Source organism: Streptomyces sp. NBC_00670, assembly GCF_036226765.1.
Classification (GTDB): Bacteria; Actinomycetota; Actinomycetes; order Streptomycetales; family Streptomycetaceae; genus Streptomyces.
In genome coordinates this window covers 6,607,474-7,068,846 of record NZ_CP109017.1, presented here as the reverse complement: position 1 = coordinate 7,068,846, position 461,373 = coordinate 6,607,474, and the positions used below count along the sequence as shown (strand labels likewise).

At 72.8% G+C, this 461,373-nt stretch carries 395 protein-coding genes and 3 pseudogenes (1 of these 398 only partly in view); 230 read left to right on the top strand and 168 right to left on the bottom strand.

Going from position 1 to position 461,373, the window contains the following annotated elements:
- A protein-coding gene (locus OIE12_RS31080) for an MSMEG_6728 family protein (RefSeq protein WP_329141133.1) crosses the window boundary here: on the bottom strand, positions 1-250 show its 5' portion. The gene continues 221 nt to the left of window position 1, outside the view; the window shows 250 of its 471 coding nt (coding positions 1-250); its start codon is at positions 248-250; the stop codon falls past the left edge of the window.
- Between the two features lie 154 nt (positions 251-404).
- Here OIE12_RS31080 and OIE12_RS31075 point away from each other — a divergent pair, with 154 nt between their 5' ends.
- Together OIE12_RS31075 and OIE12_RS31070 are read left to right on the top strand one after the other, a co-directional pair.
- Entirely contained in the window at positions 405-1,148 is a 744-nt protein-coding gene (locus tag OIE12_RS31075; RefSeq protein WP_329141131.1) for a DUF4142 domain-containing protein, read from the top strand.
- Between the two features lie 88 nt (positions 1,149-1,236).
- A complete protein-coding gene (locus OIE12_RS31070) occupies positions 1,237-2,220 on the top strand; it encodes an NAD-dependent epimerase/dehydratase family protein (RefSeq protein ID WP_329141129.1) in 984 nt (327 codons plus the stop codon).
- A gap of 166 nt (positions 2,221-2,386) precedes the next feature.
- On the opposite strand, the gene OIE12_RS31065 is transcribed toward OIE12_RS31070, so the two are convergent.
- On the bottom strand, positions 2,387-3,499 hold the full coding sequence (locus OIE12_RS31065; RefSeq protein ID WP_329141127.1) for a sensor histidine kinase: 1,113 nt from the start codon (positions 3,497-3,499) through the stop codon (positions 2,387-2,389).
- Positions 3,492-4,358: a response regulator transcription factor gene (locus OIE12_RS31060; protein ID WP_329141125.1), complete on the bottom strand. Its 867-nt coding sequence runs from the start codon at positions 4,356-4,358 to the stop codon at positions 3,492-3,494. The genes OIE12_RS31065 and OIE12_RS31060 overlap by 8 nt, the downstream gene beginning before the upstream one ends.
- Positions 4,359-4,462: 104 nt before the next feature.
- Between OIE12_RS31060 and OIE12_RS31055 the strand changes: the two genes are divergently transcribed.
- The 3 genes and pseudogenes from OIE12_RS31055 (at position 4,463) to OIE12_RS31045 (ending at position 6,848) form a co-directional block, all read left to right on the top strand.
- Positions 4,463-5,206 (top strand): glycosyltransferase family 2 protein, encoded by a 744-nt coding sequence (locus OIE12_RS31055; protein ID WP_329141123.1) that lies wholly within the window; start codon positions 4,463-4,465, stop codon positions 5,204-5,206.
- A pseudogene (locus tag OIE12_RS31050) lies at positions 5,203-5,823 on the top strand (TIGR04282 family arsenosugar biosynthesis glycosyltransferase); the annotation flags it as partial. The gene OIE12_RS31055 and the pseudogene OIE12_RS31050, both read left to right, overlap by 4 nt.
- A 170-nt stretch (positions 5,824-5,993) precedes the next feature.
- Positions 5,994-6,848 (top strand): class I SAM-dependent methyltransferase, encoded by an 855-nt coding sequence (locus OIE12_RS31045; RefSeq protein WP_329141121.1) that lies wholly within the window; start codon positions 5,994-5,996, stop codon positions 6,846-6,848.
- A gap of 358 nt (positions 6,849-7,206) precedes the next feature.
- Here OIE12_RS31045 and OIE12_RS31040 read toward each other — a convergent pair whose 3' ends face one another.
- Positions 7,207-8,448 (bottom strand): molybdopterin-dependent oxidoreductase, encoded by a 1,242-nt coding sequence (locus OIE12_RS31040; RefSeq protein WP_329141119.1) that lies wholly within the window; start codon positions 8,446-8,448, stop codon positions 7,207-7,209.
- A 114-nt stretch (positions 8,449-8,562) separates the two neighbouring features.
- Here OIE12_RS31040 and OIE12_RS31035 point away from each other — a divergent pair, with 114 nt between their 5' ends.
- Positions 8,563-10,026: a hypothetical protein gene (locus OIE12_RS31035; RefSeq protein WP_443053978.1), complete on the top strand. Its 1,464-nt coding sequence runs from the start codon at positions 8,563-8,565 to the stop codon at positions 10,024-10,026.
- A gap of 31 nt (positions 10,027-10,057) precedes the next feature.
- On the opposite strand, the gene OIE12_RS31030 is transcribed toward OIE12_RS31035, so the two are convergent.
- Complete coding sequence (locus tag OIE12_RS31030) at positions 10,058-10,513, bottom strand: MarR family winged helix-turn-helix transcriptional regulator (RefSeq protein ID WP_030379085.1); 456 nt, start codon at positions 10,511-10,513, stop codon at positions 10,058-10,060.
- A 170-nt stretch (positions 10,514-10,683) separates the two neighbouring features.
- On the opposite strand from OIE12_RS31030, the gene OIE12_RS31025 reads away from it, so the two are divergent.
- Both OIE12_RS31025 and OIE12_RS31020 read left to right on the top strand, forming a co-directional pair.
- The gene (locus OIE12_RS31025; protein WP_329141116.1) at positions 10,684-12,141 is read left to right on the top strand and encodes an MFS transporter; all 1,458 of its coding nucleotides are present in this window, start codon (positions 10,684-10,686) and stop codon (positions 12,139-12,141) included.
- Positions 12,142-12,277: 136 nt separating this feature from the next.
- Complete coding sequence (locus OIE12_RS31020) at positions 12,278-12,856, top strand: cysteine hydrolase family protein (protein WP_329141114.1); 579 nt, start codon at positions 12,278-12,280, stop codon at positions 12,854-12,856.
- 28 nt (positions 12,857-12,884) lie between these two features.
- On the opposite strand, the gene OIE12_RS31015 is transcribed toward OIE12_RS31020, so the two are convergent.
- Entirely contained in the window at positions 12,885-14,651 is a 1,767-nt protein-coding gene (locus OIE12_RS31015) for an MFS transporter (RefSeq protein WP_329141113.1), read from the bottom strand.
- A gap of 198 nt (positions 14,652-14,849) precedes the next feature.
- On the opposite strand from OIE12_RS31015, the gene OIE12_RS31010 reads away from it, so the two are divergent.
- Positions 14,850-16,694, top strand: a complete 1,845-nt coding sequence (locus OIE12_RS31010; RefSeq protein ID WP_443053976.1) for a SpoIIE family protein phosphatase — start codon at positions 14,850-14,852, stop codon at positions 16,692-16,694.
- A gap of 79 nt (positions 16,695-16,773) precedes the next feature.
- Positions 16,774-17,241 carry a DUF4396 domain-containing protein gene (locus tag OIE12_RS31005; RefSeq protein ID WP_329141111.1) on the top strand — a complete coding sequence of 156 codons (468 nt, stop codon included), beginning with the start codon at positions 16,774-16,776 and terminating at the stop codon, positions 17,239-17,241.
- Positions 17,242-17,293: 52 nt separating this feature from the next.
- On the opposite strand, the gene OIE12_RS31000 is transcribed toward OIE12_RS31005, so the two are convergent.
- Positions 17,294-18,358 (bottom strand): glucose 1-dehydrogenase, encoded by a 1,065-nt coding sequence (locus tag OIE12_RS31000; protein ID WP_329141109.1) that lies wholly within the window; start codon positions 18,356-18,358, stop codon positions 17,294-17,296.
- A 166-nt stretch (positions 18,359-18,524) separates the two neighbouring features.
- Positions 18,525-19,292, bottom strand: a pseudogene (locus tag OIE12_RS33545) (sigma-70 family RNA polymerase sigma factor); the annotation flags it as partial.
- Between the two features lie 170 nt (positions 19,293-19,462).
- Here OIE12_RS33545 and hpnR point away from each other — a divergent pair.
- From hpnR to OIE12_RS30970, 5 genes are all read left to right on the top strand, one after another.
- Positions 19,463-21,001, top strand: a complete 1,539-nt coding sequence (hpnR, locus tag OIE12_RS30990; RefSeq protein ID WP_329141104.1) for a hopanoid C-3 methylase HpnR — start codon at positions 19,463-19,465, stop codon at positions 20,999-21,001.
- 166 nt (positions 21,002-21,167) lie between these two features.
- Positions 21,168-22,886: an aa3-type cytochrome oxidase subunit I gene (gene ctaD, locus OIE12_RS30985; protein ID WP_329141102.1), complete on the top strand. Its 1,719-nt coding sequence runs from the start codon at positions 21,168-21,170 to the stop codon at positions 22,884-22,886.
- Positions 22,883-23,275, top strand: a complete 393-nt coding sequence (gene ctaF / locus OIE12_RS30980) for an aa3-type cytochrome oxidase subunit IV (RefSeq protein WP_329141100.1) — start codon at positions 22,883-22,885, stop codon at positions 23,273-23,275. The genes ctaD and ctaF overlap by 4 nt, the downstream gene beginning before the upstream one ends.
- 78 nt (positions 23,276-23,353) lie before the next feature.
- The gene (locus tag OIE12_RS30975) at positions 23,354-24,055 is read left to right on the top strand and encodes a PepSY domain-containing protein (RefSeq protein ID WP_329141098.1); all 702 of its coding nucleotides are present in this window, start codon (positions 23,354-23,356) and stop codon (positions 24,053-24,055) included.
- A gap of 186 nt (positions 24,056-24,241) precedes the next feature.
- Positions 24,242-24,691, top strand: a complete 450-nt coding sequence (locus tag OIE12_RS30970) for an SPW repeat protein (protein WP_329142327.1) — start codon at positions 24,242-24,244, stop codon at positions 24,689-24,691.
- Between the two features lie 92 nt (positions 24,692-24,783).
- Here the strand turns inward: OIE12_RS30970 and qcrB are convergent, their stop codons facing one another.
- A complete protein-coding gene (gene qcrB, locus OIE12_RS30965; protein WP_329141097.1) occupies positions 24,784-26,424 on the bottom strand; it encodes a cytochrome bc1 complex cytochrome b subunit in 1,641 nt (546 codons plus the stop codon).
- A 266-nt stretch (positions 26,425-26,690) separates the two neighbouring features.
- Between qcrB and OIE12_RS30960 the strand changes: the two genes are divergently transcribed.
- From OIE12_RS30960 to OIE12_RS30940, 5 genes are all read left to right on the top strand, one after another.
- Positions 26,691-27,251: a hemerythrin domain-containing protein gene (locus tag OIE12_RS30960; protein ID WP_329141095.1), complete on the top strand. Its 561-nt coding sequence runs from the start codon at positions 26,691-26,693 to the stop codon at positions 27,249-27,251.
- 235 nt (positions 27,252-27,486) lie between these two features.
- Entirely contained in the window at positions 27,487-28,515 is a 1,029-nt protein-coding gene (locus tag OIE12_RS30955; protein ID WP_329141093.1) for an amidohydrolase family protein, read from the top strand.
- Between the two features lie 26 nt (positions 28,516-28,541).
- On the top strand, positions 28,542-29,225 hold the full coding sequence (ligK, locus tag OIE12_RS30950) for a 4-carboxy-4-hydroxy-2-oxoadipate aldolase/oxaloacetate decarboxylase (RefSeq protein ID WP_329141091.1): 684 nt from the start codon (positions 28,542-28,544) through the stop codon (positions 29,223-29,225).
- A 152-nt stretch (positions 29,226-29,377) separates the two neighbouring features.
- Positions 29,378-30,325 (top strand): amidohydrolase family protein, encoded by a 948-nt coding sequence (locus tag OIE12_RS30945; protein ID WP_329141089.1) that lies wholly within the window; start codon positions 29,378-29,380, stop codon positions 30,323-30,325.
- A gap of 51 nt (positions 30,326-30,376) precedes the next feature.
- The gene (locus OIE12_RS30940; protein ID WP_329141087.1) at positions 30,377-31,816 is read left to right on the top strand and encodes an MFS transporter; all 1,440 of its coding nucleotides are present in this window, start codon (positions 30,377-30,379) and stop codon (positions 31,814-31,816) included.
- Between the two features lie 90 nt (positions 31,817-31,906).
- Here the strand turns inward: OIE12_RS30940 and OIE12_RS30935 are convergent, their stop codons facing one another.
- On the bottom strand, positions 31,907-34,297 hold the full coding sequence (locus OIE12_RS30935; RefSeq protein WP_329141085.1) for a M4 family metallopeptidase: 2,391 nt from the start codon (positions 34,295-34,297) through the stop codon (positions 31,907-31,909).
- Positions 34,298-34,915: 618 nt separating this feature from the next.
- Between OIE12_RS30935 and OIE12_RS30930 the strand changes: the two genes are divergently transcribed.
- Positions 34,916-37,936, top strand: coding sequence for a glycosyl hydrolase (locus OIE12_RS30930; protein WP_329141083.1), 3,021 nt, complete (start codon positions 34,916-34,918; stop codon positions 37,934-37,936).
- A 25-nt stretch (positions 37,937-37,961) separates the two neighbouring features.
- Here the strand turns inward: OIE12_RS30930 and OIE12_RS30925 are convergent, their stop codons facing one another.
- From OIE12_RS30925 to OIE12_RS30905, 5 genes are read right to left on the bottom strand one after another with little or no spacing between them, the layout of a single operon-like run.
- Entirely contained in the window at positions 37,962-39,164 is a 1,203-nt protein-coding gene (locus tag OIE12_RS30925; RefSeq protein WP_329141081.1) for an RICIN domain-containing protein, read from the bottom strand.
- Positions 39,165-39,199: 35 nt separating this feature from the next.
- Positions 39,200-39,928: a type VII secretion system-associated protein gene (locus OIE12_RS30920; protein ID WP_329141079.1), complete on the bottom strand. Its 729-nt coding sequence runs from the start codon at positions 39,926-39,928 to the stop codon at positions 39,200-39,202.
- Positions 39,925-55,854, bottom strand: a complete 15,930-nt coding sequence (locus OIE12_RS30915) for a lonely Cys domain-containing protein (RefSeq protein ID WP_329141077.1) — start codon at positions 55,852-55,854, stop codon at positions 39,925-39,927. The genes OIE12_RS30920 and OIE12_RS30915 overlap by 4 nt, the downstream gene beginning before the upstream one ends.
- A 1-nt stretch (position 55,855) precedes the next feature.
- Positions 55,856-56,185 carry a hypothetical protein gene (locus tag OIE12_RS30910; RefSeq protein WP_329141075.1) on the bottom strand — a complete coding sequence of 110 codons (330 nt, stop codon included), beginning with the start codon at positions 56,183-56,185 and terminating at the stop codon, positions 55,856-55,858.
- Positions 56,182-56,694 (bottom strand): YbaB/EbfC family nucleoid-associated protein, encoded by a 513-nt coding sequence (locus OIE12_RS30905; RefSeq protein ID WP_329141073.1) that lies wholly within the window; start codon positions 56,692-56,694, stop codon positions 56,182-56,184. The genes OIE12_RS30910 and OIE12_RS30905 overlap by 4 nt, the downstream gene beginning before the upstream one ends.
- Before the next feature lie 427 nt (positions 56,695-57,121).
- Between OIE12_RS30905 and OIE12_RS30900 the strand changes: the two genes are divergently transcribed.
- A complete protein-coding gene (locus OIE12_RS30900; protein ID WP_329141071.1) occupies positions 57,122-58,402 on the top strand; it encodes a tyrosine-type recombinase/integrase in 1,281 nt (426 codons plus the stop codon).
- Positions 58,403-58,504: 102 nt separating this feature from the next.
- Here the strand turns inward: OIE12_RS30900 and OIE12_RS30895 are convergent, their stop codons facing one another.
- Positions 58,505-59,083, bottom strand: coding sequence for a hypothetical protein (locus OIE12_RS30895; protein ID WP_329141069.1), 579 nt, complete (start codon positions 59,081-59,083; stop codon positions 58,505-58,507).
- Positions 59,084-59,086: 3 nt separating this feature from the next.
- Entirely contained in the window at positions 59,087-59,569 is a 483-nt protein-coding gene (locus tag OIE12_RS30890) for a transcriptional regulator (protein WP_329141067.1), read from the bottom strand.
- A gap of 242 nt (positions 59,570-59,811) precedes the next feature.
- Between OIE12_RS30890 and OIE12_RS30885 the strand changes: the two genes are divergently transcribed.
- The 40 genes from OIE12_RS30885 to OIE12_RS30690 all read left to right on the top strand — a co-directional run bounded on the left by OIE12_RS30885 (position 59,812) and on the right by OIE12_RS30690 (position 82,088).
- Positions 59,812-60,042: a helix-turn-helix domain-containing protein gene (locus OIE12_RS30885; RefSeq protein WP_329141066.1), complete on the top strand. Its 231-nt coding sequence runs from the start codon at positions 59,812-59,814 to the stop codon at positions 60,040-60,042.
- On the top strand, positions 60,039-60,371 hold the full coding sequence (locus tag OIE12_RS30880) for a helix-turn-helix domain-containing protein (RefSeq protein ID WP_329141064.1): 333 nt from the start codon (positions 60,039-60,041) through the stop codon (positions 60,369-60,371). The genes OIE12_RS30885 and OIE12_RS30880 overlap by 4 nt, the downstream gene beginning before the upstream one ends.
- Positions 60,372-60,469: 98 nt before the next feature.
- Entirely contained in the window at positions 60,470-61,072 is a 603-nt protein-coding gene (locus OIE12_RS30875; RefSeq protein WP_329141062.1) for an RNA polymerase sigma factor, read from the top strand.
- The gene (locus tag OIE12_RS30870) at positions 61,069-62,175 is read left to right on the top strand and encodes a BN159_2729 family protein (RefSeq protein ID WP_329141060.1); all 1,107 of its coding nucleotides are present in this window, start codon (positions 61,069-61,071) and stop codon (positions 62,173-62,175) included. Before OIE12_RS30875 ends, OIE12_RS30870 begins: the two co-directional genes overlap by 4 nt.
- Entirely contained in the window at positions 62,172-62,783 is a 612-nt protein-coding gene (locus tag OIE12_RS30865) for a hypothetical protein (RefSeq protein WP_329141059.1), read from the top strand. The genes OIE12_RS30870 and OIE12_RS30865 overlap by 4 nt, the downstream gene beginning before the upstream one ends.
- The gene (locus OIE12_RS30860; protein ID WP_329141057.1) at positions 62,780-63,199 is read left to right on the top strand and encodes a hypothetical protein; all 420 of its coding nucleotides are present in this window, start codon (positions 62,780-62,782) and stop codon (positions 63,197-63,199) included. Before OIE12_RS30865 ends, OIE12_RS30860 begins: the two co-directional genes overlap by 4 nt.
- A complete protein-coding gene (locus OIE12_RS30855) occupies positions 63,196-63,807 on the top strand; it encodes a hypothetical protein (protein WP_329141055.1) in 612 nt (203 codons plus the stop codon). The genes OIE12_RS30860 and OIE12_RS30855 overlap by 4 nt, the downstream gene beginning before the upstream one ends.
- The gene (locus tag OIE12_RS30850) at positions 63,804-64,418 is read left to right on the top strand and encodes a hypothetical protein (RefSeq protein ID WP_329141053.1); all 615 of its coding nucleotides are present in this window, start codon (positions 63,804-63,806) and stop codon (positions 64,416-64,418) included. The genes OIE12_RS30855 and OIE12_RS30850 overlap by 4 nt, the downstream gene beginning before the upstream one ends.
- Positions 64,418-64,702, top strand: a complete 285-nt coding sequence (locus tag OIE12_RS30845; protein WP_329141051.1) for a hypothetical protein — start codon at positions 64,418-64,420, stop codon at positions 64,700-64,702. The genes OIE12_RS30850 and OIE12_RS30845 overlap by 1 nt, the downstream gene beginning before the upstream one ends.
- Complete coding sequence (locus OIE12_RS30840; protein ID WP_329141049.1) at positions 64,699-64,950, top strand: hypothetical protein; 252 nt, start codon at positions 64,699-64,701, stop codon at positions 64,948-64,950. Before OIE12_RS30845 ends, OIE12_RS30840 begins: the two co-directional genes overlap by 4 nt.
- A 2-nt stretch (positions 64,951-64,952) precedes the next feature.
- Positions 64,953-65,405: a hypothetical protein gene (locus OIE12_RS30835; RefSeq protein ID WP_329141047.1), complete on the top strand. Its 453-nt coding sequence runs from the start codon at positions 64,953-64,955 to the stop codon at positions 65,403-65,405.
- Positions 65,406-65,723, top strand: coding sequence for a WhiB family transcriptional regulator (locus OIE12_RS30830; RefSeq protein WP_329141044.1), 318 nt, complete (start codon positions 65,406-65,408; stop codon positions 65,721-65,723).
- Positions 65,720-66,037: a hypothetical protein gene (locus tag OIE12_RS30825; RefSeq protein ID WP_329141042.1), complete on the top strand. Its 318-nt coding sequence runs from the start codon at positions 65,720-65,722 to the stop codon at positions 66,035-66,037. The genes OIE12_RS30830 and OIE12_RS30825 overlap by 4 nt, the downstream gene beginning before the upstream one ends.
- 95 nt (positions 66,038-66,132) lie before the next feature.
- Positions 66,133-67,434, top strand: coding sequence for a zinc finger domain-containing protein (locus OIE12_RS30820; protein ID WP_329141040.1), 1,302 nt, complete (start codon positions 66,133-66,135; stop codon positions 67,432-67,434).
- Positions 67,435-67,449: 15 nt separating this feature from the next.
- Positions 67,450-67,764 carry a zinc finger domain-containing protein gene (locus tag OIE12_RS30815; RefSeq protein ID WP_329141039.1) on the top strand — a complete coding sequence of 105 codons (315 nt, stop codon included), beginning with the start codon at positions 67,450-67,452 and terminating at the stop codon, positions 67,762-67,764.
- Entirely contained in the window at positions 67,761-68,090 is a 330-nt protein-coding gene (locus OIE12_RS30810) for a hypothetical protein (protein ID WP_329141037.1), read from the top strand. Before OIE12_RS30815 ends, OIE12_RS30810 begins: the two co-directional genes overlap by 4 nt.
- Before the next feature lie 14 nt (positions 68,091-68,104).
- A complete protein-coding gene (locus tag OIE12_RS30805; protein ID WP_329141035.1) occupies positions 68,105-68,362 on the top strand; it encodes a hypothetical protein in 258 nt (85 codons plus the stop codon).
- A complete protein-coding gene (locus OIE12_RS30800; RefSeq protein WP_329141033.1) occupies positions 68,359-68,895 on the top strand; it encodes a hypothetical protein in 537 nt (178 codons plus the stop codon). The genes OIE12_RS30805 and OIE12_RS30800 overlap by 4 nt, the downstream gene beginning before the upstream one ends.
- A 202-nt stretch (positions 68,896-69,097) precedes the next feature.
- Positions 69,098-70,024 (top strand): hypothetical protein, encoded by a 927-nt coding sequence (locus tag OIE12_RS30795; RefSeq protein ID WP_329141031.1) that lies wholly within the window; start codon positions 69,098-69,100, stop codon positions 70,022-70,024.
- A complete protein-coding gene (locus OIE12_RS30790) occupies positions 70,021-71,271 on the top strand; it encodes an N-6 DNA methylase (RefSeq protein ID WP_329141029.1) in 1,251 nt (416 codons plus the stop codon). The genes OIE12_RS30795 and OIE12_RS30790 overlap by 4 nt, the downstream gene beginning before the upstream one ends.
- On the top strand, positions 71,271-71,951 hold the full coding sequence (locus tag OIE12_RS30785) for a hypothetical protein (protein WP_329141028.1): 681 nt from the start codon (positions 71,271-71,273) through the stop codon (positions 71,949-71,951). The genes OIE12_RS30790 and OIE12_RS30785 overlap by 1 nt, the downstream gene beginning before the upstream one ends.
- Positions 71,952-71,972: 21 nt before the next feature.
- Positions 71,973-73,277 (top strand): zinc finger domain-containing protein, encoded by a 1,305-nt coding sequence (locus OIE12_RS30780; protein WP_329141026.1) that lies wholly within the window; start codon positions 71,973-71,975, stop codon positions 73,275-73,277.
- The gene (locus tag OIE12_RS30775; protein WP_329141024.1) at positions 73,274-73,477 is read left to right on the top strand and encodes a hypothetical protein; all 204 of its coding nucleotides are present in this window, start codon (positions 73,274-73,276) and stop codon (positions 73,475-73,477) included. Before OIE12_RS30780 ends, OIE12_RS30775 begins: the two co-directional genes overlap by 4 nt.
- Entirely contained in the window at positions 73,467-73,691 is a 225-nt protein-coding gene (locus tag OIE12_RS30770) for a hypothetical protein (RefSeq protein WP_329141022.1), read from the top strand. Before OIE12_RS30775 ends, OIE12_RS30770 begins: the two co-directional genes overlap by 11 nt.
- 61 nt (positions 73,692-73,752) lie before the next feature.
- A complete protein-coding gene (locus tag OIE12_RS30765) occupies positions 73,753-74,172 on the top strand; it encodes a hypothetical protein (protein WP_329141019.1) in 420 nt (139 codons plus the stop codon).
- 94 nt (positions 74,173-74,266) lie between these two features.
- The gene (locus tag OIE12_RS30760; protein WP_329141017.1) at positions 74,267-74,575 is read left to right on the top strand and encodes a hypothetical protein; all 309 of its coding nucleotides are present in this window, start codon (positions 74,267-74,269) and stop codon (positions 74,573-74,575) included.
- A gap of 3 nt (positions 74,576-74,578) precedes the next feature.
- The gene (locus OIE12_RS30755) at positions 74,579-74,929 is read left to right on the top strand and encodes a hypothetical protein (protein WP_329141015.1); all 351 of its coding nucleotides are present in this window, start codon (positions 74,579-74,581) and stop codon (positions 74,927-74,929) included.
- Positions 74,926-75,381, top strand: a complete 456-nt coding sequence (locus tag OIE12_RS30750; protein WP_329141013.1) for a hypothetical protein — start codon at positions 74,926-74,928, stop codon at positions 75,379-75,381. Before OIE12_RS30755 ends, OIE12_RS30750 begins: the two co-directional genes overlap by 4 nt.
- Positions 75,382-75,386: 5 nt before the next feature.
- Positions 75,387-75,656, top strand: a complete 270-nt coding sequence (locus OIE12_RS30745) for a hypothetical protein (protein WP_329141011.1) — start codon at positions 75,387-75,389, stop codon at positions 75,654-75,656.
- Complete coding sequence (locus tag OIE12_RS30740) at positions 75,653-75,934, top strand: hypothetical protein (protein WP_329141009.1); 282 nt, start codon at positions 75,653-75,655, stop codon at positions 75,932-75,934. The genes OIE12_RS30745 and OIE12_RS30740 overlap by 4 nt, the downstream gene beginning before the upstream one ends.
- A complete protein-coding gene (locus OIE12_RS30735) occupies positions 75,931-76,377 on the top strand; it encodes a hypothetical protein (protein WP_329141007.1) in 447 nt (148 codons plus the stop codon). The genes OIE12_RS30740 and OIE12_RS30735 overlap by 4 nt, the downstream gene beginning before the upstream one ends.
- Positions 76,374-77,879: a hypothetical protein gene (locus OIE12_RS30730; protein ID WP_329141006.1), complete on the top strand. Its 1,506-nt coding sequence runs from the start codon at positions 76,374-76,376 to the stop codon at positions 77,877-77,879. Before OIE12_RS30735 ends, OIE12_RS30730 begins: the two co-directional genes overlap by 4 nt.
- Positions 77,876-78,469 (top strand): 3'-5' exoribonuclease domain-containing protein, encoded by a 594-nt coding sequence (locus tag OIE12_RS30725; protein ID WP_329141004.1) that lies wholly within the window; start codon positions 77,876-77,878, stop codon positions 78,467-78,469. The genes OIE12_RS30730 and OIE12_RS30725 overlap by 4 nt, the downstream gene beginning before the upstream one ends.
- Positions 78,466-78,648: a hypothetical protein gene (locus OIE12_RS30720; RefSeq protein ID WP_329141002.1), complete on the top strand. Its 183-nt coding sequence runs from the start codon at positions 78,466-78,468 to the stop codon at positions 78,646-78,648. Before OIE12_RS30725 ends, OIE12_RS30720 begins: the two co-directional genes overlap by 4 nt.
- A complete protein-coding gene (locus OIE12_RS30715) occupies positions 78,645-79,124 on the top strand; it encodes a hypothetical protein (protein ID WP_329140999.1) in 480 nt (159 codons plus the stop codon). The genes OIE12_RS30720 and OIE12_RS30715 overlap by 4 nt, the downstream gene beginning before the upstream one ends.
- A gap of 2 nt (positions 79,125-79,126) precedes the next feature.
- On the top strand, positions 79,127-79,492 hold the full coding sequence (locus OIE12_RS30710; protein ID WP_329140997.1) for a hypothetical protein: 366 nt from the start codon (positions 79,127-79,129) through the stop codon (positions 79,490-79,492).
- A 30-nt stretch (positions 79,493-79,522) separates the two neighbouring features.
- A complete protein-coding gene (locus OIE12_RS30705; protein ID WP_329140996.1) occupies positions 79,523-79,732 on the top strand; it encodes a hypothetical protein in 210 nt (69 codons plus the stop codon).
- The gene (locus OIE12_RS30700) at positions 79,725-80,033 is read left to right on the top strand and encodes a hypothetical protein (protein WP_329140994.1); all 309 of its coding nucleotides are present in this window, start codon (positions 79,725-79,727) and stop codon (positions 80,031-80,033) included. Before OIE12_RS30705 ends, OIE12_RS30700 begins: the two co-directional genes overlap by 8 nt.
- A 335-nt stretch (positions 80,034-80,368) precedes the next feature.
- Entirely contained in the window at positions 80,369-80,839 is a 471-nt protein-coding gene (locus OIE12_RS30695) for a hypothetical protein (RefSeq protein WP_329140992.1), read from the top strand.
- A gap of 436 nt (positions 80,840-81,275) precedes the next feature.
- Positions 81,276-82,088: a DUF3800 domain-containing protein gene (locus OIE12_RS30690; RefSeq protein WP_329140990.1), complete on the top strand. Its 813-nt coding sequence runs from the start codon at positions 81,276-81,278 to the stop codon at positions 82,086-82,088.
- Positions 82,089-82,343: 255 nt separating this feature from the next.
- Here the strand turns inward: OIE12_RS30690 and OIE12_RS30685 are convergent, their stop codons facing one another.
- From OIE12_RS30685 to OIE12_RS30660, 6 genes are all read right to left on the bottom strand, one after another.
- Positions 82,344-82,565 (bottom strand): hypothetical protein, encoded by a 222-nt coding sequence (locus OIE12_RS30685; RefSeq protein ID WP_329140988.1) that lies wholly within the window; start codon positions 82,563-82,565, stop codon positions 82,344-82,346.
- A gap of 136 nt (positions 82,566-82,701) precedes the next feature.
- Positions 82,702-83,133, bottom strand: coding sequence for a DUF3761 domain-containing protein (locus tag OIE12_RS30680; RefSeq protein WP_443053972.1), 432 nt, complete (start codon positions 83,131-83,133; stop codon positions 82,702-82,704).
- A gap of 227 nt (positions 83,134-83,360) precedes the next feature.
- The gene (locus OIE12_RS30675; protein ID WP_329140984.1) at positions 83,361-84,371 is read right to left on the bottom strand and encodes an NAD(P)H-dependent glycerol-3-phosphate dehydrogenase; all 1,011 of its coding nucleotides are present in this window, start codon (positions 84,369-84,371) and stop codon (positions 83,361-83,363) included.
- 43 nt (positions 84,372-84,414) lie between these two features.
- Positions 84,415-85,176 carry an SAM-dependent methyltransferase gene (locus OIE12_RS30670; protein ID WP_329140982.1) on the bottom strand — a complete coding sequence of 254 codons (762 nt, stop codon included), beginning with the start codon at positions 85,174-85,176 and terminating at the stop codon, positions 84,415-84,417.
- Complete coding sequence (locus OIE12_RS30665) at positions 85,173-86,288, bottom strand: YcaO-like family protein (RefSeq protein WP_329140980.1); 1,116 nt, start codon at positions 86,286-86,288, stop codon at positions 85,173-85,175. Before OIE12_RS30665 ends, OIE12_RS30670 begins: the two co-directional genes overlap by 4 nt.
- Positions 86,288-87,562 (bottom strand): TfuA-like protein, encoded by a 1,275-nt coding sequence (locus OIE12_RS30660; protein WP_329140978.1) that lies wholly within the window; start codon positions 87,560-87,562, stop codon positions 86,288-86,290. Before OIE12_RS30660 ends, OIE12_RS30665 begins: the two co-directional genes overlap by 1 nt.
- Positions 87,563-88,226: 664 nt before the next feature.
- On the opposite strand from OIE12_RS30660, the gene OIE12_RS30655 reads away from it, so the two are divergent.
- On the top strand, positions 88,227-89,270 hold the full coding sequence (locus tag OIE12_RS30655) for a hypothetical protein (protein WP_329140976.1): 1,044 nt from the start codon (positions 88,227-88,229) through the stop codon (positions 89,268-89,270).
- A gap of 232 nt (positions 89,271-89,502) precedes the next feature.
- Here the strand turns inward: OIE12_RS30655 and OIE12_RS30650 are convergent, their stop codons facing one another.
- Both OIE12_RS30650 and OIE12_RS30645 read right to left on the bottom strand, forming a co-directional pair.
- On the bottom strand, positions 89,503-90,180 hold the full coding sequence (locus OIE12_RS30650; RefSeq protein WP_329140973.1) for a hypothetical protein: 678 nt from the start codon (positions 90,178-90,180) through the stop codon (positions 89,503-89,505).
- 139 nt (positions 90,181-90,319) lie between these two features.
- Positions 90,320-90,646: a helix-turn-helix domain-containing protein gene (locus OIE12_RS30645; protein WP_329140971.1), complete on the bottom strand. Its 327-nt coding sequence runs from the start codon at positions 90,644-90,646 to the stop codon at positions 90,320-90,322.
- Between the two features lie 159 nt (positions 90,647-90,805).
- Here OIE12_RS30645 and OIE12_RS30640 point away from each other — a divergent pair, with 159 nt between their 5' ends.
- From OIE12_RS30640 to OIE12_RS30365, 56 genes are all read left to right on the top strand, one after another.
- Positions 90,806-91,240: a hypothetical protein gene (locus OIE12_RS30640; RefSeq protein WP_329140968.1), complete on the top strand. Its 435-nt coding sequence runs from the start codon at positions 90,806-90,808 to the stop codon at positions 91,238-91,240.
- Positions 91,237-91,977: a hypothetical protein gene (locus OIE12_RS30635; RefSeq protein ID WP_329140966.1), complete on the top strand. Its 741-nt coding sequence runs from the start codon at positions 91,237-91,239 to the stop codon at positions 91,975-91,977. Before OIE12_RS30640 ends, OIE12_RS30635 begins: the two co-directional genes overlap by 4 nt.
- Complete coding sequence (locus tag OIE12_RS30630; protein ID WP_329140964.1) at positions 91,974-92,249, top strand: hypothetical protein; 276 nt, start codon at positions 91,974-91,976, stop codon at positions 92,247-92,249. The genes OIE12_RS30635 and OIE12_RS30630 overlap by 4 nt, the downstream gene beginning before the upstream one ends.
- Positions 92,250-92,339: 90 nt before the next feature.
- On the top strand, positions 92,340-93,614 hold the full coding sequence (locus tag OIE12_RS30625; protein WP_329140962.1) for a nucleotide sugar dehydrogenase: 1,275 nt from the start codon (positions 92,340-92,342) through the stop codon (positions 93,612-93,614).
- Between the two features lie 137 nt (positions 93,615-93,751).
- Positions 93,752-95,014, top strand: a complete 1,263-nt coding sequence (locus OIE12_RS30620; protein ID WP_329142325.1) for a glycosyltransferase — start codon at positions 93,752-93,754, stop codon at positions 95,012-95,014.
- A gap of 111 nt (positions 95,015-95,125) precedes the next feature.
- Positions 95,126-95,497, top strand: coding sequence for a hypothetical protein (locus tag OIE12_RS30615; protein ID WP_329140960.1), 372 nt, complete (start codon positions 95,126-95,128; stop codon positions 95,495-95,497).
- Between the two features lie 188 nt (positions 95,498-95,685).
- Positions 95,686-97,578, top strand: a complete 1,893-nt coding sequence (locus tag OIE12_RS30610; RefSeq protein ID WP_329140958.1) for a DUF2637 domain-containing protein — start codon at positions 95,686-95,688, stop codon at positions 97,576-97,578.
- The gene (locus tag OIE12_RS30605) at positions 97,578-97,718 is read left to right on the top strand and encodes a hypothetical protein (protein WP_329140956.1); all 141 of its coding nucleotides are present in this window, start codon (positions 97,578-97,580) and stop codon (positions 97,716-97,718) included. Before OIE12_RS30610 ends, OIE12_RS30605 begins: the two co-directional genes overlap by 1 nt.
- Before the next feature lie 76 nt (positions 97,719-97,794).
- The gene (locus tag OIE12_RS30600; RefSeq protein ID WP_329140954.1) at positions 97,795-97,971 is read left to right on the top strand and encodes a hypothetical protein; all 177 of its coding nucleotides are present in this window, start codon (positions 97,795-97,797) and stop codon (positions 97,969-97,971) included.
- A complete protein-coding gene (locus OIE12_RS30595) occupies positions 97,968-98,930 on the top strand; it encodes a hypothetical protein (RefSeq protein ID WP_329140952.1) in 963 nt (320 codons plus the stop codon). The genes OIE12_RS30600 and OIE12_RS30595 overlap by 4 nt, the downstream gene beginning before the upstream one ends.
- A gap of 11 nt (positions 98,931-98,941) precedes the next feature.
- A complete protein-coding gene (locus OIE12_RS30590; RefSeq protein ID WP_329140950.1) occupies positions 98,942-99,397 on the top strand; it encodes a hypothetical protein in 456 nt (151 codons plus the stop codon).
- Complete coding sequence (locus OIE12_RS30585) at positions 99,397-100,485, top strand: hypothetical protein (protein ID WP_329140948.1); 1,089 nt, start codon at positions 99,397-99,399, stop codon at positions 100,483-100,485. The genes OIE12_RS30590 and OIE12_RS30585 overlap by 1 nt, the downstream gene beginning before the upstream one ends.
- 119 nt (positions 100,486-100,604) lie before the next feature.
- Positions 100,605-100,838, top strand: a complete 234-nt coding sequence (locus tag OIE12_RS30580) for a hypothetical protein (protein ID WP_329140946.1) — start codon at positions 100,605-100,607, stop codon at positions 100,836-100,838.
- A 21-nt stretch (positions 100,839-100,859) separates the two neighbouring features.
- A complete protein-coding gene (locus OIE12_RS30575) occupies positions 100,860-101,414 on the top strand; it encodes a hypothetical protein (protein WP_329140944.1) in 555 nt (184 codons plus the stop codon).
- Between the two features lie 50 nt (positions 101,415-101,464).
- On the top strand, positions 101,465-102,163 hold the full coding sequence (locus OIE12_RS30570; protein WP_329140942.1) for a zinc finger domain-containing protein: 699 nt from the start codon (positions 101,465-101,467) through the stop codon (positions 102,161-102,163).
- Between the two features lie 57 nt (positions 102,164-102,220).
- The gene (locus OIE12_RS30565) at positions 102,221-102,472 is read left to right on the top strand and encodes a hypothetical protein (RefSeq protein WP_329140940.1); all 252 of its coding nucleotides are present in this window, start codon (positions 102,221-102,223) and stop codon (positions 102,470-102,472) included.
- Complete coding sequence (locus tag OIE12_RS30560) at positions 102,469-102,693, top strand: hypothetical protein (protein WP_329140937.1); 225 nt, start codon at positions 102,469-102,471, stop codon at positions 102,691-102,693. The genes OIE12_RS30565 and OIE12_RS30560 overlap by 4 nt, the downstream gene beginning before the upstream one ends.
- 16 nt (positions 102,694-102,709) lie before the next feature.
- Positions 102,710-103,030 (top strand): hypothetical protein, encoded by a 321-nt coding sequence (locus OIE12_RS30555; protein WP_329140936.1) that lies wholly within the window; start codon positions 102,710-102,712, stop codon positions 103,028-103,030.
- 136 nt (positions 103,031-103,166) lie between these two features.
- Positions 103,167-103,907 (top strand): DNA-methyltransferase, encoded by a 741-nt coding sequence (locus OIE12_RS30550; protein WP_329140933.1) that lies wholly within the window; start codon positions 103,167-103,169, stop codon positions 103,905-103,907.
- Between the two features lie 649 nt (positions 103,908-104,556).
- The gene (locus OIE12_RS30545) at positions 104,557-104,739 is read left to right on the top strand and encodes a hypothetical protein (RefSeq protein WP_329140931.1); all 183 of its coding nucleotides are present in this window, start codon (positions 104,557-104,559) and stop codon (positions 104,737-104,739) included.
- Positions 104,740-104,918: 179 nt separating this feature from the next.
- Complete coding sequence (locus OIE12_RS30540; protein ID WP_329140929.1) at positions 104,919-105,728, top strand: hypothetical protein; 810 nt, start codon at positions 104,919-104,921, stop codon at positions 105,726-105,728.
- A gap of 122 nt (positions 105,729-105,850) precedes the next feature.
- Positions 105,851-106,108 (top strand): hypothetical protein, encoded by a 258-nt coding sequence (locus tag OIE12_RS30535; protein ID WP_329140927.1) that lies wholly within the window; start codon positions 105,851-105,853, stop codon positions 106,106-106,108.
- 328 nt (positions 106,109-106,436) lie between these two features.
- Complete coding sequence (locus tag OIE12_RS30530; protein WP_329140925.1) at positions 106,437-106,865, top strand: hypothetical protein; 429 nt, start codon at positions 106,437-106,439, stop codon at positions 106,863-106,865.
- Between the two features lie 50 nt (positions 106,866-106,915).
- A complete protein-coding gene (locus OIE12_RS30525; RefSeq protein WP_329140923.1) occupies positions 106,916-107,062 on the top strand; it encodes a hypothetical protein in 147 nt (48 codons plus the stop codon).
- Positions 107,063-107,070: 8 nt separating this feature from the next.
- On the top strand, positions 107,071-107,412 hold the full coding sequence (locus tag OIE12_RS30520) for a hypothetical protein (protein WP_329140922.1): 342 nt from the start codon (positions 107,071-107,073) through the stop codon (positions 107,410-107,412).
- A 36-nt stretch (positions 107,413-107,448) separates the two neighbouring features.
- A complete protein-coding gene (locus OIE12_RS30515; protein WP_329140920.1) occupies positions 107,449-107,766 on the top strand; it encodes a hypothetical protein in 318 nt (105 codons plus the stop codon).
- Between the two features lies 1 nt (position 107,767).
- Entirely contained in the window at positions 107,768-108,076 is a 309-nt protein-coding gene (locus OIE12_RS30510; RefSeq protein WP_329140918.1) for a hypothetical protein, read from the top strand.
- Complete coding sequence (locus OIE12_RS30505) at positions 108,076-108,360, top strand: hypothetical protein (protein ID WP_329140916.1); 285 nt, start codon at positions 108,076-108,078, stop codon at positions 108,358-108,360. Before OIE12_RS30510 ends, OIE12_RS30505 begins: the two co-directional genes overlap by 1 nt.
- Positions 108,357-108,560: a hypothetical protein gene (locus OIE12_RS30500; RefSeq protein ID WP_329140914.1), complete on the top strand. Its 204-nt coding sequence runs from the start codon at positions 108,357-108,359 to the stop codon at positions 108,558-108,560. Before OIE12_RS30505 ends, OIE12_RS30500 begins: the two co-directional genes overlap by 4 nt.
- Positions 108,557-109,201 carry a hypothetical protein gene (locus OIE12_RS30495; protein ID WP_329140912.1) on the top strand — a complete coding sequence of 215 codons (645 nt, stop codon included), beginning with the start codon at positions 108,557-108,559 and terminating at the stop codon, positions 109,199-109,201. The genes OIE12_RS30500 and OIE12_RS30495 overlap by 4 nt, the downstream gene beginning before the upstream one ends.
- A gap of 131 nt (positions 109,202-109,332) precedes the next feature.
- Complete coding sequence (locus tag OIE12_RS30490) at positions 109,333-112,530, top strand: hypothetical protein (protein WP_329140910.1); 3,198 nt, start codon at positions 109,333-109,335, stop codon at positions 112,528-112,530.
- Positions 112,531-112,542: 12 nt separating this feature from the next.
- Positions 112,543-112,872 (top strand): hypothetical protein, encoded by a 330-nt coding sequence (locus tag OIE12_RS30485; RefSeq protein WP_329140908.1) that lies wholly within the window; start codon positions 112,543-112,545, stop codon positions 112,870-112,872.
- Positions 112,873-112,889: 17 nt separating this feature from the next.
- Positions 112,890-113,342: a hypothetical protein gene (locus tag OIE12_RS30480; RefSeq protein WP_329140907.1), complete on the top strand. Its 453-nt coding sequence runs from the start codon at positions 112,890-112,892 to the stop codon at positions 113,340-113,342.
- Complete coding sequence (locus OIE12_RS30475) at positions 113,342-113,935, top strand: hypothetical protein (RefSeq protein ID WP_329140904.1); 594 nt, start codon at positions 113,342-113,344, stop codon at positions 113,933-113,935. The genes OIE12_RS30480 and OIE12_RS30475 overlap by 1 nt, the downstream gene beginning before the upstream one ends.
- Positions 113,936-113,948: 13 nt before the next feature.
- The gene (locus tag OIE12_RS30470) at positions 113,949-115,424 is read left to right on the top strand and encodes a hypothetical protein (protein ID WP_329140902.1); all 1,476 of its coding nucleotides are present in this window, start codon (positions 113,949-113,951) and stop codon (positions 115,422-115,424) included.
- A gap of 22 nt (positions 115,425-115,446) precedes the next feature.
- Positions 115,447-115,680, top strand: coding sequence for a hypothetical protein (locus tag OIE12_RS30465; protein WP_329140900.1), 234 nt, complete (start codon positions 115,447-115,449; stop codon positions 115,678-115,680).
- Positions 115,681-115,712: 32 nt separating this feature from the next.
- A complete protein-coding gene (locus OIE12_RS30460) occupies positions 115,713-118,424 on the top strand; it encodes a phage minor head protein (protein ID WP_329140898.1) in 2,712 nt (903 codons plus the stop codon).
- A 46-nt stretch (positions 118,425-118,470) separates the two neighbouring features.
- Complete coding sequence (locus OIE12_RS30455) at positions 118,471-120,297, top strand: hypothetical protein (RefSeq protein WP_329140896.1); 1,827 nt, start codon at positions 118,471-118,473, stop codon at positions 120,295-120,297.
- A 71-nt stretch (positions 120,298-120,368) separates the two neighbouring features.
- The gene (locus OIE12_RS30450) at positions 120,369-122,087 is read left to right on the top strand and encodes a hypothetical protein (protein WP_329140894.1); all 1,719 of its coding nucleotides are present in this window, start codon (positions 120,369-120,371) and stop codon (positions 122,085-122,087) included.
- 78 nt (positions 122,088-122,165) lie between these two features.
- On the top strand, positions 122,166-122,438 hold the full coding sequence (locus OIE12_RS30445) for a hypothetical protein (protein WP_329140892.1): 273 nt from the start codon (positions 122,166-122,168) through the stop codon (positions 122,436-122,438).
- Between the two features lies 1 nt (position 122,439).
- On the top strand, positions 122,440-122,823 hold the full coding sequence (locus OIE12_RS30440) for a hypothetical protein (RefSeq protein ID WP_329140890.1): 384 nt from the start codon (positions 122,440-122,442) through the stop codon (positions 122,821-122,823).
- A 48-nt stretch (positions 122,824-122,871) separates the two neighbouring features.
- Entirely contained in the window at positions 122,872-123,762 is an 891-nt protein-coding gene (locus OIE12_RS30435) for a hypothetical protein (protein WP_329140888.1), read from the top strand.
- A gap of 4 nt (positions 123,763-123,766) precedes the next feature.
- Positions 123,767-124,300 carry a hypothetical protein gene (locus tag OIE12_RS30430; protein WP_329140886.1) on the top strand — a complete coding sequence of 178 codons (534 nt, stop codon included), beginning with the start codon at positions 123,767-123,769 and terminating at the stop codon, positions 124,298-124,300.
- 56 nt (positions 124,301-124,356) lie between these two features.
- Positions 124,357-124,719, top strand: a complete 363-nt coding sequence (locus OIE12_RS30425) for a hypothetical protein (RefSeq protein ID WP_329140884.1) — start codon at positions 124,357-124,359, stop codon at positions 124,717-124,719.
- A 3-nt stretch (positions 124,720-124,722) separates the two neighbouring features.
- Positions 124,723-125,970 carry a phage tail tube protein gene (locus tag OIE12_RS30420; RefSeq protein ID WP_329140882.1) on the top strand — a complete coding sequence of 416 codons (1,248 nt, stop codon included), beginning with the start codon at positions 124,723-124,725 and terminating at the stop codon, positions 125,968-125,970.
- A 58-nt stretch (positions 125,971-126,028) separates the two neighbouring features.
- A complete protein-coding gene (locus OIE12_RS30415; protein ID WP_329140880.1) occupies positions 126,029-126,397 on the top strand; it encodes a hypothetical protein in 369 nt (122 codons plus the stop codon).
- Between the two features lie 71 nt (positions 126,398-126,468).
- The gene (locus OIE12_RS30410; protein ID WP_329140877.1) at positions 126,469-126,633 is read left to right on the top strand and encodes a hypothetical protein; all 165 of its coding nucleotides are present in this window, start codon (positions 126,469-126,471) and stop codon (positions 126,631-126,633) included.
- A gap of 28 nt (positions 126,634-126,661) precedes the next feature.
- On the top strand, positions 126,662-127,108 hold the full coding sequence (locus OIE12_RS30405) for an HK97 gp10 family phage protein (RefSeq protein ID WP_329140875.1): 447 nt from the start codon (positions 126,662-126,664) through the stop codon (positions 127,106-127,108).
- Positions 127,109-127,208: 100 nt separating this feature from the next.
- Positions 127,209-130,964, top strand: coding sequence for a phage tail tape measure protein (locus OIE12_RS30400; RefSeq protein WP_329140872.1), 3,756 nt, complete (start codon positions 127,209-127,211; stop codon positions 130,962-130,964).
- A 19-nt stretch (positions 130,965-130,983) separates the two neighbouring features.
- On the top strand, positions 130,984-134,427 hold the full coding sequence (locus tag OIE12_RS30395) for a hypothetical protein (RefSeq protein ID WP_329140870.1): 3,444 nt from the start codon (positions 130,984-130,986) through the stop codon (positions 134,425-134,427).
- A 13-nt stretch (positions 134,428-134,440) separates the two neighbouring features.
- On the top strand, positions 134,441-134,989 hold the full coding sequence (locus OIE12_RS30390) for a hypothetical protein (RefSeq protein WP_329140868.1): 549 nt from the start codon (positions 134,441-134,443) through the stop codon (positions 134,987-134,989).
- 29 nt (positions 134,990-135,018) lie between these two features.
- Positions 135,019-135,258, top strand: coding sequence for a hypothetical protein (locus tag OIE12_RS30385; RefSeq protein WP_329140867.1), 240 nt, complete (start codon positions 135,019-135,021; stop codon positions 135,256-135,258).
- Positions 135,258-136,124: a peptidoglycan-binding protein gene (locus tag OIE12_RS30380; RefSeq protein ID WP_329140865.1), complete on the top strand. Its 867-nt coding sequence runs from the start codon at positions 135,258-135,260 to the stop codon at positions 136,122-136,124. Before OIE12_RS30385 ends, OIE12_RS30380 begins: the two co-directional genes overlap by 1 nt.
- Before the next feature lie 47 nt (positions 136,125-136,171).
- Positions 136,172-136,492, top strand: coding sequence for a hypothetical protein (locus OIE12_RS30375; protein ID WP_329140861.1), 321 nt, complete (start codon positions 136,172-136,174; stop codon positions 136,490-136,492).
- Positions 136,492-136,968: a hypothetical protein gene (locus tag OIE12_RS30370; protein ID WP_329140859.1), complete on the top strand. Its 477-nt coding sequence runs from the start codon at positions 136,492-136,494 to the stop codon at positions 136,966-136,968. The genes OIE12_RS30375 and OIE12_RS30370 overlap by 1 nt, the downstream gene beginning before the upstream one ends.
- Positions 136,955-137,344, top strand: a complete 390-nt coding sequence (locus OIE12_RS30365; protein ID WP_329140857.1) for a hypothetical protein — start codon at positions 136,955-136,957, stop codon at positions 137,342-137,344. The genes OIE12_RS30370 and OIE12_RS30365 overlap by 14 nt, the downstream gene beginning before the upstream one ends.
- Positions 137,345-137,559: 215 nt before the next feature.
- On the opposite strand, the gene OIE12_RS30360 is transcribed toward OIE12_RS30365, so the two are convergent.
- Positions 137,560-138,141 (bottom strand): HD domain-containing protein, encoded by a 582-nt coding sequence (locus tag OIE12_RS30360; RefSeq protein WP_329140855.1) that lies wholly within the window; start codon positions 138,139-138,141, stop codon positions 137,560-137,562.
- Positions 138,142-138,153: 12 nt separating this feature from the next.
- Complete coding sequence (locus OIE12_RS30355) at positions 138,154-139,266, bottom strand: helix-turn-helix domain-containing protein (protein WP_329140853.1); 1,113 nt, start codon at positions 139,264-139,266, stop codon at positions 138,154-138,156.
- 250 nt (positions 139,267-139,516) lie between these two features.
- Here OIE12_RS30355 and OIE12_RS30350 point away from each other — a divergent pair, with 250 nt between their 5' ends.
- Together OIE12_RS30350 and OIE12_RS30345 are read left to right on the top strand one after the other, a co-directional pair.
- Positions 139,517-140,026: a hypothetical protein gene (locus OIE12_RS30350; protein ID WP_329140851.1), complete on the top strand. Its 510-nt coding sequence runs from the start codon at positions 139,517-139,519 to the stop codon at positions 140,024-140,026.
- Complete coding sequence (locus tag OIE12_RS30345; protein ID WP_329140849.1) at positions 140,023-140,916, top strand: hypothetical protein; 894 nt, start codon at positions 140,023-140,025, stop codon at positions 140,914-140,916. The genes OIE12_RS30350 and OIE12_RS30345 overlap by 4 nt, the downstream gene beginning before the upstream one ends.
- Before the next feature lie 209 nt (positions 140,917-141,125).
- On the opposite strand, the gene OIE12_RS30340 is transcribed toward OIE12_RS30345, so the two are convergent.
- Both OIE12_RS30340 and OIE12_RS30335 read right to left on the bottom strand, forming a co-directional pair.
- On the bottom strand, positions 141,126-141,410 hold the full coding sequence (locus OIE12_RS30340) for a helix-turn-helix domain-containing protein (protein WP_329140847.1): 285 nt from the start codon (positions 141,408-141,410) through the stop codon (positions 141,126-141,128).
- Positions 141,411-141,751: 341 nt separating this feature from the next.
- Entirely contained in the window at positions 141,752-143,122 is a 1,371-nt protein-coding gene (locus OIE12_RS30335) for an MFS transporter (protein ID WP_329142323.1), read from the bottom strand.
- 361 nt (positions 143,123-143,483) lie between these two features.
- Between OIE12_RS30335 and OIE12_RS30330 the strand changes: the two genes are divergently transcribed.
- From OIE12_RS30330 to OIE12_RS30310, 5 genes are all read left to right on the top strand, one after another.
- Positions 143,484-144,149, top strand: a complete 666-nt coding sequence (locus tag OIE12_RS30330; RefSeq protein ID WP_329140845.1) for a response regulator transcription factor — start codon at positions 143,484-143,486, stop codon at positions 144,147-144,149.
- A 9-nt stretch (positions 144,150-144,158) separates the two neighbouring features.
- Positions 144,159-145,583, top strand: coding sequence for a sensor histidine kinase (locus OIE12_RS30325; protein WP_329140844.1), 1,425 nt, complete (start codon positions 144,159-144,161; stop codon positions 145,581-145,583).
- Positions 145,580-146,581 carry a TAXI family TRAP transporter solute-binding subunit gene (locus tag OIE12_RS30320; RefSeq protein WP_329140842.1) on the top strand — a complete coding sequence of 334 codons (1,002 nt, stop codon included), beginning with the start codon at positions 145,580-145,582 and terminating at the stop codon, positions 146,579-146,581. The genes OIE12_RS30325 and OIE12_RS30320 overlap by 4 nt, the downstream gene beginning before the upstream one ends.
- A gap of 157 nt (positions 146,582-146,738) precedes the next feature.
- Positions 146,739-147,233, top strand: a complete 495-nt coding sequence (locus OIE12_RS30315) for a lamin tail domain-containing protein (RefSeq protein ID WP_329140839.1) — start codon at positions 146,739-146,741, stop codon at positions 147,231-147,233.
- A gap of 182 nt (positions 147,234-147,415) precedes the next feature.
- A complete protein-coding gene (locus tag OIE12_RS30310; RefSeq protein ID WP_329140837.1) occupies positions 147,416-148,879 on the top strand; it encodes an FG-GAP-like repeat-containing protein in 1,464 nt (487 codons plus the stop codon).
- 40 nt (positions 148,880-148,919) lie between these two features.
- Here OIE12_RS30310 and OIE12_RS30305 read toward each other — a convergent pair whose 3' ends face one another.
- From OIE12_RS30305 to OIE12_RS30285, 5 genes are read right to left on the bottom strand one after another with little or no spacing between them, the layout of a single operon-like run.
- Entirely contained in the window at positions 148,920-149,756 is an 837-nt protein-coding gene (locus tag OIE12_RS30305; protein ID WP_329140835.1) for a DUF1295 domain-containing protein, read from the bottom strand.
- Positions 149,753-151,087: a cyclopropane-fatty-acyl-phospholipid synthase family protein gene (locus OIE12_RS30300; RefSeq protein ID WP_329140833.1), complete on the bottom strand. Its 1,335-nt coding sequence runs from the start codon at positions 151,085-151,087 to the stop codon at positions 149,753-149,755. The genes OIE12_RS30305 and OIE12_RS30300 overlap by 4 nt, the downstream gene beginning before the upstream one ends.
- Positions 151,084-152,397 (bottom strand): class I SAM-dependent methyltransferase, encoded by a 1,314-nt coding sequence (locus OIE12_RS30295; protein ID WP_329140831.1) that lies wholly within the window; start codon positions 152,395-152,397, stop codon positions 151,084-151,086. The genes OIE12_RS30300 and OIE12_RS30295 overlap by 4 nt, the downstream gene beginning before the upstream one ends.
- On the bottom strand, positions 152,394-153,173 hold the full coding sequence (locus OIE12_RS30290) for a DUF1365 domain-containing protein (RefSeq protein ID WP_329140829.1): 780 nt from the start codon (positions 153,171-153,173) through the stop codon (positions 152,394-152,396). Before OIE12_RS30290 ends, OIE12_RS30295 begins: the two co-directional genes overlap by 4 nt.
- Positions 153,170-154,411: an NAD(P)/FAD-dependent oxidoreductase gene (locus OIE12_RS30285; RefSeq protein WP_329140826.1), complete on the bottom strand. Its 1,242-nt coding sequence runs from the start codon at positions 154,409-154,411 to the stop codon at positions 153,170-153,172. The genes OIE12_RS30290 and OIE12_RS30285 overlap by 4 nt, the downstream gene beginning before the upstream one ends.
- A gap of 468 nt (positions 154,412-154,879) precedes the next feature.
- Here OIE12_RS30285 and OIE12_RS30280 point away from each other — a divergent pair, with 468 nt between their 5' ends.
- Positions 154,880-155,974, top strand: a complete 1,095-nt coding sequence (locus tag OIE12_RS30280; protein WP_329140824.1) for an MGDG synthase family glycosyltransferase — start codon at positions 154,880-154,882, stop codon at positions 155,972-155,974.
- A 22-nt stretch (positions 155,975-155,996) separates the two neighbouring features.
- On the opposite strand, the gene OIE12_RS30275 is transcribed toward OIE12_RS30280, so the two are convergent.
- Both OIE12_RS30275 and OIE12_RS30270 read right to left on the bottom strand, forming a co-directional pair.
- On the bottom strand, positions 155,997-157,211 hold the full coding sequence (locus OIE12_RS30275) for an amidohydrolase (RefSeq protein WP_329140822.1): 1,215 nt from the start codon (positions 157,209-157,211) through the stop codon (positions 155,997-155,999).
- 379 nt (positions 157,212-157,590) lie between these two features.
- A complete protein-coding gene (locus OIE12_RS30270) occupies positions 157,591-158,841 on the bottom strand; it encodes a PP2C family protein-serine/threonine phosphatase (protein WP_329142321.1) in 1,251 nt (416 codons plus the stop codon).
- Positions 158,842-159,139: 298 nt separating this feature from the next.
- On the opposite strand from OIE12_RS30270, the gene OIE12_RS30265 reads away from it, so the two are divergent.
- Entirely contained in the window at positions 159,140-159,976 is an 837-nt protein-coding gene (locus tag OIE12_RS30265) for an SAM-dependent methyltransferase (protein ID WP_329140820.1), read from the top strand.
- Positions 159,977-160,150: 174 nt separating this feature from the next.
- On the opposite strand, the gene OIE12_RS30260 is transcribed toward OIE12_RS30265, so the two are convergent.
- Complete coding sequence (locus OIE12_RS30260) at positions 160,151-160,564, bottom strand: ATP-binding protein (protein WP_329140818.1); 414 nt, start codon at positions 160,562-160,564, stop codon at positions 160,151-160,153.
- A gap of 168 nt (positions 160,565-160,732) precedes the next feature.
- Here OIE12_RS30260 and OIE12_RS30255 point away from each other — a divergent pair, with 168 nt between their 5' ends.
- A complete protein-coding gene (locus OIE12_RS30255) occupies positions 160,733-161,461 on the top strand; it encodes a helix-turn-helix domain-containing protein (RefSeq protein WP_329140816.1) in 729 nt (242 codons plus the stop codon).
- 148 nt (positions 161,462-161,609) lie between these two features.
- On the opposite strand, the gene OIE12_RS30250 is transcribed toward OIE12_RS30255, so the two are convergent.
- Genes OIE12_RS30250 through OIE12_RS30235 form a run of 4 tightly spaced genes read right to left on the bottom strand, consistent with a single transcriptional unit; the run spans position 161,610 to position 164,032 of the window.
- A complete protein-coding gene (locus OIE12_RS30250; RefSeq protein ID WP_329140814.1) occupies positions 161,610-162,200 on the bottom strand; it encodes a DUF5947 family protein in 591 nt (196 codons plus the stop codon).
- Positions 162,197-162,772, bottom strand: a complete 576-nt coding sequence (locus tag OIE12_RS30245; protein WP_329140812.1) for a NifU family protein — start codon at positions 162,770-162,772, stop codon at positions 162,197-162,199. Before OIE12_RS30245 ends, OIE12_RS30250 begins: the two co-directional genes overlap by 4 nt.
- Positions 162,765-162,929 carry a hypothetical protein gene (locus OIE12_RS30240; protein WP_329140810.1) on the bottom strand — a complete coding sequence of 55 codons (165 nt, stop codon included), beginning with the start codon at positions 162,927-162,929 and terminating at the stop codon, positions 162,765-162,767. Before OIE12_RS30240 ends, OIE12_RS30245 begins: the two co-directional genes overlap by 8 nt.
- Before the next feature lie 50 nt (positions 162,930-162,979).
- Positions 162,980-164,032, bottom strand: coding sequence for a hydrogenase expression protein HypE (locus tag OIE12_RS30235; RefSeq protein ID WP_329140808.1), 1,053 nt, complete (start codon positions 164,030-164,032; stop codon positions 162,980-162,982).
- A gap of 522 nt (positions 164,033-164,554) precedes the next feature.
- On the opposite strand from OIE12_RS30235, the gene OIE12_RS30230 reads away from it, so the two are divergent.
- Together OIE12_RS30230 and OIE12_RS30225 are read left to right on the top strand one after the other, a co-directional pair.
- Positions 164,555-165,700 (top strand): PP2C family protein-serine/threonine phosphatase, encoded by a 1,146-nt coding sequence (locus OIE12_RS30230; protein ID WP_329140806.1) that lies wholly within the window; start codon positions 164,555-164,557, stop codon positions 165,698-165,700.
- Positions 165,687-166,271, top strand: a complete 585-nt coding sequence (locus tag OIE12_RS30225) for a MarR family winged helix-turn-helix transcriptional regulator (RefSeq protein ID WP_329140804.1) — start codon at positions 165,687-165,689, stop codon at positions 166,269-166,271. The genes OIE12_RS30230 and OIE12_RS30225 overlap by 14 nt, the downstream gene beginning before the upstream one ends.
- A gap of 15 nt (positions 166,272-166,286) precedes the next feature.
- Here OIE12_RS30225 and OIE12_RS30220 read toward each other — a convergent pair whose 3' ends face one another.
- The 3 genes from OIE12_RS30220 to OIE12_RS30210 form a co-directional block, all read right to left on the bottom strand.
- The gene (locus tag OIE12_RS30220) at positions 166,287-166,850 is read right to left on the bottom strand and encodes a hemerythrin domain-containing protein (RefSeq protein ID WP_329140802.1); all 564 of its coding nucleotides are present in this window, start codon (positions 166,848-166,850) and stop codon (positions 166,287-166,289) included.
- 165 nt (positions 166,851-167,015) lie between these two features.
- Positions 167,016-167,555 carry a MarR family winged helix-turn-helix transcriptional regulator gene (locus OIE12_RS30215; protein WP_329140800.1) on the bottom strand — a complete coding sequence of 180 codons (540 nt, stop codon included), beginning with the start codon at positions 167,553-167,555 and terminating at the stop codon, positions 167,016-167,018.
- Positions 167,556-167,645: 90 nt separating this feature from the next.
- Positions 167,646-168,056: a phage holin family protein gene (locus OIE12_RS30210; RefSeq protein WP_329140799.1), complete on the bottom strand. Its 411-nt coding sequence runs from the start codon at positions 168,054-168,056 to the stop codon at positions 167,646-167,648.
- Positions 168,057-168,201: 145 nt separating this feature from the next.
- Here OIE12_RS30210 and OIE12_RS30205 point away from each other — a divergent pair, with 145 nt between their 5' ends.
- From OIE12_RS30205 to OIE12_RS30170, 8 genes are all read left to right on the top strand, one after another.
- Positions 168,202-169,677, top strand: a complete 1,476-nt coding sequence (locus tag OIE12_RS30205) for an MFS transporter (RefSeq protein ID WP_329140797.1) — start codon at positions 168,202-168,204, stop codon at positions 169,675-169,677.
- 9 nt (positions 169,678-169,686) lie between these two features.
- The gene (locus OIE12_RS30200; RefSeq protein ID WP_329140795.1) at positions 169,687-170,166 is read left to right on the top strand and encodes an SPW repeat domain-containing protein; all 480 of its coding nucleotides are present in this window, start codon (positions 169,687-169,689) and stop codon (positions 170,164-170,166) included.
- A gap of 264 nt (positions 170,167-170,430) precedes the next feature.
- Positions 170,431-171,306 (top strand): SDR family NAD(P)-dependent oxidoreductase, encoded by an 876-nt coding sequence (locus tag OIE12_RS30195; RefSeq protein WP_443053969.1) that lies wholly within the window; start codon positions 170,431-170,433, stop codon positions 171,304-171,306.
- A 46-nt stretch (positions 171,307-171,352) separates the two neighbouring features.
- Positions 171,353-172,252: a DMT family transporter gene (locus tag OIE12_RS30190; protein ID WP_329140793.1), complete on the top strand. Its 900-nt coding sequence runs from the start codon at positions 171,353-171,355 to the stop codon at positions 172,250-172,252.
- Positions 172,253-172,257: 5 nt separating this feature from the next.
- Positions 172,258-173,100, top strand: coding sequence for a polysaccharide deacetylase family protein (locus tag OIE12_RS30185; RefSeq protein WP_329140791.1), 843 nt, complete (start codon positions 172,258-172,260; stop codon positions 173,098-173,100).
- Between the two features lie 56 nt (positions 173,101-173,156).
- A complete protein-coding gene (locus OIE12_RS30180; RefSeq protein ID WP_329140789.1) occupies positions 173,157-173,975 on the top strand; it encodes a sigma-70 family RNA polymerase sigma factor in 819 nt (272 codons plus the stop codon).
- 213 nt (positions 173,976-174,188) lie between these two features.
- A complete protein-coding gene (locus tag OIE12_RS30175) occupies positions 174,189-174,746 on the top strand; it encodes a DUF485 domain-containing protein (protein ID WP_329140787.1) in 558 nt (185 codons plus the stop codon).
- Positions 174,743-176,389 carry a sodium/solute symporter gene (locus OIE12_RS30170; protein ID WP_329140785.1) on the top strand — a complete coding sequence of 549 codons (1,647 nt, stop codon included), beginning with the start codon at positions 174,743-174,745 and terminating at the stop codon, positions 176,387-176,389. Before OIE12_RS30175 ends, OIE12_RS30170 begins: the two co-directional genes overlap by 4 nt.
- A 164-nt stretch (positions 176,390-176,553) precedes the next feature.
- Here OIE12_RS30170 and OIE12_RS30165 read toward each other — a convergent pair whose 3' ends face one another.
- On the bottom strand, positions 176,554-178,923 hold the full coding sequence (locus OIE12_RS30165; protein WP_329140783.1) for a glycoside hydrolase family 65 protein: 2,370 nt from the start codon (positions 178,921-178,923) through the stop codon (positions 176,554-176,556).
- Complete coding sequence (locus OIE12_RS30160; RefSeq protein WP_329140781.1) at positions 178,920-179,672, bottom strand: beta-phosphoglucomutase family hydrolase; 753 nt, start codon at positions 179,670-179,672, stop codon at positions 178,920-178,922. Before OIE12_RS30160 ends, OIE12_RS30165 begins: the two co-directional genes overlap by 4 nt.
- A 96-nt stretch (positions 179,673-179,768) precedes the next feature.
- Here OIE12_RS30160 and OIE12_RS30155 point away from each other — a divergent pair, with 96 nt between their 5' ends.
- Together OIE12_RS30155 and OIE12_RS30150 are read left to right on the top strand one after the other, a co-directional pair.
- The gene (locus OIE12_RS30155; RefSeq protein ID WP_329140779.1) at positions 179,769-179,948 is read left to right on the top strand and encodes a hypothetical protein; all 180 of its coding nucleotides are present in this window, start codon (positions 179,769-179,771) and stop codon (positions 179,946-179,948) included.
- Between the two features lie 178 nt (positions 179,949-180,126).
- Positions 180,127-180,810 carry a nucleoside/nucleotide kinase family protein gene (locus tag OIE12_RS30150; RefSeq protein ID WP_329140777.1) on the top strand — a complete coding sequence of 228 codons (684 nt, stop codon included), beginning with the start codon at positions 180,127-180,129 and terminating at the stop codon, positions 180,808-180,810.
- A 124-nt stretch (positions 180,811-180,934) separates the two neighbouring features.
- Here the strand turns inward: OIE12_RS30150 and OIE12_RS30145 are convergent, their stop codons facing one another.
- Positions 180,935-181,723: a peptidoglycan-binding domain-containing protein gene (locus OIE12_RS30145; RefSeq protein ID WP_329140775.1), complete on the bottom strand. Its 789-nt coding sequence runs from the start codon at positions 181,721-181,723 to the stop codon at positions 180,935-180,937.
- 253 nt (positions 181,724-181,976) lie between these two features.
- Here OIE12_RS30145 and OIE12_RS30140 point away from each other — a divergent pair, with 253 nt between their 5' ends.
- Positions 181,977-182,822, top strand: coding sequence for an MBL fold metallo-hydrolase (locus OIE12_RS30140; protein ID WP_329140773.1), 846 nt, complete (start codon positions 181,977-181,979; stop codon positions 182,820-182,822).
- A 17-nt stretch (positions 182,823-182,839) separates the two neighbouring features.
- Here OIE12_RS30140 and OIE12_RS30135 read toward each other — a convergent pair whose 3' ends face one another.
- Positions 182,840-184,156 carry a cytochrome P450 gene (locus tag OIE12_RS30135; protein ID WP_329140771.1) on the bottom strand — a complete coding sequence of 439 codons (1,317 nt, stop codon included), beginning with the start codon at positions 184,154-184,156 and terminating at the stop codon, positions 182,840-182,842.
- Between the two features lie 174 nt (positions 184,157-184,330).
- Between OIE12_RS30135 and OIE12_RS30130 the strand changes: the two genes are divergently transcribed.
- Positions 184,331-185,701, top strand: a complete 1,371-nt coding sequence (locus OIE12_RS30130) for a S1 family peptidase (RefSeq protein WP_329140770.1) — start codon at positions 184,331-184,333, stop codon at positions 185,699-185,701.
- A gap of 104 nt (positions 185,702-185,805) precedes the next feature.
- Here the strand turns inward: OIE12_RS30130 and OIE12_RS30125 are convergent, their stop codons facing one another.
- The 5 genes from OIE12_RS30125 to OIE12_RS30105 all read right to left on the bottom strand — a co-directional run bounded on the left by OIE12_RS30125 (position 185,806) and on the right by OIE12_RS30105 (position 189,508).
- Complete coding sequence (locus OIE12_RS30125) at positions 185,806-185,991, bottom strand: hypothetical protein (protein WP_329140768.1); 186 nt, start codon at positions 185,989-185,991, stop codon at positions 185,806-185,808.
- A 121-nt stretch (positions 185,992-186,112) separates the two neighbouring features.
- The gene (locus OIE12_RS30120; protein WP_329142318.1) at positions 186,113-186,808 is read right to left on the bottom strand and encodes a L,D-transpeptidase family protein; all 696 of its coding nucleotides are present in this window, start codon (positions 186,806-186,808) and stop codon (positions 186,113-186,115) included.
- 134 nt (positions 186,809-186,942) lie between these two features.
- Positions 186,943-187,740 (bottom strand): SDR family NAD(P)-dependent oxidoreductase, encoded by a 798-nt coding sequence (locus OIE12_RS30115; protein WP_329140766.1) that lies wholly within the window; start codon positions 187,738-187,740, stop codon positions 186,943-186,945.
- 50 nt (positions 187,741-187,790) lie between these two features.
- Complete coding sequence (locus OIE12_RS30110) at positions 187,791-188,420, bottom strand: MBL fold metallo-hydrolase (protein ID WP_329140764.1); 630 nt, start codon at positions 188,418-188,420, stop codon at positions 187,791-187,793.
- Positions 188,420-189,508, bottom strand: coding sequence for an S-(hydroxymethyl)mycothiol dehydrogenase (locus tag OIE12_RS30105; protein WP_329140762.1), 1,089 nt, complete (start codon positions 189,506-189,508; stop codon positions 188,420-188,422). Before OIE12_RS30105 ends, OIE12_RS30110 begins: the two co-directional genes overlap by 1 nt.
- 116 nt (positions 189,509-189,624) lie before the next feature.
- Between OIE12_RS30105 and OIE12_RS30100 the strand changes: the two genes are divergently transcribed.
- Together OIE12_RS30100 and OIE12_RS30095 are read left to right on the top strand one after the other, a co-directional pair.
- On the top strand, positions 189,625-189,840 hold the full coding sequence (locus tag OIE12_RS30100; protein ID WP_030383493.1) for a hypothetical protein: 216 nt from the start codon (positions 189,625-189,627) through the stop codon (positions 189,838-189,840).
- A 298-nt stretch (positions 189,841-190,138) separates the two neighbouring features.
- A complete protein-coding gene (locus OIE12_RS30095; protein WP_329140759.1) occupies positions 190,139-190,456 on the top strand; it encodes a hypothetical protein in 318 nt (105 codons plus the stop codon).
- Positions 190,457-190,488: 32 nt separating this feature from the next.
- On the opposite strand, the gene OIE12_RS30090 is transcribed toward OIE12_RS30095, so the two are convergent.
- The 4 genes from OIE12_RS30090 to OIE12_RS30075 are packed head-to-tail and all read right to left on the bottom strand — an operon-like array spanning position 190,489 to position 194,416.
- Positions 190,489-191,409 carry a sugar phosphate isomerase/epimerase family protein gene (locus tag OIE12_RS30090; RefSeq protein WP_329140757.1) on the bottom strand — a complete coding sequence of 307 codons (921 nt, stop codon included), beginning with the start codon at positions 191,407-191,409 and terminating at the stop codon, positions 190,489-190,491.
- 14 nt (positions 191,410-191,423) lie between these two features.
- Complete coding sequence (locus tag OIE12_RS30085) at positions 191,424-192,317, bottom strand: ATP-binding cassette domain-containing protein (RefSeq protein WP_329140754.1); 894 nt, start codon at positions 192,315-192,317, stop codon at positions 191,424-191,426.
- A gap of 6 nt (positions 192,318-192,323) precedes the next feature.
- Positions 192,324-193,400, bottom strand: a complete 1,077-nt coding sequence (locus OIE12_RS30080) for an ABC transporter permease (protein ID WP_329140753.1) — start codon at positions 193,398-193,400, stop codon at positions 192,324-192,326.
- A complete protein-coding gene (locus OIE12_RS30075; protein WP_329140751.1) occupies positions 193,400-194,416 on the bottom strand; it encodes a sugar ABC transporter substrate-binding protein in 1,017 nt (338 codons plus the stop codon). Before OIE12_RS30075 ends, OIE12_RS30080 begins: the two co-directional genes overlap by 1 nt.
- A 275-nt stretch (positions 194,417-194,691) precedes the next feature.
- Here OIE12_RS30075 and iolC point away from each other — a divergent pair, with 275 nt between their 5' ends.
- From iolC to OIE12_RS30050, 5 genes are all read left to right on the top strand, one after another.
- Positions 194,692-195,708: a 5-dehydro-2-deoxygluconokinase gene (iolC, locus tag OIE12_RS30070; RefSeq protein ID WP_329140749.1), complete on the top strand. Its 1,017-nt coding sequence runs from the start codon at positions 194,692-194,694 to the stop codon at positions 195,706-195,708.
- A 60-nt stretch (positions 195,709-195,768) separates the two neighbouring features.
- Entirely contained in the window at positions 195,769-196,650 is an 882-nt protein-coding gene (locus tag OIE12_RS30065; protein WP_329140747.1) for a Cgl0159 family (beta/alpha)8-fold protein, read from the top strand.
- A gap of 57 nt (positions 196,651-196,707) precedes the next feature.
- Positions 196,708-198,579, top strand: a complete 1,872-nt coding sequence (gene iolD, locus OIE12_RS30060) for a 3D-(3,5/4)-trihydroxycyclohexane-1,2-dione acylhydrolase (decyclizing) (protein ID WP_329140745.1) — start codon at positions 196,708-196,710, stop codon at positions 198,577-198,579.
- A gap of 70 nt (positions 198,580-198,649) precedes the next feature.
- On the top strand, positions 198,650-200,167 hold the full coding sequence (locus OIE12_RS30055; RefSeq protein ID WP_329140743.1) for a CoA-acylating methylmalonate-semialdehyde dehydrogenase: 1,518 nt from the start codon (positions 198,650-198,652) through the stop codon (positions 200,165-200,167).
- Complete coding sequence (locus tag OIE12_RS30050) at positions 200,164-200,937, top strand: GntR family transcriptional regulator (RefSeq protein ID WP_329140741.1); 774 nt, start codon at positions 200,164-200,166, stop codon at positions 200,935-200,937. The genes OIE12_RS30055 and OIE12_RS30050 overlap by 4 nt, the downstream gene beginning before the upstream one ends.
- 52 nt (positions 200,938-200,989) lie before the next feature.
- Here OIE12_RS30050 and OIE12_RS30045 read toward each other — a convergent pair whose 3' ends face one another.
- A complete protein-coding gene (locus tag OIE12_RS30045; protein ID WP_329140739.1) occupies positions 200,990-201,958 on the bottom strand; it encodes an alpha/beta hydrolase in 969 nt (322 codons plus the stop codon).
- Positions 201,959-202,204: 246 nt separating this feature from the next.
- On the opposite strand from OIE12_RS30045, the gene OIE12_RS30040 reads away from it, so the two are divergent.
- Positions 202,205-202,687 carry a MarR family winged helix-turn-helix transcriptional regulator gene (locus tag OIE12_RS30040; protein WP_329140737.1) on the top strand — a complete coding sequence of 161 codons (483 nt, stop codon included), beginning with the start codon at positions 202,205-202,207 and terminating at the stop codon, positions 202,685-202,687.
- A 187-nt stretch (positions 202,688-202,874) separates the two neighbouring features.
- Here the strand turns inward: OIE12_RS30040 and OIE12_RS30035 are convergent, their stop codons facing one another.
- Positions 202,875-204,026 carry a Gfo/Idh/MocA family protein gene (locus OIE12_RS30035; RefSeq protein WP_329140735.1) on the bottom strand — a complete coding sequence of 384 codons (1,152 nt, stop codon included), beginning with the start codon at positions 204,024-204,026 and terminating at the stop codon, positions 202,875-202,877.
- A gap of 274 nt (positions 204,027-204,300) precedes the next feature.
- Here OIE12_RS30035 and OIE12_RS30030 point away from each other — a divergent pair, with 274 nt between their 5' ends.
- Entirely contained in the window at positions 204,301-205,542 is a 1,242-nt protein-coding gene (locus tag OIE12_RS30030) for a YncE family protein (protein ID WP_329140733.1), read from the top strand.
- 27 nt (positions 205,543-205,569) lie between these two features.
- Here the strand turns inward: OIE12_RS30030 and OIE12_RS30025 are convergent, their stop codons facing one another.
- Both OIE12_RS30025 and OIE12_RS30020 read right to left on the bottom strand, forming a co-directional pair.
- On the bottom strand, positions 205,570-206,097 hold the full coding sequence (locus OIE12_RS30025) for a metallophosphoesterase family protein (RefSeq protein ID WP_329140731.1): 528 nt from the start codon (positions 206,095-206,097) through the stop codon (positions 205,570-205,572).
- Between the two features lie 31 nt (positions 206,098-206,128).
- The gene (locus OIE12_RS30020) at positions 206,129-208,654 is read right to left on the bottom strand and encodes a SpoIIE family protein phosphatase (RefSeq protein WP_329140730.1); all 2,526 of its coding nucleotides are present in this window, start codon (positions 208,652-208,654) and stop codon (positions 206,129-206,131) included.
- A gap of 156 nt (positions 208,655-208,810) precedes the next feature.
- Here OIE12_RS30020 and OIE12_RS30015 point away from each other — a divergent pair, with 156 nt between their 5' ends.
- Entirely contained in the window at positions 208,811-210,946 is a 2,136-nt protein-coding gene (locus OIE12_RS30015; RefSeq protein ID WP_329140727.1) for a SpoIIE family protein phosphatase, read from the top strand.
- 74 nt (positions 210,947-211,020) lie between these two features.
- Here the strand turns inward: OIE12_RS30015 and OIE12_RS30010 are convergent, their stop codons facing one another.
- On the bottom strand, positions 211,021-212,355 hold the full coding sequence (locus tag OIE12_RS30010) for a S1 family peptidase (protein WP_329140725.1): 1,335 nt from the start codon (positions 212,353-212,355) through the stop codon (positions 211,021-211,023).
- Positions 212,356-212,984: 629 nt separating this feature from the next.
- On the opposite strand from OIE12_RS30010, the gene OIE12_RS30005 reads away from it, so the two are divergent.
- The 4 genes from OIE12_RS30005 (at position 212,985) to OIE12_RS29990 (ending at position 219,281) form a co-directional block, all read left to right on the top strand.
- Positions 212,985-213,200 carry a hypothetical protein gene (locus OIE12_RS30005; RefSeq protein ID WP_030381487.1) on the top strand — a complete coding sequence of 72 codons (216 nt, stop codon included), beginning with the start codon at positions 212,985-212,987 and terminating at the stop codon, positions 213,198-213,200.
- A gap of 141 nt (positions 213,201-213,341) precedes the next feature.
- Positions 213,342-214,148 carry an HlyD family efflux transporter periplasmic adaptor subunit gene (locus tag OIE12_RS30000; RefSeq protein ID WP_329140724.1) on the top strand — a complete coding sequence of 269 codons (807 nt, stop codon included), beginning with the start codon at positions 213,342-213,344 and terminating at the stop codon, positions 214,146-214,148.
- Positions 214,145-216,388 (top strand): NHLP family bacteriocin export ABC transporter peptidase/permease/ATPase subunit, encoded by a 2,244-nt coding sequence (locus OIE12_RS29995; RefSeq protein ID WP_329140722.1) that lies wholly within the window; start codon positions 214,145-214,147, stop codon positions 216,386-216,388. Before OIE12_RS30000 ends, OIE12_RS29995 begins: the two co-directional genes overlap by 4 nt.
- Before the next feature lie 16 nt (positions 216,389-216,404).
- Positions 216,405-219,281 (top strand): NHLP bacteriocin export ABC transporter permease/ATPase subunit, encoded by a 2,877-nt coding sequence (locus OIE12_RS29990; protein ID WP_329142316.1) that lies wholly within the window; start codon positions 216,405-216,407, stop codon positions 219,279-219,281.
- A 10-nt stretch (positions 219,282-219,291) separates the two neighbouring features.
- Here OIE12_RS29990 and OIE12_RS29985 read toward each other — a convergent pair whose 3' ends face one another.
- The 3 genes from OIE12_RS29985 to OIE12_RS29975 form a co-directional block, all read right to left on the bottom strand.
- Complete coding sequence (locus tag OIE12_RS29985) at positions 219,292-221,100, bottom strand: ABC transporter permease subunit (protein WP_329140720.1); 1,809 nt, start codon at positions 221,098-221,100, stop codon at positions 219,292-219,294.
- A gap of 5 nt (positions 221,101-221,105) precedes the next feature.
- Positions 221,106-222,611 (bottom strand): ABC transporter substrate-binding protein, encoded by a 1,506-nt coding sequence (locus OIE12_RS29980; RefSeq protein ID WP_329140717.1) that lies wholly within the window; start codon positions 222,609-222,611, stop codon positions 221,106-221,108.
- A gap of 74 nt (positions 222,612-222,685) precedes the next feature.
- Positions 222,686-223,174: a GNAT family N-acetyltransferase gene (locus OIE12_RS29975; protein WP_329142314.1), complete on the bottom strand. Its 489-nt coding sequence runs from the start codon at positions 223,172-223,174 to the stop codon at positions 222,686-222,688.
- 276 nt (positions 223,175-223,450) lie between these two features.
- Here OIE12_RS29975 and OIE12_RS29970 point away from each other — a divergent pair, with 276 nt between their 5' ends.
- From OIE12_RS29970 to OIE12_RS29950, 5 genes are all read left to right on the top strand, one after another.
- Positions 223,451-224,449, top strand: a complete 999-nt coding sequence (locus OIE12_RS29970) for a Ppx/GppA phosphatase family protein (RefSeq protein WP_329140715.1) — start codon at positions 223,451-223,453, stop codon at positions 224,447-224,449.
- A gap of 230 nt (positions 224,450-224,679) precedes the next feature.
- Positions 224,680-225,708 (top strand): iron-containing redox enzyme family protein, encoded by a 1,029-nt coding sequence (locus OIE12_RS29965; protein WP_329140713.1) that lies wholly within the window; start codon positions 224,680-224,682, stop codon positions 225,706-225,708.
- Positions 225,709-225,806: 98 nt separating this feature from the next.
- Positions 225,807-226,469, top strand: a complete 663-nt coding sequence (locus tag OIE12_RS29960; protein WP_329140711.1) for a HemK2/MTQ2 family protein methyltransferase — start codon at positions 225,807-225,809, stop codon at positions 226,467-226,469.
- 58 nt (positions 226,470-226,527) lie between these two features.
- The gene (locus OIE12_RS29955; RefSeq protein WP_329142312.1) at positions 226,528-226,698 is read left to right on the top strand and encodes a CDGSH iron-sulfur domain-containing protein; all 171 of its coding nucleotides are present in this window, start codon (positions 226,528-226,530) and stop codon (positions 226,696-226,698) included.
- 430 nt (positions 226,699-227,128) lie between these two features.
- On the top strand, positions 227,129-228,286 hold the full coding sequence (locus tag OIE12_RS29950; protein ID WP_329140709.1) for a lactate 2-monooxygenase: 1,158 nt from the start codon (positions 227,129-227,131) through the stop codon (positions 228,284-228,286).
- 81 nt (positions 228,287-228,367) lie between these two features.
- Here the strand turns inward: OIE12_RS29950 and OIE12_RS29945 are convergent, their stop codons facing one another.
- The 3 genes from OIE12_RS29945 to OIE12_RS29935 all read right to left on the bottom strand — a co-directional run bounded on the left by OIE12_RS29945 (position 228,368) and on the right by OIE12_RS29935 (position 232,219).
- Entirely contained in the window at positions 228,368-228,745 is a 378-nt protein-coding gene (locus tag OIE12_RS29945; RefSeq protein WP_030381475.1) for a hypothetical protein, read from the bottom strand.
- A gap of 3 nt (positions 228,746-228,748) precedes the next feature.
- Complete coding sequence (locus tag OIE12_RS29940) at positions 228,749-228,994, bottom strand: hypothetical protein (protein WP_329140706.1); 246 nt, start codon at positions 228,992-228,994, stop codon at positions 228,749-228,751.
- 99 nt (positions 228,995-229,093) lie between these two features.
- Positions 229,094-232,219: a glycoside hydrolase family 2 TIM barrel-domain containing protein gene (locus OIE12_RS29935; protein WP_329140704.1), complete on the bottom strand. Its 3,126-nt coding sequence runs from the start codon at positions 232,217-232,219 to the stop codon at positions 229,094-229,096.
- A gap of 188 nt (positions 232,220-232,407) precedes the next feature.
- Between OIE12_RS29935 and OIE12_RS29930 the strand changes: the two genes are divergently transcribed.
- Together OIE12_RS29930 and OIE12_RS29925 are read left to right on the top strand one after the other, a co-directional pair.
- Positions 232,408-234,843, top strand: coding sequence for a SpoIIE family protein phosphatase (locus OIE12_RS29930; RefSeq protein ID WP_329140702.1), 2,436 nt, complete (start codon positions 232,408-232,410; stop codon positions 234,841-234,843).
- A 183-nt stretch (positions 234,844-235,026) separates the two neighbouring features.
- Positions 235,027-236,286 (top strand): arsenic transporter, encoded by a 1,260-nt coding sequence (locus tag OIE12_RS29925; protein WP_329142310.1) that lies wholly within the window; start codon positions 235,027-235,029, stop codon positions 236,284-236,286.
- Positions 236,287-236,295: 9 nt separating this feature from the next.
- Here OIE12_RS29925 and OIE12_RS29920 read toward each other — a convergent pair whose 3' ends face one another.
- The 4 genes from OIE12_RS29920 to OIE12_RS29905 form a co-directional block, all read right to left on the bottom strand.
- Entirely contained in the window at positions 236,296-238,683 is a 2,388-nt protein-coding gene (locus tag OIE12_RS29920) for an RICIN domain-containing protein (protein ID WP_329140700.1), read from the bottom strand.
- A 461-nt stretch (positions 238,684-239,144) separates the two neighbouring features.
- Positions 239,145-239,699, bottom strand: coding sequence for a flavoprotein (locus OIE12_RS29915; protein WP_329140698.1), 555 nt, complete (start codon positions 239,697-239,699; stop codon positions 239,145-239,147).
- 89 nt (positions 239,700-239,788) lie between these two features.
- The gene (locus OIE12_RS29910; protein WP_329140696.1) at positions 239,789-240,031 is read right to left on the bottom strand and encodes a ferredoxin; all 243 of its coding nucleotides are present in this window, start codon (positions 240,029-240,031) and stop codon (positions 239,789-239,791) included.
- Between the two features lie 10 nt (positions 240,032-240,041).
- On the bottom strand, positions 240,042-241,277 hold the full coding sequence (locus OIE12_RS29905; protein ID WP_329140694.1) for a cytochrome P450: 1,236 nt from the start codon (positions 241,275-241,277) through the stop codon (positions 240,042-240,044).
- A gap of 201 nt (positions 241,278-241,478) precedes the next feature.
- On the opposite strand from OIE12_RS29905, the gene OIE12_RS29900 reads away from it, so the two are divergent.
- Together OIE12_RS29900 and OIE12_RS29895 are read left to right on the top strand one after the other, a co-directional pair.
- On the top strand, positions 241,479-242,555 hold the full coding sequence (locus OIE12_RS29900; RefSeq protein WP_329140693.1) for a GDSL-type esterase/lipase family protein: 1,077 nt from the start codon (positions 241,479-241,481) through the stop codon (positions 242,553-242,555).
- Positions 242,556-242,895: 340 nt separating this feature from the next.
- Positions 242,896-243,348, top strand: a complete 453-nt coding sequence (locus OIE12_RS29895) for a nitroreductase family deazaflavin-dependent oxidoreductase (RefSeq protein WP_329140691.1) — start codon at positions 242,896-242,898, stop codon at positions 243,346-243,348.
- A 51-nt stretch (positions 243,349-243,399) separates the two neighbouring features.
- On the opposite strand, the gene OIE12_RS29890 is transcribed toward OIE12_RS29895, so the two are convergent.
- On the bottom strand, positions 243,400-243,924 hold the full coding sequence (locus OIE12_RS29890) for a DUF6624 domain-containing protein (RefSeq protein ID WP_329140690.1): 525 nt from the start codon (positions 243,922-243,924) through the stop codon (positions 243,400-243,402).
- Positions 243,921-244,274 carry an ATP-binding protein gene (locus OIE12_RS29885; RefSeq protein WP_329140688.1) on the bottom strand — a complete coding sequence of 118 codons (354 nt, stop codon included), beginning with the start codon at positions 244,272-244,274 and terminating at the stop codon, positions 243,921-243,923. Before OIE12_RS29885 ends, OIE12_RS29890 begins: the two co-directional genes overlap by 4 nt.
- A 473-nt stretch (positions 244,275-244,747) precedes the next feature.
- Here OIE12_RS29885 and OIE12_RS29880 point away from each other — a divergent pair, with 473 nt between their 5' ends.
- The 4 genes from OIE12_RS29880 (at position 244,748) to OIE12_RS29865 (ending at position 247,437) form a co-directional block, all read left to right on the top strand.
- A complete protein-coding gene (locus OIE12_RS29880; protein ID WP_329140686.1) occupies positions 244,748-245,617 on the top strand; it encodes a helix-turn-helix domain-containing protein in 870 nt (289 codons plus the stop codon).
- A 2-nt stretch (positions 245,618-245,619) separates the two neighbouring features.
- Entirely contained in the window at positions 245,620-245,865 is a 246-nt protein-coding gene (locus OIE12_RS29875) for a DUF397 domain-containing protein (RefSeq protein ID WP_329140684.1), read from the top strand.
- A gap of 141 nt (positions 245,866-246,006) precedes the next feature.
- Positions 246,007-246,816: an SAM-dependent methyltransferase gene (locus OIE12_RS29870; RefSeq protein ID WP_329140682.1), complete on the top strand. Its 810-nt coding sequence runs from the start codon at positions 246,007-246,009 to the stop codon at positions 246,814-246,816.
- A 165-nt stretch (positions 246,817-246,981) separates the two neighbouring features.
- On the top strand, positions 246,982-247,437 hold the full coding sequence (locus tag OIE12_RS29865) for a Crp/Fnr family transcriptional regulator (protein ID WP_329140680.1): 456 nt from the start codon (positions 246,982-246,984) through the stop codon (positions 247,435-247,437).
- Positions 247,438-247,511: 74 nt separating this feature from the next.
- On the opposite strand, the gene OIE12_RS29860 is transcribed toward OIE12_RS29865, so the two are convergent.
- On the bottom strand, positions 247,512-248,519 hold the full coding sequence (locus OIE12_RS29860; protein WP_329140678.1) for a cation diffusion facilitator family transporter: 1,008 nt from the start codon (positions 248,517-248,519) through the stop codon (positions 247,512-247,514).
- A 102-nt stretch (positions 248,520-248,621) separates the two neighbouring features.
- On the opposite strand from OIE12_RS29860, the gene OIE12_RS29855 reads away from it, so the two are divergent.
- Both OIE12_RS29855 and OIE12_RS29850 read left to right on the top strand, forming a co-directional pair.
- Positions 248,622-249,635 carry a glutathione S-transferase family protein gene (locus tag OIE12_RS29855; RefSeq protein ID WP_329140675.1) on the top strand — a complete coding sequence of 338 codons (1,014 nt, stop codon included), beginning with the start codon at positions 248,622-248,624 and terminating at the stop codon, positions 249,633-249,635.
- A gap of 33 nt (positions 249,636-249,668) precedes the next feature.
- Entirely contained in the window at positions 249,669-249,971 is a 303-nt protein-coding gene (locus OIE12_RS29850) for a DUF4235 domain-containing protein (RefSeq protein WP_329140673.1), read from the top strand.
- Positions 249,972-250,042: 71 nt separating this feature from the next.
- Here the strand turns inward: OIE12_RS29850 and OIE12_RS29845 are convergent, their stop codons facing one another.
- Positions 250,043-250,435 carry a VOC family protein gene (locus OIE12_RS29845; protein ID WP_329140672.1) on the bottom strand — a complete coding sequence of 131 codons (393 nt, stop codon included), beginning with the start codon at positions 250,433-250,435 and terminating at the stop codon, positions 250,043-250,045.
- 218 nt (positions 250,436-250,653) lie between these two features.
- Between OIE12_RS29845 and OIE12_RS29840 the strand changes: the two genes are divergently transcribed.
- A complete protein-coding gene (locus tag OIE12_RS29840; protein WP_329140670.1) occupies positions 250,654-251,037 on the top strand; it encodes an anti-sigma factor antagonist in 384 nt (127 codons plus the stop codon).
- A 133-nt stretch (positions 251,038-251,170) separates the two neighbouring features.
- Positions 251,171-251,860 (top strand): DUF4230 domain-containing protein, encoded by a 690-nt coding sequence (locus tag OIE12_RS29835; protein WP_329140668.1) that lies wholly within the window; start codon positions 251,171-251,173, stop codon positions 251,858-251,860.
- A 21-nt stretch (positions 251,861-251,881) separates the two neighbouring features.
- Here OIE12_RS29835 and OIE12_RS29830 read toward each other — a convergent pair whose 3' ends face one another.
- The 6 genes from OIE12_RS29830 to OIE12_RS29805 are packed head-to-tail and all read right to left on the bottom strand — an operon-like array spanning position 251,882 to position 255,676.
- Entirely contained in the window at positions 251,882-253,654 is a 1,773-nt protein-coding gene (locus OIE12_RS29830; RefSeq protein ID WP_329140666.1) for a complex I subunit 5 family protein, read from the bottom strand.
- Entirely contained in the window at positions 253,654-254,001 is a 348-nt protein-coding gene (locus OIE12_RS29825) for a sodium:proton antiporter (RefSeq protein WP_329140664.1), read from the bottom strand. Before OIE12_RS29825 ends, OIE12_RS29830 begins: the two co-directional genes overlap by 1 nt.
- Positions 253,998-254,744: a hydrogen gas-evolving membrane-bound hydrogenase subunit E gene (mbhE, locus tag OIE12_RS29820; RefSeq protein WP_329140662.1), complete on the bottom strand. Its 747-nt coding sequence runs from the start codon at positions 254,742-254,744 to the stop codon at positions 253,998-254,000. Before mbhE ends, OIE12_RS29825 begins: the two co-directional genes overlap by 4 nt.
- Positions 254,741-255,016 (bottom strand): Na(+)/H(+) antiporter subunit B, encoded by a 276-nt coding sequence (locus tag OIE12_RS29815; protein WP_329140659.1) that lies wholly within the window; start codon positions 255,014-255,016, stop codon positions 254,741-254,743. Before OIE12_RS29815 ends, mbhE begins: the two co-directional genes overlap by 4 nt.
- Positions 255,009-255,494 carry a monovalent cation/H+ antiporter complex subunit F gene (locus OIE12_RS29810; RefSeq protein ID WP_329140657.1) on the bottom strand — a complete coding sequence of 162 codons (486 nt, stop codon included), beginning with the start codon at positions 255,492-255,494 and terminating at the stop codon, positions 255,009-255,011. Before OIE12_RS29810 ends, OIE12_RS29815 begins: the two co-directional genes overlap by 8 nt.
- Positions 255,491-255,676: a hypothetical protein gene (locus tag OIE12_RS29805; protein ID WP_329140654.1), complete on the bottom strand. Its 186-nt coding sequence runs from the start codon at positions 255,674-255,676 to the stop codon at positions 255,491-255,493. Before OIE12_RS29805 ends, OIE12_RS29810 begins: the two co-directional genes overlap by 4 nt.
- A 508-nt stretch (positions 255,677-256,184) precedes the next feature.
- On the opposite strand from OIE12_RS29805, the gene OIE12_RS29800 reads away from it, so the two are divergent.
- Complete coding sequence (locus OIE12_RS29800) at positions 256,185-256,763, top strand: VanZ family protein (protein WP_329140653.1); 579 nt, start codon at positions 256,185-256,187, stop codon at positions 256,761-256,763.
- Here the strand turns inward: OIE12_RS29800 and OIE12_RS29795 are convergent.
- From OIE12_RS29795 to OIE12_RS29785, 3 genes are read right to left on the bottom strand one after another with little or no spacing between them, the layout of a single operon-like run.
- Positions 256,760-257,002, bottom strand: coding sequence for a hypothetical protein (locus tag OIE12_RS29795; protein ID WP_329140651.1), 243 nt, complete (start codon positions 257,000-257,002; stop codon positions 256,760-256,762). The genes OIE12_RS29800 and OIE12_RS29795 overlap by 4 nt on opposite strands.
- Before the next feature lie 21 nt (positions 257,003-257,023).
- Complete coding sequence (locus tag OIE12_RS29790; RefSeq protein WP_329140649.1) at positions 257,024-258,040, bottom strand: DNA topoisomerase IB; 1,017 nt, start codon at positions 258,038-258,040, stop codon at positions 257,024-257,026.
- A 17-nt stretch (positions 258,041-258,057) separates the two neighbouring features.
- Entirely contained in the window at positions 258,058-258,879 is an 822-nt protein-coding gene (locus OIE12_RS29785) for an SDR family oxidoreductase (RefSeq protein ID WP_329140647.1), read from the bottom strand.
- A 153-nt stretch (positions 258,880-259,032) separates the two neighbouring features.
- Here OIE12_RS29785 and OIE12_RS29780 point away from each other — a divergent pair, with 153 nt between their 5' ends.
- The 4 genes from OIE12_RS29780 (at position 259,033) to OIE12_RS29765 (ending at position 263,165) form a co-directional block, all read left to right on the top strand.
- On the top strand, positions 259,033-260,046 hold the full coding sequence (locus tag OIE12_RS29780) for a PHP domain-containing protein (protein WP_329140645.1): 1,014 nt from the start codon (positions 259,033-259,035) through the stop codon (positions 260,044-260,046).
- Between the two features lie 295 nt (positions 260,047-260,341).
- The gene (locus OIE12_RS29775) at positions 260,342-261,028 is read left to right on the top strand and encodes an HAD family hydrolase (RefSeq protein ID WP_329140643.1); all 687 of its coding nucleotides are present in this window, start codon (positions 260,342-260,344) and stop codon (positions 261,026-261,028) included.
- 55 nt (positions 261,029-261,083) lie between these two features.
- Complete coding sequence (locus OIE12_RS29770) at positions 261,084-262,058, top strand: SDR family NAD(P)-dependent oxidoreductase (RefSeq protein WP_329140641.1); 975 nt, start codon at positions 261,084-261,086, stop codon at positions 262,056-262,058.
- Between the two features lie 75 nt (positions 262,059-262,133).
- Positions 262,134-263,165, top strand: a complete 1,032-nt coding sequence (locus OIE12_RS29765; RefSeq protein ID WP_329140639.1) for an SDR family oxidoreductase — start codon at positions 262,134-262,136, stop codon at positions 263,163-263,165.
- Positions 263,166-263,199: 34 nt separating this feature from the next.
- On the opposite strand, the gene sigJ is transcribed toward OIE12_RS29765, so the two are convergent.
- The 6 genes from sigJ to OIE12_RS29735 all read right to left on the bottom strand — a co-directional run bounded on the left by sigJ (position 263,200) and on the right by OIE12_RS29735 (position 270,669).
- Positions 263,200-264,168, bottom strand: coding sequence for an RNA polymerase sigma factor SigJ (gene sigJ / locus OIE12_RS29760; protein WP_329140637.1), 969 nt, complete (start codon positions 264,166-264,168; stop codon positions 263,200-263,202).
- A gap of 27 nt (positions 264,169-264,195) precedes the next feature.
- Positions 264,196-264,930: an SDR family oxidoreductase gene (locus OIE12_RS29755; protein ID WP_329140635.1), complete on the bottom strand. Its 735-nt coding sequence runs from the start codon at positions 264,928-264,930 to the stop codon at positions 264,196-264,198.
- Positions 264,931-265,159: 229 nt separating this feature from the next.
- Positions 265,160-266,164 (bottom strand): NrfD/PsrC family molybdoenzyme membrane anchor subunit, encoded by a 1,005-nt coding sequence (gene nrfD / locus OIE12_RS29750; RefSeq protein ID WP_329140633.1) that lies wholly within the window; start codon positions 266,162-266,164, stop codon positions 265,160-265,162.
- Positions 266,161-267,075, bottom strand: coding sequence for a 4Fe-4S dicluster domain-containing protein (locus OIE12_RS29745; RefSeq protein WP_329142308.1), 915 nt, complete (start codon positions 267,073-267,075; stop codon positions 266,161-266,163). The genes nrfD and OIE12_RS29745 overlap by 4 nt, the downstream gene beginning before the upstream one ends.
- Before the next feature lie 68 nt (positions 267,076-267,143).
- Entirely contained in the window at positions 267,144-270,395 is a 3,252-nt protein-coding gene (fdh, locus tag OIE12_RS29740; RefSeq protein WP_329140631.1) for a formate dehydrogenase, read from the bottom strand.
- A gap of 28 nt (positions 270,396-270,423) precedes the next feature.
- Positions 270,424-270,669: a hypothetical protein gene (locus OIE12_RS29735; protein WP_329140629.1), complete on the bottom strand. Its 246-nt coding sequence runs from the start codon at positions 270,667-270,669 to the stop codon at positions 270,424-270,426.
- 337 nt (positions 270,670-271,006) lie between these two features.
- On the opposite strand from OIE12_RS29735, the gene OIE12_RS29730 reads away from it, so the two are divergent.
- Together OIE12_RS29730 and OIE12_RS29725 are read left to right on the top strand one after the other, a co-directional pair.
- Positions 271,007-271,927, top strand: coding sequence for a M20/M25/M40 family metallo-hydrolase (locus tag OIE12_RS29730; protein WP_443053965.1), 921 nt, complete (start codon positions 271,007-271,009; stop codon positions 271,925-271,927).
- 102 nt (positions 271,928-272,029) lie between these two features.
- A complete protein-coding gene (locus tag OIE12_RS29725) occupies positions 272,030-273,457 on the top strand; it encodes a M1 family metallopeptidase (protein WP_329140625.1) in 1,428 nt (475 codons plus the stop codon).
- Positions 273,458-273,520: 63 nt separating this feature from the next.
- On the opposite strand, the gene OIE12_RS29720 is transcribed toward OIE12_RS29725, so the two are convergent.
- Entirely contained in the window at positions 273,521-274,819 is a 1,299-nt protein-coding gene (locus OIE12_RS29720; protein WP_329140623.1) for an ROK family transcriptional regulator, read from the bottom strand.
- A gap of 204 nt (positions 274,820-275,023) precedes the next feature.
- On the opposite strand from OIE12_RS29720, the gene OIE12_RS29715 reads away from it, so the two are divergent.
- The 9 genes from OIE12_RS29715 to OIE12_RS29675 all read left to right on the top strand — a co-directional run bounded on the left by OIE12_RS29715 (position 275,024) and on the right by OIE12_RS29675 (position 285,303).
- Positions 275,024-276,340 carry an ABC transporter substrate-binding protein gene (locus tag OIE12_RS29715; RefSeq protein ID WP_329140621.1) on the top strand — a complete coding sequence of 439 codons (1,317 nt, stop codon included), beginning with the start codon at positions 275,024-275,026 and terminating at the stop codon, positions 276,338-276,340.
- Positions 276,341-276,345: 5 nt separating this feature from the next.
- The gene (locus OIE12_RS29710; protein ID WP_329140619.1) at positions 276,346-277,365 is read left to right on the top strand and encodes a carbohydrate ABC transporter permease; all 1,020 of its coding nucleotides are present in this window, start codon (positions 276,346-276,348) and stop codon (positions 277,363-277,365) included.
- The gene (locus OIE12_RS29705) at positions 277,358-278,239 is read left to right on the top strand and encodes a carbohydrate ABC transporter permease (protein WP_329140617.1); all 882 of its coding nucleotides are present in this window, start codon (positions 277,358-277,360) and stop codon (positions 278,237-278,239) included. The genes OIE12_RS29710 and OIE12_RS29705 overlap by 8 nt, the downstream gene beginning before the upstream one ends.
- 44 nt (positions 278,240-278,283) lie before the next feature.
- Complete coding sequence (locus OIE12_RS29700; RefSeq protein ID WP_329140615.1) at positions 278,284-279,642, top strand: GH1 family beta-glucosidase; 1,359 nt, start codon at positions 278,284-278,286, stop codon at positions 279,640-279,642.
- Between the two features lie 317 nt (positions 279,643-279,959).
- On the top strand, positions 279,960-280,454 hold the full coding sequence (locus OIE12_RS29695; RefSeq protein WP_329140613.1) for an FBP domain-containing protein: 495 nt from the start codon (positions 279,960-279,962) through the stop codon (positions 280,452-280,454).
- Between the two features lie 77 nt (positions 280,455-280,531).
- Positions 280,532-281,806 (top strand): FUSC family protein, encoded by a 1,275-nt coding sequence (locus OIE12_RS29690; RefSeq protein WP_329140611.1) that lies wholly within the window; start codon positions 280,532-280,534, stop codon positions 281,804-281,806.
- 40 nt (positions 281,807-281,846) lie between these two features.
- Entirely contained in the window at positions 281,847-282,917 is a 1,071-nt protein-coding gene (locus OIE12_RS29685; protein WP_329140609.1) for a hypothetical protein, read from the top strand.
- Between the two features lie 153 nt (positions 282,918-283,070).
- Positions 283,071-284,378: an alpha/beta fold hydrolase gene (locus OIE12_RS29680; protein ID WP_329140607.1), complete on the top strand. Its 1,308-nt coding sequence runs from the start codon at positions 283,071-283,073 to the stop codon at positions 284,376-284,378.
- Between the two features lie 91 nt (positions 284,379-284,469).
- Entirely contained in the window at positions 284,470-285,303 is an 834-nt protein-coding gene (locus tag OIE12_RS29675; RefSeq protein WP_329140605.1) for a pentapeptide repeat-containing protein, read from the top strand.
- Here the strand turns inward: OIE12_RS29675 and OIE12_RS29670 are convergent.
- Both OIE12_RS29670 and OIE12_RS29665 read right to left on the bottom strand, forming a co-directional pair.
- Entirely contained in the window at positions 285,265-286,803 is a 1,539-nt protein-coding gene (locus OIE12_RS29670; RefSeq protein ID WP_329140603.1) for a cytochrome P450, read from the bottom strand. The two genes, OIE12_RS29675 and OIE12_RS29670, sit on opposite strands and share 39 nt — an antisense overlap.
- A gap of 146 nt (positions 286,804-286,949) precedes the next feature.
- Complete coding sequence (locus OIE12_RS29665) at positions 286,950-287,642, bottom strand: TetR/AcrR family transcriptional regulator (RefSeq protein WP_329140601.1); 693 nt, start codon at positions 287,640-287,642, stop codon at positions 286,950-286,952.
- A gap of 56 nt (positions 287,643-287,698) precedes the next feature.
- On the opposite strand from OIE12_RS29665, the gene OIE12_RS29660 reads away from it, so the two are divergent.
- The 3 genes from OIE12_RS29660 to OIE12_RS29650 all read left to right on the top strand — a co-directional run bounded on the left by OIE12_RS29660 (position 287,699) and on the right by OIE12_RS29650 (position 290,277).
- The gene (locus tag OIE12_RS29660) at positions 287,699-288,817 is read left to right on the top strand and encodes an FAD-dependent oxidoreductase (protein WP_329140599.1); all 1,119 of its coding nucleotides are present in this window, start codon (positions 287,699-287,701) and stop codon (positions 288,815-288,817) included.
- 43 nt (positions 288,818-288,860) lie between these two features.
- Positions 288,861-289,469: a TetR/AcrR family transcriptional regulator gene (locus OIE12_RS29655; RefSeq protein WP_329140597.1), complete on the top strand. Its 609-nt coding sequence runs from the start codon at positions 288,861-288,863 to the stop codon at positions 289,467-289,469.
- An 85-nt stretch (positions 289,470-289,554) separates the two neighbouring features.
- Positions 289,555-290,277, top strand: coding sequence for a DUF2470 domain-containing protein (locus OIE12_RS29650; RefSeq protein WP_329140595.1), 723 nt, complete (start codon positions 289,555-289,557; stop codon positions 290,275-290,277).
- A 201-nt stretch (positions 290,278-290,478) separates the two neighbouring features.
- Here OIE12_RS29650 and OIE12_RS29645 read toward each other — a convergent pair whose 3' ends face one another.
- The 6 genes from OIE12_RS29645 to OIE12_RS29620 all read right to left on the bottom strand — a co-directional run bounded on the left by OIE12_RS29645 (position 290,479) and on the right by OIE12_RS29620 (position 296,782).
- Positions 290,479-291,504: a LacI family DNA-binding transcriptional regulator gene (locus OIE12_RS29645; protein ID WP_329140593.1), complete on the bottom strand. Its 1,026-nt coding sequence runs from the start codon at positions 291,502-291,504 to the stop codon at positions 290,479-290,481.
- A 61-nt stretch (positions 291,505-291,565) separates the two neighbouring features.
- Positions 291,566-291,889 (bottom strand): L-rhamnose mutarotase, encoded by a 324-nt coding sequence (locus tag OIE12_RS29640; RefSeq protein ID WP_329140591.1) that lies wholly within the window; start codon positions 291,887-291,889, stop codon positions 291,566-291,568.
- Between the two features lie 184 nt (positions 291,890-292,073).
- Positions 292,074-293,156, bottom strand: coding sequence for a rhamnose ABC transporter substrate-binding protein (gene rhaS, locus OIE12_RS29635; RefSeq protein ID WP_329140588.1), 1,083 nt, complete (start codon positions 293,154-293,156; stop codon positions 292,074-292,076).
- A gap of 56 nt (positions 293,157-293,212) precedes the next feature.
- Complete coding sequence (locus tag OIE12_RS29630; RefSeq protein ID WP_329140586.1) at positions 293,213-294,235, bottom strand: ABC transporter permease; 1,023 nt, start codon at positions 294,233-294,235, stop codon at positions 293,213-293,215.
- Complete coding sequence (locus OIE12_RS29625; protein ID WP_329140584.1) at positions 294,228-295,268, bottom strand: ABC transporter permease; 1,041 nt, start codon at positions 295,266-295,268, stop codon at positions 294,228-294,230. Before OIE12_RS29625 ends, OIE12_RS29630 begins: the two co-directional genes overlap by 8 nt.
- The gene (locus tag OIE12_RS29620) at positions 295,265-296,782 is read right to left on the bottom strand and encodes a sugar ABC transporter ATP-binding protein (protein ID WP_329140583.1); all 1,518 of its coding nucleotides are present in this window, start codon (positions 296,780-296,782) and stop codon (positions 295,265-295,267) included. The genes OIE12_RS29625 and OIE12_RS29620 overlap by 4 nt, the downstream gene beginning before the upstream one ends.
- Before the next feature lie 293 nt (positions 296,783-297,075).
- Between OIE12_RS29620 and rhaI the strand changes: the two genes are divergently transcribed.
- The 6 genes from rhaI to OIE12_RS29590 all read left to right on the top strand — a co-directional run bounded on the left by rhaI (position 297,076) and on the right by OIE12_RS29590 (position 304,919).
- A complete protein-coding gene (gene rhaI / locus OIE12_RS29615) occupies positions 297,076-298,236 on the top strand; it encodes an L-rhamnose isomerase (RefSeq protein ID WP_329140581.1) in 1,161 nt (386 codons plus the stop codon).
- 158 nt (positions 298,237-298,394) lie between these two features.
- A complete protein-coding gene (locus tag OIE12_RS29610) occupies positions 298,395-300,434 on the top strand; it encodes a bifunctional aldolase/short-chain dehydrogenase (RefSeq protein ID WP_329140579.1) in 2,040 nt (679 codons plus the stop codon).
- On the top strand, positions 300,431-301,912 hold the full coding sequence (locus tag OIE12_RS29605; protein ID WP_329140577.1) for a rhamnulokinase: 1,482 nt from the start codon (positions 300,431-300,433) through the stop codon (positions 301,910-301,912). Before OIE12_RS29610 ends, OIE12_RS29605 begins: the two co-directional genes overlap by 4 nt.
- A 114-nt stretch (positions 301,913-302,026) precedes the next feature.
- Positions 302,027-302,782 carry a (Fe-S)-binding protein gene (locus tag OIE12_RS29600; protein ID WP_329140575.1) on the top strand — a complete coding sequence of 252 codons (756 nt, stop codon included), beginning with the start codon at positions 302,027-302,029 and terminating at the stop codon, positions 302,780-302,782.
- Entirely contained in the window at positions 302,779-304,257 is a 1,479-nt protein-coding gene (locus OIE12_RS29595; protein WP_329140573.1) for a LutB/LldF family L-lactate oxidation iron-sulfur protein, read from the top strand. The genes OIE12_RS29600 and OIE12_RS29595 overlap by 4 nt, the downstream gene beginning before the upstream one ends.
- The gene (locus tag OIE12_RS29590; RefSeq protein WP_329140571.1) at positions 304,254-304,919 is read left to right on the top strand and encodes a LutC/YkgG family protein; all 666 of its coding nucleotides are present in this window, start codon (positions 304,254-304,256) and stop codon (positions 304,917-304,919) included. Before OIE12_RS29595 ends, OIE12_RS29590 begins: the two co-directional genes overlap by 4 nt.
- A 73-nt stretch (positions 304,920-304,992) precedes the next feature.
- Here the strand turns inward: OIE12_RS29590 and OIE12_RS29585 are convergent, their stop codons facing one another.
- Entirely contained in the window at positions 304,993-305,913 is a 921-nt protein-coding gene (locus OIE12_RS29585; protein WP_329140569.1) for a LysR family transcriptional regulator, read from the bottom strand.
- A 170-nt stretch (positions 305,914-306,083) separates the two neighbouring features.
- Here OIE12_RS29585 and OIE12_RS29580 point away from each other — a divergent pair, with 170 nt between their 5' ends.
- On the top strand, positions 306,084-306,995 hold the full coding sequence (locus OIE12_RS29580) for an SDR family oxidoreductase (RefSeq protein WP_329140567.1): 912 nt from the start codon (positions 306,084-306,086) through the stop codon (positions 306,993-306,995).
- A gap of 107 nt (positions 306,996-307,102) precedes the next feature.
- Here the strand turns inward: OIE12_RS29580 and OIE12_RS29575 are convergent, their stop codons facing one another.
- The 3 genes from OIE12_RS29575 to OIE12_RS29565 form a co-directional block, all read right to left on the bottom strand.
- Positions 307,103-308,566, bottom strand: a complete 1,464-nt coding sequence (locus tag OIE12_RS29575; protein WP_329140566.1) for an aminotransferase class I/II-fold pyridoxal phosphate-dependent enzyme — start codon at positions 308,564-308,566, stop codon at positions 307,103-307,105.
- 88 nt (positions 308,567-308,654) lie between these two features.
- Positions 308,655-308,885, bottom strand: coding sequence for a hypothetical protein (locus OIE12_RS29570; protein WP_329140564.1), 231 nt, complete (start codon positions 308,883-308,885; stop codon positions 308,655-308,657).
- Between the two features lie 57 nt (positions 308,886-308,942).
- Entirely contained in the window at positions 308,943-309,614 is a 672-nt protein-coding gene (locus tag OIE12_RS29565; protein ID WP_329140562.1) for a UdgX family uracil-DNA binding protein, read from the bottom strand.
- Positions 309,615-309,752: 138 nt separating this feature from the next.
- On the opposite strand from OIE12_RS29565, the gene OIE12_RS29560 reads away from it, so the two are divergent.
- Entirely contained in the window at positions 309,753-310,121 is a 369-nt protein-coding gene (locus tag OIE12_RS29560) for an ANTAR domain-containing protein (RefSeq protein ID WP_329140560.1), read from the top strand.
- A 141-nt stretch (positions 310,122-310,262) separates the two neighbouring features.
- Here OIE12_RS29560 and glgB read toward each other — a convergent pair whose 3' ends face one another.
- From glgB to OIE12_RS29535, 5 genes are all read right to left on the bottom strand, one after another.
- Positions 310,263-312,470 (bottom strand): 1,4-alpha-glucan branching enzyme, encoded by a 2,208-nt coding sequence (gene glgB, locus OIE12_RS29555; protein ID WP_329140559.1) that lies wholly within the window; start codon positions 312,468-312,470, stop codon positions 310,263-310,265.
- Positions 312,467-313,852, bottom strand: coding sequence for a maltokinase N-terminal cap-like domain-containing protein (locus tag OIE12_RS29550; protein ID WP_329140557.1), 1,386 nt, complete (start codon positions 313,850-313,852; stop codon positions 312,467-312,469). The genes glgB and OIE12_RS29550 overlap by 4 nt, the downstream gene beginning before the upstream one ends.
- 57 nt (positions 313,853-313,909) lie before the next feature.
- Positions 313,910-315,643 (bottom strand): maltose alpha-D-glucosyltransferase, encoded by a 1,734-nt coding sequence (gene treS / locus OIE12_RS29545; protein WP_329140555.1) that lies wholly within the window; start codon positions 315,641-315,643, stop codon positions 313,910-313,912.
- Positions 315,640-317,640: an alpha-1,4-glucan--maltose-1-phosphate maltosyltransferase gene (locus OIE12_RS29540; RefSeq protein ID WP_329140553.1), complete on the bottom strand. Its 2,001-nt coding sequence runs from the start codon at positions 317,638-317,640 to the stop codon at positions 315,640-315,642. Before OIE12_RS29540 ends, treS begins: the two co-directional genes overlap by 4 nt.
- Before the next feature lie 66 nt (positions 317,641-317,706).
- On the bottom strand, positions 317,707-318,060 hold the full coding sequence (locus tag OIE12_RS29535; RefSeq protein WP_329142306.1) for a DUF5133 domain-containing protein: 354 nt from the start codon (positions 318,058-318,060) through the stop codon (positions 317,707-317,709).
- Between the two features lie 370 nt (positions 318,061-318,430).
- Between OIE12_RS29535 and OIE12_RS29530 the strand changes: the two genes are divergently transcribed.
- The 4 genes from OIE12_RS29530 to OIE12_RS29515 all read left to right on the top strand — a co-directional run bounded on the left by OIE12_RS29530 (position 318,431) and on the right by OIE12_RS29515 (position 322,067).
- Positions 318,431-318,934, top strand: coding sequence for a pep a2 (locus tag OIE12_RS29530; protein ID WP_329140551.1), 504 nt, complete (start codon positions 318,431-318,433; stop codon positions 318,932-318,934).
- A gap of 176 nt (positions 318,935-319,110) precedes the next feature.
- Positions 319,111-319,884 (top strand): ribonuclease BN, encoded by a 774-nt coding sequence (locus OIE12_RS29525; RefSeq protein WP_329142304.1) that lies wholly within the window; start codon positions 319,111-319,113, stop codon positions 319,882-319,884.
- A gap of 382 nt (positions 319,885-320,266) precedes the next feature.
- Complete coding sequence (locus OIE12_RS29520; RefSeq protein ID WP_329140549.1) at positions 320,267-321,091, top strand: esterase/lipase family protein; 825 nt, start codon at positions 320,267-320,269, stop codon at positions 321,089-321,091.
- A 97-nt stretch (positions 321,092-321,188) separates the two neighbouring features.
- Positions 321,189-322,067 carry an SDR family oxidoreductase gene (locus OIE12_RS29515; protein ID WP_329140547.1) on the top strand — a complete coding sequence of 293 codons (879 nt, stop codon included), beginning with the start codon at positions 321,189-321,191 and terminating at the stop codon, positions 322,065-322,067.
- A gap of 12 nt (positions 322,068-322,079) precedes the next feature.
- On the opposite strand, the gene OIE12_RS29510 is transcribed toward OIE12_RS29515, so the two are convergent.
- The 3 genes from OIE12_RS29510 to OIE12_RS29500 form a co-directional block, all read right to left on the bottom strand.
- Entirely contained in the window at positions 322,080-323,861 is a 1,782-nt protein-coding gene (locus OIE12_RS29510; RefSeq protein WP_329140545.1) for a glycoside hydrolase family 15 protein, read from the bottom strand.
- A gap of 55 nt (positions 323,862-323,916) precedes the next feature.
- Positions 323,917-325,743 carry a thiamine pyrophosphate-requiring protein gene (locus tag OIE12_RS29505; RefSeq protein WP_329140543.1) on the bottom strand — a complete coding sequence of 609 codons (1,827 nt, stop codon included), beginning with the start codon at positions 325,741-325,743 and terminating at the stop codon, positions 323,917-323,919.
- 135 nt (positions 325,744-325,878) lie between these two features.
- Positions 325,879-328,962 (bottom strand): FAD-binding and (Fe-S)-binding domain-containing protein, encoded by a 3,084-nt coding sequence (locus tag OIE12_RS29500; protein ID WP_329140541.1) that lies wholly within the window; start codon positions 328,960-328,962, stop codon positions 325,879-325,881.
- Positions 328,963-329,362: 400 nt separating this feature from the next.
- Here OIE12_RS29500 and OIE12_RS29495 point away from each other — a divergent pair, with 400 nt between their 5' ends.
- On the top strand, positions 329,363-330,325 hold the full coding sequence (locus tag OIE12_RS29495) for an alpha/beta fold hydrolase (RefSeq protein ID WP_329140539.1): 963 nt from the start codon (positions 329,363-329,365) through the stop codon (positions 330,323-330,325).
- Positions 330,326-330,381: 56 nt separating this feature from the next.
- On the opposite strand, the gene fxsT is transcribed toward OIE12_RS29495, so the two are convergent.
- The 6 genes from fxsT to OIE12_RS29465 form a co-directional block, all read right to left on the bottom strand.
- On the bottom strand, positions 330,382-334,422 hold the full coding sequence (gene fxsT, locus OIE12_RS29490) for an FxSxx-COOH system tetratricopeptide repeat protein (RefSeq protein WP_329140537.1): 4,041 nt from the start codon (positions 334,420-334,422) through the stop codon (positions 330,382-330,384).
- Entirely contained in the window at positions 334,419-335,642 is a 1,224-nt protein-coding gene (gene fsxC / locus OIE12_RS29485; protein ID WP_329140535.1) for an FxsC protein, read from the bottom strand. Before fsxC ends, fxsT begins: the two co-directional genes overlap by 4 nt.
- Position 335,643: 1 nt before the next feature.
- The gene (locus OIE12_RS29480; protein WP_329140533.1) at positions 335,644-336,303 is read right to left on the bottom strand and encodes a TIR-like protein FxsC; all 660 of its coding nucleotides are present in this window, start codon (positions 336,301-336,303) and stop codon (positions 335,644-335,646) included.
- A gap of 185 nt (positions 336,304-336,488) precedes the next feature.
- Complete coding sequence (locus OIE12_RS29475) at positions 336,489-338,909, bottom strand: FxsB family cyclophane-forming radical SAM/SPASM peptide maturase (protein WP_329140530.1); 2,421 nt, start codon at positions 338,907-338,909, stop codon at positions 336,489-336,491.
- A 7-nt stretch (positions 338,910-338,916) separates the two neighbouring features.
- Positions 338,917-339,078, bottom strand: coding sequence for an FxSxx-COOH cyclophane-containing RiPP peptide (fxsA, locus tag OIE12_RS29470; RefSeq protein WP_063738112.1), 162 nt, complete (start codon positions 339,076-339,078; stop codon positions 338,917-338,919).
- 117 nt (positions 339,079-339,195) lie between these two features.
- Positions 339,196-339,618 carry a PPOX class F420-dependent oxidoreductase gene (locus OIE12_RS29465; RefSeq protein WP_329140526.1) on the bottom strand — a complete coding sequence of 141 codons (423 nt, stop codon included), beginning with the start codon at positions 339,616-339,618 and terminating at the stop codon, positions 339,196-339,198.
- A gap of 220 nt (positions 339,619-339,838) precedes the next feature.
- Here OIE12_RS29465 and OIE12_RS29460 point away from each other — a divergent pair, with 220 nt between their 5' ends.
- Complete coding sequence (locus OIE12_RS29460) at positions 339,839-340,798, top strand: ATP-binding protein (protein ID WP_329140524.1); 960 nt, start codon at positions 339,839-339,841, stop codon at positions 340,796-340,798.
- Positions 340,799-340,878: 80 nt separating this feature from the next.
- Positions 340,879-341,148: pseudogene (locus tag OIE12_RS29455) on the top strand (SCO5389 family protein); the annotation flags it as partial.
- 101 nt (positions 341,149-341,249) lie between these two features.
- Here OIE12_RS29455 and OIE12_RS29450 read toward each other — a convergent pair.
- The 11 genes from OIE12_RS29450 to OIE12_RS29400 form a co-directional block, all read right to left on the bottom strand.
- Positions 341,250-341,702 carry an SPW repeat protein gene (locus OIE12_RS29450; RefSeq protein ID WP_329140523.1) on the bottom strand — a complete coding sequence of 151 codons (453 nt, stop codon included), beginning with the start codon at positions 341,700-341,702 and terminating at the stop codon, positions 341,250-341,252.
- 110 nt (positions 341,703-341,812) lie between these two features.
- Positions 341,813-342,328 (bottom strand): copper chaperone PCu(A)C, encoded by a 516-nt coding sequence (locus tag OIE12_RS29445; protein WP_329140521.1) that lies wholly within the window; start codon positions 342,326-342,328, stop codon positions 341,813-341,815.
- A 95-nt stretch (positions 342,329-342,423) separates the two neighbouring features.
- The gene (locus tag OIE12_RS29440) at positions 342,424-344,727 is read right to left on the bottom strand and encodes a heavy metal translocating P-type ATPase (RefSeq protein ID WP_329140519.1); all 2,304 of its coding nucleotides are present in this window, start codon (positions 344,725-344,727) and stop codon (positions 342,424-342,426) included.
- Positions 344,727-344,984 carry a hypothetical protein gene (locus tag OIE12_RS29435; RefSeq protein ID WP_329140517.1) on the bottom strand — a complete coding sequence of 86 codons (258 nt, stop codon included), beginning with the start codon at positions 344,982-344,984 and terminating at the stop codon, positions 344,727-344,729. Before OIE12_RS29435 ends, OIE12_RS29440 begins: the two co-directional genes overlap by 1 nt.
- Positions 344,985-345,086: 102 nt before the next feature.
- Positions 345,087-345,698, bottom strand: a complete 612-nt coding sequence (locus OIE12_RS29430; protein ID WP_329140515.1) for a sigma-70 family RNA polymerase sigma factor — start codon at positions 345,696-345,698, stop codon at positions 345,087-345,089.
- A gap of 150 nt (positions 345,699-345,848) precedes the next feature.
- Positions 345,849-346,628 (bottom strand): hypothetical protein, encoded by a 780-nt coding sequence (locus OIE12_RS29425; protein ID WP_329140513.1) that lies wholly within the window; start codon positions 346,626-346,628, stop codon positions 345,849-345,851.
- Positions 346,629-346,664: 36 nt separating this feature from the next.
- Positions 346,665-347,528, bottom strand: coding sequence for an ABC transporter ATP-binding protein (locus OIE12_RS29420; RefSeq protein ID WP_329140511.1), 864 nt, complete (start codon positions 347,526-347,528; stop codon positions 346,665-346,667).
- Entirely contained in the window at positions 347,525-348,616 is a 1,092-nt protein-coding gene (locus OIE12_RS29415; RefSeq protein WP_443053955.1) for a FecCD family ABC transporter permease, read from the bottom strand. Before OIE12_RS29415 ends, OIE12_RS29420 begins: the two co-directional genes overlap by 4 nt.
- 2 nt (positions 348,617-348,618) lie before the next feature.
- Positions 348,619-349,680, bottom strand: coding sequence for an ABC transporter substrate-binding protein (locus tag OIE12_RS29410; RefSeq protein ID WP_329140509.1), 1,062 nt, complete (start codon positions 349,678-349,680; stop codon positions 348,619-348,621).
- A 155-nt stretch (positions 349,681-349,835) separates the two neighbouring features.
- Positions 349,836-350,546, bottom strand: coding sequence for a hypothetical protein (locus tag OIE12_RS29405; RefSeq protein WP_329140507.1), 711 nt, complete (start codon positions 350,544-350,546; stop codon positions 349,836-349,838).
- 103 nt (positions 350,547-350,649) lie between these two features.
- Positions 350,650-351,645 (bottom strand): hypothetical protein, encoded by a 996-nt coding sequence (locus tag OIE12_RS29400; protein WP_329140505.1) that lies wholly within the window; start codon positions 351,643-351,645, stop codon positions 350,650-350,652.
- A gap of 292 nt (positions 351,646-351,937) precedes the next feature.
- On the opposite strand from OIE12_RS29400, the gene OIE12_RS29395 reads away from it, so the two are divergent.
- On the top strand, positions 351,938-355,282 hold the full coding sequence (locus tag OIE12_RS29395; RefSeq protein ID WP_329140503.1) for a right-handed parallel beta-helix repeat-containing protein: 3,345 nt from the start codon (positions 351,938-351,940) through the stop codon (positions 355,280-355,282).
- Positions 355,283-355,314: 32 nt separating this feature from the next.
- On the top strand, positions 355,315-356,550 hold the full coding sequence (locus OIE12_RS29390) for a S8 family serine peptidase (protein ID WP_329142300.1): 1,236 nt from the start codon (positions 355,315-355,317) through the stop codon (positions 356,548-356,550).
- A gap of 157 nt (positions 356,551-356,707) precedes the next feature.
- Here OIE12_RS29390 and eccCa read toward each other — a convergent pair whose 3' ends face one another.
- On the bottom strand, positions 356,708-360,631 hold the full coding sequence (gene eccCa, locus OIE12_RS29385; RefSeq protein WP_329142298.1) for a type VII secretion protein EccCa: 3,924 nt from the start codon (positions 360,629-360,631) through the stop codon (positions 356,708-356,710).
- A 384-nt stretch (positions 360,632-361,015) separates the two neighbouring features.
- Here eccCa and eccD point away from each other — a divergent pair, with 384 nt between their 5' ends.
- The 10 genes from eccD (at position 361,016) to OIE12_RS29335 (ending at position 408,126) form a co-directional block, all read left to right on the top strand.
- Positions 361,016-362,419, top strand: a complete 1,404-nt coding sequence (gene eccD / locus OIE12_RS29380; RefSeq protein WP_329140501.1) for a type VII secretion integral membrane protein EccD — start codon at positions 361,016-361,018, stop codon at positions 362,417-362,419.
- 61 nt (positions 362,420-362,480) lie between these two features.
- Positions 362,481-364,139, top strand: a complete 1,659-nt coding sequence (gene eccB, locus OIE12_RS29375) for a type VII secretion protein EccB (protein WP_329140499.1) — start codon at positions 362,481-362,483, stop codon at positions 364,137-364,139.
- Positions 364,140-364,373: 234 nt separating this feature from the next.
- Complete coding sequence (locus OIE12_RS29370; protein WP_030381580.1) at positions 364,374-364,712, top strand: hypothetical protein; 339 nt, start codon at positions 364,374-364,376, stop codon at positions 364,710-364,712.
- Between the two features lie 100 nt (positions 364,713-364,812).
- On the top strand, positions 364,813-365,136 hold the full coding sequence (locus OIE12_RS29365) for a WXG100 family type VII secretion target (RefSeq protein ID WP_030381579.1): 324 nt from the start codon (positions 364,813-364,815) through the stop codon (positions 365,134-365,136).
- Positions 365,137-365,258: 122 nt separating this feature from the next.
- On the top strand, positions 365,259-365,714 hold the full coding sequence (locus OIE12_RS29360) for a type VII secretion system-associated protein (protein WP_329140496.1): 456 nt from the start codon (positions 365,259-365,261) through the stop codon (positions 365,712-365,714).
- 88 nt (positions 365,715-365,802) lie between these two features.
- Positions 365,803-369,639 (top strand): AAWKG family protein, encoded by a 3,837-nt coding sequence (locus OIE12_RS29355; RefSeq protein ID WP_329140494.1) that lies wholly within the window; start codon positions 365,803-365,805, stop codon positions 369,637-369,639.
- Between the two features lie 98 nt (positions 369,640-369,737).
- Positions 369,738-370,187, top strand: coding sequence for a YbaB/EbfC family nucleoid-associated protein (locus OIE12_RS29350; RefSeq protein WP_329140492.1), 450 nt, complete (start codon positions 369,738-369,740; stop codon positions 370,185-370,187).
- Positions 370,188-370,192: 5 nt separating this feature from the next.
- Complete coding sequence (locus OIE12_RS29345) at positions 370,193-370,552, top strand: hypothetical protein (RefSeq protein ID WP_329140490.1); 360 nt, start codon at positions 370,193-370,195, stop codon at positions 370,550-370,552.
- Between the two features lie 20 nt (positions 370,553-370,572).
- Positions 370,573-406,977 (top strand): hypothetical protein, encoded by a 36,405-nt coding sequence (locus OIE12_RS29340; protein ID WP_329140488.1) that lies wholly within the window; start codon positions 370,573-370,575, stop codon positions 406,975-406,977.
- A gap of 57 nt (positions 406,978-407,034) precedes the next feature.
- A complete protein-coding gene (locus OIE12_RS29335; RefSeq protein WP_329140486.1) occupies positions 407,035-408,126 on the top strand; it encodes a ricin-type beta-trefoil lectin domain protein in 1,092 nt (363 codons plus the stop codon).
- Between the two features lie 78 nt (positions 408,127-408,204).
- Here OIE12_RS29335 and OIE12_RS29330 read toward each other — a convergent pair whose 3' ends face one another.
- Complete coding sequence (locus OIE12_RS29330; protein WP_329140484.1) at positions 408,205-409,122, bottom strand: glycoside hydrolase family 16 protein; 918 nt, start codon at positions 409,120-409,122, stop codon at positions 408,205-408,207.
- Positions 409,123-409,226: 104 nt separating this feature from the next.
- Here OIE12_RS29330 and OIE12_RS29325 point away from each other — a divergent pair, with 104 nt between their 5' ends.
- Entirely contained in the window at positions 409,227-409,589 is a 363-nt protein-coding gene (locus OIE12_RS29325; protein ID WP_329140482.1) for a DUF1304 domain-containing protein, read from the top strand.
- 51 nt (positions 409,590-409,640) lie between these two features.
- Here the strand turns inward: OIE12_RS29325 and OIE12_RS29320 are convergent, their stop codons facing one another.
- The 3 genes from OIE12_RS29320 to OIE12_RS29310 form a co-directional block, all read right to left on the bottom strand.
- A complete protein-coding gene (locus OIE12_RS29320) occupies positions 409,641-410,609 on the bottom strand; it encodes a threo-3-hydroxy-L-aspartate ammonia-lyase (protein ID WP_329140480.1) in 969 nt (322 codons plus the stop codon).
- Between the two features lie 66 nt (positions 410,610-410,675).
- On the bottom strand, positions 410,676-411,962 hold the full coding sequence (locus tag OIE12_RS29315) for an alanine racemase (RefSeq protein WP_329140478.1): 1,287 nt from the start codon (positions 411,960-411,962) through the stop codon (positions 410,676-410,678).
- Positions 411,959-412,648 (bottom strand): helix-turn-helix transcriptional regulator, encoded by a 690-nt coding sequence (locus OIE12_RS29310; RefSeq protein ID WP_329140477.1) that lies wholly within the window; start codon positions 412,646-412,648, stop codon positions 411,959-411,961. Before OIE12_RS29310 ends, OIE12_RS29315 begins: the two co-directional genes overlap by 4 nt.
- A gap of 223 nt (positions 412,649-412,871) precedes the next feature.
- Here OIE12_RS29310 and OIE12_RS29305 point away from each other — a divergent pair, with 223 nt between their 5' ends.
- The 3 genes from OIE12_RS29305 to OIE12_RS29295 all read left to right on the top strand — a co-directional run bounded on the left by OIE12_RS29305 (position 412,872) and on the right by OIE12_RS29295 (position 417,365).
- Positions 412,872-416,150, top strand: coding sequence for a LamG-like jellyroll fold domain-containing protein (locus tag OIE12_RS29305; RefSeq protein WP_329140475.1), 3,279 nt, complete (start codon positions 412,872-412,874; stop codon positions 416,148-416,150).
- Positions 416,151-416,310: 160 nt separating this feature from the next.
- Complete coding sequence (locus OIE12_RS29300) at positions 416,311-416,943, top strand: carboxymuconolactone decarboxylase family protein (protein WP_329140473.1); 633 nt, start codon at positions 416,311-416,313, stop codon at positions 416,941-416,943.
- Positions 416,934-417,365 carry a tautomerase family protein gene (locus OIE12_RS29295; RefSeq protein ID WP_329140471.1) on the top strand — a complete coding sequence of 144 codons (432 nt, stop codon included), beginning with the start codon at positions 416,934-416,936 and terminating at the stop codon, positions 417,363-417,365. Before OIE12_RS29300 ends, OIE12_RS29295 begins: the two co-directional genes overlap by 10 nt.
- Positions 417,366-417,448: 83 nt before the next feature.
- On the opposite strand, the gene OIE12_RS29290 is transcribed toward OIE12_RS29295, so the two are convergent.
- The 7 genes from OIE12_RS29290 to OIE12_RS29260 all read right to left on the bottom strand — a co-directional run bounded on the left by OIE12_RS29290 (position 417,449) and on the right by OIE12_RS29260 (position 426,044).
- Positions 417,449-418,486, bottom strand: coding sequence for an ABC transporter permease (locus OIE12_RS29290; protein ID WP_329140469.1), 1,038 nt, complete (start codon positions 418,484-418,486; stop codon positions 417,449-417,451).
- The gene (locus OIE12_RS29285; RefSeq protein ID WP_329140467.1) at positions 418,483-419,448 is read right to left on the bottom strand and encodes an ABC transporter permease; all 966 of its coding nucleotides are present in this window, start codon (positions 419,446-419,448) and stop codon (positions 418,483-418,485) included. Before OIE12_RS29285 ends, OIE12_RS29290 begins: the two co-directional genes overlap by 4 nt.
- Positions 419,441-421,000: a sugar ABC transporter ATP-binding protein gene (locus OIE12_RS29280; protein WP_329140465.1), complete on the bottom strand. Its 1,560-nt coding sequence runs from the start codon at positions 420,998-421,000 to the stop codon at positions 419,441-419,443. Before OIE12_RS29280 ends, OIE12_RS29285 begins: the two co-directional genes overlap by 8 nt.
- 94 nt (positions 421,001-421,094) lie before the next feature.
- Complete coding sequence (locus OIE12_RS29275; RefSeq protein ID WP_329140463.1) at positions 421,095-422,189, bottom strand: ABC transporter substrate-binding protein; 1,095 nt, start codon at positions 422,187-422,189, stop codon at positions 421,095-421,097.
- Between the two features lie 522 nt (positions 422,190-422,711).
- Positions 422,712-423,725: a LacI family DNA-binding transcriptional regulator gene (locus OIE12_RS29270; RefSeq protein ID WP_329140462.1), complete on the bottom strand. Its 1,014-nt coding sequence runs from the start codon at positions 423,723-423,725 to the stop codon at positions 422,712-422,714.
- Positions 423,726-423,916: 191 nt separating this feature from the next.
- Complete coding sequence (locus OIE12_RS29265) at positions 423,917-424,891, bottom strand: serine/threonine dehydratase (RefSeq protein ID WP_329140461.1); 975 nt, start codon at positions 424,889-424,891, stop codon at positions 423,917-423,919.
- 181 nt (positions 424,892-425,072) lie between these two features.
- A complete protein-coding gene (locus OIE12_RS29260; protein WP_329140460.1) occupies positions 425,073-426,044 on the bottom strand; it encodes an alpha/beta fold hydrolase in 972 nt (323 codons plus the stop codon).
- A gap of 141 nt (positions 426,045-426,185) precedes the next feature.
- Between OIE12_RS29260 and OIE12_RS29255 the strand changes: the two genes are divergently transcribed.
- The 4 genes from OIE12_RS29255 to OIE12_RS29240 all read left to right on the top strand — a co-directional run bounded on the left by OIE12_RS29255 (position 426,186) and on the right by OIE12_RS29240 (position 429,952).
- Positions 426,186-426,776, top strand: coding sequence for a TetR/AcrR family transcriptional regulator (locus OIE12_RS29255; protein WP_329140459.1), 591 nt, complete (start codon positions 426,186-426,188; stop codon positions 426,774-426,776).
- A gap of 169 nt (positions 426,777-426,945) precedes the next feature.
- Positions 426,946-427,707, top strand: a complete 762-nt coding sequence (locus OIE12_RS29250) for an ABC transporter ATP-binding protein (protein WP_329140457.1) — start codon at positions 426,946-426,948, stop codon at positions 427,705-427,707.
- Positions 427,707-429,527 (top strand): FtsX-like permease family protein, encoded by a 1,821-nt coding sequence (locus tag OIE12_RS29245; RefSeq protein WP_329140455.1) that lies wholly within the window; start codon positions 427,707-427,709, stop codon positions 429,525-429,527. The genes OIE12_RS29250 and OIE12_RS29245 overlap by 1 nt, the downstream gene beginning before the upstream one ends.
- Before the next feature lie 251 nt (positions 429,528-429,778).
- Positions 429,779-429,952: an enolase C-terminal domain-like protein gene (locus OIE12_RS29240; protein WP_329140453.1), complete on the top strand. Its 174-nt coding sequence runs from the start codon at positions 429,779-429,781 to the stop codon at positions 429,950-429,952.
- Between the two features lie 218 nt (positions 429,953-430,170).
- Here the strand turns inward: OIE12_RS29240 and OIE12_RS29235 are convergent, their stop codons facing one another.
- The 26 genes from OIE12_RS29235 to OIE12_RS29110 form a co-directional block, all read right to left on the bottom strand.
- Positions 430,171-430,971: an intradiol ring-cleavage dioxygenase gene (locus OIE12_RS29235; RefSeq protein WP_329140451.1), complete on the bottom strand. Its 801-nt coding sequence runs from the start codon at positions 430,969-430,971 to the stop codon at positions 430,171-430,173.
- A gap of 312 nt (positions 430,972-431,283) precedes the next feature.
- The gene (locus OIE12_RS29230) at positions 431,284-431,562 is read right to left on the bottom strand and encodes a muconolactone Delta-isomerase family protein (RefSeq protein ID WP_329140449.1); all 279 of its coding nucleotides are present in this window, start codon (positions 431,560-431,562) and stop codon (positions 431,284-431,286) included.
- A 6-nt stretch (positions 431,563-431,568) separates the two neighbouring features.
- Positions 431,569-432,420 carry a catechol 1,2-dioxygenase gene (catA, locus tag OIE12_RS29225; RefSeq protein WP_329140447.1) on the bottom strand — a complete coding sequence of 284 codons (852 nt, stop codon included), beginning with the start codon at positions 432,418-432,420 and terminating at the stop codon, positions 431,569-431,571.
- Between the two features lie 81 nt (positions 432,421-432,501).
- The gene (locus OIE12_RS29220) at positions 432,502-433,605 is read right to left on the bottom strand and encodes a mandelate racemase/muconate lactonizing enzyme family protein (protein WP_329140445.1); all 1,104 of its coding nucleotides are present in this window, start codon (positions 433,603-433,605) and stop codon (positions 432,502-432,504) included.
- Positions 433,602-434,804 (bottom strand): amidase, encoded by a 1,203-nt coding sequence (locus OIE12_RS29215; RefSeq protein ID WP_329140443.1) that lies wholly within the window; start codon positions 434,802-434,804, stop codon positions 433,602-433,604. Before OIE12_RS29215 ends, OIE12_RS29220 begins: the two co-directional genes overlap by 4 nt.
- A complete protein-coding gene (locus OIE12_RS29210) occupies positions 434,801-435,316 on the bottom strand; it encodes a flavin reductase (protein WP_329140441.1) in 516 nt (171 codons plus the stop codon). Before OIE12_RS29210 ends, OIE12_RS29215 begins: the two co-directional genes overlap by 4 nt.
- A gap of 38 nt (positions 435,317-435,354) precedes the next feature.
- Positions 435,355-436,311: a PDR/VanB family oxidoreductase gene (locus tag OIE12_RS29205; protein WP_329140440.1), complete on the bottom strand. Its 957-nt coding sequence runs from the start codon at positions 436,309-436,311 to the stop codon at positions 435,355-435,357.
- Positions 436,312-436,352: 41 nt separating this feature from the next.
- Positions 436,353-437,114, bottom strand: a complete 762-nt coding sequence (locus OIE12_RS29200; protein ID WP_329140438.1) for an SDR family NAD(P)-dependent oxidoreductase — start codon at positions 437,112-437,114, stop codon at positions 436,353-436,355.
- Entirely contained in the window at positions 437,111-437,635 is a 525-nt protein-coding gene (locus OIE12_RS29195; RefSeq protein WP_329140436.1) for an aromatic-ring-hydroxylating dioxygenase subunit beta, read from the bottom strand. The genes OIE12_RS29200 and OIE12_RS29195 overlap by 4 nt, the downstream gene beginning before the upstream one ends.
- On the bottom strand, positions 437,625-438,911 hold the full coding sequence (locus tag OIE12_RS29190; RefSeq protein WP_329140434.1) for an aromatic ring-hydroxylating oxygenase subunit alpha: 1,287 nt from the start codon (positions 438,909-438,911) through the stop codon (positions 437,625-437,627). The genes OIE12_RS29195 and OIE12_RS29190 overlap by 11 nt, the downstream gene beginning before the upstream one ends.
- Positions 438,908-439,276 carry a hypothetical protein gene (locus OIE12_RS29185; protein WP_329140432.1) on the bottom strand — a complete coding sequence of 123 codons (369 nt, stop codon included), beginning with the start codon at positions 439,274-439,276 and terminating at the stop codon, positions 438,908-438,910. Before OIE12_RS29185 ends, OIE12_RS29190 begins: the two co-directional genes overlap by 4 nt.
- Before the next feature lie 54 nt (positions 439,277-439,330).
- The gene (locus tag OIE12_RS29180) at positions 439,331-440,443 is read right to left on the bottom strand and encodes an acyl-CoA dehydrogenase family protein (protein WP_329140430.1); all 1,113 of its coding nucleotides are present in this window, start codon (positions 440,441-440,443) and stop codon (positions 439,331-439,333) included.
- 74 nt (positions 440,444-440,517) lie between these two features.
- On the bottom strand, positions 440,518-441,774 hold the full coding sequence (locus OIE12_RS29175; protein ID WP_329140428.1) for a metal-dependent hydrolase family protein: 1,257 nt from the start codon (positions 441,772-441,774) through the stop codon (positions 440,518-440,520).
- A complete protein-coding gene (locus OIE12_RS29170; protein ID WP_329140425.1) occupies positions 441,771-444,338 on the bottom strand; it encodes a glycoside hydrolase family 78 protein in 2,568 nt (855 codons plus the stop codon). Before OIE12_RS29170 ends, OIE12_RS29175 begins: the two co-directional genes overlap by 4 nt.
- The gene (locus tag OIE12_RS29165) at positions 444,335-445,822 is read right to left on the bottom strand and encodes an ATP-binding protein (protein WP_329140423.1); all 1,488 of its coding nucleotides are present in this window, start codon (positions 445,820-445,822) and stop codon (positions 444,335-444,337) included. Before OIE12_RS29165 ends, OIE12_RS29170 begins: the two co-directional genes overlap by 4 nt.
- Positions 445,819-446,421, bottom strand: coding sequence for a response regulator transcription factor (locus OIE12_RS29160; protein WP_329140421.1), 603 nt, complete (start codon positions 446,419-446,421; stop codon positions 445,819-445,821). The genes OIE12_RS29165 and OIE12_RS29160 overlap by 4 nt, the downstream gene beginning before the upstream one ends.
- 1 nt (position 446,422) lies before the next feature.
- Positions 446,423-446,683, bottom strand: coding sequence for a hypothetical protein (locus tag OIE12_RS29155; RefSeq protein WP_329140419.1), 261 nt, complete (start codon positions 446,681-446,683; stop codon positions 446,423-446,425).
- Positions 446,680-447,111 (bottom strand): nuclear transport factor 2 family protein, encoded by a 432-nt coding sequence (locus tag OIE12_RS29150; RefSeq protein WP_329140417.1) that lies wholly within the window; start codon positions 447,109-447,111, stop codon positions 446,680-446,682. The genes OIE12_RS29155 and OIE12_RS29150 overlap by 4 nt, the downstream gene beginning before the upstream one ends.
- The gene (locus OIE12_RS29145) at positions 447,108-447,953 is read right to left on the bottom strand and encodes an ATP-binding cassette domain-containing protein (protein ID WP_329140415.1); all 846 of its coding nucleotides are present in this window, start codon (positions 447,951-447,953) and stop codon (positions 447,108-447,110) included. The genes OIE12_RS29150 and OIE12_RS29145 overlap by 4 nt, the downstream gene beginning before the upstream one ends.
- Positions 447,950-449,731: a dipeptide/oligopeptide/nickel ABC transporter permease/ATP-binding protein gene (locus tag OIE12_RS29140; RefSeq protein WP_329140413.1), complete on the bottom strand. Its 1,782-nt coding sequence runs from the start codon at positions 449,729-449,731 to the stop codon at positions 447,950-447,952. Before OIE12_RS29140 ends, OIE12_RS29145 begins: the two co-directional genes overlap by 4 nt.
- The gene (locus OIE12_RS29135; RefSeq protein ID WP_329140411.1) at positions 449,728-450,669 is read right to left on the bottom strand and encodes an ABC transporter permease; all 942 of its coding nucleotides are present in this window, start codon (positions 450,667-450,669) and stop codon (positions 449,728-449,730) included. Before OIE12_RS29135 ends, OIE12_RS29140 begins: the two co-directional genes overlap by 4 nt.
- Before the next feature lie 39 nt (positions 450,670-450,708).
- On the bottom strand, positions 450,709-452,220 hold the full coding sequence (locus OIE12_RS29130) for an ABC transporter substrate-binding protein (protein ID WP_329140409.1): 1,512 nt from the start codon (positions 452,218-452,220) through the stop codon (positions 450,709-450,711).
- 129 nt (positions 452,221-452,349) lie between these two features.
- A complete protein-coding gene (locus OIE12_RS29125) occupies positions 452,350-453,240 on the bottom strand; it encodes a sugar phosphate isomerase/epimerase family protein (protein WP_329140408.1) in 891 nt (296 codons plus the stop codon).
- Between the two features lie 32 nt (positions 453,241-453,272).
- The gene (locus OIE12_RS29120) at positions 453,273-454,382 is read right to left on the bottom strand and encodes a Gfo/Idh/MocA family protein (RefSeq protein ID WP_329140406.1); all 1,110 of its coding nucleotides are present in this window, start codon (positions 454,380-454,382) and stop codon (positions 453,273-453,275) included.
- Positions 454,383-454,416: 34 nt separating this feature from the next.
- Positions 454,417-455,337 (bottom strand): sugar phosphate isomerase/epimerase family protein, encoded by a 921-nt coding sequence (locus OIE12_RS29115; protein WP_329140404.1) that lies wholly within the window; start codon positions 455,335-455,337, stop codon positions 454,417-454,419.
- A complete protein-coding gene (locus OIE12_RS29110) occupies positions 455,334-456,485 on the bottom strand; it encodes a Gfo/Idh/MocA family protein (protein ID WP_329140402.1) in 1,152 nt (383 codons plus the stop codon). The genes OIE12_RS29115 and OIE12_RS29110 overlap by 4 nt, the downstream gene beginning before the upstream one ends.
- A 220-nt stretch (positions 456,486-456,705) precedes the next feature.
- Between OIE12_RS29110 and OIE12_RS29105 the strand changes: the two genes are divergently transcribed.
- Together OIE12_RS29105 and OIE12_RS29100 are read left to right on the top strand one after the other, a co-directional pair.
- Positions 456,706-457,935 carry an ROK family transcriptional regulator gene (locus OIE12_RS29105; protein ID WP_329140400.1) on the top strand — a complete coding sequence of 410 codons (1,230 nt, stop codon included), beginning with the start codon at positions 456,706-456,708 and terminating at the stop codon, positions 457,933-457,935.
- 345 nt (positions 457,936-458,280) lie between these two features.
- Positions 458,281-459,600: an ABC transporter substrate-binding protein gene (locus OIE12_RS29100; RefSeq protein ID WP_329140398.1), complete on the top strand. Its 1,320-nt coding sequence runs from the start codon at positions 458,281-458,283 to the stop codon at positions 459,598-459,600.
- A gap of 321 nt (positions 459,601-459,921) precedes the next feature.
- On the opposite strand, the gene OIE12_RS29095 is transcribed toward OIE12_RS29100, so the two are convergent.
- Entirely contained in the window at positions 459,922-461,211 is a 1,290-nt protein-coding gene (locus OIE12_RS29095) for a cellulase family glycosylhydrolase (RefSeq protein ID WP_329140396.1), read from the bottom strand.
- Between the last annotated feature and the right edge of the window lie 162 nt (positions 461,212-461,373).

Here is a 461,373-nt window from a genome sequence, read left to right as displayed (position 1 = left end):
CCATGGTGGCCGCGCAGCTGTCCTGGTGGCCGAGGTCGCGCCAGACGTGGCACATCTGCAGCCCGTAGCGGACGAGGGCCTCCTCGTACCCCGTCCACATCCGCACCGCCGGGTGCCGGCGCCAGCCGTAGCCCGGCACGGTCAGCCCGCGCAGCACCTGGAGCGCCTCGACGCGCTGTTTGCCGAGCCGGCGGCGGTCCAGGACGCGGGCCGACTCGGTGAAGTCCGGATACGGGAGGAATGTCTGCACGGCACATGTCGTACCGCGCGACGGCGGGAACGAATCACCCGCGCCTGCGGTGACTGTTCCGGCGACGGCGTCCGTACTCCCCGGTGTACGAGACGTACGACGTGTACGAGACGTACGAGAGGTATGTACGAGCAGTCCGTGTCTGGAGGCACCCATGCGCATGTCCCGCAACATGGCCGGAACCGTCTTCGTGTTCGGCGCGCTGAGTCTGACCCTCACCGCCCTCGCGTACCCGACCATGCTCGGGATGCGGAACTCGACCACCAACCCCGACCGTGTCATCGCCAACACCCCGCACGGCCCGCTCACCGAGGGCGACCGGGACTTCGTGGTGAAGGTGCGCTCGGCGGGACTGTGGGAGTACCCGCTCGGCGAGATGGCGCTGGAGCGGGGCACGACCGACGCGATGAAGGAGGCGGGCAAGCACCTGATCGTCGGGCACGCCGGACTGGACGAGACCTGCCGGAAGATCGCACCCGAGCTGAACATCACCCTGCCCAACCAGGCGACCCCGCAACAGCAGCAGTTCGTGGCCACGGTGGACGCCTCGCGGGGCAAGGAGTTCGACTCCACGGCCGTCAACATCATGCGGGTGACGCACGGGCAGATCTTCCCGGCCATCGCCAAGATCCGCGCCAGTACGCGGAACACGCTGGTCCGGCAGCTCGCCGACCAGGCCAACGACACGGTCCTCGACCACATCACGGTGCTGGAGAAGACCGGTCTGGTCAATCACGACCAGGTCAACTTCCAGCAGACGACGCCGCCCAAGCTCGACCAGAACCAGCTCACCCCGCCGCCGCCCCAGCCGGGCTCGCCCCTGGTGGCGCTCACCCCGCGCCCGGACCTGAACATCCGCACCTCGTCCCCGACGGCCTCCTCCACGCCGTCGGGGTGACCCCCTTGCCGGTACCAGGTCTTACGGAGCGGTGACGTGCGGGCCGGCGGGGCGGGCACGGGGCCCCGCCCGGCCTAGCGTGGGCGGCATGCGCGTACTGGTCACCGGCTCGGCCGGGTTCATCGGGTCCCATGTCGTCGACGCCCTCGCCGCCCGCGGCCACGAGACGGTCGCTCTGGACGTGCGGGAGGACGGCGCCGACGTACGCGACCCCGAGGTGGTCGCCGCCCGGCTGCGCGGGGTGGACGCCGTCTGCCACCAGGCGGCCATGGTCGGCCTCGGCACCGGGTTCGCGGACGCGCCGGAGTACGTCTCCCGCAACGACCTCGGCACCGCCGTACTGCTCACCGCCATGGCGGCGGCGGGGGTACGGCGTCTGGTGCTCGCCGGGTCGATGGTGGTCTACGGCGAGGGCGCCTACGCCTGCCCGCGGCACGGGGCGGTACGGCCGGGCCCCCGGGCGGTGGCCGACCTCGACGACGGCCGGTTCGAGCCGCCGTGTCCGCGCTGCGGTGCGGCGCTCACCCCCGGGCTGGTCGGCGAGGACGCCCCCGCCGACCCGCGCAATGTGTACGCCACCACCAAGCTGGCCCAGGAGCACCTGGCCGCCGCGTGGGCCCGCTCGACCGACGGCTGGGCGGTGTCGCTGCGCTACCACAACGTGTACGGCCCCCGGATGCCCCGCGACACGCCGTACGCGGGCGTCGCCTCCTTCTTCCGCTCGGCCCTGGCCCGCGGCGAGGCTCCCCGCGTCTTCGAGGACGGCGGCCAGCGCCGCGACTTCGTCCACGTCCGCGACGTGGCGGCCGCCAACGCGACGGCCCTGGAGGCGGACGCACCCCGGGGCGCCCTGACCCCTTACAACACCGGCAGCGGCACTCCGCACACGATCGCCGACCTGGCCTCCGCTCTCGCCAAGGCGTGCGGAGGCCCGCCTCCGGTGGTGACGGGCGAGTACCGCCTGGGCGACGTCCGCCACATCACGGCGGACTCCACCCGGCTGCGAGCAGACCTCGGCTGGAAACCGGAGGTGCGGTTCGAGGAGGGGATGAGGGAGTTCGCGCGGTCGTGAGGGGGCCGCGCCCCGAAAGGGGCGCGGGGCTGTGTCTGATCCGCGGCTCCGCCGCGGGGCGCGACCAGCTCACCGCGCCCCGAAAGGGGCGCGGGGAAGTGCGCGAGCAACCACGAACCCACCCGCACCCGCCAACCAACAAGCCCCCCCCGAGCTCGAACGCGCCCTAAACCCCCACCACCGGCAACGTCACCTCGAACCGACACCCTCCCACCACGTTCCGAACCTCCGCCCTCCCCCGATGCGCCTCCACGATCCCCCGCACAATGGCCAGCCCCAACCCCGCCCCCGCCGGAGGCGTCCTCGCATCGGTCCCCCGCCACCCCGTGTCGAACACCCGCGGCAACTCCTCCTCCGGAATCCCCCCGCACGCGTCGGTGACCGACAGCACCACCCCGTCCGCCGACCGCTCCGCGGCCACCGCGACCGTCCCGTCCGCCGGCGTCCGCCGGATCGCGTTGACCAGGAGATTGCCCAGCACCCGGCTCATCTCCTTGCCGTCCACCTCCACCGGCACCGCCTCGATGCGGTCCCCCACCAGCCGCACCCCGTGCTCGCGGGCGAGCGGATCCGCCCCGGCGAGTGCGTCGCCGACGAGGTCGTACACCGACATCCGGGACGGCGACAGCGCCAGCGCTCCCGCGTGGATGCGGGAGAGCTCGAAGAGGTCGCCCACCATCCCGTTGAGCCGCTCCACCTCCGTGCGAATGCGGCGCAGATAGCGGTCGGGGTCGGCGGCGACCCCGTCCTCCAGCGCCTCTGCCATCGCGCGCAGTCCGGCGAGCGGAGTGCGCAGGTCGTGCGAGATCCAGGCGACGAGTTCGCGCCGGGAGGACTCCAGGGCCCGCTCCCGCTCCCGGGAGCGGGCGAGCTTCGCACTCGTGGCGGCCAGTTCGCGGCTGACCTCGGCGAGTTCGGCGGTGCCGGGGCTCGCGGGCGCGGCGAAGTCCCCGCCGTCGCCGAACGAGCGTGCGGCGAGGGCGAGTTCGCGGCTGCGGGCGACGACCCAGCGGCCCAGCAGCAGCGCGGTGGCCAGGGAGACGACGGCCGCCATCGCGACGACCGTGGTGACGACGGAGAGGTCGTGCGCGGACAGGAACATGGCCTGGGCGACGGCGAGCGTGCCGGCGAGCATCGCCCCGACGGCGACGGCGGCGACGACGGCCACGGAGGCGGTGAGCGAGCGGCGGCGGAGCAGCCACAGCGCGCCCAGGCCGAGCAGTCCGGCGGCGGCGGCGCCGAGGAAGGCGAACAGGACGATGAGCAGCGTGTCACGCACGGCCGGCGCTCCCCTCGGCGGGCCGCCCCGCGCCCTCGGCCGTCTCGACCGCCTCGGCCCCCGTGGGCTCGAACCGGTATCCGACCCCCCACACCGTCTGGATGAGCAGCGGCCGGGCCGGATCGTCCTCCACCTTGCCGCGCAGCCGCCGGACATGGACCGTGACGGTGGACAGGTCGCCGAAGTCCCAGCCCCACACCTCGCGCATCAGCTCCTCCCGGCCGAACACCCGCCGGGGGTGGGCGAGCAGGAACGCCAGGAGGTCGAACTCCCGCAGCGTGAGCGCGAGTTCGGTGCCGTGCTTGGTGGCGCGCCGGGCCGCCGGGTCCAGGACGAGACCGGCGGCGCGCAGCGGCCGGGTGTCCGGTCCCGGCCGGGTGCGGCGCAGTACGGACTGGACGCGCAGCACGAGTTCGCGCGGGCTGAACGGCTTGGTGACGTAGTCGTCCGCGCCCACCTCCAGGCCGAGGATGCGGTCGTCCTCGTCGCCGCGTGCCGTCAGCATGACGACCGGCACGGGGCCGCGCTCCCGCAGCCGGCGGCAGACCTCGAGGCCGTCCATGCCGGGAAGCATCAGGTCGAGGACGACCAGGTCGGGCCGGTGCGCGGCGGCGCGGGCGAGCGCGGCCGGGCCGTCCCCGGCGCGGTCCACCACGTATCCCGCGCGGTCCAGATATCCGGAGACGACCTCGGCGACGGTGGGGTCGTCGTCCACGACGAGGATCCGCGCTCCGGAGGCGTCCAGGGTTCCGGCGGCTTCCGGGGCTCCGGCGGCGTTCGGCACTCCGGCGGCGGCCGGGGCTCCGCCGCCGCCCCGCGCCGTCGCTTCGGTGGCCGGGGACTCGTTGGGCTGTCGCATGCGACCAGCCTCCCACCGCGCCCCCGGGAGTGCCGCCGACGGCCCTCGACGTCCGTGTTTCGTAAGAAGCGGACGCCCCGAAATGTCCGTTTCCGATTCGTAGGGTGAGGGCCGTGACGAGCCCTTCTCCCCACTCCCCCGACCCGGACGACGCCGCCGCCGGCGTCGACGTGGTCCTGCCCTGTCTCGACGAGGCCGACGCCCTGCCGTGGGTGCTGCGCCGCATCCCGCCCGGCTGGCGTGCCCTGGTGGTGGACAACGGTTCCACCGACGGGTCGGCCGACGTCGCCGCCGCGCTCGGCGCCACGGTGGTGCGCGAGCCGCGCCGCGGTTTCGGCGCCGCCTGCCACGCGGGCCTCGCGGCGGCCACCGCCGACGTCGTCTGCTTCTGCGACTGCGACGCCTCGCTCGACCCCTCGCTCCTCGTCCCGTTCGTGCGGGAGGTGTGCGCGGGCCGGGCCGACCTGGTGCTCGGCCGACGGCGGCCGCAGGGCCCGGGCGCCTGGCCCGCGCACGCCCGGGCCGGCAACCTCGCGCTCTCCCGGATGCTGCGCAGCCGCACCGGGCTGCGGCTGCGCGACCTCGGTCCGCTGCGCGCCGCCCGCCGGGAGGCGCTGCTCGGCCTCGCCCTCACCGACCGGCGCAGCGGCTATCCGCTCCAGATGGTGGTGCGCGCGGCCGACGCCGGCTGGCGGGTCGCCGAGCACGACGTCCCGTATCTGCCGCGCACGGGCGCGTCGAAGGTGACCGGCACGTGGCGCGGGACCTGGCAGGCGGTCCACGACATGCGCCGCGTCCTCGCCGAACCGCCGGTGCATCACGCCGTGGAAGGAGGCAGGTCCCGATGACGCCCGTGCGACCGCCCACCCTGCTCGTCATCGCCAAGGAGCCCCGGCCGGGCCGGGTCAAGACCCGGCTGACGCCGCCGTTCACCCCGGAGCAGGCGGCCGCCCTGGCCGAGGCCGCGCTCGCCGACACCCTGGCGGCGGTGGCGGCGGCCCCGGCCGCCCGGCGCGTCCTGGTGCTCGACGGCCGGCCGGGGCCATGGCTCCCGCCCGGCTTCGAGGTCGTACCGCAGTGCGCGGGCGGCCTGGACGAGCGGCTGGCGGCGGCCTTCGCCCAGTGCGAGGGTCCGGCCCTGCTCGTCGGCATGGACACGCCCCAAGTCACCCCCGCGCTCCTCACGGTCGACTTCGACGGCTGCGACGCGTACCTCGGGCTCGCCGAGGACGGCGGTTTCTGGGCGCTGGGCCTCGCCGCGCCCGACCCCGCGCTGGTGCGCGGGGTGCCGATGTCGACGGACCGCACGGGCGCGGTCCAGCGCGACCGGCTGCTCCGCGCGGGGCTGCGGGTGCGCGCGCTCCCCCCGCTGCGCGACGTCGACACGGCCACCGACGCCCACGCGGTCTCCGCAGCGGCACCGGGAAGCCGCTTCGCGGCCGAACTCGACCGCCTCGCGTCGGTCCCGGACCCACAGAACCCGGACCGACGCCGCCCGGACCGGCAGAGCGCCCACCGGCAGGACCCGAACCGAAGCGGCCCGGACCCGTGGAGCCCGGCCCCGCGGAACGCGGACGCGGAGGGGCGGCGGCCGTCGGCCGCCGCCGGCGCCCGGCCCCTCCGGGGTGGCGGCCGATGACCACCGCACGTGAGGCGCGCCCGCCCGTCACCGCGGCCGCGGGCGAGGTGGCTCCCCCGGGGCCCCGCCCCGGCCGTACGTCACGTTCCCCGGTTCCCGCCTCCTGGTCGGCGGACCCGTACGCCGACGCCCTGCGTACCGGCCGCGGCCCCCTCTTCCTGCGGCGCTCCGACGGATGGCTGCTGCCACTGGAGGTGGAGCGCTGGTGCGCGGCGGCCGACGCGGCCGACGAAGAGGTGCTGCGTCGCTGCGAGGGCACGGTGCTCGACGTCGGCTGCGGCCCGGGCCGCCTGGTGGCCGCGCTGTCGGCGCGGGGCCGGCCCGCGCTCGGGGTGGACGTCAGCGAGGCGGCCGTGGCCCGCACGCTCCGGCTCGGCGGCCGGGCGCTGCGCCGCTCGGTCTTCGAGCCGCTGCCCGGCGAGGGCCGCTGGGGCACCGCGCTGCTCGTCGACGGCAACGTCGGCATCGGCGGCGACCCCGTGGCCCTTCTCGCCCGGATGCGCGAACTGCTGCGCCCCGGCGGCCTGTTGCTCGCCGAGACGGTGCCGGCGGCGGACGTCGACGAACGGGCCGACGTCCGCCTCGTACGGGAGGCGTACGGCGCGGGCGGCGCCGCCGAGGCACCGGGCGCCGCGTTCCCGTGGGCCCGGCTCGGCGCACCGGCGCTGCTCCGGTACGCCGCCCGTGCGGGCTGGCGCCCGGCCGGTCAGTGGTCGGCCGGCGGGCGCCGCTTCGTCGCCCTGCGCAGCCGCCGCAGGAGCAGCAGCGCGCTGCCGCCGAACAGTACGGCGGTGATCAGCAGCCAGCGGCCGAGGAACCCGTCGGCGGGCAGCGCGGTGGCGGACCGGTAGCGGCCGGCCACCTGCCCGCCGATCAGCGGGAACCACACCAGCAGCAGAAGCCCGGACAGTGCGGCCGGTACGCGTACGTATCCGGCCCACTCCCGGCGGCGGACCGCACCGAAGGCGCGTACGGCGGCGCGGTCGAGGCCCGCGTACAGCGGAAGCAGCACCAGGTCGTGCAGCAGGGCCGCGCCCACGAACCACAGCACGAGGCCCAACCGGTCCTCCGCCTCCGTGAGCAGCCGCGTCCCCGCGTATCCGGCGAGCGCGAACGAACAGGCGAGCAGCAGGAGTTGGAGCGGGCTGCCGAGGACCGCCGCCCACCGCACACCCACGAGCCGCCGCCCCGCCCTCGTCACGACACCCTTCACCTGACACCCCCGAAGGTCATCCGGGCCACCCACTTGGTGTTGAGCACGCCGGGCGCCGCGGGCACGATCACGCGCGCCGGGTATCCGTGGTCCGGGGTCAGCTCCTCGCCGTTGGCGTACAGGGCGAGCAGCGAGCGCGGGTCGGCCACCTGGTTGGCGCGCAGCACGGCGTGGCGGAAGGCGCCGTGCCGCTGGAGCGACTCGACGAACACGTCCGGCGGGTCCTCGTAGCCGACGAGCGCGGCGAGGTCGCGCAGCCGTACGCCGTGCCACCACTGGTTCGAGGTCGACCAGCCCTCCACGCAGGCGATGGGCAGGGCGGAGCTGTGCAGGTCCATGGCCAGCAGGGCGGATCTGGTCAGCCGGACGGTGCCGGTGCGTCCGGTGACGACCAGCCGCCAGGCCTCGTCGCCGGTCTCCGCCGGCGAAATGCCCGCGTACGCCGCCGTCTTGTTGATCTGGAAGGCACCGGGTCCGCTGCCCGGTTCGGCGCCGCCGTGCGGTGCGAGGAGCGCCGTGCGCCGCAGTGGTCCGTCGAAGCCGCGGCCGGCCGTGGTGGCGAACAGCAGCAGCGATGCGCCGCCGACGAGGCCGAGGGCGCCGCGCCGGGAGACGGTGGGGTCGGCGGGTGCGGGCGCGGCCGACTCATCGGGACGCGCGCGGAGTTCGCGCAGGTTGCGCAGGGCGGTCGGCATCCGCAGGACCGCGTGGGCGAGGAAAGCGGCGAAGAACACCCATGCCCCGTAGAAGTGCAGCGGGTAGAAGGAGCCGGGGAAGACGTAGTCGAGCTGGACGTTGAGCACGCCGGTGGTGAACTCGAAGAGCGCGCCGCCGACCAGGAGCAGCAGCGAGAGCCGTTCGGCCGCGTGGGCGAGGGAGCGCGCGGGCGGCAGCGTGAACAGCTTCGGCACCACCGACCAGAGCTTGCCGAGCAGCACCGGGATCAGGGTGACGCCGAGCGTGACGTGGATGCCCTGGGTGAGCCGGTAGAGCCAGGGCGGATCGGTGGGCCAGTCGAAGAGGTAGAAGCCGAGTATGCCCTTGTCCGGCGTCTTGTCGTTGACCGGTGACAGATCCGGGTTGTAGGCGGCGTACGACAGCAGTCCGGTGACGAAGAGCAGGGTGATCCCGCCGAGCAGGACGACACCGAGCAGCGCGGTGAACCGGGTGCCGCGCACGGGGCTGCGCCAGAAGGCGGGCGCGAAGGGTGAGCGGGTGAGGAGGGTGGTCCGTGCCATGTGCCCGACCGTAGGCGCGGATCACTCACGCGAAGCCGCTGCGAACCATGACGAAACACTGACGTCCGCCCCGGCCGCCGCCCGTCCCGCCCGCCCGCGGCCTAGCGTTCCGGTGTGAACCGCGCTCCCCTCCGCGACCGCTTTGGCGGCCGCCCGCACGACCGCCGCCCCGACCGCCCGCAGGACCCCCGCCGTGACCGCCGTCGTGATCTGTACGCCGTCCTGGCCGCCGCGCTGCTCGTGACGGCGGCCGCGCTGATCGGCACCGCGATCGAGCGCCGGGACGGCACGCTCCACGTGGGGTGGCCGCCGTTGTACGCCAACTGGGCGCCGCACGTGGGTCCGGGGACCCCGGCCGCGGTGGCCGTGGCGGTCCTGGTGGTGGCGTACGGTCCCGCGCTCGCCGCCCGGCTGCCGTGGCGGGCGCTCCTGGCCTCCGTGTGGGGTGCGGCGCTGGCGTGGACGTTCTCCCTCGCCCTCGTCGACGGGTGGCAGCGCGGGCTCGCGCGCCGGCTGACCACCCGCTACGAGTATCTGCGTGCCGTGGACCGCTTCTCCGACATCCCCGCCACACTGCGGGACTTCACCCACCACATCCTGCTGGACTCCCCGGAGCACTGGCCGCCGCACGTGGCCGGGCATCCCCCGGCGTCGACCCTCACCTTCGTCCTGCTCGACCGGATCGGGCTGGGCGGCGGCGCGTGGGCGGGGGTGTGGTGCGTCACCGTGGGGACGTCGGCGGCGGTCGCGGTCCTCGTCGCCGTGCGGGCGCTGGCGGGCGAGCAACTGGCGCGCAGGGCCGCGCCGTTCGTGGTCCTGGCCCCGACCGCGGTGTGGGTGGGGGCCTCGGCGGACGGGTATTTCGCGGGGGTCGCGGCGTGGGCGGTGGCGTGTCTGGCGCTCGCGGTGACGGGCCGCGGGGTGTGGGCCTTCGGCCTCGGCGCGGGGCTGCTGTTCGGGCTGACGGTCTATCTCTCCTACGGCCTCACGCTGTTCGTCGTCCTCGCGGGCGCGGTACTGCTGCTGGGCTCGCGGCGCCGGGCGGTGCTGCCGTGGCTGGTGACGGGGTGCGCGGTGGTTCCGGTGGTGTTCACCTGGCTGGGCTTCGACTGGTGGGAGGCGTACCGGCTGCTGGTGCGGCGCTATTACCAGGGGGCGGGCGGGATCAGGCCGTACGGCTACTGGGTGTGGGCCAACCTGGCGTGCACGGTACTGGTGGTGGGTCCTGCGACGGTGGCGGGACTGCGCCGGGCGGGGGGTGTGCCGGCCGGCGCGGTGGGCCGGGCGGACGTACGGCCGGCACGGCTGCGACCGGCGCGGTGGCTCGCGGACATGCGCCTGCGGCCCGCGTGGTGGTCCGCCCAGGTGCGGCTCGCGGTGCTGGTGGGGGCGGCGCTGGCCGCCCTGCTGGCGGCGGACCTGTCCGGGATGAGCAAGGCGGAGACGGAACGGATCTGGCTGCCGTTCGCGATGTGGCTGCTGCCGGCGGGGGCGCTGGTGAGCGGCGTACGGGCGTGGCTCGGCGCGCAGGCGGTGGTGGCGCTGCTGCTGAACCATCTGCTGCTGACCGGATGGTGACGGGCGCCGCCGCGCGGTGGCCGGCCCGGGCTCAGGGCCGGGGCCAGGGACGGCCGCCGATCCGTTCAATGCCGGTGTTGAACCGCTTGAGGTAGGACGCGAAGGCGGCGATGTCGTCGTCTGACCAGTCGGCCATCACCTGGTCGAGCGAGCGGACGATCCCCTCGCGCTCCTCGTCGAGGAGCCGGCCGCCCTTGTCGGTGAGGCGGAACTTGCGGGCCATCCCGCCCTCGGGGTCCGGGATGCGTTCGACCAGTCCGGCGCGCATCGCGGCGGCGGTCTGCCGGTTGAGGGTGGAGGCGTCGAGCCCGAAGGCGTCGCTGAGCTCGCCGATGGACATGGGCCCCTGCACCCGGATGCGGCTGAGCAGGATGTAGGCGCTGCGTTCCAGCACGCCGTCCTTGCGACGGCCGCCGCCCTTGTTCAGGAAGGTGTGGCGGCTGAGCAGCATCTGCTCGTACTCGACCTCGTGCGCCGGACTGTCCATGGCTCCATCGTCTCATATGCATGTGCATGGCACACATGACGTGCGCGATACACACGACATGTATGATGCACATCGTTTGCCGCACTCGTTCGGCACTCGTTCGACAGGCGAGGGGCACGCAGCCTCCACGCGGTCTTCCGGTAGCACACACAGTCGAGGAGTCGAGTCCCATGGACGCCCCCCAGACCACGGCCCGTTCGGGCGGCGTGGTCGCCACGCTGGCCCTGGCCGGCATCACGGCAGCGATCATGCAGACGCTGGTCACCCCGCTCCTCCCGGAGCTGCCGCAGATCCTGCACACCTCGTCGGCGAACGCCGCCTGGGTCATCACCATCACCCTGCTCGTCGGCGGTGTGTGCGTGCCGATATCCGGCCGCCTCGGCGATCTGCTGGGCAAGCGCCGGATGCTGCTCGCGTGCGCCGTGCCGCTGATCGCGGGCTCGGTGGTGTGTGCGCTGTCGTCCTCGGTGACGCCCATGATCATCGGGCGGGGTCTGCAGGGGATGGGCATGGGCATGGTGCCGCTCGGCATCGCCCTGCTGCGGGACGTGGTCCCGATGGAGAAGCTCAGCTCCTCCATCGCGCTGGTCAGCGCCTCCATGGGGATCGGCGGCGGGCTCGGCCTGCCGATCGCCGCGGCCGTCGCGCAGTACGCGAACTGGCGCGTGCTGTTCTGGGGTTCGGCCGGTCTGGCCGTCGTCGTGGCGGTCCTGATCTGGTTCATGATCCCGGACGTCCCGGCGGGCGCGAAGGGCCAGCGCTTCGACGTGCCCGGCGCGCTCGGTCTCGCCGTCGGTCTGGTCTCCCTGCTGCTGGCGATCTCCGAGGGCGCCGACTGGGGCTGGGGCTCGGCCACCACGCTGGGTCTGTTCGCGCTGGCCGTCGTCGCGCTGGCGGGCTGGGGCTGGTGGGAGAGGCGCACCACCGATCCGCTGATCGACCTGCGCACCGCTGCCGTCCCGCGGGTGCTGCTCACCAACGCCGCCTCGATTTTCGTCGGCTTCGCGATGTACGCGAGCATGCTGGTCATGCCGCAGCTGCTGCAGTTCCCCGAGGCCACCGGGTACGGGCTGGGGCAGTCGATGCTCGCGGCCGGCCTGTGGATGGCGCCCGGCGGCGTCATGATGATGTTCGTCTCGCCGCTCGGCGGGAAGCTCACCAACGCCCAGGGCCCGAAGTTCACGCTGGTCTGCGGCGCGCTGGTGATCGCCGTGGGGTACGGCGTCTCCATGCCGCTGATGGGTTCGGCGTGGGGGCTGATGGTCGTCGGCATCGTCATCAACAGCGGGGTGGGGCTGGCCTACGGGGCGATGCCCGCGCTGATCATGAGTTCGGTGCCGCTCAACGAGACGGCCGCCGCGAACGGTTTCAACACGCTGATGCGCTCGCTGGGCACCTCGATCGGTTCCGCCGTCATCGGCGTGATCCTCGCCCAGATGACCACGACGCTGGGCGGTCACTCCTTCGCCTCCGAGTCCGGGTTCCGCACGGCGCTGCTGGTCGGCGGCGGACTCGCGCTGGTCTCCGCGCTGATCGCGGCGGTCATCCCGGCGGTGCGCGGCGGCGGGTCGGGCGGAGCGGAAGCCGCCCCCGCCGTGCCGGCCAAGGAGGCGGCGGTCGAGGGCTGACGGCTTCTCGGGGGGGGGCGTTGTCAGTGGTCGGTCCTAGTGTGGATGTCGAGGGAAGAACGCGGGGGCCGGCAGCCCCCGCGACCACCGGCGCGTCCACCGGGCGCGACCACTGACTCGACTACTGGGGGCTTCCATGACGACCTTGTCCGGCCGGCCGCACACCGCGCTGCTCGTGATCGACGTGCAGAACGACGTGATGGCGGGCGCCCACGACCGCGACGGTGTCGTCGCCAACATCGCCGCCCTGGTGGACCGGGCCCGCGCCGAGGACGTGCCCGTGGTGTGGGTGCAGCACTCGGACGAGGGCCTCGTGCGGGACAGCGAGGGCTGGCGGTACGTGCCCGAGCTGGTCCGCCGGGAGAGCGAGCCGGTGGTGCACAAGAAGTACGGGGACTCCTTCGAGGACACGGAGCTGGAGGAGGTGCTCGCGGGGCGCGGTGTGGGGCGGGTCGTGGTGACCGGCGCGCAGACCGACATGTGCGTGCGCTCCACGCTCCACGGCGCCTTCGTCCGGGGGTACGACGTGACGCTGGTCGGCGACGCGCACACGACGGAGGATCTCACGGCCCATGGGGCACCGGCCCCCGAGCAGGTCATCGCCCACACCAACCTCTACTGGGGTTTCCACAACGGCCCGGGCCGCCGGGCGGAGACGGTCGGGACGAAAGAGGTGACGTTCACGGCGGCGGCCCCGGCCGGCACCGAGGGCTGAGGGGACCGGACCCCGGTCCGGCGACAGGTCACCGGCGCTCGCGCGCGGGGCGCCGGCCGTCGTCGGTGACCGGGTCGTCGGTGACCGGGTCGTCGGTGACGGGGGACTCGCTTCGCGGACCCGGGTGGTGGCGGCCGCGCAGGGCGGACGCGCCGGCGGCCACCAGGGCCATGCCCGCGGCCACGCCGAACACGATGGTGAGCCCGTGGTGGAACGGTCCCGAGACCAGCTGCGGGAAGAAGCTGTGCCCGGTGAGGACGTCACGCTGGGCGGTGGTGAGCCGGTCGAGCGTGTCACCGGAGGCGAGCAGATGGGCGATGGGGTTGTTGCCGAGGAACGTCGCGAACAGGGTGCTCACCGGCGGGAGTGACGCGGCCTGTTCGGCGGTGCCGGCCGGTACGCCGTGCGCCTGGAGGCCGCTGTTCAGCGCGGCGGGCAGGGAGGAGGCGAGCCCGGAGATCATCAGGGAGAAGAACACGCCGATGGACAGGGCGGTGCCCGAGTTCTGGAAGGTGGAGCGCATCCCGGAGGCCACGCCCCGGTACTCCGGCGGGACGCTGCCCATGATCGAGGAGGTGTTGGGCGAGGAGAACATGCCCTGGCCGATGCCGCTGAGCAGCAGCAGCGCGGCGAAGAGCGGGTAGTCGAAGTCGACGGGGAGCGCGAGCAGTCCGAGGAAGGAGGCGGCGACCAGCACCAGTCCGGTGGTGGAGAACAGCCGGGCGCCGAACCGGTCGGAGAGGAAGCCCGAGACCGGGCCCGCGATCAGGAAGCCGACGGTCAGCGGCAGCATGAAGATGCCCGCCCACAGCGGGGTGTCCTCGAACTCGTAGCCGTGCAGCGGCAGCCAGATGCCCTGCAGCCAGATGATGAGCATGAACTGCAGCCCTCCGCGGGCGATCGCGGTGAGCAGTGCGGCGAGGTTGCCCGCGGCGAACGCCCGCACCTTGAACAGGGACAGCTTGAACATGGGTTCGGCGACGCGGCTCTCGACGACGCAGAAGACGAGCAGCAGGAACACCCCGCCGAACAGTCCGGCGAGGACCCAGGGGTTGCCCCAGCCGGTGGCGTCGGAGCCGTAGGGCTGGATGCCGTAGGTGATGCCGGCGAGCAGGATGCCGGCGCCGGCCGCGAAGGTGACGTTGCCGAACCAGTCGACGCGGCCGGGGCGGCCGGTGGTGATCTCTCGCAGGCTCAGATACGACCAGACGGTGCCGGTGATGCTCACCGGAACGCTCACCCAGAACACCGCGCGCCAGTCCACGGCCGCGAGGAGGCCGCCGGCGAGCAGACCGAGGAACTGTCCGGCGAGGGCGGTGATCTGGTTGATGCCGAGGGCCATGCCCCGCTGCCGGGAGGGAAAGGCGTCGGTGAGGATGGCCGCGGAGTTGGCGGTGAGCATGGAACCGCCGAAGGCCTGCACCATCCGCCACAGGATCAGCCACAGCGCGCCGGCGCCGGCGCGGAACGGGTCGAGGGAGAGCGCGACGGAGGCGCAGGCGAAGATGAGGAAGCCCAGGTTGTAGATGCGCACCCGGCCGAACATGTCGCCGAGCCGGCCGAGGACGACCACGAGGACGGCCGAGACCAGCAGATAGCCGAGGATCATCCACAGCAGATAGCCGATGTTGCCGGGGGCGAGCGGGTCGAGACCGATCCCCCGGAAGATGGCGGGCAGCGAGATGATCACGATGGAGGCGTCCATCGTGGCGATCAGCACGCCGAGTGTGGTGTTGGACAGCGCGATCCACTTGTAGCCGGGGCCCGCCGTTCCTGCCTTCGCTCCTGCTCCCATGATGCTCCACGCTAATTTCATCAGTCTGGACTGCTCAACCAAGACTGAGTAATCACTGCCCGCCGGACGGGTGCTCCCGCACGCTTCCCGACCCGGCCCGATGCCGCGAAACGGTTCAGACTGGGCCCATGGGGAACCGATGGTGGTCCGGACGGGCCGAGGGTGGTCCGGACAGGGACGGAAAGGCGGTGAGGTGCCGTGAGCGGCGCTGACCGTGCCCCGGACGCGGACTTCACGGGGGCCGTCCTGCACGACCTGGGCGCCGGAGTGATCACGATGGACCCGGACGGCCGGATCACCTCCGCCAATCCCTGGGCCGAGGAACTGCTCGGGCGCACCGCGGCGGAGATGGTCGGCCGTGATGCGCACGACCTGCTGCACCGCCAGGCCGACGGCAGCCCGGTCCCGCGCGAACAGTGCACGATGACCGAACCGCTGCGCGGATCGGAGTCGGCCGAGGAGGGCAGCGAGGAGTACTTCCTGCGCGCCGACGGCACGCCCGTGCCGATCACCTGGGCCACCACCCCGCTCTGGCTGGACGGCCGCCGGGCCGGTGTGGTGCTCGTCTTCCACGACTTCAGCCTGCACCGCAGCGCCACCGAGCAGGCGGCCGCGCACACCGCCGCGCTGGAGGCGCTGACCGCCCGGCTGCATCTGATCGCCGACATCTCCTCGGTGCTGATGGCGGGCGTGAGCACCTCGGGCAGCATGCGGCGGCTGCTGCGGCTGCTCGTCCCCGGGATGGGCGCATGGGCCGCGGTCGACGTCTGCTCCGAGCACTCCACCAACCTGGAGCGCGTCGCCGTGCGCAGCGCGCACCACCGCCGTACCGGCCGGCTGAAGGGCCCCCTGCCTCCGCTGCCGGAGAAGTCCCGCCTGGCGGTGGCGCGGGCGCTGAACGGCGACCGCCCCACCCGGCTGACCGCCGCCGAGCTGCGCGACTCCCCGGACGCGCCCCTCGCCGCCACGCACGGCGCGCTGTTCGAACGGCTCGGCGGCGACTACGCGGTCGCGGTGCCGCTGCGCACCCGGCAGCGGCCGTACGGCCTGCTCACCGTGGCCCGCACCGGCACTCCGCACACCGACGCCGAGGCCGCCGTACTGGCCGACATCGGCCGGCGGGTGGCCCTGGTGATGGACAACGCCCGGCTCTACTACGAACAGCGCAACGTCGCGGAGACCATGCAGCGCCAGCTCCTCGCCCCGCTCCCCCAGGTGAACCATCTGCGGATGGCCGCGCGCTACCGGCCGGCCCAGCGGGCCATGGAGATCGGCGGGGACTGGTACGACGCCTTCCTGCTCGGGGACGGCGTGATGGCCCTGGTCATCGGGGACGTCGTCGGGCACGACCTGAAGGCGGCCGCGCACATGGCCGAGGTCCGCAACATGCTGCGCGCGCTGGCCTGGGACCACTGCGAGCCGCCGAGCCTGATCATGCGGCGGCTGGACGAGGCGGTCACCAACACGAGTGACGCGCCGATGGCCACGGCGGTCTTCGCCCGGGTCGAGGGACCCGAGGGCGGGCCCTGGCGGCTGCACTGGGTCAACGCGGGCCATCCGCCCCCGCTGCTGATCACCCGCGAGGGCACCACGCGCTTCCTCCAGGGCGGGCACGGCCCGCTGATCGGCATGAGCGCCACCCTGCACCTGGGTCTGAGCTGGCCGGACGCCAGCGAGGAGCTGCCGCCGGAGAGCACGCTGCTGCTCTACACCGACGGCCTGGTGGAGAGCCGCAACCGCCCGATCGACCTGGGCATGGCGACCCTGCGCCACCACGCCGGCGTCCTGGCGCGGCGGCCCGCGGGGAACACGGTGGACGACTTCTGCGACGAGCTCCTCGAACGCATCGCGCCGAGCGGTGACGACGCGGCCCTGCTCGCGCTGCGGCTGCCCGAGGCCGGGGCCGGAACCGCGGGCGACCTGCGGCCACCGCCGCCGCCCCAGGCCCCGTACAGTCCCGCCGCCCCCGACCGGGCGGCCCCCGGCTCGGTCCAGGAGCACCCCCACGTACAGGACCCGACGCGGGGCTTCCGCGAGGAGTGACGGGACCACGGGAATACCCCTGGGGGGTATATCGTTGTCGTCTCACGTACGCGGCAACCACTACCGAAGGGGGACGGCCATGGACCACGACCACGCGCAGCACGGCGGCACCCACGCGAGCTGGGGCATGGCGGCGCAGGCGACGCTGCACTGTCTGACCGGCTGTGCGCTCGGCGAAATCGTCGGCATGGTGATCGGCACCGCGGCGGGCCTGCACAACGCGGCGACGGTCGTGCTGTCCGTCGTCCTCGCCTTCGTGTTCGGCTACGCGCTGACGATGCGGAGCGTGCTGCGCGCGGAGGTGCCGCTGCGGCAGGCGGCGAAGGTGGCGCTCGCCTCGGACACCGTCTCCATCGCCGTGATGGAGCTGATCGACAACACCGTCATGGTCGGCGTGCCCGGCGCCATGACCGCCGGGCTGTCCGACCTCCTGTTCTGGGGCTCGCTCGCGTTCTCGCTCGCCCTGGCGTTCGTCGTCACCACGCCCGTCAACCGGTGGATGATCGGCCGCGGCAAGGGCCACGCGGTGATGCACGCGTATCACTGACGCGGGCCCCGCGAGGACGCCGCCCGATGCCGGGCGGCGTCCTCGCGGCGTCTCAGGCGGCGTCGGGGTCCAGCATGATCACCGTCTTGATGTCGTCGTCCGGCCGCTGCTCGAACGCCTCGCCCGCCCGCTCCAGCGGCACCTTGCGGGTGAGCAGGCGGTGCAGCCAGTCGACGTCGGCCTTGGCCAGGGCGTCGGCGGCCTGCCGGTAGTGGCGGAGGTTGGCGTTGACGGAGCCGACCACGGCGTCGTTCTCCAGGACGATCTCCCGGTTGACCTGGCCCGCGTCCACCGTGAGCCGGCGTCCGACGGGCGAGACGCCGGTGAGGCAGACGATCCCGTACGCCGCCGTGCCGCTCACGCAGTCGAACACCACGGGACCGGCGCCGGTGGCCTCGACGACCACGTCCGGGCGCAGCGCGGAGACCACGTCGGCCGCGTCACCGGAGTGGTAGGTCGCCCCCAGGGCCCGTACCGCCTCCGGCTTCGCCCCGTCGGCGACGCGGTCGAGGACGTGCACGTCGAGGCCGCGCTGCCGCCCCAGCAGGGCGGCCAGCAGGCCGATCGGGCCCGCGCCGGTCACCAGTGCCCGGCGCGGCTCGAACCAGGCGCGGGCGCCCACCCGTTCGATCTGCTCCCAGGCCTTGGCCACCACGCTGGTCGGCTCCATCAGGACGCCGGCGAGCCCGAGGCCGGGATCGATGCGGACGGCGTAGTCCGCCTCGACGGACCACATCTCGGAGCCGTAGCCGTCGCGGCCCTTGATGCCGCGCTCCTCGTAGCGGCCGTTGCGGCACATGTCGAACTCGCCGTGCGCGCAGGCGCCGCAGGGCTCCGGATCGGGGCGGCGCACCACGCCCGCGACCAGGTCGCCGGCGCCGAACCCGCTGCCGTCCGGGGCGCGTTCCACCCGGCCCAGCGACTCGTGGCCCAGGACCAGCCGGTCCCGGCCCCCGGGCGCCTGGCCGTACTCCCCGCGGGCGATCTCCCGGTCGGTACCGCACACGCCCAGCGCGAGCCCGCGGACGAGGAGTTCGCCGGCGGCCGGTGTCGGCTCGTCGATCTCCTGCGGGCTCGGGGTGGCGGCGTGGCCGGGTCGTACGGTCAGGGCACGCATGCTGCTCCTTCTCTAGAGGGGGGACGGGCCGGCGGTCGGGTGCCGGGGCCTGCCGACGGGCCGGTGGGTGGGCCGGGGCGGTCTCCGTCGCCGGTTCCGGGGCCGTGAGCCGCTCGCGCAGCCGGGCCAGGCAGCGGGTGAGGAGCCGGGAGACCTGCATCTGGGACACCCCGACGGCCGTGGCGATCTGCTGCTGGGTCTGGTCGTGGAAGAACCGGAGGTAGAGGATGCGGCGCTCGCGCTCCGGCAGGCAGTGCACGGCGCTCGCCAGGGTGAGCCGGTCCACGACCAGGTCGAGCGCCGGGTCGTGGTCGCCGACGGCGTCCGAGACGGCCCGCCCGCCGGCCTCCTCGCCGCGTTCCGGGGCGTCGAGCGAGCGCAGCCGGCACGCCGTCTCCGAGCGCAGCGCCTCGGTGACCGCCTCGGTGGTCAGCCCGCTGACGTGCGCGATCTCCTCGGCCGTCGGGGTCCGCCCGCCCAGCCGCTGCTCCAGCTCGCGCCGGGCGTGGCCCACCCGGTTGCGGGCCTCCTGCACGGGGCGCGGCAGCCGCAGCAGTCCGCTCCGGTCGCGCAGGTGGCGTTTGATCTCGCCGGTGACGGTCGGCAGCGCGTAGGCGAGGAAGGCGTGGCCGCGGCCGGGGTCGTAGCCGTCCACGGCCTTGACCAGTCCCAGGCAGGCGATCTGGACCAGGTCGTCCGGATCCTCGGTGGTGACGTTGCGGTACTTGGCGGCGACCCGGCGCGCGAAGGGCACGAGCAGGCTGATGGCCTCCTCCCGCGCCGCCCGGCGCGCGGGCCCGGGCCCGGCCGCGTGAACCCGTCCGACGAGGGCGTCGATCCGCTCGGAGCACAGACTCGGGTCCTCGGCACCGGCGGAGGACACCGCGGGGGCGTCGTCCTGCTCCGGTCGCGCGGAGCTGGTCAGCGTTGTCATCTGGGCCTCGTACTGTCGGCGGGAGACGGGACTGGAACAGCGGGTTCCCCACATCGTTTGCCGTATGCAAAGGTCGCGCCCCTCCACTGCGCCGTACGGCCGAGTCGCTGTTTCCCGGGGGTCGGGACCGGTTACCCCCTGTTTCACACCATGCGGCCCGAGGTGAATTCATGCGTCTGCTGCTCGTCCATCCCAGTGCCCTCATGTACTCCGAGATCTTCCTCAGGCTGGAACCGCTGGGGCTGGAACGTGTCGCCGCGGCGGCACGCGAGGCCGGCCACGAGGTCCGCGTGGTGGACCTTCAGGTGCTGCGCGAGGCGGACCTGCGCCGGGAGGTGTTCCGGTTCCGTCCGGACGTCGTCGGCTTCTCGCTCAACTACCTCGCCAACATCCCCGAGGCCATCGACCTGGCCCGCGCGATCAAACGGGTGCTGCCCCGCAGCTTCGTGTTCTTCGGCGGGCACAGCGTCTCGTTCGTCGCCGAGGAGGTCCTCGAACAGGCCGGGGGCGCGCTCGACGCCGTCGTCCGGGGCGAGGGCGAACCGGCGATGGCCCCGCTCCTCGAAGCGGTGCGCGACGGCGGTGTCGAGGGCGTCCCCGGCATCGTCACCGCCGACGGGCGCGGTCCGGCGCCCTCGATGCTGCACAGCATCGACAGTCCGCGCCCGGCCCGGGACCTGATGCGCCGCCGGGGGCGGTACTTCATCGGCGAACTCGATCCGTGCGCGTCCATCGAGTTCACCCGCGGCTGCCCCTGGGACTGTTCGTTCTGCTCCGCCTGGACGTTCTACGGTCGCAGCTACCGCAAGGCCTCCCCCGAGGCCGCCGCCGCGGAGCTGGCGAGCATCCGGGAGCCCAACGTCTTCATCGTGGACGACGTGGCCTTCATCCGGCCGGAGCACGGCAACGCGATCGCCGCGGAGGTGGAGCGGCGCGGCGTCCGCAAGCAGTACTACCTGGAGACCCGCAGCGACGTGCTGCTGCGCAACACCGAGGTGTTCGAACGCTGGACCCGGCTGGGCCTGCGCTACATGTTCCTCGGCATGGAGGCGATCGACGCCGAGGGGCTCGACCTGTACCGCAAACGGGTGAGTCCGGACGAGAACTTCCAGGCCCTGGAGGTCGCCCGGAAGCTGGGCATCAGCGTGGCGATCAACCTGATCGTGGACCCCGCCTGGGACGAGGAGCAGTTCCGTCTCGTCCGGGAGTTCGCCCTGTCGGTCCCGGAGATCGTGCACCTGACGGTGATGACGCCGTATCCGGGCACGGAGATCTGGCACACCGAGGCGCGCCGGCTGACCACCCGGGACTACCGGCTCTTCGACATCCAGCACGCCGTCGTCCCGACGAAGCTGCCGCTGGACGTCTTCTACCGGGAGCTGGTCCGCACCCAGGGCGTCATCAACCGCAAGCACCTCGGGCTGCGCACGGCGTTCGGTGCCGCGCGGATCCTGGGCCGCAACCTCGCCCACGGGCAGACGAACTTCGCCCGGATGCTGTGGAAGTTCAACAGCGTCTACAACCCGCGCCGCCAGTTCGCCGACCACCAGCGGACCGTCCACTACGAGTTGCCGCTGCCGCAGCGCGTGGACGTCGGCGACCGCCGGCAGCTCTACGTCCACGCCAGGCCGGCCGGGCGCGGCAAGGGCGCCGCGGCCAAGCCGGCCGGGGGCGCCTGCGCCGGGGACGCGGTGCCCACGGGCGACTGACGGCAGGCCCGGCGCGCGCTCGCCGGCGGCGTCCGGGTACCGGCCCGGGGGCGCGGCGGCACCGGGTCCGTGCGCGCGGGGTTTAGCAACGCGCCGCGGGGGCTACTCCGCCCCCGTTCCTGCCGGAGACCGGCTCCGTCGGTACAGCGCGCGTCGGAGGGCGTACATGTCGCAGACTCACCCCGGGCCGGCCAAGCCGGTGGAGGCGGACCAGAATCCCCGGATCTCGGTGGGTGAGCGGGTCCGGGACTATCTCACCACCACCGATCACAAGAAGATCGGCAACCTGTACCTGGTCACGTCGTTCTCCTTCTTCCTGCTCGCCGGTCTGCTGGCGATGCTGATGCGCGCCGAACTGGCCCGGCCCGGGCTGCAGATCGTGACCGAGCACCAGTACAACCAGCTCTTCACGATCCACGGCACCATCATGATGCTGCTGTTCGCGACGCCCACGTTCGCCGGGCTCGCCAACGCGATCATGCCGCTGCAGATCGGCGCCCCCGACGTCGCCTTCCCCCGGCTCAACGCGCTGACGTACTGGCTGTTCCTGTTCGGCGGTCTGACCGTGCTCTCCGGCTTCCTCACCTCCGAGGGCGCGGCGCCCTTCGGCTGGTTCGCCTACGCGCCGCTGAACAGCGCCGTGGAGAGCCCCGGGGCGGGCGGGTCGCTGTGGGCGATGGGTCTGGTGGTGGCGGGGCTGAGCACCACGCTGGGCTCGGTCAACTTCATCGCCACGATCCTGTGTCTGCGGGCCCCCGGCATGACGATGTTCCGGATGCCGATCTTCACCTGGAACATCCTGTTCACCTCGATCCTGGCGCTGCTGGCCTTCCCGGTGCTCACCGCCGCCCTGCTCGCCCTGGTGATCGACCGTGAGTTCGGCGCCCACATCTACGACTCGGCCACCGGCGGCGCCCTGCTCTGGCAGCACCTGTTCTGGTTCTTCGGCCATCCGGAGGTCTACATCGTGGCGCTGCCGTTCTTCGGCGTCGTCACGGAGATCATCCCCGTCTTCAGCCGAAAACCGGTGTTCGGATACGTCGGCATGGTGGGCGCGACCATCGCGATCACCATGCTGTCGGCCACCGTGTGGGCGCACCACATGTTCGCCACCGGCGGGGTGCTGCTGCCGTTCTTCTCGCTGATGTCGTTCCTCATCGCCATCCCCACCGGAGTGAAGTTCTTCAACTGGATCGGCACGATGTGGCACGGCAGCCTGTCGTTCGAGACGCCGATGCTGTGGTCGCTGGGCTTCCTGGTGACGTTCCTGCTCGGCGGGCTCAGCGGTGTCCTGGTGGCCTCCCCGGCGCTGGACTTCCATCTGACCGACAGTTACTTCGTCGTCGCCCATCTGCACTACGTGCTGTTCGGCACGATCGTGTTCTCGCTCTTCGGCGGGCTGTACTTCTGGTGGCCGAAGCTGACCGGGAAGATGCTCGACGAACGGCTGGGGAAGATCCATTTCTGGACGCTGTTCGTCGGCTTCCAGATGACGTTCCTGGTCCAGCACTGGCTCGGCGAGATGGGCATGCCGCGCCGCTACGCCGACTATCTGGCCGCCGACGGCTTCACCGACCTCAACACCATCTCCTCCATCGGCGCCTTCCTGCTGGGCCTGTCGACGCTGCCGTTCCTCTACAACGTCTGGAAGACCGCGCAGTACGCCCCGAAGGTCGAGGTCGACGACCCCTGGGGGTACGGCCGCTCGCTGGAGTGGGCGACCTCCTGCCCGCCGCCGCGGCACAACTTCGACGCCATTCCCCGCGTACGGTCCGACTCCCCCGCCTTCGACCTGCACCATCCGGAGTTCAAGCGGTATCTGAACCCGGAGGCGCGCGGCGAGGTCGAACCGACGCCCGACACGCTGAAGGGGCAGAGCAAATGAAGCACGAGTCCTATCTCTTCGCCGGTGTGTCGCTGTTCTTCCTGGTCACCGCCACCGCCTACGGATGGTTCTCGCGGGAGCCGGCCGGGACGGTCGCCCTGCTGGTCTCCTGCCTCATGGCCGCGATCATCGCGTTCTTCTCGATGGTCAACTACCGGCGCAAGGGGCTGCGCCCGGAGGACCGCCCGGACTCCGAGATCCGCGAGCGCGGCGGTCCGGTCGACTTCTTCCCGCCGCACAGCCCCTACCCGGTCGTCACCGCCCTGGGCGTCACGGTCCTCGCCATCGGCGTCGTCTACCACGCCTGGCTCGCCCTGCTGGGCGTCGGCATCGCCGGCAGCGGCGTCTTCGGACTCGCGTTCCAGTACCTCGGCCGGGACAGCGCCTGACGGACGCCCGGCCGGCAGCGCGCCACGCACCGGCTGGGTACCACGATCCGGCAGAGCACCCGAGAAAGGACGACTCCCATGCAGCGCAGCCCGCGTTCCCGGGCCGCACGCCGCCGCGGTCCGGGCGGGCTCCTCGCCCTGCTGATCGCGGGCGTGACCCTGACGGGGTGCACCGACTACCGGCTCGCCCCGCCCACCGAGGTGCTGGCCCAGGTCGAGTTCCCCTACGACGAGGCCTTCACCAAGGCGCGGGCCGAGGTGCCGGACAGCGAGCCGTACTCCATGAGCCTGCGCGGCACCGACGAGCCGGTGCCCGTCTGGTACGGCAGGGTCGCCACGTCCGACGGGACCGTGCACGAGGTCCGCATGGACGCCACGCAGGGCCGGGTGCTGGGCGAGGAGGTCCCGGCCGGGCAGAGCGCCGCGGCGAAGTCGCGGGTGGCCGGCCTCCTCGCCCATGCCGAGCTGCTGCCCTCGGAGGCCGTGGCGAAGATCAAGGAGCCCTACTTCGGAAAGGTCACCCAGATCGAGCTGACCGACGGCAAGAACGACGCGACGGTGTGGCAGATCACCGTGGCCGAGATCCACCAGGACGACCTGAGCACCTACCAGGTGGACGCGGTCACCGGCGAGGTGCTGACCAGCGAGAAGGGCGGGCCGGCGGCCACCCCGACCGTGGCCCCGCCCTCCACTCCGCTGCCCACCCTGCCTCCGGTCTCGCCGCCGGAACTGCCGACCGCTCCGCCCTCCACGCCTGCCCCGGACCGGCCCTCGCCCTGACCGGGGGCCGGTCTCCGGCAGGCAGGACCAAAGATGGGATAAAACGGGCATAAATCACCCGAACAGGGGCACTCCACGGTCACAGAGCAAAGACCTCCATACGGAGAGGAGACGACAGTCATGTCGTATCCGCAGCACTCCAACGGGCCGGGAGCGCGCCAGGGCAACATGCAGACGCACCCCGAGATGGGCTCGCACTCGGACATGTCGACGCACCCCGAGATCGCCGAGATGCGCGCACGTCTCGAGCGGACCGGGTCCAGCGGTCGGGCGATCGCCCTCGAAGGGCTGATCCTCATGGCGGGCCTCTACGCGGCCATCTCGCCCTGGGTGATCCACTTCTCGTCAACCGCGCCCAATCTCCGCACGAACAACCTGATCGTCGGGCTGGCCGTCGCCCTGATCGCCCTCGGTCTCACCCTGGCTCCGGAACGCATGCTCCGCATGGCGTGGGTGCTCGTACCGCTCGGCGTCTGGCTGGTGATCTCCCCCTGGGTGGTCACCGTCACTCACACCGCATCGAACGGCGTCATCTGGAGCAATGTGGTGACGGGCGCCGTCACCGCGCTGCTGGGGCTGGCCGCGATGGGGTTGACGGTCGGCATGAACAAGCGCAAGCAACATCACAACCGGTAACGGTTCCCCCGAACCGGCTCAGGGCCGGCGCGACCCGCGGACACCCGTCCGCCCCGGTCACGCCGGCCCCGCGTCGTACGCCCGGGAGCGCGTCAGTCCTCTCCCCCGGGTCCGCCCGCGACCGGGTCGGCCGTGCGGCCGGCGATCTGCAGACGCTCCTCGTCGGTGGTGGGCAGCTCGACCCGGTCCTTGTAGTACCAGGTGCTGAGCGCGGCCCGCAGCCGCTCGCGCAGCGGCGCGCCCGGCCCGGGCTTCTCCAGCGGCAGCGGGATCTCCCGCACCAGCAGCCGGTAGCGCTCCTCCGACTCCAGCGGTTCGTGGGTCTCGCTCATCCCGCCGGCCACGTCCTGCTGGACCTGCCCGGTCTCCTCCCCCTCCTCCAGGAGCTGCCGCTCATGGCGCTGGAGCGCGAGACAGACCCGCCTGGTGACCATGAAGGCGACGACCGGGCCGATGAACAGCAGTGCCCGGAAGATCCAGGTCAGCAGGTTGACGGAGATCCGGAACTCGGTGGCGATCACGTCGTTGCCGCCGGCCATGAGCAGCACCGCGTACCCGACGACGGCGGCGACGCCGAGGCCGGTGCGGACGGGCCGGTCGCGCGGCCGGTCGCACAGATGGTGCTCCACCATGTCGCCGGTCACCCAGCGTTCGAAGAACGGATAGAGGTACAGCACGAGGAACAGCAGGGCGGGCAGCACCACGGCCGGCAGGAAGACGTTCCACATGAAGGTGTGCCCGGCCACGTTCCACTCGACGCCGGGCATCAGCCGCAGCGCGCCCTCCAGGAAGCCGACGTACCAGTCGGGCTGGGCGTCGGTGGAGACCTGGTCGGCGCGGAAGGGGCCGTAGGTCCAGATCGGATTGATCTGCGCGACCGCGCTCATCCCGGTGATCAGGCCGAAGACCATGAAGTTCAGACCGATGGACTTGGCGGTGTAGACGGGGAAGAGCGGCTTGCCCACCACGTTGCGGTTGGTCTTGCCCTTGCCCGGCCACTGGGTGTGCTTGAGGTAGACCACCATGATCAGGTGCAGCACGACCAGCGCCGCGATCAGTCCGGGCACGAAGAGCACGTGCACGATGTAGAGCCGCCGGTCGATCGCCTCCCCCGGGTACTGGCCGCCCCACAGGAAGAAGGCGAGATAGGTCCCGACGACCGGGATCGACTGCACGATGGAGTACGCGGTGCGCAGGCCGGTGCCGGAGAGCAGGTCGTCGGGAAGCGAGTAGCCGCAGAAGCCCTCCAGGAGGGCGAGCAGGAACAGCGTCACGCCGACGAGCCAGTTGGTCTCGCGGGGCCTGCGGAACGCGCCGGTGAAGAAGATCCGCAGCATGTGCACGCCGATGGCGGCGACGAAGACGAGCGCCGCCCAGTGGTGCATCTGCCGGATCAGCAGTCCGCCGCGCACGTCGAAGCTGATGTGCAGCGTCGACTCGTACGCCTTGGAGACCAGCAGGCCCTGCAACGGCTCGTACGAGCCCCGGTAGGGCACCTCGGCGAGGCTGGGGTCGAAGAACAGGGTCAGGAACGTGCCGGTGATGACCAGCAGCACGAAGCTGTAGAGGGCGATCTCGCCCAGCAGGAAGGACCAGTGGTCGGGGAAGGCCTTGCGCAGCAGCTGTCCGGCCAGCTCGGACACGGGTGTACGGCGGTCCACGACCACATAGGTCCGGAAGGCGCCCTGTCGGGCCCTCGCCTCGGCTCTCGCCCTCCGTCGCCCGAGCAGCATGCCCGCACCACGCTCCCTCCGCCTCGATGCCGTCCTTCGCGCACGCCCGGCCGACCGGTCCGCGCGGCAGGCCCGGGGGTACCCGGGGGCCGCGGGTTTCAATCCCGTTCGGGCCAGGGGGGTGCGGGGCCTGCATGGCGGGGGCGGGGCGAGGGCACACGGGGACGAGCGGTGCGGGTGGCTTTCGGGTGCGGGTCCTTTCTGGTGCGGGTGGCTTTCGGGTGCGGGTGGCTTTCTAGTGCGGGTCTTCTTCGGAGGGAGTGGCAGTGGGCGGACACGGCGGAATCATCGAGGAACTCACGGCGGACCACCGGGAGGTGCAGCGGCTGTTCGACCGCATCCGGTCCGCCCCGCCCGGCAGTGCCGAGCGGAAGACCCTGGTCGAGCGGGCCGGCATCGTCCTCGTACGCCATGCGGTGGCCGAGAAGGAGTATCTGTATCCGGCGGTGCGGCGGCATGTGCTGGACGGGGACGAGTGGGCGGAGCGGGAGCTGGCCGGGCACCGGGAGGTGGCGGGGATCCTGGCGGGGCTGGAGGAGCGGGAGGCGGCGGACGAGGAGTTCGGGCGGTTGCTGTTGCCGCTGGTCACCGAGGTGACGCGGCATGTGGTGGAGGTGGAGCAGCGGCTGTTTCCGCGGCTGGAGGCGATGTGTCCGCCGGAGGAGTTGCGGGAGCTGGGGGGACGGGTGCGGGAGGTGGAGGCACGGGCGCCGACGCGGCCGCGGGTGGGGGCGCCGTCCTCGGCGCCCCTGGTCAAGGTGGCTGCGCGGGTGTGGGGGCCGTGGGATCGGGTGCGGGACGTTTTGACACGGAGGGGGCGGGGGTGATCGGCGGGGGGTTTCCTCGCCCCCGCCGCCCCTACCCGTCCCGACCCGGGGGCTGCGCCCCCGGACCCCCCTGAAAGATTGCGCCCACGCGGCGCAGCCGCACATCGACACAGCCCCGCGCCCCTGGGTAGGGGCGCGGGGAACCTTTTGTCCGTGAGGGGATTGTCAACAATTTCGTCAGCGGTTAGGTTGGCGTACACATCACCCCGCCTCCCCCTCCCGAGGTAACCCGCAGATGATCATCGACTGTCACGGTCACTACACCACCGCCCCGCCCGCCCTGGAGGCCTGGCGCGGCCGGCAGGTGGCGTCGCTCGCCGACCCCGCCGTCCCCGCCCCCGTCGCCGCGGACCTCCGCATCAGCGACGACGAGCTGCGCGAGACCATCGAGTCCAACCAGCTCCGCCTGATGGACGAGCGCGGCATCGACCTGACGGTCTTCTCCCCCCGTGCGTCCTTCATGGCCCACCACATAGGCGACTTCGCCACCTCCTCCCAGTGGGCCGCGATCTGCAACGAGCTCTGCCACCGCGTCAGCACCCTCTACCCCGAGCGCTTCGCCCCCGCCGCGATGCTCCCGCAGTCCCCCGGCGTCGACCCCGCCACCTGCGTCCCGGAGCTGACCCGCTGCGTGGAGGAGTACGGCGCGGTCGCGCTGAACCTCAACCCGGACCCCTCCGGTGGCCACTGGACCGCCCCGCCGCTGACGGACCGCTCGTGGTACCCCCTCTACGAGAAGATGGCCGAGTACGACATCCCGGCGATGATCCACGTCAGCACCAGCGTCAACCCGGCGTTCCACACCACCGGCGCGCACTACCTCAACGCGGACACCACCGCGTTCATGCAGCTCGTCCAGGGCGACCTGTTCAAGGACTTCCCGACCCTCAAGCTGATCATCCCGCACGGCGGCGGAGCCGTCCCGTACCACTGGGGCCGCTTCCGGGGGCTCGCGATGGCGCTGGGCAAGCCGGAGCTGGAGGAGCACGTGCTGAACAACGTCTTCTTCGACACCTGCGTTTACCACCAGCCCGGTATCGACCTGCTCCTCGACGTCGTGCCGACCAAGAACATCCTGTTCGCCTCGGAGATGATCGGTGCGGTCCGCTCCGTCGACCCCTGCACCGGGTTCAACTTCGACGACACCCGGCGCTACACCGAGGCCGCGAAGCTGCCCGCCGAGGACCTCGCGGCCGTGCAGGAGCACAACGCCCGCACCGTCTACCCCCGGCTCGACGCCCTGCTGCGGCGCCAGGGCCGCTGAACCGGGGAAAGGAGAGTCACACAGTCATGTACGAACTCGGAGTCGTCCACCGCAAGGTCGACCGCCCGGACCCTGCCGACGTCGAGGCGCTCGCCCCGTTCGGCGCCAGCACCGTCCACGAGGCGATGGGCCGCACCGGTCTGATGCGCCCGTACATCAGCCCCGTCTACACCGGCGCCCGGCTGTGCGGACCGGCGGTCACCGTGCTGCTCCAGCCGGGCGACAACTGGATGATGCACGTGGCGATCGAGCAGCTGCGGCCGGGTGACGTCCTGGTCGCCGCCTGCACCACCGAGTGCGAGGACGGGTTCTTCGGCGACCTGCTCGCCACCTCCGCCCGCGCCCGCGGCGCCCTCGGTCTCGTCATCGACGGCGGTGTCCGTGACGTCGCCGACCTGCGCGAGATGGACTTCCCGGTGTTCAGCCGGGCGATCAGCTCCAAGGGCACGGTCAAGGCCACCCTCGGCTCGGTCAACGTCCCGGTGATCTGCGCCAACGCGCGGGTCCGCCCCGGTGACGTGGTCGTCGCCGACGCGGACGGCGTGGTCGTCGTCCCCGTCGAACGCGTGGCCGAGGTCGCCGCGGCCGCCCGGCGCCGGGAGGAGAACGAGGCCGCCAAGCGCGAGCGGCTCGCCGCCGGTGAGCTCGGCCTGGACATGTACGGCATGCGCGGCCCCCTGGAGGAGGCCGGTCTGCGGTACGTCGACTGACCACCGGCGCGCGCACCACCCGAAGTACCCCGGCACCACTGCGCAGCACCACCCCCGCATCACCCGAAGCACCACCCCCGCACCACCTCCCCGACGGGCAACGTCGCCCCCACCGCTCCCCGCCGAGGACGCTCCCCTTACTCGGAGATCCCATGAGCACCCTCTCCCCCAAGACCCCCGGCTGGCTCGACTGGTACCACGGCCCCTCCCGGCCCCGGTTCGCCCTGCCGCCCGGTACGGTCGACACGCACTGCCACGTCTTCGGACCCCAGGCCGAGTTTCCCTTCGCGCCCGAGCGGAAGTACACCCCCTGCGACGGCGGCAAGGAGGACCTGTTCGCCCTCCGCGACCACCTGGGCGTCGCGCGCAACGTGCTGGTGCAGGCCACCTGCCACGGCGCGGACAACTCCGCCATGCTCGACGCCGTACGCGCGGCCGGCGGCCGGGCCCGCGGCGTCGCCACCGTCCGCCCCGGCATCACCGACCAGGAGCTGCGCGAGCTGCACGAGGCGGGCGTGCGCGGCGTACGGTTCAACTTCCTGCGGCGGCTGGTGGACACCGCGCCCAAGGAGGACCTGGCCACCATCGCCAAGAAGGTCGCGCCGCTGGGCTGGCACGTGGTGCTGTACTTCGAGAGCGCCGACCTGCCCGAGCTCGCGGACTTCTTCGGCGCGCTGCCCACCCCGCTGGTGATCGACCACTTGGGGCGCCCGGACGTGACCCGGCCGGTGGACGGCCCGGAGTTCTCCGGCTTCCTGCGGTTCGTGGCCGGCAACGACGTCTGGGTGAAGGTGACCTGTCCCGAGCGGCTCACCGTCACCGGCCCCGCCGCGCTCGACGGCGAGCGGCACGCGTACACCGACGTGGTGCCCTTCGGCCGCCGTGTGGTCGAGGAGTTCCCCGACCGGGTCCTGTGGGGCACCGACTGGCCGCACCCGAACCTGAAGAGCCACATGCCGGACGACGGACTCCTCGTCGACCACATCCCGCACGTCGCGCCCACCGCCGACCAGCAGCGCCGGCTCCTGGTCGACAACCCGATGCGCCTGTACTGGCCCGAGGAAACCGGCGGGCCCGAAGGAACCGAGAAAGCGGTCTGATCCGCCCCGACACGAAGCGCCACCCGGAATGACCCGGAAAGAGAGCCGCACATGCACCACTCCAACGCGCTGAACCGGCTGGACAGACTGCCGATCTCCCGCTTCCACAAGGCCACCCTGCTGGCCATCTCCTTCGCGTACTTCTTCGAGTTCGCGGACATCAACACCTTCGCCACCACCGCCCCCAAGCTGATCCATCTGTGGGGCATCACGGTGGACCAGATCGCCTACGTGACCTCGCTGTCGTTCGTCGGCATGTTCATCGGGTCGATCGCCGCCGCGTCCCTCGCCGACCGGTGGGGGCGCAAACGGGCCCTGGTCTGGACGACCGTCTTCTTCGGGTTCTTCTCGTTCGCCTCGGTCTTCTCCTGGGACCTGGTCTCGCTCGGCGTCTTCCGGGTGCTGACCTCGGCGGGGCTGTCCGCGATGACCGTCGTGGCGGTCATCTACGTCAACGAGATGTACCCCTCCAAGGTCCGCGGCAAGTACCAGGCGTACGCCATCGTCGTCGGCATCTGCGGCACCCCGGCCACCAACCTCATCGCCAGCGCCGTCGTCCCGCTCAGTGACTGGTCCTGGCGGCTGGTCTTCCTGTGGGGCTCGCTCGGCCTGCTGCTGGTGCTGTTCACGCGCCGGCTGAAGGAGTCGCCGCGCTGGTACGAGAGCCGGGGCGAGTACGAGCGGGCCGACGCGGTGCTGCGCGAGATCGAGACGCGGGTCGCCGCCGAGAAGGGCCCGCTGCCCGAGCCGGCGCCGCCGGTGGTGGAGACCCCGTCGACGAAGGCGCCGCTCAAGCTGCTGTTGCAGCGCAAGTACCTGATGCCCACCCTGTTGCTGACCGTGCTCTGGGTGACCCAGACCATCGGCTTCTTCGGCTACTCCAGCTGGGCGCCGACCCTGCTGGCCAAGGAGGGCTTCAGCGTCGAGAAGTCCGTGTTCTACGTCGCCCTGACCACCGTCGGCGCCCCGCTCGGCTCGTATCTGGCCTCCCTGGTCACCGACCGGTTCGAGCGCAAGTGGTGTCTGGTGGGCTTCGGCACGGTGATCGCGCTGTGCGGTCTGCTGTACGGGCTGACGTTCAACCCGGTGCTCATCGTGGTCTTCGGCTTCCTCGTCAACATGTTCGAGCGCGGCTACACGGCCCTCGGGTACGCCTACTCCCCCGAGCTGTTCGACACCCGCAGCCGTTCGCTGGGCACGGGCGTCTCCTACGGCCTGGGCCGGCTCTCCAACGCGGCGGGACCGCTGATCGTGGCGGCCCTGTACAACAGCAGCGGCTACCACAGCGTGTTCTTCTTCATCGCCGGTACCTGGCTGGTGGGGGCGCTGGTCCTGGCGGTCTTCGGCCCGCTGACGCGGGGCGGTGCCCGCCCGTCGGCCGGCGGCGCGGACGGCGCCGGACAGGCGCCCGGCACGGACGGAAAGGGCTCGGCGGGCACGGCCGACCGGCAGTCGGACCGCTCCGGCAAGGAGGCGCCCAGCCCCTCCTGAGCACGGCACCACCACGGGAACATGCGTGTCCCGCACGCGGACGGCTTCCGCGTGCGGGACACGTGCGCATCCTGTTCGGGCGTGTACGGGTCAGCTCGTCGTCAGGGCCGTGTCGTCGACGACGAAGCTGGTCTGCAGGTAGGTGTCCTCGACACCGGTGAACTTCAGGGTGACCGTCGAGCCGGCGAACGAGGAGAGGTCGAAGGTCTTCTTGCTGTAGCCGGAGGCGGCGTCCAGGTTGGAGTACGTCGCCAGCGTCTTCGACCCGGCGGTGACCGTCAGCTTGTCGTACTGCGTACTGCCGGTGGTCTCCGAGGTGTCGACGTGCAGGTAGTAGGTGAGGGTGGCCTTGCAGCCGCTCGGGACGGCCACCGACTGGGACAGGGTGTCGGTGTGGGTCGAGCCGTAGCCGTCCAGCCACGCCTTGTACGAGCCGCCGTGCGCCGCCTCACCGCTCGCGTTGGTGATGACACCGCTGGACGCGGACCATGACGTGTTGCCCGACTCGAAGCCCGCGTTGCCCAGCAGCTGCGCCGAGGAGCAATTGCCGCCCCCGGTCGAACTGACCGTCCAGGTGAAGCTCGCGGTGCCGGTCGCGCCGGTGGAGTCGGTCACCGTGACGGTGACGTTCGAGGTGCCGGCCGCGGTCGGCGTACCGGAGATCACGCCGGTGGAGCTGTTGATCGACAGCCCGGCCGGCAGCCCGCTCGCGGAGTACGACAGCGAGCCGCTGTTGCTGCTGCTCGCCGCGATCTGGAGACTGACGGCGGTGCCGACGGCCGAGGACTGGTTGCCCGGGTTGGTGACGGTGACCCCGTTGGCGGGCGGGGTGATGTGGCTGCCGACGTTGATGCCCGCGAAGGCGTTGCCGACCCCGGCGTACTGCGCGGAGCCCGTGCCGTACAGCGCGGCGGCCGCGTTCAGGGCGGCGGTGCGGGCGGCGGCGTAGTTCGTCGAGGAGGTCATGTACGACGTGAGCGCCTTGTACCAGATCTGCAGCGCGGCGGCCCGGCCGATGCCCTGCACGGCGACGCCGTCGGAGGTCGGGCTGTCGTAGGTGACACCGTTGATGGTCTTGGTGCCGCTGCCCTCGGAGAGCAGGTAGAACATGTGGTTGGCCGGGCCCGAGGAGTAGTGCACGTCGAGGTTGCCCAGCCCTGAGTACCAGCTGTCGGCGGAGCCGCCGTCCTTGCTCGGCTCGTCCATGTACCGCAGCGGCGAGCCGTCGCCGTTGATGTCGATCTCCTCGCCGATGAGGTAGTCACCCTTGTCGGAGGAGTTGTCCGCGTAGAACTCCACGCCGGTGCCGAAGATGTCGGAGGTCGCCTCGTTCAACCCGCCGGACTCACCGGAGTAGTTGAGGCCCGCGGTGTTGGAGGTGACACCGTGGCTCATCTCGTGGCCGGCCACGTCCAGCGCGGTCAGGGCGTGGGTGTTGCCCGAGCCGTCGCCGTAGGTCATGCAGAAGCAGTCGTCGTCCCAGAAGGCGTTGACATACCCGCTGCTGTAGTGGACGCGGGAGTAGGCGGCGACGCCGTCGTCGCGGATGCCGCTGCGGCCGAAGGTGTCCTTGTAGAAGTCCCAGGTCTCCTGCGCGCCGTAGGCCGCGTCGGCGCCCGCGGTCTGGGTGTTGGAGCCGGTGCCGTCGCCCCACACGTCGTCGGAGTCGGTCATCAGGGTGCCGGTGCCCGACGTGGCGCGGTTGAGGCTGTACGTCTTGTGACCGCCGCGCGTGGTGTCGTACAGCTGGTACGTCGACCCGGACTTGGTGGTGGAGAGCGTCACCGTGCCGCTGTACTGGGTGTTGCCGGTGCCGGTCTGCACGGCCTGGTAGCGGTAGAGCTCCTTGCCGGTGGTGGCGTCCGTGACGACGTGCAGTTTGCTGGGCGTGCCGTCGTCCTGGAGGCCGCCGACGACCGTCTCCCAGGCGAGCTTCGGGGTGCCCTGGCCGGCCCAGATCACCTTGCGGGCGCTGTCGGTGGCGGGCCTGGTGGCGTCCAGCGACTTGGCGGCCTTCAGCGCCTTGACCCCGGCGTCCGCCTTGGTGACCGACGCGGTGGTCGTGGGGACCTTGAGGGTGCGCTTGTTGTTGAAGGTGGCGCTCACCGTGCCCTTGGCCTTGGCGGCGGGCGGGGTGTGCACGACGAGGTCACCGCCGAGCACGGGCAGACCGGCGTAGGTGCGCTCGTAACGGGTGTGCAGGGTGCCGTCGTTGTCCTTGACGACATCCTTGACGACCAGTTTCTCCTTGGCACCGAGGCCGAGGGTGCGCGCGGTCGTGTCGGTCTTCGCCGTCGCGTTCTTCACCAGCGAGGTGTGCTGGGCGGGGCTGAGGTCCGCCGGAAGCCCGCCGGTGCGCAGGGGGCTGGGGTGGGGAGTGGCCTTGGCGGTCGCCGGAACGGTCTGGACGCCGACGACGAGCAGGGCCGCGGTGGCCACGAGGGCTCCCGCGGCGGCCGGTCTGCGGGGGTTGCGTCTCACGCGCACTCCTGTATCTGCGGCGGCCGCGGGTGTGCGGCCGGTGACAGACCGGGCAGCCGGGTGTGCTGTCCGGGGCTGGCTCGAGCTGTGCGGGACGAGCTGTGCCGTGCACGGCCGCGGACACGGGCGCCGGGGACGGGCGTGGTCGCCCTGCCGGCGGACGTGGCCGCCCCTGCCCGAAGGGCTGGCCGTCCGGCCGCCGGGTGGGCGGCGGGGGCCGGTGCGGGGGCGGAACCGGGGCTGTGACCGACCGACCATGACACCGTTGACCAGTCCATGCCATCTCTACGGTCCGCATCCGAGGGTTATCCCTCTGTGCACCCTCGACCGTCCATACACCCTCCGGAATGACCGCGGTCGCCCCCCCCCGGCCGGACCCGCATCCCGGCTGCCGCGCCCACCGGTTGACGTTCCGTCACTTCACGATCGCGAACGAATCGCCGGAGCCGGGCCGGGCGTTCGCCGCCCGTCCGCCACCCTCCACTCTCCCTTTGAATCGTTGTCCAACCCCTTGACCCCACACGACCGCACGGTTAGCGTCCAGGCGCCCCCCTCGATTGAAACGTTTCACCGCTGGCTCCCCTTTTCGCAAGCAGTACGTCACCTGAGGCTGGAATCATGCACGAACCCCTCTCGCAGCGTCGCGGGATCACCCGTCGTACGGTCCTCGCCGCCGGGGCGGTGGCCGGTACCGTCGCCGCCCTCGGCCCGGTGCTCCCGGCGGCCGGCGCGGTCGCGGCCCCGGCCGCCGGGGCCGGCCGGGCCACCGGCGCGGACTGGTTCGCCGACCCCGCGCGCGCCGTCCGGCCCAAGTTCCGCTGGTGGTGGCCGGACGGGCTGGTCGACGCGGACGAGATCGCCCGCGAGGTGGACCAGATCGCCGACGCCGGCTTCGGGGGCGCCGAGATCGCCGCCGTCCACCACAGCGTCAGCGACAGCTCCGTGCTGGACACCGCCCACCACGGCTGGGGCAGCAAGCCCTGGCGCACGGGCGTCGAGGCCGCTCTCCAGCGGGCCGCGAGACGCGGACTGACCATCGACATCACCCTCGGCCCGGCCTGGCCCACCGCGGTCCCCGGCGTCACCCCCGACGACGACGCCGCAGTCAAGGAACTCGCCTACGGCAAGGCCACCGTGGCCGCCGGCACCACCTACGAGGGCGACGTCCCGGCCTCCGTGCGCGAGGCCTCCTCCGGCGTCACCGAGCAGACGCTGGTCGCCGTGCAGGCCGCCCGTGTCAACACCGCGAACTCCACGCGCAAGGAGACCGGTCTCGACGCGGACAGCGTCACCGACCTCACCGGCCACGTCAGCGGCGGAAAGCTGAGCTGGACCGCGCCCGACGACGGCGACTGGGTCCTGATCTCCTACTGGCAGCGCGGCTCGGGCCAGCAGCCCGAGGCGGGCCCGCACTCCTCCCCCGCCGCCTACGTCGTCGACCACTTCAGCCCGGCCGGCACCGCCGCCGTCACCGGCTACTGGGAGAAGGAGATCCTCACCTCCTCCCTGCGCAAGCTGCTGAAGGCCGCGGGCGGTGCCTTCTTCGAGGACTCCATCGAGCTGGAGACCGACGGACTGCAGTGGACGCCGAAGCTCCCGGAGGCGTTCGAGAAGCACACCGGACGCCCGCTGCTGCCGTACCTCCCCGCGCTCGTCCTGGACAACAGCAACCAGGTGTTCGCGTTCGAGGCGCAGCTCACCCGGGAGATCCGGCACGACTTCTGGGAGACCGTCTCCGAGCTGTTCAACCGCCACCACGTCACCGCCCTGCGCGACTGGGCGCACGAGCTCGGCATGGAGCTGCGCGCGCAGCCGTACGGGCTCCAGACCGACGCGATCGCGACGGCGGCGATCCTCGACATCCCCGAGGGCGAGTCGCTCGGCTTCAAGAACCTCGACGACTACCGCTGTCTGGCCGGCGGCCGGGACATGGCCGGGCACACCATCCTGTCCTGCGAGGCGGGCGCCTACTCCGGCTCGGCGTACAGCACCACCTGGGACCGGTTCCTGCGCACCATGGGCGGCGCGTACGCGGCCGGCGTCAACCAGACGGTGATCCACGGCTTCTCCTACGCGACCGCGCCCGGGGTGAGCTGGCCCGGCTTCGCCGCGTTCAGCCCGTACAACGGCACGCCGGGCTACGGCGAGTCGTGGGGGCCGCGGCAGCCCACCTGGACGCACATCGAGGACATCTCCGGCTACCTCGGCCGCGTGCACCAGGTGCTGCAGTCCGGCACCGCCCGCGCGGACGTGGCGGTCTTCCGGCAGACCGGCTACACGGCCACCGGCATCGGCGCCTCCTGGTTCACCTCCACCGGCATCCCGCTCGGCTGGACCCACCAGTTCCTCAGCGGCCCGCTGCTCGACCTGCCCAGCGCGCGGGTCTCGGGCAAGCGGCTCGCGCCGGACGGACCGGCCTACAAGGCGCTGTTCGTGGAGGGCGACTTCTTCTACTCCTCCTCCCCCACCCTCGCCCTCGCCGACGCCCGCAGGATTCTCAAGTTCGCGAAGGCGGGCCTGCCGGTGGTGCTGCTCGGCGCGTTCGACGAGGCGTACACCCCGGGCGTCCCGGACGACGGCGAGACGGAGGCGCTGCGCGCGGTCCTGGACCAGTTGCTCGCCCTGCCCCACGTCGTCCGCGTGACCGACAAGACGGCCGTCGGCGACGCGCTGACCCAGCTGGGCGTGGTCCCCGACGCCCGGTACGCGGCCTCCTCCACGCTGCTCAACGCGCACCGGGTGACCAAGGACGCCGACTTCTACTACCTGTGCAACGGCAAGCACGCCGAGACCGTCAAGCCGGCCGTCGCCGCGATCGACCACGAGGTCACCCTGCGCCGCACCGGGCGCGGCAAGACCGTGCCGTACGTCCTGGACGCGTGGACCGGCGAGGCGGCGCGGCTGGGCCAGTACACCGAGGACGGCGACGACATCACCCTGCGTGTGACGCTTCAGCCGGGCGAGACGCTCATCGTGGCGCTGGGCCGCCCGGGCCTGTTCGGCGACCGCAACGGCGCCCGGCCGCACGCGGTGTCCACCGACGCCGACCGGGTGCTGTTCACCGACGACGGGCTCACCGTGCGCGCGGCGAGCGCGGGCACGTACACCACCAGGCTGTCCCAGGGCCGTTCGGTCACCACCCGCGTCCCGGCGGTGCCGGACCCGGTCACGCCGGCCGACTGGACGCTGGAGGTGGACGACTGGCAGCCCGGCTCCTCCGCGACCCGCACCGAGATCACGCGGCACAAGCTGACCCTCGACAGCCTGCTGCCGTGGTCGGGGATCACCGAGCTGGCCGACGTGGCCGGCGTCGGCACCTACCGGACGACGGTCACCCTGCCGTCCAACTGGACCGGCGCGCACGGCGCCTACCTCGAGCTCGGCCAGGTCAGTGACACCTGCCGGGTCTCGGTCAACGGCAAGCGGCTGCCGGCCGTCGACCGGATCAACCCGGTCGTCGACCTCGGCGGGCATCTGCGCAAGGGCGCCAACGTCATCGAGGTCGAGGTGGCGACGCCGCTGATCAACCGGCTGCGGGTGTCCAACCCCGCCGTCTTCGGCTCCTCGGCCCGGCAGGCCTACGGGCTTCTCGGACCGGTCCGACTGGTCCCGTACGCCGAGGCCGAGGTCAAGGCGTAGCGGATCAACGACGCCCACTGGTACGTCACTTGCGGGTGAAGTACCAGTGGGCGTCGTCGTTGGCGCTGTCGTTGCAGGTGCCCACCTGCAGGGCCGCGTCGTTGCGGCCGGTGCCGGCGCCGGCCACGTTGAGGCACAGGTTGCGGCTGGCCAGGTTGCGGATCCAGTACGTGCCGTCGGAGCGGCGGTCCAGCCAGTAGTACTGGTTGTCGCTCCGGGTGGCCTGGCAGGGGTACTCGGTGATCCGCGTGCCGCCCGCCACACCGCCGTAGTTGGGCAGGTCCATGCAGAGCCCGTCCTTGCTGTTGCGGATCAGGAAGAGCACGGAGCCGCCGGGGCCCTTGCCCGCCTCCTTGTGCGGGACGAGGTCCCAGAGCTGGTTGTCGGCGGACGTGCCGTTGCAGGGGTACTGGTTGACGGGGCCGTCCACCTTTCCGTTGCCGTAGTTGGGCACGTCGGCGCACTGCCCGGTGGTCACGTTCTTCAGCAGGACGCGGGACTGGGAGGAGGCGGCGTTGGCCCGGGAACGGGCGGTGGCCGCGGCGGACTTCTTCTTCGTCGTCTTCTTCTTGGTGGTCTTCTTCTCCTTCGCCGTCGCGGGCTTCTCCTCCGACTCCGGGGTGTCCTGGGCGGCGGGGGCGTCGGCCGCCGGTGCCTTGTCGTCCTTGTCGGCGGACTTGTCCTTCGTGGAGGGCGAGGCGGAGGCGCTGTCGGTCGGCGACGGTGACGCGGTCTCGGCGCGGTAGGCGGCGCCCGGGCCGCCGGACAGGCCCGGGTCGAGGGTCGCCCCGCCGACCGCTTCGGTACGGACGCGGTCGGCGGGCGCGTCGTCGTCGTTCAGTCCGAGGACGAGGAAGGGGACGGCGATCAGCAGCGTGCCCGTGATGCCGGCGGCGGCGAGCAGCGAGGCGCGCGGGCGGCCGGGCGGCGGCCCGGCGAAGGCGGCGGCCGCCGCGGCGTCGCCCGCCGCTCCGGGGTCCTCGGCCGCGGCGACGGCCACAGCGGCGGGCGCGGCCTCCGGTTCCTGGGCCGCGGGCTCCTCGGAGGAGCGTTTCTCCTCGGCGGGGGCGGTCACCGTCTCCGGCGCGCCGGCGGCCGGTTCCGCGGCGGACGCGGCCGGTTCGGCCGCCTCGGGGGCCACAGCGGGCTCGGGGGCGGCGGCTGCGGCGCCTTCAACGGCGGGCGTGGCCCGGGACGGCTCGGCGGACGGGTCGTGCGGGCGGGACATGGGGAGGCCTCCCGGGGCGGTAGGGGGCGGGCGGGTCAGGAAGCGGTACGGGGTGGGGCGGTCCCGTCCGCCGTCGGGTGGGGCTGAGGGGGTGGTACCGCAGGGTGGGGCTGAGGGGTCTGCGCCGTTGTCGGATCCGTCGTGGGTGCGGGGTCCGTCGGGGGCACCGGGTCCAGGACCGCGTCCGCGGGGCCGGCCGGGTTGACGTACAGGCGGTGGCCGGGCGGGAGCTGGGGCAGCAGTTCCGCCGTGGTGCGGCGGGCGGAGGCGAAGCCGCCGACGAGGTCGAGGTGGGCGGCGGCGCTGAAGACGGGGACGACGGGGGTGCCGTCCGCCGCCGTGGCGGTCACCGGGGAGCTGTCGGGCAGGGTGAGCACCAGCAACTCCGCCCCGGCCAGGGCCCTGGCGACCTCCTCGGGCGGTCCGTAGCCCGTGCGGGCGCCCTGGAGCGCGGCGTCGAGCGCGTCCGTGGGCTCGGGCCAGCCGAGGGTGCGGGGCGAGGGCCGGTAGCCGTCGTTCTCCTCCCACTCCTCGATCTCCCCGCCGGGTCCGGAACGCCACCGGCCGGCCACGGCGAAGGCGGGCGGCAGCCCGTCGCCGGTCCAGCCGGGGTCGATCGCGCTGATCCAGTGGTCCGGGGCGAGCCGCGCGGCCTCGACGAGTTCCTGGGGCGGCCGCGGTGGGCCGGGCGGAGCCGCCGGGCCGGGGAGGGCCGTCAGTGCGGGCGGGGTGTCCGGCCGGGGGGAGGCGGGCCAGGAGGTCACTGTCGGGGCTCCAACGGGTCACCGGGCGGGGCGGGTTCGGCCGGTACGGCTGGTTCCGGTTCCGGGTGGACGGGACGCGGTACCGGCGGGTCGAAGTGCCGTACGCCGCCGTCCGGCGCGGTGAGCGTGAGGCGCAGGCCGAGGTCGGCCGCGGCCATGGCGGCGGCGATCTCCGTGAGGGTCTCGCCGCGCTCGCCCCACAGCCGCAGCAGCCGGTACCGCTGGGCGGGGGTGAGCGTGACCTCCGCCAGGGGCAGGCCGCCCGACATGACGGCGAAGGCGTGCTGGTCGTCGAGCAACGTCACACCTGCGGACTTTAGTTCATCCATGGTCGCGGCGGTGTGCCCGCCCGCCCACTCCTCCGCGCCGAGCTGGGGGGCACGCCGTGCCGCGTCCGGGGCGGAGAGCCGGAACTCCACCCAGCGGTGCAGCGCGTCCGCCGGGTCGGGCCCGGCGAGGAGGGCTCCCAGGCCCGGCCGGTTCAGCAGCGCGGGCGCCCGGTCCCGCAGCGCGCCCGCGAGGGCACCGGGCAACCAGTCGCCACGCTCCGGTACTTGGCTGATCGTCAGTTCGGTTACCGCTGCCGTCTCCGTCCGTGCGGCGTCCGGCGGGGGCGCCGCGGCGGACTTGACCTGGACGGGACGGACGGTGACGCCCAGCCGCTCGGTGAACATGCCGGCCACGTTCTCCAGCCAGCGGGCGGCCTCCTCGGGCGGCAGGTCCGGGCGGACGGCCTTGCTCATGTAGCGGCCGGACTTGTCGTTGACCGTCCACGAGCGCAGCTCCTCGCTCCACAGGAACTCGCCGGACACCCGGCTCGCGCCGGGGGCCGGCCTGCCGCCGGTCCCGAACCGGGCGGCGATGCCGGTGTGGCCGAGGCCGTCCACGGCCCCGCGCAGGTCGTCGGCCGTCGTCCCGGGTCGCCGGGTCCGGACGCCGGCGAGCAGCGCGTCGAACTGGTCCTCGGGCAGGACGTCCGACGGCTTCTCGCTGCCCAGCAGGACCCGGCCCTCGGGGGTGACCGTGTAGATCCAGACGGCGTCCCGGTTGCCGGCGAGCAGCAGGTCCGGGTCGATCTCGTCGAGCGGGGTCCACAGCGGGTTGATGCGGACCTCCTCGTCCTCGTCCAGCTCCTCCTTCTTGACCCGCTTCGGCCGTACGGGCGGGGCGAGGTCGCCGTCGCGGAGCCGGCCCCGGGTCCGCAGCTCAGCGAGGGTCCCGGACGAGAGGCCGGCCGTCAGCTCCGTCAGGTATCCCTCGCTCGCGCCGTGCTCGCGGGCGAGGTCCGCGAGCCAGTCGCGGTCCGCCCGGTCGGGTCGCGGGGCGGGCGGGGGCTGCGGGGGTTCGGGGGCGGGGGGCGCGGGTTCGGGCGCTGTCCCGTCCGGCTCCAGGGACTCGTAGTGGTCGACCCCGTTGTAGTGGACGTGGACGGTGGGCCCCGTGGCGCCGGCGTCCAGCGCCCGGGCGGAGTGGTCGCCGTGGGCCCCGGGCTGTACGACGACCAGGTCGATGGCGAGCGCGCGGGCGACGAGCAGGGGGACGTCGTCGTAGAAGGGGGACTGCCAGAGGTCGGCGGAGGCGAGGGCGCGGGTGACGACGTCGGGCAGGCTCAGGGCCAGGAACGCGGTGCGGTCGTGCGGGAGTCCGCCCTCGCGCACGCGGTACGGCAGTGCGGCGCGTACCCGCTGCCACAGGGCGTCGGCGTCCGGGTCGCCGGGACCGGCCCGCAGCGCGCTCAGCACCTCGGCCCGCAGGCTGTCGACCTGCGCCAGGGCGATCTGGCGCTGCTCGAACCGCTCGTCGACCGGGGGGAGGGCGGACGGGTCGTCCGGGAGCAGGGTGCGGGCGACGCCGGTGGGGAGGCCGCGCAGCAGCTCCCGGTCGTCGGGGCCGGTGGCGAGGCCGACGAGGGCAGCGCGTATCCGGGCGTCGGACACGCGTTCGTCCACCCGCTCGCGCTGGGCGGGGGTGAGCGAGGGCGGTCGGGTGCGGCCGAGCAGGGCGAGGAGAGAGGCGCGGTCGGGGAACTGGTCCCGGACGAGGATCTCCAGCGGGTCCTGCTCGGCGTGCCCGGCGCGCAGTTCGGCGGCGTCGGCGGAGTGGGCGTACCAGTGCGCGAGGTACTGGCGCAGCTGCGGGACGCTCGCGAGCCCGGCGCGCGGCGCGGGCGCCTGCGTCCGCAGTCCGTGCCGTACGGCGTGCAGGAGGCAGTCCCCGTCGGCGGCCACCGCACGCCGCCGGAACCCACGCCCGCCCACGGTGACCCGCGTTCCGGCGTCCACCCCGAGGGAGGCCGCCCGAACCGGAGACGACGGTGCGGCCTCCGGCCCGGCCGGCGGCAGAAGGGGCACCGCGGGGGATGCGGCACCGTTGCCCCCGCCCACCGCGAACCCGGCCCCGCGGGACGCGGGGCCACCCGGCTGCGCCGGCGGCAACACGAGCGACGGCTCGGGCTCCACCCCGCCCGGCGCAGCCGGGGGTGCCGGCTTCCCGCCGTCCTCGGCACCCAACGGTGCGGGCGGGGGCCCGGACTTCGCACCGCTCGGCGCGGCCGGGGGTGCCGGCTTCGCGCCGTCCTCCGCACCCAACGGTGCGGGCGGGGGCCCGGACTTCGCACCGCTCGGCGCGGCCGGGGGTGCCGGCCGCGTGCTGCCCGGCACGAGCGTGGAGCCGTCCTCGGCTCCCAACGATGCGGCCAGAGCCCCGGACTCCGCCCCGCCCGGCGCAGCCGGCGTCGTCGGCTTCGTGCCGTCCGGCACGAGCGACGACCCGTTCTTCGCACCCAACGGTGCGAGCGGATCACCGGACTTGGGGTTCGCCGACAGGGCCGGGGGCGGCACGACCGGCGACTTGGACTCCGTGCCGCCCGGCGCAGCCGGGGGCGCCGGCTGCGTGCCGTCCGGCACGAGCGCGGAGCCGTCTTCCGCGCCCAACGGTGCGGCCGGAGGCGCAGCCGGGGGTTTCGGGGGTGTGGCGGCCGGCGCGCGTGTGGAGCCGTTTTCCGCGTCCGGTGGTGGGGGCAGGGACGCGGGCTTCGTCCTGTTGTCGGGTGGGGTGGGGAGGGTCTCCTCCGGGGTGAATGACGCGAGGGGGAGGGCGGACGTCGTGTCCGACTCGGTCGTGGTGGTTGTGGGGCGGGGGATCGCGGAAAGGTAGGTGTCGCCCTGGCGGTAGAGGGTCACCTCGCGGCGGGGGCCGCTGGTGTGCGGGTCCGTGCCCGGGTGGTGTTGCTCGGTGCCGTCCTCGTCGACCACGACGAGGTCGACGCCGAGCGTGCGCGCCGTCACGCTCGCCGCCAGCGCGGCCGTGGCCGCGTCCCAACGGCGGGCGCGCTGCACGTGCAGCCGTACCAGCGCGGCCCGCTGCCGCGGGGTCAGGGCCGTGCGGACGGCCTCGGGCAGGCGCCCGCCGTCCGCCTCGACCGCGGCCAGGTCGAGCAGTTCCCTGGCCCGGTTCCGGCCGTAGTCCGTGCCGCCGATGCGCGTGGCCAGTTCCCCCGTGCGGAAGACCGCGTCCGGGTCCAGGGGCGCGTCCTTCGGCATCTCCTCGCTCTGGGCCACCGCCGCCGCGAGCAGCGCGGGATTCCGGTACCGGCCGCCGACGGCACGCCCGACGGCGGCGAAGAAGCCGTTGCCGTCGGCGTCGGAGCGGTGGAGGTCGTAGATCCGGGTGCGGCCGCCGGGTTCGGTGGCCGTCAGGGTGCGGTGGTCCGTCGCCGCGTCGAAGCGGACGCGCTTGTTCGTGGGGTCCGCCTGCCAGGGCGGACGGGTGTACGCCGGGCGGGCCCCGGGAGCGGCCACCTCGGCACTCCCGTCACCGTCGCCCTTCTTGCCGTCACCCTTCTTCGGCCCCTCCTTCTTCGGCTCCTCCTTCTTCGGCTCCTCCTTCTTCGGCTCCTCCTTCTTCCCCTCGCTCTTCTTCTCCTCCGCCGGTGGCGTGAACGTCACCGCGTCCGGCTCGGGCGTGGTGCCGAGGCGGGCGCGGCCCGCCTCCGTCGCGGACAGCTGGTGCCAGCGGGTGAGCCGGTCGGCGCCCTCGCGAACCCGGGCGTACTCCGTGGCCAGCGCCTCCGCGTTCTCGCGCGCCGTCCGCAGCATCGCGTCGAACTCGTCCACCCGGGCGCGCGCCGCGTCCCGGGCCTCCGTGACCGCCGTCAGTGCCTCCCGCTTCACCCGCGCCAGCCGGTCCACCGCGTCCTGGCGCTGCTCCTCCCGCAGGCCGGCCCAGCCCTCGTGCGCGGGCTCGGCGGTGCGCGCCTCGTCGTCGAGGGCGTGCAGCGCGCCGCGCGCCGCGACGATCTCCGGCAGCGTGTCCAGCGCGGCGATCCGCGCGTCCAGGTCCCGCTGCGCCCGGTCGAGCGCCGCGTCCCGCGCGGGCCCCTCGTCGCGGCGCAGGTCCCAGTACTTCTTGTCGGCGGCCGTCCACGCCTTGTCCGCCTTGGTGACGGCGTCCCACGCCTTGCCCACCTTCGGCGGGAACCCGGTGTCGTCGATCAGCCCGAGCTGCCGGGCGACGTCCTCGCGCACCCAGGCCAGCACGGTGGTGTCGGTCTCCACCGCCTGCGGCGCCCGCTTGGTCTGCCCGAACGGGCTGCGCAGCACCCGTACCGCCCTGCTGTCCTTGGCGTGGTGGTGGACGGCGGCGACGCTGAGCCAGGTGGTGGGGATGGCGAAGAGGAACGAACGGGTGGTGTTGGGCTTGACGTTGACCGAGGCGAGCCGGTCGCCGGACTGGGCGAGGGCGTCGGACTCCGTGGAGGAGTCGCCGGGCCCCGAGGCGCCCATCTGGTTGGAGCCGGTGTTCTGGGAGGAGGTGAGGGGGCCGCCGCCCAGCGAGGACTCGGTCGTACCGACGCGGGCCGCGGACATGCCGCCGCCGTGGGTGTCGCGCTTGGGCGCCTCGTGCTTCATCCCGTCGGTGACGGTGAGGAGTTGGGCGCCGCGGAAGTCCGGCTTGGAGTACATCCGCAGGTCGCCGTTCGCGCCGCCGAAGAAGCCGCTGTCGGTCAGTCCGGGGATCTGGTACCCGTCCGGGTTCAGCGTGTGGTCGTAGAACGAGGTGAGTGCCCCGTTGCCGGTGCCGTCCTCCAGGTTCTGCGCGGAGCCGCTGCCGGCCCGGGTCAGCGGGGTGTCCAGCGCCTTGGCGACGAGCGCCTCGGTGGGGGTGCCGGTGCGCGGCACGTCGAGCGAGGCGTCGTACGCGGCCGCCAGCGCGAGGGTGTTGGCGGTGTGCAGGTGGTCGAGGCCGACGACCCGGCGGATCTTGAAGCCGTCCTCGGGCAGGGTGAACGGTTTCACGGTGCCGTCGCCGGGGTGCGTGACGTCGTGCCAGCCGCCCGCGCCCATGCCGGTCGGGACGTCCACCTTGTGGGGGCTGCCGGCCGGGCCGAGCCGCGGCGGAGCGAGCGGATCGGAGTCACCGCCGGGGTTGTCCCCGGTGCCGTCCGTACCGGTCGGATCGGGGCGCATGAGGCTGAGCGGGAGGTGTTCGATGAGCTCACCGACGTCGCCCTCCTCGACGAGGGTGAGCCGGCGGTGGCCCGTCCACTTGTGCCACCAGCGCCCGAGCCCCCGGCGCAGCGCGGCGGCGCGGCCGGCGGGGGCCGGCGTGGTGCCGTCGGCGGTGGCCGGTTCGCCGGTGTCGGTGACCTCCAGGGTGAGGCGGAGCCGGTAGCGGGTGACGTATTCGCCGTGCGCCTGTGTGGTCGTCGCGGTGGCGATGCGCACACCGCCCTCGGAGTGGGTCTGGTTCGCGTTCTGCTGGGTGGCGCCGACCTCGGAGTAGGTCGGGCCCGCCGCCCGTACGACGTCGTTGCCGGTGTGCACGCCCTCGCTGACCGTCGTGCCGACGCTGGCACCGGCGGCCCGGCTGCTGCCCTCCTGCTCCGTCTCGACGGCCTGCCGGTGCTCCTCGAACTCCACGCTGTGCCCGAGTCCGGCGAAGCCCGGCCCCTCGCCGGGAGCCGTGTTCGCCGAGGTGCGGGGCACCTTGACCGGGATCAGCTCCGCCCGCGCCCTGACCTGGCGTTCGCCGATCCACATCTGCGTCGTCCGCGAGCCCCAGCGGCCGATGCTCGCGGGCACCGAGGAACCGGAGCCGACCATTTCCTTGCCCAGGGTGCGCACCACGCGCGCCGACACCAGCCGGTGGATGGCGTCCCGGTCCGCCTTGGACAGGCCGAGCGGGCGCAGCCTCCGGTCGAAGTCGCGCAGGACGGGCGCCGCGTTGAGGGAGTTGACGGGGAAACCGCCGAACGGGTTGTCGAGCAGCCAGGGCTGCGGCGACCAGGACCGTGCGGTGTAGAGCGGCACGTCGCCCCACCGGTCGGTGAGCAGGCCGAGCCGGTGGGCGCTCTTCTCCGGGAGGTGCCCGGTCCAGCCGTCGTCGACCAGGACGCGCCGCCCGGCGGCCCCGGCCAGCCGGCGCGGCATGTACCGCCACCCGGTCGCTGCCCGGCCGACGGTGGTGGAGGCGGCCGCGATCTCGTGCTGGACGTCGCCGGTGACGAGGACCTGGCGGTTGAAGTCCTTGCGGTTGATCTCCGCGAGCGCGGCCCGCGAGACGGTGCGTGTCTGGCCGCGGTCGAGCCGGTAGGGGCTGACGACGAGGCCGTAGTTGCCGGTGACGCCCGGCCCGGTCTCGTGGGAGTGCAGATAGACGAGCTGGCCGCCGAAGAACGTGGTGCTGGTGCGGCTGTTGCGCCCGGCGGCCTGGGTGACCCCGCCGAGCGTGGTCTCGGTGTCGACGGGGACGGCACCGGTGAGCGCGGTCAGGCTGCCCGGCACCAGCCGGGTGCGGTGGGCGACGACCGCGGAGCGGTTCAGGTACGGCGCCTTCGCCCACAGCCCGGAGACCCGCCACCCCGAAGGGGCGGACGTCTGGTCGAAGTTGGAGGTGAGGTACTGGCTCTGGAACGCCCGCATGGCGGCGTCGTGCGCGGGGGCGCCCTCCTCGGAGAGCAGCCAGGAGTTGCCGGACGCCTCCTCCAGCACCTCCTGGGCCGCGTCGGTGAGCCCGGGGTGGGCGGTGACGGCGAGGGTGAGGAAGGGGTGACGCTGGTAGGCCTCGGGGCGTTGCCGTCCGGCCCGGTCGAAGAACCGGCGCGTGGACAGGGCGAGATCGCGGGCGCCGCGGGTGGTGAGCTTCAGGGGGCGTCCGTGCAGCGGGGAGAGGCGGCGGTCGCGGTGGCGGGTGGGCACGTGCTCCGTGGGGATGCTCAGCAGCACCCGCCCGGCGACGGGGCCGGTTCCCGTGCGGGCCGGGTCGGCCGTCGGGGTCGTCCCGGTCGTACTCGCGTCCGTGTCCGTACTCGTGTCCGTGCTCGCATCCGAGCCCGCGTCCGTGCCGGGCGTCGCGGTCGGGGCGATCAGGTCCGTCCGCGCGTCGCGGAAGACGAACGGCTGGGTGCCGAGCAGGTTCAGGAACAGGATGCCGCGCAGCATGCTGCGGAACCGCCAGAACCCGCCGCGCCGGGCGGTGAGGGTGAGGTCGTAGCTGTAGAGGTGGGCGCCCTTGGTGCTGATGGACATCGCCTCGTGCGTCGCGCTCGGCCCGTAGCCGCTCTCCACGTCGCTGCGGCGGCCGTACCGTCCGCCGAGGGAGGCCGTGCCCGCCCGGTTGGGCAGGCCGATGTTGTCGGTGGCCGGGTCGCGGACGGAGAGCAGGCCCTCCACTCCCCCGTGCAGACCGCGCCCCGCGCTCTGCTGGCCGCCGAGGTTCTCGCTGCCGGGGGCGCTGAACCGCAGCCGCAGGTCCTTCTGCTTCCCCTCGTACCGCCGCCCGGTCAGCCGGGCGTCGATCCAGACGTGCCGCAGGCCCCGGGTGGCGCGGCCGGAGTCGACCAGCGAGAGGCGCAGTCCGCCGGTCATCATCGTCTCGAGGTTGCCCGCCATGCCGTGGTGGGTCAGCGTGTTGAGGACCTCCAGGGTGTTGTTGAGGACGATCTCGTAGTGCGCGGCGTCGCGCCAGCGCGGGTTGCGCGGGTTCAGTTCGGCGAGCGGGGCGACGAGGCCGGGGTGGACCCGGGCCACCTCCGCCAGCACCCGCTCGGCGACGTACTCGGGGAACGTGCGCTCCTGACCGTCGACGGTACGGGTGGTGGAGCCGTCCGCGAAGGTGAACTCCTCCGCGCGGGCCATGCCCAGGGTGGTGGGGTCGTCCTCGGCGAGGTAGGGCGGGACGGCCGGCCCGGGGTCGGTGGGCGGGGTGCGGCCCGCGGGGGCGGCCAGCCGCAGGGCCTCGGTGCGCGTCATCCGCTCCACCGCCCAGGTCTGGAAGGTCTGGCTGGCCGGGGGCGAACTCCACGTCCGCGGCGGGTTCTTGCGCAGTTTCCCGGGCCGGCCGGCGCCGTCGCCGCGCCGGCCGGGCAGCGGGGCCCTGGTGCCGGGCGGCGCGGTGACGGTGATCGTCTTCTGTACGAGGTAGAGCCCGGTGGGGTCGCCCTTGGCCTGCGCGGCCGACTTGACGGCGCCGGTGCCGCCGGTGGTGGCGTAGCGGCTGCGGGAACTGCCGTAGCGCACATTGCCGCCGAGCAGCAGCCGCAGGTTGAACTTCCCCTCGCGCAGCCCGAACCACTGGAACGAGGGGCCGACCGCGCCGCCGATCTCGGTGTTCTTCGAGTGGCCCACGCTGCGTTCGTTGCGGACGGTGGACTGCATGATGTCGCGCAGCTCCGCCGCCTTGGTCTCGCTGATGAGGACGGCGTCGCCCGACTCGACCCGGACCGAGAAGACGCCGAGCGGCGAGCGGCCCGAGTCGTCGCGGAACAGCGGGGGCGTGGTGGTACGGCCCGCGTTGAGGACGCCGCCGGCCCGCTGGAAGGAGTCGGAGGAGAAGAAGTCGACCAACTGCGACCCGGCCATGGTGTCCGACTTGACCCCGGCCTGGTGCAGCACCCAGTCGCGTACGTGCGCGATCGGGCCGTACGTCTCGGTGGCGACCGAGCGGTAGGCGGGCCGGCCGCCGAGGTCGATCCGTGCGGGCAGCCGTTCCGCGGGCGGGTCGTCGTGGGTGAGGCTGTCGGCCAGCCGCACCAGCAGTCCGTCCCGGACGGCGAAGCCGAAGCCGACGCCCTGGGCGCCGCGCCGGGTCACGGGCCTGCCCCTGCCGTCGACGGGGCGGCCCCGCCGGTCGGTGACCGTGACCTCGTACCAGACGTCGTCCAGGTGGGCGTGCGAGCCGTCGGTGGTGCGGGTCTCGACCTGGTTCATCGTCTGGTTCTGCTGGCCGTAGACGACCCGCTTGCCCCAGGACTTGCGGAAGAAGCCCCGGCCCCAGACGGAGTACGGGTCCCTGGTGGGGCCGAGCGGCACGGACGGCAGGAGGGAGGTGGAGGTGCTGTTGACGGCGGTCCGGCCGGTGGTGGCGGTGGTCCGCTGCATGGTGTCGACCTTGACCGGGTTGGCGTAGCCGAACGCGAACCGTTCCCACTGGCCGTACGGGCGCGCGGTCACGGTGGCCACCCGGGTACGGCCGCTCCTGGTGCGGTAGGTGAACTGCTGGCCGTCGCCGAAGAAGCCGTGGGGGTTGCGCCGCAACCGCTGCCGCACGTCGTCGACGAGGGTGCGCGGGGGTGTGCCGCGACGCTTGGCGGCGGGGGCGGGCGCCAGGTCGTGGTAGTTGCCGAGCCGGTCGCCGATCTCCCGGGCCACGTCCTCGGCGCCGCGCAGCGTGCGGTCGCCCTGGCCGAGCCGGTAGGAGCGGCTCAGGACGTCGCGGGGCAGCCCGGGGAGCAGGGCGCCGACGCCGCCCATGTACGCGGGCAGCCGGGAGCGGTCGGTGAACGTCACGGGGCCGCCGCCGCTGACGGGGGCGGGCGGCAGGTCGCGGTCGAGACGCGGGGGGCGCCGGTCGTCGATGTCGTCACCGACCCAGGCGAGCCGGGGCACGGCCGGGAGCCGCGTCGGGCCGGGCGCGGGGGCGTCCTCGGGGATGGTGGTCAGCCCGGTCGCGCGCGGGTTCGCGCGGGGCGGCCGGGTGCGGGGCACGCGCGAGGGGGGTGTCGTCCCGACGGTCTTGAGGGGGGCGGGAGGTGTCGGCGTCGTGTCGGACGACGTGGACGCGGACGAGTTGGGCCGGGGCGGGGTCACCGGCGCGCCCGCCGGGGGCTGCTGCGCCGCCGCGAGCAGGGTGACCGGGTGGGTGCGGGTCCAGTCGTCGGCGGCCGGGATGCCGTGGGTGGCGGGGATGCCGGCCAGGGTGACCGGTCCGGTCCCGGTGGTGTTGGAGCGGCCGAGCCCGGTCGTGCCCCTGGGCGCCCAGACGGTCCGGCCGGTGGCACGGATGACGGCGTCCCGCAGGGACGAGGGCGCGACGGGCCGGAGGGCGGCGGACTGCGGCGGGTTCGGCTGCGGAACGTTCGACTGCGGAACGTTCGACTGCGGAACGTTCGACTGCTGGGGCACGTTCTGCTGTGGGGTGTGCGGCTGTGCCGTGCTGTCGCCGGACCGGGAGACGGCCAGGACGACGTCCGTCTTCCACACGTCCCGGGCGATGAGTTCGGGGTCGCGCGCGACGAGTGCGGCGACCTCCGCGTGCGGCACGGCGACCCGGCGTCCCCCGGACAGCGCGACCCAGGCCCGGCCGGTCCCCGTGTCCTCCGCCGCCACGACGTACGCCGGTTGCTTCCCCTGGACCACCCAGGGCGCGGCCTCCTGGCCGGTGCGGCGGTAGGAGCCGCCCGGCAGTGGGGTCAGGGTGCCGAGGACGGAGGCGTCCACCTGCGTGCCCGGTGCCACCGGGGCGTTCCAGTTGCGTCCGTTGGGCCGGCCCGCGGCGTCGTGGGTCAGCGACTGCGGGTCGAAGGCGCCCTGCTCCTCCAGATGGAAGGCGGCCAGTTCCACCGAGTCGTACGGGTTGCGGCCGGCGGCGACCGCCCTGGTGGCCAGCCACCCCAGTTCGACGCGTCTCGAGGGATCGGGCGCCGGCAGATGCAGCGCCACCATGGCCGCGATTCCCACGTCGGGCAGCGAGGAGAGCCATTCGTACGACTTCACCTGGGCCCAGTACAGCCGGGAGACCTCCGCCGGGCCGATCGTCGCCGAGGGGTCCAGGCGCAGCACTTGTACGGCGGCGGCCGGCAGATCCCTGAAGCTCCGCGTCTGCTGCGCGACCCCGGCGAGGAGCGGGACCCGCACGAAGTCGGTGAGCCGGGTGCCCGGGGACACATTGGCCGCCCGCGCGAGCAGGGCGCGGTAGGCGCCGGCGTCCACAGCGCGCACGCCGTCGCCGTGGTCCCGCCGGTTGGCGAGGGCCGCCCGCTGGAACAGCTCCAGGGTGAACGGACCCAGGCCGTTCAGGTGGGGGTCGGTCTCGCGCATCAGCTCCAGGGCGCCGATGCCGCGCAGGAGGTCGTCGTAGGAGGGGTCCTGGTCGATGCCGGGGCCGAGGGTCTGCCGCAGGGCGCGCACCAGCCGCAGGGTCCGGTCCAGGGTGTCCCCGGGCACGGGGCCGGGGCCGGGGTGCAGGCCGGCGGTGCGGGCCCGGTCGGCCAGTTCCGGGTCGCGGGGTTCGGGCCAGAACTCCAGGAGCCGGCCGCCGCGTCCCTGCGCGTCGGTGTACGCCTCCACCCAGAGCGGCGGGTTGGGGCCGTGCCCGGCGGCGTAGCCGATGGGACGGTCACTGGCCCGTACCCGCTTGCGGGTGCCGTTGGCCACGACCTGGGCGATGGGGATGTCGGCGAGCGGGTCGGCGGCCGGGGGGAGGGAGGCGGCCACGTTGGAGTACGCGTGCGCGTCCCCGCCGTAGACGCCGCCCGTCCAGCAGGAGTCGAGGTAGATCCAGTCCTGGTCGCGCAGCCGGCGCACGCTCGGCCGCCGGTTGAGCCAGTGGGTGACTTCCTCTCCGGAGGCCCGGTAGGTGCTGCCGTCCTCCTGCGGCATGTCGACGTGGGTCGAGCTGCCGTGCATGTTGACGTGGTGCACCCGCTCGCCGGGCTTGGCGCCCACGGTCAGCGGCGTCGTCGCCGTGGCCACCGCGGCACCGGAGTGCCGGAGTGCGGAGGTGGTCACCCGGTGCAGCTTCCGGTAGTGCGCCTCCCGGTTGCCGGCGAACTCGGCCGGGTGGAACGCGGCCCGCCCGATCTGCTGGGTGCCGTCCCCGTCCGCGACGAGGGTGAAGCTGACCAGGTTCTGCTCCCACTCGGGGATGTCCGCGGTGCTCGTGGTGGGCGTGGCCCGGGCAGAGCGAGTGGACTGGCCGGCCTGTATGGCCTGTACGTCGGCGTCGGTCAGTACCTCGCCTGGGCCGCTGCGGATCCAGTCGCCGCGGGGGACGTCGGGCTTCTGGTCCAGGACGAGCCTGGACGTCCCGTCGTCCCTGGCCTCCAGGACGGGGTTGCCGCTGGTCGACCACACCTGCCGGCCGAGCCGGTCGGCCAGGGCACGCGGCAGCTCCAGCTGCCGGCCTCCGGCGAAGGGGACCACCAGCACGACCGGCACGTCCTGCGGCAGTGCGGAGAACACCGGGTCCATGGTGAGCAGTTCGGCGAACACGTCCACCGGCATCGCCACGTCGGTGCCGTCGCTCAGGGTGATGCTGACGGCGTAGGGGCTGCCACCGGCCACGACGAGGAACGGCCGCGGCCCGCCCGGGGCCGGGCGCCATGGCGCAGGGCTGGGGTTGGTCGTCTGCGGCTGCCCCTCCGGCTGCCCGGTGTACTCCCAGACGTTGTCCAGGTCCAGGTCGAGGCCGTGGCTGTCCCCCGGAACACCGCCCCAGTCACGCCCGTACGGGGTGCCGTCGGGGGCGGTGACCGCGAACGGCCCGGACAGCGCCCCGCGCAGGGTGAGCCCGAACGCGGCGAGGGTGGGCAGGCCGGGCGCCTGCTCCATGGCCGGGTCGAGGGCGATACGGAACAGATCCCCGTACTCGTTGTTGCCGACCGGTGCCCCGGGGTCCAGGAGCAGTACCCGGCGGGCGACGGCGTCCAGGTCGAACGGCCCCTGGCGGAGCGCGGAGTCGGTGTCGGTCCCCCGCAGGGTGTCCAACCGCCCGATGGCGTCGTGCAGTTGCGGATACAGCCGGTTCGCGGTGATGCCGTCGCCGAAGGCGTGGACGAGGGGCTCGCGGTAGGGGTCCTGGGGCGGGTACTGCGGTTCGGGTTGGGGCTGCGGTTGAGGTTGGGGCTGGGGTTGGGGGGCGGCCTCGGGCTCGGGGCTGGGCGTGTCGATGTCCATGTCCGCCGAGCCGAGGGAACCGGCCGGGGAGGGCGGGTCGGTCCGCGGGGTGTTCGCCGGCGGGCTGAAGTCGGCGGCGGAGTCGGAGACGAAACGGTGAGGCTGGGGCTGGAGATGGGGCCGCGGTGCGGTGAAGGAGTCCGTGTCCGGTGCGGGGGCGGACACGGTGGGCGGGGTGGGCAGCTCCGTACTGCTCGAGGTCACGACGGACGGGGTGCCGACGTCCGAAACCGGCGCGGGGGCGGACGGGGCGGGGAGGCCACTCTCGCTCTCGCCCTCGGGCGTGGGAACGAAGGCGGTGGGGGTGTCCGTGTCGGGGGCGTGCGTGTCGGGGGTGTGCGTGTCGGGGGTGTCCGTGTCGGGGGCGTGCGTGTCGGGGGCGTGCGTGTCGGGGGTGGCGGGGGCCGTCGCGGTCGGTGACGGCTCCGTCGTTCCGGTGCCGCCGCCGCGGACGCGGACGGGGAGCCCGAGGTCGTTGCGGAGGCGGTCGGCGAGAGCGACGGCCGCGGGGCGGCCGCCCCCGTTGGCCAGTGTGTCGGCGACCTGGCGCACGGCGTCCCGGTAGGTGTCGACGGCGTGCCGGGAGTCGGCGAGCACGGGGTGCAGTTCCAGCGGCAGGACGAGCCCGGCCGCCGAGTCCCACGCCTGCCGTACGGTGCCGGGGTCCAGGTCCGGCAGCGACTGGGCGAAGTCGTCGTAGGAGCCCTGCCACAGCCGCTGGGAGGCATGGGAGGCGACGGTGTCCAGGCCCTCCGGCCACGGACCCGGCCGGTTCATCAGCACCTTGACCTGCTCGACGGGGTCCAGCCCGCTGTCGGCCAGGGACACCCGGCCGTCGCCGCCCAGCTCGATCTGCGCCCGCAGATCGGGGCTCAGGGTCACCCCCGCGCCTGCCAGGTCCTTCACGGTCACCGTCGTGCCGGTGCCCAGCCCGTCCGGCAGCCCCTCCGAGAAGTCGTCCGGAAGATCGTCGGCGGTCACCTGGGAGGCGATCCACTGCCGCTGCGTCGCGTCCCGCTGCACGACGGGGGCGGGCGCGGGGGTGGAGGTGGGCGTGGCGGTCGGGAGCGAGGACGGGGTGGTGTGCGGGGACGACGTGGTCGGGACGGTGTCCGGGTCCACGCCGAGGTCCCGCAACCGGTCCTCTGTCCCGGCCACCTGCTGCCCGGCCCGCTCCACCCGCTGGTTCGCCCGGTCGAGGTCGACGACGTCCCGGCTGCTCCCCGCACCGCTCTCCACCCGCGTCCGGATCCGCTCGACGTCGTTCGTCGCGTCGGTGAACTCCCGTACGGCGTCGGCGTGCCGGCCCCGCGCGTCGGCGACGTCGAGGTCGGTCGGGGTCACCCGCTCCTTGCCCTTCCCGCTCACCGGCGCGGGAAGGGCGGTGTCGTCGTGGTCCACCTCCTCGTCACTGCCGTAGCCGCTGTCCGCGTCGTCGTCGGTGTACGCGGGGCGGTCGCCGCCGTACCCATGGACACTGCCGGCGTCACCGTCACTGCCGTAGGCGCTGTCGGCGTCACCGTCACTCCCGTAGGCGCTGTCGGCGTCACCGTCACGGTCCTTCCCGCCAGCAGCACCTCCCCCAACTCCTCCGCCGACGCCTTCCCCTCCCGACACGGTCCGCAGGTTCTTCAGCCAGTTGGCGCTGTTGGTGATCCCGGCCTCCGCGCCCGCCTCGAACCGTTCGCTCAGACCGGCCCCGACGAACGTCTGCCAGCTCGGCATCCAGTTGCCGAAGAACGCGCCCATGATGATCGACTCGGCCAGCGTCTCGGAGGCTCCGTCGGCGACGAACTGGCCGCCCTGGTGGACGGAGTTGGCGCCGAGGCCGTCGGGCTTGGGCGTGGGGGTGTAGTCCGGCGGGTTGAGGTGGGGCGGGGTGACGGACGGGGGCGGGTTCGGGGTGGTGGTCTCCGGACCGGGATCGCGGTGGTCGTTCCTCGTGTTCGGGTCGGGGTGCGGGTCGGGGGTCGGGAGGTTGTCGGTCTTGTTCCTCGTGCTGTTCCGGAAGAGGTCGTCGTCGAACTTGCCGACGATGTCGTCGATGTTCCGCTTGAAGGGGTTCACCAGGTTGTCGGTGAAGTCCCGCATGAACTTGGAGAAGACCGGCGCGAGACCGCCCGCGAGCGCGCCGAAGGCGCCGCTCACCCCGACGTCGAACCAGTCGATCGAGCGCGGCCGCTGTCCGGCGGGGGCCATCGTCATCATGGCGAGCCGGACGGCCAGCGTCATGAACGCCTCTTCTATCGCCTCCGTCAGGCTGGGCAACAGGTGCGTGCGGTGGGACAGTTCGTACAGGGCCTCCAGGATGAACAGCCGGCTGCGCGCCCGCGCGACCGCCGCCTGGGTGGCACTCGCGCCGCCCGTGAAGAAGGACAGCACGGCGAGGACGGCGAGTTCGATCGCCAGCCGGACCAGTTCGGCGATGATGTTCCACTTCGCCTCCCTGATCTGCATGGAGACGTTGACCTGGCCGGACTCGACCTGGTCCAGGTCCTTCTCGAACTGGTCGAGGTAGGGCAGTACCTCGTCGATGGCGGCGACGAACTGCTGGGCGACGCCGGGCGGGAAGCCCTGGCTCACCGCCGCCATCGCCGCCTGTGCCTGCTCCCTGAGCCGGCCGACGTCCCGCTTGATCGCCCGGTAGGACTTGCTCGTCGCGTAGGCGGTGTCTTCGTTCGCCTCGAGGAAGGTCTCCCCGATGAGGATGAAGAAGAGCCAGTTGAGCTTGGGCGAGACGGTGATGGCCACGTTACGAACGGCCGCCGCGGGCCTGGTCGGCGATGCTCTCCATGACACCGTGCTGGGTGCCGAGGATGCTGCCCAGGTTGTCGATCGTGCCGGTGCCGATGGCGGTCACGCCCTCCGCGACGGCGTCCAGCGTGCCGAGGACGGTGTCACGGGTCTGCACGAACTTGGCGCGCAGCTGGTGTCCGTAGTCGTCGTCGCCGGTCCAGCTGGTGTCGGAGAGCGCGAAGTGCGCGGAGGAGGCGAGGGCGTGGGTGGCCCTGCCGAGTTCGTGGATGGCGCGGCTCCCGGCCATCAGGCGCGAGGAGTCGGCGGTGTAGGCCGGTCCGGTCATCGCTGGGGTCCCTCCGTGTCGTGTTCGCCGTCCTCGTGGATCTCGTCCCGCAGACGGGAGCCGGCCGAGGGACGGGGGCGTGCGGGGCGTCCGGGGGCGTCGTCGTGACGGCTGAGGAAGCGCTCCCAGTCGACGTCGAGGCCGGACAGTTCGGGGACGCGCTCGGTGGGGCCGGTGAGCGGCCGGAACACCCGTACGGCTTCCTGGGCCGCGCGGTCGCGGCCCTGGCGTACGGCCTCGACGACGGCGGCGCCGAGTTCGGTGCCGGTCATGTCGCGGTACTTGCCGTGGAGGAAGCGCAGGCCGGTGAGTTCGCCCTGCGCGCCGACGGTGGCCTCGACGGCGCCGTCCTCGGAGAGCGCGACGGCGGAGAAGTCGCGCAGGCGTTCCTCGGCGCGGGCGACGGCGGCCTCGGCCGCGGCGACCTCCGCGCGGGCGCGCGCGAGGCGCTGCGCCAGCGGGTCGTCGGGGTTTAAGCCCCGATCCCCTTCCGGCTGCTGACGACTCATCACCGCGGGTCTCCCTCCGTCGTCCCCGGTCGACGGAGTGATCGTCAACGGCTTCGGTGACGACAGAACGAACGCGGCCTTCCCGGCCGGCAAACCGGCCAAAGTATTCACCCCCCGTTCACCTGGCGGTGTGGTGGTGCCGCCGGGGCGGGGGGTGCTTGCGGTGCGTGTTCGGCTGCGGGCGGGCGGGGGTTGTTCGCGAGGGTCAGGCCCCCACCGCCTCCACCCCCCGTCCCCCCGGCTCCCCCTTCTGTCCCTGCTCCCCCATCTCCCCCATCTCCCCCTTCTCCTCCACGAAGGACACGTCCTTTGTCTTCCGGGCTACTCCTCGCAAGTGTGTTCTGAGCAGCGGAAATGACTCATTCCTTCCGTGATCGTTTCCCTGAACGGGAACACGGCGGGAACACGATTACCTAGCGTCGAGGGCATGGCTTCAGTACACCCTCGCAAGAACAAGCGCGAAGAGATCACGAGCTGGCAGGTCAAGTGGCGTCTCGGCGGCGGCCGGGGCGGCGACGTGCAGACGGAACGCTTCGACGACGAGACGTCCGCGACCGTCTTCAAGAAGGCAGTCGACGAGGCCGGCCAGCAGTGGCCGCCGGGCTGGGTCAAGGGCAAGGGCTACGTCGCTCCGGACGCCGCTGACGAGGAGCGCTTCCGCTTCCGCGTCTTCGCCGCCAAGGTGATCGACACCAAAACGGGCATCGAAGGCAACAGCCGCAAGCGCCAGCACCGCAACCTGGAACGCTGGATCAACCCCGTCTTCGGCGAGTGCGACATCCGCAGCGCGGAGCACATCAGCAAGGACACCGTTCGCCAATGGGTGATCGGGCTCGAGAAGACCCTCGTTCACTGGGGAAGCACTCCGAGGTCCGGCGTCGCGAAGAACCTGCGCCCGATGAGTCCCTACACGATCCGCACCCTTCACGGTCTGCTCTCCAACATCCTGAACGAGGCGGTGACCGCGGAACCTCCGCTCAGGGAGCGCAATCCGTGCAAGTCCACTCGTCTGCCACGGCTGGACACCGACGGCAGCGGCGCGGACAGCGACGACAGTGAGGCCATGGAGTTCCTGCTCCCCCAGGAGGTCGCCGGAGTCATCTCGTCCATGAAGCGGCGGTCGGACCAGCTTCTGACCACCGTCGCCTACGGCACTGGGATGCGCTGGGGCGAGATCACCGCGCTGGCCCCCATGGCACTGCTCGGACGGAACACCTCCAATCCACGGATCCGGGTACGCAGGGCGTGGAAGAAGGCGGAGGACGCGGGGTTCTACCTCGGGACACCCAAGAGCAGGCGTAGCCGGCGCACGCTGAGGGTCAGCGCTGCCGTCGTGGCGGCGCTGGTGGAGCAGGGAGTCGACCGACTGCCCCGCGACGGACTTCTGTGGACGGGCGACCGCGGACAGCACCTGGCGTACTCAACGTTCAGCGGGCGCTGGCACAAGGCGGTCCGCGCGGCCAAGGAGAAGGGGCTCCTGCCGGTCGAGAAGCACCCGACGCCGCATGACCTGCGGCACAGCCACGCAGCTCTGCTGATCTCGCACGGGCACTCGCTGACATACGTGCAGCGGCGGCTGGGGCATGAGTCGATCCAGACGACATCCGACACGTACGGGCACCTGCTGCCCGAGGCCGACGACAACGCGATGGCAACCATCGAGGCGGCGTTGCCGGGCGAGCGGCCGAGGCTGCGCAGCGTCGGGTAGGACGTCGGGGTGGCCGGTGTGGCTGTGCCGGTCGGGTACAGCCACATCCCGGACATGCGTGCCAGGGTTCGGCACAAGGTGCGAGGGATCGATTCGCCTGGGTCAGGCGTCGAGGTTGCGGACAGGCTGGAGTTCGGCCCGCCGTGTCCGCTGCGGGATCACCTGCCAACTGCTGCTGCTGGCGGCGACGTGGCTGCGGCCGTATCCGCGGGAGGTGAACCGGCCGGCGGCGGCCAGCATCTCCTCGACGACGAGCTGGTTGCGCTCGTCGGTGACCTCGCTGAGCTCCTGCATGAGACGGTCGTTCTCCGCGACGATCTCGCTCATGCGGGTCCTGGCGTCATCGACGCAGCGTTTGTAGCCCTCGATCCGCAGTGCGCTGGTGTGGGCGCGGCGGTCGAGCGCGGCCTCCCGTCTGGCGAGGTCGTCCTCGCGTACCCGCATCTCGGCGTCGAGACTGCGGCGTTGCTGTTCGACGCGGCCCATGTCCTGCCGGGTGCGGTGCTCGAATGCCCGGAGCAGGTGCCAGAGGACGGCGGCCAGCAGGCCGGCGGTGCTTGCGGTGAGGAGTCCGACGCCTACGGCGGCGATCTCCCAGTGGTGTCGCCAGATGCCGTCCCCCGCGAGTATCCCGCCCGCTGCGCATCCCACTGCGGACGGAACTGCCAGTCTGTACGCCACGTATTACCCCCTTGCGACTGCACCCCGGCCCCCCGCCGCGTCCTTCTCCTCCTGGAGCTGGATGGCGTTCCGGATGTTCCCGATGAGCATCGAGCGGATTGTGGGATCGGTGATCCCCCAGGCGTCCGCTGCCTCGTCCGGGGTGATTGAACGAGAGATTACCTCTTGAATGGCCGGTTCGTTACCTTCTTCCGAATCGGGCAGCAGCCCGCCCTGCACCAGCATCTCCCGCTGGTCGACGCCCAGTGTTTTGGCCCATCTCTGCATTTGAGAGGGCAGGGGAATCGATCCGCCGTCGAGGGTCCGGCTCACGGTTGTGAGGTTGAGACCGAGGTCGTCGGCCAGTCGTTTTCGGCCGCCCATGCGGGGCCGGACGTCGTAGCCGGCCCGCGTGGCCTCGCGGGTGAGGTAAGCGCCGAAGCGCCGGGCCCGGGCCCGGCGCTCCTCCTGAGTCTCGCTGTGTGGGTGGTCCTCCATGCTCCGCATGAGCGGAGGGTAGCGCGCACGCACGCAACCCGCGCGCTACTTGCATGCGTGCATCTTTGCAGGTCAATGGCTGATTCGGGCATCTTCCATGGTCACGGGTGCGATCGCAGTTGCGGTCGCACGAAAAAATCCACCCCTCGGAGATTCGGCGTGTGACTTGCGCGCACGCACGCAACTTGCGTAGGTTGCAGTTGTGCGAGCAAGTTGCACGCACGCAAGTAATCATTTTTTTGGGGGGTGTAATGGCCAAGCTCCGTCTGCACTCGGCCCACCTCTTCAAGCGGGCCAAGGCGGCCGGCGACGAGGGGGTCCCCGCCATCGCGAAGCGCGCGGGTGTCAGCGAGTCCACGGTCTACCGGCTCATCGCCGGGACCATCGAGCCCAGCCTGCCGACGCTCTGGGCCTTCCGCGGGGCGTACGGAGGCCGGCTCGACAGCCTCGTACACGAGGACACCACGGCGGGACCGTCGTGAGCGGCCCGCAGATCGAGTCGGTCGACGCGCTCGTCGCCTACCTCGTCGACAGCAGCCTGAAGTGCTACTCCGTCGCCGAGCTCGCCGAGCTCCTCGGCATCAAGAAGAGGTTCATCGAGGACAACGTCTCCCGCCTGCCGCACCACAAGTTCGGCCGCGCGGTGTCCTTCGACGCGGCGCAGGTGCGCCGGATCAAGGAGATGCACCAGGTGTCGCCGCTCGACACCCAGGCGCCCGCCGAGCAGGGGCCGCCGTCGGCCGGGACGTCCGTCCTGACGCTGACGAGCATCCGGCCCTCCGCCGGCCGCCGACGTCGGCCCACGGGCTGACCGTACGCGGGGCCACCCCGAGCCAGGACCAGTGGCCGAGGCGACCCCACGCAATCACCAGACCACCACAGTTCATCCACTCATGAACGGAGACGGCCTTGATCACAGAGGCTAACGCCGTACCCCCGGGGGACGACACGAGCGAGCGGGCCCTCATCGTCCGCGCGCAGCAGGGCGACACCCAGGCATTCGCCGCCCTCTACAGGCACTACCACCCGTTCGTCCTCAGCTACGTCCTGCAGCGTGTGGGCCGGGACCGCCAGCTCGCCGAGGACCTCACCGCGGACGTCTTCCTCCGCGCACTGAGCAAGATCAGCTTGTTCAGCTGGACCGGGAAGCCGCTGCGGACGTGGCTGTGCACCATCGCCCGCCACCGCATCGCCGACCACTACAAGGTGTGCTCCACGTCCCGCACCACAGCGGTCGCGGAGATCACCGACGTCGCCGACACCGCCGACATCTCCGCGCTGGCCGCCGAGGACAGCGTGATGGCCACCCTGACCGAGCAGGCACTGCGCGTGGCCGTCGCGCAGCTGTGCGAGAACCAGCGCCTGGTCCTCGTCTGCCGTTTCTTCCTCGGCATGTCGCTGAAGGAGACCGCGGAGTTCGCCGGGACCACCGTGGGCGGCGTCAAGGCGCGCACCTTGCGCGCCATGACGATCCTGCGCCACCAGTTCGCGGAAGCGGGGGAGGCGGCATGACGATCACGCCTGACTCCATCCCCACGGCCGAGAGCGACATCGAGCACCAGCTCACCGAGCGCCTGCGTCTGCTGGCGGCCGGGTTCGTCGCCGACCTGGAGCAGCAGGGGCGCCTCGTCGGCCCCGGCGACGCCGGCGTCCTCGAGCGGCTCCGCGCCCAGGTCGAGACCCGCCGTGATCTGCCCGCCGCATACCGGGCCACGGTCGAGACGATCACCGGCGAGTGCGGGTACCCGAGCGAGGTCGCGGTACGGGTCGCGACGGCCCTGCACCGCAACGGCCTGATCCGCGCCGACGCCGCGCCCGTGCCCATCGAGGCGGAGCGCGTCGAGACCGCCGCCGAGCGGGAACCCGTGAAGGAGGAGGCGCCTGCTGAGGTTCCGGCGCCGCCGGTGCGGGTCCTGCGGGGCGCCGTCGTGGTCCCCGTCCGCCATGCTGCCCGCGCCGAGGCCGTGGAGCCCGCCCCGACGCCGCCGATGGGCATCGAGCAGGTGACCGGACGGGTGCCCAGTCCGCGCCCGGCCGCCGCCCGGCTGTCGGCGGACGCCGAACCGTCGCCGGGTGCGCAGCCGGTGCCCCCACGAACGTCCATGGTGTGCAGGCAGCTGCGTGACACGAGCCGCGACCGGCTCGAGCTGCGCTCCCTCACCTGGGACAGCGAGCACGTCGCCATCGTCATCCGCGCCGCGTGCCTGGACGACTGGGAGCACTGGCTGTCCGTGATCGGCGGGGCCGGTGCCGTCGCGACGCGCACCGTGCGGGACACCCAGGTGGCCACCGGCCACGTCGACGGTGTGCAGGCCCGCCTCACCGCCTACGAGGTGCCCCGGCTGCTGCAGGAGGCGCAGGCGGCCGCGACCGCCCCGCACTACCTGTGGGGCCGGATCTACGACCTCGGCCGGGGCCAGATCGACCGCACCGGCCGCGTGTGGGTCCACCTCGGCCAGTACCAGGACAACAGCGGCATGCCGATGCTCGTCGCCCGTGGCAGCGAGGGCCCGCTGTATCCCCTCAACGCCGTCGTCATGACCTACGGCCCGCTGCGCCCGATCGCCCTGCCCTCGAACACCCCGGCCCAGGCCGCGACCGGGGGGCAGGCGTGAACATCGTCCGCGACCTCTACCTCGGCTGGGCCGGTTTCGCCCACGAGCCGGGCTGCACCCAGCCCGGCTGGGAACCCCAGCTGAAGATCGACCGGGGGCGGCGTGGCCGCCTCCTGGTCGGCGACGAGCCCCACGCCTGCCCCGCCCCCGACTGCGGACACGACGCGGCCTTCCGCCGGTTCACGGTGCGGCTGGTGTGCACCGGGTGCGGCGTGGTCCACACGGTCAGCGGCGAGGACGTCGGCGTCGGCCGCACCACCACCACGCTCCTCGGCTACGGCCAGCAGCCCCTGGAGACCGAGGGCGTGTGGCTGTGGCCCGGCGAGCAGACCCTCCCCGGGCACGACGACGAGCCCCGCGACTGGCTGGTCACCCGCACCCCGCTGCGCCCCACCGAGGCGGAGGACGTCGCCGGGACGATCAGCCGCCACCGCACCGCCGGCGGACACCCGCGCTGGCAGGCCAGCGCCGTCGCCGACCCCACCGGCCCCCACGGCGACGACCAGCTCCGCTGGGCCCGCCGCACCAGCGACCTGCGCACCATCCCCGCCGCTGCCGCATGGATCGCCGCCCAGTACCAGCCCCAGACCGTCGAGGTGACCGTATGACCCTCATCGACCAGGCCCTGCACCACTACCGCGAGCACGGGCTGACCCACGAGGCCATGCAGGCCGAGGAGTTCGCCCAGTCCCGCACCGAGTTCCTCGAGTACGTCGGCAAACTCGCGGACGTCACCCTCGCACCCGCCGACGCCGCCGGACTGGAGTGGGAGTACAGCGGCCCCGAGGGCCTGCCGGAGTCCATCGAGCAGGCCACCGCGCACCTCGCGCCCGACCGCCCCGAGTACCTGCGCTACCGGTACGACGTCAGCGAGCTGGACGGCGCGCTCGAGCTGGTACAGCCCTGCACCGCCTGCGGGCAGGCCCGGATCAGCCCGGTGGCCAGCCTCGTCGACCTCGGACGCCTCCTGGCCGCCCCGCCCGTGCAGGACGACGCGGTGCTCGAGAGCGGTGACGCCCGATGACACGACGACGCCACTGGTCCGTCCGCACCATCGCGGAAACCCTGACCGCCCTCGTGCCGGGCGCCGTGCAGGCCGCCACCACCGTCACCGTGACCCACACGACCCGCAGGGTCGGCGCTCCGCCCTTGGAGGACACGTGGACCGGCAGCCCGGTCGGTGTCGCCGAGCGGATCGCGAAGGCACTGTACGGGCGCGGTGACGAGCTGCCCCCGCAGAGCCCGCTGCAGACGGCCGAGGACGCCAAACGGGCCCGGGACCTTGGCGGTGAGCTGAGCGCGCTCAGGTCGGGGCACCACACGCTGACCTCGGCCTCCTGGTACCCGGCCCGCCCCGGCGACCTGGTCCACATCCACTACGAGGGCCGCACCGGCCGCGCCGCGTACGGCGAGACGTACATCGTCGGCCCGGCGGAGCACGGGATGCTGAGCATGCAGCTCCTCGCCCACACCCTGCCGGAGGCCTCCGGCGACGGGGCCGAGGTGACCGGCGCCTGGTACGCCACCGAGGAAAGCGCCGACCCGCTCGCCGAGGTGTGGATGGAGGCCGGCCCACACCGGCTGACGATCGTCCGCGACGGCCGCCCCGTCCACATCGGCGGTGGCCAGTGACGACCGCCCTGGAGACGTACCTGGGCTGGGAGGACCTCAAGCACCTCGCCGGGTGCGAGCGGCCCGCCTGGTCGGTCGACGTTCGGACCGACCGCGATGAGCTCCGCAAGAGGTACAGCGGCGAGCCGCACACCTGCCCGAACGAGGAGTGCGGTCACGGCAACCGGTACGAGCGCACCACGGTGCGGATCGTCTGCCGCTCCTGCCAGGCCGCCATCCTCGTCCGCGGTGAGGACGTATCGGTGGGCGAGGGCATGACGGCCAACACCACCTGGGGCTACGGACAGAAGCCCCGCGCCATGGCCGGGCTGCTGCTGTGGCCGGGCGAGCCCTGGCTGAGCTTCGGCCGCCTCAGCAGCGACGAGCCGTACGACTACGTCGTCACCCGTACCGGTGTGAAGCAGGTGACCGAGGCCGACGTCGTCGGCATCATCACGCAGCGCCGAGGCAAGCGCGGCGGCACCATGTGGGAGGCCGGGGCCCTGCCCGCCCCCGGCAAGTACGCCCGCCTGAACTGGACGCGTGCCAGCGGGGACAAGCCCCTGCGTACGGTCGCGGCGGCCGCCAAGTGGATCGCCGCCCAGCTCGAGGCTGAGGGCGGTGGCAGCTGATGGCCGTCTCGAAGGCGTCGAAGGACTGGAACGGCGGCGGATTCACCGGCCGCCGCCGCACCACGGCGATCCCGGCCGCGCAGGGCGCGGTCGTCGAGGAGTGCGCGGTGGATGCCTGCGGTAAGCCCGCCGGGCGGGCGCCGGTGCCCGGGATGGTCCGGGTGCGCGGCGGCCGTGACGGTGCGCCGGCGCACTGGTACTGCCCGGGCCGCTGCGCGGCGATTGCCCGGGCCCGCGCCGACCTCCGGCAGGCGGGTGCCCGGACGGAAGAGGAGGGCTCGTGATCTGGGCATGGGTGGTCCTTGGCCTGCTCTGGACCGGCGCAGTAGCCGTGCTCATCGCCTGCTCCGTCTCGCGTCTGAACCCCTACACCGAGGTGGTCGACGACGAGCGCGACCTGGGTGCGGCGCTCGCCCGTCACCCCGCCGGCCGGGCCCGTCGCCCGCTGCCTGCCCCCGGCTTCGGCCGGGGGCAGGCCCCCCACCCTCGTCCGTTCGTGCCACGGCAGTCCCGTGGCGAGCACCGGAGGTGAGCATGGCCGAAGTGTTCGGTCCGGCGGACGTCCGCCCGCTGGTGAAAGCGGACCTGACGGACAGTCAGATTGCTGTCCGGCTGGGCATGAGGCGTCGGACTGTCACCACGATCCGCGAGGCGCTGGAGCTGGCGCAGCCGCGGGAGCGGGGTGAGACGCTCGGCCGGCGGTTCGCCCGGCAGACCGTGTCCGTGCCCGGTGGGCATCTGCTGTGGCGGGGCCCTCGGACGCAGGACCTGACGCCGGTGCTCTCTCACCGGGGGAAGAACCTGACCGCCCGCCGTGTGGCGTACAGCCTCGAGCGGGGTCACCTGGCTGTCGGGCTGGTGCTGTCGACGTGTGTGTACCGGTGGTGCGTGGCCGGGGGGCATCTGGCTGACGGCCTGGACCGCTGCAGCACCGTCGATATTGCTGCTCAACTGGACGCTGCGGCGGCCTCCTTGGGGGCGAACTGAATGCCGGGCAGCGACAGCCCGCTCGGGCGCGGGTGGGTGATGGACGCGGCCTGCACCTCCAGTGACCCGGACCTCTTCTTCACGAAGGGCGCCGAGGAGACGGAGGCGAAGCGGGTCTGCAACGTGCTGTGCACGGTGCGGGAGCAGTGCCTCGAGGACATCCTGCGCTACGAGGACCGGGTCGGGGACCGGTGGGGTGTCGCCGGTGGCCTGGACCGGCGGGAGCGGACCGCGCTCGTCCACCAGCGCCGCCTGCTCGTCCACCAGCGCCGCCTGGAGGCCGCGACCGACGAGCCCGCGCACGAGGTGCCCGAATGAGCGGCCTCGGGCGTGGCGGCGGGCGGCCGGAGTGCGGGCACTGGATCGGCGCGGAGGACCGGTACTGCCGCGCCGCTGAGGGCGTGCGGCCGTATCAGCAGGGGCTGCGGTGTCCGCTGCATACCCCGGCGGCGCTGGCCGGGCGGCCGGAGTCGCCGCCCGGGCCCGGGCTCCCGGCCGGCGCCTGGTCGACGCCCTCCCCGCAGGCCGCGTCCTCGCTCGCCGACGAGCGGGCGGTCGCCTCCGGCAAGCGCCGCTCCAGCCCGGCCGTCTACCGGGCGGCGCAGGCCGCCGAGCGGGACCGCCACCGCTAGCGCCCGCTGCCCGTCGTCTTCACCTGTTCTGTCCCTTCGGAGATCGGAGCCACCCCCGTGACCGCATCCGCATCCGCACCCCGGGAATCCCTGACGTGAGCGAGGAGAAGCCGACCCAGGCGATTCGTACCGCGTGGCTGAACCTGACGCGTGACGAGGCCAAGCGCATCGGCCGGATCGACGTGTCGAGAATCGTGCACATCGGCTGGGTCATCGCGGTCTACGCGGACTCCGACGGCACGAACTCGACTCCGGCGGCGCCGACGATCGCCCGGGTCGCCGGGTGCAGCGAGGAGACCGTCACCCGCGCGGTGCGGGTCCTCATGGCCGTCGGGCTCCTGCGCCGCAGGCGCCGGCCGAACACGTCCTCCGCGTACCAGCTGATCGTGCCGCTGGGCGGGCGTCTGGACTGGGACGCGCACATGCACCTGTACACGGACACGCGGCAGGCGCGGCGGAAGGCGGCGATCAAGGAGAAGGAGATCAAGGAGATGCTCGCCGCTGTCGAGGAGGAGCGGGTGCCCGTGGAGGGGAACCCGGTGCGGAACGGGTTCCGGACCCCGACGCGGAACGGGGACCAGGAGGGCCGGAACCCGTTCCCTGCCGGGGTTCCGGAACCCGTTCCCGCCGGGGGTTCCGGAAAGGCCGGAACCCGTTCCGGAACGGGTGCGGAACCCGACGCGGAACGGGTTCCGGAACCCGTTCCCGCCGGGGGGGAACAAAGTAGTTCCCCCCTGCGGGGGGACAAACGCCTCGACAAAGATCCAACGGGCGCCGGTGAGCAACCACAGGACGCGCGCGCGAACGCCCCCGGCGACGGCAGCGGCACGCTGCCGCAGCCCGCGCTCCACGTCGTCCCGGCCCCGCGCGGCACCCGCTCCCGCAGCACGCCTCCGGTGCAGGGGGCGAGTCAGCCGCCGCTGCTCCTGGCGGTGCCCGGCCTGGACCTCGAGACGATCCGCGCCACCGCCACCCCGGAGGACATCCGCTGGGTCCTGCAGCACCAGGGCCGCGTGAGGGCGCTCGAGCTGTTCGGCATCGCGCTCGTCGGGCCGGAGCTCGCCGCTCTCGACGCCGCCCCGGGCGGCCACCCCGGGCAGCCCGCACCCGCCGAACGGGATCGGCCGGAGGTCGCCGCCGCCTGCCCGCAGTGCAAAGCCCGCCCCGGCGCGGCCTGCGACGTCCGTCCCGGCGCCCGTGACGACGTCCACCCCGTCCGCGCCATGGCCTGGTCCGTCACCCGTACCGCATGCCCGGACTGCGGCGCACCGGCCGGCTCCCCGTGCCTGCGCGGCGACGGCCGCCCCTGGCGCGACGCCCACCCCCGGCGCATCGACGCCGCCCGCGCCGCCCACGACCACGCCCACCAGCCCCCGACCACCAGCACCGGAACCTGACGACGGTGATGACCCATGACCTCACGTGCCTACCGCAGACAGCCCGAGCTCGAGCACGCATGCGCCTGGTGCCACGCCCAGGCCGACGAGCCCTGCACCACCCTCCGCAGACCGCGACCCACCTCCCATCCGGGCCGTGTCGAGGTGTGGGTGGTCGCCTCCACCGACTGCCCCGCCTGCCACGCCCCCGCCGGGACTCCGTGCGCGATCCCGGACTCCGTGGGCCGGATGGTGCCGGGTGCCGACCCCGACCGGGTCCAGGCCGCCCACACCGCCCACGCCGAGGCTCTCGAGGCCGCCTCCCGCGACATCCCGGGAGGCCGGCCGTGAACGGATACGGCCGCTGCCCCCGCTGCCGCCAGCGGGTGCTGTGGACACGGACCCAGCCCGGCTCGACCACCCCGGGCGGCCGCACCCTGGCCGTCAGCCCGGACCCGGACCCCGCGGGGAACACCGCGGTGCACCGCGACGGCACCGGCGCCTACCTCTCCCGCACGGTCACCGCCGAACGCCCGCGGTGGGGCCTGGAACGCCTCCACATGCCCCATCCGGCCGCCTGCGCCGCCGGCCGCCAGGAGCAGCTGCCCCTCGCCCTCCCGGCGGGAGTCATCCGGCTCGACGACCGGCGCCGCAACCGCCGCACCCCACCACGCTGAAAGGGAGCCCGCACATGTTCGGGTTGACCACCACCAGACACCTCCGCGCCGTCGAGGCCCGCTGGCAGCAGCGCTACAACGACGCCTGCACCACGGCCGAACTCGACCGCCGCCGCCTCGAGCGGGCCGCCGCCCGCACGACCGACAACCTCCGGCACCGGCTCACCCGCGTCATCACCGCCCTCGCGACAGCCCGCCGCGACCTGGCCAGCAGCGACGGCGCTCTCCGGCGCCTCGCCGAGCAGCTCGTCGACGAACGGGGACGCGCGTGAACCACCAGTTCCACGAGGTGGATCGGCTCGCCGTCCGCACCCGGGCAGACATCGCCGCGCACATCCGCGTCGGCCGGTGGGACGACGAGATCACCCACATGCTGGGCGTCGCGCCGCAGGACGTCGCCGCGGTCCGCCGGCAGACCGGGATTCGCCCCCGCACCGCCAGGAAGGACCGCGTCCTGTGCAGCCTGGAGGAGGCGCTGTGGGGGCAGGTGCGGCACCTGGCCGACGGGCACGCCCAGTGGCTCGGCGATCTCGACTCCTACCGCCAGCCGATCTTCCTGCACGACGGCCGGTATCACCTCGCCCGGCGCCTCTCCTACACCCTCGGCCACGGCCGCGAGCCCGCCGGCCGCGTCGTCGACGGCTGCGAGCACCCCGCCTGCATCGCCCACGACCACCTCCTGGACGAGTCGGAACGCGTCTGCCTCGGCGCCGTCCTCCACACCCTCTTCGGCCCCACGACCGCAGCGCCGACGGCCGTCGGTCTCGCGGTCCCGCCGCCGATGGCAGGGGGACCTGCGGCATGACCGCCCGCTGCCGCGACTGCGACACGCCACTGCGCCGGCCGAGCCCGGACGGCCTGGGCGCGGGCTGCCGACGCAAACGGCGCCGGCGCCTGCGCGGCAGCACACAGCGATCCCGCAGGCGCCGCCCCATCCCCATCAGCCCCCACCAACTCGCCATCCCCGAGGAGTACCTCCCGATGCCCGCATACCGACCGGAGGCGCCATGACCGCCGACACCCCGGTCGCGCACGGCTACACCATGCGGGACCTGCAGCGCATGGCCCGGTACGTGCTGCGAACCGACCGCTGGCACACAGCGGCCGACATCGAGGAGCGGTACGACGCGGTGTGGTTCGGGATCACCGAGTACCTGCTCAGCGCCGACCAGCCACCCACCCGGCAGGAACTGTTCACCGCAGGCCGCCGCGCGAACGACGCCCGCGTCAGCGCCGAGATGCGCACCCACGGGCGTTCCACCCACGTCTACGGCGCACCAATGCCGCGGTTCCACGCCTACTGGACGGTCACCAACCCCCAGTCGCCCGAACCAGGTGTCGTGGAGCGCCTGGCCGTCGCCCAGATCTGGCCGCGACTGACGCCGCGCCAGCAGGACGCGCTCACCATGCTCGCCACCGTCGGCGACTACCGCGAGGCGGCCGTACGCCTCGGTGTGACACCGAGCACGTTCCGCGTGCTGATCTTCCAAGCGCGCCGCCGGTTCCTGCGGTGGTGGCACGAGGGAGAAACGGCATCGCGTCCGTGGGGCGTCGACCGCCGATTCGGCAACCGGTCCGCCACCGTCCCCTCGGCAAGCAGGCGGCGGCCGGCCACGCAAGCCGTACGACGCCGCACCGGCGGCCGCCCCGTGCCCGAGCTCGTGCACGGCCGCGCCTCCACCTACACCAACCACGCCTGCCGGTGCCCGCCGTGCACGCAGGCGGCCACCGACGACACACGGGAACGCGACCGGGCCAACGGGGCGGTACCGCGCCGCCGGATCACCGTCTCCCAACTCGCCGACATCCGCACCCGCCGAGCCGACGGCACGACGATCACCGCGATCGCCGCCGACTTCGCGGTCTCCGACTCCTACATCTCCCGACTGCTGTCCGGCAAGCGGCTCCCCGTCCCGGACCAGGAGCCCGTATGAAGACAACCCACCTGCAGGCCCTTGCCGACGAGGCGCCCGGCGCGGACGGACACCGGCAGATCCTCCGCCTGGCCGTCAACGCGGCCGCCCGCGCCCGCAACATGGCCGCCCCCTGGCCGATCACGCTGCCCCGCGACGCCGCCGACCGTGCGACGAAAATCCTCAACGACGCCGGCGACCTGGCCACATGGGGAGCGGTGGAGCTCGGCACGCTCCGCGAGGAACTCCTCGCAGGTGCGGACCGCAGCGCGGCCGGCGCCTGGTACACCCCGGCCGAGATCGCCCACCCGCTCACGCAGGCCGCCCTGAGCGAGATCACGGATCTCGCGCTCGACGACGACCCCCGCGACGTCCTGGCCGTCACCGTCCTGGACCCGGCATGCGGTGGCGGCGTGTTCCTCGTCGCCGCAGCCCGGGTGCTCGCCACGGCGTACGCCGGACTGCTCTACGGAACACAGGAACCGGCGCCGCTCACGGTCCGGACGGTCATGGCAGACGTCATGGCCTGCTGCGTGCACGGCATCGACACCGACCCCGTCGCCGTCGACGTCGCCCGCAGCGCCTGCTGGCTGGAGACCAGCGGCATGGTGCCGATCACCTGGCTCGACCGGAACATCATTGTCGGCGACGCCCTCACCGGCACCCGGCCTCCCGCTCTCACCGACCGCACCGGCCCACTGGCCGTCGTGGGCAACCCGCCCTACCGCGCCCAGGCTGCGGGCGCCGCGCCGTGGCTCGAGGCGCGCCGGCCTCGGCCCGGGCAGGAACGGGCTGCCGACGAACTGTGGCGGCCGTCGATGGACGAGTTCCGGACTCCGGGCCAGGGACGACGCGAGTACGTCCTGGCCAACCTCTACCTGTACTTCTGGCGGTGGGCGGTCTGGGCCGCCTTCGAGGCCAGGATGGGCCCGGCCGCGATCGCCTACGTCACCCCTAACGCGTGGCTGAAGGGGAGCGCGTTCGAGGGCATGCGGGCTGCTCTGCGCGCGGCAGCGGACCGCGGCTTCATCGTCGACCTGACGCCGGAAGGCAAGGCACCTCCGGGCCGCACCCGCATCTTCCCCTGCGTCACCCTCCCCGTCTGCGCGGCTGTCTTCTCCCGACGCGCAGGCCCGGCCCCGCAGACCGCCGCGACCGTCCGCTACGCCGACGTCCACGGCACACGAGACGAGAAATTTCACCAGTTCAGACAGCTACTGACACCGCGCCAAGCGCCCACCCACCCTTCTCCGAGGAGTACTCCCTGATGACCACCATCGCCGAGTGGAACGCCCGCTACCCGGTCGGGACCCCCGTCGTCGCCTACCCCGGCGCCCGCCCCGAGGACGACCCCGACTGCGAGCGCCTCGTGACCCGCACCCGCAGCAAGGCGCAGGGTCTGGGAGGGCACTCCGACGTCGTCTGGGTCGACGGACACCCCGCCTGCATCGCGCTCGCCCACGTCGACGTGATCCCCGAGAGCGAGTACCGGGCGGCCCACCCGATCACCGACGTGCCGACCGCAGTCCGCGAGCTGGGCGCCCTGCCGATGCCGGTCGGCCCGGACCCGCAGGCCCCGGGCGAGGAACCCCGGCTCTCGCCGAACCCTCACAGTCCCTACGCCAGCGCCAGCCCGGACTACCGGCACATCCTCCCCGTGCCGGCCGTCTTCCCCCGCCCGGAGCCCGGTGTCCTCGCCCCGACCGCCTGCGACCTGATGGCCGTCGTCCCCAACGACCTCATCGAGACCCGCCCCGGTGCCCCGCTGCCCGTCGGCGTCTGCCCGGACTGTGCGGCGGTGATGCAGGGCGGCGCCCCGCCGGAACGCCCGAGCTCGCTGTGCGGGGAGTGCGGCTCGGCAACGTGGCACGGCGACCTGTGCGCGCTGTGCCGCCAGGACAAGCACGAGCAGTGGTGGCCCACCCGCAACGACCAGCCCACCGCCTGAGTCAACCGAAAGGCCACGACCATGACCGAGCAACCCACACCCGCCCAGACCCTGCCCGCGCTCGCCGTCGCATGCGACACCTGCGGCGCCCAACCCGGCAGCCTGTGCACCTCACACAGCGGCACCCGCGTGCGTCGCCACGACGTGCACCGCACCCGGAGCCTGGCCCTACAGCACGCTGAAGCCAAGGCCGCCGCCGCGCCCGAGGACGCCAGCCTTCCGTCCGCGCGGCTGTGCACCGACCCCCGCCACACGGGCCCGATCCGCGAGCAGTTCGGCTGCAACGGGCCCGACCCCGCCGCCACGTTCGCCGAGCAGCGCGCCGAGGCTGAGGAGGCTGGTGAGACCGGCGACCGGGCCGTCGTGCGCGCCGCCGCACTCCGGGAAGCCGCCGACCAGTACGCCCAACTCACGGACCAGAACGAGGCCTACGACCGGGCGAACGGCGAGCTGAATGAAGACGCCCGCATTCGGCACGAAACGGTCCGCGACGTGGTGGCCGGGCTGCGACGGCTGGCTGACGAACAGCCCACCCCGGACGCCCTCGCTCGCGTGCGCACCGTGCTGGAGACCGAAGCCGTCGCCGGGCGCACCGCCCTGGAGTACCGAGGGCTGATCCTCTCCGCGCTGATGGCCGACGAACAGCCCACCACCCCGACCGAAGACCCGGCGCGCATCGACCGCCTGCGCCCCGAGTTCTTCGAGCACGCCAGCATCGAAGCGATCGACAGCCAGATCAGGCGGGCGCAGACGCAGCAGCGCGCGTGGGGGGACCGGGAATGGACGCTGGGCATCCTGCGGCAGGCCCGGGTAGTGCAGCAGGCGAACCCCGACGGGCCCGCTGGTCCGGCCGCGCGCGCGAAGGAGGCGCAGCTCCAGACCTGCGAATGCGGCGGGACCCTTCCGCACCCCGAGTGCCCGGTACACACGCCCGCGAAGGAGACGCAGCCGGCCGGCGCCTGGACCGTGAAGGTCTCCACCCGCCGCTACGCCGAGAAGTTGCGCCTCACGCCGGGACAGGCGGCGGCGGACGGACACACCGGTTGGCAGTGCGACGCGGGCGCCTCTCTCCTCGTAGCAGCCAGCACTCCGGGCCCGGGAGCGCTGGGCACCCATCACGGCACGATCTACGCCTGCGCCGCCCACCGGGACGCGGCCGTGGAACGCATCACGAGCGCCGGGTACGAGGCGGACCCGCAGCCCGCCCCGCCGGGTCACCGCTGGGACCCGTGGCCGTGCGGGCACGTCACGGCTCACGGCACGGAATCGCTGGCGGCTCTCACCGCCGGGACGCCGTCGGCTGCGGACGGGGAGCTCGAGGCATGACGGACCCCATCACCGCGTTCATGCTTGTCGTCCTGCTCGCCTGCGTGTACGTCGGCGTGCTCGCCGGCGTCGTCCTGGCGGTCGTGGCCGGGACGTGCCTGCTGCTGTACATCGCGCTCCGCGCTCTCCTGCGCCGCCGCCGGGGCGCCTCGAGCCGGGACGCCGGGGACGAGCCAGCGGGGAGCGCCGGTGAGCACTGACCGCACGCGGAACGTTGGCGTGGTCCGCGCGTTCAGCAACGTGAGCATCGTCCTCGGCGCTGCCGGCCTGGTCGCCGGTGCCGCCGACCAGGCCGGCCTGTTCCTCGGGTTCGCCGGCACCGCGTGCGCCAGCGGACTGATAGCCCAGTGGTGGGCCTACCGCACCGTGCTCCGCACCGCGCCCACGCCCGACACCGCACCCCACGGCGACTAGGACCAGCCGACACCCGGTCACCCGACCGCCTTCAACCCTCGTCAACCACGGAGATTCACTGATGCCCCAGCCCTTCACCGAACGTGTCATTACCGTCACGCGCCGCGAGTACGCGGTCCCGGTCGACCCCGCGTACGGCGCGCTCCACGCGGCCGTCGGCAAGGCCTGGCGGGCGGCCGAGCGTGCCTACCGGGAGACGGCCGGCATGCCCGAGAACGGTGCCCTGGCCGACAACGCGATCGCGTTCTGGCCGGGTGAGACCGAGATCGTCATCAGCTACGAGACCGACCGGCCCGCCACCGTGGCCGTGGAGGACGCCGCCCGGGTCCTGGCCGCCCACGACCGTCTCCTCGGCCGCCAGAGCGCTCCGTACGCCCAGCTGCCCGCCGCCGAGCAGCAGCAGTACCTCGCCTCGGCCCGCAGCGTCCTCGCCTCCCTCACCACCGACCCCGCGCCCGCCCCCGTGGACGCGCAGCCCTGACCCGTCCCTCGCGGGTGCCCGGCCCGCCCTCAACACGGGGGCGAGCCGGGGCCGGCCCGGAAACCACCAACTGCCAAGAAGGGGGCCCGCTTTCGTGAGGACACCACCGAGGAATCCCACCCCTCGCAGCGGCGAGCTGCGCTGCCAGGCCAGCACCCCGCCGAGCCTCTCCTGCGAGGAACAGGCCGCCTGGCACATCGCGTGGCTGCTCGCGCCGCGCGGCCACTTCTCGCTGGTATGCGACAGCCACATGGACCAGGTCACCGACGTCTACGACTTCGTCGACCGGCACCCCGCAACGATCATGTGCGACATGCCGGGCACCGCCTGGTTCACCGGCAGCGGACCGAGCCACTGCGCCATCGCACCGACCGCCCCTTCCCCCACCCCCGCACCGGAGTAGCCCATGTCCGTCAGCCCACTCGAGGAGCTCCGCGCCGCTGTCGCTGTCCTGCGCGACACCACTGGCGCCGCCAGAGGCCGCCTCGACAGCAACAACCAGGAACTCCTGGCCCTGGTCGCCGTCCTGCTCCGCATCCGTGAACCCGTCGCCACGTGGCTCGAGGCCGAGATCGCCCGCCTGGAAACCCCCACGGCCCCGGGCTGGCACGAGGTCGTCGGCCGACGCGCTCTCGCCGTGGCGCGCGCAGTCCTCACCACCAAGCCCCAGGAGCGCCCGGGGCCCGCCGAGCCCGGCCCGGTCATCGACAACGCCCGCGCGGCCCTCGCCCAGGCGATGGGAGTGACGTACCCGTGAACCCCGTGTTCTCCCCGGCACAGGTCCGGGTCATCGCCGGGCTCGCCCGCGGTCTCAACAGCCGCCGGATCGGGCTCATCCTCGAGGTCAGCTCCCGGTGCGTTCGCCAGTACGCCGCCCGCGCCGCCCGACGTCTCCCGGCCACAGCGCACCCGTACCCCGCGCTCGTCCACCAGGCATACCTCCTCGGCCACTTCGACGAGCAGGAGTTCCCCGACCTCGCGGTCACGGCCAGCCGATCTCTGCAGATGCCCAGGGAACTCGTCCGCGCGCTGGAGTGCCTCGCCGCCGGCATGTCTCACGACCAGGCCGCGCACCACCTCGGCATCGGCCAGGCCGAGTCCGTCGACTACCGGCTCCGTGCGATGCGTCTCCTCGGCGCCGCCAGCCCAGCCCATGCCGTCGCCCTGGCCTGGCAGCACCGACTCCTCACCCCCCACAGCCCCAGGTGACCCCGTTGACCCCCTTCGAAGAGATCAGCCGCGCGGCCGAGGCACTGCGCGCGGTACGCCCCGTCGGCGCCACCCTGACTGCGGCACCGGCCGTCGCAGCGCTTCTCCGCGCCCGCGAGCCCCTCGCCACGCTGCTGGACGCCGTCATCGCCAGCAACCAGGAGGCCGCGCCGGCGCACGAGGAGTGCAACAGCTGGTGCAGCCCCGAGATCTGCGACCTGTCCGCCGCCCTCGAGGTCGCCCGCGCACTCAACCACCCCCGGGAGCGACCGTGAGATGGCACGACCGGGCCTTGTGCTGCCTCTACATCCTGACCAGCCTCTGGCTCACCTGGACCACCGTCCTCGAAGCCCTCAACGGCCCCCTGTGGGCTGCCCTCGCCTACGGGGCGAGTTCCCTGGTCCCGCTCGCCGCGATCGTCGAGCAGGGCGAACTCGTCGACCTGCGCCAGGCAGCACGCTGGTACGCCGCCCGCGCACGCCACCACCGGGACACGGCGCTCCTCCACGACGCCCTCTGCCACCCCCGCCCGGGAAGGCGTGGTGCGCGGTGAGCGGGCAGGACCAGGTCGTCGTCTACCGCTGGCGGTGCCCGTACTGCACGGACGGTGACATGGGTGAGACACAGGGCCGGTGTCTGCACTGCAACGGCGTCGGCCTCACCAACGACGTCGGTGGCTGGGACGAGGCGGAGCTCACCCCTGCCCCGGTCCCGCCCGGCGTCATGCGCCGCGCCTGCGGCGACTGCGCGTTCCGGGCCGGCTCACCGGAGCTCGAGGCCAACGGCGCCCAACTCCCCGTCGACGCGCCGTTCTGGTGCCACCACGGCATGACCAAGGGCTACGGCGGCAGCTACGAGCCGCTGGGCACCTTCCAGCCCGCCGGCGCGAGCAAGTCCTACCCGCTCGGCGAGCTCATCTGCGCCGGCTGGTGGGCTCTGAAAACCGGCCGCCTCGCCCTGACCGAGGACTACCGCGAACCGAAAGGCCACTCATGAGCGTGTGGGCCACCATCCTCGTCCTGGACGGCGAGCACACCCAGACCTGCACCATCTGGCGCGACCTCACCCCCACCCTCCGCGTCCACGACCCCAACCAGCCCTGCAACTGCGGCCAGCCCACCCTCCCCTACCTCTACCGCGGCTCCCACATCGTCCCCGCTCCCACTGACCCGCGCGGCGGCGACGTCCAACTCGCCCTCGTCCCCTCCCACATCACCCGCGACGCCCGCGACGACGGCCCCTGCGACGACCGCCCCTGGCCCTGGCTCCGCCTCTCCACCAGCAACCCGGACACGATCCTCAACGTCCCCCAGGCCGCCTCTCTCCGGGCGGCCCTGACCGACTGGCTCACCACCCAGCAACTCCGCGACCGCGCGTTCGCGGAGCGGCGTGACGCGTTCGCCGCACGCATCTACGAATACTGGAACCCGGGCTGCCGCTGGACCGACGCGCACCCGGACGACCGGACCGCCTACCGCGCGGACGCCTACATCGCCATGTGCGCCGCCGACGACCTCGCCGGCCACCCCACCGCCCCACCCACCCGCCCGGACGTCTACGAGGAAGTCGCCGACAGACTCGCCCTCTACGCCGAAACCCAGAAGGACAACGCCCCGGTCGCCGAACGCCTGGCGGACACAGTCCGCAGCTGGGCCACGCTCCTCCCCGCAGCGACCCAAGCGACCGACCCGGCCGAACTCACCGGTGACGAGGCCCGTGCCCTCGTCGACGAGCTCGGCCTCGACCTCTACCGCGCCCAGGACGCACTGGAGTATGTCGGAGAGTGCTGTGACATCGCCGACCGGGAGCAGCGTCCGGTCACGACCGGCGACGTGCGGGAGTGGCTGAAGGGCGCCCGCTGCGCCCGGCAACTCGCCGCAGACACCGCCAAGCAGAACCGCGCCCTCCTCCCCTCAGCAGCGCGGCTTCTCGAGCAGTTCGCGGAGGCAACGCGCGCCCATCACCTCAGCGCCGACCGCGCCGAGGCGGACGCCGACGGCAACGCGCCCTGCGTCTGCGGGACCTGGCGCGAGCCCGGACCACTGGGCAGCGACGGTGAGGACTGGGACAGCCACATGGCGGCCACCGTCCTGAACGTGCTGCAGGAACGCCTCGAGCTCGGCGACGAGCACGCGTGGTGCAAGAGCTGCAGGCGCATGTGGGAGGGGCCCGAACACTGCTGCGAGAGCGACGCCGAGGCCATCGTCCACCTGCTCCGCAACGTCATCACCGAGATGGAAACCGACCCCGCAGCCCGCCGGTGGGCAGCCCGCCTCCGCGAGGCCCTCGCCCACCAGGAACGCCCGGCCGGACACGTCTACCTCTCCACCGGCTGCCTCCACGGCGACACGATCCTGCCCGACGGCCGCACCGGCCACGAATACTGCGCCAGCCCGACCGGCAACGCCGGCACCAAGGCCCCCGCGTGCTGCAAGGTCTGCGCCGCGCTGTGCCTCTGCCCGTGCCACAAGCAGAAAAAGCTCCAGGAGCAGACATGACCCGCATTTTCTACGACACCGAGTTCCTTGAGGACGGCCGCACCATCGACCTGATCAGCATCGGCATGGTCACCGAGGACGGCCGCGAGCTGTACGCCGTCAACGAGGAGATCAGCGCGGACCCACTCAACGGCCGGATCTGCAACCACCAGTGGCTGATGGAGAACGTCGTCCCCCACCTCCCCCTGCACACCACGGGCGGGAGGAAGGGACACGGCCGGCTGTCGGACACCGGGGCCTACCGGGGCTTCTTCAACCTCGACATGACGAGCAACGTCGTCATGCCCCGACGGATGATCCGCAACGCCGTCCGCGACTTCATCGCGGCCGCCGGGCCGGACGTGGAGCTGTGGGCCTGGTACGGCGCCTACGACCACGTCGCCCTCGCGCAGCTCTTCGGCCGGATGATCAGCCTGCCCGACGGCATCCCGATGTGGACCAACGACCTGCGCCAGGAATGCCAGCGACTGGGCAACCCGCGCATGCCGGAACAGCCGGACGGCGAACACAACGCCCTCGCCGACGCCCGCCACAACCTCACCCGGGCCCGCTTCCTCGACGACCTCGCCCACCAAGGGCTAGCACTGTGAGCCACCGCACCGACGCACTCCTCGACGCCTACGCCGACCGCGGCAAGGCCATCGACCACGCCCTGCGCCTGGTCGACGACGTCCTCAACGCACCCGTCGTCGACCACCGCCGCCAACAGCCCCTGCGCGACTTCGCCCACGAGATCCGCACCGCCCTCCAGCCCAAGGACCCCTCATGACCGAACAACCACACATCAGCGCCGATCCCGACCGCGCCTGCCCGCACGAGAACTTCGACGCCTACGTCGCGGTCAACCGGCTCACCGTCTCCGACGACGACCCCACCGTCCGCGGCTACTCCGCAGACATCCGCGTCAACTGCCGCGACTGCGACGAGCCGTTCCGCTGGACCGGCCTCCCCGCCGGCCTCTCACCCGCCCACCCCACGTGCAACATCGACGAGACAGTCATGTCCGCCCCACTCCGCCCGGCATCCGCCGACCCCGACTTCGGACTCGGCCTCCCCGGATACGCCGTCCGCGCCATCCCCACAGACGGGTCAGCCGCCGCGACGCTCGAGCGGGCACGCCAGGCCCTCGCCGACCTCAAGGCCGCTGGCGGGCCACCACTCGGGACCAGCGTCGCCCGTTGGTTGGACAAGCAGCTCATCCCCCTCGACGCCGCGCTCAACGACCCCACCGAGAAGAACGGCTGACCATGCTCGAGTCACCCCGAGTACACGACCTCCTCGTCACCCGCGTCGCGATCCGGGTCGGCATCCCCCCGATCAAGGCCCACCTCGCGGTGCGACGCGTAGCACTCGGACTGACCCCTGACCAGTACACGCCCCTCGTCCTCGAGGAGGCGCGACTCGCCGCCCAGGAAGCCGCCCAGCGCACGGGACAGCTCATCACCGACATCCGGCGAGTCCTCATGCCCCAGATGCGAGCGCTGAGCCGGACCGCGCGGCACGCCGCGGAAGCACTCGATCAACTCGGGCTCGTGAACCAGGAAGGAATGCCGGTCCGCCGCCAGGACCGACCCGCGTGGCAGTCCCCGTACGGACCGCCCAAGCGCCGCTAACCGACCCCACCCCGGAGGAAACGAATGTCCATGCCCACTCAGCCCGCCGAGGACCAGGTGCGCGACGAACTGCTCGCCGCGATCCGCTACCACATCACCGGAGCCAAGACGCAGACTCCCCGGGAGGGCGCAGCCGCGCTCAGGGACCTCGCCGCGGCGTACGCCTTCCTCACCGCGCGCCCGGAGACGAGCACCGACCACAGCCCCGTTCCCACGCCTGTCGGAGGCTCCAGTGCCTGAGCTGCGCCGCCCTCTCGCGGTAGACGACGTCGTCCACGGCTTCGCCTACGGCGCCTTCGGTCGCGACCACTACCACTGCGTCATCATCGAAGCCGTCGGCCCCGATTGGGTCGTCGCCCGCTCTCCGGACGAGGACTGGGCCGACCCCAGCTTCACCTCTGGCCGACGCAGCCTCGAACTATGCATGCAGGCCCGCGACGAGCCGTGTCCCCGGGACACCCCATGCCCGATCGAAGCTGCAGACATGGCGCAGCGCCTCACCGTGGCGCCCGGCGGCCCCGGCAGAAGAGCGCACCGGTGAGTCGCTGCGAGTTCACCGATCTCGAGGAGGCCATGTGCGCGCACTGCCGCCCACCGGCCGCCGCGCCGCTCGAGACGCCCCATGACCGGCCGTGGTTCACCGCTCTCTACGCAGGTGGCTGCGCCGTCTGCGGCGAACCCTTTCCTGCCGGCATCCGGATCCGCCTCCACATACCGGCGGGATGGCGCGCCGAATGCTGCACAACGACATGACCAACACCGCAGGGCTCCCTGTGGCTCATGACACGGCTGGTCTGGTCCTGAGGCCCAGACCAGCCTCCGCTGTCCCAGCATTCTGGGGCACACCGCCCACCCGAAAAGAGGAGCAACCCACCCATGCCTGCAACCACCCCGGCCGTCCGCTTCGCTGTCCTGTACGCAGTCCTGACCGCAGCTCACGAGGTCGGCGACTACTGGGCGCAGCGGGACATCGACGCCGTCGACAAGGGCAAGCCCGGTCGCGAGGGCGTCGCCGCCTGCCTCCGCCACGTCGCCGGATACACCACCACCCAAGCCCTCGCGATCGCCGCGGCGAACGGCGCCTTCGGTCTTCGAATGTCCTGGCGCCGCGCAGCAGCAGGGCTCGCGCTGTCCGCCGCCACCCACTACGTCGCCGACCGCTGCGCCAGTCACTGGCGTGAGGAGGGCGACGATGCCCCGCTCCTTGTCCGCTTCGCCCACAGCACCGGACACTCCGGATGGCTCACCCGCGATCTGCAGGCCGGCCCTCTTCTGGACCAGGCATGGCACAAAGGCTGGATCGCCCTCGCCGCCGCAGTGGCCGCCGCAGCACCGGCCCCCCGCTGACCGAGCACGTCCGGCTGACGAGCACGCACCGGCCACTGACGAGGCGCAGCGCTGCGGCCGCCACACCAGTGACGCGGAGATGCACGCCAACCCGCCCGAACACATCGAGCGTGTCACCGTACATTTTGTCGAGCCCCGAGGGTCGAAAGCTGGCGCTCCATCAGTCGCCTAGCTGTATCGGTGACACCCGGCGACGCAAAGGCGCAGGTCAAGGCTTGGTGCCACAAAGGAGCTACCCGACAAGTCCGCTCTTCGGTGTAGCGTGCGGACAGCAGATCGTGTTCGTTCTGGGGGCGAACCATCGGTCCGCGAAGGGAAGAGAAATGCTCCCGGCGGTTGCGTAGTCCGCCGAGAGCAGGACCAGAGGAGACGACCCTCCCGTGGTGGAACACAACCGTAGCGTGCCCAGGCGCGCTCCCAGCAGCGGACGCCCCCGGTGACCCGCAAGCGGCTGAGCCTCTCCGAGGCCGGCTCGCTCCCCAAGCTCAACGTGTACGTTGACGAGACCGGCGACCGCGGCTTCAGCACCTCCAGCTCGCCGTTCTTCGCCATGTGCGCCCTCATGGTCCCCGCCGAGGACCACTGGAGCGTCAAGGTCGCTGCCGGCGGCCTGCGGGCCCTCATCCACTCCAGCCGACCCGAGAGCACGACTCCGCTCCACTGGGTCGACCACTTCAAGCGCAAGCGCCCGGAGCGCCGCGTCGCCGCAGCCAGGACCCTCGCCAGCATGCCCTCCGCGAAGGTCATCCACGTCATCGTCCCGAAAGACGAAGTACGCGCGTGGGACGGAATGCAGGACGGCGTCCGCTTCTACAACTACACCACCCGTTACCTCCTCGAGCGCGTGGCTCATGCCGCTGCGCGATGGGAGGGCGGCCCGCGCCTGGCCGTCGTCAGGCTCGGCGCTGTAAGAGGGATGGACCACGCGGAGACGGCCAACTATCTCGACTGGGTCCGTCAGGGACACGTCCAGACCTGGGGCGTGCCATGGGAGCACATCAAGTGGCCTCCCACGTGGACCGGAACGGACTGGGACGGCGTGCAGCTGGCCGACATCCATGCCGGCCTCCTCAACTGCGCGCTCACAGGCCCGGCGAACGATGAGGACTGCGCGGAGAACCTGCTGCTGTGCAAGCACCAGCTGTACAGGTCGCCGTCTGGCATGCTGCTCGGTTACGGCGTGAAGGTGATGGGTGGTACGTCGTTCGTGACCACGCGCTGCTGGTGGAAGAAGTGGGCCATTCCGTAACGCAACGGAGCCTCTTGGAGGGCTCCGGGGGCCACTGCCACCATGCGGTGGAGGATCCAGTTGCCTGGTTCCGACCTGATCCCGGCAGCCCACCAAGAGGCTCCGTCTCTGCTTTGTACCCTACCCTGCGGAATTCTTGATCGCCCATTGCAAGTCAATCACGAATGGTGATTTCACTCTCTCCCCGAATGGTTTCGGCCGCCCGCAGCGCCCCCGCCACTGACAGGCTAGCCAGGGCTGGCTGCGCCGTTCGGACTACACAGATGGTTCCCAGATGTCCGGGCCGCCGCCCCGCCAGTCGATCAGGGCGGACCGGACGACGTCCATCTCGTCCCAGTTCTGCAGCCCGGCTTCCTGGAGGAACGCGGCGACGTCGCGGACGCTGTACGCCAGTCCGAGAATCGTCCCGTCGACCCGGACGCGCCGGCCGCCGCCTTCGCCGGGCGGGTACACGATCACGGGCGTCGCGGACGTCATACCTTCCAGCGTGGAGCGGCCCGCGCGCGACCGCATGCCGGGCTAGCCCGCACAGGCGGCATGACGAGACCACCGCCCACCCGACGCGCCGAGTGCCCGCCCCCTGAGACATAGGGGGCGGGCACTCCGTGACCGGCTACTTGTAGAAGACCGCTACGCCGCCGTGGTGGGAGCAGGCGCCCTGGTGGTGGGCGGCGTACGAGTAGGTGCCGTCGTTGCACTTGGCGGTCGCCCCGCCTCCGGCGACGCTCCCGCCCCCGGACGAGCTGGAGCCGCCCGAGGAGCTGGTGCTCCCGCCGGACGATCCGCCGCTGGAACTTCCCCCGCTCGACGAACCGCCCGAGCCTGACGCGGCGCGCGCGGTGACGGTCACGGTCGCCTTCACCGTGACCTTCTTCGTCTTGGTGACGGTCGGGGCCGGCTCCGGCTTCGCGGTCTCCGTCGCGGTCGCCGTCACCGTGGTCGCGGGCCGGGCCTTGGCGTCGGCCGCGGCCTGGACGTTGGTGTCCTGGCCGCTGGCCCCGATTCCGACACCGACGAACAACGCCAGCCCCATGGCGGGCAGCACGAACCGTTTCCGTGCCCACTTCGGCGCCGGGCGGGTGGGCGGCTGCGGCTGGTATGGCTGTTGGGGCGGGTAATAGCTCAAAGGTCCCCCCTGAGGTCGTTGTGGGGGTTGAAGCTACAGGCGTTCACGACACCCACACATACGCAGTGATTGTTCTGTTACCTGCTGTTGCGATTAACCCCGCTCCTTGCGCAGCCGTCCTCCGTCCCTTGACCGGCCGGGGCCGGTCAGGCGGCGCTGTAGCGTTCCGGCTTCGGGGTGCGGGCGAGGAGAACGTCGGCGGCGTCCCTCACGGTCGCGGTGCCGTCGACGACCGCGGCGACAACCTCGGTGATCGGCATCTCCACCCCGTGCGCCCGGGCCAGCCCGAGCACCGCGCGGCAGGACTTCACGCCTTCCGCGGTCTGCCTGGTCGCCGCGGTAGCTTCCTCGACGCTGAGGCCTCGGCCGAGGTGCTCGCCGAACGTCCGGTTCCGCGACAGCGGTGAGGAGCAGGTCGCGATGAGGTCGCCGGCCCCGGCGAGCCCGGAGAACGTCAACGGGTCCGCGCCCATCGCCGCCCCGAGCCGGGCTGTCTCCGCAAGGCCGCGGGTGATGAGGAGGGCGCGCGCGTTGTCGCCCAGGCCGAGCCCGCCGGCGAGCCCGACCGCGAGCGCGATCACGTTCTTCACCGCCCCGCCGAGCTCACACCCCACCACGTCGGTCGCTGTGTAGGGGCGGAAGTACGGGGTGTGCGACGCCTCTTGCAGGTAGCGGGCCGAGTTCTCGTCGGGGCAGGCGATGACGGAGGCGGCGGGGTGCCCGGCGGCGATCTCCCTGGCCAGGTTCGGCCCCGACAGCACCGCCACCCGCTCCTCCGGCACCCCGGTGACGTGCTGGATGACCTGACTCATCCGCAGCCCGCTGTCCGTCTCGATGCCCTTCATCAGGCTGACGAGGACCGCGTCCGGCTCAATCAGCGGCGCCCAGCCGGCCAGATTGGACCGCAGAGACTGCGCCGGGATCGACAGCACCACATACTCGGCCCCCGCCAGCGCCTCACCGACGTCGCTCGTCGCGCGCAGCAGCCCGGGCAGGACGATCCCCGGCAGATAGTCCGGGTTGACGTGCTCGCGGTTGATCGCGGCGGCGAGTTCGGGCCGGCGCGCGTGCACCGTCACGCGGTTGCCCGCGTCCGCGAACACCTTGGCCATGGTCGTACCCCACGATCCCGCGGAGAGCACCGCAACCCGCACCATCCACCTGTCCCCTTGCCTGATGCCTGACGCTGACCCGGCGACCCTATCCGGGCACCCGCATGGTCACGAGGAGCGCCGTACGGGCAGCCAGCCGCGGGACCATCCGCTCGGCCTCACGCAGCATCCGCCCGGCCTGCTCGTCGCCGACCGCCCGCCGCAACTCCGCCTCCCGCTCCTGCCACAGCCCGTACAGCCGCTCCCACATCGCCGGCTCACCCGCCCGCACCACGATCTCCTCCACGACCAGACCCGCCTCGGCGGCCTGCGTCACCGCCCTGCCCTGGACGTCGCCGGTTCCGGCCCGCGTCACGACCAGCCGGCCGCCCGCCCGGATCACCCGCCGCATCTCGCCCAGCGCCCGCCCGGCATCGGCGTTGGCGAACGCGTCCACGCACACCAGCCCGTCCAGACTCTCCTCCGGGAGCCGGCTCGCCTCGAGCGTCCCCACCCGGAACTCGGCACGCCCCGCCATCGCGAACCGCGCGGCGCGCCCGGTCGCGAGCCGTACGGCCGCCAGAGAGACGTCCCAGCCGACCAGCCGCACGCCCAGCGCCCGGGCCAGCCACAGCCCCACCCCGCCCGTCCCGCACCCCGCGTCCCCCAACACCTGGCCGGGCCGCAGCCGGAGCCGTCCCACCAGCTGGCCCAGGAGGACCAGGTCGCAGGAGCTGTAGGGGGCGACGTCGTGCGGGTAGGCGTCGCCCATCGCCTCCGCATACAGGCGGTCCACCAGGCCGTGCGCGGCCCGCGCGGTGTGGAACGCGTCGAAGTGCTCCGCCAGCACCTCCTCACGGGTGTCCGTCATCGGGGGATCGACCTCCTGGTCCTCGAGGTCGCCCCCGGCGCGATCACCTTCACCACGGCGAACGCGGTGTCCGGCCGGGCCAGGTCGACCGCGACCGGCTCCCAGCCCGTCACCCCGCGCACCACCTCAGCGACATGCCCGGCCTGCTCCTCGAACGTCCCGCCCGGCCCGGGCGTGTACTCGACGAGAACGTCGTCCCACCGCGCGGCCGCCCGCTTGGGGCGCGGTCGTACCGCCACCGCGTCGAAGACGTCCTCCCGCGAGGGCAGATCGTCCCGCGTGCCCGCGATACACGTCAGCCGGGACTGGGCGGCCTCCGTCACCGCCCGGGCGAGCGCCACGTGCGGATCGTGGTGGCAGCCCGACCCGGCGAACCACAGCGGATAGTCCTCCGACCACAGATAGGCCAGGCACACCGGCAGCCCGTACGGGCTCACCACCCACGCCGTCTCCAGCACTGCCCCCGCCCCCGTGATCCGCCCGATCAGCGACCCGGCGTAGGAGTCCACGACGGTGCCCGGATCGAACCACCGCCGCGCCGTCCCTCCGAGCTGCTCATCCGCGTGCAGGGTGTGCCGCTCCACCACCTCGTACAGGCCGTGCAGCACCGCCTCCGCCCACGTGTTCCCGCACGCCACCCCCGTGCTCGTCGCCCTGAACAACGCCGGCTCCCACAGCCGCGGGCGGCGCCGCTCCACCAGCCCCACCGGCACCGGCACCGCCCCACCATCGATCAACCCCGTGCCGGCCGCCCACGGCAGCGTCACCGCCTCGAGCCCGCCGTGCCTCACCCGGCACGACAGCTCCGTCAACGGCCACGGCGCCCCCACCTCGCCCGCCGTACCCAGCCAGCTCGCCCGCAGCGGCTGCTCAACATGCCACAGCTCCAGCGCCTCCATCACCGCCGAGACCGCCGCCAGCCGGCCCGTCGCCCCCTTGCCCTGCGACGCCGACAGCGTGACCGCCCCCGGCCGGATCGCCGTCCATACCGGAATCCCCAGACAGTCCAGCCCCGTCAGGTCCGCCACCCGCGTGATCCCGTACCGGCCCAACTGAGGCTCCAGCACCGCCCACGTCTCCTCCGCCGTACGCGCCCGCACCGTCCCCCGCATCACAGCGCCCTCCCCGCACCCGCCGCCACAGCCCCGCGCCGCCGGTCGCCGTACAGCCCCATCACGAACGGCTTCACCACCTCCACCGCCCGGCCCCCGCTGCGCAGCCCACGCACTGCCGCAGCCTCGTCCAGCCCGTCCTCACCGCAGCCCCACACCGACGTCAGCACCCCCACCGCCACCTCATCCCGCACAGCCTCCGCCACGTACCCCACAACCGTCCGCCGCGCCCGGGCGTCCGCCTCCGCGTACCGGGCCACGGCCGCCCGGTCCGCCCTCGTCTCGCGTCCCAGCAGCAGCTCCACGACGCGCGGGTCCGACAGGTCCGGCTCCACGCGGAACACGGCGTGCACCGGCAGCCCCGGATAGGGGGCCATCCGCTCCGTCAGCGGCATCCCCGCACTGCCGTCCCCCGGCCGCAGCGACAACTCCTCGAGGAACCGCCACCACACCACCGGGAACAACGGATCGAAAACCTGCTGGTACGCGAGACGCAGGCGGGTCGGCAGACGCCGCCCGCCGGCCTCCTCCACAGCAAGATCGTTGCGCCAGCGCCGGAAGTACCCCGAGTCCCAGCAGACCGCCCCCGCCCGGACCCCGCCGCCGGCCCCCACGCACTGGTACTCCTGGCCGTCGCCGACGAGCGCCAGGAGCACAGCGGCCCGGGCATCCGCGTACTTCACGTCCCCGAACCGCGGATACCGCTCCCGCTGCCCGGCGAGCCACTCCACGAACTCCGCACCCGCGCGCTGCCGGCACACCGCCCTCACGGCCGCCCACGTCCGCTGCGGGTAGAACACCGCCCGCAACGCCTCGAGCACCTCGTCGGCCGCCCGGCGCTCCAGGACCCCGGCGGCCACACCGGACGCCAGGACCTCCCGCACGTTCACCAACGGCCACGTCACCGCCGTGGCGTCCTGCGGGTCCTGTCCGACCGCGACCTCGTCGTCCCCGACCAGCCGCCCGGACCTGAACCCTTCCGCCACCCGGCCGACCGGCTCCATACCGAACACCTCGAGCTCCACCGCCCGCAACGCACCGATACTCGCCGCCCCGATCACCCGCACACCCCGCGCCAGCAGGGCGAGGATCTCCTTGTGCCGCACCGCCGCATGCTGGTGGTACACCCCGTCGACCAGCACCACCGCGTCCCCGCCGGCGATCGCCAGACCGAACAGATCCCCATGCCGCACCGGAGGACGCACCCGCACCCGCCCGCCTTTCAGCACGTCGTCGTCCGCGGGCAGCGTCGGCCCCGTGAAAACGTGAATCACCCCGAACCCCCTTCTCCTGGACAAGGCGGTGCCCCGACACCCGCAGGCATCGGGGCACCACACGAACAGCACGAACTGGTCAGACGTACACCCGGGGAGGCAACGCGCCCCGGCTGGAGTCAGGGTTCAGGGGCCCTCGTCCTCGACGTCCTCGATCCGCACCGGCGCGGACGACCAGACCCGACCGTCCACCGGCAGTTCGACGTCCACCGTCTCCGACTTCGACTGATCCACGAGTCACTCCTCGCTCAGCTGAAGCAGACCCCCACGGCCTGCCGTCCAACACCGTTGTCCACCGGCCCCCCACCGGACAAGGCGCACCACCCCGGCGCGAAACCCGCACGGCCGCGCCCCCACGCGCCCCGACCGCGCTACCCCGCCGGCCCACGTACGCAAGACAAAGGGGGCCGGACAACGTGCTTGAGCCCCTGTACGCCCTCTGCCGTAGACACGGAGGCGCACGGTCCCTTCCCGCACCCACCCTCGTAGCCGCGGACAGGGCCGCCGCCTCTGCCGTGCTGCGAAGAAGCGGCAGCCCCCCGGTCTCCCGTCGACAAGGTGGACCAGCCGCAGTCACTGAAGACAATGCGGGTAAACGCCAGACGGGAAGTCTCGGCCATTGAGAATCTACGGGCAGTACTGTGACAATGATCCGGGGGGCGTCATGGAACATCGCGCAAGTGAACTGCCGCTTGAGTTTCAATGCCAAAGTGTGTGGCCGATGATCACCAAGCGAGACGCGGCGCGGCGAGCGCGCCATCAGGTCGTCACCATCGTTCCTGCCCTGAAGCAAGGTCTCGCCATCGCATCCTTGGGGCGAGTTCCGAAACGGTTCCGCCGCGCGTTGTGGGCGCGACGTCTGGCTCGGACACGTGTAGATCTGTACCTCAACTCGTGGCTCGGGCTCGCCTTTATCGGCTTCATGCTATGCATGATTGTGGTCATGGTTTGGCCGAGTTACGACCCACTCATCCTTAAAGTGCACTTTCCTCATTCGCTCGCAGTTCGGATCCCGGAAGTCTGGCGCCTGCCCGGCGCTCTCGGAGTAGTCCTGTACTGCTTCCTGATCGGATTCGCGATCTGGCGTGGTTTTGTGGACGCCGGCCACCGATATCGCCTAATCGAGCACGCGGCTCTAGTAGTCATCTATGCGGGCAAAGCTGCGGATCGCGACACAGACGCCGCCGCGCTCCATGCGCTGTCGACACGACTTCATGCATTCGGCAAATCAGTGATCACGAGTCATGTCCAAGCGGGAACCATCCCCTCGCACGCACGAACGCGCCATCGGACGGCCGTGAATCACGCGCGGCGAGTCGTGGCTAGGCTGCGGAGCACGGAGGCTGGACTCGACACGAACCGTGAGGACGCTCTGCGTGAGCTAGTCACGCTCGTCATGCAGATCTCCGACAGTTATCTCCTCGGGCACCTCGCAGCACTACTGCCAGAGGAAGAGATCAAGGACATGCAACCAGTGAGGGACCATCCCGAGATCGGGCGAATGGTCGGCACGACAGGACAACTCCTCGCAGCTGCCGCCGTCTTCGTCGGTCTCCCTTGGTTGCTTACCCACCTTGGGTGGGCCGCGCCCTACTCCTACGGAGCAGCGGCTCTGGGCGCCCTGATCGTCCTTGTCCCTGCCCAGGGACGCCACCTGTTCATCGCCACTGCGCAGAGGCTCGCCCGAAGCCCGGGACAGGAGAAGTAGCGAGGCGAACCAAGCTGCTCCTCCTCGGAGAAGTCAGGTTCGCCACGCCACGATTCCGGCCATCGACGCCACGCGGCTCAGCAGTTCCGCCGACGTGCGCCCCTGCCGCCCACGCAGGGCCGGCTGACAGTCTTCAATCCCGGCTGGCGCGCTCGGACCACACCGGCCGCGCTGGACACCAGTCGACCTATCGGCCGTACGACCACGAGAACCCCGCGGCGCGCCCCCGGGTCTACGCGCCGTGATGCCGCGTCAGGCAGCTGTACAGCACAGACCCCGCCCACGCCGACGCCTCGTCGAACGTGAGCAGCACCGGCCGCGACGGCGCCGCGCACTCCAGCTCCGAGTCCGAGAACGCGCCGGCGACGGGGTCGTACTGCAACAGGTCCGTGCACTCGGCCGCCGGACGGTTCATCAGCAGGATCGCGTCGCGCACATCCCCGGACGACGAACCCGTGTAGACCAGGCAGTACGTCACCCCCGGATCCCCGCCCGTCTCCGGCGCCTGCACCACCCGCACACGCTCCAGGCCGCCCACGGCAGGCGTCGCCGACGCAGCAGGCGCCTCCCACACCGACTCCGACGGCGCCGGCGCGGCCGACACCGAACGATCCGGCGTCGAGGCCGGCGCCGCGCCCGAAGACCGCTCGGGCGCAGCGGCCGCCTGCGGCGCGCCGCCGTCCCCGCGGGCGAGCTGCAGCGCGCCGATCACCGCCAGCGCGGACACCCCCGCGACAGCGACCGCCCCCGCGGCCAGCCTCCACACGGGCACCCTCTGTGTCGTGGCGCCTTGCGGCGGATCGGGTGGCAGGCGGACGACGGGGATGTTGTCGAGGGTGTCCCCGTTGTGGAACCGCAGCAGGTCCTCGTCCTCGTCGGGACGGGGTGGTCTCTGTGGCCGATCGGTCATATTGCCCCCCAAGTGGCGTACGGACTTGAGTCTTACCTTGCTCTCGCGCCCCGGCGGTGCACAGTTCGATAACGCCTGTCGCACGGGTGCGATGCGGCCCCCACCCGGAGCGCTTCCGGACGGGGGCCGCTGGTCTGGTTCATCTGTCGGCCGGCCCGGCTTCTTCAGCGGCTTCGGGCTTGGTGCGGGGCTTGGTCCCCCAGGCTCCGGAGTGACCGCGCTCGATGTTCTGGACCGTCCCCAGGGAGACCTTCAACCGTGCCGCGATCGCCCGGTACGGCACCCTCTGAGCGCGTAGTTGCAGGACGACCTCGCGCCGCAGCGCCTTCAGACGCGCCTCTCTCTTCGCCTGGTCGGCGAGCACCTCACTGATCGCCACCGCGCGTTCCTCTGGATCCTCAATGGCCTCCACCTGCGACAACGCGTCGAACACTCTTTGCGCCTCCTTGGAGACCTCTCTGGCCACGCCTGTCCCTTTCTCGGCAGACCGCCAGCCAGCACGCGTATGTCATGGTATACATGCTGATCAGGCGGCTACCCGCTGCTCGATAAGAAAAAGCCCCCGACCCGGCGCTGGTACGCCATTGGGCCGGGGGCACCCACCCTGACTGCGAAAGGGCAGGCAGTGCCCGAGACTACCGACCCGCTGTGCCCGACCGAACTCCATCCCTCCGCCGCCACCACCGCGACCGCCCGGCTGGAGCGCGCCCTTACCGCGCCAGCCCCGGACCGCAAGGCCGTGGCCGCTATCCGTCGTCTGCTCGGGACGCCCCTGTGGGAGCCGCGGCCCGAGCTGGGTGAGACGCTGACGCGCCGGTTCCTCTGGTCGCAGCGGGAGCTGAACGACGTCTACGAGCGGCACGGGGGCACCGTCACCGCCCGCCCCGTCCCGCAGCCCGGCACCCCCAGCGCCCAGCCGGTCATGGAGATCACGGTGACGGTCCCCGTCGACGGCACCCGCCCGGTGGAGTTCGTGACCGAGTGGGACGGCGACTGGGCGCGGGACGCCGGCCGGAGCGAGCTGCCGCTGGTGCGTGCGCTCGCCGGGTGCGCGGCATGAACGGCCCGAACCCGGCTCCGAGTCCGGCCGGGCGGTACTACCGCGACGTCGTGATGCCGCTGCAGGAGGCGTGGAAGCTCGCCCGCGAGGTCCACGCCCGGTACGGGCCGGTGCGCGGTGGCGGTACGGCGCCGGTGGATGAGGCGCTGGGCGCGGTCCGTGACGTGCTGGAGCAGGTCTGCGACTCCCTGCGGCTGGAGGGTGCGCGGCTGACGCCGGCGGAGACGACGGCCCGGGAGGTCCTCGCCCGCTTCGAGGACGTGCAGGGCAGTGACCACGCGCTGGCCGGTGAGGCGCTGGTCGCGGTGCGTACCGGGTTGCGGCGGGTGCTGCGGGAGTACCTCGGGGACGGCCGGCAGGCCGGTCTGCTCGAGCAGGCAGCCGCACCGCCCTCGAAGAGCGAGCTGGTGTTCCGGGTGCAGACCGGCCGGGACGAGGAGGAGTGGCCCGTCTTCGCCGAGCACGGACGGGCGGTGGACTACGCGCGCTCGTACGGGCTGCCGGAGAACGCGGTCCACCCGTACTCGCCGCTGCTGCCGTGGGAGCGGGAGACCGGGGCGCCCTCGCCCGGGCTGCCGGAGGCGTGGGAGGCGGGGCGGCGTGCCCTGGCCCGGCACCGGGCGGCGAACGTCCACTCCCACAGTGCGATGGCCAACGCCGCGGCGGCACTCGGCGAGGCGCTCCTGGAGCTCGTGGCCGCCCACGACGCGCAGCAGGCGGGAGGTGAGGGCGCGTGAACGGGCCGGCGACCGCGCGGGTCCTGGCCTTCGCCGCTGACGCGATGGTCATCGAGCCCGCCCTGGATCTGGACAGCGCGGTGCGGCTGGCGGTGTGGGACGACCCGGACGCCCCGTTCCCGCAGGCGGGGGCGGACGGCGCCGAGGTGTTCGCCGACGCGATGGCCGTGCTCCACGACGCCTTCCGGTCGCGTGCGGCCGGTGTCTCCCGCGAGGGGGACATCGAGGTCGTCCGGGCGGAGGCGATGCGACTGGTCTCCGTGCCGCGCTGACCAGCCCCCTGAGCGGCCGGGGTGCCGCGCCCCTTCTTGAGCGGCGCCCCGGCCACCCTCCCAACTGATCCCAGAAGGGGATATCCCGTAGTGAAGATCGTCGTGATGGGGCAGGGCTACGTCGGCCTGCCCCTCGCCATGGCCGCCATCGAGGACGGCCACCACGTCGTCGGGTTCGAACCCGACACACAGCGGTGCGAACAGCTCCAGGTAGGCCGCTCGTACGTCGAGGACGTCCCCGACGAAAGTCTCCGCCGGGCCCTGGCCACCGGCCGCTACCAGCCGACCCGGCACGAGGAACTCCTCGCCGGGTTCGACGTCGCCGTCATCACCGTGCCCACGCCGCTGACGGACCGCCAGCCCGATCTCAGCGCCGTACGGGAGGCCGCGCAGACCGTCGGATCCCACCTGAGGCATGGGGGCCTGGTGGTGCTGGAGTCGACCACCCACCCGGGCACCACGCGCGGCGTACTGATGCCCATCCTGGAGAAGGCCACCGGTCTGCAAGCGGGCCGGGACTTCCATCTCGGGTTCAGCCCGGAGCGCATCGACCCGGGCAACGAGCAGTGGCGGTTCACCAACACCCCGAAAATCATCTCCGGGCTGACGCCGGAGTGCCTGGACCGGGTCGAGCACTTCTACGCCGGGCTCACGCAGTACCTCGTCCCCGCCGGCACCCCGGAAGAGGCAGAGCTGGCAAAGGTCTTCGAAAACACGTTTCGCCACGTGAACATCGCCCTCGTCAACGAGCTCAGCCGCCTGGCCCACACCCTCGGGGTGGACGTGTGGCGCGCCCTGCGGCTCGCCGGCACCAAGCCCTTCGGGTTCACCAGGTTCCTGCCGGGTCCGGGTGTGGGCGGGCACTGCCTGCCGGTCGACCCGGTCTACCTCACCCACCACGTCCGTACCCGGCACGGGCAGGCGTTCCGGCTCGTGGAGCTCGCGCAGGACATCAACGACGGCCAGCCCGCCTATGTCGTCCAGCGCCTTCAGGACGCGCTCAACGTCCGCTTCCACCGCGGCGTGCACGGCGCCCGGATCCTGGCGCTCGGCCTGGCGTACAAGCCGGGCACCAGCGACGCCCGGCAGTCACCGGCCGCCGAGGTCGTCGCCCAGCTCCAGGCCAAGGGCGCCTTCGTCGACACCCTCGACCCGCACGTCGCGGCCGAGCGCACCTGCCGCCCCGCCACTGCGCCGACGGCTCTCGCCGGGCCCACGCCTCCGATGCCGTACGGGCACTACGACGCCGTCGTGCTCCTCACCGCGCACGACGAATTCGACCTCACCGCGGTCGCCGACCAGGCGGCCTACGTGCTGGACACGCGGGGCGTCATGCCCGTCGCCCCGCACATCGAACGGCTGTGACAGCCATGACCCAAGGGAGAACACATGTACAACGGCCTGGCGCACACCGGCTTCGGAGCGATGCTCCTGACGTTCGTCGCGATCGTGATGGGCGCGGTCGGGGGCGCACTGAAGTTCGTGACGGGGCAGAGCCGGGGCTGACCCAGCCGCTGACGGTCGCCGTCCTCATCCCCGCGCACAACGAGGAGACGACGATCGGGGAGCTGGTCCAGGCGTGCCTGGACCAGCCGTACCCCATCGCCCAGCTCATCGTCGTGGCGGACTCCTGCAACGATCGCACCGCCCAGGTGGCCCGCGAGGCCGGCGCGAGCCTCGTCCTGGAGACCTCGCACGCCGACAAGGCGGCGAACCAGAACGACGCCCTGCCCTACATCACGGCCGACGTGATCGTCGGCTTCGACGGCGACTCCCGCCCCACCCGGGACTGCATCACCCTGATGCTGGCCGACCTGGCCAAGGGCTACGACGCCACCTGCTCCAGCATCCTGCCCCTGCAGGAAACCGGGTTCTTCATCGAAGCCCGGCGCTTCGCCTACAGCCTGGGCAGCCAGTGGTGGCGCCTGTGCCAGCGCCGCGTCGGCCGCCTCCAGGTCCTCACCGGCGCCTCCTACGCCTTCCGCACGGACGTGGTGCGGGCTGTCGGCGGCTTCCCCAACGGCCTCATCAGCGCCGACATGGACATCACCTGGAAACTCCACGAGAACGGCTACAAGGCCTGGTACACCCCGGCCGCGCTGACCCTCACCGTCGACCCGGAGAACTGGGCCGAGTACCGGGCGCAGATGCCCCGGTGGGCCGCCGGCTACTTCCAGAACGTCGCCCGGTACCGCGGGCAGATGTGGCACTGGCGATCCCTCCTCACGGTGGGGACGGCGATGTTCGATCTCGTCACGCTGTGGTGGTGGGCGCTCGTCGTGGTCTACAACCTGGCCACCTGGCAGCACCTGTCGATGTTCCGGTACATGGGCTACTGGTTCGCCGGCCACACCGCGCTGACCATGTACCTGGTCTCCCGCGTCGTCGGCTGGAAGAAGGCCGCCCTCGGCTTCGCCCCGTACACGCTCCTGAACTTCTACAACAAGTGGCTGTACACCAAGTCGATGTGCCGTGAGTGGTTCCTGGGCCGCCACTACGCCTCCTGGACCGGACGCTCCGGACGCAAGACCGTCATCACCCCGATGACGCGACGCCGCCGCCGCGCCCTCGCGCAGGTCGGCGTCTACGCGGGCACCGCCGCCTCGCTCGCCGGCGGGTACCTCGGCAGCACCGCCTTGTGGGGCCTCGGCGCCGCCGCGGCCCTGTGCATCCCCCTGTCCCTGGTCCGGGTTCGCGGTACCGGCAGACGGCGCGCGCCCGCCCCCTCCCACACCAGCCCTGCGGCCCCTCCCACAACCCGCTAACCCCCCACTGCCTGGAGATTCGCCATGTCACCTCGCTTCGCTTTCAGGCCCGGTACTCCACCGTTCATCGCGGAAGGCACCAGCCTGGCCCTTCAACCGAGGATCCCCTGCATGCACGGCCATCCGGCCGTCGACCTCGAGTTCACCGGCTGGCAGTACCAGCCCGGCGACCGCAGTCCGCAAGCGCATGCCTCGGACGACCATCAGGAAGAGCGCCGTGTCCTCGTCCCGCTTTGCGTGGCGGCGGACCTTGTTGGATCGCTCCTGGCGCACGTCGCGCACTACAAGTCGCCCGAGGCCGCCACAGCGTTCCTGGACAGCGTCACCGAGCACCGGGCCCAGACCGAGGTCCGGCTCGCCGAGCTCGCGGCCGAGGGGCGGGACTGCTGCACCGAAGGCTTCCTGACGGGAGGCCAGGAGCACACCTGCGGGCGTACCAACAGTCGTTCCGAGCCCGCGCCTCCCGATTCCGACGGCGCCTGACGGCGCACCGGCCCGCCCGCGTCCACCCTCACCCGGAAGGCAGCCTGATGACGTTCCTCGCACGCCTCACGCCGTGGCGACACCGCTCCGTTCCGACAGCGCGCGGGCGCGTTCCGAGCACGCGCCCGCGCGTTCCGGGAGCACCGGGCCGCGTTCCGGGGACGCCGGGCCGTGTTCCGGACACGGGCATGGCGGGTTCCGGGGGCGCCCTCGCCGCGGCGTGGGTCCCCGTCACCGCCGGACGCCCCCGGACGCCGGCCCGGGCTGCCGTTCCGAAGACGCGGACCTCCGTTCCGGGAGTAGGCGACGCCGTTCCAGGGACGGGCCGGGCCGTTCCGGGAGCAAGGGCGACGGGTACGCGGCGCGCCCTGGAAGCCCTGGCGATCGTCGGCGGCCTGGTCCTCGCCGCGATCGGCTTCACGGGCAGCTACCGCTCCCTCGTCCGCCTCGGGCAGCAGCACGGCCTCGGCGAGTTCGCGCGCGTCTTTCCCGTTGGTGTCGATGTCGGGATCGTCGTCCTGTACGCGATCGACCTGTACCTGACCCACCGCAAGATCCGCTGGCCCCTGGTCCGGCTCACCGCCCACGCCTTCACCGCGGCCACGATCGTCTTCAACGCCGCCGCCTCCGACGGCCCGTTCACGGACGACCTCATCGGGGCCGGCATGCACGCCGTCGTCCCGGTCATGTTCGTCATCTCCGTCGAGGCAGCCCGCAAGGTCATCGTGCGGATGACCCCCACCGGCGCCGAGAGCGACGGCGTGCCCGCGCATCGCTGGCTCCTCGACCCGGCCGGCTCCTGGCTGATGTTCCGCCGGATGAAACTCCACGGCCTCCGCTCCTACACGGAGGCGGTAGACAGGCACCGTGAGCAGGTCGTCTACCGCGCCATGCTCGCCCGCCGCTACCCCCGGGGGAGGGGCAACTGGCGCGGCTGGCGGGGCGCGCCCGTAGATGAACGCCTACCGATGATCATGGCGCCGTTCGGGCTGAGCGTGGAAGAGGCGCTCGCCATCCCGGAGCAGGCCGCGGAGGAGGCCGAGCGCCGCGCTGCAGCCGACGCCCGCAAGGCCCGGGAGCGCCGCATCGCCGAGCAGATGGAGGCCGACCAGGACGAGATCCGGCTACTCGACTCCCAGACCGCAGTCGAGGAGGCACGCCAGCACGCCGCATCCCGCAAGGAACTCGCGGCCGTGGACGCCCGTGCCGCGTACTCGAAAGCGGCCGCTGTCGCCGACGCCCACGAGCGGGTCGCCGTCCAGGAGGCCGAGGCCCTTGAGTCGGCGGAGGCCGCGGAGGCCCTCGAGCGGGCCGCCCGCGCCCGCGCCGCAGCCGCCACCGCGGACGAGGAAGCCGCCGCAGCGGAGTCACAGGCGGCCGAGCTCCGCCGCCAGGCCGCCGTCGCCGACGAGGAGAGTGCCGCCGCCGCCGCAGCCATCGCGCGCCATGATGCCGACGCCGCGGAGGCCGAGCAGCGCGCGGCCGAAGCCCGACGGGCCGCCGCCGAAACGCAGGCCCGCGCGGTCGAAACGGAGGCGCAGCTCACCGAAGAGCAGCGGGCCGCGGCCGCCCGGGCGCTCGAGAACAGCCGGCGCCTGGAGGAGGCTGCCGAGCGTGAACGGAGCGCGGCCGAAACGAGGGCCGCTGCCGCCGGAACCGACGCCCGCGCGGCCGAAGCGGAGGCGCGTGCCGCCGAAACGCGACGGCGTGCGGCCGAAACGAACGCCGCCGCCAGCGCCGCCGAGGAGCGCGCCGCCGCCGCGGCCCGGGCTGCCGAGGAGGCGCGGCGGGCTGCCGCCGAAACGCGACGGCGTGTGGCCGAAACGGAGGCCCGTGCGGTCGTAGCGGAGGACTACGCCCGCCTCACCCCCCGGGAGCGGGACGCGCGCAGGGTCGCCCGGATGATCCTCGCCCAGGGCGACGGCCGGCCCGAGGCCGTCGAGCTGTCCGCGATCGCGGAGGCCCTGAGCGTGTCCGTGTCCACCGCCTCGGAGCGACGCCGCGAAGCCGCCGAGCTCCTGGCCGCCGGCTACCAGCCGCTGTCCGAACCCGCCCTTGCCACCATCTCTGGGAGCGCCTGATGTTCTACGTGATTCTCGGAGGCGGTATCGCCGCTGCGGTCATCGCCACCCGTACCCGCCACACAGATCTGAGGGCAGTCGCCACGATCGCGGCGATCATCATCGCTCTGTGCTGCCTGCTCTTCCCGCAGTCGTGGTGACCACCGCCGCCGTACTCCTCTCCCCGCTCGCGGCTGCGAGCCCCCCGTATCCCGCTTCTGCGCTGAGGACTTCTGCATGCGCCATTTCGTCCGTGTTGCCCTCGTCGGCGGGGTCGCCGCCGTCGTCTCCGTCGCGTGCCCCCAGCTGCTGCCGCTGCTCGCTGCGGTCGTCGCCGTGTGGTGCCTCGCCCAGACGATGCCCCCACGCCGTCCCCGTCGCGGTGGCCGGCCGCCCGCGAAGGAGTCCCGGTGAGTACCGAGGCTGCCGGGCCTCCGGCCGCCGGGGACGACGGGGCGCCCGAAGACTGGTGGAACCGCCTGTACGAGCCCGCGTCTGCCCCCGAGCCGTCGCCCGTAGTGGCCGAGTCAGCCCAGCCGCCCGAGCCGGCTGTCCCGCCCACGCGGGAGATACCCGGCCTGTCCACGCTGGGCGGACAGCGGCAGCCTGAGCGGGGGCGCAGGCGCCGCCGCACCGCTCCCGTGCGGCCGGACTGCGCGCACGGCCGGGTGGAGCCCGTCCACTCCCTCGTGACCGGGGAGCTCCTCGCTCTGCTGTGTCTGCTCTGCGACGAGCAGCTCGACGTCCCCGCCCCGCAGCCGGATGCCCCCGCCCCGGGCGCAGCCCCGGCGCCGTACGCACCGGGGAGGCAGGACGGCCAGGAGCCGGACGCCCCGGCGGGGAAGCGCGCGCAGGGCCGGAAGTCGGGCCCGGTGGTCAGCCACCTCAAGCCCATCGCCTTCTCGGCGAGCGCCGGGCTGTTCGGGTACGGCGTCGGCCTCGTCTCCCTGCTGGGCAGCGCGCTCCCTGCTGCGGACCAGCACGCCTCACCCACGCTCGGCTCCCTCCTCTCCGTGAGTGGCTGCGTGGCGGCCTGGCAGCTCACCGCCGGCATGACGATCCGTCAGTCGCTCGAACTGGTGCTGCCCGTGCCCGCCTTCGTGAGCAGGGCCGTCATCTGCGTCGTGGCCGCCGGTGTCGCTCCCGGCGTGGCCCCGGGCGTGGTCGACGTCCTCAACCAGTACGGCGGCTACGTCGGGCTGGACCCCTCTGCGGTCGCGCTGCTGGCGACGGCCGGGGTCCTGTGCGGGGGCCTGTACTGGCTCGTCGACCGCCGCTTCCGCCACGCCTGGGCGCCAGTGCGGTGGCTGGCCCGCGTCCCCCTCGCCTCCGCTCTCCTCGCCGCCGCGCTCTACGCTCCCGGCACGCACTGAAAGGGCCCCTCGTGTACACGACCATGGCCGCCGCTCCCTCGCTGGGGCACGGCACCCTCCTGGGGTCGATCACCCTGAGCGGGCTCGCGGCGTGCGCGCTGCTCCTGCTGATCCTGGGCGTACGCGGCTCCGACACCATCAAGATCAACACGAAGCAGAAGGTCACCCTGTGGTCCCTGCTGACGGGGTCGCTGATGGAGGCCGCCGGCGGGAACTGGAACGACGTCATCACCGGCATCGGTTCCATCCCCGAGTCCATCAACGCCGAGTCCGGGTTCGGTGACTGGGGAGCGGCAGGGAAGGCCATCTTCCTCACGCTCGCCGCGTGGGGGCCGAAGTGGAAGCGGATGATCTGGCCGATGCTGTTCGGCCTGGCCGCGTCGGTGTACTGGATCAAGGCCGGCGGGATCGGCGCGGTCCTCCTCAACGCGGCCCGCACCACGCTCGGCAACCTGGGCAGCATGTGATGTCCGGCGACCGGTACACCCTCACCGCGCTGGCCCGCGATCTGGACGTCGGCAGCCGCCTCCTCGCACGCCGCGCCGCGCTACTCGCCGCGGCCGGCTACCGGCGATGCAGGACACTCGCCACGACCGGCCGCCCCGGCGCTCCCTCCGTACCGCGCACGCCGCCCGCGGCGGCGCCCTCCGACCGCACGCCAGGCGCTGAGGGCGGCACGGGTGGTGAGGGTGCGCCAGCGTCCGCCCCACCGGTGATGGCCCCCGCGAAGCAGGCAGGGAAGGGCCGCCGGGCAGCCGCGACCGCCAGGGCGCGCAGCGGGGCCGTGGACACCTGGCTGCTGGCCGGCCTCAGTGCCTGGGTCGCCTGGTGCTTTCTGCGGCGGCCGCTCGCCGCCGGTCTCCACGCCCTGGCCCCGGACATGGCCGTCCTCGCTCCGTTCGCCGCAGCGTGGTGGAGCGTCGCCGCGTGGCTCACCGCGCAGCACGACAAGCACCGCCAGGCGCAGCAGCCCGCTCCCGCCGACCCGGCGCCGGCCGACGGACAGCCCGACGGGGCGCCGACGCGGGAGGCCGTGCAAGCAGCGGAGCAGTGGCTGCACCACCTCGTCATCACCCGAGTCCTCAAGGCGGCACGGCAAGGATTCAAGGGCGTGCACCTCAACACGCTGCTGACGGAGCCCGGCATCCCCGCCACGTGGCGAGTGGGCACCCTCAAGGCGCACCTCGAGCGGCTGGCGATCCCCGTCAACCGGAACCTGAAGCTGAAGGGCGCGCCCGGGCCGACGTACGGGGTCCGGGCGGACGAGCTCGCTGCGGCGCTCGGCATGCCCCTCGAGCAGGCCGTCCTCGCCTACGCCCCGGTCCATCCCGACAGCCCCCTCCCCGCCCCCGAGCGGGCCTCGGAGGAGGGCCCCGCAGTACCCGCTGCGGAGGGTCCCGGCGGGCCGGCCGGGGAGGGGGTCCAGCCGGCCCCGTCCGGGGGCCTTCTCGCCCGCCTGCTCGGGGCGCTCACCGGCCCGGCCGCGCGCCCCTCCCGCACCCCCGATGCAACCCCTTCCCCGGCCGCGTCTCAGCCCAGGCCAGGAGGGGGGTAGACGCCCAGCTCACACGCCATCTACCGGCCTCATCTACCGACCGTCTACCGCTCCATCTACCGGCCGTCTACCGTCACACCCGGACCCCCTGCTGCCCAGCATTCAGAGAGCAGGCTGCGATGCCGTACCGCTACAACTGCCCCCGCTGCGCCATCACCTCCCCGTCCTACTGGGCCGAGGGCCGCGCACAGGAGTGGGGCGACGAGCACCGCGACGGGCGTCACGACGGCGGCCACCCCTACGGCGAACACGTCGAGCAGACACGCCTCGAACTCCCGGACACCGGCCAACTCGGTGCCCTGGCGTTCGTGGTGGCGCTGCTCCTGGTCGCCTTACTCGTTCAGGCCGTCTAACACCCGGGAAGAACAGGCTCCATGGCTTCGCAGCCCACCAGCACATCGATCGACCGCATCAGCACCTACCTCTACCCCCTCGCCGCCCTTCACGCGCCCAGCGTCATCGCGGAGGCCGCCGGTCTCCTCGACGCCTGGCTCGGCGTCCTCGACGAACGCGGCATCGACCGGCGGGCGGAGGGCCCGGGCTGGCTGGCGCAGGCCGCCGCCGAGACCGCCACTGCCCAGTACGGCAGGCCCGCCACCGACCGCTCCTCCGGAGAGCTCGTCGAGCTGCAACACGCACTCACCGGCGCGTTCCGGGACGAGGGCCTCACCATCGCCCACAGCGTCGTCCGCATGGGAATCGCCATCGAACCCGTCGACGGCGGCCCCCGCTGGGGCATCGCATGCTACACCGGGCTCGCGGTCGCCCTGTACGCCGACAGCGGCTGGGAACTGATGGTCAACCAGATGCGCACCAGGTCCTTCACGATCTACGCCCCGGCCACGGCCGACGGTGCGCGCGAGGTCGCGGCCCTCGTCGCCGGGATCGCCCGCGGCGACGTCAAGGACCCGTTCCGCGCCCGCCGCTGACCCGGCCCCACCCTCCCCGCACCCCGTTCAGCACTCACCTGGAGCACCGCGTGACCAGTACGACCACCCAACACGAGACGCCGGCCGAGGCCGAGCACGACCACCTGTACGAGGGGAAGACCATCACCCTCGACGAACTCGCCGCCCACCTCTCCTCGGTCGACCTCCTCCTGCGCCAGCTCGCCCGCGCCGCCGAAACACCCGCGACCCCGGTCGAGCTCGAGCCGACCATCGACAGCCTGCGGTCCCTGGCCGGCCAGGCCAAGGAGCACGCGCAGCGCCTCGCCTTCCTGGCGCGCATCGTCGAGGGGGACGTCCCCCTCGCGACCACCTTCCCCGGCGGCGACCCCTGGGGCGCGGCGGCCGTCGACACCGACCGTGACGACTACGGCGGTCCGGCCGTCATCCCGACCCAGTGGCAGCTGATCCGCGTCGCCCGCGACGCCCCGAAGACCGGCGCCACCACCTACCCGGAAGGGATGGCCGCCGTACCGCGGTCGGTCCTGATCGCCTGGGAGTCCAAGACGGCGATGGCCCGCCGCAACCGGGAACGCAACGCCGCGGTGGAGCGCGAGGTCCTCGTCATCGAGTGCGGCCGGTGCGAGGCGCAGCCCGGCGAACAGTGCAAAACCTCGAAGGGCTGGGCAGCCGAGCAGGCACACACCGGGCGGCGGCGGGAGGCCGAGGCACGCGTGGATGCCCGGCTCGGCTACCTCGGCCCGAACCCCGTCGCCCTCCCCGACGCCTGACCCCGGCCCGGCGAACCTCCCGGGCCGGTGGCGCACCGGCCCGGGACGTCGGCAGGGATGAAAGGACGAGACGTGACCACCCCCGACCCGTACGAGGTCAAGGCACGGATGCTGCGCGCCGTGGCCGCCGCCGGCCGTGTCCTGGCCGCGCAGATCGACGTCGCCGCCAACGCTGTCCTCGCGACGCAGTCCATGCGCGCCTGGGCCGCCGCCATGACCACGAGCGAGGCACACGAGGTAGCGGCGCATCCGGATCTGGCCGAGCTGAATGTCCAGATGGACGGCTTCTACGGGCCGTACGAGCCATGAGCGCCTGGACGCGTCTGATGCGGCGCCTGGCACGCCGATGTCCGATCCACGATCGTGCGTCCCCGCACACCGTCGCCCGGCTGGAAGCAGAACTCGGCATCGACACCCCCGCGCCGGGTGAGCAGCCGGGCGGCGGACACGATTTCGTCGCCACGTACACCAACCCGCGGATCATCGACTGCGGACTCGCCTGGTGCCAGCGGCGCCGGACACGCACGTGACCTGCCACCATGCCATATGACCCTTACCACCAGCAGCACACCGGGGACAACGCCGCTCGCCGTGCACCTCGTAGCAGGACTCAACCCGCACGCCCAGGCGGCGGCCGAGGCCGCGAAGCGGGAGGAGCGGGCGCTCCGGTACGAGGCGCTCGTCCGGTGGCTCCAGGTCGATGCCGAGACTGCGGACAGCATCCTGGCCCGAGTACGTGAATCGCCCCTCAGCGGGAACCTGTCGGAGGACGACCTGTACGCGGAGGCGCGCCGTTGCCTGTACGAGCACGTCGCGGGCCACCCGTACGCTCCGTTCGTCCCGTCGGGCATGTTCGACATGCAGTGAGCGGAAGTGTCCGTACGGGCACCTTGACCGCTTTCAAGATCGGGAACGCCTCGAGCGAGCGCCTCGGACTGAGGAGCTGTGCACCGACTCGCTCACCCTGCAGGGGGTGTATGCGACTGCACGAGAGGCCACACCGATGTCTACCTGGACTGTGCATGAGGGCGATGCCCTCACCGTCCTCCCCACCCTGGACACCCCAGTTGACGCGGTCATCTGCGATCCGCCGTACAACTCTGGCGGCCGCACGATGACGGAGCGGACCAGCCGCACCGCCCGCGAGAAGTACCTCACCAACGGTGGCAGACGGCATGGCTTCGACCTGGGCGACTTCACCGGCGAGAACCGAGACCAGCGGTCCTACGCCGCCTGGCTGGCCATGGTCCTCGCTCACGGGTACCGCCTGACCCGCCCCGGCGGGGCGGCGCTAGTCTTCACCGACTGGCGTCAACTCCCCGCTACGACCGACGCGCTGCAGGCCGCCGGCTACACCTGGCGGGGCATCGCCGTCTGGCACAAGCCGATCGCCCGCCCCCAGCCCGGCCGGCTCAAGCAGGACTGCGAGTTCATCGTCTGGGGAAGCCACGGCGCGATGATCCCCGGCAACCAACCCGTCTACCTGCCTGGCCACTTCACTGGCAGCCAGCCACGAGGCCGCGACCGGATCCACATCACCCAGAAGCCGATTGAGGTCATGCAGCAGCTGGTGCGGATCGTGCCGCCCGGTGGGACCGTCCTCGACATGTTCGCCGGGGCTGGCACCACGGGCGTGGCCGCGCTCTTGGAGGACCGCTCCTTCATCGGCGTCGAGCAGTCAGCCACCAACGCCGCCGCAGCGCGTGAGCGGTTGACCGCGGTCGCCCCGCATGCCGGCGCGTAGCCCGTACGGGTGAGTGCGCGCGATCCGCTCATGATGCGGGAACGGTTCTGCCATGCTGAGGTCAGCCTTCTCGCTGGCGGCCTGGTATCCGGCACGGAGCCTCTCCGCGAGCGGCAGGGTGAGCAGCTCCCACATGAAGCGGGTGACGCGAAGAGAAGGGTGTCCGGTCCCGACCTACAAGTCTCGTGACCGGCGGGCTCCGCAAGCCTCAAGAGCGGTCTCTGTCACCCCACCACAGAAGGTTCCCCGGGACCGAGCCACGGCAGGCGGCGCGCCCCGGGGAACCGCCCCAACCGGATGCCGGCCAGCCCTGCGATCCCCCCCCGCAGTAGGCAGGCCGGCATCCGGCATTACCGCATCTGGGATCCATTGCGCCGCAGATCCCGGGAACTGGCGGCCAGGAGAGTCCGCGACCGGCAGGCTGCGGTCCGCTCACGATCACGTCCCCGGGGGATCAATGCGCCGCAACACCGCTGTCGCTCTGACCTGTTCTGCTGTGCTCCTAACCGCCACGGCGTGCACGTCAGAATCGCCGACCTCTGCCAGCGGGGAGGCAGCCACGTACGCTCCCGGCAGCATCGAAGCACGCTGCCGGGCACAGCACTGGCCCCAGCGCATGCCGAACATCTCGAATCAGGCATTCGACCCGGTGAGTAAGCAGTTGCGCTGCTTCGACAACCTCAAGGCCCTGGCTCCGGACGGCCACGACGTCATGAACGCTCCGGCCGACGAAGCCCACTTGTGGACCATGACGACCAGCCACCCGGGCGCCGGTGCCCAGGTACGCCGGACGACGCCCATCACGCTCATGCTCCGTCCCCACGGCATCTGAGCAGCTCCTGACGGAGCGTGTCATTCCACGCCGTCTGTTGCACAATGCGTGACAGGTGCGGCAAGATCGAAGCGCCTTGACGCGGCGCTTCACCGTGACCGGCCTCGCCTCCACGCGGCGGGGCCGTTCGCGTACCCGCCGACTTCCTTCCCGCCCGCCACTCCATGGGGAGGCCCCGCATGCCGACTCCGACCCCGTGTCTCGGCCCCTGCAACACGGCATGGCGACGCGCCGAGCGCGAGCAGCTGGTTCGGACCGAGGACGTCCCGCACGGCATCCCGGTCGTCTGGGGAGAGCCCGTGCACTGCACCGGGTGCGTCGCCCGCGCCCGCCGTCACCTCGCCGAGCTGACCGAGCTCCTGGTCGCCGTCCAGCTCGAGCCGCTCTACGGGCAGCGAGGCGTACCGACCGCGACGCTGAACAGTGCCCCGACCGCGACAACGCCGTGGCCCGGGCAGGCCGCCCGCCTCCTCGTCGACCACATCGCCGGCGGCCTCGCCGAGATCGCCGCCGACACCCGCCGCCTACGCGGCCTGGGCGAGCATCCCGTCCACGAGCCCGGCGTACGCGAGGGCCAGTGGATCAGCAGCACGGTCCGCCTCCTGGACGCCCACGCCGACTGGCTGCTGCAGGAACACCCGCTCGCCACCGAATCCCATGACCCGGTGCGTACCGGCCGCGACGTCACCCCGTCGGGGAACCCAGCCGCGCAGATCGCCGGGTGGCACCGCCAGGCCACCCGCTTCACCGGCCGCGACCAGGCCCCCGAGACGCGACGGTTCGCTCCCTGCCGACGGTGCGGCGGCCCCTGGCTCACCGAGTCCCGCGACCTGCGCCTCGTCGACGACCAGCCCTACATCGAGTGCCAGGATCCCGACTGCGGACTCCTGATGACCCACCAGGAGTACAGCCGCTACGTCCGCGGCCTCGCCGCCGACGCCGCCGCGGAGCAGCGCGAGTGCGACGCGCCGGAAGAAATCGCAGCTTGACGCGCTGCGCGTCACGCATGATGCTGAGCGCGGATCAGTGCGTCCACATCCAGAAGGCCTCGCAGCGTGCGGGGCCTTTGCCATGCCCCCCCTCTTCGTGCGCGCACCGGAGGTGCCCCCTCATGGATCTCAGCGGCGACCTCCAGACCACGCTGTGGACCACGGCCCAGGCCGCTGAAGCCGCCGGCGTCGAGGCCAACGTCATCAGGAACTGGAAGTACCGAGGCCACCTCAAGCAGGCGCGGAACGCCCGCGGCAACCTGCTGCGCAACGCGGCGGGCCAGCCACTGTTCCGCGCGATCGACGTCATCCGCGCCGAGAAGGCCACGCGCGAGCGGGCGCGCCGTACCTACCGGATGCCCGTAGCCGCCGCGCGCTGACCACTACCGCCGTCCCCTCCACGATCTCCCGCCCGGTGGCGCGCCAGCCACCAGGTGGGACGGACCGCCGCCAGCGGCGCTGAGGGTCGCCGCCCGGCGGCGGTCCACCCCCCTGTTCTTGCCGCCAGGCCGAGGCCCCCCGCCCCCGGGGGCCGCTTCCGGCTCCTGGACCGGCGAGCGCGGCCCACCGGGGACAGGGGCCGCGGACCGGCTCGGCGTGAGCGGACGCGCCGAGCCGGCCACACCTACTCCTCTCGCGGACCAGGCGTGCACGGGCCCTGCCCGCGAGAGGCCAGCCAGCCCACAGCACAAGACGGGGTGAGCGGGGATGCAGGAGCACACGGTGCAGCAGCTCGCCGCCGGACCCCGCGCCGGAGCCTGGGTCTACAGCGGCGGCGGCGACCGCGACGGCCGGTACATCGAGTGCTGCGCCGACGCCGCACGCAAAGTGATGGCGCTCCCGGTGGGACGCCGGACTGCCAGTCCGGACTGGCAGGACATCGGCCACCCCACCCCCGAGGCGGCGTACGCGCACATGCGGGCCGTCCTCCTCGACCGGCTTGTCCTGTCCAAGGAGATGGCCGGCTGGTCTGGCTGCCAGGCACCCGAGGGCGACGGCATCTGCAACACCCCGACGACGAAGCATGCCGTGCTGCCCGGGCTGGTCTTCCACGCGCCGCTGTGCGATGCCCACCGCACCCGCCAGACCGTTGAGGCGATGTGGGACGGCCCCGGCGACCGCATCAGCTCCTGGTAGCCCGTGGCGCGCCCTCATCGTCCGCCCGAACCACCCGATGGAGACCGCCCATGCCCGAACAACTCACCCCACCGCGGGCGCCGGCGTCCGCACTCGAGGCCGCCCAGCTCCTCGTCGACCAGGGCGAGCACGTGCACTACGTCGCCGAAAGCCAGTCCCTCTGCCTGTCCGCCCACTGCCCACCGGACCCGGTATGAGACCGGTCGTGCAGACGATCTTCCACGACGATCCCGACGGCCGCCCCGGGAACTGCCTCCAAGCCTGCATCGCCAGCCTCCTGGACTTGCCGCTCGACGACGTCCCCCACTTCCTGCTCCACGCCGACTGGACCGCCGCTCTCCAGGAGTTCGTCACCGCGCACGGCCACCGGCTGCGCATGCAGCCACCCGACACGCACTGCGCGTACGGCATGGCCTGGGGGCCCTCCGAGCGCGGCGTACGGCACGCCGTCGTCTGGGCCGACGGACACATGGCCCACGACCCCCACCCCTCCCGCGCCGGTCTGCTCCACGTGACCGAGCTGCTCACCCTCACCCCGCTCCCGTAACCCGGAGCACCGCCCGCATGTCCTGGAGGACCCTCCATGCTCCAGCCGCCGCCCGGCCCCGCCGTGTTCTGGCCACCCTCGGCACCGCAGATCGGCCATCGCGTCTTCTACCGCCTCAGCGCCGCCGACGTCCGCCTCATCACCCGGCAGCGCATGCCCCTCGGAATCCGCGCCGCCGCTGTCCGTACGGACGATGTCCTGCCCGCGGTCATCGTCCGCGTCAGCGGCGACGGACCCCAAGCCCCGTGCAACCTTTCGGTGTTCCTCGACGGGCCGGACCAGTACTGGGCGCAGCAGGCCGTCTGCGGTGAGACGGCGGGCTGCTGGGCGTGGCCGACCAGTCCGGGAGTCTGAGATGGCCTCCATCTGCTCCACCGTCCTCTTGCCGTGCCCGGTGTGCGAGGAACCCATCCGGCTCGAGGTCGCCCCCGGGCGGATCGTCGATGGCGCGCTGCAGTTCACCATCAAGGGCGATGCCCTCCGGGAGCACCTGCAGCAGGCACACCCGCAGCCCAAGCCGCGGTCGGTCACGCTCGAGGCGGCCGGCTCCGCACCTTCTCCGGGCGCAATCACGGTGCACGTCCACCAGCCGCCGCCGGACGACGGTGGGGCGCTGTCCGCCGCATACCGCCGCACCGTGGCGGAGCGGTGGAGGCGAGTCTGATGGGGCGTGCCCGGCGGCGCCAGCAGCGCCGGCAGACAGTCAAGTACCTCTTGGACGGGGCGCCGCGGGAGGCGGTGTGCGGGCAGGCCAAGGCCGCCGCCCGGGCGCGCGCCGCCCGTACCGCCCCCGCGCCGGAGGGCCCGCCGAAGGGCGATCGGAGCGTGAAGGAAGCAGCCCGGCAGATGCAGGCCGCTACCGGGCGCCCCTACGGGGAGTGCCTCGCCCAGATCAGAGCAGAACGCGCCGCCCCGCCCCAGCGCAACGGTGAGGGCGGTGAACCGTGAGCCGATCCCGTGCGGACGTGCCGCACTCCAGTGAGCTGCGCATGGTCATCCGGCGCGCCGACGGCACCGTCGTCGACCACGGGGTCGTCGCCGCGCAGTACGCGAGCCGCTGGCGGCAGGCATGGTGGCAACTGGTCGGCCGGCACCGCGCCCGGCGACGCATCGCCCGTTCCAACCGCAACCGAAGGAGCATGAGATGAGCGCCGTCGTCACCGCCAAGGGGCGGGAGATCATCGCCAGCCGTATGAAGGGCTCCACGCCCTCGCAGGCCGAGCCGCTCAACCTGGCCTGGGGGAACAACCCCGCCGGCCTCACCGCGAGCGACAAGGATGTGGCGCTGTTCAAGGAGGCGTCGGAGTCGCGGGTGGCGGGGACGTCGTCCATCGTCACGACGACCACCCCGAACGACACCTACCAGGTCACCGGCACGTTCACGTCGGGCAGTTCGCAGTCGATCGCGGAGGTCGCGCTGTCGGACTCCGCGTCCAAGCCGACCGCGGTCGACAGCGTGCAGGCCGGGTCCGCCATGATCGGCTCCACCTCGGCGACCACGCTCGTCGTGGCCAACGGGGCGAACTTCTCGACGAACCAGTACATCCAGATCCGCACCGAGGTCATGAAGATCACGGGCATCAGCACCAACACGCTGACCGTGACGCGCGCGCAGAACGGGTCGACGGCGATCTCCACCATCGCCTCGGGCGACGTCGTCACCGGCGGCAACATCCCCGGCGTCTCCAACGTCACCAACGGCAGCCTGGCCTTCCACGCCGAACACGGCGCCCAGAACCTCGCCTCCGGCGACCAGGTCGCCTACACCCTCAGCATCCGCTTCTCCTGACCAGCTGCTAGCCACACAGACAGGGGGCAGCTGTGGCCAGGTTGTGGACGTGCGGGTTCGAGCTGCAATCGGCCACCGGCGGGGTCGAAGTCTCAGAGGTATCGGCGAGCGCGCCGACGCTCTCGACCACGGTGCACCGGGCCGGTACGGCGTCGATGCGGTTCAACCCGTCAGCCACCGTCCAGTACGCCAGCCACCAGTTCGCCGCCACCTCGTTCGTCGGGCACGTCTACTTCCGGATCTACCTGTACGTGGCGACGATGCCGACCGTCGACACGATCATCCTGGCCTCCTGCGACGACCTCGGCACCAGCGCGGGCCGCTCACCGCGACTCTTCCTCAAGACGAACGGACAGCTCCAGACCTCAACGGGATCAGGGTCCTCCCACACCTACGTGGGCGGGTCCTCGGCGACGCTGAGCACAGGCCAGTGGTACCGGGTGGAGCTGGAGTACGACTCCGCCAACGACATCCAGCACGCCTACCTCGACGGCACCGACTTCTCCGGCGCCGTCTCCGGCGTGGGGTTCACCAGCTTCGAGAACTGCGTGATCCGCTTCGGCGCCTTCACCGACGCCCCCGCCGGCTCCACCAGCTGTGACCTGTACATCGACGACGTCGCCGTCAACGACAACACCGGCTCGGCACAGAACGGCCTGCCGGGCGCGGGCAACATCGTGCACATGGTCCCGGCCGCGGCCGGCGACAACAACGCGTGGGCCACAGCCGTCGGCGGCACCGCAGGCACTGCGAACAACTACACGAGGGTCAACGAGGTCCCGCCGAACGACTCGACCAGCTACAACCAGACCACCGCGACCGGCACCGCGACGATCGACGACTTCGCGGTCTCCTCACCGGCCACCGCCGGAATCGGCGCCGCCGACGCGATCTCCCTGGTCCAGGTCGGCGCCCGTGTCGGCTCGAGCGCGACGACCACTGCCTCCGTCGTCTACCGCATCAAGTCCCAGACCGTCGGCACCGTACTCGAAGGCACCTCGGTCACCGTCAACCTCAACGGCTGGGCCACGCACACCAACAACGCCATCCGGCCGTACCAGCTCACCTCGTACACCGACCCGCAGGCCGGCGGCGCGTGGACGACGTCCTTGCTGAGTACTGCCCAGATCGGTTACCGCACGGACGTCTCCCAGTCCAGTACCCGCCGGGTCACCGCGCTCTGGGCGCTCGTCGAGTTCATCCCGAGCCAGACCACCCAGATCAGCCTCGGTGCGACCACCGCGCTCACTGCTGCCCCGGGTCGCTCGGCGGCACTGGCGAGAACCTCCACCACGTCCACTGTCGGAGCCGGCCGGCGGCAAGCCCGAATGCCGCGCGCCGTGACGTGCACCCCCAGCCCGGCAGCGAGACGGACGGGGGCCATTCCCCGGGCCGGTGTCGTCGCCACCGCGGCGTCGACCAGGCGCAGCGTGACGCTCGCCGTGCTTGCCGCGCTCGCCCAGACCGTCGGTGCCCTGCGCCGGTCGACGGCACGCACCCTTGTGGCCGTGGCGTCCATGGCGCCCGCGATCCGGCGTAGCAGTGCCCTCACCGGGCTGCCGGCCCTCGTGGGGGCGGTGCCGGGCGCCGGTCGGCGGCTGGCGCTGCCGTACGCGGCGGGCGTCGCGGGGCAGGGCACTGTCGCACGGACCGGCCGGGTACAGCGGGCAGCGGCGGCTGTCACGGCGGCCGGCATGGACTTCGGCCGCCGGATCACCGTCGCGGTTCAGGCCGCCCTGGCCACCGCGTCCCGTCTGGCGCGCGGGGTCGGCGTCGCGCGCCAATCGCCCGTGGCCAGTGACGCCTTGGCTGCCAGGCGGACGGGTCTGGTGCGGACCGTGGCGGTCGCGGCCGCCGGCAGCGCGGCCAGAGCCGGGCAACTGGTCCGCGCTGCCGTTCTCCAGCCGGCCGCCGGGCAGAGCCGCAGGACGTCCCTGGCCCGCCCCGCGCAGGTGACCGTCGGCGCCGGTTGGCCTCTGCGCCGGACCAGGCTGACCGAGGCCGCCACCCTCACCGTGAGCGGCCACACGTCCCGTATCCTCGCCGTCGCCCGGGCCGCTCTCGTCACCGCCGGCCAGGCCATGCAGCGCACGACCGGCCTGGCCCGGATCACGGCCGCCGGCGCGAGCGGGGCAGTCGGCCGGACGCTCGCCCTGAGCGCGCACCGCGCCACCGCGCTCCTGAGTGCGGCCGCGTCACGCGGCACCTCCTACAGCCGTGAGCTGGCGGCCGAGGTACAGACCGTCGCCGCCTCAACGATCAGCCAGGTCGCCCGCGGCGTCATGCTGGCCGCCGACGTCGCCACGGCCGCCCTCACGGCCCGCGCCGGCCGCCTCTACACCGCGGCCCTCCTCGCTCCGGCAGGGGTGGTCCGGCGGGCAGCGGGCATGCGTGCCACGGCCACCGCCGTGACCAGCACGGCGGCCGGCCGGCTGACAGACCTCGCTGCCCGGGCCGTCACGGCTCTCGCCGCCGGGACCGCCCGGCGTACCGGGCTCGCCCGGGCCGGTGAGACGGGCGCTGCCGGCGGTGCGGGCCGGGCTGTGCTCCTCGTCCAGCAGGCCACCACCGCAGCGACGGGAGCGACCCGACGCGCCTCCGCTCTGACACGGCGCGCAGTCCTACTCCTGACGGCCGGGGCTGGCCGGGGCGCACGGCTGGGGGCGGCGGCCGCCGTCGCGGCAGCAGGCGCGCTGCGGCGGTCGACCGGCTTGCTGCGGTCCGTGTCCGTCCACGCCGACGCCACCGCGCAGCGCGGGGGCACCGTCGGCCTGATGGCCACGCTCACCACCCCCGTGAGGCTGGCCCGTGCCGTCGCGCTCCAGCGGGTCGCGACGAGCGTCACCACCGTCGTCGCGCGGCGCGCGGGTGCTCTCGCCCGGGCCACGACGTCCGGCGCCGTGGCGCGGGCCACCCGTGCGTTCGGCCACGCCTTCGCTGCTGCCGTATCCCTGTCCGGCAGTGCCGTAGTGGAGGGGGCGGCCCGCCTGGCCATCCAGGCGGCGGTCACGGTCGGCGGCGCAGTGGGCCGTGGCATCGCGCTGTGGTGCCCTGCTGGAGTGACGACGGCGGCCGGCCGGGCCCGCCGCACCTCCCTGGCCGCGTACCAGGCGGTGGTCCTCGCCGTGGCCGACAGCCGCTCGGGCCGCTACTTCACGCTCGTTTTGCAGACCGTCGCCGAACTCGCGGGCGCCCTGGCCGCGGTGCGCGGCAACCTCCGCCGCCTGGCCATCGCCGTACGCGGCCCGTTCACCCGCTGGCGCGCTGATGACCGCCCGGGCCGCTGGCGGTCCCGGCTCACCGGGGGTCGCTGGGACGCCGACAACTGACCCTAGGACGGGGTGGCTGTGCAGAGCATCGACCGTGACTCCCGGGAGTACGTCCAGGCCGAGGTCACCGCCACCGTGCAGGGCCAGCCGTACGACCCGACCACGGACGTCGTCGAGTTCGCCGTCACCGAGATCGGCGCCCGCCCCGACGTCTGGTACCCGGGCGGCTGGGACGGCACCCAGCCCATCGTCGGCACCACCGGCACCTACCGCGCCCAGTTCCTCGTCGGCCCCGGCAGCACGGGCCCCACCCTCACCCGGGGCCGCTACACGGTGTGGATCCGCATCACCGACAACCCGGAACAGCCCGTCATCCCCGTCGGGCAACTCACCGTCACCTAGCAACCGAGGAGGCAGGCGTGGTCACCCTCACCCCGCCCGAACCCCACCAGCCCACCCCCACCCCGGCCCCGGGGCTGCCGGTTCCCTCCGGGCCCGCCTGCGTCCTGTGCGGGACCGCAGCCGTCGTCCACTGGCAGCGCCGCCCCACCGACGACGAACTCGCCGCCCACCACGACCTCCTGCAGCAGCGGCACGCCCGGGCACGCGCCCTCGCCGACCCCCAGCACGCGCTCCCCGAGCCCCCACCGCTGCCCGGGTCGCAGGAGCTGACGCAGACGGTCTACGCCTGCGGACCGCACGCCATCACCCTCGACGCCGCCGCCCGCATCCACCTCTCCTCCTGCACCGCCCCCAACGAGGCCGACCTCCCCGGCTGCGACTGCACCCCCGAACCACTCCCGCCGATCGAGGAACTCCCCGGCGAGCAGCCGCAGCAACTGCCGGAGCACTGGGTGCCGGGTGGCCAGTGATGGCCAACCACACGAACAACCTCGCGACGCCGACGGAGAAGCGGCGCTGCACCGCGCACAAGAAGACCAAGGACGGCTCGAAGGGGCCCCGCTGCAAGGCGTGGGCCCTCAAGGGCCAGACCGTCTGCCGCGTCCACGGCGGCGCGGCCCCGCAGAACCTCGCCGCCGGCGAACGCCGTGTCACCGAGCAGCGCCTGGAGGAGGAGACCCGCCGGGCCCTGGCCCGCCTGGACGTCCCCGCGGTCGAGAACCCGCTCACCGCCCTGTCGGAGCTTGCCGGACAGGTCATCGCGTGGAAGGACGCCCTGGCCGAGCGGGTCAACGAGCTGCGCTACATCCGCTACAGCGACGAGAAGGGCGCCGAGCAGCTGCGTTCGGAGGTCGCGCTGTATGAGCGGGCGATGGACCGCAGTGTCACGGTGCTGGGCACGATCGGCCGGCTCCGGATCGACGAGCGGCTCGCCGCGATCAGCGAGCAGCAGGCGAACATCGTGATCGGGGCGATCGAGGCCGCGCTCGCTCATGCCGGTGTGACGGGGCCAGCCGCCTCGGCGGCCAAGGCCGTGGCGGCCCGGCACCTGCGGGCGGTGTAGGCGAGGTCTGGCCGTGGACTTCCTCGCTCTCGCCGCGGACCGGATCGACGAAGACCTGGAGCGGGAGCGGAAGGCCGAGACGTACGCGGCGCAGCCGGGCGAGTGGGCGCGCGACAAGCTCGGTGAGCACCTGTGGTCCAAGCAGCTCGAGATCGCCGAGTCCGTGCGGACGAACCGGTTCACGGCCGTCCACTCCTGCCACGGCTCCGGCAAGAGCTTCAGCGCGAGCCGGCTGGTGTGCTGGTGGCTGGACACCCACCCGCCCGGCCAGGCGCGCGTGGTCACCACGGCGCCGACCGGGGACCAGGTCAAGGCGATCTTGTGGTCCGAGATCAACGGCGCCTGGGTGAAGGCCGAGCAGCGCGGCGAGCTCTTCATCGGCCGGGTCAACGAGACCGACTGGAAGTACGGCAAGCAGCTGATCGCCTTCGGCCGCAAGCCGTCCGACTACAACCCTCACGCCTTCCAGGGCATCCACGCCAAATTCGTCCTCGTGATCCTGGACGAGGCGTGCGGGGTGAACAAGCAGTTCTGGACCGCCGCCATGTCCATCGCGACGGGCGAGCACTGCCGGATCCTCGCGATCGGCAACCCCGACGACCCGGGCTCCCATTTCGCCCGCGTGTGCCAGCCGGGCTCGCGCTGGAACACCATCCACATCAGCACGTTCGACACCCCCAACTTCACCGGCGAGCCCGTGCCGGACGAGCTGCGGCCGAGTCTGGTCAGCCAGGCCTACGTCGACGACATGCGCGACGAGTTCGGCGAGACCTCCCCGACCTACATCAGCAAGGTGCTGGGTGAGTTCCCGGACGAGGCCGAGGACGGCGTCGTCCGCCTCTCCGCCCTGCGCGCCTGCCACGCCGAGCGTGAGGAGACGCGGCCGGCCGCGGAGCAGGTGCCGCACGAGCTCGGCATCGACATGGGCGGGGGCGGCGACGAGACCGTCGTCTGGGAGCGCCGCGGGATGGTCGTCGGCCGCCGGTGGGGGTTCCGGGAGAAGGACCCGGTCAAGGCGACCGCGCGCCTCCTGGAGATCATTCAGCAGGTCAAGCCGACCGCCGTGAAGATCGACTCCATCGGGATCGGCTGGGGCATCGCCGGCAACCTCCGGGAGAAGGGCCTCAGGGGCGAGCACCAGGCCGTCATCGTCCCGGTGAACGTCTCCGAGAAGTCGTCGGAGCCGGAGAAGTTCCCGCGCCTGCGGTCGGAGATCTGGTGGCGTGTGGCCCGGCAGTTGTCGGAGGACCGGTCCTGGGACCTGTCCGAGCTGGAGGAGAAGCACCGCGAGCAGCTCGTCACACAGCTCACCGCCCCGAAGTACAGCATCGACGCGGCCGGCCGGACCGTCGTCGAGCCCAAGGACGAGACGAAGAAACGCCTCGGCCGCTCCCCGGACGACGCCGACGCCCTCATCCTCGCGTTCTACACCCCGCCCGGCGGCGCCGAGCAGTCCATGGACTGGCTCCGCGAGTACGCCGCCGCCTGACCCTCCAAGGGAGCACCCTCTCGTGACCATCCGGTCCGCCCTGCGGCGCCCACCGCCCGGCCTCGCCCCACGCTGCCCCTGCCACCAAGCCGGCACGCTCTTCCGTGTCCTGCTGTGCCGGGCGCACCCGGGGCCGCTGGTGTGCGGGCGGCGCTGGTTCACCCGCGGCCCCGCCGCCCACGCCGCCGCCGACCTCGAGCGCGCCGCGCACGAGGCGCTGTGCACGACCGGCCTCTACACCGCCGCCGGCATGTAGCCCGGGGCCCGACACCGATCGAGGGGGTGCTCGTGGGCAAGAAGCGTCGCCGGCCGGGCCAGCTCAACAAGGCCGCCGCCCCTGCGGGGGCTGTGACGTTCAGCCCGGACCAGGTCGCGGCGCTCCTGGCCAACCAGCAGCGGCTCGGCGGGCAGACCACCGGCGTCTTCCCGCCGCTGCCGCGTACTGACCCGCCTGTGGCGTTCGGGCCGGGGGTGCCGCTGTTCCCGGCGGCGATCGACCCTCCCCGCGCGGACAGCGGGCGCCCGGAGCCGCGCTTCAACGAATACCCGGTCAGCTCCAACCTGCCGGGGATGTCGGACCGGCTCGTGCCGTGGAAGGTGTTGCGGGACGCGGCCGACTCCGGCGGCCTGCCCCGCCGCTGCATCGAGATCCGCAAAGCCGAAGTCGCGTCGCTGGGGTGGACGATCCGCCTCACCGAGAAAGCGGTCGAGCGCGCGCAGGACGCCTCCGGGCAGCCCGACCACGAGGTCGCCACCGCGCTGCGCGAGCAGCACTCTCCGGACATCACCCGCTGCATGGAGTTCCTCGAGCGCCCCGACCGCGGGCAGGGCGAGACCACCACCGACTGGCTCGGCAAGCTACTTGAGGAGCACTTCGTCCTCGACGCCCTCGCGATCTACCCCCGCCGCACCCTCGGCGGAGACCTGTACGCGCTGGAGGTCCTCGACGGCTCCACCATCAAGCCGTTGCGGGACTACCGCGGCGGCCGGCCCCTCCCCCCGCAGCCCGCCTACCAGCAGCTCCTGTGGGGTTTCCCGCGCGGCGAGTTCGTCGCCGACACCGCTTCCGACGGCCAGGTCCTCAACGGCTATCCGGCAGACCAGCTCGTCTACCGGCGCCGCAATGTCCGCGCCCACACCCCGTACGGGTACAGCGCGGTCGAGCAGTGCCTGGAAGACCTGGACGTCTGGCTCAAGCGGCGCTCCTGGATCAAGGCGGAGTACACCGACGGCACCGTCCCCGCCGGCCTCGTCACCAACTCCGGTGCCTCCGGGTGGACTCCGGCGCAGATCAAGGAGTACGAGACCTACCTCAACGACGCCTACGGCGCCGCCGGGGCCCGGCACCGGCTGCGGATCCTGCCCCCGGGCATGGACCTGGGACAGCAGTCCGACGCCTCCGAGCGGTACAAGCCCGAGTACGACCTGTTCCTGATCAAGCTCCTGGCCGCGCACTTCGACACCACGATTGCGGAGCTGGGGTTCACGGAGCAGGGCGGGCTGGGGTCGACGGGCTGGCACGAGGGCCAGGCTTCCGTACAGCGCCGCAAGGGGACTCTGCCGACGACCCGCTGGCTCGAGGAAGTCGTCACGGACGTCCTGCGCCTGCACGCGGGGATGAGCCCGGACCTGGAGTTCGTGTTCCTCGGGCTGGAGGAGGAGGACGAGGCCGCCGCCGACGCAGTCGACGAACAGCGCTTCAAATCGGGCCGGCTCACCCTCAACGAGACCCGCGACAGGGCGGGGAAGCCCCGGTACGACTTCCCGGAGGCGGACAAACCCATGCTCGTCACCACGCGGGGCGTCGTCTTCCTCGAGGGAGCCGCCGAACAGGCCGCCGCGGGCACCGTGGTCGGCCCAGCCAACACGCCCGGGGAAACACCCGACGACGCCGACGCCGCAGACGACACCGGCGACGAGGACGGCCAGGAGCAGGACGACAGGGAGGCGGAAGACGAGGGTGGTGAGCCGGATGCGGTGAAGGCGGAGCTCGCCGCCTACCGGCGCTGGGCCCGCCGCAACCCGCGCCCGCGGCGTCGGTTCCGGTTCACGGTCGTCACCAAGGCCGACGCTCCCGACGTCAATCAGGAGTTCGTCCTCTTCGCCGACCCCGCCGACGGTGGTGGTGCCGGCCCAAAAGCGTCATCTTCCCCGGATATTGACCGTGTCCGGGATTGGCCCGGCTGGGAGGCCGACATCAAGGCGGCCGCCTACTGGAAGCGGCACCTGATCCGGGCCATGGCGGGCGCCGTCGACGCGCGGCTGATCGCCGAGCGGTGGATCGCCCAGCGCGGCATCACCGTCAAGGCGGACGAGCCCGACCTCAGCGGTGTGCAGCGCGGCCCCGAGCCGACTCCGAACGGGCACACCAGGCCGTGGGACGATGCGATCGGCTGGCTCAACGCCCAGGACGTCAACCTCGTCGACGCGCTGTGGGTCATCCGGGAGATCCAGACCGACGGCTACATCATCGGCCAGAACGCGGCCACGTCGGTCCTGGCCGGGCAGTCCACCGTCGACTGGTCCGGGTGGCGGCCCGGCGACAAGGACGCCGCCCGCCTCGTCGCCAACAACGGCGCCACCAACGGGCTGCAGACCCTCCTCGACGACGCAGGCCTCGTCATCCGCAACGTCGCCGCAACCCGCATGAACCGGTTCGCGAAGATCCTCTCCGACTCCCTGGCGCGCGGCGACAGCGCGGACACCCTCGCCGTGTCCATCACCCACCTCATGCGGGACCCGGCCTGGGCCGAGCGCGTCGCCGTCACCGAGATCGCCCGCGCTGTGTCCGCCGCCACCCTGTTCACCTACCGGGCCAACGGCATCCGGCAGAAGTCGTGGCTGACCGCCGTCGACCAGCGGGTCTGCCCGGCTTGCACCACCAACGAGGCCGCCGGCGCCATCGGCATCAACGCGCCGTTCCCCAGCGGCCACCAGATGCCCCCAGGGCACCCCTCATGCCGGTGCGCGCTCCTGCCCGAGGGCCTCTTCGGCACCTGACCCCCGGCCGGCCCGCGCGGCGGGCGCGTGCACGAAAGGACGACCGATGGACCCGAACCAGGGGCTCACCTTCGCGTGGGCGCCGATCACCAAGTCGGAGGAGCAGGACGACGGCACGTTCATGGTCTACGGGCCCGCCGCGTCCTCCCACCTCGACCGCGACAGGCAGCGCCTGAACGCGGACTGGCTGGACAAGGCGATGCCGGCCTGGTTCAGCGAGGGGGCGAACGTCCGTGAGCAGCACGATGCGAAACGGGCGGTCGGTGTCGGCGTCGGCCTCACGAAGGGCGACGGCGACACCGGTCACCTCCTGGCCGCGCACATCGTCGATCCGGTGGCGTGTCTGAAGGTGAAGCACAAGGTCCTCAAGGGGTTCAGCGTCGGGATCAAGAACCCCAGGATCAAGGTCGGGAAGGCGGACGCTCCGGGCGGTGAGGTCGTCGGAGGGGACATCGTCGAGGTATCCGTCGTCGACCGGCCCTGCAACCCGACGACCACGTTCGAGATCGCGAAGGCCGACGGCGCCGACGGCACGCTCGAGGCGGTCGAGGGCGCCCTCCTGGTGGAGAAGACGGACGCAGCTGCCTTCGGGATCCCCGAGGACGTCTACGAGCAGCTGCCCGACGCGGTACGCACGGCGCTGACGAGCCTGGCCGACGCCGGCGCAGCAGTCGTCGCCGAGGCCGCCAAGACCGACGCCGGCACCCGGTCGCCGGTGGTGGTCTCGTCTCCGTCGTTCCTGATCAAGGTCGACGGGGGCCCTGTCTCGGAGGAGCTCATCCGGGGCCTGGTCGACGAGCGTCTCGCCGAGCTCGGCAAGGCCGACCTCACCGCCGCAGGCCGGCGCCGCGCGGCGAGTGCGGGTGCGGCGATGCCGGACGGCTCGTATCCGATCACGAGCAAGGCGGACCTGCGCAAGGCCATCAAGGCGGTGGGGCGCGGCAACGCCGACCACGACGCGATCCGCAAGCACATCATCAAGCGGGCCAAGGCCCTCGGATTGGAGGGCATGGTGCCCCAGAACTGGAACGCCGACGGCTCGGAGAAGGGCGGTGCGGCGAAGGCCGACGGCGCCGGGCAGGAGACTGCGGAGCAGGCAGTGCGGGTCGCCAAGGCGGAGGAGATCCTGCGGGAGGTCCGCGGCCTGGTCCCGGATCTCGCGAAGGCCGACGACACCGCCACCGACGGTGAGGGCAGCGGGGAAGGCGACGGTGGGGAGGGCGGGGACGAGGACGCGGCGATCGCCACCGCCACCGAGGCCATCGCGTGCATCGCCAAGCTGATCATCAGCGAGGCGGAGTCCCTCGCCGAGGGCAACCTGCACGAGGCGATGGACATCAGCCTCCTCCTGGACGCCGTCCGCTCCCTGAAGTGGTTCAACGAGCGGGAGCAGTGCGAGAAGGACGCTCACGCCATGGACCGTGCCGACCAGGCCACCACCGCCAAGGCCGACGCCCCCGCCTCTGCCGCCGGCGAGGGCGGGGAGGCGGCGCCGGTGGCGCCCACGCCGGCGGACACCGCTCCCACGGAGCAGGGTGCCGCCGAGGCTCTCACGAAGGCCGACGTGGCCGAGCTCGTGAAGACCGCCGTCGCAGAGGCCAACACCGCCCACGAGGAGCGCATCGAGTCGCTCACGGGCGAGCTGGCGAAGGCGATGAAGACGATCGGCGAGCTGCAGGCGATGCCGTTGCCGGGCGGCCCCGCGCTGACCCGTACCGCGGCGCAGGCGCAGTCGGCGCGCGACAGCGACGCCATCCTGCTGCGGTCCGAGGCGGACGAGCTCCTCGCGAAGGCCGACGCCTGCTCCGACCGCGAGCTGCGGGAGGGCTACCTCGAGCGGCGCCGCGAGCTCCTCGCGAAGGCCGACGCCTGACCCCTGCGCAGCACCCCCCTTACGTTCCTACCCGCCCCCTGTTGGGGGCGTTCGCATGAGAGGAGCAGAGCATGCCTCTGCCCAAGGCCCAGGTGCTCTTCGGGGACTCCCCGGAGGCGCCCGCGCTCTCCAGCACCGAAGTGTCCCGCCGGTTCGACGAGCTGATGAAGGCCGTCGATACCGCGCCGACCCGCACGCTCCACCAGGGCGACGTCGCCCGCGCGTTCGGTGAGGGCCGCGGCCTCGACTTCCACGCCACCGCGCCGACCACGGCGTACGAGGCGCTCACGAAGTCCCTGGAGGGGGACATCGGGAAGGCGATCAGTCCGGACGCGCTGGCGTCGGTGACCTCCGCGCTGGAGGCGCTGAAGGCCCAGCAGCCGGACCTGGTGAAGGACATCACCACGACCTCGCCGCTTGGTACCGGTCTGGTGGCGTACGACCTCGAGGCTCCGGCCAAGATGCTCACGCCGCGCCCGACGCCGATCCGCAACCGGCTCCCGCGCCGGAAGGGCATCGGCCTGGCGCACCAGTTCAAGGTGATCAGCGGGTTCACGGGTACGGCGACCGGCGGCGTCGCGAACCTGCACCCGGGCATCGTCGACACCACGCAGACAAACTTCGCCCCCTCCGGCGCGAGCAACAACCTGTACTACGCGCGCGGCCCGAAGATCACGTACGCGGGCTACGACAAGACCGTCCCCTACAGCCAGTTCAGCGTGTCGGACCAGGTCACCTGGTCCGCGCAGTACGCCGGCCAGGGCTACCAGGACATCCGGCAGCTGTCCCGCACCAGCCTGCTCTACTCGAGCATGCTGCTGGAGGAGCGCATGCTGCTCCTCGGCCGTGGCACGTCGGCCCGCGGGTTCCTCGGCGCTCTCACGGCGCCGACGGGCGTCACGCTCACCGCCCGGTCCCCCGTTACCGGTGAGACAGCGCTGTCCGGTGTCTCGACGAACATCTACGTCAAGGTCACCAGCGATGCGGGTGACTTCGGGCAGTCGGTGCTCTCCAGCGCCGCGAACGTGGCACCCTCCAGCCAGGTCGTCGACGTCACCGTCACACTGCCGGCCGGCGCGACCGGTATGCGGGTGTACGTCTCCACCGGCTCGTCCGACCCCGGCGACTCCGCCCGCTGGTACGCCGGCCGCTCCGGCACCAACACCTTCACGCTCCAGGGCACGCTCCCGACGTCCGGCACCGCGGCGTCGGCGGTGACCGCGGACACCACGGCGTACACGGCCGGGTACGACGGCATCCTGCCGATCTGCACCGGCGCCGACTCCGGGTACGTCAAGCGCCTCAACGCCGCCCTGTCCACCAGCAATCCGGGCTCGGAGTGGCAGGCCGCGTTCGCCGCGCTGTACGACAACGTGAAGGCGGACCCCGACCGAACGCTGCTGAACGGCTCCGACCGCAAGCAGCTCTCGGACTCCCTGAAGACGTCGTCCAGCAGCAACTACCGGATGACGATCACGCAGGACCAACTCACCGGTGTGACCCTCGGCGACGTCGTCAACACGATCATCAACGAGGTCACGGGCAAGGGCGTCTCCGTCGAGGTCCACCCCTGGCTGCCCCAGGGCAACGCCCCGATCATCTCCGACACGCTGCCGCTGCCCGACTCCGAGGTCTCGGACGTCTGGGCCGTCTACAACGTGCAGGACATGATGGGCGTCGACTGGCCCGTCAACCAGTTCGCCTTCGAGTCCTCGAGCTACTGGTTCGGCACGCTCGTCTGCTACGCCCCGGCCTGGAACGCCGCGCTCACCGGCATCCAGAAGGTCTGACCCACTGGGGCGGGGCGCGGGAAGCACGTCCGCGCCCCACCCCGGCCCCGCTCACCCTCACCTGTTCAGGAGCCCGTCATGGCCCGACTCTGCCTGCCCGACGGCGCCGTACGCGGCATCGACATCCAGGGCGCACAAACCGGCACCGTCACCTCGTACACCGCCGGCCGCGACGGCACCGTCACCGTCGACAACCCCCAGCACGAGCGCGCCCTGCGCCAGTACGGCGCGTTCCCCGCCAACCTCGGCGGCCGCAGCACACGGGGCGGGTACCGCTGCGGCGTCTGCGGGTTCGCCGCCTACATCAAGACGTGCTCCCGCTGCGGGGGCACCTGCGAGAAGGAGAGCTGACGTGGCTGCGAGGAAGACCACGGCGTCCAAGGCCGCGAAGGACGCCGACGACAGCACCCCGCCGGTGGCCGAGGAGGCCGCGGACCAAGGGGTCGCCGACGGCAACGGCGCTGCGGACGACGGCAGCGCCCCGGCCACCCAGGAGGAGTCCCCCGGGGGTGCCGCGGGGGGCCAGGAGGGCGACGGCAGCGCGGACGAGGAGGGGACGCCTCCGGACGACGCCGGGAGTGCCGATCCGATGCCCGACCTCCCTGACGCTCCCAGCGGGCCGGAGGCGGAGATCTGCCGCGTCTGTTTCCCGGGCTGGGAGCGTCTGGGGTCCGACGTGACCGCCGTGGGCTGTGAGCACGGCAGCTACAAGCGCGCCCCCACCGCAGCTTCCTGATCCCGGCCCGGTCACGGCCGCCGACCCCTGACTGATGGGAGGTGAGGCGTGGCCGGCGTTCCGTATGTGTCAGCGGCCGCGTTCCGCGCGCACCCGACCTACCTCGACACCGACGGCCTCAGCCTGCCGGGCACCGGTGACCCCGCCGCGCAGACTGCGGAGCTGACGAACCGGCTGCTGGCCGCGTCCGAGTGGGCCGACAACGAATGCGACCAGCCGCTGTCCGCGCACCTGTTCACGCAGCGGGAGCGCGTGTTCTGCGGCCGGGACGGAATGCTGACGGTCCACGCGGACCACGGACCCATCGTCCGGGTCCTCTCGGTGGGCTACGGCTACACCCCGGGCGCGCTGACCACCCTGGACAGTCCGACGGTGTGGGTGGAGCAGGACACCAACATCGTCGTCTCGCTCGCCAACGCCGGGACGATGGCCTGGTCCGGGAGTCTCCAGTTCGGCTCGCCCGCGGTCGGCGGGGACGTGTATGCGCAGGTTGCCTACGTCGCCGGCCGCGTCGCCACGGTCCTGGACGCCGCCGCCGACCAGGCCGGCACCAGCATCACGGTGCGGGACCCGACGGGGATCGAGCCCGGCGGCACCTATCGCATCTGGGAGCCCGGGGCCGAGGAATCCATCGTCGTCGACCCCGCCTGGACCGCCCCCGCCCCGAGCAGCACCCCGGCTCCGGCGGTCGTCGACCTGGCGCAGCCGCTGCGCTCCGGTCACGCGGCGGGGCACGACGTCTCGGGGATGCCGGCGGACCTGCGGCTGGCCGTCGTGCAGCACACGATCAGCCAGCTGCTGCGGCCGGACTCCACAGCCGAGGACGAATACCCCGACAACGCCACGTCGTCGACCCGCTCCGACGACTCCCGCACCCGGGGCATGGGACTGCTGCAAGAGGCCCGCCGCACCCTCGCCAGCTACCGAAGGGTCCGGTGAGACGGTGGCAATCCAGCAGGTTCTCGACGGGATCTGCCGGTACTACGGCGGCGCCTATGACGAGGCGACCCGCACGTACCGCAGCTCGCCGGTCACCGGCGTCGGCGTGGTCCGCCGCGCCTGGCCCACGGACGACCGCCACGAGGACTACTACACCGGTATGGAGCCCGGGGCGCGTACCGGCAGCCAGGTCGTGGTGTGGATCCCGCGCCAGCACGAGACGCGGCGCGCGGTGGGCGGCGAGCACTCCGGCGTGAAGCAGATCGTGTACGAGGTCGTCCTCAACGTCTACTTGCGCTCGAGGACCCCGTACGCCGAGGACGCGCAGGACGACGCCTATGCCCTGCGCGACGCCCTGGTCGAGCAGATGCGCCGCGACCGGACGCTGGGCGGGACCGTGTTCCAGGCCGGTGAGCACGTGGCCGAGTCCGGCGGTGACGGCATTGACTTCGACTACTCCCAGCCCGCGACCAAGGCCGGTCTGACCAAGGGCTACTTCACGATGCGGTTCGCCGCCGTGGAGTTCGTCGAAGCCTGACCCCCTGCACCCCCTGTTCCGTCCCCCTTCTTTCGCCTCTTGGACCGGAGTGCCCTATGGCCAAGACCACCACCAGCAAGCCGAACGACCAGGAGCCGGAGGCCGTGCAGGAGGACGCCCCGACGCCCGGCGACCAGGACGCGGCCGACGCCTCGCAGAGCGCGCCGGAGCAGTTGCCGCCGGGCGTGTACGAGTACGTCCACGGCACCGACTGTGTCTATCCGCACGTCCCGCTCACCTGCCACGCCCACCAGCCCGTGGTCCCCGAGACGCAGGACAGTCCCGGGGTTCCGGAGCGGGCGGCGACCGTCTTCGAGTGGCGGGGCGGGCCGCCGGCGGACGGGCGTTGGGCGAAGACCCGCAAGAAGCCGAACCAGGCCGCGGACAACGCCGGCGGCCTCCTGAGCAGCAAGGAGTAGCCGGTGACCACCCCCACCACCTACGCCCCGGCGAAGCAGTTCGTCGGGATCGCGAACGAGTCGGCCCAGGGCACGGCGGTCGCGATGACGGCCACCCTCCTCGTCGACAGCTTCAAGCCCAAGGACAGTCCGAAGTTCCTGGAGGACAAGGCGTGGCGGGGCGCGATGGCAACCGACAGCTTCGCGCAGATCCCGGGGACACAGACGGCCGAGCTCGACCTGTCCGGGCCGGTTTTCCTGGACGGGCTCGGGTACATCCTGCGGAACATCATGGGTGACCTGGCCGTCACTGGTACGTCGACCGGGTCCGGTGGCACGACGCTCTCCGCGAGCGCGGCGGCGGGCGACACGAGCATCTCCACCGCGGTGAGTATCCCCTCCGGCACGCTGGTGCAGATCGGCTCTGGCGCGACTGCCGAGGTCGTCACGACGGGCACGCCATCGGGGTCGGGCCCCTACACCATCCCGCTGACAGCACCGGTCGACGGCCTGGCCTACGGACACGCCTCGAGCGAGACTGTGCAGCCCGTCACCGGCCCGTACACCTACGCCTGGTCCCTCCTCAATTCTGGGAACGGTCAGCCGCTGTCGCACACGCTGACGCACTTCCTCGGCCCCACCGCCTCCACGGGCGCCCGCCAGTACCCGGGCGCCTGCTTCTCCGAGGTGGGCTTCAAGTGGAACGCGGAATCGGACCTGTTCACGTGGGACGCGAAGGCGACGTCGTATCCGTCGGTGATCGCTGGAGCGGCGCCGGTGTCGAACCCGGGCACGACTGCGCCGATGGCGTCGTGGCGGATGTCCGTCGGTATCGGCGGCCCGGCGTCCGGCGGCACGCTGATCCGGACCGTCACGGACGGGGAGATCAACCTCAAGCGCGAGCTCAACCCCTATTTCACGGGGAACGGTGCGCAGTCGCCGTACATCATCCAGCGGGCCGGCCTGACCTGCGAGGGCAAGCTGAACTTCGTCGCGGACTCGGAGTCGCCCTACCTGTACATGATCAACAACACGCAGCCCCAGCTCCAGCTGAAGATCGACAACGGGCTGGCCGGCCTCGCCTACGGGGCGGTGCAGTTCGACTTCGCCCAGGCCGCGTTCACCGAGTCCGAGCCCGACGGCTCCAAGACGGCTGTGGAGTACAGCGACAACTTCAAGGCCGTCCTCAACACGGCGAACGCCGGCGGCTCCGGCTCCTACAGCCCCTGCAAGATCTCCGTGACCTGCAACGTCGCGCCCGGCACCTACTGACCCCGCGGGCCGCCCCACGCGGCCGGCTCCACCCTCACACCCTCACCTGGAGAACCGCATGTCCGAACGCGTCAGCCTGCCGTCCGGCGCCTGGGTCGAACTCCGCGACCCCGCCACCCTCCGCCGCGGCGACAAGAAGCGCGCGCTGAAGCTGGTGCCGATCGACGAGGACGTCGAGCTCAGCCTCGGCACTGCCCTCGAACTGTCCGACGGCGTCCTCGTCGTCATGATCACGGCCTGGTCCTACGACCTGCCGCTCCCGGTCACCCTGGAATCCCTCGCGCTGCTGCCCATGGCGGACGGCGACGCCCTCGAGGAACTGCCGCTGATCCGGGAGGCGCACAAGCTGCTCTACCCGGAGCAGGCGCAGAAGACGCCGGAGCAGGTCGCTGACCCGGCGTCCCCTACCGAGCCCTCCGCCGGGTAAAGGCCCGGCTGGAGGGACGGACACCGCCCGGCCGGTGGCCCGAGACCCGGTTCGACCGGGCCGTCGATTACGTGTGGTTCGCCGAGCGCTACCACTGGACTCCGGCACAGGTAGACGCCCTGCCCCTGGAGTTGTTCAACAGCATCCCCGACGTCGCCGGCCTCTTCGACGAGATCCGCGACGAGGCGCGCGAGAAGGCCGAGCGGGACGCCGAGCGCCAGACGCGCTCCCGCTGACCCCCAGCAACACGAAGGGGGTGGCCGGGTGTCGGGGTCCGTGCACATCACCGGCCTGTCACAGCTCAACGGCGCCCTCGCGGCGCTCGAGCACGACCTGCAGCGCGCGACCCGGCTTGCGACCGCGCACGCCGCGCATCTGGCCGAGGCGGCCATCAAGCAGATGCTGACGACCTCGAGCCACCCCAAGGGCACGCCGACGCCGTCCGCGCCGGGCGAGCCGCCCTCGCTCGTCACCGGCACCCTCAGACGCTCCATCAAGATCACCGGTCCGGTCCCGGCGGGGTTCGGGCGGTGGCTCGCCGAAGTCGGCCCGACCGCCGCCTACGGGCGCGTCCAGGAGCTCGGCGGCACGGCGAACTACGCGGTGCTCCCGCCCCGGCCCTACGTGCAGCCGGCGTACGAGCAGATCGTCGCCAGCGGCGCCGTCGCGCGCGCCTACCACGTGGCCTGGCGCGCCGCGCTCTCGCACTGATCCACCCCCAGGCCGACCCCTGACCGCACGCCCGCGCGCTCGCGCAGCGGCTGGTCGGCGTGGTGCGGGCCGCTGATGCCGGAGAGGCGGTGACGCCGGCATGAGCAGTGGCGGCGGTGGGGGGCTCCTGCCCCCCGTGGTGGTGCGGATGCTGGGTGACATCACCCAGCTCCGCGCGACCATGCGGGAGGCGCGGGCTCAGGTCGACGGCACCGCCGCAGGGATGAAGGCGGCCGGCGCGACCGCGTTCGCGGGTATGGCCCGCATGGGCAAGAGCGTCTCCCTGATCGGCGCCGGCGTGGCGGTCGCCTCCATGAAAATGGCGGGCGATTTCGAGGCGCAGACCATGGTGCTGCACACCGCCGCCGGGGAAACGCTGTCCGGTCTGAAAACAGTCCGTACGGGCATTCTCGACATTGCCAAGGGGACGGGTACCGACTGGCACAATTTGACCGAGGGCATGTACCAGGTCGAAAAGGCCGGTATTCGTGGCGCCGACGGCCTGAAGGTTTTGAAGGCGGCGGCGCAGGGTGCTCGTGAAGAAAATGCGTCGCTGGAGTCCGTCACCAATGCGATGACATCGGTGATGGCGTCGTATCACCTGAAGGCGAAAGACAGCGTTCAGGTGATGAACGCCATGAAAACCGCCGCCGGTGAAGGCAAGATGACGATGGAGGAATTCGCTTCCTCCCTCTCGACAGTGCTGCCGATCGCCTCCGCGAACAAAGTGTCGTTCTCCGAGGTGTCGGGTGCTCTGGCGACGCTGACGCAGCACGGCACCAGCGCCCGCGAGGGCACGCAGGAGCTCGCCTCCACGATCCGCTCCCTGGCGTCGCCGAACAACGTCGCGGTGCAGGAGATGCAGCGGCTCGGCCTGTCGTCGACCGACGTCGCCAAGGGGCTGAAGGACGTCGACAAGGGCGGCCGGGGCCTGTCCGGCACCTTCGACCTCCTGTCCCGCACCGTGCTGGGCAAGATGGGCAAGTCCGGCACCCTGCTGCTGTCGTCGTTCAACAAGACGAAGCAGGCGGCGAAAGACGCCGACCAGATGATCAAGGCGATGCCCAAGAGCATTCAGGGCCTCGCGAAATCGTACGGCGCCGGAAAAATCAGCCTGGGCGACTGGCGTAAGGAGCTGAAGACTCTACCGCCCGAGCAGGCAAATCTCCTCGGCCAGTACGCCACCCTCCGTAACAAAACGAACGGCTTTTCCGCCGAGTTGAAGCGGGGCGGTCCGGCAGCGCAGACGTACACCGAGGCAATGAAGAAAATGCTCGGTGGCGCGATCGGCCTCAACACGGCCTTGCAGCTCACCGGGGAGAACACCGACGCATACAACGAGCGCGTCAAGAAAATCCGCGAGTCCTACAACCACGCGACGAAAGACGTCGAGGGCTGGGACGCCACTCAAAAACTATTCAACGTCCGCCTGGCGAAGGCCAAGCAGGCCATCGAAGTCCTGGCGATCCAGATCGGCATGAAACTCATCCCGGTCGTCACGCGCGTCGTCGACTGGTTCTCCCGGCACCAGAAGGTCGCCCTGGCCCTCGCCTCGGTCATCGGCGGCGTCCTCGCCCTGTCCGTCGTCGCGTTCGCCGCGAAGATGACCATGAGCGCACTCAAGCCGATCGGCACGTTCGCGAAGCTCGGCAAGTCGGGCTTCCAGGCGACCCGCCGTATCGTCCAGGGCTTCCGCTCCGCCCAGGTCGCCCAGTCCGCCTTCTCAGGCCGCGCCGGCTCCTTCGGCGGCGCACTGCGGAAGATGTGGAACGGGAGCGTCCAGGGCTCCCGGGCGGCCATCCGCGGTGTCGGCCAGTTCGGAAAGACCGTCGGCAATCTGACCGTCAAGGGCGGCAAGGCCGCCTGGAGCGGCCTGGCCACCGGCATCCGGGGCGCCGCCGGGGCGATGCGGACCGCCGGCAGCGCGGCGCTGACCCTGACCCGGCGCATGGCCATGGCCACCGCGACCGCGCTGCGCTCGGCAGCGGCCTGGGCCCTGCAAAAGATCAGGCTCCTCGCCGCGGCGATCGCGGAGAAGGCGGTCGCGGTGGCGCAGTGGGCGCTGAACGTCGCGATGGACGCCAACCCGATCATGCTGATCGTCATCGCGGTCGCCGCCCTCGTCGCCGGCCTCATCTGGGCGTACAAGAACGTCACCTGGTTCCGCAACATGTGCAACGCCGCTTTCCGGGCGGTCGGCGCCGCAGTCGGCTGGGTCGTGAGCTACGTCAAGACCCACTGGAAGACGCTGCTGGTCCTGCTGACGGGACCGATCGGTATCGCGGTCGCGTACATCGTCAAGCACTGGAAGCAAATCACCAAGGGCTTCTCCAGCGCCTACCACGGCGTCCTCTCCTACGGGCGCCGGCTGCTGTCGTGGATCGGCTCTCTACCGGGCAAGATCCTCGGCCCCCTGGGGGGCCTGCCAGGGAGGCTGGGCAAGCTCGCCAGCAACGCATGGAGCTCCTTCCTCAACTACAGCAAGGCCAAGGGGCTGGCGCTCATCAGCTGGGTGGCCGGCATCCCCAGCCGCGCCCGCAAAGCGCTGGGCAACCTGGGGTCGTTGCTGTCCTCGGCCGGCGCGGACATGATCCGCGGCCTGCTGCGCGGGGTCCGGTCCATCAGCGTCTCCGGCGTGATGCGCTCGATCGCCCACTCCGCCATCAGCTCCTTCAAGTCGGCGATGGGCATCAGCTCGCCGTCGAAGGTGTTCCGCTCGCTCGGTCTGTATGTCGGGCACGGCCTGGTCGACGGCCTCACCGCCTCCACCGCGAAGGTCAAGACGGCCACCAACCGGATCGAAACCCTCCTCATCCAGACGAGGAACCGGCTCAAGGACCAGCGCACCTCGAGCCGGAGCGCGGCCGGGCGGCGTACGAACGCGTGGGTGGCGTCGAAGCTGCGGGCGCTGGCCGGCGTCGAGCGGTACGTGAAAAAGGAAGACAAGGTGATGCGGTCCCTCGCGGCGAAGAGGGACGCGGTCGCCGCGAAGCTGAAGGCCGCCCAGAAGAAGCTGGCGGACCTGCAGAAGAGCTGGGCGGACAAGCAGAAGGAAGTCGCCTCCTCGATCATGCAGGGCGTGAGCGTGGTCACCGAGTCGCCCGCCGAGGGCCGCGCGGTCAACTCCTTCGACATCGTGACCCAGATGCGCGCCCAGGCCGCCAAGGTCACGGAGTTCGCCCGCAACTTGAAGGCGCTCAAGTCGAAGGGCGTGCGCTCGGACCTGATCGACCAGGTCGCGGCGGCCGGCGTGGAGGGCGGCGGCGACACCGCCCGCGCGCTGGCGGCTGCCTCGAAGGGGCAGATCAAGGAGATCAACTCCTTGCAGTCCAGCATGAAATCGCAGGCCAAGAGCGTCGGCACCACCGTGGCGGACGCCATGTACAACTCGGGGATCCAGGCGGCGAAGGGGCTCGTCAAGGGGCTGCAGAAGCAGGAGAAGTCCATCGAGAAGCAGATGGTCTCGATCGCGAAGAAGATGGCGGCCGCCATCCGTAAGGCCCTCAAGATCAAGTCACCGTCGCAGGTGTTCGCCGACATCGGTCAGTACATCCCGCAGGGCCTGGCCGTCGGTATCGACGACGCCGCACGCCACGCCGTCACCGCCGCCTCGCGCCTGTCCGCCCGCGTCACCGACGCCGGCACTATCAGCCAGAACGCCCTCGCCGGCAGTGCGAGCCGGCTGCGGGTCCCCGTCCAGCGGACCGCGGGCACCAGCGCCGTCATCCACCAGCACCTCCACGTCAACGTCGAGGGCCACGTCCTCACCGAGCGGAAGCTGATCTCCGTTGTCCAGGAGGGCCTGGCGCAGGTCGGCGCCCGCAACCCCTCCACCTACCCGCCCTACCGGCGCTGACCGAAAGGACATCCCCGTCATGGCGCGCCTGGCCGAGCTGCAGGACCTGTTCACCACCGGAGCCATCAACACCGGGCTGTGGAACAACGTCACCGCGGGCACGGCCAGTCTCGACACCACGAACTGCCTCGTCACTCTCGCGCAGCCGACGACGAGCGGGGCCACCAACGTGTTCGGGACAACGTCGGTGTGGGACGGCACCGGCTCGCAGCTCTACGCCCGGATCGGGACCGTCCCCAACGGCAACGGCGGCACCAGCACCGCGCTCCGCCTCCTCGTCGACGCCAACAACCACATCACCCTCCGGCTCCGCGCCGGCGTCTTCGAACTCGTGCGAACCGTGTCCGGCACCGCGACCGTCACCACGCTGCCCGCCTACGACCCGCACGCCCACCGCTGGTGGAGGCTGCGCGAGCAGGCCGGGTCCTGGTTCGCGGATGGCTCCGCGGACGGCCTGAACTGGGCACAGCTGGGCTCCATCACCTACAGCTGGTCGCCGACCGTGCTGCAAGTGCAGTTCCTCACGTCCGCCTCGACCGGCGAAGTGGCCGGGCTGGTGGCGACGATCGCCGCCGTCAACGTCCGGGGCGGCCGGTACAACCCGAACTGGCCTCAGATGGAGCACGGGTTCGCCGCCCGCTGGAACGCCAACGCCGGGACCTACCCGCTGGACCGGTTCGCGGACGTCAGCGAGCGGACCCGCGGGCAGTTCGGCACGGGCCGGGGCCGCCAGTACGAGACGGACCAGATGCAGGCCGGCGAGATGTCCGGCGCGCTCGCCAACACCGACGGCCTCTTCGACCCCCTCAACACGAGTTCGCCGTTCTACGGGCACGTCGAGCCCTTCCAGCCCTACCGGATGCGCGCGCAGTGGCCCCGCACCCGCAACCTCCTCACCCAGATCCAGGCCTCTGGCGGCGACGTCGGCGGCTTCGCCCTCGGCCAGATCCCGCAGGGCGCCGGCGGCGTCTCCACGTTCTCCAGCACCGACACCTCGGGCGGCAGCATCGTCGCCACCGCAACGGCGTGGCAGGGCGGCCGCGCCTTGCAGTACGCGGTGCCCTCGGGCACGCCGGCCGCGACAGGGACGACGACGCCCGGTCTGATCTGCTGGACGCCGCAGCCCGCCGCGAAAGCGGGTGGCACGTACACGATGCAGATGCGGGTCCGGAACCTCACCCCCTCTACCACGCTGTCCGTCGCCCCGTTCCTCTACAGCTCCAAGGCGGACACCAGCGGCACGCCCAACGTCGGCTCCACCGCGGTCCTGACGGGATCGGCCACCGCGGCCTGGACGACGCTGACGGTGACGGCCACCCTCAACGCCGACGCCGCCTACCTGGTCACCGGAGTCCGCGTGGCAGCGACCACCGCCGCGGCCTGCACCATCCAGGTCGACGGCTGGCAGCTCGAGACCGGCTCCACCGCCACGCCCTGGACCTGCCCCGGCACCTGGTACCCGTTCTTCGGCGGGTGGGTCGAGCGGTACCCGCCGGACTGGAGCAACGACGGCACCTACGGCCGCACCGGCATCACCGCCGTCGACACCTTCGCTCTGCTGTCCCAGGCCGACCTCGACGACCCCCTGACCGCGGAGATCAGCAACAACGGCACCGGCCCCCGCTTCCTCTTCAAGTTGGACGACGCCCAGGGCAGCACCAGCGCCGCCGACGCCACCGGCACATATCCGCCCGCGCAGACCGGCATCAGCAAGTACGGGGCTGGCAGCCTCGTCTTCGGGACCGAGGTCACCGCCACCGACCCGGTCAACGGCATCTTCACCGGCGCAGCCGGCCCGGTCATGACCCTCGACAACTCCAACCCCGGTGAGAACGTGACGACCGGCGGAGCCACATTCCTCCGCTTGAGCAGCAGCGGCATCGCCGGCCCCGCCAACCCGGCGCTGTGGACCCGGGCGATCGCCTTCCGGTACACGGGGCCGCAGCCGACGTACGCGACCTGCCTGTGGTCCTCGATGGACCAGCAGCGCGCAGCCGGCACCCCGTCCGGCTCGCACATCTACGTCTACCTCTGGAGCGACGGCAAACCGGTCCTGCACATGCTGGGACCCTCGGGCGGCACCCCCGTCAACGTCTACTTCGGCAGCCCGACGAACTGCGCTGACGGCAACTGGCACCTGCTCGTCTTCGGCTACAACGCAGCCACGGGGACCGTGCTGGTCTCGCAGGACGGCGCGTCCGGCCTGGTGAGCGGGGTGTCGAGCACCGTCACACCCACCGGAATCATCGGTGACCACGTGGGCGCGTTCGTCGACATCACCGTCGGCAACGGCACCACCTGGAACTTCAAGGGCGACATCTCCTTCATCGCCGAATGGCCCACCCTGCTCAGCAGCGCCCAGATGGGCCAGCTGTACTCGGCGTGGAAGGCCGCCTGCTCCGGCGAGTCAACCGACGCACGATACGCGCGCATCCTGCGCTACGCCGGGTACAGCGGCCCGACGAACATCCAGACCGGCCTGACGACCAGCATGGGGCCCGCCTCCAACATTGCCGGGCAGGACGCCGTGTCCGCCCTCAACGCCGTCGTGGAGACCGAAGCGGGGAACCACTTCGTCGGCAAGGACGGCCGCGTCACGTTCGTGAGCCGCTCGGCCCGCTACAACGCGATCACCCCCCAGATCGTTTTCGGGGAGCGGACCGATCTGGGCGAGTGGCCGTACGAGGACATCCGGCCCGACTACGACTCCACCCGCCTCGGCAACAAGGTCCAGGTCACCCAGGAGTCGACGGGCCAGGTCTTCTACGCCCAGGACAACGCGAGCATCCTCGACTTCTTCGGCCGGCCCCTGACCCGCACGATCAACTCGACCAGCGCACTGGAATGCCAGGACGGCGCCGGCTACTTCCTGTCCCGCTACCGGCGCCCCGCGCTGCGCATGTCCGCGATCAAGCTGCACGTGTCGGCGATCCCGGCGATGTGGCCCGCCCTGCTGACCCTCGAGCTGGGCGCCCGGGCGCGGGTGATGCGGCGCCCCAACGGAGCTCCGCCGATCCAGGCCGAGGTGTTCGTCGAGAAGATCGACTGGGAGCTCGACGACGAGAACGAGGCCTGGTGCACCCTTCAGTGCTCCCCGGCGGACACCACCCCGTACGGCATGTTCGCCGCCTGGCACACGACGCTCGGCTCCGCCGCGGCGTCGGGGACGAGCACGCTCACGGTCAACGCGTCGGCCGACAACGTCAACCCGCTCGCCGCGCAACTCCCGGTGGGGCAGCAGCTCACCCTCGATCCCGGGAGCAGCAGTGCGGAGACGGTCACGGTGTTGGCGGTGGGGGTGACCAGCAGCGGCTGGACCAGCGCCGCCCTCACCCTCGCCGCTCCCACCACGAAGAGCCATGCGTCGGGGGCGGTGGTCTGCGAGGTGCTGCCCGCCGGTGTGACGGATCCGACTACGTGGGACGCAGTCGCCCAGTTCGACAGCATCGCGTTCGCGTACTGAGAGGAGCAGTCTGGTGGCACGCACTGTCCCTGTGATCGCTACCGAGGCACCCGGGAACTACCTGACCGCAGCGCTGTGGATGGCGCAGACCGCCGCGATCGGGAACTGGGTCCTCGGCTCCGGCAGCAACGGCCCACCCCGCTTCCGCGGATACGCGTCCACCGCCCAGTCGATCAGCGACGCGACCTGGACCGCGCTGACGATCGACACCGAGGTCTACGACAGCGACGGCGGCCACTCCACCACTACCAACACCAGCCGCTACACCGTGCAGGTCGCAGGCACCTACCTGATCACCGGCACCGCCGCTTTCGCCGCCAACGCCACCGGCAACCGGGCCGTACGCCTGGCCGTCAACGGCACCGCGATCATCGGGTCCTTCGACAAGACCCTGCCAGCGACCGCGACCCACTCCAGCTCCCGGCTGTCGGTCGCCCAGGCCGTATGCGCCGTCGGCGACTACATCGAGGTCTACGGCTACCAGAACAGCGGGGCCGCGCTGAACACGTCCACCGGCACCGATGTCGCACCGTCGCTCTCCACCCAGTGGTTCGCGGGCTGACGTCCCCCCTTCCCCCCGTTGGAGCACGCATGGCTTCCGCCGCGAACAGTCCTGACCAGCACGACCTCGCCCAAGTCGCCTACGCCGCCTACGGGGCCAGCACCAGTCACAAGAACTTCCGAGGGGACCCCATGCCCGGCTGGGACGACCTCGGCGAAGCCATCCAGACGGCGTGGACCGCCGCGGCGCTCGCCGTCCAGGCCGACGTCGTCGCCGCCCTCGAACAGGCAGTGAAGGCGCGCCAGTCTGCGGAGAACGGAGACACCTGATGACAGAGCTATGGATGCCGGGCGCGGCCCGGCACGACATCGGCGACCACGCGCCCACGGACGGAGGACCGGCCAAGGCGATCGCGCACATCACGTGGGACCGTACGGCGAGCGCGGCGAAGCCCGCCGCGCTCGTGCCGTACGAGAACCTGCTCGGCTATTTCACGGGCAGTGGGCGCGGGGTGGCCCCGCATCTGCTGTGGGATCCGTTCACGGGCAGGGTCGCTCAGTTCGTGCCGGCGACGTCCAGGAGCAAGAGCCTCGCCGACGGGGCGGGCGGGACCCGTACGAACCGCGCGGGGTCGGTGGTGCTGCAGATCGAGGCGCTGTTCTTCCCGCACTGCACCGTCGGCAGTGTGGTGTATGCGCAGTTGGTCGACACCCCGTGCAAAGGCTGGTCGGAGATCCTGGCCTGGGTGCGCAGTTGGGGCGTGCCGGACCGGTGGCCCGCCGGCGACCCCGTGCACGCCGTGCGGGATGAGCGGACGTGGGAGAGCGAGGCGGGCTGGTACCCGCACAAGGGCGTGCCCGAGAACGACCACACCGATCCGCTGACCTGGCCCGCGTTCACCGGCGGCGCGCGGTACGAGCCGTATCCGGGTGCCGCCTTCTTCATGAGCCACGGCAAGCCCGCGATCGGCAAGGTCTCCGACCTGTTTACGCGGATGGGTGAGCGCCTGGTCGACGTCGGCTGCGGCCGGTACAGGGTCGGCCCGGGACCGAAGCTCAGCGTGGTCGACGTGGAGAGCTACGAGGCCTGGCAGCGCGAGTACAACGCGACGCACAAGAAGGGCTGGACGGGTGCCGCGCTGAAGTGGCCGCCCGGCCCGGAGACCTGGGATGCCCTGGAAGTGCCCGCGAGCTGACCCGCCGTCGTCGTACCGCGCACTGAGAGAAGAAGGGGAAATTCGGCATGCCTCTCACCGATGCTGAACTGTGGGCCGCGGCCCTCGGGTACGTCCTTCCGCCCGTCATGGCCGTCGCCATTCAGCCACGCTGGAGCGGCCCCTTGAAAGGGCTGTTCATGCTCCTGGTCGCCGTGGGCGACGGACTGGGCACCGCCTACTTCAACGACGACTTCCACGCGCGGCCGGTGGTCACGTGCATCCTGGTCGCGGCCATCGCGATCGGCGCGGCGTACCGCACGCTGTGGCGGCCGTCGGGGATCGCACCGCAGATCGAGGCGGCGACGTCCGCCGGCGGCCCGGCGCCCGCTCCTCCGCAGGCGCGCTGATGGCCGGCCGGATCTCGGCCCCAGGCGTGCGGGCGCGGGTGCGGGGCGGGGTGCGGGGGCTGTGGCGGCGGTTGTCGTGGCGAGGGCTGGCGCTGGCCACCTCGGGCGTCTCGTGGATCTGCTACGGCCTGTCCATCACCGTGCAGCCCCGGTATGGGACCGTCCGCGGGATCAGCATCCTGCTGGACCTGATGTGCATGACGGCGTGGGGCTGGCTCTGGATCATCGCCGGAGCCGTCGCCCTGGCCTATGCGCTCGTGCGCCCGGGCCGGGACCTGGTCGGCGTCGCCGCGGCGATGGCGCCGCCGCTGCTGTGGTCGGCAGCGTACGCGATCAGCGCCGCGTCGGGGCGGTCCGCGGTGGCGTGGGGGTCGATCGCGCCGTGGGCGTCCCACGCGGTGCTGATCGCGGCCGTGGCGCATCTGACGCGGCCGAGGCTGATCATCCCGGCGGTGGTGGCGCATGGAGCCGACTAGCTGGCTGGGGCTGCTGGCTGTCCTGGTGTCCACGTGCGGGTCGGCGTGGGGGGCGTGGATGGGTCGCACCCGCAGGACGGTGCAGGAGGTTCCGGAGGGCGCGGAGTTGCCGCCGGCGCCGGTCCAGCCGGAGGGCACCTGGGTGGTGTCGCCGGAGATGTACCGGTGGTTCCAGGAGCAGATGACGGAGCTGTACCAGCGGATGCGGACGATGGAGGACGACCTGCACGATGCCCGTACGCAGGGCGCCCGCACGACGCGGCTGCTGACGCTGGCGCTGGTGCACATCGGGCACCAGGACGAGCGGCTGCGTGCGGCGGGGATACCGCTGGTGCCGATGGATCCCGAGCTGATCGCCGCCCGCGACGCCCAGTAATCCCAAGGCGTCAATCGTCCTCTGCCACGAGTTTCGAAGGCGCCGGTGCGGGCTGGCGTCTTCGATTACCAGGCGTGAAATGGCTGTCGGTGCCGTACGCCATACTGCGGGTGCTCAAATCATCAGGAGCCGATGCTGCGAGCGCTCAACAGGGCCGGGCCCCTCCCACACACGTGGGAGGGGCCCGGTTTTGCCATTGCGGGACAGAGCCCGGGTCAGGGCTGCTGCTCGCCGAGCGCGGTGCGCAGCCAGTCCAGGGAGCCGGTGGCGAGGACCTCGTCCGCGAGTTGCTGCCCGGACTTCGTGGTGATGCGGCCTCGGCTGTTGTCGATCCACCGCTGGGCGTCCGTGTAGCCCTGCGATTTGTACTCGATGCCCTGGATCATGCACTCCAGCTTGTCGGCGTCGCGGGCACAGAGCGCCTCCGGCGACTGCTTGGCCTCGTACTCGGCGATCAGGTCCCGCACGGCGGACGCCACGCTGTCCGGCATCCCGGCGACCTGGTCGGCCGTGACCGCTTCCGGGTCGGCCTGGGGCGCGTACTTCCGGCCGAGGTAGTTCACGTCGCCGGTGCGGGTCTCGTGGGCGTCGTGCCACACGGCGAGGAACGCGGCCTGCGCGGGGTCCGCGCCCTCGAGCTTGGCGATGATCGTCGCGATCAGGGCGGTGCGCCAGGAGTGCTCCGCGACGGACTCGGGGTCCCGGACGCCGGCCATCCACCATCCGCTGCGCTTGGTCTGCTTCAGGGTCCCTGCCTCGTACAGGAACCGGGCCACGGGGGACAAGTCCTCTGCCACTGTGGACTCCCTTCACGCCTCTGCGAGGCGGATCGCGTAGCGGATGCCGTCTAGTTCCCGACGCGCGCGCGTCGACAACTGCCCGCTATCCAACATCATCGGGATCCGCTCGTTGAGGGCGCGGCCTGCTGCGCCGGAGCGCAGGAGGTGGGGGCGGATCGTGAGGAGGGCCCAGATGCTGTGGATGTTCAGCGTCAGGAAGCCGTGGTCGGGCCGGAGGCCGCGGGTGAGGTGGTTGAGGAGTTTCTCGCCGTGCCAGGCGCCCGGTGCGCGGGAGGCGATGAAGTCGTCGGACAACTCGACGTGTGGGGTCTCGCCGATCCAGTAGGCCCAGTAGGCCAGGTTGGCGGCTTCCCCGGGGTCGTCGTCGAGGAGGACGGAGTCGATGAAGTGCTCCATGCGGTCGGTGTCTCCCTGCCGGGCGGAGACGGCGGCGACGGAGCGGGAGTTCAGCCAGTCCGTGAGCCAGCCGTCGGGGCGCTCGAGGGATTGCTGGTGGGCGAGCCACTGCGGGGTGTCGTGGCTGTCGTCGTAGCCCGCCAGGTACAGGGCCTGGCGTCGCAGGAGGAACTGCCCCTCGCCGCGCGCCTGCTCGGCAGTGGCCCGCATCCGGTCGAAGAAGACCGTGCGGTCGCGGTCGCTGAGTTCGGGAGCGGTCGGCACGGGCCCGCGCCGGGGCCGTGCCGGGGCGGGCAGGGACCGCAGGGGCGTTGGGGCGACGCCGTTCAGCGGCCAGGTGAGGACCTCTACGAGGTCGCGCTGCATCACCCAGGAGCCCAGCGGGCTGCCCTCCGGCGGCGTCGCCTCATCGAGAGCGCCGGCGAGGAGCACGTCCGCCTCGAGGGCCCGCTCGAACGCGGTCAGGAGGGCGGGCGTCGTCCCGAGGGCGAGGAGTCGGTGGCGCAGCATCAGCATCTGCCCGACCGGTACGGCGGTCAGCGGGCGGCGTCCGGACTCCCAGCCAGCGATCGTGTCGGGCGAGACCTGCACCTGGCCTGCCGTCTCCTCCTGGGTGTAGCCCAGCTGCTCCCGTATGACGCGCAGGGCGTATCCGGAGATCACTCCGAGGCGGGGCCGGGGGGATCCCTGACCGGCGGTCAGGGTTGCGGGCTGGCGTGGCGGCATGGTGCGTCTCTCCTTGCGGGTGACGCCGGATAACCCGTACTGGCGGTCACTTCAGGGCGCGACCTGCGCTTTCTACGGTCGTACCCACCAGCGATCGAGCCTAGTAGGGAGGCCGTCACGGTGGGTGCTGAAAGCGAAACCTCACCCGTGGGTGGCAGGCAGGCAGCTCCGGGCGGACGCGGGGACGGCGAGCGCCGATTACCGGCCGCGCCGCCCGTCCCGTCCATCCCTGCTCGTACTGGAGGTTCCGATGCCGACTCCGTCCCATCTGCTCATCTCCTGGCTGTCCCGCTCCCATCCCAGGCCGTCCGAGGCGGCCCGTGAGATGCAGTGCACCGGTTTCGCGCTCCTGGCCATGGGAGTACGGATCTCCGCGATCCGAGTGCCCGGCGCCCTGGTCCACGCGGCCGCGCAGACCGAGGACCACGCCGAGGTCGCCGAGTACCTGCTCGACCACCTGGACGGCGCCGTCGCCCTCGACCCGCGTCACGCCGTCGGCCCCCTGTACTACGCGCTGATCCACGGGCACGCCGGCCTGACGTGGCAGCACGAGCGCCTCGCGGCGTGCCTCGGCGACGGCGTCTACCTCGGGCTGCCCGCCCCGCACCGCGTGGAGCCGCCGGGGCCGCACTGGATCGTGCCGCCCCGCTACGATGGCGACCTGTGCAAGCCGCGCGCCGTGGCGGAGCTCGTGCAGCTCGGCCACAGCCGCCTCGAGCCCGCGGAGGCCACCACCTCGACGGGCGGGGCGGGCTCATGAGGTACGACCCGACCACACCCGTCGCGGTCAGCATCACGGAGACGAACACCCTGCTCGAGCGGCTCGGGATCGGCGGGCTGCATCTGGACTTCAGCGCGCGGCCCCGGGCGATCCCCGAGGGATGGGGCTGGTTCCGCGCCGAGCCGCTGCCCGAGGAGCTCTGGCCGACCCGCTCCGAGCGGGCCTGCGTCGTGACGTTCTACCCGGACCCCGCATACCGGGGCGCCGACGTGGTGTCGCAGAGGCGGCACTGGGAGGATCGGCTGGGACAGTGCGCGCGCCAGCTGCGACGGCACGAGTACGTCGTCGAGCAATGGGGCACCCCCAGGACGCCGGAACACCACGTCGACGCCTCCCTGGTCGTCTACCGGCTTCCGCACGGCGTGCCCAGCGGGTTGCGCCCCGCGGCGGAGCTCCGCCGCGCCAGCCCCCCGCGCCTCCGCCGGCAGCCCGGGGAGCGGCGCCCGGACCCGTTGCGGCGCATGCAGGATGCGCTCCGTTCCTCGCAGCCGCAGCTGTGGGACCACGGGATGCAGCGGGCGACTGGCGCCGGGATGTGCGTGATCCAGACGCTGCCGGAGGAGCTGTGGCCGCCCGGGTCCGTGGAGGCCGGCCTGGTGAAGTGGTTCCCGGATGCGCGTTTCCGGCGGCTCGAGGACCGGCCGGTGGCGCCGGTGGGAGCCGAGGCGCACTGGACAGCGGGCGTACGGCTGGCCGTGGGGGCGCTGCAGGAGGCCGGGTTCCGGCTGCGCAGGCGTCGGCGCCCCTGGGACCCGGGCCGCGACTGGAGTGCCGACCACGTCGTCTACCGGATCGCCGAGGACACCCACCCAGGAGAGCCCGGCCAGACCCAAACGGTCGTCAGCACAAGGCAGCGGCCCGCCCGGTGAGGCGGCCGCAGGAGCTGCCGGTAGTCCGGCGGGCGCCAGCGGCGCAGGTGTGGCTCAGCCATCGCCAGTGGTGTCCGCGATGCCGGGTGGACGACGTCTGCGGGACCGGCTACCGGATCCAGCGCGGAGCCCTGGCCGAACAGCGCGCCTCGATGGAATCCGCGCGGCCTGCCTGAGCGGTAGGGGGCGGGCGCCATGTGCGGGCCCGCTCAGCGCGAGGGGCGGTCGTCGCGGCGGGCCTGGCGCATATCCAGCTCGGAGGACACCTCGACGAGAGCTGCCAGCGAGACTTCGAGGCCGTCTGCGATCAGCAGCAGCATGGACAGGGTGGGGTCGCGCAGGGCCGTCTCGTAGCGGTGGACGGTCCGGCGGTCCAGGCCGATGGCGTGGGCCAGCTGCTCCTGTGTCAGTTTCCGGTGCCGGCGCGCGGTGCGGATGCGTTCTCCGATGGCGCGGCGCCGGAGAACGCTCCAGTCGGGCTCTTGCTCGGGCACCCCACCAACGTCGTGGGGAAAAGATCTTGTGTCAGTGCCCAGCTGGGCACTTTTCAGCCGCCTTGCGAGCTGCTTGAATGCTGGGACTTCCCGCCAGGAACGTCCCGAATGGGCTGAATGCTTGCCGCCCTGGGGCCCTTGGGTGGCGGGAGCGGTCTCTGCCTCCATGCTCCGCAAGCGGGAGTCATGAGGCCGCTGCTGGGCCCGGCAGCGCGCGCCGGGCCCAGCAAGATCCCCTCCTGCACGACGTCCCGGCGAGGTGTTCCGGCCATGATCCGTATGGACGCTCACGGAAGGCCGCCGGGTGAGTTGGGTGAGCAGGTTTTGGCTGCTCACTCGGGTTACGAATCCCGGTCGTGCCCGGCGTGCTCCCACGGGAACACGGCTGGGCGGCGAGAAGAGCTGAAACGGGCCGAGGCGGGCCGAGACGGGGAACTCCGCCCCAGGTCACCGGAAAACGCCTGGTCACCGGGTTGCTCGAGTGAGACGTCCTTCGTCTCCCGCATCCGCAGGTACACCACCAACGACACCGCCGCACACCCCGTCACATACCAGTAGAACCCCGACTCCGCCCCCGCGTTCTTGAACCACAGCGCCACATACTGCGCCGTCCCCCCGAACAACGCGTTGCCGATGGCGTACGGCAACGCCACCCCCAGCGCCCGTACATGCGTCGGAAACAGCTCCGTCTTCACCACCGCGCTGATCGACGTGTACCCGGTGATCACCACCAGCCCCGCCACCATCAGCACCAACGCCCCACCGAACGAACTCACATGCCCCAGCGCGGTCATCAACGGCACCGTCCCCAGCACCGCCCCCACTCCGAACGTGATCAGCAACGGCCGCCGTCCGACCCGGTCGGACAAGGCGCCCGCCAATGGCTGCAGCACCATGAAGACGATCAGCGCGCAGAAGCTCACCAGCGCCGCCGTGTCCTTGCTCAGTCCGGCCGTGTTCGACAGGTACTTCGTGAGATACGTCGAGTACGTGTAGTCGCACAACGTGCCACCCATGCTGAACCCGATGACGAGCGCGAACTCCCGCTTGTAGGCGAGCAGCGCCCGCAACGTCCCCCGCCGGGCACGCTCACCGGCGCCCTCGCCGTCCCCCTCCGCCGCGGACAGCTCGTCGTACGCCTCGGTCTCCATCAGGTTGCGCCGCAGATAGAAGATGCCCGCCGCGCCGGCCGCGCCGACGACGAAGGGGACGCGCCATCCCCACGACGTGAGCGTCGCGTCCGACATGCTGTGCTGCAGGCTGATCTGCATACCGAGCCCGACGAGCTGGCCGACCTTCATCGACACCATCTGCCAGCTCGCGAAGAACCCGCGCCGCCCCGGCGTGGACGCCTCGCTGAGGTACGCCGCGCTGGCCGCGTACTCACCGCCGACGGACAGCCCCTGCAACAGCCGCGCCACCAGCAGCACGGCGACGCTGACGTAGCCGACCTGGTCGTAGGTGGGCGCGAAGGCGATGAGGATGGCGCTGAGCGACATCAGCGTGACGGTGGTGGTGAGTGCCGCCTTGCGGCCCTTGCGGTCGCCGACGCGGCCGAGCAGCCACCCGCCGACCGGCCGCATGAAGAAGCCGACGGCGAAGATCCCGGCGGTGTTCAGCAGTTGCGCGGTGGCGTTGCCGTCGGGGAAGAACGCGGAGGCGAAGTAGACGGAGAAGGTGGAGTAGACGAACCAGTCGTACCACTCGATCATGTTGCCGACCGAACCGCCGATCAGCGCCTTGAGGGGGCTGCGCGCGGTGGTCGGTGCGCCTGTCGTGGCCACGGACCTCTCCTTGGGGTCTGGGGAACGGATGCTGTGGATGCGGCCGTGGCGTCCGGCCGCGGATCCGGCCCGCCGAGCGGCGACGGGCGGATGCAGCGTGGCCGGTTCCGTGCGGTGCCGTGGAGGGCGCGCGGCCCAGAACTAACCGTCCCTTAACACAACCGGCGCCCCGCCCCCCGACGACGCGTCGTCGCTGGTGACCGCCGTGTGAGATCCCTTGGACCGCGCACAGCGGGCGGGTCTACAGTCGGCCCCGCCCCCTGCCCCCGCCCCACGGAAGGCCCCGACCGTGCAGATACTTCTGGCCGAGGACGACGACGGCGTCGCCGCCGCGCTCGTCGAGGTGCTGTACGACCACGGCCACGTCACCCGCCGGGTGCGGCACGGCCGGGACGTGCTGACCTACCACCGCAGCGCCGACGTCCTCCTGCTGGACCTGGGCCTGCCCGACGTGGACGGTCTGGAGGTGCTGCGTGCGCTGCGCGCGGTGAGCGATCTGTGCGTGGTGGTGCTGACCGCGCGGGGCGACGAGCGGTCGGTGGTGCGCGGGCTGCGTCTGGGCGCCGACGACTACCTGGTCAAGCCGGTGCGGCTGGCGGAGCTGCTGGCCCGTATCGACGCGGTCACCCGGCGGGCGGCGGCACGCGGTGAGCGGGACCGGGCCGCGCGCACGGTCGCGGTCGGGGACGTCGAGGTCGACCTCGCGGCCCGCCGGGTGACGGTGGCCGGGGCGGAGGTGGAGCTGACCACGAAGGAGTTCGACGTCCTGGCGGTGCTGGCGGCGCGGGCGGGCACCGCGGTCAGCCGTCAGCTGCTGCTCGACGAGGTGTGGGGCGACGCCTTCCACGCCGTGTCCCGTTCGCTGGACGTCCACCTCACCCAGCTCCGGGCCAAGCTGCGCCGCCCGGGCCTGCTCACCACCATCCGCGGCTTCGGCTACCGCTTCGGGGAGTGAGGGACCGCCGTGCGCACCCGGGTCCAGGCCGCGCTGCTGGCGTTCGCCGTGCTCGCGGTGGCCGCGTTCGCGATCCCGCTGCTGACGTTCACCGCCTCCGAGCGCACCCAGCAGCTGGTGCTGGCCCGCACGGCCGATCTGGACCGCTTCGCCTCCCTCATGGACCAGGCGGCGACGACCGGGGAGACCTCGCAGGTGGTCACCGAGGCCCGGCGGTACACACAGCTGTACGGCGAACCGCTGGTCGTCGTCGACACCCGGCGCCGTCCCGTGGTGCAGACCGGCGGCATGCGGGCGGCCGACCCCCGGGTGGCCCGCCTCGTCGACGCGGCGCTGCGGAACCGTACCGCGCACCCCGGCGGCGTGCTGCGCCCCTGGTCGCACGGGCCGGTGATGTTCGCCGAGCCCGCCGGTACGGGCACGCAGGTGTCGGGCGCGGTGGTGCTGCGGGCCTCGGTGGGGGCGGCGGCGCGGGACATCGCGCGGCGCTGGGCGGTCGTGGGGGCCGGTACGGCGCTGGTCGCCGTGGCCTGCACGGTGCTGGCGCGGGCGGCGACCCGCTGGGTGGTCAGCCCGCTGCGCCGGCTGGACCGGGCGGTGGGCCGGCTGGCGGCGGGGCTGCCACCGCAGTACGCGCGGGCCGGCGGGCCGCCGGAACTGCGGCAGCTGGCCACCGGGTTCAACCGGATGGCGAGCGCGGTCACGGCGGCCCTGGAGCAGCAGCGCCGGCTGCTCGCCGACACCTCCCACCAGATGCGCAACCCGATGGCGGCGCTGCGACTGCGGGTGGACGCGCTGCACCTCCATCTGCCGGGCTCCGCCGAGCGCACGTACGCCGGTGTCACCACCGAACTGGACCGGCTGGAGACCCTGTTGGACGATCTGCTGGCGCTGGCCGCCGCCGAGCAGCGGGCCGGGGAGCTGGCGGTGGCCGACGAGGAGGAGGCCGCGCACTGCGACGCGGCGGACGTGGCGCTGACGCAGGCGCGGCTGTGGGAGCCGGTGGCCCGCCGCGCGGGGGTGCGGCTGCTCGCGCACGCCGACCCGCCGGTGCCGGCCGCGTGCGGCGACCGCGAGTTCGCCCAGATCGCCGACATCCTGCTGGACAACGCGCTGAAGTACGCGGGCCCGGACGCCACCGTCACCGTGGAGTGCGGGCGGGGGGAGGACGGGAGCGCCGTCCTGAGGGTGACGGACGACGGCCCCGGCCTCGACCCGGCCGAACTCGGCCGCGCCACCGAGCGGTTCTGGCGCTCCGGCCGCCATCCCGGCACGACCGGCACGGGCCTGGGCCTGGCCATCGCCGAGCAGCTCCTGTCCGGCCGCGGCGGCCGGCTGCACCTGACGTCGGCCGTCCCGCACGGCCTGCGGGCCACGGCGGTCGTCCCGGCCGGGCAGCCGGACGGCGGTCCGGGCGCGGGAGGCACCGCATGACCGAGAGCCTGCCCTTCCGCCGTCGTGCCGCCCTGCGCGGCGGGCTCGGTGTGCTCGGGACCCTCGCGCTGGGCGCGGCGCTCGGCGGGGACGCTTCCGCGCGGGACCCGGGCCCCACGGGCGTGCTCCGGCTGGCGACCGGGGAGTCCGAGGGGGTGCACGCCGCGTTCGGGCGGCTGCTCGCCGAGTTGATCGACTCGACCCTGCCGCGGCTGCGCTGCGAGGTGCTCACCACCGCCGCGAGCGTCGACAACATCGAGCGGCTGCGGGCGGGGAGCGCCGACCTCGCGCTGGTGCTCACCGACACCGCGCGCACCGCCGCCGAGGGCGGGGCACCGTTCGGCCGCCGGGTGCCGCTGCGGGCGATCGGCCGGGTCTACGAGACGTATCTGCAGTTCGCCGTGGTGGCGGACGCGGCCGTGCGGGACGTGTCCGGTCTCGCCGGGCACACCGTGTGGCTGGGCGCCACCGGCTCGGGCGGGGCGCTGCTCGGCGAACGGGTGCTGCGGGCGGCGGGGCTCAAGCCCGGCCGGGACGTGGCGGTGCGGCATCTGCCGATGACGGCCGTCGCCGGGGCCGTGCGCGGCGGGACCGTCGACGCCCTGCTGGTCGCGGGCGGCGCCCCCATCCCCGTACTGGCCGGCCTGGCCGCCCGGCCCGGGCTGCGGTTCCTGCCGCTGGCGGGGTTGCTGCCCCGGCTGGGCGGATCGCGGGGGCTGGCGGCTTCGGGGCTCGACCAGGTGGCGCTGCCGCAGGGGGCGTACCGGGGCGCGGGCGGCACCGCGACCATCGGCGTGTCCAATCTGCTGGTGTGCCGCCCGGGTCTGCCGCGCGCCGTCGCGGACGCGCTCACCCGGCTGCTGGTCCGGCACGCCGGGGCGCTGGTGCCGACGCACGTGGTCGGCACCCAGTTCCTCGACGTCCGCAGTCTGATCGGCACCGGGAGCATCCCGCTGCACCCGGGCAGCGTGGACGCCTACCGGTCGCTGCACGGCTGAGCACGGTCCCCGACCGCGACACGGAGCACCGTCCAACCACCGTCCAACCACCACCCCCACCTGCCACTTCACACTTTCTGCACCCTCTCGCCACTTTCCCGTCATGCGGCGTGTAGGCTCCATCCGCTTCATCCGCACCGTTGAGGGGGGATTCCTCATGCGCAAGCGTCATGCCATCGTCGTGGCCGCCACCGCCGGCAGCCTCGCCGCCGTCATAGCCGCCCCGGCCCAGGCCGCCGAGTACTCGTCGGCGCTGAAGATCCGCGGCGTCCAGTACGACGCGCCGGGCCGGGACTCCAACAGCTGCACGTCGGGCAATACCAAGCAGGAGTACCTGACGATCAAGAACTACTCGAAGACCGCGACGGTCAACCTGAAGAACTACGTCGTGAAGGACGCGGCCGGCAACCGGTTCAAGTTCACCGCGAACCACTACCTCCAGCCCGGCGACTACGTGAAGCTGCGCGGCGGCAACGGCAACGACTCCGACGCGGGCAACGTCGTCTACCGCGACAACTGCAACTTCGTCTGGAACAACGACAAGGACACGATCTACCTGTACAAGCCGTCGGGCCCCCGCTCGGACGTGCACGCGTACAGCAAGTCCGCCAACGACCGCGACGGCAACGGGTACATCACCTTCCACGGCTGAGCCGCCGCACCACCGGCGCCCCCGCCCGCACGCGGCCCGGTCCGGACCGTCACGCGGAGTTTCCCGTTCCGGCCCAACCATTTCACCTCCTCGTCGGTCTCCTCCTGCGCACACCCGTGCCGGCTCCGGCCGGCGCACCGGGTGCGCGGGGCGGGAAGCACCTTCGGGGAGAGGGAACGGACATGGGCAGAGCCAAGCTGTCGGTGGGGGCCGCCGCGGCCGTGGTCGTGGGAGCGCTGGCGGTGGTCGTACAGCCCGCCGGGTCCGGTACGGCCGTACCGGCCGCCGACAGCGGCGCCGTGGCGCTCGCCGCGGCCGGGGCGGGCGCGGGCAAGGCCGCCGACCTGGACGGCGACGGGTATGACGACCTCGCGGTCGGCGCGCCCGACGCCGCCGTCAAGGACCACGCCAAGGCCGGTTACGTGGCGCTGACCTTCGGCACCTCCGGCGGCGTCCGGGTCGACCGGCACCAGGGGCTCACCCAGTCCCACGCCGGGGTGCCGGGCACCCCGGAGGCCGGTGACCGGTTCGGGTCCGCGCTCGCGCTGGGCGACATGGACGGCGACGGGTACGCCGACCTGGTCGTCGGCGCGAGCGGCGAGGCCATCGGCGACGTCAAGGGCGCCGGTTCGGTGACGGTGGTCTTCGGGTCGCCCACCGGGCTGTCCGACAAGGCCATCGCCTTCCACTCCCCGACCGTCACCGCCCGGCAGGGCTTCGGCGGCCGGCTCGCCCTGGGCGACTTCGACCACGACGGGCTGAAGGACCTCGCCGTCGTGGACGGCACGAAGGTCGACGTGCTGCCCGGCTCCAAGAACCTGCGCACGACGACCGCGCCGAAGCTCACCCGCATCACCCCGCCCGGCGGCGGCGCCGGCACGCACGGCATCGAGAGCGGCGACATCGACGGCGACGGCTACGACGACCTGGTCACCGTCGCCTACTTCGACGACCCGGCCGACGAGGGCACCCTCGGTGTCCTGCCCGGCTCCAGGAGCGGGCTCAAGAGCACGCCGCTGGGCCGGAACATCGGCCTGCCGTTCGCGGACTACGACGCCGTGGTCGGGGACGTCGACGGCGACGGCAAGGACGACGTCGTCATCGACACCGGCTTCTCCGACGGCCCCGACGACTACCTCCTGCGCACCTTCCCCGGCGGCACGGGCGGCCTCGACGCGGCGCACGCCGTGGTGTGGGACGGCGGCCCCCCTCAGGGCACCGCCGCCGCCCTCGCGGACGTGAACGGCGACGGCCACGCCGACCTCCTGGTCAGCGACACGAGCGCACCGGACAGCGACGGCTTCTCCAACGCCGGCGCGCTCACCGTCGTCCCCGGCGGCGACGGCCGGCTGGACTCCTCGGCCGCGCGGACGCTCTCCCTGGACACCAAGGGCGTCGTCGGTGTGGCCGAGACGGGCGACCTGTTCGGCGCGGCGCTCGCCCCGGGCGACTACAACGGCGACGGCACCACCGACCTGGCCGTCGGGGCGCGCGGCAAGTGGAAGGGCACCGGCGCGGTGAGCCTGCTCTACGGCGGCGACGGCGGCCTCACCGGCGAGGGCTCCCTCCTCTTCGGCCCCGACTCCTTCGGCTACGAGGCGGTCAAGGCGTCCTTCGGCGCGGCCCTGTCCGCCCCGCCGGCCTGAACCACCCCGCCGGCCTGGCCCGCCCCGCCCCTTCGATCCGTCACGTCGGCCCGCCCCGTCCCGGCGGCCACGGGAAGAAGCCGCTGGTGCGGGCGGCGTACTCGGCGTAGCCGGGGCGGCCGGCCATGTGCCGCTCCAGGAGCGCCTTGCCGCTGCCGCGGGTGAGCAGGAAGGTCATGACGAGCGGGGAGACGGCGCCGGCCGCCGCGCCCGGCACCCCCGCGTCGCACGCCACCAGGTACAGCCCCCACCAGACGAGGAAGTCCCCGAAGTAGTTGGGGTGCCGGGTCCAGGCCCACAGGCCCCGGTCCATGATCCGGCCCCGGTGCCCGGGGTCGGCCTTGAACCGGGTCAACTGGGCGTCCCCCACCGCCTCGAAGCACAGCCCCACCGCCCACACCGCCGTCCCGGCCCACGCGAGGACGCCGAGCGGGCCCGGGGCGTACGAGGCGGCCTGCACCGGCAGCGACACCAGCCACACCAGGGCGCCCTGGAGGCAGTAGACCGTGCGCAGCGCGTACCAGGTGCGGCTGCCGGGGGCCTTGGCGAGCAGCCTCTCGTAGCGCGGGTCCTCCCCGTGGCCGCGTCCGCGCCGGGCGATGTGCACCGCGAGCCGCAGCCCCCACGCGGCGGTCAGGACGGTCACCAGGACCCGCCGCCCGGTGTCACCGCTGTCCGCGGAGACGGCACAGGTGACGAGGGCGACCGCGGCGAAGCCGATGCCCCAGGCGCTGTCCACCACGCGGTGCACGCCCTTGCGCAGCGCGACGGCGAAGGTGGCGAGCATGACGCCGAACGCGGCCGTGGCCGACCAGCCGAGGCCGCCCGCGAACGCCTGCCAGTCGAAGCCGGGGTCTCCGGCGGCGAGCGCGCTCACGGCACCTCCGGTCCCGTGTACCAGCGGTGCGGAGTCGCGGGCATGCCGCTGCCGCCGCCCGGGGTGGTGCGTACGCCGAGGATCTGGTCGACGCCCATCCGCCGCTCCTCGAACGCCAGCGCCCCGCCGACGAGATAGAGCCGCCACACCCGCGCGGTCTCCTCGCCGACGAGTGCGACGGCGTCGGCCCACCGCTCCTCCAGGGTGCGGTGCCAGGCCTCGACGGTGCGCACGTAGTGCTCGCGCAGCGACTCCACCGACCGCACCTCCAGACCCGCCCCCTCCAGCAGGCCGACGGTCTCGCCGAGCGGGCGCATGTGCATGTCGGGCGCGATGTACCCCTCGATGAACGGGCCCCCGCCGGGCGCGGTGCGCCCGCGTGACATCTGCTGGACGAGCACGCGGCCCTGCGGGCGGAGCAGCCGGTGCAGGGCGGCGGCGAAGGCCGGGTAGGCGTCGTCGCCGACGTGTTCGCCCATCTCGATCGTGGAGACGGCGTCGTAGCCGCCGCCGGTGATGTCCCGGTAGTCCTGGCACACCACCTCCACCCGGTGTTCGAGGCCGCGCTCGCACACCCGCTCCCGTACGTACGCGGCCTGTTCGCGGGCCAGGGTGACGGCGGTGACCTGCGCCTTGTGCCGTTCGGCGGCGTACAGGGTGAGCGAGCCCCAGCCGCAGCCGATGTCGAGCAGCCGGGCGCCCGGAACCAGGCCGAGCTTGCGGCAGACCAGCTCCAGCTTGGCCCGCTGGGCGTCGGCCGGGGTGAAGGCAGTGAAGTCAGCGTTCTCGCTCGCCCAGTAGCCGCAGGAGTAGGCCATGGTCTCGTCGAGGAGCAGCCGGTAGAAGTCGTTGGACAGGTCGTAGTGGTGGCTGATGGCGGCCCGGTCGCGGGCCTTGCTGTGCGGTCCGCCGCGCAGCCGGGCCTGGGTGGCCGGGGCGGCGGGGCGGGGGCCGACGGCGCCGAGCCGCAGCGCGATGCCGGCCGCGCGGGCCCGGTCGGCGAGCGTGAGGCGGGGGGCGTGCAGTCCGCGTTCGCGGGCGGCGGCCCACATCAGCCGCAGCCCGTGCGCGAGGTCGCCCTCGACGTCGATCTCCCCGGTCACGTACGCCTGGGCCAGGCCGAGTTCGCCGGGTTCCCACAGCAGCCGGCGCAGCGCGCGCCGGGTGCGGACGACGAGGACGGGGGCCTCGGCGGGGCCGGCCTCGGTGCCGTCCCAGGTGCGCAGCCGGACCGGGAGGGGGCCGCCGAGCGCGTCCTCGGCGAGCGCGGCGAGCCGGTGCGCGGCGCCGCGCCGCGTGGTGCCGGGCCGGGGTGTGGGGGCGGGGCTCATCGTGCGGTGTTCTCCTCGTGCGTGGTCCGCTTGGTGAACAGGTACTGCTGGACGTCGAGGTAGCCGGAGCGGAACCCGGCCTCGGAGTAGGCGAGGTAGAAGGTCCACATGCGGCGGAAGGTCTCGTCGAAGCCGAGCGCGTCGACCTCGTCGGCGCGCGCGGTGAACCGCTCCCGCCACAGCCGCAGCGTCTCGGCGTAGTGGGCGCCGAAGCCGTCGCGGCGGGCGACGGTCAGGCCGGTGTGCTCCCGCACGGTCTCCTCGACGGCCTCGACGGAGGGCAGCAGCCCGCCGGGGAAGATGTACTTGCCGATCCAGGTGAAGGTGGCGCGGCTGGCGAGCATCCGGTCGTGCGGCATGGTGATGGCCTGCAACGCGATCCGGCCGCCGGGGGCGAGCCGTTCGTCGAGGGCGCGGAAGTACACCGGCCAGAACTCCGCGCCGACGGCCTCGATCATCTCGACGCTGACGACGGCGTCGTAGGTGCCCCGGGCCTCGCGGTAGTCGCACAGTTCGACCGAGACGCGGTCACTGAGGCCCGCCCCGGCGATCCGGGCGAGGGCGAGGTCGCGCTGTTCGCGGGAGAGGGTGAGCGAGGTGACGTGGGCGCCGCGTGCGGCGGCCCGCAGGGCCAGTTCGCCCCAGCCGGTGCCGATTTCCAGGAGCCGGGTGCCCTCGCCGACCTCGGCGAGGTCGAGCAGCCGGTCGATCTTGCGGTGCTGGGCGGCGGCGAGCAGGTCCTGACGGGCGGGCAGGCCGCGGAAGACGGCGGAGGAGTAGGTGAGGGTGTCGTCCAGGAAGAGCGTGAACAGGTCGTTGGACAGGTCGTAGTGGCGGCTGATGTTGTCGCGGGCGCCGGCGGGTGTGTTGCGTTCCCGGTCGGGGCGGCGCAACTCCCATATGCGGCGCAGCCGTTGCAGCGGGGCGGGGATCAGGTCGGCGGCGTGGGCCGCGAACACACCGAGGGTGGCGACGAGGTCGGGGGCGTCCCACTCACCGGCCATGTACGACTCCCCGAAGCCGACCAGCCCCTGGGAGCCGATGCGGCCGTGGAACGCCCGGGGGTCCCGGATCTCCAGCAGGGGACCGCCCGTCCCGGCCCGGGTGCCGTCGGCGCAGCGGACGTTCAGCGGCAGCCGGTCCAGGGCCCGGCGTACGACGGCGGCGGTGACGGCGGTACGGAGCCGGGAGGACCGCGGCGGCGCGGCCACGTCGGGCCAGCGGACGGGGTCGACGGCGGAGGGACGCCCGGGCGGGGCGGTGGTCACCGACGGGCGGGTGCGCGGGGTGGCGGACTGGGTTGTGCTCATGTCGCTTTCTCCTGAAGGGGCTTACCGGGGCGGCGGGGGCGGCCGGGGCGCGGCCGCACGGGCAGACCGCGCAGGAAGAGGCGGATGCCGTGCAGTCGGATGGCGGCGGACACCGCGAGGGTGGACCACGGGTGGCGCAGCGCGAGCCGCAGCAGCGCGCCCGGTGTGACGGCCCGCCGGGCGCCCCGGACGGTGGCGGTGAAGGGCCGGCCGCCCTCGCGTTCGAGGTGCACGGTGAGGTCGAGCCGCTCCCCCGGCTCCGGCAGCCGCATGCGGTAGCGGCCGTCGACGGGGAAGAACGGTGAGACGTAGAACTCCTTGCCGGTGCGGTACTCCGCGCCCGTCCCCTCCTCGGTGGCCTCGGGGGTGGTCAGCAGGTAACCGTGCCGCTGCCCGTAGGTGTTGTGCACCTCGGCGACGACGCAGCGCGGGCGGCCGTCGGGGCCGTGGCACCAGTACAGGGTGAGCGGGTTGAAGACGTACCCGAACACACGGGCCTGGGTGAGCATCAGGACGCGGCCGCCCCGGAGGTCGACGCCGTGTCCGGCGAGGAACCGGTCGAGGCCCGCGCGCAGGGTGGGCGCGGTGCCGTCGAAGTGGTCGCGCGGGTCGAAACGGGCCCAGGGCCGCAGCGGGCGCGGCAGCCGGGGCGGGGTGTCGGGGTCGAGGAGCCACAGATAGGTGCGGTGGCGCAGCGCGTACCGGGTGGGCGCGGTGCGCACGTGGTGGATGACGCACGGGTACAGCGCGGGCGCGCCGGTGGGGGCCGCCGTCACCAGCGCACCCCCAGGACGGCGGCGGCCCGGACCCCGGAGCGGCAGCCGTCCTCGTGGAACCCCCAGCCGTGGTAGGCGCCGGCGAACGCGCAGACGTCGGTGTCCAGTTCGGGCAGCCGGCGCTGGGCGGCCACCGAGGCGGGCGTGTGGACGGGGTGGTCGTAGACCATCCGGGCGCGGACGCTGCCGGGGTCGACGCGGTCCTCGCCGCCGAGGGTGACGACGAACGTCTCGGGGGCGTCGAGGCGTTGCAGCCGGTTCATGTCGTAGCTGACCCGGACATGGTCGGCGGCGGCGGTGCAGGAGGGCATCAGGTAGTTCCAGGAGGCGCGGGCGCCCTGGGCGCGCGGGAGGAGGGTGGTGTCGGTGTGCAGGAGGGTGGTGTTGCGGGAGTAGCGGAAGGCGCCGAGCACCTCCTTCTCCCGCGGGGTGGCGTCGGCGAGGAGGCGCAGCGCCTGGTCGGGGTGGGTGGCGACGACGACGGCGTCGTGCGCGGCGGTGGCGCCGTCCCCGGTGACGATCTCGGCGCCGTCGGCGTGCCGGCGCAGGGCGCGGACGGGGGCGGTGGTGCGGACGGTGTCGAGCCGTTCGGCGACCCGGTCCACGTAGCGTCGCGAGCCCCCGGTCACCGTGCGCCACACCGGCGAGCCGCCGACGGAGAGCATCCCGTGGTGCTCCAGGAACCGGAACAGATGGGCGGCCGGGTGGCGCAGGGCGGTGGCCGCGTCGCAGGACCAGACGGCGGAGACGAGCGGGGTCATGAAGTGGGCGCGGAAGTAGGGCGAGAAGCGCTCGCGGCCGAGGAACTCGCCGAGGGTGAACCCGTCGGTCTCCCCGTCCTCCGCCAACAGTCGGCGGGCCGCGCGGTGGAAGGCGGGCACCTCGCGCAGCATCCGCAGATACCGGCCGCGCAGGAGGTTGCGCGGGTGGGCGAGGAGTCCGGTGGGGCCGCGGGCGCCGGCGTACTCCAGCCCGCACCCCTCGCACCGCACCGACATGCTCATCTCCGACTCCTGCGTGGCGACACCCAGTTCGTCGAAGAGCCTCAGCAGGTGCGGGTAGGTGCGGCGGTTGTGCACGATGAATCCGGAGTCGACGCGGTGCCTGCGGCCGTCGGAGGAGGTCAGCGTGTGGGTGTGGGCGTGGCCGCCGAGCCGGTCGTCCGCCTCGTACAGCGTGACGTGGTGGGTACGGGCCAACAGGTACGCGGCGGTGAGGCCCGCGACCCCGCTGCCCACGACGGCGACGCGCCGCCTGCCGTCCCCGCCTCCGCCTCCGCCTCTGCCCTCGCCCCTGCTTCCGCCTCCGCTTCCGCCTCCGCTTCCGCTTCCGCTTCCGCTGTGCGCGGACCCCGCCGTCCGCTCGTGCGGTGCGTCCTTCGGCGCCGGCGCCATCGACGTCTCCTCCCCGGCCGTGTGCGTTGTCGCGGGTAATCCGGGGCCGGCGCGTCACCGGATTGGCCGAAAGCGGATCTTTTCCGGAACGGGGGGGGTGGGCCGGGGCCTCCGAGCCGCACGAGCCCCATTCGGGGTGAAGATCCGCAGTGGACCCCGTTTGGACGGGAAAGGGCGGGGCAGTCGGCTCCGGTGCGAGTCCCTTCCTCTTCCGTGCCCGGGTCCTCCGCGCCCGGGCGACACGCTGCACGGACCGCCGCCGTACCGCCCCGGGCGGGAGACGGGCGGCGACTGCTGATCCTGAGCGCGAGCATGGGCGCCGGACACGACACGGTGGCCGCCGAACTCGCCCGCCGGGCCCGGGAGCGGGGCCACGAGGCCGAGGTCCTCGACGTCCTCGAACTCCTGCCCTACCACCTGGGCACCGGGCTGCGCGGCTTCTACCAGTCCTCGGTACGGCACTACCCGTGGGCGTACGCCGGTCTGTACCGGCTCTTCCTGCGCCGCGGGTCGGGCAGCAGGCCGAGCGGGGTGCCGCTGGCCCGGCTCGCCGGGGACCGGCTGGCCGAGCGGGTGGCGCGGTTCCGTCCGGACGTGGTGGTGCCGGTGTTCCACCTCGCCGCGCAGCTGACCGGCCATCTGCGCGGCCGGGGCGCGCTGAAGGTGCCGAGCGCCGTGTACGTCGTCGACTTCGCCGTGCACCGGCAGTGGCTGCACCCGGGCAACGACCTCTATCTCTGCCTGACCGACGAGGCCACCGGGGAGGTCCGCGAGGACATCCGCCGGCCCGCCGTGACCACCGGCCCGTGCGTGTCCCCCGACTTCGCCGCGGACTCCCCCGACGGAGCCCCCGGCGGCTCCTCCGGCGCGGACGCCTGGCGGCAGCTCTTCGCGCGGTACGGTCCCGGGCGGACGCCCGTCGTGCTGTCCTGCGGTGCCTGGGGCGCCGCGACCGGGCTCGCCGCGACGGCCGGGCTGCTCACCGGGCGGGGCTGTCTGCCGGTGGTGGTCTGCGGGCGCAACGACCGGCTGCGGCGGGCCCTCGCCGACGTTCCCGGGGTCCTCGCACCCGGCTGGGTGAGCGACATGCCCGGCCTGCTGCACGCGGCCCGCGCGCTGGTGGACAACGCGGCCGGGCAGACCGCCGTGCAGTCGCTCGCCGCCGGACTGCCGGTGATCGGCTACCGGCCGATCCCGGGCCACGGCGAGGAGGGCGTACGGCGGATGGCGGCGCTGGGGCTGACGGAGGTGGCGGACGACGAGCGCGCACTGTGCGACGCGCTGGACCGGCTGACCGCCGACGGCGAGGCGCGGCGGAGCCGGATCGAGCACGCCCGGACGCTGTTCCGGGACGAGGACCCGCTGGCCCGGCTGCTGGCGCTCACGGAGCGGGTGCGGGCGGGGTAGCGGCCGGTGGCCGCGGGCCCGGTCAGGTGGTGTGGCCGGTGTGGGCCGGGCCCGGGTGGTCGGTGTGGTCGGTGTGGTCGGCCCACGCCCGTTGCCGCAGGCCCTCGTCCAGGAGGACGTCCGCCGCGGTGCACGCCAGCGCCTCGGCCGCCGCGAGCAGCACCTCCCGGCCCCGGTCGGAGGCCGCGGCGGCGGCGAACTCGGGGGTGTGGTCCGAGCCGTCGGACCCCATGATCGCGACGAACGGGTGGATCGCGGGCACCCGGTTGCTGACGTCGCCGATGTCCGAGGAGCCGAGGTAGACGCCCGGGGCGGGCGGGGTGAGCTCGATGCCCGCGCGGGCGAGGTGCGCGGCGAACCGGCCGGAGAGCGCGGTGCTGTCGCGGAAGTGGGCGTAACCCTGGGCGGCGCGCTCGACCTCCACCCGCGTGCCGGTCGCGCGGGCGACCCCCTCCGCGCTGGTGGCGAGGTCGTGCGCGAGGTCGTCGAGGGCGGCGGTGGTGAGCGCGCGCAGCCCGAACAGTCCTTCGGCGTACTCGGGGACGATGTTGGTGGCCTTGCCGCCGTGCGTGACGATCCCCTGCACGTGCGAGCCCGCCGGGAGCCGGCGGCCGGTGACGGCGAGGGTGTTGAAGAGCTGGACGAGGGCGGCGAGGGCGTCGATGCCCTCCGTGGGGTTGCCGGTGGGGTGGGCGGCGCGGCCGTGGAAGCCGACGCGGTACTGGGCCTGGGCGGTGAGGGGTGCCCACTGCCAGTCGTACACCCCCGGGTGGAACATGAGAGCGGCGTCCACGTCGTCGAAGACGCCCGCCTCCACTTCGGTGACCTTGCCGCCGCCGCCTTCCTCGGCGGGGGTGCCGATGGCGAGGACGGTGCCGGGGGTGTCCGCCAGGGCGGCCCGCGTCGCGAGCGCCGCGCCGAGGCCGGCGGCGGCGATCAGGTTGTGGCCGCAGGCGTGGCCGAGGCCGGGCAGGGCGTCGTACTCGAGGAGGAGGGCGACGGTGGGGGCGTCTCTCTGGGGGGCGGCTGCGCGGGCGGTGAAGGCGGTCGGGAGGCCGGCGGTGCCGTGTTCGACCGCGAAGCCCTCGCGGTCGAGTTCGGTGGTGAGGAGGGTGGTGGCGCGGTGTTCCTCGAAGGCGTACTCGGGGTCGGCGTGCAGGGTGAGCGCCACGTCCCACAGCCGGTCGGCCCGGCGCCGTACCTCGTCCCGTACACGTGCGTACACCTCACCGCTCACCTGTACCTCCGGTACTCGACCCGCTGTCTCCCACCCCAGGTTCCCTCGCCCCCGCTGCCCCTACCCTCCCCATCCCAAGGGGCTCCGCCCCTTCGACCCCGGGGGCGGGGGCGGGCGTGGGCTCCGCCCCCGGACCCGCCACAACCCACCCCCGAGGGGGCTCCGCCCCCTGGACCCCCGAAAACGCCCGGGGCCGCGTCCCATGCCCCCCGAATCCCCAGGGGCGCGGGGAACTGCGCAAACAACCCCAACACACCCGCACACAACAACGCGGCTCAGCCACCCCCCAAAGGGGCGCGGGGAACTGCACAAACGCCCACCGACCCCGCACACAACCACGCACCCCAAGCACGCGCCCCGGCGCATACCACCCGCACCGTCAGTCCGGCGTCGGCGTCAGCTCCGCCACCAGCAGCGTGCGGTCATCCGCGGTGCCCACCTCCGCCGCCCCCCGCAACAACCCCTCGCACAGCTCGCGCAAACCGTCCGCCCCCGCGACGTCCGCCGTGTCGACGGGGCGGTCCCCGGCCGTCGGGCGGCCGTCCGCGTCGAGCGCGCGGGCCAGCCGCGCGATGCCCTGGTCGATGTCGGTGTGGCGGGACTCCACCAGACCGTCGCTGTACAGCACGAGCAGCGTCGGCTCGGACACCTCGACCACCGTCGGCTCGTACGTCCCCGTCCCCAGCCCCAGCGGCAGCCCGGGGCTGGCCAGCGCGAGCGGCCCGGCGGCCCGGTCGGGGCCCCGGATCAGCGGCGGCGGGTGCCCCGCCGCGACGACCGTACAGGTGTGCCGCCGCGCGTCCCACTCCGCGTACATGCACGTCGCGAACGACGCCCCCGGCGTGTCGCACGCCAGCGCGTCGAGCCGCCGCATCAGCTCGGCCGGCGCGATGTCGAACCCGGCCAGCGTCCGGACCGCCGTACGGAGCTGGATCATCGCGACCGCCGACTCCGGCCCGTGCCCCATCGCGTCCCCGACGACGAGGCTGACCCGGTGCCCGGGCCGCGGCAGCACGTCGAACCAGTCGCCGCCGATGACCGTGTCCTGCCCCGCCGGCAGGTACCCGTGGGCGATCCGGCAGCCCTCGAACTCCGGTGCGGTCGCCGGCAGCAGGCTGGTCCGGATGGCGAGGGCGGTGCGCCGCTCGTGCTCGTACCGGCGGGCGTTGTCCAGCGCCACGCACGCCCGCCCGGCGAGCGCCTCCACATGCGCGGCGTCGTCGGCGCGGAAGGGCGGCCGGTTCGGCCCCCGCGTGCAGACGATCACCCCGACGGCCGCCTCCCGCAGCCGCAGCGGGACGACGAGGAGGGAGACGGACCGCAGCACCTCCCGCAGCCGCGGATCGCCGCCCCGCGCGGCGGTGAGCCGCTCGGAGGTGTGGTCGTCCATCATGGCGAGCACCTGCGGCCGCCCGGTGGCGAGCGCACGGGCGTACGGGGTCTCGCGGGGGAAGACCACCACCTCGCCGAGCGGCAGCCGGCGCTCCCACTCGGGGCCCGAGCGGTAGCCCGTCCCCATCGCCAGCCGGCGCGCCTCGATCTGCGGCGGGTCGGCGGTGAGGAAGGCGTTCTCCTGCTGCAACCACCGTTCCAGCAGGTACACGGAGGACGCGTCGCAGAACTCCGGCATCAGGGAGTGCACGACATGGCCGCCGGTGAGCCGCAGATCGAGCGCGGAACCGATGAGACCGTCCACCGCCGCACCGGCCGGAGACGGGCCGGTGAGGGACGGACCAGCCGCGGACGGACCAGTCGCGGACGGGCCGGCCGGCCGGTGCGGGGCCGGCGGAGCGGCGGGGGCCGGCTCGGGCTGGGCGCGTGCTTCGTTCCGCAGGATCGTGCCTTTCCGGGTGGGGCCGGGGGCCGGTCGCACAGCAGGAACGGGCCTGTCCGGGCAACCTCGGCAACTATATGATGTTGCGTCAAGGATGCTCGCTGTCGGAGGAGTTGATGTGCCCATCGGCGAAGGTCTCCCGCAGGGAGTAGACCCCGAAAAAGCGAGCGTCGCGCGTATGTACGACGCGATGCTCGGTGGCCAGCACAACTTCGCCATCGACCGCGAGGCCCTCGCGGCGTTCACCGCCATCGACCCCCAGGTGCGCACTCTGGCCCGGGCGAACCGTTCCTTCCTGGGCCGTGCCGTCCGTTTCCTGGTCGACTCCGGCGTACGGCAGTTCATCGACCTCGGCTCCGGCATCCCCACCCAGGGCAACGTCCACGAGGTGGCGCAGGCGGCCTCCCCCGGCGCCCGGGTCGTCTACGTCGACAACGACCCGGTGGCGGTCGCGCACAGCACCTCGCTGCTCGCCGACAACCCGGACGCGGCCATCGTCGACGGCGACATCCGCCGCCCGGCCGACATCCTCGCCTCCCCCCGGCTGCGGGAACTGATCGATCTCGACCGGCCCGTGGCCGTACTGATGATCACGATCCTGCACTTCGTCACCGCGGAGGAGGACCCGGCGGGCATAGTGGCCGCGTTCCGCGACGCTCTGCCCGCGGGGAGTTGGCTGGCGCTGACGCACGCCACCAACCAGGACCGTCCCGACACGGCCGCCGCCGTGGGGAAGTTGTACCGCTCCCGGGCCAGTTCGCCCGTCACCGCCCGCTCCCGGGCGGAGATACTCGGGCTCTTCGACGGTTTCGACCTCGTCGACCCGGGCCTGGTCCACGTACCGCTGTGGCGCCCCGGCCCGGACGACCACGTTCCGGACAACCCGTCGGAGTACTGGGTGTTCGCGGGCGTCGGCCGCAAGGACGGCTGACCCCTCCCGCACCCCCTGACCTGCGCGTACGGACGGCCCGGACAAGGGTCGGCCCCGCCGCGAAGGGGGGGTGCGGCGGGGCCGGGAGGCTCGGTCCGCCAGGGGGGGTAGGCGTTCCGCCGAGCCTGTCGTATCTGCTGGTGCCCCCTCAACACGCATATATGCGCGCTGATTTCAGTTCTTTTTCGCGCCCGGCGGCCGGAAGCAGGCGATCACCGTCTTGCCGTCCGGGCAGGGACGGGTCTGCAGGGTGTCGGCCAGCGCGTCGACGAGGAACATGCCGCGTCCGCCGAGGCGTTCCCCGCTGGGCGGCTGGGCCACGGGCAGCTCCCGCGAGGAGTCGTGCACCGCGACGTGCAGGCACCGGGTGTCCCAGGTGAGCACCAACTGGGCGCTGCTGCGGGCGTGCACATGGGCGTTGGTGACCAGCTCCGAGACGGTCAGCAGCACCGCGTCGGCCGTCTCCGGCGCCTCGGTGGTCCAGCCGAGGGTGTTCAGATGCCCGCGGGTCCAGTCGCGGGCGACCTTCGCACCGGTACTCATCGGCAGGGAGCGCGCCCAGCCCACTGCTCGCAGCGATTCGTTCACCGTCGTCCTCCCCGGGTGCCGTCCGGGGTTACGGGTACCCGCGCCGGGCCCCCGCATGACTGTGCGGCGGACCGCCCCCGTCTGGGACAAGCTGGAGACTACGGAGCGAAGCAGGATGTACCGGGCCGGGCCCCGTGCCGGCGGCCCGGCGGAAGGAAGCGAGGCGCCATGTCCGACCAGCAGCAGCCCCCGTCCGGCCGCGACCGGGACCCCTCCGCTCCCGGGCAGCCGCCCGGCGAGCAGCCCGCCCCGGAACGCGCGGGCGCCGGTGACCTCGGCCGCCGGCTGGCACACCGGCGCCGGGAGCTGGGGCTGACCCGGGAGGACGCGGCGGCCCGGGCGGGCATGGCGCCGGACTATCTCCGGTATCTGGAGGAGAGCGCGGGGGCCACGCCCGGGACGAACGTGCTGCTGCGGCTGGCGGACGTGCTGCGGACGACGGTCACCGAGTTCACCGGCGGCGCGGCCGAGCGGCCCCCGGGGCAGGGACAGGCGGCCCCGCACCCCGCGTTCACCGAGCTGAGCGTGCGGGAGTGCCGGGCGCTGCTCGCCTCGCACGGGGTGGGACGGCTGGCGGTGAACACGGCGTCGGGGCCGGTGGTGGTGCCGGTCAACTACAGCGTCGTCGACGGCTCGATCGTCTTCCGGACCGCGCCCGGGACGACGCCGGCGCTGGCGGTCGGCAGCCGGGTCGCCTTCGAGGTCGACCGGGTGGACGAGGCGTTGAGCGAGGGGTGGAGCGTACTGGTCCGGGGGCACGCCCGGGCGGTCACCGACCCCGGGTCTGTACGTCGCCTCACCGAACGGGCCCACAGCGAACCGTGGGCGGGCGGCGTCCGCGAACTGTGGATCCGAGTGGACCCCACGGAGACCACGGGCCGCCGCATCACGGTGTGATCCCGCCCCGGACCCCGCGAGGGATCGCGCCCACACGGCCCTGGATATGGCCCCGCGCCCCTGATCAGGGGCGCGGGGCCATATCCAGGTGCGGCTCGGCCGGGCGGTGGGTGCGGCGTGCTCGCCGGGCCGTTGGGGAACGCCTCGCTCACTCCCGTTCCGTGAGCGAGGCGAAGAACTCCTCGATCGCGGGCCAGACCCGGCCGCCGCCGGACAGTCCGCGCCACTCCCGCCGTACGACGGCGACCACGCGGAAGCAGTCGTCGATCGGGGTGATCCAGTGGTGGCTCACGCCCCGGGCCGTGTTGACCAGGAGGGCCTCCACGTGGGGTGCCAGGCCGGCCAGCTCGGGGTGGCGGTCCACCGCGGCCCGCCAGGCGCCGGCGTCGGCCTCCCAGCGGGTGGCGCCGGCGGGGCTCGGGTAGTGCGCGGTGACGGTGCCGTCCGGGCGGCGGACGAAGAAGGCGAGGCCGACCGGGACGCCGAGGGCGGCGGTGTCCACGGGCGGCAGCCGCAGCCGCCGTCGCGGCACCAGGAGGTAGCGGCCGCCGGCCGTGCCGCCCTGGGCGAAGAGGAGGGCGCACGGGTGGCAGCCGCAGTGCAGTTCCTGTCGCTCGGTGTCGTAGAGGTGCTGGTGTTCGACCGGGACCGGGGCGCCGCACAGGTCGCAGCGTTCGGCGTCCGCGGCCCGCCGGTCGGCGGCGCCGCGGATCACCCGGGCCAGCGCGCCCGCGGTCACGGCGACCCCTGGGGCTCGGCGGGGCGGAGGGTCAGGGTGTCGAGCGGGACGAAGGCGGCGTCCGCCGCGGGGTCGCGCACCCGCTCGACGCCGGACAGCTCGGGTGCGGCGGCGAGCAGGGTCTCCCGTACGGCGTCCTCCAGGCCCGCGGTCGTCGAACCGCAGCCCTTGACGTCGAGCCGGACCTGGGCGACGCCGTCGTCGATGCCGGTCAGTTCGATGTCGCCGCCGCGTTCGCGTACGACGGTGCGCAGTCCGTCGACGGCGCGTTCGGCCCGGCGTTCGACCGGGTCGGGGTGGATGTCGTGCAGCACCATCAGATGGCCGAGGAGCTGGTCCTCGGCGAGCCGGGCGGCGAGCGTCTCGTCGGCGAGGTCGAGGACCCGGGCGAGCCCTTCGCCGTAGACCTCGGTGAGCGCGCCGACGGCCTCGACGGCGGCGCGTGCCGTGGGTCCGGGCGCGTCCTCGACGCGGCCGAGGAGGTCGTCGATGCGGGCGAGGCGGTCCTCGACGGCCGGGTCGTCGAGCCGGCCGGCGCCGGGGCCGTGCGCGGCCGTGGTGTGTTCAGCCATGGTCGGCTCCGTAGGTCGGCGAGTGGGTCTTGGTGAGTGCGCGGCCCTTGCCCAGGTACCTGTCCGCGCCGCGGTACGGACAGGGGTCGAAGCCGCTGTCCACGATCTGCGGCGGCTTGCGTTCCCCGCCCAGGGCCTGGTCCGCGGTTGCCGTCATCACTGTTCCTGCCTCGTTCCTCGCTCGGGATCGGCGGCGCCCCGGGGTGCTCAGGGGCGCCGGTGGGGGGCGTGGCCGCTGGTCGGTTCGGCCTTGTCGTGGTGCCGCTTCGGTTCCTGGCCGGCGGCGAGGCCGGTGATGCCGCGCAGCCGCCGGATGACCGCCCCGTAGGGCTTGACGAGGGGCGACGACGGACTGCCGCCGGTGGGCTCGTCCATGAACGGCACGAACGCGTCGGGGAAGCCGGGCACGGTGCAGCCGACGCAGATGCCGCCGACGTGGGGACAGCCGCCGATGCCGCCCGTCCAGCCGCGCTTGGGCACGTCGCAGTTCACCACCGGGCCCCAACAGCCGACCTTCACCTGGCACTTGGGCGAGTCGTGGTCCTTGGTGAAGGTGGCGTGCCCGGGGGAGGCAGCCCGGTCGCAGCCCTCGTGGACGGTCTTCCCGAACAGCCACTGGGGGCGCAGCATGTGGTCGAGCGGCGGGGGCGGGGCGGTGCCGGCCGCGTGGTGGAGGAGCCAGGTGAGGGTCTCCATGACGTTCTCCGGCTGGACGGGGCAGCCGGGGATGTTGACGACGGGCAGCGCGCCCCGGGAGGTGAAGTCCCGGCCGAGGCGGTCGGCCAGGGCCATGGAGCCGGTGGGGCTGCCGGTGGGGTTGCCCGTCATGGTGTGGCCGTCGTCGAAGGTGGCGCAGGTGCCGACGGCCACCACGGCCCACGCCTCGGGGGCGAGCCGGTCGATCCACCGGTTCGGCCCGTCGGCCTCGATGATGTCCTGGTGGGGCACGGAGCCCTCGACGACCAGGACGAACGGGCCGAGTTCGCCGCGGGCGGCGGCCCGGAAGGGACCGAGGTGGTCCTCGCCGCCCGGGCTCGGGGAGAGCACCTTGTCGTGGAGGTGCACCTTGGGCAGGCCGGGCATCAGCCCGAGGACGATGTCCTCGACGGCGGACCGGCCGGCGGCGGTCATGGAGACGGTGTCGCCGTCGCGGCTCGTGCCCTCGGCGATCCAGAGGATGTGTATCTCGTCGAACCCCGGGCGTTCGCCGGGGGTTTCGGGTTCCTGGCTGACCTCGGTGGCGATGCTTGCGGTGCTCATGTGCTCGGCCTCCCTCGGAGACGGTCGCGGAGTCGGTCGCGGGTCGCGGCCGCCGGTGCCGGCGGGGTCGGGTCCGGGGGGGGGGGGGGGCCGGGGGCGTGCGGACGGGGTCGGGCGGGTGCGGTCCGTTCCTCCGGGTGTCCGGCGGTCCCCGGGGTGGCGCCCCTCCCGCGCGGGCGCGGCCTGCCGCCGCCGGCCGGGAGGACGCCTGCCACCTCGGCGGAGCCGGCGCCGGGGTTGTCCACCATGTCGCTGTCGCCTCCTCGTGCCGCGACGTCACCGTGCGTACGGGTCCCCACGCCCGCCCTCACGCTGGCACCGGGGCGCCGCTCCCGCCCGCTGTCGGCGGCATTGGAGTGAGGGCGGCGGGGCACGGGGCGCCGGATCGGACACGGGGCCTCGTTTGAGTAACGGAGAGTGCCGCCCGCGGCACCGCCCGAGGACCTTTGCATAGTCTAAAAAGCAAGGGGAAAGCCGTCGGAAGGGCGGTTTTCCGGCACGGGTTCCAGTACGGGAGCAGTCATGGCAGCGAAGCGACCACAGCCCGGCCAGGTCACGCTGTCGTGGTTGCCGGTCGCCGTCGTCGTGGTCGTGGTGACCACCGACGTCCTCGCCGGACCGGGTGTCGGACTGCTCCCCCTCGTCTCGCTGGGGCCCGCGTTCGCAGGACTGGTCGGCGGCTGGCGGCGCACCACGCTGATCGGGGTGGCGGCGCTGCTGGTGTGCGTGGCCCTCGGGATGTACGACGGGCTGTTCGCGGAGCGCCGGGGCTATGCGGCGATGGCGTCGGTGGCCGGGGTCACCGGTGCCGCGATCGCCGCCGCGGTGATGCGCCGGCGGCGCGAGGCGGAGCTGGCGAGCGTCCGCTCGGTGGCCGAGGTCGCCCAGCGGGTGCTGCTGCGGCCGGTGCCGCTGAGCGCGGGGCCGCTGCGGATCGCGGTGTCGTACACCTCCGCGGTCGCCGAGGCGCACATCGGCGGGGATCTGTACGAGGTGGTCGCCACCCCGCACGGTATCCGCGTCATCGTGGGCGACGTGCAGGGCAAGGGGCTGGCCGCGGTGGAGACGGCGGCCGTGGTGCTCGGCGCGTTCCGCGAGGCCGCGCACGACGAGCCGGACCTGCTCGCGGTGGGCGCCCGTCTGGAGCGCAGCATGGAGCGGGACACCGAGAGCGAGCGGTTCGTGACCGCGATCCTCGGCGAGGTCCGCCCCGACCACAGCGTCGTCTTCCTCAACTACGGCCATCCGGCGCCGATGGTGGTCCGCGCGGACGGCTCGGTCGACTTCCCCGAACCGCCCGCGTACGCGCTGCCGCTCGGCCTGACCGCTCACGGCGGGGACCCCGCCGAGCCGTTCCGGGTGGACTTCGCCCCCGGCGAGCAGGTGCTGCTGTACACCGACGGCGTCACCGAGACCCGGGACGCCCGGCGGCGGTTCTACCCGCTGGCCGACCGGGCGGTGCTGTTGAAGGAGAATGACGCCCAGGGTGCCCTGGAGGCACTGCGGGACGATCTGGTGCGTCATGCGGACGGACCGCTCCACGACGACGCGGCCATGCTGCTGCTGCGCTACCGCGCGCACGCGACGGCACCGGGCCTCGCCGGCGCGCGGGCGGCGGGCGTCGCGGCACGAGGGGAACGAGAGGAAGGGGCCCATGCCCGAGAGTGAGAAGCCGGTGGACGACGGGCTGCCGGCGGGCGGCGCGCGGCAGGCGGGTGGGGCGCCGCGGGCGGAGGGTGTGCGGCCGGCGGGGGACGTGGACGACGTGGCGCGGGCGGTGCTGACCGCCTCGCGGCTGCTGGTCGCGGTGTCGGCCCGCTCCCTGGCGGAGGTCGAGGACCGGATCACGCTGCCGCAGTTCCGGATGCTGGTGGTGCTCTCCACCCGGGGCGCCACCAAGCTGGTGGTCCTCGCGGAGCTGCTCCAGGTCGCCCCCTCGACCGCGATGCGCATGGTGGACCGGCTCATCGCGGCGGGCCTCGCGGAGCGGCGGGTCAACCCGGGCAACCGCCGCGAGACCCTGCTGACGCTCACCGACGAGGGCAGGCAGGTGGTGGACCATGTGATGGCCCGGCGCCGCCAGGAGGTCACCGGGATCGTACGGCGGCTCACTTCCGGGCAGCGGGCGACCCTCATCGAGGCGCTCACGGCGTTCAACGAGGCGGGCGGCGAACCGTCCGCGCCCGCGGTGGAGGGCACTCCGGCGCATCCGCCGGGGTGGGCGGACGTCTCCGCGTAACGGCTCCGCGCCCGTTCAGGTCCGCCCGGCCGCGGTGCGCCCGCTGAGCGCGTCGCGGGCGCGGTCGAGCACCGCGACCGCCGTCCCCACCGTGCCGAGCACCGCCGGATGCGCCGGCAGACGGGGGTGGGGCCTGGTCGGGGTGTGCCGGCGGGTGGCCCGCCACTGCCGGGCGAGCCGGGCGTCGTCCCGCTCGGTGAGGCGGGTCTCCAGCCGCGGCCACACCTGGTCCTGCTCGTAGGCCAGATGCGTGCGGTTCAGCGCGGCCACCGTGTGCACGCACGCGGTGAACTCCGGGCTGCCGGACGGGAGGCGGGCCAGCTCGTCGAGCGCCCGCTTCGCCTCGCCCTCCTGCGCCAGCGCCGTCCCGGCGAGCGCGCCGCCGTCCTCGCACAGTCTGCGCACCGCGGGCCAGACCACCCGCTCCTCCGCCAGCTCGTGCGCGGACTGCAGGGCGACGAGCCGCCGGGCCAGCCGCTGCCGCCGTCCGGTGTCGGGATCGGGGGTGCCGGTGAGGTCGTCGAGGAGGCACTGGATGGCGTCGTGGTCGTCCTGGAGCAGGCTCCGCAGCCGGTTCACCGGGGTCCTCCGGCCGGGCGGAGGCACGCGCGCCGTTCCTCCGGGGACAGTACGTCGTCTCGTGTGGGCATGCCGGCTCCCTCTCCCGCGTAGGGCCCCCGGAGTTCCCGCGGTGCCGGGCGCGAAACGTGGGGGGGAAGCGGGGCGCGCGGGTGCCGGGGCGGGTCAGACGTCGCGGGTGAGGCCGGGTTCGCCCCAGCCCATGGCCTGGGCCTGCGCGTCGTCGGGGACGGGGACGGAGGGCTCCCCGCCCGCCTCGTTGAACGCCGCGAGCGCCTCGACGAGCGCGGACCGGTGCCCGGGGTCCAGCCGCTCGACGATGGACGAGATGGCCGCGCGGCGCCGGGTGACGACGCTCTCGACGGTGCGCCGGCCCTCCTCCGTGAGGGTCAGCAGGGTCTCGCGCCGGCTCTCCGGATTGACCTCGCGCACGGCGAGCCCCGCGGCGATCAGCCGGTCGACCATGCGCATCGCGGTCGACGGCGCCACCTGGAGCAGTTCCGCCAGCGCGACCAGTTTGGTGGCGCCCCGGGTGGAGAGCACGACCAGCATGCGGAACTGGGGCAGCGTCACCCCGTCCTCGACGGCGGCGAGCGAGCGCGCGGAGACCGCCATCAGCAACCGGGAGGCCGCGAGGACCGCCCGGGTCACTCCGTCGACGTCGTCCACGTCCTCGAACCCGGTGTCAGTGTCGCGCTCCGCCATGGGTCCTTTCTATCGCGAGCGAGGCGCGGGGCACGCGCCGGGCCAGGGCATACGTCCGCCCCGCGGCCGGAAGTGGACGCCCGGCACGGGTCAGGGCGCGGGGGTCTCCGGGGCCAGCCGCTCGTGCTCCTTCTCCAGCGCCCGCGCGGTCGCCTCCGCGGTGGCCCGTACGCGGTCGCGCGCGAGGTAGGCGAGGCCCGCGCCGCCGGTGGCGTAGGCGCAGGTCAGCACCGCCGCGGCGGCGGTCCTCGGGAGGACCGACTCCGTCGCGCGCAGCAGGGTCTGGTGGGCGGCGGCGAGGGTGAGCACGCCGCAGACACCGGCGCCGGCGAAGAGGACGCCGGCCGTTCCGAAGCGGCGCAGGCCGGCCAGGGCCTCGTCCTGGATCGCCCGCACCTCGCGGCGGGCGAGGTCGGCGGTGTCCTGGGCCAGGCGGGTGGCCGCGTCACCCACACCGGAACCGGCGGTGGCGTCGCCGCGGGGTGTCTCGTTGCCTTGCATCGTCGTCCCCTGCCGTTGCTGTCGTTCCGTGGGTTCGTGAGCGGGGTACCCCCGACTGGGCACGCGACACGAGGGCTCCGCCCCCCGCGCCTCCGTTCGGTGCGTCGTCGGCTGCCGGCCGGTGGGGCCCGCTCGCAGGGAGGAGGTGAGGACGCTGAAAGGGGAACCGTTCAGGCGGCGCGCGGAGCGCGCGGTGGGCGGGCGCGCCCGCCTCCGCGTGATCACCCTGCTGGCGATGGTCATCGCCCTGGACGGCGCCGACAAGGCGACGATCTCCGTCAACGCCGACAGCCTCGAACAGGTCTTCGGCCTCAACCACACCCACATCGGCCTGCTCGTCTCGGCCACCTCCCTGGCCGGCGCCCTCGCCACCCTCCCCGCCGGCGTCCTGACCGACCGCACCACCCGCACCCGCCTCCTCGCCGGCAGCATCGTGCTGTGGTCCGTGGCGATGGTCGGCTCGGCCGTCGCGGGCTCCTTCGAGACGCTGCTGGCGGCCCGGGTCGGCCTCGGCGTGGTCGCGGCGACGGCGGGCCCCGCCGTCGCCTCGCTCGTCGGCGACTACTTCCCCTCCGGCGAACGCGCCCACCTGTACGGCTACATCCTCGCCGGTGAACTGTTCGGCACCGGCTTCGGCTATGTGGTGTCCACCAACATCGCGGCGCTGCTGTCCTGGCGGGTCTCGTTCGCCTGGCTGGCCCTGCCGGGCGCGCTGCTGGCCTGGCTGCTCGTCCGGCTCCCGGAGCCACGGCGCGGCGGCCGCGGCCAGCTGGCCCGCGAGGGACAGCGGCCGCCCACCGCACCGGACGCCGCACCCGCAACCGGCTCCGCCCGCGCCGTCGTACGCACCGCCCGCAGCGAGCCACGCCCCGAGCAGGTGCTGCGGGAGGACCCGCGGACCATGCCGGCGCACCGCGCGTTCGCCTACATCCTGCGCATCCGCACGGTGCTGCTGATGATCACCGCCTCGGCGCTGGCGTACTTCTTCTTCGCCGGAGTGCGGTCCTTCGGCCTGCTGTTCGTGACCCACCACTACGGGGTCGGCCGCAGTACCGCCAGCGGGCTGGTCGTCGTGATCGGCGCGGGCATCCTGGCCGGTCTCGTGGCCGGCGCCCGGCTGCCGGACGTGGCGCTGCGGCACGGTCACGCCGGTGGCCGGGTACTGGTGCCGGCGGTGGCGCTGCTCGCCGCCGCGCCGGTGTTCGCGCCGGGGATCCTGACGAGTTCCGCGCTGCTCGCCGTGCCGCTCCTCGCCGTCGGGGCGGGGCTGCTGGCCGCCGCGAACCCGCCGCTGGACGCGGCCCGGCTGGACATCGTGCCGCCGGGGCTGTGGGGCAGATCGGAGGCGGCCCGCACGCTGACCCGGTCGGCCGCCGAGACGACCGCCCCGCTGCTGTTCGGTTTCCTGTCGTCGGACGTGTTCGACGACAGCGGCAGCCGCACCGAGGGCCTCCAGATGGCCTTCCTGGTGTGCCTGGTGCCGCTGCTCGCGGCCGGTCTGCTGAGCCTGGTGGCGCTGCGGACGTATCCGCGTGACGTGGCCACGGCGCTGGCCTCGGCGGACGCGGAGGCCGCCGAGAAGAAGACCGGCGGGAGGGTTCAAGGCCGCGAAGCGGGATAGTCCGTACGAATGAGTACGATTTCGACCAGAACTTCCTCCGACCTCGAGCGCTCCCCCGTCCCGAGCCGGATCGGCCGGGTCGAAGGGCCCGGCGCGAAGGGGCTGCACGACGTTCCGCTGAGCGTGCTGATGATGCTGGCCGGTCTCTGGCTGTTCATCTGCATGTGGGCGCTGGGGTATCCGGACACCCTGGCCAACGACCCCCACCTCGTGGAGATGGGCGCCGGGGTCATCGTCTTCCTCGCGGGCCTGGTCCGGCTCTCCCGCGCACGCGGCAAGGCGACCGATCTGCTGGTCCTCGCGGTCGGAGTGGGCTTGATCCTCTCCGGCTTCTTCGGCGACTTCGGCGCGGCGGTCATCCGCTGGGACCAGGTCACGACGGGGTGCGTCCTGGCGCTCCTCGGCCTCGTCGGCGTCATGCTCGCGGAACGAGCGGGCTCCGCGAAGCGAGAGGGTTCCGCGCAGCGGGATGCCAAGGACGCGCCCTAGCTCGCGCGTCCTGACTCGGGGCCGCTTGTGCGTTGGCGGCCGCGGGTGCGTTGTGGTTGCTCGCGCGCTTCCCCGCGCCCCTGAAAAGCAGGGGGCGCCCCCGCGCTCCAAGGCGCCCCCGCACGCACCCCATACGTACAGAGATGCGCACGTTTCAGAGACAAGCCGGGCGGATACTCCATGACCGCCCGCTCCCGTCCGCGCACCGTCCCCGGCCGCCGGCCGGTACCCCCCGGTGTTCGCCCTCCCCGCAGAGGTCGCCCCATGGCTCACGCCTTCTCCCGCGCCCCCTCGTACGCACGTGACACCTCCTCCCCCGTTGCCGAGGTGCCGACGGGTGTGCCGGGTGCGGAGCCCCGGATGGTGCGGCGGCCGGCCGACGGAGAGCGGGTCTGCCCGGGAACGGCCCTGGTGACGGGCGCATCCTCCGGCATCGGCGCCGCCGTCGCACAGCGCCTGGCCGCCGACGGCTGGCACCTCGTGCTGAACGGCCGCGACCCCCAACGGCTCGCCCAGGTGGCCGACGCCACCTCGGCCGCCGTCTTCCCCGCCGACCTCTCCCGCCCCGGCGCCGGACACCGGCTCGCCGACTTCGCGCTGGACGCGGCGGGCGGCCGGGTGGACCTGCTGGTCGCCGGGGCGGGCATCGGCTGGGCGGGTGACTTCGTCACCATGCCCCCGGGCTCCATCGACAAGCTGTTCGACGTGGACGTACTGCCCGCGATGCACCTGGTGCGGCGACTGCTGCCGGGCATGGTGGAGGCCGGCTCGGGGCGCGTGGTGCTTGTCGGGTCGGTGGCCGGGGTGCTGGCCGTGCGTCAGGAGGCCGTGTACTCCGCCGCCAAGGCCGCGCTCGCCGCGTTCGCGGACGCGCTGCGCTACGAGTTGTACGGCACCGGCGTCGGCGTCAGCCATGTGGTACCCGCCGTGGTGGACACGCCGTTCTTCGAACGGCGGGGAATGCCGTACGTACGGTCGCACCCGCGGCCGGTGTCGGCGGAGAAGGTGGCCGACGCGGTCAGCGCGGCGGTGACACGGGGCCGGGACGAGATCTACGTACCCGGCTGGCTGCGGCTGCCGGCCCGTATCCGGGGCACCGCCCCCGCCGTCTACCGGCGGCTCGCCGCCCGCTTCGGGTGAGCCGCCCAAGTCGTCGGAGCTGTCGCAGTCGTCGAGGAGTCACGGGGTGAACGCGCTCACCGTCGTCCTGGCCCTGCTCGCGGCCCTCGCCAACGCCACGGCCTCGGTGCTGCAGCGGCGCGCGGCGACCGACGAAGAGGATTCCGGCGGCGGCGTACGGCATGCCGCGCACTGGATGGCGCATGTCCTGCGCCGCCCGTTCTGGCTGGCCGGCTCCGCGCTGCTGGCGGTCTCGACCGTGCTCCAGGCCGCCGCGCTCACCGTGGGCAGCCTCTCCCTCGTCCAGCCCCTGCTCGCCGCCGAACTGCTGTTCACCCTGGCTGTCGGCAGCGTCGTCTTCCACCACACGCCGGACCGGCGCACCTGGCTCGCCTTCGTGGCCCTCGCCCTCGGCCTGGCCCTGTTCCTCGGTTCGGCGGCGCCGACCGAGGGACGCTCCAGCGCCACCCCGGGCCGCTGGCTGCTTGCCGGGGTGGCCGCGTTCGCGGCCGTCGTCGCCCTCATCGTCGTCTCCCGGCTGGTCAGGGGCTCCGCCCGGGCCGCGCTGCTCGCGCTGGCCTCGGCCGTCTCCTTCGCGACCACCGCCGCGCTGATGAAGGAGGTCACCGGGCGGATCGGCGACGTGGGGGCCGGGATCTTCGCGACCTGGCCGCTGTACGCGCTGGCGGTGGCCGGGCTGACCGCGTTCGTCCTGCTCCAGGGCGCCTTCCGGGCCGGCAGTCTGACGGCATCCCAGCCCGCGCTGACCCTCGGCGACGCGCTGACCAGCGTGGCGCTGGGCTGGGCGCTGTTCGACGAGCGCATCGGGCTCGGGCTGCGCCTCTTCCCCGAGATCATCGGCATCGCGCTCATCGGCGCGGGCACCGTCGGACTGGCGCACGCGACCTCGCAAACCGAGTCCTGGGACGCGCAACAACCGCAGCACACCACGACAGAGAGGCACTGAAAGGCATGAGCCGCACGTCCGCCCCCGTTTCCGCCCGGCGCGCGGCATGCCCGCCGGAGCACGCCCGGCGCGCCCTGGCCGCCGTCCCCCTCGCGGTCACCGCCGCGGCCGCCGTCCACATCGTCCCGGCCGCCACCTGGCTGCCGGGGCTGCGGCGCCGCCGCTTCCCCCGGCTCGCGGGGATCGGAGACCCCTCTCACGTCGCCCTCACCTTCGACGACGGTCCCGACCCGGCCTCCACCCCGCTCTTCCTCGACGCCCTGGACGAACTGCTGGTGCGCGCCACGTTCTTCGTCCTGGGCGAGAGCGTCGTACGCCATCCCGAGCTGGTCCGCGAGACGGCCCGCCGGGGGCACGAGCTGGCCGTGCACGGCTGGACGCACGACCGGCCCTGGCTGCCCGCCCCCGTCCGGGACGCGCGCGAGGTGGCGCGGGCGGCCGAGGCGGTGGCCGACGTCACCGGCAGGCGACCGCTCTGGTACCGGCCGCCGTACGGGATCCTCACCTCCGGGCGCTGGGCGGCGGCCCGGCGGGCGGGGCTGCGGCCGGTGCTGTGGTCGGCGTGGGGCAGGGACTGGACGGCGGACGCCACTCCCGACTCGGTGCGCGGGACGGTCGAGGCCGATCTGCGTGGCGGCGGCACGGTGCTGCTGCACGACAGCGACCGGACGGCCGCCCCGGACTGCTGGAAGGCGACCCTCGCCGCCCTTCCCGACCTGGTCACCGACTGCCGGCGCGCGGGCCTGACGGTGGGCCCGCTCGGGGACCACGGCCTCGGTCAAGGCGTCACAGGGTCCACAGGGTTCACAGGAGTCACACAACATCACCGTTCCGTAACCTTTGCATAGGGCAAAAGAGCTCGGGAACCCGTCCGTCTCCGACAGATACAGGGACGGATACACACATGACCGACACCCGAGCCCCCCACCGCTCGCCACTCACCGCTCCCCGCCCGGACGCCCCGGCCCCCTCGCCGGAGCGCTCCGCGGAGGAGGACCTCGTGCACCGGATGGCCGAATGTCCCGACGGTCCGGAGCGCGACCGGCTGCGCGAGTCGGCGATCGTCGCCTTCCTGCCCATGGCCCGCCGGATCGCCCGGCGCTACGGCAGCCCGGCCGAGAGCCGCGAGGACCTCTACCAGGTGGCGTGCCTCGGCCTGGTCAAGGCGGTCGACCGCTTCGACCCCGGCCGCGGCCACGCCTTCCTGTCGTACGCCGTGCCGACCATCGACGGCGAACTCAAGCGCTATCTCCGGGACCACACCTGGGAGTTGCACGTCCCCCGCCGGGTGCAGGAGCGGCACCGCAGGGTCCGGCGCGCACAGGAGGAGCTGCGCCGCTCGGGGTACGCGCAGGGCGGCACCGTCGGGGACATCCGGCGGCTCACCGGGATGGACGAGGACGACATACGCCAGGCCCTGCGCGCCGACCAGTCGCGCAACCCGCTCTCCATCGACGAGCGGCGCGGCCCGGACCGCGGCGCCTCGCTGGCCGAGACGATCGGCGGGGAGGACCCGGCGCTCGACCTCGTCACCGATCTGGTGGCCCTGCGCGCCCTCATTCCCCGGCTTCCGGACCGTGAGCGGGACGTGCTGAAGCTGTACTTCCTCAACTCCCTGACGCAGCGTCAGGTCGCGGACCGCATCGGGGTCTCGCAGATGCATGTGTCCCGGCTGCTGAGCCGGACCTGTGCCTATCTCCGACAGAATCTGCTGGCGTGCTGAGGGCGGTCCCCGCCTTCTCCCACGACTCTCCTTTCACTGCGCTCACAGGGGCAACACCCGAGGTCAGCGGGGTGGTGACGGCCCACCCCGAGTTCCCGTAAAACGGCCCGCGGCGCGGATGGCGGCGGATAGCGTGCGAAAACCCGCTCCCCCGCTTCCCTCCCCCCACGGCCCGCACCCGCCGGGCCTCATCGAGCCGCAAGGAGAACCGGGATGTCCCACGACCCGTCCGCGCCGTCGTCCTCGCCGCACCCCTCGTATCCGGTCCCGCCGCCGCACATCCCGAGCTGGTCGGCCGCCGCCCTCCCCCACCCCTGGCCGCTGGACGAGGACCCGGAGGAGGAACCCCCGGAGAGCGCACCGCACGGGCATGTGGCCGACACCGACCGGGACTTACCGACCCGCCCCTTACGCCGGGCGTTACCGTCCCCGGCGCGCGGGCACCACGGCGACCTCCGGCTGTTGCGCCGCGCCTACCGCAGGCAGCGCCGGGTCGCCACCCTCGCCGCCCTCGGCTACTTCGTCGTCTTCCTCCTCCTCTCCGCGTACGAGCCGTCCGTGATGACCCGCCCCGTCACCGGGGGTCTGTCCACGGGGCTGCTGCTCGGCCTGGTCCAGGTCCCGGTCACCTGGCTCGCGATCCTGCTGTACGAGGGCACGGCCCACCGCTACGTCGACCCGCTCGCCGCCCGCGTACGGCGCCACACCCCGCCCGACCCCCTGGCCGGGGCCCCCGAGGGATCCGCCGCCGTCCGGGGGCCGGGACGATGACCGAGTTCGACGGCTCCGCCCAGTCCTGGTCCCTGGTCGCCTTCTGCGCCGTCGTCACCGTCACCCTGCTGCTGTGCGTGATGACCGGCCCCGACCGCGACGACCTCGCGGAGTTCTACACCGGCTACCGCTCACTGTCCCCGCTGCGCAACGGGCTCGCCATCGCCGGCGACTACATCTCCGCCGCCACCGTGCTCACCATCGGCGGGGTGATCGCGCTGTGCGGCTACGACGGTGTCGTCCTCGCGCTGAGCATGACGCTGTCGCTGATGCTGCTGATGTTCCTGCTGGCCGAACCGCTGCGGAACACCGGGCGGTTCACCCTGGGCGACGCGCTGTCCCGCCGTATGCCGGGCCGGTCGGTGCGGATCACCACCTGCGCGGTGACGCTGATCGCGCTGCTGCCGATGATGCTGGTGCAGCTCGCCAGTACCGGCCAGCTCCTCGCGTACATCCTGGGGTTCACCGGGAGCGCGATGAAGACCGGGTGCGTCGTCGGGGTGGGCGCGCTGATGATCAGCTATGCGGCGATCGGCGGCATGAAGGGCACCGCCCTCATCCAGCTGCTGAAGATGGTGATGCTGCTCGGCTCGGGCGCCGTCGTCGCCGTCCTCGTGCTGCGCGCCTTCCACTGGGACCCGGGGGCGCTGTTCACCGCCGCCGCGGGCCGCAGCGGGGCGGGGCAGGCGTATCTGCGGCCAGGGTTGCAGTTCGCCGGGGGCGACCATCCCAGGCTGGACATGGTCAGCACCCAGCTGACCATCGTGCTGGGCGGGGCGTGTCTGCCGCATGTGACCATGCGGATGTACACCGCGAGCAGCGCCCGGCAGGTGCGGCGGTCCATGTCGTGGGCGGTGGCCTCGGTCGCGCTCTTCGCCGTCGTGATCACCGTGGTGGGCGTGGGGGCCACCGCGTTGGTCGGCCGGCAGGGGCTCGCCGCGGCCGATCCGCGCGGCAACACGGCGTATCTGCTGGGCTCGCGGGCCGCGTTCGGGGCGCATCTGTCGCGTCCGGAGACGCTGCTGTTCACCACCGTCACGACGGCGATCTTCCTGACGCTGCTCGCCTCGGTGGCCGGCATGATCCTCGCCTGCGCCAACTCCATGGCCCACGACGTGTTCGCCACGCGGGCGCGGCGGCCGGCTCCGCAGCGGGAGACGGTGGTCGCGCGGGTGTGCGCGCTGGTGGTGGGCGTGCCGGCGATCCTGCTCGCCACGCTGGTGCAGGACCGCAGTCTGCAGCCGCTGGCGACGGCGTCCTTCTGCGTGGGCGCGTCCGCGCTCGCGCCGGCGCTGGTGTACGCGTTGTTCTGGCGGCGGTGTACGCGGGCGGGGCTGCTGTGCGCGTTGATCGGGGGGACGGTGGCGGTGCTGGTGCTGATGCCGGGGACGAGTCTGGTGTCCGGGTCGCCGACGGCGGCGTTCCCGGGGCTGGACTTCCACTGGTTCCCGTTCACGACGACGGGGGTGGTGTCGATTCCGGCGGGGTTCGTGTGCGGGTGGCTGGGGACGGTGCTGTCGGGGCGGTCCCGGAAGGACCGCCAACGGCGCCTCTACGACAGGGTCGAGCCGCGGATTCTGGCCGGCACGGCCTTTCCTCGCCCCCGCGCGGGGGCTCCGCCGGTTTCGAGGGGCGCCTCATAGCGCGGGGGCCTCTGCCGTACGGCGAGTGCGGGTACGTCGTGGCTTGTCGCGCAGTTCCCCGCGCCCCTGAAAGCCAGGGGACACCCCTGCTTTCAAGGGGCGCGGGGAACTGCGCGAGCAACCACCCGCCCACCAGCAGCCGCCGTACGACAGGACACCCCGAGTTATGACGCGCCCTGGCCCTCCGGAGCCGTCGCCCGGTTGGGGTGGCGGTGGGTCGGCTGGGCCGGGGGCGGGGTCGGCTTCAGTGGAGGGATGTCGCGGCGGCTGACCTTGTCCATTTCCACCGTCAGCGGTTCGCCGTGATGGTGGATGACCAGCGGCTCGCCGCTGAGCAGCGTGTACGCCGCCACCCCCCGCTCGATCGACACCCGCACCCTCCGCCCCAGCAGCTCCAACGTGAACGCCAGCCGCCGGAACGTCTCCGGCAGCCGGGGCGCGAACTGCAGTGTCCCCCCGTGGTGCCGCATCCCGCCGAACCCCGCCACGAGCACCATCCACGTCCCGGCGAGCGAGGCGATGTGCAGCCCGTCTCGCGTGTTGTGCTCCAGGTCGTGGAGGTCCATCAGCGCGGCCTCGTGGAGGTAGTCGTAGGCGAGCGACATGTGGCCCGCCTCGGCCGCGATGACCGCCTGCGTACACGCGGACAGGGACGAGTCGCGCACGGTGAGCGGCTCGTAGTACGCGAAGTTGCGCGCCTTGTGCTCGGCGTCGAAGAACGCGCTGCACGTGTACATCGCGAGCACCAGGTCGGCCTGCTTGACGACCTGTTTGCGGTACAGGTCGAAGTAGGGGAAGTGCAGCATCAGCGGGAACTGGTCGGGGCGGGTGGCCGCGAAGTCCCAGCGCTGGTAGCGGGTGAACCCGGCATGCTGCTCGTGGACGCCGAGTTCGTGGTTGTACGGGATGTGCATGGCCTCGGCGGCGTCGCGCCAGGCGGCGCTCTCCTCGTCGTCGACGCCGAGCGCGGCGGCCTGCCGCGGATGCCGTTCGGCCGCGTCGGCGGCGGCGGTCAGGTTCATCCGCGCCATGAGGTTGGTGTACGTGTTGTCGTCGGCGACGGCGCTGTACTCGTCGGGGCCGGTGACGCCGTCGATGTGGAAGGCGCCCCGGTGGTCGTGGTGGCCGAGCGAGCGCCACAACCGGGCGGTCTCCACGAGGAGTTCGACACCGGTGTCGCGTTCGAACCGCTTGTCGCCGGTGGCGGCGGTGTAGCGGACGACGGCGTCGGCGATGTCGGCGTTGACGTGGAAGGCGGCGGTGCCGGCCGGCCAGTACGCCGAGCCCTCCTCGCCCGCGATGGTGCGCCAGGGGAACGCGGCCCCGCGCAGGCCGAGTTGGGCGGCGCGCTCGCGCGCGGCGGGCAGGGTGTTCTGCCGCCAGCGCAGCGCCTCGGCGACCGCCTCGGGCGAGGTGTAGGTGAGCAGCGGCAGGACGAAGGTCTCGGTGTCCCAGAAGGCGTGGCCGTCGTAGCCGGAGCCGGTCAGTCCCTTGGCCGGGATGGCCCGCTGCTCGGCCCGTGCCCCGGCCTGGAGGACGTGGAAGAGGGCGAACCGCACGGCCTGCTGGATCTGTTCGTCGCCGTCGACCTCGACGTCCGAGCGGGCCCAGAAGTCGTCGAGGTACTCCCGCTGTTCCTCGGCCAGGCCCTGCCAGCCGCGGATCGCGGCGGCGGCGAGCGCCGCGTCGACCTGGTCGCTGACGGCGGGCAGCGACCGGGTGCTGGACCAGCCGTAGGACACGAGCTTGTCCACGCGCAGACTCTCGCCGGGCGCGAGCACGGAGGCGATGGTGAGCCGGGCGAGGTCCTCGGTGGACTCGCACTCGGTCGCGGTCTCCTCGGGTCCGGTGACCCGGTGGTCGGCCGCGGCGGCGACCCGGAGTCCGCTGCGCCGGGTGCGGTGCACGAGCCGCAGCCGGGTGCCCTTGGCGAAGTGGGTCTCCGCCTCCAGCGGCGATTCCAGGGCGACGGCGGCGCGCGGGTCCCCGTTGTGGCCGGGCAGCTGCTCGTTGGTGACCAGCTCCGACTGCACGACGATCCGGGCGCGGCTGTCGACGGCCTCCACCTCGAAGGAGACCGCGGCGATGGCCCGTTGGGTGAACGACACCAGACGGCGGGAGCGGATGCGGACGGTGGTGCCGGCCGGGGAGGTCCACTCGCAGGTGCGGGTGAGCAGGCCGGTGCGCAGGTCGAGGACGCGTTCGTGGGAGCGCAGCCGTCCGTAGCGCACGTCGAACGGCTCGTCGTCCACCAGCAGTCGCAGTATTTTGCCGTTGGTGACGTTGATGACGGTCTGCCCGGACTCGGGATAGCCGTAGCCGGCCTCGGCGTACGGCAGCGGGTGGGACTCGTAGACGCCGTTGAGGTAGGAGCCGGGCAGTCCGTGCGGCTCGCCCTCGTCGAGGTTGCCGCGCCAGCCGACGTGTCCGTTGGACAGCGCGAACACCGACTCGCTCTGCGGGAGCACGTCCGGGTGCAGTCCGCGTTCGCGCAGGCACCAGGGCTCGACGCCGTAGGAGGTGTGCGTGATCACGCCCACCTCCCCAGGTCGGTGAGGTCCTCGACGACGACGTCGGCGCCGTGGGCGCGCAGGGCGTCCGCCTGGCCGACCCGGTCCAGGCCGACGACGTAGCCGAAGTGTCCGGAGCGGCCCGCGTCCATGCCGGCGAGGGCGTCCTCGTAGACGGCGGCGGCCTTCGGCTGGACGTCCAGGTCCTGGGCGGCGGCGAGGAAGGTGTCCGGGCGGGGCTTGCCGGGCAGGCCGCGTTCGGCGGCGACGACGCCGTCGATACGGACGTCGAAGAGGTGTTCGGCGTCGATGGAGCGCAGGACGTCACGGCAGTTGGCGCTGGAGGAGACGACGGCGGTGCGCAGTCCGGCGGCACGGACCCTGTCGAGATAGCGGAGGGTGCCGTCGTAGGCCTCGACGCCCTGGGTGCGGATCAGTTCGAGGAGCAGTTCGTTCTTGCGGTTGCCGAGGCCGTGCACGGTCTCGGCGTCCGGCGGGTCGCCGGGATCGCCCTCGGGGAGGTGGATGTCGCGGGAGGCGAGGAAGGTGCGGACGCCGTCGGCGCGGGGGCGGCCGTCGACGTAACTGTCGTAGTCGGCGCCCTTGTCGAACGGCCGGAACTCCGTGCCGTCGCGTTGCCGCAGATACTCGTCGAACGTCTGTTTCCATGCGGCGGCGTGGACGACGGCGGTCCGGGTGATGACTCCGTCGAGGTCGAAGAGGCAGGCCTGGATGTCGTCCGGGAGACCGAGCTCCGTCACGCGTGCAGTCATACGGGACAGCTTCCCTCCGTGGCGCGGAACAGGGGGCGGGGCGGGGGTGTGTGTCGAGTGCCACATTCCCCGGCGTTGCCGGGGTACCCGGGGTGCATGAGCGATGTCGTGGACTCGGACGAACTGCTGCGGAGGATTCAGCGGGCGCGGGGGTGGGCGGAGGAGCAGGAACGGGTGTGGAAGGGAAGGGGGGAGGAGGGCGTGGTGCGGGGTGTCGTCTACGAAGCGGTGGGCAGAGTGCTGGACGAGATTCTGACGCCGGGTGCGTCCGGCTAGAGCGGCTTTTCTCGCCCCCGCCGCCCCTACCCTTCCCATCCTCAAGGGGCTCCGCCCCTTTGACCCCGTTGCGCAGTTCCCCGCGCCCCTGTCAGGGGCGCGGGGAACTGCGCATCTTTTGGGGGTCCGGGGGCTTGCCCCCGGGACGGGACGGGTAGGGGCGGCGGGGGCGAGAACAATGGGAAGTGTGACCTTTGACGAACTGCTGCGGCGGGCCGCAGGCCTGGTGCACGACCGTGGCCGAGCCATACTCGGCCTCACCGGCGCCCCCGCCTCCGGCAAGACCACCCTCGCCGAACACCTCGTCCGCGCCCTCAACGCCACCCTCCCCGGCCCACCCCCCGCCACCCACGTCCCCATGGACGGCTTCCACCTCGCCGACACCGAACTCGACCGCCTGTCCCTCCGCGACCGCAAAGGCGCCCCCGAGACCTTCGACGCCGCCGGCTACGCCGCCCTCCTCCGCCGTCTGAAGGACCCCGCGGAGAACGACACGGTCGTCTACGCCCCCGGCTTCGAGCGCGTCCTCGAACAGCCGATCGCCGGCACCATTCCCGTACCGCCCACCACCCGTCTGGTGGTCACCGAGGGCAACTACCTCCTCCTGACCACCGGCGCCTGGTCCCGCGTACGCCCCCTGCTGGACGAGGTCTGGTACTGCGAACCCCGCGACGAGGACGAGCGGGTCCGCCGGCTGATCGCCCGCCACGAGGAGTTCGGCAAGGACCACGACGCGGCGGTCGCCTGGACCCTCGGCACCGACCGGCGCAACGCCGAACTGATCGCCACGACCCGCGACCGGGCGGACCTGATCGTCCCGGAGCCGGTCCTGCCGGGCGAGCCCGCCGGGAGAGGGAAGTAGGCAACGGACGTGCCGCGTGCGGGAGATGCGCGGCACGCCCGTTGCGGTGGGCGGGCCCGGGCGGCGTACGGCTTTCAGGTGAGCGGCCTCCGTACGCCGGCCCGTGCTCGCCGTCCGGGGGGGGTCACAGCACGGTGCGGGACTCCAGGTCGCGGCGGGTGTCGTTGCCGTACACACCGCTCTCGTCGCCCCTGATGCCGTACCAGAGCTGGAACCGGGCGACGGCCGCGCGCAGCACGGCGTCGTAGCGGCCGTCGGTGGCGCCGTCGCGGTACACGTCGGGGATGCGCAGCAGTCGCTGCTGGAGCTCGCTCACGGCGGGCCCGCTGTCCCCCTCGCGCAGGGTGCCGGCGCCGTCCGGGTCGGTGCCGGGGGCGTCGGCGGGCCGGGAGGCGGCGCCGGTCGCGGGCGGCCGCAGCGGCGTACCGGCCCCCCGGGCGTCGTGACCGCCGACGCCGGGGACCACGAGCGCGGCCCCGAAGCCGACGAGGGCGGCGGCGGTCACTCCCACGACGACGGCGGCCCGCCGCGTGGTGAGCCCGTCCTCCCGCAGCCCGCCGACCCCACGCATCGCCCGGTCACGACGGGGCGGGCGCGGTACCGCGTCCGGTACCGGCCCGGCACCCGGCGGCCGTAAGGGCGCGGTGACCGGGGGCATCTCCTCGGTGGCGAGGTCCACGGTGGAGCCGGCACCACCAGGGCCCGCTCCCGGCGCGACCACCTCGTAGTCCGGGCCCGGGTCCGCGTCCGCTTCCGGACCCGCCCCCTCTCCCCCGCGCCGGCTCTCCTGGCGCTCCCGGTACTCCCGTACCAGGTCCGCCAGCGCCTCCGTCCGGCGGCGGCGCATGACGTACGTGGGTTCCAGCACCGGGCGCCGCGTGGGCTGTCCGGGGGGTTCGGGCGGTGTCGGCACGCCGTTCTCCTTCCGTGCGCTCTCCCTGGGCCGTGCGCCGTGTCCGGTGAGGGATACGTGCGCGCACGGCTCACGGTTCACCGAGGGCCGGTGGTGAAGCTCCCGGGGCCGCACAATCCCGTGCGCGCCCGCACGCCCGCGTACGCCCCGGCCGGACGGGTACCCAGGAGGCCCTGGACCGGTGGGCCACGCGAGGCACACCGGGGACACGACAGACGGGCCGCTCCCCCGGCCCCGTCGGACAGGGGCGACCATGGCCCGGACCACCGACGACGAGCCGTTGGAGATCCACTTCATCGGCAACGCGACCGTCCTGCTGCGCTACGGCGCGCTGACCCTGCTCACCGACCCGAACTTCCTGCACCGCGGGGAGTACGCGCACCTCGGCTACGGCCTGGTCAGCCGCCGCCTCACCGAGCCGGCGCTCGGGGTCGAGGAGCTGCCGCCGCTGGACGGCGTCGTCCTGTCCCATCTGCACGGCGACCACTGGGACCGCCGCGCCCGGCGGGGCCTGGACCGCTCGCTGCGCATCGTGACCACCCCGCACGCGGCCCGCCGCCTCAGCGTGCTGCACGGTTTCCGGCAGGCGGCGGGGCTGCGGACCTGGCAGGACTGCGTGCTGCGGAGCGGCGGCGCCCAGGTGCGGATCACCTCGCTGCCCGGCCGGCACGCCGGGCAGGCGGTGCTGCGGGGGCTGCTGCCGCCGGTGATGGGCAGCATGCTGGAGTTCGGCCCGGCGGACGGGCCGGTACGGCTGCGGCTGTATCTCTCCGGCGACACGCTGCTCCACGACGGCCTGGACGAGATCGCCCGCCGCTTCCCCGCCGCCGACCTGGCCGTACTGCATCTCGGCGGCACCCTGCTGCCCGGCGGCTTCGTGGTGACCATGGACGGTGCGCAGGGCGCGGAGCTGGCCCGCCGCCTGGACCCCCGGCTGATCCTGCCGGTGCACTACGGCGACTACACGGTGATGCGCTCGCCGCTGGAGGCGTTCCTCGCGGAGGTCGAGCGGGCGGGGCTCGGCGAGCGTCTGGTGCACTGCGGGCACGGGCAGCGCGCCCGGGTGACGCCGGGGACGGGAATCCCGGTGGTGCTGTGATCGGTGTACGACTGTGATCAGCGGGCGGCCGGGTCCGCCCGCACGTCGGTGAGTACGACGCCGCTGCGCGGGCGGGTCGGGATGCGGCGCAGCGGGATGGTGAGGTCCTGCTCGGGGAGGGTGTACTCCAGCCGGGCCAGCCGGACGGCGAGCGCTTCGAGCAGGCCGATGGTGACGTTCTCGCCGGGGCAGCGGTGGTTGGTGTGCGGGTCTCCCCCGCCCTGCGGGATCAGGGCGTCGACCGCGGCCGGGCGGTCCAGGAAGCGCTGCGGGCGGAACGCGTACGGGTCCCCCCACAGCTTCTCGTCGTGGTTCTGCCCGTACACGTCGAGGAGGACGATCCCGCCCTCGGGCAGGGTCGCGCCCCGCCAGGACAGCTCCCGCACGGCGAGGCCGCCGAGGAAGGGGGCGAAGGGGTAGAAGCGGCGGACCTCGTGCGCGAAGGCGGTGGCGAACGCGGGGTCGCCGTCGCGCAGCGGTTCCCGGTGGGCGGGCCACCGGTGCAGGGCGTGCGCGGCGAAGGCGACGAACCAGGCGACGGCGGCGGTGGGGCGCAGCACGTTGAGCAGCTCCACCGCGGCCGTACGGGCGCCGAGCGGCTCGCCGTCGGCGTCGCGGTGCCGGCAGACCGCGTCCAGTACGGAACCGGTGGGCGCGGTGGCCGTGCCGGCGCGGACGGCGTCCACCAGGTGGGCCAGCCGGACCTCCTGCCGGTTGCGGGCGCGGCGGGCCCGGAAGTGGCGCGGGCCGGCGGTGGCGAACCCGTCGACCATGGCGAGCAGGTCGGCGGCCAGGGCCTGTGACGAAAGTCCCCTCGTCCGCCCGGGGGCAGACGGGACTTTCGCCACAGGCCCCGGGTGTGCGGCGTCCCCGTCGGGCAGGGGGACCCCGGCCCAGCGGCAGATGCCGCGGGTGAGGACGGTGCCGGCCTCGTCGAACAGCGTGATGCGGGGCTGCGCGGCCCACTCGGGGACGGCGTCGTCCCAGGCCCGGACGACCTCCTCGACGATGCCGGTGACGCGGTCCGGGGACAGCAGCGGCAGGAAGATCCGCTTACGGGTGCGGTGGGCGTCGCCGTCGAGGGTGTGCACGGGGTCCTGGCCGAACAGGGTGGCACGCACGGGCTCGGGGAGGGCTCCGTGCCGGCGGACGTGGTCCTCGTCGTAGAAGAACCGCACGGCGTCCGGCCCGCGCACGGCCAGTGCGGGACGGCCGAGCACGCGGGTGCACAGCACGGGCTCCGCGCTGTCCCGCATGCGGTTGGGCAGCCAGGCGTATCCCTCGGCGAGCACGGCGAGGGAGCGGTCGATCAGGGGGCGGCGGTTCACGGTCATGGGCGGCGAGTGCCCCGACGGGGCTCCGGGACTCCCGGCACCCGGGTGCGGCCGACGGCTTCCGGGGCTGAACACCCGCGCCCGGGCGCACGTATGGAGTGACGGCGTCCGACGACCGGGGCGCTCCGTGCGGTGGTGGGCCGCCGGCGGTGTTCAGTGGTTCGGGAGCCCTGCATGAGGCACGTACGACGACGGAGCGTCCGGCGCGGGATACGGCTGTCGGCCGTCGGCGGCATCCTTCTGGGGGGCTTCATGGTCACCCAGGCCGCCATGGCCACCGAGCCGGCCGGTGGCACGGCCTCGCCCCGGCCCCTGGCCGCCGAGTCGGCCGCCGCGCGGGGCGCCGGGCTCGTCTCCCGGCTGGGCACCGGCCGTACGGCGGGCACCTGGGTCGGCGCCGACGGCCGGGCGGTGGTGGCCGTGACCGACCGGGACGCGGCGGGGACGGTGACGGCGGCCGGGGCCCGCGCCAAGGTGGTGCGGCACAGCATGGACCAGCTGAGGTCGGCCGCGAAGGGTCTGCGCGCGGCGCCGCGGGTCGCGGGCACCGCCTGGTCGGTGGACTACACGGCCAACGAGGTCGTCGTACGGGCGGACCCCACCGTCTCGGCCGGCGACTGGTCGCGGCTGACGCGGCTCGCCGAGTCCATGGGCGGCATGGTGCGGATGGAGCGGATCAAGGGCGAGTTCACCACCCGGCTGAACGGGGCGCAGCCCATGTTCTCCACGGGCGGCCGCTGTTCGGCCGGGTACAACGTGACCGACGGGCAGACCTCGTTCATCCTCACCGCCGGTCATTGCGGGCCGAAGGGCTCGGTGTGGTTCTCCGACGACGGGGGCGCGAGCGAGCTGGGGCAGACGGTGTCCTCCCGCTTCCCCGGCAACGACTTCTCGCTCATCCGGTACGACAACGGGCGGTCGGCCGGTGCGGACGGCAATGTGATCGCCATCGGTGACGGTAAGGGGGTCCGTATCGGTGCGGCCGGTGACGCGGTGGTGGGGCAGCGGGTGTTCCGCAGCGGCAGTACGAGCGGGCTGCACGACGGGAAGGTGACCGGGCTCGACGCCACGGTCAACTATCCCGAGGGGACGGTGACCGGGCTCATCGAGACGGATGTCTGCGCGGAGCCGGGGGACAGCGGGGGGCCGCTGTTCTCCGACGGGACGGCGCTGGGGGTGACGTCGGGGGGCAGCGGGGACTGTGCGAGCGGGGGGACGACGTTCTTCCAGCCGCTGGGGGCGGCGATGAAGGCGTTGGGTGTGCGGCTGGCGGGGGTGGATGCGGGGGCCGGTGGGGCGGCGGGGGGCGCCGGTGCGCCGGAGGCGTCGGCGTCCCAGGGGGCGATGGTCGCGCCGGGGGCGGTGGAGCAGGTGGGCGATGCGGGGGGTCGGTCCCTCGTGGCCCGTCTCACCGATCCGGGGACGGTGGGGCCGGGGTTGCTGGTTCTCGCGGGGAGTGTGGTGGCCTGGGTGGCCGCGCGCTACATCCGCGCGGAGCAGGACCGCAAGGCCTACCGCCGGCAGTACGCCCGCACCTGGACCTGACGGGGGGTTCCCGCGGGGGTTTCTTCGCCCCCGCGGCCGCCAACGCACCCGAACCCCCGGGCTCGATCGCGCCCCACCGGGGGAAAGGGGGAACCCCTGACGTGTCAGGCCGCTCGGCGGGGCTGCGGTACCGCGGTGGCCCATTCCATGACGAGCCGCTGGTACTCCTCGCGCTGCTCACCCGTCAGCGTGCCGCCCGACCGGCGCCACAACGCACGGATCTCGTCGTTGACTTCGTCGGCCGACCTCTCGACGGCCGGCCCAGGAGTGGTGGACATGCCGTGAAGCATACGAGTCCCGGCGTGAAGGCGTTGTGAGCAATCCTACGTATTCCGGCATTTGGGTGCGTGAAGCTCATCACCCCAGCTCAGCAGCGGTGCGGAGGTGGCGCGCGTCACTCCGCACGCCGCCTCACGTACCCGGCTTGCGCCCGTACACGTACACATCGTCACCGTTCCTCAGCAGCGACCAGTACTTCTTCGCGTCCTTCGTCGTCATGTTGACGCAGCCGTGCGAGCCCGGCGGGTTCCACATGCTGACGCCGACCGAGTGGAAGGCCTCACCGCCGTCGAAGAACTGGCTGTACGGCATGGCCACGTGGTAGATCGACGACACGTGGTCGATGTGGCGCCAGTAGATCTTCTTCAGGCCGGTGCGGGTCTCGTACCCGTTGCGCCCGGTCCGCACCGGCACCGGACCGTACACGAGGTTCTTGCCGTCCTGGATCCAGCTGAGTTGCAGCGTGAGGTCGACGCAGGCGATGCGGCCCTTGTTGACGGGGCACTTGCCGGCCTTGTTGGGGTTCTTGCCGACCGCCTTCTGCTTGTTCATGAGGTCCATCACGCCCCAGGTGACGGGGCCGGCGTAGCCGATGTTCGGGGTGATGCCGTGCTTGGTCTGGAAGGCGCGGATCGCCTTGCAGTCGGCGGCGGACTGCTTGCCGTTCACCGGCCGGCCCAGGAACCTCTCCACCTGCTTCTGGTACGGCCCGGTCGACGTCGTACAGCTCGCGGCGGTCGCGGGCGCTGCCCCGAGCGCGAGCGTGAGCGGTGTCACCAGTGAGGTGATGCCGAGCGCGACGACGGTCCGTCTGCGGGCGTCGCCCAGGATGTCCCTCATGGCACGCTTCCCCCTGCCCCGTCCTCCCACTCCCGGTACCTCCGGGACGGTACGGACTCGTCCAGGTAGACACGCGAGGGCGCCCGGCGGTTGCACACCGGGGCCGGGTTCCCGGGAGCCGTTCAGGACAGCCGGTGCCGGATGCCCTTGAACCCCGTGTTGACCGCCGTCACGCCGCCGTCCACGCACAGCGTCGTACCGGTGATCCAGGCCGCGTCGCGGGAGGCGAGGAAGGCGACGGCGGCCGCGATGTCCTCGGGCTCGCCGACCCGGCCCAGCGGGTAGACCTCCGCGGCGGCGGCCAGGGCCTGGGGGCGGTCGGCCCAGGCGGGGGTGCGGACCGTGCCGGGCGCCACGAGGTTGACGCGCACCCCGCGCGGTCCGGCGTGCCCGGCGAGCGTACGGGTGAGGGAGACGAGCCCCGCCTTGGCGGCGCTGTAGGCGTGGTTGCCGAAGTCCTGGAGCCCGTTGACCGAGCCGATGGTGACGACGGCACCGCGTCCGGAGGCCACCAGATGCGGCAGCGCGGCCCTGCTGCACCGGTAGGCGCCGGTGAGGGTGACGTCCAGGTCGAGGGCCCAGTTCTCGTCGGGCTCGTCCTCGAAGAGCGGGGCGTCGGGAGCGCAGTGGTAGGCGTTGTTGACCAGCACGTCGAGCGCGCCGAAGGCCTCGACGGCGCGGGCGACGGCGGCCTCCACCGACGCCCGGTCCGCCACGTCGCAGCCGTACGCCTCGGCGGCCAGTCCCTCGGCACGCAGCCCGGCGGCCGTCCCCTCGGCCGCCGCCGCGTCGATGTCGGTGACGAGGACGCGGGCGCCCTCCTCGGCGAGCCGCCGTGCGGTGGCCGCCCCGATCCCCCGTGCCGCGCCGGTGATCAGCGCGCCGTACCCGTCGAACCGTCCCGCAGCCGTCGCAGTCATGGCTCCGAACGTACCGCGCGGTGATCACCCGGCACAGTGCCCGGCGCGGATCAGTGCCCGCGGGCGATCCATTCCTCCAGGTGCGGGGCCTCGGCGCCGATCGTGGTGCTGTCGCCGTGGCCGGTGCGGACCACCGTCCCGGGCGGCAGCGTGAGCAGCCGGTCCCGGATGGAGTCGACGATGGTCGGGAAGTGCGAGTACGACCGCCCGGTGGCGCCCGGACCGCCCTGGAAGAGGGTGTCGCCGGTGAAGACCGTGCCGAGCCCGGGGTCGTACAGGCAGACCGCGCCCGGCGCGTGCCCGGGTGTGTGCAGCACGGTCAGGTCGGCGCCGGCGGCCTCCAGGACCTGGCCGTCGTCCAGCCAGTGGTCCGGGAGCCGGTCGGGGTGGGTCAGCTTCCACAGCGGCAGGTCGTCGGGGTGCAGCCAGATCACGGCGCCGGTGCGCTCGGCGAGGGCGGGCGCGGCGCCCACGTGGTCGTTGTGGGCGTGGGTGCAGACGATGGCCCGCAGCCGGCGGCCGCCGAGCGCCTCGACGATGGCGTCGACGTCGTGCGCGGCGTCGATGACGACCGCCTCGTGGTCGTCGCCGACGATCCACACGTTGTTGTCGACGTCCCAGGTGCCGCCGTCGAGGGTGAACTGGCCGGAGGTGACCAGGTGGTCGATGCGCGCGGCCATCAGAGCGTCACCACCGAGCGCAGCACGTCGCCCTGGTGCATCCGCTCGAAGGCCTGCTCGACGCCGTCGAGGGCGATCGTCTCGGTGACGAAGGCGCCGAGGTCCAGGCGGCCCTGGAGGTGCAGGTCGATGAGCATGGGGAAGTCGCGGGAGGGCAGGCAGTCGCCGTACCAGGAGGACTTCAGCGCGCCGCCGCGGCCGAACACGTCGAGCAGCGGCAGTTCGAGCTTCATCTCGGGGGTGGGCACGCCGACGAGGACGACGGTGCCGGCCAGGTCGCGGGCGTAGAAGGCCTGCTTGTACGTCTCCGGGCGGCCGACGGCCTCGATGACGACGTCGGCGCCGAAGCCGCCGGTCAGCTCGCGGACCGCCTCGATGGGGTCGCTCTCGCGGGAGTTGACGGTGTGGGTGGCGCCGAGCTTCTTCGCCGTCTCCAGCTTGCGGGGGTCGATGTCGACGGCGATGATCTTCGCGGCGCCCGCCAGCCGGGACCCGGCGATCGCCGCGTCGCCGACGCCGCCGCAGCCGATGACGGCGACGGAGTCGCCGCGGCCGACGTTGCCGGTGTTGAGCGCGGCGCCGATGCCGGCCATGACGCCGCAGCCGAGCAGTCCGGCGACCTCGGGGGCGACCGCAGGGTCGACCTTGGTGCACTGGCCGGCGGCGACCAGGGTCTTGTCGGCGAAGGCGCCGATGCCGAGCGCCGGGGAGAGTTCCTGGCCGGTGGAGGCGAGGGTCATCCGCTGCTTCGCGTTGTGGGTGTCGAAGCAGTACCAGGGGCGGCCGCGCAGACACGCGCGGCACTGGCCGCACACCGCGCGCCAGTTGAGGATGACGAAGTCGCCGGGGGCCAGGTCGGTGACGCCCTCGCCGACGGACTCGACGACGCCGGAGGCCTCGTGGCCGAGGAGGAACGGGTAGTCGTCGCTGATGCCGCCCTGCTTGTAGTGCAGGTCGGTGTGGCAGACGCCGCAGGCCCGGATGTCCACCACCGCCTCGCCCGGACCGGGGTCCGGCACCACGATCGTCTCGATGCGGACGGGTTCGTCCTTGCCGGGTGCGATCACGCCGCGTACTTCCTGGGCCATGGTGCTGCTGCCTTCCGTCGCTGCCGGGGTGGTGCCGGGGTGCCGACACCCTATGATCTTCACGCATTCCGGGACGTGGGGATGCGGGGTGTCGCCGACGGGACGATGCTGGAGACATGTCCGGGCGTGCACCTGTGATCGTTCATCCGCCGCTGGGGTCGGGGGGCCGGCGCGTGACCGCGCGTGGGGAGAGTCTGGGGGTGGCGTTCTCCGACGAGGACCTGGTCGAGTTCCTGGGGCGGGCGGGTCTGCCGGATGCGGAGGAATTGCTGGACGACCCGGCCTGGGTCAAATGGCGCGGCGCGGACGCCCACCACTATGTGACGGCGTGAAGTTTTCTCGCCCCCGCCGCCCCTTCCCGTCCCAACCCGGGGGCAAGCCCCCGGACCCCCAAAAGATCGCGCAGTTCCCCGCGCCCCTGGATAGGGGCGCGGGGAACTGCGCAACGGGGCGAAGCCCCGTTTCGGGGTCCAAGGGGCGGAGCCCCTTGAAGGGACGGGAAGGGTAGGGGCGGCGGGGGCGAAAGAAAGCCCCCTGCACCCCGACACACCCGGTACCCCGCGGAGCGACTGGGTACTCGGCACACCGAACACAATCCGGACAAAACTCCCACCCGAGGGGATGACTCGCATGCTGGTCCTCGGACTGCTCCTCCTCGCGGCCACCGCGGCCTTCACCGGCCTCGCGATCGCCGACAACCTCGGGGGCGGCCCCGAGTACTCCGTCTCCGTGCTGGGCAACCACATCGCCACGATGAACGCCCTCGCCCTCTTCTGCGCCGGCCTCGCCCTCGCCCTGCTGTTCAGCCTCGGCATGGCCACCGCGCTGAACAGCGCGCACCGCAGCCGCCGCCGGCACCGCCGGAGCCGCGGCTACGGCAGGGGCGGCAGCGGCACCGGCACCCACGCGTTCGACGAGCCGATGGGCCCGGACGGCCGCCACGCCTGACCGCTCACCGGCCGACGCCCCGCAGGGACGCCTCACGCCCCGCAGGACCGCAGGAACCTCCGCGTCCGCACCGCGATCGGCAACGGCCTGTCCGGTGCGCACGGATACATGTCCTGCTCGACGATCGCGAACAGGTCCACGTCGAGCTTCTGCGCCGCCGTGAGCACCGGCCCCAGCTCCGGCACACCTCCCGGCGGCTCGCACATCACCCCCCGGGCCACCGCGGGCCCGAACGGCACCCCGCCCGCGACGACGCCCGCGAGGACGTCCGGGTCGACCTGCTTGAGGTGGAGGTAGCCGATCCGCTCGCCGTACGTCTCGATCAGCTTGACGCTGTCGCCCCCGCAGTAGGCGTAGTGCCCGGTGTCCAGGCACAGGTTGACCAGCGCGGGGTCGGTGGCGTCGAGGAACCGTTCGACGTGCTCCTCGGTGTCGATGTGGGTGTCGGCGTGCGGGTGGACGACGATGTCGAGACCGTAGGTGTCCTTGACCTCGCGGCCCAGGCGTTCCATGCCCCGGGTGAGGTGGGTCCACTGCTCGGCGGTGAGTTCGGCGGGCTCGAGGATCTCGGCGGTCTTGTCGTCGCGCCAGAAGGACGGGATGACGACGAGGTGCCCCGCGCCCATGGCGCGGGTGAGGGCGGCGACGCGGCTCACCTGCTCCCAGGTGGCGTCCCACTCGGCGGGGCCCCGGTGCAGTCCGCAGAAGATGGTGCCGGCGGAGACCTTCAGGTTCCGCCGGTCCACCTCCGCGGTGAGCCGGGCCGGGTCGGTGGGGAGGTAGCCGTAGGGGCCGAGCTCGATCCAGGAGTAGCCGGCCTCGGCGACCTCGTCGAGGAAGCGCTGCCAGGGCACCTGCCGGGGATCGTCCGGGAACCAGACGCCCCAGGAGTCGGGGGCGGAGCCGACCCGGATGCGGTCCAGGGCGGGTGCGGGGGAAGCGCTGCCGGTCATGTCACACGGTCCCTTCAGGGGTTGCCTGTTGCCTTCACCGGTGCCTGGACGTCCGGAGTCCCGGGGAGTTCCTCGACGTCCACGCCGCTGACCTGTGCGAGTTCGTGCTTGAGGGCGGCCAGTTCCGCGCCGCCCGCCATGTGGTTGGTCAGTTCCTCCAGGCTCACCTCGCTGCGGGCGGCGGACAGTTCCAGGGTGCCGAGGCGCAGCACGCTGAAGTGGTCGCCGACCATGTAGGCGTGGTGGGGGTTGTGGGTGATGAAGATGACGCCGAGGCCGCGGTCGCGGGCGGCGGCGATGTACTTGAGGACCACCCCGGACTGCTTGACGCCGAGGGCGGCGGTGGGCTCGTCGAGGATGAGGACGCGGGCGCCGAAGTAGACGGCGCGGGCGATGGCGACGGACTGGCGCTGGCCGCCGGAGAGGGTGCCGATGGGCTGTTCCAGGTCGTCCAGGACGATGCCCATGTTGCGCAGTTCCTCGTCGGCGGTCCGCTTCATGCGGGCGATGTCGAGGCGCCGTACGGGCCAGGGGCCCTTGGTCATCTCGGAGCCGAGGAAGAAGTTCCGCCACACCGGCATCAGCGGCACGGTGGCGAGGTCCTGGTAGACGGTGGCGATGCCCTTGGCGAGGGCCTCGCGCGGGGTGCCGAACCGGACGGGGGCGCCGTCGACGAGGAACTCGCCCTCGGTGTGCTGGTGCAGCCCGGAGATGATCTTGATGAGGGTGGACTTGCCGGCGCCGTTGTCGCCGAGCACGCAGGTCACCCGGCCGGGGTGGACGGTGAGGTCGACGCCGTGCAGGGCGCGGATGTTGCCGTACGACTTCCCGGCGCCGCGCAGTTCGACGAGCGGTGAGACGTCCGCGTCGGCCGGTGCGGTGCTCTTCTTGGGGTCAGCGGTGGTCATGGGTGGTCACCTCCGGGCCGCCGACTGGCGGACCCACAGATTGATGAGGGTGGCCCCGAGGAGCATCACGCCGAGGAAGGCCTTGAACCAGTCGGGGTTCCAGCCGGCGAAGACGATGCCCTGGCTCACCATGCCGAACATGAAGGCGCCGAAGACCGGCCCGATCGCGGAGCCGTAGCCGCCGGTGAGCAGACAGCCGCCGATCACGGCGGCGGCGATGTAGATGAGCTCCTGGCCGACGCCCTCGCCGGACTGCACGGTGTTGAACGCGAACAGCTGGTGCATGCCGACGAACCAGGCGCCGAAGCCGACCAGCATGAACAGCGAGATCTTGGTGAACCTCACCGGCACGCCGACCGCGCGGGCGCTGTCCTGGTTGCCGCCGACGGCGAAGATCCAGTTGCCGTACTTGGTACGCAGCAGCACCCAGGTGGCCAGCGCGGCGAACACCAGCCACCACACCACGGTGATCTTCACCTGGACGTCGCCGAGGTGGAAGGAGGAGGAGAAGACGCTCTTGGCCTGGTCGAAGCCGTCCATGTCGCTGATGTCGTCGGTGGCGACGTTGCCGGTGACCAGCTTGGTGACGGCCAGGTTGACGCCCTGGAGGCCGAGGAAGGTGCCGAGGGTCACCAGGAAGCTGGGCAGTCCGGTGCGGACCATCATCCAGCCGTTGAAGGCCCCGACGGCCAGGGAGAGCACCAGCGCGACGAGCACGCCCACCCAGACGTTCATGGTGAGCTGGAAGCTGATCATGGCCGCGGTCAGCGCCGAGCTGATCACGGCGACACCGGCCGACAGGTCGAACTCGCCGCCGATCATCAGCAGCGCCACGGGGAGGGCCATGATGCCGATGGTGGACGCCTGGTAGAGGACGGTGGCCATCGAGCTGCCCTGGCGCACGGTCGGCGCCATCACGAAGAAGAACACGAACACCGCGACGGCGCCGAGGAAGACGCCGACCTCGGGCCGGGCGAGCAGCCGCAGCGCCAGCGAGCGCTGCCGGGTACGGCCGTCGCGCTGCCCGGAGCCGGAGGCCGGCGGCGAGTCCGCCGCCGGCGCTGCCTGCTGGGTCATGCCCATCACCGGGTGCCCTTCGCGGCGAACTCCGAGATCTTGTCGACGTTGGACTTGTCGACGAAGGCCGGGCCGGTCAGCACCGGCTGCTCACCGCCGCCGCTGTAGTTGCCGTTGTTCTTGTACAGCCACAGGGAGTCCACGGCGAGGTAGCCCTGGAGGTAGGGCTGCTGGTCGACGGCGAACTCGATGGTGCCCTTCTTGATGGCGCCGGTGAGGTCCTTGTTGAGGTCGAAGGTGGCGATCTTCGCCTTGCTGCCGGCGTCGCCGACGGACTGCGTGGCCGTCATGGCGAACGGGGCGCCGAGCGTGACGACGTGGTCGATGGAGGTGTCCTGCTTGAGCTTGGCGGTGATCGTGGACTTCACGGACGGCATGTCGGTGCCGTTGACGTAGAGGTTCTCGATGTCGCCGTCGAAGGTCTTCTTCACGCCGTCGCAGCGCTGGGTGAGGCCGACGTTGCCCTGTTCGTGGACGACGCAGACGGCCTTCTTGGCGCCGACCTCGTTGAGCTTCTTGCCGAACGCCTCGCCCGCCACGCTCTCGTCCTGCCCGAAGAACTCCAGCAGGCCGAGCTTCTTCCAGTCGGCGAGACCGGAGTTGAGGCCGACAACGGGGATGTCCGCGTCGCCGGCCTTGCCGATGACGTCCTTCATGGCGTCGGGCTTGGCCAGGGTGACGGCGATGCCGTCGACCTTCTGGTCGACGGCGTTCTGCACCAGGTTGGCCTGGTTGCCCGCGCTCGGGTCGGAGGAGTAGATCAGCTTGATGTTGTCCTTGGCGGCGGCGGCCTCGGCACCCTTGCGGACGATGTCCCAGAACGTGTCGCCGGGCGCCTGGTGGGTGACCAGCGCGACCGTCATGCGGGGGGTGCTCGCCTTGCCCGCGGCGGCGCCCTTGGCGTCGTCCTCGGCCTTCTTCCCGCCCGAGCTGCTGGAGCAGCCGGCTATCAGCAGGGCCGATATCGCCGCCGTGGCGACGAGCGCGACTCTGCGGGAGCGGGGGTGATTCGTGCGGTCCATCTTTCCAGCACCTCACTGTGCGGCCGGGGGAAGGGAACGGGACGGCGGCGGGCGTCGGTGCCCGCTCACAGGTCCGGGGCAGAGTACCCGGGCCGTGGCACGTGGTCCGGGCGGGGTGTTCGGGCGGGGTGTTGGGACGGGATACAAACCCCTGCGCCACCCCACTGTCAATACTTTGTCAAGACATCACTTCAGAAGCAGGTCCGAATGTCCGTACAAGCGCATGTCCGTACAAAGCCTTGACATGCGGTCCCGGGGCGCCTACACCTGTGCGCATGCCCCTGCCCACCGGTTCCTCGCCCGCCGATGCCTCCGCCGACACCTCCTCCGCGTCCTTCGACCTGCTCACCATGGGACGCATCGGGGTCGATCTTTACCCCTTGCAGACCGGAGTGCCACTGTCCGAGGTGGAATCGTTCGGGAAGTTCCTCGGCGGCAGCGCGGCCAACGTGGCGGTGGCCGCCGCGCGCCTGGGCCGGGCGAGCGCCGTCCTCACCCGCACCGGCGACGACCCCTTCGGCGCCTATCTGCACACCGCGCTGCGCGAGTTCGGCGTCGACGACCGGTTCGTCACCCCGGTCGCGGGCGAGCAGACGCCGGTGACGTTCTGCGAGATCTTCCCGCCGGACGACTTCCCGCTGTACTTCTACCGCCGCCCCAAGGCCCCCGACCTGCAGATCACCGCCGCCGAGCTGGACCTCGCCGCGATCCGCTCGGCGCGGATCTTCTGGATCACCGGCACCGGGCTGAGCGAGGAGCCCAGCCGCTCGGCCACCCTGGCCGCCCTGCGGGCCCGGGCCAGGGCCGGCACCACCGTCTTCGACCTCGACTGGCGGCCGATGTTCTGGCACGACCCGGAGACCGCCCGCCCGTACTACGCAGAAGCCCTGCGGCACGCCACCGTCGCCGTCGGCAACCTCGACGAGTGCGAGATCGCCACCGGGGTGCGCGAGCCGCGCGCCTGCGCCGAGGCACTGCTGGCCGCCGGGGTCGAACTCGCCGTCGTCAAGCAGGGACCCAAGGGCGTCCTCGCCGTCCACCGCGACGGCACCGAGGCCGAGATGGAGCCGGTGCCGGTGGAGGTCGTCAACGGCCTCGGCGCGGGCGACGCCTTCGGCGGGGCGCTCTGCCACGGTCTGCTCTCCGGCTGGGCGCTGGAGAGGACCATGCGGTACGCCAACGCGGCCGGGGCGCTCGTCGCCTCCCGCCTCGCCTGCTCCGCCGCGATGCCGACGCCCGCCGAGGTCGAGGATCTCCTCACCGGCGGCCGCCCCGCGCCGCCGAGGGCCTGACCGTCCGCACCACCTCTCGTCCGCGGCCCACCGGCGCCGCCCCAGAACGGAGCACCCCCCTTGAGCAGCATCAGCATCCCCGACCTGGTCGCGGTACGCGTCCGCCGTCCCGAGGCCATAGCCGAGGCGGCGGCCCGGCGCGCCCGGCGGCCGCTGATCGGCGACAGCGGCCGACTGATGATCGTCGCCGCCGACCACCCGGCCCGCGGCGCCCTCGGCGTCGGCGGCGACCGGCTGGCCATGGCCAACCGCGCCGATCTGCTGCACCGGCTGTGCACCGCGCTGTCCCGGCCGGGGGTGGACGGGGTGCTGGCCACCGCGGACGTCCTGGAGGACCTGCTGCTGCTCGGCGCCCTGGAGAACAAGGTCGTCATGGGTTCGATGAACCGCGGCGGCCTCGCGGGCGCCGCCTTCGAGATGGACGACCGCTTCACCGGCTACCGCGCCGAGGACATCGAACGCTCCGGCCTCGACGCGGGCAAGCTGCTGCTGCGCATCGACTACGACGACCCCGGCTCGCTGCGCACCCTGGAGTCCGCCGCCCGCGCGGTCGACGCCATGGCCGCCCGGCGGCTGCCGGTCTTCGTCGAGCCGTTCCTCTCCCGCCGGGTGGACGGCCGGGTCCGCAACGACCTGAGCGCCGACGCCGTCACCCGCTCGATCGCCATCGCCTCGGGACTCGGCGGCACCTCCGCCCACACCTGGCTCAAACTGCCCGTGACCGAGGACCCGGACGACATGGCCGGCGTCCTGGAGACCTCCACGCTGCCCGTGGTACTCCTCGGCGGTGAGGTCGGCCCGGACCAGGACGTCGCCTACGAGAGATGGCGCAAGGCGCTGCGGCTGCCCACCGTGCAGGGTCTGGTCGTCGGCCGCTCGCTGCTCTACCCGGCGTCGGGCAGTGTGGAGGCGGCGGTGGACACGGCGGTGGGACTGCTGTGACCACCGGCCCCGCGCGGCACGCCGACCCGTCAACCCAACGTAACCGGTGAGGTTTCCATGAGCCCTTCCCCGCGCGTCCGTCTGACCGTCGCCCAGGCCCTGGTGCGGTTCCTCGCCGCCCAGTACACCGAACGCGACGGCACCCGCCGGCGGCTGATCGCCGGCACCTGGGGCATCTTCGGCCACGGCAACGTCGCGGGCGTCGGCCAGGCGCTGGTGGAGTACGCGGGAGTGATGCCGTACCACCAGGGCCGCAACGAACAGGCCATGGTGCACGCGGCGGTCGGGTACGCCCGGCAGCTGAACCGGCTCTCCGCGCAGGCCGTCACCACCTCGATCGGCCCCGGCGCCACCAACCTCGTCACCGGCGCCGCGCTCGCCACCGTCAACCGGCTACCGGTGCTGCTGCTCCCCGGCGACCACTTCGCCACCCGCCCCGCCGACCCGCTGCTCCAGCAGCTGGAGCACCCGTCCGGCGCGGACGTCACCGTCAACGACGCGCTGCGCCCGGTCTCCCGGTTCTTCGACCGGATCACCCGCCCGGAGGCGCTGATCGCCTCCGCGCTCCAGGCGATGCGCGTGCTCACCGACCCGGCCGAGACCGGCGCGGTCACCCTCGCCCTCCCCCAGGACGTGCAGGCCGAGGCGTACGACTGGCCCGAGGAGTTCTTCGCCGACCGCGTGTGGCACGTACGGCGCCCCGAACCCGACCCGGCCGAACTGGCCGAGGCGGTACGGCTGATCAGGGCCGCCCGGCGCCCGCTGCTCGTCGCGGGCGGCGGGGTCCACCACAGCGAGGCCGAGGACGCGCTCAAGGCCCTGGTGGACGCCACCGGCATCCCGGTCGCCTCCACCCAGGCGGGCAAGGGGTCACTGCGCCACGACCACCCGGCCGACCTCGGCGGCATCGGCCACACCGGCACCGCGGTCTCCGACGCGCTCGCCCGCGAGGCCGACCTGGTGATCGGCGTCGGCACCCGCTACTCCGACTTCACCACCGCCTCCGGGACGCTCTTCCAGCACCCGGACGTCCGGTTCGTCAACCTCAACGTCACCGCCTTCGACGCCCACAAGCTCGCCGCCCGCACGCTCGTCGCCGACGCCCGCAGCGGCCTCGCGGCGCTCACCGTGGCGCTGGCCGACCATCGCGTCGAGGCCGGGTACGAGGCGGAGTACCGGGCCGGCAAGGAGCGCTGGGAGCAGGTCGTGGCCGCCGCGTTCGCGGCCGACGACGACGCGGTGCCCACCCAGACGCAGGTGCTCGGCGCCCTGGACGCGGTCGTCGGGGACACGGACGTGGTGATCAACGCGGCCGGTTCGCTCCCCGGTGACCTGCACAAACTGTGGCGGGCCCGGTCTCCCCGTCAGTACCACCTGGAGTACGGCTACTCCTGCATGGGGTACGAGATCCCGGCCGGCATCGGCGTCCAGCAGGCCGCCCCCGAGGCGGTGGTGTGGTCGCTGGTCGGCGACGGCACGTACCTGATGATGCCGACCGAGATCGTCACCGCCGTCCAGGAGGGGTTGCCGGTCAACCTGGTGCTGTTGCAGAACCACGGCTACGCCTCCATCGGCGGCCTGTCCGAGGAGACCGGCGGCGAGCGCTACGGCACCGCGTACCGGTACCGCGCCGCCGACGGCACCTTCACCGGCGATCCGCTGCCGGTGGACCTCGCCGCCAACGCCGCCAGCCTCGGCATGGACGTCCTGCGCGCCAAGACCGTGCGGGAGCTGCGCGACGCCCTGGCGACGGCCCGCGCCTCCGACCGGCCGACCTGCGTGTACGTCGAGACCGACCCGGCGGCGACGGCTCCCCCGGCCGAGGCGTGGTGGGACGTGCCCGTCGCCGGGACCGCGGGCCGCGCGGCCGCCGTCGCCGCCCGCGAGCGCTACGACCGCCAGGTCGCCACCCGCCGCCGCCACCTCTGACCGCCGCCCGGCCCCTCCCGTCTTCTGCCCGTCCCCTCCCCCGTCCGCTTCGCACCGAAAGGCCCCGCCCGTGAACGCCCCCGCGCACACCGCCCCGCAGACCGTGAGCCACTGGATCGACGGCAGGCCGGCCGCCTCCGCCTCCGGCCGCTCCGGCCCCGTCTACAACCCGGCCACCGGCGCCGAGGCCCGCCGGGTCGCCTTCGCCTCCGTCCAGGAGGTGGACATCGCCGTCGCCGCCGCGAAGGCCGCCTACGCCGAGTGGAGCCGGACCTCGCTGGCGCGGCGCACGGCGGTGCTGTTCACGTTCCGCGAGCTGCTGGACGCCCACCGCGACGAGATCGCCGCGCTGATCACCGCCGAGCACGGCAAGGTGCACTCCGACGCGCTCGGCGAGATCGCGCGCGGCATGGAGATCGTCGAGCTGGCCTGCGGCATCCCCGCCCACCTCAAGGGCGAGTTGTCCACCCAGGTCTCCACCCGCGTCGACGTGGCCACCCTGCGCCAGCCGCTGGGCGTGGTCGCCGGCATCACGCCGTTCAACTTCCCGGCGATGGTGCCGATGTGGATGTTCCCCGTCGCGATCGCCTGCGGCAACACCTTCGTGCTCAAGCCGAGCGAGAAGGACCCCTCGGCCTCCCTCCGGCTCGCCGCGCTGCTGACCGAGGCGGGGCTGCCGGACGGCGTGTTCAACGTCGTCCAGGGGGACAAGGCGGCCGTCGACCGGCTCCTCGAACACCCCGACATCGCCGCCGTCTCCTTCGTCGGTTCCACCCCGATCGCCAAGTACGTCCAGCTCAAGGCGGTCGAGCACGGCAAGCGGGTGCAGGCGCTCGGCGGCGCCAAGAACCACATGCTGGTCCTGCCCGACGCCGACCTCGACCTCGCCGCCGACCAGGCCATCAACGCGGCCTACGGCTCGGCGGGCGAGCGGTGCATGGCCGTGTCGGTGGTGGTCGCCGTCGGAAGCATCGGCGACGAGCTGGTGTCGCGCATCGCCGAGCGGGCCAAGGCGCTGCGCATCGGCCCCGGCGACGACCCGGCCAGCGAGATGGGCCCACTGATCACCCGCGAGCACCGCGACAAGGTGGCCGCGTACGTGGCGGGCGCGGCGGACCAGGGCGCCGAGGTCGTCGTCGACGGCACCGGGTACACCGTCCCCGGCCACGAGGACGGCTTCTTCACCGGCGTCTCGCTGCTCGACCGGGTGCCGGTGACGGCGGACGTCTACCGCGAGGAGATCTTCGGCCCGGTGCTGTGCGTGGTCCGCGCGGAGACGTACGACGAGGCGATCGAGCTGATCAACGGCTCCCGCTGGGGCAACGGCACGGCCATCTTCACCCGGGACGGCGGCGCCGCCCGCCGCTTCCAGCTGGAGGTGGAGGCGGGCATGGTCGGCGTCAACGTGCCGATCCCGGTGCCGGTGGGCCACCACTCCTTCGGCGGCTGGAAGGACTCCCTCTTCGGCGATCTGCACATCTACGGCAACGACGGCGTCGCCTTCTACACCCGGGGCAAGACGGTCACCACCCGCTGGCCCGACCCGTCCGACGGCGGCATCAACCTCGGCTTCCCGAGCCACTCATGACCCGTACGGCGGCCGGGGCGCCGGCGCCTGCCGGCGACCTCGCCTTCACGCTGGACCGCGGCAGTCCCGTCCCGCTCTACCACCAGCTCGCCGAGCAGCTCACGGCGGCGATCGAGCGGGGCTCGCTCGGCCCCGGCAGCCTGCTCGGCAACGAGGTGGACCTCGCCGGGCGGCTCGGGCTGTCCCGGCCGACGGTCCGCCAGGCCCTGCAGTCGCTGGTGGACAAGGGGCTCCTCGTCCGCCGGCGGGGCGTGGGCACGCAGGTGGTGCACACCAGGGTGCGGCGCCCGCTGGAGCTGAGCAGCCTGTACGACGACCTGGAGAGCGCCGGGCAGTCCCCCGCCACCCGGGTGCTGCGCAACGAGGTCGGCCCGGCCCCGGCGGAGGTGGCCGCCGCGCTGGGCGTCGCCGAGGGGGCCGGGGTGCACCGCCTGGAACGGCTGCGGCTCACCCACGGCCGGCCGGTGGCGCATCTGACCAACTTCGTCCCCGAGGGGCTGCTGGAGCTGGACACCGGGCGGCTGGAGGCGACCGGCCTGTACCGGCTGCTGCGGGCCGCCGGGCTCACGCTGCACAGCGCGCACCAGACGGTCGGCGCGGTCTCGGCCACCGCCGAGGAGGCGGCTCGCCTCGAGGAGCCCGAGGGGGCCGCCCTGCTGACGATGCGGCGCACGGCGTACGACCACACGGGGCGGGCGCTGGAGTACGGCTCGCACCAGTACCGGGGGTCGCGCTACACGCTGGACTTCCAGTTGCTGGCGCGTTCCTGAAGGTGTCCCTCCTGGCCGAGAGGCGCCCCACCCCGCTTTCGGTACCGCCGGATCACACCTCGCCGAAGGCCTTGCGCAGCGTGCCGATCGCCTGGGCGATCGCCGCGCCCGCCGCCTGCGTGCCGCGCAGCGCGTTGAGCATCACGAAGTCGTGGATGATGCCCTGGTAGCGCACGGCGGTGACCGGGACGCCCGCCTCGCGCAGCTTGTTGGCGTACGCCTCGCCCTCGTCGCGCAGCACGTCCGCCTCGCCCGTGATGACGAGGGCCGGCGGCAGACCGGTGAGCTGTTCGGTGGTGGCGCGCAGCGGGGACGCCGTGATCCGGGCGCGCTCGGCCTCGTCGGTCGTGTACTGGTCCCAGAACCACCGCATGCCGTCCCGCCGCAGGAAGTACCCCTCGGCGAACTGGTCGTACGAGGCGGTGTCGAAGCGCGCGTCGGTCACCGGGTAGAACAGCACCTGCTGGACGAGGGGCACGTCACCGCGCTCCTTGGCCATGAGGGTCAGCGCGGCGCTCATGTTGCCGCCGACGGAGTCGCCGACCACGGCGAGACGCGTGGCGTCCAGCTCCTTGGCGGCGCCCTCGCGGACGATCCACTGGGCCACGGCGTAGTTCTGCTCGATGGCGACCGGGTAGCGGGCCTCGGGCGAGAGGTCGTACTCGGGGAAGACGACGGCCGCACCGGCACCGACGGCGAGCTCGCGGACCAGCCGGTCGTGGGTGTGGGCGTTTCCGAACACCCACCCGGCGCCGTGGATGTAGAGGATCACCGGGAGCGTGCCGCTGACGCCCGCGGGGCGGACGAGCCGGGCCCGCACGCTGCCCGTGGGACCGCCGGGGACGGTGATCCACTCCTCGTCGACCGCCGGCTTCTCGATCTCACCGGACTGCACCTCGTCGACGGTCTTGCGGCCCTCGGCCGGGCCGAGGTCGAACAGATAGGGCGGATTGGCCGTGGCCTCGACGAACTCCTGTGCGGCGGGCTCCAGGACCGGGCGGGGGCCGGTGGTGTCGGTCATGTCGATCTCCTCGGATCGGGTGCCGCGGGCACGCCCCGGTCGACGGTTCCACCGGGGCGGCGGCACGACAAGTACAGTAGCTCTCAACTAAGTCGTGCGCAACTTATTAGGGCTCGATGCAATCGGTTGCGAGATAATAGGGGCCGCGTGAACGGCTCATGAACGCTAGGCTGGACACGCTCCGGACATGACGCCTCCACGAGCCGACGAGGACATGAGGCGACGAGGACATGAGGCGATGAGAACATGACGGCGAGAAGCGCGCAGGACGACCCGCACGCGGGGGTCGCCGCCGCACCGGGTTCCCTGCTCCTGGACGACCAGTTGTGCTTCGCCCTCTACGCCGCCTCGCGCGCCGTCACCGCGCGCTACCGGCCGCTCCTCGACGAACTGGGCCTGACCTATCCGCAGTACCTCGTGATGCTGGTGCTGTGGGACCGGGACGGCAGCACGGTGAGCGACCTGGGCAAGGCGCTCCAGCTGGAGTCCAGCACCCTCTCCCCGCTGCTGAAGCGACTGGAGGCGGCGGGGCTGCTGCGCAGGGAGCGCCGTCCGGACGACGAGCGCTCGGTCGCCCTGTACCTCACCGACGCCGGCGCGGCCCTGCGCGAGCGCGCGGCCGCCGTGCCGACGTCGATGGGCGACGCGATGGGGCTGACGGCGGAGGAGGACGCGACGGCGAAGCGGCTGCTGCGCCTCCTGACCGCACACGTCGCACAGGACCGGTGAGCACGCACCGCGCGGGACCGTTCACCGCCCGCCGCATGGGACCGTCCACCGCCCGCCGCGCGGGACCCCTCAGCTCAGAAGCTCCTCAAGTCACTTGATTCGCAAGGCGGTTGACGCCGAGCATGAGGGTGCCCGCACGGAGGGCGCCGGACCCCCGATATCCGGCCCCGCCCGACCGGGCGCGCGCTCACAGGGCCACCCAGCCTCCCCGCTCCGCGGAACGTGCCATCGCGTCCAGCGCCTCCCCGCTGCGTACGGCGTCCGCAAGGGTCGGCCCGTGAGCGCGCCCCTCCGCCACCGAACGCAGGAATCCGTAGGCCTCGATCACCTTGAGGTCGTCGTACCCCATGGCGTTCGCCGCGCCCGGCTGGAACGCCGCGTACTCGCCCCGGCCGGGGCCGACGTGCACGGTGCTCACCGGCTGGTCCTGGTACGCCGTCCCCTGGCTCACGCCCAGCTCCCCCATCCGGCGGAAGTCCCAGAACAGCGCCCCCTCGGTGCCGTGCACCTCGAAGCCGTAGGCGTTCTGCTCCCCCACCGAGACGCGGCAGGCCTCCAGGACCCCGCGCGCACCGGAGGCGAACCGCAGCAGGCAGTTGACGTAGTCCTCGTTCTCCACCGGCCCCCGCTCGCCGCCGGAGGCCCGCTCGTGCCCGGCGGTGGCCCCGGTCGGCCGGGGCCGCTCGGGCAGGAAGACGGCGGTGTCGGCGACGAGCGCCTCGATCTCGCCGAGGAGGTACCGGGCCAGGTCCACACCGTGCGAGGCGAGGTCGCCCAGGACCCCGCTGCCGCCGCGCTCGCGCTCGTAGCGCCAGGTCAGCGCACCATCGGGGTGGGCGGCGTAGTCACTGAACAGCCGGATGCGGACATGAGTGACGTCCCCGATCCCGCCCTCGGCGATCAGCTCCCGGGCGTACTGGACCGCCGGGGCGTTGCGGTAGTTGAAGCCGACGGTGCCCTGGACGCCGGCGCCGGCCACGGCGTCCGCGACGGCGCGGGCGTCGCCGGCGGTGAGCCCGACCGGCTTCTCGATCCAGAGGTGCTTGCCGGCCGCCGCCATCGCGGTGCCGATCTCGCGGTGCAGGAAGTTGGGGGCGGCGATGCTCACGGCGTGCACGCGGGGGTCGGCGGCGACGTCACGCCAGTCGCGGGTCGCGGTGGCGAACCCGTACTGCTCGGCGGCCTGTTCGGCCCGTCCCGGCACGTCGTCGGCGACGGCGACGAGCCGCGGCCGCAGGGGCAGTTGCGGGAAGTGATGCGGCACCCGGGCATACGCCTGGCTGTGCACCCGCCCCATCCACCCGAACCCCACGACGGCGACCCCGAGCGACTCCACCATTGCTTGTCCTTTCAACCGAGCCGAACTCAACCCCAGCGTACGAGCCAGGGGGCACCGCGCCCTTTTCAGGGGCGCGGGGCTGTGTCGATATGCGGCTCCGCCGCGTGGGCGCAATCCTTTCGGGGGTCCGGGGCGGAGCCCCGGGGTCGGGAAGGGAAGGGGCGGCGGGGGCGAAAAAACTGGTCGTGCACACCCCCTTGTGCCACACCCCGCTCCTCCTTACTTTCCAGTAAGTCCGTTGTCATGACCACACCCACGACCGACGGGACCCCCCATGCCCAGACCGCGCCTGCTCCTGACCCTCACCGCCGCCCTGGCCCTGGTCACGATCACCCCAGCGACCGCCTCCGCCGCCACAACCGCCACCCCCCTCCAGGAAGTGATGTTCGTCGGCAACAACTGGGACGGCACCGCCGACGTCATCCACTCCTCCGGCACCTACGCGAAGATCGGCAGCGTCAACGTCATCCCCGACAAGGCCGCCCGCATGGCCGAGATCAACGCCGACCCCATCAAGTGGATCTACTTCCAGGCGATCCGCAACAGCGTCGGCGAAGGCCACGACCAGTTCGTCGACGACATGTACGCCACCCCCGACGGACGGTCGATGGTCGTCTCCCGCCCCAGCTTCGCCGACGTCGTCTCGATCGACCTGACCACCGGAAAGGTCAACTGGCGCTTCCCGGTGGAGGGTTACCGCGCCGACCACATGGCCGTCTCCGCCGACGGCACCCGCGTCGCGGTTTCCGCCTCCACCGCCAACAAGGTCCACGTCCTGGACATCACCACCGGCAGGCAGCTCGGCCAGTTCGCCACCGGCGACAAGCCGCACGAGAACATCTTCACCAAGGACGGCACGTACATCTGGAACATGTCGATCGGCGACGTCAACACCTCGCTGGACTCCCCCGGCTGGGACTGGACGAAGGGCGACCGTCACATCACGGTCGTCGACGCCACCACGTTCAAGCAGGTCAAGGTCATCGACATGCGGCAGCGGCTGGACGCGTTCGGGCTCAAGGACTACTCCGACGCGGTCCGCCCGGCCGTGTTCTCCCCGGACGAGTCCACGTTCTACTTCCAGGTCTCGTTCTTCAACGGCTTCTTCGAGTACGACGTCGCCACCGACCGGATCACCCGGATGAAGACCCTGCCGAAGAACCCCGACACCAGCGACGACCGCACGACCATGGTCAACGACTCGCGCCACCACGGCCTGTCGATGAGCCCGTCGGGCAGCAAGCTGTGCGTCGCCGGGACGATGGACGACTACGCGACGGTCGTCGACCGCGCCACGCTCCAGGAAGGCCCGCTGGTGGCCGCGTCGAAGCCGTACTGGGCGACGGTCGGCGGGGACGGCAAGGACTGCGTCATCTCCGAGAGCGGCGCGGACCGGGTGACGGCGATCGACTTCGCGACGGGCGAGAAGCGGCTCTCGGTACCGGTGGGCGACCACCCGCAGCGGGTACGCCTGGCCCACGTGCCGGAGGGCTGGACGGGACCGGCCGGCGGCTGACGCGGGGCGGCGGGGGCCGGCCGGCGCTCAGCCGCCGGCTCCGCCTGTGCCGGTGCGCGGCGGGAGGCGGTGGAGTTCCACGTCCGTCAGCCCGCCGCGCCCGGTGACCGTCGCCGTCATGTACGTGCAATGCGGCTGGCGGCGGCGGTCGGTGGGCGAGCCGGGGTTGAGCAGCCGCGGCCCGCCGGGGGCGGTGGTGTCCCAGGGGATGTGGCTGTGCCCGAAGACCAGGACGTCCAGGTCGGGGAAGCGCTCGGCGCACCGGCGCTCCCGCCCCCGCGCGGCGCCGGTCTCGTGCACGACGCCGAACCGCAGCCCCTCCAGCTCGGCGCGGGCCACCTCGGGCAGCCGGGCGCGCAGCTCGGGCCCGTCGTTGTTGCCGTACACCGCGAGCAGCCGGGCGGAGCGGCTCTCCAGCAGGTCCAGCGTGGCCACGTCGACCCAGTCACCGGCGTGGATGACCACGTCGGCGCGGGGCAGCTCGGCCAGCAGGGGCGCCGGGAGCTCCCGCGCCCGCTTGGGCAGATGTGTGTCGCTCATCAGCAAAAGACGCACGGTCCCAGCGTCACACACGAACGGAACCGGATCAGTACCGCGCGGGCCCGCCGGGACCCGGCTCCGCCTCCGGGTCCAGGGCCAGTTCCGCCCACACCTGTTTGCCGCCGCTCGCCGGTACCGCCCCCCACACCGCCGACATCGCCTCGACCAGGAGGATGCCGCGGCCGCCCGTCGCCTCCCAGCTCAGGCTGGTCGGCTTGACCGGGGTGCGGGGCGAGGAGTCGGCGACGGCGATCCGCAGCCGGTGGTTGATGAGGGTGAGGTCGAGGCGGACCGGGCCGTCGGTGTGCACCAGCCCGTTGGTGACCAGCTCCGACACCACCAGCAGCGCGGTGTCCGCCGCCTCCCCCACACCCCAGGAGCGCAGCACGCGCCGGGTGAAGCGGCGGGCGTGCCGAACCGCCTCGGGCACCCGCCACACCGACCAGCTCTCGCGCAGCGGCCGCTGGGCCATGCCGTCGTAGCGCAGCAGGAGCAGGGCGACGTCGTCGCTGCGGTTGGCGTCCGTCAGGAGCGCGTCGGCGACCGGGCCGAGCCGGGCGGGGTCCCCGGCGGCGAGCCGTGCGGCCAGCCGATCCAGGCCGACCTCGTAGTCGGTGTCGGCGGACTCGACCAGGCCGTCCGTGGTCAGCGCGAGGACCGTGCCGGGCTGGAGCCCGAGCGGGGACATGGGGTAGTCGGCCTGGGCGACGACGCCGAGCGGCGGGCCGCCCTCGACGTCCAGGGTCTCGGTGCGTCCGTCCGGGTGACGCAGCACCGGCGGCAGATGCCCGGCCCGTACGCACCAGGCGGAGCCCTCCTCCATGTCGATGTCGACATAGCAACATGTCGCGAAGAGGTCGCTCTCCAGATCGACCAGCAGCCGGTTGGCGTGCGAGACGACGACGTCCGGGGGGTGGCCCTCGACGGCGTACGCGCGCAGCGCGGTGCGCATCTGGCCCATGAGGGTGGCGGCGGAGGCGTTGTGACCCTGGACGTCGCCGATCACCAGGGCGACGTGGTTGTCGGGCAGCGGGATGACGTCGTACCAGTCGCCGCCCACCTCAAGACCCGCGGTCGTCGGCAGGTAGCGGGCGACGGCCTCCGCGCCGGGGAGCCGGGGCAGCCGGCGCGGCAGCAGGGTCCGCTGGAGCATGCCGATCAGCTCGTGCTCGGCGTCGAAGGCGTGGGCGCGCAGCAGCGCCTGCCCGGCGAGGCCGGCGGCGGCGGTGAGCAGGGCGCGTTCGTCGGGCGCGAAGTCGTGCGGGGCGTCCCAGCCGATGAGGCAGGCCCCGGCCAGCCGGCCGCCGGCGGGCAGCGGCAGGACGGCGAGACCGCCCGGGCCGACCTCGGCGAGCGCGGGTTCGAGGGTGGTGCCGGCGGGCCGGATGGTGATGCGGCCCTCACGCAGGGCGGCGGCGAGCGTCGGCATGGCGCGGACGGGGGCGTCGGGCCACTCCGAGCGCCACTCGGAGCGCCACAGGGCGGGCCAGGCCTCGGGGTCGGGCGGGTCGAGGACGGTGACGACGAGGCGGTCGCCCTCCAGTTCGGCGAGGGCGAGCCGGTCGGCGCGGAGCGGGACGCGCAGGGCCGTCGCCACGGCCTCGCCGACGCCGCGGACGGTGCCGGCGGTGGCGAGGGCCGCGGCGAGGCGCTGGATGCGCGTGACGTCGCTGACGCCGGGGCGGAGGGTGGAGGCGTCGGCGACGGTGCCGACGAGGCGGGCCGGGCGGACGTCGTCCGGGCCCGCGCCCGTTTCCGCTCCCGCCTCCGCGGGCAGCAGGCGGCCGCGCATGCGCAACCAGCGCGGCTCGCCGGAGGGCTGGAGGATGCGGAACTCCAGTTCGCGCTCGCCCAGGGACATGTGGTCGGGCTCGACCAGCGACATCAGGGAGGGGAGGTCCTCGGGGACGGTGCGGGCGAGCAGTGTCTCGACCCTGCCGTCGAACGCGTCCCGGGCGAGGCCGAAGAGGTCGAGCACGGCGTCGTCGACCTCCACCCGGCCGGTGTCCATGGCGAGGCTGAAGGAGGCGGAGCGGGGGGTGTCGCGGCTGCCGTCGTCCGGTGGCCCGGGGGCGGTACGGCGGCTGGTGACGGCCTCGGCGATCAGGGCGAGGCAGGCGCGGTCCTCGGCGTCGAAGCCGTCGGGGGTGTCGTGGACGGCGACGAGGCAGCCGCCGTCACGCAGCGGCAGGACACCGAGGGAGAAGTCGCCGAGGGGCGGGGGCGGGAGGCGGCGGGGGCCGGTGTCGTGGGCGAGGTCGGCGGCGGTGAGCCAGTGGGGGTGGCCGGTGCGGTGGGCGTCGGCGGGGGGCGAGGCAGTGGTGAGGGGGTAGGCGTCGCGGAGGCCGTAGAGGGTGCGGGGGACGCCTACGGACTCGGTGAGGGTGAGGTGGCCGGTCGTCTCGTCGGGGGTGTAGAGGGCGGCGGTGGCGGCATGGGCGAAGACGAGGGTCTGTTCGAGGGTGCGGCGGAGGCGGTCGTCGGGGGTGAGGTCGGCGGCCAGGGTCTTGAGGGCAAGTTCGGCACGCGGTGTTCCCGATCCGCGTTCCACAGTGCGCCGCTCACTGACCACGCCGTCATTACAGCGCGTATGGGGCGGATGTGCAGCCCCTACGACACATACGCGGTTTTCCGCACCCACTGCCCCTGGGGGCTCCGTCCCTCGCCGTGCGGGGCGGAGGCGCGTGGGGGAGGCTGGACTCGGTGGCGACGGAAGGAGGTGGTCGGCATGGCCGACGACCCCTCGCCGCCGGACCCCGCCTCGCCCGGCCACCCCCTGCTCTCCCTCACCCTCGCCGCGATGCTGGACGACCTCCACGCCCTGTCCGGCGCCGTCTACCTCCTCTCGCCCGGCGAACCGGTGCTGGAGATGAAGGTCATGGCCGGCCTCCCCCGCGCCTTCGCCTCCCCCTGGGAACGCGTCGGCCTCGGCTCCCCCGTCCCCGTCGCGGACGCGCTCCGCGAACGCCGCCTGGTGTGGGTCAACGGCGAGGTCGAGATGGCCCACCGCTACCCCCGCATCGCGACGGTCCTCCCGTACCCCTTCTGCCTGGCCGCCGTGCCGCTCGCGACGGAGGACACCGCGTACGGCGCGCTGTTCGTGACCTGGCCCGGCTCGCACTCCCCGCAGCTCTCCGACCGCGAGCGCCACCACCTCACCACCGCCTGCGAGCGACTGGTGACCCGGCTGGAGCGGGCCGCCGCCGAGCGCCACCCGGTCGGCCCCGAGCCCGACATCCTGCCGCCGCCCACCGAGGCGGACACGGCCGGCCGGTCCGGCGCGCTGGAGGCGGTCCGCATGGCGGCCCGCCTGCCGTACGGGCTGTGCGCCCTCGACCTGCACGGACGGATCACCTTCGCCAACCGGGCCGCCGGCGAACTGCTCGGCGTGCCGTCCTCCGGGCTGCCCGGCACCCTGCTGTGGGCGGCCGTGCCCTGGCTGAACGACCCCGGCTACGAGGACCACTACCGGGCCGCGCTGCTGAGCCGGCAGGTCACGACGTTCGTCGCGCTGCGCCCGCCGGGCAGCTGGCTGTCCTTCCGGCTCTATCCGGGCGGGGACGGGCTCAGTCTGCGCATCTCCCCCTCCCGCGCGGTCTCCCGCGCGGGAGGGGGAGAGCGGGGCACGGGGACCGCCGAGCCGTCGCGGCAGGTGGGCGGCAGACGGCTGGTGACGATCGCGCACGTCCTCAATCTGGCCGGCGCGCTCACGGAGGCGGTGGGCGTGGAGGACGTCGTCCAGCTCGTCGCGGACGAGATCGCGCCGGCCCTCGGCAGCCAGGGTCTGATGATGCTCGGCTCGCACGGCGGCCGGCTGCACATCCTGGGCCACCGCGGCTTCCCCGACGACGCCGTCGAGCGCTGGGACGGCACGCCGCTGGCCGCGCCGATCCCCAGCGCGCGCGTGCTGTCCACCGGCGTGCCGGCGTTTTTCGAGTCGCCGGAGCAGCTGGAGCGGCTGTACCCGCTGCCGACGCCCACTTCGGACGGCATGGCCGCGTGGGCGTGTCTGCCGCTGATCGCCTCGGGCCGGCCGGTGGGCACGTGGGTGGTGGCGTACGCGCGGCCGCACGCGTTCCCCGCCGACGAGCGGGCGGTGCTGACCAGCCTCAGCGGGCTGATCGCACAGGCGCTCGAACGGGCGCTGCTGTACGACGCCAAGCACCGGCTCGCGCACGGGCTCCAGCAGGCGCTGCTGCCGCCCTCGCTCCCGGCGCTGCCCGGCCTGGAGACGGCCGCCCGCTATCTGCCCGCCACCCAGGGCATGGAGATCGGCGGCGACTTCTACGACGTGGTGCCGACCTACGACAGGGCGGTGGCCGCGATCGGGGACGTGCAGGGGCACAACGTGACCGCGGCGGGGCTGATGGGACAGATCCGTACGGCGGTGCGCGCGTACACGACGGTGGGGCAGGGGCCGGGGGAGGTCATGCGCAGCACCAACCGGCTGCTGATCGACCTGGGTGCCGATCTCTTCGCGAGCTGTGTGTATCTGAGCATCGACAGCGGGCGCGGCCGGATGGTGCTGGCGCGGGCGGGGCATCCGCCGCCGTTGCTGCGCCGGCCGGACGGGCGGGTGCGGGTCCTCGACCTGGCCGGGGGGCCGCTCCTCGGAATTCAGGAGTCGGCGGTGTACCCGACGGCGGAGGTGGCGTTCCCACGCGGGTCGGTACTGGTGCTGTACACGGATGGTCTGATCGAGTCGCCCGGGGTCGACATCGACGACGCGCTGGACGGGCTGGCGGAGCGCCTGGCGGGCGATCCGGCGGAGCCGCTGGACGCGCTGGCGGACCGGCTGGTGGGCCCCGGCGCGGCCGGCGAACGCCCGGACGACGTGGCACTGCTGCTGCTCCGGGCGGTGTGAGGACCAGGCGTTCCCTCGCCCCCGCGCCCCTGACCGGGGCGCGGGGAACCACGCGGGAACCCCCGCCTCACCCGTCAGTGCCCCCGCCGATGCCCATGCTTCGAGGACTCGACCCCCGACCCACCGGCCTGGGCGGCAGCCCCGCCATCCTGGTCACCGGCCTGGTCACCGGCCTGACCACCAGCACCGGCGGCCTGACCACCATCCGCGGCCTGGCCACCGTCACCGGCCGCCTGACCACCATCCGCGGCCTGGCCACCGTCACCGGCCGCCTGACCACCATCCGCGGCCTGGCCACCCCCGTCGCCCAGCGACGCCCCCGTCGCCTCCAACGCGGTGGTCACCGGCTGGAAGAACGTCTCACCGCCCGCCGTACAGTCCCCGCTTCCCCCCGACGTCAGCCCGATCGCGCTGCCATCCTGGGTGAACAGCGACCCCCCGCTGTCCCCCGGCTCCGCACACACATCGGTCTGGATGAGCCCGGTCACCGTCCCCTCGGGATAGTTGACCGTGGCGTCCAGACCGAGGACCGACCCGTCGTGCAGCCCGGTCGTGCTGCCCATCCGGAACACCTGCTGTCCCACCGCCGCCTCCGCGGCCTGGGTGATTTGCACGACCTGCCCCCCGCCCACGTTGACCTCACTGGGCGCCTGCGTGGCCGGGTCGTCGTATGTGACGAGGGAGAAGTCGCCGTCCCCGGGGAACGTGGCCTGGTCGACGGTGGCGATCGGCTGCCCGTTCTGGTCGTCGGCCCACTGGTCCGCCGCGACCCCGCAGTGACCGGCGGTCAGGAACGCCGGACTGCCGTCGCTCGCGGTGACGTTGAAGCCGAGGGAGCAGCGGGCGTTGCCGCCGAAGATGGCGTCGCCGCCGGAGACGAACGTCTTGAAGGTGCCCTGGGACTTCTTCAGGGTGGCCATGCCGGAGCCGAGGCCGTCGACGGTCGATTCGAGCCGGTCCCACTTGGCGCCGGTGACGGTGCTGTCGGCGGTGACCCGGATCTCGTTGGTCTTCGGGTCGACCGACCAGGCCGTGCCCGGGATCGTGGCGTCGGTGCGCAGCGTCTTCGCGGCGGTCTCCAGCGCACCGGTGCTGTTGCGGACCTGGTTCGGTACGGCGCCGGCCTCCTTGACCGCGTTCACCATCTTCTCGTCGTCACCCACCACGTTGACGACGATCCGCTTGGTGTCCGCGTCGTAATAGGACCCCGCGAACGCGTCACCGAGCTGGGACTGGAGCCGGGAGGCGAGGCCGGAGACGTCGGCCGCCTTGAACGTCTTGGGCGTCGCGTCGTTCGAGTCCGTCTGCGAGGCGTTGGCGTTGGGCAGCAGGAACGCCGCCGCTCCGAGCGCCGCGACGCCGCCGATCGCGATGACGGCTTTGCGCTTGGGTATGCGTTTGTGACTCAACTCTGGACCTCCTGGGGACGGGGTCGTGCGTGCGCCGCCGTCCGGCAGCGGGCTGGGGACGCCTTGTCGCCCGTTTGTACGCAGCGGAGTGCCTCAGTGTTCAACTGGCTTCACGGAAAGCTCTTTTGAGGGGCCCGCAGGCGCTCGGGGCCTCCCGACGGAACGTCACCGGAACGACACCCTCCGCATTTGCCGTGGAGCGGAACGTCGGCTTCAGCAAATCTGCACATCGAATGCGCAGCGGGGTCACCGCCCGCCACGGCCGTCCACATCCCCGGCACCCTTCGGCGCGCGGCGGCCGGAGGTGACCCCTGTGACGGATGTGTCGCAAGGGAGGTGACGCGACGATGCCGCGCAGCATGTGAAGAAGTGGCCGACGCGCCGTGCCCGCGCCTGCACCGATCGGGCCGCCCTGTCGGCAACCGCGCTGGTGGGGACCGCTGTTGAGTGGAAGCTCGGCGCGCGGTCGTGCTTTGATCCTTCGCACCGCGGCGGTCGCCCCACGGCCTTGTGCAGACAGGGCCCGGCCGGCCGCGGCCGCGGCCGGCCGACTGTCCGCAGAATCCATCTGTCAGCAGTGGGGGCCGCTCTCCCCCTTGTTGCATACCCATACGAAGGGAAGTTCCCTGATGAACTCCACCCCCCAGGTCGAGACCGCCGAGATCTCGGACGCCGAGCTCGACGCCGTCTCCGGCGGTCTGTCCCTCAACGCCGTCGGCACCGTCACCGGCGTGGTGGACGGCGTCGCCCCGGTGTCCGGCCTGGTGAACACGGCCGTCAACACCGTCGAGGGTGTCACGGGCCTGAACACCGCCCCGGTCACCGGCCTGGTCGCCGGTCTCTGAGCGCACCCCGCTCGCGGACGTCCCGGAACCGCCCCCCGGTTCCGGGACGTCCGGGTTTCCCCCACTCCCCGACTCCCCATGGCCCGCCCCCACTCCCCCCAGGGCCTCTCCCCGTCACGCGTCAGGTGAGGCAGTAGCCCCGTGCAGTTCCGCCAACAGGCCCTCGCCAAGCTGCAGTCGCCCGAGGAGCTCGACCTCCCGGTGCGGCTGGCCCGACCGCAGGGCTGGCTGGTGCTCTGCGTGACCGTCGTCGTGATGGCGGCCGCCTCGGTGTGGGCGGTCACCGGCTCGGTGCCCGCCACCGTCGACGCCCCCGCCGTCCTCACCCACGCGGAGGGCAGTTACGTCCTGCAGAGCCCCGTCGCCGGACAGGTGACCGAGGTCCTGGCGAAGGAGGGCGAGCGGCTGTCCGCCGGCGCCCCGGTCGTCAAGGTGCGGACGAGCGACGGTGACACGGTGGTGCGCACGGTCGCCGCCGGACGGATCTCCGCGCTCGCCGCCGGCATCGGCCGCATCGTCCAGGCGGGCGCCGACATCGCCGCCGTCGAGAAGGTCGCCCACGCCGGCGACCCGCTGTACGCGACGGTGTACGTCCCCGCCCAGAACGCCGCCTCCCTCCCCGACAGGGCCGCCGTCGACCTCACCGTGCAGTCGGTACCGGCCCAGCAGTACGGGGTGCTGCGCGGGCGCGTCGTGCGGATCGACCGCACCGCCCAGACCCGTACCCGGATCACCGCGTTCCTCGGTGACAGCGCGCTCGCCGAGCAGTTCACCGCCGACGGCCGCCCGGTGGCAGTCCTGGTACGGCTGCTGACGTCGTCGGACACGAAGAGCGGCTACCGGTGGTCGTCCGCGGACGGTCCGCCGTTCCGGCTCACCTCGATGACCATGGCCACCGCCTCGGTCCGGCTGACCGACCGGCGTCCCCTCGATTGGCTGCTGCCGTGACACCTGCCCAGGACACCCTCCCCCCGCGCGGCCGGCGCCGTGCGGCCCCGCCGAAGCGCACCCGGCCGAGCGGCACCCCGCGCACGCGCCGCCGTACCGTGCGCACCCCCACCGTGTTGCAGATGGAGGCGGTGGAGTGCGGGGCCGCCTCGCTCGCCATGGTGCTCGGCCACCACGGACGCCATGTGCCGCTGGAGGAACTGCGCATCGCCTGCGGCGTCTCCCGCGACGGCTCACGCGCGAGCAACCTCCTGAAGGCGGCCCGGAGTTACGGCCTCACCGCCAAGGGCATGCAGATGGACACCGCCGCCCTCGCCGACGTGACGGCGCCCGCCATCCTGTTCTGGGAGTTCAACCACTACGTCGTCTACGACGGGACCGGGCGCCGCTTCGGCCGGCGCGGGGTGTTCGTCAACGACCCCGGCAAGGGCCGCCGGTTCGTGCCGCGCGAGGACTTCGACACCAGTTTCACCGGGGTCGTCCTCGTCATGGAACCCGGCGAGGACTTCACCAAGGGAGGCCGCCGCCCCGGGGTGTTCGGCGCGCTGCCGGCCCGGCTGCGCGGCACCGCGGGCACCCTGCCCGCCGCCGTCCTGGCCAGCCTGCTGCTGGTCGTGGTCGGGGCGGCCGTGCCCGCGCTGAGCCGTACGTACATCGACACCTTCCTCATCGGCGGGCAGACCTCCTCGCTGGGCGTGCTGTTCACGTCCATGGCGGCGTGCGTGCTGCTCACGGTGGTCCTGACCTGGTTGCAGCAGGCCAACCTGCTGCGCGGCCGGCTGATCTCGTCCACCCTGTCCAGCGCCCGCTTCCTGCGCCATCTGCTGCGGCTGCCGGTCACGTTCTTCGCCCAGCGCAGCCCCGCCGACCTGGTCCAGCGGCTCGGCTCCAACGACGCCGTCGCCGAGACCCTGGCCCGCGACCTCGCGGCGGCGGGCGTGGACGCGGTGGTCGTCGTGCTGTACGCGCTGCTGCTCTACACCTACGACCCCCAGCTCACCTTCGTCGGCATCGGGGTGGCGCTGCTCAACATCGTGGCGATGCGGGTGGTCGTACGGCTGCGGGCGACCCGGACGGCGAAGCTGCGCGCGGACACCGCCCGGCTCACCAACACCGCCTACACGGGCCTTCAGTTGATCGAGACGATGAAGGCGACCGGCGGCGAGGACGGCTACTTCCGCACCTGGGCCGGGCAGCACGCCACCACCCTGGAGGAGCAGCAGCGCCTCGGGGTGCCGAGCGCGTGGCTGGGCGTGGTGGCGCCGACGCTGGCCACGCTGAACAGCGCGCTGATCCTGTGGATCGGCGGGCTGCGCGCGGTCGAGGGGCATCTGTCGGTGGGCCTGCTGGTCGCCTTCCAGGCGCTGGTCGCCCGGTTCACCGCCCCGCTGACCCGGCTCAACGGGGTCGCGGGCCGGATCCAGGACTTCGCGGCGGACGTGGCCCGGCTGAAGGACGTGGAGAGCTTCCGCGCCGACCCGCTGCACACCCGGGGCGCGGGCGGGACGTCCACGCGCCGGCTCCGTGGCCACATCGAGCTGGCGGACGTCTCCTTCGGCTACAGCCCGCTGGACAAGCCCCTGCTCACCGGCTTCGACCTCACCGTGGGACCCGGCCGGCAGGTGGCGCTGGTGGGCGGTTCCGGCAGCGGCAAGTCGACGGTGTCCCGGCTGATCGCGGGCCTGTACGCGCCCTGGGAGGGCGTCGTCCGGATCGACGGGCAGCGCCTGGAGGACATCCCGCGCGGCGCCCTCGCCGCCTCCGTCTCCTTCGTCGACCAGGACGTGTTCCTCTTCGAGGGCTCGGTGCGCGACAACGTGGCCCTGTGGGACCCCTCGGTGCCGGACGAGGCGGTGGTGGCGGCGCTGAAGGACGCGGTGCTGTACGACGTCGTCGCGCGCCGCCCGGGCGGGATCCACGGCCGGGTCGAGCAGGACGGCCGGAACTTCTCCGGCGGTCAGCGCCAACGCCTGGAGATCGCGCGGGCGTTGGTGCGCGATCCGAGCATCCTGGTCCTCGACGAGGTGACCAGCGCGCTGGACGCGGAGACGGAGCAGGTGGTCATGGACAATCTGCGGCGGCGCGGCTGCGCCTGCGTGGTGATCGCCCACCGGCTGAGCACCGTGCGCGACAGCGACGAGATCGTGGTCCTGGACCACGGCACGGTGGTCGAACGCGGCCGGCATCCGGAGCTGCTCGCGGCGGGCGGGGCGTACGCGGCGCTGGTCAGGGAGCGGTGACGTGATCCCGGAGCAGATGCCTCACGTGAACCAGGCGGGCCGGCCGGGCCAGGCAGCCGCGCAGACCCGGACGGCCCAGCCGCCCGGGGGCGACCTCGTGCTCTCCGCCCTCGGCGGGCTCGGCACCCCGCTCGACTGCGCTGCGGACCGTACCCGCCTCGACCTGGACGGCCCCCAGGTGCTGTGGCTGGTGGAGGCCGGCGCGCTCGACCTGTACGCGGTGGACGCGGCCGCCCAGGGGCACTGGCACCACCTGGGCCGGCTGGTGCCGGGCACGCTGCTGCTCGGCCCGGTCGCGGGGCCGCGCCACACGCTGGTCGCCCGTCCGGTGGGCGAGTGCGTGGTGCGCCGGATCGCGCTGCGCGAGCTGTACCAGCAGGCGGAGACGGCGACCTGGTCCTACGACGCCTACGGCAATCCGCAGTACGTGCCCCCGGCGACCAGCCCGCTGGAGTACGCCCTCGCGCTCGGCGTCGGGCGCGGGCTGTCCGTGCTGTTCCAGGCGCCGATGGCGGGCGAGGCGGCGGCCACGCCCGCGGACGACGACGTGTTCTGGATGCAGGTGCCGCCGGGCAGCGTGGCGTACGGCTCGCTGTACGGGGCGGAGGCGGCGGCCGACCTGCTGATGGACCCGGGCCTGTGGCAGGGCCTGGTCGACCAGCAGTACCGGCTGCTGACCACGCTGGACCGATGGATCGAGGAGCTGGAGCGCAGCCACGAGGACCGTACGGCGGCCGGCATCCGGGCCGGCGAGGCGGCCCGCGCCCAGGCCGACCGGACGCTGCTCGCCTCCCTCGGCCCGGCCGCGGCGGGCCGGCGCACCACGGCCGCCGACGCGGACGCCACGTACGCCGCCTGCGCCCTCGTCGCAGAGGCGGCCGGACTCGCGCTCGCCGACCCCGCCCGGGGCGGCGCGGGCAGCGAGCGGCTCGACCCGGTGGAGCGGATCGCGCTCGCCTCCCGGGTACGCACCCGGACCGTACGCCTGGACGGGCGCTGGTGGCGGGACGACATCGGCCCGCTGGTGGGCTGCCGGGCCCTGTCGGGGGCGCCGGTGGCGCTGCTGTGGCGGCGCGGCGGCTATGTCGCCGTCCATCCTGCGACGGGCCGGGAGACGCCGGTGGAGAAGGCGAACGCGGTGGAGTTCGAGCCGGGCGCGGTGATGTTCTACCGTCCGCTGCCCGAGCGCGGGCTGTCCCTGCCCCGGCTCGCCCGGTTCGTGCTGCGCGGCAGCCGGCGTGATCTGGGCCGGCTGCTGCTCAGCACCCTGGTGACGCTCGCGATCGGCGCGCTGGTGCCGGTCGCCACCGGCAAGGTGCTCGGCTCGTTCGTGCCCCGGGCGCGGGAGGACCTGATCGGCCAGGTGTGTCTGGCGGTGATCGTGGCGGGCGTCGTCTCGGCGGCGTTCATGCTGCTGCAGAACCTGACGCTGCTGCGGCTGGAGGGCCGGATCGAGGCGACGCTCCAACCGGCCGTGTGGGACAGGCTGTTGCGGCTGCCGACGGCGTTCTTCGCCGAGCGGTCCACGGGCGAACTGGCCAGTGCCGCCATGGGGGTGAGCGCGATCCGGCGGCTGCTCGCGGGGGTCGCGCCCGTACTGGTGCAGTCGGTGACCGTCGGCGCGATGAACCTGGGGCTGCTGCTCTGGTACAGCGTGCCGCTGGCGCTGGCCGCGCTCGGCATGCTGGTGGTGATCGCCGCCGTCTTCCTGGGGCTCGGGCTGTGGCAGGTGCGCTGGCAGCGGCGGCTGATCGTGCTCAGCAACAAGCTGAACAACCAGGCGTACCAGACCCTGCGGGGGCTGCCGAAGCTGCGGGTCGCGGCGGCCGAGAACTACGCGTACGCCGCCTGGGCACGGCGGTTCGCGCGCAGCCGGGAGCTCCAGCGCAAGGTCGGCGGGATCAAGAACCTCAACACGGTGCTCGGCGCGGTGTATCTGCCGCTGTGCTCGCTGCTGATGTTCATGCTGCTGGCCGGTCCGGCACGCGGCTCGCTGTCGGCGGCGGCGTTCCTCACCTTCAGCACCGCGGTGACCATGGTGCTGACCTCGGTGACCCAGCTGACCGGCGCGTTCGTGTCGGCGGTGGCCGCGCTGCCGCTCCTGGAGGAGATCCGCCCGGTCCTCGACACCCCGCCCGAGGTCCGCTCCGGCAGCACGCCCCCGGGCGAGCTGAGCGGCGCGCTCGAGGCCCGCCGGCTCTCCTTCCGGTACGGCGACGACGGCCCCCTCGTCCTGGACGACGTGTCCTTCGCCGTCCGGCCGGGCGAGTTCGTGGCGGTCGTCGGACCGAGCGGCTGCGGCAAGTCGACGCTGCTGCGCCTGCTGATCGGCTTCGACCGGCCGGTCTCCGGCAGCGTCCTGTACGACGGCCAGGACCTGTCGGCCCTCGACCGCTCGGCGGTGCGACGCCAGTGCGGGGTGGTGCTCCAGCACGCGCAGCCGATGACGGGGTCCCTCCTCGACGTCATCCGGGGCACGGAACCGTGCACCCCGGAGGAGGCGATGGCGGCGGCCGAACTGGCCGGACTCGGCGACGACATCCGCCGCATGCCGATGGGCCTGCACACCATCGTGCAGGGCAGCGGCTCCCTCTCCGGCGGCCAGCGCCAACGCCTGATGATCGCCCAGGCGTTGCTGCGCCGTCCGCGCATCCTCTTCCTCGACGAGGCGACCAGCGCCCTCGACAACGAAACGCAGCGCACGGTCATCGAAAGCACCCGGGCGCTCAACGCGACCCGGGTGGTCATAGCCCACCGCCTCTCCACGGTCCTGGACGCGGACCGCGTGGTGGTGATGGAGGAGGGCCGAGTGGTCCAGGAGGGCCCACCGGCCACCCTCCTGACCGAGGAAGGCGGCCGCCTACGGGAGCTGGTACGCCGGCAGATGACGTAGCCCCGGCAAGCTATGACGCGCCCTTGCGGAACCGCGAACCCCCCACCGCCACCGCCAGCACCCCCACCAACGCGAGCCCCCCGGCAGGGGCCAGCACCCCCCACGGCGCCCGCTCGACGTACGGCTGATTCTCCGAAAGCAGCCGCCCCCAGTCAGCGGACGGCGGCTGCGCCCCCAACCCAAGAAAGCCCAGCGCCGCGAGCGCGAGCGCAACCCCCGGCAACCGCAACAACCCGTGCCGCACCACCGCCGGCAACACCCCCGGCACCAGCTCACGCCACAGCACGTACCACCGCCCCGCCCCCAGCCCCCGCGTCGCGACGACATGCGTGGCGGCGCGCTCCTGCCGCAGCAACGCCGACGTGTGCGCGGCGAGCGGCGCCCACGCGACGGCGGTCACGGCGAGCGCGGGCGTCGCGGGCCCGCTCCCCGCGACCCCGGCCACCAGCAGCCCCGCCAGCACCGGCGGCACGGCGTTCACCGTGTCGACGAGCGGCCCCGACAGCCGCGGCACCAGCCCGAGCAGTACGCCGAGGACCAGCGCCGCCGCGCTGATCGCCAGGGCGAGCGCGAGCGTGCCGAGGGCCCCGTGGGCGAACCGGGCGAGCACGTCCCGGCCGAGCGCGTCGGTGCCCAGCGGATGCGACCGGCCGGGCGCCCGCAGCCGGGCCGTCGTGTCCAGCGCGAGCGGATCGCGGGCGAGCCCCGCGCCGACGACCAGGAGGAGCACGGCACCGAGGACGAGCGGGACGACCCGCCCGCCGGCCGGCGCCGGCGCGGGCCGGTGCAGCGAGGGCAGCGCCCGGTCCCGCAGGGCCGGCCCGGTCAGCACCCGCGCACCGAGCCGGGCGAGCCCGGCGACGACCGCCCCGAGCACGACGAGGGCGAGCGTGCCCGCCTGGAGCACCGGGAGGTCCTGCGCGAGCGCCGCCTGGAGCGTGGCGCGGCCGAGCCCGGGGATGTCGAAGACCTGCTCGACGGCGACGGAACCGCCGGTCAGCCCCACCGCGAACAGCCCGGCGTTGGGCAGCAGGGCGGGCAGACAGCGGCGCAGCGCCATGCGGACGAGACGGTGCCCGGGGACACCGCGGGCAGTGGCGGCCACCGCCCAGGGTTCGGTGAAGGCCGCGGGCAGCAGGTCGTCGAGGAGCCGCCCGAGCAGGGCCCCGGCGGGCAGGCCGAGGGCGAGCGCGGGCAGTACCGTCCAGCGGGGCCCGTACCAGCCGAGGGCGGGCAGCCAGCCGAGCTGTACCCCGACGACGGCGGCCAGTACGGAGGCGAGGAGGAAGTCGGGCAGGGCGGCGAGCGTCGCGGCGGCGGCACCGGCACGGGGCGGGGCGGCCCGGTGCGTGGCCCCGCGCCACAGCGTACGGGCGCAGACGGCGCCGGCGGTGAGCGCGGCGACGAGCAGGGCCGCGCCCATCAGCACCAGGGAGGCGCCGAGTGCCCCGGTGACCGTGGGGGCGACCTCGGCGCCGGAGATCCAGGAGCGTCCGGCGTCCCCGTGCGCCAGCCCGCCGACCCATTGCCGCAGCAGGCCGAACGGTCCGGCGTCCAGGCCGAGTTGTTCCCGTACGGCGGCGAGCGCGGTGGGGTCGGGGGCGCGCTCGGCGGCGCGGGCGCGCAGCACGGTGCGCGCGGGGTCGGTCCGCGACAGCCAGGGCAGGACGGCGATCCCGCACACCAGCGCCCCGGCCACGCACACCCGCCACACCACGCCCCCGAGCCGCCCGCCGACCACGACGGACCACCGGACGGCACGCGGACCGTGCGGCTGCCGAACGGCCCGCGGAACGATCCGCGACATCGTGCGCGGCATGGCGGTCAGCGGCTGGTTCCGGCGCCGACAAGGGTGCGCTCGTAGGGGTCGAGGAGCGTGCCCCGTACGCCGGACGCGACGCCGGTGAGGACGCGCTGGTGGACGAGCGGGACCACCGCGTCGGTGCCGAGGATGGCCGACTCCGCGGCCATCGCGGCCCGTTGCCGGTCGTCCGTGTCGTCGGTGCCGGCCGCCGCGGCCACGGCCCGGTCGACCTTCTTGTCGCACAGCCGCGCGAGGTTGTAGCCGCCGTCGCAGGTGTAGTCGCTCTCCAGGACGGAGACGGGGTCGCCGGTGTCGAGCAGGGTGTTGCGGGCGGCGAGGACGGCGTCGAACCTCCCGTCGAGCGCATCGCCCTCGAGCCGCGCGTACTCCCGTACGACCAGCTTCACCTGGAACCCGGCCTTCTCCAGCTGCTCCTTCACCACCTGTGCGGCTTCGGGGAGTTCGGGCCGGTTGTCGTACGTGGCGAGGGTGACGGTGGCGCCGTCGGGGTCCGTGGCGCGGGCGCGTCCGGCCGGTGCGGTGCGCAGTCCGGCAGCCCAGGTGACGGCGGGTCCGTAGAGTCCGGCGCCGGGGTCGGCGTACCCCTCGTGGACGCCGTCGGCGAGGGCGGAGGTGTCGACGGCGGCGCGGGCGGCGGCCCGCTGCCCGGCCTCGGCGAAGGTGCCGGAGCGGGTGTTGAGCAGCAGGCTGGTGGTGCGGGTGGTGGCCGTCTCGCGCAGGGTGCCGTCGTCGAGGGAGGCGGCCTGGGAGACCGGGACCGCCTCGGCGATGTCGACGTCGCCGGTGCGCAGCGCACGGGCGCGGGCGGTGCCGTCGGCGATGAACCGCGCGTCGACGCCGGCGGCGCGGGCGGGCCCGCCCCAGTGGTCGTCGAACCGGTCGAGGGTGGCGGCGGTGGTGCCGGTGACCTTGGTGAGGGTGAACGGCCCGGTGGCGGTGCCGGCCGGGTCGGGGACGTCCGTGCGGTACGCCTTCGGGGAGAGCACGGCCAGGCTGGGCCCGGCCAGCCGCAGCGGCAGCGCGGGGTCGGGCGCGGTGGTGGTGAGGCGGACCTTCCGCGCACCGGCGGCCTTCGCGGTGAGGGTGACCCCGGCCAGCGCGGTGGGCAGCGACTCGGCCCCGGTGGCGTGGGTGAGGGCGCCCGCGACGGCGGTGCCGGTGACGTCGGTGCCGTCCTGGAAAGTGGCCTCGCGCAGGGTGAACTCCCAGGTGCGGGCGTCCTCGCGGCGCCAGGACTCGGCGAGCGCGGGGGCCGCGCGTCCGCCCGCGTCCAGGGCGGTGAGCCCCTCGGTGACGCCGAGCCGGCTGAGCAGGGTGGCGTCGGCGCCGTACGGCGAGAACCGCTCGGCGGGCGGGAACGCGAGCGCGACCCGCAGCCGGGCACCGGACCCGGAGGATCCGTCGGCGGAGCCGGCGCGGTCGGAGAAGCAGCCCGCGAGCAGGGGCAGGAGCAGCAGACCGGCGGCGAGCCGGCGGTGGCGGCGCGAACGGCGCGGGGAACGCATGGGGGCTCTTTCTGGTTGCGGAAGGCTCAGCGCGGGCGGGGCTCAGCGCGAGCGAGGCTCAGTGCGAGCGAGGCTCAGGACGACGACGGCAGGGCCACCTCGAAGTGCACGACACCGAACCCCCCGCCCTGCTCACGCTCCTGCTCCCGCTCGTCCCGGACGACCGTGCCGAGCGAGCGCCAGAACGGCTCGGCGCCGGGAACGGCCGGGTCGGTGTGCAGATAGACGGCGGTGTAGCCGCCGTCCGCCGCGGCGAAGCCGAGGAGTTCGCGCACCATGCGGCGGGCGAGCCCGCGCCTGCGGTGCGCGGGGCGGACGTAGACCCGGCGCAGTTGGGCGGTGCGCCCGGAGGGGTAACGCGCGGCGAGGTCACGGGGGTTGGGCGGATGGGCGGGGCCCCGGGAGTCGAGCGCGGCGGTGGCGACGACCTCGCCGTCCGGGTCGAGCGCGACGAGCAGGGTGTGGCGCGGGTCGGCGAGATAGGCCGCCCCGGGGTCGATGATGTCGCCGTGCCACCGCGGCATGTACCCGGTGCCGAAGTCGCGGTAGACGGTGTCGAGCATCACCGTCCGGGCACCGTCGAGGTCGTCGGGTGTCGCGGTCCGCACACAATAGTCTTCCTGTCGCACCTGCACATCATATGCAACAAGAAGTCTCCAAGATCCCCCGGCCGCTCCTCGGCCGTCCCTCGGCCGTCCTCCGCCCCGGACGGTCGCACGGTCCCTGCCGCGAACACCGGACCCCGGCGCCCCGCCGCATCCGGCCCGCGGGCGTGCCGTATCCGGCCGCGCCCGTCCCGCGCAGGCGTGCGCGGACGCAATGCGGGTATGTCGCACCGCATGCGTGTGGGTGTGGTGGACGTGGGGTCGAACACGGTGCGGCTGGTGGTCGCGGACGCGGTCGGCGGCATACCGCTGCCCGTGCACACCGCGAAGTGGCGGCTGCGGCTCTCCGAGTACGTCGAGCCGGGCGGTCCCGTGCCCGAGGAGGCCGTGGAGCGGCTGGTGGCGGCGGTCGGCGCGGCGAACGCCACGGCACGGCGGTGGGGCGCGTGCGAGCCGCCGGCCTTCGCGACCGCCGTCGTGCGCAACGCCCCGAACCGGCAGGAGGTGCTGGACGCGGTGCGGGCCGCCACCGGGGTGCCGTTGTGCACGCTGCCCGGCGAGGTGGAGGGCGAGCTGACGTTCCTCGGGGCGCGGCGGTGGATGGGCTGGCGGTCGGGTCCGCTGGCCCTGCTGGACATCGGCGGCGGCACGCTGGAGGTGGCGTTCGGCCGGGGCCGGCTGCCGGACTTCGTGGCCTCGCTGCCGCTGGGCGCGCGCCGGCTGACGCACGACTTCTTCGCGGACGAGGACGATCCGCCGTCGGCGGAGAGCGTACGGGCGATGCGGCGCGCGGTCCGTCACCAGTTGCGGGACGTGGCCGCGCGGATCCGCTGGGAGGGCCCGCGCACGGCGGTCGCGACGTCCCGCACGTTCCAGCAACTGGCACGGCTCTGCGGGGCCGCACCCGGCAGACACGGCCCGTTCGTGGAACGGGAACTGCACCGGGGCGAACTCCGCCGCCAACTCGACCGCCTGGCCCGCCTCCCCGCGGCGGACCGCGCCCACCTGCCCGGCATCTCGGCACCGCGGGCCCGCCAGAGCCTGGCCGGCGCGGTGGTCGCCCACACGGCGATGAAACTGACGGGCCTCACCACGGTGACGATCTCCCCGTGGGCGATCCGCGAGGGCATCCTCCTCCGCCACATCGAGGACGGCCCGGGCTGGTGGCCCACCCTCGCCCACCCCGAAGGCCACACCACACCCCCGCGCCCCCTGCGGGTGGCGACCCCGTAGGGGGCGCCCCGCAGGGGCGCGGGGCTGTGTCCGCTCTGCGACTACCGCCGCGCGGGCACGACCAGCCACATCCGACCCGCACCCGCCCTACACCCGAACCCCCCGAGCCATAAGGCGCCCTACACCCACCCATCCCCATGCCCATCCACCCCGGGGTCCAAGGGGCGAAGCCCCTTGAAAGGACGGGAAGGGTAGGGGCGGCGGGGGCGAAAAAGGGTACCCGCACCCCCATGAACCGCACACCCCAGGAAGGCCTCCCCACCCCCCGCGGCCCCCTCTCCACCACCGTCCTCCACCACCTCACCCACCCCGAGGACCCCCACCCCACCCCCGACACGACCACCACCGACCCCTACGGCGAGGACCTCCACCTCGCCCTCTACACCTGCTACGAACTCCACTACCGCGGCTTCCCCGGCGTCGACCCCACCCTCGAATGGAACCCCGCCCTCCTCGACCTCCGCGCGCGCCTGGAACACCGCTTCCTCACCGCCCTCCGCACCGACGCCCCCACCCACAAAACCCTCTCCGACGCCCTGGAAGACCTCCTCGTCGAGCCCGTCGACACCCCCGGCACCGACGCAGCCACCGGCGCGGAGACCGGCGTCTCCCACTACCTCCGCGACAAGGGCGAACTGCACCACATCCGCGAGTACGCGGCCCACCGCTCCCTCTACCACCTCAAGGAGGCGGACCCGCACGCATGGGTCCTGCCCCGTCTGTGGGGCCGCGCCAAGGCGGCAATGGCAGCGGTGGAGTTCGACGAGTACGGCGGCGGCCGCCCCGACCGCGTACACGCCCAGCTCTTCGCCGACCTCATGACGGACCTGAACCTCGACACCACCTACGGCCACTACCTCGACGCCACCTCCGGCGAAATGCTCGCCAACGTCAACCTGATGTCCCTGTTCGGCCTGCACCGCGCCCTGCGCGGCGCCCTCGTCGGACACTTCGCCACCGTCGAGATCACCTCCTCCCCCGGCTCCCGCAGGCTCGCGGAGGCGATGCGGCGCACCGGCGCCGGAGCGGCCGCGGAGTTCTTCTACGACGAGCACGTCGAGGCGGACGCCGTCCACGAGCAGGTCGTCCGCCATGACGTCATCGGCGGCCTGCTGGAGCAGGAACCGGAGCTGGAGGACGACATCACCTTCGGCATCGACGCGACGGAGTTCCTGGAGGCCCGCTTCGGCCGCGGCCTCCTGACCGCCTGGGAGTCCGGCCGCTCCTCCCTCCGCACGCCCCTCCCCGCGTCACGGTGACCGCGGCCGCCACCGCACGCCCAGCCGTCACCGCGACACCGTGCCCCCGCACCACCCGAGTCAAGATATTTGACGAAATCACGGGTACCCGGCCCCCTGTGAAACCTCTGGTTCTCCCGGGCGTCTACGCCCCACAAGACGACACCGCCCTCCTGGCCGGTGCCCTGTCCGACGAGCCGCTCGCACCGGACGCCCGGGTCCTCGACGTGGGCACCGGTTCCGGCGCCCTCGCCCTGGTCGCCGCGCGCCGGGGCGCCCGGGTGACCGCGGTGGACGTGTCGCGGCGCGCGGTGTACGCGGCCCGTCTCAACGCCTGGCGGGCCGGTCTCAGGGTCCGCGCGCTGCGCGGCAACCTGTTCGCGCCCGTGACCGGCGAGACCTTCGACCTGGTCCTGGCCAACCCCCCGTACGTGCCCACCCCCGACGCCCACCGCGAGCCAAGGGGCCGGGCCCGGGCCTGGGACGCGGGCCCGGACGGACGGCTGGTCCTGGACCGGATCTGCGGGCAGGCACCGCGGCTGCTGCGCCCCGGGGGCGTACTGCTCCTCGTCCACTCGGTGCTCAGCGGCCCCGAGCGGACCCTGGAGCAGTTGCGCGCGGCCGGCCTGACGGCGGAGGTCGCGGACCGCCGCTGGGTGGCGTTCGGCCCGGTGCTGCGGGAGCGCCACGGCTGGCTGCGGGAGCGGGGCCTGCTGGCCGCGGACCCGGCCGCGGGCGAGAAGGAGGAGCTGGTGGTGATCCGTGCCGTACGACAGCGCTGACGCGCCGCACCGTGAGGACGACGGGAGCACCGCACCCGGTACGCCACGCCGCCTCACCATGGGCCGGACGGGGCCGATCCTGATGGAGGGCCCGGTGGAGGTCGAGTTGGAGGACGGCACGGTGGTGTCCTCCGACCGCTTCCGGGTCGCCCTGTGCACCTGCCGGCGCAGCAGGCGCTTCCCGTGGTGCGACACCAGCCACCGCCGCCGCACCCGCGCCCAGGAGTGATTCCCGGGCCCGAAGACACCCGAAAGCACCCGAAGGCGCCGGGCCGGGGAACGGATTCGGGGGCCGGCCGACAACCCCACTTTGTCGGCCGGCCCCCGTACGGGACCGCGTGACACCATGACGGAGGTGCGTTACTCCCCAGTCACGAACCCCCGAACCACGCCCACGGGGTCGCACGGTCCCGAGCTCGGCGAGCCGTGTACGAACGTGAGTCTGTCGAACGCCCATCGAAAACACACATCGACCCCACAGTTTTCGGTAACTTTGAGTATTGAATCAGTGGCGCGAAGTCACGCGGTACGCACACATGTGCCCCTCAACAGAGCCGCCGTAGGGTGTCGGGATCGCCAGGGTGGCGAGATCACGACGGTTGGGCAATCGGCCTGAAACATTCCGCTTCGGTGGCGGGACGAGAGGCGGGAGGGCACGAATGGCACGGCACTGGGCGGACTTCCAGTACGAGATCTACCTCAACGGCATGACGGGGGCGGTGCCCCGGCTGCCCACCGACCTCACGCGGCTGGAGGAGATGGCCGAGCAGCGGCTCGGCCCCGGCCCGGTCGGCTACGTGGCGGGCAGCGCGGGCGACGGCAGTACGGCCCGGGCCAACCGGGCGGCGCTGGAGCGGCACCGGATCGTGCCGCGAATGCTGCGGGACGTGCACGAGCGCGATCTGTCGGTCGAGGTGCTGGGGCGGTCGCTGCCGGCGCCGCTCGCGCTGGCCCCGGTCGGCGTGCTGTCGATCATGCATCCGGACGCGGAGTCCGCGGCCGCCCGGGCCGCTGCGGCGCACGGTGTGCCGTTCGTGCTGTCCTCGGCCTCCAGCACACCGATGGAGGAGGTCGCCGAGGCCTCCGGGGACGGCGAGCGCTGGTTCCAGCTCTACTGGGCCAAGGACCGCGAGGTCACCCGGAGTTTCCTCCGGCGGGCCGAGGCGGCGGGCTTCACGGCGCTGTTCGTCACCCTGGACACGCCTCTGCTGGCCTGGCGCCCGCGCGATCTCGACCAGGCGTATCTGCCGTTCCTGCACGGGGTGGGCACCGCGAACTACTTCACCGACCCGGCGTTCCGTGCGGGCCTCGCCAAGCCGGTGCACGAGGACCCGAACGCGGCCGTCCTGCACTTCGTGAACATGTTCGCCGATCCGGGAAAGACGTGGCCGGACCTGGCGTTCCTCCGCGAGAACTGGGACGGCCCGATCGTCCTGAAGGGCGTGCTCCACCCCGACGACGCCCGTCTCGCGGCCGACGCGGGGATGGACGGCGTCGTCGTCTCCAACCACGGCGGCCGCCAGGTGGCCGGCTCGATCGCGGCGGCCGACGCGCTGCCGGCGGTCGCCGACGCGGTCGGCGGCCGTCTGACGGTCCTCTTCGACAGCGGCATCCGCACGGGCGACGACATCGCCAAGGCCCTGGCCCTGGGCGCGAAGGCGGTCCTCCTGGGCCGCCCGTACGCCTACGGCCTGGGCCTGGACGGCCAGGCCGGCGTGGAACACGTCATCCGCTGCGTACTGGCGGAACTGGACCTCACCATGGCCCTCGCGGGCCACGTCCACGTCCACACGCTCACCCGTGAGGCTCTGTCGTAGGGCGACCGCGGACGCCCGTTGTCGCTGACCGCGCAGTTCCCCGCGCCCCTGGAAGGGGCGCGGGGAACTGCGCGACGCCCCTCAGATCTGCCAGGACCTCAACCGATCCGCCGCGCCGTACACATCCGCCTTTCCCGAGATCAGCTCCCGCACGAGATCCACCAACGCCCCGTACGGCGGATCGATCCCCACCCCGCTCGCGAACATGTACGCCACCGCCGTCGCGCACGCGAACCGCGCGTTCGCCGCGGGCAACGGCTTCAACAACGCCAACGTGTGCAACAACGCCGCCGCCCGCCACGCCGGATCGGAGTCCACCCCGAGCCGCGGCGGATCCACCCGGTGCCGCGCGACCGCGGCGACGAGCGCGGAGAAGTCGTTGACGAGGGGCTGGTCCGGCAGCACCTCTTCATGGCGCTGGAGCAGCCAGGGCACATCGATATGGAGGTCCGGTGGCATGGGTCAGTCGTCCCGCCCCTCGCTCCCGCCGGGTGACTCGTCCTCGGGGAAGGCGGCGGCGAACTCCGCGGCGTGCGCGGTGAAGAAGCGACGGAACGCCTCCGCACCCTCCTGCAACGCCCGGTGCCGCGCGATGTCGGCGGCCGCCGCCTCCCGCACGAGTGCCTTCATCGACGTACCGCGCTCCTTGGCGATCTGCCGGAGGTCCTCGAGCTCCCGCTCGCTGAACTCCACATTCAACGCTGGCATGCGCTTACGGTACCCCGCGGGTACTTACCCGTAAATAATCGCAGCTCAGGACGGGCACAGCTCGGTACCCGACGACGACCGGGCCGCCGGCCGCCGCCCTCACCGTCCCGGTACCTCCAGCCGGCTGATCCGCACCGCCCCCCGCGCCTGTCCCGGATACGCGCTGCGCAGCCGCAGCCGCACCCGCGATCCACGCACCGCGTCGAACGTGAGCACGGTCGGCGCATCGGAGTCCTCCGCCCACTCCACGGCCGCGCCCGAGACGGCCGCGTACCGCTCCCCCGTCCACACCTCGGCCTCGATCACGGCGGGCCGGGTGTGCCCGGCATCGACGGTGAAGGAGACCTCCACCCGGTCCAGGACGCGGCCGCGCCCGAAGTCGACCGAGACCCAGTCCTCGGCACGCGCCCCGTCGAACGCGGGCAGCAGCGCGGTGGCCGCCTTGGCGAAGCCGTTGGACCAGCCGGTGGCGGCGTCACCGTCGAGCATCGCGGCGGGCAGGGTGTCGGGCCGGCCGGAGTAACTGGCGTCGGCGTGCGGGTGTGCGGGCGGGGCCGGCGGATCGGCGCGGAAGACGGCGGCGGGGGTGGTCGCCGCCGCACGTGCCTTCGTCGTACGGACGGTGGCGGTGCCCCGTCGCAGCCCGTCCGCACGGGCGGTCGCCCGCAGCACCCCGGGCCGGTTCCCGGACCGTACGATCGCGAGCGCCTTGCCGTGGAAGGCGGTGCGGGTGGTGGCCTGGTACCGCTCGGCGCTCTCCTGGCGCCCGTTGTCGACGCCGGCGAGCGAGCCGCCCGTCACGTCGAACGTGAGCAGGTGCTCGGCGTCGGGCACCACGGTCCCGTGCGCGTCGACGACGTCGGCGGTGACGAAGAGAAGCGAACGGCCGTCGGCGTCCAGGGAGTTCCGGTCCGGCGTCAGGCGCACCGCGTGCGGGGCGCCCGCCGTGCGCAGGACGTCGGTGGCGACGGTCTTCCCGCCGCGCCGGGCCACCGCCCTCAGCTCGCCCGGCTCGTAGGCGACCTTCCAGGTCAGATGCAGTTTGCCGGCGCTGCCGTTGGGGCTGGTGTAACTGCCCGGGTAGGGGCCGTCGGTGAAGGTCTTGTCGTCGCCGGTGGCCTCGGTGGTCTCCAGGTAGGTGCGGCCGTCGGCCGTCTTCTTGGTGTCGAACTGCCGTACGCCGAGGGACCTTCCGTTGAGGTACAGCTCGACGGTGTCGACGTTGGCGTAGGCCCAGACCTCGACCGTGTCGCCCTTCTCGTGGTTCCAGGTCATCGGCACCAGGTGGACCATCGGCTCGTCGGTCCACTGGCTGCGGAAGAGGTGGTACATGTCCTTGGGGAAGCCGGCCGTGTCGACCGCGCCGAAGAAGGACGCCTTGACGGGGAAGACGTTGTACGGGGTGGGCTCGCCGATGTAGTCGATGCCGGACCACAGGAACTGCCCCGCGAACCACTTGCGGTCCCGGTCCTTCTTGTGGCCGTACTCGCCGCTCATCGTCCAGGAGGCGAGGTTGTTGTCGTACGAGGAGGTGGCCCGGCGGCCGGGGGTGTGGTTCTCGCCGGTGTTGAGGTGTGCGGGCTCCTGGTAGGTGCCGCGGGTGGAGGTCTCCGAGGAGGACTCGGACTCGAAGAGGAACAGGTGCGGGTAGGCGGCGTGCAGGGCGTCGACCGACTTGGCGGTGTTGTAGTTGAGGCCGAGCCCGTCGAGCTTGGCGAGCATCAGGTCGGCCGCGGAGCCCTTCTTCGGCAGGCCGCGGTACTTGTCGGAGCCGATGACGAGGGGGCGGGTGTCGTCGGCGGCCCTGATCGCGGCGATGATCCGGTCGGCCATCGCGAGTCCGGCGGTGGAGGTGGAGTCGGGGATCTCGTTGCCGATCGACCACAGCACCACGGCGGGCGAGTTGCGGGCGGCCAGCACCATCTCGGTGGCGTCCTTCTCGCACCACTCGTCGAAGAAGCGGCCGTAGTCGTACGTCGTCTTGCCGGTGCGCCAGCAGTCGAACGCCTCGACCATCATCACGATCCCGAGTTCCTCGCAGACCTCGATCATCTGCGGGGAGGGCGGGTTGTGGGAGGTGCGGAAGGCGTTGACGCCCATGGACTTCATCAGCGTCATCTGGCGGCGTACGGCGTCGGCGCTGATGGCGGCGCCGAGGGCGCCCTGGTCGTGGTGGAGGTCGACGCCCTTGATCTTGGCGTGCACGCCGTTGAGTCGGAAGCCCTCGTCGGGGTCGAAGCGGAAGGTGCGGATCCCGAAGGGGGTGCGGTAGGTGTCGGTGGTCCTGCCGTCGACGCGTATCTCGGTGGTGAGGATGTACCGCCGCGGTGTGGCGAAGTCCCACAACTGGGGCTTGTTGATGGTCAGTTCGTGGGTCTCCGTGGCCCGGTCGCCGACTCCGGGGGCCGTGGAGGACGTACGGGCGACGGTGCGGCCGCGGGGGTCGGCGACGGTGGAGCGGATCTCGATGTCGGCCGCCGCGCCGGACTCGTTGCGCACGGTGGTGGCGATCCGGACGACGGCGCGGTCGGCGCCGACCTCGGGCGTGGTGACGTGGGTGCCCCACCGTTCGACGTGCACGGGGTCGGTGAGTACGAGGCGGGCCTCGCGGTAGATGCCGCTGCCGGAGTACCAGCGGCTGCTGGGCAGCCGGTTGCGCACCCGCACGGCGAGGACGTTCTCCGTGCGGCCGTCGGTGTGCACCAGATCGGTGAGGTCGAGGGCGAATCCGGTGTACCCGTACGGGTGGTGTCCGGCCTCGGTGCCGTTGCAGTACACGGTCGAGTCCATGTAGACGCCGTCGAACTCCACCGAGATCCGCTTGCCGGCGTGCGCGGGCGACAGGGTGAAGGCGAGGCGGTACCAGCCGAGGCCGCCGGGGAGGAAGCCGGTGCCGCTGGTGGTGCCGTGCTCGGTGGTGGGGGTCTGCTCGATGCTCCAGTCGTGCGGGACGGCGACCTCGCGCCAGCCGGAGTCGTCGTGGCCGGGGTCGGCGGCGTCGGCGTAGGCGCCGGTGGGGTCGGTGACGCCGTCGGTGGTGACCAGGGCGAACCGCCAGCCGTCGCGCAGCGGGACCGTCCGGCGGCCGGCCGCGCGGGCCGCCGCGACGGTCCCCGCACCCGCCTGGGCACCGGTTCCGGTGTGGGCGGCCTGGGCGGGCAGAAGGGCACCGGCCGCGGGTGCGGCGGTGCCGACGATCAGGACCGATCTGCGAGTGACCGACATGCGGTTCCCCTTCGGATTCGTCAAGAGCCCAGAATTACTCATAACTGATCGCGAGCAAACAGATTCTGACCGTAGTAACCACAGGTCCGTCAAGGGTCCGGCAGAGCTGATCCAAACGGCAGGCTCTAACCTGGGTACGACGTGTGAAGGCCCTGTTCACCCTGAGTGGGCGCGAGGAAGTGGCGAGGATGAGCCCGGAGTACCCGTACGACGATGCCGCCACGGCGCGGGCGGTCGTCGACGACGGCGGCACGCTGCGGGAGTGGAACGAGGGCGCGCGCCGGCTGCTGGGTCACACGGCCGACGAGGTCGTGGGCCGCCCCGCCGCCGGCCTCCTGGCCGACCCCGCCGGCTTCGCCCTCCCCGCGGACCGCCCCTTCCGCTGCGCCGGCATCGTGGGCCTGCGTCACCGGGACGGGCGCACCGTCTCCGTGTGGATCCTCGCCCACCACCGCCCGGCCCGCCCCGACGGCCCCGGCCACTGGCTCCTCGTGACGCCCCTGGAGGACACCGCTCCCCTGCCCGACGACGACCCGCTGGCCCGGACGGCGCTGGCCCAGTCCCCGTGTGCCACCGCCGTCTACGACGAGCGGCTGCGGCTGCGGCGGTTCAACCGGGCCATGTCCGACGTGATGGGCGTGCCCGAGGAACGGGTCCGCGGGCTGCGCCCGTCGGAGATCGGCGGCCGGCGCGAGAGCGAGGAGATCGAGCGGGACATGTTCCGCGTGCTCACCACCGGGCGCGCCGAGGACGTACGGACCCTGGTCTCCGCCGACGTGGCCGGGCGGGACAGCGCCTGGCTCTTCCGGGCGGCCCCGGTCACCGACGACGAGGGCCGGGTCCGGGGCGTCTGTCTGACCATGCACGACTTCACCGACGAGCATCTGGCCCGCCGGCGGCTCCAGCTGGTCAACGAGGCGAGCGTGCGCATCGGCAGCACGCTGGACGTGGCCCGCACGGCACAGGAGCTGGCGGACGTCTGCGTACCGGCGCTCGCCGACTTCGTCAGCATCGACCTGCTGGACGCGCCGGAGGACGGCAGCGACCCGTGCCCCGTCTCGCTCAGCTTCCCCATGGTGCTGCGGCGCGCCGCCCAGCAGTCGGCGACACCGGGGGCGCCCGAGGTGGTGACCGAGCTCGGCGGCACCCGGCGCTATCCCGCCTCCTCCCCGCAGGCCACCTGTCTGACCACGGGCGACACCGTCCTCGCCGAGGACCCGACGCAGACGCTCACCGAGTGGCTGGACGAGGACCCGGTACGGGCCGGGCGGATCCGCGCGCTCGGCATCCACTCGTCGATGTCGGTGCCGATCCAGGCCCGCGGCAGCACCCTCGGGGTGGCCGTCCTCAGCCGCTTCCGCCGGCCCGGGGCGTTCACCCCGGACGACGTGCTGCTGGCGGAGGAGGTCACCGCGCGGGCCGCCGTGTGCATCGACAACGCCCGCCGGTACTCCCGCGAGCGCGAGACGGCGCTCGCCCTGCAACGCAGTCTGCTGCCCCGGCGGCTGCCGCGGACGGCGGCGGTGGAGGCGGCCTCCCGCTATCTGCCGGCCGCCCGGGCCGGGGTCGGCGGCGACTGGTTCGACGTGATCCCGCTGTCCGGGATGCGGGTCGCCATGATCGTCGGCGATGTCGTCGGCCACGGCATCAAGGCCTCGGCGACGATGGGCCGGCTGCGCACGGCCGTCCGTACGCTCGCCGACATCGACCTCGCCCCCGACGAACTGCTGACCCACCTCGACGACCTGGTGCTGCGGCTGTCGGTGGAGAGCGGGCAGGACGGCACGACCGGGGAGGTCGGGGCGACCTGTCTCTACGCGGTGTACGACCCGGTCTCGCGCCGGTGCACGATGGCCCGGGCCGGGCATCCGCCGCCGGTGATGGTGCTGCCCGGGGGCGGCCCGGCGCGCCGGATCGAGCTCCCGGCCGGGCCGCCGCTGGGCCTTGGCGGGCTGCCGTTCGAGGCGATCGAGGTCGATCTGCCCGAGGGCACGGTGCTGGGGCTGTACACCGACGGCCTGGTGGAGAGCCGGGAGCGGGACCTCGACACCAGCCAGCGGCTGCTGTGCGAGGCGCTGCCGGCACCGGCCGGGGCGGCGGACGCCGCGGAGACGGCCGACACGCCCGACGTCTCCGACTCACTGGACGCGGCGTGCGACCGGGTGCTGCACGCGCTGCTGCCGGCGGGCGGTGCCGCGGACGACGTGGCGCTGCTGCTGGCCCGCACCCGGGGGCTGCCGGCCTCGCAGGTGGCGACGTGGGACATTCCCGCGGACCCGTCGCTGGTCGCGGCGATCCGCAAGCAGGTGGTGGGGCAGCTGGAGCGGTGGCGGCTGACGGAGACGGCGTTCACGGCGGAGCTGGTGGTGAGCGAACTCGTCACCAACGCGATCCGCTACGGCGAGCGCCCGATCCGGCTGCGGCTGATCCACGACACGTCCATCCTCATCTGCGAGGTCTCCGACGCGAGCCCGACGGCGCCCCATCTGCGCCGCGCGAAGACGTACGACGAGGGCGGCCGGGGCCTGCTGCTGGTCGCCCAGCTCACCCAACGCTGGGGCACCCGCCACACCCCGGACGGCAAGACGATCTGGGCGGAGCTGGCGCTGCTGGAGGGGTTGTAGGAGCGCGCCCCGTAGGGGGCGCGGGGAACTGCGCGGCGCACCCCCACCCACCCGCGGCCGACAACGCGCCCGGGGGTTCGGGGGCGGAGCCCCCGAGGGGATGGGAAGGGTAGGGGCGGCGGGGGCGAGCAAAATGGGGGCCGCGCAGGGGAACCTGCACTCCACCCCCGCCGGAGGCGTCCCCTGAACACCCCGCTCGCCGAAGCCCTCTCCGTCACCCTCCTCGCCGCGGTCCTCGCCTGCGCCGTCGCCCGGCCCTTCAACTGGCCGGAGGCGGTCGTCGCCGTCCCCGCCGCCACCCTCGCCATCGCCACCGGCGCCCTCTCCCTGGACCACGCCGCCGACGAGGTCTCGCACCTCGCCCCCGTCGTCGGCTTCCTCGCCGCCGTCCTCGTCCTCGCCCGCTACTGCGACGAGGAGGGCCTGTTCCGCGCCTGCGGCGCGTGGACCGCCCGCTGGGCCGCCGGCAGCCCCGGCCGCCTGCTGACCGCCGTCTTCGCGCTCGCCTCGGCGATCACGGCGGTGCTCAGCCTGGACGCGACCGTCGTCCTGCTCACCCCCGTGGTGTTCGCCACCGCCGCGCACATGGGCGCCCGTCCCAAGCCGCACGTCTACGCCTGCACGCACCTCTCCAACACGGCCTCGCTGCTGCTGCCGGTCTCCAATCTGACCAACCTGCTCGCGTTCACGGCCGCGGGCATCGGGTTCGTACGGTTCGGGGCGCTGATGGCGCTGCCGTGGGTGGTCGCGGTGGCCGCAGAGTACGTCGTCTTCCGGCGGTTCTTCCGGCGGGACCTCGGTACGGCCGCGGCCTGCGACCCGAGCGGGGAGGAGCCGCCGCCGATGCCGGTGTTCGCGCTCGTCACCGTGCTCGGCACGCTCGCCGGGTTCGTCGTCGCCTCCGCCGTCGGCATCGACCCGGCGTGGTCGGCGCTGGCGGGGGCGCTCACCCTGGCCGTGCGCGCGCTGGTGCGCCGGCGTACGACGCCGCTCACAGTGGTGCGGGCGGCGGCGCCGGGCTTCCTCGCGTTCGTGCTCGCGCTGGGCGTGGTCGTACGGGCCGTCGTCGACAACGGGCTCGCCGACGCGCTGGGGCAGCTGCTGCCGGACGGCTCCGGCTGGGCCGCGCTGCTGGGCGTCGCGGCGCTGGCGGCGCTGCTGGCCAATGTGATCAACAACCTGCCGGCGGTGCTGGTGCTGCTGCCGCTGGTCGCCCCGGCCGGCACCGGGCCGGTGCTGGCCGTGCTGCTCGGGGTCAACATCGGCCCGAACCTCACGTACGCGGGTTCGCTGGCGACGCTGCTGTGGCGGCGCATCCTGCACCAGCACGACCACGGCGTCGACCTCGGCGAATTCACCCGGCTCGGACTGCTCGCGGTACCGGCGGCGCTGGTCCCTGCGACGACGGCGCTGTGGCTGTCGCTGCGGCTGTTCGGCGGGTGAGGACGGGGGTCAGCGGTCCGTGGGCGTGCCCTCGGCGCCCCAGTTGACGGACTGCATCCGCAGCGCGCTGTCGGTGTCGGCCTGCCAGCGCTGCTCCCCGTCGCCGGTGGCGCGCGGCTTCAGTACGAGGGCGGTGCCGGGGGCGGGGTCGGCGCCGGGCGCGGCCGGGGCGAGGGCCAGGTTCTGGTCGCGGCGCGGTACGAGGGTGCCCTGGAGGGTGAAGTCGTAGCGGACGTTCCTCACCTCGGGCGTGGACCGGCCCGCGCACGGGGCCAGGACGACCGAGTAGCCGAGGCGGGAGTCGAGGCAGAGCGAGGGCTCGGCGAGACTGCGCAGCAGGCCGTCGGTCTCGTAGGCCCAGTGCTGGGTGCGGGCGGAGCCGCAGCCGGCGAGCACGGCCTCGGCGCCGGCGACGGCCTTCTCGCCGTGGACGTCGAGACACAGCCCGTCACCGGCGTTGCGCAACCGGCCCCGTACGACACCGTCGGAGGCGTCGGCGGCCGTCCCGGCCCACGACGGCACGGACGAGGCCGTCCCCCCGGGCTCCTCGGCGGCGCCGCCTCCGCCACCCATCACACCCCACACGGCCAACGGCACGACGACACAGGCCCCCACGATCCCCACGACGAGAAGCGGCTCCCGCCGGGCGCCCGCCTCGGACGACCCCCACCGCACCGCACGCGGCATCCGCCCCCGGGCCCGGTGCCGCGCCGCGGCCCCCGCGAACCCGTCCCACCCGACGGCGCCCGCCGCTACCCGGCCTCGCGCCCGGCCGGCATCCGACGCGGTCTCCCGGCGCGCGTCGACGCCCGCCACCGGCGCGCCGGGTGCCGTCCCGGTGGAGTCCTCGCGCGCGGCGGCCGGTGCGGCGGAGCCCGCCACGGCGGCGCCCGCACGACGCCGCCGGCCCGCACGCCTGTGCCCAGCCCCTTCCGGCCGGGCAACGCCCTGCCCGGCGGCAACGACCGCCGCGCCGTCGCCGGGCGCGGGTGCGCTCGCCGCGACACTCCCCGACCCGACGACACCCGGCGCGACCGCACCACGCCCGGCACCCCCCGGCGCGACGCCACCCGACCCCGCGTGGCTCGGCGCGCCGACGCGCCGACCGGCGCCCCCGGCCGCGGCAGCGCCCCGGCCGGCGGCGGCCCGCTCGGCAACACCCGGCACGACAGCCCCCCGGCCGGGGACGGCCGACGCCGTCGCGCCTCGGCCGGCGTCCGCCGAGGCGGCTGTGCCCCGCGCGGCGCCCCCAGGCGTGACAGCGCTCCGGCCGACGGCACCCCGCTCGGCGACACCCGGCGCGACAGCGCTCCGGTCGGTGGACCGCGCCGCCGGGTCGTCCGACGGGGCGCCCGGTGGTGGGCCCTCCTTCGGGTCCGCCGGTGTGGAGGGCCGGCGGGGGGTGCGGAGGCGGGCCGTGAGGGTGCGGACGTGGGCGGCGGCCGTGCGGACCGGCGTGCGGGGGCGGGCGGCTCGCGTGCGGGGGCCCGGTGGGACCGGCGGCGTGTCGGGGGCCGTGAAGTCCATGCGGGCGTCGAGCGCCGTCGGGCCGCGCGGGGGCTCCGGCTCGCGGGGGCCGCGGGTGTCGAGGTAGGCCCGGGCGGCCCAGCCCAGTACCCCCTCCGTGAGGAGCACCGGCAGCCGCCGGTCGAAGCCGTCGAGCTGCTCGGCGGCGCCCCGGCAGTGGGCGCAGCCGTCCAGGTGGAAGAGGAGGTCGGGGTCGAGGACCCGGTCCCCGCGCCGCAGCGCCACGTCGAGCAGCCGGGCGAACCGCCGGCAGTCGTCCCGGGGCGCGGACTCCCGGTGGACCTCCAGGCAGGCGTCGCGCAGCCGGGCCCTGGCCCGGGCGAGCCGCACCGGGACGTCGCCGACGTCGATGCCGAGGAGTGCGGCGGGCACGTCAGGCTCCTCGCGCTCCACCTCCATGTGCCACAGCAGGCACCGCGCGGGCTCGGCGAGCCGCTGGAAGGCGGTGGTGACGAGCCGCCGGTTCCCGGGCGGCAGCAGCCGCGCCGCCGCGGAGCCGGACCCGGTGCCGGAGCGCAGCTCGGCGTGGAGCATGTCGCGGCGGTGGTCGGCGTCCCACTCCGCCGCGATCCGGCCGACCGTGACCAGCAGGGCCGGCCGCCACGCCGCCGTCGGCCCGGCCTGCCGGCCGGCGTTCTCGAACAGCCGGGTGAACGCGGCGGTGGTGAGCATCCCGGCGGGGTGCGCCCCGGCGGTGCACAGCCGCGCGTAGGCGTACACGGCCTCCCCGTGCCGGGCGAGGAGTTCCTCCACCGGCCGGTGGACGGGCCCCTCCCCGCCGGACTTCTTCAGCTCCGCGGCGAGTTCCGCGTCGGGCACCTCGCGCGGCCGGCCGGGCTCGGGGGAACTCGGCACGGCCCCGTCGTTCACGTTCACTTTCCTCCACAGCCCCTGCGCACGAGGCCGGGTCCGGACCAGTGACGTACCGCCCGGCCGGCCGCCCCGTGGGGAGCGTCCGCATCCATTCGCGTAATCTTCGATATCCCGAACGCGCGACCACGACCGCGTTTTTCCGGAGTGGGGGGCGAACGGCGCACCGGGCGCGTCCGGCGGAAAAGGAATTGTCCGCACGTCGACGCCCCACACCTTCGCACACGCCGGGGAGCAGTAACAAGACAGGGGCTCACTTTCCCCGGCGAATGAACCCCGCCTGAACTCGGGGTAAGTTGACGGAACGTCAGCAAGGGGCCCGTACGTGGTAATTGCCCCGGCCCGGCCGGGCTCGCCAAGGCCTTATGGACAGGAATTCAGGAAGGCGCGGGAAGGCCCGGGAAGGCGCAGGAAGACGGCGGAACGTTCCGGGAAAAGTACGCCCTCATCGCACGCCCCCTTCACACGGTCCCTGGTCCGGGCGGCTGCGGGAGCAGGTCGAGCACGCGTTCCCAGCCGAAGACGGGGGCGCCCCCGTCGGTGCCGCCCCCGGCGTACGGGTCGGCGAACCGTACGCCCATGCCGCGCAGCCGTTCCAGAGCGGCCGCGTAGGCGGGATGGGCGGCCAGCGCCTCGCCCACGCAGGGCAGTACGCCGATCGGGACGCCGAGCCCGTACGCCTCGTTGAGCGTGCCGAGGGCGAGGGTGTCGGAGATGCCGGCCGCCCACTTGTTGAGCGTGTTGAACGTGGCCGGGGCGACGGCCACGGCGTCCGGCGGCGGAAAGGGCCGCGGCTCCCCCGGCAGCCGCCACGCGGACCGGATCACGCGCCCGGTCCGCGCCTCGACGGCGGCGGTGTCGAAGAAGCCCATGGCGAGCGGTGTGGCGAGGACCCCGACCTCCCAGTTCCGCTCCTGCGCCGCGGCGATCAGCTCCCCGACACCGGAGGCGACCCCGGCGGCGCAGACGACGACGTAGAGGAAGGGTTTCCCGGGTTCCGCGGCCTGTTCAATCACCCCGGAACCCTACTCACCCCCTCGGCGGGCCGGCCGCCATCCCCCGGCGGGCCGACCGCCATTCCCTTCGGTGGCCCGCCCGTCGTCCCTCAGCCGCTCACTCCTCCCTGGCTCCGCCCGCCGCGCACCCCGACCGCCCCGACCGGGCAGGCCCGCGCGGCCTCCCGGACCAGCGGGTCCCCGCCGCCGTCGCGCCGGCCGGGCAGCACCTCGCCGAAGCCGTCGTCGTCCTGGGTGAAGACACCGGGCGCGGTCAGGGCGCACTGGCCGGCGCCGATGCAGACGTCGTGGTCGATGGTGACGTCGAGCGTGCCGCCGTCGTCGTCGCGCATGGGTTCCTCCTCACCACGCCACGGGGAGTTCGACCATCCCCTGGATCGTGTCGCCGGGCTTGTGCGGGATCTCCTCCGGGGGCGCGGCGAGCCGCAACCCGGGGAACCGCTCGAAGAGCGAGCGCAGGGCGATCTCCAGCTCGGCACGGGCCAGATTCTGGCCGAGGCACTGGTGGCTGCCGAAGCCGAAGGCGAGATGGCCGCGGGCCGAGCGGTGCCAGTCCAGGGCGTCGGCCCCGGGGAAGACGTCCGCCTCCCGGTTGACGACGGAGTTGGAGAAGACCACGCCGTCGCCCGCGCGGACCGTCTCCCCCGCGATCTCGACGTCCTCGAGCGCGACCCGGGTGAGTCCGTCGACGATGGACAGGAACCGCAGCAGTTCCTCGACGGCGGCGGGGACGAGCCCGGGGTCGGCGCGCAGTTCGGCGAGCCGGTCGGGCTGCTGGAGGAGGGTGAACGTGCCGAGCGAGATCATGTTCGCCGTCGTCTCGTGCCCGGCGATCAGCAGCAGCACGGAGAGCGAGATCAGCTCCTCCCGGTCGAGTTCGCCGGTGTGCAGCCGTTCCGCGATCAGCTCGTCGAGGATGCCGTCGCCGGGTTCCTCGCGTTTGCGGTCGATCAGCGCGCCGAGGTAGTCGTCGAGCCGGGCGCGGGCGTCCTCGACGTCGGCCGCGGCGGGGCCGCGCAGCAGTCTGCGGGACTGTTCCTCGAAGAACTCGTGGTCGGCGTACGGGACGCCGAGCAGGGCGCAGATCACGGTCGACGGCAGGGGCAGCGCGAACGTGCTCACCAGGTCGGCGGGCGGCCCCGCCGCCTGAAGGCCGTCGAGCAGCCGGTCGACGATCTCCTGGATGCGCGGGCGCAGCGCGGCGGCGCGCTTGAGGGTGAAGTGCGCGACGAGCATGCGGCGCTGGGTGCGGTGCTCGGGGTCGTCGACACCGAGCAGGGGGAACCGGCGGGTGCGGCGGACGGTCGCGATGCGCTCGTTGAGCATCGGGAAGTCCGGCCGGGTGCGGTCGGCGGAGAGCCGCGGGTCGGAGAGCAGGGCACGTGCGGCGGCGTGGCCGGTGACCAGCCATACGCCACGGCCGTCGTAGAGGGAGACGCGGGCCAGCGGCCGCTGCTCGCGCAGCGGTGCGTAGCCGGCGGGCGGGTGGTAGGGGCACGTGCGGTCCTGGGGGAACGGGACTGGCACGTCCTGGGAAGCGTCGACGGGTGCTGCCGGGTGGGCCGTGGAGTGCGTCATGAGGAACCTCGCTTGCGAAGACTCGCCCTTGCCGATCTTCATTGGATGCCTGAGGCATCCATCGGGTCACCAGCAAGTTCGGCCAGATCGCCCGGCCGGCGGAACTGGCCGAAGCCGTACGGGTGGCGGAGCGGGGGCTTCCAGGGGCGGACGGCGGGCGGGCGGACGCGTTCACGTGCCGATACCGGGTAGTCCCCGGTCATGAGCAGCACCGCCCGGACCGTCGCCGTGTGGGGGGCCGCACCGATGCCGTTCGGGCCGTCCTTCCACGATCAGACCCTGCGCATGACCGTCCGCCCCACCGCCTCGGGGACGGGTGCGCGGCTGCGGCTGTCGCATCTGTACGGCGACGGGGAGCTGACCGTGGGCGCGCTCTCGGTGGCGGTGGCGGGGTCCCGGCCGCGGCCCGTCACCGTCGACGGCTCGCCGAAGGCGGTGCTCGGGGCTGGCCGGGAAGTGCTCACCGACGTACTGCCCGTCGACGTCGAACGCGGCCGGGACCTGACGGTCTCCCTCCATCTGCCGGACGCGACCGGGTCCACGACCCACCACCGGGACGCCTTCGCGACGGCGTATCTCTCGCCGCCGGGCTCCGGCGATCTCACCCTGGCGGCGGGACCCGACGGGTTCGCCCCGGCGGGCGCCTCCTGGTACGTCCTGTCGGGGCTGACGGTCGTCCCGGCCGAGGCGGAGGGCACGGTGGTGGCCTTCGGCGACTCGATCACGGACGGCGCGTGCTCCACGTGTGACGCGAACCGGCGGTGGCCCGACCTGTTGCGGCCGGGGCGGCTGGCGGTCGTCAACGCGGGGATCGGGGGGAACCGGCTGCTGTCCGACTGGACCGATCCCGCGGGGGTGCGGCGGTTCGAGCGGGATGTGCTGGCGCAGGAGGGGGTGCGGGTGGTGGTCGTGCTGCTCGGGGTCAACGATCTGCTCGGGGGGCTGGAGCCGGGGGGTGTGCCGGTGGGGGTGGGCGAGTTGCTCGGTGGGTACGGCCGGTTGGTGGAGGCGGCGCGGGAGGCCGGGGTGCGGGTGGTGGGCTGCACCCTGCCGCCGGCCGGGGCGCTGGGTCCTGGACGGGAGGCGGTGCGGCGGGCGGTGAACGAGCGGGTGCGGGCGGGTGGGGTGTTCGACGCGGTGGCGGATGTGGACGGGGCGCTGCGGGATCCGGGGGACGCGGGGCGTCTCCGGGTGGCCTACGACAGCGGCGACGGCCTGCACCCGAACGACGCCGGCATGGCCGCGATCGCCCGTGCGGTACGCCCCCATGTCACATGACCCAAGCCGGCCTTTCCTCGCCCCCGCCGTCCCTACCCTTCCCGTCCCTTCAAGGGGCTCCGCCCCTTGGACCCCGGCACGGGGCTTCGCCCCGTTTCGCGCCCACGCGGCGGAGCCGCATATTGACACAGCCCCGCGCCCCTATCAGGGGCGCGGGGAACTGCGCGAGAAGCCCCACCGACCGTCAGCCGACAACGCATCCCCGGGGTCCAAGGGGCGGAGCCCCTTGTCAAGGAGGGGAATGGGTAGGGGCGGCGGGGGCGAAAACCCCTGCGTGCCGGGCGGAAGAATCCGCTCCGGTGTCGTGTTGAATCGTGACACCTACGAGGAACGGAGACCCATGCCTCTTGAGGGTGAGTACGAACCCAGCCCGAGCCGAATGGCACGCGAGCAGGTCGAGTTGTACGAGAGCTCCGGCGGCACCGAAGGCACGAAACACGCCGACACGGGCCTGCCCGTGATCATTCTGACCACCCGCGGCGCCCGCAGCGGCAAGATCCGCAAGACCCCGCTGATGCGCGTCGAGCACGAGGGCCGCTACGCCGTCGTCGCCTCCCTCGGCGGCGCCCCCAAGCACCCCGTCTGGTACCACAACGTCGTCGCGGACCCCCGCGTGACGTTGCAGGACGGCCCCACCGTGCAGGACATGACGGCACGTGAGGTCACCGGCGAGGAGAAGGCGGCGTGGTGGGAGCGCGCGGTCGCCGCGTACCCCCCGTACGCCGACTACCAGGAGAAGACCGACCGGGAGATCCCGGTGTTCGTCCTGGAGCGCACCGAGGGCGGCCACTGACCCCGGCCACCGACCGGCGCCACCAGCCCGGCGGCGTTCCGCGAGGGCGTCCTACGCCCCCCGGCGGAGCGCCGCCATCTGCTGTTCCAGCGGGGCCAGCCCCACGTCCCCCCGGCGCTCGTCGACGGTCTCGGGGCAGCGCACCGGATACGGCCGCAGCGTCACGGGGTTGACGCGGGTCCCGTAGAACTGCGGCTCGCCCCGGGCCACCGCGCAGTGGTCGGCGATGTAGGCGAGGTGCACGGCGGGACAGTGGCCGTCGGCGGCGGCCTCGGCGATCAGGTCGCGGCAGCGGAGCTGGAACGGCAGGTCGGGGGCGTGCAGCAGGAGCATCAGGGCCGCGGTCGAGGCGGGCCCGCCGACCAGTGCCCCGGTGGGCCAGCCGTGCCGCTGGACGATGACCTTCAGCGCCTCGGTGTTCTCGGCGCGGCAGCGGGCGAGCCGGTGCCGGGCGAGGGCGCCGGGTTCGCGCTGCGCCCGGCGCATCAGCTCCCGCTCGTCCTCCGCGCGGCGCAGCAGCTCCCGCCCCGCGGCCGCCGTCGCCGCCGGGAGCGCCCAGGCCGCCGCGCTGGTCACGTGGTCGCCTCCGGCGGTGCCGTACGGGCGAGGGTGAACCAGACGCGTTTGCCGGGCTTGCCCGGCTCGGCCGGGGCGACGCCCCACGCGTCGGCGAGCACGCTCACGATGGCCAGTCCCCGTCCGGACTCCGCCCCGCCGTCCACCGTGCGCAGCAGCGGCGGGACGGGCGAGGGGTCGGCGACCATGACGCGTACGGCGTCGCGGATCAGTTCGACGGTGAGGGTGACGGTGTCGTAGGGGCGGGTGCCCGTGTGGGTGACGGCGTTGGCGAAGAGTTCGTCCGTGGCGAGGACGACGGAGTCGCACAGTTCCTCGGGCAGACCGAGCCGGGTGAGGTGGTCGGTCACCCGGCGCCGTACCACCGCGGCACGCGAGGGGTGGGCGGGGACGGTGAACCGCAGCGGGCTGTCGCCGGGCGGGTACCGCCGCCGGTCGCCGGGCGGGTGCGGCCGTGTGGGCGCAAGTAAGGCGGATGCGCGGTCGGCCGCTCCCGGCGCGGTCGCCGGCGTCTCGCCGGCGGCTGCGGGGGTCCGGCCCGAGCTCCTCGGTTGTCCGTCGGTCACGGTGGCCATCCAGGTCTCGCCTCACGGTCGCGTGCGCCGCACCGGGATCCGACGGCAGGTCAGAACCGCGGAAGCCGGGCGCCGTTGACCCTCACCGCACACGGAGTGTGCGGCAGGTCACTCGGTCACTATGGTGGCGTACGGGCTCAGTACGCAACCTGCGTTCTGATAATTTCAGATCTATCCGCATCACTCTGTCCCTCCCCCTCGCCGCGTGGCACACTGCACGCTGTGGCGGCCGTTCCGGGGAGGCAGGCGTGAGTGACAACCGCCCCGGCGGCAGCAGCGCACCCACCGTCCTGCGGATGGTCCTCGGCAAGCGGCTCCGGCAGCTGCGTGAACAGGCCGGGGTCTCCTTCGAGGAGGCGGCCCGGACCATCGAGGTCACGCCGCTGACGGTCCGCCGGATGGAGAAGGCCGAGGTCGGACTCCGTATCCCCTACGTCAAGGAGCTGCTGCGCGCCTACGGTGTCCGGGCGACGGAGGTCGAGGACTTCGTCACCATGGCGAGGGAGGCCAACAAACCGGGCTGGTGGTACCAGTACCGCGACGTACTGCCGGAATGGTTCCGTGCCTACGTCAGCCTGGAGAGTGAAGCCAGCGTCATCCGTCTGTACGAACCCCACTACGTACCCGGCCTGTTGCAGACGCACGACTACGCCACCGCGCTGCTGCGCGTGGGCTTCCCCAACGATTCCGAGGAGGGCATCGCGCGCCGGGTGGACCTGCGCGTCCGACGGCAGGACCTGCTCGTCAAACCGGAGTCGCCGGTCATCTGGGCCATTCTGGACGAGACGGTGCTGCGCCGGCCGGTCGGCGGGGCGGACGTGATGCGCGCGCAACTGGACCGGCTGAACGAGGCCCTGGACCTGCCCAAGGTCCGGATTCAGATCATGCGGTTCGGAGTCGGTGCCCATCCGGGCGCCTTCGGCCCCTTCCACCACTTCCGTTTCGGGTTCTCCGAACTGCCCGACGTCGTCTACACGGAGAGTCTGGCCGGCGCCTCGTACGTGGACCGGCCCTCCGACGTCGTCAGCTACCTCGAGGTACTGGACCGGATGGCCGTGCAGGCGGAGCCGGTCCGTCGTACCAGGACCATCCTGGCCGAACTGCGTAAGGAGTTGTGATCATGGCATCCGAGGGTTCCGTCTACAGCGGCATGCCGGCCGGCGACCTGGGCACCGAGGGCTGGGAGAAGCCCTGGAGCGGTACGAACGGCGGCAGTTGCGTCGAGGCCAAACGGCTGCCCGACGGCAGCGTCGCCTTCCGCCAGTCCAAGGACCCGGAGGGGCCCGCGCTGGTCTACTCCCGGGACGAGATGATCGCCTTCCTCGAAGGCGCCAAGTCCGGGCGGGCCGACTTCCTGGTCGTCTGAGGACCGTCCGCGACGCGTGGCGGCGGGGCGCCGGGAAGCTCTCCGGGCCCCGCCCCCCCACATGGTCAACACGACTGTACGGCAGTGCAGTTGGCGGTAGGTTGGTGCGCACACCCCGTGACGCACGGCAGGAGACCCCCCATGACGGACGGCCGGACCCCCGACGCGGAGGCGTGGTCCAAGATCGATACCACGGTGCCGCACTCGGCCCGCATCTGGAACTACTGGATGGGCGGCAAGGACAACTACGAGGTCGACCGGATCGCCGGCGACGCCTACCGGGAGACCGCGCCCAACATCGAGACGATGGCCCGCGCCTCCCGGCAGTACCTGATCCGCACGGTGACCTTCGTCGCCGGTGAGCTCGGCATCCGCCAGTTCCTCGACATCGGCACCGGCCTGCCGACGTACGACAACACGCACCAGGTGGCGCAGCGCATAGCGCCTCAGTCGCGGATCGTCTACGTCGACAACGACCCCCTCGTACTGCGGCACGCGCAGGCCCTGCTCACCAGCACGCCCGAGGGCGTCACCGACTACATCGACGCGAACCTGCGCGACCCGGAGGCGATCCTCGAGCAGGCGGGCAAGATACTGGACTTCGACAAGCCGGTCGCGCTGATGCTCATGGGCATCCTGGGGCACATCCAGGACTACGAAGAGGCCAAGTCGATCGTGCGGCGGCTCCAGGCGGCGCTCTGCCCGGGCAGCTACTTCGTGCACTACGACAGCACGGACACGGATGCGGCGCTGCGGGAGGCGCAGCAGGGGTACGACGACACGGGGGCCGTGCCGTACGTCCTGCGCAGTCCTGCGCAGGTTTCGGCGTTCTACGAGGGGCTGGAGCTGCTGGAGCCGGGGATTGTGTCGTGCCCCCTGTGGCGGCCGGAGCCGGGGGTGTCGGCGGAGCCGACGGACGTTTTCGGGGGGGTTGCCCTCAAGAGGGGGTGAAGGGCTCCGCCCCGGGGGGTTTGGTTCGGCGCCTGAGAGCTCGGAGCTGCTCCTTGTCCGGCGGGTGCGGGTGGACTGTGCTTGCTCGCGCGGTTCCCCGCGCCCCTTTCGGGGCGCGGGTGTCCAATGGGAGGGGACGGGGCTGTCTGCGTGACGGAGGTCGTGATGTCCGCTCCGCTTCGGGTGTTGCATGCCCTTGCGCCGGAGCACCGGGCGCGGTTGCTGTCCGTGGCGCGGGAGGTCGCGTTCGCCGAGGACACCAGGATCTTCGAGGCCGGCGGCGTCGCCGACCGGTTCTGGGTGGTGCGCTCCGGCACGGTCTCCCTCTTCCAGCACGTGCTCGCCGGGCGGCGCATCTCCGTGGCCACGCTGGGCCCCGGTGACCTGCTGGGCTGGTCCTGGCTGTTCCCTCCGCACACCTGGGACTTCGGCGCCGAGGCGTTCAGTCCCGTACGGGCGTACGAGTTCGACGCCTCGACGGTGGCCGGTCTCGGGGAGCGGGACCCCTCCCTGGAGCTCGCCCTGACCCGCACGGTCGGGGCCGTCCTCGCCCACCGGCTGGAGACCACCCGGACCGCGCTGATCGAGCACTACGCCCGCCATGGGGGCGGTCCTCGCTGACCTCGGAATCGGGCGGCCGGCGAGATTTTTCCGCCCGGCCGCGCATGACCCCGGCTGGCCCGGGCACGCGTAGGTCAGGCCCCGCCGCGCTCCCCCGTCGCGGCGGGGCTTTCGGCTGTCCGGCGCCGGCGGCGTTCGGCGGCGAGCGTGGCCGCGTCCGTCACGTCGAGGTAGATCCGGCCGGCCGCCTCCGGGGCCGCCTCAGCGATCTCCCGCTTGATGCGGACCGCCACCTCCTCGACCTCCTCGCTGTCCATCCCGGGCACGAGGTCGATGCGGGCCGCGACCAGCGTGGAGTCGGGGCCCAGCTGCATGGTCAGCAGCGACTCGACGCTGTCGATCTCCGGCTGTCCGGCGAGCAGTTCGCGGATCCTGTCGCTCTGCTCGGGGTCGGCGGCCTGTCCGATGAGCTGGTCGCGGGCCTCGCGGCCGAGCCGGTAGGCGACGAACACCAGCAGGGCGCCGATGGCGAGGGAGGCCGACGCCTCGTAGGCCACCTGACCGGTGATCATGTGCAGCCCCATGCCGATCATCGCGAGGCTGACGCCCAGGACGGCCGTACCGTCCTCGGCGACGACCGTGCGCAGCGCCGGGTCCTTGAGTTTCTCCCTGCTGAAGCCGCCCTCCTTGCGCACCTGGTGCACCGCCCGCAGCAGCGAGCTGCCCTCGAACACGAAGGCGAGCGCCAGGACGATCAGGCCGATGACGTAACCGCGCTGGGTCTCGTCCGCCCCGCTCCTGAGCGCCTCGTAGCCCTGGAAGAAGGAGAAGCAGCCGCCCATGACGAAGATGCCGACCGCGGCGAGCAGCGACCAGAAGAACCGCTCCTTGCCGTAGCCGAAGGGGTGCCGGCGGTCGGCGGGGCGGCGGCTGCGGCGCAGCGCGGCCAGCAGGAAGACTTCGTTCAGGGTGTCGGCCACGGAGTGCGCGGCCTCCGACATCAGGGCCGGCGAATGGGCCAGCAGTCCGCCGACGGCCTTGGCCGCCGCGATCAGCAGATTGGCGGCGAGTGCCACCCAGACGGTGATCCGTGTCCTACGGTCCGATGATGTCCCTGTCACTGTGGCCGACTGCCCCTGCACGGGCGTCTCACACCGGGCACCGGACGGGAATCGGACCACGTCGACCAGGGCACTCGTATCCGGACACCACCGCGAGCAGGGGCTCGCAGGAGGGAGCAGGACATGGCCGAGGGCGAGGGCAACCGCGCGTACGGGCACAAGCCGTTCAAGCGGTCCCGCAGTCACTTCACCGACCGGATCACGGCCGACGGCCGGGACGGCTGGCCGGTGGAGGCGGGCCGCTACCGTCTGGTGGTCAGCCGTGCCTGCCCGTGGGCGAGCCGCGCCCTGGTCTCGCGCCGGCTGCTGGGCCTGGAGGACGCCCTGTCGCTGGCGGTCGCCGACCCGGTCCAGGACGACCGCAGCTGGCGGTTCACCCTGGACCCCGACGGCCGCGACCCCGTGCTCGGCATCCGCTACCTCGGCGAGGCGTACGAGGCCCGCGAGCCCGGCCATCCGGGCGGCGTCAGCGTCCCGGCGGTGGTGGACGTACCCAGCGGCAAACTGGTCACCAACGACTACCAGCAGCTCACCCTCGACCTCGCCACCGAGTGGACGGCCCTGCACCGCCCCGGGGCGCCGGACCTCTATCCGGAGGCCCTGCGCGAGGAGATCGACGAGGTGATGGAGGGCGTCTACCGGGACGTCAACAACGGGGTCTACCGGTCCGGCTTCGCCACCACTCAGGAGGAGTACGCGGAGGCGTGCGACGGGGTGTTCCGGCGTCTGGAGTGGCTTGCCCACCGGCTTGCGGGGCAGCGGTACCTCGTCGGGGAGACCATCACCGAGGCGGACATCCGGCTGTTCACCACCCTGGTCCGCTTCGATCCCGTCTACCACGGCCACTTCAAGTGCAACCGCTGGAAGCTGGCCGAGAACCCGGTGCTGTGGGCGTACGCGCGGGACCTGTTCCAGACGCCGGGGTTCGGCGACACGGTCGACTTCGACCACATCAAACGGCACTACTACCAGGTGCACACCGGCATCAACCCGACCGGCATCGTGCCGCTCGGGCCCGATCTGGCGGGCTGGCTCACGCCGCACGGCCGTGAGCGGCTGGGCGGCCGGCCGTTCGGTGACGGCACGCCGCCGGGACCGGTGCGGGACGGCGAGGAGGTACCGGCGGTCCCGGCCTGACCCCCGCCCGGTTCTTCGATCAAGGAGAGGTACATGGCGAAAAAGAAGAAGCAGCAGTTGTCGCTCGCCTACAAGCCCGTCGGCTTCGCGCTCGGCTGGGTGAGCGGTGCGCTGGCCGGGAAGGCGTTCCAGGCGACCTGGAAGGCGATCCGGCACGAGGACGACGCGCCCGACGCGCTGGACCGGGACCGCGGCTGGGGCGAGGTGCTGCTCGCCGCGGCGGTCCAGGGCGCCATCTTCGCGGTGGTGCGCAGCGCGGCGGACCGGGCCGGCGCGAAGGCGATCGAGCGCTCCACGGGCGTGTGGCCGACGGCGGAGAAGAGCGGCCGGGACTGACGTACATACGCACGGCGGGGGCCGGTTCCCAGCGGAACCGGCCCCCGCCGTAGTCGGTGCGACCGGGCCTCTCAGCCCTGCTTCGGCGCGGGGTCGGGCGTGCGGCGCAGGGTGAAGGAGTGGCCGGCCGGGTCGGAGTAGCCGCGCTCCTCGTACGGGCCCGGCGCGTCCCTGGTCTCCAGCGGGCGTCCGCCGAGGGCGACGACCCTGCGCTCGGCCTCGTCCAGGTCGTCGACGAGGAAGTCGAGGTGGACCTGGAGGGAATTCTCCGGGCGCGGCCAGCTCGGCGGGGTCGCATTGGCGTCCCGGCGGAAGGCCAGCCGCAGTCCGTCGGAGCTGCGCACCTCCACCCGGTTCGCGGTCGCGTCGCTCTCCTCGGCGTCCAGGAACTCCTTGTAGAACGCGGCGAGTTTCTCGGGTTCGGCGCAGTCGAGGACGACGACGCCTGCCACTACCAGTCCCATGTCTCCTCCGTACGGGATCGGGCGTGGGCTCCCTGCCGGCCGCCCTGCCACGGGGCCCGCTGCCGCCGTCCGCCCTGCCTCTCCGTGCGGCTACCCCGTCCGGTGGACGCCAACTCCCTTGTTAAATGGCTGACATATGTCAATCGAACATGCTGGAATTCACTCGATCGGGGGTAACTTGCTGGGCGGGGCAGGAGCCGGCAGAAGGAGAACCCGTCGTGCAGCAGGACCCCGCGCCGCTCAGCCGGCATCTGCGTGTCCGCCGTGAACGCGCGCTTACGGTGCTCGAGTTCCGCGGTGACATCGACATCGCGGCGGCGGTCGAACTCACGCCGCTCCTGGACGCCGTGACGGAACGGCCGGGCCCGCACGTCGTGATCGACCTGCGCCCGGTGGACTTCTTCGACTGCTCGGGGCTGCGGCTGCTCACCCGGGTCCGGCTGCGGGTGCGGGAGCGCGGCGGAGAAGTCCATCTGGTGTGCACGCATCCGTTGACGCTGCGGGTGCTGCGGATCACCGGCGTCGCCGCGGTCATGCCCCCGCGGCCCAGCGTGGAGGCCGTCCTCGGGCGTCTACCGGAAGCGGCGTCCGACTGCCCGTGACGCCGGGGCGCCAGGCGCTGCGGTTCCTCCCCCGTGCCGCCAGGCCGCGGGCTCCTCCTCCCGATGACCTTCAACCGGGCGTTGTGCCACGGGATTTGGCGGGCATCCGGCAGGAGAAGGGAGGACAGTCGACATGACGACGTCCAGCAAGGAAACCTCCGAACGGTCCCCCGCGCGGGCCCCCGCCCGCCGGCTGCCCGGCTGGGCCAGGGCGCTGATCGCCGTGGTCGCCGTGCTCGCCGTGCTCTTCGCCGGGCTGCGGCTGGCCGTGCTGCCGGGGCTGCGGGACCTGTTCGGCGAGGAGACCCACGACCGCTCCGGCCCCGCGCTGCTGAAGTCCATCCAGGACCTGAGCCGTTACGACGCCGCCTCGGGCAACTTCCAGGTCGTCGTGGACCTGGAGAAGGACGCGAAGTTCCTGCCGGACGCGGTCCGCGGCACCCGCACGCTGTACGTGGGCGCCGGCACCGTCGACGCCTATGTCGACCTCGGCCGCCTCGGCAAGGGGGACGTGAAGGTCGACGACGACCGCACCTCCGCGACGCTGCGGCTGCCGCACGCGGTCCTCGGCAAGCCGTCGCTCGACCCCGACCGTTCGTACGCCGTCTCCAAGCAGCGGGGGCTGCTCGACCGGCTCGGTGATCTGTTCTCGGACAACCCCAACAGCGAGCGCGCGGTGCAGAAGCTGGCGGTCAAGCACATCGGCGAGGCCGCGAAGGAGAGCGAACTGACCGGCCGTGCCGAGGAGAACACCACCGGCATGCTCGACGGACTGCTGCACTCGCTGGGCTTCGAGGACGTCAAGGTGACCTACGGCACGTAACGGCGCCCTCCGGAGGTCCGGTCAGCCGCCCAGCACCGACGGCCACGCCAGCACCCCCACCAGCGCCGCCCCCGCCACCAGCCAGGCCACGTAGTCCCCCAGGTGCCCGGACCGCAGGCGCCGTACGGGGTCGGTCCAGGGGTGCGGGGCGGTGAGGTGCGGGCGGGTGACGGCGAGGGCGGCGAGGCCGGCCGCCAGCGCCGTGGACAGCAGGCCGAACAGCACCCCGGCGGGGGTCCAGTGGGTCGTGGTGACGACCGCCCCGCCGGACCCCGCCTCGCTCACCGCGTGCGAGACCACTCCGGCGAAGCCCGGGACGACGCCCATCGCCAGGGCCGCCGCCAGCAGCACGGTGGGCACCACGACCATCGTGTCGGGCAGTCTGCCCAGCCGCCCGTGCGTCTCCGGCTCCTCCCCCGTCCCCTTGGTCTCCGCCTGCGCGGCCTCCTCGGGTTCCGGACCGAGTCCGAGGAACACCCGTGCGGCGACCCGCAGTACGGCTCCGGCGGTCACGGCGGAGACGGCGACGTACAGCACGGTGAACGGGCCGCCCGCCGCCTCCTCCGAGACCGCCTTGCCGAACGCGGTGCCGAACGGCGGCAGTCCGGCCAGGGCCAGCCCGCCGGCCGCGAACAGCACGGCGGGCAGCCGCAGTTCGCGCGCCCTGCCGTGCAGCTCCTTCTCGTCGACGCTGCCGTACCGGTCGAGCAGGATGCCGGCCACGGCGAACAGGGCGGCCTTCACGCCGGCGTGCCCGAGGATGTAGAGCGCGGCCCCGTCGTCGCCCTCCGGGGTGTAGGCGCCGATGGCGACGAGGAACAGGCCGACGTGGGAGACGGTCGAGTAGGCGAGCATCCGTTTGATGTGCCGCTGGTACCAGCACATGAAGGCACCGCCGACGCCGGTGAGCACGCCGAGCGCGAGCAGCGCGTGCTCGAGACCCGCCGCCGGGATGCCGCCGGGCCCGGCGAAGACCGTGCCGTAGACCCGCCACACGCCGTAGACGCCGAGTTCGACCATGACGCAGGAGAGCAGCATGCACACCGGGGTCGGGGCCACCGCGTGCGCGTCGGGCAGCCAGAAGTGGAAGGGCACGGCGGCGGCCTTGACGAGCAGGCCGGTCAGGACGAGGACGAACGCGGCGAGGGTGAGCGCGTCGGGCCCGCCGTGCGCGTCCAGTCCCCGGCCGATCGCCGTCAGCGAGAGTTCGCCGGTGCGGGCGTAGAGCAGTCCGATGCCCATGAGCATCGCGTACGCGCCCAGGGAGTTGACGACGCCGAAGGTCAGCGCGCCCTGGACGGCCCGGGCCTCCTCGACCCGGTGGCCGGTGAGCGCGTAGGCGACGACGCTCATCAGCTCGAAGAAGACGAAGGCGTTGAACAGGTCCCCGGCGATCGCGAAGCCGCACATGCCGCCCTGGAAAAGCAGGACCAGCGCGGGGAAGGTGCCGGCCTGGCCCTCGGGCGCCTCGTCGAAGTAGTGCCAGGAGTAGGCGAGGGCGGCCACCGTGAGGACGGAGACGAGCGCGGCCATGCCGAGCCCGACGCCGTCGCCGACGAGGACGATGCCGACGCTCTCCCCGCCCTTCGAAGCCTTGGGCGGCCAACCGCCGACCCATTCGACCAGCGGGGGCGAGGAGTTGAGGAGCAGTACGAGCGCGAGGACGGCGGTGCCGGCCGAGACGACGACGCCGGCCGTCTCCGCGGCGATCCGGGGCAGCAGCCGGCCGGTGGCGGCGAGCAGTCCGGCGCCGAGCAGCGGGAGCGCGACCAGCAGGGGCAGCAGGTGGTTCATCAGCCGCGCAGCTCCCGCAGTTCGTCCGGGTCGGCGGTGCCGTGGCGCTTGACGACCTGGATGACCAGGGCGAGCAGCAACGCGGTGACGGTGGCCCCGACGACGACGTCGGTGAGGGTGAGCGCCTGCACCACCGGATCGACGACGGGCCGGGAGCCGGGCCGGATGTCGGAGAAGACGGGGGCGGTGCCGCCGTCGCGGTAGCCGACGGTGAGCAGCAGCACGTAGGTGGCGGCCTGGCACACGGACAGACAGCCCACGGCGTGGATCAGATTGCGGCTGGTGGCGAGCCCGTAGCAGCCGACCAGGAAGATGTACGCGGCGACGAGGTACGGAAAGAAGGTCATCCGTTCCTGTTCCCCTCCTCCTCGATCTCGACGGCCTGGTCCAGGAAGAGGGCCAGCAGGACGACGACGGCGCAGGCGACCTCCATGCCGATGAACGCGTTCAGCAGGGGCACGGAACCGCCGGAGGCCAGGGTGTTGAACGTGCCGTACGGCAGCAGGGCGTTGGCGAGGAACGCGGTCCCGGCGAGCACGCTCGCCAGGCCGAGGACCAGGTAGGAGCAGGTGGCGAGGGCGTCACCGAGCTCGAAGACGCCGACCGGGCGGACGCGTTCCAGGGAGCGGTAGTCGGCGCCGAGGTAGAGCAGGTGGATCGCGGTCGCGGCGACCACCCCGCCCTGGAAGCCGCCTCCGGGGCTGAGCTGGCCGTGGGCCACGATGTACAGGCCGGTGACGACGGCGACGGGCAGCAGGAGCAGCGCGTACCTGCGTACGGGGGCGGCGACCCGCGCGGACTCCGGTGCGGCGCGCTCCTCGTCGCGGCTCTGCCGCAGCAGGACGACGGTGCCGAGGACGGAGGCGAACAGGATGGTCATCTCGCCGAGGGTGTCGAAGGCGCGCTGGTCGAAGTTGACGGCGGCGACGGTGTTGGCGGTGTGCCGGGCAAGCGCGGCGCTCACCGCGCGCGTGCCGTACGGGTGTGCGGCGCGGCCGAAGTCGGGGAGGTCGAGGCAGGCGGCGATCAGCAGGGCGGTGAGGCCGGCGCCGCCGACGGCGAGGACGAGCAGCCGGGCGCGACGGGTCACCGGGCCTTCTCCCGCTCCCCGGTCCCGGCCCTCCTGGGCCGGCGTCTGACCTTGCGCACGGCCAGCATCAGCAGCAGCGGCGTGAGGGCGGAGCCGACGGCGAGCTGGGAGAGTCCGACGTCGGGGGCCTGCAGGACGGTGAACAGGACGGCGAGGCAGAGGCCGAGGAGGGAGAGGACCAGCGCCTGCCGGACGGGGTCGCGGACGGCGACGGCGGCGGTGGCCGCGGCGGCGACCAGCAGCAGGGTGACGACGACGAGCGGATCATCCACGGCCGTTGCTCTCCCGTTCGTCTCGGGCGGTCTCTTCTCCGGTGCCGAAGCCTCCGGACAGGGCTCGGGAGGCGATGAGGTTGCCGGCGATCAGCAGCGCGCCGACGATCAGCAGTTTGACCATGGCCCTGCCGGGCCCGGCGACCACGCACAGCACGACGACGACCACGGCGCCGTACGCGGCGACGGCGAGCGTGAGGTTGCGGGCGCCCGGTGGGTCCTCGGCGAGTTCGTCGGCGAGGAGGCGGGCGAAGACGAGGGTGCCGACGGGGCCGAGCAGGGCGAGGACGAGGGCGAGGTCGACGTAGGCGGGGCGGTCGTAGCCCTGGGCGAGCAGCAGGAGGGCGGGGGCGGCGAGGGCGCTGGACAGGTTCTGTGCGACGACCCGGCGGCGCAGGGGGCCGGTGACGACGCCCCAGAGGGTGGCGCCGACTCCGCCGGCCAGGGCGACGGTGGCGGTGGTGGTCCAGCCGTTCACCCGTCGTGCACCGCCCGTCGGGCGCCGTGGGCGGTGACGGCGCCGAGGAGGGAGACGGCGGCGCCGACGGTCAGTTCGAGGGGGGCGATGGTGCTGATGAGCATGAGCCACAGCACGAAGAGGGCCGCCCACCAGGCGGCGACCTCGCCGAGGGCGGCGCGGAGCGCGGGTCGGGATCCCATGCGACACCTCCGTCCACGGCCGGGCCCGTGACGCCCAGTTCCACTCGCGGCGCCATCCAAACACCACGGACGTGACGCGTGCGGCAGCACGCGCCGGTGGAACCCGCGGGGTTCCACCGGCGCCCCGTCCCCACCAGGGGCTCCGCCCCTTGCACCCCGGCGCGGGAGAGCTCGGGGGGTTCGGTTCGCCGGCGGGTACGGCCGCGTCGTGGCGGGTCGCGCAGTTCCCCGCGCCCCGTACGGGGCGCGGGGAACTGCGCGAGAAGTCCCCACCCACCCGCACTCCCCGACGAAACCCCACCCACCCGAGCTCTCCGGGGTCCAAGGGGCGGAGCCCCTTGAAGGGACGATGGGGGTCCCCCCTGCTCGAGCGCAGCCGAGAGCTTGGGGGAGGGTAGGGGCGGCGGGGGCGGAAAAACCGCGGCTCCTGCCCCCGCATCAGCGCCCCGACCCCGGGTAACCGCCCTGAGACACGGGGCAGTTGGCTGCGCAGAGGGGACCGGACGGAATGACCACCATGGCCGAGCGTCTACGACACGCCACCCGCACCCGGCGTACCACGAAGAAGCCACCCCCCGCCCCCCGGAACCCCACACCCCCGGGGCCCCGCCCCCTGCCCCTCCCCCTCCGCCTCCTCGCGATGCTCCTCGCCTTCACCGCGATGGTCGCCTTCGCCGCCGTCCTCGCCCGCCTGACCCTCGAACCCTCCCCCGCCTCCGTCCCCCTGACGCACAGCAACCTCCACCCCGGCCGCTCGCTGCGCGCCTACGTCGAGCAACCCGGCCTGCGGGACGCCGTGAAGCAGATCGGCGGCAACGTCCTCCTGGGCGTACCGTTCGGGATCCTGCTCCCCGTCCTCTCCCCCGGCACCCGCGGCCTCCTCCGCGTCTGCCTGGTGACCGCACTCGTCATGCTGGCCGTGGAACTCGTACAGGGCGCACTGATCACCGGCCGGGCCTTCGACATCGACGACGTCATCCTGAACACCACCGGCGCACTCCTGGGCCACCTGCTCCTCGGCCGCCGCCTGGGCCGCGCGGTCCACGCCCGCAAACCCCGCCCCCGCCCCCGGCCGGCCCGCGGCTAGCGCCCCCGCACCGTCCACGTGAACTTGTCGCCGCCGACCCACCGCACCACGTCCGGGTCGTCGAGATCGTGGACCCGGATGCCCGCTGCCGCGGCGACCATGAGGACGTCGGTGAGGGCCGTTGCCTCGCCGACGACCTCTCCGTCGATCTCCACGATCCGGAACGGCGGCGTACCCGGCTGGACTCCGAGCACCAGGATCCGCGGCCAGGAGATGTAGGGGCTCGCGCTTTCGGTCATGTCTTCGAGGGTAGTGACTGTTCAGCCGTCGAGCAGTTCCAGCACGGCCGCCTCCACCGCCCCCTGCGTGGCGGGCCGCCCGAAGTCGCCGTGCTCGCCCAGCCGGCTGAGCGCGGGCGCGATGGTGTGCCCCTGTTCGAACGCCTCGAAGACCCGTGGGTCGATGTAGGAGGACCGGCACACGGCCGGGGTGTTGCCGAGGTAGCGGCTGACCTCCTTCACCGCCCGGGTCGTCTGCCGCTTGCGGGCCGCCTTGGAGTCGCGCCCCGCCTCGGCGGTCACGGAGACGGCGACGGCGGCCAGGACGGTCGCGTGCCAGGTGCGGAAGTCCTTGGCGGTGATGTCGGTGCCGGACAGCCGCCGCAACGCCTCGTTCAGGTCGGAGCCGTGCAGCTCGTGCCAGGCCCGGCCCTCGTAGTACGCCAGCAGCCGGTCCCCGCCGCGCGGCCGGCGCAGCAGCGCCCGTACGACCTTCTCGGCGTCCTCGTCGACCAGTGCCCGCACCATCCGCACCCCGGACTTGGCGGGGAAGTTGAAGGCGATCTCCCCGCGGCCGCAGGTGACGTGCTCGCGGAGCATGGTGGTGAGGCCGTAGGTGTGGTTCTCCCGGGTGTGGCTGTCGCTGCCGATGCGGAAGAAGCCGAGGTCGAGCAGGCGGACGGCGCAGGCGGTGACCCGGGGGCGGGTCAGTCCGCGGTCGTCGAGGTCGGCGCGGACGCGGGCGCGCAGGTCGGGCAGCGCGCGGGCGACCTCGCGCACGTGTGCGTGCTTGGCCTCGTCCTGCCGGGCCCGGAACTCCTCGTGGTAGAGGTACTGGCGGCGCCCGGCGTCGTCGGTGCCGACCGCCTGGAGGTGGCCGTTGGGCCACGGGCAGATCCACACCTCGCGCCAGGCCGGCGGGATGACCAGGGCGCGGATGCGGGCGAGGGCGTCGGCATCGGTCAGGGGTTCGCCGTGCGGGTCGAGGTAGCGGAAGCCGCGGCCGGAGCGGACGCGGCGGTAGCCGGGGCCGTCGCAGGAGCTGGTGCGCAGTCTCACGGTGGTGCGCGCGGGGCTCAGGGCCGGCGCCAGTCGTCGCCGGTCAGATGCGAGCCGGCCATCGGACCCATCCGCAGCATCCCACCGTCGGCCGCCCAGGAGGAACCGGTGACGTAGGAGGCGTCGGGGCTCGCGAGGAAGGCGATCACGGCGGCGATCTCGCGGGCGTCGCCGGGCCGGCCGAGCGGGATGCCGGGCCGTCGCTCGGTGGTCGGGTCGGTGTCCTCCTGCCCGGTCATGGGGGTGGCGATCTCGCCGGGCGCCACCGCGTTGACGGTGATGCCGTGCTCGGCCAGTTCCAGCGCCATGACCTGGGTGAGCAGGCCGAGGCCGCCCTTGGCGGCGCAGTACGGCGCGGCGCCCACGCGGGGCGCGTGCTCGTGCACGGAGGTGACGTTGACGATCCGGCCGCCGTCGCCCTGCGCGATCATCCGCCGGGCGGCCCGCTGCCCGCACAGGAACGGGCCGAGCAGATCCACCTCGAGGACCTCGCGGATGTCGTCGAGTGCGAGGTCGAGGAAGGGGGTGGCGGTGCCGGTGCCGGAGTTGTTGACCAGCACGTCGATGCGGCCCAGCCGCTCGGCGAGATCGTCGACGACCCCGGCGGCGTCCGGCAGCCGGGTCAGGTCGAGCCGGGCCACCTCGGCACGGCGGCCATGCGCGCGGACCTCCTCGGCGGTGCGCTCGGCGCCCTCCTCGTCGGTGTGCCAGGTGATGCCGACGTCGAGTCCCGCCTCGGCGAGGCGTACGGCGGTGGCGCGGCCGATCCCCGAGTCCGAACCGGTGACGACGGCCACGCGGCCCGCCGGTGCGGCCGGGGACGGGTCGGGCACGGTCATGGGGCCTCCTCGGCGTTCCGCGATGCTCGGAGTCATCGCAGTACCCGGCCGGGGTACGGGCAAACCGGGACTCGGCAGGGGTGAGCGCGGTGCGGCGGGGCACTCCCGACGAAAGGGAGCCGAGACACCCCAGGGGCGGCCGAGGAGGCACCGATGGACCCGCTGGAGGCACTGGACCGGATCGCGTTCCTGCTGGAGCGGGACCAGGCGCCGACCTACCGCGTCCGCGCGTTCCGGACCGCGGCCGCCGTCCTGGCCCCGCTGTCGCCCGACGACGTGGCCGAGCGCGCCCGGACCGGGTCACTCGAACGGCTCAAGGGCATCGGCCCGAAGACCGCGCAGGTGGTGCGCGAGGCGCTGGACGGCGGTACGCCCGGCTATCTGGAGAAGCTGGAGGCGACGGCCGGTGAACCGCTGGTACGGGGCGGGGAGGAGCTGCGGGCGCGGCTGCGCGGCGACTGCCATCTGCACTCCGACTGGTCGGACGGCGGCAGCCCGATCGAGGAGATGGGCCGGACGGCGGCCCGGCTCGGCCACGAGTGGGCGGTCCTCACCGACCACTCCCCCCGGCTGACGGTGGCCCGGGGTCTGTCCCCGGACCGGCTGCGCGAGCAACTGGAGGTGGTGGCCGCGCTGAACGAGCGGTGGGCCCCGTTCCGGCTGCTCACCGGGATCGAGTGCGACATCCTCGACGACGGCTCGCTCGACCAGGAGCCGGAACTGCTGGCGCGGCTCGACGTGGTCGTCGTGTCCGTCCACTCCAAGCTGCGGATGGAGGCGCGGGCGATGACCCGGCGGATGGTGGCGGCCGTCCGCAATCCGCACGCGGACGTGCTCGGGCACTGCACGGGGCGGCTGGTGACGGGGAAGGGGCGGCCGGAGTCCGCGTTCGACGCGGAGGAGGTGTTCGCGGCGTGTGCGGAGGCCGGGACGGCGGTGGAGATCAACAGCCGGCCGGAGCGGCTGGATCCGCCGCGGCGGTTGGTGCGGCGGGCGGTGGAGGCGGGGGTGTTGTTCGCGGTGGACACGGATGCGCATGCGCCGGGGCAGTTGGACTGGCAGGGGTACGGGTGCGCCCGGGCGGAGGAGTGCGGGGTGTCGGCGGACCGGGTGATCACGACGTGGGGGGCGGACCGGTTGCTGCGGTGGACGGGTGCGGGTTCGTAGCTTCTTTCGCCCCCGCCGCCCCTACCTGTCCCGTCCTCAAGGGGCTCCGCCCCTTTGACCCCGGCACGGGGCTTCGCCCCGTTTCGCGCCCACGCGGCGGAGCCGCATGTCGATACAGCCCCGCGCCCCTGTCAGGGGCGCGGGGAACTGCGCATCTTTGGGGGTCCGGGGGCTTGCCCCCGGGGACGGGAAGGGTAGGGGCGGCGGGGGCGAGGAAAGTTGCCGTATGCACCCCCGGCGTGATCCACCACCACCCGTGGTACCCGTCCCCCACGTCATACAAAAAGGAGCACCGATGGAGCGCGCCGCCGTGTTCGACGTCGACGGGACCCTCGTCGACACCAACCACCTGCACGTCACCACCTGGTGGGAGGCCTTCCGTCAGGCCGGCCACCCCGTGTCCATGCACGCCATCCACCGCTCCATCGGCCTCGGCTCCACCGACCTGATCACCCACCTCCTCGGCGACAACCTGGAGGACGACGAGGTGGAGGCGCTCAGCGCCGCCCACAAGGCGCTGTACGGCACGTACTTCGACCGCCTCCCCGCCTTCGAGGACGCCGGGCGCCTGCTGAAGGCCCTGGACGCGGCCGGCTGGACGGTCGTACTGGCCACCTCCGCCGGCGGCTCCGAGCTGTCCGCGCTGCGGAGGGCGATCGACGCCGACGACGCGATCCGGGCGACGGCGAGCGCCGACGACGTCGAGGCGGGCAAACCCGCCCCGGAACCCGTGCAGCACGCGCTCGACCTCGTCGGCATCCCGCCCGAGCGGGCCGTCTTCGTCGGCGACACGGTGTGGGACATGCGGGCGGGCACCCGCGCCGGCGTGACCTGCGTGGGCGTCCTGTGCGGCGGCATCCCGCGCGCGTCCCTGGAGGACGCGGGGGCGGACACGGTCTACCGGGACCCGGTGCACCTGCTCACCTCGCTGGAGGAGGGCAACGGCCCGCTCGGGCGGAAGCGGGCGGAGCCGACGGGGTGACGCCCGCCGCGCCCGCGCTTGACTTCGAGCGCCCTCCAATTCGTAGCGTGCTCGCATGACCACAGCACAGCACGGCATCGGATCCGGTTTCGGCGCGACGAGCACGGCGGACGACGTCCTGCGCGGCATCGACCTGACGGGGAAGCTGGCCCTCGTGACCGGCGGCTACTCCGGGCTCGGCCTGGAGACCACCCGGGCGCTGGCGAAGGCGGGCGCCCGGGTGGTCGTGCCCGCCCGGCGGCCGTCCGCCGCCGCCGAGGCGCTCACCGGGATCGACGGCGTCGAGGTCGACGCGCTCGACCTCGGCGACCCGGACAGCGTGCGCGGCTTCGCCGAGCGGTTCCTCGCCACCGGCCGCACCCTCGACCTCGTGATCGACAGCGCCGCCGTCATGGCCTGTCCCGAGACCCGGGTCGGCCCGGGCTGGGAGGCACAGTTCGGCACCAACCACCTGGGCCACTTCGCCCTCGTCAACCGGCTGTGGCCGGCGCTGGAGCCGGGCGGGGCGCGGGTCGTCTCCGTCTCCTCGATCGGCCACCACGCCTCCCCGATCCGCTGGGCGGACCCGCACTGGCGCACCGGGTACGACAAGTGGCAGGCCTACGGCCAGGCGAAGACCGCGAACGCGCTGTTCGCCGTCCACCTCGACCGGCTCGGCCGGGACCGCGGCGTACGGGCGTACTCACTGCACCCGGGCGGGATCCTCACCCCGTTGCAGCGGCATCTGCCGAAGGAGGAGATGGTCGAGCGCGGCTGGATCGACGCGGAGGGCAGGCCGCTGAACCCGGCCGGGTTCAAGACCCCGGAGCAGGGCGCGGCCACCCAGGTGTGGGCCGCGACCTCGCCGCTGCTCGCCGACCGGGGCGGGGTGTACCTGGAGGACTGCGACATCGCCGAGCCCGCCCCGGCGGACGGCGCCCGCAGGGGCGTGAAGGACTGGGCGAGCGACCCGGAGCAGGCGGCCCGGCTGTGGGAACTGTCGGCGGAGCTGACGGGCGTGGACGCGTTCGGGGGCCGTGGCACCGTCTGAACGGCCCGGACGGTACGGGTGCCGCCCGCCGGGTACCCGGGCGGCTGGTCTTCGCCGTACCGAGAGGAGCCGATGGTGAGCAGCGCAGTGGGCAGCAGGGTCGTCGTCACGGGCGCCACCGGCAATGTGGGCACGAGTGTGATGCGCCTGCTCGCCGAGGACCCGGACATCGCGTCGGTCACCGGCCTCGCGCGCCGGCTCCCCGAGGAGCGGCCGCCGGGGACGCAGTGGTCCGCGGTGGACCTCGCCTCCGAACAGGCCGATCTCGTACGGGAGTTCCAGGGCGCGGACGCGGTCGTGCATCTGGCGTGGGCGTTCCAGCCGACGCACGACCCGGCGACCACCTGGCGGACCAACGTGCTCGGCAGCATCCGGGTCTTCGAGGCGGTGGCGGCGGCCGGGGTGCCGGCCCTGGTGCACGCCTCGTCCGTCGGCGCGTACTCGCCGGGGCCGAAGGACCGGGCGGTGGACGAGTCCTGGCCCACGCACGGCTGGCCGGACGCCGCGTACACCCGGGAGAAGGCGTATCTGGAGCGAACCCTCGACGCGTTCGAGTACCGGCACCCGGAGGTGCGGGTGGTGCGGATGCGCCCGGCGTTCCTGTTCAAGCGGGAGTCGGCGAGCGAGCAGCGGCGGATCTTCGGCGGGAAGTTCCTGCCGGGGCCGCTGGCGAGGCCCGGGTCGCTGCCCTTCCTGCCGGACGTGCCGGGGCTGCGGGTGCAGGCGCTGCACACGGACGACGCGGCGGCGGCGTACCGGCTGGCGGTGCGGGGGGACGTACGGGGGGCGTTCAATCTCGCGGCGGAGCCGGCGGTGGACGCGGAGGTGCTCGGGGAGATGCTGGGGGTGCGGCGGCAGGTGCGGTTGCCGCGGACGGCGGCGCGGTCGGCGGTGGCGGCGGCGTGGGGCCTGCGGCTGCTGCCGGCGTCGCCGCATCTGTTCGACGCGGTGCTGAGGCTGCCGCTGATGGACTGCACCCGGGCGCACGAAGTGCTGGGCTGGCGCCCGACGAAGCCGGCGACGGAGGTCCTGGAGGAGTTCCTCCAGGGCTTCCGCGAGGGCGCGGGCGCGCCGACGGAACCCCTGCGGGGCCGCAAGGTGGGGTGACCGCGGCGGGGGTCCCGGCCCCGTGCGTCCCCCGTCAGTCGAGTGGCCAGTTGGTCAGCTTCGTCGGATTCAGCATCAGCCACACGTGGGTGACGTGTCCTTCGCCGACGTCGAAGGTGACCATCCCGTATCGGCGCCCCCCGTCCCGGAGGAGGTATCCGAGACCGTCGGCCGTGTCGCGCCGTTCGAGGCGGAGGGCGGGCTGCTTGCGCATCACCCCCATGAGCCACCGGGCCACCCGGTCCGGTCCGTGGACGACCTGGGTGGCGGCATTGACGAAGCCGCCGCCGTCCACGCGCAGTTCGACGTCCGGAGCCAGCACGCGGAGCAGTTCCTCGATGTCGCCTCCGACGGTGGCGTCACGAAAGGCCCGGACGACCTCGTCGTGCTGGTGGGAGGAGACCTGGGTGCGTCTCCTGTGCCGGACGTGGCGGCGCGCGGACGTCGCCAGCTGCCGTGTCGCCGCCGCCGACCGGCCCACGACACCGGCGATCTCGTCGAACGGGACGCCGAACACGTCGTGCAGTACGAACGTCACCCGCTCCGCCGGGGTCATGGCCTCCAGGACCGTCAGCAGGGCCATGCTGACGGCGTCGTCGAGGGTGACCCGTTCGAGCGGGTCGGCAGCGGGAGGACCGGAGTTCAGCGGCACCCTCGCCGTGTCCGCGAAGAGGTCGGCCGGGACCGGCTCCGGCAGCCACTGCCCGATGTACGTCTCCCGTCGTGCCCGCGCGGAGCCCAGCAGATCGAGGCAGATACGGCTCGCGACGCGCGTCAGCCAGGCCGCGGGCACGGCGATCCCGTCGCGTTTCCCGGGTTCGAGGCGGTACCACCGCGCATAGGTCTCCTGCACGACGTCCTCGGCGTCGGCCAGGGTGCCCGTCATGCGGAAGGCCAGCGACAGCAGACGATGCCGCTCGGCCATGACCGCGTCGAGAGCCCGCGACGCGTCACGCCCGGCCTCGGCGCACTCCGCGGATCCGGCGGGAGGATCTTCCGGCATGGGGCACCCTTTCCCTCGCTGTCGCGTTCAGACGGTGGGGATCCCCGCGATCGGGTACCGCACCATGCCCTTCCGGTACGCGCCGCGCGGGACCATGCCCTCGAGGGGTTCCGGTCCGTCCACGGTCACCACCTCACGCTCGTCTCCACGCTCGGCCAGGGTGGCACGGAAGAGGTCGTCGAGGTGGAACCGGTCGGGTCCCGCGATCTCGACCGCGCTCCCCGGCTCCGGCGTCGTGACGGCCTCGGCGAGCAGGTCGACGACCTCGTCCAGCTCGACGGGCTGGATCAACGACCTCGGAGCGAGCACCTTCCCGTCCACGGTGTGCTGGTCGGCGAGGACAGGAATGTAGCTCTGGAACTGGGTGGCCCGGACGATGGTGGCGGGAATCGAACCGGTCCGTACGGCCCTCTCCTGCGCCACCTTGCCGAGGTAGTACCCGATCTCGGACGCGTCTCCTTCCCCGACGCCGACGATGGAGAGCACGATGTGGTGACGCACGCCGGCCCGCTCGCCCGCCGCGGTCAGGTTGCCGACCGACCCCTCGAAGAACGAGATCGCCCCTGCCGCGTCGAAGCGCGGGGTGTTGAGGACGTTCACGATGGTGTCGACCCCGACGAGGGCCTCGGCGAGCCCCCTGCCCGAGAGCACGTCGATCCCGTCCTCCAGTCCTCCCGGGACCACCTCGTAGCCCTTGGCCTCCAGGCTGTCGGCAAGACGGGACCCCACACGGCCGCGCCCACCCGCGATGAAAACCTTCATTTCCTCACTCCGTTCCCGGGCACCACTCGCCGCCCTCACCCACATGACGACGCGGCCCGCAGGAATGTGAGGCAACAAGACACCCGGTCGGCGACGGCCACCCCCCGTCAGGGGCGCGGGGAACCGCACGAGAGGCTCTGGCGCCCCGCAGGGGCGCGGGGAACCGCGCGACGAGCCCCGCTCACGCGCACCCGCCGAAGAACCCCGCCCACCCCGGCTCTCCCGCGGCTCAGCCCTCCCCCGCCGTCGTCGTCGCCAGGCGCTCCCGTTGCGGGACCACCGTGTACTTGGGGTCCTCCGCGGACGCCGTTCCCGCCGCGAAGACGCCGAAGCGGGTGCAGGCGGAGCCGGCGAGCAGTGCCGCGCCCGCCGCCACCGCGGCGACCCGCGACCGGCGGCCGAGGACGGCCGCCGTGACCGCCCCGCCCACCGTCAACGCCTTCGCCGTCTTCAGCAGCACCCCCGCCCGCCCCGACTTCCAGGTTTCCGCGACCATCCCCAGCCGCCGCTCGGCGGCCTGCGAGATGCCGACGTCGGCAAGGGCCGCGACCCCCGCCGCCCACCGCGCCGGCGCGTTCTCCCGCACCGGCCCGACGACCAGCGCCATCCCCGCCGCCGCGGCCGTCGCCGACGCCGCGAACAGGTACGGCAGCTCCCGGTACGCCCCGTGCCACGCCGGCACCGCCGTGTCGGCGGCGAGCACCCCGGTGTACGAGGCGACGGCGGGCCCGAGCAGCGCGGCGGCGCCGGTCGCGACCGCGCCCACGCCCGGCAGCCTCCCGGTGACGGCGCTCGCCGCGGCCGCCCCGGCCGCCGGCCCGTACGCCGCCAGCAGCCAGGACCCCACGCTCATCGGGGACGTCGGCTTGGCGACGCGCAGCATGTTGTAGAAGCGGCTCGGCACGCCCAGGTCGTGCACGAGGGCCGCCGCCGAGAGCGAGACGGCGGCGAGGGAGGAGACCTTCATGGCCTTGGCCGTGGTCGTCCGCCCGGTGAGGTGCGCCCCGGCGGCGAGCACCGAGCCACCCCCGGCGAGCCCGCCGAGGAAGAAGTACCCGGCGATGTCCCGCGCCTCCCAGGAGGGCGCCTTGATGACGGGCCGGCCGTAGTACGAATCGAACTCGGCCTTGGGCACCATGAGCTGCTCACCCCTGCGGCGTCCGCCGCGTCGGTGCCTGCCGTGCCGTCCGCCGTCCTCCGCCCGCTTGGGCAGGGAGCTGTCCGCGCTGGTCATCGTCGCCCCTCCCCGAAGATCCCGGTGGCCGCGAAGGCCGCGCCGCACGCGCCCAGCAGGGACAGCGCCGCCACCCCCGCGTGCTTCCACATCGCCGGCAGGTCGCGCGTGGTGACGACGGGGTCCGGCGGCAGCCCGTACACCTCGGGTTCGTCGAGGAGGAGGAAGAAGGCGCCGTCGCCGCCGACCCCGTCGTCCGGGTCCTCGCCGTAGAGCCGGGCCTCGGTGACGCCGGCCTCGTGCAGCTGGTCGACGCGGAGCGCGGCCTTCTGCCGCAGTTCGTCCAGCGGGCCGAACTGGATGGAGTCGGTGGGGCAGGCCTTGGCGCAGGCGGGTTCCTGGCCGGCGCCGAGGCGGTCGTAGCACAGGGTGCACTTGAACGCCCGCCCGTCGTCGGGGCGTTGCTCGATGACGCCGTACGGGCAGGCGGGCACGCAGTAGCCGCAGCCGTTGCAGACGTCCTCCTGGACGACGACGGTGCCGAACTCGGTGCGGAACAGCGCGCCGGTGGGGCACACGTCGAGGCAGGCGGCGTGGGTGCAGTGCTTGCACACGTCGGAGGACATCAGCCAGCGGATGTCGCCGCCGCTGCCGCCCTCCACCGTCTCCTGCGCGGTGGCGCCCCCGGGGACGCCCGCGCCCTGCGGCTCCGCGCCCGCCGACTGCCCGCCGAGCAGCGGGAGTTCGGTGCGTCCCTCGGGTGCCGGGCGGGTCTGTTCGACGAAGGCCACGTGGCGCCAGGTGGAGGCGCCCAGGGCCTCCGTGTTGTCGTACGACATGCCGGTGAGGGACATGCCGTCCTCGGGGATGGCGTTCCACTCCTTGCACGCCACCTCGCACGCCTTGCAGCCGATGCACACGGAGGTGTCGGTGAAGAAGCCGACGCGTTCCTGCCCGGAGTTGGGGTCCATGCCGTCCGGCACCCCGCGTCCCCCGCTCGCGAGGGTGCTCGGGGTACCCACCGGCTCGCTCACGTCCGTCATTTCCTGACCTCCGTCCCGGTCCGCTCGGTGATGCCCGCGCGCCGCCGGTACTCGGCGACCAGCTTGGGCAGGTCGGGGCCGCGCGGCCGGCGGCCGGGGCGGATGTCGGCGGTGAGCGCCTTGTCCTCCTGGATGTGGGCGTTGGGATCGAGGGAGATGGCGACCAGCTCGTTGGCCGCGTCGCCGGTCGCCACGCCGTTGGGACCCCAGTGGAAGGGCAGCCCGATCTGGTGGACGGTACGGCCCTGCACGCGCAGCGGGCGCATCCGCTCGGTGACCATCACCCTGGCCTCGACGGCGTTGCGGGCGGTGACGACGGTGGCCCAGCCGCCGTGTTCGAGGCCGCGTTCGGCGGCGAGCTGCGGGGAGATCTCGCAGAAGAACTCCGGCTGGAGTTCGGAGAGGTACTCCGACCAGCGGCTCATGCCGCCCGCCGTGAAGTGCTCGGTGAGCCGGTAGGTGGTGACGACGTACGGGAAGACCTCGGCGCCCTTGTCGTCGCCGCTCGGGTGGTAGCGGTTGCCCTCGCGGGCGAGCACCTGCCGGACGGGCGAGCGCGGGGTGGAGGGGTACAGGGCGTTGGGGAAGGGCGAGTCCTGCGGCTCGTAGTGGGTGGGCAGCGGCCCGTCCTCCAGGCCCGCCGGGGTGAACAGCCAGCCCTTGCCGTCGGCCTGCATGATGAACGGGTCGTCGCCGCGCAGCGCCGCCACGCCCTCGGCGTCGTCGTCGGGGACGTGGTCCGGGGCGAGGTCGGGGACGAAGTCGGGCACGTCGTGCCCGGTCCACCTGCCGGCCTCGGCGTCCCACCAGACGTAGCTCTTGCGTGCGCTCCAGGGTGTGCCGTCGGGGGCGGCGGAGGCGCGGTTGTAGAGGATGCGGCGGTTGGCGGGCCAGGCCCAGGCCCACTCGGCGGCCACCCAGTCCTGTTCGGTGTGGGGTTTCTTGCGGGCGGCCTGGTTGACGCCGTCGGCGTAGACCCCGCAGTAGATCCAGCAGCCGCAGCGGGTGGAGCCGTCGTCCTTGAGCTCGGTGTACGCGCTCAGTGGGCTCCCGTCCGGGCCGTGGCCGCTGATCTCGGCGAGGATCGCGTCGGCGACGGGCTCGTCGAGCGGGCCGGTGACCGGGTAGTCCCAGGCCAGGTCGAGGACGGGGCGGTCCATCGGGTCGGTGGAGCCGGCCAGCTTCTCGCGGATGCGGCGGCCCAGGTGGTACATGAACCACAGGTCGCTGCGCGCGTCGCCCTCGGGTTCGACGGCGGCGTAGTGCCACTGCACCCAGCGGTTGGTGTTGGTGAAGGAGCCGGACTTCTCGGTGTGCGCGGCGGCGGGGAAGAAGAACACCTCGGTGCCGATGTCCTCGGTGCGCAGCTCCCCGCTCTCGATCTCGGGGCCGTCCTTCCACCAGGTGGCGGACTCGATGAGGGAGAAGTCGCGGACGACGAGCCACTCCAGGTTGGCCATGCCGAGCCGTTGCAGCCGGGTGTTGGCGGAGCCGACGGCCGGGTTCTCGCCCATCAGGAAGTAGCCCTTGCAGGTGCCGTCGAGCTGGGCGGCGACCGTCTGGTACGTCGAGTGGTCGCCGGTCAGACGCGGCAGGTGGTCGAAGCAGAAGTCGTTCTCGGGGGTGGCCGCATCGCCGTAGTAGGACTTGAGCAGGCTGACGAAGTACGACCGCATCTCCGCCCAGAAGCCCTTCTTGGTGCGGCTGGCCGTGATGAAGTCGTCCAGGGTCTCGTGGGCGTGCGCGTGCGGCATGGGCAGATAGCCGGGGAGCAGGTTGTACAGCGTGGGGATGTCGCTGGAGCCCTGGATGCTGGCGTGGCCGCGCAGCGCCTGGATGCCGCCGCCGGGGCGGCCGATGTTGCCGAGCAGGAGCTGCAGGACGCTGGCGGCGCGGATGTACTGGGAGCCGACGGTGTGCTGGGTCCAGCCGACGGCGTAGCAGAACGCGCTGGTGCGGTCGGGGCCGGAGTTGGCGGTGAGCGCCTCGCACACCTCAAGGAAGGTCTCCTTGGGGACGCCGCAGATCTCCTCGACGACCTCGGGGGTGTAGCGGGCGTAGTGCCGCTTGAGCACCTGGTAGACGCAGCGCGGGTGTTGGAGGGTGCGGTCGGTGGGGGCGTCGGGGCCGGTCCGCGCGCCGCCGGAGCCGTGGCTCTCGGAGCCGCCGAAGCCGCCCACCCGCTCGTCGTACTGCTCGTCGGGGTCGCCGGTGGGCTGCTGGACCTCCGTGCCCTCGTACTGCCAGCTGTGCGGGTCGTAGGTGTGGCCGTCCTCGTCGAGCCCGGAGAAGACGCCGTCGAGGTCCTCGGTGTCACGGAAGTCCTCGCCGACGAGGGTGGCCGCGTTGGTGTAGTTGAGGACGTATGCGCGGAAGTCCTTCTCCTCGGTGAGGACGTGGTTGATGATCCCGCCGAGGAAGGCGATGTCGGTGCCGGCGCGCAGCGGGACGTGCAGGTCGGCCAGCGCGCTGGTGCGGGTGTAGCGGGGGTCGACGTGGATGACGCGGGCGCCGCGCGCCTTGGCCTCCATCACCCACTGGAAGCCGACGGGGTGGGCCTCGGCGTAGTTGGAGCCCTGGATGACGATGCAGTCGGAGTGCTGGAGATCCTGCATGAAGGTGGTGGCGCCGCCGCGTCCGAAGGAGGTGCCGAGGCCGGCGACGGTGGCGCTGTGGCAGACGCGGGCCTGGTTCTCCACCTGGACGACGCCGAGGCCGGTCAGCAGCTTCTTGATGAGGTAGTTCTCCTCGTTGTCCAGCGTCGCGCCGCCGAGGCTGGCGATGCCCATGGTGCGGGCGGTGCGGGCGCCGTCCTTCTCCCACTCCCAGGTCTCGCGGCGGGTGTTGACGACCCGTTCGGCGACCATGTCCATCGCGGTGTCCAGGTCGAGGGTCTCCCAGTCGGTGCCGTGCGGGCGGCGGTAGAGGACCTGGTGCTCGCGGGCGGGGCCGGTGGTGAGCTGGAGGGTGGCGGAGCCCTTGGGGCAGAGCCGGCCGCGGCTGACGGGCGAGTCGGGGTCGCCCTCGATCTGGACGACCTTCTCGTCCTTGACGTACACGTCCTGGCCGCAGCCCACGGCGCAGTAGGGGCAGATCGACTTCACCACGCGTTCGGCGGTGTCGGTGCGCGGGCGGAGGTGCGCGGTGGAGGCGGACTTGGCGGCGCCGCCGCGGCCCGAGCGGTCGCCGGCGGCGCCGGTGAGCTGACGGTAGACGGGCCAGTCGCGGAGCCGGTCCGGTATGCGCATGAAGGATCTCCCGCTTCTCCGCTCGGATTCAGGCGGTGGGCTCGTCGGGGGTGGGCTCGTCCTCGGGGCCGGTGGTGTCGTCGGCGGCGGTGTCGTCAGCGGTGGTGCCGTCGTCGGTGCCGTTGCCGTCGCCGTCCGTCTCCTCCGCCTTCCGGCGGGCGGACGCGGGGGCGGCCTCCCAGGGGTCCTCGCCCTCGCCGGCCTGCTGGTCGGGCAGGTCGCGCGGGACGGGGTCGCCGTTCTCTCCGGGCCCTTCGAGGCGGTGCTCGGTCACGTCGTCGTCCTCCCTTTCCCTCCCGCGGGCACGGCGGCCCGAAGGAGCGACGCGCAAGTACCCGGGCGGCCCCGGCCGAAACGCGCGGGGAGCGGCGCGTCGACCGGGCGGGGGCCCACACCCCGTCAGGGTGGCCGGGCGCCGGACGGTTCTCCGGCACGCGCGGCTTTGCGTCCTCTTTACAACTGACGCCGTCGCGGCCTCGTCTCTCCAGCCGGGCTCAGGACGACGCCGATCGCCGCGTTGCCGAGTTCCCGTGCCGGGCCCTCCGGGGCTCACCGCCCTCCGGCCCGGCCCTCGACCTCACACCCCCGACCATCCCGGAGAACCCGCACCGATGCACCCGAACAGCACACCGGCCCCCCGTTCAGCCGGCCGTCGTACGTCGTCCCGCCGTCACGCGGTGACCGCGGTCCTCGGCCTGTGCGCCGCCCTCCTGGCCGCCCCGGCCGCCGCGGCCGCACCCGCCGCGGACGTCACCCCTCCTGTCGTCACCGCGGACCAGGTCATGCCGCATCTGACCGCCCTGCAGGGCATCGCGGACCGCGCGGGAGGCAACCGCGCCCACGGCACCCGGGGTTACCGCGACTCCGTCACCTATGTGAAGGCCGCGCTGGACAAGGCCGGGTTCCGCACCACCCTGCACCGCTTCACCCACGACGGCGCCACCGGCTACAACCTGATCGCGGACTGGCCCGGTGGCGACTTTGGGCACGTCGTGTTCGCCGGAGCGCATCTCGACAGCACGGAGAACGGCCCCGGCATCAACGACAACGGCTCCGGCTCCGCGGCCCTGCTCACCACCGCCCTCGAAGTGTCCAGGTCGGGGCTGAAGCCCGACCGTCATCTGCGGTTCGCCTGGTGGGGCGCCGAGGAGGCCGGAATGGTGGGCTCCAGCGCCTATGTGAAGGATCTGTCCGCCGCCGCACGCGACCGGATCGACGTCTACCTGAACGTGGACATGGCCGGCACGAAGAACAACCGGTCCTGGCTCGTCGTCGACGACGACCCCACGGCGGCCGAGGCGCTCAAGAGCTACTTCGCGGCCCGGAACCTGCCCACGACCGCCATCGGCATCGGTGGCAGCGACCATGTGTCGTTCGGTGACGCCGGCATCCCGGTGGGCGGTTTCGCCACGGGAATCGACGAGTGCACGCACGAGGCGTGCGACCGCGTGGACAACGTGGACCCGCGGGTCGAGACCACCAGTACCAACGCCTTCCTCCACACGGTCTGGCAGCTCGCCACGCACCGCTGAGGCCGGCACGGCCTTCCCGCACCCGCGTCGAACACTTCGCGCGCACTCGCCCCCTCCCGAGTGCGCGCACTTCGCCCCCCTCCCGAACGAAGGAGCAGACGCATGCCCGCCCACCGGCATCGCCGCCGCGCCACCGCCCTGGCCACGACCGTGGCCGCCGGAATCGTGTTCACCGCAGTCCCCGCCGCCGGCGCCTCCGGCACGGGCGGCGTCGGTGACCCCTACTTCCCCGACGACGGGAACTCCGGCTACGACGTCTCGCGGTACGACGTGCACGTCACCTACGGCCCGGCCCGCCCCCGGTACCTGGAGGGCGACACCACGGTGGAGGCCGTCGCCACCGAGGACCTGGACCGGCTGCACCTCGATCTGGAGGGCTTCACGGTCACCGAGGTCAGCGTGGACGGCACACCCGCCCGCACCGTCTCCCGGGAGGGCACGCACGAACTCGTCATCACTCCGGCCCGGCCGCTCGCGAGGAACACGCGGTTCTCCGTACGCGTCCGCTACGCGGGCGAACCGGTCGGCAAGGGCTGGCACGCGCTCGCCGACGGCGGCGTGGACGTGTCGGACGAGCCGCACTCCGCCACCGCCTGGTACCCGGCCAACGACCACCCCTCGGACAAGGCCACCTTCCGGCTCACGGCCACGGTCCCCACCGGCTGGACGGTGGTCGGCAACGGACGGCCGGGCGCCACCACCACCGACCGGAACACGTCCACGTTCCGCTGGTACGAGGACCGGCCGATGGCCACGTACCTCAGCACGCTCGCCATCGACAGGTTCACGATGCGCACCTCGAAGCTCTCCGACGGCACTCCCGTCATCAACGCCTACAGTCCCGGGTCGCGCATCGACCCCGAGGCGGAGGCGGAGCTGCCGGAGATCATCGACTTCCTGGCCTCGAAGTTCGGCCCGTACCCCTTCTCCTCGGCCGGGGCGATCGTCGTCAGCGGCGACGACGGCGAGAGCCCGATCGCCCTGGAGACACAGAGCCGCCCGACGTACCACGGGGGTTTCTTCGACGCCTCCATGGTGCACGAGAACGCCCATCAGTGGTTCGGGAACAGCGTCTCCTTCAGCGACTGGCGCGACGGCTGCCTGGCCGAGTGCTTCGCCCAGTACGCCGGCCAGCTGTGGGACGAGGGAAAGCACGGAGCCGACCTGGACAAGGGCTTCTACGCCGACATGGTGGAGGAGAGCGAGGCGGACCCCGAGTTCTGGACGACGAGACTGTACGACCCCGGCCAGGGCAGTGAACTGGCCAACGCCCTGTACAGCAAGGGGTCCATGATGCTGCACGCGCTGCGCCGCACGGTCGGCGACGACGCGTTCTTCGGCACCCTCAAGCGCTGGCAGCGCGACCACCGTTACGGCAACGCGTCCTGGCCGCAGTTCGAGGCGCTCGCCCAGGAGGTCTCCGGCAAGGACCTCACCGGCTTCTTCCGGGCGTGGGCGCACGGCACCACCGTCCCGCCGGACAAGTACCTCTACCCCGGTTCCCTCGCGTCGCTCGCCCCGGCGGGCTGACCGCGTCCCCGTTGCCGCCCTCGTCCGCTTCCCGGAGGGACGGGGGCGGCGGAGCCGGGAGGCCTACCTCCCCGACGCCCGGTCCCGCAGCGCCTCGCGCCATGCCGGGGCGCGGCGCGGGGCGGTGTCGGGGCCGGCGCCCGCCCGGCGTCCCCCGGCCGCGAAGAAGTCGGCCAGCGGCAGGATCGCGGCGCCCACCGTCACCGCGTCCGGACCGAGCCGGCCCAGTTCGATCGCGACCCGTTCCGCCGGGTGGCGCAGGGAGTACGCCACCGCGTGGCGGCGGACCGCGGGCAGGAAGCGGGCGCCGAGCTGGAGGCCCGCCCAGCCGCCGATCAGGATGCGTTCGGGGCGGAAGAGGTTGATCAGGTCGGAGAGGCCGGCGCCGAGGTACTCCGCCGTCTCCTCCAGGACCGCCGACGCCACCGGGTCGGCCCCGCCCTCCTCCGGGTACGCCGCCGCGAGCAGCGCCGTGAGCGCGGTCTCCTCGTCGGCGCCCTCGGGCACCTGTCCCCCGGCCTCCCGCCACCGCGCGAGCAGCGCCTCGGCGCCCGCGTACGCCTCCAGGCAGCCCAGCGCCCCGCACCGGCACCGGCGCCCCCGCACCCGTACGGTCAGGTGCCCGTACTCCACCGCGCGGCCGCCGGTCACGTCGTCGGTGACGAGGCAGGCGCCGACACCGGAGCCGAACAGGACGACCACCGCGTTGCGGGCACCGCGGCCGGCGCCGAACCACATCTCGGCCTGGCCGAGGGTGCGGGCGCCGTTGTCGGCGAAATAGGGCACGGAGTCGGGCAGCAGACAGGCGGAGCGCAGCCTGGCCTCCAGCGGGACGGCGTCCCAGCCGATGGTCTGGCCGTGCACGACGGCGCCCTGCTCGCCCTCGCGGGCGACGATGCCGGGGACGCCGATGCCGACGCCGAGCAGCCGCTCGGGGGCGAGCCCCGTGGTGGCCAGCACCTCGGCGATGCCGTCCCGGATGTGGCCGACGACGACGTCGACGTCGTACCGCTGGTGCTCCAACGGGCGTTCGGTGCGGGCGAGTTCGGTGAGGGCGAGGTCGAACAGCTCGACCCGGACCCGGGTCTCGCCGACGTCGACGCCGATCATGTGCCCGGCGGCGGGCGCCACCCGCAGCAGGGTGCGGGGCCGGCCGCCGTCGGAGTCGACCGAGCCGGCCTCCTCGACCAGTCCGTCGGCCACCAGTTCGGCCACCACGTTGCTGACCGAGCCGGAGCTGAGCCCGGTCACCGGCCCCAGTTCGAAGCGGCTCATCGGGCCGTCGAAATACAACCGTTGCAGTACCTCGGCGCGATTGCCGCGCCGCAGGTCACGCACCGTCCGCCCGTTCCGCCCCGCCATGTGGCTCCCTCCCGGCCTGCCCCTTGACGCAAGATACCTCTGCGCGACATCTTGACGCGACTTTCCATGAGGTCTTAACTCACGCTCTAAGTTAAGCCATGAGGGACGTTCGGGAAGTGAACGGGTCCGGGCCCGTCCGGGCCCGGTCCTTCCGCCTTCCGAACCCGCCCTCGCGCTCGCCCTGAGGAAAGGGACGCCTGAGCCATGCGCAGAACCCGAGTCGCGGCCGCCGCCGCGGTCACCGTCTCCCTGCTGACCGCCGTGACCGCGTGCGGCGGCGGCTCGTCGACGAGCGGCGGGTCCAACGACTCGCCGAAGACGCTCACGTACTGGGCCTCCAACCAGGGCGCCAGCATCCAGGTGGACAAGAAGGTCCTCCAGCCCGAGCTGGACAAGTTCGAGAAGCAGACCGGCATCAAGGTCGAGCTGGAGGTCGTGCCCTGGTCGGACCTGCTCAACCGGATCCTGACCGCCGCCACCTCGGGCCAGGGCCCGGACGTGCTGAACATCGGCAACACCTGGAGCGCCTCGCTGCAGGCCACCGGGGCGCTGCTGCCGTGGGACGCGAAGAACTTCGAGAAGATCGGCGGCAAGGACCGCTTCGTCGACTCCGCGCTCGGCTCGACCGGCGCCGAGGGCAAGGACCCGGCCGCGGTCCCGCTGTACTCGATGGCGTACGCGCTCTACTACAACAAGCAGATCTTCGCCGACGCGGGCATCTCCGAGCCGCCGGCCACCTGGGACGAACTGGTCGCCGACGGCAAGAAGATCAGGGCCAAGGGCAAGAACCCGCTGGGCGCCGAGGGCTCCAACCTCTCCGAGAACATCCACCACGTGTTCGTCTTCGCCAAGCAGCACGGCGCGGACTTCTTCACGGCCGACGGCAAGCCCGACTTCACCAATGACAAGGCCGTCGCGGCGGTCAAGCAGTACGTCGACCTGATGGCGAAGGACAAGGCGATCCCGGCGGGCAACGCCGAGTACGCGCAGAACCAGTCGGTGAGCGACTTCGCCAAGGGCAGGACGGCGATGCTGCTGTGGCAGTCGGCCGCGTCCAACCTCAAGTCGCAGGGCATGGCCGACGACGCCTACGGCATCGCCCCGGTGCCCGTGCAGTCCGGCACCCCCGGCGCCGGCACCCAGGTCAACTCGATGGTCGCCGGAATCAACATGGCCGTCTTCAAGAACACCGACAACCTCGACGGCGCCACGGAGTTCGTGAAGTTCATGACCAGCGACGCCGAGCAGAAGACGCTCAACAAGGCCTACAGCTCGATCCCGCCGGTGAAGGCGGCGCAGTCGGACCCGGCGTTCAACTCCGGTGCCACCGCCGTCCTCAAGACCACCCTCGGCACCAGCGCCGCCGCGCTGCCGCAGGTCGCCGACGAGTCGCAGTTCGAGACGACGGTCGGCACGGCCGTCAAGGAACTGTTCGCCGACGCCGCCGGCGGCCGGTCGGTGACCACCGCGTCGGTGAAGGCGAAGCTCGAGAAGGCCCAGCAGCAGATGCCCAAGAAGTGAGCCACATGACCACCACCGCCCCGGCCCGGGAGCCGGCGGTGCGCAAGGACCCGCCCGGTGCGGCACGCGGCCCCCGCCGCCGCACCGGGCGGCTCCGCCGCGTCACCCTGCCCTACCTGCTCCTCCTGCCCGCCCTGATCCTCGAACTCCTGGTCCATCTGATACCGATGGTGATCGGTGTCGTGATGAGCTTCAAGGAGCTCACCCAGTTCTACATCCGCGACTGGGGCACCGCCCCCTGGTCCGGGTTCGACAACTACAAGGTGTCGGTGGACTTCGACGCGCCGGTCGGCGAGGCGCTGCTCCACTCCTTCCTCGTGACCGTCGTCTTCACCCTGCTGTCGGTCGGCCTGTGCTGGCTGATCGGCACGGTCGCCGCGATCTGCATGCAGGACACCTTCCGCGGCCGCGGTCTGCTGCGCGCCCTGTTCCTGGTGCCGTACGCGCTGCCGGTCTACGCGGCCGTCATCACCTGGGTGTTCATGTTCCAGCACGACAACGGCCTGGTGAACCACGTCCTGCACGACCAGCTCCGCCTCACCGACAAGCCCTCCTTCTGGCTCATCGGCGACAACAGCTTCATCGCGCTGCTGACCGTGTCGGTGTGGAAGGGCTGGCCGTTCGCCTTCCTCATCGTGATGGCCGGGTTGCAGAACATCCCCAAGGAGCTGTACGAGGCCGCCGCGCTGGACGGCGCCGGGATGCTCCAGCAGATCCGCCGGATCACGCTGCCGTCGCTGCGCCCCGTCAACCAGGTGCTGGTGCTGGTGCTGTTCCTGTGGACGTTCAACGACTTCAACACACCGTTCGTGCTGTTCGGCAAGGGCGCCCCGCAGGCCGCGGACCTCATCTCGGTCCACATCTACCAGGCGTCCTTCGTCACCTGGAACTTCGGCACCGGCTCGGCGATGTCGGTCCTGCTGCTGCTCTTCCTGCTGGTGGTGACGGGCGTCTATCTGGCGCTGACCTCCCGGGACCGCACCGCCGGCAGCTCCCGCCGCCGTAAGGAGACGGCCGATGTCTGAGACCCTGCGCACCGCACGGGTGCCCCGCTCCCCCATGGCGCCGCCGCGCACCTTCCTGTGGACCCGGCGGATCTTCCTCACCCTGCTCACCGGCTTCGTGCTGGTGCCGGTGTACGTGATGGTCTCCAGCTCGCTGAAGCCGCTCGCGGACGTCACCGGCACGTTCCACTGGCTGCCCAGCGAGCTGACGATCCGCCCGTACATCGACATCTGGTCGACGGTGCCGCTGGCGAAGTACTTCGTGAACTCGCTGATCGTGGCGGGCGCGGCGACCGTCTGCTCGGTGGTCATCGCGGTGTTCGCCGCCTACGCGGTCAGCCGCTACAGCTTCCGCGGCAAGCGCGTCTTCACGGTGACCGTGCTGTCCACGCAGATGTTCCCCGGCATCCTCTTCCTGCTGCCGCTGTTCCTGCTCTACGTCAACATCGGCAACGCCACCGGCATCGCGCTGTTCGGCTCGCGCGGCGGGCTGATCCTGACGTACCTCACCTTCTCGCTGCCGTTCTCGATCTGGATGCTGATCGGCTACTTCGACTCGGTGCCGCGCGATCTGGACGAGGCGGCGCTGGTCGACGGCTGCGGTCCGCTCGGCGCGCTGTTCCGCGTCGTCGTGCCAGCCGCGATCCCCGGCATCGTCGCGGTCGCCGTCTACGCCTTCATGACCGCGTGGGGCGAGGTGCTGTTCGCCTCCGTGATGACCAACGACACCACCCGCACGCTCGCCGTCGGACTCCAGGGCTACTCCACGCAATACGACGTGTACTGGAACCAGATCATGGCCGCCTCGCTCGTGGTGAGCGTGCCCGTGGTCGCCGGATTCCTGCTGCTCCAGCGGTACCTGGTGGCCGGACTGACGGCGGGAGCCGTCAAGTGACCGCACCCGGCACCGCTTTGAACCGGATTCCCGAAAGGACCCCCGTGACCATCGACCTCGGCGCCTTCCCGCGCGACTTCCTGTGGGGCACGGCCACCGCGGCGTACCAGATCGAGGGGGCCGCCGCCGAGGACGGCCGCTCGCCCTCCATCTGGGACACCTACTCCCACACCCCCGGCAAGGTCGCGGGCGGGGACCACGGTGATGTGGCCTGCGACCACTACCACCGCTGGGAGGAGGACATCGAACTGATGCGCCGGCTGGGCACCAACGCCTACCGGCTGTCGGTGGCCTGGCCGCGCGTGGTGCCGGGCGGCACGGGCGAGGTCAACGCCAAGGGGCTCGACTTCTACGACCGGCTGATCGACGCGCTCCTCGCGGCCGGCATCACCCCCTCCGTCACCCTCTACCACTGGGACCTGCCGCAGGTGCTCCAGGACCGGGGCGGCTGGCCGGAGCGCGACACCGCGCTCGCCTTCGCCTCGTACGCCGGTGTCGTCGCCGAGCGGCTCGGGGACCGCGTCACGATGTGGACGACGCTGAACGAGCCGCTGTGCTCCGCCTGGATCGGCCATCTGGAGGGCAAGATGGCGCCGGGGCTGACCGACCTCCCGGCCGCCGTGCGCGCCTCGTACCATCTGCTCCTCGGCCACGGGCTCGCCGTCCGCGCGGTGCGCGCGGCGGTCCCGGACGCGCGGATCGGGTTCGTCAACAACCTGTCCTACGTCGAGCCCGCCACCGACCGGCCCGAGGACGTCGCGGCCGCCCGGCGCATGGACGGCCACGCCAACCGCTGGTGGCTGGACCCGGTGCACGGCCGCGGCTTCCCCGCGGACATGCGCGAGGTGTACGGCGTCGACCTGCCCGAGCGGGCGGGCGACCTCGCGGCGATGGCCGAGCCGCTGGACTGGCTGGGCCTGAACTACTACTTCCCGTCCGCCATCGAGGACGACCCCACGGGACCGGCGCCCCGTGCCCGCGCGGTACGCCAGCCGGGGCTGCCGCGCACCGGCATGGACTGGGAGGTCGACGCGAACGGCATCGAGCGGCTGCTGCTCCGCCTCACCGAGGACTACGGCGCCCGGCAGCTGTACATCACGGAGAACGGCTCCTGCTACCCCGACGTCGTACGTCCAGACGGCACGGTCGACGACCCCGAGCGCGTCGCCTACCTCGACCAGCACCTGGCGGCGTGCGCCTCCGCCGTCCGCAAGGGCGTGCCGCTGGCCGGGTACTTCGCCTGGTCGCTGCTCGACAACTTCGAGTGGGCGTACGGCTACGACAAGCGGTTCGGGCTGGTCCACGTCGACTACGCGACGCAGCGCCGCACCATCAAGGGCAGCGGGCACCACTACGCGGACCTGATCCGCGCGCACGGGCGGCTCGGGCAGAGCGCGGCGTAGCGCGCGGGCCCACGCGGCGTGGCGCGGCACGGCCGGGGTGCCGCGCTGCGCCACGCGGGTGGGGTGGTGCGGCCGGGACGCATGGGGTGCACGGGACGGGCTACTCGTGCGCCATGGGGTTCGGCAGAGTGCCCCGAGGACTCTCCGACGCGAGGATGCGCGGAGAGTCCTTTTGTTTTTCTTGGCCGGTGCGGCGGTGCCCGGGGCGTACGGAGGGGAAATTCCCTGGCGCTCGTGGGGTCTCGCTTCCTACCGTAGGTGCGAACCTGGAAACCTAGGAGCCCTAGGTATTACCGCAAACCGTTCAGGAGCACGCCATGCGACCCCTCACCGAGCCGGACATCCGTACCTCGTTCGTCAACTGTTCGAAAGGCGAGGCGAAGCGGCTCTCCGTGCCCCGGGACCTCGACGAGCGCCCCTGGGACGCGCTCGACTTCCTCGGCTGGCGCGACCCGGGCGCGCCCGACCGCAGCTATGTGGTGACCGAGCGCGACGGCCGGCTCGTCGGCGTCACCCTGCGTTTCCCCTCCGCGCAGCGCGGTTTCCTGCACCGCAGCATGTGCTCGCTCTGCCTGACCACGCACCCCGGCAGCGGCGTCTCCCTGATGACCGCGCGCAAGGCGGGCGCGGCCGGCCGAGAGGGCAACTCCGTCGGCCTGTACATGTGCACCGACCTGGCCTGCTCGCTCTACGTACGCGGCAAGAAGGTCCCGCAGGGCGGCGGCCGGTTCCAGGAGAGCCTGACGGTGGAGGAGCAGATCGCCCGCACGGTGGACAACCTGTCGGGGTTCCTCGACAAGCTGGGCGTCTGAGCGCACGCGCCCGTGCACGCAGGTGAGCCAAGGGGCGAATGCGTTCGATGAGACGGTGACGGGGAAATGGTCCAGGGATGCAAGACGTACGTAAGGCCTGGGCCGTGGTCACCGGCCAGGTGGCGAAGTGGCACCGCGATCCGGTGATCGTGCAGTCGGTGCGTTCGACGGCGGCGGCGACCGTCGCGTATGTCGTCGCCCTCCGGCTGAGCCCCGAGCACCTGCCGCTCACCGCACCCCTGACCGCCCTGCTGGTCGTCCAGGTCACCCTCTACTCGACGCTGACGACCGGCATCCGACGGGTCAACGCGGTGGTGGCCGGGGTGGTCGTGGCCATCGGGTTCAGCGTCCTGGTGGGGCTGACCTGGTGGAGTCTGGCCCTGCTGATCCTGGCCGCGCTGGGGGTCGGGCAACTGGTGCGGGTCGAGGAGTTCGTGGTCGAGGTGGCGATCAGCGCGATGCTCGTCCTCGGCGTCACCCAGGTGGGCTCCACCGCCTGGCTCCGGGTGCTCGACACGCTGATCGGGGCGGTGGTCGGCATGGCCACCAACCTGCTGTTCGCGCCGCCCGTGTGGGTGGGCACCGCCGGGGAGTCGATCGAGGAACTGGCCCGCGGGATGCGTCAGCTGATGCTCCGTATGGGCGAGGAGGCGGCCGGCCGTACGCCGGTGGAGCGGGCCGCGGCCCGGCTCCACGAGGCGCGGCGGCTGGACCACGACATCGTCGGGGTGGACGCGTCGCTGCGGCAGGCCGAGGAGAGCCTCAAACTCAACCCGCGTGTGCGCGAGGGGCTGCTGCACCGGGTGGTGCTGCGCACCGGCCTCGACACGCTGGAGATCTGCACGGTGGTGCTGCGGGTGCTGGCGCGTTCGTTCACCGACCTGGCCAAGGAACGCGACCCCGGACCGCTGTTCCGGCCCGGGATCGGGGCGGCCGTGGAGGAATTGTTCTCCCAGGTCGCCGACGCCGTCGTCAGCTATGCGGTGCTGGTCACCACGCACGTCAGCCGCAGCGCCGAATCGGCGGAGGAACGGCTCGCCAACGAGCTGGCCACCGCCGCCGCGACCCGCGACAGGCTGGCCCGGCTGATGCTGGAGGAGGTGCAGCGCGACCCCAGCCAGTGGCAGTTGCAGGGGGCGGTGCTGACCGAGGTCAACCGGATCCTGGACGAGATGGACACCGAGCACCGCTCGCGCCGGCTGCTGGAGGAGCTGGACCGCTGCACGCGCGAGCAGCGGGAGCGCACCCGCTGGCTGACCCGGCTGCGGGACGGCCTCGGCGCCGCCCGTCCGGCCCGGCTGCGCGAGCGCATCCCACTCCCCCGCCGCGGCCGGAACCGGCGGACCCCCTGACGACGTTGACGCAGCAGAGAGACGGACAGGGGGACGGCACATGACCGACAACGACCGCGCCGAAGACACCGGCACCGGCACCGTTCGGATCGACGGGACCACGCTGCGGCTGCCGGGCGGGGTGCAGGTGCGCTTCATGCGCACGCTGCGGCTGCCCGAGAAGGGCACGCACGCGCTGCCGCCGGGGCTCGGGGAGTTCCCGGTCCGGCGCGTGGAGGACTACGCGGACACCGTCCCGCCCGAGTGGCGGGCGCGCGGCGGGGTGCTGCTGCCAGTGTATCTGCGCGAGGCGATGTGGCTGGCCTTCGGCGGCTCCACGGAGCCGGCCGCGCTGCAGGTAGGGGTCGGCAAGGTGTGCGCGGTCTCGGGCCGGCCGTGGAGCGGCCGGCTGGACCGGGACCCGCAGAACTACGTGGTGCTGCCGCGCCAGCCGTGGCTCGACGGCATCAACTCGGGCAAGGGGACCGTACGCCAGTTCGTGGCGGTGCCGCTCGGGCTCGGGGCGACGGTGGAGGGCCAGGTGACGGGCGAGGAGGTGTGGGGCGGCATCCAGTTGCAGTCGTTCCCGCTGAACCCGTCGAAGCGGGAGCAGTGGCGGGCGGACCAGCGCCGGCTGGCGTCGCGCGCGGCGGCGGGTGCCTTCGGCGGACCCCCGCCGGCGGCGCCGATGGCGATGATGTCCGCCCCGGGCGCGGCACCCGGATCCTCGGGGGCGCCCAAACGCCGGGCCGCGGCGATGGGGCTGGGCGTGGGCGGTGCGATGCGGCAGGAGATCTACCGCGACGACCGCCCGGCGGCCGACTGGGCGGCGGAGCCGGGCGCGCGGGTCTTCGTCCACCTGGTGACGCCACCGGAATGGCGCCGCATCACGGGCGAGGCACCCCCGCCGTCCCCGGTCGACCGGGCGGCGTACACGGCGGCCGGACTCCCGTGGTTCGACTACTACGACGAGGACGGAACCGACGTGTCCCCGACGGACGAACTGACGGCGGTACAGCCGGTCGGCGACTGGCTCGGCGACGACCACGACCCGTGGCAGCCCCCGACCCCTGACCAGATCAAGCCGCTGGGCGACGCGAAGGGAAAACCGGTGACGGACGGGGACTGGTGACGCGGCGTCCGCCACGTCCTCTGTGCGCACCGGGTCGACGCCGGCCCGGTGCGCGCTCATAGGGATTTCCCCCACCCCCATCCGCACGCCCCCTCCCGATGTGCTGGACTGATCACCACCCGCACGCCGTCCGCATGCCCCAGGGAGACCCCCTTGAGCCTCACCTACCGCCAACCCGGCGTCGTTCTCACCGATCACCGGTTCACCGTGCCGCTGGATTACGGCGACCCCGGCGGTGAGCAGATCGAGCTCTTCGCCCGCGAGGCCGTCGCCAGTGACAGGGCCGGTGACGACGGCCTGCCCTGGCTGCTCTACCTCCAGGGCGGCCCCGGTTTCGGGGCGAACCGTTTCAGCGGGAAGCAGGCGTGGCTCGGCCGGGCGCTGGAGGAGTACCGGGTCCTCCTGCTCGACCAGCGCGGCACCGGTGCCTCCACGCCCGCCAACCGCCAGACGCTCCCCCTGCGCGGCGGCCCCCGCGCCCAGGCCGACTACCTCGCGCACTTCCGCGCCGACGTCATCGTCCGCGACTGCGAGGCCATCCGGCCGCGGCTCACCGGCGGCGCCCCCTGGACCGTCCTCGGCCAGAGCTTCGGCGGCTTCTGCACCGTGCGGTACCTGTCCGCCGCGCCCGAGGGGCTGAGCGCCGCGCTCCTCACCGGCGGGCTGCCGTCCCTCACCGTCCACGCCGACGAGGTCTACCGCGCCGCGTACCCCCGTATCGAACGCAAGGTCGCCGCGCACTACGACCGCTACCCGCAGGACGTCGAGCGCGCCCGGCGCATCGCCGAGCACCTGCTCACCCACGAGCCCGTCGTACTGCCGAACGGCTACCGGCTCACCGTGGAGGCGTTCCAGTCCCTGGGCATCCTCCTCGGCAGCGGCGACGGCAGCCACCGGCTGCACTACCTCCTGGAGGACGCCTTCGTCACCACCCCGAACGGGCCCGCACTCTCCGACGCCTTCCAGGAGGAGGCGCAGGCGCAGTTGTCGTACGCCGCCCATCCGCTGTACGCGCTCGTCCACGAGACGATCTACGGCGGGGACGGCCGCCCGACCGACTGGTCCGCGGAGCGCGTCCGCGCCGAGTTCCCGCAGTTCGACGCGGCGAAGGCGCTGGCCGGGGACGGCCCGGTGCTGTTCACCGGGGAGTCCGTGCACCCCTGGATGTTCGAGTCCGACCCCGCGCTGCGCCCGCTGCGCGAGACGGCGGACCTCCTCGCCGCCCGCACCGACTGGCCGTCGCTGTACGACCGCGAGCGGCTCGCCGCCAACGAGGTGCCGGTGGCCGCCGCCGTCTACCACGACGACATGTACGTCGACACCGCGCACGCGCTGGAGACGGCGCGCGCGATCCGGGGGCTGCGGACGTGGGTCACCGACGAGTACGAGCACGACGGGCTGCGGGCGAGCGGCCCCCGGGTCCTGGACCGGCTGCTGGCTCTGGTGAGAGACGAGGCGTGAGGGCGGACGGGGAGTGAGGACGGGTGGGGGCGCCGGGCCGGGCGTTCGATCGGTGTTCGAGCGGCCTTGGGCCGCCGATTAGGGTGGGGGCATGCCCGCCTCCGCCTCCCCCGCCGACCCCGACCTGCGCGCGGACTGCTCCCGCTGCTTCGCCCTGTGCTGTGTCGCCCTGCCCTTCACCGCCTCCGCCGACTTCGCCCGGGACAAGGCCGCCGGCACCCCGTGCCCGCACCTCGGCGGCGACCACCGGTGCGGGATCCACGACCGGCTCCGGCCGGAGGGGTTCACCGGCTGCACGGTCTACGACTGCTTCGGCGCGGGGCAGAAGGTCTCGCAGGTGACCTTCGGCGGGCGCGACTGGCGTACCGGCGGCCGGGCGCACGCCCGGCAGATGTTCGACGTCTTCCCGGTGGTCCGGCAGCTGCACGAGTTGCTGCACTACCTGGGCGAGGCCCTCGCGCTCCCCGCCGCCCGCCCGGTCCACGCCGAGCTGCGCCGCGCCCGGGAGCGCGTCGAGCGCCTCAGCCTCGGCACGCCCAAGGAGCTGGCCGCGCTGGACGTCGGCACGCACCGGCAGGAGGTGGGCGCGCTCCTGCAGCGGAGCAGCGAGCTGGCCCGGGCGGGGCTGCGCGGCCGCCGGAAGGACCGGCGCAACGCCGACCTGATCGGCGCCCGGCTGAGGGGGGCCGACCTGCGGGGCATCAGCCTGCGCGGCGCCTGCCTGATCGCCGCCGACCTCACCGGCGCGGATCTGCGCGGCGCGGACCTCCTGGGCACCGACCTGCGCGACGCCGACCTCACCGGCGCCGACCTCACCGGCACCCTGTTCCTGACCCAGCCGCAGCTCACCGCCGCCCGCGGCGGCGCGGGCACGAAGCTGCCGGCGTCACTCGGCCGTCCGGTGCACTGGACAGCGCGGAGCTGAGGAGGCGTCCGCCCGCGCCGGAGCCGTAGGGGCTCCGGTGGTCCGCCGCCTCTCCAGCCCGATCCGCAGTCCCTGTGGCATCAGCGTCAGCCGTTCCGCGACCCGCAGCCGGTAGGCGGGGTCCGGCCGCAGCTCGTAGCGGCGCAGCAGCAGTCCGAGGACGAGCGTGGCCTCGTGCAGCGCGAACTGCCGGCCGATGCAGGCGCGCGCCCCGGTGCCGAACGGCTTGAAGGTGTGCGCGGGCCGGGCCCGTACGGCGGCGGGCTCGAACCGGTCCGGGTCGAACCGTTCCGGGTCCGCTCCCCACACCTCGGGGTCCCGGTGCAGCATCGCGGTGAGGACGAGCGCCCACGCGCCGCGCCGCATCGGGTGCTCCTCCGCGAGCACGGTGTCCTCGCGCGCCTCGCGGGCGAAGGCGGGCGCGGTGGGCCACAGCCGCAGCGACTCGTCCAGCACCCGGCGTACGTGGCGCAGCCGGGCGACCTGGGCGTAGTCGGGGCGGGGGGTGTCGCCCCACACCGCGTCGACCTCGGCGCGGGCGCGGGCGGCGGTCTCCGGGTGCAGGGAGAGGTGGTGCAGGGCGAAGGAGAGCGCGCCGGAGGTGGTCTCGTGCCCGGCGACGAGGAAGGTGATGACCTGGCGGCGCACGTTCTCCGGGGCGAGCCGTTCGCCGGTCTCCGGGTGCGTGGTGTCGAGCATCCGGTCGAGGAGGTCGCCGCCGCCGTCGCCGCCGGTGCCGCGGCGGGCGGCGATCACCGCGTCGACCGTACGGTTGAGCAGCGCGATGTCGTCCTCGTTGCGGCGGGCGGCGGCGCGCAGGAGCAGCGGGGCGAGCGGTCCGGGGACGGCGTTGCGGCGCTGGGCGTAGGTGAGGGTGCCCACCATCGCGGTGACGAAGGGGTGCGGGCGGGCGCGTTCGAACGAGCCGAAGTCGTGGCCGAAGCCGGTGCGGGCGATCGTCTCCAGGGTCAGCTTGGTCATGTCGGCGGGCACGTCGACGACGCGGCCCGCCGCCTCCTCCGCGTCCCAGCGGTCGATCAGCCGTTCGGCGACGTCCAGCATCATCGGGTGGTAGCCGCCCATCGCCTCCCGGCTGAATCCGGGGGCGAGCACGTCGTGCGCGAGTTGCCAGTTCGGCTCGTGGTTGTACGCGGTGAAGAGGCCGTCCCCGGCGACGGGGCGCAGATTGGCCACGCCGAGGCCGACGTGCTTGGCGAACCGTGACTCGTCGGCCATGTCGGCGGCGTACCGGGTGCCCCACACGAACACGAACTCCCGCCGGAACACCTTGCGCCGGAAGACGGGCCCGAGCATCCGCGCGTACCGCATCGAATCCTGCAACGGCCGCCGCGCGTCGGCCCCGAGCAGATCCCCGCCGACGGGCAGCCGACGCGGCGGATGCGGTATGCGCCCCAGCTCGGGCCACCCGAGCTCCGCACTGCGGAACCCCCTGGGAAGCCCGTCCCACACTTCGGATGCGCCTGCCGTCGTCCGGGCCATGACGCCCTCCCCCTCGGCGCGGCAGACCGGTACGACACCCCGGCGCACGCCTCGTGTTGTACGTGGGTTCAATAACGTCGCCAGTCTGGTCCCGCACCGAACCGCCGTCAAGCATCGGGAGTGGAGCCCCGGACGAGGACCGGGCGTCAGGCCGGCGGCCGGTCGAGCCGGACGGCCACGGCGTCGAGGACCCAGTCCAGGCCGGTCGTGAAGGAGGTCTCGGGAGCCATGTCCGTGGCGTCGTGGACTGCCTTGGACAGGGTGGGGAAGCGGCCCGTGGCCAGCATGCGGGTGAGGTGGGGGCCGCGGGTGCGTTGCCAGTCGTGCTCGGTCAGGCCGGTGGCGCGTTCGGCGCGCAGATTGGTGACTTCGCGTCTGATCGCGCCGATGTAGTAGGCGCTGACCGTCTCCACCGCGCGCATGACGGTGTCGATGTCGGCGAGGCCGTCGAGGGCGGCCAGGGTGGACTCGCTCAGGGCGAGGCCGTTCGGGCCGAAGGCGGGGCGGCTGCCGAGGAGGTCGGCCAGCCATTCGTGGCGGAGCGCGGCCCGCCGGGTGCGGTGGGCGAGGCCCCGCAACGCCTCGCGCCAGTCACCGGCGGGCTCCTCGGGGACGATCTCGGCCTGGACCTCGTCCACCATGAGGTCGAACAGCTCCTCCTTGGTGGCGATGTACCGGTACAGCCGCATCGGGCCGGCGTCCAGGCGGGCGGCGACCTTGCGCAGCGACACCGCCTCCAGGCCGCCCTCGTCGGCCAGTGCGACGGCGGCGGCGACGATCCGCTCCCGGTCGAGCGGCACGGGGTGGTTCGGCGGCTCCGGCCGGTCCCAGACAGTCATGGGGACACCGTACCGACCTTGCGATGCGCCGTAGGGCACCGATACGGTGTATCGCCATGAGACAACGTATCGCCGTGGTCGGCGGCGGCCCGGGAGGGCTCACCTTCGCGCGCGTCCTGCACCGCCACGGCCACCCCGTCACCGTCCTCGAACGCGATCCGCACCCCGCCGCCCGTCCCCCGGGCGGCACGCTCGACCTCCAGAGAGGGCTGGGTCAGGCGGCGTTGGAGAAGGCGGGGCTGCTGCCGGAGTTCCGGGCGCTGTCCCGTCCCGAGGGGCAGGCCATGCGCATCCTGGACCCGGACGGCACCGTGCTGCGCGACTGGCGGCCCGGCCCCAAGGAGCTCGCCAACCCCGAGATCGACCGGGGGCACCTGCGCGACCTGCTGCTCGGGCCCCTCGACGTCCGGTGGGGCCGGGGCGTGACGCGGGTGGCGCCGGGGGGACGGGACGGCGTACTGGTCCACTTCGCGGACGGGCGGCGGGAGCCGTTCGACCTCGTCGTCGGCGCGGACGGCGCCTGGTCCCGGGTCCGCCCCGCCCTCTCACCGGCGACACCGCGCTACACCGGCGTCACCGCGGTCGAGACCTCCCTCGACGACGTCGACACCCGGCACCCGGACCTCGCCCGGCTGGTCGGCGACGGTTCCCTCGCGGTGTACGGCGTGCACCGGGCCCTCGTCGCGCAGCGCAACAGCGGCGGCCACGTGAAGGTGTACGCCCAGTTCCGGGCGCCGCTGGACTGGCACGCGGACCTGGACCTGGCGGACGCCGAAGCCGTACGCGCCCATCTGCTGGCCCTGTTCGACGGGTGGGCTCCCCCCGTCCTCGACCTCCTCCGCCGCGGCTCCGCCTTCGTCCACCGTCCGCTCCACGTGCTCCCCGTGTCCCACACCTGGCCCCACGTGCCCGGGGTGACGCTGCTGGGCGACGCCGCCCATCTGATGCCGCCGCTGGGGGCGGGCGCGAACCTCGCGATGCTGGAGGGTGCCGAACTCGCCGAGGCCCTCGCCGCCGGTCCCGCGGATCCGGACGACGCCGTCCGCGCCTTCGAGGAACGGATGTGGGCCCGGGCCGGCCGGTGGGCCAGGATGACCGCGGACGGTCTGGAACGGCTCGTCAGCGCGGACCCCGGTGCGGCGGTCGCCCTCTTCGACCGGGTTCAGGCGCGCTGAGCACCGGGGACGGGGTGCCGGGGCGGGACAGTACAGTGCGGGCATGACCGACGGGGGCAAGGCGCGGGTGCGGCGGCGGTTGAGTACGCAGGAGCGGCGGGAGCAATTGCTCGCGGTCGGGGCGCGGCTCTTCTCCGACGATCCCTACGACGACGTGTGGATCGAGCAGGTCGCCGAGATCGCGGGTGTGTCGCGCGGGCTGCTGTACCACTACTTCCCCACCAAGCGGGACTTCTTCGCCGCCGTCGTCGCGCGCGAGAGCGAGCGGATGCTGCGGATGACGGCCGCCGTTCCGGGCGTGTCCGTACGCGCGCAACTGCCCGCCGGGCTCGACACCTTCCTCGGTTACGTGGCGGAGCACGCGCACGGCTTCCGCGCCTTCCACCGCGCCGACGCGGCCGGTGACCAGGCGGTGCGCGAGGTCTACCGGCGGTCGCTGGCCGCCCAGGAGCGGCAGATCCTCGCCGCGCTCGCGGCCGACCCGGAGTTCGGCTGGACCACCGAGGAGCGGCCCGAGCTGCGGATGGCGGTGCGGGGCTGGCTGGCGTTCACCACGGCGGTGTGCCTGGAGTGGCTGCGACACGGGGAGCCGAGCCGGGAGCAGGTGCGGGATCTGTGTGTACGGGCGCTGTTGGGGGCCATTTCTCCCTGACGTCCGCCGCGCGCTCGGCGGTTGTGGTTGGCGTACTCCCCGATCTTCGGTAAGTTAGGTGAGGCTTACCTAAGGAGGCTTGGGCATGGGTGACCCTCACACCTGGACGGCGGCGCCCGCCGCGGCGGAACGCGCCCGCACGGTGCCGGCCACCGCGTGGAGCTGCGCGGTGACCTCGGAGGGCGGCAAGGAGGAGTTCGTCGGCGCGCACCGCGTCGACGCCGACGGCAGAATCCTGCTGACCGTGCCCGAGGACAGCGGACTGCTCACCGCGGCGGTCTGTGCGCCGCGGGGCGAGCCGTCGGTGGTGCTGGAGTTCGCCGATGTCGCGCCCGTGCCGGTGCGGGCGCGGATCCGCGCGCGGCTGTGGCTGGCGGGGTGGTGCGCGCTGGAGGAGGAACACCTGGTGTTCCGGCCCACGCGGGTGGTGCTGCGGCAGGCGTCGGGGGCGGTCCTCGTCGATCTCGACGAGTACGCCGCCGCCGAGCCGGATCCGCTGGCGGGGGCGGAGGCGCGGTTGCTGACGCATCTCGCGGACTGCCATCCGGAGGCGGTGGAGAGGTTGAGCCGGCTGGTGGGGCGGGAGCGGTTGCAGGGGGCGGTGCGGGTGCGGCCGTTGGCCGTGGACCGGCATGGGCTGACGTTGCGGGTGGAGCGAGTGCGGGGGCATGGGGATGTGCGGCTGACGTTTCATCGGCCGGCGGACGACGTGGCGCAGATGTCGGAGCGGATGCATGTGTTGCTCGCGCAGGCGGGGAGGGTGTGCGCCGCGAGGGCGCTGCCGCGGGTGACCGGAAACGGTGGCTGAGGCCCGGTTTCCTCGCCCCCGCCGCCCCTACCCGTCCCATCCCTTCAAGGGGCTCCGCCCCTTGAACCCCGTTGCGCAGTTCCCCGCGCCCCTATCAAGGGGCGCGGGGAACTGCGCGATCTTTTCGGGGGTCCGGGGGCTTGCCCCCCGGGGACGGGAAGGGTAGGGGCGGCGGGGGCGAGGAAACGAAGGGGACCCCCCTCAGCGCAGCGACAGGCTCGAGCGGCGGACCACCAGTTCCGGTTGGAGGACGACCCGTCGGTGTTCGTGCGGGCGGGACGCCGTCTCCGCCTCCGTCTCCTCCAGGAGCAGCTCCGCCGCCAGCGCCCCCATCGTCACCGCCGGCTGCCGCACCGACGTCAACGGCACCGCGGCCGCCGCCGCGAACTCGATGTCGTCGTACCCGACGATCGCGAGGTCGTCCGGCACCCTCACCCCCGCCGAGAACATCGCCTGCAGCACCCCCAGCGCCAGCAGGTCGTTCGCGCAGAACACCGCGGTGGGCCGGTCGGCCAGACCCAGCAGCCGCGCCCCCGCGTCCCGCCCCGCCGCCACGTCGAGCCGCTCGGTGGGCAGTTCGCGCAGGACGTCCTCGCCGAGCCCCGCCTCGGCCAGCGCGTTCAGCGCGCCCGTCCGCCGGTCGCGCACCTGGTTGAGCCCGGACGGCCCGCTGACGTACGCGATCGAGCGGTGCCCCGCGTCGACCAGATGCCGCACCGCGAGCGCCCCGCCCGCGACGTCGTCGACGGAGACCGAGCACTCGGTGGTGCCCTCGGCGACCCGGTCGACGAGGACGAACGGGATCTGGTGGCGCCGGAACGCGTCGATGTTGCGCCCGCTCGCGTCGGTCGGCGTCAGCAGCACGCCCCGCACCCGCTGTTCGGCGAAGAGGGCGAGGTACTCGGCCTCCTCGCCCGTGCTCTGGGCGCTGTTGCAGACCATCACGCCGAGCCCGGCGTCCCGCGCGGCACGTTCGGCGCCGCGGGTGACGTCGACGAAGAAGGGGTTGCCCATGTCGAGCACGAGCAGCCCCATGATCCGGCTGCGGCCGGCCCGCAGCTGGCGGGCGGACTCGCTGCGGACGTAGCCGAGCCGGTCGATCGCGGAGAGCACCCGGGCGCGGGTCTCGGAGGCGACCGTGTCGGGCCGGTTGATGACGTTGGAGACCGTGCCCACGGAGACTCCGGCGGCGCGGGCGACGTCCTTGATACCCACCGAATGGGCCATGGGGCAGGTACCTCCAGAGTAAGTGCGCGGGCGAGGCGGTGAGACGGAAGAACGTGGCCGCTCAGGCCAGGTGGAAGACCTCGGTCAGCGGTTTCATCGCCTCGTCGGGACGGCTCCCGTCGAGCGCCTCGAACAGCGGGCCCATCTCGGCCTGCCAGCGGCCGTTGACCTCGGTGGCCTCCATGCCGGCCTTGGCCGCCTCGAAGTCCTCGGTCTCCAGGTAACCGACGAGCAGGCCGTCGTCCTCGCGCAGGAAGAGGGAGTAGTTGTGCCAGCCGGTCGCCGACAGTGCCGCGCGCATCTCCGGCCACACCGAGGCATGCCGCTCACGGTACTCGGCGATGCGGTCCTCCCGGACCTTGAGCAGGAAACAGACGCGCTGCATGGAACTACCGCTCCCTTGAGGGGTGAAGCGGGCCGGCCGGACGGCCGGTGACCTTGCGGCCACCGATCGTACGACCGGCCCGCGCTCGCCGTGAAGCCTCGGCGAGGTTGAACGATCAGTGAAGAATAAGCCAGCATGCGGCCGTTGATCAGAGGTTGGATCAGAACCCGGATCAGAGCCCGGATCAGAAGTCGAACTGGTCGATGTTCTTCTTGTCGAACACGGTCGGCTTGCCGAGCGCGATCACGCCGTCCTTGCCGATCGTGTACTCGCCCAGGTCGCCGGCCTTGAAGGTCTCGCCCTCCTTGCCGGTGATCTGCCCGGAGGACAGCGCGACGGCGGTGCGGGCGGCGAGCTCGCCGAGCTTCGCCGGGTCCCACAGCTCGAACGCCTCGACGGTGCCGTTCTTGACGTACTTGCGCATGTCGTTCGGCGTGCCGAGGCCGGTCAGCTTGACCTTGCCCTTGTACTTCGAGCCGGACAGGTACTGGGCGGCCGCCTTGATGCCGACGGTGGTCGGGGAGATGATGCCCTTCAGCTTGGGGTGCTCCTGCAGCAGGCCCTGGGTCTGCTGGAAGGACTGCTGGGCGTCGTCGTTGCCGTAGGCGACCTTGACGAGCTTGATGTCCTTGTACTTGTCCTTCTTCAGCTCGTCCTTCATGAAGTCGATCCAGGTGTTCTGGTTCGTCGCGGTCTGCGCGGCGGACAGGATCGCGATCTCGCCCTTGTAGCCGATCTGCTCGGCCATGAGCTGCACCTCGGTGCGGCCGAGGTCCTCGGCGGAGGCCTGCGAGATGAAGGCGTTGCGGCAGTCGGTCTTGGTGTCCGAGTCGTAGGTGACGACCTTGATCTTGTTGGTCATCGCCTGCTTGAGCGCGGTGCACAGCGCGCCCGGGTCCTGCGCGGAGACGGCCATGGCGTCGACCTGCTGCTGGGTCAGCGTGTTGACGTAGGAGACCTGGCCGGAGGTGTCGGTGGCGCTGTTCGGGCCGACCTCCTTGTAGGTGGAGCCGAGCTCCTTGACGGCCTTCTCGCCGCCCTTGTCGGCGACGGTGAAGTACGGGTTGTTGACCTGCTTGGGCAGGAAGGCGACCGTCAGGCCCTTCTTCGTCGCGGCGTTCGGGTCGGCCTTGCCGGCCGAGTTGTTCGAACCGCCGTCGTCCTTGACGTCGTTCTTGGTGGTGCCACCGCACGCGGTCAGGGCGAGGGCGAGCGAGGTGGCGGCGGCCAGGGCGGCACAGGTACGGCGGATGTTCGGCGAGCGCATGACGGTTGTCCTTTACGAGGGTGAACAGGAATGAACCAAGGAAGACAAGACCGGTGTTACGGGGTCGGGGCGGCCGCCGGTTCGCGGTTCGCCGGTGTCGTCGGCGGCGCGGCCCTGCGGCCCGCCCTGGCGACGGAGATCTGCCGTGCCACCCGGGGGCCGAGCACGGAGACGACCAGCAGGACGCCGGTGACGACGATCTGGGACTGGGCGGAGACGTTGAGCAGGCTCATCGCGTTCTGGAGCGCGCCGAGCAGGAAGACACCGGCGACGGCGCCGCCGAGGGTGCCCTTGCCGCCGTCGAAGTCGATCCCGCCGAGCAGGACCGCGGCGACGACGGAGAGTTCGAGCCCGGTGGCGTTGTCGTACCGGGCGCTGGCGTAGTGCAGCGCCCAGAAGATGCCGGTGAGGGAGGCCATGAAGCCGGTGGCGACGAAGAGGATCAGCTTGTGGCGCTTGACCCGGATGCCGGCGAACCGGGCGGCCTCCTCGCTGGCGCCGATGGCGAACAGCGACCGTCCGAACGGGGTGGCGTGCAGGACGACCACGGCGATCGCCAGCAGGACCAGGAACGGGATGAACGCCTGCGGGAGGAAGGACTCGCCGATGCGGCCGGCCGCGAAGTCGAGGTACTGGGTGGGGAAGTCGGTGACCGCGTCGGAGCCGAGCACGATCTGTGCGATGCCCCGGTAGGCGGCGAGCGTGCCGATGGTGACGGCGAGGGAGGGCAGTCCGAGCCGGGTGACCAGGAGACCGTTGACCAGTCCGCAGGCGATGCCGAGCAGCAGGCAGATGGGGATGATCGTCTCGATCGTCATGCCCTGGTTCCACAGGGCGCCCATGACGGAGCCGGACAGGCCGGCGGTGGAGGCGACGGACAGGTCGATCTCGCCGGAGACGACGAGCAGGGTCATCGGCAGCGCGATGAGCGCGATCGGCAGGGTGTTGCCGATCAGGAACGACAGGTTCAGCGCGTTGCCGAAGCCGTCGACGAAGCCGAAGGAGAGCAGCAGCAGGACGATGAGGAGGGCGCCGACCACCGTGTCCCAGCGGATCGCGCGCGTCAGGGAGTCAGGCATGGCGGGCGTTCCTCTTCTTCAGGCTGTTGGCCACGCGCAGGGCGACGATCCGGTCGACCGCGATGGCCAGGATGAGCAGCACACCGTTGATGGCGAGCACCCAGACGGAGCTGACGCCGAGGGCGGGCAGCACGCTGTTGATGGAGGTCAGCAGCAGGGCGCCGAGGGCCGCGCCGTAGACGCTGCCGGAGCCGCCGGTGAAGACGACGCCGCCGACGACGACGGCGCTGACGACGGTGAGTTCGTAGCCGTTGCCGGTGCCGGAGTCGACGTTGCCGAACCGGGCGAGGTAGAGCGCGCCGGCCAGGCCCGCGAGGGCGCCGCAGAAGGTGTAGGCGACGAGGATCCGCTTGCGGACGGGGATGCCGGCCAGCCGGGCGGCCTCCGGGTTGGAGCCGAGCGCGTACAGCTCGCGGCCGCTGCCGAACTGCTTGAGGTAGTAGGCGGTGCCGACGAGCACCACCAGGGCGATCAGCGCGAGCCACGGCACGGCGGACAGACCGCCGGAGCCGAACTTCACGAAGCCGTTGGGCAGGTCGGCCGCGGTGATCTGCCGGGAGCCGACCCAGATGGAGTCGATGCCGCGGATGATGTAGAGCGTGCCGAGGGTGACGACGAGCGCGGGCACCTGGCCGAGGCTGACGAGCAGTCCGTTGAGCAGACCGAAGCCGATGCCGAGCAGCACGGCGAGCACGATCGCGATGACGGGGTTGCCGCCGCCCTGGAGGTAGATGCCCGCGGCGAAGGCGCTGATGCCGAGGGTGGAGCCGACCGACAGGTCGACGTTGCGGGTGATGACGACCAGGGACTGGCCGGTGGCGACCAGCACCAGGATGGTCGCGTTGAGCAGCAGGTCCTTGATGCCCTGTTCGGACAGGAACTCGCTGTTGCCGGCCTGGGTGAGGGCGATCATCACCAGGAAGACGACGAGGATGGCGAGTTCGCGCATCTTGAAGACGCGGTCGACCAGCCGGGTGCCGCTGGACTTGGGCGCCTCGTCGGTGGCGGCGGGGTGGGGAGTGGTCACCGTCATGCGGCGGCCCTCCCGGTGGCAGCGGCCATCACGGTTTCCTCGGTGGCGTCGGAGCGGGGGATCTCGGCGGTGAGCCGGCCCTCGTGCATGACGAGGACGCGGTCGGCCATGCCGAGGATCTCGGGCAGGTCGGAGGAGATCATCAGGACGGCGACGCCGTCGGCGGCCAGCTCGCTGAGCAGGCGGTGCACCTCGGCCTTGGTGCCGACGTCGATGCCGCGGGTGGGCTCGTCGACGATCAGCACCTTGGGGCCGGTGGCCAGCCACTTGGCGAGGACGACCTTCTGCTGGTTGCCGCCGGACAGCGTGTTGACGGTGTCGGCGATCCGCGCGTACTTGACCTGGAGCTTGACGGCCCAGTCCAGGGAGCGGCTGCGTTCGGCGCCGCGGTCCATGAGGCCGGCCTTGACGGTCGTACGCAGACCGGTGAGCCCGATGTTGCGTTCGATGGACATGTCCATCACCAGGCCCTGGGCGCGGCGGTCCTCGGGGACCAGGGCGAGCCCGGCGGCCATCGCGGTGGAGGGGGCGCCGTTGGTGAGCTTGCGTCCGTCGAGCTCGACCTCGCCGGCGTCCCAGCGGTCGATGCCGAACACCGCCCTGGCCACCTCGGTGCGCCCGGCGCCGACGAGTCCGGCCAGGCCGACGATCTCGCCGCGCCGCACCTCGAAGGAGACGTCGGTGAAGACGCCCTCGCGGGTCAGCCGGCGGACGCTGAGCGCCACCTCGCCGGCCTTGACGTCCTGCTTGGGGTAGAGCTCGTCGAGGTCGCGGCCGACCATGCGGCGGACCAGGTCGTCCTCGGTCATGCCCGCGAGCGGCTCGCTGGCGATCCAGGCACCGTCGCGCAGCGTCGTCACCTGCTGGCAGATGTCGAAGATCTCCTCCAGCCGGTGCGAGATGAACAGCACCGCGGCGCCCTGTTCGCGCAGCGTGCGCACCACGCCGAAGAGGCGGGCGACCTCGCTGCCGGTGAGGGCGGCGGTGGGCTCGTCCATGATGAGGACGCGGGCGTCGAAGGAGAGCGCCTTGGCGATCTCGACGATCTGCTGGTCCGCGATGGACAGCCCGCTGGCCGGGCGGTCGGGGTCGAGGTCCACGCCGAGCCGCGTCATCAGCGCGGCCGTGGCCGCGTGGGTGGCCTTGTGGTCGATACGGCCGAGCGCGCGCCGCGGCTGGCGGCCCATGAAGATGTTCTCGGCGATCGACAGATCGGGAAAGAGGGTCGGTTCCTGGTAGATCACGGCGATGCCGGCATCCCGTGCGTCGCCCGGACCGTGGAACACGGTCGGCTCGCCGTCGAGCAGGACCTGCCCGGAGTCGGGCCGGTGCACTCCCGCGAGTGTCTTGATGAGGGTCGACTTGCCCGCACCGTTCTCGCCGGCGAGGGCGTGCACCTCGCCGGGGAACAGTTCCAGGGACACGTCCCTCAGGGCGCGCACGGCGCCGAAGGACTTCGAAATGCCCTTCAGTGCGAGCACGGGGACCGGGCCCTTGTCGGCCGGCTGGGTCATGAGGGCTCCTCGACGACGCTCGGAGGAGAGCCTCACCACGTCGTGAAAGGTTTCAACTGGATGGCCGGGACGTTAGAAGTTCCACACAGTCGGCGTCAATGGGTTCCGGACACAATTCTCGCCAGTGGTAGGTCACAACCCCATCACGGGTAACGGCTCTCTCCCAAAGGGTTGACAGCCCTGTCGGGCCGCCCTAGCTTCCCTCCTGAATCGTTTCACAACCCCCCGACTTTGCGACGTGGACGCGCAGTCCCCGGCCGCGAAGATCCATCCGACGTCACGGGAGTCACGAAGTGACCGAGCTCGCCGCGGTGAAGGCCGCCCTCAAGACCCAGGCCATCGAGACGCCGTCGTGGGCGTACGGCAACTCGGGAACCCGGTTCAAGGTCTTCGCCCAACAGGGCGTGCCCCGCGACCCGCGCGAGAAGCTGGACGACGCCGCCAAGGTCCACGAGTTCACGGGCGCGGCCCCGACGGTCGCCCTGCACATCCCCTGGGACAAGGTCGACGACTACGCCGCCCTGGCCAAGCACGCCGAGGAACGCGGCGTGAAGATTGGCGCGATCAATTCGAACACCTTCCAGGACGACGACTACCGGCTCGGCAGCATCTGCGCCCCCGACGCGAAGGTGCGCCGCAAGGCGGTCGACCACCTCCTTGAGTGCGTCGACATCATGGACGCCACCGGCTCCCGCGACCTGAAGCTGTGGTTCGCCGACGGCACCAACTACCCCGGCCAGGACGACCTGCGCACCCGCCAGGACCGGCTGGCCGAGGGCCTCGCCGAGGTCTACGAGCGCCTCGGCGAGAACCAGCGGATGCTGCTCGAGTACAAGTTCTTCGAGCCGGCCTTCTACGCCACGGACGTCCCGGACTGGGGCACCGCCTACGCGCACTGCCTCAAGCTCGGCGAGAAGGCCCAGGTCGTCGTCGACACCGGCCACCACGCCCCCGGCACCAACATCGAGTTCATCGTGGCCACGCTGCTGCGCGAGGGCAAGCTCGGCGCCTTCGACTTCAACTCCCGCTTCTACGCCGACGACGACCTGATGGTCGGCGCGGCCGACCCCTTCCAGCTCTTCCGGATCATGTACGAGGTCATCCGGGGCGGCGGCTTCACCTCCGACATCGCGTTCATGCTCGACCAGTGCCACAACATCGAGGCGAAGATCCCGGCGATCATCCGCTCGGTGATGAACGTCCAGGAGGCGACGGCGAAGGCGCTGCTCGTCGACGGCGAGGCGCTGGGGGCGGCCCAGCGGGCGGGGGACGTGCTGGAGGCGAACGCGGTGCTGATGGACGCGTACAACACGGACGTGCGTCCGCTGCTTCGTGAGCTGCGGGAGGAGTCGGGGCTGGCCCCGGACCCCATCGCGGCGTATCGCTCCAGCGGGTGGCAGGAGAAGATCGTCGCGGAGCGGGTGGGAGGCAAGCAGGCGGGTTGGGGCGCCTGAGCCTCTCGGGATTCGTCTGCCGGGTTCTTGTAGTTCGCGGGCTGCCGGCCGGTCGTGGCTGGTCGCGCAGTTCCCCGCGCCCCCTTCGGGGCGCAGCCCCGATTGAAGGGCGCGCCCTCTACTCCTCCCCTTAGATGCGTGAAGGACTGAAGATTCACATGGCACCCCATCCCGCTGCCGAAGAACTGCTCGCGCGGTCGCGTCGGCTCGGCGCCGACCCTCGCAACACCAACTACGCCGGCGGCAACACGTCCGCCAAGGGCACCGAGACCGACCCCGTCACCGGTGGTGACGTGGAGCTGATGTGGGTCAAGGGGTCCGGCGGTGACCTCGGGACCCTGACCGAGGGCGGGCTCGCCGTGCTGCGGCTGGACCGGCTGCGGGCGCTGAAGGGCGTCTACCCGGGCGTCGAGCGCGAGGACGAGATGGTCGCCGCGTTCGACTACTGCCTGCATGGCAAGGGCGGCGCCGCCCCCTCCATCGACACCGCCATGCACGGTCTGGTGGACGCCGTCCACGTCGACCATCTGCACCCCGACTCCGGCATCGCGCTGGCCTGCGCGGCCGACGGGAAGAAGCTGACCGCCGAGTGCTTCGGCGACACCGTGGTGTGGGTGCCGTGGCGGCGGCCCGGGTTCCAGCTCGGCCTGGACATCGCCGCCGTCAAGGAGGCCAACCCGCGGGCCATCGGCTGCGTCCTGGGCGGGCACGGCATCACCGCGTGGGGCGACACCGCCGAGGAGTGCGAGCGCAACTCGCTGCACATCATCCGTACCGCCGAGACGTTCCTCGCCGAGCGCGGCAAGGCGGAGCCCTTCGGCCCGGTGATCGAGGGCTACGAGGCTCTCGGCGCGGCCGAGCGGCGGGAGCGGGCGGCGGCGCTGGCGCCGTACGTGCGGGCGATCGCCTCGCAGGACCGGCCGCAGGTCGGGCACTTCAACGACGCGGACGTCGTGCTGGACTTCGTCTCCCGCGCCGAGCACCCGCGCCTCGCGGCGCTGGGCACCTCCTGCCCGGACCACTTCCTGCGCACCAAGGTCCGCCCGCTCGTCCTCGACCTGGCGCCGACCGTGCCGGTGGAGGAGGCCGTGGCGCGGCTGAAGGAGCTGCACGCGGAGTACCGCGCGGAGTACGCCGCCTACTACGAGCGGCACGCCGAGCCCGGCTCCCCCGCGATGCGCGGCGCCGACCCGGCGATCGTGCTGGTCCCGGGCGTGGGCATGTTCTCCTTCGGCAAGGACAAGCAGACCGCGCGGGTGGCCGGCGAGTTCTACGTCAACGCCATCAACGTGATGCGCGGCGCGGAGGCCGTCTCGACGTACGCGCCGATCGAGGAGTCGGAGAAGTTCCGCATCGAGTACTGGGCGCTGGAGGAGGCCAAGCTCCAGCGGATGCCGAAGCCGAAGCCGCTGGCGACCCGGGTGGCGCTGGTGACCGGCGCGGGCAGCGGCATCGGCAAGGCGATCGCGCACCGGCTGGTGGCCGAGGGCGCGTGTGTGGTCGTCGCCGATCTGAACGCCGAGAACGCGGCCGCCGTCGCCGAGGAGCTGGGCGGGGCGGACAAGGCCGTCGCGGTCACCGTGAACGTGACGGACGAGGAGCAGATCGCGGACGCCTTCAAGGCGGCCGTGCTCGCCTTCGGCGGCGTCGACCTGGTCGTCAACAACGCCGGCATCTCCATCTCCAAGCCGCTCCTGGAGACCTCCGCGAAGGACTGGGACCTCCAGCACGACATCATGGCCCGCGGTTCGTTCCTCGTCTCCCGCGAGGCGGCCCGGGTGATGATCGCGCAGGAGCTGGGCGGCGACATCGTCTACATCGCCTCCAAGAACGCCGTCTTCGCCGGTCCGAACAACATCGCCTACTCGGCGACCAAGGCCGACCAGGCGCACCAGGTGCGGCTGCTCGCGGCCGAGCTGGGCGAGCACGGCATCCGGGTCAACGGGGTCAACCCCGACGGCGTGGTGCGCGGTTCGGGCATCTTCGCCGGGGGCTGGGGCGCCCAGCGGGCGGCGACGTACGGCATCGAGGAGGAGAAGCTGGGCGAGTTCTACGCCCAGCGGACCATCCTCAAGCGCGAGGTGCTCCCGGAGCACGTCGCCAATGCCGTGTTCGCGCTGACCGGCGGGGAGCTGACGCACACCACCGGGCTGCACGTCCCGGTCGACGCCGGCGTCGCCGCCGCGTTTCTGCGATGAGCCTCAAGGCCTACGCCGCGGTCGACCTCGGCGCGTCCAGCGGGCGCGTCATGGTCGGCCGCGTCGGCCCCGACTCGCTGGAGCTGACCGAGGCGCACCGCTTCCCCAACCGTCCGGTGCGGGTCCCCGAGGGGCTGCGCTGGGACGTGCTGGGGCTGTACCGGGGGGTCCTGGACGGCCTGAAGGCGGCAGGGCGGGTGGACTCCGTCGGCATCGACAGCTGGGCCGTGGACTACGGGCTGCTGGACGCGGACGGGGCGCTGCTCGGCAACCCGGTGCACTACCGGGACGCCCGCACCGAGGGCGTCGCCGAGCGGGTGTGGGAGACGGTGCCGGCGGCCGAGCTGTACGCGGCGACCGGACTGCAGTACGCGCCGTTCAACACCCTGTACCAGCTGGTGGCCGCCCGCGGCACCGCCCAACTGGAGCAGGCGAAGCGGCTGTTGCTCATCCCTGACCTGCTGGCGTACTGGCTCACCGGTGAGCAGGGCACGGAGCTGACCAACGCCTCCACCACCCAGCTCGTCGACCCCCGTACCGGCGACTGGTCGTACGACGTGGCCGCACGGCTCGGCATCGGCCTGGAGCTGTTCGCGCCGCTGCGGCGGCCGGGCGACCCGGCCGGGATGCTGCGCCCGGGGGTGCTGGAGGAGACCGGGCTGACCGGCCCGGTGCCGGTGACCACCGTCGGCTCGCACGACACCGCCTCCGCGGTGGCGGCGGTCCCGGCGGACGGTGAGCGGTTCGCGTACATCTGCACCGGGACCTGGTCGCTGGCCGGTCTGGAGCTGGACGCGCCCGTGCTCACCGAGGCGAGCCGGGCGGCCAACTTCACCAACGAGCTGGGCCTGGACGGCACGGTCCGCTATCTGCGCAACATCATGGGCCTGTGGCTGCTCCAGGAGTGCGTACGCGCCTGGGGCGACCCGGACCTCGGTCCGCTGCTGCGGGCGGCGGGCGAGGTGCCGGCGCTGCGGTCGGTGGTGGACGCGGGGGACGCCGCGTTCCTCGCGCCCGGGCACATGCCCGAGCGGATCGCGGAGGCGTGCCGGGTCACCGGGCAGCCGGTGCCGGACTCCCCCGCCGAGATCACCCGGGTCATCCTCGACTCGCTCGCGCTGGCTCACCGCAGGGCGGTCGTGGAGGCACAGTCGCTCGCCGACCATCCGGTCGACGTGGTGCACATCGTCGGCGGCGGCACCCGCAACACGCTGCTGTGCCAGCTGACGGCGGACGCCTGCGGGCTGCCGGTGGTGTCCGGGCCGACCGAGGCGGCCGCGCTGGGCAACGTGCTGGTGCAGGCGCGCGCGCACGGGCTGGTCGGCGACCGGGCCGGGATGCGCCGGCTGCTGACCCGTACCCAGCCGCTCACGCGGTACGAGCCGCGCGGCGACACCGCCGCCTGGCGGGCGGCCGAGGCCCGGCTCGCCGGGTTCTCCGGGCTCTCCGGCCGGGAGGCCGAGTCCGCCGCCGTATGAGACGGTTCCGCCGCCGTATGACGACGGGATGCGGCGTGCGGTACGGGGTAGTGTCCCGTACCGCCGTCGCGTCGTACGCCGTACCTTTCAGATGATCGACAGCAAGGAGCCACCATGCGTGTCGCCCTCTTCCTGACCTGCGTCAACGACACGCTCTATCCCGACACGGGACGTGCCGTGGTGAAGCTGCTGACGAGGCTCGGGGTCGAGGTGGACTTCCCCATGGCCCAGACCTGCTGCGGGCAGGCGCACTACAACACCGGTTACCGGCACGAGGCCGAGCCGCTGGCCCGGAACTACGCCGAGGTCTTCGCGGAGTACGAGGCGATCGTGACGCCGTCCGGTTCGTGCGGGGCGATGGTGCGGGAACTGTATCCGCGGATGGGCGAGCGGGCGCGGGCCGAGGGCCGGGGCGACACCCTGGCCCGGACGCTGGCGCCGGTCGTGCCGAAGACGTACGAACTGACGGAGTTCCTGGTCGACGTGCTGGGCGTGACCGACGTCGGCGCCTACTACCCGCACACGGTGACCTACCACCCCACCTGCCACGGGCTGCGCTCGCTCGGCCTCGGGGACCGGCCGCTGAAGCTGCTGCGGGCGGTGAAGGGACTGGAGCTGGCGGAGCTGCCGGGCGCCGAGGAGTGCTGCGGCTTCGGCGGCACCTTCGCGGTGAAGAACGCCGACGTGTCCACCGCGATGGGCGTCGACAAGGTCCGCAACGCGGAGTCCACCGGCGCCGGGACGCTGTGCGCCGCGGACAACTCGTGTCTGATGCACATCGGCGGCACGATGAGCCGGCTGAAGGTGGGCATGCGGCCGGTGCACCTCGCGGAGATCCTGGCGAGCACGGAAGAGGAGCCCCTGGTATGAGCGGCACATTCGTCGGGATGCCGGCGTTCCAGCGGGCCGCGCACGAGGCGGTCCGCAACGAGACGCTGCGCGGCAATCTGCGTCACGCCACGCACACCATCCGCGCCAAGCGCGCGCACGCGGTCGCGGAGGTGTCCGACTGGGCCGAGCTGCGCGAGGCCGGCAAGCGGATCAAGGACCACACGCTGCGTCACCTGGACCGGTATCTGGTGCGGGTGGAGGAGGCGGTGACGGCGGCGGGCGGTGTCGTCCACTGGGCCGCCGACGCCGACGAGGCCAACCGGATCGTCGCCGAACTGGTCAAGGCGACCGGCGAGTCGGAGGTCGTCAAGGTCAAGTCCATGGCCACGCAGGAGATCGGGCTCAACGAGGCGCTGGAGGCCGAGGGCATCCACGCCTACGAGACCGACCTCGCCGAGCTGATCGTGCAGTTGGGCAAGGACCGCCCCTCGCACATCCTCGTTCCCGCGATCCACCGCAACCGGGGCGAGATCCGGGACATCTTCCGCTCCGAGATGAGCGAGTGGGGGCGCCCGGCGCCCGAGGGGCTCAGCGACTCCCCCGCCGAACTCGCCGAGGCGGCCCGGCTGCATCTGCGGGAGAAGTTCCTGCGCGCCAAGGTCGGCATCTCCGGCGCCAACTTCGTGGTCGCCGAGACCGGCACACTGGTCGTGGTGGAGTCCGAGGGCAACGGCCGGATGTGCCTGACCCTGCCGGAGACGCTGATCTCCGTGGTCGGCATCGAGAAGATCGTGCCGACCTGGCGGGACCTGGAGGTGTTCCTCCAGACGCTGCCGCGCTCGTCGACGGCGGAGCGGATGAACCCGTACACCTCGACCTGGACGGGCACCACGGACAGCGACGGCCCGAAGAACTTCCACCTCGTCCTGCTGGACAACGGGCGCACCGACACCCTCGCCGACGAGGTCGGCCGACAGGCGCTGCGCTGCATCCGCTGCTCGGCCTGCCTGAACGTCTGCCCGGTCTACGAGCGGGCCGGCGGGCACGCCTACGGCTCGGTCTACCCGGGCCCGATCGGCGCCATCCTCAGCCCCCAACTGCGGGGTACGCAGAGCGAGATCGACGCCTCGCTGCCGTACGCGTCCTCGCTGTGCGGAGCCTGCTACGAGGTGTGCCCGGTCGCCATCGACATCCCGGAGGTGCTGGTGCACCTGCGCGAGCGGGTGGCGCAGGGCGGCACGGTGACCCGCGAGGGCACCAAGGTGGTGCTCAGGCCCGCCAAGGGGCACGCCGCCGAGCGTGCGGCGATGCGGGCCGCGCGCTGGGCGTTCTCCCACCCCGGTGCCCTGCGCACCGGCCAGCGGCTCGCCTCCCGCACCCGGCGCTTCCATCCCCGTACGCTGCCCGGCCCGGGCCGGGCGTGGAGCGGAAGCCGGGACCTGCCGCCGGTGCCGGCGGAACCGTTCCGGGACTGGTGGCAGCGGACGAACGGCGGAAAGGACGGGGTCAAGTGAGCAGCAGGGACGTCATCCTGGGGCGGGTGCGGCGGGCGCTGGCGGACGTGACGCCGGACGAGACACCGTACGAGCTGGCCCTCCCCCGGGACTACGAGCGGGAGCACGGCGGGCGGAGCGTCGCGCAGACGGTGGAGCTGCTCGCCGAGAACCTGGCGGACTACCGGGCGCTCGTGCACCGGTGCGCCACCGTGCCCGAGCTGTCCGCGCTGATCGCCGGGCTGCTCGCGGGGCGGGGCGCGCGGTCGGTGCTGGTCCCGCCGGGACTGGACGAGGCGTGGCTCGCCGACACGGGCGCGGACGTGACGCGGGTGCCGGACGGGGCGGAGAGCACCGCCGCCGAGCTCGACCGGGTGGACAGTGTGCTCACCGGCTGTGCGGTGGCGATCGCCGAGACCGGCACGCTCGTACTGGACGGGAGCCCGGACCAGGGCCGCCGGCGGATCACGCTCATCCCGGACCACCACATCTGCGTGGTGCGGGTGCCGGACCAGGTGGTGGGCGCCGTGCCGCAGGCCATGGAGCGGCTGGACCCGGTCCGCCCGCTGACCTGGATCTCCGGTCCGTCGGCGACGAGCGACATCGAGCTGGACCGGGTGGAGGGGGTGCACGGACCGCGCACCCTGGAGGTCGTACTGCTCGGCGGGGCGGACGGCAGCTGAGACGACGGCCGCTCCGGTACGGGGGACCGGAGCGGCCGGCTCCGTGGGCCGGCGGGCGGCGCGGCCCGGCCGGTCAGGGCAGCGGGCCGCTGGTGGGCGGGTCGTCGGGATCGGTGAGGTGGGTCTCGGCGGCCCTGCTGAAGGCCGTCACCAGCCGGCCGCGGTCGCCCGCACGGGTGGCCAGCACGACATGGCTGGGTGGGACGTCGCGCAGGGGTACGGCGGTCAGGTCGGGGCGCGGCACGCCGCCGTCGCGAGCGGCGGGGACGATGGCCACCGCCTGGCCGCTGGCGACGATCTCGAACTTGTCCTCGAACGACTCGGCCACCGGCCCGTCGGGCACCGGGCTGCCGTCGGGCCGGGGGTCGATGCGCCAGTAGGCGTTCCACTCCGGGTCGGCCGCGCGCAGCAGCGGCTCGCCCGCGATGTCGTCGAGGGTGAGGGACTCCTTGCCGGCCAGCGGGTGGTCGACCGGCATCATCAGCATGCGGGGTTCCTCGCGCAGCACCGTCACCCGCAGTCCCGCGGTCGGGACGGGCAGCCGGGTGACGACCGCGTCGACCCGGTGGTCCAGCAGGGCCGCGGTGGCCTGCCCGAACTCCACGAACACGGTCTGTACGTCGGCGTCCGGGTGCCGGTGCCGCAGCGCGCGCACGGCGGGGGTGACGATCAGGCCGCGGGTGAAGCCGACGACGATCCGGCTCGGCTCGGCGGCGGCGCGGGTGACGGCCACGGTCTGGTCGGCGGAGCGCAGCAGGGCCCTGGCCCGGGGCAGGAACACCTCCCCGGCCGCGGTGAGCGTGTTGCCCTGGGGCGTGCGGTCGAGGAGGCGGGCGCCCAATTGGTGTTCCAGCCGGTGGATCTGGCGGCTGAGCGAGGGCTGGGTCAGATGCAGTCGCGCGGCGGCCCGGCCGAAGTGCCGGTGCTCGGCGACCGCCACGAAGTAGCGGACCAGCCGCAGGTCGAGATCGGGCGCGGGAGCCGGTTCCGTCATGCGGACAGCGTACGCGCCCCGGACGGAACGCGGCTACGTGCAATCGCACTGACCTCGTGTGATGCCCAAAGTGCATGACGGCATACGCATCAGGCCTTGGACGCCCGCCGCCTCCCGGCCGGACGCTGGAGGCGTCCTCCCATCCGCTTCGTTCCCAGGAGCACACTGTCATGCGTGTATTCGTCACCGGCGCGGCCGGCTTCATCGGTTCCGCCGTCGTCCGGGACCTGCTCGACGCGGGCCACCGGGTCACCGGCATGGTCCGGTCCGAGGAGACCGCCGGGTCGGTCGCGGCGACCGGGGCCGACGTGCACCGCGGCACCCTCGACGACCTCGACGGTCTGCGCGGTGCGGCGGCCGCCGCGGACGGCGTCGTCCATCTGGCCTACGTCCACGACTTCAGCGACATGGCGGCGGCCGCCGCCACCGACCGGGCCGCGATCGAGGCGCTCGGCGCCGGGCTGGCCGGCACCGGCCGGCCCCTCGTCATCGCCTCCGGGGTCCTGCTGGCCGCCCCTCGCGGCGAGGTGGCCACGGAGGAGGACCCGGCGGGGCCGCAGCCCCGGGGCCGCTCGGAGGACACCCTGTTCGCGCTGGCCGAGCGCGGGGTGCGGGCCTCGGCCGTCCGGCTCGCCCCGACCGTGCACGGCCGCGGCGACCGGGGCTTCGTCAGGATCCTGATCGACATCGCCCGGGAGAAGGGCGTGTCCGCGTACGTCGGTGACGGCGCCAACCGCTGGCCCGCCGTGCACCGGCTGGACGCCGCGCGGCTGTTCCGGCTGGCCGTCGAGGGCGCGCCGGCGGGCAGCAGGCTGCACGCGGTCGACGACGAGGGCGTGCCGCTGCGCGAGATCGCGGGCGTCATCGGCCGGCATCTGGGAGTGCCGGTGCGGGGCGTGTCCGCCGAGGAGGCGCCCGGCCACTTCGGCTGGTTCGCCCCGATCGTCTCGGCGGACGCGCCGGCCTCCAGCGTCCGCACCCGCGAGGCCCTGGGCTGGGAGCCGGCCGGGGCGCGGCTCCTCACGGACCTGGACGAGGGGCACTACTTCGCCGACGGGGAGACCGGTGCGGCGGCGTCCTGACCGGCGTCCGCGGTAACCCGTGCGGGTGCGTCGTGGCTCGTCGCGCCCCCGCGGCGGAGCCGCGCAAAAAGCGCAGCCCCGCGCCCTTGCGGCCCGCCGTGTCACCGTCACGGCACCACGTAGATCTGCTTCAGCTCCGGGTCCGTGGCGTCCGGGAGGTTCATGCCGCCCTCCAGGCCCGTGCGCAGATAGCGCAGGACGTGGTCGGTGAGGCGCTCGCCGGGCACGATCGCCGGGATGCCCGGCGGGTACGGCGTGATCATCTCCGCGGAGATCCGTCCGGCGGCGTCCTCCCAGGCGACGGCCTCCTTGGGGCCGAAGTACGCGTCCCGGGGCAGGCCCACCTGCCGCATCCGCATCTGCGAGCCGGTCGGCACCACCATGTCGGGCAGGTCGGCGGTCAGTTCGCCGGCGTGCTCGGCCAGGTCCCGCAGCGCGTCGAGGAGCGGCCCGGTGGTGGCCGGTGAGTCGGCGTGGGTGAGCTGGGCGCTGAGCCGCCGGTGGTCCGCGAGGTGCATGTCCATGTGGTGCCGCTCGCGCAGCCAGTCGGCGGCCCGGTAGCCGGAGGTGCCGAGGCCGTGGATGTCGATGACGATCGGCAACGGGTCGAACCCGGCGGCCAGTTCGGGCCCCACCAACGCGTCCTCGCCCAGGACGCGCATCCCGGGGATCTCGTCGATGGCGGAGCGGACGTCCTCGGCGAGCTTCAGCGCGTCGCCCATCAACTCCTTGCCCCGCAGCACCATCTGACGCCGCCAGGCGTCCATCCCGGCGTAGATGAGGACCGACGGGCTGGTCGTGCCGAGCAGGTCGGAGCGGGACTGGAGGGTCATCGGGTCGATCAGCGAGCCCTGGAGGTGGAAGACGGAGCCCTGTTCGAGTCCGCTGCCCATCTTGTGGACGCTGGTGACGCAGACGTCGGCGCCCGCGTCCATCGCCCAGGACGGCAGGTCCGGGTGGAACGGCAGATGGGCGCCCCATGCCTCGTCCACGATGACGGGCAGGCCCCGGGCGTGCGCCACCTCGGCGATCCGGCTGAGTTCGGCGACGGTGCCGTACGGGGTGGGGCTGGTGACGAGGACACCGCGGGCGTCGGGGTGGGCCTCGAGCGCCTTCTCGTAGGCGTGCGCCCGCGGCGGGTGGGCGAGGTGCTGCTCGGGGTCCCAGCTCGGGTCGACCCAGACGGGTTCGATGCCGGCGAGGATGAGCCCCGACACGACCGACTTGTGCGCGTCGCGGCCCACGACCAGCTTCTCGTGCGGCCCGGCCACGGCGAGCATGGCGGCCTTCACGGACAGGGAACTGCCGCAGGTGGTGAAGAAGGTGTGGTCGGCGTGGACGGCGTCGGCCATCAGTTCCTCGGCGTGCGTGAGGATCTCGTGCCGGGTGCGGCGGTCGTCGAGGCCGCCGGAGGCGAGGACGTCGGAGTGGTAGACGGCGTCACCGAGGACCGCCCGCGCCTGAGGGTCCGCGCCGCGCGCCTGCTTGTGCCCGGGCGGGGTGAAGGCGGTCTCGCCCCGCTCGTGATAGGTGCGCAGGGCGTCGAGCACGGGCGCCTGGGTGTGATCCACGGGTGTCTCCTCCTTGTCGGGGATGCCGGGTTCGGGAATGCCGGTCCTCCCACTGGTCGGGTACGCGGACGGGTGAACGGGCGGCCGGTCAGCCGCGGCGGTCGCCGTCCCGCCCGCTCTCGCCCTGGGGATGCCCCTCGGCGGCCTCGCGGTTGGCGTGCCGGCTGGTGGTGAGGGGGTCGCCGGAACCGCCGGGAGCGCCCTCGCCGGTGTCGGTGTCCTCCTCCTCGCCGAGCTCCTCCAGCTCCTCGAGGAACTCGTCGGCGGCGGTACCGGCCGGCTTCTTGCCCGAATCGTGGCGTGCGGTGTTCTCATGCATGCGGTCCGAGTACCCGGGCTCGCGGTTTCCAGCCGGGGCGGCGTGCCGGGCGTCCCTCTACGGAGCGCCGCGCAGCGCCTTGGCGGCGGCCTTCAGGTCGGTGAGGAAGCCGGCGTACGCGGCCTCCCGGTCGTCGGCGCGGAGGATCGCCGAGGGGTGCAGCGTGGCGAGGACGCGGGGGCCGTCCGGGTCCGAGGGGAGGTCGAGCAGGACGCCGCGGTCCCGGCTCACCCGGAAGGAGCCGCCCAGCAGGGCCTTGCCCGCGGTCGCGCCGAGGGCGACGACCACCTCGGGGCGGACCCGGGCCAGTTCCGCCGTCAGCCAGGGGCGGCACGCCTTCGCCTCCCGCAGCGTCGGCGCCTTGTGGATGCGCCGCTTGCCGCGTTCGGGCACGGTGAACTTGAAGTGCTTGACGGCGTTGGTGACGTACGCCCGGTCCCGGTCGATCCCGGCCTCCTCCAGCGCCCGGTCCAGCAGTCGCCCGGCGGGGCCGACGAAGGGTTCGCCCGCGCGGTCCTCCTGGTCTCCGGGCTGCTCCCCGACGAGCAGCACCCGGGCGTCGGCGTCCCCCTGCCCGAACACGGTCTGCGTGGCGTCCTCGTACAGCGGACACCCCCGGCACCCGGCCGCCGCCCGGCGCAGCGCGTCCAGCCCGGCGTCCTCCGGTACGAAGGGGGCCGCGTCGTAGGCGGCGGGCCCGGTGTCGTCGTCGGTACGCGTACGGCTCATGGGGGTCACCTCCGCACCCGCGGCTGCGGTCGTCGCCGCCCCGGGGTACCCCGTCCCGGCTCGCACACACCCGCCCGCGCCGCGACCATGGAGGCAACGCCCCGCACGGTGGGCCCCGAACAGGATCCCGGAGGGACGATGACCTCGAGAGCCCGGGCAGGGCAGGAGCCGCAGGACCCCGTGGGAGCGGCGGCGGACGCGGAGCGGATCTTCGCCCTGGAGGAGGAGAACCGCCAGCTCAAGGAGGCCATCACCTCGCACGCGGTCGTGGACCAGGCGATCGGCATGGTCGTCGGCCTGGCCCGCGTGACGCCGGACGAGGCCTGGCAGGTGCTGGTGGAGGTCTCCCAGCACACCAACATCAAGCTGCGGTGCCTGGCGGAGACTCTGGTCAATTGGGGCGGCACGGGGGTTCTGCCACCGGAGGTGACAGCGGTGCTGGAGGACGCGCTGGACCGCCACGGGCCCACGCGCGTCCCGGCCCCCTCCGGGGAGGGCGCGTCATAGCTCGGGAGTGCTTGTCGTTCGGCGACTGCGGGTGGGTGGGAACTGCGCGATCTTTTTGGGGGTCCGGGGGCTTGCCCCCCCGGGGACGGGAAGGGTAGGGGCGGCGGGGGCGAGAAACCCCCCGGCCACCCCCACCCGCCACTACTCCGGCCGCAGCCACACCGTGGCCAGCGGCGGCAGCGTCAGGCGCAGAGCGCCATCCGGCTCCGGCTTGACCAGCTCGCCCCCACTCACCCCGCTCCCCCCGTACCGCTCCGCGTCCGTGTTCAGCACCTCACGCAACACCCCCACGCCCTCCGGCACCGCGACCCGGTAGTCGTGCCGCACCACCGGCGAGAAGTTGCACACCACGACCAGCGGCGCCCCCGCCGCGTCGTACCGCACGAACGACAGCACGTTGTCCTCCCCCGCGTTCGCGTCGATCCATGCGAACCCCTCCGGGGAGGTGTCCCGCTCCCACAGCGCCGGCGTCTCCCGGTACCGCACGTTCAGATCGCGCACCAGATCCCGCACCCCCCGGTGGTCGCCGGCCGCGCAGTACCCCTCGTCCATGAGCCACCACTCCGGCCCGCCCTCCGCCGACCACTCCGCGCCCTGCGCGAACTCCTGCCCCATGAACAGGAGTTGCTTGCCGGGGTGGGCCCACATGAAGCCGAGGTACGCACGGTGGTTGGCCCGCCGCTGCCACCAGTCGCCCGGCATCTTGCTCACCAGCGCCTGCTTGCCGTGCACGACCTCGTCGTGCGAGATGGGCAGCACGTAGTTCTCGCTGTAGGCGTACACCATCGAGAACGTCATCTCGTTGTGGTGGTACTTGCGGTGCACCGGCTCGTGCTGGATGTACTCCAGTGAGTCGTGCATCCAGCCCATGTTCCACTTCAGCCCGAACCCGAGCCCGCCGAAACCCCCGGCGCCGACGATGTCGGTGGGGCGGGTGACACCGTCCCAGGCCGTGGACTCCTCCGCGATGGTGACCACCCCGGGGCAGCGCCGGTACACGGTCGCGTTCATCTCCTGGAGGAACGCCACCGCGGCCAGGTCCTCGCGCCCGCCGTACATGTTGGGCACCCACTGCCCGTCCTCGCGCGAGTAGTCGAGGTAGAGCATCGAGGCGACGGCGTCCACGCGCAGGCCGTCGATGTGGAACTCCTCGCACCAGTACACGGCGTTGGCCACGAGGAAGTTGCGCACCTCGTTGCGCCCGTAGTCGAACTCCAGCGTCCCCCAGTCGGGGTGCGAGGCCCGCTGCGGGTCGGCATGTTCGTAGAGGTTGCCGCCGTCGAACCGGGCCAGCGCCCAGTCGTCGCGCGGGAAGTGCGCGGGCACCCAGTCCATGAGGACGCCGATGCCGGCCCGGTGCAGCGCGTCGATGAGGTACTTGAAGTCGTCGGGGGTGCCGAGCCGGGAGGTGGGTGCGTAGAAGCCGGTGACCTGGTAGCCCCAGGAGCCGCCGAAGGGATGCTCCGCGACCGGCATCAACTCGACGTGCGTGAAGCCGAGATCGGCCACGTACGCGGGCAGCTCCTCGGCGAGCTGACGATACGTCAGGCCGGGGCGCCAGGAGGCGAGGTGGACCTCGTAGACGGAGAACGGGGCCTCGTGGACGGGGCGTTCGCCACGCCGGGCCATCCACTCGCCGTCGCTCCACTCGTGGTGCGAGGCGGTGACGATCGAGGCGGTGGCCGGGGGCACCTCCGCGCGCCGGGCCATCGGGTCGGCGCGGAGGGTGTGGCCGCCGTCGGGTCGCGTGATGTCGAACTTGTAGAGCGTGCCCTCCCCCAGGCCCGGCACGAACAGCTCCCACACCCCGCTGTGGCCGAGCGAGCGCATGGGCAGGGCGGTGCCGTCCCAGTGGCAGAACTCGCCGCACACCCGGACCCCGCGCGCGTGCGGCGCCCACACCGTGAAGCGGGTGCCCTCGACGCCCTCGTGGACCATCGGCTGGGCGCCGAGCGCGTCCCACAGCCGCTCGTGCCGGCCCTCGTGGATCAGGTGCAGGTCGAACTCGCCGAGCGCGGGCAGGAAACGGTACGGGTCGTCCGTCTCGTGCACCGCCTCCCCGTAGGCGATCCGCAGCCGGTACCCGGGCATCTCCGGGCGGTGCAGGAGCGCGGTGAAGAAGCCGTCGCCGTCGTCGTGCAGCGCGGTCTCCCCCTCCCCCGTCACCACGGTGACCGCCGTGGCGTACGGGCGCAGTACGCGCACGGCGACGCCGCCGGGCGCCGGATGGGCGCCCAGGACGGCGTGCGGGTCGTGGTGCGTGCCGGCCAGCAGCCGCTCCCTGTCCTCCGCTCCCGGCGGAGCGGCCTGGGTGGGCGGGGCCGGGCGGGTTCGTGTGCGTGCGGTCATGGTGTGGGCCTCCTCGATCCGGCCGGTGGACGTTCGGCGAGACGGGTGATCGCCGCCATCGGCACGGGCAGCCAGTCGGGGCGGTGCCGGGCCTCGTAGAGGACCTCGTACACGGCCCGGTCCGTCTCATGGGCGCGCAGCAGTTCGGGTTCCTGGCGGGGGTCCCAGCCGGCCGCGGCGGCGTACCCCGCGCAGTACGCCTCCCGGCAGCGCTGGGACCATTCGGGGCGCCACGGCCTGCCCGTGCGCGCCGCGTAGTCGAAGGACCGCAGCATGCCCGCGACATCCCTTATCGGCGACTGGGCGCGACGGCGTTCGGGCAGCGGGCGGGCCGGTTCGCCCTCGAAGTCGATGAGGTGCCAGTCGTTCCCGGTGCGCAGCACCTGCCCCAGGTGGAGGTCGCCGTGGATGCGCTGCGCGGGGCGGGCCGCGTCCAGTCCGGCGAGCGCCTCGACCGCCGAGCTCAGCGCGGGGGCGTACGGCTGGAGTTGGGGCACGGCACGGGCGACGGCGTCGATGCGGTCGCGCATCGCGGCCGCCAGGTGCCGGTGCTGGCGCCGGTCGGGGTACTCCAGCGGGAACGCGGCGGCGAGCGCGAGGTGCACCTCGGCGGTGGCCCGCCCCAGTTCGTACGCCTCCTCGGTGAAGTCGGCCCCGGAGGCGAGCGTACCGAGCGCCTGGGTCCAGCCGTCCTCGGCGCCGCGCAGATACGGCTGGAGGACGGCGAGGGTGGCGTCCCACGGCAGCGAGGTGCGGACCCAGGCGACGGGCGCCGGGACCCGGGTGCAGCCCTGCCGGGCGAGGGCACCGGGCACCTCCAGGTCGGGGTTGACACCGGGCTGGACGCGGCGGAACACCTTGAGGATGTACGTGTCGCCGTACACCACCGAGGAGTTGGACTGCTCGGCGTCCAGGAGCCGGGGCGCGAGCCCGGAGGGCAGCAGCACCTTGGCGTCACGTTCGAAGGCGAGGGCGCCCGCGGTGCCCGGGGTGCGCAGCCGCTCCAGGAGCAGGGCGGCCGAGCGGGGGTCCTGGAGGGCGTCGTAGACCATCAGTCCGGCCAGCGGGCCCTCAGCCGGGCGGCCGATGGCGGCGGGCGCCAGGTGCGGCGGCAGCGTCTCACGGGCGCCGAGGAGCAGTTGGTAGCAGTCGTGCAGGGGATGCTCCCCGGACGGCGGCTCGGCGTGTCCCGCGTGCACCAGCAGATGCAGACACCCGGGGTGCAGCTCGGTCACGCTGAGCAGGGCGAGCTTCGTGACGGGGCGGCCCTTGCCCGCGAACCAGCGCTGCCGGGGCAGCCAGCCGTGCAGCAGGTCGGCAAGTGAGGTCAGCAGCGACCCCGCGCCCAGGCCACTCGGGCGGAGCGTTGCGGTGTTCGGCATGGCGTCGCGTCCTTTCCGGGCCACGCGGCGGAATCCACGGGGGGAGGGTGCTTCGGGTCACGCACTCGCGATCAGGCTCACCTTGGTGGCCGGGGCCGCGTCCCTGCGGAGCCGGAACCAGTAGAAGCCGTGGCCCGCCAGGGTCAGCAGATACGGCAGCTCGCCGATGGCGGGGAAGCGGACGCCACCGATGAGTTCGACCGGGTGGCGTCCCTGGAAGGCCTGGAGGTCGAGTTCGGTGGGCTGGGCGAAGCGGGAGAAGTTGTGCACGCACAGGACGAGGTCGTCGCCGTGTTCGCGCAGGAAGGCCAGGACGGCCGGGTTGGAGGAGGGCAGTTCGGTGTAGGAGCCGAGGCCGAAGGCGGGGTTCTGCTTGCGGATCTCGATCATCCGCCGGGTCCAGTGCAGCAGGGAGGACGGCGAGGACATGGACGCCTCGACGTTGGTGACCTGGTAGCCGTAGACCGGGTCCATGATCGTGGGCAGGAACAGCCGCCCGGGGTCGCAGGAGGAGAAGCCCGCGTTGCGGTCGGGTGTCCACTGCATGGGGGTGCGCACCGCGTCGCGGTCGCCGAGCCAGATGTTGTCGCCCATGCCGATCTCGTCGCCGTAGTACAGGATCGGCGAGCCGGGCAGGGACAGCAGCAGCGCGGTGAACAGTTCGATCTGGTTGCGGTCGTTGTCCAGCAACGTGGCCAGCCGCCGACGGATGCCGATGTTGGCGCGCATCCGCGGGTCCTTGGCGTACTCGGCCCACATGTAGTCGCGTTCCTCGTCGGTGACCATCTCCAGGGTCAGCTCGTCGTGGTTGCGCAGGAAGATCCCCCACTGGCAGTTGAAGGGAATCTCCGGGGTCTTGGCGAGGATTTCGGAGACGGGATAGCGCGACTCGCGGCGGACCGCCATGAAGATGCGGGGCATGACGGGGAAGTGGAACGCCATGTGGCACTCGTCGCCGCCGGTGCTGTAGTCGCCGAAGTAGTCGACCACGTCCTCCGGCCACTGGTTCGCCTCCGCGAGCAGCACGGTGTCCGGGTAGTGCGTGTCGATCTCCTTGCGCACCCGCTTCAGGAACTCGTGGGAGGCGGGCAGGTTCTCGCAGTTGGTGCCCTCCTCGGCGTACAGATAGGGGACGGCGTCCAGCCGGAAGCCGTCGATGCCGAGGTCGAGCCAGAAGCGGAGGGCCGCGAGGATCTCCTCCTGCACGGCCGGGTTCTCGTAGTTGAGATCCGGTTGGTGGGAGAAGAACCGGTGGAAGTAGTACTGCTTGCGCTCGGGATCGTAGGTCCAGTTCGACGCTTCCGTGTCGACGAAGATGATGCGTGCGTCGGGATAGCCCTGGTCGTCGTCGGCCCAGACGTAGTAGTCGCCGTAGGGGCCGTCGGGGTCCTTGCGGGACTCCTGGAACCACGGATGCTGATCGCTCGTGTGGTTCATGACGAAGTCGATGATCACGCGGATACCGCGCTGGTGGGCCGCGTCCACGAACTCCACGAAGTCCGCCAGGTCCCCGAACTCCGGCAGCACCGCCGTGTAGTCGGACACGTCGTAACCGCCGTCCCGCAGCGGCGACTTGAAGAACGGCGGCAGCCACAGACAGTCCACCCCCAGCCACTGGAGGTAGTCGAGTTTGGCGGTCAGACCCTTGAGGTCGCCGATGCCGTCGCCGTTGCTGTCCTGGAAGGAGCGGACCAGGACTTCGTAGAAGACGGCGCGTTTGAACCAGTCCGGGTCCCGGTCCTTGGCGGGGGTGTCCTCGAAGGTGTCCGGGACGGGCTCGTTGACGATCATGGTGTGGGTGACCCTCCGATCTGCGGTGAGGACGGTCGCAGGACGGTCAGCACGTGTGCCGGCCTGTCGCCCGGCTCCAGTCGCACATAGTTGGCCCTGCCCCAGGAATAGGTGTCACCGGTGAGCTCGTCGCGCACCGGCACCACCTCGTGCCAGTCGAGGCCGAGGTGCGGCATGTCCAACGACACCGTCGCCTCCTGCGTGCGATGCGGGTCGAGGTTCACGACGGTCACCACGGTGTCCGTGCCGGTGCGCTTGCTGTACGCGAGCACGGAGTCGTTGTCGGTGTGGTGGAAGCGGAGGTTGCGGAGCCGGCGCAGGGCGGGGTGCCGGCGCCGGACCGCGTTGAGCGTGGTGAACAGGGGGGCCAGTGTGCGGCCCTCGCGCTCGGCGGCGGCCCAGTCGCGGGGCCGCAGTTGGTACTTCTCCGAGTCGAGGTACTCCTCGCTGCCCGGGCGCAGCGGGGTGTTCTCGCACAGTTCGTAGCCGCTGTAGATGCCCCACGTCGGGGACAGGGTGGCGGCCAGGATGGCGCGGACGGCGAAGGCGGGGCGGCCGCCGTGCTGGAGGTAGGCGTGCAGGATGTCGGGGGTGTTGGCGAAGAAGTTCGGCCGCATATAGGCGGCCGCCTCACCGGAGAGTTCGGTGAGGTACTCCGTCAGCTCCTCCTTGGTGGTGCGCCAGGTGAAGTACGTGTACGACTGCTGGAAACCGACGGCGCCCAGGGTGTGCATCATCGCGGGCCGTGTGAACGCCTCCGCCAGGAAGATCACGTCCGGGTCGCGGCCGTTGATCTCGCCGATCACCCGCTCCCAGAACACCACCGGCTTGGTGTGCGGGTTGTCCACCCGGAAGATCCGCACCCCGTGCGCCATCCAGTGCCGCAGCACCCGTACCGTCTCCGCGACGATGCCGTCCATGTCCGCGTCGAACGCGATCGGGTAGATGTCCTGGTACTTCTTCGGCGGGTTCTCCGCGTACGCGATCGAACCGTCGCTGCGGTGGTGGAACCACTCCGGATGCTTCTCCACCCACGGGTGGTCGGGAGAGCACTGCAACGCGAAGTCCAGGGCGATCTCCATGTTGAGCCGCCGGGCGCGGGCGACGAAGGCGTCGAAGTCGTCCAGGGTGCCGAGCGCCGGATGCACCGCGTCGTGGCCGCCCTCCGGTGAGCCGATCGCCCAGGGGCAGCCGACGTCCGACTCGCTCGCGGAGAGGCTGTTGTTGGGGCCCTTGCGGTAGGCGGTGCCGATGGGGTGGATGGGCGGGAGGTAGACGACGTCGAAGCCCATCGCGGCGATGGCCGGAAGCCGCTCGGCGGCCGTCCGGAACGTGCCGTGCGCCGACGGGTCCAGGCCCCCGTTCTCGCTGCGCGGGAAGAACTCGTACCAGGAGCCGTACAGCGCCCGCTCCCGCTCCACCTGGAGGGGGTACGTGGGCGAGGCGGTGACGAGGTCGCGCAGCGGGTGGGCGGCCAGGACGGCGCGTACCCGGGGGGCGAGCGCGGCACCGTGCCGGGACTCCGGGGAACGGGTGTCGTCGCGCAACGCCTCGGCGGCGGCGAGGAGTGCGGCCCGGCCGGCGGCGTCCGGCACTTCCCCGGCGGCCCGCTCGTGGAGCCGGGCGCCCTCTTCCAGGACCAGCTCGGTGTCGATCCGGGCCGGGATCTTGATGCCGGCGTGGTGCCGCCAGGTGGAGACGGGGTCGCTCCACGCCTCCACCCGGTAGGTCCACTCGCCGACCGCCGTCGGGGTGACGTCGGCGCCCCAGCGGTCGGTGCCCGGGGCCAGCTCGCGCATCGGGGTCCACGGGCCGGGGCGGCCCTCGGGGTCCGTCAGGACGACGTTGGCGGCGATCGCGTCGTGGCCCTCCACGAACACCGTGGCGGTGACACGGAAGGCCTCGCCCTCGACGGCCTTGGCGGGGCGCCGGCCGCCCTGGACGAGCGGCCGGACGTCCAGGACCGGAATGCGGCCGATGGCGGGGTCGGGGTTCATCGGTGTCGCCTCCTCCTCCGCCGTGCGTGAGCCGGCCGCGGTGGGTGGGTGGTGGGTGGGTCGGGGCTAGGGGGTGCCGGCGGGGGCGGGCTCGCCGTGCCGGGCGGGGTCGCCGTGCCGGGCGGACGCGCGTTTGCCGCGGCGGGGACCGGTCGCCGCGCGCGGCTTTCCCGCGACCGGCGGCAGCGTCCGTACGGGGGCGGTGCGGGGGGTGGGGGCGACGTCGGCGCGCAGCAGGCGTTCGGCGGCCTGGGCGGCCTCCCGTGCGCAGCGCTTCCCCATGAGGGTGCAGAGGGTCTGGCCCATGCCCTCGAAGCCGGCCCGCACCTCGGGGTCGTCGGGGGCGGCGAGCATTCGGCGTTCCCATTCCCGGTACCGCTCGAGATGGCGGGCGACCTCGGCCCTGGCAGGCGTCAGCATCGCACCGGTCACCTCCTCTTCCTCTGGACTGCCGCGGGGGGGTCCGGCCGTGCGGTGCGCGGCCGGGGAGATTCGGCGTCGGGTGAGGGCCGCGCACACGGACACGTCGCCCGGTCACGGCCCTCGACACCTTTCACTCATGGTGCACGCAACATCACGAAGCGTCCTGTTCGGTTTTCAACCATCCCGGTTCGCTTCGGCCCTTTCCGCCGCACTCACCGCGGGATACCCCCGCTCGAGTTGCGCGGATGGAGTAGCCCTCCCACCCTGGGAGTGACTCAGGAGCGATGTCCGCTCACGCTTCGTGATCGGGGCTCGGCCCAGAAGGGCGAGGAGGAGCGAGAGCTTCGCCGGTGAGGAGCCAACGACAATGAAGACCGCAGCACCCTGTTACTACCACCTCGAGGTGGACGTCACCCCGGAACGGATCGACCAGGTCCGCCGGATCCTGACCGCCCACCTCCGGTACTGGAACCTGGAGGCGCACGCCGAGACCGTCTGCCACTGCACCGACGTGCTGCTGCACACCATCGCCCAGCACGCGGTGGACAAGAACACCACGCTCGAGATGTGGTGGAACGGCCAGCACCTGATCACCGCCGTCCAGGACAGTGAACGGGACATCCGGCCGCACTACGCGCCGAGCGGCTGTCTGGCGCAGATCGCCGCGCTGAGCGACGGCTGGGGGTGCTGTGCCACCGCCGGCGGCGGAAAGATCATCTGGTTCTCGCGCCGTGCGCGGTCCGCGGAGCGGGCCCCGCTGGTGGCGCCGTCCCCCACGCCCACGCTCAGCACGGCGCTCGGCGTGCCGCGCGCCCTTCCGGTGCCGGCGCTGGCGTTCTCGGAGGAGGTGGGGGCCGGGGTACGCGCCTGACCGCGCAGCACGCCCGACCGCGCGTCACGCGGTCACCGACCGGGTCGCCGGGCAACTGTCCGGCGGCCCGGGCGTGTGTGCCGGGCATGTGGGTGCGGCCGTGGTTACCGTCCGTGCGGCCTGGGGAACTCACCGGCGTGACCACTGGGGCGAACGGGGAAGAGGGGCCGTCGAGCATGGAGCCGTCCGGGGAGCCGCGCAGCCGGTCGTGGCTCGGTGAGCTGCGCGGGCGGGCGAAGGAACTGGAGCTGCTGCACCGCGCCATGGGGTTCGCCACGCTCGCACTGGTCACGCTGGCGCCGCTGCTGATCGTGGTGGCCGCGGCGGATCCGCTGGGGCACGGGGGGTTCGCGCTGTGGCTGGTGGACGGCATGGGGCTGTCCGGCCGGTCCGCGGCGGCGGTCCGCGAGGTGTTCACCCCGCCCAGCCGGGTGGTGGGCACGACGAGTGTGTGGGGTGCGGTGCTGCTGGCCGTGTTCGGGCTGTCGTTCGCGGCGAGTGTGCAGAACGGGTACGAGAGGATCTGGGGGCTGGCGGCGGGGCCCTGGCACCGGGTGTGGCGGCAGTTGGTCTGGCTGGTGGTGCTGATGGCGTACCTGTACCTGCAGGTGCAGACGCGGTCGGTGCTGGAGGGGTCGTACCGGATCGCGCTGAGCGCGGGGACGGGGTTGTTGTTCTTCTGGTGGGGGCCGCGGTTTCTGCTGGGGCGGCAGGTGAGGTGGCGGGAGCTGTTGCCGGGGGCGGTGACGACGGTGGTGTGTCTGGGTGGGCTGCGGGTGTTCTCGATCCTGGTGTTCACGCCGCTCGTGGTGACGAACGCGGTGAGTTACGGAGCGGTGGGGACGGTGCTGGTGGTCGAGTCGTGGTTCGCGGGGGCGGGGTTCGTGGTGTACGGGGGCGCGTTGTTCGGGCGGATGGTGTGGGAGGGGGTTGCCTCCCGGCGGGCGTAGGAGGTTTTTCGCCCCCGCCGCCCCTACCCTCCCCCAAGCTCTCAACTTCGTTCGAGCAGGGGGGACCCCCATCGTCCCTTCAAGGGGCTCCGCCCCTTGGACCCCGTTGGGTGCGTTGTCGGCTGACCGCCGGTGGGGGTGCGCCGCGCAGTTCCCCGCGCCCCTTGAAAGCCAGGGGCGCCCCAGTCTTTCAGGGGCGCGGGGAACGGCGCGACCGGCCACGACGCACCCGCAGTCGCCAACGCACCCGAACCCCCCGAGCTCTCAGGCCCCATGGTTCACAGGGGACCGTTGGGGTACTGGGGAACCCTGGAATCGGCCAAGGGTGTCAGTTCCCGGCTCCGCCGGGAGCGTCGGCGCACCGGACGGAGGTCGACCGCGCATGAGCATCACGGGTCTGGACCTGATGAAACCCCGGGTCGTCGTCGCCTCGCTGATGGCGTTGCGGGGCGCGGCGCTGGAGACCGGATGGGCGTACGTGCGGCTGGCCGGCCTGCCGTGGGAGCTGACCCTGCAGGGGGTCAGGGGCCTCACCTCCTGGCTGGGCGGCGGCGACGCGCACCTGGAGGAGCTGGACTGCGCCGACCAGGACGGCCTGCCCGTGCTGTTCGTGCACGGCCTGGCCGACCGCTCGTCGATCTTCACCCGACTGCGGCGGGCCCTGAGCGACAGCGGCGCCGGGCCCTGCTTCATGGCGACGTACAACGCCTTCAACCCCGACATCCCGGAGGCCGCCCGGCTGCTCGGCGAGCAGGTGGAGCGGGTACGGCGGCAGACCGGTGGCCGGCCGGTGTGCCTGGTCGGGCACAGCCTGGGCGGCCTGGTCGTCCGCTACTACGTGCAGCGGCTCGGCGGCGACGCCCATGTCCCGCTCGCGATCACCCTCGGCACCCCGCACGGCGGCACCGCGATGGCGCTGTGGGGCATCCCGCACCCCTTCCTGCGCCAGCTGCGCCCCGGCAGTGGGCTGCTGGCCGAGCTGGACGAGCCGTGCCGCGGCTGCCGTACCCGGTTCGTGTCCTTCTACAGCGATCTGGACGAGGCCGTGATCCCCACCAGCCGGGGCCGGCTGGACCACCCCGACCTGCGGGTGCGCAACGTCCAGGTGCACGGCGTGGGCCATCTGATGCTCCCGGTGGACGGCACGGTGATCGACGAGGTCCGTGCGGTGCTCGCCGAGGGTGCGGGGCTGCCGCTGGCCGGGTGAGCCGGAACCCGGCCGCACACGCAGGCGTACTCCCGCCGCTCGCCGGTACTCGTCGGCACGTACGAGAAGGACGACGAACAGACGAGGACGTCACACCGTGAACGAGCAGCAGCATCCCGGAGAGCAGCACCCCCGCCCGGACTTCCCCGCCCAGGACCAGCCGCACCCCGGCTGGACCGGCCCGATGGACCCGCCCCCGGACCACGGCGAGGACTCCTACCGGGGCAGCGGTCGGCTGGAGGGCCGCAAGGCGGTGATCACCGGCGGTGACTCCGGTATCGGGCGGGCCGTGGCGCTGGCGTTCGCCCGCGAGGGCGCCGATGTGCTCTTCACCCATCTGGACGAGGAGAAGGACGACGCCCGGGAGACGGCCCGTCTGGTGGAGGAGGCCGGGCGGCGCACGGTGCCGGTGTCGTGCGACATCCGGGAGGAGGAGAACTGCCGGGCGCTGGTCGACCGGGCCGTGCGCGAGTTCGGCCGGATCGACGTCCTGGTGAACAACGCGGCCTATCAGATGTCGCAGCCGGACGGCATCGAGGCGATCTCCACCGAGCAGTTCGACCGGGTGGTGCGGACCAACCTCTACGGCCTGTTCTGGCTGTCGAAGTTCGCGCTGCCGCACATCCCGGCGGGCGGCAGCATCATCAACTCCGCGTCCGTGCAGGCGTACAAGCCCAGTCCGCATCTGCTGGACTACGCGACGACGAAGGGCGCCATCGTCACCTTCACCCAGGGGCTGGCGCAGATGCTGGCGGAGAGGGGCATCCGGGTGAACGCGGTGGCGCCGGGCCCGGTGTGGACCCCGCTGATCCCGGCGACGCTCCCGGACACGCAGGAGTTCGGCAAGCAGGCCCCGCTCGGCCGGCCCGCCCAGCCGGCCGAGATGGCGCCCGCGTATGTGTTCCTGGCCTCGCAGGAGGCGTCGTTCATCACCGCGGAGATCGTCAACGCGACGGGCGGCACTCCGCTGCCGTAGGGCCCGAGACGCTCACTCCGGCGGCCCGGTCAGGCGGGCCGCCGAGTCGAGCAGCAGGGCGTGGACGAACGCCTGGGGCAGGTTGCCGCGCAGCTGGCGCTGGGCGATGTCGAACTCCTCGGCGTACAGGCCGGAGGCCCCGCACGCACCCCGGTTGCGTTCGAACCAGCGGTACGCCGAGGCGCGGCGGCCCTGCCGGTGCTCGGCCAGGGCCATGACGAAGCCGCACAGCAGGAAGGCGCCCTCGGCCTGTTCCAGGGGTCTGCCGTCGTGCCGGAAGCGGTAGACGAAATGGTCCTGGGTCAGATCACGGCGGCAGGCCTCCAGGGTGGCGCGGGTGCGCGGGTCCTCGGCCGGCAGCCCGCCCCGTACGGCGGGCAGCAGCAGCGCGGCGTCGACCTTGGGGTCGTCGGGGGCGCGCTGCCAGTGCCCGTCGGGGTGGACGCTGTTCGCGGCGGTGGCCGTCAGGATCGTGTCGGCGAGCCGGGTGCAGGTGTCGGCCAGCGGGTGGCGCGGGGCCGCCTCGGCGACCGCCCGCAAGCCGGCGACGCAGCTCAGCCGGGAGTGGGTCCACTTGCGGCTCTCCAGCTCCCAGATGCCCGCGTCGGGTTCCTGCCAGCGTTCGGCGACGGCGCGGACGGCGAGGGCGACGGCCTTCCAGCCGGTGTCGTCGAGGCGTCGCAGCCGGGCGGCGGCGGCGAACAGCAGCAGGGCCTCGCCGAAGCCGTCGAGCTGGAACTGCTTGCGCACCTGGTTGCCGATCCGGTCGAACCCGCCGGGGTAGCCCGGCAGGTCGAGGTCCCGCTGGTCGGGCACGGGGGCGCCGTGCACGGTGTAGGCGGGGGCCAGGTCGGGCCCGTCGTCGTGCAGCCGCTCGGTGACGAACCGGACGGCGTCGTCGAGGAGTTCGGGCGCCCCGGCGGCGGCCGCGGCCTGCCCGGCGAAGCTCTGGTCGCGGATCCACACGTACCGGTAGTCGTAGTTGCGGCCCTCCTCGGCCCGCTCGGGCAGGCTGGTGGTGGCCGCGGCGACCATGCCGCCGTCGCGGGTGGTCAGCCCGCGCAGGACGGCGTAGGCGCGGCGGGCGTCGCGGGGCGCGAGGGTGTTCTCCAGCTTCGGCATCACCCGCCGCCAGGCGTCCTCGGTGGTGCGCCACAGCTCCTCGGCGCGCGGGAGTGCGCGCGGCAGTGGGGAGCCGGAGCACTCCAGGACGAGGTCGAGCCGCTCGCCCTCCGCGAGGTCCAGGTCGGCGGTGAGTCCCTGCGCGCCGGGCACGGCGGACGCGGGTCCCTGCCAGCGCAGGTGGAGGCCGCCGGTGCGCAGCTCCCACACCCCGGGCGCGGGCTGCCGGGGCGGGTCGAGGGGGGCGCGGCCGTAGTCGGCGTGCGGGTCGAGGGCGAGGGTGACCCGGGCCGGGTTGTCGACGGCCCGGAGCTGCCGCAGCAGGATCAGCCGTTCGGGGTCGCCGGGGAAGGCCAGCGCCTCGCGGCACTCGATGATGCCGTCGACGGTCACCCAGCGGCTGCGCCAGATGAGGGTGCCCTCCTCGTAGTACCCGCCGAAGACGTACGTGTCGCGCGGGGTCACGGCGTAGACGCCCCGGCCGCCGATGAGGTTGGCGAAGACGGCGTCGTCGTGCCAGCAGGGGGCGCACAGCCAGCCGATGGCGCCGTCCGGCCCGATCAGCGCGCCCCGTTCGCCGTCGGCCAGCAGCGCGTAGTCGTGCAGGGCGTGCGGCGGGAACGGGTTGCCGGGGGTGTCCGCGCTGCCCGGGCGGGCGCCCGTGGTGCTCATGCTCTCCGGCCTCCCGTCGCACGGGCCCGGTGGCTCCGGTGGTGGTACGGGTGGGTCACTTGCCGTCCTCCGCGCCGGGCCGGTCCGCGCGGCTGCGGCCGCCGGGCAGCATTTCCTGCACCTTGGCCTTGAAGCCCTGCCGGACCATGCCCGCGCGGTCGCTGTCGCCCTTGAGGATGGACGTCGCGGCCGCCTCGATCTGGTCGAGGGAGGCGTGCGGCGGGATCGGCGGCACGGCCGGGTCGGTGACGAAGTCGAGGACGAACGGCCGGTCGGAGGCGAGCGCGGCCTGCCAGGCGGCCTGGACGTCGCCGGGCTTCTCCACCCGCATGCCGTTCAGGCCCACCGAGCGGGCGAAGTCGGCGTAGGCGACGTCCGGGAGGGACTGCGAGGGCAGGAACTGCGGGGCGCCGGACATGGCCCGCATCTCCCAGGTGACCTGGTTGAGGTCCTGGTTGTTGAGGACGGCGACGATCAGCCGCGGGTCCTCCCACTGCTCCCAGTACTTGGCGACGGTGATCAGCTCGGCCATGCCGTTCATCTGCATGGCCCCGTCGCCGACCAGGGCGATCGCGGGCCGGTCGCCGTGGGCGAACTTGGCGCCGATGACGTAGGGGACGCCGGGGCCCATGGTGGCCAGGGTGCCGGAGAGCGAGCCGCGCATCTGGCCGCGCAGCCGCAGGTGGCGGGCGTACCAGTTGGCGGCGGAACCGGAGTCGGCGGCCAGGATGACGTCCTCGGGCAGCAGCTCGTTCAGGGCGTGGGCGACGTACTCGGGGTTGATCGGTTCGGCGTCCACGGCGGCGCGCCGCTGCATCACCTCCCACCAGCGGGCGGTGTCCTTCTCGACCTTCTTGCGCCAGGCGTTGTCCTTGGCGGCCTCCAGACGCGGCAGCAGCCGGCGCAGGGTCTCGCGGGCGTCGCCGACGAGGTTGACCTCGAAGGGGTAGCGCAGGCCGACCATGTGCGGATCGATGTCGATCTGCACCGCCCGCGCCTGCCCGAACTCGGGCATGAACTGGGTGTACGGGAAGCTGGAGCCGATGACGAGGAGGGTGTCGCACTCCATCATCAGCTCGTACGACGGCCGGGTGCCGAGCAGTCCGATGGACCCGGTGACGTAGGGCAGGTCGTCGTCGAGGGCGTCCTTGCCGAGCAGCGCCTTGGCGACGCCGGCGCCGAGCCGCTCGGCGACCTCCATGACCTCCTGGCGGGCCCCGCGGGCGCCCTGGCCGATCAGGACGGCGACCTTGCTGCCCGCGTTGAGCACCTCGGCGGCGCGCTCGATGTCGGCCTCGGCGGACACCGGCGCGTAGTGGGCCATGCCCAGGCTGGAGGGCACCATCTTGAAGGCGTGCTCCGGCGGCGAGTAGTCCAGCTCCTGCACGTCGGCGGGGATGATGACGGCGGTGACGGAGCGGCGGGCCATGGCGGTGCGCATGGCGCGGTCGAGCACGTTGGGCAGCTGCTCGGGGACGGTGACCATCTCGCAGAAGTCGGAGGCGACGTCCTTGTAGAGGCTGACCAGGTCGACCTCCTGCTGGTAGGAGCCGCCCATGGCGCTGCGGTTGGTCTGGCCGACGATGGCGACGACGGGCACGTGGTCGAGCTTGGCGTCGTAGAGGCCGTTGAGCAGGTGGATCGCGCCGGGTCCGGAGGTGGCGGCGCAGACGCCGACCTTGCCGGAGAACTTGGCGTAGCCGACCGCCTCGAAGGCGGCCATCTCCTCGTGCCGGGCCTGTACGAACTGGGGGTGGTTGTCGGCGCGGCCCCAGGCGGCGAGGAGGCCGTTGATGCCGTCGCCCGGGTAGGCGAAGACGTGTTCGACCTCCCACTCGCGCAGCCGCTCGAGGACGTAGTCGGAGACCTTCTTCGACGCCATGTTCGGAACCTTTCCGTGGGGTTGCTGTGTGTGTGGGGGGCAGGGCTTCGGGAGGTGCCGCTCGGCTCCCGGCTACCCCGCTGCCGGGCGCTGTCACGTGCGCACGGGCGTGCGCCGCCCGCGCGGTGGCGTGCGTCAGCCCCGGCGTGTGAGCCGGCGTACGGCGCCGCGGCCCGCCGCCGCGGCGGCCGTCGCGGTGACGGCGGCGGCGCCCGCGGCGGCCGCGGTGGCCGTCCAGCGGGCCGTGCGGGAGGGTCCCGCCGGGCGGGCGGCCAGGCGTTCGGGGTGCTCGCCGGGCAGATGGGCCTCGTCCAGGCCGAGGGCCAGCGCCTCCGCCAGGTGCAGCGCACGCCGCCCGGTGTCGCCCTGTTCGATCTGGGTGCGGCAGCTGAAGCCGTCGGCGAGCAGCACGCTGTCGGGGGCGGCCTCGCGGACCGCGGGCAGCACGCCCTGTTCGGCGACGGCCATGGAGACCTCGTGGTGGCCGCGCTCGAAGCCGAAGTTGCCGGCCAGTCCGCAGCAGCCCTCGTCGAGGACGTCGGCCTCCAGATGGGCGCGGCGCATCAGTTCGCGGTCGGCGTCGAACTTCATGATCGCGTGCTGGTGGCAGTGCGTCTGCACAGTTGCCTGCCGGGCCAGCCGCGGCGGCTCCCAGCCCTCGGGGGCGTGGTGGACGAGCTGCTCGGCGAAGGTGCGCACCTGCCCGGCGAGCCGTTGGACGTCCTGGTCGGCGGGCATCAGCTCGGGTGCGTCGGACCGGAAGACGGCCGTGCAGGACGGCTCCAGTCCAATGATTGGCGTGCCCGCCTCCAGATACGGCTTCAGCGTGTCCAGGGTGCGGCGCAGCACCTTCTTGGCGACGGTGAGCTGGCCGGTGGAGATCCAGGTCAGTCCGCAGCAGACGGGCTTGTCCGGGACGGCGACACGGAACCCGGCGTCGCGCAGGACCCGTACGGCGGAGATCGCGATCGCCGGGTGGAAGTAGGTGCTGAAGGTGTCGGGCCACAGCACCACTGTCCGGGGATCGGCCGGATCCGGCGCGCCGGCGCCGCCGTCGGCGGCCTCCTGCTCCCGCCACCACTGGACGAACGACTGCTCGGCGAAGACCGGGGCCTGCCGCTCCTTCGCCACCCCGGCCACCCATTTGCCCGCCCGGGCCAGTACGGGCGCCTGGAGCGCGGTGTTGACGAGCGAGGGCGCGATCCGGGAGAGCCGGGCCCACAGCGGCAGCCAGCCCATGGAGTAGTGCGCGGGCGGGCGGAAGCGGCCGTCGTAGTGGTGGGCGAGGAACTCGGCCTTGTAGGTGGCCATGTCGACCCCGGTGGGGCAGTCCGACTTGCAGCCCTTGCAGGCGAGGCACAGGTCGAGGGCGTCCTTGACCTCGGTGGAGCGCCAGCCGTCCTTGACGGCGGAGTCGGCGTGCCCGTCGAGCATCTCGAACAGCAGCCGGGAGCGGCCGCGGGTGGAGTGCTCCTCCTCCTTGGTGGCCCGGTAGGAGGGGCACATCACGCCGCCCTCGTGACTGCGGCAGTTGCCGATGCCGACGCAGCGCATCACCGCCCGGGTGAAGGAGTGCTCGTCCTGCGGATAGCCGAAGTGGGTCTCGGAGACCATCGGCGTCCAGGAGGCGCCCAGGCGCAACTGGCCGTCGACGGGGTTGGGGTGGACGACCTTGCCGGGGTTCATCCGGTCGTCCGGGTCGAACAGCGCCTTGAGCTCACCGAAGGCGCCCACCAGCCGCTCGCCGAACATCCGGGTGAGCAGTTCGCCGCGGGACTGGCCGTCGCCGTGCTCGCCGGACAGGGAGCCGCCGTAGGAGGCGACGAGGTCGGCGGCGCGCTCCAGGAACCGCCGGAAGACGGCGACGCCCTCGGCGGTCTTCAGCCCGAACGGGATGCGGGTGTGCACACAGCCCTGCCCGAAGTGCCCGTACACGGACGGGTGGTCGTAGTCGAACTCCTCGAACAGCTTCTTCAGGTCGCGCAGATAGTCGCCGAGCCGCTCGGGCGGGACGGCGGAGTCCTCCCAGCCCTCCCAGGTCTCCCGGTCGTCCGGCGGGCGGGCGGTGACACCGAGGCCGGCCTCGCGTGCCTTGAGCATCCGCTGCTCGCGCTCGGGGTCGTCGGAGAACGCGACCCGGGGGTCCTTCTCGTCGCGGCCGATGGCCCGCAGCAGGGCGTGCGCCTGTTCGTCGACGTCGTCCTGGCTGTCGCCGGCGAACTGCACCAGCAGCCAGCTGTCGCCCTCGGGCAGGGCGTCCAGGGACTCCTCGTGGGCGTGCTCCTCGCGCATGAGCTGCGCCATGCGGTCGTCGAGCGCCTCCAGCTGGGTGGGTGAGCAGTGTTCGAGGAGGTGGGTGACGTCGTCGGCGGCGTGGCAGATGTCGTCGTAGCCGAGGACCAACAGCGACTGGTACTTCGGGACCGGCACCAGGTCGAGTTCGGCGCGCAGCACCGTCACGAGGGTGCCCTCGCTGCCGACGAGGGCGCGGGCCACGTCGAAGCCGTTCTCGGGGAGCAGCGAGTCGAGGTTGTAGCCGGAGACGCGGCGCGGGATCTGCGGGTAGCCGGTGCGGATGTCGGCGAGGTACTCGGTGACGAGGCGGTCCAGGCCGTCGTAGATCTCGGCGCGGCGGCCCCCGGCGGCGGCGATCGCGGCGCGCTCCTCCTTGGAGGTGGGGCCGACCCACATCCGGACGCCGTCGTAGGTGAGGACTTCGAGCCGGCGCACATTGTCCACGGTCTTGCCGTACGCCTGTGCGGAGGCGCCGCACGAGTTGTTGCCGATCATGCCGCCCAGCGCGCAGTGGCTGTGCGTGGACGGCTTCGGCCCGAACTGGAGCTCGTGCCCCGCGAGTTGGCGGTTGAGCTCGTCGAGGACGATGCCGGGTTCGACGACGCAGGTGCGGGCCTCGGGGTCGACGGAGACGAGGGCGTCGCAGTACTTGGTCCAGTCGACGACGACGGCGGTGTTGGTGGACTGGCCGGCCAGACTGGTGCCGCCGCCGCGGGAGAGGACGGGGGCGCCGAAGCGGGCGCAGATCTCGATGACGCGGGCTCCGGCCTCGACGGTGCGGGGGACGACGACGCCGAGGGGGACCTGACGGTAGTTCGAACCGTCGGTGGCGTATGCGCCGCGGCTGCCGGCGTCGAAGCGGACCTCGGCGTCCGCTTCGGCGCGGAGGGCGGCCTCCAGCTGGGGCACCGGGACATCGGCCATGTTCGCTCCCGCGGGGTTTGGGGGTGTTACGGCGGTACGGGTACCCGGGATTGCAGTGTGCAAAGGAGGGGGTTGCGCAGGGGTTCTCGCCCCCGCTGCCCCTACCCGTTCCCACCCTTTAATAGGGCACTGCCCCTTTTACCCCGAATGTGCGGCGAGTGGTGGTCGCTCGCGCCCACGCGGCGGAGCCGCGCATCGATACAGCCCGCGCCCGCCGAACACATGCGCACCCCCCTTCCCGCTGGGCGATCCGCCCACAAGGGCACCGTGCCGTGCACTAGCGTGGGCGCGGTTCGCCGTGTCAGAAAGGCTGAACCGCCCCTTACGCGGGGGTCGCCCGTGCAGAATCCTGGGAGGGTCCCGCTCCAGTACACAGCCGCTGGCGACGGGAGGACATCGGGTGGTCGGAAGTGTCGAGGTGCCGGTCCGTGAGCCGGGCAGTCCGGGGCGGACCCGGACCCTCGTCTACCAGACGTGGGGCGACGAGGACGCGCACCCGGTCTTCCTGCTGCACGGAACCCCCGGCAGCCGGCTCGGCCCCCGGCCCCGCACCTTCGACCTGCACAAGCTCGGCGTCCGGCTGATCGCCTACGACCGGCCCGGCTACGGCGACTCCGGCCGGGACCCGGGACGGACGGTCGCCGACGCCGCCACGGACGTCGACGCGATCGCGCGGGAGCTCCGGCTGCCGCGCTACTCGGTGGTGGGCAGGTCGGGCGGGGGGCCGCACGCGCTCGCGCTGGCCGCGATCAACCCCCGGGGGCGGGTGGCGAGCGTCGCCGCGCTGGTCTCGACCGCCCCGCCGGACGCCGACGGCGCGGAGCTGGACTGGTTCGAGGACATGTCGCCGTCGAACGTCGCCACCTATCGGCTCCTGGACCGGTGCGCGCCCGACGTGGCGGAGCTGGGCGCGCTGCTCGCGCGCAACGCCGAGGCCATCCGCAGCGATCCGGCCTCCCTGCTGCGGTCCCTGGACGAGGAGCTGCCCGCGGTGGACCGGGTCGTCGTCTCCGACGCCGGGGTGCGGCGGATGCTGCTGGTCAACTATCTGTCGGCGGTGGGGCAGGCCCGCTCCCCCGGCGCGGAGCCCGCGCGGATGGACCCGCGGGCACCGCTGGGCTGGGTGGACGACCTGGTCGCCTTCCGTACGCCGTGGGACTTCAAGCTGGCGGAGATCGACCCCTGTCTGCCGGTGCTGCTCTGGCACGGCGAGCACGACGTCTTCGCGCCGCTGTCCCACTTCCGCTACCTCGAACGGCACCTCCCGTCCGCCCGGGCGGTGCTGCAACCCTCCGTGGCGCACTTCGCGGCACTGCCGGCCATGCCCCAGGTCTTCGCCTGGGTGCGGGACCGGGCGGGCTAGGGTCTGTCGTTCGGATCAGGTCGCAGGAGGCTGCCGGTGCCGGTTTCACCGCCGGGTCAGATCGGCGACGGCTCCAGTTCCAGGCAGGTGATCCGCTCCTCCCGCAGCGACCGCACCCGCGGATGGTCCTCGCCCAGCCGCTTGGCCAGGGCGGTGAGCGCGGCCTGGAGGGTGCTCCGCGCCTCCTGCGGCCGGCCGAGCAGACCCAGGATCAGCCCCAGGTCGGCGGCGCAGGTGAGCGTGGAGGGGTGGGTGGGTTCCAGGGCCTCGCGCAGCAGGTCGTACGCCTCCTGGCAGCCCTTGCGGGCCTCCTCCCGGTCGCCGAGGGCGGCGTCGGCCGCGGCGAGGTTGACCCGGCAGACCAGCGTGTAGGGGTGGTGCTCGCCGTTGAGCGCGGTGAACCCTTCGAGGGCCCGTTGCAGCAGTGCCCGGGCCCGCGCCGCCTCCTCGACGGTCCCGGTGTCGCCGGCACTCGCGGGGTCCGGGCCGGTGCCGATGTCGCCGAGCAGCATGACCGCGTAGTTGGCCGAGCACGCCACCGTCTGGGGGTGGTCCTCGCCGAGGCTGTCCCGGAGGTCGCCGAGGACCCGGCGGATCAGCCGCAGCCCCTCGTCCCTGCGGCCCTGCGCGGCCAGGTCGCCCGCCAGGCTCATCTCCACCAGCAGCCGCTCCGGGGAGGCGCCCTTCTCGCCGTCCTGCCCGTGCTTGAGGACATGCTCGACGAGTTCCTGCGCCTCGGCCGGCCTGCCCGTCCGGCGCAGCGCCCCGGCCAGGCCCTTGGCGGTGTTCAGCACGGTCGGTGAGCCCGGGGTGAGCCGGGGGTTCTGCAAGCAGCGGTCGTAGGCGCGCCGCAGCAGCGCGGCGGAGGCCGCGTAGTCGCCGCAGTCCCGCAGGTCGCGTCCGAGGTTCACGGCGGACTCGATGGTCAGCGGGTGGTCGTGCAGCAGGATCTCCTCGCGCAGTTCCAGGGTCCTGGTGTCCAGGGCGCGGGCCTGGTAGTACTCGCCGGACAGCCGCAGGGAGACGGCGAGGTTGTTGGCGGCGCCGAGGGTGCGGGGGTGGTCCTCGCCGTAGATCTCCAGGTAGCGCTGGTGGGTGCGGCGGTCGTGGTCGAGCGCCTCGGCGAGCCGGCCGAGGCCGCGCAGGTCGGCGGCGATGCTGCTGGTGGTCATCAGCACGTGCTGGTCGTCGGGGTCGCGCAGGGTGGCGAGCTGGCGTTCGCGGACCTCCTCGTCCAGGGCCAGCGATTCCTCGTAACGGCCCTGGGCGCGCAGGATGTTGGCGATCTGGAAGCGCATGTGCAGCGTCCAGCGGTCGTCGGCAGGGCCGCTCTCCGTCCAGGTGGTCACGCAGCGGACGCCGAGGTCCATGGCCTGGGTCAGTTCGCCCCGGCGACGCAGTTGGCGCACCCGGTCGACGAGGAGTTCCCGGATGCCGCCCTCGTGGGCGCTCATCGCCCAGGGGGCGCCGAGGTGGGACCAGATGACCCGGTAGCTCTCCCAGGTGTTGGGGTCCTCGGGGTCGTCCTTGCTGGGCCGGGCCGCGATCAGCGTCCGGTAGACCACGTCCCGTGCGGCCTGCCGCTCCTGTTCGGTCATGCTGTCCCGCATGGCGCGCTGCACCAGCCGGTGCACCTGGACGCCCCAGATCTTGCGGTCGACGGTGACCAGGGAGAAGCGGCTGAGTTCCTGGTAGGCGCGGGCGACGGTGCGGGAGTCGCCGAGCGCGCGGGAGACCTCGGCGCCCTCCAGCAGGTCCATGGAGATCGGCTCGGGGCCGAAGTAGGCGCAGATCTGGAGCAGTTGGACGGCCTGCGGGAACTTGCGGCGCAGCTGTCCGAGGGCGAACTCCCAGGTGGCGCCGCTGACCCGGGTGACGTCGCCGACCTTGTCGTCGCCGGAGCCGCGGGTGCGGGCGGCGCCGGTGGCCGGGGACTGGAGTTCGCGGATGTAGGCGCGGGCGCTGACCTTGGACTGCTCGATGCCGGCGGCGGCCTGTTCCACCGCGATCGGGAGGTCGCCGAGCACCTCGGCGATCTGGTCGGCGTCGGCCCGGCCGCAGTCGGGGAGCCGGCCGCGCAGATGGGCGATGCTCTCCTCGCGTTCGAACACGCCGACCTCCAGGGTGTCGGCCCAGCGGCCCCAGCCCTCGGAGCGCTGGCTGGTGATCAGGACGTGTCCGCTGCGCCCGGTGACCATGAAGTCGGGCAGGTTGCCCGCCTCGACCGCGTTGTCCAGGATCAGCAGCCAGCTGCCGTACGGCTCCCCGCGGTCGAGGGCCTCGCGGACGGCCTTGGCGGTGTCGGTGGGGTTCTTCCGCTCGGCCACGCCCAGCGGTCCGGCCATGGCCGCGAACTGCTCGACGGCGAGGTTGCGCTGTTCGGCCTGGATGTGCCAGGCGATGTCGTAGTCGCTCTTGTAGCGGTGCGCGAACTCGCGGGCGAGGAGCGTCTTGCCGACTCCGCCGAGGCCCTTGAGGAGCAGTGCCCTGCCGTCGCCGTCGCACAGCCGTTCGCGGATCTGCTCCAGCAGCGCGGTGCGGCCGGTGAAGGAGGCGGTGCGCAGCGGGACGGACCAGACCGGGGGTTCGGCGCCGGGGTAGCGGGGCATCCGGCGTTCGCCGCCGGTGTAGTGCTCGCGGGCCGCGGGGGCGAAGCTGCGGCCGAAGCAGGCCAGCAGGGTGTCGCGGGCGGCCTCCCCGGTGTCGCAGCGGGTGAGGTCGGCGAGCCGGTCGGTGAACGGGCTGCCGAGCGGCAGCCGTTCGACGCACAGGGAGACCAGGCGCCGGTCCTCCGTCAGGCCGCCGGCCGCGTAGACCGCCTCCCAGGTGGTGCGGAAGCGGGAGGAGCGCAGATAGGCCTCGGAGAGGACGACGAGGGTGTGCGGGGCGGACTCGACGACACGTTCGATCTCCTGCCGGTGCCGGCCGCCCTCGGCGGTGCCCTCCTGGGCCAGGTGGACCTTGAAGCCCGCCTCCTCCAGGACCGCCCCCGCCCACAGCGCCCAACTGCGGTCCTGCGGCACGAAGCTGACGTACACGTCGGTGACGCGGGGCGGCCGGTGCCGGGTGTAGCGCTCCAGGGTGCGGCGGCGCAGGGTCTCGTCGATCCGGGCCATCCGGCGCACCTGGCCGTCGGAGAGGACCTCGGCGAGTCTCTCGTAGGCGGCGAGCAGGCTCTTGGGGTCGCCGGGTGCCTCGCGGAAGGGGGCGAGGGTCTCCTCGTAGGAGTAGATGGGGCGGTAGGGGATCTCCACCCTGCCCCAGTAGTCGTCGGGTTCGGTGCCGGGGGCGAGGTGGCGGCGCAGGATGCGGTCGAAGCGGTACTGGAACTGGCCGCGGGCCGCCTCCAGCCGGTCGGCCTCCGCGTTCTCCACGCGCATGGGGACGGGCAGGATGCGGATGCGGCGGTCGCGGTGCATCTCCTCGATGCGTGTCGCGACGGCGACCGCGCCGTCGATGCTCTGGCTGCTGGGGGTGAAACAGGTGACGAGGGTGTGCGGCAGGTTGACGGTGCAGATGTCGGAGATGTCGTTGAGGCCCGTACGGCTGTCGATGAGGACGTAGTCGTACCGGTCGCCGAACTCGCGCTTGAGGCGTTCCAGGAAGCGGGTGGCGAGCGGGCCGTCCATGAACGGCTTCCAGTCGAACTGCGAGAAGGCGGTCAGATAGCCCTTGTTCTTGGTGCCGGCCGGAAGGTAGTCGAGCCAGCCGCCGTCGGGGAAGTGCCAGGAGACCGGCAGCACACAGCTGTCGAGGGGGAGCATCTCGGCGTACCGGGCCGCGCCGGGCACGGCGACGGCCTCGACCGGGTCGTGGCCGGATCCGGGCGCGACCGCGCCGGTGTGCCGCACCTGGACCAGGGACTCGCTGAAGCGGGAGACGAGTTCGAGCACGCCGGGCGTGGTGCGCAGCTTCTCCTCGTCCAGGAAGGGGTGGAAGAAGCGGTCGAGCCCGGGAGCGTCGAGGTCCCAGTCGACGGCGAGCACGCGGTGCCCCGCGGAGGCCAGGATCCAGGCGGTGTTGGCGAGTGCCATCGTCCGTCCCGTACCGCCCTTGTACGAGTAGAACGTGATGATCCTGCCCTCGTCGCCGGTCATGGCCTGCCCTCCGTGCGGTCCCCGGTGCCACTGCTCCCGGTGGACAAGTGCGAGTGAATGTATCGCAAGTACCGCATCTTGGCGGACTCGGCGAGTTCGCTGAACCACAGCGCGAACACGTCCGCGTCGGGCAGCCCCCGGACCGCATTCTGCTCCCCCGCGCGGCCCTCGCGCAGGAAACGCGGGAAGCACGTGTGCAGCAGCCGGGTGAGCCGCTCGGCCCGCTCCTTGGTCTGCGGGTCGTCCTCGGGCAGCACGCTGAGCACGGCCGTCCAGGGCTGCCGGGCGGTGTCGAACTCCTGTGCCTGGGCGGCGATGCGGGGATCCTCCAGGGCCCACGGATCGACGATCAGCACCCAGGGCGCGTCCGGGACGGCCGTGCTGCGCAGTTCGGCGCGGGGTTTGTCGAAGGCCACCAGGTCGGGGGCGAAGCCGAGGTTGCGGGCGAGGGCGCGCACCTGGTCGGCGAGCGGGCCGAGCGTGGGGCCGTAGGGCCGCCAGTCCTCCGGGGCGGGGCCGTAGCGCGACTCGTCGCGGCCGATGGGGAGCCGGTCCTCGGTGGGCGCGAGGACGGTGATGCGCAGCGGCGGCGGGGCGGGCAGCGGGGCGGCGAACGCGTTGTCCAGGTCGGCCAGTTGGGCTGGTACGGCCCCGTCCGGCAGGGTCCCGTCCGGTGCGGGGACGGTGGCGGCGGCGTGCAGGATGCGCCGGGCCAGCCAGGCGGTGATCCGGCCGGCCTGTTCGACGGCCTGCGCATCGCCCAGTTCCTCACCGAGCTGGAGCATCTGGTGCAGCCCCGTGGCGGCGTACGCCTCCTCCGCCTCGCCGCCGCCCTCGGGCATCGCGGGCAGGTCGTACTGGGCGGCGCGGGGCAGCGCGGCGGGCGGGTACGGCGTCCACAGCACCGGGACGACGGCCGGGGGGCTCGCGGCCGGGCGGGTGGTGACCGCGGTCCAGTGCCGGCCGCACTTGGGGTCGGTGAAGTACCGCTTGGCGTAGAGGGGGACGAAGACGCGGCACTCGGCGAGGGCCCGCAGGGCCTGGCCGGCCGGTGCCCCGGGCCGCTCGACGAAGCCGGCCGCCTCCCCCGCCGGCCCGCCGGCGGCGGCGAGCCGTGCGCACAGCTCGTCGAAGAAGCGGAAGACGAGCCGGTCGAAGTCGGGGGCGCGGCCCGCGCGGTGCACGGGGACGTGCGAATAGCTGAGGAAGAAGAGCGGCATCCTACTGTTCCTCCTCGAAGACGTTCCTGAGTTCCTTGAACAGTTCGATGTCGCAGGGCGCCAGCCGGGTCTGCTCGGCCACCTTGACGATCGTCTGCGCGATGCCCCACACCGCCGTGTGGTACTTGGCGTGGTAGCCCTTGGCGCGCAGCCCGTACAGCCCCGACCTGAGGTACTCCTGGCCGAGGTCGGGGTGCGCGTACTGCACGCGCCGGGCGACGCGGGGCAGGGTCAGCGGGCGGGGGTCGACCCAGAGCACGGGGACGATGGCGTTGCCGGTGTACGGGCGGCTGCGGGAGTGCTCCTCCTGGCGGCGGACGAAGGCGTCCCACTCCCGCCCGCACCACTCACGGGTGAAGTAGCGCTTGGTGTAGACGGGGACGAAGACCTGGCAGTCGGTGAGCGTCTCCTTCAGCCGCCGTTCCCAGTCGGCGCCGACGCCCATCCTGCGGTCCAGGAAGCCCGGCGGGCGCTCCCCGTCGTGGTCGGTCAACTGCATGATGTGGCCGCACAGCTGGCGGTGGAAGGCGACCAGGTCCTCGTCCGGGTTCTCCGCCTTCGCACCGTCCTCGGTGGAGGGCACCCGGGCGTAGCTGAGGAAGAAGACGTACGGGTCCGGCGCGCCGGCCGTCCCCGCCGGCTCGGGAGCCGGATCAGTCATGGCGTGCCCCTCGTCCCCCGGTCGTCGCCGCACGCACGGATGCGGACCGTGCGGCCGGTCCCTGAATCCACCATTGGAGCGCGAAATCCCCGCCGGGGGCCAGGGGTTGACGCATTCCGCTTGTGCGAGGGGGCGCACGGGCGGCGCACGTGCGCCCGGGGCCGGCGGCGCCGCGGGGAGCGGGATCACGGTGCGAGTGCCATCGCCGCCGCACGCAGCCCGCGGACCAGGCGCACCCCCACGGGGAAGAGGGCGCCGGTGTCCAACAGCCTGCCGGTGACGTCCAGCACCCCGTTCCGCCAGGTGGCCGCCGTGGCCCGTGCGTGCCGGGCCGCGGCGGTGTCCCGGTCGGCCCCGGCCTCCGCCCGCCGGGCCCGCAGACGCCACACGTCGGCGACGGCCAGGTGGGCGTAGGCGCCCTGGAGGGCCAGGGGCAGGGGCCGTAGTCCGGCGCGCCAGGGGACCGGCATACGGCTGGTGTCGGCCGGGTCGAGGAGCTCGTACATGTCGTACAGCGCCCACAGGGTGGCGTGCTGGAACTCGTGGATCACCAGCAGCGCCAGGTCGTCGGCGGTCCGGGGCAGGGCGAGGCCGATCGCGCCGAAGGTTCCCCACGACGTGGCGCTGACGTCCTCTTTCGGCCGGGGCACCAGCGGGGTCAGCGTGGTGAGGCCGGCGGCGATCCCGGGGGCGTACGCCGGGTACGCGTCGCGGATCAGCCGCCAGGCGTCGGCGAACCGGCCCTGCCACTGCGTGAACTGGCGGTACGTCAGGCGGGGTTGCGCGGTTCCGCCCTTCCCGTAGCAGTCGCGGGCCGGCTCCAGGTCGTCGAGGACGACCCGGAGGCCGTCGGCGGTGAGGCGGCGCAGCGGCTGCCAGCGCATGCCGCCCGGCAGCGGGTCCCGCCCGAGGACGTGTCCGGCGACGGCGATCCGGCCGTCCGCCGTCTCGACGGTCACCGTTCTCGGCGTGCCCGGCGCGGGGTCGTCGGGCAGCAGCAGCCGGCCGAGGCCGGGGAGGTGGATGCCGGTGCCGTCCGGCCAGCGGCGCGGTGGCACGGGGAGGGTGAGCCGTCCTCCGGCGCGTGCGGTGGCGGCGAGCGCGGCCTCGGCGGGACGGCCGCCGGCCGGCCGCAGCACATCGGCGTGGGCCACGGCCCACCCCCGCAGATGGGGGTCGGCGAGCAGCGGCCGGCGGACCTCGGCGGGCAGCGCGTTGACGGCCTCCCAGCCGGCCGTCGAGGCGTCCGGCCGCCGCCGGGCGGTCCGCAGTCCCGCGGCCAGCGCACTGGTGCGCAGGCTGCCCTGTGCGGCGGCCAGTTCGCGTATGTCGTCGGCCGTGCCCCGGCCCGCGGCCAGGGCGTCGAAGCGGGGCCAGGGCAGGCCGTGCCGCTTGCCGGTGGTGCCGGCGTCGGCCCTCCTGGCCGGGGCGGGGTCCATGCCGGTGGGCCTCCGTTCGGCGGCGCGCACGTGGTCGATGAGCTTGAGGAGGTCGGCGCAGTACACGCTGGGGTTGTCGAAGCCGTTGGCGGTGCGGAAGCGGTGCCCGTACAGGCCGCCGCCGCAGACCGACACCACGCGGCAGGACCGGCAGGCGGCGCTCAGGCCGTCGACGCCGGTGCGGCGGGCCTTGATGCCCGGGTGGGCGGCGGCCTCGGTCAGGCGGTGGGTGGCCAGGCGCAGTCCGGTCTCCGGGGCGCCGGGATAGGCGGTCTTCAGCCAGTCCGCCTGTTCGACGGCGCCGTCGGTCTCGAGGACCAGCAGGTCGGAGTCGTCCGTCCCGAGTGCCTCGGTGAGGCTGGTGCCGCCGTCGGCGAGCCGGCTGATCGACTCGAACATCCGGATGGGAACGGGTCGGCCGTCGGCGGCCCACCGCTCGTGGACGGCGATCAGCCAGTCCGCGTACTCGGTGGCCCCGGTGGCCCCGGTGGCCCCGGTGGCCCCGGCGGGGTCGGTGGCGCCGTGCGGGCGGGGCGGCGGACGGTCCCAGGTGGCGTGCGGCAGCAGGAAGTCGATCGCGGGCGGGTCGAGGGCGGCCAGGGCCCGGTAGGCGGCCACCGGGTCGTTCTCGACGTCGACCGTGCAGAGCAGTCCGCCGAAGGCGCCGCGGTGGGCGGGGGCGTTGAGGCGGCGCACGGCACGCACCACGTCCCGGTGGCTGCCGGAGCCGTCGGCGCGGACCCGGTGCCGGTCGTGGGCGGCCTCGTCGCCGTCGAGGGAGATGCTGGTGACGATGGACTCCTCGGCGAGCATCGCGCAGAACGCGTCGTCCAGGAGCAGGCCGTTGGTCTGCATCCGCAGGTCGAGGGCGGCGACGCCGTCCAGGGCGGAGCGCAGCGTGCGGGCGAAGCCGCGCAGCCGCTCCCGTCCGGCGAGCAGCGGTTCGCCGCCGTGCAGGACGACGTGGACCCGGCGCAGGCCGTGCTCCGCCGCGTGCTCGGCGATCCGGGCGGCCGCCAGCCGGAGGGTCTCCTCCGACATGGTCACCGGCCGCCCGCGCCAGCTCCGGTCCGCGTGGCGGTAGACGTAGCAGTGGTCGCAGCGCAGGTCGCAGCGGCTGTGCACCTTGAGCACGAACTGGCGGAAGGAGCCCGTCGCCGCGGTCACGGCCGGGTCAGAGCAGCGACGACTGGAACGCGGCCACGGGCTCCTCCTCGCCGGGGGCCGTCCTGGCCAGGGCCGCGTCCAGGGCGGCCTCGGGCACCTCGTCCAGGGGGGTGTCTTGGAAGTCCTCGACCACGCTCGTGGCCGCGGGCTGGCGCTCGTAGCTGTCCACAGGCGTCTCCTCGGGCGTAGGGCACCGGGTGGCTCACGTCATCGTGACGTGCCCCCACCGGCCCGGCAAGGCACTCCCCGGCCAACCCCCTGGCGCCCCGTCAGGGACGCCTGGGGCTCACGTCGCCGCCTGGTCCGAGTCGCGGAAGCCGCCCCAGCCGTGCCAGCGGTCGATCTCGATGTACGCGCTGACGCGGGCGCGGTCGCGGTCGGCGTACGGCTGGCCGAGGTAGTGCCGGGAGAGCCGGTCGATGTCGGTCAGGCCCTCGTCGTCCCGCATCTCGGTGACGCGGCCGATCAGGGTGACGTGGCTGTACCAGTCGGACTCGTCGAGGACGGTGAGCGTGACCCGGGGGTCGTTGCGCAGGTGGGTGAGGCGCTTGCGGCCCTCGTCCATGTTGACCAGTACCCGGCCCTCGTCCCACAGGTACCAGGTCGCGGTGGAGACCGGCTGGCCGTCGGAGCGCAGAGTGGTGACGACGGCCGGATTGGCCTTGCGCAGCATGGCCACGGCGGCGTCCGGAAGCGGTGGCTTGGACATGGGGTGCCTCCCTGTTCTTTGATCCACTTCTCCGGTACCCACCGTGTCACATGTGGCGGTGGACCGCGCGCATCCCCGTCACCGGTAAGGCAACAGGCCGTCGCGGTGGCCCAGTTGGTGCCTTCCGCCAGTCGGGCGACCCCGATTTGACACCCGGTGCGCGGCCTCACCACGATGGCCTCATGAAAGCCGTTTTCAGTTTCAGTGGAGGGGGCTCGTAGTGCGCGTCGCGTTCGTCGGCAAGGGCGGCAGCGGCAAGACCACGCTGTCCGCCCTCTTCGCCGGCCGGCTGGCCCGCTCCGGCGCGCCGGTCCTCGCCCTCGACGGTGACATCAACCAGCACCTGGCCCACGCCCTCGGCCTGCCCGAGGAGGAGTCCTTCGGCGCCCCGCCGCTCAGTGCGCGGACCGGCGAGATCAAGGACTTCCTGCGCGGGAGCAACCCGCGGATCGCCTCCCGCGAGACCATGCTGAAGACCACTCCCCCGGGCCACGGCTCCCGGCTGCTGCGGCTGCTCGGCGACGACGAGATCCACGCCCGGCACGTCCGCGAGGTGGCCGGGGTGCCGCTGATGGTGACCGGCGCCTTCGCCGAGGAGGACCTCGGGGTGGCGTGCTACCACTCCAAACTGGGCGCGGTCGAGCTGTACCTCAACCACCTCGTGGACGGCCCCGGCGAGTACGTCGTCGTCGACATGACGGCCGGTGCGGACGCCTTCGCCTCCGGGCTGTTCACCCGGTTCGACATGACGTTCCTGGTCGTCGAGCCCACCCGCAAGAGCGTCTCGGTACTGCGTCAGTACCGCGAGCACGCCGCCGAGTTCGGCGTCCCGGTCGGGGTCGTCGGCAACAAGGTGGCCGGCGAGGACGACCTGCTCTTCCTCAAGCGTCACGTCGGCGACGACCTGCTGGCGTACTGCCCGCACTCCGCCCATGTCCGTGCCCAGGAGCAGGGCCGTCCGCACGACGGACCCGAACCGGCCCTGTTGGGTGCCCTCGACGCACTGCGCGGGGCGGTGGACGCGCGTCCCAAGGACTGGGAGACCTTCCAGCGGCACGCCGTCGAGTTCCATCTGCGCAACGCCGCCGCGTGGGGCGACCGGGCCACCGGTACGGATCTGGCGGCCCAGGTCGACCCCTCCTTCCGGCACGGACCGGCCGCGCTCCGGGCCGCCCGCTGACCGCCGCCCCCCTTCCGCGACTTCCCGCCGCTCCCCGCCGCTTCCCGCCGCTTCCCGCCACGGAACAGACAGGACACCCCATGACGCTCGACGTCCTCCCGCAGCCGCTCGCCGAGGCCGAGGCGGGCGGGGTCCGCGACGCGGACGTCGTGGCGGCCGTCCGCGCGTCACTGCCCTACGCCTACCAGGTCGTCGCCGGGCTCGCGGCCGAACTGCGGTCCGGCACCGCCGAGTTCGCCGAAGCCGTCACCCCTCCCCCGTCGGAGGCGGAGCGCGGCCAGTTGCGGCGCGCGCTGTCCAGCGACGCGATCCGCGGCAGCCTGGAGCGGCACTTCGGGATCGTCCTGGCGTCCTGAACACACGCGTGGGGGCCGGGCGCGCACGGCGCCCGGCCCCCACACCCTTGCCGCTCGCGGCGGCGGCGACGGGCCGGTCCCGGTGACCGGCCGGGTCAGGCGCGGCCCTTGGCCGCTCCCATCGCCGTCGTCGTCAGCCCCAGCACGACCGCGACGCCACCGGTGATGACGTTGCTGACGACCGTGCCGGTCGTGGCCGCCGCGTTCTGCACGACCCAGGGGCTGATGATCGCCCAGGCGCCGATCGCGGCGGCGACCCAGCCCATGCCGAAGGTCCGCTCATAGGCGCTGCCGAAGCCCAGCGCCAGGATCGCCAGGGCGATACCGGTCACCAGGTTGCTGACGCCCAGCGGGTTGCCGTTGAATCCCACCACCCACGGCGAGATCGCCAGGTACAGGCCGGTCAGCAGGCTCAGTCCCTCGGCGGCCTGCGCGGACGGCCGGGCCGACACCTCGGCGTAGCGGGCTCGCAGTGCGAGAAGGTCCGGGTGCTGTTCGATCTGCGAGTGAGTGGCCACGACGGCCACCCCCTTCCCAATCGGGGACATCTCGCCCCCTTGCGTAACCCTCCTCGCCGGGCTGAACCATGGCACAAGGCAAATATGGGAAATTCCGAGTGAGGTACGCCACATCCACGGCGTACCGGGGCCAATCGGCCTCACTCGGCCGCTCCCGGACGGACCACCACCGCCAGCGTCTCGACCGGCCCGCTGTGCTCGAAGCGCAGGACGAAGGGGACGAGATCGCCGGTGCGCCAGCGCGGCGAGGCGGGCACGGTCACATCACTGGTGAGGGGTGACATGTCGACGGTGCCGCCCGCGGGCACCGGCAGGGAGCCGGCGAGCTGCCGGTAGGCCGCGTTCCCGTCGGTCATCCGGTGGCGGCTCAGGGTGATCTCCCGGCCCACGGCGGACGACGTCACCGCGAGCAACGTGTCCGGTGCGCCGCCCGAGTTGGTGAGGCGGAAGAAGGCGGCGGTCTCCACGGCGTCCGGGGCGGGGAGGTAGAGGCGGGCGTCGGCGACGGCGATCCGGGCGGGGCTGCCCGCCCTGCCCGAGGCGGTCCACGCGGCGAGACCGCCGAGCGCGAGGACGGCGGCGCAGACGGGGGCGAGACCGGCCAGGACGGTGTCCTTCAGACGCCGGCGGGTGGGGCGCCAGGGGTGCGGGGTCATCGGCGCTTCCTTCGCGGCGTCGGCGACGGCGGCGCCTTGGGTTCGGGTACGGGCGGTCCCGGTCCGGGCGCGGGCGGCGGGGGCCGCCCCCGGCGTCACAGCGCCGCCCGGGCGCGGGGCGCGGACGCCGTACGCCGCCGGCCGGCCGGTGCCGGCTGCCAGGCGCGCAGCCGCAGGCTGTTGCCGACCACGAGCAGCGAGCTGACGGACATCGCCGCCGCGGCGAGCATGGGGTTGAGCAGGCCGACCATGGCCGGCGGCACGGTCACCAGGTTGTAGCCGAACGCCCAGAGCAGATTGGCGCGGACGGTGCCGAGCGTGGCGCGGGCCAGCCGTACGGCGTCGGCGAGGGCCTCGATGTCACCGCGGACGAGCGTGACGTCGGCGGCACCGATCGCCACATCGGCTCCGGTGCCCATGGCGATGCCGAGGTCGGCCCCGGCCAGGGCGGCCGAGTCGTTGACGCCGTCGCCGACGACCGCGACCCGGTACCCCTGCTCCCGCAACCGCCGTACGAGCGCGGCCTTGTCCTCGGGCGAGCAGCGCGCGTGCACCTCCTCGATGCGCAGCTCCCCGGCAACGGCGCGGGCCGGTTCCGCACGGTCGCCGGTGGCGAGAACCGGACGCACCCCGAGCTGCCGCAGCCGCTCCACGGCCCGGTAGCTGCCCGGCCGCAGTACGTCGCCGATCTGGAGGAGCGCCGCGACCGTGCCGTCGACGCGGACCACGACCGGGGTACGGGCGCCGCCCGTCCCGGCGGTCGTCAGGGCCTCGGCGAGGGCGTCGGGCAGTTCGTCGTCCGGCGCGCCGACCTCGACAAGCCTGCCCTCCACCCGTCCGCGCACGCCCCGCCCCGGCAGGGCCTCGAAGCCCTCGACGGCGGGGAGTCCGCGCCCGGGCGCGGTACGCCGTGCGTACGCCACCACCGCGCGGCCCAGCGGGTGTTCCGAGCCCTGCTCGACCGCCGCCGCCAGCCGTACGGCCGTCTCCTCGTCCACTGCGCCCGGCACCGTGGTGACCCGGGCGACGCTCATGTGACCGGAGGTGAGTGTGCCGGTCTTGTCGAGCACCACGGCGTCCAGGTGCCGCAGGCTCTCCAGCGCCCGGGGCCCGTTGACCAGGACGCCGAGCTGGGCGCCCCGGCCGGTGGCGGCCATCAGCGCGGTCGGCGTCGCCAGGCCCAGCGCGCACGGGCACGCCACGACCAGCACGGCCACGCAGGCGGTGAGCGCGGCCTGCGGCTCGGCCCCGGCGCCGAGCCAGAACCCGAGCACCGTGACGGCGAGGACGAGGACGACCGGGACGAAGACCCCGGCGACCTTGTCCGCGAGCCGCTGGGCGCGTGCCTTGCCCGCCTGTGCCTCGGTGACCAGCGCGGTGATCCGGGCCAGTTGGGTGTCGGCGCCGACGGCCGTGGCCCGTACCAGGAGCAGTCCTCCGGCGTTCACGGCGCCGCCGGTCACCGGGGCGCCGGGGCCCACCTCCACCGGTTCGCTCTCCCCGGTGACCAGGGAGAGGTCGAGCGCCGAGTTGCCCTCCACGACCACCCCGTCGGTGGCCGGCCGCTCCCCGGGCCGTACGACGAAGACCTGCCCGACGCGCAACTCCTCGATGGGAATCAGGCGTTCGCGCCCGTCCTCGCGTACGGACACCTCCTTGGCGGCGAGCCGGGCCAGCGAGCGCAGGGCCGCACCGGTCCCCCGCCGCGCCCGGGCCTCCAGGAACCGGCCGACGAGCACGAACAGCGGTACTCCGACGGCCACTTCGAGGTACATCGGGGCGACGCCGTCGGTCGCGGACGGTACGAGGCTGAACGGCATCCGCATGCCGGGGTCGCCCGCGCCGCCCAGGAAGAGGGCGTAGCAGGACCAGGCGAAGGAGGCCAGGACGCCGAGCGAGACGAGCGTGTCCATGGTCGCCGCCGCGTGCCGCAGCCCCCGGGCCGCCCGGACGTGGAACGGCCGGGCGCCCCAGACGACGACGGGCGCGGCGAGCACGAAGCACAGCCACTGCCAGTTGCGGAACTGCAGCGCGGGCACCATCGAGAGGACCATGACCGGCAGGGCGAGCAGCACCGTGACCACCAGCCGGTCGCGCTCCCGCCGCAGTTCCCCGGCCCCGTCCTCCCCGTCCGCCTGCCTCCGCCGGACCGGCGGTGCGGGGAGCGCGGCCGTGTACCCCGCGCGCTCGACGGTGGCGATCAGCTCCTGCGGGCCGACGCCGGAGGGATGCCGTACCCGGGCCCGGCCGGTGGCCAGGTTGACGGCCGCGGTGACCCCGTCCAGCCGGCCGAGCTTCTTCTCGACGCGCTGGACGCACGCCCCGCAGGTCATCCCGCCGACGAGGAGGTCGGTCACGACCTCCACGGCGGCCGGTCCGGTGACGGGCTCGGCTGCCATCAGTGACCGCCTCCCTCTCCCATGTCCCCCATCTCCATCCCGCCGGAGTCCGTGCCGCCGCCGTCTCCCCCGCCGCCGTCCCGGGTCACCTGGGTGCCGTGCATGCCGGGCGCGACCGGCCCCGCGCCGGTTCCCACCGCGTAGGCCGCGGCGAACGCCACGACCAGCAGCAGAAGGAATCCGCACAGGGCCGGCGGGGGCAGCGCCCGGCGGAGGGAAGGACCCGCCGCGGGGGCGGGTCGGCGGGTCTGTGCCATCTGATACGACTCCCAACACCTCGTACGGCGCCGTCCGGAGGGAGCCGTACCGGAACAGGAGTCGGGGCGGCGGACGGCCGGGTTCCCCGGGGCCGGTGTGACCTACGTCATCACGAGTGCCCCCTGCGCGGGCGCCGCCGGTCCCGCGGTGCCGGGCTCGTCGTCCAGCATCCGGGTCAGCGCGCCCCGGGCCCGGGAGACCCGGGAGCGCACGGTGCCGACCGGGCAGCCGCCGGCCTCGGCGGCCTCCTCGTAGGGCAGGCCGAGCAGCTGGGTGAGGACGAACGCCTCGCGCCGGTCGCCGGGCAGCGCGGCCAGGAGGTCCCTCAGGGCGACGCCCTCCTCGAAGCCCGGCAGGCCGAGCGGCTGGGCGCGTTCGGCGGCGAGCTGCCAGTCGGCTGTGTCGGCCTTGCGGGGCCGGGCGGCGGCGCGGCGCAGGCTGTCGGCGACGGCCCGGCGGGCGATCGACAGCAGCCAGACCCGGGCCGAGGAGCGGCCCTCAAAGCGGTGCAGCGCGGTCAGCGCCCGCAGGAACGTGTCCTGGGTGAGGTCGTCGGCCGCCTGGGGGTCGTGGGCGAGGTGGGCCACGTAGCGGCGTACGTCGTGCTGGAGGGCGCGCACGAAGCGGTCGACCGCTTCGCTGTCGCCGCCGGCGGCGGCGAGCGCCCAGGCGGTGACCGTCTCGTCGGTCACCGCGGGCAGGGCAGAACTCATGGTTCCTGGGTCCTTACTCGGGTCCCGTGCGGCCGCGCCGAAGGGCCGCGGGGGGCCGGGGGCGGCCCGCACGGGTGGGAGATCTCGTCCACGCGGACGCGCGGACGACGGCCCGCGCCGCGCGTGCGCACGGCGTGGGGAATCCGGCTGTCAGAGGACAGCGATCGCCCCGGGTGGGCCCCGGGTGGTGACGGCGTGGACGAGGAGCCGCTGCCGCGGCCGGTGCGCCCGCTCACGGAACCGCCGCGCCACCGGCGGCGGTTCGGGCGGCAGGAGGACCGCGAGGACGAGCCGCAGCGGCACGAAGGCGCGGTCGGCGCAGGCGCGGGCCAGCGCGAAGGCCGCGTGCTCGCCCTGCGCGAGCCACAGTCCGCACAGCAGGGCGGCCAGGAGGTGGGCGGCGAGCATGCCCCAGGAGGCCGTACCGGTCGCGTGCGCCATGGTGTGCGAGCCGGCGGCGTCCATGCCGGGCATCCCCGGCATGGACGGCATGGCGCCCATGCCGGGTACGTGTCCGGCGTGGGCGTCCGGTACCCGCGGGGCGAGTCCGGCGTGCACGGCGACGTCGTACGCCCGGGCCGCCGCCGCGGAGCCGGCGTCGCCGCCGCAGAGCAGCTGGGCGGCCCACTGCCGGACCGAGGCCGTGGCGTCCGGTGCGCCGCCCGACGGCTGCCGTACGGACTGCGCGAGCGTGAAGCAGACGTGCAGAGCCGTCTGGACGGCGACGGTGAGCCCGGCCACCGCGGTCCGGCGGCGCTCCCTGGCCCCGAAGGCCCAGCCGATGGCGCCGACCGTGGCGGTGGCGGCGGCCAGGGTCCACCAGGGCACCGGCGCGCCGGACATCAGGACGTGGCCGGCGGCGGCGAGCACGACGCACACGGCCGCGAACATCGCGGCCCGCAGTGCGCGCAGTACCCCGCCGGCAGACATCTCGCCTCATCCTGACACCCGGTGCCCGGGCCCGGTTCACCGACCCGCGGAACCGGTCGCGGCCGGACGTACGAGTCCCGGTGCCGTGTTTCCCTCGCCGCTCCCACTGTGCGGGCCGTCCGTCTCGTCCACCGGCCGCCGGTGGTCGAAGGCGATCAGCGGATCGTCGGTCAGCGGGTGCGTGACGACGGTCGCCCGGACGCCGAACACCTCCGCCAGCAGCTCCGGGCGCAGCACCTCGCGCGGTGGCCCGGAGGCCACCACGTGGCCCTCGTGCAGGACGTGCAGCCGGTCGCAGACGGAGGCCGCGGCGTTGAGGTCGTGCAGGGACACCAGCGTCGTACGGCGCCGGCCGCGCAGCAGGGCGAGGAGTTCCACCTGGTGGCGGATGTCGAGGTGGTTGGTGGGCTCGTCCAGGACGAGCACGTCGGGGCGCTGGGCGAACGCGCGGGCCAGCAGCACCCGTTGACGCTCCCCGCCGGAGAGTTCGGTGAAGCGGCGGTCCGCGTGGCCGGCCATGCCGACGTCGGCGAGGGCGCCGGTGACGAGGTCGTGGTCGGCGGCGTCGTCACCGGCGAACGCCCGTTTGTAGGGGGTGCGGCCCATGACGACGACCTCGCGCACGGTCAGCTCGAAGTCGCCGCCGCGCTCCTGCGGCAGGGCGGCGATGTGCCGGGCGGTGCGCGCGGAGCTCAGCGTGCGCAGATCGGTGCCGTCGAGCAGGACGCGCCCCGCGACGGGCTTGAGGTGGCGGTAGACGGTGCGCAGGACGGTCGACTTGCCGCTGCCGTTGGGTCCCACCAGGCCGGTGATCTCGCCCGGCGCCGCGAGGAGGTGGGCGCCCGCCACGACCGTACGGCCGGCGTAGGCGACGTGCAGGTCCTCGATGTCGAGTCTCACCGGGCGCTCCCGAGTCGGCGGTCGAGCAGATACAGCAGCGTGGGGGCGCCGAGCAGCGAGGTGACGACGCCGACCGGCAGTTCCTGGGTGTCCATGGCCGTGCGGCACACCAGGTCGACCACGACGAGGAGCAGCGCGCCGAACAGCGCCGAGACCGGGAGCAGCCGGCGGTGGTCGCCGCCGACGACGAGGCGGCAGACGTGCGGGACCATCAGGGCGACGAAGCCGATGGCCCCGGAGACGGCGACGAGGACGCCGGTGAGCAGGCTGGTCACCGCGAACAGTTCGCGGCGCAGCCGGGCGACGTCGATGCCGAGGCCGGCCGCGCTCTCGTCGCCCATCAGCAGCGCGTTGAGGCGGCGGGCGCGGGCCTGGAGCAGCAGCCAGACCGCCGGGACGGCGACGGCGGGGGCGGCCAGCAGCGGCCAGGTGGCGCCGCCGAGGCTGCCCATGAGCCAGAACAGCACGCTGTGGGTCTGCTGTTCGTCGCCGGACCGCAGCACGAGGTAGCTGGTGAACCCGGACAGGAACTGGCCGATGGCGACCCCGGCGAGGACCAGCCGGAGCGGGTGGAAGCCGCCGCCGCGCCGGGCGATCGCCCAGACGAGGACGAAGGTGGCGAGCGCGCCCGCGAAGGCGGCGCCGGACAGTCCGAGGCCGAGGGTGCCGCCGGTGCCGAGGCCGAGCACGAGCGCGGCGACGGCGCCGAGCGAGGCGCCGTGGGAGACGCCGAGGAAGTACGGATCGGCCAGCGGGTTGCGCACCAGGGCCTGCGTGGCGGTACCGACCAGGCCGAGTCCGGCGCCCACCAGGGCGGCCAACAGGGCGCGGGGCAGCCGCAGTTGCCAGACGATCAGGTCGTTCGTGCCGGGTCTGGGCGCCTCGCCGGTCGCCCTGCGCCACACCACGCCCCACACCTCCCCGGGCGGTAGGGAGGTGGAGCCCCAGGAGACCGCCGCGGTGAGGGCCGCGAGCAGGGCGAGGCCGAGGAGGCAGAGCAGGGGTCCGGTGGGCAGCGGGCCGCGCGTCCGCGCCTTCGGGCCGCCGGTGGAGGTGTTCTCCTTCTCGCGCGGGAGGAGAGCGGGCACCGTCAGCCGACCTTGGACGGGTACAGGGTGTGGGCGATCCGCTCGACGGTGTCGGCGTTCTCCACCCCGGCGATGGTGGTCCACTCGGAGCGGATGCGCAGGAAGTGGCCCTCCTTGACGGCCTTGAGGCCCTTGGTGGCGGGGTTGGTCTCCAGCCACCTCCGTGCCTCGTCGAACCCCTTCTCGGTGGCGGCCCGGCCGCCCCGGTTGCGCACGCCGAGCTGGATCCAGTCGGGGTCACGGGAGAGGACGTCCTCCCAGCCGACCTGTTTGTATGTCGTGTCGCAGTCGGCGAAGATGTTCCGGGCTCCGGCCAGGGTGATGACCGCGTGGGCGACCTGGCGGTTGCACAGGGCGGTGGGCTGCTTGGTGCCGGCGTCGTAGTCGAAGAAGAAGTACGTGGGCCGCTGGTCCCGCGGAACGTCGCCGATGGCCTTCCGTACGGCCCGGACCCTGGTCTTCATCCCGTCGACGAGTTCCGCGGCCTTCGCGCGGGCGCCGGTGACCTCGCCGAGCGCGGTGATGTCGGCCTCCACGGCGGACAGGTCGGTCACCGCGTGCTCGCGCCGCGCCGCGCAGGCGGTGGACTTGAGGTAGATGTGCTTGATGCCGGCGGCCCGGAACTCCTCGTCGGTCGGGGCGTCACCCATGCCGCTCATCCTCATGTCGGCGAAGGTGTCGATGTACAGGTCGGCGCCGGAGGCGAGGAGCTTCTCCTTCGGGATCACCGATCTGCTGAGCACCTTCACCTCGCGGCCCCGCGCGTCGAGCGCGCCGGGCAGGGTGCCGGGCCCCGGCGGGAAGCCGGTGCCGATCACCTTGTCGCCGGCGCCGAGGCGGAGCAGCAGTTCCAGGCCGGCGGCGTTGCTCGTGACGATCTTCCCGGGCGGCCGGGAGAACGTGGTTCCCGCTCCCCGGCAGTCGGTGACGGTGACCGGGAACCCGCCGGAGGCGGTGGCGGCGGCGCCCTGGGCCCCGCCGGCACCGCCTCCGTCGCCGCAGCCCGTCACGAGCAGGCCGCCCATGACCGCGGCCGCCGTGCCCCACGCCGTACGAGAACGCATCGCGACTCTCCTGGATCGATCCGGTGCGCGGGTGGCTCGGCGCCACCCCCGGTCCAGTAGTCGCGGTGGGCACCGGATGAGTTCCCGGTGCATGCGGCCCGATCGGCGTGGGGGTCCGTACGGACGGCCAGTGTGCGGCGGTTGGTGTCCGGCGGTCAGTGCTGGGTGTTGCTGGCCCAGATCGCCCGGCCGTTGTCGTAGATCACGACGTTGCCGTCCTCCTGGATCTTGAGGACGGATCCGTTGTGACCGTAGGTGTTGCTGGCCCAGACGGGGCGGTTGGCCGAGGTGTAGACGACGAGGTTGCCGTCCGCCTGGAACACCGCCTGGTAGTTCGAGCCGAACGTCATGGTGGCCCAGCGGGCCTTGTTGTTCTCGTCGTACACCACGAGGTTGCCGTCCTTCTGCATGTGCAGACGGGCCCGCTTGGCGTCGAGGGTCTGGCCGGCCTTGAGCACCCGGGTGGCCGAGACGCTGATGTACGCCGGGAGGCTCGGCTTGGCGGCCTTCTTCGGCTTGCTCTGCTTCTTCTCCGTCGTGACCTTGGTGGTCTTCGAGGACGTCGTCCTCGTCGGCGAGGAGACCGGGCTCGACGTGGGCGCCGGGGCCGCCGGGTGCGCCTTCACCTTCGGCGATTCGGAGTGGGACCGACTGGCCGAGGGCGAGGCGGTGGAGGAGGCGTACGGGGCGGCCTCGCCCTCGGCGTCGTCCTCGCCGAGGACGGTGCCGGCCTGGTCGGCGACGACGCTGTCGTGGTTCTCCGGCGTCCGGTCCCGGCTGACCAGCAGCACGGGTACGGCGACGAGGACGGCACCGAGGACGGCGGCGCCGGCCAGCAGGGGGCGGCCCGGGCGTCCGGTGGGCACGGCGGCGGTGGTGCCGGAGCCGGGGTCGTCGGGGGCGCTCGCGGCCAGCGCCTCGGCGCGCGCCTCGGCCTCGGGCGCGGCAGCGGCGGCAGCGGCCCGGCCGTCACCGCCGCCCGTCCGGCCGGAACCGGAGGGCTCGACGGCGCCGGCGGTGACGGCTCCCTGGCCGTCGGCGGCGCCCCGCCCCCGTGCTCCGGCGGCCCCACGGGCCTCGGCGCCCTCGGCCGCGGCGGCCGGGGCCTCCGGCGTGGCGGGGCTCGCCGCGACGGCGGCGGCCGCTGCGGTGGCCGAGCGCGGCGACGGCTGCGGCAGCGGCCCCCTGAGCCGGGGCGGAGGCCGCCGCGGCGGCCTCCCGCTTCCTCTTCCGCCCGCCGAAGAGCCCCGAGCCCGCCTCACGACGGCCCGCGGCGGCCCCCGAGCCGGTGGCCGGCACGGCGGCCCCGTCGGGACCCGGCCCGGCCTCGCCCTTCTTGGCGCCACCGGCGCCGGGAGCGCCGGACGTGGCGCCGTCCTTGCCACCGGTCGCCGCTCCCGCCGACCCGGCAGACCCCGCGCCGGACCCCGCCGACCCGCCGCCCGCACCGCCGGCGGCCGGGGACGCGGGCCGCCCCAGGGCGCCCGGCCCCGCGGCGACAGGTGCCTCGGCATCCGTCTCGGCGCCGCCCGGCGCACCCGCGCCCGGCTCGCCCTTCCCGCCTTCGGTACCCGGGCCCGCCTTCCGCCGGGCCGCGGCCGGGCCCAGGGTGACGGTGGCGCCGTCGGCGGCGCGGCCCAGGACGCCGGAGGGTGCGGCGTCGGAGTCGGTGTCCCCGGCCTCCGGTGTACCGGCCTCCCCCTCACCACCGTTGTCGCTTCGCGAGGCGTCCGGCCGCGAGCCGGCGCCGGTGAGCGCGTCGAAGGCCGCGCCCTCGTCGGTGGTGTCGTCCGCCCCGGTGCCGGGCCACGCCGTGCGCGGGTCCCGCGGCGGACCGGAGGCCGCCGGCCCGCCGCCCGCGCCGGTGCCCGTGGCACCCGTCGGGCCCCCGGCTGCCGCCGAGGTGTCGTCCGTCGAAGTCTCCGCCGCCGTCTCCCCGGCGGCCGATTTCGTCCGATCTGCCATCCGCGCCATCCGTCCCGCAGTTCGTCATGCGTCCGTGTGAACGACTCCATTCACGCACATGTTCCAACCGCTCGTCATGTCGCGGGGGTTACCAAAGCCTGTCGGAAAGTCTCCGCGCTGGTAAGCGCGTTGCGCGCGGCCCATAATTCGTCACACGGATACACGCGCCACACCGGGTACCCCACCCGCCCCGGTCGTTCCGGAACCCGGACCGGAGTAGGAACACGCGTACGGGGACGGCATGATGGTGCCCACCGCAACCCACGGGTGCCGACACGAGGAGGTCAGCGGAGTGCGCCAGGTAGTGACGGTCTGTCCGGACGGCACCGGGGACGCCCGGACGATCGGAGAGGCCCTGGCCAGGGCGCGCGGCGGCGCGGTGCTGAGCGTGCGCCCGGGGACGTACGAGGAGAACCTCGTCGTCACCACCCGGGTGACCATCGTCGCCGAGCAGTCGCGCGGCAGCGTCCGGCTGGCGCCGCGCCAGGGCACCGTGATCTCCCTGCGGGCGGACGCGGTGATGCTCACCGACCTCGTGGTGCAGGGCCAGGACGAGAAACTGCCCGTCGTGGACGTCTCGCAGGGCCAGGTCGCGATGCAGGGCTGCGATCTGTCCGGGATGTCCTGGACGACGGTCCTGGCCCGCAACTCCGGTTCGCTGGCGATGCGCGAGTGCCGGGTGTCGAGCCGGTCCGGCGCGGGTGTCGTGGTGACCTCGCAGACGGAGAGCTCGCTGGAGTCCTGCACGCTCGAACACCTCGGCACCAGTGGTGTGGTGATCGGCGAGCGCGGCCGGGCCACCGTGCGCGGCTGCACGATCCGGGACGCCCGCGGCAACGGCATCCTGGCCAACGGCGACGCCCAGGGCTCGGTCGAGGACTGCGACGTGTCGTCCACGGACAAGCCGTCGCTCGCCCTGGAGGAGCGCAGCGCGCTGAAGGTGCTGCGCACGGTGATCCACGACACCACGACCGGCGCGCACCTGACCAGCTCCGGCCGTACGGAGCTGGAGGAGCTGCGGGTCAACGGCACCAGCGGTCCCGGCATCGTCGTCTCGCACGGCGCCGACCCGGTGCTGCGCCGCTGCCGCACCGCGCGTACGCAGGGCCACGGCCTGCTGGTCACGGACCGGTCGCGCGGCACGTACGAGGACTGCTGGCTGACCGGCGCGCATGTGCCGGCGCTGCGGGTCTCGGGTGCCTCCTCGCCGACGCTGACCTCGCTGACCGTACGGGACGGCGAGGCGGACGGCGTGCTCCTGGAGGAGGACTCGGCGGCCGAGCTGGAGCGCGTGGAGATCGTCGACGTCAAGGGCACCGGCGTGGTCGTCAAGGGCGGCGCCAACCCCCTGGTGCGGCGGGCCCGGATCACCGGGGCCGGCGGCACGGGCGTGTCGGTGCGCGACGGCGGGCGCGGCCGGGTGGAGGACTGCACGGTGGAGACACCGGCCGGTGCGGGCGCCCAGGTCGCCTCGGGCGGTGACGTCTATCTGGCCGGCTTCCAGGTGAGCAACCCCGCCGGGGCCGGTCTGGAGATCGGCCCCGAGGGCACGGTGTCGATCCGGGACGGCGAGCTGGTGTCGGCGGGCGGCTGCGGTGTCCTGGTGGACAGCGGCGGCGAGCTGACGGCGACCCGGGTACGGGCGGCGGCCGCCGCCGAGCACGGCTTCCTGATCCGGGACGGCGGCCGGGCCTCGCTCAACGGCTGCGAGGCGGCCGGGTCCACCCGCGACGGCATCCGGGTGGAGACCGAGGCGCCGGTCTCGGTGGTCAACTGCACCGTGCGGGAGAACCGGGGCGCCGGTCTGATGCAGTCCAAGGCGGGCGGCCGGCTGGCGGTGGAGAACCTCACCAGCACCGGCAACGAGTCCCGTGACGCCTGGGGCTTCGGCGAGGCGGAGGGCACCGACCCGGCGGGCACCGTACCGGAGTCCGACGGGCCGGGGCGTCCGGACGGGCCGATGGCCGCGCTGGAGAGCCTGATCGGCCTGGACAACGTCAAGGAGCAGGTCCGCACGCTGGTCAACCTCACCCAGCTGGCCAGGCGCCGCGCCCAGCTCGGCATGTCGGCGCCGCCGATGAGCCGGCACCTGATCTTCGCCGGCCCGCCCGGCACCGGCAAGACGACGGTGGCCCGGCTGTACGGCACGATCCTGGCGGAGCTGGGGGCGCTGCGCTCCGGACACCTGGTCGAGGTCTCACGCGCCGATCTGGTGGCGCAGGTCATCGGCGGTACCGCCATCAAGACCACGGAGACCTTCGAACGGGCGCTGGGCGGTGTGCTGTTCATCGACGAGGCGTACACCCTCACCTCCGACTCCCGGGGTTCGGGCGCGGACTTCGGCCGGGAGGCCGTGGACACGCTGCTGAAGCTGATGGAGGACCACCGCGACGACGTGGTGGTCGTGGTGGCGGGCTACTCCAACGAGATGCGCAGCTTCCTCTCCTCCAACCCGGGCCTGGCCTCCCGGTTCTCGCGGACCGTGGAGTTCGAGAACTACTCGGTGCCCGAACTGGTGGAGATCATGGAGAGCATGTGCGGGCGTCACCAGTACGTGCTCGCCGACGAGACCCGCAAGGCGCTCGCGGTGCACTTCGACCGGATACCGAAGGACGCCGGCTTCGGCAACGGCCGTGCCGCGCGGCAGGTGTTCGAGGAGATGGTGGACCGGCAGGCGGTGCGCCTTGCCTCGCTGTCGGACGTCTCCGAGCAGGACCTCACGCTGCTGCTGCCGCAGGACATCAGCGAGGAGGCGGCGCAGGAGGCCGCCGCGGGACCGGACGGCGTGGACGCCGGCGACGACGCGCTGAGCAGGCTGGACGCACTGGTCGGGCTGTCGGCGGTCAAGCGGGACGTCACCGACCTGGTCAACCTGGTCTCGACGGCACGGCAGCGCGAGGCCGCCGGGCTCCCGGTGCCCCGGATCAGCCACCACCTGGTGTTCACCGGCCCGCCCGGCACCGGCAAGACGACCGTGGCCCGGCTCTACGGCGAGCTCCTCGTCTCGCTGGGCGTGCTGCCGCGCGGCCAGCTCGTCGAGGTCTCGCGCGCCGATCTGGTCGGCCGGTACGTGGGCCACACCGCGCAGTTGACCCGGGAGGTCTTCGACCGGGCCCTGGGCGGCGTGCTGTTCATCGACGAGGCGTACACCCTCACCCCGCGCGGCGGCTCCGGGTCGGACTTCGGCCAGGAGGCGGTGGACACGCTGCTGAAGCTGATGGAGGACCACCGCGACCAGGTGGTCGTCATCGTGGCCGGCTACACCGGCGAGATGGAGGCGTTCCTCTCCTCCAACCCGGGCCTGTCCTCCCGGTTCTCGCGCCGGGTGGAGTTCGCCGACTACACCTCCGACGAGCTGGTCACCATCGTGCGCCAGCACGCGGCGCAGGCGGGGTACGAGTGCGGGGCCGGGCTCGGCTCGGTGCTGCGGCAGCACTTCGACACGCTGCCCAGGGACCGGTCGTTCGGCAACGCGCGCACCGCCCGCCAGGTGCTGGAACGGATGATGACCCGGCAGGCGGGCCGGCTCAGCCGGCTGGCCGCGCCCAGCCTGGACGACCTGCGGCTGCTCCTCCCCGAGGACCTGGTCGACCAGGCGTCCGCGTCGCCCGCCTCCAGCGGGGCGGCGGGCGCATGACGAACGGAACGGAACCGCGCATGACGGGCCACATGACGGGCAGCACGCCGCGCGCCCCCCGGCGGGCCCGCGTCCTGGGTGCCGCGCTGCTGCTGACGGCGGTCGTGGGCGGCGGTGCCGCCGCGCCCGCGGCGGCGGCCGGGGGCAGTTCGGTACGGCTGCCGGTGCTGCCCTCGACGGTGTCCGCCGACGACCCGTGCACGGCGGGTTCCGGCCGGCAGGCCACGGCGGTGCCGTGGGAGCAGGCCGGTCTCCAGCTGAACCGGGCCTGGCAGGTGACGACGGGTGACGGGGTGACCGTCGGTGTCGTCGACACGGGGGTCTCCACCTCCGCGCCCGCGCTCAAGGGGCGGGTGACGGCGGTCGGCGACGCCGGGACGGACTGCGTCGGGCACGGTACGTTCGTGGCCGGCCTGGTGGCCGCCGCGACGCAGGACGGCGTACGGTTCGCGGGCGTCGCCCAGCACGCCCGCATCCTCGCGGTGCGCGGCACCGACAGCCGGGGCACGGTCACCGCCGAGCGGGTCGCGGCCGGCATCGAGGCCGCGGTCGAGGGCGGCGCCAAGGTGGTGACGGTGTCGGCGGCGCTCGACCACGACTCCGCCGCGCTGCGCTCGGCGGTGGCGCTGGCCGCGAAGAAGGACGTCCTGGTGGTCGCCGCGGCGGTACCGAACGTGCCGTCCACGCCCTCCTCCACGGACCTGCCCGCGCACGACTTCTACCCGGCGGCGGCCGACGGGGTGCTCTCCGTCCTCGACGTCGACGTCGACGGCAAGCGCCCGACCGGCTCGTACACCACCGACAGCGCGGATCTCGCCGCGCCCGGCGACGGCGTCGTCGGCATCGGTCCGGCCAAGAACGGCCACTACATCGGCTCCGGCGCCTCGCTGGCCGCCGGATTCGTGGCCGGGTCGGCGGCCCTGGTGCGTTCCGTCCACCCGGAGCTGTCGGCGAAGGAGACGGCTCGGTTGCTGCGGTCGTCCGCGTATCCGGCGGACGTGCCGCGGCTGGACCCGTACGCGGCGGTGACGTCCGTCCTCACGTCCGGGAACGGCGGGCTGCGGGGGCAGGCCGCGGCGGCTCCGCCGGTGCGGATGCCGGAGGACAAGGCGGCCGGGCCGCTCCGCCGGGCCATGTGGCCGACGGCGGCCGGACTCGGCGTGATCATCGCCGTCGTCTGGCTCGGCGTGATCCTCCCCCGGGGCCGGCGCCTGGGCTGGCGCCCGACGCGGGTGAAGACCGCGCAGAGCGCGGAGACGGAGGCCTGAGGGTTCGTCGTTCGGGTGCGGGTGAGTTGTGGTCGCTCGCGCCCCGCGGCGGAGCCGCACCCGCCTACGCACCCCACCCCCACCCCCTCCCGCGCGTCACAAAAGGGCCGGTCGCGACCACCCAGGTCGCAACCGGCCCTCTGCCAACCAAGCCGGACTACTCCGCCGTCCCCGCGGCCAGGGCCGTCTGGATGAGCGTCGGCTTGCGTCGGACGATACGCAGCGCCCGCCCCGGCGGGAGCACCCGCGGCTTGACGTTGCCGAACACGTAGCCCTCCGACGGCGGGCAGGACATCAGGATGCCCGGCGTGTTGACCTCGTCGAGCCGCCGCAGCAACTGGTCGTTCAGCCCGCGCCCCGCGCCCGTCGCGGAGCGGACGACCACCATGTGCAGCCCCAGCTCGTGGCCGAGCGCGAGGTGTTCGAAGAGCGGGGCGAACGGGTGGTCCATGACCGTGCCGCCGCCGACCATGTCGTAGTCGTCGACGAGGACGAACAGCCGGGGCCCGCTCCACCAGTCGGCGAGCCGCATCCGGGCCGGGGTGATCTCCGGTCCGGGCAGCCGGGTGCGCAGCGCCTTGGCCGAGCCGCCGACGAGCTGCTTGAGCGCGTCCATGGCGACGGCGTGGCCGAGCCGGTATTCCTCGGGCACCGCGTCGACGAGGTCGCGGCGGTAGTCGACGACGAGGATGCGCGCCTCGGTGGGCTTGTAGCGGGCGACGACCGCGTCGGCGACCACCCGCAGCAGGTTGGTCTTGCCGCTCTCGGTGTCGCCGACGGCGACCAGGTGCGGGGTGCGGGAGAAGTCGTGCCAGACCGTGCCGAGGGTCTCCTCGTCCTGGCCGAGCGGCACCTTGAGGCCGTCGCCGAGCTCCGGCTCGGGCAGGTCGGCGGCGGGCAGCAGATGCGGCAGCATCCGCACCTGCGGGGCGCGCGGCCCCTGCCAGGCGCCGGCGATCCGCTCGACGAGGTCGGCGACGCCCTCGCTGAGCGTCTCCGGGTCGCTGGAGCCGTCGCCCCGGGGCAGCGCGGACAGGAAGTGCAGCTTGCCGTCGACGGTGAGGCCCCGGCCGGGGATGCGGGGGACGGCGGAGGCCTTGCGGATGTCCACCACGGAGTCCATGTTGTCGCCGAGCCGCAGTTCGAGCCGGGTGTCGGCCTGGTCGCGGACGGGGGCGGTGAGCTCCAGCCAGCGGGCGGTGGCGACGATGAGGTGGATGCCGTAGTTGAGGCCGCCGGTGGCGATCTGGTTGAACGTGGGGATGAACTGGTCGAAGTTCTGCCGGACCTCGGACCAGCCGTCGATCACCAGGAAGATGTCGCCGTGCGGTTCGTCGGGGAACTCCCCGGCGGCGCGGCGGCGCCGGTAGGTGGCCATCGAGTCGATGCCGTGGTCGAGGAAGAACTTCTCGCGCTCGGTCAGGATCGCGGTGACCTCGGCGACGGTGCGGCTGATCCGCTCGGCGTCGAGGCGGGCCGCGACCCCGGCGACGTGCGGCAGCCCGGTGAGCTGGGAGAGCGTACCGCCACCGAAGTCGAGGCAGTAGAACTGGACCTCGCGCGGGGTGTGGGTGAGCGCGAGGGCCATGATGAGGCTGCGCAGCACGGTCGACTTGCCGCTCTGCGAACCGCCCGCGACGGCGACGTGGCCGCCGGCCGTGGCGAGGTCCACCACGAGTGGGTCACGGCGCTGGTCGAAGGGCTTGTCGACGAGGCCGACGGGGACCCGCAGTTTGCCGGTGCCCAGCCAGCGGGACGCGGTCAGTCCGCGCACCGGGTCGACGGTGAGGCCGCCGAGGAGTTCGTCGAGCGGGGAGGGGTCGCCGAGCGGCGGCAGCCACACCCGGTGGGCGGGCGGCCCGGAGTCGCGCAGCCGGTCCAGGGCCACCGACAGCAGGCTGCTGCTCTCCTCTTCCTCCGGCTCGGGCTGGACGGCGGTCGGTGCGGGGGCGCGGGGCACGACGTACCCGGCGGACCAGGGCACCACCTGGGTGGCGACCCGGGCCTGGGCGACGGCGCCGCCGCGCCTGCGGTAGGGGCCGGAGACGTAGGCGGCGCGGAACCGGGTGAGGGCCTCGACGCCGCTCTTGAGGTAGCCGCTGCCGGGCTGGGAGGGCAATTCGTAGGCGTCGGGGACGCCGAGGACGCCCCGGGACTCCATCGCGGAGAAGGTGCGCAGACCGATCCGGTACGACAGGTGGGACTCGAGCTGGTGCATACGGCCCTCGTCCAGCCGCTGCGAGGCGAGCAGCAGATGCACGCCGAGCGACCGGCCGAGGCGGCCGATCATCACGAACAGCTCCATGAACTCGCGGTGCGAGGCGAGGAGCTCGCTGAACTCGTCGACGACGACGAAGAGGCTGGGCAGCGGGTCGAGGGCGGCGCCGCCGGCGCGGGCCCGCTCGTACTCCAGGGCGGAGGTGTAGTTGCCGGCCGACCGCAGCAGTTCCTGGCGGCGGATCAGTTCACCGTGCAGGGCGTCCTGCATGCGCTCGACGAGGGCGGCCTCGTCGGCGAGGTTGGTGATGACGGCGCTGGTGTGCGGGAGTTCGTCCAGGCCGAGGAAGGTGGCGCCGCCCTTGAAGTCGACGAGGACGAAGTTGAGGGTCTCGGAGGAGTTGGTGAGGGCGAGGCCGAGGACGAGGGTGCGCAGCAGCTCGGACTTGCCGGAGCCGGTGGCGCCGATCAGCATGCCGTGCGGGCCCATGCCGCCCTGTGCGGACTCCTTGATGTCGAGTTCGACGGGGCGTCCGTCGGGGCCGACGGCGACCGGGACCCGCAGCCGGGCGGAGCCGGTGTGCTTGCGGAACAGCGTCTCCGGTTCGAGGCGGTGCAGGTCGGCGACGCCGAGGAGGGTGGTGAGCTCCATGTCGGCGAGCAGCGGCTCGACGGCGTCGGTGGTGAGGCTCATCCGGTAGGGGGAGACCAGCCGGGCGAGCGACTCGGCGGCGCGGGGTCCGACCTGGTCGGGGCGGCCGAGGGCGGTGGTCTGCTCCTTGCGGCTGCGGTCGGTGCGGACCAGACAGACGGAGTCGGGGGCGACGTCGAGGCGCAGGGTGGTGCGTCCCGGCCGCCAGGTGAGGGAGCCGGACAGGTCCAGGACGACGGCGTTGCGGTAGCCGGGGCCGTCGAAGCGGTGGCCGGCGGGGACGCTCGTGCCGTCCACGATGACCACGACGAACGGCTCGTCACGGCCGGGTGCGGCGTCCGGGTCGAAGGCGGGCCGCTCGGCGAACTCGCTGCCGAGCTGGTCCTCCAGGTCGGTGAAGGCGGTGGCGATCATGCGCAGCGGGCCGGCGCCGTCGGTCTCCTGCGGGTGCTGGTTGTGGGGGAGCCATTTCAGCCATTCCCACTCGGCGCGCACCTCGTCGTCCGCGCAGACCGCGATCCACATCTCCTCCGGCGGGTGGAACAGCGCCAGTTGGCACAGTGCGGCGCGGAGCATGGCGCGGGCGGCGTCCCGGTCGCCGCGCATCAGCACGCGTGACCAGGAGCGCAGGTAGAGGGCGATGGGCTGGCCGGGGACGGTGCTGTAGGCGCGGATGAAGCGGCGCAGCGCGTGGGCGCTGAGCGGTTCGAGGTCCTCGACGGGTTTGGTGGAGATCGGGGTGAGCCGCATGGCGAACTGCTGGTCGCCGACGGCTATCCGGACCTCACCGAAGTCCTCGTCCTTGGGGCGGCGTTCCCACAGCCGGGTGGTGCGCACCATGGAGCGCAGCACCCGGGGGTCGGGATGGCGCCAGGCGAGGGCGAGCTGCTGCTCGACCACCGCGCGCTGCACGGTGCGCCGGCTCTGGGCGAGGTAGCGCAGGTAGTCACGGCGTTCGCCGCGCAGCCGCTGCTTGCGGTCGCCGGCCTTGCGCATGACCTGACCGACCATCATGGCGGCGGCGGCCAGCACCATCATGCCGAGCGCGATGTACATGAAGACGCCGTTGCCCTGGCCACCGGTGCGCAGGAACATCAGCATCATCGAGACCGACATCATGGCCATCGGCATGTACGTCCACACCGCGGAGGTGTCCGGGACGGTCTCCTGCAGGGTCGGCGGTTCCTGCAGGGTCAGCTCGCCGCTGGGCATGACCGGCCCGCGACGGCGGGCCGGTCGACGGAACAGGACCACGCTCAACGCTGGAGCTCCTTAACGGTTCGTTCGCACGCGACGGCGGCACGGGGAGGCAGCCGGGCGCGCCCGGGAACGGCACCTCGGCAGCGCGCGCCGGGCGGCGCGCGGGGAAGGCCGGTCGGCCGGACCGTACGATACGGCGGTGCACTGGGACGTGCCCTCAGGGGTAACACGTCGTGAACACCATTGTGCCCTCATCCCCGTTGACGACGGTCATCGGAAGTGTCAGTAGTCTGCACCCCGTCAACTCCGTACGTCCATGTCACCCCTCCCCCTGTCTTCCCGTTCGTAGCCCTCGCTCCCTTCCCGTATCCGACGTTCAGAGACGTGAGTCCCGGTATGACCGACACCTCCGTGGCCGGACTGTGCCATGTGACCGTGCGCGCCCCCGCCCGCACCATCGACCTCGCCGTACCGTCCGACGTTCCGGTCGCCGATCTGCTGCCCACGGTGCTGCGGTACGCGGGCGAGGACGTCGAGGAGAACGGCCTCGAGCACGACGGCTGGATACTTCAGCGCCTCGGCGGCCGGCCGCTGGACGAGGAGGCGACGCTGGCCTCGCTCGACCTGACCGACGGTGAGGCGCTCCATCTGCGGCCGCGTACCGAGGCGTTGCCCGAGGTGCGGCTGGACGACCTGGTGGACGGGATCGCGGCGGTGACCCGGGACCGGCTGCACGGCTGGAGCGAGGAGGCGGCGCGGCGGCTGCTGCGCGGTCTGGTGGCGCTGGCGGTGCTGTCCGGGCTGGCCCTGCTGGCCTGGCCGGGGGGTGTCTCGGTGCCGCTGCGGGCGGGGGCGGCGTGTGCCACGGGGCTGCTGCTGCTCGCGGGTGCGGCCTCGGCGAGCCGGGCGGTGGACGATCCGGCGACCGGCGCGGTGCTGGGCCTGCTGGCCTCCCCGGCGCTGGCGATGGCGGGCTGGCTGGTGCCGGGCGGTGAGCTGAGCGGGCCGCAGGCCCACCAGGTGCTCGGTGCCCGGCTGCTGGGGGCGGCGGCGGCCTGGGCGGGCGGCGCGGTGCTGGCCCTCGCGGCCGCGGCGGTGCGCACCCCGCTGTTCCTGGCGTCGGCGCTGGTGGCGCTGGCGGCGGCGGTGGGCGGCACGCTGATGACGGTGTTCGACGTGCGTCCGGCGGCCGCGGCCGGTGTGGTGGCGGCGCTGACGGTGCTGGTGGGCGGTCTGGTGCCGGCGCTGTCGTTCCGGTTCGCGGGGATGCGGATGCCGGCGCTGCCGACCAACGCGAGCCAGTTGCAGGAGGGCATCGAGCCCTACCGGGGCGACGACGTGGCGGTCCGTACCGAGCTGGCCAGTGAGTGGATGACGGCGCTGTACGGGGCGACGGGTGTGCTGGCGTCGAGCTGCCTGGTGGGGCTGGCCCACAAACCGAATCTGCCGGCGCTGCTGTGTGCGCTGGTGCTGTCGCTGCTGCTGCTCCTGCACGGCCGGGGCCTGGTGAACACCGCGCAGCGGCTGGTGCTGGTGCTGCCGGGCGCCTGGGGTCTGCTGCTGCTGACGTTCGGCTGGGGCCTGGAGCTGTCCGGGTCGCGGCGGGCGCTGCTGGTGGCGGGGCTGCTGGCGGTGTCGGCGGCGCTGCTGGTGGCGCTGTGGACGGTGCCGGGGCGGCGCCTGGTGCCGTACTGGGGGCGGGCGGCGGAGCTGCTGCACTCGCTGCTGGCGATCGCGCTGCTGCCGCTGACGCTGTGGCTGCTCGGCGTGTTCGGCCACCTGCGCGGCATGACGGGCTGATCCGGGCGGCCGGTCCGGTCCCCGTAAGCGAGTACGTACCAGAACGAGCCAGGAGGCAACCGTGCGGTCCAAGCGCGACCAGGTGCAGGCGCACACGTTCATGATGGGGCGGCTGACCGCGGGCATGCTGCTGGCCGACCCGGACGCCCCGGAGAGTCCGCTGGGGCGCACCACCCGCGGGGCACTGATCGGAGTGGTGGTCGGCGCGCTGGTGTGCGGCGGCGCGGTGGTGTTCGGGCTGCTCAGGCCGGGTGGCAACGACACCTGGCGCAGCGGCGACACCCTCATCGTCAACAAGGACACCGGCGCCCGCTACCTGTACGCCGGGGGCCGGTTGCGGCCGGTGCGCAACTACGCGTCGGCGATGCTGATCGGCGGCTCCGACCTGTCGACGACATCGGTCGGCTCGGCGTCGCTGGAGGGCACCCCGGTGGGCAGGCCGGTGGGCATCACCGGCGCCCCGGACACCGTGCCGGGCACCGGCGACCTGGAGGACTCGGCGTGGGAGGTGTGCTCGGCGGGCTCGGGCACGACGACGGCGCTGGTGGCGGGGGCACCGGTGGAGACGGACCCGGTGAGTGAGGACTCGGCGCTGGTGGTGCGGGGTCCGGACAAGCGGACGTATCTGGTGTGGCAGGGCAGCCGGCTGGAGCTGGACGACGCCTCGGGCGCGGTGGAGTCCCTCGGCTACGGGGCGGTGAAGCCCCGGCAGGTGTCGGCGGCGTTCCTGGACGCCCTGGTGAGCGGTCCGAAGCTGGCCACGCCCGCGGTCGCGGGGCAGGGCTCGCAGGGCCCGGAGCTGGACGGGCGGCCCACCCGGGTGGGCCAGGTGTTCCGGGTGGTGGCGGGCTCCGGCAAGCAGGAGTACGTGCTGCAGAAGGACGGGCTGCACCCGGTGACGGCCACGCAGTCGGCGCTGCTGATCGGCGATCCGGACACCCGCGAGAAGGCGTACGCCGGGCAGCCGCCGGCGGTCGCCACGATCGGCGTCTCCGATCTGCGGGCCCATCAGGCGCCGGGCACGTCGGCGAAGGACCCCTCGGTGGCCGGACTGCCGGACAGTCCGCCGCGCGCGGCGCAGCTGGACTCCGGGGTGGCGGCGTGTGCGCAGGTCGACTCGGTCGACGGCCGGGTGCGGGTGCGGTCGGTGCGTCTCGCGGAGTCGGAGCTGTCCCCGGTGGCGCAGCCGGACACGACGGCGCTGACGGCGGCGTGCGTGCCGGTGAACGGGGTGGTGATGCGTCCGGGCCACGGCACGCTGGTACGGGTGCTGGGGGCGGCAGGCGCGTCGGTGGGTGACACCACGTTCCTGGTGAGCGACGACGGGGTGAAGTACCGCATCCCGGACAGCCAGGCCCTCACGGCGCTGGGTTACGACGAGGCGTCCGCGGTGCGGGTGCCGTCCACGCTGCTGTCGATGCTGCCGACCGGGCCCGAGCTGGACACGAAGGCGGCGGCCTCGGAGGCGGTCTCCCCCGCGGCGGCGGCAGGGCCCGCGGCGGGCGAGTCGGCGGCGCAGTGCGGCACGGGCGGTCCCGGTGCCGGCTCCGGGAAGGCCGGGACGTCACCCGTCGCTGCCGGGGACGCCAAGGGGAAGGCCCCGGCGAAGGGCACCGGGACGGGCAAGGGCACCGAAGCGGGCACGGAGGCGGGCGCCGGCAAGGGCGCCGGCGCCGGGCTTCCCGCGGGCAACTCGGGCACCGGGGGCACCAGTTCATGACCGCTTCCGGAGGTGTCCGTGCCCGTTCTCCGACCGCTTCACCGCAACCGGCGCGAGCGCGCCCGGAGACACGCCGCGGATGGGAAGGTTGCGCCCAAGTAACCGCAGCGCAAAAGAACTTGGCGGCACCGCGACGGCAACCTCAGATTTTCCTCAGTTGGTTGTCAGCGCAACTTTGCTCACCCTAGGCTCGCGGTGCCCCGAACACTAACCCGACTTACGAAAGGTGGGACGATGGCGGGAGACGGCCAGCAGTCAAGCGAAAGTTCGACCCGGAACGGCATCCAGGCCCTCGAGAGCGCGTTCAGCGGCATCATGAAGATCCGCCAGGACGTCGACGGCACCCGTTCCACCCTGGGCAGCGGCTACCAGGGCAGCGACGGTGGCCAGTACGGCCAGCTGCTCGCCCAGTGGGACGGCCAGTGCAACGTCATCCTCAAGAACCTCGAGGACGTCATCGACCGGCTGAACCAGAGCCTGGTGGAGCACAACAAGACCCAGGGCTCCTCGAACGACCAGATCAACCAGGCATACAACGCCTCCCAGTCGGCCTTCGACCAGCTGGCGGGCTGAGCCAGGCAGGGCCGTGCCCCCTGGCGCACCCCACGTGCCCCTTGGCGCACCCCACACCAAGACCCACACCCCCCGTAACACCTCGTGAAAGAGGCAGACCGTGGCAGACAACCTGAGCGACGGTTACATCTACGTCAGCTACAACCACATGTCGAACGCGGCGGACGACATGGTCATGCAGACCAAGGCCATCGCGCAGACGCTGTCCAACCTTGAGGCCGAGCTCAGCGAGCTGTCCAAGACCTGGTACGGCAACGACGCCAACACCTACCGCCAGAAGCAGGCGGCCTGGGACGGCGCGGTGCAGAACATGGAGACCCTGCTCACCTCGCACGCACAGCTCCTGAGCGACATCTCCTCCAGCTACAAGTACAGCGAGAACTCGCTCAGCCAGATGTGGTCCGAGGTCACCATCGGCCGCTGATCCGGCATCCCTCCGCACCGCGCCGGACCGGCCCCGCGCCTCCGGCGCGGTGCGGGCATCTCCCCGTACCGTCGCCGTCGCCGCACTCCCCGGCCCGGCGCGCACCGCCAGCGGAGGCACTCATGACAGACCTGACCCATCTGGACTCGACCGCGCTGAAGAACTTCAAGAACAACGATGTCGCGGACTTCAGGAAGAACCTCAAGGACATCCGCGAGGACACGCCGGGGGGCATCCGCTCCCTGAAGAACCTCGCGGCCGACCGGGGCGAGGACTCGGTGGGCGGCGGATCCGCGGCGCTGCGGCTCGGTCTGATGAGCGGCGGCAGCAACACCGACCCGGTCGGCGGCGGCGCGCTGCTGACCGCGCTGAAGAAGCAGGCGACCGGCCAGGACGACATCTTCGTCGCCCAGGGAACACTCTTCGAGGACATCGACTCCGCCCTCGAGGAGACGATCACCACCCTGCTCAAGAACCAGGGCGACAGTCTCACCTCCATCGACGGCGAGAAGCTGATGGACATCTTCGGCACCGTCGACGACGACATGAGCGGCACCGGGGGCGACGACGACTCCTGAGGCCGGCGCCCGAGCCGGCCGCTCGGGCACCCCCAGGTAGGTCCATCGCCCTTCCCCCCCACCCTTCTCAGCAGCGGAGCTCCGTCCCATGGCCGACAGCACGACCGGTACCGCGACCTACGACGAAGACGACTACTTCGCCGAGGCGGTCATCAACCTGACCGGCTACGCCATCCCCTCCCGGGCCTCTCTGTTCAAGAGTCTCTCCAGCGCCAGCAGTGACGACTTCTCGGGCCTCCAGCTCTTCCGCATGGAGATCTCGGGCATGGACATGCGCGCGGTGACCGCGGACGACTACACGGCGCTCTACCGGACGCAGACCAGCGGCGGGGACGACTACGTCCTCGCGTTCTACGACGCCGGCGGGGACGGTGCGCACAACAGTGTGCACATGAAGAAGGCCCGGATCATCATGATCGGCGTCGGTGTCAACGACCAGGGCCGTGCCACGCTCTGGGGCGACAAGGAGATCACCGGCGGCGGCAAGTTCGAGGGGTCGTACTCGCACACCCAGTGGGACTCCGGGCCGATGGCGCAGTACATCTCGGGCAGCAAGCTGGCCATCGACAGGCTGGTCTCGAACTACAGCACGGAGGACTTCGAGTACGCCGGCCTCAGCGTCACCGACGCCAACACCGTCGACCTGACGAGCTTCGTCTCCGCCGCGCAGTCCTTCGACCGGGCGATGCAGTTCTTCATGGACCACTCGGACACCGTCGCCGCGTGGATGAAGTCGCTCGGCGAGGACCAGGCCGCCTGGAAGGGGAAGGCGGCCAGTCTCTTCTGGCACCTGCTGAAGGAGCTCAAGACCAACTACGACGGGTACGTCAGCCAGTTGGGCGGACGTGAGTACTCGGCGATGAACATCTACGGCGACTACCATCCGAAGTCGAAGGTGAGCGACGCGCTGGTCGCCGCGATGTTCGCCGCGCGGGACGCGGCGATCGCCGTGCAGAAGGCGTGGGACGACTGGGCCACGGACGGCAAGCACGACCCGCACTACCACCTCACGCAGGTCCTCGACAGCGTCAGCAAGTTCGTGATCGACAACAACATCAATCACGTGCAGTCGAAGACGACCACCTACAGCGGCTACCAGGGCAGCAGCTACACGAGCACGTCCTATTCGACCGATGCCGGGTTCAAGCAGGTGTCCGAGTACGGCGACCTCACCCAGAAGACCACCTGGGAGAAGATCTCCGACGCGGCGGTGAAGTCCTGGGCGGACTACGCCGACAAGAAGGTGGGCGGCCCGTCGAAAACCGCCCTCAGCACCCTCAAGAACGCCTGGATCGACGTGGTCGACGCCATCGACAACGAGGTCAAGAACAAGAACTCCGAGACGCTCCAAGAGGTTCTCACCAAGGAACAGAACGAGATCGCCGAGGCGGAGAACAAGGAGAACAACGACAAGCTCAACAAGTATCTCGACGACCTCGGCAACAACATCAACACCCTTGGCGACGACTTCAACGACCTCAACGACGACCTGAACGACAACCTCGACAAGATCGGCGACAACTTCAACGATCTGAACAAGGACCTCAACGAGAACCTGGACGGTCTCGGGGACAATTTCAACGACCTCAACAAGGACCTCAACGAGAATCTCAACGACCTCGGCGACGGGATCGGCGACAATCTCAACAACCTGGGCGACGGGCTCGACAAGAACCTCAACAGCCTCGGGGACAACTTCGACAATCTCAACAACGACCTCAACAACAATCTCAACGATCTCGGGGACGGTCTGGGGGACGGCCTCCAGACGTTCAGCGACGACCTCAACAACGGACTGAACGACGCGTTCACCACCGACGACAACAGCGCGCTGAACGGCGACCCGAACAACCCGACGGCGCTCATGTCGCTCAATCCCAACAACCTCGGTCTGGGCGGCAACAACGGCAACACCGACACCAAGAAGCTGAACTCGCCCACCGGAGCCACCACCCAGCTGAACGACGACGGCACCCTCACCTCGGACTTCCCGGACGGTTCCTCGTCGTCGTTCGACCCGGACACCGGTGACCTCACCGTCACCGACCCCAACGGGAACACCACCACCAGTCACCTCAATCCGGGCGACTCCTTCACCAACCCGGACGGCTCCACCACCAAGCTCAACGACGACGGCACGCTCACCACCACCTTCCCGGACGGCTCGCAGCAGACCCTGGATCCGACCACCGGCCAGGTCACCACGCTCAACCCCGACGGAAGCCTCAACTCCCAGGGCACGCTGGACCCGACCGACGGTTCCTTCACCATGCCCGACGGCGGCAGCGCACAGCTCAACGGGGACGGCTCCCTCAGCTCCGACTTCGCGGACGGTTCGCACTCGACGTTCAACCCGGACACCGGCGACCTCACCGTCACGGACCCCAGCGGACACACCACCACGACCCATCTCAACCCGGGCGACACCTTCACCAACCCGGACGGGTCGACCACCACGCTCAACGACGACGGCACCCTCACCACCAAGTTCCCCGACGGCTCCACCCAGCAGCTCAACCCCGACACCGGGGAACTCATCAACACGGACCCGTCCGGACACACCACCACCACGAACCTCACCCCGGACGCGAGTTCGTTCACCACGCCGGACGGCGGCACCTCGCAGCTCAACGGTGACGGCAGCCTCAGCACCGACTTCACGGACGGGTCCCACTCGACGTTCAACCCGGACACCGGCGACCTCACCCTCACGGACGCCGGCGGGCACACGACGACCACCCATCTCAACCCGGGCGACAGCTTCACCAACCCGGACGGGTCGACCACCACGCTCAACGACGACGGCACCCTCACCACCAAGTTCCCCGACGGCTCCACCCAGCAGCTCAACCCCGACACCGGGCAGCTCACCACCACGGACCCGTCCGGGCACTCGACCACGACCAATCTCGTGCCGGACTCCGGGTCGTTCACGACGCCGGACGGGAACAGCGCGCACCTGAACTCCGACGGCACGCTTCACACCGACTTCGCGGACGGGTCGACGCAGGACATCAACCCGGACACCGGGAACGTCACCGTCACCGACTCCTCCGGGCACACCACCACGACCCACCTCAACCCGGGCGAGAGCTTCACCAACCCGGACGGCTCGACCACCACGCTCAACGACGACGGCACCCTCACCACCAAGTTCCCCGACGGCTCCACCCAGCAGCTCAACCCCGACACCGGGGAACTGACCACCACCGATCCGAGCGGTCACTCGACCACCACCGACATCAACGGTGACGGTCTGTCGTCGTCCTCGTTCAACACCGACGGTCTGAACACCAACTCCTCGCTGGACACCAGCGGCCTGAACGGCAACGGCGACTCCCTCTCGCTGGGCGGCGGCTCCACCTCGCTGAACGGCGGCGGGCTGGGAGGCGGTTCACTCAACTCCTCGGACGCCCTGGACTCCGGCTCCGACCTCGACTACGACGACTACGACAGCACCCCGTACGACGGCGGCTCGCTGCGTTCGGGCAACGCATCCGAGGGCGTGGCCCTCAACGCCGGCTTCGGCTCCTCGCAGGACGCGCAGACCACTGCGAGCAACGGCACCCCCATGAGCCCGATGGGCATGGGCGGCGGCGGCATGCCGGGCATGGGCGGCATGGGTGGTGGCGGCGGCCAGGGCGGCAACAACGAACGCACCCGGGCCGTCCTCACCGACCCCACCGGCGCCGGCGTCCGGCGCGGCCGGGGAGGCAGGGCGGCAGGCGTCGACGAGGACGAGGACGTCGTGTACACCCGGCCCACCACCTCCAGCGCCCCGTTCCCGGTGGGCGGCCCCGGGGCCGCCGGCCAGAACGGCCGCTCCACGGAGAGCGGCGACCGGGCCCGGGACGCCTGGCTCACCGAGGACGAGGACGTCTGGGGCACGGACGAGGGCGGGGCGCCCGCGGTGCTCGGCCGCTGACGGGCCCCTTCCGCGCGGTGACGGACGGCACACGGTCGTCCGTCACCGCGCGGGGCAGTCGAGGAGCAGAGGGAAAGGCGACACGGGGATGGTGCGCGGTGGACAGTGAGTCGATCGAACAGCGGCTGGCCAAGGCGATGGCCGAACTGGAGGCCACCGAGGCCGCGGTGGCCCGGGCCGAGGGCCAACTCGCGCACGCGGAGGCCACGGTGCGCTCCGCCGACCGCGTGGTCGAGGTGACCGTCACCGCACAGGGCGATCTGACGTCGGTGACCTTTCTCGACGACAAGTACCGTACGATGCCCGCAGGTCAGCTTGCGGCGAGTGTGCTGGAGGCGGTTCAGGAGGCGCGGGCGCGCATGGCACGGAAGGTCATGGCGACGTTCGAACCGTTCACCAGACCAAGCTCCGAGGCACCCGAGCTCAGTGGCTTCGACGTGGACTGGAACAAGATCTTCGGGCCCGGTGTGCTGGAGGGCCCGAAGAGTGACCGGCGTCGCGGATCCGGCCGGCTCCGCGACGAGATCAGCGAGGATCCGGAGGACTGAGGACCATGACGGAGAACGCGTACTTCGCCAATCCCCACGCCCTGATGGCCGGGACCCGGCAGATCGAGCAGATCAGCCAGATGGTCACCGAGATGGTCCAGGAATTCGTCACCGACGTGTCGGAGACCGCCGACTGGTGCGGTGACTCCGACAGTTACGCCAAGCAGATGAAGCCCAAGGAGAAGGAGCAGCGCGAGGGCGCGATCTCCACCGGCGAGGCCCTCACGAACGCGCTCGTGAGCGCGGGCAACGGCACGATCGCGAACGTCAAGAGCGTCGTGGGCACGCAGAACGGCGTCCTCGACGCCATTCACGACTCCCACATCAACAACAACGGCGGCGGCTCGCACAGCGGCAAGCGCTGACGGCCCGGGGTCCTCCTCCCATGAGCATCCAGGTCTCGCCGCAGCTGAACAATCTGCTGTTCGTGCTGATCGGCGAGAAGATGCTCCAGGCCGACGAGGACATGGCCTTCGCCAACGGCAAACCGTACGGGCGGCTGGCCCGGCGCATGCGGGACCTGTCGGACGTCATCGGGGCGACCGCCGGGGGCGTGGGCCGGTCCCTGCCCCCGAAGGTCGGGGCCAACTATGTGCGCGCGATGCACATGTTCCTCGACGACGGCGGCGTCAACTACCTCCAGGACTTCGCCAAGCAGCTCGACGACCTGGAGAAGTCCCGCACGCAGTCCTCCATGGACATCATGGAGGCCAAGTGGCAGATCATCGCCGAGCTGATCACGCTGCTGCTGGAACTCGCCATCATCATGGCGCTGTCCATCTTCACCGGCGGCACCGCCTCCAGCCAGGCCGCCGTGGCGAAGGCGCGCAGCCGGGTGGCGATCCTCACGGTGCTGCAGTGGCTGTTCAAGCGCAGCCATGCGCTGCCCAGCCTCTCGGAGATGTTCGAGGAGGCGTTCCAGACGTTCGCCGTCCGGCTGGGCATGATGCTGGGCGCGCCCAAGGGCCGCAGGCCGGACGGGTTCGACTGGAACCAGATCATCCAGGACGGTGTCTTCGGCGCGTTCACCGGCCTGTTCCACGGATTCCTGAACGACATCCTCAAGGGCCTGAAGAACAACTTCAAGAACCTGACGAACAGCAACCTGTTCAAGGATCTCACCGGCGACGGCAACAAGTTCAACCACAAGTTCGACAACAAGTTCAACAACAACAAGCCCAACCCCAACCCCAAGCCCAATCCGCACCCGGACCCGAAGCCCCATCCGAAGCCCAACCCGAACCCGGAGCCGAATCCGAGGCCCGATCCCAAGCCCGACCCGACGCCGGAGCCGAAGCCGCGTCCGGGACCCAACACCGTGCCGACGCCCGACTTCACCCCGGTGCCGAAGCCGAAGCCGACCCCGATCGACCGGTTCAAGCACGAACTCGGCGAGGACGTGCACCACTTCCTCGCCGAGGGCGGCGCGGAGGCGCTGGGCGAGCAGGCGACGGCGGCGATCTTCCACTTCCCCACCGAGGGGCCGATGACGTTCCTCGGCGGCGGCCTCAGCTCGGTGAGCGAGCGCCATCTCGGCCAGGGCGCGGCGGCGTTCGGCGGCAAGTTCAACATCAACAAGCCGCCCAACGTCAACACGACGAGCAGTACGGACATCCCGGGCTCGGAGGACAACGACTCCTCCTCCGGCCACTCGTCCGACAACAACCCCGGCGACGGCAAGGACGCCCCCGACCTCGGCCCCTCCCTCACGCCGCCGCCCGGCGGCACGTCGTCCACGGGCGGCGGCAACCAGGACCGCCCGGGGTCCGGCTCGCCGAAGACGCAGTCCGGCGGCCTCGACGACCTGGACCTCGACGGGAACGGGAGCACCGGCCGGGGCCCGTCCGGCGTCGACCTGGACGACATCGACCTCAACGACGTCAAGCTCGGCGACATGGATCTCGACGGCGGGCATCTCGACGGGGTGCACGTCGACGGCGTCGGCCCCAAGGCGTCCCAGGGCCTCACCGGGGACCACACCGGGAACGGCGCGCCGCACGTCGGGAACGGCGCTCCCCAGCCCGGGAACAGCGCGCCGCACGGGGGCACGGTTCCGTCCGGGGGCGGGGTACGGCCCGGGTCCACGACCTCGCAGGGGCTGGGCGACACCCAGGACGACGGCGGCCTGTTCGACGACGACAACGACAGTCTGTTCGACGACAGCGACGCCGAGACCGACACCGACAGCGTCTTCGACAGGCCCCTCGGCGGCAACGACAGCGACAGCGACACGGACACCGAGAGCCTGTTCGGGGACGACGAGACGGTCGCGCACACCGGGAGTCCGGACACCGACCAGTCCAAGGGCTCGCCCGGCCCCGAGGACACCGCCGGCACGCCGCTGCCGACCACCGGCGCACCGCTGCCGCACACCTCGTCGTCCACCGGGCCGACCGGCTCCACCGGCTCCACCGGGTCCCCGACGCCGGGCACGGGCAACAGCACGCGGACGCCCGCGCCGGGGCAGTCCGACCACTCTGCCCCGGACACGGACGACACGTCGCACACGGACGACACGTCCAGCACGGACGACACGACAAGCGATACGTCGAGCACGACGGGCGATACGTCGAACCCGACGAGCAACACGAGCACGGCGAGCACGACGGACGACACGTCCCACACGAGCGATACGTCCAGCACGAGTGACACGACGAGCACGACGGCGACGGACGACACCTCCGACGTCGCCGCCCCCGTCCCCACGACCAGCCACGGCACGCCGACGCACACCGGCACCCCGCAGGGCGTGACCGGCAAGGGCAAGGGGCCGGAGGTGTCCTCCGACCCCGACGTCACGGACGTCGCCGACGCGCGGGACCAGCACGACGACGCCGTACGGGAGTTCACCGACGCGACGAACGACGTCGAGCGGATCCGCACCCGGGTGGAGAGCGGCGAGGGAAGCAGCCGCGACCTCGACGCGCTCCACCGGGCGAACCAACGGGCGGAGCAGGCCGGGCAGCAACTGGCCGGGACCGAGGACCGGTTGCGGGACCTCGGCGTCGACCCGTACGCCCCGGTCGTCCCCTCCGCGCACCCCGCGCCCGCCCCCGTCGTGCAGCGGGACGCGACGCAGCGGCAGTGGATCGCCTCGCAGGTGACCGCCGACGACCTCCCCGACGACCTGCCGGCGCGACTGGGCCCCGACACCACGGTGACCCGGGACGAGATCACCGCGGCGGGGGTGATGGTCGGCCCCGATCTGCACACGCAGTTCACGCTGGGCGACGGCCGGGTGTCCCTGGCCGACAGCGGGCTGGACCCCGTCGACCAGGTCAAGGTGCTGATGAACCGGCCGGGTCCGTGGCCGGAGGGCCTGGACACCGTCGCCTCCCAGGCCTCCCAGCGGCTGTGGCAGGGCTCCTACGACGACTTCGCCCAGTCGCTGCCGGACCTGGACCCCGGCACCGTACGGCAGGCGTGGGACTCGGCGGCCGGACTCGTCCTGCCGCTGGAACTGCACCCCGTGCTCGCCGACTCCCGGCACGCCGTCGACACCTACCGGGACGCCGTGCGCCAGGTCGCCGACACACTGGCCAACGGCGGCGGCCGCCCCGCGGCCGTCGCTCTCGCCGACCGCCTCCGCAACGACCTCGGGCTCCCCGTCCGCGTCCGCGGCGGCGGCACCGGCACGACGCCGGCCGACGTCCCGCAGCCGATCACCACCTCGTCGAGCATGCCGGCTCCGGGCACCGTGACGTCGCCCGCACCGCTGCCGAACACCACTCCGGACACGGTCACCGACACCACCCCGGCTCCGCCCCCGGCCCCCGTCGACACGACCTCCGCGGCGCCGCCCCCGCCGGAGGACACCGAGCAGACCCCTCCGCAGGACCCGCCCGAGGACACCGTCACACCGGTGATCCCGACCATCACCGTGACGTCGCCCGACGACACCACGACCACACCGGAGCCGGACGGCGGCCGGCGCCCCTCCTACCTCGACGGCTACGGGCGACGCCACGACGGCCAGGTCGGCCTGGTGTACGTCAACCCGATCTCGCCGGACGTGGTGGACGCGGTGCACCGCCAGGTGATCGCGGCGCTGAACCGGCCGGCCCCGGCCGCCGGCGACCCGGTGCTGACGCAGCTCCAGGACGTGCTGTCGGCCGAGCGGATGGCGCTGCACCTGCCGTATCTGCGCAGTCTGGGCGGCCACCGGATCACCCTGCGCGTCGACGGCCGGGACCGGGACGTCGACGTACGACTGGCGCTGAGCAAGAGGCGGCCCTCCGCGCGGCAGGGCACGCTTGACACGAGTGACCCCGACAAGCATGTGGAGCGGCGCGGCCAGGGCACCCGGGAGAGCGTCTCGGCGCAGCAGTCCGGCACGTTCTCGACCCTTCCGGTGCCGTGGACCGGTTCACTGCCGATCGAGCACGCGGGCCCGGTCCGCGCGGTGGACCTGTCGCTGGGCGCGACGTTCACCCACAACCAGGCGGACGGCTCCACCACCGTCACCCACGTCGTGCAGACCACCAGCGCGCAGCGCAGCAACGAGCCCTCGCGCGCCTACGACTTCACCGGCGACTGGCAGGTGCGGGTGGACGCGCCCCCGACGGCGCCGCCGAACACGGGCAGCACTGACGGCACCGTCGCCGGCGACCCCGGCACCGCACCCGACCCCGGGTCGGCGGTCGCCCCGCCCGTGGACCCGGCGCACGACTGGGGCCCGGCGGCGCAGCACGGCCCGCTCACATTCTGGTTCCCGCAGCATCTGGTGGACGCGCACGACAACCCGTCCCAGACGCTGCCCGAGGCCGCGCACCCCAGCACCCTGCCGATCTTCGGCGTGGACTCCGTCCTGCACCCGCGCCGCCTGTACGAGGGCGCGGCGCACGAGTTCCGCACGGACCTCGACGCCACGGCCTCCTCCCAGCTCGCGGACTTCCTGTCCGAGCCGGTGCTGCGCGGCACGCTGCCCATGCAGCTCGACGGCGGGCTGTACTCGCCGGTGCTCACCGACGCGCACGGCCGGGCAGTCGGCATGGTGCGCCTTGACACGGTCGTCGTGCCGCGGAACCGGGTCGCCAAGAGCATCGACGGCAAGATCAACCTGGAGAGCCACCTGGTCAACACGGTGAAGAACGACCAGAAGACCGCGTTCAACAGCGGGGTCACCTTCACCGGCAGCATCGGCCCGTCCTTCACCCATGACACCCGGCAGGGCCATCCGGACGCCACCGGCAGCGTCGGCGGCAGTCTCGCCGGGAAGGGCAGCGCCAGTATCGCGGCGCAGAACGCGTTCGGCACCAGCTCGCTCGCGGCCGCGATGCACGCGGTGCGCACCAACCGCGGCCATCTGCTGACCGAGTCGGACGTCACCTACACGCTCACGCTGATCCGGCCCGACGGAAGCACGGCGACCTACGCGCCGGGCACCTGGACGCACGGTCTCGATCTGCGGGTGCTCAGCCGCGCGGACGCGGAGGGGCACGCGCCGGACAAGGCCAAGGGCGAGGAACGCCGGCTGCCGCGGGAGCTGGACTCGCTGGAGTCGATCGGGCAGTCGACCGCGCCGCTCGGTGTGAACGACGCGGACACGCTGTTCGACGAGGCGGAGACCTGGCTGCGCGGCCAGGGCCTGCTGCCGCCCTCGTCCCGTACCCCGCGGAGCATGCTGCCCGACGAGACACTGGTGCAGGCGCAGTTGAACAACCTGCGGCGGCTGCGGGAGCTGCGGTCCCAGCTCGGGCTGCGGGCGGCGACCGACTCCATGGTGGACGGCGGCCACTCGCTGTTCCTGGAGGTCCCCTCGGTGACGGGGCGGCGCCGGGTGCGGCTGGTCCTGGGCGCCGCCCGGGACCCGGGGCGGCCGGTCACCCACGCCACGGTGCTGCCCGGCATCCAGGTGGAGGGCGTCTCGCAGTTCGCGGGCGGCGGCAACGGGCAGCTCGGCAACACCTACGGGCTGGGCGGCGGGTTCGGCGGCGGACCGTCCATCCCGCTGCCGGGGCACACCTGGACCGCGAGCGGCACCGGCGACTACCAGTTCACGGGTCACACCACGCTCGGCAACACCACCGCCACCACGGTCGGCCACGACCAGTTCTTCATCAGCACCGGCGACCAGGACACCCACGTGTTCGAGGTGCCGGCGCTCCTCACGCTCGACCTGTACGAGGGCCCCGGCACCGATCCGCAGGTCAGGTTCGGCGCCCCCGAGCCCGTACCGCACGCCCCTGACGATCTGGAGATGGGCCCGGATCCGGAGTACCGCGGGGTGCGGGGCACGGTCCGGCTGGCCGTGCCGCACGGGCGGACCCTGCCCCTCGCGGACCCCGCCACGGAGGGCGAGTCCACCACCGATCCCGCCAACGAGCCCACGACAGCGCCCGCCAACGAGCCCGCCGAGCGGCCGTTCACCGTCCGCCCGGTCTCGCAGCTCGACCTGGACCGGCTGGGGATGACGGACGAGAGCGGCGCGCCCCGGCCGGACGTCGTACGCATACCGGACGACGCCCTGGTCGACGTGGTGCGCGGCTCCGGGGCGCTGCAGAACGGCTTCGGCCGGATCGTCACGGGCGACATACCGACGGCTCCGCCCACGTCCGACACCTCGGACACGTCGAACACGTCCGACACCACGGACACCTCGGACGCCTCGCCGGACACGAACACCCCGGCGCCCACCGCCGCTCCCTCCATTCCCGGACCGGTCTCCCGGGCCTTCAACCGGTTCGCCACCTTCCTCACCGCCTCACTGACGGGCAACTCCGCCGCCGACCCCACCACCGTGGCCGCCGAGTCCCGCGCCACCGCCCTCTCCCCCGCGACGCTGACCGCCCGCGGCCACCAGCTCTTCGGCGGCACCTATGTGCTGGAGGGGCTGACACTGCCCGGAATCGGCTCCGACCGGCAGGTCTCCGTCGAGATCCGGGCGATCGCCCACACGCCCCGGCTGACGCACAGCCTGAACCAGTACCTGGAGACGGGCATCTCCTCCGCCGACTCGGCGCAGCAGCTCAAGGGGTTCGGCAAGAGCCACCAGTTCGGCGTGGGCGGCACCTTCACGCAGAACAACCTGCCGCGTCCGCAGTCCGGGCAGGACGGCGACGGCGAGCAGTTCTTCACCAGCCCCAGCCCGGGCGTGGACGGCTCGCCGTCCACGGCGCAGCCCGTCGGTCCCGACGGCGGCCGGCCGTCCCGGTTCAGCCCGTCCGGGCGCTACCAGTACGACCGCAAGACCGACAAGTCCGAGACGCTCACGTCCACCACCGTCACCAACCGGGTGCCCACCCAGGCGGGACACCAGCACCGGGTCACGGCGGACGTCACCTATCTCCTCACCGTCCGCTCCGGCAACCGCAACGTGCTCGCCAACTCCGTGGGCGTCGGCCCCAACGGGGACGTGACCCTCGCGGTGGACGTGCCGGACGGGCTCCAGTTCCTGATGACCGAGAACCAGCTGCGGCGCGACCGGCGGTGGATGGGCGGCGTCCAGGGGCTGCCCCCGGAGACGGAGCCCGCGGACAAGCAGGAGCCGCCGCTGCCCAGCCGGTACATCCAGGACGGCACCCTCGGCCTGGCCTCGGTCAGCTCGGTCACCGAGCTGAGCACGGGGCCGAGGCCGGTCGAGCAGCGCAACCGGCTCCACGACGAGGTACGGCAGCTGGTGGACCGGTTCGCGCCGGGCACCACCACGCCCGGCCACGCCTCCTATCTGTCCGGCGTCGCCGCCCTGCTCGCCGACCACACCGGTGTCTCCGGCAAGCGGGCGCTGATCGGGCGCGGCAACGGACAGACCCGGTTCGCCTTCCGGCACCACCGGTTCGGCGGGGCGGCCCTGGTCGAGGTGACCCTCTCGGCGCGGCCCACCTCCACCCGCGAGGAGCGGCAGAAGATCCGCGGCACCGCGGTGCCGACCGACAAGTCCGGTATGGAGCAGTGGGGTTCGCAGACGGCGTCGGGCGTGTCCACGTCGGACACGGTGGGCCGGCAGCACCGTTACACCTTCAACCCGATGGCCCGCTTCACCCGGCCCCACGACGACGAGCGCACCGACCGGCTCGGTCCCTCGTTCCATCTGATCTCCGCGACCAGCAAGATCGACAAGCGGAACCACACCGCCGAGGACCGGTTCTGGCTGCGCACCGACAGCGCCGCCGACTTCGACGGTCTGGAGTACGAGTTCACCGCCACCGTCCGCACCTCCCTGGTCACGGACTGGCCGCCCAACGTGCTGGGCGCGATCGTCCAGCGCGGCTTCCTGGCGTGGGACGACGCGGACCCGGGGACCCGCAGCTGGATCAGCCGCACACTGAGCGGCGGGCTCGGCGGCCAGGCGCGGGTGCCGGCCCGGGTGAGTCTGCGGTTCACCGGCAGCGAGGCGGCCGACGCCGCCACCGGCGCCTCCCGGCCGCCGGTGGCGCCCTCGGTGTCCGAGTTCGATCCCCGGCGTACGCACAGCACCGCGCCGCCCCCGCTGCGCGAGCAGGAGCTGTTCCACCCCACCGGGAGCACCCCGGTGTACGGGTTCGACGCCTGGGACCAGCTGTACACGGCCCTGGAGGAGACCAACCCCGCCACGGGCCGCGGCTGGCGCGCCCGGCCGGCCTCCACCTCCGAGGAGAACGCGTCGGTGCGGCTGGGCGAGATGCTCCAGGCCGGCACCGTGTCGCTGGACAACCCGCGTCAGGTCGGCGGCATGCTGCCGTCGATGCCGGGCGCGTTCCCGCTGGAGGGGGAACCGGACGAACGGCCCACCCTGACGGTGTCGCTGTACCGGCCCCGGGTGGTCACCAACACCGGTGACGTGTCCCTGGACCGGCTGCGGATCACCCTCGACAGCAGCAGCACGCTCTCCGGCGGCGACACCACCGCCGGGGTGTCCCTGCCGTTCGTGCTGAGCGCCGACGACCCCGACCGCAACCTCGTCGGCGCCACCCCGCCGGTGCTGCAACGGCCCGCCGATCCGAGCAACTTCGGCAGCACCGTGTCCGGCACCCGCCGGGACTGGCTCAAGAACGGCAGCACCAGCATGCCCAAGGAGGGGCGCAGCGCCCACAGTTACGAGGTGCGCGCCGATGTGCACATCGAGGTGTCGGGCCCCGAGGGCGTACGGCACGTCACCGGCACCGCCACCCTCCGCATCGAGGAGCGCGACGCGCTCGGCCACGGCATCACCCCGCCCCGGCCGGTCGCCCAGGTGTACGACCTGCCGGCGCTGCTGGCCGCCAACCGGCCGGGCACCTCCCCGGACCAGTGGGCGTCGACCCCGCTGCGGGAGCTGCCGGCCGCCCTGGCCCGGGGTGTCGACCCGAAGGACAGCGGCTACCAGTTCTGGGTGGCGACCGGCACCGACCCGGACAGCTCCCGGCTGGCCCTCTCCCTGTACGGCGCCTCCCGGACGGCGCGCTCGACCGGGCACCCGGTGGAGTTGGTCACGCGGGGTCCGGAGGGGCTGCGCGTCTGGTCGTTCAACCCCGACGGCACGCTCGTCGCCAACGCGAGCCCGGGCACGGACGGGGCGACGCCGTCCGGCACCACCACGGACGATCCCGCCCTCGACCGGGCGTGGGCGGACTTCGACTTCGTGGCCAACCGGTTCGACACGGCCACGGCCGACCACGAGCAGGCGCTCGCCGACCTCAACGATCTGCACGGCCTGCGGACGGACGCGGTGGAGTCGCTGACGCAGGCGACCGACAGGCTCGACGCGGCCAAGGACGCGGCGAACAAGGCGGACGAGGCCGCCACCGACGCCGAGCGGGCCGCCGACGTGGCCGAGCAGAACCTGAGTGACCTGACGGAGCGCATCGGCGAGCTGTCCACGTCCGTCACCGAGGCCCGGGCCAAGATCCCACCCCTCACCACGTCCATCGGCAACGGCGAACAGCGGGAGACCCGCCTGGGCGGCGAACTCGACGCGGCCCGGAACCACCTCACCGACCTGCAGAACCATGCGGCGAACGGGCCGAGCGGGGATGCCGCGCCCGCTGTCGATCCCGGGCTCGCCCAGCAGATCCGGGCGGCCACCGACGAGGTGCGGCGGCTCACCACGGAACTCGGCGACGTACGCGGCCGGTTGACGCAGGACCGCAAGGACCTCCAGGACACCGAGGCCGTCCTCACCCGCGACGAGCCGGCGCTGAACGACGCCCGCGCACAGCTCCCCGGCGCACGGACCACGGCGAACGACCTGCGGTCGGACGCCAACGGCAAACGCGGGCTGGCCAACCACCAGGCTCTGGTCCGGGACGACGCGCAGGAGACCCAGGACCGGGCACAGCGGCAACTGGACCAGATCGACTCCGACATCACCACCACAGCCGCACGGCGTGACGACGCCGACTCCTGGCGGAACGTCGCGCAGCTCTACCTGTCACCCGCGACGGCACTCGTCCTGTCCTCCGCGCCCCCGGCCCTGCCCACCTCGCGCACGACGCTGGCCGCCACCGCCCCACGCTGGCCCGGCTCCGGGGTGCCCCGCGAGGCGGACCCCTCCACCGGCAACTTCCCGGCCCCCGGGCAGGACGACGGCTCCGACAGCGACCTGAGCTCCGTCGCACCGGAGGGGTCGGACACCGGTGACCACTCCGAGACGGGCACCGAGATCACCGTCCCGGAGTCGACACCCCCCGAGCCCCCGAAGACCGACCCGCCGGGCGACGACGACACCCACGACACCCACGACAAGAACAAGGACGACGACACCGACAAGAAGGACGACACCGACAAGAACAACGACAAGAACACCGGCAAGAACAACGACACGTCCGACCAGGAAGACAGCGCGGACAAGGACAAGGACAAGGGCAAGGGAAAGGCCAAGGAGACGACCGCCGGGGACGGCACCGCGGTCACTCCCCCCGCACCCGAGCCCTTCCAGGTGCGGGAGCCGCGCGGCCACACCGTGCCGACTCCCAGCGACGGCCGGTGCCTGCTCTACAGCTTCATCGGTACCGACCCCACACGGGTCCGCGACCGGCTGCCCGGACTGAGCAGCGTCTCACCGAGCACCCACGCCTGGCTGAGCCGGCCGAACGACGTGCGCGCGGCCCTCATCGAGGAGGCGCAGGCGACGATCGATTCGCCGAGCACTCCGGGCCGGCGCCAACTCTCCATCACGTCGGACCTCCTCCGCACGCTCGCCGAGAACCGGCTCCGCGACGCACACAACGGCGGACGTCCGCTGCCGCACAACGTGGTGGGCCAGGCCCGGCAGAGCATGCTCGGTTCGTTCACCACGCAGACGGCGACGATGAACCGGCCCCAACTCCTCGCCGCCCTCCAGCAGTACGGCATCGACGGGGTGAGGTCGCCGGACCAGCTCGACGACCTGTCGCCGCGCTACCGGGCCGCGCTGCAGGAGGACGGCGTGACCGGCCCGGCGGACCCGGGCGTCCCGCACATGTTCGCCCACCTGCGGGACACCGGCCGGCTGCCCGCGCTGAACGACCTGTCCGACGACCAACTGCACCTGGTACTCACCTCCGGTTACGTCGACAGCCCCGCGCCCTTCACCGACGTGGAGCACAGGCAGGCGATCGCGGCGGTGCGGAGCTGGAACACCATGTGGGGCACCGACACCGGCGAGATGTTCCTGCCCCTGCTGGCGGACACGCTGGGCGTAACCGTGGAGGCGTGGTCCCCGAGTCCCGGCGGCACCGGACCCGGCACCGTGGTCCGCGTCGACTCCCCCACCGCCGACCGGGTCATCGAGCTTCACTACACCAACCGGGACCACTACAACGCCACCACCGCACCCCCGACCCCGCTCCCGCACACCCACCCGACGTCGAGCGCGCCCCGGCACGCCGACGACGCCCCCAGCACCCAACCCGACGGCCGCCACCGCCCCGCACCGAGAAACCGCAACCAGCAACCCGCACCCCGCATCACCAAACCGGTCACCAAGGCCGCCTGGTCCCACCTGCGCCCCCACGCACCCCACGCCACCCTCCACACCGAACGCTTCGACCCCCACGCCGACCCGACCACCAACCCATCCGAGCCCGGCAAACTCTCCGGCGCCACCACCCTCATCCGCGCCGACGTCCGCCGCATCCAGACCACCGACAACACCTGGGTCCGCGACTACACCCTCAACCTCCCCACCACCGGACTCACCGACGAACAACGCACCACCCTCAACGACCGACTCACCCGCCTGGCCGACACCCACCTCAACAACGGCCTCGCCCTGCCCACCTCACGCGACCAGTTCCACCTCACCGTCAACCTCCACGACGACCCCACCCACCCCGAAACCATCACCCTCACCAACACCACCAACCCCACCCGCGCCAACCAACGCCACTTCGACCTCCACCACAGCGACGCCGACCTCCTCCACGAACTCCTTCACTACCTCGGCCTGCCCGACGAACAACGCGACAACGACTTCCTCTTCCGCAACCACGCCCACAGCACCGCCGTCCACACCACCGGCCTCATGGCCACCACCGACGGCAACCAGCCCTTCCAGATCCCCCACCGCTACCTGGAAACCATCGAAAACGTCACCGCCGCCACCAACACCCCCCTCCACGACCACACCGGACAGAACACCGACACCCCCGCCCTCAACCCCGACAAAGCGCCCCACCCCGCCACCGAACCCCCCACCTGGCCCACCTCACAGGCACCCACCACTCCGCCCGCACCCCCGGTGGCGCCCGCGTCGAGCTACGTGCGGAACTACGGCGCGCTGCCCGACGGCACGGTCGGCCTCGTACAGATACAGCCCTTCTCGCCGGAGGTGCTGGACGGGCTGCACCGGCAGGTGTACTCCGAGCTGGGGGTCGACGAGGACAACCCGCCCGCCGAGGTGCGCGAGCAGGTCGAGGACCGGCTCAGCGGCGCCAACCTCGCCCTCAACCTGGCCTATGTGCGCAGTGCCGGCGGTCACCGGGTCACCATCACCGTCGACGGACGCGACCACACCGTCGACGTACAGCTCACCCTCTCCGGGGCCCGGCCCTCGTCGCGCCAGGGTGAGTTCGACACGCGTGACCCCGACAAGCACGTCGAGCGGCGCGGCTTCGGCACCCGGGAGAACTTCTCCGGGCAGCCCTCCGGCACCTACCGCACCTTCCAGGTGCCGTGGACCGGGTCCTGGCCCGTGGCTGCCCCGACGCCGGTGCGGGCGGTGGACGGCGCGGCGACGGCGTCGATCACGCACAACCAGGCGAGTGACTCCAGTACGGTCACGTACGCCGTGCAGACCACGTCCGCCCAGCGCTCCAACGAGCCGTCGGACCCGGTGGAGTTCACCACCCACTGGCGGGTGCGCCGCGACGCCCCCGGCGTCACCGCGCCCGCCAAGAAGCCGTCCAGCACCGCCTCCGACGGCTGGAGCGCCCCGCGGTCGCACGGTCCGACCACCATCTGGTTCCCGCGCCACCTCACCGCCGCCGACCCCGCGCCCGGTTCGCTCCCCGCCCCGGCCGACCCGGACGACCTGCCGCTGTTCGGCGTCGACTCGGTCATCGACCCCCGTGCCCTCTACGAGCACACCCACCAGAGCTTCCACGCGGACCTGGACGACACCGCCGCCGGGCAGGTGTCCGACTTCCTCTCCGAGCAGGTGCTCCGCGGTCTGCTCCCGGCGCAGCTCGACGGCGGTCTCTACTCGCCGGTGCTCGTCAACGGCAACGGCGACGTGGTGGGCATGCTGCACTTCACCGCCGTGCCCACGGTGGGCACCCCGCAGCGGCAGAGCAACGCGGGGCAGATCAACCTCGAGAGCCATGTCGTCAACTTCTCGAAGGTGGACCTGTCGTCGAAGTACACCAGCGGCATCGGGCTCAGCGGCAACGCGGCCGCCGCGCTCACCGGGGACCACTCCGCGGGCCACCCGGACTCCTCGAAGCACATCGGCGGCAGCCTGGGCGCGCGCGGACAGGCGCAGGCGACGGTCACCAACACCTACGGCGCCGGTATCTCCTCCGGCACCATGCACGCGATCCGCACCAACCGCGGGCACCTGCTCACGCCCGCCGCCGTCGGCTACCAGGTGACCCTGATCCGGCCCGACGGGACCGAGTCACAGGCGCCCCTGCTGACCCGCCCGCACGGTCTGGACCTGCGGGTGCTGTCCAAGGACGATGCCACCGGCCACGCGCCCGCCGCGAGCGAACTGCGGGCGCTGCCGGACTCGTTGGAGCGTCTGGACGGCATCGGGCTGAGCGCGGCCCCGCTCGACGTCACCGGCGCCAACCCCCTGTGGGACCGTGCCGAGACATGGCTGCGCGAGGAGGGGCTGCTGCCGCCCGGCCCCAAGGCGCCGGCGGCCACCGGGATCGGCGGGAAGCTGAAGCAGGCGGCGCGCGACCACGAGCCGGAGCACCAGATCCGGCTGCACGCCCAGCTCAACAATCTGCGCCGGCTGCGCGAGGCGCGCTCCCGGCTCGGGCTGCGTGCCGCCTCCGACTCCATGGTGGACGGCGGGCACGAACTCCATCTGGAGGTGCCCAACAGCTCCGACACCGGGGTGCGCCGGGTGCGGCTGCTGCTCACGGCGGTCCGGGACACCTCGCGCGGCAGCGTCCACCGCCGGGTGCTGCCGGGCATCCAGGTCATGGGGCTGGCGCAGGCCTCGGGCGGCGACAGCGAGCAGCGCGGCGAGTCCTACGGCGGCTCGCTGGGGCCGATGGGCAGTGTGAGCGGGCCACTGGGCGACTGGGGCGGGATCGGCTTCGGCGCCGACTACCAGTACGGTCACCAGATCACCCACGGCGACACCGTGGGCGGCGCGACCGGGCACGACCAGTTCTACATCGGCACCGGGCAGGACAGTCACAAGTTCGAGGTCCCGGTGCTGCTCGCGCTCGACCTGTACGCGGACGACGGCGACGAGCCCACCGTGCGGTTCGGGCAGGAGGTGAACCGGCCGGCGGCCCCCGCCGCGCCCGCGGCCCCGGGCACGCCGGCCGCGCCGGTGGCCCCGACCGTCTCCGGTTCGATGTGGCTGGCGGTGCCGGAGGGCCGTACCCACGCGCCCTCGGCGACGCCCGCGCCCGCCCCGCCCACCACGCCACCGGACGGGGCCCCGCGTCGGCCCAACGCGACCGACATGGCACGGCTCGACGGCACCGACGCCGCCGGCAATCCGCGCCCGGAGCTGGTGCGGGTGCCGGACGACGGACTGTTCGACACCGTGCGCGGTGCCGCCGCCATCGACTCGGCCTTCCGGCGGGGCGTCGCCGAGCTGCGCGACCGGATCCAGGCGGCCGCCGCGGCCACGTCGGCGAACACGAATACCGGCACGGGTCCGATCCTCCCGGTCACCGCTCCCGGCGTCGCACCCGCGACCGACGGCACCGGCCGGCGGTCGGACCATGGCATCTCGCCGCTCGCCGGGCGGGCCATGACCGACAGCACGACGCGCGCCGCCGAGTTCCGGCACGCCGCGACCACGCCGGGCAGCCTGATCGCCCACGGCCACGAGATCTTCAAGAACTCCTACGTCGTCGAGGGCATGACCCTGCCGGGGACGCTCGCGGACGGCCAGTACTCGCTGGAGATCCAGGCCGTCGCCCACAACGCCCGGCTCCTCGACACCACCAAGCAGTATCTGGAGACGGGTGTCGCGGCGACCGACAGCGCCCAGCAGCAGAAGTCGCTCGGCAAGTCGCACCAGACCGGTGTCACCGGGCTGATCTCCCAGAACCCGCCCGCGCTGCCGAAGGGGAAGGACGACGGTTCCGGGCAGGTCAACCCGGAGATCGACGGGACGATCGGGGTCAGTTCCCGGTCCGGCACCAAGGCGTTCAAGGGACTGTTCAACCCTTCGGCGCGCTTCGGTTACGTGGCGCGCACCGACACCTCGGACAGTCTCTCCTCCAGCACCGCCGTCAACCGGGTCCCCACCGAGGCCGGCGTCCTGCACCGGGTGGTCGCCGACGTCACCTACCTGGTCACCCTCCGGGCGGGTTCGCGCAACGCGCTCAACGGGGTCGGCGATCTGGGCACGAACGACCCCGTCACCTTCGCCGTGGACGTCCGGGACGGTCTGCAGTTCCTCACCTCGCAGGGCCAGGTCACCCGTGACGCACGGTGGATGGGCTCCGTGCGGGGACTCAGCCCGCAGCCGGCGCCGGCCCCGACGGCGGCGCTGCCGTCGTCGTACACCCGCGACCGCGAGCTGGGGCTCGGCGGCGTCCTCTCGGTCATCGAGTACCAGACGCCGCCCGCCGCGCCCCTGCCCGCCACGGCCGCGCCCGCCGGGTCCGTCCCGCTGGGGCCGGTCACCCCCCGGGAGCGGCGCGGGCAGGTCTACCGCGAGCTGGTGGACCTGGTGGAGTCGGAGGCGCCCGGTGTGTTCACCCCGGGTCACACCGGCTATCAGCCCGGCGTACGGTCCCGGATCGCGCAGCTCACCTCGACCGCGGGGCTGCGCGCCCTGCCCGGGCGCGGCCCGGACGGCACCCCGCGCCGGGCCACCACCCGCTTCCACTTCCGCCACCACGGCACCGGCGGCGAGCGGCTGGTCGAGGTCACGCTGACGGCGGTGCCCCGGCGCACCCAGAACCTGTCCGGCATCCGGGGCTCCTCGCGCCCGGGCTCGGGTCTGGAGCAGTGGCAGTCGCACACCTCGGCGGGGCGGACGACGACCAAGGCGTGGGTGCGGCAGAAGCAGCTCGGGGTCAATGTCACCACCCGCTATCCGCGGCCGCACCAGAAGCCCGAGGAGTCCAAGGTGGACCGGGCGGCGCCGGTGTTCACCCCGCAGGCGGCGACCAGCAGGTCGGTGCGGCGGGCGACCACCGTCGACAACCGGTTCTGGCTCCGCACCGACAACGGGGCGGACTTCGACGGCCTCCAGTACGACTACGTCGTCTCCGTCCGCTCGGCGCTGGTCGCCGACTGGCCGCCCAACCTCGTCGGCGGTCTGGTGCAGAACGGTGTCATCGCCTGGTCGGAGGCGGGCGGCGATCTGCGGCGGTGGATGGACGAGCTGCTGGCGCGCGGCACGCCCCGTACCCGCAGCATCCCGGTCCGGCTGGCCCTGCGGTTCACCGGCACCGAGACCCACGCGCGCACGCGGCCGGCAACGGTGACCGCGCCGTCCGTCGTCTCCACCGTCGACCCGCGCAACACCGTGCTGCCCGGCCCGACGCCCACTCCGTACCTCGCCGACGACGGCATGTTCAGCCCGACGGGGCCGACCCCGGCGTTCGCCTTCGACGGGTGGGCCCATCTGGAGACCGCGCTCAACGAGGTGGCACCGCTCAGCAACGGCCGCTGGCACTCCCAGCTCACCTCGGTGTCGCTGGAGGGCCGGGCGGCCCGCCTCGGGCAGCTCATCCAGGCCGGCCGGGTCTCCCTGGACCGCCCCCGGCTCGCCGCCGACCTGACCCGGCGCATGCCCGGCACCCGCCCCTTCGAGGGGGCGCCCGCGCAGCCGCCGTCGATCACGGTCACGCTCTACAACCCGCGCCGCGCCACGCACGGCGACGACGTCACCCTCGACCAGCTGCACAACACCACCGACACGGTGAGCACCGCGGCGGGCGCCGACCACTCCTTCTCCACCGCCTTCACCGAACTCCTCAGCACCGACGGCGAGGGCCACCACCTCGCCGGTGCCACCGTGCCGCTCGCCCAGCGCTCGACGCAGCCCAGCAGCTTCGGCGGCAGCACCACAGGCAGCCGCCGCGACTGGCTGAAGAACGGCAGCACCTCCGCCCCGGCGAGCGGCGCCCGGGGCACCCGCAGCTACGCCGTCGACGCCGACGTCCACCTGCTGGTGGAGGGGCCCGAGGGCACCCGGCACGTCACCGGCACGGTCACCCTGCGGGTGGAGGAGCGCGATCTGCTCGGCCACGGCCTCATCGCCCCGGACGAGTCCCCGGACCACGTGCGCGACCTGCCCGCGCTCGTTCCCGACTGGGACACCGTCGCCCCGCACGAGCTGCCCGAGCGTCTGCACTCCGCGCTCACCCCCGGCACGGACGGCGTGCAGTTGTGGGTGTCCGTCGGACCGGACCCGCACGGCACCCGGCTCGGGCAGGTGCTCTACGGGGCCTCCCGCGCCGCCGTGCTCGGCAACCGTTCCGTGGAGCTGATGACCCGCGGCCCGGAGGGCATCCGCCGCTGGCGGTTCGCCCCCGACGGCTCCCTCGTCACCGCCGACCCCGACCTCGTCTCCGCCTGGACCCCGTTCCACGCCCAGGCGGAGACGCTGCACGCCGCCACCGAGACGCTCGCCGACACCCCCGGCCGGCTGCACCGCCTCACCACCTCGCTCCAGCACGCCAACCGCGCCCACGCCGACGCCGTGGACGTGCTGAACGGGGCCCGGAAGGCGGTGACGGCCGCGCTCACCGCCGAGAAGAACGCGAGGACCGACGCCGCCGCCTCCGCGAAGGCCGCCCGGGAGGCCGGGGAACTGGTCGGCAGACTGCGGCAGGGGCTCGCCGATGCCCGCAAGACGGTCACGACGCTGCCGCCGGTGATCACCGCGAACGAGCGGAAGGCGGCCGACGGCCGCCGCGACCTGGGCCGGGCGCTGGACCGGCTGACCACGGTGGAGAACACCGTGCGCGCCGAGCGCGCGGCCGCGACGGCGAAGGCGGCGCAGGGGGCCGTTCCGTCGGCCGCGCCGCCCGTCACGACCACGACCACGACCACGACCACGACCACGGGAACCTCCGGAACCACCGGCACCACCGCGCCGCGCTCCAGCCGCCCGGCCGCCGACGTGGCCGACGATCCCCGGGTGCGGGCGGTGCTCCCGGCGATCACCACCGCCGAGGCCACCATCCAGCAGGCCACCGACCAACTCGCCGACGACCGGGCGGCGTTGAAGCGCGCCCAGCACATCGTCACCATCGGCCCCGACCGCATCCGCCAGGCGGAGGAGGCACGCGACGAGGCCGAGGAGGAGGCACGCGACGACGCGGCCACCGTGGTCCGCCGGAGCAAAAACGTGCGCATCGCCCGGCTGCGCGAGAACCGCGCCCAGGGCCATGTCACCCGGGCCGGCGCCAAGGTCACCCGCCGCAACACCCAGCTCGCCACCACCGTCGGCGCGCAGTTGCGGGCCGCCGCCGACCAGACCTCGGCCACCGAGGCGCTGCCGGACCTGTCCGCCACCGTCCGGGACAACGCCCCCTCGCCCGAGCAGTCGCTGCGGACCACCTTCGCCACCACCGCGCCCCGCTGGCCCGACCCCGACGGCCGCTCCGCGCCCCTCCCGGCCGGCGGCCAGACCCACACCCCCGCCCCGGTCACCACCACGGGCACAACCCAGAGCCCCCCGCCGCCCCCGCCGAAGAAGGCGGGCACCAAGGCGAAGACGAGCCCGCCCAAGACCACCAAGACGCAGACGGACAAGGGCAAGGCCAAAGCAACCGTCACCACGCCGCCGCCCGCGGCCCCGTCCCCGTACGTCGCACCGCGCGGCAACCTCGTCCGGACCCCCGGCGACGGCTTCTGTCTGCAGTACGCCGTCATCGGCAGCGCACCCCAACTGGTCCGCCAACGGCTGCAACAGGCCGGCCTGACCCTCGACCCGGGCACCGCCGCCTGGCTCGGCCGGCCCGCCCAGGTGCAGCAGGCACTGATCGCGCTGGAGCAGAACCCGGCCACCACGGCCCCGGGCACCGGGCATCTGCGTGCCACCCAGGGGCAGGTGCAGAACCTGGTGCTCGCCCGGCTGACGGCGGCGGCGGACGGCAGCCGTCCGCTCTCGCCCCACGTGCTCGGCCAGCTCCGGGGCGCCCTCGTCGGCGGATTCGCGGCCGAGGCCCAGAACAGGCCGCTCGCCTGGGTCGACGCACGGCTGGCGCAGTTCGGCATCACGGGACTGACGCGCGCCGAGGACATGGACCCGGTCGACCTCCAGACCCTCTACACACAGGCCGTCTCCGCGCCGGGCGCACCGCCCGCCCCGGCGGGCAGCCCGCCGAGCAACCGCCAGATGTTCACCTACCTGCGCGCGCAGAACGCGCTGCCCACGCTCGCCACCATGACGCAGGACCAGCGCCGGGCGCTGCTCATCGCCGGTTACCACCAGAGCACCGCACCCCTGACCCGGCCCGAGGCGGCCGCGCTCACCCAGGCGGTGCGGAACTGGGACACCGAGTGGGGCAGCCCGCTCGGCGACGCCTTCCTGCCGCTGCTCGCGGACACGCTCGACGCCCCGATAGACGTCTTCCAGCCCATGCCCGGCACCACCCCGGCCGGCGGCACCCACGGCATCGTCCTGCGGTACGGCCCGGTCACGACGACACCGGCGCTGGAGGTGCACTACACCGGCCTCAACCACTACAACGCGAGCACGGCGGGCCCGCTCACCGCCCCCACGACCACCCACCCGACGTCGAGCGCGCCCCGGCACGCCGACGACGCCCCCAGCACCCAGCCCGACGGCCGCCACCGCCCCGCACCCACCAACAGGAACCAGGAACCCGCACCCCGCGTCACCGAACCGGTCGCCAAGGGCGCCTGGTTCCACCTGCGCCCCCACGCCCCTCACGCCACCCTGCACACGGAACGCTTCGACCCCCACGCCGACCCGACGGCCAACCCACCCGAGCCGGGCAAGCTCTCCGGTGCGACGACACTGATCCGCGCGGATGTGCGCCGCATCCAGGTCGGCGACAACAAGTGGGTCCGCGACTACACCCTCAACCTGCCCACCACCGGACTCACCGAGGAACAACGCGACACGCTCACCGCGCGCCTGACCCGCCTGGCCGACACCCACCTCAACAACGGTCTGGCACTGCCCACCTCACGCGACCAGTTCCACCTCACCGTCAATCTCCACGACGACCCCAGCCATCCCGAGGCCATCAACCTCACGAACACGGCCAACCCGTCACGCGCCAACCAGCGCCACTTCGACCTCAACCACAGCGACGCGGATCTGCTGCACGAACTCCTCCACTACCTCGGCCTGCCCGACGAGCAGCGCGACAACGACTTCCTCTTCCGCAACCACCCCCACAGCACCGCCGTCCACACCACCGGCCTCATGGCCAATACGGACGGCGACCAGCCCTTCGTCATCCCCCACCGCTACCTGCAAACCATCGAGAACGTCACCGCCGCCACCAACACCCCGCTTCACGACCACACCGGACAGAGCACCACCACCTTCTACGCCGACCCCGACGAAGCCCCGCATCCCGCCACCGAACCCCCCACCTGGCCCACCTCACAGGCACCCGTCGCCACACCGCCCCGGCCCACCGCTCCCGTCTCCACCTACGTGCGGAACTACGGCGCGCTGCCCGACGGCACGGTCGGCCTCGTGCAGATGCAGCCGTTCTCGCCGGAGGTGGTGGACGGGCTGCACCGGCAGGTCTACGCGGAGCTGGGGGTCGACGAGGACAATCCGCCCGCCGAGGTGCGCGCGCAGGTCGAGGACCGGCTCAGCGGCACCAACCTGGTGCTGCATCTGCCGTACGTGCGCAGTGCCGGCGGTCACCGGGTCACCATCAATGTCGACGGACGCGACCACACCATCGACGTACAGCTCACCCTGTCCGACCCGCATGCCTCGTCGCGCCAGGGCGAGTTCGACACGCGTGACCCCGACAAGCACGTCGAGCGGCGCGGCTTCGGCACCCGGGAGAACTTCTCCGGGCAGCCCTCCGGCACCTACCGCACCTTCCAGGTGCCGTGGACCGGGTCCTGGCCGTTCGGCGGGTCGTCGGTGGCGCGTGCGCTGGACGCGTCGGTCACTCCGTCGGTGACGCACAACCAGGCCTCCGACACGCTCACGGTCACGCATGTCGTGCAGACCACGTCCGCCCAGCGCTCCAACGAACCGTCGGACCCGGTGGAGTTCACCACCCACTGGCGGGTCCGCCGGGACGCGCCGTCCGTGACCGCGCCCGCCGCGGCCACCACCGGTGCGCGCACGGACGGCTGGGGCCACCCGCGGTCGCACGGTCCGGCCACCGTCTGGTTCCCGCGCCACCTCACCGCCGCCGACCCCGCGCCCGGCTCCCTGCCGGCTCCCGCCGACCCGCACGACCTGCCGCTGTTCGGCGTCGACTCGGTCATCGACCCCCGTGCCCTCTACGAGCACGTGCACCAGTCCTTCCGGGCCGACTTCGACGACACCACGGCCGGGCAGGTCGCCGACTTCCTCTCCGAGCAGGTGCTGCGGGGCACCCTGCCCATGCAGCTCGACGGCAGCACGTCGGCGACGCCGTGGCACGGCGGGCTGTACTCGCCGGTGCTGACCGACGCGTCCGGCAACGTGGTGGGCATGCTGCGGCTGGTGACCACGCCGGTGGTGGGCACCCCGGAGCGGCAGAGCAACGCGGGGCAGATCAACCTCGAGAGCCATCTGGTGAACACCGGCAAGGTCGAGCTGGCGTCGAGGTACACCAGCGGGCTGGCCGGCACCGGGAACGCGGCGGCCGCGCTCACCGCCGACCGCAGCGAGGACCACGCCGACGCGAGCAGCGCGGTGGGCGGCAGCGCGGGGCTGCGCGGGCAGCTCCTCGGCACGGTCACCAACACCTACGGCGCCAGCTCCTCGTCGGGCACCATGCACGCGATCCGCACCAACCGCAGTCACCTCCTCGCCCCGGCCGCCGTCGACCACCACGTCACCCTGATCCGGCCCGACGGCACCGAGACGGCGGCCCCGGTGCTGCGGCGGGGCCACGGCATGGACCTGCGGGTGCTGAGCGCCGCGGACGCGGCCGGGCGGGTTCCGGGCGACGGCGAGGTGCGGGAGCTGTCGGACTCGCTGGAGCGGCTCGACGGCATCGGCCTCAGCGCGACGCCGCTCGACGTCACCGGCACCCACGGCCTCTACGACCGTGCCGAGGCCTGGCTGCGCCGCGAGGGCTTCCTGCCGCCCGCGCCCGGCACGGCGACCGCGCGCCGGTTCGAGCCGGAGCACCAGATACGGCTGCACGCCCAGCTCAACAACCTGCGCCGGCTGCGCGAGGCGCGCTCCCGGCTCGGGCTGCGCGCGGCGACCGACGCGATGGTGGACGGCGGCCATGCGCTCCACTTCGAGGTGCCCGACGGCTCCGACACCGGGGTCCGCCGGGTGCGGCTGGTGCTGGGCGCCACCCGGGACACCACCCCCCGGCCCGGCACCACCGGCATCCCGCAGAGCACCCACCGGCGGATCCTCGCCGGCATCCAGACCATGGGCCTGGCACAGGCCTCCGACGGCGACAGCGAGCAGCGCGGCGAGTCCTACGGCGGCTCGCTGGGCCCCATGGGCAGTGTCAGTGCGCCCACCGCCAACGAGTGGGGCACCTTCGGCTTCGGCGGCGACTACCAGTACGGCCGGCAGATCACCCAGGGCGACAGCGTGGGCGGGGTCACCGGGCACGACCAGTTCTTCATCGGCACCGGCCAGGACAGTCACGAGTTCGAGATCCCGGTACTGCTCACCCTGGACCTCTACGCCGACGACACCGGGCGGCCCACCCATCGGTTCGGCACCGACGTCAACCGGGTGCCGGGGTCGCCGGTCGCGGGCGCGCCCGAGGTGCGGGGCAGCGTCAGGCTGGCGGTGCCGGAGGGCCGTACCACGCTGCGGCCGGCGGGCCGCACCGCCCGGCCCGCGCCCGCCGCGCGGGCGGACGGCGCCCCGCGCACGCCGAACGCCGTGGACAGACAGCGGCTGGAGATGACCGACGCCACCAGCGGCGCCCCGGTCGCCGACGTGGTGCGGGTGCCGGACGACGGGCTGATCGACACGGTGCGCGGCGCCGCCGCCATCGAGTCGGTGCTCCAGCGGGCGGCCGGTGACATCCGCCGCGTGGCACAGCCGACGCCCGCGGCACCGGCCCCGGCGTCCGGGACCGTACCGACGACCGGCACGGCCACGACGACCGGCACCGCCCCGACCACGGCGACCACCGCGACGACGGGAACGGCCGCGACGACCACGGGCACGACCGGGACCGGCCCGACGGCCGCCACCGCGCAGACGTTCGCGCAACTGCTGTCTCCGCTGGCCGGTCCCGCACTGACCGACCTCACCACCCGGACCGCCGAGGCCCGGCACGCCGCGATCGCCCCCGGGAGCCTGATCGCCCACGGCCACCAGCTGTTCAAGAACACCTACGTCGTGGAGGGCCTGACGCTGCCCGGGCAGCAGGGCGACGGGCAGTACTCCCTGGAGATCCGGGCCGTCGCCCACCACGGGCGGGTGCTGGACAGCACCGCGCAGTACCTGGAGACGGGTGTCGCCGCGACGGACAACGCCCAGCAGCTCAAGTCCCTCGGCAAGTCGCACCAGTTCGGCTTCTCCGGGGTGGTCTCGCAGAACGCGCCCACCGTCCCTGCGGACTCCGGGAACGCGGCCGGTCCGAACCAGACCACCGGCCCGGAGTCCGACGGCGCGGTCTCCACCAGCGGGCCGCACCGCATCGCCAAGACGTTCAAGGGGCTGTTCAACCCCTCCGGCCGCTTCGGTTACGTGGCGCGCACCGACGCCTCCGACACCCTCTCCTCCAGCACCGCCGTCAACCGCGTGCCCACCGAGAGCGGCACCCTGCACCGGGTGGTCGCCGACGTCACCTACCTCGTGACCGTACGGGCCGGCACCCGTGGGGTGGGGGACAACACCGGGTTGCAGGGGCCGATGGACCCGATCACCTACGCCGTGGACGTGCCGGACGGGCTGCAGTTCCTCATGACGCACGGCCAGCTGGCCCGGGACGCCCAGTGGCTGGGCTTCGCCTCCGCCCTCACGGCGAGCGCGCCCGCCCCGCTCGCGACGGGCCTCGCGCTGCCGGGTCCGTACGCGCGGAACCGGGAGCTGCGGCTGGGCGGGGTGCTGTCGGTCAGCGAGTTCGAGGCGGTGCCCCGGCCGCGCGCCGGCACCACCGCGATCCCCATGACCAACCGGTACCGCAGGCAGCGGCGCGGCGAGGTGTACCGGCGGCTGGTGGACCTCGTGGAGCGCGAGGCACCGGGGGCCACGATCCCGGGTCACCCGGGCCACCAGGCGGGCGTGAACGCCCGGCTGGCGCAGCTCAGTTCGACCGCCGGGCTGCGCGGTCTGCCCGGGCGCGGCCCGGACGGCACCCCGCGCCGGGCCACCACCCGTTTCCACTTCCGCCACCACGGCTCCGGCGGCGAGCGGCTGGTCGAGGTCACCCTGACCGCCCGGCCGCGCGCGGGGCAGGCGCTCAACGCCGTCACCGGCACCTCCCGGCGGGGCTCGGGGCTCGAACAGTGGCAGTCGCACACCGCGTCCGGGCGCAGCACGGTCCGCGCCACCGTGCGGCAGAAGCAGCTCCCCGTCTCCCTGACGGGCCGTTACCAGCGGCCGCGCAACCCGGCCCGGGTGGACCGCACGGCGCCGGTGCTCTCCGCCGCCGCGGTGACGAGCCGGTCGGCGCGGCGGGCGGCCACCGTCGAGAACCGGTTCTGGCTGCGCACCGACAACGGCGCGGACTACCACGGACTGGAGTACGACTACGTCCTCTCGGTCCGCTCCGCGCTGGTCGCCGACTGGCCGCTGAACGTGCCCGGCGGAATCCTGGAGAACATGGCCGTCTCCGTCTCCGAGGCGCGGCGGAGCGGACGCAGCCCGTTCGAGGAGCTGTTCTCCCGGGGCGAGCCGCGCACCGAGGTGGTCCCGGTCCGGCTGAGCCTGCGCTTCACGGGCTCGGAGACCGCCCCCTCGGACGGCACGGCGGCGCCGACCGCCGCGTCGGTCGTCTCCACCGTCGACCCGCGCAACCGGACCCTGCCCGCCCCGGCCTCGACCCCGTACCTCGCCGACCACCAGATGTTCAGCCCGACGGGTCCGACGCCGGTCTTCGCCTTCGACGGCTGGGGCCAGCTGGAGTCCGCGCTCCAGCGGGTCGCGCCGCAGCCCGGCAGCCGCTGGCACGCACAGGACACCTCCGTCTCGCTGGAGGGGCGCGCGGTACGGCTCGGCCAGCTCCTCCAGGCGGGCCGCCTCCCGCTGGACCGCACCCGCCTGGTCAGCGACCTGACCCGTCGCATGCCGGGCAGCCGCCCCTTCGAGTCCGCCCCCGAGCAGACGCCCGCCCTGACGCTGAGCCTCTACAACCCCCGGCGCAGCAGCCACGCCAACGACATCACCCTGGACCAGCTGCACAACACCGTCGACACGGTGGGCACCATGGCCGGCGCCGACCACGCCCTCGGACTCGGGGTCACCGAACTCCTCAGCGCCGAGGACACCAACCACCACATCGCCGGTCTGTCCGTGCCGCTCGTCCAGTCGCAGGTGCGGCCGTCCTCCTTCGGCGGCAACATCTCCGGCGGGCGCCGCGAGTGGCTGAAGAACGGCAGCACCGCCGCCCCCGCCGACGGCTCCCGGGGCACCCGCAGTTACCTCCTCGACGTCGACGCCCATGTACTCGTCGAGGGGCCCGAGGGTGTCCTGCACGTCACCGGCACGCTCACCCTGCGCGTCGAGGAGCGCGACGCGCTCGGCCACGGCCTGATCACCGCCGGCGACTCCCCCACCGGCGTGTACGACCTGCCGGCCGTGCTGCCGGGCTGGGCCACCGACCCCGTCGAGACCCTGCCCGGCGGGCTCGACGCCGCCCTGCCGCCCGGCACCACCGGGGTCCAGCTCTGGGCCGCCCTCGGCCCGGACACCGACGGCGAACGGCTCGGCCGCGCCCTGTACACGGCCTCCCGCGCCGCCGTGCTCGGCAACCGTCCGGTGGAGCTGATGACCCGGGGTCCGGAGGGCATCCGCCGCTGGGCGTTCACCCCGCGCGGCCACCTCCTCGCCGACCCCGCGGCCGACAGCGACCTCGCCGACGCGTGGGGCGACTTCCACAGGGCGGCCGAGACGCTGCACGGCGCCGCCGACACCCTCGCCGACGCGCCCGGCCGCATCGACCGGCTGACCCGTTCCCTGTACGACGCCGACCGGCGGCACGTCGACGCCGACGAGCGGCTGCGGGCGGCGCGGGACGCCGTCGAGGCGGGGACCCTGGCGAAGAAGCGGGCCGAGCAGCGGGCGGGACGCGCCTCCCGGGCGGCCCGGGCGGCCGAGCGTCAGGTCACCGCGTTGCGGGGGCAGCGGTCCCGGGCGGAACAGGTGGTGGCCGCCCTGCCCGACGCGGTGGCGGCCGACGAACGGCGCGAGACGGCGATCCGCGCCAGGCTGCGGGAGGTGCGCACCGCGCTCGCGGAGGTACGGGACACCGTACGGGCCGAACGGACGGAGGCCGCCCGGGCGGCGGCGGAGGCCGCGAAGGGCCGGGGCACACCGGCCGGGACGCCCGCACCCGACGTCACCGACGTCGGCGACGATCCGCGGGTGCGGGCCGCCGAGGCGACCGTCGCCGACGGCGAGAAGGCGCTGAAGCAGGTCACCACACGCCTGGAGACCAACCGGAAGACCCTCGCCGACGCCCGTACCGCACTGAGCACGCTGCCGCAGCGGATACGGCAGGCCGAGGGCGTCCGGACGGCGGCACGCGAGCGGTACGCGGCGGAGGTGGCGACCGCGCGCCGCCTGACCGCGGACCTCCGCATCGCCGGGACACGCGAGGCGCGGGCGACGGTCCGGACCGCCCGGGCGCGGCGCAAGGTGGGGCGGCGCACGGCGCAGCGGGTCGCCACCGTGGTGGCGCAGCAGCAGGCGGCCCGGGACCTGACGGACACCCCCGACCTGCTGACCGACCTCGCGGTGGCGCTGCGGCCGCACGCCCCGGCGCCGGAGCAGTCGCTGCGCACCACCTTCGCCACCACCCCGCCCCGCTGGCCCGCCCCCGAAAGCGAGTTCGCCCCGCTCCCGGCGGCCGGACAGACGCACACCCCGGGCGCGGTCGTCCCCAAGGCGAAGCCCAAGCCCGCTCCGAAGACCACCGGCACGGACACCAGGACCGAGACCAAGGCCAAGGAGGCGCCCAAGGCCAAGGCCCCGGTCAAGGGCACCACCACGGTCCCGAAGAAGGACACGGGCAAGGACAAGGGCAGCGGCGAAGACAAGGGCAAGGCCGCGGTCGTCCCGCCCGCCGGCACCACGCCCACGGCCTCCCCGTACGTGGACGCCGCCGGGCACGCCGTCGAGACCCCCGGCGACGGCTACTGTCTGATCTACGCGGCCATCGGCAGCGCCCCCCGCGTCGTGGGCTCACGCCTGGCCGCCACCCCCGGGTTCAACCCGGGCGCCGCCGCCTGGCTGAACCAGCCGGCCCTGGTCCAGCAGGCGCTGCGGGACCTGGCGACGGTGCCCACCGGCCCGGCCGGGCAGGCCGCGGCGACCAGGCTGCACTACGTGCGGGACGCGCTGCGCGGCCTCGTCGAGCAGCGGCTGACCGCGCTCGCCACCCCCGGCACCACCGCGCCGCCCCCGCTGTCCCCGCACACCGTCAGCCAGCTCCGCAGCGGTCTCGTCGCCCCGTACGCGGCCCGGGTGAACAGGATGGACGACGCCGCGCTCACCGCCGAACTCACCAGGTTCGGGCTGCACGGGCTCACGCGCGCGGAGCAGATGTCGCCCTTCGACCTCCACACCCGGTACGCGCAGGCCGTGACCGCGCCGGGCGCCGCACCGGCCCCGGCGGGCAGCCCGCCGAGCAACCGCCAGATGTTCGCCTACCTGCGCGCGCAGAACGCCCTGCCGACCCTGGCCCAGCTCGATCGCGCCCAGCGCCGCGCCCTGCTCATCGCGCACTACCCCGAGAGCACGCTGCCGCTCTTCCCCGACGAGACGAGGGTCCTGCGGTCGGCGGTGCGGAACTGGGACACGGCGTGGGGCGGCCCGATCGGCGACACCTTCCTGCCCCTGCTCGCCGACGTACTGGGCGTCGCCGTCGACGTGTTCCAGCCCCTCTCCGCCGCGACGGCCGGCGTCTCCGCCACCGGCAGGGCGCGCGGCATCGTCAACCGCTACGGCCCGGCCACCGCACCGCAGACGCTGGAGGTGCACTACACCGGCCTCAACCACTACAGCGCGAGCACCACGACGCCCACGACCACCACCCACACGACGTCCAGCGCGCCCCGGCACGCCGACGACGCCCCCAGCACCCAGCCCAACGGCCGCCACCGCCCCACACCGAGAAACCGCAACCAGGAACCCGCCCCCCGCATCACCAAACCCGTCGCCAAGGGCACCTGGTCCCACCTGCGCCCCCACGCACCCCACGCCACCCTCCACACCGAACGCTTCGACCCCCACGCCGACCCGACCGCCAACCCACCCGAGCCCGGCAAACTCTCCGGCGCCACCACCCTCATCCGCGCCGACGTCCGCCGCATCCAGACCACCGACAACACCTGGATCCGCGACTACACCCTCAACCTCCCCACCACCGGCCTCACCAAAGAACAACGCGACACCCTCAACGACCGACTCACCCGCCTCGCCGACACCCACCTCAACAACGGCCTCGCCCTGCCCACCTCACGCGACCAGTTCCACCTCACCATCACCCTCCACAACGACCCCACCCACCCCGAAGCCATCAACCTCACCGACACGGCCAACCCCACCCGGGCCAACCAACGCCACTTCGACCTCAACCACAGCGACGCCGACCTCCTCCACGAACTCCTCCACTACCTCGGCCTGCCCGACGAACAACGCGACAACGACTTCCTCTTCCGCAACCACCCCCACAGCACCGCCGTCCACACCACCGGCCTCATGGCCACCACCGACGGCAACCAACCCTTCCAGATCCCCCACCGCTACCTGGAAACCATCGAAAACGTCACCGCCGCCACCAACACCCCCCTCCACGACCACACCGGACAGAACACCGACACCCCCGCCCTCAACCCCGACAAAGCGCCCCACCCCGCCACCGAACCCCCCACCTGGCCCACCTCGCAGGCACCCGTCGCCGCACCGTCCTCCACGTACGTGCTCGCGTACGGTGCCCAACTGGACGGCAATGTGGGCCTGGTGTACCTGGAGCCGTTGCCGCCGGCCGTGGTGGAGGGGCTGCACGAGCAGATCCTCGGTGCGCTCGGGCTGGCGGGGGCCGCGGCCGATCATCCGGTGCGGGAGCAGTTGCGGACGGTGGCGAGCGGTGCGGAGCTGGTGCTGAACCTGCCGTATCTGCGCGGGAGTCTGGGTCACCGGATCACGGTGCGGGTGAACGGCAGGGACCGGACCGTCGACGTACGGATGCGGCTGGACACCCCGGTGGCGGCGGCCCGGTACGGGCAGTACGAGGGCGGCGAGCGGGACGTACGCGTGGAGCGGCGTGGCATCGGCACCCAGGAGTCGGTGGCCTCGGAGGCGTCGGGCACGGTCCGTACGCTGCTGCTGCCGTGGACCGGGCTGTTCCCGGTGACCCGGGCGATTCCGGTGCGCGGGGTGGATGCCGCGCTGTCGCTGGCGATGGCGCTGAACCAGTTGTCGTCGACGGCGTCGGTGACGACGGTGGTGCAGGCGACGTCGGCGCAGCGCAGCAATGAGCCGTCGGAGCCGTACGACTTCACCGCCCGGTTCGAGGTGCGGACCGACACCCCGAGGCTGGCGCCGCCGGTGACGTGGGGGGCGCCGCGGGCGCACGGGCAGGTGACGTTCTGGTTCCCGCAGCATCTGGCCTTCGACGAGGAGGGGGAGCTGCCGCAGGCGGCCGGCCTGGACGATTCGCCGGTGTGGGGTGTGGACACGGTGGCGGAGCCGCACCGGCTGCTCGCGGAGGCGCTCGGTCACTTCGCGGCGGAGCTGGGGTCGCTGGACGAGGACTCGGTGGCGCAGTTCGAGACGTTCCTGTCGGAGCCGCTGCTGGCCGGCACCCTGCCGATGCAGCGGGACCGGGGGGTGTTCTCGCCGGTGCTGCTCGACTCGTCGGGGCGCGCGGTCGGCATGTTCCAGTTGCTGACCCGGACGGTCGTGGGCGACCCGCTGCGGCGGAGCGTGCCGGGGAAGATCAACCTGGAGAGTCATCTGACGCAGGTGGTGAAGCTGGACGCGCAGTCGGCGTTCACCAGCGGGGTGACGCTGTCCGGGAGTGTCGGTCCGGCGCTCACCGGGGACCACGCGGAGGGGCATCCGGACGCGATGCGCCGGATCGGCGGCAACGTCCTGGGGCGCGCGGCGGTCCAGGCCAACGCGCACCAGTCGCTGGCGCAGAGCGGCAGTGCGGCGCTGATGCACGCGGTGCGCAGCAACCGCGGTCATCTGCTGGCCCCGGTCGAGGTCCGGCACACGCTGGTGCTGCATCTGCCGGGCGGCGGGCGGAAGGAGTTCGCGCCGGGCCGCTGGCCGCGGGGGATGCATCTGCGGCTGCTGGCCGCCGAGGATGCCCTGGGGCACGTTCCCTCCGCGGAGGAACTGCGGCGGCTGCCCGCGGAGTTGGAGCATCTGAGGTCGATCGGGACGACCGCGACGCCGCTGGCCGTGGAGGGCGCCGATCCGCTGTTCGGCCATGCCGAGACATGGCTGCGCCGCGAGGGCTTCCTGCCGCCCGAGACGCACGCGCGCAACCGGGTGCTGCCCGACGAGGCGCTGGTGCAGGCGCAGTTGAACAATCTGCGGCTGTTCGAGCAGGCCCGTTCCGAGGTCGGCACGCGGGCGGCGACGGACGCGATGGTGGACGGCGGGCACTCGCTGTTCCTGGAGCTGCCGACGGCGACCGGGACACGGCGGGTGCGGCTGGTGCTCAGCGCGGTGCGGGGCACGGGTCCGAGCGTGCACACGCGGGTGCTGCCGGACGTGCAGGGCATGGGTGTGGCGTCGCTGTCGCTCGGGGGCAACGACCACAAGGGCTTCACGGTCGGCGGGTCGTACGGCGCGGGCGGCACGTTCGGGGTGCCGGTGCGCAAGGGCGCCTGGACGGTGGGCGGCAGCGGCGACTGGGTGGGCGGTCACCAGGAGCGGCACGACCACAGCGTGCAACTGTCGGTCGGGCACGATCAGTTGTTCATCGGCAACGGGGAGGGCCAGCGCAGCGAGGTGTTCGAGGTGCCGGCCGAGCTGGCGCTCGACCTGTACGAGGGCCCCGGGGACGATCCGGCGGTGCGGTTCGCGCACCACACGGTGCCCGCCCCGTACGTGCCGCCCGGCGCGCCGCCGGCCGCCCCGGCGGGTCCGCCGCCGGACCGGGTGCCGGGCACGGTGCGGCTGTCGGTGCCGACGCACCGTACGCTGCCCGCCGCGGCGCCCGTTCCGGCCGCGCCCGCGCCGCACACCGTGCGGGCGGCCACGACGGCCGACGAGGATCTGCGGAAGCTGACCGACGACGCCGGCCGCCCGCTGCCGGGCACGGTGCTGCTGCCGGACGACGCGATGGTGGAGGTGTTCGGGGCGTCGGCCGCCCTGGACGACGCCTTCCGCGCGGTCCTCGGCAACACCTACCCGGGCCATCCGGCGCGCGGTCTGCTGGACGACGTCCGGGACGCGGCGGCGGAGTACACCCCGGCGGTGGTGGCGCGGGCCGGGCGGGCCGTGGGCGAGTCGCTGGCCGGTGCGTCGGCCACCGATCCGACCACCGTGGCCGCGCAGTTGCTGACCGCCGCGCGCAGCCCCGTCGTCCTGCCGGCCCGCGCCCACCAGGTGTTCAAGGGCGCCTATGTGGTGGAGGGGCTGGCGCTGCCGGGGCTCGCCGCGGACGAGGTGATCTCCGTGGAGATCCGGGGCGTGCTGCGCAGGCCGCGCGGGGACGGGGCGGTGCCGCAGTACTACGAGACGGGGCTCAATGCCGCCGACGGGGCCGCGCAGCAGCGGGGCACGGTGCGCAGCGGGCAGTTCGCGGGCGGTTTCCAGGCGGTCCACAGCACCTCGTCCTCGCGCACCCCGGCGGCCGACCAGGCGGCGGGCAACGACTTCGACGGCGTGCTCGCCGCCCGCTCCGACACCCGGGGCCAGGAGGCGGGCGAGGGTACGGCGGAGTCCGCGTCCCGGCCGCGGGTCCTCAACCCGTCGGCGCGGGTCACCCGCACCGGGCGGCGTGAGAAGTCCCGGGCGCTCGCCTCCTCGACGGCCGTGTACCGCACCGCCACGGAGAGCGGCGACCAGCACCGGATCACGGCCGACGCGACACTCCTGGTGACGTTCCGGCGGGGCCGCCGCAACGCCGTCGGCAACGCGGTCGGCATGGGCGAGGGCCGTGCGGTGACGGTGGCGGTGGACGTGCCGGACGGGGTGCGGTTCCTCGCGACCCCGGCGCAGATCCGGCGCCACGCGGCCTTCTTCGCGTCGGTGGCGGGGCTGACGGTGCCGCCGCCCGTGGTGGGTTCCGTGCCGCTGCCGCGCCGCTATCTCGCCGGCCGTGAGGTGGGGCTCGGCAGTGTGCAGGCGATGAGCGAGTTCACCGACGCCACGCGCACGGTGCAGCGGCCCGATGTGCTGCGCGGACGGTTGCTCGACCTGGTGGAGCGGGTGGCCCCGGGCACCACCCTGCCCGGGCACGCCTCGCACCTGCCGGGCGTGGCCGCGCGGATCGCCGACCTCACCTCCACGGCGGGGCTGCGCACCCTGGCCGGGCGCGGCCCCGGCCACAGCCAGCGGTTCCACTACCGGCACGTCGGTTACGGCGGCGCCCGGCTGGTCGAGGTGGTGCTGCGGGCCGAGCCGGACGCCGACGACCACGCGCTGCGGGCGCTGCGCGGGCACCCGTCGGCGTCGGGGGCGGGCATCGAGCAGTTCCTCGCCCACACGCCGTCGTCCGTGACCGACGCCACCGCCCGCAACGTCCGGCACGCGGGGTTCGTGCAGTTGCAGGGGCGGTTCCCGCGGGTCACCGGCGGGCCCCGCACCGACCGGTCCGGCGCGCTGCTGACCGGTGAGACGGTGCGCGGCAACGCGGCGCGGGCGACCCGTGCCGCCGAGAACCGCTACTGGCTGCGCACCGACAACGCCGCCGACTTCGACGGCGTGCCGTACCGGATCGTCGCCGAGGTGCGCTCCACGCCCATGACGGGCTTCCTGGAGCTGCCCGGCAGCATGTTCCAGCACGGCATCCTGAGCCTGACCGACGCGGACACGGCGCTCGCCGAGCGGATCGCGCACGTCTTCCGGGGCCGCCCGGCCCGGAGCACCACCGTGTACACCGCTGCCGCGCTGCGCTTCACCGGCAGCGAGACCGGCGAACCCGCCCCGGTGGAGACGCCGTTGGCGGTCGGCCTGCACACGGCGCGCCCGGCGGCGGTGGGCGGGCGGCGGTTCACGCCCGGCGGCCCCGCGCCGGTGTTCGCCTTCGACGGCGGTGCCGAACTCGCCACCGCGCTCTCGCAGGTGGCCCCGGAGCTGACGCGGTCCTGGCAGTCGCTGGCCGCCTCGGACTCGGCGGACGCCACCGCCGTGCGGGTCGGCGAGCTGATCCAGGCGGGCACGCTCTCCCTCGACCGGCCGCGCGGACCGGCCGGCCTGACCACCAGGATGCCGGGCGCGTACCCGTTCCAGGGCCCGCCCGGCACCCCGCCCCGGCTCACCGTGGAGCTGTTCCGGCCGCGCCCGGTCACCGACACCGGGGACGTCACGCTGGACCGGCTGCGGCTGCCCACGGTGAGCGCGGGCTCCTCCTCGTACGCGGGGCTGACCGGCGGTCTGGCGTTGCAGGGCGGCTTCGCGGCCACCGACGACAACCGGCACGTGGTCGGGTTCACGCTGCCGCTGCTGGCCCGCCAGCCGCAGGCCCCGGGCCCGGGCGCCGCCGTCAGCGGGACCCGGCGCAACTGGCTCAAGCAGGGCAACACCGCCGCCGCCGAGGGCAGCCGCGGCAGCCGCAGCCACGAAATCCTCGTCGACGCGCTGATCACGGTGCACGGCCCGGACGGCGACCGGTACGTGACCGGCACCGTGCGGATGCGGCCCCGGGAGCGCGACGTGCTCGGGTTCGGGGTCACCGCCGGGCGCACCGACCCCGGCGTGTTCGACGGCGCCTCGCTGGTCCGCGAGGCCGCCGACGCGCAGGTCCGTGCGGCCGACGGCCGGGACGACGCGCGCGCCGACGAGGTGCTGCGGGACTGGCGGACGGTGCCGCTGCGCGAGCTGCCGGGGCTGCTGGCGGACGGCGTCCGGGCGGGCGAGGGCCGGGACGACACCACCGTGCAGCTGTGGCTGGCCACCGACGGCGGCGCGCCGCAGACGGCGCGCGCCCTGTACGCCGCCTCGGGCCTGGCCGCACGCCTCGGCCGGCCGGTCGAACTGGCGCTGCGGGACGGGGACGGCCTGCGCTTCCGGCGGTTCGACGCCGACGGGGAGCCGGCGGAGGTCCCGGCGCCGGCCGCCGCTCCGGCCGCGGCTCCCGCCGACGACGGTGACGCCGACGGCTGGGCGGGCGTACGGGAGCAGGTGCGCGCCCTGGAGGAGGCCGGGCGCGCGGAGGCCGACGCGCGGGCGCGGGAGGCGGGACTGCAGACCCGGATGCCCGGCCTCGTCCGGACCCGGGACGACGCCCTGCCGCCGGTGACCCACGCGGCGGCGGAGCTGGCCGGTGCCCGCACCGCCGCCGACACCGCCCGCGACGCCCGTACCGCCGCCGAGCGGGCGCTCACGGCCGCCGAGCGCACCGACGGCGAACGGCGGCGCCGCGTCACGGAGTTGACGGCCGACGTGGCCGACAGCGAGACCCGGGTGACGGCGGCGGACGGCACCGCGCGGGCGGCGCACCAGGCGGTGACGGCGGCCGAGGCCGCGCTCGAGACGGCGGAGCGTGCCCTGCGAGAGGCCACCGCCGCGGCCTCCTCCGCGCGGGGCGGCGGCTCCCGGCGCAGTACGAGCAGCTCCTCGTCGGGCGGTTCCGTCACCCGGCGTACGGCACGCCGGGACGATGCCCGCACCGCGCTGGCCGCCGCCCGGACGGCGGCCCAGGACGCCGACCGCGCCCTCGACGCCGCCCGGCACGTCGCCGAGGACGCCGCGCGCCGGCTCGGCCTGGCCCGCGACGCGGCCCGCGCGGCCGCCGCCGGTCTGGAGCGCGCCCGGCGGGACGCCACGGCGGCGCTCGCGGACGACCGGGCGGCCCGCACCGCGCTCACCGCGGCCACCGGCCGCCACGACGCGGCCGTCGCCGCGCGGGACGCCGCACAGCGGGCGGTGGACGCGCTCCAGAACGAGATCGCGCACGCCCTCACCGAGCAGACCCACCAGGCGAACCTCCAGCGGACCGCCCAGCGCACCCTGACGGACCGGGTCGCCCTCCTGGAGGCGGACAGGGCGGCGGCCGGCGACGGCACCGTCCCGCTGCCGACCGACTCGCTCGCCTCCACCCCGGCCGCCTGGCCCCACCGCACCCCCCGCCCCGCACCGGCACGGCTCACCCCGGGGACGGGCGGCGAGGTGGCGGAGTCGTCGGACTCGGAGGACGAGGCCGAGGCCGAGGAAGCCGAGGACGCCGAAGAAGTCGAGGAGGTCGACGAGGACAGCGAGGACAACGAGGACGGTGCGGACAGCGAGGACGAGGACGGTGACGGCGGCGAGGGGGCCGGCCCCGTCGTCCCCCGCGGCGAGCGCCCCGACTCCTTCGTCCGCTCGCTCTCCCGGCTGCTGACCGCGTCCGGCGCCGCCCCCGCCTGGACCCGCGCCCGCGACCCGCACGGCGCGCTCCGCGACTGGGCCCGCGCCGACGTGTCCGCGCACGGCGCCCCCGGGGACGCGGCGCTCCCCGGCCCCGACACCGAGGTGAGCAACGAGCGCCTGGAGAGCATCGACGCCCTCACCGACGCGCTGCGCGCCCAGTCGATCCTCCAGGGCGTGCTGACCGTCGCGGACGCGGGCCTTGACGAGGCCGCACGCCTCGCCCTGGTGCTGGACCGCCCCGACTCCCCCGCCTACATCTCCACCCTGGCCGCACTGGTGGCCCGGGAGACCGGACGGCCGGTACGCCTGGTCCTCCCCGGCGGTGACGTCCGCGCCTACGGTCCCGAGGAGGGCGCCCCCCTCACCCTGTACTTCGACGGCGAGAGTTTCTCGACCACTCCCCCCGCCCCGGACGACGACTGACCGCCCGACGGCGCCTCCCCCCGCACGCACACCCGTCCCCGGAAGGAACCCCACCCCATGTCCGGCACCAACGACCCCCAGCACCAGGGCGCGACGGGCGGGGCGACGCCCGCCCCGGCCCCGGACGCCACCGCGGAATCCGCCGTCACCGCGGAGCCCGCCGCCGCGGCGGCCCCCGCACCGGCGGAGCCGGCTCCGGCCCCGAGCACGCCCACGGCGCCCGAACCGGCGGCCGTCGCACGGGCCGCGACGCCCCCGGACGCCGAGGCCGAGACGGACGCCGGCACCGCGGCCGCCACCGACACCCCTGGCACCCTCACCGCCGGCGCCGACGAGGACGCCGACGGCGCCCGCCCCTCCGGACGTCCGTCCCGGGGGATACTCGCCGGCGCGGCCGTCGCCGGGGCGCTGCTGGTGGGCGTGCCGTTCCTGGTCTCCGGGATGCTCGATTCGTCGGACGCCAAGGACTCGCCGTCGGACCGTGCCGCCAACGCCGGTACGGTCCTGGACGATCCGGCGGCGGACGGCGGCGGCGCCTACGGTTCGGCCTCGCCGACCGCGTCCCCGTCACCGTCGGACAGCGAGGACGACGGGAAGAGCGGCAAGAAGGACGGCAAGAAGGGCGCGAAGGCGGGCGCGGCGGCGGGCGCCGGTGCGGATGTGGTCGCGGAGAGCTCCGAGAAGGCGGCCAAGAAGGGCTCCCCCGGCAGGAGTTCGAAGAAGAAGGCGGGCGGGGCCGTCGCCACCGAGACGGTCATCAGCGCACCCGGCACCACCCTCTACAGCCACGCCTCCCACCGCTGCATCGAGATGGTGGGCCACAAGGGCGCGGACGGCTCACCGCTGGAGATCTGGGACTGCGGCAAGGCCGACTGGCAGAAGTGGGACTTCCGTTCGGACGGCACGATCCGCTCGATGGGCCTGTGCATGGACGTGGCCTGGGGCTCGCGGGAGAACGGCGCGGTGATCCAGCTCGCGGTGTGCAGCGGCAACCCGGCCCAGCAGTTCCGTCTCAACTCCAGCAACGACCTGGTCAATCCGCAGGCGGACAAGTGCGTGGACGTCAAGGACCAGGCGACCGGCAACGGCACCCGGCTCCAGCTCTGGGACTGCAACGGCCAGGACAACCAGAAGTGGAGCACCCGCTGAACCGGCCCGGGCCGTGCCCGGGCCGGCGTCCGGGCCGGGACCGCTCGTGGACCCGGCCCCGCTCGGTGCGGTGTCCGGTCAGGACCGCTCGTAGACCCGCACCCAGTCGACCGTCATCCGGGCCGGCAGCGGTGTGCTCGACGTCACCGGGCCGGGCCAGGTGCCGCCGACGGCCAGGTTGAGCAGCAGGTAGAAGGGGTGGTCGAAGACCCAGGGATGCTTGGCGTCGTGCCGCGCACGCCGGTCGCTGTGGTACGCCGTGCCGTCGACGGTCCAGGTGATCCGGTCCTTCGTCCACTCGACGCCGTAGGTGTGGAAGCCGTCCGCGTAGCGCTCGCCGTCGGGCAGTTCATGGCTGCCGCCGAGGCCCTCCTCGGCGTACCCGGGGCCGTGCACAGTCCCGTAGACCAGGCCGGGTTCGCCGCCGACGACCTCCATGGCGTCGATCTCCCCGTTGCCGGGCCAGGACTTCTCCTCGTCGTTGTCGCCCATCATCCAGAACGCCGGCAGGGTCGCCTTGCCCTCGGGTACCCGGATGCGGGCCTCGAACTTCCCGTAGGCCTGGGTGAACCTGCCCTTTGTGGTGAGCCTCCCGGACGTGATGTCGCAGCTGCCGTAGGGGCAGTCCGCCATGTCGGGGAGCTGGTCGCGGCGGGCGGTGAGGACGAGGCGTCCCTTTCCGTCGAGGGCGGCGTTGGCGGTGCGGTCGGTGTAGTACTGCCACTCCTCGTTGCCCCACTGGGGCTCGCCGCCGGTGTCGTGGACCCACTTGTGGGGGTCGGGCGGCGTGCCCCGCGCGCCCTTGAACTCGTCCGACCAGGTCAGCTGCCAGCCGTCCCGGTCCGTGCCGCCCGCTCTCGCGCCCCCGTCGCCACCATCGTCGTCGCCGCCACCGCAGGCCGCGCAGGCGGCGAGCAGGGCGAGTACGGCGGCCCAGACGGCCGGCCGGAGGGCCGACGGGCGCGGGCGGGACGGGAGGTGGCGCGTGCGGTGCATGACTGCACCCTATGGGGACGCATGTCCGTTCGGGCGACCGAATACCCTCTGCGGGAGCCGCAGTCGAGAAGAGTCGGAAGAGACCGGAAGAGAGACGGGAATCAGTGGACCTCGTAGCGAGTGTGCTGGTCGGGTTGGTGGCCGCGTTCCATGTGTACGCCCTCGTACTGGAGATGTTCCTGTGGCAGAAGGCCCCGGGCCGGCGGCTGTCCGGCATGGACGCCGAGCTCGCCGCCGCCACGGCGCCCCTCGCCGCCAACCAGGGCCTCTACAACGGGTTCCTCGCCGCGGGGCTCGTCTGGGGGCTGGTCGCCGACGATCCGATGGGCTTCCGGGTCCGGGTGTTCTTCCTGGTGTGTGTCGTGGTGGCCGGGGTCTTCGGCGGGGTGACGGCGAACAGGCGCATCCTCGGCGTCCAGGCCCTGCCCGGCGCCCTGGCCCTGATCGCCGTCGCCGTCGCGGGCTGACGGGACGGCCGGCCGCGCGGAACGGCCGCGCGCCGGCCGGCCCGGCCCCCGTCAGCCTCCGAGGAGCTCGGTGAAGCGCCGTACGTCGATGTTGCCCCCGGAGGCGATCAGGCCGATGCGGCGCGGTGTCCGCTCCAGGCGTCCGGCCAGCAGGGCGGCCAGGGGGGTGGCTCCGCTCGGTTCCAAAACGATCTTCAGGCGCTCGAAGGCGAAACGCATGGCGTGGACGATCTCCTCGTCGCTGACGAGCGCGATCCCGTCGACCAGCCGCTGGTTGAGGGGGAACGTGAGCGCGCCGGGGGTGGGCAGGGCCTGCCCGTCGGCGATGGTGCGGGGCACCGGGACGGTGACGCGTTCGCCGCGGTCCAGGGAGCGCCTGGTGTCGTCGCCCGCCTCGGGCTCGACACCGAAGACCTCGGTGCCCGGGTGCAGCGCCTTGGCGGTGAGGGCGCTGCCCGCGATGAGCCCGCCGCCGCCGACGGGCACCACGAGGGCGTCCAACTCCCCGGTCTCCTCCAGGAGTTCGAGGGCGGCGGTGCCCTGTCCGGCGATGACGTGCGGGTGGTCGTAGGGCGGGATGAGGGTGAGTCCCCGGTCGGCGGCCAGGGCCTCGCCGAGCGCGGTGCGGTCCTGGGAGTAGCGGTCGTAGGTGACGACCTCCGCCCCGTACCCCGCAGTGGCCTCCCGCTTGGAGCGCGGGGCGTCCTCGGGCATGAGGATGACGGCGGTGGTACCGAGCTCCCGGGCGGCCAGCGCGGTGGCCTGGGCGTGGTTGCCGGAGGAGTAGGCGGCGACGCCCTTGGCGAGCTGCTCGGCGGAGAGCTGCGCCACCGCGTTGTAGGCGCCGCGGAACTTGAAGGCGCCGACGCGCTGGAAGTTCTCGCACTTGACGAACACCTCGGCGCCGACGAGGGCGTCGAGGGTGCGGGAGGTGAGGACGGGGGTGCGGTGGGCGACACCGGCGAGGCGCCCGGCGGCGGCGCGGACGTCGTCGAAGGAGACGGGTGAGGGGTCGGTCATGGCGGGCACCTCGCGGGGGGTGGGTGGTCGGCGGGAGCGGGTGGGCGGTGGCGGTGGCGGTGGCGGTCACCAGCCGGTGACGCGCGGCCAGTACGCGACGGCCTCGGGCGCGCCGTCGTGCTCGTGCGGCCGGCTGCTGTCGACGACGTGGTAACCGTGGTGCTGGGCGGCGGTGGCGCAGGCGTGGTTGGGCAGGATCCGCAGCCGGGTGCCGAGCGGCAGGTCGGGCAGGGCGGCGCCGTCGCGCGCGGTGAGCGTGCCGTGCTCCTGGCTGGCGTCGGTCATCACGAGGCCGGGGACGGGGGTGCCGTCGAGGCCGGTGACGAGTCCGTAACCCTGGTCCCGGGCCTGGCGTGCGGTGCCGCGGTCGCGGGACATGGCCATCCAGCCGCCGTCGGTGAGGATCCGGCCCAGCTCGGGGCGGTGGCCGATGACGGTGACGACGACGGAGAGGGCGAGGTCGTCGAGCCGGCAGACGCCCAGCCCGGCCATGACCAGGTCGAAGAACACGTAGTTCCCGGCACGGAGTTCGGTGACACCGGTGAGGTCCTCGGCGGCGTGCGCGGTGGGCGTGGAGCCGACGCTGACGACGGCCACGGGCAGCCCGGCGGCGCGCAGCCGCCCGGCGGCGGTGACGGCGGCGTCGCGTTCCCGCTCCGCCGCCCGGCGCCGCGCCTCGGGGGTGGTGGCGAAGTAGGACTCGCCCGCGTGGGTCAGCACACCGTCCAGGCAGCCGGCCTCGTGCAGTACGCGGCCGATGCCGAGGAGGGCGGGGTCCTCGGCGCGCAGGCCGCCCCGGTGGCCGTCGCAGTCGATCTCGATCTGCGCGGGAATCGCGAGCCCGGCCCGGCGGGCGGCGTCGGCGACCGCCTCGGCCTGCGCACGGCTGTCGAGCAGCACCCGCAGCCGCACTCCGCGCCGCGACAGGGCGAGGACGCGCGGGAGTTTGTGCGGGGCGATGCCGACGGCGTAGGTGAGGTCGGTGTACCCGCCGTCGGCGAACGCCTCCGCCTCGGCGAGCGTGGAGACGGTGACCGGGCAGGGGGCGCCGTCGCCGTTCCGCAGCAGGGCGGCGACGTCGAGGCTCTTGGCCGTCTTGACGTGCGGGCGCAGCACGACACCGAGCCCTTCCGCGCGCCGGGCGAGACGCTCGACGTTGCGCAGCACCTTGTGCACGTCGACGACGGCGAAGGGCGTGTCGGGTTCGGCGAGGGTGTGGGAGGTGGCGGAGGTATGGGCGTCGACGGGGACGGGTGCGGAGGTGTGGTCGTCGGCGGGGACGGGTGGGGAGGTGTGAATGTGGTCGGGAACGGACGCGGAGGTGTTCACAGGAGCAATGTCCGGATTCTTCATTTGGTGTAGTTGTAGACGGTCGCCCGGGAGACCCCGAGCAGATCGGCGATGGCCTGCGCGGCGTCCCGGGAGTCGAAGAAGCCGTCCCGGTGCAGTTGCCGCACCAGTTCCCTCTTGTCCTGGCGGCTCAGCGAGCGCGGGGTGCCGGCGCGTTCCGCGGCGAGCGCCTCGACGGTCTCGCGCAGTTCGCGCGCATTGCGGTCGCGCAGGCTCTCCAGCGGCCGGTCGCGGTGTTCGACGTCGGTGGCGACGAGGTTGGACAGGGCGAGAGTGACCGGCGAGAGCACGGAGACGTCGAGGTTGAGACAGAGCGCGGCGATGTACTCCCCGGCGGCGTTCTTGATGCCGATGGAGGTGCTCTTGACCGGGCGGCCGTCGGGGAACCGGTTGGGGTAGTTCTGGATGACGCTCGGGTACTCGGGGTCGGCGATGCGGGCGAGCCCCAGCTCGGTCGCGGAGTCCCCGACCCGGCGCCCGGAGAGGTTGTTCTCGATCACCCGGATCGCGTGGCGCGGGTCGCGCAGATCGTGCAGCACCACCTCGCACAGCCCGGGGAACATCCGCCCCAGCGCGACGGCGATCTTCTCGACCTCGCCGATGACGTGCTCGTCGGAGGCCACGGGTGCGTCCTCGCCCAACGCCCCCGGTGCGCCCCCACTGCCGTCGGGGCCCGTGTCCTGGTCCATGCACCTTCCCCTCCGACGGATCGTCTGCCGCCCCCGACGGTACCCATTTCTGAGCATTGGGTCCAGCTCTGGACTATTAATCCAGCAAACGACGTCCTCACGGTCGAGCTGTGCGCGAGGTATGGACAGGTGCCGAAGGGCCGTGTTGTCATTCCGCTGAACTCGATTTCCAACGTTGGAAGATGCGGTTTGCCCCGTTGAACTCCGTTGAGGAAAGGTTTCGATGACAAGAGCACACGCCCGTCCACGCATCAGAGCGTGGGCGCTGCTGGCAGCGACCGCACTGGTCCTGCCGACGTCCGGCCTGGTGTCCACCGCGTCGGCCGCCGAGGCGCCGGCCGGTGCCTCGGCCCACTCGTCCGGACAGGACGCCGTCGCGGTGCACGGCCTGAAGGGCGAGTACTTCAGCATGTCGGCGCCGGGCGCGCGGGACTTCGCGCACCTCGGCGGCACCCTGCTCGACCCGCAGATCAACTTCTCCGGCCTGACCGACACCTTCAAGGAACTGACCGGGCAGACGGAGAACACCACCGCCCGCTGGACGGGGCAGATCGAGGCGCCGGCCACCGGCGACTACACGTTCTACGCCATCGGCGACAACGGCTTCCGGCTCTTCATCGACGGCAAGGCGGTGATCGACCACTGGGAGGGCGACTGGGACAAGGAGCAGACCAGTGCGGCGGTCCATCTGAAGGCCGGTGAGAAGCACGACTTCCGGCTGGAGATGTTCCAGGACACCGGCGGCGCCAACATGTATCTGCGCTGGTCGACCCCGACCCTGGCCAAGCAGGTGGTGCCGATGTCGGCGTTCACGCCGCCGGCCGACTTCGAGGTCTACCCGGTCGAGCTGACGGTCGGTGAGGACGGCAAGAAGGTGCGCGCCCGGTTCGAGGGCAAGGTCGGTGACCTCTCCGCCCTCAAGGACCACCTCGAGGTCCAGGCGGACACCACCCCCATGCCGATCGGCTCGGTCAGGACAGTGGACCGCGACTCGCTGCAGATCAACCTCACCGAGCCGATCCAGCAGAGCCAGCAGGTCAGGTTCTCCTACGACGGCGAGGCCGGCCTCACCGCCGACGGCAAGGCCGTGCCGAAGATCATCCGGTTCGCGCAGAACGACTCGGCCCACCGTCTCACCACCACGTGGGGCGACAAGGTGGACACGAAGCACCCGCTGCCGGAGTACCCGCGCCCGCAGCAGGTGCGCGCGAAGTGGAAGAACCTCAACGGGCCCTGGCAGTTCGGCGCCGCGAAGAAGGGCGAGCAGCCGGCCTTCGGCAGGAACCTCGACGAGAAGATCATCGTGCCGTTCCCGGTGGAGTCGCAGCTCTCCGGCCTCGAACGGCACGAGGACCACATGTTCTACCGCAAGCTCGTCGACGTGCCCAAGAGCTGGAAGATCGGCAAGTCCGGCAGGTCGGGCAAGGGCGACCGGCTGAAGCTCAACTTCGGGGCCGTGGACTACCAGGCGACGGTCTGGGTCAACGGCAAGAAGGTCGCCGAACACACCGGCGGCTACACGGCGTTCACCGCCGACATCACCGACGCGCTCAAGGCCAGGGGTCCGCAGGAGATCGTGGTCGGGGTCACCGACACCGGCGGCGCCGACCAGCCGATGGGCAAGCAGTCCACCAACCCCGGCGGCATCTTCTACACCCAGTCGTCCGGCATCTGGCAGACGGTGTGGATGGAGCCCGTCGCCCAGGCCTCGATCGACGACGTGGTCACCACGCCCGACATCGACACCGGCACGCTCGCGGTGACCGCCCGGTCCGACGACGCCTCCGGCAGGGCGCGTGTGGAGGCCGTCGCCCGTGACAAGCACGGCAAGGTCGTGGGCCGGGTCAGCGGTCCCGCCAACAAGAAGCTGACGCTGCCCGTGGCGAAGCAGCACCTGTGGAGCCCGGACGACCCCTATCTGTACGACCTCGACGTCAAGCTCGTGGACGGCAGGTCGACGGACCGGATCTCCGGCTACTTCGGGATGCGCGAGATAGCCGTCAAGAAGGTCGGCGGCTACCAGAAGCTGGTGCTCAACAACAAGCCGATCTTCTCCCTCGCCACCCTCGACCAGGGCTTCTGGCCCGACGGTCTGTACACGGCGCCGAGCGACGAGGCCCTCGCCTTCGACCTGAAGGCGCACAAGAAGCTGGGCTTCAACGCCGTCCGCAAGCACATCAAGGTGGAGCCGGCCCGCTGGTTCTACCACGCGGACAAGCTGGGCCTGCTGGTGTGGCAGGACTTCGTCTCCGGGAACATCACCAACGAGACCGGTCAGAAGGCCTTCGTCGACCAGGGCATGGAGGCGATGCGCCAGCACCACGACTCGCCGGCCGTCATCGGCAACATCGTCTTCAACGAGGGCTGGGGCGAGTGGAACCGCGAGGAGACCGGACGGATCGCCGAGGCGGTCAAGGAAGCCGACCCCTCGCGCGTCGTCAACACCCACAGCGGCGTCAACTGCTGCAACTCCAAGGGTGATTCGGGCACCGGCGACATCATCGACCACCACGACTACAACAACACCGACCCGGCCTTCCCGGACGAGAAGCGGGCGGCCATGGACGGTGAGCACGGCGGCTTCACCCTGCGCACCCCCGGCCACATGTGGCCGGGCGCCCCGACCGTCATCTACAGCGGCGTGGCGGACAAGGAGGCGCTGACCGACAAGTACGTCGAGAACACCGAGAAGTTCTACCTCGACCAGGCGGGCGCCGAGCTGTCGGGTTCGGTGTACACGCAGATCACCGACCTGGAGAACGAGCTCAACGGCCTCTACACCTACGACCGCCGCGAGCTGAAGGTCGACGCGGACCGTGTCCGTGAGATCAACCGCAAGGTGATCGCCGCGGGTGCCGCGGCCGGCGACCGCAAGGAGCTGAAGGGCGGCGGCACCTGGTCGCTGGACGAGGGCTCCGGCACCACCGCCGCGGACGCGGGGCCGAACAAGAACCCCCTGACGCTCTCCGAGGGCACCTCCTGGACCCCCGGCGTCAGCGGCAGCGCCCTGAAGTTCGACGGCAAGAGCCAGTACGCCGAGACGAAGGCGCCGGTGCTCGACACCACCGGGAGCTACTCGGTCTCCGCATGGGTCAAGCTGGACGCCCTCCCGGGCAACTACGCCACCGCCGTCAGCCAGGACGGCAAGCGCCAGGCGAGCCCGTTCTACCTCCAGTACGGCCAGGGCGCCTTCGCCTTCAGCATGCCGGGCGAGAAGCGGGCCCGGATGGTGACCACGCCGGAGCTCGGCCGCTGGTACCACCTCGTCGGCGTCCGTGACGCGTCGACCAACCAGATCGCCCTCTACGTCGACGGCAAGCGGGCGGCGACCTCGGCCTCCGGCCCGAACTACGTCGGCTCCGGCCCCCTCGCGGTGGGCCGCGCCAAGTGGAACGGCGAGAACACCGACTTCTGGAACGGCGCGGTCGACGAGGTCCACGCGTACGACAAGGCGCTCGCCGCGGAGGAGGTGAGCACCCTCTACACGGCGGAGAAGCCGTAACCTCTGGCGACGCCCTGTACACACCGCGGTCCCGGTGAGCCCCGCTCACCGGGACCGCGGTGCGTGGTCGCCCATGAGCGACCACCCATGAGCGATCCGCATACCCCTCATGCCGAACATTCGCTGGTGGAATGCCCTGCGTCTTCCTAGCGTGGAGGACATGCACGAGCACCCCACCGACGCCACGTCCGGACTGGGCGGCCGGTTGCCCCTCCTCGCCCCCGATGCCCTGGACGAAGCACAGCGCGCACTGCACGACCGTCTGCGGGCCACGCGGGCACGCGCCGCGGAGGAGGCGGGCTACACGGCCGCCCTGCCCGACGGACGGCTCATCGGCCCGTTCAACGCCCTGCTGCGCACTCCGGACATCGCCCGGCCCCTGCTGGAGTGGGCCCAGGCGCTCACCCGGGCCGGCCTCCCGGCGGACGTCCGGGAGGTGGTCGTCCTCACCGTGGCCGCGCACTGGCGGGCCGAGTACGCGCTGTACGCCCACACCGCGGCCGCCCGGACGGCCGGCCTGCCCGGCCCGGCCGTCGCGGCCCTGCTCCACGGCGGGACTCCCGGCGGGCTGCGTCCCGATGCCGCTCTCGCCCATCGTCTGACCACCGCGCTGGTCCGCGAACACCGCGTGCCGGACGACCTCTACGCCGAGGCGGTGGCGGCGTTCGGCACGGACACGCTCATCGCCCTGGTCGGTCTCGTCGGCCAGTACCTCACGACCTCGGCCCTGCTGGCCTGCTTCCAGGTACCGGCACCCACCGAAGAGAAGGAAGACACCACCTCATGCCTCTGATCAACGTCTACCTGCGCCAGGGAACCACCCCCGAGTACCGCCGGAACGTCTCCCTGGGCCTCCACAAGGCGATGGTCGACGTGCTGAAGATCCCCCAGGACGACCAGTTCCACGTCTTCCACGAGGTCTCGCCCGACAACTTCCACATGCAGCCGGTCGTGTTCGGTCTGCGCCGCACCGAGCGGACCATGTTCATCCAGCTGTCCTTCAACCACCGCAGCGCCGAGCAGAAGGACGAACTGTTCCGGGCGATCGTCGACAACCTCCGGCTGTTCGCCGACGTTCCCGAGGAGGACCTGCTGATGACCATCAACGAGACGGCCCGGGAGAACTGGTGGGCCGCCGGCCGCGTCGTCGACCCGACCACCGGCTACGACGCGCGCATGAACGACGTCCTCACCGGCGACGGGGCCACGGGCTGAGGCCACCCTCCCCCCAAGCGGAACGCACACGGCAGCCGGTCGTCGCGACCGGCTGCCGTGTGCGTCGGAGGGGAGGTGGGTCCCTACACCAGTTGTCGTCTGCGGCCCAGCCAGGTCTGGGCGATGACGACGACCGCCAGGAACGCACCGCTGACGACCTGCTGGTAGGAGGAGTCCAGCGAGCCGATCTGGTTGATGACGTTCTGGATCACCTTCAGCAGCAGCACGCCGACGAGCGAGCCGCTGACATAGCCGAGGCCGCCGGTGAGCAGGGTGCCGCCGATGACGACGGCGGAGATGGCCTCCAGCTCCATGCCGTTGCCGAGGATGGTGACACCGGAGGCGAGCCAGGCCGCGTTGAGCGCGCCGGCCAGTCCGGCCAGCAGCCCGGACAGGGTGTAGACGAGGATCTTGGTACGGGCCACCGGGGCGCCCATGAGGGCCGCGGCGTCCTCGTTGCCGCCGACCGCGTACACATGCTGTCCGAAGCGGGTGCGGCGCAGCACGACGGCGCCGGCGACGAACAGCGCCAGCGTGATCCACACCGGGTTGCCGAGGCCGAGGGTGCTGCCCTGGCCGAGTTCGGCGAGGAAGGAGCCCTTGCCGATCAGATAGGTGTTGGCGCCCTCGTCGGTGAGGGAGAGCATCAGCCCGCGCGCGCCCAGCATGGCCGCCAGGGTGACGATGAACGGCGCGAGCCGGGAGCGGGCGACGAGCAGCCCGTTGACGACGCCGATGAGTCCGCAGACCGCGAGCGGCAGCAGCAGCGCCACCAGCGTGCCGTGCCGGGATCCCCAGGCCGCCAGCACCCCGCCGAGCGCGAACAGGGAGCCGACGGAGAGGTCGATGCCGCCGGTGATGATGACGAAGGTCATGCCGAGCGCGACGATCGCGAGGAACGCCGAACTGGTCGCCATGTTCGAGACGTTGTCGCCGGTGGCGAACGAGTCGAAGCTGACCGAGGCGATGATCGAGACGATCACGAGCACCGCGAGGGCGCCGTGCTGCTGGACCAGGGCGCTGAGCCGCTCCGCGCGCGAGGAGCCGATCGGTTCGGTCTCGTCCGCGGCGGTGTTGCTCGCGGTCGTCACCGCTGTGGTGTCCGTCTTGGTGACGGTCATCGCTTCCCCCGTCCCCGTGCGGCGTAGACCGCGCACACGATCACTATGGCCTGGGCGATCTGCGTCCAGGAGGGCGGCAGATCGTGCTTGATGAGGGTGGCGGTGAGCAGCTGGATGAGGACGGCGCCGGCCACCGTGCCGCCGATGCTGATGCGGCCGCCGGTCAGCGGGGTGCCGCCGACGACGACGGCGGTGATCGCGGACAGCTCCATGAGGTTGCCGAGCGAGGTGGGGTCGCTGGCCTGGAGCCGGGCGGTGGAGAGCACACCGGCCACGGCGGCGAGCAGCGCGCACACCACGTAGACGATCACGAGGACGCGGCGCACCGGGAGACCGGCGAGCTGGGCCGCGGGACGGCTGTCGCCGATGGCCAGGAGCTGGCGTCCGAAGGTGGTGCGCCGGACGACGAAGGCGAGCAGCACGGCCAGCGCGGCGGCGATCAGGATGAGGTACGGGATGCCCACGAGGTCGCCGGAGCCGAGGGAGGCGAGCGCGGGATTGTGCAGGTCCTCCAGCTGGGGCAGCATCACGAGCGCGATGCCGCGGCCGCCGACCATCAACGCCAGGGTGGCGACGATGGGTTGCACTCCGACGAAGGCGACCAGCGCCCCGTTGGCCAGACCGGCGACGGCGGCGAACAGGGCCACCGCCAGCAGGGCGGGCAGCAGTCCGTAGCCGAGGTAGAGGGCCATGACGGAGGCCGCGAGGGCCATCACGGCACCGACCGAGAGGTCGACGCCCTCGGTGCCGATGACCAGTGCCATGCCGAGGGCGACGATGATGACCGGCGCGACCTGGACGGCCTGGGTGCGGAAGTTCTCGGTGGACAGGAAGTGCGGGGTGATGACGATGTTGACGAGCAGGAGCAGCGCGACGCCGGCGTAGACGCCGTAGACCTGCAGCCATTGCAGGACGCGGGCCTTGTCGAACGGGGCGGCGGTGCGCACGGTGGCTTCAGCCATCGGTGGCGGCCTCCTTCACCGCGGTCCGCGCGGGGACGTCCCCGGCGATGGTCCGCATCAGCTTGTCCTCGGTGACGTCCTCGCCGGTCAGTTCGCCGACGACCGCACCGTCCTTCAGTACGACCACGCGGTCGGACCCTTCGATCAGTTCCTCCAGGTCGGAGGAGATGAGCAGGACGCCGAGGCCGTCCTCGGCCAGTTCGTCCACGAGTTTCTGCACCTCGGCCTTGGCGCCGACGTCGATGCCCCGGGTGGGTTCGTCCAGGAGCAGCACCTTGGGGTTCATGGCCAGCCACCGGGCGAGCAGCACCTTCTGCTGGTTGCCGCCGGAGAGTTCGCCGACCTTCTGGTGCGGAGAGGAGGCCTTGATGCGCAATCGTTCGATGAACGTGTCGACGATGCTGTCGACGCGGGCCTCGGAGACCATGCCGAAGCGGGAGAGGCGGGGCAGGGCGGCGAGCGCGATGTTCTCGCGGACCGAGAGGCCCGGCACGATGCCCTCGCTCTTGCGGTCCTCGGGCAGCAGGCTGATGCCGGCGCGGATGGCGCCGGGGGTGGAGCCGCCGCGCAGCGAGGTGCCGGCGACCACGACCTTGCCCGAACGGACGGGCAGCGCGCCGGAGATGGCCTTCGCGGTCTCGGTGCGTCCCGAGCCGAGCAGTCCGCCGAGTCCGACGACCTCGCCGGGCCGGATGCTGACCGAGACGCCGTGCAGTTTGTGCGGCACGGTGAGGTCGGTCGCCTCCAGGACGGGCCGGGCGTCGGCGGCGTGGTGGTCGCCGGTGAACTTGGTCAGCCCCTCCGCGCGGACCTCGCCCAGCTCGCGGCCGAGCATGGTGGAGACCAGGTCGAGGCGGCTGAGTTCGGCGAGCCGGCCGTGGTGGACCCGGCGTCCGTCGCGGAGCACGGTGACCGTCTCGCACACGGCGTACAGCTCGTCGAGGCGGTGGCTGACGTAGACGACGGCGATGCCCGCGTCGCGCAGGCGCCGGATGACGGAGAAGAGGGTCTCGACCTCGCGGGGTTCGAGGGACGAGGTGGGTTCGTCCATGATGACGACGCGTGCGTCGGTGGCCACCGCGCGGGCGAGGGCCACCATCTGCTGGGCGCCGACGCCGAGGGTGCGCAGTGACTGGCGCACGTCCACGCGGACGCCGTAGGTCCGCAGGGTCTCCTCGGCCTCCCGGTTCATGCGCGCGAAGTCCAGCAGCCCGAGCCGGGTGCGCGGTTCGCGCCCGAGGAAGAGGTTGCGGGCCACGCTCAGCAGCGGGATGAGGTTGACCTCTTGGTAGATGGTGGAGATGCCGGCCTTCTGGGCCTCCAGCGGGGTGGCGAAGGAGACCTGTCGGCCCTGGAACTCGACGGTGCCGGCGTCCGGCCGGTACACGCCGGTGAGCACCTTGATGAGCGTGGACTTGCCGGCGCCGTTCTCTCCGATGAGGGCGTGCACCTCACCGGGGTGCAGGACGAGGTCCACTCCGTCCAGGGCCCGGACTCCGGGGAAGGTCTTGCTGAGTCCGCGGATGGCGAGGACCTCGGCGGGTGGTGCCACCTGTGCCTCCAGGTAGTGCGGTGGTGCGGGGACAGTACGGATGGGCAGGCGCCCCGCCCGGGGCCTGGCCGGCTCCGGGCGGGGCGACGGGAGGTCAGTAGGCCTTGCCGACGTCCTGCTTGGCGTTGTCGGAGGTGTAGGCGCCGTCCTGGATGATGATGTCCTGGGCGACCTCCTTGCCCTGGGTGAAGGTGTCCAGGGTCTGGAAGGCCAGCGGGCCGAACCGGGGGTTGGACTCGACGACGCCGCTGATCCAGCCGTCGACGATGGCGTTGACGGCGTTGCGGGTGCCGTCCACCGTGACGATCTTGACGGCACCGGCCTTCTTGCCGGCGCCCTTGAGGCCGGCCACGGCGCCGAGGCCCATCTCGTCGTTCTCGGCGTAGATGCCCTTGATCCCGGGCTTGGACTGGATGAGCTGCTCCGTGACCTGCTGGCCCTTCTCGCGGGAGAAGTCACCGGTCTGCTCGAAGACGACCTTCAGGTCGGGGGCCTTCTCGGCGATGCGCTCCTTGAAGCCCTTGGTGCGCTCGGTGGTGACGTTGTTGCCCGCCGACCCGAGCAGGATCGCGACCTCGCCCTTGCCGCCCGTCGCCTCGATCATCTGGTCGGCGGCGCGCTTGCCCTGCTCCACGAAGTCCGAGGCGATGAAGGAGACGTAGTCCTTGCAGGGCGTCGCGTTGATCTTGCGGTCGATCGTGACGATCGGGACCTTCTTGGCGGCGGCGGCCTGCAGCACCGGCTCCCAGCCGTCGGAGTTGAGGGGGGCGATGACGAGGAGGTCGGCGCCCTTGGCGAGCAGGTCCTGGACGTCGCTGATCTGCTTGGAGAACTGCGACTGGGCGTTGGCCGTCAGCAGCTTGACGCCGCGCTTCTTGGCCTCGTCCTTGATGGACTGGGTCTCGGCGATGCGGAAGGGGTTGGCTTCCTTCTCGGACTGGGAGAAGCCGACGGTGGCGTTCTTCAGGTCGATCTTCTTCGCGCCGTAGGCGTCGATGGTGCAGGTCTTGCTGCCGGCCTTCGGCGTGGCGACCTTCTGCTGCGTGTCGGCGGCGGACGAGGACTTCTGCTTGTCCGACGCGTCGTCCTCCGACTTGGTACAGGCACTCGCTGTCAGGGCCACCGCTGCGGCCAGGGCCACGACCACGGGACGGGCGAGGAGGTGAGGACGGTGAATGGTGCGCTGCATGGTGACCCCGATCCGGGCGACGCTGAAAAGGGAACGGGGGAGCCGAAAGCAAGCGCCAACAGCGCGTCTCCCCCACGCCGGACCCTGTCAGGTCCGCCGCAATGAGGTTTTTACATCGTTGGAAGAGGCTTGTAAACCCCTCGCGCACGCTGCGGCTACGGGGCGTGAAGATCGCCCCCGAACACGACGGAAGACCAACGGTTCGCCGGCACACGGGGCGCACGGCAGGGGACGGCGTCTCTTGGATCGCCCCGTTCCCACGGGGCGGGGCGCCTACGGGGCTGCCCCGGGGCGCGGATGCGCGAGCGCGGCGCGCTGGGGGCTGAGCGCGCAGTTCCCCGCGCCCCTCACGGGGCCGCACACCACCGCTCACCTCCCCGACAGGGCCGAGGCACACCCCCCTAAGGGGCGCGGGGAACTGCGCGACAAGCCACCACACCAGCCGCACACGCCCGCCCCCCCCCGGGGCAACCCCGTAGGCGCCCCGCACACCCCCGGAGGGGAAGCGCGAGGCCCGCGCGGTCACCCCCGCACGCCCCTCCCCACCGTGCTCTCCCTCTCCACCAACCGATACTCCGCCGACACCCGCAACGGCGGCCGCGTATCCCCACCGAGCCGCGCCAGCACCGACTCCACCGCGAGCCGCCCGATCGCCTCCTTGTCCGGAGACACCGACGTCAGCGTCACCGCCCCGAACCGCCCCTCGATCACGTCGTCGAACCCGACGACCGCGACGTCCTCGGGCACCCGCAGCCCCCGCTCGTGCAGCACCCGCATCGCCCCGATGGCCATCGGGTCGTTGTACGCGAACACGGCGTCCGGCCGGCGCCCCGTCTCCAGGATCCGGGCCATGGCGGCCGCACCGTCCGCGTGCCCCCAGCCGTCCGTCGCGGCGACCAGCCCGTCGTCGGCGGGCAGCCCGGCCGCCTCCAGCTCCTCGCGCCAGCCGCGCACCCGGAGCTGCGCGGGCTCGCTCCGCCCGCTCCGCGCCCCGATGAACGCCACGTTCCGCCGCCCGAGCGAGACCAGGTGCCGGACGGCGTCCCGCGCGGCGGCGACGTTGTCGATGGCGATGTGGTCGTAGGGCAGGTCGTAGTCCCGCTCACCGAGCAGGACCAGCGGCACGTTCTCCCGGTCGCGCAGGTCCTCCGCCTCCAGCTCGATGGGGCTGAGGATCAGCCCGTCGATGACACGTGCCCGGAACCCCTGACTGACCAGGATCTCCTGCTCACGGCGGCCGCCGGTGTGGTCGAGCAGCACGATGTAGTCGTGCTCGGCGGCCGTGTCGACGACCGCCGCGGCGAGTTCGGCGAAGTACGGGTTGCCCAGCTCCGGCAGGGCGAGCGCGATGACACCCGTACGCCCCTTGCGCAGATGCCGGGCGGCCAGGTTCGGCCGGTAGCCGAGTACGTCGATGGACCTCTGGACGCGCTCGCGCATGGCCGGGGTGACGTGCTGATAGTTGTTCACCACGTTGGACACGGTTTTGATGGAGACCCCCGCGTGCGCGGCGACGTCCTTGAGGCTGACCCGCACGTCCATCCCTTTCTGAGCCGCCCGAACGGGCTGACGGGGCGGCACCCGACGCAGTCACCGTCGGCCCTGTTCCGCCCACACCCCGGATTTTACAACGTTATACATTCGTTTTCGTTCCGCTACAAGGTGACGGGCGCCCCCTCCCGACGTCACCCCGGGCGACGCCCCGCACACCCATGACGGGGAGGGGCCTACCGGACCAGATCCCCCGGATCGGTATTGGCCCCGCACAGCACGACGGCGATCCGCTCGCCGTCGACGAGCGGGCGACCGGTCTCCGGCGAGCCGACGACCGCGGCGAAGGCCGCGCCGGCGGCGTGCTCGACCGCCAGCCGGTGGTGGTCCCACAGGGCCTGGCGGGCCCCGACGATCTCGCCGTCCGGCACGAGCACGGAGCGTACGCCGTCCTCCTGTGCGGCGTGCAGGGCCATGGCGGAGGCGCGGCGGGCGCCGAGGGAGTCGGCGGCGACGGAGTCCACGGCGACGTCCACCGGACGCCCCGCCTCGACGGCGGCGTCCAGCGCGCGGCAGTTCCGCGGTTCGACCGGAACCGTACGGATCCCGTGGTGCCGGGCGGCGGTCGCGACGCCGGCGAACAGCCCTCCCCCGCCGACGGCGACCACCACGGTGTCCAGACCGGGGATCCGGGCGCGCAGCTCCTCCAGCAGGGTGCCCGCCCCGGCGGCGATCAGCGGGTGGTCGTAGGCGTGCGAGGTGAGCGCACCGGTGGCGGCGGCGAACTCCGCGCACGCCGCCAGCGCCTCCGCGTACTCACTGCCGACGAGGCGCACGTCGGCCCCGTACGAGCGGAGCCTGGCCACCTTCAGCGTGGGGGCCGTGGCCGGCAGGAACACCGTGGCCGGCACGCCCTGCCGCCGGGCCGCCCACGCACACGCCAGCCCCGCGTTGCCGCCGGAGGCGATGGTCACACCGATGTCCGGGAGGGTGCCGGCGTCACGGTGGGCCTGGAGGAAGTTCTGCGCGCCCCGGGCCTTGAAACTGCCCGTGTGCTGCATGAACTCCAGTGCGAGATAGACCTGTTGGCCCTGCCGACCGTGGCTGCCCCCGAGCGCTGCAGGGCCCGACGGCGCGACGCTCACGGGCCGGACCCGCCCCGCGATCCGGTGGGTCGCGGCCTCGATGTCGCCGTAGGCGAGTGGGTGCACGTCATCGCTCCGATCAGACAGGAGGACGACCCCGTCATGGCCGTCCGGCAGCGACGACGGTAACCGTCAGCGGGCGGGCCGGCGCCACGAGGCCGGCCGACGCACACGCCGACGCCGAAGTCACCCGGGGCCTGCCGTTCGGATCAGCCCCCGGACGCGGGCTCTGTCCCGAACCGCGCGCTCACATCACTGGCCGCGAATCCCGGGAACTGAGCGCCGCGGACGCGTCTCCGCCGACGAAGCCGGTCAGCGCGGCGGCGACGGCGTCGGGCTGCTCGTCGGGAAGGAAGTGCCCCGCGCCCGGCACGACGGTCCCGGTGACGTGGTCGGCCCACGGTCCGAGGGAGGCCGCCATGTCGGGGATGGAACCGTGGCTGCCGGACACCCCCAGCACCGGGACGGTCAGGCGCCGTTGTGCCAGCGCCTCGTGATTCCTGCGCGCCGACTCGGCGGCGTCCCGGTAGTAGGCCAGGGCGGCGCGGAGCCCGCCGTCGGCGGCCACGGAGGCGGCGTAGTGCTCGATCTCGGCGTAGCTGAAGGTGTCGGGGGAAAGGGCCTTGGCCTTCAGGAACCAGCCGACGTACTCGCGTTCGCGGCCGGTGAGCAGCGTCTCGGGCAGCTCGGGCACGAGATGGAAGGCGAAGTGCCAGGTCTTGTACGCCCGTTCGGGGTCGGTCGGGACGGCGTCGGGCAGGGTGATGCCCGGGATGCCGGCGTCGAGCAGTGCCAGCCCACGCAGCCCGCTCGGGTGCGTCAGTGCGAGGGAGAAGCCGACCCACGCGCCGACGTCGTGGGCGGCCAGCCAGTACGTCGTCACTCCGAGCGCCTCGAGCGCGGCGTGTACGTGCGCGGCGACCGTGTGCGTGTCGTAGCTGATGTCCGGGCGCTCGGAGTGGCCCTGCCCGGGCAGGTCGAGCGCGAGGACACGGAACCGGCCGGCCAGCTGCGGCATCACCTCGCGCCACGCCCACCAGGTCTGCGGAAACCCGGCGAGCAGCACGACCGCCGGACCGTCCGCCCGGCCGCCCTCGACCGCGTGCAGCCGGACACCACCGGCGTCGACCCAGCGGTGGCCGAACCCGGCCAGGTCGGGCAACGGCAGCTCACGCACCGGATTGCCGGAGACAGGGGGGACGCTCGCGGTCTGGCTCATGAATTCTCCTCCACTGGTGCACGCGGATGTCGCCGGTGATGTCCTCACCGTACCCCATCTTGAACCGTTCAGTTCAGGATGGGAGAATGACTCCACCAGGGAGGCGAAGGAAAAAGGGAAAGAAGAGGACGGCGAGGCCGAGTGGCAGGCAAGAAGCAGTTCGACGTCGACATGGCACTCGACGCCGCGATGCTCCAGTTCTGGCGGTCCGGCTACGCGGACACGTCGGTGGACGACCTGTCCAGGGCGACCGGACTGAACCGCAGCTCGATCTACTCCTCGCTCGGCGACAAGGACACGCTGTTCCTGCGCTGCCTGGAGCGCTACACCACGCGCTACGGAGACTTGTACGACGCCGCGTTGTCCCGCGCCGCCGGCCAACCCCTGGCAGCCGCGCGGGCGTTCTTCGACGTCACCCTGGAACGCATCGCGGACCCCACTCTGCCCGACGGCTGCCTGGTGGCCCAGACCGTCATGGCGACCCCGGCGCTGAGCGCGAAGGTCGCGGCACGCGCCCGCGAGGCGATCGGCTTCCAGCACACCCGGCTGCGCGCCGCCCTGAAGGCCGGCCGGCTCGACGACGGGGCGGCCGACTCCCACGCCACCCACCTCGCGGCCGTGAACCAGTCCCTCGCCCTGATGAGCCGAGCCGGCACGACCACGGACCAGCTGCACACCATCGTCGACGTGACCCTCGACGCACTGGCCCGAACCCTCGCCGCGAGCGACTGACATTCCAGGCCGCGCTGCGCGGAGCCGGGACGGAGCACGAGGCATCCCACGTCCGGCTCGTGAACGCTCCTGCCCGAGTGCGTCCCCCGTGCGAGCTACGGGAGATTGTCCACCGCCGGGTGACGTGCGGGAGCGGACTCGTCCGTAGGTTCTCCACTACCGACGAGAGATGAGCGAAGACACGATGACCCTCCTTCAGAAGCACACGGACACGGCCGTCTCACTCCGTGGCGTGGTCCGGGAGTACGGCAGCAAACAGGCACGCGTCCGCGCTCTCGACGGAGTCGACATCGGCTTCGCGCGCGGCACGTGGACCGCCGTGATGGGACCGTCCGGATCCGGCAAGTCCACCCTCCTGCACTGCGCGGCCGGCCTCGAGCGCCCCACCGGCGGGCAGGTCCTTCTCGGCGAGCGCGATCTCGCCACCGCTTCCGAACAGGAGCTGACCCGGCTGCGGCGCGGGGAGATCGGCTTCGTGTTCCAGAGCTTCAACCTCATCGGCTCCCTCACCGCCGAGCAGAACGTCGCCCTGCCGCTGCGGCTGGCCGGCCGCAAGGTGTCCGTCAAGGACGTCCGTGCCGTCCTCACCGACGTCGGGCTCGGCGAGCGGCTGCGCCATCGGCCCCGGGAACTCTCCGGCGGTCAGCAGCAACGCGTCGCGCTCGCGCGCGCCATGATCACACACCCCGCGGTCCTGTTCGCCGACGAACCGACGGGCGCGCTCGACTCCCGGTCCGCACGGACCGTGCTCGCACTCCTGCGCTCGATGGTCGACGTCTCGGAGCAGACGATCGTCATGGTCACCCACGACCCGGCCGCCGCGGCCGCCGCCGACTCCGTCGTCTTCCTCCGCGACGGGCGCCTCGTCGACCGTCTCGTCCGTCCCTCGGTACGCGAGGTCGCCGACCGGCTCGCGGAACTGGAGGTCTGATGCTCACCCTGTCCTTCGCCACCTTCCGGGAACGCTGGCACCTGTTCATCGGCGCCGTCGTCACCGTCGCGCTCGGCGTCGCGATCGTGCAGTCGTCGCTGCTGATCGTCGCCTCCGCCGGAAAGTACGGGGAGGCGATCGCCGTCCTCGGGATGTCGCTGGGGGTGTCGTCGTTCCTCGCCGTCTTCATCGTCAGCTCGACGTTCGCCTTCACCATCGCCCAGCGCCGCCGCGACCTCGCGCTGCTGCGCCTCGTCGGCGGCAGCCGCGGCCAGATCCGGCGGCTGCTGCTGTCCGAGGCGCTTCTGCTCGGCGTCCTCGGCACCGTCCTCGGGATACCGGCCGGAGCGGTCGTGATGAGCGCGCAGACGTCGCTGCTCACGAGCCTCGGCTTCCTGCCCGGTTCGTTCGGCGCCGCCTGGCACGGCTGGGTCCTGTGGGTCTCCGCGGGGATCGGCATCGGCGTCGCACAGGCCGGGGTGCTCGCCGCGTCGCGGCGGGCCTCTCGCGTGCGCCCGCTGGAGGCGCTGCGGGAGACCGGCGCCGCCGCGAGGGTGATGACCGGCTCCCGCTGGTTCCTCGGGATCTCGCTGTTCGTCGTGGGGATCGTCCTCATGTCGATCGCGACGGCCGTCGACAGTCCCAACGGGGCCATCCCGCTGGCGGTCAACTCCACGGTCGCCCTCGCGCTCGGCCTCAGCGCACTCAGCCCGGTCGTCGTGCCGCTGGTCGGAAGGCTCACCGCGAGCCTCGCCGGCCGTACCCCGCTCGGCTCGCTCGCGCGGGCCAACCTGCGCGACGGCGTCCGCCGCAGCGCGTCCACCGCCGCACCGCTGCTCGTCCTGGTGGCACTCGCGATCGGGCTGGCCGGCACGTTCGACACGCTGTCCGCAGGCGCACGGCGCCAACTGGCCGACGACCTGCACGCCGACCTCGTCGCCGCCGGACCGGTCGCACCCGGCACACCGGGTGTCGCGGCCGTGTCGAACGAGTACTCCCTGTCCGTCGAGGCCACCACCGTCACGCACTACGGCGGCGACACCGACAGCGAGACCGACGAGGTGGAGGCGCTCGCCGTCGACCCGGCCGCATACCAGCGGGTGCACCGGCTGCCTCTGGTCGCGGGCTCGTACGCCGACCTGCACGGCGCCACGGTCGCGGCGGCGGGCGGAACACTCGGCTCGACCGTGGGCATCCGGGCGGGCGGAAAGACGCTCACCGTGCGCGTGGTGGCCGTGCTCCCGCCGAAACTCAACGGTGGCCCGGAATACCTGCTGCCCCACGACCTGGTCCCGTCGTCCGCGCTCGGCACCGCGCGGTCCCTCGTGCGGCTCCGGCCGGACGCCGATCGGGTCGCCGTCGCGTCCACCCTGCCGCGGCCGGTCTCGTCCCTCGACGCGTACATCGCGCAGAGCGACCACGCACAGGACACCCTCAACTCCGGAGTCATGAAGGCGATCATGGGCCTGGGCTCGGTCTACGCCGTGATCGCCCTGGTGAACGCGATCGTCATCGCGGCCGGGGAACGCCGCCGCGAGTTCGCCGTGGCACGCCTCACCGGCTTCAGCCGCGGACAGGTCGTCGGCAGCGCGTTGCTCGAGGCGGCCGTCGTCGCCGTCACCGGTGTGCTGCTGGGCTGGCTGGCGGCACTGGCCGCACTGATCGGTGTCAGCGGGGTCTCCGGCACGCTGGTGATGCCGTGGGGCATCACCTGGCTGACCGTCCTCGGCGCGTTCCTCGTCGTCGGCGCGGCGAGCGTGTGGACCAGCCTCAGCGTCACCCGCCCCGCGCCGATCTCGCTGGCGGCGGCACGCGAATAGCTCTGGCGGCGGCACGCGAATAGCTCGCAGCCACGGCCTTCACAGCGTCGGCGCACTCCGCGGTTCCCGTCCCCGGGCGGGCACGCCCCGGGCCGGCAGAACCAGCACGGACCCCTCTCGCCGTCGGAGCACTAATTCCCACTCAGTTGACCGCTCCCCCCCCGGCGCGCATGCCGGGGGGGAGCGGTCAGCCGCGGTACGTCTCCAGTGGGCGAGCCCCGCTTCATTGGTGGCGGGGAGGCAGGGCCTGCGTGGCCTGGACCGAGGAGCCGCTCATTTCCGACGACCTCGTCGGCCACGCGATGCTGCGCGACCTGGGCCTGGTGCCGATCGCCACGGGCGAGCACGAGTTCACCCGGCACGGCTTCCGGTACCCGGGCACCGAGGTCATTCCGCGCGTCCCGAGGCCGATCCACAGGTCCTGAGCATTGCTCCCGGCGAACTGACCAGTACCCGCTGCTGGTCGAGGCGAGCGGCGCGCACGGCCGCTACTTCCGTTCCTGAACCTCGACGAGCCTGACCGGCTCACCCAGGCCGACGCCACCTGCTGTCCCCCGTACGACACGTGTGCCGCCCACAGCCGGTCCGGGAGACGACGCGTGTGTGGTCGCGTCGTGTCCCGGCCAGCCGCGAGTGGCGTTACTCAGGCCGACTGTCCCGCTGTGGCGGACGGTGTCCCGCTCGGCGGCGTGCCGTTGGGCGGGGTGCCGTTGGGCGGCTGACCACCGCCGTCCCCGCCACGGGTCGGCTCGGTGGTCGTGTCGACCGCGACGGTCAGCTTCGCGGTGTAGCCGGAGTCGACGTCCCCGGAGACCGTAGGCGTCTGAAGCTTCCAGTCTCCTTCGGCGAAGATGTCGTCGTCGGAGATCTTGGTGCCCACGCCCTCGAGGTTCTTCGTGGACCCGGAGTAGCCGTCAAGGGCGTAGACCTCGGCGAGCATGTCGGCGGGCAGGGCCAGCTGGGACGTCGCGAGGGCGTTGGTGACGTCGGTCGCGGAATCGGCGTCGGGATAGACCTCGAAGTGGAGGTGCGGCCAACGTCCGGTGTAGCAGCCGGGCACGATGGTCTTGAACGTCACCCGGCCCTCCGCGTCGGCGATCTGCACCCCTCGCAGGTACGTCTCGTTCTCGACGCCCTCGGAGTACATCGAGTACAGACCCTGCGCGTCACACTGCCACACGTATACCGCGACGCCCTCGAACGCGGCATCGTCGTTGGCCATGTCGGTGACCGTGAACGTGAGGGTGAGCGGCACACCCTCGACGGTCGTCCCTCCGTCGAGACTCGAGGTGATGTCACTGCGCACGATGCCCGACCGCTCGAGGATGTTGACGTCGTTCGTGCCGTCGGCCGGGTACGGCCCGTTGGTCTCCTCCGGGATCTCTCCGTCCGAGGTACCGGAGCCGGCCGATCCGCTCGCCGACGAAGCCACGCGGGTGGTCATCGCCTCACCCGCGGAACAGGCGGCGAGCGCGACGGAACTCACCCCGGCCCCGACGAGGCCCAGCCACCGCCTCCGTGTGAGAAGGGTCCTCACATCGAAACCGGCGCCCTGATCCACCACGTCCTCGTTCGGACGGGCGAGCGGTCGCCCTTCGTATGCCGGCCCTTCGGGCGTCTGATCAGCTTTCGGCACTCGGCCCATCGGTACTTCCCTCACTCTTTGCGGCGCGAACACCACCACTGTGCGGACGAAAGCTGTTCCGCACCTGTGGCGAAGGTAGGCGCACGATGAGACCGCGAGCGGCCCTGCCCGTCAGCCGAGGGCCGACGGGTGACGGGCGAGCGGCTGGACGGTGAGGTGCATGTAGGGAAAGAGCGGCAGACCCCACAGGATGTCGTTGAGCCGGTCGGCGTCGGTGACGTCGAAGACGCTGAGGTTGGCGTACCGGCCGGCGTGGCGCCACAGGTGGAGCCACTCACCGCCGCGTTGGAGCCGCTGCGCGTACTCCTTCTCGGCGGCGAGTGTCGCCTCCCGCAGGTCCCCGTCCATGTCGGGCGGCAGGTGGACGGTCATCTGGACGGCGAAGAGCACGGCCGGTCACGCCTTGTCGAGGACGAAGTCGTAGGTGACCTCGGCGACGCCGCCCGCCGAGGGGGTCGGGTCCAGCACCAGTTCGGGCTTCACGGCGGAGGCCACGTCGTCGTCGACGTAGGCGCCGCCCTTGAAGTAGAGCTGCGTGGTGAGGGTTTCGTGGCCCGGTGCGGAGACCTTCAGGTGCAGGTGCGCGGGGCGCCATGGGTGCCATCCGGCGGCGGCGACGAGCCTGCCGCAGGATCCGTCGGTGGGGATCTGGTAGGGGGCCGGCTGGACGGTGGTCACCGCGAACCCGCCCTGGTCGTCGGCGACGACGGTGCCACGCAGGTTCCACTCCGGGATGCCGGGCGCGAACTGGGCGTACAGTCCGTCGTCGTCGGCCTGCCACATCTCCAGCAGGGCGCCGGGCAGCGGCTCACCGGAGGCGCTGGTGACCTGGCCCTGGAAGAGCAGCGGGGTGCCGGGCTCGCCGTCCCGCATGGGCAGGGCGGCGGTGCCGGGCAGGGCCGGCGCGCCGGGCACGTAGTACGGGCCCTCGATGGTGCCCTTGCTGCCCTTGCGGTCGGCGGCGGCGACCTCCTCGACCACGTGCTCGATCCACACGTCGAGGAAGAGGGGCCACTCCCCGTCCTGCCCGACGGAGATCAGCCACGACTTCAGTGCGTTGTACTCCTCATAGGTCGCCCGGTGGGTGCGGATCACGTCGTGCACGGCCGTGATCACCGCGGTCGCCAGCGTGTTCACCCGCGCGGTGTCGGCAGTGCGGGACGGTGAGCCGGTCTTGTCGGTCAGGAAGCGCTCCGTGGCGGAGGCTCCGGAGGCGGCGGCGGTCGCCTTCAAGGTGGTGTCGGTCATGACGAGGTGGCTCCTTTGCCATTCGAGTGCGGTGTTCTCAGTGGTTGGTGGCGGTTCTCGGGATGAGGGCGGCGCGGACGCTCAACGGTCCTGGCGGTAGCGGTCGAGCTTCTCCGGGTCGATTGCCACGCCGAGACCGGGGCGGTCCGGCACGGTCAGCGTGCCGTCGGTGACGGTGATCGGTTCGGTGAGCAGGTCGTCGCTCAGGTCGAGGAAGTTGGACAGTTCACCGGCCCGGCGGGAGGCGGAGGCGTGGGCCGCGCCGAACGCCGCGGAGCACACGGTGCCGAGCTGGCCGTCGATCTGGTTGCCCATGACGACCTCGGCGCCCATCCCTTCGCACTGGTGGAGGATGCGCTGGGAACCGGTGAAGCCGGTACGGGCCGTCTTGATGCTGATCGCGGTCGCGGCCCCGTCGAGCAGGGAGCGGGTCACCTCGGCGGGCGTGGTGGCGGACTCGTCCGCGACGAAGGGCACCGGACTCCGCCGCACCAGCCACCGCCGGCCGAGGACATCGTCGGCGGGGCACAGTTCCTCGGCGAGTGTGATACCGAGGCCGTCGAGTTCACGCAGGGCCGCGGCCGACTCCGAGGCGGTCCAGCCGCGGTTGCCGTCCACGTACAGCTCTGCTTCGGTTCCCAGTGCCTCGCGCAGTGCCTTGCAGACGTCGAGGTCGAGGCGGACGGGGCGGCGGCCGACCTTCACCTTGAAGGTGGTGATGCCGTACGTGTCCCGTATGCGTGCCGCCTCCGCGGCCATCCGCGGCGGGGTGTCGAAGCCGAGCATGTGCGCCACGCGCATCCGGTCGCTCCAGCCACCGAGCAGCCGGGTGACCGACAGGCGCAGTGCCTGTCCCGCGATGTCCCACAGGGCCATGTCGATGGCGGCCTTGGCCGTCGGGTTGCCGACCGTACGGTCCAGCCGGGCGTGGACCCGCTCGCGGGCGAACACATCCAGACCCCTGAGCTGCGGGGCGAAGATCTTTTCGATCACGCCGGTGACGGAGGCCTGTGTCTCGCCGTAGGTGAACGGTCGGGGCGGGGCGTCGGCCACTCCCGTCAGCCCCTCGTCGGTGCGGACCCGGACGAGGACGTGCTCGGCGGTGTGCACCTCGCCACTGGCGAAGCGCAGGGGTTTGGTGTACGGGATGGCGTACGGGACGGCCTCGATGGCGGTGATCTTCACCGGGTGGTCTCCTCGGCGAGGCGGGCGACGCCGAGCAGGCGCCCGACGCGGTCGGGGTGGCCGACGAGTTGGAGGCCCAGGGGCATGCCCGCGGGGTCGCGGTGGCCCGGGACGGTCACTACGGGCAGGCCGAGCAGTTGCCAGGGGCGGCTGAGGACCGGGGTGCCGGTGGCGTCCAGGCCGTGCGGGGCGGGACCGGGGGCGGCGGGGGCGAGGATCGCGTCGAAGCGGCTGAGGAGGTCCAGGGCCGCGGCCCGTGCCGTGCGGGCGGTGGCGAGTGCCGCGCGGTGATCGGCCTCGGACGTGGCGCGGCCCTCTTCGAGGAGTGCGTTCAACTGCTCGCTCAGCGCTTCGGGGCGCCGGGCCTCGTCGGCGAGGGCGCGGGCTGCCTCGTGGGCCATGACGACGGCGTGGGCGGCGGCCAGACGGGGCGGGCCGACGACGGACTCCACCTCGCCCGGCCGGTCCCCGGCGCTGCCCATGAGGGCGCGGGCGGTGGTGTCCAGCGCGCTCCGCATCGCCGGGTCGATCCGCGCCAGGTCGCCGCCGGACCACACCGCCACCCGGGGCGCGGGGGGCGTTTCCTCGGCCGTGGTGCCGTCGACCGCCTCGATGACGGCGGCCAGGTCGGCGACGGTCGCGGTGAGCAGGCCCGGCGCGTCCAGGCTCGGGCTGAGGCCGGCGAAACCATCGGTCGGCCAGGCTCCCACGGGTGCGACGTAACCGGCGACGCCGCAGTAGGCGGCGGGCCGGGTCAGGGAGCCCGCGGTCTGGGAGCCCAGGGCGAGCGGCACCACGCCGGCCCCGACGGCGGCGGCCGAGCCGCTGGAGGAGCCACCGGGCGTGTGGGCGGTGTCGCGCGGGTTGCGCGTCGGGCCGGGCCGGAAGTACGCGAACTCGGTGGTGACCGTCTTGCCCAGCGGCACCGCGCCCGCCAGCCGCAGTCGGTGCACCAGCCAGGCGTCCCGCGTCGCGGTCCGGCCGCGGCGCAGGGGCGAGCCGCACTCGGTGGGCAGCCCGGCGACGTCGATGATGTCCTTCACCCCGAAGGGCATGCCGTGCAGCGGGCCGTCCGGGGCCTGCCGCGCTGCGGCGCGGGCACCGTCGGCGTCCAGCCGCACCCAGGCGCGGATCTCCGGTTCGAGGCGCTCCGCCCGCCGCAGCGCGTCCTCGACGGCCGCCGTGGCACGGGCGCTCATGCCGTGGCGCCTTCCGGTACGCGAGGAGCCGCGTCGAGCTGGTGGAAGGCCCGGTTGAAGTAGACGAGGCTCTGGCCGCCCGTACGGGTGCGTATGCGTTCGATCTCGACGAAGAGGACACTGTGCGAGCCCATGGGGACGGCATCCTTGATGGTGCCGACCGCGGTCACCAGCGCCTCGCTGAGCACCGGGACGTCATGGGTGCGGTCCCAGACGTCCCAGGTGAAGCGCTCGGCCATGGCCACCTTGGTGGCTCCGGCGAAGTGCAGGGCGAGTTCCTGCTGTTCACCGCCGAGCACGTTGAGACCGACGCGCCCGTTCGCCTTGAACACGTCGTGCATCGCGCTGCCGCGGTTGACGCAGACCAGCACGGTGGGCGGGTCGTCGGTGACCGAGCAGACCGCGCTGAGGGTGATGCCGCAGCGGCCGCCCGGCCCGTCGGTGGTGAGGATGTTGACGGCCGCCGGGAGGTGGGCCATCGCCTCCCGGAAGTCGGTCCGGCTGGGATTCACGGCAGTGCCGCTCCTTTCCTGTTCGTCTTTCGGGACGCTCACCACGGTTCGACCACCAGCCGTGCCGACTTCGCTCGCGACACACAGGCCGCGATCTGGTCGCCGGCCGCCTTCTCCTTCGCGGTCAGGCAGTGGTCACGGTGGTCGGGTTCGCCCTCGAGCACGCGCAGCACGCAGGTGCCGCAGATGCCTTCCCGGCAGGAGGTGTCCAGAGCCTGGCCGTTCTCCTCCAGCACCTCGGTGATGCTGCGGCCGGGCGGCACGATGTACACCTCTCCGGTGTCCAGCTCCACCTCGAACGGGCGGTCCGCTCCCTGCTCACGGGGGTCCGCGGCGGCCCCGAACAGCTCCGCGTGGATGTGCTCCCCCGGCAGACTCCGGGCGGCCGCTTCCCGGACGTGTGCCATGAAGTCGTGCGGTCCGCAGGTGTAGACGTGCGCGCCGGCGGGGAGACCGGTCAGGGCCTCGGCCAGCACCTTCCCGGCGGTCTGCCGGCCGAGCCCGAAGTGGCGGACCACCCGGTCGGTGAAGGGGGACGCGTCCAGCAGGCCGGCGAAGGCCGCCTCCGCCCGGCTGCGGGCCACGTAGTGGAGCCGGAACCCGGCTCCGCCGGCGTGCAGTTCATAGGCCATGGCCAGCAGCGGAGTGATGCCTATGCCCGCGGCCACCAGGTGGTGTTCGGCGGCGTCGGGGGCGAGGGCGAACAGGTTGCGGGGCGCGCCGACGGTGAGCCGGGTGCCGGGCGCCGCCTTGTCGTGCAGGGCCTGTGAGCCGCCGCGTGAGTCCGCCTCCCGCTTCACCGCGATGGTGTACGCGCCGGTGTCGCCGGGCGAACCGCACAGTGAGTAGGGGCGGGTGATCCCGGTGGGTCCGGTGACGTCGACGTGCGCGCCCGCCGGGTACGGGTCGAGTGGCCTGCCGTCGGTGCGCGCCAGTCTGAGGACCTTGACCGAGTCGGTCTCGTCGACGGCCTCGGTGACGGTGACAGTGAACATCCGTCCGCCTTCACGTTCGTTGAGGATGGCTGACGGCGGCGTCAGCGCATGTACAGGCCGCCGTTGGCGTCCCAGCAGGCGCCGGTGACCGCGTCGGCGTGCTCGGCGGCGAGCAGCACGGTCATGTCGGCGATGAACCGCGGCCGGCCCAGCCGTCGGACGGGGATGTCCCGCTCGATGGCGGCCAGTTGGTCGGGCGGGACCATCTCGCGCACCACCGGGACGTCCTGCGGTCCCGGCGAGACGGCGTTCACGGTCACTCCGTGCGGGCCGAGTTCCCGGGCGAACACCTTCGTCAGGGTGGCCACGCCGCCCTTGGCCGCCGCGTAATGGGCGCCGGTCGCCGTGCCCCCGTTCTGGCCGGCCAGCGAAGCGATGTTGACGATGCGCCCGTAGCCGCGGCCCGCGAAGTACGCGCCGAGGACCTGACAGCCGAAGAAGGCGCCGTCGAGGTTGGTCGAGACGATCTCGCCGAAGCTCTCCGGGGTGATCTCCATCAGCGGTTCGACCTTGGACCGGCCGGCGTTGTTGACCAGGACATGGACGGCGCCCCAGTGGTCGACGAGTTGGTCTCGGACCCGGGCGAAGGCATCCTTGTCGCGTACGTCGAGGGCGAGTCCGACGGCGTAGCGGCCCTCCGGGTCGAGGTCCGACGCCGCCCGCACGGCGGCCTTCTCGTCGAGGTCGGTGAGCGCGACGCGGTACCCGTGGTCGTACAGCCGGCCCGCGATCACGGCGCCCAAGCCGCCCGCCGCCCCCGTGACGAGGGCGACGTACCCGCTGTTCTGCTCCTCCGGGTTCACAGCAGGAACCCCGACGCCGTGACGGTGTCCTCGGAGTTCACCAGCCGCACGATCTTCCGGGAGATCCGGGGGCCGTCGGCGCCGAAGACGATCCGGTGGGTGACGTCGGCGGCCAGCACGAAGGTCTCCTCGCGCTTGTAGCCGACGAGGATCTGCGCGGAGCGGATCTCGATCGCGTCATCCTCGCGGCCGGTCACCACGAACCGGGAGACCGAGCGGACGGTGCGGGCCGCCGCGGCGGCGGAGATGGAGAAACCGCCGGTGAGGCGTTCGATGCGCATGCGGCGCATGCGGTCGTCGTCGTAGACGAGGTTGAGGCAGGAGGCGAAGTCGGTGGCGTCCCGGTCGATGGGGACGACGTACTCGCCGCCCTCGGCCCACAGACCGTCCCAGTCCTCGTAGCGGCGGGCGTCGAGCAGGTGGGCCTCGCGCCAGATCAGGGAGACGGCGGCGAGGGCGCGGGGGTCGTCGAGCGGGAGTTCAGCCGCCACGGCCGCCGTCGCGGGGGCTTCAGTTGCCATCGGTCATCATCCTCTTCCACATCGCGTACGCCTCCCGCATGCCCGTCTCGTCGGTCGCGTGGGAGGTGGGCTGCCCCAGGTCGTTGGGCTTCTCGCGGCCGAGCCCGCGGTTGACCAGGATCGGCATGTCGGCACCGCCGGCCACGCCGCGCTGGACGCGGTTCCAGGCTTCGGCGTCGTCGGGGCTGCCGAAACCGAACGGTCCCTGGAAGTGCTCGTGGATGCGCAGCCGTTCCCGGTTGACGATGTCCGGGCCGCCTTCCAGGCCGAGCGCGACGTGCCGGACCTCCGTCTCGTCGACCGACAGGGGGCGCAGCACTCGGAAGAACGCCATCGACATGGCGACGTTCGGGAAGAGGTTCAGGTTGAACCCGGCGCCGTGCAGCGAGCGGACGATGCGCCGCACCTTCTCCGGAGGCAGGTCCTTGGAGAGTTCCTCGACGATGTGGCTGAAGCGGTCCTGGAGCTTCTCGGTGCCGTCGTCGACGTCGAGGTCGGCGTGCTCGGCGACCGAGACGGAGACGCTGTGGCCGTTGCCGAGGGCGTGGGTGACCGCGGTCTCGTCGGTCATGATGGACAGCATGGACGCGGTCTCGGCGTCGACCGAGGACATCCAGGAGCGGTGCACGATCGGGAAGTGGTACCAGTCGGTGGTGTTCTCCAGCTGGATCTTCCAGTTGCCCCGGAAGCGGAACTTGTGCTCGCCCTGCACCTTGATCGGGTAGCCGGCGCCCTGCTTCATGAAGCGGTCGATCCACATCCGGGCCCCGCCGAGGAAGTCCTCCAGCGGCTCGATCTCCTCCGCGAAGCTGGCGAAGATCATGCCCGCGTACGTGCCGACCTTCAGGCGCTGGAGCGGCAGGTCCTTCTTCTCGACGACGTCCTCGTAGCCCTCGGGGTACGGGATGCCGCGCAGCGTGCCGTCCAGGGAGTACGACCAGGCGTGGTACGGGCAGGTGAAGCCGGCGCCGTTGCCCTTGGGTGTCTCGCAGACGCTGGCGCCGCGGTGGCGACAGCGGTTGAGCAGGACGTTGATGCCGCCGCGGCGGTCCCGGCTGACGATGACCGGCCGGCGGCCGACCCACGCCGTCTTGAAGTCGCCGGCCCTCGCGATCTCGCTCTCGTGCGCGACCCACACCCAGGTGCGGTGGAAGATGCGGTCCATCTCCTGCTCGAAGAGGGCCGGGTCGGTGTAGAGGGTGCCGGCGACGCGGTCGCCGCCGACGCGGTCGGCGGCCGTGGTCGACGGGTTCGCGGTCTCGGGGGTCGTGGTCATCGGGCCGCCTCCGGCTCCGGCAGCGGGCGGCCGAGCCGCGCCTCGATCTTCATGTAGCGCCACAGGCCGTGCTCGCCCACCTGGACGGTACGGAACAGGTTGCAGGCAGCGGCGACGGTGGGCTGGTCGACCACGTCGGCGAGGACGTAACAGGTCCAGGGCCAGGATTCGGAGGGTCCGACCATCTGCTGGTCGTCGTCGACTGTGCCGAGGACGGTGACGCCGGGCAGGTCGTACAGCTGGGTGAGCATGCTGGTGAAGCCGTCCCAGACGGTCTTGCCCTGGCCCGTGGGCAGGTCGAAGAAGTTCTGGTTGACGCCGATGCAGAACAGCACGCGCAGGGGGGCGTCGGCAGGTGCTGACATGGGCTGCCGCCTTTCGGTTTTCCGAGGTGTGCGGGGTGTACGGGGTGTGGGCCGTCAGAGGTATCCGGGGAAGGGGTCGACGCCCATGAGGACCGCGCCGGCGCCGTCGTACATGCCTTCCTGGAGGAATGCGTGCTGCGGTACGACCGACGCGTCGCGCAGGTGACGCTGGAGGGGGCTGCCGTCGGTGATGGCCGCGATGCCGCCCAGTTGGTAGGCGGACCGGACCACCTCGAAGGCGTTCTTGGCCAAGTGGGCGGAGGCCAGGCGGAGCAGGCTCACCTGCTGCGCGGTGGCGGGGTCGCCCGCCTCGACCGTGGCCCAAGCGTCTTCGGTGGCCTCGTAGAAGAAGGCGCGGGCGGAGCGCAGCCGGGCCTCGGCCCGAGCGACGGAGATGCGGTAGGTGGCGCGTTCGGCGGGCCCGGGGGCGCCGGTGAAGCCCGGTCGGCCGCCCTGGGCGATGACCTGGTCGAGGGCGGCCCGCGCGACACCGAGGCCGACGACGGCGAGGACCTGCGCGGCATACGCCACGGTCGGGTAACGGTAGAGCGGTTCGTCGACGGTGGGTTCGCCGCCGCGGACGAACGTCCACTCCTCGGGCACCACGGCCTCGTCCACCACCAGGTCGTGGCTGCCGGTGCCGCGCATGCCGACGACATCCCAGTTGTCGACGATCCGCACCTGATCGGGCCGCAGCACCGCGGTGAGCGGCCGGCCGGCCCGGTCGGCGCCGGCCCTCTTGATGCCGACGCCGAGCACGTCGGCGCCCTTGCAGCCGCTGGCGAACTTCCAGTGGCCGGAGACGTGGTAGCCGTCGTCGCCGAGTTCGGCGGGCTGCACCGGGAACAGGCCGCCGGCGAAGGCGACGTCGGGGCCGTCCGCGTACAGCTTGGCCTGCGTCTCCAGTGGAAGCGCGGCCAGGTAGACGGTGGCCGAGCCGAAACTCGCCACCCAGCCCGCCGACCCGTCGGCCTGCGCGACGCGCTCGACGACGTGGAGGAAGTCGGCGGGCGGCAGGGCGTCCCCGCCGAACTTTTTGGGAACACCGGCCCGGTAGATGCCCGCGTGCTTGAACTCAGCGATCACATCCCGTGGGACGTGCCGTCCCTCCTCGAATTCGGCCCGCCGTTCGGCCACCACTTCCAGCACCTGATCGAGCTGCTTCATGAGGGAATCTCCTCGCATTGCCGGGCGGTTCTCTCTCCCGCCGCGTTCTCACGCTATGTGCGGCAACAGCAGCCTCACCATTGGGAGTTGCCCTCGCGAAATAGGGGATTTCCCCTAGTGTTCGCGGTGTTCTTGCGCACCTGGCCGGCCTGAGCGACCAGTACCACCGACTCGGGGCGGCCGAGGATCCCGATGTCGCGCACCGGGTCGCCGTCCACCACCACGAAGTCGGCCGTCTTGCCGGTTTCCAGGGAACCGAGGCGCTCGTCCACGCCGAGGAGCCGGGCGGCGTCGAGGGTGCCTGCCCGGATCGCGTCGAGGGATGCCATGCCGAGTTCGACCAGGTGGGAGAGTTCGAGAAGGTTGCGGGCGTGCGGCACGACCCCGGCGTCGGTACCCAGGGCGATGCGCACACCCCGGCTGATGGCGTGCGCGATGTTCTCCTTGCTGATGCCGGACCAGCGGCTCTTCTTCTGGTAGTGGTACGCGGGCATCGTCGCCGGGTCGAGCGGTGCGAAGACGGTGGACAGGGTCGGGACCAGGAACGTGCTCTGTTCCAGCGCCAGGTCGCACAGTTCGTCGGTGATGCCGTAGCCGTGCTCGATGCTGGTCACGCCGGCGCGCAGGGCGTTGCGGATGCCGGCGGTGCCCTGGGCGTGCACGGCGACCGGCCGGCCGCGGTGCCGTGCCGCCTCCTCCACGACGGCCCGCATCTCCTCGCTGGTCAGGCCCTCGTCGTCGGGATCGTCGTGCGGGCTGCCCATGCCGCCGGTGGCGCAGAGCTTGACGACGTCGGCTCCCGCGCGCAGCATCCGTCGGGCGGCGATCCGTGCCTCGTCGGGTGTGTCCGCGAGTTCGCCCAGGTGAGGTGCGGCGTCCAGGCCGCCGGGCAGGGAGCAGTCGGCGTGGCCGCCGGTGTGGCTGATGACCTTCACGGCGACCTGAAGCCTGGGGCCCTCGATCAGTCCGCGTTCGAGGACGGTGCGGTATCCGGAGGGTGTGCCGCCGAGGTCGCGCAGGGAGGTGACGCCCGCGTGCAGGGTGGCACGCAGCCGTTCGGCGATCTCGAAGGTCCCCACGGTCGGGTCGGTGGTCAGTCCCGAGATCAGCGGGCGCTCCGGCGTCATGCTCAAGTGGGCGTGGCAGTCGAAGAACCCGGGCAGCAGGGTGCGGCCACCGAGGTCGACGCGGGTCGCGTCGGGTGTGCGGGGTGCCTCGGCGGTCGCGCCCGCGTAGGTGATCAAGCCGTCGTCGACGACGAGGACGGCGTCGGAGACGGGCGCGGCTCCGGTGCCGTCGACGAGGACGGCGTTGTCGTACCGGGTGGTCATGGTCGTGCGGTCTCCGTTCGGAACAGATGGGTGCCGGGGCCCGCTTCCTCGGGGGCCGCTCGCCCCGGCAGGTCGATCAGGGCGGTCGTGCCGTGCGGGACCGTGACGCGCACCCGCAGTTCGCTCCCCGTGCGGGACCAGGACACCTCGGCCCGGCCGTAGGGGGTGTCGTGGGCGGCGCAGGCGTGGGTCAGGCCGCCGCCGGGGCGGGGGCGGACCCGCAGGCGCCGGTATCCGGGGGCGGCGGGGGCGAGGCCCGCGACGGTGCGGTGCATCCAGTCGGCGACGGCGCCCAGGGCGTAGTGGTTGAAGGAGGTCATCTCGCCGGGGTTGACGCTGCCGTCGGGGAGCATGCTGTCCCAGCGTTCCCACACCGTGGTCGCGCCCATGGTGACGGGGTACAGCCAGGACGGGCAGGTGCGGCGCAGCAGCAGCCGGTACGCCGTGTCGTACTCCCCCGCCTCGCACAACGCGTCGCAGATCAGGGGGGTGCCGACGAAGCCGGTGCCGATGTGGAAGTCCTCCTCGCGGACCAGTTCGGCCAGTCGGCGTCCGGCGCGGGCGCGCTGTTCGTCGGTGGCCAGCAGCCCGAAGCGCAGGGCCAGGGCGTAGGCGGTCTGCGCGTCACTGGTGAGCAGGCCGTCCGCGGTCAGGTGGGCGTCCCGGAAGGCGGCGCGTACGGCATCGGACAGGGCGGAGTAACGGGCGTGGTCGCTTCCGTGGCCGAGCAGCGCGGCGGTGCGGGCGAGCAGTCCGGCCGAGTGGGCGTAGTACGCGGTGGCGACCAGGTGCGGGTCGGTACGGGCATCACCGGGGCGGTCGGGCGGGGCGGCGGGGTCGAGCCAGTCGCCGAGCTGCCGGTCGGTGTCCCACAGGTGCCGGTCGCCGGCCACGGCTGCGATGCCGTCCACCCACGCCTTCATGGAGGCGTACTGGTCGGCGAGGACACCGAGGTCCCCGTACCGCTCGTACAGCGTCCAGGGCACGATGACGGCGGCGTCGCCCCACGCCGCGGCGCGCAGTTCGGGGAAGCGGGTGGGGATGTGCGGCACGTACATCGGGACCCGGCCGTCGGGATGCTGCTGTGCGGCGAGGTCCTTCAGCCAGGACCGCAGCACTCCCGCGCAGTCGTACAGGAAGGTCGCGGTGGGGGCGAAGATCTGTACGTCTCCGGTCCAGCCGAGGCGCTCGTCGCGCTGCGGGCAGTCGGTGGGGATGTCGAGGAAGTTGCCGCGCATGCTCCGGACGACGTTCTCGTGCAGGCGGTTGAGCAGGGGCTCGGAGCAGGAGAACCAGCCGGTGCGGCGCATGTCGGTGTGCAGGACGACGGCGCGTACGTCGCCGGGGCGCAGTTCCCCCGGCCAGCCTTTCACCTCGGCGTAGCGGAAGCCGTGGTAGGTGAAGCGCGGCTCCCACTCCTCGCCGCCGGCGGTGCCGCGCGGGGTGTAGGTGTCCGTGGCGGTGGCGTGCCGCAGCGGCCGGACGCACAGTTCCCCGTCCTCCAGGACCTCCGCGTGGCGCAGGGTGATGGCACGTCCGGGTTCTCCCTCGACGCGGATACGGAGCCGGCCGACGAGGTTCTGGCCGAAGTCGAGAACGGTCCGGCCGGAGGGCGAGGTGAGGACGGCTACCGGGTCGAGGATCTCGGTACGGCGTACGGGCGGTCCGTCGGGGGCGACCAGGCGGGCCGGACCGTACGGCAGGACGTCCACCGGCTGCCAGTCGTGCGGCTCGCGCCGGGCGTCGTATGCCTCTCCTTCGTAGATCCCGGAGGACAGGAGGGGGCCGGGCGCGGCCTGCCAGTCGGGGCCGGTTCCGAAGGTCGCGGTGGTGCCGTCGGGGTGGCGGACCTCGATCTGGGCGAGGGCGGCGAGCCGGTCGCCGTAGGTGTCGCGGGTGCCGCCGCCGAAGCCGAGCCGGCCGCGGTACCAGCCGTCGGCCAGCAGGATCCGCAGTTCGTTGGCGCCCTCGTGCAGCAGACCGGTGATGTCGTGGGTGTGGTGGCGCAGCCGCTCGGGGTAGTGGGTCCAGCCGGGGGCGAGGACGTGGTCGCCGACGCGGACGCCGTTGAGTTCCGCCTCGTACACGCCGTGCGCGGTGAGGTGAAGGCGGGCGTCGGTGACGGGGGCACCCAGCCGGAAGGCACCACGCAGCACCGAGGGCGGGGCCTCTCCGTCGGCGGACTCGGAGCGGGCGGGCGAGACCAGCCGCGCCGACCAGTCCGCCGGGTCGAGCAGTCCGGCCTCGACCGGCAGCGGCTCCGACCACGCGGAGGGTTCCTCACCGTCCTGGCCCCACACGCGGACGGCCACCTCGACGCGCTGCCGGGAGACCAGTGGTCCGCCCGGCCACGGTACGAGCACCGACTCCGCGGAAGGGATCCGGTAGTGGCGGACCCGCTCGTTCCCGAACTCGGTGAGGCGCACCTCGTACGCCGTCTGGGTCTGGCCGGGGCGGTCGGTGACCGTGTGCCAGGACAGACGGGGGCGCCGCTCGCCGATGCCGAGCGGTTGGCGATGGTGTTCGGCCCGCAGATCGGTGACGCGGAGGGTGTGTCGTGTCATGTGTTTCCGTTTCCGGCCGGCGCTGCGGCCGGCCCGGGCACCGTCGGGAGCGCGAAGTGGAAGACAGCTCCGCGCGGCTGGTTGGGGCGCACCCCGATACGGCCGCCGTGACGGGTGATGATGCGGTGGCTCAGGGCGAGTCCGATGCCGCTGCCGTTGGCCTTGGAGGTGAAGACACCGTCGAAGACGCCCTCGTCGGGCGGCGGACCGTGGCCCTGGTCGTGCACGGCGAGTTCGGCGTGACCGTCCGCGCCGCGTCCGGTGGTGACCAGGACCGCGCCCTCCTCGGCGGGCCACCGGGCCATCTCGTCCACCGCGTTGAAGGCCAGGTTCATCACGACCTGTCCGATGAGCACGTTCTCGCAGCACACGGGGAGCGGCGCGGGATCGAGGTCGAACCCGACACGGACGCGGTGCTGCCGGGCGCGCAGTTCGATGAAGTAGGCGCAGTCGCGCACGATGTCGTTGAGGTCGGTGAGCCGCTCCGCCTGTTCCAGCCTGCCGACGTACTGCCGCAGGCTGCCCAGGATGCGCCGGGCACGCTCGATCTGCCGGACGGCGTTGTCCAGTCCCCAGGACACGGACTCGTCACCGTCCCGGTCTCGCTCGCCGAGCCTGCCGCGGGCCCCTTCGACGAAGTTGTAGGCGGCGGCCAGTGGCTGGCTCACCTCGTGGGCGATCGCCATCGCCATGTCTCCCATGGCGTTGTAGCGGGCGAGGTGGTCCAGTCGCTGGGTGTCGCGCCGGTGCCGCTCCTCGGCGTGGACCCGGTCCGTGATGTCGTAGAACAGCAGCATCCGGCCGCTGAGATCGCCCTCGGTGTCGATGTGCTGGAAGGTGGCGGCGTACCAGCGCGGTTCGCCATCGGGTGCGGCGAACCGGTAGCGACCCTCCCGGTCGGGTACGGGAGTGTCGCAGCAGTAGGCCGCGAAGTCGTCGCCGGTCGGGTCACGACCCAGTAGCCGGGCCGCGGACTCGCTGGCGAAGAGCACCCGGTCGGCGTCGCCGAGGACGACGATGCCCTCGGCCAGGCTGCCGAGCAGGGCCCGCAGCCGGCTCTCCGTGCGGTGCAGGTCGCGTCGGACCGCCTTCTCGTCGGCGATGTCCCTGAACTGGACCATCACGACGGTGCGGTCGGAGAGTTCGACGCGCGTGGCCACCGCTTCGGTGAGGATCTCCTCGCCTGTCTTCGCGCGATAGCACCACTCGGTGGCGCTGACGCCGTGCTCGACGGCCCGGCCGAGCCAGCGGTGACCGAAGGCGCGGCCGTACTGGAGCACGTTCCGGCTCATGTCGGGTGCTTTGAGCGGTCTCAGCTCGTCCACGGTCCGGCCGAGGACGTCGCATGCGGCGCGGTTGGCCCACAGGATCTCGAAGGTGCGGGCGTCGTGCAGCAGGACGCAGTACTCGAGGGCCTGGAGCAGCTCCCGAAAATCGTCCGGAGCCGTTCCTTGCGGGGGGACACCCGTTGCCGCGTCCCTCATGGGCGCTCCAGCCTGAGCACGTCCCTCACGAGTACCGGGATGCTCTCGGCGCCGGTCTTCTCCCGGATGCGGGCGCGGTGCACGTCGACGGTCTTCGTGCTGATGCCGAGCCGTGAGGCGATCTGCTTGTTGGAGACTCCCTCCACGGACAGGCGTAGCACCTCCTGCTCACGTGCGGTGAGTTCGTCCAGTCGGGAGCGCAGTACACGCTGTTCCGCCCGGCGTGCGAAGCAGTCCCGGGCCGTGCGCCGTGCGGTCTGCACCACGTCCAGCATGTGCTGCGGGTCGTAGGGCTTCTCCAGGAAGTCGACGGCGCCGTTCTGCATCGCGCGCACGGACATCCGGATGTCGCCGTGCGCGGATACGAAGATCACCGGCAGCGGCGCGCCCGTCTCGTTGAGCAGGTGCTGCACGTCGAAGCCGCTCAGTTCGGGCATCCGCACGTCGAGGACGAGGCAGGCGGGCCGCCCGCGGTCGTAGGACCGCAGGAACTCCCGTGCGTCGTGGTGGCGTTCCGAGCGGATGCCGACCGATCCGAGGAGCCAGGCGAGGGACTCGCTCAACTCCTCGTCGTCGTCGAGGATGTGGACGAGGCACATGTCAGCCGGCCCAGGCGGCCTGCGCGGTCCAGTACTCGCTGCCGTCGGCGCTCACCCCGTGATGCCACTCGGTGGTGCGGCGCAGGGTGGGTTCGACCCGGGCGGTCGCCCGGTCGGCGCCTCGGGGCCCGTCCTCGTCGACCGTCCAGTGCACCCAGTTGACCTCCCGGCCCAGGTGGTCGTGGGTGAACAGGTCGACGTGGTGCCAGCCGTAGCGGTGGGTGTCGGCGTAGCAGGTCAGGAGCATCGTACGGTCGGTCATCGCTCCTCCGTCAGGGGTGCGCAGAAGAGGCGTTCGGTGCGGAACGCCGAGATGCGAGGGTGGTCGTCGTCCAGTCGGAAGGTCACGTCGAGCCGGGCGACCATGACCTCCGCCGAGCCGGACTCGTAACGGGAGAGCTGCTGCATGGGCCAGCTGCCCCGCGCCGTCGTGCCGTCGGTGTCGACCGTGCCGGGGAACAGCAGGTGGACGTTGGCACGGAAGTGCGGGTGGGGCGGCAGGTACTCGGCGAGCATCGCGACGATCGCCGTACGGCCCTCGGTGCGCCCGAACTTCTCGGCGTACGCGTCACCGCCGCCCTCCCAGACGGCGTCCTCGGTGAACAGGTCCCCCAGGTCGCCGTCGCCCCGGGTGGGCACGTCGCACAGGGCGAGGTAGCGGGTCACGGTCTCCTCGACACCGGCGGTCACGGGGCGGCCTGCCGCAATCGTTCGGCGCGGCGGGCGGCCTGCCGCTCCGGGTCCGGTACAGGGGCGGCGAGCAGCAGCTTCTTGGTGTAGGCGTGCCGCGGGCGCTCGGTGACCTGGACGGCGTCGCCGGTCTCCACGACGTCGCCGCGGTAGAGCACGGCGACACGATGGCTGATGTGCCGCACGACGGACAGGTCGTGGGTGACGAAGAGGTACGCGACCCCCGTCGCCTCCTGGATCTCGATGAAGAGGTCCAGGACTCGGGCCTGTGTGGTGAGGTCCAGAGCGCTGACCGGCTCGTCGCAGACGATCAGCTTCGGCTCCCGGCACAGGGCGCGGGCGATGGCGACGCGCTGGCGCTGTCCGCCGGAGAACTCGCGGGGCAGCCGCTGGGCGGCGTCCTGCGGGAGGTGGACGTAGTCGAGCAGCTTCCGCACGCGGTCCTCGGCCTCGGCCCGCGCGACGCCCGTGACCAGCAGCGGCTCAGTGAGGATGTCGAGCACCGTCATGGCCGGGTTGAGGGACGTGTAGGGGTCCTGGAAGACCACCTGGATGTCCTTGCTGAGGGCACGCCTCTCCCGCTTGCCGAGCCCGGAGACCGGCCGGCCTCCGTACCGGACCTCGCCACCGGTGACGGGGGCGAGACCGAGGACGGCCCGGCCGAGTGTGGTCTTGCCGGAACCGGACTCGCCGACCAGGCCGAGCGTCTCGCCCGGGGCGATGGACAGGGAGACGCCGTGCAGGACGCGGAAGGGCTTCTTGCCACGGCCCTTGGCCGGGTATTCCACGACGACGTCGTCGAGTTCGAGCAGCGGCGAGGCGCCGGACGCCTTCGACGTCACGACGTCACCTCCTTGAAGGTCTGGGCCTCGGGGCTCCGGCGGGAAGCGCGCAGCGGGCCGCGGGCGGGTCCGCCCTCGAGAGTGGAGTCCAGGAGCATGCGGGTGTACTCGTGGCCGGGCGCGGCGAAGACGTCCCGGGCGGGTGCCGTCTCCACGGTCCGGCCCTTCTGCATCACCGCGACCCGGTCGCAGATGTCGGCCACGACACCGAAGTCGTGCGTGACGATGATCATGCCCATTCCCCGCTCCTCCTGGAGCGAGCGCATGAGGTCGAGCACCTCGGCCTGGACGGTGACGTCGAGCGCGGTGGTCGGCTCGTCCGCGATCAGCAGCCGCGGGTCGCAGGAGACGGCGCCGGCGATGAGGACGCGCTGGGCCATGCCGCCGGACACCTGGTGGGGGTAGGACCGGAAGACCCGCTCGGGGTCGGGGATGCCGACCCGGGCCAGCAGGGCGAGAGCCTTGGTGCGGGCCTCGGCCCGGGACAGCCCGAGGTGCTTGCGCATGGGTTCCACGAGCTGGGAGCCGATGCGGAAGCAGGGGTCCAGGTTGGACATGGGTTCCTGCGGGATGTAGCCGATTCCCGCGCCGCGCAGGGCGTTCAGCGCCGGCAGGTCGAGGGTCAGCAGTTCCTCGCCGTCGAAGACGAGCCGCTCCGCCGCGACCCGCGCCTCGTCGGGCAGCAGGCCGAGGACGGAGAACGCGGTCTGGCTCTTGCCGGAGCCGGACTCGCCGACCAGGCCGAGCACCTCCCCGCGGTCGACGGTGAGGTCGACGCCGTTCACGACCGTCTTCTCGCCGTAGGAGACCCGCAGTCCGGCGACGGTGAGCAGCCGGCCCGCGGGTACCTCGGCGGCGGGGACCGCCGTCGGGGCCGTCCGCGTGGCGGGTCCGCGACGCCTGACGGCCCGGGGCGGGGCGGTGCCGAGGGCGTCGCGCACGGCGTTGCCCAGCAGGCTGGCGGCGAGGATGGTCAGGCCCATGGCGACGCCGGGCCACACCAGCAGCATGGGCGCGTTGTAGACGTTGGTGAAGGCGTCGTTGAGCATGGCACCCCAGCTGGCCTGGGAGGCCTTGCCGAGGCCGAGGAAGGCGAGCCCCGCCTGGATGCCGATGGCGACGGCGAACACCTGGGTCGCCTGAATGACGGACGGCCCGACCACCACGGGCGTGATGTGCCGGCGCATGATGCGGAGGTCGCCGAGTCCGGAGACCCGCGCGGCGTCGACGTACAGCTCCTCGCGGACCGCGAGGACCGAGGCGCGGATCAGCCGGAAGACCATCGGTGCCATGATCACACCGAGGACGATCATGGCGATGTTGAGGTCCTGCGAGACGGCCGCCATGACCACCAGCATCACGATGATCGCGGGCACGGCCATGATGACGTTGACGATCCAGCCGGCCACCGCGTCGAACCAGCCCCGGTAGAAGCCGCTGATCAGTCCGAGGGGCGCGCCGACGGCGAAGGCGACGAGGACGGCGACGGTTCCGCCGAGGAGGCTGGTGCGGCCGCCGTACAGCAGCCGGGACAGCACGTCCCGGCCGACGCCGTCGCCGCCGAGCGGATGGGCGCCGGACATCGGCGCCAGCGTGTCGGCCATGACGCTCTCGTCGGGTGCCTGGCCGGTGAGCAGCGGCGCCGCGAGACCGGCCAGGACCACCAGGCCCAGCACGGCCAGGCAGACCAGGGCGAGCGGGTCGCGCAGTGTGCGGCGCAGCAGGCCCGTGCGGGCGGGCGCCGCGGGGGCCGGGGCGGTGGGCTCCGCAGTGGTCATGAGACACGCACCTTGGGGTTGAGCCAGCCGTACGCGATGTCCAGCAGCAGGTTGACGGCGACGACGATGACGACGGTGACCACGACGGTGCCGAGCAGCACGGGCGCATCGCCGCGGACGGCGGCGGAGTTGGCGAGGGTGCCGATACCGGGCAGGCCGAACACCTTCTCGACCACGACGGCGCCGCCGATCAGCCCGATGAACTGCAGGGCGAGGACGGTCAGCGCGGGCGGGGCCGCGTTGCGCAGCGCGTGCCGGAACACGACGCTGCGAGTGTTGAGGCCGCGGCTGCGCAGGGTGCGTACGAAGTCGGCCCGCAGGACGTCGACCAGCGCGCCGCGCACCTGCATGGCGGTGGCCGCGGTCGCGCCGACGGCCAGGGAGACGGCCGGCAGGGTGATGGAGCGGAGCCAGTCGATGCCGGAGACGTCCATGGCGACGTAACCGGTGGCCGGGAGCCAGCCGAGCCGGACCGCCAGGGTGACCGCGAGGACCAGGGCGATGAGGAAACTGGGAACCGCCGTGCCGAGCACCGCCCCGATCTGCACGAGGCGGTCCACCCAGCCGCCGCGCAGGGCGGCGGCGGTGCCGAGCAGCACACTGAGCACCGCGGCGATCAGCAGGCCCGCGAGCACCACGGAGAGGGTGACCGGAAGGGTGTCCGTCAGGGACTGGTTCACCGAGTCGCCGGTGAACCACGAGGTCCCCAGATCGCCCTGGACGGCGTGCTGCACCCAGTGCCAGTACCGCTCGGCGAGGGGTTGGTCCAGACCGAGTTCCTGGCTCTTGGCGGTCACCGCGTCCCGGGTGGCGGTCTCGCCCAGGATGTTGCGGGCCACGTCGGTGCCGGTGAGGCTGAGCATCAGGAACGTCGCGGTGGCCACGACGACCACCAGGACGGCGCCGGCGGCGATGCGCCGGAACAAGAAGACGAGCACGGTCGATTCCTCCTTCCGCGTGTCGGATCGGGGCGGTGGTTACCCGGCCGCCGGCTCGAAGTTGTAGATCGGGGGGTACTGGGCGCCCGGCTGCGGGGTGACCTTGACGTCCTTGGCAGTGGCGTAGGCGTTGACCATGACGTTCCAGGGGGCGTTCCAGGCCTGGTCGACGACGTAGGTGTTGAGTTTCTGGAAGAGCTCGGCCCGCTGGTCGTCGTCACTCGCCTCGCCGATACGCGTGAGGAGGCCGTCGACCTTCGGGTCGTCGTACTTGAAGGGGTTCCAGGTGGAGTTCTTCGGCAGCTGAAGCTGGACCTTGTCCCAGGAGGTGGTCGCGCCCAGCTTGAAGTAGGACATCGCGTACTTGCCGGCCAGCAGGCTGCTGAAGATCTGGTTGCTGGGCAGGTTGTCCAGGGTGACCTTGATGCCGATGTCCTTCAGGGACTGGGTCAGCGCCGCTTGTTCCTGCGGGAAGATCGAGGACATGTCCGGGATCGTGACGGAGAAGCCGTTCGGGTACCCGGCCTCCGCCAGCAGCTTCCTGGCCTTGTCCGGGTCGTAGGAGTAGGTGTCGTCCAGGTCCGCCGCGTAGCCCTCCTCGTTCTTGGCGAAGAGCTGCGCGGTCGGGGTGCCGAGGCCGGTCTTGGACGCCTTGATGATGGCCTTCTTGTCGAAGGCGTGGTTGAGCGCCTGGCGCACCTTCAACTTGCCGAGGGCGGGCACGATCTTCCCGGCACGGTCCCAGATGTACAGCCCCTCGATGTCGCCGGGCTGGTAGGTCTGCACGTTCAGGCCACGGGACTTGACGGTCTTGACCCGGTTGAGGTTCAGGGTGGCGCCATCGAGCTGGCCGGACATGAGCGCGTTGTTGCGCGCGGTCTGGTCCGAGAGGTACTTGATGACGATCGTGTCGTACGGGAAGGCCTTGGCGTTCCAGTAGTCGGCGTTGCGCGTGTAGGTGTAGGTGGTGCCGACGGTGGTGGCCGCCGTGTCCAGCCTGTACGGGCCGGAACCGACGGGGGTCTTGGGGTCGTCCAGCGCCTTGGGACTCGCGATCATGCCCGAGACCTGGCCGAGCGCCGGCACCAGGGACGCGCTGGGATGGCTGAGCCTGATGGCCACGGTGTGCTCGTCGACGACATCGACACCACTGATGTCCTGGATCTGCCCGGCGGCCGTGCCCGAGCCGCTCCTGGTGTGCGTCAGGCTCTTCTTCACCGCGTCGGCGTCGACGGCGGTGCCGTCGGTGAACTTGATTCCCTCGCGCAGCTTCAGCGTCAGGGTGGTCCGGCTCTTGTCGTACGACCACGACGTGGCCAGGTTGGGGGTGGCCTTCCCCTTGGTGTCCAGCCGGATCAGGGTGTCGTAGACCGGCTGGTAGTACTGGGCCTCCGGGCCGATGCTGGCATCGGCGAGGTCCCACGGCGTCGCCGTGACCGACTCGCCGAGCGTCAGCGTGCTGTCCCCGCCCGCCGCCCCGCCGCCGCCACCGCAGGCGGCGACCGTCGCGGTCAGAACCGCGGCACCGACGAACGCCACTGTTTTGCGCATGTTCTCTCCACTTGTCTCATTCTCTCGGCTCCTGCTCCTGCCGTGGCCGGCCGCGCACGGCCGGCCACGCGATCGCCCCGCGTCGCGCGGCCGCGGCCGCGCGCTCCCTGTGCCGGGTGCGTAACGCGGTCATCGGCCGGCCCGTGCGGCCCACTCGCCACACAGACGCACGCTCTCCTCGGGTGTCGGCCGGGCTCCCCGGTCGACCTCGATGACGAGCCAGCCGTCGAAGTCGTCCGGCAGCGCGGAGACGAAGCCGTCGATGTCGGCGTTGCCGTGCCCGGGCTCCGACCACAGTCCGGCCAGCACGGTCTTGCGATAGTCCCAGCCGGCGTCCCTGGCCTGCGCGGCGAGGTTCAGGTCGAGGTCCTTGATGTGGACGCTCGCCACCCGGTCCGCGTAGTCGCGCACCAACCGTGCGGGGTCGGCGCCCGCCCAGGCCAGATGGCCCATGTCAGGGCCGAAGGCGAGGACGGAGGCGTCGACGGTGTCGAGGATGAAGCGGGTCTCCTCCTCGGTTTCCGCCCAGGTGCCGACGTGCGGGTGGAAGGCGGGGGTGATCCCCTCCGCGCGGATGATCCCGGCGATCTCGGCCAGCAGGTCACGGACCTGTTCGAGTCGGCCCCGGTCGGCGAGGTGGCCGACCGCGGGACGAGCCACGCGCTCGGCGTCCTTGGCCATCCCCATGGCGAGGAAGACCACCGGCACCCCCAGGGCCGCGTGCTGTGCGGCGACCCGGGCGGCGTTGTCCCGGAAGGTCCCCCGCTCGCCGGAGTCGTCGCTGAGACGGACCGGGATGTAGCCGGGGCCGGGGGCGATGCCGTACTCGGCGAGCTTGGCGGCATACCGCTCGGGAGTCAGGTCACCGGGTACCGCGCTGTGCAGGGTGGTGATGCCCGCGTCGCGGATCACCCCCAGCTGCGTGTCGAGGGAAGGGGCGAGCGAGGGGTCGATCCAGCCCTCGGCGCTCGCGACCCACTGGAGGGGGTTGATGGCGAGGCGGTCCTGCCTGATCTTCATGGTCGGTGGTCCTTCCGGTGTTCTCGGTGGTCTCAGTGAGCGGTGCGCGGCGTGGGACGCTCGCAGTCGCTCTCCAGCGCGACGAAACGCTTCTCCTTCTGGGAGGTCTCGAAGCTCGCGAGCACCTCCAGGGTGTGGAAGGCGAAGTGCGGGTTCGCCCGGAGCGGGCCGCCGTCGATCGCCTGCGCGAGATCGCGCACGCCCAGACCGCGGCGGTACTGCTCGGCGGTACCCACGGCGCCGAACAACTCGGTGACCGGGGGAAGCACCTGCCACTCCTGGTCCTGGTGGCGCTTGAGGCGTACGTCGCCGTCGAAGAAGTTGGGGTTGGGCAGCGCGAGGGTGCCCTCGGTGCCGTAGATCTCGATGCGCGGCAGCTCGGTGTCCCAGATGTCGAAGCTCATCAGGGCGGTGCCGAGGGCACCGGAGGCGAAGGTCAGGGTCGCCGAGGCGTGGGTGGGGACCTCGACGGTGACCTCGTCGATCACACGGTCGGGGCTGGTCACCCGGCGCGTAGGGGCGCCGATGCGAGTGGCGGCGGAGACCTCCGCCACAGGTCCGAGGCAGTTGACGAGCGCGGCCAGGTAGTAGGGGCCCATGTCCAGTACGGGGCCGCCGCCGGGCCCGTAGAAGGCGCGCGGGTCGGGGTGCCAGGTCTCGGACCGGCTGGAGCGCACGAAGGCGGTGGCGCCGACCGGCTCGCCGATCAGACCACTGTCGAGGGCGTGCCGGGCGGTCTGCACGGCGCTGCCGAGGAAGGTGTCGGGGGCCGATCCCAGCAGCGGGCCCGCCTGGGCGGCGGCGGCCAGTACCTCGCGGGCCTCCTCGACGGTGGCGGCCATCGGCTTCTCGACGTAGACGTGTTTGCCGGCGTCCAGCGCCGCGATGACGGTCTTGGCATGGAATCGCGGCGGGGTGATGTTGACGACGATCTCGACGGAGGTGTCCGCCAGGAGTTCGTCCGGGTCGCCAGAGGCCGGTATGCCGTACTCGGCCGCTGCCTGCTTCGCGCGTTCGGTGTCGACATCGGCCACCCGGACCACGTCGAGCTCCGGGAAGTTCCGCATGCCTTCGACGTAGCGGCCGAAGATGTTGCCGGCGCCGAGGATGCCGATGCGGCGCCTTGTCTGCTGCTGAGCCATGAGGTTCCTGTACTTGGGGGATGTTCGGGGGACGTCAGGCGGCGATCAGCGGCCTGAGGGTGCGGTGGGCGATCTCCAGGCCGGTCTTCACCCGTTCCTCGGTGCCGCTCCAGACCGGGTCCTCGTGCTCGACCGAGAGGGTGCCGGTGAAGCCGTGCTCGTACAGGGCGTCCACCACGGCGTTCCAGTCGACCTGGCCGCGGCCCGGTACGCGGTAGCGCCACCAGCCGGTGTCCCAGGGGTCCTCGCGGCGCACCGCCTTGCCGAAGACGCCGTAGCGGTCGATCTTGCCGGGCTGGATCTGGAGGTCCTTGGCCTGGGCGTGCACGATGCGGTCGGCGTAGGGCGCGACGGTGGTGACCGGGTCGACGCCGATCCAGGTCAGGTGGGAGGGGTCCCAGTTGAGGTACAGACCGAGGGAGAACATCCATTCCCACAGCTCGGGCGAGTAGGCGAGGTTGCCCGGGTAGCCGTCGGGGTGCCAGCCCTCCATCACGCAGTTCTCGATGACGAGGCGCACGCCCCGCTCCCCCGCGTACTCGACGAGCTCGGGGAAGACCTTCTCCGCCTCGTCCAGGTTGGCGGCCACCGGGCGGGTCCAGTCGCGGCCGACGAAGGTGCCCACGTAGGGAACTTCGAGGAGGGCCGCCGCGTCCACCGCCGCCTTGAGGTGGGTACGGATCTTTTCGCGCCGTGCGAGGTCGGGGTGGAGGTTGTTCTCGTAGTAGGCGAGGGCGGAGATGTCGAGGCCGTGACGGTCCATGAGGGTCCGGGTCTCGTCGGCGTGCCGGGCGCCGAAACCGGCCACCGGCAGGTGGGCGGCCTCGAAGTCACGGCCGCCGGTGCTCGGCCAGACGGCGACCTCCAGCGCCTCGTAACCGGTTCCGGCCGCCCAGGCGGCGATCTCGGCGAGGGAGAGCTGGGGCAGGCAGGCGGTGAGCATGCCGAGTTTCATGCGGGGATCTCCTGGGATACGGGTGCGGAGGCGACGTCGGTCCAGGTGAGCGACGCCGCGGAGGCGAGGACGGCCTCGACGAGGTGTGCGGAGCGGATTCCGTCGGCGCCGGTGGGCAGTCCCTCGGGCGACTCGCCCCGGATCGCGGCGTAGGCGTCGGCGACGAAGGCGGCGAAGCAGTCGGCATACCCCTGGGCGTGACCGGCGGGCAGGCGGGAGAGACGGCGCTGCTCGGCCGAGCCGTGGCCGGGATCGCGGAAGAGCACGCGGGCGCCGTCCGTCCCTCCGAGCCAAGCGGTCTCCGCGCTCTCCTGGTCGAAGACCGCGCTGCCGGCCGAGCCGTCGAGTTCGAACCAGAGACGGTTCTTGCGGCCGGCCGATACCTGGGAGACGGTCAGGCTGCCCAGTACGCCGTCGCCGGTGCGCATCAGGACGGTCGCGACGTCCTCGGTGCGCACGGGGACCCGGGGGCCCGCCGCGGCGGTGGCGAAGCTCGTGCCGGTCCCGGCGGGCCGGGTGGCCACGGTGGTGCCGAGGCGCGCGGTCAGCTCGGTGAACCGGACCCCGGCGACCCATTCCACCAGATCGCACCAGTGCGAGCCGATGTCCGCGAACGCCCGCGAGGCTCCGCCTTCGGCCGGGTCGACCCGCCACGACATGGCGTCCGCGGAGAGCATCCAGTCCTGGAGGTAGCTGCCGTGCAGCAATTGCCAGGTGCCGAACTCACCGCGCAGCCGGCGGTCCCGGATCTCCCGCACGAGCGGGTGGTAGCGGTAGACGAAGGGAACGGCGAGCAGCCTGCCCGCCTTCTCAGCCTGCCGCACCAGGTGCTCGGCGTCGGCCACCGACGTGGCGAGCGGCTTCTCACACACCACGTGCTTCCCCGCCGTCAGGGCCGCCTCCGCCTGCCGCACGTGCAGCGCGTTGGGGGTGCACACGTGGACGACGGAGACGCTGTCGTCGGCCAGGACGGCGTCGAGGTCCGGGTAGCGGGCGGGGACGTTCCACTCGTCGGCCGTGCGTGCGCCGCGCTCGGGTGTCGAGGCCACCACGCCGGCCAGTTCGCCGCCGACGGCACGAATCGCGGCGGCGTGCACGGCACCGATCATCCCGGCGCCGATCACCACGGCCCGTATCGCTCCACCCACCGCTGTACCTCCGTGGTCCACTGTGCGACCGCGACCTGAACGCCGCGTTGCGCATCACCATCGTTTAGTTCGCACGAGGCACACAAGGGGCAGCATTTAATTTTTTCCAAGGCCTAATTCCGGCCAATGAACGGTCGACCTGTCCGCTTAGCTCCCTAATGGCCACCACTCAGGAAGAGGCTATTGACGGACTCAAGTAAGCAACATTACGTTCACACGAGTGCATAAAGATGACGCCAGCGATGCAGAGACGGCCAGTTCCGCACCCGCGCCCGTACCCCTGGCGCTGCGCAAGGTGCTGGACCTCGTGGTGACCAGCCAGGCGACCAACCGGGCGGAGATCGCCCGTCGCAGCGGCCTGGCCCGGTCGACCGTGGGCCAGCAGGTCGACCACCTCGTCGGTACGGGAATTCTGCGGGAGGTCGAGTCCCGGCACTCCGTACGGGGCCGTCCTCCACGTGTGCTGACGATCAGTCCACAGGCGGGCACGGTCGTCGCCATCGACGTGGACACCTCCGCGTCGCAGGCGGCCATCGCCGACCTCACGGGACGGATGATCGCGCAGGAGACCGTCCCCGTCCCGATCGACGCGGGGCCCTCCACGGTGCTGGACGCGGTGACGGAACGGCTGCGGGCCCTCCTCGAGGGACATCGGTGCGAACCCGGCCGCGTGCGTCAGGTGGTCGTCGGCCTGCCCGGCCCGGTCGACTTCGAGCAGGGATGCGCGGTGCAGCCGACCGGCATGCCCGGTTGGGACGGCTATCCCGTCGCCGACCATCTGCGCAGACACTTCGGGGCGCCGGTGGTGGTGGACAACGACGTCAACCTGATGGCGCTCGGCGAGGCCGTGCACGGTCGCCTCGACACCCCCTTGCTGTGCGTCAAGATAGCCACCGGCATCGGATCCGGCCTCGTCACCACCGACGGCGGTCTGTACCGCGGCGCCGACGGAGCGGCCGGCGACATCGGCCACATCAGGGCCGTCGGAGGCGGCAACGTCCTGTGCGCCTGCGGCAACGTGGGCTGTGTCGGCGCCCTGGCGTCCCACCGTGCGGTCCTGCGCGGCCTGGGCATTCCCGAGGTCGCCGACGGCGACGTGCTGCACGGAACCCGTGAACTGGCCCGGCGCATCGCCGACAGCGACCCCACCGCCCTGCACGCCGTGCGCCAGGCGGCCACGGAGGTCGGCGAGGTGGTCGCCATGCTGGTGCACATGTTCAATCCCCGCACGGTGGTCCTGGGCGGGCCGCTGAGCGAACTGCGCGACGACCTCGTCTCCGCCGTACGCGCCGCCGTCTACCAACGTGCCCTGCCACTGGCCACCCGCAAGCTCACCATCACGGCCACGCGCCTGAAGAGTGCGTCGGGGCTGCACGGCGGGATCGCCCTGGCCATGCGCGAGGTGTTCGGCCCCGGTGGCGTGGCCCGGCTGCTCAGCGAGGCTGAGTGAGCCCTGTCCGAGTGCCTCTCGGACCGAGACTCGCCGAACACCGCGCACTGTCGGCCCCGACGCATGAGCGACACCGCCGGGGTCCTCGCCACCCCGCCGCAGAGCCCATGAACCGGTACAGATCAACGACCGGTCAAGCACCATGAAGGCTTCTCGTCTCGCATGCCATGCTCCCGTCCCGGGGCCGCAGCAAGTGCCATGAACAGGGACAAGAGCAAGGCCGGGCAACGGAAAGTAACGATTCGATCGCTTCAAGGTGCTTTGCTTTACCGGTTTATCAATGGCTGGCAGAGTGCCCGTCAACCGTCGGAGCCCGAGCCGCAACCCTCGGAAGGAGTTGGGCACATGGGGAAGAAGACACTGAGCGCCGCTCTGCTCACCACCGCGATGCTGACTGTCGCGGGGTGTGGCGGAGGGACGCCGACGCCGAATGAGTCCGCCGTCGCACCGTCCGACCCGGCTGCCGCCTCAGGGACCATCAAGGTGCTGACCAACCGTACCGACCTGGTGCAGGACGGCACGATGAAGAAGTACGCGGCCGAGTTCAACAAGACCTACCCCAAGGTGAAGGTCAAGTTCGAGGGCATCACCGACTACGAGGGGGAGGTGAAGATCCGCATGAACACGGAGAACTACGGCGACGTCCTGCTGATCCCCTCGGTGATCGCCAAGGACGACTACCCCAAGTTCTTCGCGCCGCTCGGCAGCACCTCGTCGATGCGCAGCGAGTACTTCTTCACGGACAAGACCGACGTCGACGGCACCACGTACGGCATCGCCACCTTCGGCACCGCCAACGGCTTCGTCTACAACAAGGCACTGTGGGCCAGGGCCGGCATCACCGACTGGCCGACGACGACGCAGCAGTTCCTCGACGACCTGCAAGCGGTCAAGGACAGGACCGGCGCCACCCCCTACTACACCAACTACAAGGACGGCTGGCCGCTGTCCACGCCCTGGACCAACAGCGTCGGCTCCGTCAGCTGCGACGCCAAGGCCTCCGACGAACTGGCCGGCACGGACAAGCCCTGGGCGAAGGGCAGCGACCTCAACACCCTCGACACACTCCTCTACGACATCGTCCACAAGAACCTGTCCGAAAAGGACCCCACCACCACCAACTGGGAGAACTCCAAGTCCCAGCTGGCCAAGGGGAAGATCGGCAGCATGATGCTGGGCTCCTGGGCGATCACGCAGATGCAGGACGCCGCGAAGAAGGCCGGCGAGAACCCCGACGACATCGGGTTCATGCCGTTCCCCGGCCAGAAGGACGGCAGATACTGCTCCACCCTGCTCTCCGACTACCAGCAGGCCGTGAACATCCACTCGGACCACAAGGCCGCCGCCCGCGCCTGGATCGACTGGTTCACCGAGAAGTCCGGCTACTCGGCCAAGGAAGGCGCCGTCTCCCCGCTGCGCTCCGCCTCCCTGCCCAGCACCCTCAAACCGTACGTTGACGGCGCCGTCCTGCTACTGGAGCGCTCGGAGGCGAAGACCGCCGAGGTCAACGCGATCGACGACGCCTCCGAGATCGGCCTGAACAAGCAGGACTACCGGCAGAAGCTCATCGACATCGCCCGCGGCGCCCAGGACGGCTCGTTGCAGGACTACTTCGACGATCTGAACAAGCGCTGGGCCGAGGCCAGGCAGACCACCGGCTCCTGACCCCGCCGCCCCAGCGGACCCGTCGGCCCGGTCGCACCGGCTGCACCGGCGAGCGGTCGCCCTCTGCGTCGAGCGCAGAGGGCGGCGTCATTGTTCTGGCGTATGACCAACGACCTTCAGCTGAACCGATATAGCCGGTCGCGCTTCGATGCGGGAACATGGCAGCCATATTCCTTTCCGCCCGGTGACTCGTGCGCGCATCTCTCCGTAGCCAGAGATGTTGCTGAAATTGAATTCGAAGTCGGCGATGGGACGCCTTCCCACCGCTCGCGGGTGGGAAGGCGTCCCATCGGGGCGTGCCGGGCCGGTTCAGTACTGTCCTCAGCTGTCGGCGGAACCGCCGCGGACGACACAGGACTGGCTGTTCTCCCAGCCCCAGCCGTCACCGTCCGGATCGGAGGAAGCACTGTCGCAGTACGGGTACCCGTTGGGAGCGGTACCGTCCCCGCCACCGGTGTCCGCCGAACCGCCGCGGACAACACAGGACTGGCTGTTCTCCCAGCCCCAGCCGTCACCGTCCGGATCGGACGAAGCACTGTCGCAGTACGGGTACCCGTTGGGAGCGGTACCGTCCCCGCCGCCCGAGGTCCCTCCGTCGCCGTAGACTGTCGCGGTCCGGGACGTGGCGGAGATGCCGTTCTCCCCGTTGAAGAGACGCTCGCCCCAGCTGGTCAGGGAGTTCGCGTCGAAGTCGTTGACCAGGTCGAGGTACTCGACCCCGCTGCCGTTGCCGCTCCAGGACCACCCCAGGTAGCCCACTGCGAGGGACTGAGCGGTCGACATGATCGCGTCCTCGTCCGGGTCGCCGTCGCTGTGCTGGTCACCGAACTCGCCCACGACGATGGGCAGTTTCTGGTCGACGAAGTGGTTCAGGTAGTCCTCCACCTCGGCGGCGGTGTCGTACACCCCGTACATGTGGATCGAGAAGATGGTGTTGCCGTCGGGGTCGGAGGCGAAGACCGACGCGGCGTTGTCCCGCATGGTGAACGACCAGTCCTGGCCCCAGTTGGGGGCGTCCACCATCAGGGCGTTGTCGATGCCGGCGCTGCGGAGCTTGCTGATCGCGCTCTTGGTGTCGGCGGTCCAGGCGGAGTAACCGGTGTTGCCGTACGGCTCGTTGCCGATGTTGACGACGACGTAGTCTTCCTGGCCCTCGAGCGCGCTCTTCACGCCGACCCAGTAGTCCGCCGCCTTGTCCAGGGAGACCGCGGCGGAGGCCTCGCCGTAGCCCGTCGTGTCATGCACCTCCAGTATGCAGATGACCTTGTTCGCCTTGCACTGGTCGATGAGGGACGAGACCTCGGAGGTGCTCGTCTTCGTCCACTGGTCGCCGCTGCTGAGTACGAGGCGGATGGTGTTGGCGCCCTTGGCCGCGATGTCGGCGATGGAGCTGGTCTCGTCCGGGTACCAGGTGTACGCGTGGTTGACCCCGCGCATCACGAACTCGTTCCCGTTGGCCTCGTACACACGCCCGTTGCTGACGTGGATGCCGGTGGCCGCGGCCTCGGCCGGGCCGGCGGGGAGGCCGAAGACGGAGATCAGCAGGCCGAAGACGGCGGCGAACGCCGTGCCGGCGACTGTGCGCAGAGCGCTTCTCGGTGCGTTTTGCATGTCGCTCCTCGGATGGGGCAGTGGGGACGGCCGGTCCTGCCTCTCGCCTCGCCCGAGCATGGTGGGCGCCCCTCGGTGAAGGGTCGTCCCACAACGAAGCCCCGGTGTGTGCTGCGAGCAGGATGTCGGACAACGTTGTCAACGCGCTGGACCTGGGATGTC

Excerpts from the sequence above, each read along its gene's own strand:
- OIE12_RS30005 (WP_030381487.1), top strand. The coding sequence starts at position 212,985 with ATGAACTCCACCCCCCAGGTCGAGACCGCCGAGATCTCGGACGCCGAG.
- OIE12_RS29755 (WP_329140635.1), bottom strand. The coding sequence starts at position 264,930 with ATGAAGGTTTTCATCGCGGGTGGGCGCGGCCGTGTGGGGTCCCGTCTT.
- OIE12_RS30320 (WP_329140842.1), top strand. The coding sequence starts at position 145,580 with ATGACCGAGAGCCTGCCCTTCCGCCGTCGTGCCGCCCTGCGCGGCGGG.
- OIE12_RS30045 (WP_329140739.1), bottom strand. The coding sequence starts at position 201,958 with ATGACCGACACCACCGGCCCCCGCCCGGTCCTGGAGCCCGCCGCACAG.
- OIE12_RS30125 (WP_329140768.1), bottom strand. The coding sequence starts at position 185,991 with ATGCTTCACGGCATGTCCACCACTCCTGGGCCGGCCGTCGAGAGGTCG.
- OIE12_RS30955 (WP_329141093.1), top strand. The coding sequence starts at position 27,487 with ATGATCATCGACTGTCACGGTCACTACACCACCGCCCCGCCCGCCCTG.
- OIE12_RS29445 (WP_329140521.1), bottom strand. The coding sequence starts at position 342,328 with ATGACCCCGCACCCCTGGCGCCCCACCCGCCGGCGTCTGAAGGACACC.
- OIE12_RS30315 (WP_329140839.1), top strand. The coding sequence starts at position 146,739 with ATGCGCAAGCGTCATGCCATCGTCGTGGCCGCCACCGCCGGCAGCCTC.
- OIE12_RS29930 (WP_329140702.1), top strand. The coding sequence starts at position 232,408 with ATGAGCCCGGAGTACCCGTACGACGATGCCGCCACGGCGCGGGCGGTC.
- OIE12_RS29620 (WP_329140583.1), bottom strand. The coding sequence starts at position 296,782 with ATGACCCAGCCGGCCGACAAGGGCCCGGTCCCCGTGCTCGCACTGAAG.
- OIE12_RS30505 (WP_329140916.1), top strand. The coding sequence starts at position 108,076 with ATGGGGCGTGCCCGGCGGCGCCAGCAGCGCCGGCAGACAGTCAAGTAC.
- fsxC (WP_329140535.1), bottom strand. The coding sequence starts at position 335,642 with ATGCCGCTCTTCTTCCTCAGCTATTCGCACGTCCCCGTGCACCGCGCG.
- OIE12_RS30080 (WP_329140753.1), bottom strand. The coding sequence starts at position 193,400 with ATGGGCATGACCCAGCAGGCAGCGCCGGCGGCGGACTCGCCGCCGGCC.
- OIE12_RS29715 (WP_329140621.1), top strand. The coding sequence starts at position 275,024 with ATGCGCAGAACCCGAGTCGCGGCCGCCGCCGCGGTCACCGTCTCCCTG.
- OIE12_RS30245 (WP_329140812.1), bottom strand. The coding sequence starts at position 162,772 with ATGGCTGAACACACCACGGCCGCGCACGGCCCCGGCGCCGGCCGGCTC.
- OIE12_RS30785 (WP_329141028.1), top strand. The coding sequence starts at position 71,271 with ATGACCACCATCGCCGAGTGGAACGCCCGCTACCCGGTCGGGACCCCC.
- OIE12_RS30930 (WP_329141083.1), top strand. The coding sequence starts at position 34,916 with ATGCACGAACCCCTCTCGCAGCGTCGCGGGATCACCCGTCGTACGGTC.
- OIE12_RS29290 (WP_329140469.1), bottom strand. The coding sequence starts at position 418,486 with ATGACCGTCACCAAGACGGACACCACAGCGGTGACGACCGCGAGCAAC.
- OIE12_RS29155 (WP_329140419.1), bottom strand. The coding sequence starts at position 446,683 with ATGACCGACCGTACGATGCTCCTGACCTGCTACGCCGACACCCACCGC.
- hpnR (WP_329141104.1), top strand. The coding sequence starts at position 19,463 with ATGCGTCTGCTGCTCGTCCATCCCAGTGCCCTCATGTACTCCGAGATC.
- OIE12_RS29940 (WP_329140706.1), bottom strand. The coding sequence starts at position 228,994 with ATGCCAGCGTTGAATGTGGAGTTCAGCGAGCGGGAGCTCGAGGACCTC.
- OIE12_RS30280 (WP_329140824.1), top strand. The coding sequence starts at position 154,880 with ATGGGCGCCGGACACGACACGGTGGCCGCCGAACTCGCCCGCCGGGCC.
- OIE12_RS29875 (WP_329140684.1), top strand. The coding sequence starts at position 245,620 with ATGGCATCCGAGGGTTCCGTCTACAGCGGCATGCCGGCCGGCGACCTG.
- OIE12_RS29685 (WP_329140609.1), top strand. The coding sequence starts at position 281,847 with ATGACCGACAACGACCGCGCCGAAGACACCGGCACCGGCACCGTTCGG.
- OIE12_RS30890 (WP_329141067.1), bottom strand. The coding sequence starts at position 59,569 with ATGCGGAGCATGGAGGACCACCCACACAGCGAGACTCAGGAGGAGCGC.
- OIE12_RS30400 (WP_329140872.1), top strand. The coding sequence starts at position 127,209 with ATGAGCAGTGGCGGCGGTGGGGGGCTCCTGCCCCCCGTGGTGGTGCGG.
- OIE12_RS31015 (WP_329141113.1), bottom strand. The coding sequence starts at position 14,651 with ATGGGAGCAGGAGCGAAGGCAGGAACGGCGGGCCCCGGCTACAAGTGG.
- OIE12_RS29805 (WP_329140654.1), bottom strand. The coding sequence starts at position 255,676 with ATGGGATCCCGACCCGCGCTCCGCGCCGCCCTCGGCGAGGTCGCCGCC.
- OIE12_RS29640 (WP_329140591.1), bottom strand. The coding sequence starts at position 291,889 with ATGCAGCGCGTCTGTTTCCTGCTCAAGGTCCGGGAGGACCGCATCGCC.
- OIE12_RS30825 (WP_329141042.1), top strand. The coding sequence starts at position 65,720 with ATGAGCGGCCTCGGGCGTGGCGGCGGGCGGCCGGAGTGCGGGCACTGG.
- OIE12_RS29295 (WP_329140471.1), top strand. The coding sequence starts at position 416,934 with ATGCCTCTGATCAACGTCTACCTGCGCCAGGGAACCACCCCCGAGTAC.
- OIE12_RS31020 (WP_329141114.1), top strand. The coding sequence starts at position 12,278 with ATGACGACCTTGTCCGGCCGGCCGCACACCGCGCTGCTCGTGATCGAC.
- OIE12_RS30765 (WP_329141019.1), top strand. The coding sequence starts at position 73,753 with ATGCCCCAGCCCTTCACCGAACGTGTCATTACCGTCACGCGCCGCGAG.
- OIE12_RS29665 (WP_329140601.1), bottom strand. The coding sequence starts at position 287,642 with ATGACTGTCTGGGACCGGCCGGAGCCGCCGAACCACCCCGTGCCGCTC.
- OIE12_RS29825 (WP_329140664.1), bottom strand. The coding sequence starts at position 254,001 with ATGACCTTCTTTCCGTACCTCGTCGCCGCGTACATCTTCCTGGTCGGC.
- OIE12_RS29710 (WP_329140619.1), top strand. The coding sequence starts at position 276,346 with ATGACCACCACCGCCCCGGCCCGGGAGCCGGCGGTGCGCAAGGACCCG.
- OIE12_RS29570 (WP_329140564.1), bottom strand. The coding sequence starts at position 308,885 with ATGCATGAGAACACCGCACGCCACGATTCGGGCAAGAAGCCGGCCGGT.
- OIE12_RS30455 (WP_329140896.1), top strand. The coding sequence starts at position 118,471 with ATGGACCCGAACCAGGGGCTCACCTTCGCGTGGGCGCCGATCACCAAG.
- OIE12_RS30310 (WP_329140837.1), top strand. The coding sequence starts at position 147,416 with ATGGGCAGAGCCAAGCTGTCGGTGGGGGCCGCCGCGGCCGTGGTCGTG.
- OIE12_RS30600 (WP_329140954.1), top strand. The coding sequence starts at position 97,795 with ATGCGCCATTTCGTCCGTGTTGCCCTCGTCGGCGGGGTCGCCGCCGTC.
- OIE12_RS30160 (WP_329140781.1), bottom strand. The coding sequence starts at position 179,672 with ATGACTGCACGCGTGACGGAGCTCGGTCTCCCGGACGACATCCAGGCC.
- ctaD (WP_329141102.1), top strand. The coding sequence starts at position 21,168 with ATGTCGCAGACTCACCCCGGGCCGGCCAAGCCGGTGGAGGCGGACCAG.
- OIE12_RS29795 (WP_329140651.1), bottom strand. The coding sequence starts at position 257,002 with ATGACCGAAAGCGCGAGCCCCTACATCTCCTGGCCGCGGATCCTGGTG.
- OIE12_RS30185 (WP_329140791.1), top strand. The coding sequence starts at position 172,258 with ATGAGCCGCACGTCCGCCCCCGTTTCCGCCCGGCGCGCGGCATGCCCG.
- OIE12_RS30900 (WP_329141071.1), top strand. The coding sequence starts at position 57,122 with ATGGCTTCAGTACACCCTCGCAAGAACAAGCGCGAAGAGATCACGAGC.
- OIE12_RS30090 (WP_329140757.1), bottom strand. The coding sequence starts at position 191,409 with ATGACCGGCAGCGCTTCCCCCGCACCCGCCCTGGACCGCATCCGGGTC.
- OIE12_RS29850 (WP_329140673.1), top strand. The coding sequence starts at position 249,669 with ATGGCGAAAAAGAAGAAGCAGCAGTTGTCGCTCGCCTACAAGCCCGTC.
- OIE12_RS29605 (WP_329140577.1), top strand. The coding sequence starts at position 300,431 with ATGAGCCTCAAGGCCTACGCCGCGGTCGACCTCGGCGCGTCCAGCGGG.
- OIE12_RS29370 (WP_030381580.1), top strand. The coding sequence starts at position 364,374 with ATGGCGGGAGACGGCCAGCAGTCAAGCGAAAGTTCGACCCGGAACGGC.
- OIE12_RS30530 (WP_329140925.1), top strand. The coding sequence starts at position 106,437 with ATGCAGGAGCACACGGTGCAGCAGCTCGCCGCCGGACCCCGCGCCGGA.
- OIE12_RS29660 (WP_329140599.1), top strand. The coding sequence starts at position 287,699 with ATGAGACAACGTATCGCCGTGGTCGGCGGCGGCCCGGGAGGGCTCACC.
- OIE12_RS29775 (WP_329140643.1), top strand. The coding sequence starts at position 260,342 with ATGGAGCGCGCCGCCGTGTTCGACGTCGACGGGACCCTCGTCGACACC.
- OIE12_RS29425 (WP_329140513.1), bottom strand. The coding sequence starts at position 346,628 with ATGTCTGCCGGCGGGGTACTGCGCGCACTGCGGGCCGCGATGTTCGCG.
- OIE12_RS30815 (WP_329141039.1), top strand. The coding sequence starts at position 67,450 with ATGACCTCACGTGCCTACCGCAGACAGCCCGAGCTCGAGCACGCATGC.
- OIE12_RS30240 (WP_329140810.1), bottom strand. The coding sequence starts at position 162,929 with ATGACGGCAACCGCGGACCAGGCCCTGGGCGGGGAACGCAAGCCGCCG.
- OIE12_RS29525 (WP_329142304.1), top strand. The coding sequence starts at position 319,111 with ATGGAGCCGTCCGGGGAGCCGCGCAGCCGGTCGTGGCTCGGTGAGCTG.
- OIE12_RS29480 (WP_329140533.1), bottom strand. The coding sequence starts at position 336,303 with ATGACTGATCCGGCTCCCGAGCCGGCGGGGACGGCCGGCGCGCCGGAC.
- OIE12_RS29655 (WP_329140597.1), top strand. The coding sequence starts at position 288,861 with ATGACCGACGGGGGCAAGGCGCGGGTGCGGCGGCGGTTGAGTACGCAG.
- OIE12_RS30270 (WP_329142321.1), bottom strand. The coding sequence starts at position 158,841 with ATGCCGGAGTTCTGCGACGCGTCCTCCGTGTACCTGCTGGAACGGTGG.
- OIE12_RS30970 (WP_329142327.1), top strand. The coding sequence starts at position 24,242 with ATGGGCTCGCACTCGGACATGTCGACGCACCCCGAGATCGCCGAGATG.
- OIE12_RS29800 (WP_329140653.1), top strand. The coding sequence starts at position 256,185 with ATGACCACCATGGCCGAGCGTCTACGACACGCCACCCGCACCCGGCGT.
- OIE12_RS29600 (WP_329140575.1), top strand. The coding sequence starts at position 302,027 with ATGCGTGTCGCCCTCTTCCTGACCTGCGTCAACGACACGCTCTATCCC.
- OIE12_RS30550 (WP_329140933.1), top strand. The coding sequence starts at position 103,167 with ATGTCTACCTGGACTGTGCATGAGGGCGATGCCCTCACCGTCCTCCCC.
- OIE12_RS29540 (WP_329140553.1), bottom strand. The coding sequence starts at position 317,640 with ATGAACCCCGACCCCGCCATCGGCCGCATTCCGGTCCTGGACGTCCGG.
- OIE12_RS29970 (WP_329140715.1), top strand. The coding sequence starts at position 223,451 with ATGCGTGTGGGTGTGGTGGACGTGGGGTCGAACACGGTGCGGCTGGTG.
- OIE12_RS29535 (WP_329142306.1), bottom strand. The coding sequence starts at position 318,060 with ATGCTGACGCCTGCCAGGGCCGAGGTCGCCCGCCATCTCGAGCGGTAC.
- OIE12_RS29580 (WP_329140567.1), top strand. The coding sequence starts at position 306,084 with ATGCGTGTATTCGTCACCGGCGCGGCCGGCTTCATCGGTTCCGCCGTC.
- OIE12_RS29780 (WP_329140645.1), top strand. The coding sequence starts at position 259,033 with ATGGACCCGCTGGAGGCACTGGACCGGATCGCGTTCCTGCTGGAGCGG.
- OIE12_RS29935 (WP_329140704.1), bottom strand. The coding sequence starts at position 232,219 with ATGTCGGTCACTCGCAGATCGGTCCTGATCGTCGGCACCGCCGCACCC.
- OIE12_RS30555 (WP_329140936.1), top strand. The coding sequence starts at position 102,710 with ATGACCCTTACCACCAGCAGCACACCGGGGACAACGCCGCTCGCCGTG.
- OIE12_RS30830 (WP_329141044.1), top strand. The coding sequence starts at position 65,406 with ATGCCGGGCAGCGACAGCCCGCTCGGGCGCGGGTGGGTGATGGACGCG.
- OIE12_RS29510 (WP_329140545.1), bottom strand. The coding sequence starts at position 323,861 with ATGAGCACCACGGGCGCCCGCCCGGGCAGCGCGGACACCCCCGGCAAC.
- OIE12_RS29170 (WP_329140425.1), bottom strand. The coding sequence starts at position 444,338 with ATGACACGACACACCCTCCGCGTCACCGATCTGCGGGCCGAACACCAT.
- OIE12_RS29745 (WP_329142308.1), bottom strand. The coding sequence starts at position 267,075 with ATGGACCCCAACTCCGGGCAGGAACGCGTCGGCTTCTTCACCGACACC.
- OIE12_RS30030 (WP_329140733.1), top strand. The coding sequence starts at position 204,301 with ATGCCCAGACCGCGCCTGCTCCTGACCCTCACCGCCGCCCTGGCCCTG.
- OIE12_RS29300 (WP_329140473.1), top strand. The coding sequence starts at position 416,311 with ATGCACGAGCACCCCACCGACGCCACGTCCGGACTGGGCGGCCGGTTG.
- OIE12_RS29950 (WP_329140709.1), top strand. The coding sequence starts at position 227,129 with ATGGCACGGCACTGGGCGGACTTCCAGTACGAGATCTACCTCAACGGC.
- OIE12_RS30650 (WP_329140973.1), bottom strand. The coding sequence starts at position 90,180 with ATGACCGATCGGCCACAGAGACCACCCCGTCCCGACGAGGACGAGGAC.
- OIE12_RS30395 (WP_329140870.1), top strand. The coding sequence starts at position 130,984 with ATGGCGCGCCTGGCCGAGCTGCAGGACCTGTTCACCACCGGAGCCATC.
- OIE12_RS29285 (WP_329140467.1), bottom strand. The coding sequence starts at position 419,448 with ATGGCTGAAGCCACCGTGCGCACCGCCGCCCCGTTCGACAAGGCCCGC.
- OIE12_RS29835 (WP_329140668.1), top strand. The coding sequence starts at position 251,171 with ATGACGACGTCCAGCAAGGAAACCTCCGAACGGTCCCCCGCGCGGGCC.
- OIE12_RS29730 (WP_443053965.1), top strand. The coding sequence starts at position 271,007 with ATGCACCCGAACAGCACACCGGCCCCCCGTTCAGCCGGCCGTCGTACG.
- OIE12_RS30495 (WP_329140912.1), top strand. The coding sequence starts at position 108,557 with ATGAGCGCCGTCGTCACCGCCAAGGGGCGGGAGATCATCGCCAGCCGT.
- OIE12_RS29310 (WP_329140477.1), bottom strand. The coding sequence starts at position 412,648 with ATGGACCAGGACACGGGCCCCGACGGCAGTGGGGGCGCACCGGGGGCG.
- OIE12_RS29140 (WP_329140413.1), bottom strand. The coding sequence starts at position 449,731 with ATGACCACTGCGGAGCCCACCGCCCCGGCCCCCGCGGCGCCCGCCCGC.
- OIE12_RS30105 (WP_329140762.1), bottom strand. The coding sequence starts at position 189,508 with ATGGCCCAGGAAGTACGCGGCGTGATCGCACCCGGCAAGGACGAACCC.
- OIE12_RS30355 (WP_329140853.1), bottom strand. The coding sequence starts at position 139,266 with ATGCCGCCACGCCAGCCCGCAACCCTGACCGCCGGTCAGGGATCCCCC.
- OIE12_RS29990 (WP_329142316.1), top strand. The coding sequence starts at position 216,405 with ATGCCTCACGTGAACCAGGCGGGCCGGCCGGGCCAGGCAGCCGCGCAG.
- OIE12_RS29235 (WP_329140451.1), bottom strand. The coding sequence starts at position 430,971 with ATGACCACCCGCGTGGCTTCGTCGGCGAGCGGATCGGCCGGCTCCGGT.
- OIE12_RS29705 (WP_329140617.1), top strand. The coding sequence starts at position 277,358 with ATGTCTGAGACCCTGCGCACCGCACGGGTGCCCCGCTCCCCCATGGCG.
- ligK (WP_329141091.1), top strand. The coding sequence starts at position 28,542 with ATGTACGAACTCGGAGTCGTCCACCGCAAGGTCGACCGCCCGGACCCT.
- OIE12_RS29530 (WP_329140551.1), top strand. The coding sequence starts at position 318,431 with ATGAAGACCGCAGCACCCTGTTACTACCACCTCGAGGTGGACGTCACC.
- OIE12_RS30755 (WP_329141015.1), top strand. The coding sequence starts at position 74,579 with ATGTCCGTCAGCCCACTCGAGGAGCTCCGCGCCGCTGTCGCTGTCCTG.
- OIE12_RS30535 (WP_329140927.1), top strand. The coding sequence starts at position 105,851 with ATGGATCTCAGCGGCGACCTCCAGACCACGCTGTGGACCACGGCCCAG.
- OIE12_RS30180 (WP_329140789.1), top strand. The coding sequence starts at position 173,157 with ATGACCGACACCCGAGCCCCCCACCGCTCGCCACTCACCGCTCCCCGC.
- OIE12_RS29625 (WP_329140584.1), bottom strand. The coding sequence starts at position 295,268 with ATGACGGTGACCACTCCCCACCCCGCCGCCACCGACGAGGCGCCCAAG.
- OIE12_RS30475 (WP_329140904.1), top strand. The coding sequence starts at position 113,342 with ATGGCCAACCACACGAACAACCTCGCGACGCCGACGGAGAAGCGGCGC.
- OIE12_RS29725 (WP_329140625.1), top strand. The coding sequence starts at position 272,030 with ATGCCCGCCCACCGGCATCGCCGCCGCGCCACCGCCCTGGCCACGACC.
- OIE12_RS30860 (WP_329141057.1), top strand. The coding sequence starts at position 62,780 with ATGACCCTCATCGACCAGGCCCTGCACCACTACCGCGAGCACGGGCTG.
- OIE12_RS30565 (WP_329140940.1), top strand. The coding sequence starts at position 102,221 with ATGAAAGGACGAGACGTGACCACCCCCGACCCGTACGAGGTCAAGGCA.
- OIE12_RS30580 (WP_329140946.1), top strand. The coding sequence starts at position 100,605 with ATGCCGTACCGCTACAACTGCCCCCGCTGCGCCATCACCTCCCCGTCC.
- OIE12_RS29650 (WP_329140595.1), top strand. The coding sequence starts at position 289,555 with ATGGGTGACCCTCACACCTGGACGGCGGCGCCCGCCGCGGCGGAACGC.
- OIE12_RS29585 (WP_329140569.1), bottom strand. The coding sequence starts at position 305,913 with ATGACGGAACCGGCTCCCGCGCCCGATCTCGACCTGCGGCTGGTCCGC.
- OIE12_RS30780 (WP_329141026.1), top strand. The coding sequence starts at position 71,973 with ATGACCGAGCAACCCACACCCGCCCAGACCCTGCCCGCGCTCGCCGTC.
- sigJ (WP_329140637.1), bottom strand. The coding sequence starts at position 264,168 with ATGCCGGAAGATCCTCCCGCCGGATCCGCGGAGTGCGCCGAGGCCGGG.
- OIE12_RS31075 (WP_329141131.1), top strand. The coding sequence starts at position 405 with ATGCGCATGTCCCGCAACATGGCCGGAACCGTCTTCGTGTTCGGCGCG.
- OIE12_RS30110 (WP_329140764.1), bottom strand. The coding sequence starts at position 188,420 with ATGGCCGCGCGCATCGACCACCTGGTCACCTCCGGCCAGTTCACCCTC.
- OIE12_RS29125 (WP_329140408.1), bottom strand. The coding sequence starts at position 453,240 with ATGAAGATCAGGCAGGACCGCCTCGCCATCAACCCCCTCCAGTGGGTC.
- OIE12_RS29830 (WP_329140666.1), bottom strand. The coding sequence starts at position 253,654 with ATGAACCACCTGCTGCCCCTGCTGGTCGCGCTCCCGCTGCTCGGCGCC.
- OIE12_RS30685 (WP_329140988.1), bottom strand. The coding sequence starts at position 82,565 with ATGACGTCCGCGACGCCCGTGATCGTGTACCCGCCCGGCGAAGGCGGC.
- OIE12_RS30380 (WP_329140865.1), top strand. The coding sequence starts at position 135,258 with ATGACAGAGCTATGGATGCCGGGCGCGGCCCGGCACGACATCGGCGAC.
- OIE12_RS29465 (WP_329140526.1), bottom strand. The coding sequence starts at position 339,618 with ATGTCCAAGCCACCGCTTCCGGACGCCGCCGTGGCCATGCTGCGCAAG.
- OIE12_RS30665 (WP_329140980.1), bottom strand. The coding sequence starts at position 86,288 with ATGCGGGGGACGGTGCGGGCGCGTACGGCGGAGGAGACGTGGGCGGTG.
- OIE12_RS29330 (WP_329140484.1), bottom strand. The coding sequence starts at position 409,122 with ATGCACCGCACGCGCCACCTCCCGTCCCGCCCGCGCCCGTCGGCCCTC.
- OIE12_RS30925 (WP_329141081.1), bottom strand. The coding sequence starts at position 39,164 with ATGTCCCGCCCGCACGACCCGTCCGCCGAGCCGTCCCGGGCCACGCCC.
- OIE12_RS30210 (WP_329140799.1), bottom strand. The coding sequence starts at position 168,056 with ATGCAAGGCAACGAGACACCCCGCGGCGACGCCACCGCCGGTTCCGGT.
- OIE12_RS30730 (WP_329141006.1), top strand. The coding sequence starts at position 76,374 with ATGAGCGTGTGGGCCACCATCCTCGTCCTGGACGGCGAGCACACCCAG.
- OIE12_RS30510 (WP_329140918.1), top strand. The coding sequence starts at position 107,768 with ATGGCCTCCATCTGCTCCACCGTCCTCTTGCCGTGCCCGGTGTGCGAG.
- OIE12_RS29670 (WP_329140603.1), bottom strand. The coding sequence starts at position 286,803 with ATGGCCCGGACGACGGCAGGCGCATCCGAAGTGTGGGACGGGCTTCCC.
- OIE12_RS29095 (WP_329140396.1), bottom strand. The coding sequence starts at position 461,211 with ATGCAAAACGCACCGAGAAGCGCTCTGCGCACAGTCGCCGGCACGGCG.
- OIE12_RS30095 (WP_329140759.1), top strand. The coding sequence starts at position 190,139 with ATGCTGGTCCTCGGACTGCTCCTCCTCGCGGCCACCGCGGCCTTCACC.
- OIE12_RS30450 (WP_329140894.1), top strand. The coding sequence starts at position 120,369 with ATGCCTCTGCCCAAGGCCCAGGTGCTCTTCGGGGACTCCCCGGAGGCG.
- OIE12_RS29955 (WP_329142312.1), top strand. The coding sequence starts at position 226,528 with ATGGGCCGGACGGGGCCGATCCTGATGGAGGGCCCGGTGGAGGTCGAG.
- OIE12_RS30345 (WP_329140849.1), top strand. The coding sequence starts at position 140,023 with ATGAGGTACGACCCGACCACACCCGTCGCGGTCAGCATCACGGAGACG.
- OIE12_RS30230 (WP_329140806.1), top strand. The coding sequence starts at position 164,555 with ATGGCAGCGAAGCGACCACAGCCCGGCCAGGTCACGCTGTCGTGGTTG.
- OIE12_RS30370 (WP_329140859.1), top strand. The coding sequence starts at position 136,492 with ATGGCCGGCCGGATCTCGGCCCCAGGCGTGCGGGCGCGGGTGCGGGGC.
- OIE12_RS30155 (WP_329140779.1), top strand. The coding sequence starts at position 179,769 with ATGAGCGATGTCGTGGACTCGGACGAACTGCTGCGGAGGATTCAGCGG.
- OIE12_RS29870 (WP_329140682.1), top strand. The coding sequence starts at position 246,007 with ATGACGGACGGCCGGACCCCCGACGCGGAGGCGTGGTCCAAGATCGAT.
- OIE12_RS30635 (WP_329140966.1), top strand. The coding sequence starts at position 91,237 with ATGAACGGCCCGAACCCGGCTCCGAGTCCGGCCGGGCGGTACTACCGC.
- eccD (WP_329140501.1), top strand. The coding sequence starts at position 361,016 with ATGACCGACACCTCCGTGGCCGGACTGTGCCATGTGACCGTGCGCGCC.
- OIE12_RS29980 (WP_329140717.1), bottom strand. The coding sequence starts at position 222,611 with ATGCGTTCCCCGCGCCGTTCGCGCCGCCACCGCCGGCTCGCCGCCGGT.
- OIE12_RS30195 (WP_443053969.1), top strand. The coding sequence starts at position 170,431 with ATGGCTCACGCCTTCTCCCGCGCCCCCTCGTACGCACGTGACACCTCC.
- OIE12_RS29360 (WP_329140496.1), top strand. The coding sequence starts at position 365,259 with ATGACAGACCTGACCCATCTGGACTCGACCGCGCTGAAGAACTTCAAG.
- OIE12_RS29550 (WP_329140557.1), bottom strand. The coding sequence starts at position 313,852 with ATGCCGAACACCGCAACGCTCCGCCCGAGTGGCCTGGGCGCGGGGTCG.
- OIE12_RS29975 (WP_329142314.1), bottom strand. The coding sequence starts at position 223,174 with ATGCTCGACACCGTCTACCGCGACTTCGGCACCGGGTACATGCCGCGG.
- fxsT (WP_329140537.1), bottom strand. The coding sequence starts at position 334,422 with ATGACCGGCGACGAGGGCAGGATCATCACGTTCTACTCGTACAAGGGC.
- OIE12_RS29965 (WP_329140713.1), top strand. The coding sequence starts at position 224,680 with ATGAACCGCACACCCCAGGAAGGCCTCCCCACCCCCCGCGGCCCCCTC.
- nrfD (WP_329140633.1), bottom strand. The coding sequence starts at position 266,164 with ATGACCAGCGCGGACAGCTCCCTGCCCAAGCGGGCGGAGGACGGCGGA.
- fdh (WP_329140631.1), bottom strand. The coding sequence starts at position 270,395 with ATGCGCATACCGGACCGGCTCCGCGACTGGCCCGTCTACCGTCAGCTC.
- OIE12_RS29320 (WP_329140480.1), bottom strand. The coding sequence starts at position 410,609 with ATGACCGACCCCTCACCCGTCTCCTTCGACGACGTCCGCGCCGCCGCC.
- OIE12_RS29165 (WP_329140423.1), bottom strand. The coding sequence starts at position 445,822 with ATGAGGGACGCGGCAACGGGTGTCCCCCCGCAAGGAACGGCTCCGGAC.
- OIE12_RS29645 (WP_329140593.1), bottom strand. The coding sequence starts at position 291,504 with ATGGCCCATTCGGTGGGTATCAAGGACGTCGCCCGCGCCGCCGGAGTC.
- OIE12_RS30905 (WP_329141073.1), bottom strand. The coding sequence starts at position 56,694 with ATGAGTCGTCAGCAGCCGGAAGGGGATCGGGGCTTAAACCCCGACGAC.
- OIE12_RS29695 (WP_329140613.1), top strand. The coding sequence starts at position 279,960 with ATGCGACCCCTCACCGAGCCGGACATCCGTACCTCGTTCGTCAACTGT.
- OIE12_RS30350 (WP_329140851.1), top strand. The coding sequence starts at position 139,517 with ATGCCGACTCCGTCCCATCTGCTCATCTCCTGGCTGTCCCGCTCCCAT.
- OIE12_RS30910 (WP_329141075.1), bottom strand. The coding sequence starts at position 56,185 with ATGACCGGACCGGCCTACACCGCCGACTCCTCGCGCCTGATGGCCGGG.
- OIE12_RS29945 (WP_030381475.1), bottom strand. The coding sequence starts at position 228,745 with ATGCCACCGGACCTCCATATCGATGTGCCCTGGCTGCTCCAGCGCCAT.
- OIE12_RS30695 (WP_329140992.1), top strand. The coding sequence starts at position 80,369 with ATGCCTGCAACCACCCCGGCCGTCCGCTTCGCTGTCCTGTACGCAGTC.
- OIE12_RS30585 (WP_329140948.1), top strand. The coding sequence starts at position 99,397 with ATGTCCGGCGACCGGTACACCCTCACCGCGCTGGCCCGCGATCTGGAC.
- OIE12_RS30940 (WP_329141087.1), top strand. The coding sequence starts at position 30,377 with ATGCACCACTCCAACGCGCTGAACCGGCTGGACAGACTGCCGATCTCC.
- OIE12_RS30215 (WP_329140800.1), bottom strand. The coding sequence starts at position 167,555 with ATGGCGGAGCGCGACACTGACACCGGGTTCGAGGACGTGGACGACGTC.
- OIE12_RS29345 (WP_329140490.1), top strand. The coding sequence starts at position 370,193 with ATGACGGAGAACGCGTACTTCGCCAATCCCCACGCCCTGATGGCCGGG.
- OIE12_RS30075 (WP_329140751.1), bottom strand. The coding sequence starts at position 194,416 with ATGGACCGCACGAATCACCCCCGCTCCCGCAGAGTCGCGCTCGTCGCC.
- OIE12_RS30170 (WP_329140785.1), top strand. The coding sequence starts at position 174,743 with ATGACCGAGTTCGACGGCTCCGCCCAGTCCTGGTCCCTGGTCGCCTTC.
- OIE12_RS30040 (WP_329140737.1), top strand. The coding sequence starts at position 202,205 with ATGACGGCGAGAAGCGCGCAGGACGACCCGCACGCGGGGGTCGCCGCC.
- OIE12_RS29910 (WP_329140696.1), bottom strand. The coding sequence starts at position 240,031 with ATGCGCGACGACGACGGCGGCACGCTCGACGTCACCATCGACCACGAC.
- OIE12_RS29315 (WP_329140478.1), bottom strand. The coding sequence starts at position 411,962 with ATGAAGAATCCGGACATTGCTCCTGTGAACACCTCCGCGTCCGTTCCC.
- rhaS (WP_329140588.1), bottom strand. The coding sequence starts at position 293,156 with ATGCGCTCGCCGAACATCCGCCGTACCTGTGCCGCCCTGGCCGCCGCC.
- OIE12_RS30445 (WP_329140892.1), top strand. The coding sequence starts at position 122,166 with ATGGCCCGACTCTGCCTGCCCGACGGCGCCGTACGCGGCATCGACATC.
- OIE12_RS29400 (WP_329140505.1), bottom strand. The coding sequence starts at position 351,645 with ATGGCAGATCGGACGAAATCGGCCGCCGGGGAGACGGCGGCGGAGACT.
- OIE12_RS30710 (WP_329140997.1), top strand. The coding sequence starts at position 79,127 with ATGCTCGAGTCACCCCGAGTACACGACCTCCTCGTCACCCGCGTCGCG.
- ctaF (WP_329141100.1), top strand. The coding sequence starts at position 22,883 with ATGAAGCACGAGTCCTATCTCTTCGCCGGTGTGTCGCTGTTCTTCCTG.
- OIE12_RS30790 (WP_329141029.1), top strand. The coding sequence starts at position 70,021 with ATGAAGACAACCCACCTGCAGGCCCTTGCCGACGAGGCGCCCGGCGCG.
- OIE12_RS30130 (WP_329140770.1), top strand. The coding sequence starts at position 184,331 with ATGAGGCACGTACGACGACGGAGCGTCCGGCGCGGGATACGGCTGTCG.
- glgB (WP_329140559.1), bottom strand. The coding sequence starts at position 312,470 with ATGACCGCACGCACACGAACCCGCCCGGCCCCGCCCACCCAGGCCGCT.
- OIE12_RS30175 (WP_329140787.1), top strand. The coding sequence starts at position 174,189 with ATGTCCCACGACCCGTCCGCGCCGTCGTCCTCGCCGCACCCCTCGTAT.
- OIE12_RS31025 (WP_329141116.1), top strand. The coding sequence starts at position 10,684 with ATGGACGCCCCCCAGACCACGGCCCGTTCGGGCGGCGTGGTCGCCACG.
- catA (WP_329140447.1), bottom strand. The coding sequence starts at position 432,420 with ATGACCGACACCACCTTGAAGGCGACCGCCGCCGCCTCCGGAGCCTCC.
- OIE12_RS29675 (WP_329140605.1), top strand. The coding sequence starts at position 284,470 with ATGCCCGCCTCCGCCTCCCCCGCCGACCCCGACCTGCGCGCGGACTGC.
- OIE12_RS29610 (WP_329140579.1), top strand. The coding sequence starts at position 298,395 with ATGGCACCCCATCCCGCTGCCGAAGAACTGCTCGCGCGGTCGCGTCGG.
- OIE12_RS30515 (WP_329140920.1), top strand. The coding sequence starts at position 107,449 with ATGCTCCAGCCGCCGCCCGGCCCCGCCGTGTTCTGGCCACCCTCGGCA.
- OIE12_RS29275 (WP_329140463.1), bottom strand. The coding sequence starts at position 422,189 with ATGCAGCGCACCATTCACCGTCCTCACCTCCTCGCCCGTCCCGTGGTC.
- OIE12_RS30100 (WP_030383493.1), top strand. The coding sequence starts at position 189,625 with ATGTCCGGGCGTGCACCTGTGATCGTTCATCCGCCGCTGGGGTCGGGG.
- OIE12_RS31045 (WP_329141121.1), top strand. The coding sequence starts at position 5,994 with ATGACCACCGCACGTGAGGCGCGCCCGCCCGTCACCGCGGCCGCGGGC.
- OIE12_RS29180 (WP_329140430.1), bottom strand. The coding sequence starts at position 440,443 with ATGAAGCAGCTCGATCAGGTGCTGGAAGTGGTGGCCGAACGGCGGGCC.
- OIE12_RS29500 (WP_329140541.1), bottom strand. The coding sequence starts at position 328,962 with ATGGCCGATGTCCCGGTGCCCCAGCTGGAGGCCGCCCTCCGCGCCGAA.
- OIE12_RS30605 (WP_329140956.1), top strand. The coding sequence starts at position 97,578 with ATGTTCTACGTGATTCTCGGAGGCGGTATCGCCGCTGCGGTCATCGCC.
- OIE12_RS30035 (WP_329140735.1), bottom strand. The coding sequence starts at position 204,026 with ATGGTGGAGTCGCTCGGGGTCGCCGTCGTGGGGTTCGGGTGGATGGGG.
- OIE12_RS30975 (WP_329141098.1), top strand. The coding sequence starts at position 23,354 with ATGCAGCGCAGCCCGCGTTCCCGGGCCGCACGCCGCCGCGGTCCGGGC.
- OIE12_RS29895 (WP_329140691.1), top strand. The coding sequence starts at position 242,896 with ATGCCTCTTGAGGGTGAGTACGAACCCAGCCCGAGCCGAATGGCACGC.
- OIE12_RS30300 (WP_329140833.1), bottom strand. The coding sequence starts at position 151,087 with ATGAGCCCCGCCCCCACACCCCGGCCCGGCACCACGCGGCGCGGCGCC.
- OIE12_RS30255 (WP_329140816.1), top strand. The coding sequence starts at position 160,733 with ATGTCCGACCAGCAGCAGCCCCCGTCCGGCCGCGACCGGGACCCCTCC.
- OIE12_RS31030 (WP_030379085.1), bottom strand. The coding sequence starts at position 10,513 with ATGGACAGTCCGGCGCACGAGGTCGAGTACGAGCAGATGCTGCTCAGC.
- OIE12_RS30845 (WP_329141051.1), top strand. The coding sequence starts at position 64,418 with ATGGCCGTCTCGAAGGCGTCGAAGGACTGGAACGGCGGCGGATTCACC.
- OIE12_RS31000 (WP_329141109.1), bottom strand. The coding sequence starts at position 18,358 with ATGCGTGCCCTGACCGTACGACCCGGCCACGCCGCCACCCCGAGCCCG.
- OIE12_RS29260 (WP_329140460.1), bottom strand. The coding sequence starts at position 426,044 with ATGAGCCAGACCGCGAGCGTCCCCCCTGTCTCCGGCAATCCGGTGCGT.
- OIE12_RS29450 (WP_329140523.1), bottom strand. The coding sequence starts at position 341,702 with ATGTCCCCGATTGGGAAGGGGGTGGCCGTCGTGGCCACTCACTCGCAG.
- OIE12_RS29175 (WP_329140428.1), bottom strand. The coding sequence starts at position 441,774 with ATGACCACCCGGTACGACAACGCCGTCCTCGTCGACGGCACCGGAGCC.
- OIE12_RS30335 (WP_329142323.1), bottom strand. The coding sequence starts at position 143,122 with ATGATCGAGTGGTACGACTGGTTCGTCTACTCCACCTTCTCCGTCTAC.
- OIE12_RS29100 (WP_329140398.1), top strand. The coding sequence starts at position 458,281 with ATGGGGAAGAAGACACTGAGCGCCGCTCTGCTCACCACCGCGATGCTG.
- OIE12_RS30610 (WP_329140958.1), top strand. The coding sequence starts at position 95,686 with ATGGCGGGTTCCGGGGGCGCCCTCGCCGCGGCGTGGGTCCCCGTCACC.
- OIE12_RS30945 (WP_329141089.1), top strand. The coding sequence starts at position 29,378 with ATGAGCACCCTCTCCCCCAAGACCCCCGGCTGGCTCGACTGGTACCAC.
- OIE12_RS29430 (WP_329140515.1), bottom strand. The coding sequence starts at position 345,698 with ATGAGTTCTGCCCTGCCCGCGGTGACCGACGAGACGGTCACCGCCTGG.
- eccCa (WP_329142298.1), bottom strand. The coding sequence starts at position 360,631 with ATGCCCAGCGGCGAGCTGACCCTGCAGGAACCGCCGACCCTGCAGGAG.
- OIE12_RS30715 (WP_329140999.1), top strand. The coding sequence starts at position 78,645 with ATGACCGAACAACCACACATCAGCGCCGATCCCGACCGCGCCTGCCCG.
- OIE12_RS30675 (WP_329140984.1), bottom strand. The coding sequence starts at position 84,371 with ATGGTGCGGGTTGCGGTGCTCTCCGCGGGATCGTGGGGTACGACCATG.
- OIE12_RS31070 (WP_329141129.1), top strand. The coding sequence starts at position 1,237 with ATGCGCGTACTGGTCACCGGCTCGGCCGGGTTCATCGGGTCCCATGTC.
- OIE12_RS30725 (WP_329141004.1), top strand. The coding sequence starts at position 77,876 with ATGACCCGCATTTTCTACGACACCGAGTTCCTTGAGGACGGCCGCACC.
- OIE12_RS29245 (WP_329140455.1), top strand. The coding sequence starts at position 427,707 with ATGCTCACCCTGTCCTTCGCCACCTTCCGGGAACGCTGGCACCTGTTC.
- OIE12_RS30415 (WP_329140880.1), top strand. The coding sequence starts at position 126,029 with ATGTCCGAACGCGTCAGCCTGCCGTCCGGCGCCTGGGTCGAACTCCGC.
- OIE12_RS30115 (WP_329140766.1), bottom strand. The coding sequence starts at position 187,740 with ATGACTGCGACGGCTGCGGGACGGTTCGACGGGTACGGCGCGCTGATC.
- OIE12_RS30575 (WP_329140944.1), top strand. The coding sequence starts at position 100,860 with ATGGCTTCGCAGCCCACCAGCACATCGATCGACCGCATCAGCACCTAC.
- OIE12_RS31005 (WP_329141111.1), top strand. The coding sequence starts at position 16,774 with ATGGACCACGACCACGCGCAGCACGGCGGCACCCACGCGAGCTGGGGC.
- OIE12_RS30085 (WP_329140754.1), bottom strand. The coding sequence starts at position 192,317 with ATGACCACCGCTGACCCCAAGAAGAGCACCGCACCGGCCGACGCGGAC.
- OIE12_RS30835 (WP_329141047.1), top strand. The coding sequence starts at position 64,953 with ATGGCCGAAGTGTTCGGTCCGGCGGACGTCCGCCCGCTGGTGAAAGCG.
- OIE12_RS30295 (WP_329140831.1), bottom strand. The coding sequence starts at position 152,397 with ATGAGCACAACCCAGTCCGCCACCCCGCGCACCCGCCCGTCGGTGACC.
- OIE12_RS30140 (WP_329140773.1), top strand. The coding sequence starts at position 181,977 with ATGGCCCGGACCACCGACGACGAGCCGTTGGAGATCCACTTCATCGGC.
- OIE12_RS29630 (WP_329140586.1), bottom strand. The coding sequence starts at position 294,235 with ATGCCTGACTCCCTGACGCGCGCGATCCGCTGGGACACGGTGGTCGGC.
- OIE12_RS29520 (WP_329140549.1), top strand. The coding sequence starts at position 320,267 with ATGAGCATCACGGGTCTGGACCTGATGAAACCCCGGGTCGTCGTCGCC.
- OIE12_RS29435 (WP_329140517.1), bottom strand. The coding sequence starts at position 344,984 with ATGGCACAGACCCGCCGACCCGCCCCCGCGGCGGGTCCTTCCCTCCGC.
- OIE12_RS29720 (WP_329140623.1), bottom strand. The coding sequence starts at position 274,819 with ATGGCGGGGCGGAACGGGCGGACGGTGCGTGACCTGCGGCGCGGCAAT.
- OIE12_RS31040 (WP_329141119.1), bottom strand. The coding sequence starts at position 8,448 with ATGGCACGGACCACCCTCCTCACCCGCTCACCCTTCGCGCCCGCCTTC.
- OIE12_RS29690 (WP_329140611.1), top strand. The coding sequence starts at position 280,532 with ATGCAAGACGTACGTAAGGCCTGGGCCGTGGTCACCGGCCAGGTGGCG.
- OIE12_RS30225 (WP_329140804.1), top strand. The coding sequence starts at position 165,687 with ATGCCCGAGAGTGAGAAGCCGGTGGACGACGGGCTGCCGGCGGGCGGC.
- OIE12_RS29595 (WP_329140573.1), top strand. The coding sequence starts at position 302,779 with ATGAGCGGCACATTCGTCGGGATGCCGGCGTTCCAGCGGGCCGCGCAC.
- OIE12_RS29770 (WP_329140641.1), top strand. The coding sequence starts at position 261,084 with ATGACCACAGCACAGCACGGCATCGGATCCGGTTTCGGCGCGACGAGC.
- OIE12_RS30265 (WP_329140820.1), top strand. The coding sequence starts at position 159,140 with ATGCTCGCTGTCGGAGGAGTTGATGTGCCCATCGGCGAAGGTCTCCCG.
- OIE12_RS29130 (WP_329140409.1), bottom strand. The coding sequence starts at position 452,220 with ATGCGCAAAACAGTGGCGTTCGTCGGTGCCGCGGTTCTGACCGCGACG.
- OIE12_RS29855 (WP_329140675.1), top strand. The coding sequence starts at position 248,622 with ATGGCCGAGGGCGAGGGCAACCGCGCGTACGGGCACAAGCCGTTCAAG.
- iolD (WP_329140745.1), top strand. The coding sequence starts at position 196,708 with ATGAGCCCTTCCCCGCGCGTCCGTCTGACCGTCGCCCAGGCCCTGGTG.
- OIE12_RS30670 (WP_329140982.1), bottom strand. The coding sequence starts at position 85,176 with ATGACGGACACCCGTGAGGAGGTGCTGGCGGAGCACTTCGACGCGTTC.
- OIE12_RS29335 (WP_329140486.1), top strand. The coding sequence starts at position 407,035 with ATGTCCGGCACCAACGACCCCCAGCACCAGGGCGCGACGGGCGGGGCG.
- OIE12_RS30885 (WP_329141066.1), top strand. The coding sequence starts at position 59,812 with ATGGCCAAGCTCCGTCTGCACTCGGCCCACCTCTTCAAGCGGGCCAAG.
- OIE12_RS30775 (WP_329141024.1), top strand. The coding sequence starts at position 73,274 with ATGACGGACCCCATCACCGCGTTCATGCTTGTCGTCCTGCTCGCCTGC.
- OIE12_RS29440 (WP_329140519.1), bottom strand. The coding sequence starts at position 344,727 with ATGGCAGCCGAGCCCGTCACCGGACCGGCCGCCGTGGAGGTCGTGACC.
- OIE12_RS29900 (WP_329140693.1), top strand. The coding sequence starts at position 241,479 with ATGAGCAGCACCGCCCGGACCGTCGCCGTGTGGGGGGCCGCACCGATG.
- OIE12_RS30615 (WP_329140960.1), top strand. The coding sequence starts at position 95,126 with ATGCACGGCCATCCGGCCGTCGACCTCGAGTTCACCGGCTGGCAGTAC.
- OIE12_RS29195 (WP_329140436.1), bottom strand. The coding sequence starts at position 437,635 with ATGGCAACTGAAGCCCCCGCGACGGCGGCCGTGGCGGCTGAACTCCCG.
- OIE12_RS30375 (WP_329140861.1), top strand. The coding sequence starts at position 136,172 with ATGCCTCTCACCGATGCTGAACTGTGGGCCGCGGCCCTCGGGTACGTC.
- OIE12_RS30365 (WP_329140857.1), top strand. The coding sequence starts at position 136,955 with ATGGAGCCGACTAGCTGGCTGGGGCTGCTGGCTGTCCTGGTGTCCACG.
- OIE12_RS29785 (WP_329140647.1), bottom strand. The coding sequence starts at position 258,879 with ATGACCGTGCCCGACCCGTCCCCGGCCGCACCGGCGGGCCGCGTGGCC.
- OIE12_RS30560 (WP_329140937.1), top strand. The coding sequence starts at position 102,469 with ATGAGCGCCTGGACGCGTCTGATGCGGCGCCTGGCACGCCGATGTCCG.
- OIE12_RS29560 (WP_329140560.1), top strand. The coding sequence starts at position 309,753 with ATGACCTCGAGAGCCCGGGCAGGGCAGGAGCCGCAGGACCCCGTGGGA.
- OIE12_RS30805 (WP_329141035.1), top strand. The coding sequence starts at position 68,105 with ATGTTCGGGTTGACCACCACCAGACACCTCCGCGCCGTCGAGGCCCGC.
- OIE12_RS29215 (WP_329140443.1), bottom strand. The coding sequence starts at position 434,804 with ATGAGCGCCCGTGCCACGGCGGCCGTCGAGGACGCGCTGCGGCGGGCG.
- OIE12_RS29390 (WP_329142300.1), top strand. The coding sequence starts at position 355,315 with ATGACGGGCAGCACGCCGCGCGCCCCCCGGCGGGCCCGCGTCCTGGGT.
- OIE12_RS30150 (WP_329140777.1), top strand. The coding sequence starts at position 180,127 with ATGGGAAGTGTGACCTTTGACGAACTGCTGCGGCGGGCCGCAGGCCTG.
- OIE12_RS30705 (WP_329140996.1), top strand. The coding sequence starts at position 79,523 with ATGCCCACTCAGCCCGCCGAGGACCAGGTGCGCGACGAACTGCTCGCC.
- OIE12_RS29160 (WP_329140421.1), bottom strand. The coding sequence starts at position 446,421 with ATGTGCCTCGTCCACATCCTCGACGACGACGAGGAGTTGAGCGAGTCC.
- OIE12_RS30655 (WP_329140976.1), top strand. The coding sequence starts at position 88,227 with ATGGAACATCGCGCAAGTGAACTGCCGCTTGAGTTTCAATGCCAAAGT.
- OIE12_RS30050 (WP_329140741.1), top strand. The coding sequence starts at position 200,164 with ATGACCCGTACGGCGGCCGGGGCGCCGGCGCCTGCCGGCGACCTCGCC.
- treS (WP_329140555.1), bottom strand. The coding sequence starts at position 315,643 with ATGATCGTCAACGAGCCCGTCCCGGACACCTTCGAGGACACCCCCGCC.
- OIE12_RS29355 (WP_329140494.1), top strand. The coding sequence starts at position 365,803 with ATGGCCGACAGCACGACCGGTACCGCGACCTACGACGAAGACGACTAC.
- OIE12_RS30855 (WP_329141055.1), top strand. The coding sequence starts at position 63,196 with ATGACACGACGACGCCACTGGTCCGTCCGCACCATCGCGGAAACCCTG.
- OIE12_RS29565 (WP_329140562.1), bottom strand. The coding sequence starts at position 309,614 with ATGAGCCGTACGCGTACCGACGACGACACCGGGCCCGCCGCCTACGAC.
- OIE12_RS29905 (WP_329140694.1), bottom strand. The coding sequence starts at position 241,277 with ATGACGCACTCCACGGCCCACCCGGCAGCACCCGTCGACGCTTCCCAG.
- OIE12_RS30425 (WP_329140884.1), top strand. The coding sequence starts at position 124,357 with ATGGCCAAGACCACCACCAGCAAGCCGAACGACCAGGAGCCGGAGGCC.
- OIE12_RS29185 (WP_329140432.1), bottom strand. The coding sequence starts at position 439,276 with ATGTCAGCACCTGCCGACGCCCCCCTGCGCGTGCTGTTCTGCATCGGC.
- OIE12_RS30235 (WP_329140808.1), bottom strand. The coding sequence starts at position 164,032 with ATGAGCACCGCAAGCATCGCCACCGAGGTCAGCCAGGAACCCGAAACC.
- OIE12_RS29190 (WP_329140434.1), bottom strand. The coding sequence starts at position 438,911 with ATGACCACGACCCCCGAGACCGCGAACCCGTCGACCACGGCCGCCGAC.
- OIE12_RS29120 (WP_329140406.1), bottom strand. The coding sequence starts at position 454,382 with ATGGCTCAGCAGCAGACAAGGCGCCGCATCGGCATCCTCGGCGCCGGC.
- OIE12_RS29305 (WP_329140475.1), top strand. The coding sequence starts at position 412,872 with ATGACAAGAGCACACGCCCGTCCACGCATCAGAGCGTGGGCGCTGCTG.
- OIE12_RS30385 (WP_329140867.1), top strand. The coding sequence starts at position 135,019 with ATGGCTTCCGCCGCGAACAGTCCTGACCAGCACGACCTCGCCCAAGTC.
- OIE12_RS30540 (WP_329140929.1), top strand. The coding sequence starts at position 104,919 with ATGCCGACTCCGACCCCGTGTCTCGGCCCCTGCAACACGGCATGGCGA.
- OIE12_RS29845 (WP_329140672.1), bottom strand. The coding sequence starts at position 250,435 with ATGGGACTGGTAGTGGCAGGCGTCGTCGTCCTCGACTGCGCCGAACCC.
- OIE12_RS29505 (WP_329140543.1), bottom strand. The coding sequence starts at position 325,743 with ATGGCGTCGAAGAAGGTCTCCGACTACGTCCTCGAGCGGCTGCGCGAG.
- OIE12_RS29250 (WP_329140457.1), top strand. The coding sequence starts at position 426,946 with ATGAGCGAAGACACGATGACCCTCCTTCAGAAGCACACGGACACGGCC.
- OIE12_RS29985 (WP_329140720.1), bottom strand. The coding sequence starts at position 221,100 with ATGCCGCGCACGATGTCGCGGATCGTTCCGCGGGCCGTTCGGCAGCCG.
- OIE12_RS29410 (WP_329140509.1), bottom strand. The coding sequence starts at position 349,680 with ATGCGTTCTCGTACGGCGTGGGGCACGGCGGCCGCGGTCATGGGCGGC.
- OIE12_RS29205 (WP_329140440.1), bottom strand. The coding sequence starts at position 436,311 with ATGTTCACTGTCACCGTCACCGAGGCCGTCGACGAGACCGACTCGGTC.
- OIE12_RS30870 (WP_329141060.1), top strand. The coding sequence starts at position 61,069 with ATGACGATCACGCCTGACTCCATCCCCACGGCCGAGAGCGACATCGAG.
- OIE12_RS31060 (WP_329141125.1), bottom strand. The coding sequence starts at position 4,358 with ATGCGACAGCCCAACGAGTCCCCGGCCACCGAAGCGACGGCGCGGGGC.
- OIE12_RS30015 (WP_329140727.1), top strand. The coding sequence starts at position 208,811 with ATGGCCGACGACCCCTCGCCGCCGGACCCCGCCTCGCCCGGCCACCCC.
- OIE12_RS30200 (WP_329140795.1), top strand. The coding sequence starts at position 169,687 with ATGAGTACGATTTCGACCAGAACTTCCTCCGACCTCGAGCGCTCCCCC.
- OIE12_RS29340 (WP_329140488.1), top strand. The coding sequence starts at position 370,573 with ATGAGCATCCAGGTCTCGCCGCAGCTGAACAATCTGCTGTTCGTGCTG.
- qcrB (WP_329141097.1), bottom strand. The coding sequence starts at position 26,424 with ATGCTGCTCGGGCGACGGAGGGCGAGAGCCGAGGCGAGGGCCCGACAG.
- iolC (WP_329140749.1), top strand. The coding sequence starts at position 194,692 with ATGCCCCTGCCCACCGGTTCCTCGCCCGCCGATGCCTCCGCCGACACC.
- OIE12_RS29115 (WP_329140404.1), bottom strand. The coding sequence starts at position 455,337 with ATGAAACTCGGCATGCTCACCGCCTGCCTGCCCCAGCTCTCCCTCGCC.
- OIE12_RS30525 (WP_329140923.1), top strand. The coding sequence starts at position 106,916 with ATGCCCGAACAACTCACCCCACCGCGGGCGCCGGCGTCCGCACTCGAG.
- OIE12_RS30795 (WP_329141031.1), top strand. The coding sequence starts at position 69,098 with ATGACCGCCGACACCCCGGTCGCGCACGGCTACACCATGCGGGACCTG.
- OIE12_RS29865 (WP_329140680.1), top strand. The coding sequence starts at position 246,982 with ATGTCCGCTCCGCTTCGGGTGTTGCATGCCCTTGCGCCGGAGCACCGG.
- OIE12_RS30135 (WP_329140771.1), bottom strand. The coding sequence starts at position 184,156 with ATGACCGTGAACCGCCGCCCCCTGATCGACCGCTCCCTCGCCGTGCTC.